Annotated in this window: 284 protein-coding genes and 4 pseudogenes; 187 read left to right on the forward strand and 101 right to left on the reverse strand. The window is 46.7% G+C overall.

Going from position 1 to position 368175, the window contains the following annotated elements; translation table 11 throughout:
- The 4 genes and pseudogenes from BIT28_RS29665 to BIT28_RS29670 form a co-directional block, all read left to right on the forward strand.
- A pseudogene (locus BIT28_RS29665) lies at positions 1-597 on the forward strand (hypothetical protein); the annotation flags it as partial.
- A gap of 594 nt (positions 598-1191) precedes the next feature.
- The gene (locus BIT28_RS20205) at positions 1192-3012 is read left to right on the forward strand and encodes an FG-GAP repeat protein (protein WP_083651991.1); all 1821 of its coding nucleotides are present in this window, start codon (positions 1192-1194) and stop codon (positions 3010-3012) included.
- Positions 3013-4000: 988 nt separating this feature from the next.
- Positions 4001-4693, forward strand: coding sequence for a 4'-phosphopantetheinyl transferase family protein (locus tag BIT28_RS20210; protein ID WP_075766753.1), 693 nt, complete (start codon positions 4001-4003; stop codon positions 4691-4693).
- A gap of 75 nt (positions 4694-4768) precedes the next feature.
- Positions 4769-5008 carry a hypothetical protein gene (locus BIT28_RS29670; RefSeq protein ID WP_175577573.1) on the forward strand — a complete coding sequence of 80 codons (240 nt, stop codon included), beginning with the start codon at positions 4769-4771 and terminating at the stop codon, positions 5006-5008.
- Positions 5009-5198: 190 nt separating this feature from the next.
- Here BIT28_RS29670 and BIT28_RS20220 read toward each other — a convergent pair whose 3' ends face one another.
- Positions 5199-6386: an MFS transporter gene (locus BIT28_RS20220; protein WP_075766754.1), complete on the reverse strand. Its 1188-nt coding sequence runs from the start codon at positions 6384-6386 to the stop codon at positions 5199-5201.
- Between the two features lie 82 nt (positions 6387-6468).
- Here BIT28_RS20220 and BIT28_RS20225 point away from each other — a divergent pair, with 82 nt between their 5' ends.
- Positions 6469-7281 carry an AraC family transcriptional regulator gene (locus BIT28_RS20225; protein WP_075767005.1) on the forward strand — a complete coding sequence of 271 codons (813 nt, stop codon included), beginning with the start codon at positions 6469-6471 and terminating at the stop codon, positions 7279-7281.
- Positions 7282-7301: 20 nt separating this feature from the next.
- Here the strand turns inward: BIT28_RS20225 and BIT28_RS20230 are convergent, their stop codons facing one another.
- The 3 genes from BIT28_RS20230 to BIT28_RS20240 form a co-directional block, all read right to left on the reverse strand.
- Complete coding sequence (locus BIT28_RS20230) at positions 7302-7820, reverse strand: DUF2059 domain-containing protein (protein ID WP_075766755.1); 519 nt, start codon at positions 7818-7820, stop codon at positions 7302-7304.
- Positions 7821-8084: 264 nt separating this feature from the next.
- Entirely contained in the window at positions 8085-8588 is a 504-nt protein-coding gene (locus tag BIT28_RS20235) for an asparaginase domain-containing protein (protein ID WP_075766756.1), read from the reverse strand.
- Between the two features lie 33 nt (positions 8589-8621).
- The gene (locus tag BIT28_RS20240) at positions 8622-10028 is read right to left on the reverse strand and encodes a Na+/H+ antiporter NhaC family protein (protein WP_075766757.1); all 1407 of its coding nucleotides are present in this window, start codon (positions 10026-10028) and stop codon (positions 8622-8624) included.
- A 222-nt stretch (positions 10029-10250) separates the two neighbouring features.
- On the opposite strand from BIT28_RS20240, the gene BIT28_RS20245 reads away from it, so the two are divergent.
- From BIT28_RS20245 to BIT28_RS20265, 5 genes are all read left to right on the forward strand, one after another.
- The gene (locus BIT28_RS20245; RefSeq protein ID WP_075766758.1) at positions 10251-11012 is read left to right on the forward strand and encodes a helix-turn-helix domain-containing protein; all 762 of its coding nucleotides are present in this window, start codon (positions 10251-10253) and stop codon (positions 11010-11012) included.
- A 123-nt stretch (positions 11013-11135) separates the two neighbouring features.
- Positions 11136-11834, forward strand: a complete 699-nt coding sequence (locus BIT28_RS20250) for a glutathione S-transferase family protein (protein ID WP_075766759.1) — start codon at positions 11136-11138, stop codon at positions 11832-11834.
- A gap of 96 nt (positions 11835-11930) precedes the next feature.
- Positions 11931-12473, forward strand: coding sequence for an RNA polymerase sigma factor SigZ (sigZ, locus tag BIT28_RS20255; RefSeq protein WP_075766760.1), 543 nt, complete (start codon positions 11931-11933; stop codon positions 12471-12473).
- 326 nt (positions 12474-12799) lie between these two features.
- On the forward strand, positions 12800-13030 hold the full coding sequence (locus BIT28_RS20260) for a hypothetical protein (RefSeq protein WP_139310499.1): 231 nt from the start codon (positions 12800-12802) through the stop codon (positions 13028-13030).
- A 12-nt stretch (positions 13031-13042) separates the two neighbouring features.
- Complete coding sequence (locus BIT28_RS20265) at positions 13043-14284, forward strand: hypothetical protein (RefSeq protein ID WP_075766762.1); 1242 nt, start codon at positions 13043-13045, stop codon at positions 14282-14284.
- A 291-nt stretch (positions 14285-14575) separates the two neighbouring features.
- Here the strand turns inward: BIT28_RS20265 and BIT28_RS20270 are convergent, their stop codons facing one another.
- The gene (locus BIT28_RS20270; protein ID WP_245823801.1) at positions 14576-15253 is read right to left on the reverse strand and encodes a response regulator transcription factor; all 678 of its coding nucleotides are present in this window, start codon (positions 15251-15253) and stop codon (positions 14576-14578) included.
- Between the two features lie 446 nt (positions 15254-15699).
- Here BIT28_RS20270 and BIT28_RS20275 point away from each other — a divergent pair, with 446 nt between their 5' ends.
- On the forward strand, positions 15700-17841 hold the full coding sequence (locus BIT28_RS20275) for a methyl-accepting chemotaxis protein (RefSeq protein ID WP_075766764.1): 2142 nt from the start codon (positions 15700-15702) through the stop codon (positions 17839-17841).
- Here BIT28_RS20275 and BIT28_RS20280 read toward each other — a convergent pair.
- Entirely contained in the window at positions 17826-19601 is a 1776-nt protein-coding gene (locus BIT28_RS20280) for a SagB/ThcOx family dehydrogenase (RefSeq protein ID WP_083651997.1), read from the reverse strand. The genes BIT28_RS20275 and BIT28_RS20280 overlap by 16 nt on opposite strands.
- 295 nt (positions 19602-19896) lie before the next feature.
- Here BIT28_RS20280 and BIT28_RS20285 point away from each other — a divergent pair, with 295 nt between their 5' ends.
- The 4 genes from BIT28_RS20285 (at position 19897) to BIT28_RS20300 (ending at position 25691) form a co-directional block, all read left to right on the forward strand.
- Positions 19897-22074 carry a bifunctional diguanylate cyclase/phosphodiesterase gene (locus BIT28_RS20285; protein WP_245823803.1) on the forward strand — a complete coding sequence of 726 codons (2178 nt, stop codon included), beginning with the start codon at positions 19897-19899 and terminating at the stop codon, positions 22072-22074.
- 111 nt (positions 22075-22185) lie between these two features.
- Positions 22186-22500 (forward strand): DUF6506 family protein, encoded by a 315-nt coding sequence (locus BIT28_RS20290; protein ID WP_075766765.1) that lies wholly within the window; start codon positions 22186-22188, stop codon positions 22498-22500.
- A 52-nt stretch (positions 22501-22552) separates the two neighbouring features.
- Positions 22553-23359 (forward strand): helix-turn-helix domain-containing protein, encoded by an 807-nt coding sequence (locus BIT28_RS20295; protein WP_075766766.1) that lies wholly within the window; start codon positions 22553-22555, stop codon positions 23357-23359.
- 151 nt (positions 23360-23510) lie between these two features.
- The gene (locus tag BIT28_RS20300) at positions 23511-25691 is read left to right on the forward strand and encodes a DUF6351 family protein (protein ID WP_075766767.1); all 2181 of its coding nucleotides are present in this window, start codon (positions 23511-23513) and stop codon (positions 25689-25691) included.
- On the opposite strand, the gene BIT28_RS20305 is transcribed toward BIT28_RS20300, so the two are convergent.
- Positions 25688-26350 (reverse strand): NAD(P)-dependent oxidoreductase, encoded by a 663-nt coding sequence (locus tag BIT28_RS20305; RefSeq protein WP_075766768.1) that lies wholly within the window; start codon positions 26348-26350, stop codon positions 25688-25690. The genes BIT28_RS20300 and BIT28_RS20305 overlap by 4 nt on opposite strands.
- A gap of 70 nt (positions 26351-26420) precedes the next feature.
- On the opposite strand from BIT28_RS20305, the gene BIT28_RS20310 reads away from it, so the two are divergent.
- Positions 26421-27374 carry a LysR family transcriptional regulator gene (locus BIT28_RS20310; RefSeq protein ID WP_075766769.1) on the forward strand — a complete coding sequence of 318 codons (954 nt, stop codon included), beginning with the start codon at positions 26421-26423 and terminating at the stop codon, positions 27372-27374.
- A gap of 197 nt (positions 27375-27571) precedes the next feature.
- On the opposite strand, the gene BIT28_RS20315 is transcribed toward BIT28_RS20310, so the two are convergent.
- Positions 27572-28372, reverse strand: a complete 801-nt coding sequence (locus BIT28_RS20315) for an acyl-CoA thioesterase (RefSeq protein WP_075766770.1) — start codon at positions 28370-28372, stop codon at positions 27572-27574.
- 264 nt (positions 28373-28636) lie between these two features.
- Between BIT28_RS20315 and BIT28_RS20320 the strand changes: the two genes are divergently transcribed.
- The 7 genes from BIT28_RS20320 (at position 28637) to BIT28_RS20350 (ending at position 38130) form a co-directional block, all read left to right on the forward strand.
- Positions 28637-29407: a GntR family transcriptional regulator gene (locus BIT28_RS20320; protein WP_075766771.1), complete on the forward strand. Its 771-nt coding sequence runs from the start codon at positions 28637-28639 to the stop codon at positions 29405-29407.
- The gene (gene prpB, locus BIT28_RS20325; RefSeq protein ID WP_075766772.1) at positions 29404-30273 is read left to right on the forward strand and encodes a methylisocitrate lyase; all 870 of its coding nucleotides are present in this window, start codon (positions 29404-29406) and stop codon (positions 30271-30273) included. The genes BIT28_RS20320 and prpB overlap by 4 nt, the downstream gene beginning before the upstream one ends.
- A 316-nt stretch (positions 30274-30589) precedes the next feature.
- Positions 30590-31765 (forward strand): bifunctional 2-methylcitrate synthase/citrate synthase, encoded by a 1176-nt coding sequence (gene prpC, locus BIT28_RS20330; protein ID WP_075766773.1) that lies wholly within the window; start codon positions 30590-30592, stop codon positions 31763-31765.
- 117 nt (positions 31766-31882) lie between these two features.
- On the forward strand, positions 31883-34468 hold the full coding sequence (acnD, locus tag BIT28_RS20335) for a Fe/S-dependent 2-methylisocitrate dehydratase AcnD (RefSeq protein ID WP_075766774.1): 2586 nt from the start codon (positions 31883-31885) through the stop codon (positions 34466-34468).
- Positions 34469-34480: 12 nt separating this feature from the next.
- Positions 34481-35671: a 2-methylaconitate cis-trans isomerase PrpF gene (gene prpF / locus BIT28_RS20340; RefSeq protein ID WP_175577574.1), complete on the forward strand. Its 1191-nt coding sequence runs from the start codon at positions 34481-34483 to the stop codon at positions 35669-35671.
- Between the two features lie 84 nt (positions 35672-35755).
- Positions 35756-37630 carry a propionyl-CoA synthetase gene (locus BIT28_RS20345; protein ID WP_075766776.1) on the forward strand — a complete coding sequence of 625 codons (1875 nt, stop codon included), beginning with the start codon at positions 35756-35758 and terminating at the stop codon, positions 37628-37630.
- A gap of 293 nt (positions 37631-37923) precedes the next feature.
- The gene (locus BIT28_RS20350) at positions 37924-38130 is read left to right on the forward strand and encodes a hypothetical protein (protein ID WP_075766777.1); all 207 of its coding nucleotides are present in this window, start codon (positions 37924-37926) and stop codon (positions 38128-38130) included.
- A gap of 435 nt (positions 38131-38565) precedes the next feature.
- Here the strand turns inward: BIT28_RS20350 and BIT28_RS20355 are convergent, their stop codons facing one another.
- Entirely contained in the window at positions 38566-39372 is an 807-nt protein-coding gene (locus tag BIT28_RS20355) for a bestrophin-like domain (protein WP_075766778.1), read from the reverse strand.
- 246 nt (positions 39373-39618) lie between these two features.
- Here BIT28_RS20355 and BIT28_RS20360 point away from each other — a divergent pair, with 246 nt between their 5' ends.
- On the forward strand, positions 39619-40047 hold the full coding sequence (locus BIT28_RS20360) for a universal stress protein (RefSeq protein ID WP_075766779.1): 429 nt from the start codon (positions 39619-39621) through the stop codon (positions 40045-40047).
- A 53-nt stretch (positions 40048-40100) separates the two neighbouring features.
- On the opposite strand, the gene BIT28_RS20365 is transcribed toward BIT28_RS20360, so the two are convergent.
- Positions 40101-40637, reverse strand: a complete 537-nt coding sequence (locus BIT28_RS20365) for a GNAT family N-acetyltransferase (RefSeq protein WP_075766780.1) — start codon at positions 40635-40637, stop codon at positions 40101-40103.
- Between the two features lie 97 nt (positions 40638-40734).
- Here BIT28_RS20365 and BIT28_RS20370 point away from each other — a divergent pair, with 97 nt between their 5' ends.
- Entirely contained in the window at positions 40735-41631 is an 897-nt protein-coding gene (locus BIT28_RS20370; RefSeq protein WP_075766781.1) for a LysR family transcriptional regulator, read from the forward strand.
- A gap of 60 nt (positions 41632-41691) precedes the next feature.
- On the opposite strand, the gene BIT28_RS20375 is transcribed toward BIT28_RS20370, so the two are convergent.
- A complete protein-coding gene (locus BIT28_RS20375) occupies positions 41692-43368 on the reverse strand; it encodes an amidohydrolase (RefSeq protein WP_075766782.1) in 1677 nt (558 codons plus the stop codon).
- Between the two features lie 352 nt (positions 43369-43720).
- On the opposite strand from BIT28_RS20375, the gene BIT28_RS20385 reads away from it, so the two are divergent.
- On the forward strand, positions 43721-44080 hold the full coding sequence (locus BIT28_RS20385; RefSeq protein WP_075766784.1) for a diacylglycerol kinase: 360 nt from the start codon (positions 43721-43723) through the stop codon (positions 44078-44080).
- Between the two features lie 818 nt (positions 44081-44898).
- Positions 44899-46935 carry a methyl-accepting chemotaxis protein gene (locus BIT28_RS20390; RefSeq protein WP_075766785.1) on the forward strand — a complete coding sequence of 679 codons (2037 nt, stop codon included), beginning with the start codon at positions 44899-44901 and terminating at the stop codon, positions 46933-46935.
- Positions 46936-47055: 120 nt separating this feature from the next.
- Here BIT28_RS20390 and BIT28_RS20395 read toward each other — a convergent pair whose 3' ends face one another.
- Positions 47056-49899, reverse strand: a complete 2844-nt coding sequence (locus tag BIT28_RS20395; protein WP_075766786.1) for an AMP-binding protein — start codon at positions 49897-49899, stop codon at positions 47056-47058.
- Positions 49900-50175: 276 nt separating this feature from the next.
- On the reverse strand, positions 50176-50784 hold the full coding sequence (locus BIT28_RS20400) for a hypothetical protein (protein WP_075766787.1): 609 nt from the start codon (positions 50782-50784) through the stop codon (positions 50176-50178).
- Between the two features lie 239 nt (positions 50785-51023).
- On the opposite strand from BIT28_RS20400, the gene BIT28_RS20405 reads away from it, so the two are divergent.
- From BIT28_RS20405 to BIT28_RS20425, 5 genes are all read left to right on the forward strand, one after another.
- Positions 51024-51479 carry a very short patch repair endonuclease gene (locus BIT28_RS20405; RefSeq protein WP_075766788.1) on the forward strand — a complete coding sequence of 152 codons (456 nt, stop codon included), beginning with the start codon at positions 51024-51026 and terminating at the stop codon, positions 51477-51479.
- Between the two features lie 355 nt (positions 51480-51834).
- Positions 51835-53244 (forward strand): ATP-binding protein, encoded by a 1410-nt coding sequence (locus tag BIT28_RS20410; protein ID WP_217696648.1) that lies wholly within the window; start codon positions 51835-51837, stop codon positions 53242-53244.
- Positions 53244-55946 (forward strand): Z1 domain-containing protein, encoded by a 2703-nt coding sequence (locus BIT28_RS20415; RefSeq protein WP_075766790.1) that lies wholly within the window; start codon positions 53244-53246, stop codon positions 55944-55946. Before BIT28_RS20410 ends, BIT28_RS20415 begins: the two co-directional genes overlap by 1 nt.
- Complete coding sequence (locus BIT28_RS20420) at positions 55943-56908, forward strand: PD-(D/E)XK motif protein (RefSeq protein WP_075766791.1); 966 nt, start codon at positions 55943-55945, stop codon at positions 56906-56908. The genes BIT28_RS20415 and BIT28_RS20420 overlap by 4 nt, the downstream gene beginning before the upstream one ends.
- Position 56909: 1 nt before the next feature.
- The gene (locus BIT28_RS20425; RefSeq protein WP_075766792.1) at positions 56910-58940 is read left to right on the forward strand and encodes an AIPR family protein; all 2031 of its coding nucleotides are present in this window, start codon (positions 56910-56912) and stop codon (positions 58938-58940) included.
- 164 nt (positions 58941-59104) lie between these two features.
- Here BIT28_RS20425 and BIT28_RS20430 read toward each other — a convergent pair whose 3' ends face one another.
- From BIT28_RS20430 to BIT28_RS20440, 3 genes are all read right to left on the reverse strand, one after another.
- Positions 59105-60643: a DNA cytosine methyltransferase gene (locus BIT28_RS20430; protein WP_075766793.1), complete on the reverse strand. Its 1539-nt coding sequence runs from the start codon at positions 60641-60643 to the stop codon at positions 59105-59107.
- A gap of 168 nt (positions 60644-60811) precedes the next feature.
- Entirely contained in the window at positions 60812-61588 is a 777-nt protein-coding gene (locus tag BIT28_RS20435) for a glutathione S-transferase N-terminal domain-containing protein (RefSeq protein ID WP_083652000.1), read from the reverse strand.
- Positions 61589-61737: 149 nt separating this feature from the next.
- Complete coding sequence (locus tag BIT28_RS20440; protein WP_075766794.1) at positions 61738-62670, reverse strand: LysR family transcriptional regulator; 933 nt, start codon at positions 62668-62670, stop codon at positions 61738-61740.
- Positions 62671-62842: 172 nt separating this feature from the next.
- Between BIT28_RS20440 and BIT28_RS20445 the strand changes: the two genes are divergently transcribed.
- The 6 genes from BIT28_RS20445 to BIT28_RS20470 all read left to right on the forward strand — a co-directional run bounded on the left by BIT28_RS20445 (position 62843) and on the right by BIT28_RS20470 (position 73838).
- The gene (locus BIT28_RS20445; RefSeq protein ID WP_083652002.1) at positions 62843-64315 is read left to right on the forward strand and encodes an aspartate ammonia-lyase; all 1473 of its coding nucleotides are present in this window, start codon (positions 62843-62845) and stop codon (positions 64313-64315) included.
- Entirely contained in the window at positions 64312-65691 is a 1380-nt protein-coding gene (locus tag BIT28_RS20450; protein ID WP_075766796.1) for an MmgE/PrpD family protein, read from the forward strand. Before BIT28_RS20445 ends, BIT28_RS20450 begins: the two co-directional genes overlap by 4 nt.
- A gap of 39 nt (positions 65692-65730) precedes the next feature.
- On the forward strand, positions 65731-67035 hold the full coding sequence (locus tag BIT28_RS20455) for an anaerobic C4-dicarboxylate transporter (protein ID WP_075766797.1): 1305 nt from the start codon (positions 65731-65733) through the stop codon (positions 67033-67035).
- 1303 nt (positions 67036-68338) lie between these two features.
- Positions 68339-70816, forward strand: coding sequence for a cytochrome-c peroxidase (locus tag BIT28_RS20460; RefSeq protein ID WP_217696649.1), 2478 nt, complete (start codon positions 68339-68341; stop codon positions 70814-70816).
- Positions 70817-71064: 248 nt separating this feature from the next.
- Positions 71065-72525, forward strand: a complete 1461-nt coding sequence (locus tag BIT28_RS20465) for a pyridoxal phosphate-dependent decarboxylase family protein (RefSeq protein ID WP_075766799.1) — start codon at positions 71065-71067, stop codon at positions 72523-72525.
- A 38-nt stretch (positions 72526-72563) separates the two neighbouring features.
- Positions 72564-73838 carry a metal-dependent hydrolase family protein gene (locus BIT28_RS20470; protein WP_075766800.1) on the forward strand — a complete coding sequence of 425 codons (1275 nt, stop codon included), beginning with the start codon at positions 72564-72566 and terminating at the stop codon, positions 73836-73838.
- 97 nt (positions 73839-73935) lie between these two features.
- Here the strand turns inward: BIT28_RS20470 and BIT28_RS20475 are convergent, their stop codons facing one another.
- Together BIT28_RS20475 and BIT28_RS20480 are read right to left on the reverse strand one after the other, a co-directional pair.
- On the reverse strand, positions 73936-74970 hold the full coding sequence (locus BIT28_RS20475) for a helix-turn-helix domain-containing protein (RefSeq protein WP_075766801.1): 1035 nt from the start codon (positions 74968-74970) through the stop codon (positions 73936-73938).
- 97 nt (positions 74971-75067) lie between these two features.
- On the reverse strand, positions 75068-75349 hold the full coding sequence (locus BIT28_RS20480; protein WP_075766802.1) for a hypothetical protein: 282 nt from the start codon (positions 75347-75349) through the stop codon (positions 75068-75070).
- 204 nt (positions 75350-75553) lie between these two features.
- On the opposite strand from BIT28_RS20480, the gene BIT28_RS20485 reads away from it, so the two are divergent.
- From BIT28_RS20485 to BIT28_RS20500, 4 genes are all read left to right on the forward strand, one after another.
- Positions 75554-76705 carry an HlyD family secretion protein gene (locus tag BIT28_RS20485; protein ID WP_075767009.1) on the forward strand — a complete coding sequence of 384 codons (1152 nt, stop codon included), beginning with the start codon at positions 75554-75556 and terminating at the stop codon, positions 76703-76705.
- Positions 76695-77726, forward strand: a complete 1032-nt coding sequence (locus BIT28_RS20490) for a DUF2955 domain-containing protein (protein WP_075766803.1) — start codon at positions 76695-76697, stop codon at positions 77724-77726. Before BIT28_RS20485 ends, BIT28_RS20490 begins: the two co-directional genes overlap by 11 nt.
- Positions 77727-77910: 184 nt before the next feature.
- On the forward strand, positions 77911-79347 hold the full coding sequence (locus tag BIT28_RS20495; RefSeq protein ID WP_083652004.1) for a Mur ligase family protein: 1437 nt from the start codon (positions 77911-77913) through the stop codon (positions 79345-79347).
- A gap of 9 nt (positions 79348-79356) precedes the next feature.
- The gene (locus BIT28_RS20500; protein ID WP_245823807.1) at positions 79357-80565 is read left to right on the forward strand and encodes an MFS transporter; all 1209 of its coding nucleotides are present in this window, start codon (positions 79357-79359) and stop codon (positions 80563-80565) included.
- A 521-nt stretch (positions 80566-81086) separates the two neighbouring features.
- Here the strand turns inward: BIT28_RS20500 and exaC are convergent.
- Complete coding sequence (gene exaC, locus BIT28_RS20505; protein ID WP_075766805.1) at positions 81087-82607, reverse strand: acetaldehyde dehydrogenase ExaC; 1521 nt, start codon at positions 82605-82607, stop codon at positions 81087-81089.
- A 296-nt stretch (positions 82608-82903) separates the two neighbouring features.
- Between exaC and BIT28_RS20510 the strand changes: the two genes are divergently transcribed.
- Entirely contained in the window at positions 82904-84700 is a 1797-nt protein-coding gene (locus tag BIT28_RS20510; protein WP_075766806.1) for a sigma-54-dependent Fis family transcriptional regulator, read from the forward strand.
- Between the two features lie 4 nt (positions 84701-84704).
- Here the strand turns inward: BIT28_RS20510 and BIT28_RS20515 are convergent.
- From BIT28_RS20515 to BIT28_RS20525, 3 genes and pseudogenes are all read right to left on the reverse strand, one after another.
- Positions 84705-84920 (reverse strand): annotated as a pseudogene (locus BIT28_RS20515) (LysR family transcriptional regulator); the annotation flags it as partial.
- Positions 84921-84998: 78 nt separating this feature from the next.
- Entirely contained in the window at positions 84999-86681 is a 1683-nt protein-coding gene (locus tag BIT28_RS20520; protein ID WP_245823809.1) for a methyl-accepting chemotaxis protein, read from the reverse strand.
- 744 nt (positions 86682-87425) lie between these two features.
- Positions 87426-87626, reverse strand: coding sequence for a cold shock domain-containing protein (locus BIT28_RS20525; protein WP_075766809.1), 201 nt, complete (start codon positions 87624-87626; stop codon positions 87426-87428).
- Between the two features lie 706 nt (positions 87627-88332).
- On the opposite strand from BIT28_RS20525, the gene BIT28_RS20530 reads away from it, so the two are divergent.
- The 5 genes from BIT28_RS20530 to murQ all read left to right on the forward strand — a co-directional run bounded on the left by BIT28_RS20530 (position 88333) and on the right by murQ (position 93699).
- Entirely contained in the window at positions 88333-88656 is a 324-nt protein-coding gene (locus tag BIT28_RS20530) for a hypothetical protein (protein WP_075767011.1), read from the forward strand.
- Positions 88657-89031: 375 nt separating this feature from the next.
- A complete protein-coding gene (locus BIT28_RS20535; RefSeq protein WP_075766810.1) occupies positions 89032-90432 on the forward strand; it encodes a tryptophanase in 1401 nt (466 codons plus the stop codon).
- Positions 90433-90755: 323 nt separating this feature from the next.
- Positions 90756-91964: an ammonium transporter gene (locus tag BIT28_RS20540; RefSeq protein WP_075767012.1), complete on the forward strand. Its 1209-nt coding sequence runs from the start codon at positions 90756-90758 to the stop codon at positions 91962-91964.
- A gap of 185 nt (positions 91965-92149) precedes the next feature.
- Positions 92150-92365, forward strand: coding sequence for a hypothetical protein (locus BIT28_RS20545; RefSeq protein WP_075766811.1), 216 nt, complete (start codon positions 92150-92152; stop codon positions 92363-92365).
- Between the two features lie 434 nt (positions 92366-92799).
- Positions 92800-93699: an N-acetylmuramic acid 6-phosphate etherase gene (murQ, locus tag BIT28_RS20550; RefSeq protein WP_075766812.1), complete on the forward strand. Its 900-nt coding sequence runs from the start codon at positions 92800-92802 to the stop codon at positions 93697-93699.
- A gap of 61 nt (positions 93700-93760) precedes the next feature.
- Here murQ and BIT28_RS20555 read toward each other — a convergent pair whose 3' ends face one another.
- From BIT28_RS20555 to BIT28_RS20585, 7 genes are all read right to left on the reverse strand, one after another.
- Complete coding sequence (locus BIT28_RS20555; RefSeq protein ID WP_425439645.1) at positions 93761-95632, reverse strand: MOSC N-terminal beta barrel domain-containing protein; 1872 nt, start codon at positions 95630-95632, stop codon at positions 93761-93763.
- Positions 95633-95777: 145 nt separating this feature from the next.
- Positions 95778-96833 (reverse strand): ferric ABC transporter ATP-binding protein, encoded by a 1056-nt coding sequence (gene fbpC, locus BIT28_RS20560; RefSeq protein ID WP_075766813.1) that lies wholly within the window; start codon positions 96831-96833, stop codon positions 95778-95780.
- 18 nt (positions 96834-96851) lie between these two features.
- Positions 96852-98948 carry an ABC transporter permease gene (locus BIT28_RS20565; protein WP_075766814.1) on the reverse strand — a complete coding sequence of 699 codons (2097 nt, stop codon included), beginning with the start codon at positions 98946-98948 and terminating at the stop codon, positions 96852-96854.
- A gap of 209 nt (positions 98949-99157) precedes the next feature.
- A complete protein-coding gene (locus BIT28_RS20570; protein WP_075766815.1) occupies positions 99158-100192 on the reverse strand; it encodes an ABC transporter substrate-binding protein in 1035 nt (344 codons plus the stop codon).
- 166 nt (positions 100193-100358) lie between these two features.
- Complete coding sequence (gene uhpC / locus BIT28_RS20575; protein ID WP_075766816.1) at positions 100359-101687, reverse strand: MFS transporter family glucose-6-phosphate receptor UhpC; 1329 nt, start codon at positions 101685-101687, stop codon at positions 100359-100361.
- A gap of 90 nt (positions 101688-101777) precedes the next feature.
- On the reverse strand, positions 101778-103355 hold the full coding sequence (gene uhpB / locus BIT28_RS20580; RefSeq protein ID WP_075766817.1) for a signal transduction histidine-protein kinase/phosphatase UhpB: 1578 nt from the start codon (positions 103353-103355) through the stop codon (positions 101778-101780).
- Positions 103355-103981, reverse strand: coding sequence for a response regulator (locus BIT28_RS20585; protein WP_075766818.1), 627 nt, complete (start codon positions 103979-103981; stop codon positions 103355-103357). The genes uhpB and BIT28_RS20585 overlap by 1 nt, the downstream gene beginning before the upstream one ends.
- Positions 103982-104465: 484 nt before the next feature.
- Between BIT28_RS20585 and BIT28_RS20590 the strand changes: the two genes are divergently transcribed.
- The 6 genes from BIT28_RS20590 to napC are packed head-to-tail and all read left to right on the forward strand — an operon-like array spanning position 104466 to position 109891.
- Positions 104466-104741, forward strand: a complete 276-nt coding sequence (locus BIT28_RS20590) for a chaperone NapD (protein ID WP_075766819.1) — start codon at positions 104466-104468, stop codon at positions 104739-104741.
- Positions 104728-107214, forward strand: a complete 2487-nt coding sequence (gene napA, locus BIT28_RS20595; protein ID WP_075766820.1) for a nitrate reductase catalytic subunit NapA — start codon at positions 104728-104730, stop codon at positions 107212-107214. Before BIT28_RS20590 ends, napA begins: the two co-directional genes overlap by 14 nt.
- Positions 107215-107231: 17 nt before the next feature.
- On the forward strand, positions 107232-107996 hold the full coding sequence (gene napG, locus BIT28_RS20600; protein ID WP_075766821.1) for a ferredoxin-type protein NapG: 765 nt from the start codon (positions 107232-107234) through the stop codon (positions 107994-107996).
- A complete protein-coding gene (napH, locus tag BIT28_RS20605; RefSeq protein WP_075766822.1) occupies positions 107996-108862 on the forward strand; it encodes a quinol dehydrogenase ferredoxin subunit NapH in 867 nt (288 codons plus the stop codon). The genes napG and napH overlap by 1 nt, the downstream gene beginning before the upstream one ends.
- On the forward strand, positions 108852-109286 hold the full coding sequence (locus tag BIT28_RS20610; protein WP_075766823.1) for a nitrate reductase cytochrome c-type subunit: 435 nt from the start codon (positions 108852-108854) through the stop codon (positions 109284-109286). Before napH ends, BIT28_RS20610 begins: the two co-directional genes overlap by 11 nt.
- A 14-nt stretch (positions 109287-109300) precedes the next feature.
- Positions 109301-109891 carry a cytochrome c-type protein NapC gene (napC, locus tag BIT28_RS20615; RefSeq protein ID WP_083652045.1) on the forward strand — a complete coding sequence of 197 codons (591 nt, stop codon included), beginning with the start codon at positions 109301-109303 and terminating at the stop codon, positions 109889-109891.
- 191 nt (positions 109892-110082) lie between these two features.
- Here napC and BIT28_RS20620 read toward each other — a convergent pair whose 3' ends face one another.
- The 5 genes from BIT28_RS20620 to BIT28_RS20640 form a co-directional block, all read right to left on the reverse strand.
- Positions 110083-111420: a transglycosylase SLT domain-containing protein gene (locus tag BIT28_RS20620; protein ID WP_075766825.1), complete on the reverse strand. Its 1338-nt coding sequence runs from the start codon at positions 111418-111420 to the stop codon at positions 110083-110085.
- A gap of 233 nt (positions 111421-111653) precedes the next feature.
- Positions 111654-112250, reverse strand: a complete 597-nt coding sequence (locus BIT28_RS20625) for an LPP20 family lipoprotein (protein ID WP_075766826.1) — start codon at positions 112248-112250, stop codon at positions 111654-111656.
- Between the two features lie 15 nt (positions 112251-112265).
- Complete coding sequence (locus tag BIT28_RS20630) at positions 112266-113294, reverse strand: hypothetical protein (protein ID WP_075766827.1); 1029 nt, start codon at positions 113292-113294, stop codon at positions 112266-112268.
- Positions 113295-113322: 28 nt separating this feature from the next.
- Entirely contained in the window at positions 113323-114303 is a 981-nt protein-coding gene (locus BIT28_RS20635; RefSeq protein WP_075766828.1) for an LPP20 family lipoprotein, read from the reverse strand.
- 4 nt (positions 114304-114307) lie between these two features.
- Positions 114308-115084, reverse strand: a complete 777-nt coding sequence (locus BIT28_RS20640) for an ETEC_3214 domain-containing protein (protein ID WP_075766829.1) — start codon at positions 115082-115084, stop codon at positions 114308-114310.
- 229 nt (positions 115085-115313) lie between these two features.
- Here BIT28_RS20640 and BIT28_RS20645 point away from each other — a divergent pair, with 229 nt between their 5' ends.
- On the forward strand, positions 115314-115643 hold the full coding sequence (locus tag BIT28_RS20645) for a NapC/NirT family cytochrome c (RefSeq protein WP_425439646.1): 330 nt from the start codon (positions 115314-115316) through the stop codon (positions 115641-115643).
- Positions 115644-115719: 76 nt separating this feature from the next.
- Here the strand turns inward: BIT28_RS20645 and BIT28_RS20650 are convergent.
- A pseudogene (locus BIT28_RS20650) lies at positions 115720-115902 on the reverse strand (hypothetical protein); the annotation flags it as partial.
- Between the two features lie 382 nt (positions 115903-116284).
- On the opposite strand from BIT28_RS20650, the gene BIT28_RS20655 reads away from it, so the two are divergent.
- Positions 116285-117556 (forward strand): sensor domain-containing diguanylate cyclase, encoded by a 1272-nt coding sequence (locus tag BIT28_RS20655; protein WP_075766831.1) that lies wholly within the window; start codon positions 116285-116287, stop codon positions 117554-117556.
- A gap of 45 nt (positions 117557-117601) precedes the next feature.
- On the opposite strand, the gene BIT28_RS20660 is transcribed toward BIT28_RS20655, so the two are convergent.
- Positions 117602-118147: a sugar O-acetyltransferase gene (locus tag BIT28_RS20660; protein WP_075766832.1), complete on the reverse strand. Its 546-nt coding sequence runs from the start codon at positions 118145-118147 to the stop codon at positions 117602-117604.
- A gap of 156 nt (positions 118148-118303) precedes the next feature.
- Positions 118304-120379, reverse strand: coding sequence for a methyl-accepting chemotaxis protein (locus tag BIT28_RS20665; RefSeq protein ID WP_075766833.1), 2076 nt, complete (start codon positions 120377-120379; stop codon positions 118304-118306).
- A 439-nt stretch (positions 120380-120818) separates the two neighbouring features.
- On the opposite strand from BIT28_RS20665, the gene BIT28_RS30220 reads away from it, so the two are divergent.
- Positions 120819-121931, forward strand: a complete 1113-nt coding sequence (locus BIT28_RS30220) for a methyl-accepting chemotaxis protein (RefSeq protein ID WP_075766834.1) — start codon at positions 120819-120821, stop codon at positions 121929-121931.
- An 84-nt stretch (positions 121932-122015) separates the two neighbouring features.
- Here the strand turns inward: BIT28_RS30220 and BIT28_RS20675 are convergent, their stop codons facing one another.
- On the reverse strand, positions 122016-122627 hold the full coding sequence (locus tag BIT28_RS20675) for a LysE family translocator (protein ID WP_075766835.1): 612 nt from the start codon (positions 122625-122627) through the stop codon (positions 122016-122018).
- Positions 122628-122758: 131 nt separating this feature from the next.
- Here BIT28_RS20675 and BIT28_RS20680 point away from each other — a divergent pair, with 131 nt between their 5' ends.
- Both BIT28_RS20680 and BIT28_RS20685 read left to right on the forward strand, forming a co-directional pair.
- A complete protein-coding gene (locus BIT28_RS20680; RefSeq protein WP_075766836.1) occupies positions 122759-123784 on the forward strand; it encodes a GlxA family transcriptional regulator in 1026 nt (341 codons plus the stop codon).
- A gap of 215 nt (positions 123785-123999) precedes the next feature.
- Complete coding sequence (locus tag BIT28_RS20685; RefSeq protein ID WP_217696654.1) at positions 124000-124872, forward strand: DMT family transporter; 873 nt, start codon at positions 124000-124002, stop codon at positions 124870-124872.
- Positions 124873-124912: 40 nt separating this feature from the next.
- On the opposite strand, the gene BIT28_RS20690 is transcribed toward BIT28_RS20685, so the two are convergent.
- From BIT28_RS20690 to BIT28_RS20700, 4 genes are all read right to left on the reverse strand, one after another.
- Positions 124913-125458: a sugar O-acetyltransferase gene (locus BIT28_RS20690; protein WP_075766837.1), complete on the reverse strand. Its 546-nt coding sequence runs from the start codon at positions 125456-125458 to the stop codon at positions 124913-124915.
- Between the two features lie 190 nt (positions 125459-125648).
- Entirely contained in the window at positions 125649-127232 is a 1584-nt protein-coding gene (locus BIT28_RS20695; RefSeq protein ID WP_083652011.1) for an ATP-binding protein, read from the reverse strand.
- A 210-nt stretch (positions 127233-127442) separates the two neighbouring features.
- Positions 127443-128081 carry a hypothetical protein gene (locus tag BIT28_RS29060; RefSeq protein ID WP_083652013.1) on the reverse strand — a complete coding sequence of 213 codons (639 nt, stop codon included), beginning with the start codon at positions 128079-128081 and terminating at the stop codon, positions 127443-127445.
- 172 nt (positions 128082-128253) lie between these two features.
- Positions 128254-129477, reverse strand: coding sequence for a bifunctional alpha/beta hydrolase/OsmC family protein (locus BIT28_RS20700; RefSeq protein WP_075766838.1), 1224 nt, complete (start codon positions 129475-129477; stop codon positions 128254-128256).
- Between the two features lie 405 nt (positions 129478-129882).
- On the opposite strand from BIT28_RS20700, the gene BIT28_RS20705 reads away from it, so the two are divergent.
- Positions 129883-130443, forward strand: a complete 561-nt coding sequence (locus BIT28_RS20705; RefSeq protein WP_075766839.1) for a sugar O-acetyltransferase — start codon at positions 129883-129885, stop codon at positions 130441-130443.
- A gap of 38 nt (positions 130444-130481) precedes the next feature.
- On the opposite strand, the gene BIT28_RS20710 is transcribed toward BIT28_RS20705, so the two are convergent.
- From BIT28_RS20710 to BIT28_RS20720, 3 genes are all read right to left on the reverse strand, one after another.
- Complete coding sequence (locus BIT28_RS20710) at positions 130482-131102, reverse strand: nitroreductase family protein (RefSeq protein ID WP_075766840.1); 621 nt, start codon at positions 131100-131102, stop codon at positions 130482-130484.
- An 18-nt stretch (positions 131103-131120) separates the two neighbouring features.
- A complete protein-coding gene (locus BIT28_RS20715) occupies positions 131121-132008 on the reverse strand; it encodes an EamA family transporter (RefSeq protein ID WP_075766841.1) in 888 nt (295 codons plus the stop codon).
- A 170-nt stretch (positions 132009-132178) separates the two neighbouring features.
- Positions 132179-133033, reverse strand: coding sequence for a LysR family transcriptional regulator (locus tag BIT28_RS20720; RefSeq protein WP_075766842.1), 855 nt, complete (start codon positions 133031-133033; stop codon positions 132179-132181).
- A 524-nt stretch (positions 133034-133557) separates the two neighbouring features.
- Here BIT28_RS20720 and BIT28_RS20725 point away from each other — a divergent pair.
- The gene (locus tag BIT28_RS20725) at positions 133558-134745 is read left to right on the forward strand and encodes a dicarboxylate/amino acid:cation symporter (RefSeq protein WP_075766843.1); all 1188 of its coding nucleotides are present in this window, start codon (positions 133558-133560) and stop codon (positions 134743-134745) included.
- Between the two features lie 90 nt (positions 134746-134835).
- Here BIT28_RS20725 and BIT28_RS20730 read toward each other — a convergent pair whose 3' ends face one another.
- Positions 134836-135774 (reverse strand): DUF3179 domain-containing protein, encoded by a 939-nt coding sequence (locus BIT28_RS20730; RefSeq protein ID WP_075766844.1) that lies wholly within the window; start codon positions 135772-135774, stop codon positions 134836-134838.
- A gap of 82 nt (positions 135775-135856) precedes the next feature.
- Complete coding sequence (locus tag BIT28_RS20735) at positions 135857-136648, reverse strand: AraC family transcriptional regulator (protein ID WP_075766845.1); 792 nt, start codon at positions 136646-136648, stop codon at positions 135857-135859.
- Between the two features lie 149 nt (positions 136649-136797).
- Here BIT28_RS20735 and BIT28_RS20740 point away from each other — a divergent pair, with 149 nt between their 5' ends.
- Positions 136798-137184: a VanZ family protein gene (locus BIT28_RS20740; RefSeq protein WP_075766846.1), complete on the forward strand. Its 387-nt coding sequence runs from the start codon at positions 136798-136800 to the stop codon at positions 137182-137184.
- A 97-nt stretch (positions 137185-137281) separates the two neighbouring features.
- Here BIT28_RS20740 and BIT28_RS30410 read toward each other — a convergent pair.
- The 5 genes and pseudogenes from BIT28_RS30410 to BIT28_RS20760 form a co-directional block, all read right to left on the reverse strand.
- Positions 137282-137418: pseudogene (locus BIT28_RS30410) on the reverse strand (ABC transporter ATP-binding protein); the annotation flags it as partial.
- A gap of 79 nt (positions 137419-137497) precedes the next feature.
- Entirely contained in the window at positions 137498-138163 is a 666-nt protein-coding gene (locus BIT28_RS20745) for a YopT-type cysteine protease domain-containing protein (protein ID WP_075766847.1), read from the reverse strand.
- 97 nt (positions 138164-138260) lie between these two features.
- On the reverse strand, positions 138261-138557 hold the full coding sequence (locus BIT28_RS20750; RefSeq protein WP_075766848.1) for a PAAR domain-containing protein: 297 nt from the start codon (positions 138555-138557) through the stop codon (positions 138261-138263).
- 2 nt (positions 138558-138559) lie between these two features.
- Positions 138560-139129 (reverse strand): DUF6931 family protein, encoded by a 570-nt coding sequence (locus BIT28_RS20755; RefSeq protein ID WP_075766849.1) that lies wholly within the window; start codon positions 139127-139129, stop codon positions 138560-138562.
- Positions 139129-141135 (reverse strand): type VI secretion system Vgr family protein, encoded by a 2007-nt coding sequence (locus tag BIT28_RS20760; protein WP_075766850.1) that lies wholly within the window; start codon positions 141133-141135, stop codon positions 139129-139131. Before BIT28_RS20760 ends, BIT28_RS20755 begins: the two co-directional genes overlap by 1 nt.
- An 804-nt stretch (positions 141136-141939) precedes the next feature.
- Between BIT28_RS20760 and BIT28_RS20765 the strand changes: the two genes are divergently transcribed.
- The 22 genes from BIT28_RS20765 to BIT28_RS20870 all read left to right on the forward strand — a co-directional run bounded on the left by BIT28_RS20765 (position 141940) and on the right by BIT28_RS20870 (position 169383).
- Positions 141940-143265 (forward strand): type VI secretion system protein TssA, encoded by a 1326-nt coding sequence (locus BIT28_RS20765; protein WP_245823823.1) that lies wholly within the window; start codon positions 141940-141942, stop codon positions 143263-143265.
- 44 nt (positions 143266-143309) lie between these two features.
- Entirely contained in the window at positions 143310-143828 is a 519-nt protein-coding gene (locus BIT28_RS20770) for an Hcp family type VI secretion system effector (protein WP_075766852.1), read from the forward strand.
- A gap of 81 nt (positions 143829-143909) precedes the next feature.
- Positions 143910-144419: a type VI secretion system contractile sheath small subunit gene (tssB, locus tag BIT28_RS20775; RefSeq protein WP_075766853.1), complete on the forward strand. Its 510-nt coding sequence runs from the start codon at positions 143910-143912 to the stop codon at positions 144417-144419.
- Entirely contained in the window at positions 144419-145900 is a 1482-nt protein-coding gene (gene tssC, locus BIT28_RS20780) for a type VI secretion system contractile sheath large subunit (protein ID WP_075766854.1), read from the forward strand. Before tssB ends, tssC begins: the two co-directional genes overlap by 1 nt.
- Before the next feature lie 40 nt (positions 145901-145940).
- Positions 145941-147314 (forward strand): type VI secretion system contractile sheath domain-containing protein, encoded by a 1374-nt coding sequence (locus BIT28_RS20785; RefSeq protein ID WP_075766855.1) that lies wholly within the window; start codon positions 145941-145943, stop codon positions 147312-147314.
- Positions 147311-147733 (forward strand): type VI secretion system baseplate subunit TssE, encoded by a 423-nt coding sequence (gene tssE / locus BIT28_RS20790; RefSeq protein WP_075766856.1) that lies wholly within the window; start codon positions 147311-147313, stop codon positions 147731-147733. Before BIT28_RS20785 ends, tssE begins: the two co-directional genes overlap by 4 nt.
- Positions 147726-149510 (forward strand): type VI secretion system baseplate subunit TssF, encoded by a 1785-nt coding sequence (gene tssF, locus BIT28_RS20795; protein WP_075766857.1) that lies wholly within the window; start codon positions 147726-147728, stop codon positions 149508-149510. The genes tssE and tssF overlap by 8 nt, the downstream gene beginning before the upstream one ends.
- Positions 149492-150469 (forward strand): type VI secretion system baseplate subunit TssG, encoded by a 978-nt coding sequence (locus BIT28_RS20800; protein ID WP_075766858.1) that lies wholly within the window; start codon positions 149492-149494, stop codon positions 150467-150469. The genes tssF and BIT28_RS20800 overlap by 19 nt, the downstream gene beginning before the upstream one ends.
- 16 nt (positions 150470-150485) lie before the next feature.
- A complete protein-coding gene (gene tssH / locus BIT28_RS20805) occupies positions 150486-153101 on the forward strand; it encodes a type VI secretion system ATPase TssH (protein WP_075766859.1) in 2616 nt (871 codons plus the stop codon).
- 63 nt (positions 153102-153164) lie between these two features.
- Positions 153165-154325 carry a hypothetical protein gene (locus BIT28_RS20810; protein ID WP_075766860.1) on the forward strand — a complete coding sequence of 387 codons (1161 nt, stop codon included), beginning with the start codon at positions 153165-153167 and terminating at the stop codon, positions 154323-154325.
- Positions 154326-154508: 183 nt separating this feature from the next.
- Complete coding sequence (locus BIT28_RS20815) at positions 154509-155663, forward strand: D-alanine--D-alanine ligase family protein (protein ID WP_075766861.1); 1155 nt, start codon at positions 154509-154511, stop codon at positions 155661-155663.
- 12 nt (positions 155664-155675) lie between these two features.
- Positions 155676-157889: an MFS transporter gene (locus tag BIT28_RS20820; protein ID WP_245823812.1), complete on the forward strand. Its 2214-nt coding sequence runs from the start codon at positions 155676-155678 to the stop codon at positions 157887-157889.
- Positions 157886-159043 (forward strand): ABC transporter substrate-binding protein, encoded by a 1158-nt coding sequence (locus tag BIT28_RS20825; protein WP_075766863.1) that lies wholly within the window; start codon positions 157886-157888, stop codon positions 159041-159043. The genes BIT28_RS20820 and BIT28_RS20825 overlap by 4 nt, the downstream gene beginning before the upstream one ends.
- Positions 159040-159771 carry a transporter substrate-binding domain-containing protein gene (locus tag BIT28_RS20830; RefSeq protein ID WP_083652015.1) on the forward strand — a complete coding sequence of 244 codons (732 nt, stop codon included), beginning with the start codon at positions 159040-159042 and terminating at the stop codon, positions 159769-159771. Before BIT28_RS20825 ends, BIT28_RS20830 begins: the two co-directional genes overlap by 4 nt.
- Position 159772: 1 nt before the next feature.
- Entirely contained in the window at positions 159773-160795 is a 1023-nt protein-coding gene (locus tag BIT28_RS20835) for a type VI secretion system-associated FHA domain protein (protein ID WP_075766864.1), read from the forward strand.
- A gap of 1 nt (position 160796) precedes the next feature.
- On the forward strand, positions 160797-161270 hold the full coding sequence (gene tssJ, locus BIT28_RS20840) for a type VI secretion system lipoprotein TssJ (protein WP_075766865.1): 474 nt from the start codon (positions 160797-160799) through the stop codon (positions 161268-161270).
- A gap of 6 nt (positions 161271-161276) precedes the next feature.
- Positions 161277-162599, forward strand: coding sequence for a type VI secretion system baseplate subunit TssK (gene tssK, locus BIT28_RS20845; protein WP_075766866.1), 1323 nt, complete (start codon positions 161277-161279; stop codon positions 162597-162599).
- Between the two features lie 11 nt (positions 162600-162610).
- Positions 162611-163756: a type IVB secretion system protein IcmH/DotU gene (icmH, locus tag BIT28_RS20850; protein ID WP_075766867.1), complete on the forward strand. Its 1146-nt coding sequence runs from the start codon at positions 162611-162613 to the stop codon at positions 163754-163756.
- Positions 163757-163761: 5 nt separating this feature from the next.
- Complete coding sequence (tssM, locus tag BIT28_RS20855; protein WP_075767016.1) at positions 163762-167217, forward strand: type VI secretion system membrane subunit TssM; 3456 nt, start codon at positions 163762-163764, stop codon at positions 167215-167217.
- Between the two features lie 82 nt (positions 167218-167299).
- Positions 167300-167707 carry a hypothetical protein gene (locus BIT28_RS20860; protein WP_075766868.1) on the forward strand — a complete coding sequence of 136 codons (408 nt, stop codon included), beginning with the start codon at positions 167300-167302 and terminating at the stop codon, positions 167705-167707.
- A gap of 26 nt (positions 167708-167733) precedes the next feature.
- Positions 167734-168609 carry a hypothetical protein gene (locus tag BIT28_RS20865; RefSeq protein ID WP_075766869.1) on the forward strand — a complete coding sequence of 292 codons (876 nt, stop codon included), beginning with the start codon at positions 167734-167736 and terminating at the stop codon, positions 168607-168609.
- Positions 168610-168729: 120 nt separating this feature from the next.
- Positions 168730-169383 (forward strand): protein kinase domain-containing protein, encoded by a 654-nt coding sequence (locus tag BIT28_RS20870; RefSeq protein ID WP_083652016.1) that lies wholly within the window; start codon positions 168730-168732, stop codon positions 169381-169383.
- An 85-nt stretch (positions 169384-169468) separates the two neighbouring features.
- Here BIT28_RS20870 and BIT28_RS20875 read toward each other — a convergent pair whose 3' ends face one another.
- Positions 169469-171322: an ABC transporter ATP-binding protein gene (locus tag BIT28_RS20875; protein ID WP_075766871.1), complete on the reverse strand. Its 1854-nt coding sequence runs from the start codon at positions 171320-171322 to the stop codon at positions 169469-169471.
- 324 nt (positions 171323-171646) lie between these two features.
- Between BIT28_RS20875 and BIT28_RS20880 the strand changes: the two genes are divergently transcribed.
- From BIT28_RS20880 to BIT28_RS20890, 3 genes are all read left to right on the forward strand, one after another.
- Positions 171647-172108, forward strand: a complete 462-nt coding sequence (locus tag BIT28_RS20880; protein ID WP_075766872.1) for a GNAT family N-acetyltransferase — start codon at positions 171647-171649, stop codon at positions 172106-172108.
- A 79-nt stretch (positions 172109-172187) separates the two neighbouring features.
- Complete coding sequence (locus BIT28_RS20885; RefSeq protein ID WP_075766873.1) at positions 172188-173051, forward strand: SMP-30/gluconolactonase/LRE family protein; 864 nt, start codon at positions 172188-172190, stop codon at positions 173049-173051.
- 53 nt (positions 173052-173104) lie between these two features.
- Positions 173105-173734 carry a LysE family translocator gene (locus BIT28_RS20890; protein WP_075766874.1) on the forward strand — a complete coding sequence of 210 codons (630 nt, stop codon included), beginning with the start codon at positions 173105-173107 and terminating at the stop codon, positions 173732-173734.
- A 106-nt stretch (positions 173735-173840) separates the two neighbouring features.
- On the opposite strand, the gene BIT28_RS20895 is transcribed toward BIT28_RS20890, so the two are convergent.
- Both BIT28_RS20895 and BIT28_RS20900 read right to left on the reverse strand, forming a co-directional pair.
- Positions 173841-175526 (reverse strand): NAD-dependent malic enzyme, encoded by a 1686-nt coding sequence (locus BIT28_RS20895; RefSeq protein ID WP_075766875.1) that lies wholly within the window; start codon positions 175524-175526, stop codon positions 173841-173843.
- A 78-nt stretch (positions 175527-175604) separates the two neighbouring features.
- Positions 175605-176792: a dicarboxylate/amino acid:cation symporter gene (locus BIT28_RS20900; RefSeq protein ID WP_075766876.1), complete on the reverse strand. Its 1188-nt coding sequence runs from the start codon at positions 176790-176792 to the stop codon at positions 175605-175607.
- Positions 176793-177178: 386 nt separating this feature from the next.
- Here BIT28_RS20900 and BIT28_RS20905 point away from each other — a divergent pair, with 386 nt between their 5' ends.
- A complete protein-coding gene (locus BIT28_RS20905) occupies positions 177179-178078 on the forward strand; it encodes a LysR substrate-binding domain-containing protein (RefSeq protein ID WP_075766877.1) in 900 nt (299 codons plus the stop codon).
- A 60-nt stretch (positions 178079-178138) separates the two neighbouring features.
- Here BIT28_RS20905 and aspA read toward each other — a convergent pair whose 3' ends face one another.
- A complete protein-coding gene (gene aspA / locus BIT28_RS20910; protein ID WP_075766878.1) occupies positions 178139-179569 on the reverse strand; it encodes an aspartate ammonia-lyase in 1431 nt (476 codons plus the stop codon).
- 898 nt (positions 179570-180467) lie between these two features.
- Here aspA and BIT28_RS20915 point away from each other — a divergent pair.
- Complete coding sequence (locus BIT28_RS20915; protein ID WP_075766879.1) at positions 180468-181772, forward strand: anaerobic C4-dicarboxylate transporter; 1305 nt, start codon at positions 180468-180470, stop codon at positions 181770-181772.
- An 84-nt stretch (positions 181773-181856) separates the two neighbouring features.
- Here the strand turns inward: BIT28_RS20915 and BIT28_RS20920 are convergent, their stop codons facing one another.
- The 4 genes from BIT28_RS20920 to BIT28_RS20935 all read right to left on the reverse strand — a co-directional run bounded on the left by BIT28_RS20920 (position 181857) and on the right by BIT28_RS20935 (position 188017).
- Complete coding sequence (locus tag BIT28_RS20920; RefSeq protein WP_075766880.1) at positions 181857-183146, reverse strand: dicarboxylate/amino acid:cation symporter; 1290 nt, start codon at positions 183144-183146, stop codon at positions 181857-181859.
- A 408-nt stretch (positions 183147-183554) separates the two neighbouring features.
- The gene (locus tag BIT28_RS20925; RefSeq protein WP_075766881.1) at positions 183555-184967 is read right to left on the reverse strand and encodes a sigma-54-dependent transcriptional regulator; all 1413 of its coding nucleotides are present in this window, start codon (positions 184965-184967) and stop codon (positions 183555-183557) included.
- Positions 184964-186676 carry a transporter substrate-binding domain-containing protein gene (locus tag BIT28_RS20930; protein WP_083652018.1) on the reverse strand — a complete coding sequence of 571 codons (1713 nt, stop codon included), beginning with the start codon at positions 186674-186676 and terminating at the stop codon, positions 184964-184966. Before BIT28_RS20930 ends, BIT28_RS20925 begins: the two co-directional genes overlap by 4 nt.
- A gap of 222 nt (positions 186677-186898) precedes the next feature.
- On the reverse strand, positions 186899-188017 hold the full coding sequence (locus BIT28_RS20935) for a M20 family metallopeptidase (RefSeq protein ID WP_075766882.1): 1119 nt from the start codon (positions 188015-188017) through the stop codon (positions 186899-186901).
- A 176-nt stretch (positions 188018-188193) separates the two neighbouring features.
- Here BIT28_RS20935 and BIT28_RS20940 point away from each other — a divergent pair, with 176 nt between their 5' ends.
- The 6 genes from BIT28_RS20940 (at position 188194) to BIT28_RS20965 (ending at position 197455) form a co-directional block, all read left to right on the forward strand.
- Positions 188194-189207 carry an ATP-grasp domain-containing protein gene (locus BIT28_RS20940; RefSeq protein ID WP_075766883.1) on the forward strand — a complete coding sequence of 338 codons (1014 nt, stop codon included), beginning with the start codon at positions 188194-188196 and terminating at the stop codon, positions 189205-189207.
- Entirely contained in the window at positions 189204-190694 is a 1491-nt protein-coding gene (locus tag BIT28_RS20945; protein WP_075766884.1) for an ATP-grasp domain-containing protein, read from the forward strand. Before BIT28_RS20940 ends, BIT28_RS20945 begins: the two co-directional genes overlap by 4 nt.
- 9 nt (positions 190695-190703) lie before the next feature.
- Entirely contained in the window at positions 190704-193361 is a 2658-nt protein-coding gene (locus tag BIT28_RS20950) for a M14 family zinc carboxypeptidase (protein ID WP_075766885.1), read from the forward strand.
- Between the two features lie 592 nt (positions 193362-193953).
- The gene (locus BIT28_RS20955) at positions 193954-195834 is read left to right on the forward strand and encodes a methyl-accepting chemotaxis protein (RefSeq protein ID WP_175577575.1); all 1881 of its coding nucleotides are present in this window, start codon (positions 193954-193956) and stop codon (positions 195832-195834) included.
- A 216-nt stretch (positions 195835-196050) separates the two neighbouring features.
- Positions 196051-196692 (forward strand): ABC transporter ATP-binding protein, encoded by a 642-nt coding sequence (locus tag BIT28_RS20960; RefSeq protein WP_075766887.1) that lies wholly within the window; start codon positions 196051-196053, stop codon positions 196690-196692.
- Complete coding sequence (locus BIT28_RS20965) at positions 196685-197455, forward strand: ABC transporter permease (RefSeq protein WP_075766888.1); 771 nt, start codon at positions 196685-196687, stop codon at positions 197453-197455. The genes BIT28_RS20960 and BIT28_RS20965 overlap by 8 nt, the downstream gene beginning before the upstream one ends.
- Positions 197456-197802: 347 nt before the next feature.
- Here BIT28_RS20965 and BIT28_RS20970 read toward each other — a convergent pair whose 3' ends face one another.
- Complete coding sequence (locus tag BIT28_RS20970) at positions 197803-198258, reverse strand: tetratricopeptide repeat protein (RefSeq protein WP_075766889.1); 456 nt, start codon at positions 198256-198258, stop codon at positions 197803-197805.
- A gap of 285 nt (positions 198259-198543) precedes the next feature.
- Here BIT28_RS20970 and BIT28_RS20975 point away from each other — a divergent pair, with 285 nt between their 5' ends.
- The 4 genes from BIT28_RS20975 to BIT28_RS20985 all read left to right on the forward strand — a co-directional run bounded on the left by BIT28_RS20975 (position 198544) and on the right by BIT28_RS20985 (position 203145).
- A complete protein-coding gene (locus BIT28_RS20975) occupies positions 198544-199551 on the forward strand; it encodes a phosphotransferase (protein ID WP_075767018.1) in 1008 nt (335 codons plus the stop codon).
- On the forward strand, positions 199535-200482 hold the full coding sequence (locus tag BIT28_RS20980; protein WP_245823814.1) for a 3'(2'),5'-bisphosphate nucleotidase CysQ family protein: 948 nt from the start codon (positions 199535-199537) through the stop codon (positions 200480-200482). Before BIT28_RS20975 ends, BIT28_RS20980 begins: the two co-directional genes overlap by 17 nt.
- On the forward strand, positions 200454-200615 hold the full coding sequence (locus tag BIT28_RS29675) for a hypothetical protein (RefSeq protein ID WP_175577576.1): 162 nt from the start codon (positions 200454-200456) through the stop codon (positions 200613-200615). Before BIT28_RS20980 ends, BIT28_RS29675 begins: the two co-directional genes overlap by 29 nt.
- Before the next feature lie 229 nt (positions 200616-200844).
- Positions 200845-203145: a DUF5011 domain-containing protein gene (locus BIT28_RS20985; RefSeq protein ID WP_075766891.1), complete on the forward strand. Its 2301-nt coding sequence runs from the start codon at positions 200845-200847 to the stop codon at positions 203143-203145.
- A gap of 44 nt (positions 203146-203189) precedes the next feature.
- Here BIT28_RS20985 and BIT28_RS20990 read toward each other — a convergent pair whose 3' ends face one another.
- Positions 203190-203594 (reverse strand): cupin domain-containing protein, encoded by a 405-nt coding sequence (locus BIT28_RS20990; protein ID WP_075766892.1) that lies wholly within the window; start codon positions 203592-203594, stop codon positions 203190-203192.
- A gap of 104 nt (positions 203595-203698) precedes the next feature.
- Positions 203699-204613: a LysR substrate-binding domain-containing protein gene (locus BIT28_RS20995; protein WP_075766893.1), complete on the reverse strand. Its 915-nt coding sequence runs from the start codon at positions 204611-204613 to the stop codon at positions 203699-203701.
- 125 nt (positions 204614-204738) lie between these two features.
- Here BIT28_RS20995 and BIT28_RS21000 point away from each other — a divergent pair, with 125 nt between their 5' ends.
- Positions 204739-205995 carry a D-amino acid dehydrogenase gene (locus tag BIT28_RS21000; protein ID WP_075766894.1) on the forward strand — a complete coding sequence of 419 codons (1257 nt, stop codon included), beginning with the start codon at positions 204739-204741 and terminating at the stop codon, positions 205993-205995.
- A 27-nt stretch (positions 205996-206022) separates the two neighbouring features.
- Here the strand turns inward: BIT28_RS21000 and BIT28_RS21005 are convergent, their stop codons facing one another.
- Positions 206023-206211 (reverse strand): hypothetical protein, encoded by a 189-nt coding sequence (locus BIT28_RS21005; RefSeq protein WP_075766895.1) that lies wholly within the window; start codon positions 206209-206211, stop codon positions 206023-206025.
- 223 nt (positions 206212-206434) lie between these two features.
- Between BIT28_RS21005 and BIT28_RS21010 the strand changes: the two genes are divergently transcribed.
- Positions 206435-206992, forward strand: coding sequence for an NAD/FAD-utilizing enzyme (locus tag BIT28_RS21010; protein ID WP_075766896.1), 558 nt, complete (start codon positions 206435-206437; stop codon positions 206990-206992).
- A 74-nt stretch (positions 206993-207066) separates the two neighbouring features.
- On the opposite strand, the gene BIT28_RS21015 is transcribed toward BIT28_RS21010, so the two are convergent.
- Genes BIT28_RS21015 through BIT28_RS21035 form a run of 5 tightly spaced genes read right to left on the reverse strand, consistent with a single transcriptional unit; the run spans position 207067 to position 211701 of the window.
- Positions 207067-207402 carry a cytochrome C oxidase subunit IV family protein gene (locus tag BIT28_RS21015; RefSeq protein WP_075766897.1) on the reverse strand — a complete coding sequence of 112 codons (336 nt, stop codon included), beginning with the start codon at positions 207400-207402 and terminating at the stop codon, positions 207067-207069.
- A 12-nt stretch (positions 207403-207414) separates the two neighbouring features.
- A complete protein-coding gene (locus BIT28_RS21020; protein ID WP_075766898.1) occupies positions 207415-208086 on the reverse strand; it encodes a heme-copper oxidase subunit III family protein in 672 nt (223 codons plus the stop codon).
- Positions 208087-208099: 13 nt separating this feature from the next.
- Positions 208100-208762 (reverse strand): cytochrome c oxidase subunit 3, encoded by a 663-nt coding sequence (locus BIT28_RS21025; protein ID WP_083652022.1) that lies wholly within the window; start codon positions 208760-208762, stop codon positions 208100-208102.
- On the reverse strand, positions 208752-210554 hold the full coding sequence (gene ctaD, locus BIT28_RS21030; RefSeq protein WP_075766899.1) for a cytochrome c oxidase subunit I: 1803 nt from the start codon (positions 210552-210554) through the stop codon (positions 208752-208754). Before ctaD ends, BIT28_RS21025 begins: the two co-directional genes overlap by 11 nt.
- A gap of 31 nt (positions 210555-210585) precedes the next feature.
- Positions 210586-211701 (reverse strand): cytochrome c oxidase subunit II, encoded by a 1116-nt coding sequence (locus tag BIT28_RS21035; RefSeq protein WP_075766900.1) that lies wholly within the window; start codon positions 211699-211701, stop codon positions 210586-210588.
- A gap of 549 nt (positions 211702-212250) precedes the next feature.
- Between BIT28_RS21035 and BIT28_RS21040 the strand changes: the two genes are divergently transcribed.
- The 4 genes from BIT28_RS21040 to BIT28_RS21055 all read left to right on the forward strand — a co-directional run bounded on the left by BIT28_RS21040 (position 212251) and on the right by BIT28_RS21055 (position 216748).
- Entirely contained in the window at positions 212251-213738 is a 1488-nt protein-coding gene (locus BIT28_RS21040) for a serine hydrolase domain-containing protein (protein ID WP_075766901.1), read from the forward strand.
- Positions 213739-213887: 149 nt separating this feature from the next.
- Positions 213888-214805 carry a DUF808 domain-containing protein gene (locus tag BIT28_RS21045; protein WP_075766902.1) on the forward strand — a complete coding sequence of 306 codons (918 nt, stop codon included), beginning with the start codon at positions 213888-213890 and terminating at the stop codon, positions 214803-214805.
- Between the two features lie 68 nt (positions 214806-214873).
- Complete coding sequence (locus BIT28_RS21050) at positions 214874-215461, forward strand: hypothetical protein (protein ID WP_075766903.1); 588 nt, start codon at positions 214874-214876, stop codon at positions 215459-215461.
- 183 nt (positions 215462-215644) lie between these two features.
- Entirely contained in the window at positions 215645-216748 is a 1104-nt protein-coding gene (locus tag BIT28_RS21055) for a heparin lyase I family protein (RefSeq protein ID WP_175577577.1), read from the forward strand.
- Between the two features lie 78 nt (positions 216749-216826).
- Here the strand turns inward: BIT28_RS21055 and BIT28_RS21060 are convergent, their stop codons facing one another.
- Entirely contained in the window at positions 216827-218296 is a 1470-nt protein-coding gene (locus BIT28_RS21060; protein ID WP_075766905.1) for a polysaccharide lyase 6 family protein, read from the reverse strand.
- A gap of 314 nt (positions 218297-218610) precedes the next feature.
- Positions 218611-220080, reverse strand: coding sequence for a polysaccharide lyase 6 family protein (locus tag BIT28_RS21065; RefSeq protein ID WP_075766906.1), 1470 nt, complete (start codon positions 220078-220080; stop codon positions 218611-218613).
- Between the two features lie 319 nt (positions 220081-220399).
- Between BIT28_RS21065 and BIT28_RS21070 the strand changes: the two genes are divergently transcribed.
- Positions 220400-221098, forward strand: coding sequence for a GDSL-type esterase/lipase family protein (locus tag BIT28_RS21070; protein WP_075766907.1), 699 nt, complete (start codon positions 220400-220402; stop codon positions 221096-221098).
- Positions 221099-221334: 236 nt separating this feature from the next.
- Here the strand turns inward: BIT28_RS21070 and BIT28_RS21075 are convergent, their stop codons facing one another.
- From BIT28_RS21075 to BIT28_RS21085, 3 genes are all read right to left on the reverse strand, one after another.
- Positions 221335-222867, reverse strand: coding sequence for a sulfatase family protein (locus tag BIT28_RS21075; RefSeq protein WP_083652029.1), 1533 nt, complete (start codon positions 222865-222867; stop codon positions 221335-221337).
- A 33-nt stretch (positions 222868-222900) separates the two neighbouring features.
- Complete coding sequence (locus BIT28_RS21080; RefSeq protein ID WP_075766908.1) at positions 222901-223623, reverse strand: DUF6250 domain-containing protein; 723 nt, start codon at positions 223621-223623, stop codon at positions 222901-222903.
- A 408-nt stretch (positions 223624-224031) separates the two neighbouring features.
- The gene (locus BIT28_RS21085; RefSeq protein ID WP_075766909.1) at positions 224032-225528 is read right to left on the reverse strand and encodes an OprD family porin; all 1497 of its coding nucleotides are present in this window, start codon (positions 225526-225528) and stop codon (positions 224032-224034) included.
- A gap of 295 nt (positions 225529-225823) precedes the next feature.
- On the opposite strand from BIT28_RS21085, the gene BIT28_RS21090 reads away from it, so the two are divergent.
- From BIT28_RS21090 to BIT28_RS21110, 5 genes are all read left to right on the forward strand, one after another.
- A complete protein-coding gene (locus BIT28_RS21090; RefSeq protein WP_083652031.1) occupies positions 225824-227095 on the forward strand; it encodes an autotransporter outer membrane beta-barrel domain-containing protein in 1272 nt (423 codons plus the stop codon).
- A gap of 28 nt (positions 227096-227123) precedes the next feature.
- A complete protein-coding gene (locus BIT28_RS21095) occupies positions 227124-230249 on the forward strand; it encodes a chondroitinase family polysaccharide lyase (RefSeq protein WP_175577578.1) in 3126 nt (1041 codons plus the stop codon).
- 65 nt (positions 230250-230314) lie between these two features.
- The gene (locus BIT28_RS21100) at positions 230315-233335 is read left to right on the forward strand and encodes a chondroitinase family polysaccharide lyase (protein ID WP_075766912.1); all 3021 of its coding nucleotides are present in this window, start codon (positions 230315-230317) and stop codon (positions 233333-233335) included.
- A 285-nt stretch (positions 233336-233620) separates the two neighbouring features.
- A complete protein-coding gene (locus BIT28_RS21105) occupies positions 233621-235759 on the forward strand; it encodes a hypothetical protein (protein ID WP_075766913.1) in 2139 nt (712 codons plus the stop codon).
- A 731-nt stretch (positions 235760-236490) separates the two neighbouring features.
- Positions 236491-237534 (forward strand): porin, encoded by a 1044-nt coding sequence (locus BIT28_RS21110; RefSeq protein WP_075766914.1) that lies wholly within the window; start codon positions 236491-236493, stop codon positions 237532-237534.
- Positions 237535-237680: 146 nt separating this feature from the next.
- On the opposite strand, the gene BIT28_RS21115 is transcribed toward BIT28_RS21110, so the two are convergent.
- On the reverse strand, positions 237681-238085 hold the full coding sequence (locus BIT28_RS21115; RefSeq protein ID WP_075766915.1) for a hypothetical protein: 405 nt from the start codon (positions 238083-238085) through the stop codon (positions 237681-237683).
- 610 nt (positions 238086-238695) lie between these two features.
- On the opposite strand from BIT28_RS21115, the gene BIT28_RS21120 reads away from it, so the two are divergent.
- Complete coding sequence (locus BIT28_RS21120; protein ID WP_075766916.1) at positions 238696-238998, forward strand: hypothetical protein; 303 nt, start codon at positions 238696-238698, stop codon at positions 238996-238998.
- Positions 238999-239334: 336 nt separating this feature from the next.
- Here the strand turns inward: BIT28_RS21120 and BIT28_RS21125 are convergent, their stop codons facing one another.
- The 3 genes from BIT28_RS21125 to BIT28_RS21135 form a co-directional block, all read right to left on the reverse strand.
- Positions 239335-239883: a TMEM175 family protein gene (locus BIT28_RS21125; RefSeq protein ID WP_083652033.1), complete on the reverse strand. Its 549-nt coding sequence runs from the start codon at positions 239881-239883 to the stop codon at positions 239335-239337.
- A 1231-nt stretch (positions 239884-241114) separates the two neighbouring features.
- Positions 241115-241348: a transposase gene (locus BIT28_RS21130; RefSeq protein ID WP_075766917.1), complete on the reverse strand. Its 234-nt coding sequence runs from the start codon at positions 241346-241348 to the stop codon at positions 241115-241117.
- Between the two features lie 687 nt (positions 241349-242035).
- Positions 242036-243583, reverse strand: coding sequence for a sulfatase-like hydrolase/transferase (locus BIT28_RS21135; RefSeq protein WP_075766918.1), 1548 nt, complete (start codon positions 243581-243583; stop codon positions 242036-242038).
- 481 nt (positions 243584-244064) lie between these two features.
- Here BIT28_RS21135 and agaR point away from each other — a divergent pair, with 481 nt between their 5' ends.
- From agaR to BIT28_RS21200, 13 genes are all read left to right on the forward strand, one after another.
- A complete protein-coding gene (gene agaR / locus BIT28_RS21140) occupies positions 244065-244841 on the forward strand; it encodes a transcriptional repressor AgaR (RefSeq protein ID WP_075766919.1) in 777 nt (258 codons plus the stop codon).
- Positions 244842-244900: 59 nt separating this feature from the next.
- Positions 244901-246184: a tagatose-bisphosphate aldolase subunit KbaZ gene (kbaZ, locus tag BIT28_RS21145; protein ID WP_075766920.1), complete on the forward strand. Its 1284-nt coding sequence runs from the start codon at positions 244901-244903 to the stop codon at positions 246182-246184.
- A gap of 14 nt (positions 246185-246198) precedes the next feature.
- On the forward strand, positions 246199-247362 hold the full coding sequence (locus BIT28_RS21150; protein WP_075766921.1) for an SIS domain-containing protein: 1164 nt from the start codon (positions 246199-246201) through the stop codon (positions 247360-247362).
- Between the two features lie 15 nt (positions 247363-247377).
- On the forward strand, positions 247378-247875 hold the full coding sequence (agaV, locus tag BIT28_RS21155; RefSeq protein ID WP_075766922.1) for a PTS N-acetylgalactosamine transporter subunit IIB: 498 nt from the start codon (positions 247378-247380) through the stop codon (positions 247873-247875).
- Between the two features lie 47 nt (positions 247876-247922).
- The gene (gene agaW / locus BIT28_RS21160) at positions 247923-248690 is read left to right on the forward strand and encodes a PTS N-acetylgalactosamine transporter subunit IIC (protein WP_075766923.1); all 768 of its coding nucleotides are present in this window, start codon (positions 247923-247925) and stop codon (positions 248688-248690) included.
- Entirely contained in the window at positions 248680-249573 is an 894-nt protein-coding gene (locus BIT28_RS21165; protein ID WP_075766924.1) for a PTS system mannose/fructose/sorbose family transporter subunit IID, read from the forward strand. Before agaW ends, BIT28_RS21165 begins: the two co-directional genes overlap by 11 nt.
- A 54-nt stretch (positions 249574-249627) precedes the next feature.
- Positions 249628-250068, forward strand: coding sequence for a PTS galactosamine/N-acetylgalactosamine transporter subunit IIA (gene agaF / locus BIT28_RS21170; RefSeq protein ID WP_075766925.1), 441 nt, complete (start codon positions 249628-249630; stop codon positions 250066-250068).
- A gap of 2 nt (positions 250069-250070) precedes the next feature.
- On the forward strand, positions 250071-251228 hold the full coding sequence (gene nagA, locus BIT28_RS21175) for an N-acetylglucosamine-6-phosphate deacetylase (RefSeq protein ID WP_075766926.1): 1158 nt from the start codon (positions 250071-250073) through the stop codon (positions 251226-251228).
- A 41-nt stretch (positions 251229-251269) separates the two neighbouring features.
- On the forward strand, positions 251270-252100 hold the full coding sequence (kduI, locus tag BIT28_RS21180) for a 5-dehydro-4-deoxy-D-glucuronate isomerase (protein ID WP_075766927.1): 831 nt from the start codon (positions 251270-251272) through the stop codon (positions 252098-252100).
- An 80-nt stretch (positions 252101-252180) separates the two neighbouring features.
- Positions 252181-252945: a 2-dehydro-3-deoxy-D-gluconate 5-dehydrogenase KduD gene (kduD, locus tag BIT28_RS21185; protein ID WP_075766928.1), complete on the forward strand. Its 765-nt coding sequence runs from the start codon at positions 252181-252183 to the stop codon at positions 252943-252945.
- Positions 252946-252956: 11 nt separating this feature from the next.
- Positions 252957-254036, forward strand: coding sequence for a glycoside hydrolase family 88/105 protein (locus tag BIT28_RS21190; RefSeq protein WP_075766929.1), 1080 nt, complete (start codon positions 252957-252959; stop codon positions 254034-254036).
- Positions 254037-254127: 91 nt separating this feature from the next.
- Complete coding sequence (locus BIT28_RS21195; RefSeq protein ID WP_075766930.1) at positions 254128-254853, forward strand: CBM9 family sugar-binding protein; 726 nt, start codon at positions 254128-254130, stop codon at positions 254851-254853.
- A gap of 103 nt (positions 254854-254956) precedes the next feature.
- The gene (locus BIT28_RS21200) at positions 254957-255493 is read left to right on the forward strand and encodes a YgjV family protein (RefSeq protein ID WP_175577579.1); all 537 of its coding nucleotides are present in this window, start codon (positions 254957-254959) and stop codon (positions 255491-255493) included.
- A gap of 122 nt (positions 255494-255615) precedes the next feature.
- Here the strand turns inward: BIT28_RS21200 and BIT28_RS21205 are convergent, their stop codons facing one another.
- Positions 255616-258627, reverse strand: coding sequence for a chondroitinase family polysaccharide lyase (locus tag BIT28_RS21205; RefSeq protein ID WP_075766932.1), 3012 nt, complete (start codon positions 258625-258627; stop codon positions 255616-255618).
- Positions 258628-259461: 834 nt separating this feature from the next.
- Here BIT28_RS21205 and BIT28_RS21210 point away from each other — a divergent pair.
- A complete protein-coding gene (locus tag BIT28_RS21210; protein WP_075766933.1) occupies positions 259462-261264 on the forward strand; it encodes a methyl-accepting chemotaxis protein in 1803 nt (600 codons plus the stop codon).
- A 235-nt stretch (positions 261265-261499) separates the two neighbouring features.
- On the forward strand, positions 261500-261910 hold the full coding sequence (locus BIT28_RS21215) for a DUF2799 domain-containing protein (protein WP_075766934.1): 411 nt from the start codon (positions 261500-261502) through the stop codon (positions 261908-261910).
- Between the two features lie 102 nt (positions 261911-262012).
- Here the strand turns inward: BIT28_RS21215 and BIT28_RS21220 are convergent, their stop codons facing one another.
- Both BIT28_RS21220 and BIT28_RS21225 read right to left on the reverse strand, forming a co-directional pair.
- Complete coding sequence (locus BIT28_RS21220) at positions 262013-265051, reverse strand: efflux RND transporter permease subunit (RefSeq protein WP_075766935.1); 3039 nt, start codon at positions 265049-265051, stop codon at positions 262013-262015.
- Positions 265048-265818 carry an efflux RND transporter periplasmic adaptor subunit gene (locus BIT28_RS21225; RefSeq protein WP_245823816.1) on the reverse strand — a complete coding sequence of 257 codons (771 nt, stop codon included), beginning with the start codon at positions 265816-265818 and terminating at the stop codon, positions 265048-265050. The genes BIT28_RS21220 and BIT28_RS21225 overlap by 4 nt, the downstream gene beginning before the upstream one ends.
- Before the next feature lie 452 nt (positions 265819-266270).
- Here BIT28_RS21225 and BIT28_RS21230 point away from each other — a divergent pair, with 452 nt between their 5' ends.
- From BIT28_RS21230 to BIT28_RS21260, 7 genes are all read left to right on the forward strand, one after another.
- Positions 266271-267518, forward strand: coding sequence for an anaerobic sulfatase maturase (locus BIT28_RS21230; RefSeq protein WP_075766936.1), 1248 nt, complete (start codon positions 266271-266273; stop codon positions 267516-267518).
- 34 nt (positions 267519-267552) lie between these two features.
- The gene (locus tag BIT28_RS21235; protein WP_075766937.1) at positions 267553-269160 is read left to right on the forward strand and encodes a sulfatase family protein; all 1608 of its coding nucleotides are present in this window, start codon (positions 267553-267555) and stop codon (positions 269158-269160) included.
- A 295-nt stretch (positions 269161-269455) separates the two neighbouring features.
- Positions 269456-270310 (forward strand): tagatose bisphosphate family class II aldolase, encoded by an 855-nt coding sequence (locus tag BIT28_RS21240; RefSeq protein WP_075766938.1) that lies wholly within the window; start codon positions 269456-269458, stop codon positions 270308-270310.
- A 134-nt stretch (positions 270311-270444) separates the two neighbouring features.
- Complete coding sequence (locus BIT28_RS21245; protein WP_075767022.1) at positions 270445-271410, forward strand: sugar kinase; 966 nt, start codon at positions 270445-270447, stop codon at positions 271408-271410.
- 1 nt (position 271411) lies between these two features.
- Positions 271412-272044, forward strand: a complete 633-nt coding sequence (locus BIT28_RS21250; protein ID WP_075766939.1) for a bifunctional 4-hydroxy-2-oxoglutarate aldolase/2-dehydro-3-deoxy-phosphogluconate aldolase — start codon at positions 271412-271414, stop codon at positions 272042-272044.
- Positions 272045-272054: 10 nt separating this feature from the next.
- Positions 272055-272630: a DJ-1/PfpI family protein gene (locus BIT28_RS21255; RefSeq protein WP_075766940.1), complete on the forward strand. Its 576-nt coding sequence runs from the start codon at positions 272055-272057 to the stop codon at positions 272628-272630.
- Positions 272631-272908: 278 nt separating this feature from the next.
- Positions 272909-273613, forward strand: coding sequence for a DUF4336 domain-containing protein (locus tag BIT28_RS21260; protein WP_075766941.1), 705 nt, complete (start codon positions 272909-272911; stop codon positions 273611-273613).
- Between the two features lie 42 nt (positions 273614-273655).
- On the opposite strand, the gene BIT28_RS21265 is transcribed toward BIT28_RS21260, so the two are convergent.
- Positions 273656-276703: an EAL domain-containing protein gene (locus tag BIT28_RS21265; protein WP_075766942.1), complete on the reverse strand. Its 3048-nt coding sequence runs from the start codon at positions 276701-276703 to the stop codon at positions 273656-273658.
- A 220-nt stretch (positions 276704-276923) separates the two neighbouring features.
- Here BIT28_RS21265 and BIT28_RS21270 point away from each other — a divergent pair, with 220 nt between their 5' ends.
- Positions 276924-277850: an aminoimidazole riboside kinase gene (locus BIT28_RS21270; protein ID WP_075766943.1), complete on the forward strand. Its 927-nt coding sequence runs from the start codon at positions 276924-276926 to the stop codon at positions 277848-277850.
- A gap of 134 nt (positions 277851-277984) precedes the next feature.
- Here the strand turns inward: BIT28_RS21270 and ptsG are convergent, their stop codons facing one another.
- From ptsG to BIT28_RS21285, 3 genes are all read right to left on the reverse strand, one after another.
- Positions 277985-279373 carry a PTS glucose transporter subunit IIBC gene (gene ptsG, locus BIT28_RS21275; protein ID WP_075766944.1) on the reverse strand — a complete coding sequence of 463 codons (1389 nt, stop codon included), beginning with the start codon at positions 279371-279373 and terminating at the stop codon, positions 277985-277987.
- Between the two features lie 878 nt (positions 279374-280251).
- Positions 280252-281901 (reverse strand): glycoside hydrolase family 32 protein, encoded by a 1650-nt coding sequence (locus tag BIT28_RS21280; RefSeq protein WP_075766945.1) that lies wholly within the window; start codon positions 281899-281901, stop codon positions 280252-280254.
- A gap of 207 nt (positions 281902-282108) precedes the next feature.
- Positions 282109-283098, reverse strand: a complete 990-nt coding sequence (locus BIT28_RS21285; RefSeq protein ID WP_075766946.1) for a LacI family DNA-binding transcriptional regulator — start codon at positions 283096-283098, stop codon at positions 282109-282111.
- A gap of 345 nt (positions 283099-283443) precedes the next feature.
- Here BIT28_RS21285 and BIT28_RS21290 point away from each other — a divergent pair, with 345 nt between their 5' ends.
- Complete coding sequence (locus BIT28_RS21290) at positions 283444-284880, forward strand: sucrose-specific PTS transporter subunit IIBC (RefSeq protein WP_075766947.1); 1437 nt, start codon at positions 283444-283446, stop codon at positions 284878-284880.
- Positions 284881-284957: 77 nt separating this feature from the next.
- On the opposite strand, the gene BIT28_RS21295 is transcribed toward BIT28_RS21290, so the two are convergent.
- Positions 284958-285365 carry a DNA-binding protein gene (locus tag BIT28_RS21295; RefSeq protein ID WP_075766948.1) on the reverse strand — a complete coding sequence of 136 codons (408 nt, stop codon included), beginning with the start codon at positions 285363-285365 and terminating at the stop codon, positions 284958-284960.
- A 113-nt stretch (positions 285366-285478) separates the two neighbouring features.
- On the opposite strand from BIT28_RS21295, the gene BIT28_RS21300 reads away from it, so the two are divergent.
- Positions 285479-286387 (forward strand): aldo/keto reductase, encoded by a 909-nt coding sequence (locus BIT28_RS21300; RefSeq protein WP_075766949.1) that lies wholly within the window; start codon positions 285479-285481, stop codon positions 286385-286387.
- A 107-nt stretch (positions 286388-286494) separates the two neighbouring features.
- Here the strand turns inward: BIT28_RS21300 and BIT28_RS21305 are convergent, their stop codons facing one another.
- Positions 286495-287436: a universal stress protein gene (locus BIT28_RS21305; RefSeq protein WP_075766950.1), complete on the reverse strand. Its 942-nt coding sequence runs from the start codon at positions 287434-287436 to the stop codon at positions 286495-286497.
- 191 nt (positions 287437-287627) lie between these two features.
- Positions 287628-290597 (reverse strand): TIM-barrel domain-containing protein, encoded by a 2970-nt coding sequence (locus BIT28_RS21310; protein WP_075766951.1) that lies wholly within the window; start codon positions 290595-290597, stop codon positions 287628-287630.
- Positions 290598-291054: 457 nt separating this feature from the next.
- On the opposite strand from BIT28_RS21310, the gene BIT28_RS21315 reads away from it, so the two are divergent.
- From BIT28_RS21315 to BIT28_RS21340, 6 genes are all read left to right on the forward strand, one after another.
- Positions 291055-292527: a multiheme c-type cytochrome gene (locus tag BIT28_RS21315; RefSeq protein ID WP_075766952.1), complete on the forward strand. Its 1473-nt coding sequence runs from the start codon at positions 291055-291057 to the stop codon at positions 292525-292527.
- Between the two features lie 48 nt (positions 292528-292575).
- The gene (locus tag BIT28_RS21320; RefSeq protein WP_075766953.1) at positions 292576-293136 is read left to right on the forward strand and encodes a NapC/NirT family cytochrome c; all 561 of its coding nucleotides are present in this window, start codon (positions 292576-292578) and stop codon (positions 293134-293136) included.
- Between the two features lie 163 nt (positions 293137-293299).
- On the forward strand, positions 293300-294043 hold the full coding sequence (pnuC, locus tag BIT28_RS21325; protein ID WP_075766954.1) for a nicotinamide riboside transporter PnuC: 744 nt from the start codon (positions 293300-293302) through the stop codon (positions 294041-294043).
- Positions 294040-294771, forward strand: a complete 732-nt coding sequence (locus BIT28_RS21330) for a nucleoside phosphorylase (RefSeq protein ID WP_075766955.1) — start codon at positions 294040-294042, stop codon at positions 294769-294771. Before pnuC ends, BIT28_RS21330 begins: the two co-directional genes overlap by 4 nt.
- A 141-nt stretch (positions 294772-294912) precedes the next feature.
- Positions 294913-295593 (forward strand): Crp/Fnr family transcriptional regulator, encoded by a 681-nt coding sequence (locus tag BIT28_RS21335; RefSeq protein ID WP_075766956.1) that lies wholly within the window; start codon positions 294913-294915, stop codon positions 295591-295593.
- A gap of 359 nt (positions 295594-295952) precedes the next feature.
- Complete coding sequence (locus tag BIT28_RS21340) at positions 295953-297146, forward strand: NupC/NupG family nucleoside CNT transporter (protein ID WP_075766957.1); 1194 nt, start codon at positions 295953-295955, stop codon at positions 297144-297146.
- Between the two features lie 97 nt (positions 297147-297243).
- Here BIT28_RS21340 and BIT28_RS21345 read toward each other — a convergent pair whose 3' ends face one another.
- Entirely contained in the window at positions 297244-298506 is a 1263-nt protein-coding gene (locus tag BIT28_RS21345; RefSeq protein ID WP_075766958.1) for a DEAD/DEAH box helicase, read from the reverse strand.
- A gap of 207 nt (positions 298507-298713) precedes the next feature.
- The gene (locus BIT28_RS21350; RefSeq protein ID WP_075766959.1) at positions 298714-301635 is read right to left on the reverse strand and encodes an ATP-binding response regulator; all 2922 of its coding nucleotides are present in this window, start codon (positions 301633-301635) and stop codon (positions 298714-298716) included.
- A 324-nt stretch (positions 301636-301959) separates the two neighbouring features.
- Between BIT28_RS21350 and BIT28_RS21355 the strand changes: the two genes are divergently transcribed.
- Positions 301960-302556, forward strand: coding sequence for an acyl-homoserine-lactone synthase (locus BIT28_RS21355; protein WP_075766960.1), 597 nt, complete (start codon positions 301960-301962; stop codon positions 302554-302556).
- Between the two features lie 63 nt (positions 302557-302619).
- Here BIT28_RS21355 and BIT28_RS21360 read toward each other — a convergent pair whose 3' ends face one another.
- Positions 302620-303213 (reverse strand): helix-turn-helix transcriptional regulator, encoded by a 594-nt coding sequence (locus BIT28_RS21360; protein WP_075766961.1) that lies wholly within the window; start codon positions 303211-303213, stop codon positions 302620-302622.
- Between the two features lie 464 nt (positions 303214-303677).
- Here BIT28_RS21360 and BIT28_RS21365 point away from each other — a divergent pair, with 464 nt between their 5' ends.
- The 12 genes from BIT28_RS21365 to BIT28_RS21420 all read left to right on the forward strand — a co-directional run bounded on the left by BIT28_RS21365 (position 303678) and on the right by BIT28_RS21420 (position 320934).
- Positions 303678-304940, forward strand: a complete 1263-nt coding sequence (locus tag BIT28_RS21365) for a sarcosine oxidase subunit beta family protein (RefSeq protein ID WP_075766962.1) — start codon at positions 303678-303680, stop codon at positions 304938-304940.
- A 42-nt stretch (positions 304941-304982) separates the two neighbouring features.
- Positions 304983-305279: a sarcosine oxidase subunit delta gene (locus BIT28_RS21370; RefSeq protein WP_075766963.1), complete on the forward strand. Its 297-nt coding sequence runs from the start codon at positions 304983-304985 to the stop codon at positions 305277-305279.
- Positions 305276-308983: a sarcosine oxidase subunit alpha family protein gene (locus BIT28_RS21375; RefSeq protein ID WP_075766964.1), complete on the forward strand. Its 3708-nt coding sequence runs from the start codon at positions 305276-305278 to the stop codon at positions 308981-308983. The genes BIT28_RS21370 and BIT28_RS21375 overlap by 4 nt, the downstream gene beginning before the upstream one ends.
- A gap of 122 nt (positions 308984-309105) precedes the next feature.
- Positions 309106-310443 carry a glycine cleavage T C-terminal barrel domain-containing protein gene (locus tag BIT28_RS21380; protein ID WP_075766965.1) on the forward strand — a complete coding sequence of 446 codons (1338 nt, stop codon included), beginning with the start codon at positions 309106-309108 and terminating at the stop codon, positions 310441-310443.
- 31 nt (positions 310444-310474) lie between these two features.
- Entirely contained in the window at positions 310475-311374 is a 900-nt protein-coding gene (locus BIT28_RS21385) for a methylenetetrahydrofolate reductase (RefSeq protein ID WP_217696652.1), read from the forward strand.
- 2 nt (positions 311375-311376) lie between these two features.
- Positions 311377-313113, forward strand: a complete 1737-nt coding sequence (locus BIT28_RS21390) for a formate--tetrahydrofolate ligase (protein WP_075766966.1) — start codon at positions 311377-311379, stop codon at positions 313111-313113.
- Between the two features lie 113 nt (positions 313114-313226).
- Positions 313227-314207, forward strand: a complete 981-nt coding sequence (locus BIT28_RS21395) for a dipeptidase (protein WP_075766967.1) — start codon at positions 313227-313229, stop codon at positions 314205-314207.
- Entirely contained in the window at positions 314208-314762 is a 555-nt protein-coding gene (locus BIT28_RS21400; protein ID WP_075766968.1) for a 4-vinyl reductase, read from the forward strand. It begins immediately after the preceding gene.
- Between the two features lie 12 nt (positions 314763-314774).
- Complete coding sequence (locus BIT28_RS21405; RefSeq protein ID WP_075766969.1) at positions 314775-316844, forward strand: NADH:flavin oxidoreductase; 2070 nt, start codon at positions 314775-314777, stop codon at positions 316842-316844.
- A 103-nt stretch (positions 316845-316947) separates the two neighbouring features.
- On the forward strand, positions 316948-318879 hold the full coding sequence (locus tag BIT28_RS21410) for a (Fe-S)-binding protein (RefSeq protein ID WP_075766970.1): 1932 nt from the start codon (positions 316948-316950) through the stop codon (positions 318877-318879).
- Positions 318876-320126, forward strand: a complete 1251-nt coding sequence (locus BIT28_RS21415; protein ID WP_075766971.1) for an electron transfer flavoprotein subunit alpha/FixB family protein — start codon at positions 318876-318878, stop codon at positions 320124-320126. The genes BIT28_RS21410 and BIT28_RS21415 overlap by 4 nt, the downstream gene beginning before the upstream one ends.
- The gene (locus BIT28_RS21420; RefSeq protein ID WP_245823817.1) at positions 320113-320934 is read left to right on the forward strand and encodes an electron transfer flavoprotein subunit beta; all 822 of its coding nucleotides are present in this window, start codon (positions 320113-320115) and stop codon (positions 320932-320934) included. Before BIT28_RS21415 ends, BIT28_RS21420 begins: the two co-directional genes overlap by 14 nt.
- A gap of 39 nt (positions 320935-320973) precedes the next feature.
- On the opposite strand, the gene gbdR is transcribed toward BIT28_RS21420, so the two are convergent.
- Positions 320974-322197, reverse strand: coding sequence for a choline metabolism transcriptional regulator GbdR (gene gbdR, locus BIT28_RS21425; RefSeq protein ID WP_083652035.1), 1224 nt, complete (start codon positions 322195-322197; stop codon positions 320974-320976).
- A 571-nt stretch (positions 322198-322768) separates the two neighbouring features.
- On the opposite strand from gbdR, the gene betI reads away from it, so the two are divergent.
- The 6 genes from betI to choV all read left to right on the forward strand — a co-directional run bounded on the left by betI (position 322769) and on the right by choV (position 329932).
- Positions 322769-323362 (forward strand): transcriptional regulator BetI, encoded by a 594-nt coding sequence (gene betI, locus BIT28_RS21430; RefSeq protein WP_075766972.1) that lies wholly within the window; start codon positions 322769-322771, stop codon positions 323360-323362.
- A 35-nt stretch (positions 323363-323397) separates the two neighbouring features.
- Positions 323398-324858 carry a betaine-aldehyde dehydrogenase gene (betB, locus tag BIT28_RS21435; protein WP_075766973.1) on the forward strand — a complete coding sequence of 487 codons (1461 nt, stop codon included), beginning with the start codon at positions 323398-323400 and terminating at the stop codon, positions 324856-324858.
- 77 nt (positions 324859-324935) lie between these two features.
- Positions 324936-326651, forward strand: coding sequence for a choline dehydrogenase (betA, locus tag BIT28_RS21440; protein ID WP_075766974.1), 1716 nt, complete (start codon positions 324936-324938; stop codon positions 326649-326651).
- 191 nt (positions 326652-326842) lie between these two features.
- The gene (locus BIT28_RS21445; RefSeq protein WP_425439647.1) at positions 326843-327760 is read left to right on the forward strand and encodes a choline ABC transporter substrate-binding protein; all 918 of its coding nucleotides are present in this window, start codon (positions 326843-326845) and stop codon (positions 327758-327760) included.
- 127 nt (positions 327761-327887) lie between these two features.
- Positions 327888-328736, forward strand: coding sequence for a choline ABC transporter permease subunit (gene choW, locus BIT28_RS21450; RefSeq protein ID WP_075766976.1), 849 nt, complete (start codon positions 327888-327890; stop codon positions 328734-328736).
- A 2-nt stretch (positions 328737-328738) separates the two neighbouring features.
- On the forward strand, positions 328739-329932 hold the full coding sequence (gene choV / locus BIT28_RS21455) for a choline ABC transporter ATP-binding protein (RefSeq protein ID WP_075766977.1): 1194 nt from the start codon (positions 328739-328741) through the stop codon (positions 329930-329932).
- A 76-nt stretch (positions 329933-330008) separates the two neighbouring features.
- On the opposite strand, the gene katG is transcribed toward choV, so the two are convergent.
- The 3 genes from katG to BIT28_RS21470 form a co-directional block, all read right to left on the reverse strand.
- The gene (gene katG, locus BIT28_RS21460) at positions 330009-332174 is read right to left on the reverse strand and encodes a catalase/peroxidase HPI (RefSeq protein WP_425439648.1); all 2166 of its coding nucleotides are present in this window, start codon (positions 332172-332174) and stop codon (positions 330009-330011) included.
- Positions 332175-332436: 262 nt separating this feature from the next.
- On the reverse strand, positions 332437-333411 hold the full coding sequence (locus BIT28_RS21465; RefSeq protein WP_075766979.1) for a nucleoside hydrolase: 975 nt from the start codon (positions 333409-333411) through the stop codon (positions 332437-332439).
- Between the two features lie 425 nt (positions 333412-333836).
- Positions 333837-334490 (reverse strand): DUF502 domain-containing protein, encoded by a 654-nt coding sequence (locus BIT28_RS21470; RefSeq protein WP_075766980.1) that lies wholly within the window; start codon positions 334488-334490, stop codon positions 333837-333839.
- A 159-nt stretch (positions 334491-334649) separates the two neighbouring features.
- Here BIT28_RS21470 and BIT28_RS21475 point away from each other — a divergent pair, with 159 nt between their 5' ends.
- On the forward strand, positions 334650-334841 hold the full coding sequence (locus BIT28_RS21475) for a hypothetical protein (RefSeq protein WP_075766981.1): 192 nt from the start codon (positions 334650-334652) through the stop codon (positions 334839-334841).
- A 68-nt stretch (positions 334842-334909) separates the two neighbouring features.
- Here the strand turns inward: BIT28_RS21475 and BIT28_RS21480 are convergent, their stop codons facing one another.
- A complete protein-coding gene (locus BIT28_RS21480; protein ID WP_075766982.1) occupies positions 334910-335674 on the reverse strand; it encodes a siderophore-interacting protein in 765 nt (254 codons plus the stop codon).
- Positions 335675-335805: 131 nt separating this feature from the next.
- Here BIT28_RS21480 and BIT28_RS21485 point away from each other — a divergent pair, with 131 nt between their 5' ends.
- The gene (locus tag BIT28_RS21485) at positions 335806-336240 is read left to right on the forward strand and encodes a MarR family winged helix-turn-helix transcriptional regulator (protein ID WP_245823819.1); all 435 of its coding nucleotides are present in this window, start codon (positions 335806-335808) and stop codon (positions 336238-336240) included.
- A 129-nt stretch (positions 336241-336369) separates the two neighbouring features.
- Here the strand turns inward: BIT28_RS21485 and BIT28_RS21490 are convergent, their stop codons facing one another.
- The 3 genes from BIT28_RS21490 to BIT28_RS21500 form a co-directional block, all read right to left on the reverse strand.
- Positions 336370-337788: a PepSY-associated TM helix domain-containing protein gene (locus BIT28_RS21490; protein ID WP_425439649.1), complete on the reverse strand. Its 1419-nt coding sequence runs from the start codon at positions 337786-337788 to the stop codon at positions 336370-336372.
- A 118-nt stretch (positions 337789-337906) separates the two neighbouring features.
- Positions 337907-338260 carry a hypothetical protein gene (locus BIT28_RS21495; protein ID WP_075766984.1) on the reverse strand — a complete coding sequence of 118 codons (354 nt, stop codon included), beginning with the start codon at positions 338258-338260 and terminating at the stop codon, positions 337907-337909.
- A 231-nt stretch (positions 338261-338491) separates the two neighbouring features.
- Positions 338492-340531, reverse strand: a complete 2040-nt coding sequence (locus BIT28_RS21500) for a hypothetical protein (RefSeq protein WP_075766985.1) — start codon at positions 340529-340531, stop codon at positions 338492-338494.
- 204 nt (positions 340532-340735) lie between these two features.
- On the opposite strand from BIT28_RS21500, the gene BIT28_RS21505 reads away from it, so the two are divergent.
- The 18 genes from BIT28_RS21505 to dsbD all read left to right on the forward strand — a co-directional run bounded on the left by BIT28_RS21505 (position 340736) and on the right by dsbD (position 358870).
- Complete coding sequence (locus BIT28_RS21505) at positions 340736-343393, forward strand: phage tail protein (protein ID WP_075766986.1); 2658 nt, start codon at positions 340736-340738, stop codon at positions 343391-343393.
- A gap of 63 nt (positions 343394-343456) precedes the next feature.
- Positions 343457-343642, forward strand: a complete 186-nt coding sequence (locus BIT28_RS21510; protein ID WP_175577581.1) for a Flp family type IVb pilin — start codon at positions 343457-343459, stop codon at positions 343640-343642.
- A 47-nt stretch (positions 343643-343689) separates the two neighbouring features.
- Positions 343690-344559 (forward strand): Flp pilus assembly protein CpaB, encoded by an 870-nt coding sequence (gene cpaB / locus BIT28_RS21515; RefSeq protein ID WP_075766987.1) that lies wholly within the window; start codon positions 343690-343692, stop codon positions 344557-344559.
- Positions 344552-345967: a type II and III secretion system protein family protein gene (locus BIT28_RS21520; RefSeq protein ID WP_075766988.1), complete on the forward strand. Its 1416-nt coding sequence runs from the start codon at positions 344552-344554 to the stop codon at positions 345965-345967. The genes cpaB and BIT28_RS21520 overlap by 8 nt, the downstream gene beginning before the upstream one ends.
- Positions 345968-345975: 8 nt before the next feature.
- On the forward strand, positions 345976-346599 hold the full coding sequence (locus BIT28_RS21525) for a CpaD family pilus assembly lipoprotein (protein WP_075766989.1): 624 nt from the start codon (positions 345976-345978) through the stop codon (positions 346597-346599).
- Positions 346600-346601: 2 nt separating this feature from the next.
- Positions 346602-347429, forward strand: a complete 828-nt coding sequence (locus tag BIT28_RS21530; protein ID WP_217696653.1) for a CpaE/TadZ family protein — start codon at positions 346602-346604, stop codon at positions 347427-347429.
- Positions 347429-348787 (forward strand): TadA family conjugal transfer-associated ATPase, encoded by a 1359-nt coding sequence (locus BIT28_RS21535; protein WP_083652037.1) that lies wholly within the window; start codon positions 347429-347431, stop codon positions 348785-348787. The genes BIT28_RS21530 and BIT28_RS21535 overlap by 1 nt, the downstream gene beginning before the upstream one ends.
- Positions 348787-349716, forward strand: coding sequence for a type II secretion system F family protein (locus BIT28_RS21540; RefSeq protein WP_075766990.1), 930 nt, complete (start codon positions 348787-348789; stop codon positions 349714-349716). Before BIT28_RS21535 ends, BIT28_RS21540 begins: the two co-directional genes overlap by 1 nt.
- Entirely contained in the window at positions 349716-350582 is an 867-nt protein-coding gene (locus BIT28_RS21545; protein WP_075766991.1) for a type II secretion system F family protein, read from the forward strand. Before BIT28_RS21540 ends, BIT28_RS21545 begins: the two co-directional genes overlap by 1 nt.
- Positions 350579-351364: a tetratricopeptide repeat protein gene (locus BIT28_RS21550; protein WP_083652039.1), complete on the forward strand. Its 786-nt coding sequence runs from the start codon at positions 350579-350581 to the stop codon at positions 351362-351364. The genes BIT28_RS21545 and BIT28_RS21550 overlap by 4 nt, the downstream gene beginning before the upstream one ends.
- The gene (locus BIT28_RS21555; protein ID WP_075766992.1) at positions 351364-351801 is read left to right on the forward strand and encodes a TadE/TadG family type IV pilus assembly protein; all 438 of its coding nucleotides are present in this window, start codon (positions 351364-351366) and stop codon (positions 351799-351801) included. The genes BIT28_RS21550 and BIT28_RS21555 overlap by 1 nt, the downstream gene beginning before the upstream one ends.
- Complete coding sequence (gene tadF / locus BIT28_RS21560; protein ID WP_083652040.1) at positions 351788-352399, forward strand: tight adherence pilus pseudopilin TadF; 612 nt, start codon at positions 351788-351790, stop codon at positions 352397-352399. The genes BIT28_RS21555 and tadF overlap by 14 nt, the downstream gene beginning before the upstream one ends.
- Positions 352392-353642, forward strand: a complete 1251-nt coding sequence (locus BIT28_RS21565) for a TadE/TadG family type IV pilus assembly protein (RefSeq protein ID WP_075766993.1) — start codon at positions 352392-352394, stop codon at positions 353640-353642. Before tadF ends, BIT28_RS21565 begins: the two co-directional genes overlap by 8 nt.
- A 54-nt stretch (positions 353643-353696) precedes the next feature.
- Positions 353697-354161, forward strand: coding sequence for a TlpA family protein disulfide reductase (locus tag BIT28_RS21570; RefSeq protein WP_075766994.1), 465 nt, complete (start codon positions 353697-353699; stop codon positions 354159-354161).
- A gap of 395 nt (positions 354162-354556) precedes the next feature.
- Positions 354557-354919, forward strand: coding sequence for a DUF4266 domain-containing protein (locus tag BIT28_RS30415; RefSeq protein ID WP_083652050.1), 363 nt, complete (start codon positions 354557-354559; stop codon positions 354917-354919).
- An 18-nt stretch (positions 354920-354937) separates the two neighbouring features.
- Positions 354938-356164 carry a DUF3570 domain-containing protein gene (locus BIT28_RS21580; RefSeq protein ID WP_075766995.1) on the forward strand — a complete coding sequence of 409 codons (1227 nt, stop codon included), beginning with the start codon at positions 354938-354940 and terminating at the stop codon, positions 356162-356164.
- Complete coding sequence (locus BIT28_RS21585; protein WP_075766996.1) at positions 356154-357035, forward strand: FAD:protein FMN transferase; 882 nt, start codon at positions 356154-356156, stop codon at positions 357033-357035. Before BIT28_RS21580 ends, BIT28_RS21585 begins: the two co-directional genes overlap by 11 nt.
- Complete coding sequence (dsbD, locus tag BIT28_RS21590) at positions 357032-358870, forward strand: protein-disulfide reductase DsbD (RefSeq protein ID WP_083652042.1); 1839 nt, start codon at positions 357032-357034, stop codon at positions 358868-358870. The genes BIT28_RS21585 and dsbD overlap by 4 nt, the downstream gene beginning before the upstream one ends.
- Positions 358871-358972: 102 nt before the next feature.
- Here the strand turns inward: dsbD and BIT28_RS21595 are convergent, their stop codons facing one another.
- Positions 358973-360343, reverse strand: coding sequence for an alanine/glycine:cation symporter family protein (locus tag BIT28_RS21595; protein WP_075766998.1), 1371 nt, complete (start codon positions 360341-360343; stop codon positions 358973-358975).
- Positions 360344-360705: 362 nt separating this feature from the next.
- Between BIT28_RS21595 and BIT28_RS29680 the strand changes: the two genes are divergently transcribed.
- The 5 genes from BIT28_RS29680 (at position 360706) to cas6f (ending at position 367262) form a co-directional block, all read left to right on the forward strand.
- Positions 360706-360843 (forward strand): hypothetical protein, encoded by a 138-nt coding sequence (locus tag BIT28_RS29680; protein ID WP_175577582.1) that lies wholly within the window; start codon positions 360706-360708, stop codon positions 360841-360843.
- Positions 360844-362510: 1667 nt separating this feature from the next.
- On the forward strand, positions 362511-363692 hold the full coding sequence (locus tag BIT28_RS21605) for a TniQ family protein (RefSeq protein ID WP_075767000.1): 1182 nt from the start codon (positions 362511-362513) through the stop codon (positions 363690-363692).
- Between the two features lie 21 nt (positions 363693-363713).
- Positions 363714-365600, forward strand: coding sequence for a type I-F CRISPR-associated protein Csy2 (locus BIT28_RS21610; protein ID WP_139310503.1), 1887 nt, complete (start codon positions 363714-363716; stop codon positions 365598-365600).
- Between the two features lie 4 nt (positions 365601-365604).
- On the forward strand, positions 365605-366666 hold the full coding sequence (csy3, locus tag BIT28_RS21615) for a type I-F CRISPR-associated protein Csy3 (RefSeq protein WP_075767002.1): 1062 nt from the start codon (positions 365605-365607) through the stop codon (positions 366664-366666).
- Positions 366666-367262, forward strand: coding sequence for a type I-F CRISPR-associated endoribonuclease Cas6/Csy4 (cas6f, locus tag BIT28_RS21620; protein WP_075767003.1), 597 nt, complete (start codon positions 366666-366668; stop codon positions 367260-367262). The genes csy3 and cas6f overlap by 1 nt, the downstream gene beginning before the upstream one ends.
- A 439-nt stretch (positions 367263-367701) precedes the next feature.
- On the opposite strand, the gene BIT28_RS21625 is transcribed toward cas6f, so the two are convergent.
- The gene (locus BIT28_RS21625; RefSeq protein ID WP_075767004.1) at positions 367702-367908 is read right to left on the reverse strand and encodes a helix-turn-helix domain-containing protein; all 207 of its coding nucleotides are present in this window, start codon (positions 367906-367908) and stop codon (positions 367702-367704) included.
- Positions 367909-368175 lie beyond the last annotated feature (267 nt).

A 368175-nucleotide genomic window follows, 5' to 3' on the forward strand; every position in this document is an offset into this window, starting at 1 on the left:
AATAAGGGTAGAGAAAAAGAGGGTAAAAAGGTGATCGAAAAAAAACGGAATCCTAGATCACAATCGCCGGAATACGCACATCGAGCGGAAATGAATCGAGAAGCCAGTCTGCCCAAATCTGAACGCAGTTATAACCACCACAGCCATCAATTGCAGCATATTCAAGACAAAATAGCGCTGACAGAGAAAAGGCACGCTCGCTTGTTGAAGGAGCAAGAAAAAGTTGAACTACATCTGACTAAAACCATTGATGATGCCGCGCAGGCGCAGGCACGTCTGAGCCAATTAGAGGTAGAGCGAGACACTATGAAAATCGAGGTGTCAGACCTCAAAGTAGAAACGAGTCGACTTGCAACACTCACGCAGGAGTTAACACAAGCTCTTGTGCCTAAGTTAGTCGATATCTTTAAAAAAGTGCTTCTTGCTATCAATGCTAAAGACAAAAATATGGCAAAAAAACAATCTGAGTACCTTGAGTCGGCGTTTAATACAGCACTTGAGCTCCCTCCTTCTGTAGCAAAAGGGATTTCTAGAGAGTTAGCGACTGTTAAGAAGGCTGCTACCCCTACTGAAGCCGAGCTTTCAGTGGATAAGTAAGTTAGTCCTCGTAGTTAACTTACTGGACTAAATAATAAACCTAAAGTAGTGAATTAATGGCTTATGAATAACATTATCGTAAGCAAGCGAATGTTGGAACTATGGATGGAGTCTGTACTGCTCACAGAGCTCTTAGCGGAAAGAGGTTTGACATTCATTCCGTTAAGAAAAGTCGTACACACCCATATCAATGATGGTTTTGATTTCCTTTAGTTAGCCCACTCTGGAGAGCTTGAGTAAACAACAGTCAATAAAAATCGCCCTAAAACCCCTTGCAAAGCATCACTGGTGCGAAATATTAGCGGCCTTTATATAGAAGACAGAGCCTGTATTTTACAGTGGTGGCGTCTCATTCACCAACGCTCAATAAGCCCCCCCCCATAAGATACATTGCCCCCAAGCTTTGTACCGACACACAATCACCAAAATAACGTCAAAACTTATAAGTGCCGCTATTTGTATGGATATGGTTTTATTAATCAAAAGGTTAGGTGTTTACGTTTTTTACACGCAACTGGGTGTAGTGTTCGCGGTTTTACATATTTGCAACGTTGTTGGCATAGCAATGGTCTGCTTTATACATTAAGGCTTTTAATGAAAAAAACTAGTTATGCGCTTACTGTCTTAAGTGCAATATTGGCAGGTTGTAGTGAAAACCCAAGCACCACATCCATAAACGAAACAGAAACCGCTCTTGCACCATCCTCTTTTAGCTTGCTTGATATCGAAAAAACTCAGGGAAGTGATTTAGCGATCACATTCACTTGGCAAAGTGCAGATGAGGCGCAGTCTTATCAATTGTGTCGAGTGAACAGTGATTATGATAATGGCTGTGAGCCGATTGGTGATATGACCACCAATACGTCCTTGTCTAGTGTTCAATCTCCTCTATCGATACTCGACGGAGAGTACTTTGTTCTGGCCACCAATGATAATGGCAGTACTAAGTCTAATGAAGTCGCAGCAACGTCATTATTGATCAGCCAACTTATCACCTATGTGAAAGCGACGAATACTGATTCTAGTGATAACTTTGGTCATAACGTCGCGCTTTCTGGTGATGGTTTGACGCTTGCAGTGAGTGCAGTTGTTGAATCCTCAAATGCTGTGGGCGTGAATGGGAATGGCGCAGACAATAGTGCACCTTATTCAGGTGCAGTTTACGTCTATGGGTTCGATGGAGAGCGATGGGAGCAACAGGCTTACATTAAAGCCTCTAATAGCGACAGCTTTGCATCGTTTGGTCAAAGTATTGATTTGTCCGATGATGGCCGTACCTTGGCAGTATCGGCTAACAATGAAGATTCAAGCGCTACAGGTATTGATGGTGATCAGTCAGATAACAGTGCTCTGCATTCTGGTGCTGTTTACCTCTATCGTTTCGATGGACGTGATTGGGGGCAGGAAGCGTATATTAAGGCGACAAACACTGACTCGAATGATGATTTTGGAGTTGCGGTATCATTATCAGGCAATGGCAATGTATTAGCTGTTGGAGCAACCCATGAGGAATCTCAAGCATCGGGTGTTAATGGAAATCAAACTGATAATACTCTTCGCGGGGCGGGAGCAGTATACCTGTATCGTTTTAATGGCCAAAATTGGCTATCCGATGCTTATATTAAAGCGTCAAACACGGGGCAAGATGATGCGTTTGGAAGCGCTTTATCGTTGTCAAACGACGGGAGCCGACTAGCTGTGTCTGCTACAGGCGAATCTTCTGACGCAACAGGAGTTAATGGTGATGAAACGAATGATTCAGCTAGTGATTCTGGCGCTGTGTATGTGTACGACTATGATGGGCAAGCTTGGTCACAACAGACTTATATAAAAGCCTCGAATACGGACACGGACGATTATTTTGGTATCAGTATTTCTCTCTCTGGTGATGGTGAAACGCTGGCTGTAGGTTCACCTGGTGAAGACTCACGCAGTACCTCGATTAATGGTGATGAGCTCGATAATACCGCAGCAGATGCAGGAGCAGTGTACCTCTATCGTTTTAGTGGCCAATCTTGGGGGCAAGAGGCGTATATCAAAGCATCGAATACGGACGCGGGTGATTATTTTGGCTTCGACGTCTCCTTGTCTGAAAATGGGGATTGGCTTGCTGTCGGTGCAATTCAAGAAAGTTCAATGGAGACAGGAATTACCTTGTCCTCATCAGATAACAGCGCTGGCGCTTCTGGGGCTGCGTATCTCTATCATTATGACGGCAATTCATGGATGGAATCTTCATACTACAAATCTTCAAATAGTGAAAGTGCAGATGTATTTGGTTACAGCGTATCAATATCATCCAGTGGTCATGCTCTAGCGGTCAGCGCTTATCTTGAAGACTCGGAAAGCACGGATGTGAATGGCAATCAGCAAGATAATAATGCATTAGACTCAGGAGCCGTTTATATATTTTGATATACCGTGACGTTTCTATTGCATTTGGAGTTATCTTGATGCTCGATTTAAGGTGATTATCTTTAACGATTATGGAAAAACCTTGAACTGGTGGCAGCCTATTATGAGCTGCCACTAATACCCCCCGTGATGACAGGTGCTAGGGATAAACGTCACCGTTAACTGGGTCTAGATATACAAGGCCTCAGCCTTTACTCATTCGAAACTGAAACTTTGCTCTCTTTTAGGCAGCTTGGGCTCGGGCAAATCTAACTGTCGTCGGTTGGGCGACCACTTTTAATTGACGCCGCTTTGCGAAATACGATGATAGTGAGTTCGTATGTATTGCGCACCCATATAACAGTTCTGAGTGCTTGGCCCGACGATTAGCACGGATACTGCGAGCATTCCTGCATGTGCTTCTGTGTCCTTGTCTTATTTATTGACCATTCCGACAACTTGTCTGCCCTATGGGACTTTCGTTGGGTAACCACCTGATAAATTTTATTTATATAGAGGGTGCGTTGAGTTATTACCGATTTATCCCCCTATTTTCTGTAGAACGATTAGGAGGTAGTCATCGATTTGAAACTCTATACGCCTATATCGTAAATATGACTAGCGAGCCTGATTATCTAAAATGGTTTGATGAGCGGTGAAGATGGTATCGTTGTGGTTGAACCCAGATAGAAAAGAGTGTAATGTCAACTGACTAAAAGAATTGACAATTAATACTTTACATTCTTCATATATATTGCTGATATATAACGGTTAATTTTTGTTTTTTGCGGTAGGTATAGCTTTCAAATCCCTATCTCTCCGCCACATTTAGAAAAGCCAGCTTAATTGCTGGCTTTTTTGCATCAGCTGCTTGGCAAAGAAAAGATAGGGTGAAATTAATTCAAAGCGCTGCCTCGCATTTAAAGTCCAGCGTCAATTCAACACTATAGCGGTTGATACAATCCCCTTGCTATGATGTCTGCTTCTAAGTCATGGAAGCACTTTTATTATGCTAACTCCTTATATTTCCCATATCTCGCCTATCGTCACTCCCGATTTTGTCGGTGTTGGTTATCAGTGTCGTTTTGATCCTGAGTTGTTTACAGCACAATCGGCGCAACAACTGGGCGTTGAATTTCCGGAGAGTTTGCATAGAGCGGTGACGAAGCGTCAGGCCGAATTTATAGCTGGACGATATTTGGCAAAGCGTTGTTTGGCTGCCTTAGGGGGACGGGAGACTCAGGTCGGTATTGGCCAACATCGGGCTCCGTTATGGCCGGAGGGAACGACGGGATCGATCAGCCATAGCAACAATCGTGCGGTTTGTATTGTTCAACCGCTTGAGATAGCAGAGCAAGGTATCGGTATTGATATTGAGCAGTGTATGTCAGACAGTACGGCTAACTCTGTCAAGAGTACGATTATTAATGATGCCGAATATAATCTCATCATGAACCATTATGTGAGTTTCGCGGAAGGGTTAACCGCTGTATTCTCGGCAAAAGAGAGCTTGTTTAAGGCTTTGTACCCGCAGGTAAAGGCCTATTTTGATTTCCTGGATGCCGAAGTTGTTGCGATGGGGCGGGAAAACCTGACGCTAGTGCTAAGAAAACGCTTAACGGCAAATTTATCGGCTGGCAGTGCCTTTACGGTGCACCTGCGGCAAGAAGAAGAGATGGTACAAGCGTTCACTCAAAGTTGATAATGATTCCTATTCATTGTTTTGAGGTGTAGGAGTCGTTACAATCGCGCTAATTATTAATTAGAACGTGATATTATGGACGATAATCGAACAACTCAATCACGTGTATTACGCTTAGCTCTGCTTATTAACATGTTGTCAATCGGCACTCTTATGATGGTGATGCCATTGGGGGCAGACTTTGTTAAATACCTTAATATGAAGCCCGAACATATTGGTTATATTGCGGGTAGAGCAACCTTTGCCTCGGCATTAATCGGTTTTTTCCTTGCCCCTTATTTAGATAGGTTCGATATCTCTCTTTGGGTAGATTGATGGAATCAATACCAAATCTTTTAAAAAACAAATGAGTAGTAAAAGTGTGAGGCGGGGGTTAGCACCACCTTAACCGGGTTAAGGCGGCGTATAATCTCAGAGAGTCTTTAGTGACTTGTTAAAAGGTGCTAAGGACGTTGCGGGTGATCGGACTGAAGTCAGGCCTCAGACTATGACGTTAGGTGTAAACTTAAGCCCATCTCAATTTTATCACCTCATTGCCTTGCTCCGGCTGAGACGGAATGTTGAATGCCAGTATCAGCGACAGGCCTGCCATCAAGGCACCGGCAATAAAGACGCTAGCCGGCGAGACTAACCACAGCAAACCAAACCCTACCGGTATGACAACAGCTGCAATGTGGTTGATAGTAAAGGCGACGCCAGCGGTTGAGGCAATATCAGCCGGATCGGCAATTTTCTGGAAATAAGTCTTGATAGCGAGCGCCAGTGCAAAGAACAGGTGGTCGATGACATACAGCCCTGCAGCCCATTGGGCGGACTCGACAAAGGCATAGCTGACAAAGACCAGTATCAGGCCGATGTATTCGAATATCAGCGCTTTTCTTTCGCCAACTTTACCTATTAGTTGACCGATTTTTTTAGCAAACAACCAATTGAATAAGTGATTAATCAAAAACAGCAGTGCGATGTCGGCGGCAGAGTAGCCGAATTTCTCGACCATTAGGAAGCCGGCGAAAACGGTAAAAATCTGCCTTCTGGCACCGCTCATAAAGGTGAGGGCGTAATAGAGCCAGTATCGTTTACGCAAGATGAGTTTCTTATGCTGAGCGGTTTTGGCCTCAAAGGTGGGGAATCCTAACCAGATAAAGATGACTAGGCTAAGGGATACGGCACCGGCAATGAGGTATACCCATTTAAAGTCCAGGGCCAGTTGTTCAAGCAACACCCACAGGCAGGCATAGGTGATCAGCGATGCCAGCGCACCAATCGAGATGAGCTTACCCAGCACCTCGGGTGCCTGATCTTTGGACAACCACTGCAGGGACAGCGACTGTTTCAGGGTTTCAAAATAGTGAAAGCCGACGGACATTAGCAAGGTTGTACACAGTAGCCCGGCAAAGGATGGAAAGAACCCGGTAATGGCGACACCCGTGGCTAGCATGGCCAAAGAGAGAACGATGAACTTTTGTTCTTTGATAAACAGCAGCATAAAGACGGCGGTAAAGGCCAGAAAGCCCGGGATTTCGCGTACGCTTTGCAATATACCGATGTCAGCACCGGTAAAAGCGGCTTTCTCAATAACAAAGTTGTTGAGCAGCGCCTGCCAGCTGGCAAAGGCGATAGGCACAATGATAGAGATGAGAATTAAAAAGGTTTGTGGCGTCTGCCATGGTTTTTTGTGCGATGTGGTTTTCATTGGCGGTCCTGATCGCATGGGATTTGATGCTGAATAGGTTATCAAGTATGTTGGTGGCTGACTTTCGACGATGGGTCAACTTATGTCGCTAAACGGACAAAATGGAGAAAAAATCGGGCTGTCTTTCCGAGGCTCCAACGAGCAAATCGCTGAGGCCGGTGATAAACGGGTGCTTGCGCGGCAAGTCGATATGCCTTTGGGACACCAAGGATCCTTTCATAGCCATACCTGGTATCAGCTGATGTATGCCTCTGAAGGGGTGCTAAATGTTGATGTGAGCGACCAGGCGATGGTGGTGCCACCGCAACGGGCGGTTTGGCTTCCGCCCGGTTGTGTGCATCGGACGTTTGCACCAAGCGGCGCTAAGTTTCGAAGCCTTTACTTTCGCCCGGATCAAGTCGAAGGTGTTGGACATGTGTGCAAGGTCGTTAATATCACCAACCTGATCCGAGAGCTGATATTGGCCATTGTTGCCCGCTGTGACGTTGACTCTGAGTGGCAACAGCCTGACTACAACTTATTGACGGTGCTGCTGGAGCAACTGAGTGCCCAGCCCCAGACTGCATTATCGCTATTGATGCCGAAAGATGCCCGTCTAGGGGAAATGGTTGAAACGCTGCAACTCAGTCCGGACAACGATCTGAGCATGCAGCAATGGGCCAACAGGCTGGGTATGTCGAGCCGGACTCTGACCCGGATTTTTCTATCAGAAACCGGGCTAGGGTTTAGAGAATGGCGACAGAGGCTAAGGTTGTTGTATTCGCTGACCTTGCTTGAACAAGGTAGGCCCGTGACTCAGGTTGCTTTGGATGTCGGCTATAGCTCGCCGTCGGCTTTTGCTCATGCCTTCCAACAGTATTTCGCCTGCTCGCCACGGGAGTATTTTATGAAATGAAACTGAGAGTATTTATTTTATCAGTTAATATTAATATTTTGAAAATTAGTATTTTTAACTTGTTCCAATTTCTCATCAAGTTCTTTTCGTAGCTTTAGTAATCGTTCTGTTACTTTCATTTCGACACTTACTTCTTCTGCGACTTTGGCAAAAATCTGTTGCATCTCCAAGTTACTTTTTAAGAATTTTAATCCTGTTGGAGAAGTATAAAAGTCGAGAATGGTTTTAATTTCCTTTTCTGTGAATAATTTCATGTAGGAATCCATGTAGGCGTCATGAAATTTAACTGATCTTAATACTTCCATCTGTACGGATACTTGTTTATTCATATACTCCTGCATTATCACTTTAGCTTCAGTAGGCGCATTATATTCGGCTAACTGCCGGGAAGATATATTTCTCATGTTTTGTTCTGAAAGATTAATCGATGCCTCAACATTCATTGCTTTATAAAGTTCTTCAGCCAATTGTCTATGGCTGTTGGTATCAGCCAACACACTGCCAGAGATGAAAATAAGGAAATATATAAAGTGTCGCATGTTTTACTTCGTTTATTATTAGTAGGTACATTTTATAAATATGTACCTGCATTTTTGAGGAGTTACTTTATAGATATATGCGTATGTATTTCAGTGAGAAATGTCTCAATAATTGGATGGATATATTTCACATCTGAAAAATAGGGTTGTATAACTTTTTCTTCCTTGATAAAAAGCGCCAAGGCTAAGCTGCAACACTGATATAGATAGGAATAGAGCCCATTGCGATGCCGCCAATGGGCTTTGATATATGCGGAGGAGAACTTAGTGCAGGCCTTCCTGGTCCGTTGGCAGGTATAGTTTGCCGTTAAAGGCGATATAGATCCCCGGTGCTGCCAAGCGAGCAGCAACAAAGGCCGAGCCTAGGTTAAATCCTGCATCGTTGGGGGAGAAGCCGACCAAAGGCCACATAGCACCTGTGAAAACGATAGTTTGTCCATGTTCTTCCGGCAGCATTGCCATGAGTTTTCGAGCGCTGTCGAACAGCGTAAAGGTGCCATGGGTGACAATATGGCGAGAACAGTTGCTATTAATAATGGCATTACTTACGGCTTGTATGTCTTCGTCGGTGATCTCCCGGCTATCTTTCATGCAAGCGCTGAACAATTCGCACTCTTGCTCGGTAATCCCTGCAAACTTAGCCAGGAAGTCAGGAATGGCCGTTTCATCATGGCATACCGTGGTGCATTTGTCGGTATCGTAAAATGAATCAATCGTGCCTCCGGTAACGACAAGCTGTATCTTGTGCTCACTATTAAGGTTGCTCATGTGTTTCTCCAAGGATAGAAGGTGCTAATAAGGTCAAACTGCTTCATTCACTTTTAGTTCAGGGGCTTCAAGTTCGCCACGCCCCCAGCCAGTGAAAATAGCGAAAATCATGGTAGCTAGCATAAACCAGGCATATAAAACCATAGGGGTCAGCTCTAGAGGTGACAGGGCAGGAACACCTGCGAAGCTCTCGCTTGCTTGTTGCGATAAGCTTGCCGCAAGCAGCAGTGCCGCGGACCATGGCAGTGAGTAGACCAGGGTGCAGGCAAGGTTACCGATCACATTGGCCCGGCGGTAAGGAGAGACGCCAAACTTTTCTCCCATCGGCTTGGCAAATGACAGCCCGACAGCCAGGATTGCAGGAGCGTTGATACTCATCAGCGAAGACATTACCAATGCCAGAAAGCCCGAGATGATCTCATAGGCGCGCGCATTTTTGACATTACCAAATGCCTCAAGCAGGCGTTGGCTTCCGCCACCGTCTAGCATCATCTGGATACCGGCAGACAGTAGGATAACCAGGATACACAGGTCAGCCATCCAGCCAGAGACCCCGCGTAGCAGTAAGCCGCCGTCGACCGCAATAATATTGCCAAGGGTGTTGAGGCCGGTAAGGATTGAAACGACTGAGCCGAGTAAAATGCCTATGATAGTGGCAAAAACAATGTCACCCTTCTTAATTGCGGTATAAATGGTTGCGGCAGCAGGTAGTAGCATCCATAAACCTCTTGGATCCATCACATCCTGGATCTTCTCGAGGGGAACGGCGCCTGCAGATGTCGACTGGAATGCGCTCAATGCAACCATAGTAATAATCGTCATTGCTGCTGCAGGGATGACATAGCGAATACGGTGTTTTACCACGCCGCCTATATCGGTATTTTGTGAAGTGGCAGCAGAGATTGTCGTGTCGGAGATCGGCGCTAGGTTGTCACCAAAGGCACCGCCGCCAATAATGGCTCCGGCCAATATTGCCGGGTCGGCACCTAGCAGTACGCCCGCCGGATAGAGCATCCCCATACCGGCGGTGATGGTGCCAAATCCGGTACCGGCGGCAGTGGCAAAAAGGGCACTGGCAAAAAAGGTAATAACAATAAACATCGTGCCACTGGTGCCAGTATGGTAGGCCGCCCATAAAATACCGTTTACCAGGCCGGAATCACGTAACACGGTTGCAAAAATACCGGCAAATATCCAGCAGGCAACGGGTGCGATTGCCGTTTCAGATCCCATACCTTTTAACACAGTTTTGCCAAAAATGGCTTTATCTTTTGCGAGCAGGAAAGAAACAAGCAAACCAATAATGGCACCGACCCACATGCCTTGAATGGAACCGCCTGCAACTGTGGTTGCTACGTAAATAGCAATAACAACAAAGATGAGTATCGGGGTAAAAGAAACCCACGGCCCACCATAAAAACGTAATTGCTGATCTTTCATAATTTTTCCCTCAGTGATATATATTTGCTTCCGCTTAATAATTTGAAAGTCCGGTTTTACTGGGTGTTGAGTTACTGCGGGAATGATTACAACAATAAAAATGAATCAAGATAATTCCGTAATGTTGACTTAACTGACGTATAGTGACGTTAGGTATGCTTCACTTTACGAATGTCAGTTTTTAAGTGGTTGATTAATAGCTAAAAAAACAAGGTTTTTAAAATGAGCCTACATCACAATTTGAAATATCTCTGTAGTTTCTACCCGTCTATCGCTGAAATATGTCGCGGGATCGGCATTAACCGGCAGCAATTTAACCGATATTTAAATGGCGACAATTGTCCTCGAAGTTACAATATGCGCCAGATTTGTGATTATTTTGGCTTGAGCAAAGCTGAATTATCATTACCTCATGATCAATTTGTTTCATTGGTAAATAGTCGGGCGGACGGGAATACCCAAGCACTGCATCACCCTTTCTCATCGCATATTAGTCAGTTGAGTGAACAAAATATCGAAATGTTCGAACCCTATCTGGGGTATTACTATGAGTATTATTATTCGATGTCCTCACCGGGCAACATTCTCAAAGGTTTGGTTTGTATTGAGCGCAAGCAAGGTGGGATCTACCATCAACGTACAGAGCGACTCACGGCTGAGGGCGAATTTGGTCAAACCAGTTATTGTAAGTACCAGGGCATGTCTTTTTTCCTCAATGACAGGATTTTCCTGGTTGATTATGAGTCATTAACCCAGAACGAAATTGTGGAAACGATCCTCTTCCCTAGCTTTCAGCACCGGGTCTCTCTTCTGGAAGGAATGAAAATTGGTGTGGCTGCATCGGGAGCGAGAACGCCGATGTCGACCAAGGTTGTCTTCGAGTATTTGGGAAAGAATATTGATGTGCTCAAAGCGCTGAAGAAATGCAGTCTTTACGCCAGTGATTCAGAGAGTATCAGTGCCAATATCAGAAGCAAGCTCTAGCCGCTTTTACGGTATGGCCGCGACTAATGAATTCTGGCAGGAAAAAATTTCACTTTTTTTCGTCTTTTTTGTCGGCTGCTCGTCTTATAGGTACTTAGCACAAGATGAGAGTTAGAGTTCAAGATGATCAAAGTAATTAGTTTTAAAATCTGCCCGTTTGTACAGCGTGTTACTGCAGCATTGGAAGCCAAGCAAATTCCATACGAAATTGAATACATTAGCCTGAAAGACAAGCCTCAGTGGTTTCTTGATTTGGCACCGAACGGCCAGGTTCCAGTGTTGGTGACTGAGTCTGGAACGGCGCTATTTGAATCAGATGCCATCATCGAGTATATCGAAGACGAGTTCGGTCCTATCGAAGATGGTGTGACCAATGAGCTGCGTGCGCTTGATCGTGCCTGGAGCTACCTGGGTTCGAAAAACTACCTGGTTCAGTGCAGTACAATGGGCAGCAAAGAAAAGGCGACATTCGAAGAGCGCGTCGAGAGGTTCACCAAGGTGTTTGCCAAAGTTGAAGCACACCTGTCAGGGGAGACGAAGTTCTTCAAATCAGATGCGCTTAGCAATGTTGACCTGGCCTGGCTGCCATTGTTGCACCGTGCGGCTATTATTAAGAAGCATACTGACTTTGATTTCCTGTGTGGGTTGCCAAAAACTCAGGCTTGGCAATCGGCCCTACTGAAAACAGGCCTTGCGGACAAAACGGTATCGGCAGATTTTGAAGAACTATTTACTGATTTCTACCTGTCCAATACTTACCTGGGGACCGGTAACGATGTTCAGCAAAGCAGCGCTTGCGCTTCAAGCAGCTGCTGCGGGTAATAGGCTGCTATCATAACGTCTGTACATAGACTGATAATAACAAACTAGGTTATGAGCCTTTGGGCTCATAACCTTTTCGTGTTTAAGAGAGAAAAAATGAACCTGGATGCGATTTGGAACGAGTATCGAGCGAGCTTGAAGGCATTTTTGCACTCCAATGTTTCCAACCCAGATGATGTCGATGACCTTCTTCAGGAAATCCTGATCAAGACCTATCACAACCTTAGTGACGTGAAAGAGACCAAGAAGGTTAAGTCCTGGCTTTTTCAGGTAGCCAATAACTCGATAATCGATTTTTATCGTAAAAGGGCGAAGGGGAAAGCGCTTACTCAGGATGAACTGTGGTATACCGAAGGAGATGTGACGGTTCATCAACAATTGTCGAAGTGTGTACTGCCATTTATCCAGGCTTTGCCGGAAGATGAGGCAGAAATGCTGACAGCCATTGATATTCATGGCCAGTCGCAGAAAGAGTATGCCGAGAAAAACGGCATAAAGTACACGACTCTCAAGTCGCGGGTACAAAAAAGCCGCGACAAGATGAACATGCTGTTTAGAGAATGCTGTGAGCTTTCGATTGATAAGCACGGCAATATTATGGATTTTCAGGCAAAAGGCAATCAATGCAAAAAGTGCTAGTTATTCAGGTTTGGGGCAAATGGTTTCTAACTTATCTTTATTAATCTAATCGACTGTTCTATAGGCATCAATTTAAACTTAGCACTGCTGATTAACGGACTCTTGTAGTAGGTCGTGATTTCAATATTAATAACAGCCCTAATAGTTTGAAGAGCGAACATAATCCGTCAGGCCTTCTGAAACCATTGTTAGCCTTATTGTAATTCTTTGTAAGCATTTCTGCTGTCCTCTTTGGTTGTTGAGTAGAATATCCACCTTAAAGTGGTATGAATAAAATACAATTTACAGCCACTTTTAATCCAATAATGTCAAAGATAGGTAACCTAATGAAAAAGTGGCTGATTCTTACTCTAACAATACTGCTTTCCGCTTGCGATAGTGGATCTGGTGATAGCGGCTCAGATGGTGGGAGTGCTGTGTCGTCTAGTCAAACTTTTGAATTGATGGCGCGAAGTGATTTGAAACTGTCCGAGGCACAAGTTGCTAGTCTTGGTAGTGTGGCCTTCACTGCGAGTGGCAGCCTGACTGGTTTTGCTGCCCCAGATAGTTTTAACTAGAGGAAGATGATAATGTATAAAAATATTCCATTGTTAACTCTGCTAATTGCGACTTCGGCACAGGCGTATGAGTTACAAAACCTGCAGGGTTACTATAAATCCAAATCATCTATCGCCTATATTACCAATAAAATAAATCAGAATAAGGTAGAGTTTCTTAACCTTGACCATGCCATAAAGAATCTGTCGGTAAGCAACTCCCCTCAACAATTAAGTGATATTACATCATTGGCAGCGGCTAGCAGCATATCACCACTCCTGTTAACTAATTTTGATTATGAGGGTATGGTGTGTGTTATCGAAAAAGATGGCGCTAAGGTGGCGTTTGAGATTGAATCTTCGGGTACAGGGTGTAGTTTCAGTATCGACAATATTCATAAAGTGATGGCAAAAAAAACTGACGGCAGTCTGGTTTTCTTTAAGCGTTACGGCAGCGGGGATAAGAGCCAATATTATATCGAAGAGATTGATGCCAGTGGCAACACCATGCAGAGCCGCTATCTGTTCCGGTTTAACGGTAAACTGATTGGGGATTGGGCTATCATCAAACGTTCCGCGGGTGTTTATAATATCGAACACTATAGTGATTATGGTGATGCTGATACATCACTGAATAAAGTCGGACATAAAGAGTATCAGTGGTCAGAAGGTTTTACTTTTAATGGTGCTATAGAAGTTAACGCTTTTTCCTATACCTTTGGCCCTACAGCCACAGTGGCTAACGTCAATAAGCCTTACTATTGGGCTATTAAAGACAAGGTACAGGTTCTAGATGACACGCCAATCGTTGAGTTGGTCAGCCGTTATCAGAAATCGACTGATAACTTGAATAAGGTAAAAGACACATATTCTACTTCTAGTCTGGATGATTTGCTTAGCTATAATTTTAATAACGCCAATAGACTGGTTGGACTTAGCCCTGATGCGTGTATGATTAGTCAGATTAAAGATGGAAAAAGTCAGATCGAACGTTTTCAAGGCTATGTGATGGGGGCTGATTGCACAAATCCGCCAAGTGATTTATCCACTTACCCTAAGAAAGTCTATGGCGAATTAGAAAATGATGGCGGTAAAAAAATAAAGCCGAGTGAACTTAAGGCTAGTGCAATTGCTGTTAGTACTGCAGTGGCTAAACTGTCAAATAACTCTGTTGCCGATTTGAGTGAAGCAGACTTTAGCGCTATGAAGAAGCGGTATGATGATGCGGTGGCAAAATACCAAAGTAAGCTAGTTTCGTTGGAGTTCTGGAAATAGTGCTATTTAGATGCTCCTGTTAATGGGCTTGTGGGGTAGAGTATATCTACCCTGCAATATTTAACCATTATTACCTTGAGGGGATAATTGCGCTAGGCTAGTGATCTTATTTTCTCATCTTAAGAGCTTGGCAGCATTAGCTATTATATTTAATTTTAATAACAATGGATTGGGAATGAAGCTGTGCAGCTTCGGTGCTGGCATAGAAGAGCTGGCTCTTGAGTATAATAATTATTGCTTTGGTTAGTATAAGGCTTATGGACATATAGATTGAATACTGAACTATAGTGTTTAAGTATCGATAAGCACATATCCTTTGTTTCTAATAGTCTTGATAACTATATCTTTTATGTCGTGTTGTTGCAGGTTTTTACGTAGGCAGGATATCCGCATATCTACTGTGCGGTCACGCCTGTCGTACTCAATGCCTCTGACAGCCTTACAGCATTCCTCACGTGAGACTATATGGCCAAAATTGGCATATAGTATAGAAAATACTTCGAACTCTGAAGTAGTAAGTTTAACCTCCCGGTTGTTATAGAGTAGCCGCCTAGAGGTATTGTTTAACTGTAGCTTGTGCTTGGAGGCATGGTTAGTTTCTTTTGCTGGCATCCGCCTAAGTCGTGCTTCTAACCTGGCCAGAAGGATATTGGCTTTTATTGGTTTGGTGATATAGTCGTCAGCACCATATTTCAAAAGATTGATCTCACTGAATTCGTCAATCGAGGCGGTAATAACGATTATCAGGCCATCGAAGAAAGTGCGGGCGCGGCGGCAGATCTCTGCCCCACTGAGTCCAGGCAACATAAGATCTAGTAATAAAATATCTGGTTGAAAGGACTGTATTGCTTCTAGCGCCTGCGTACCATTGTAAACAACTTGTATATGATAGCCTTTTCTGGACAGATGTAACTGCAGCATATGGGCGCTAAGCTGATCATCCTCAACGATTAGTACCTTATGTCCCACGGGTAACCTCACTTGCCTCAATTGGGGGTTTGGCTGTATATAGCAATTAGTCAATCAACATACGGTGATTTTGCAATTAGTACCCTATGTCTTAGATTAAATTAACAAGCCATACTTTACTAAATTATTATTTACGTGGTTGCATATTATTATATGTGACCACATATAATAACACTTCTATTACCTCGTGTTAATGAATAATTGTTACTTATTGGTAATAGTCTTTTTCCATCTCACACGTTGTTAGTATTTTGGATACATGTAGAATCCGAATATAAAAACTCTTATTTTATGGGTTGTATTTAATAAATAAGCAATTTTAATATTGACCTATAATTAGCAACGAATAATTCTAAATGTTGGATTTATATTATGAAGCATTCGTTGATGAAATTTATTAATTGGCAAGATAATTATAATACGATATTTAAGAATAGGTTCAATAAATGAAAAACTTATCTGTTAGATGGAAATTCACTTTACTCGCAGGTTTTTGTCTTTTTATTGCGTTTTCTGGGCTTGTGAGCTTTTCTGTATATCAGTCAAAGCAAACTCAATCTTTAGTGCGTGAACAAACATCGGTTAATCAGAAGAAAACAGCAAAGGAATATGTTGCTACTTTGGCTTCAGAGCAAGCGATGAAGGTAAAGGCTGTTTTAGACAAGAATTACAATCGCGTAGATATGCTAGCTCAAAGTGTTTTGTTTATGCTTAATCAAGTTAAGGACAGTGAAGCCTCAAGTAAAGAATTTCGGTTGTCTTTTAACCACTATATCAAGCGGCTAGTAGAACAGCAGACAGATATACTTGGCATGTTTATCGTATTAGAACCTAATGTATTGAGTGATGATAACCTTTATGTTGATAATGTCGAACTTGCTTCTAATAATGTGGGCCGTTTTTCTCCTTACTGGGTTCGAACTGAAAATGGCAATATTGAGCTAGGTGATTTGGAGGAAGAATATATTACTGATACTACTCCTGGATCGTTTGGGCGCGCCAAGAATGAATGGTATGCCTGCTCAGTTAGAACGCGTCAGCCTTGTATTCTTAATCCTTTTCTAGATAGGGCTGGTTCGGAGGAGGTATTGATGACAGCTGTGACTTTTCCTTTACTCGAGAATGGTGAATTACTCGGTACTGTGGGGATTGATCTTTCTTTGCAATCGTTACAAGTTTTGATCGATGCCGTTGATAGTAGTTTTTATAATGGACAAGGTCATGCAGTGCTATTTGGCCAAGACGGGGTGATAGCTGCTTATGACCAAGACAAATCTCAACTTGGGAAGTTGGTACAAGAACTACCATTTGGTCAACAGGTTAGTATAAAAAGTTGGTTGCAACAGAAACAAACTCGAATTAGCTGGAATGAAAATAACAAAACTCTTCAGGCTATTGTCCCTGTAACTCTTAGCGGTAATGCATCTCCTTGGGGGGTGGGGTTCAGTGTTCCGCTGAAAAATGTAATGTCTAGGGCTATAGATTTAGACAATAAAGTAGCGCAATACAATGTTGAAGCAGCACAATTGCAGCTAATAGGTGCTGTAGTAATAGCATTAATAACATTATTACTAATTTGGATAGCATCCTATTATTTGGTAAAACCTATCAATCAACTTGCACATCATATACAAGGTATTGCTTCAGGTGAATGGGACCTAACTCAGCGCCTAAAAGCCGATGGTGAAGATGAAATCGGTTTATTAGTATCTTGGTTTAATCAGTTTATCGAGAAATTACAGCTTACGGTGCAACATATCGGAAAGTCAGTGGATAGTATTCAGATAACCTCTGAGCGTACATCAGATATCGCTGGACGTACGAGTGATAATAGCCAGCAGCAATTTTTAGCTGTAGAGCAAGTTGCGATAGCTCTTGAGCAGATGACAGCAACAGCTAATTTAGTTGCCGAAAATGCTGGACAAGGTGCTATATCAGCAAAAGAAGCGCAACAAGCTGCAATAAATGGGCAACATGTTGCTGGGTCTACCACACAAGCAGTAGAGAGCTTAGTTTATGATGTATCAGCAGCAATGCCGTTAATAGACCGACTAGTTGTTGATAGTGAGAATATCGAGTCCATTCTGACAGTGATCCAAGGAATTGCTGAGCAAACTAATTTGTTGGCACTTAATGCTGCAATTGAAGCAGCTCGAGCTGGAGAGCAGGGGCGTGGGTTTGCTGTGGTGGCTAGTGAAGTAAGAAGTCTTGCTGAACGAACGCAAGACTCAATTGGTGAGATCAGAGGGGTTGTTGAACAGATTCAGTCAGGTACCCGTGAGGTAGTCGATGCTATTAGTAGTGGTAATGACAAAGCAAGTAAGGCTGTTGAACAAGTTAATGAGATGACCCTGGCTTTATCTGATATAGCAAAGCATATTCAGCGTATCACTGAAATGGGTAGTGAAAATGCTAAGGCGGCCTCTGAACAGTGTACTGTCTCAAATGAAATCAACCTTAATGTGGCTAGTATCAGAAAAGCGAGCCATGTTATTCGTCAAGAGGCGGAGTCATCAGCCTTATTAAGTACTGAACTTCAGCAGCTTTCTGTGGATCAGGAGCAGATAGTGAATCAGTTCAAGGTATGATTGTCTTTCCCCGCCATGAAGTGATAGGCGGGCAGCGTTTCCAAGCGTGTGTCTTCAACCGGTCCGCCCATCGTAAAGTGATAGAGGCTCTGATAGCTCCGATCTTTTAACCCGAAGACCTCATGGACGGGATCATCGAAATAACAGCCGATGCCAGTGGCGCGAATGCCTTTGGCCTCGGCTTCCAGATACAGCATCTGGCCAATGATTCCAGTTTCCCAATACAACCTTCTATACCACCATGTCCCGAGCTGCCTCAGAGGTTGTTCAAATTCTGCCAGCATGGCGCAACTGAACACGCCGCCACTGGCAATCTCCTGGTGACAACTTAAGAGCTTGGCAGCTTCTTGTGCATCGGCTGGTAACAGGCAGTAAAGCGATAAACTTTCAGGGCAGTCTGGTGGCCTTTGCCAGATGAAGGTTTCGCTCATCAGTGCTCTTAACTGTTCGGTTTTAGCCGGGTCTCTGAGCAGCAGATACAAGCCGGGTTGTAGTCCGTCGATACGGTGAACAAACAGGCCGAGATGAACCCAGGTTGTTGCCGAAAATAGCCTGGTGTTTTGCCCGGGTAAGGTACGGTCTAGGATTTGGTAGAATATTGCTTTTTCAATACGGGTTTTGCCATCCATATCCAGTGCGCTGCGACGCTGCCGGATGATTGAACCGGTACGGCGTGTTATGCTTGAACCTGAGTACGATAAAGGTGACTCGGAGTCGCTGGTGGTCTCTATTTTTCTTGGGTTGAAAGATTGCAAGTGCTCACTTATGTGACTCTCCGTTGTCGGTTTTTCGCAGGCTGCGGTCGCTTTATCTATCCACGGCCAAAGTTTGTGACTGCTACTAAGCAGGTTGGCCTTGCCTAGCCATTTTCTTGCCGTCAACGCATTGAGGGTTTCAGGGGGTGGTCGCCAGTCGAGGTTAATGGATGTTCCGGCGGGTGAGACAACAGCAAGCAGATCGGGAGCTTCACGTTCTTGCTGGTTGGGATAGTCGTCGTCACGATCAACGCCGAGCACGTGAACGAGTTCGGCATCCGAAATTCCTTCAATAAGCGTGAGCTGCCAGCCCATTAAACCCGCGGCAATGGTCGTTGCGGCCAATGCATGGCCGCAATCGTGCTGGCAGTAGCGAAAGGCACGTTCGCCGTATTTCCATGACTCCCGCCAGTGAATGGAGCACAGGGCAATGAGAAAACTGCCTTCCGGCAAGGCTTCGGTAGTATACGAGCCGTTAGTTAAGCCATTTGTGAGCTGTTTCCAGTCTGATTCTTGAAGCTCTAGTCGGCACTCCAGTTGGTGGCGCAGAGGATAGTAATGGTAGACCCCGGGGAGTGGAGAAATCTCTGGGACGGTATCGGTGAGCAGATAGCATTCTGTCGGGTGTAAGTTACCGCTCGATGGGTTGACCCTAAGTGACCAGCGGTTGCCGAAGCAGCTTTTCCAGGCTGAAAGCGCCAGCGAATAATAGAAAAATTGGGACAGGCTTTGGAGGCTGAGCGGCTGGCTCTTAACGCTTTGTCCGTTGAAGAAGGCGTCGTAGTCAGGAGTTGTATCGCTGTCGGGCAACAGGAGTTGTGTTTCAGGCGCACCCAGGAAACGCCGGAAGGGATGGGGCTGGCTGGCCCAGTCCAGACCATCAGGTCCTTCGGCGAAACGGTGAAAATGATGTTTGGTGCGCTCGTGGTACGCAAATACTGTGTCGAGTGGATCTGCTTTATCCGGTTCTGGAATATTAGATAAGTTGACGCTAGAGACTTTCATTCTTCAGCTGTCGTTCTGTGAAAAGTTCAACTTAGATAACAGTATAGAATATTGATAACACTTATCATTTGCGAAAGGTATGTTTATGTATATTATCAATAATTCTGCATATCACTGTCTGAGTTAGGTTACATTGAAGTTTTCGTTTGTTCATAAATCATCTGTTTATATTTGGATGATTGGTATTGTTGCCGCGTTTGTTAGTTCTCTCACAGTTGAATTCTACGAGTCGAGAAGATTACACCATCAGGTTGAAATTCAATTTCATACCAAAGTTAAATCACTTGAACAGTCGATGCGTTCCCTGTCTGAGCTGCTTTACTCGACCCATCATTTTTTGCAAAACGGCAATAATCCGACTCAGGATCAGTTTCAACATTTTTTAGGTAATCGTACCGGGATAGGTTCAGGCATTAACTCGGTGTTTTGGGTTCCGCTTCTAGACCTTGCCGACGTTGAACTGTTTGAACGAAAGGCCAGAGCAACAGGTTTATTGGGTTACCAACTTGTACCCAGTCAATCTGTCTCGATGCCTTGTGCTGCCTGGCTCGGGCAAGCGACGCTACCAGTCTTTTACGTTTCACCCCAGTTTGAAGCCAGCGATTATTTAGGACATCGTTTGGATACAAACTGCAATGACGCCACTGCGATGAAGCTGGCTGTTGAGCAACAGCAGATAACGACCAGTCATTTTAACGAGAATGGCAATGATGGTGTGAAACTATTTCTCCCGGTAATGTCTGAGGAAGGGAAGCTGCAAGGTTTTGTCGTTGCCACTGTGGTCTTTCATGAGTTTTTGAGTGTGACTTGGCATGATGAAGTTAATGCCGATAATCGTAATATTGCAGTGACCAACTTGGATGACAAGGCTTACTTGCCTATCTTTGAATCGCACAAAAACATTACGTTGGACAAGCGCTCGAGTTTTGATAGGGAAGTGTCTTATACCAAAACAATTGCCGTTCCAATGATTGAGCAGAACTGGCTGATATCGATTTCTGTATTGGAAGATCAGCAAACTATGTGGATTTATGCCTCGGCGTCTGTTGTGCTGATCTTGTTGCTGACGGTCTCTGTTTCTTGTGGGGTCGGCTTTTATGCCAACCGGTTAAAAATATCGGATCAGCTCGTTAAGGAAAAAACTCGCAGCCTTGAGTTTCAGGCTTCTCGAGATGAGCTGACCGGGCTGTTTAACAGGCCTGCACTCAATGAAGAGATAGAGCGTCAGCTAGCAAAGATCAAGGGGCGCAACAGTGATGGCTTTTCGATATTATTTATCGATTTAGACAGGTTCAAAGTTGTCAATGACTCGATGGGTCACTTGATTGGGGATCAGGTGCTGCAGCAGGTGGCCTGCCGCCTCAAGACCAGCGTTCGTAAAGGCGATGTTTGTTTCCGCTTCGGCGGTGACGAGTTTGTGGTGTGTCTGTCTAATCTTGTCGATAAATCAGCGCTTCAGGAGATAGGCGATCACTTCTCTCTGGTACTTTCAAAACCTTATTATTTCAACCGTCAAGCCTGTCATCTCGGGGCAAGTATTGGTGTGTCTGTTGTGACATCGCATGTGCGTTCAGTGACGAATATTCTTCGTGAAGCGGATACGGCGATGTATAAAGCCAAGAACTCCGGGCTCGAGAAAGTCGTGTTTTTCGATGAGGATATGTTTACCCAGGCAAAGCAGCGTTTTGTGTTGGAGCAGGAACTGACGAAAGCCGTAAAACAGCAGCAGCTCTCATTGGTCTTTCAACCAATCTACTGCCTGAAAACCGAACAGGTCTCGGGGTTTGAAGCCCTACTGCGCTGGAATCACCCTGAGCATGGGCCGATTTCACCAGGGGATTTCATCCCGATCGCAGAAGAAACCGGGCTAATATTGAGTCTGGGCGACTGGGTGGTGAGTCAAGCCTGTCAGATATTGGAAAGGCTATGGAAGAGCCAGACCCTGGTTGAAATGCCTCGGATCAATATCAATGTATCAGCGAAGCAGTTTGAGTCGAATCATATCATCAATACCTTGCGGGAGACGCTGAGCCAATGCCATTTCCCTGCTCATTTGCTAGGTGTCGAGATCACCGAATCGATGCTGCTTAGTGACTCCTCATGTACTTTGAATGCCCTTGAGGAGATAAAAGCACTGGGGGCGATTATCTACCTTGATGATTTTGGTACGGGTTATTCTTCTTTGTCGATGCTAAGCGAATATCCGGTTGATATCGTAAAAATGGATCATAGTTTCATTCGAAATATCGATCAGCAGGGGCATAAGTCAGCTCAGCTGTGCCGGGCAATCATCCATATGTCCCATGCCATCTCATTGAATGTTGTTGCCGAAGGTGTCGAGACACAAAGCCAGTTGGAGGTACTGGATAATTACGGTTGCAACTATATTCAGGGCTTTTTGAAAGCAAAGCCTGTGAGTAGGGAGGAAATGACGCACTACCTTCGTTATAAGTGTGAATTAACGAGCGAGTAGCATTAGTGATAATGAAGAGGATGTGTAAGTACCTGTTGGCGTATTTCTACAATACCCGGCTGTTGACTGCCTATAGGATGGCTGCCATCAACAACTATAGGAAGCTAAAATATGTCAAATGTATTCAAAGCCGCGTTCATTTTTGTCGCACCAGAAGCAAACCCGTCAGTCGACTATTCGTGGGTTCGTACCAAGGAAGTACATGTAAAGAATATTGCAGTATCCGGTTATAAAGAAGCTTGTGAGCTGATTGATTCTTTGGTTGAAGAAGGGATTAAGGCTGTAGAGCTCTGTGGTGGGTTTGGCCATCAGGGTGTCGCTGAAGTCGTGAAGACTGCCGGTGCTCGCTTGCACGTTGGTGTTGTTCGTTTTGATAAACATCCTTGCCTGGATTTTGTCAGCGGTGATGAGTTGTTTTCATCTTGATTGCTAATAACCGCTTCTATTAGCACTAGGAGCGGTGTGTTAAAGTCTTTCTATGCAAACACAACTAATTAGACCAAGCTCACCGCTTGCCGGATATATAACGCAGTATTGGATGTGGGAGCAAAACACTCCCTTGATGATACCAGATGTACTGCCGGGAACTGGGGTTGAGATAATGCTTAATCTTGGTTCGCCACTGGTAATTGATTCTCCGAAACCAGCTCAGCTTAAATTTGGAGACGGGCTAGTGATGTGTCCGCGTAAGTCTGCTTACAAGATGAAGACGATGGGGGCGACCAAACTGTTGTCTATTCGTTTTCGGTCTGCAGCTTTCTTTCAGTTGTTTGGTATCCCTTTGACCACTATTTCTGATCAAGTTGTAGAGGCCAGCCAACTAATGCCAAAGGGATTATTGCTGAGGGTCATCGAGTCAGAATCGACTCTTGGGGCGATAGCGTTATTGGAAAGTTGGTTAATGCAGCATGTAAGGCCTGAATGTGCCAGCACATCTGAATTAGGGTGGGCAATAGATAAAGTCTATTACCAAAACAGCCCTGATGTTATTTCTGATATAAAGCGAAGCTTGAATATCAGCGAGCGAACATTCCAGCGTAAATTTAAGGCTTATACCGGGGTCGATGCCAAATACTTTGAAAGAACATCACGTTTTCAATCAACCCTAAGGACGTTGTTAAGCGGATATCATCAGCAGTACACAGCTGTTGTTTTAGACCATGGCTATTACGACCAGCCTCACTTTATTAAGGACTGTAAGTACTTTACTGGCCTAACCCCTAAGCAATTCCTTACAGAAAGTAACTTTGTGCTTAACCATTATAACAACGATATCTATGCCTAATTATTCCGAAGATTGCAAATAGCGCGGTCGAAATAAGAGTAAGCAGTACACCCTTCAGAGCTGATGGTATGCCCTTCATTTGTCGACGAGTCAACAGAAAGATGTGGTGCAGCTAAACTCGTAGATAGGATACAGAGAATGAATCGCTGTTATGACAAAGAAACTGTTTGGGTTGGTTGGCGTCTTACTTATCTTGATTATCATTGATTACCTGGCGAGTAAGGACAGTGTGTCTGTCAGACAAGTCAAGGCGATCGCTATTCCCGAAGCGAACTACCTTCTCCAGGTTGAGCAGCACATACGTGATACCCAGCGACCAGAAGAGATTTTTCCTTTTCCCATTAAAGTCGGCGGCGTTGGCCCCGTTCAGTCCCTGTATTCCGGTCCCAATCAATATCCTTTTTTTTGCATGACAGTCGATTCTGGCTTGGAGCAGCCCCTGATTGATAATCAAATTGGGCTTGGTGTTCCCGTTTACGATCAAGAAAACGTCTCAGAGATTATTGGCTACTCTAAAGATTGCGCGATAAAAACCCGGCTTTCATATGTCCTTGTCACTAACGAAGTTGACAACGAGAATGCGTTTCACAGCAAAACGGTACTTGAGATAGAGCAGTCGCCACCTGATGACAATGAGCTTCTCATTCGGGTAGAGCAGGGCACGATCAACCGTTATATCTACACTATCCTGATGCCTATTGATGTTGACGAAATCGGCAGCCAAACCAGTGCCAATGCCTGGAATCAAAAGTTGATTTATCGTTTTGATGGCGGCTCTGGCATCGGCTTCCGCCAAGGCCGGGTAAAGGTGTCTAAGTTACTTGATAAACATCTCTCCCAACTAGAAAAAGGCTATGCAGTCATCGCTTCTAGCGGCAATAAAACCAGTTATGGCTACAACATGTTGTTGGCGGAAGATACCGCAAGAAGGGTGAAGAGGCAGTTCGTCAGCTTGTTTGGTGATCCCTTGTATACCGTTGGTATCGGGGGCTCTGGTGGCGGCCTGGCACAGTACCTGATCGGTCAAAATAGCCAAGGTATACTCGATGGTTTACTGCCTTTGTACTCGTACCCGGATATGGTGAGCGTCGCCACTTACGCCTTGGATTGCGATCTGCTTAATAACTATTTCAGTTTTCATGCCAGCGATAGAGAAAAATGGGAAGACTGGCAAAAAAGGCAATATGTGGAAGGGCTGCGTGCCATCAATGGCGCCAAACAAAAGGCTGCCTGGCTGCAGCCGTTAAATCAGTTGTTGCGCTGGCAAAAGCCAGAATTTCCGCAGGGAAATAGTGAGTGCATCAATGGGTATTTCGGACTGAGCAGTTATCTTAACAATCCGAAGCAAGGCTTTATCAAACCCTATTTCCATGAGTCGGTTGCTGAGCAGGTGAACTGGAGCTACTGGCAGGATATGGTGCATATCTATGGTCATGATGAACATGGTTTCGGTTTGTCTACTTGGGATAATGTCGGGGTCCAATATGGCTTGCAGGCGTTGCGGAATGGGCAGATCACTTTTGATGAGTTTATTGATTTGAACCGCAAGGTGGGTTCATGGAAGCCTTTTCATGAAATGAAGGCAGAACGTATCATGGGGGCCAGCGGAATACTGCCTGCTGTTTGGCTATCGTTATGGGGCGAGCATAATATTACTAATGCCGACATGAGGCCGGCGAAACGCCATTCGGCCTCGGTAACTGCCATCAACAAGGCCTATGAATACGGTCAGGTTTTTATTGGCCGTATTGATTTACCCATAATTGATAGTCGTCATTACCTTGAAGACGATCTGAATATGCACCATACCTCGGCATCGTTTGTCAGTCGCTTGCGGATCCTCAGTGCCAATAAACAGACGCATAACCATGTGATATGGATTTCTGATAAGGAGCACAATCCCGTAGAACAGGCCTACGAGGTGATGGATAAATGGCTGATGGCCTTAAAACAATTGCCTGATCAATTTACCTACCAGCAACGAGTACGAATGGCCAAGCCTGCCTTGGCTCAGGACACTTGTTTTGCCGAAGACGGCAGTGTCATTGCTTCAGGCAAGGGGGTCTTTAACGGAAACTGGAACCATTACCCTGACGGGGCCTGTACCAAGCTTATGCCCATCTATACCAATAGCCGTATACAAGCAGGCGCACCCTGGCAGGGGAGTATTTTTAAATGTCATACCATTTCTGTTGAAGCTGCCATCAAGAAGGGTATGTATGGCGATTTAGATTTGTCGGCAAAGGTCGACGAGCTAAAACAAACCTTCCCGGGTGGGGTTTGTGATTACTCGCTTGGTGATATGGGCAGGCCTGAGTACTTAAAGCACTAAATGTTGCCTATCATCTCTGTCGGGTGAGTAAAGCGTTCTGGTCGTGTCACCGCATCGACTATCCAAAGGGCAACAGACGCTCTGGAAATTGTCGTAGACATATCAAGTTTGTCGACAATGCCGATTGATGGTAGTTGCTCGGCGTCAGTCAGAGCAACCGGACGGACAACAAGCGTATCAAGTGTGCTGGCACGCATGGCTTGTTCCATCTTGTCTAGATCGGCGAACGATAGCTTAACGTTGCTAAGCTGAACCAGGCTATTCATCGCGAAGCTCATAGCTTTTTGGCTATCTCCTACCCCTGCAGAGCTGACCGCAATAAAGCGTGTGATCTGATACTTTTCCATGAGCTTTAATACGTTCCGGGTAACCTGCTCGGTAAAATTTCTGGGAGAAACAAGTGATGACCACGGATTCTTGCCATTCTTACGTTTGATACCCAGGCAGGAAATAACCGCGTCCTGTCCCGGTATCACCTGTGCCAATACCCCGTAGTCCGACACATCACCTTCTATGACTTTGACTGACTCGTGAGGCTCAACATTGTTCTTGTTGCGGACCACCAAGGTTACCTGATGACCACGCTGAACTGCATATTCAGTAACTTTACGTCCGATAGCACCGGAGCCACCCAGAATGAGTAAGTTGCGATTTTTCATTTGTTCACCTTGCATGTGTGTTTCATTGATTGATATCCCTAGATTAATGGTTGCCAAAATGGGATTCTAGATGGCAAATTTTCAACTCAGGGTTGTCAAATTGGAAACCAGCGTCAATCTACGAGACTTACGCGCTTTTTGCGCCGTTGTCGAACAGGGATCAATTACCGCGGCTGCGACGGCCCTGGCCGAGACCAAAGGGGCTGTCAGCCGGCGCATCTCGCGCTTGGAAGAAAAGCTGGGTACACCGCTTATCCAGCGAGGGTCTGGTCGTGCACTGCCGACTCCTGAAGGCCTGGTTTATCGCCAGCGTGCAATTGAGGCGCTGGAGATCCTGGATACTGCCCAAGGTGAATTGATGGACCAGCAAGTGACACCGCAGGGGCACTTGCGTATTACGGTTTTGCAGGGGTTTGCCAATACGCTAAATCTCGGTGACTGTCTGGGACGTTTTGCTCAGGCTTATCCGCAAGTCAGCGTTGATGTAATAATGACAACGGATATCTTGTCGCTGCAGGAAGATCAGATCGATTTTGCTTTTCGCCTCGTGCCCGGTGCTTTACCCGATTCTAACAACCGTGCGTTGCTCCTCGCCAGAGTCGGACTGGGCTTTGCGGCAAGTCCTGAATACCTAAAAGTGAACGGTGTCCCGAAGCATCCTAATGAGCTTCAGCGTCATCGCTTGCTCCTGCCACGAACATTTGGTTCCGGTATCAGCATTAGCATGCAGCCTGCTCAACAGCCTGAGATGACTGAAACGTTTTATTTTGAAGGTCATATCACCTGCCCAGACATGCTTTTTTTGGCCGATACGGCATTGGCTGGAGGGGGGATTGCCTTGATGCCTCCCTCGGTACAAAAAGCCTATGTCGATAACGGCCAGCTTGTTCCGGTTCTGGGCAACTGGGAGTCCAGTCAGGCAGGGAATCTCTACTTGGTTTACTCCGGCGGCCCTTTGTCACCCAAAGCCAAAGCGTTTAAGGATTTTATCAAGGAAGCATTTCGTCATACGCCGTGGGTTTAGGGGAATGTCCACTTTATAGATGAGCTGTAAAACTGGCGAGTAGGGTCTGCTTAGCTCTTTATTTAGAAAAACAATGTAATGCAGGTAAACGCGACAAAGGCGATAAGCGTTTATTGACTCTGGGCTTTGTTTTGTTTTTGAAGTCAAAGCTCCAGCCAAGCTCTTAACTTAGCCGAAGCCTCTGGAGTATCTGATTGTTAGCAAAATACCGCGACGCTCTGTCTGCTGATCGCGATTAACTCACCGGCACTGTCCCAGATGTTTGCTTCAAGGTGGGCATAGCCACCGGCAGCTTGTCGGGTATGGGCTTTGTAAGCAAACCATTCGTCGGGCTTAACTGGCTGATGAGGGTGAATAAATTCCAGATTCCACATCATGGTACTGGCAGGTGCCAGTTGTTTCATCATTTGAAGCACTGCTGGTGGCCAGGCGTCAATCAGGCTGATGAGGTGGGCATCCGTTATCTGCTCCGGGGCCTGTTTAAAGCGCATCCAGCCATTGAGAGAAGATAACGGCGAGCCGCTAAAGGGCATTGCACCTTCTGATATAGCCAGATCAAGATGCTGGATGAAGTTGGGGGTCTGGCCAGGGATCATCGGGATGCGTGGCAGGTTGTGCGGCTCAGTTAACTGGTGTGTTTCTGAACTGCTGACCTCGATATCAGAAAAGCGGTCAGTGCCAAAACATGCCTGCTGGATCACCGCAATCTGGTCATCCTGGATAATCCTCGCTGTCAGTTGAGAGGCGTTTTTCCCTTCACGCAACACTTCGACCTCGAATGAAAATGGGGTATCGGCAAATAAAGGACCAACGAAGTTGGTTGTTAATGAACGTAGTGGCCGGTCGTCGGCAACTTTTTCCTTCATGACTGTGTAGAGAAGTGCTGCGGAAATTCCCCCAAAAGCGGTTCTGCCCTGAGCCCAGTCTTCCGGGAGCGTCATCGTTGCCTGACTGTCTGTCAGCGCTTTGGCCGTCTGAAGCAGGGTATCAATATGCATAACTTGTCCTTGTTAACATGCTGTTAATTTACTCTATCTGGTCGGATCTCGCTGGTCAATATTTGAACGGTATCTGATCTCCGTTCTGCGAGCCGCGTAGCTAGTTGAAAAACAGGTTCGTCTTTGGCCTGTAATTGACTTGTAACTGGCATGACTGTCAACAATCTAGACTAAGGTCTAATACATATTGTTAACAATTAGCTTGATCGAAGCGGTTTTTAGGGCTAAATTTGTTCGTAAGTTAACCAATTGTTGACAATAATGATGACCAAACAAGAAGTAGCATTTGAAACTGTCGACAATCCTGATGAGAACGGGATTGAAAATAATCCAGTTAGTAAGGATTCTTCCCATAAGGGAGCTGACGTAAAAGAGCTGACCAAATCAGAGAACTTGACCGAACAGCTGATTGACTTAATTGTGAATGGTGACTATCCGGCTGGCAGCAAGATTTCTGAGCCTGAATTAGCCCGCCGCTTTGGCGTAAGCCGAGGCCCGCTGCGCGAAGCTATGATGCGCGTTGAGTCTTTGGGCCTGGTAGAGCGTGTTCCCCATGTCGGGGCGCGAGTGGTCGCCTTGACGCAAGAGAAACTGATTGAGATTTACTCGGTACGAGAAGCCTTGGAAGGGATGGCCGCCCGTCTGGCATGTATTCATATTACCGACATAGAAATCAATGCCCTACAGCAGTTGCTGGAAACCCATCAGCAGCATATCGAACAAGTTGATGGCGCCTCCTATTTCCATCAGCAGGGTGATTTCGACTTTCATTACCGAATTATCAAGGCCAGTCGAAATAGCAAATTAATCAGCTTGTTGTGTGATGAGCTCTATCACTTGCTCCGGATGTACCGCTATCAGTCTCAGCGCTCGCATTCGCGCCCACAACAGGCTTTGAGAGAACACTTCCATTTGCTTGCCGCGTTGCGGGAAAGAGATGGAGAGCTGGCGGAAATGTTGATGCGACGCCATATCATGCGCAGCCGCCTGCTGATTGAACAACAACTGAAAGATGACAAGGAGATAGCCTCATGAGTCCAGGGAAAAGCTTCCGGCATGCTGTTGCTGCCAACCATCCGCTGCAGATTGTCGGCACCGTTAACCCTTACTGCGCCATGATGGCAGAGCAGGTAGGACATCAGGCCATATATCTGTCAGGTGGCGGAATTGCCAATGCCTCGTACGGTCTGCCGGATCTGGGGATCACAACCTTAAACGATGTGCTGGAAGATGTACGCCGTATTACTGCCGCGACAACGCTTCCGTTGTTGGTCGATATCGATACCGGTTTTGGTGGCGCATTTAATATAGCCCGTACGATTAAGGAGATGGAGCGAGCCGGTGCGGCAGCAGTACACATGGAAGATCAGGTCGCACAGAAGCGCTGTGGTCACCGTCCGAACAAGGCCATTGTGAGCCAGGAGGAAATGGTCGACAGAATCAAGGCGGCGGTTGATGCCCGTGTGGATGAAGACTTTGTCATCATGGCACGTACCGATGCACTGGCGGTGGAAGGGATGGATGCGGCAATAGAGCGGGCGATAGCTTGTGTTGAGGCCGGCGCAGACATGATTTTCCCTGAGGCGATCAATACCCTTGAGCAGTATCAGCAGTTTTCGGATGCCGTGAAGGTGCCGATTCTGGCTAACATTACCGAGTTCGGCCAAACGCCGTTGTTCAGTGGTGAAGAACTGGCAGAGTGCGGTGTCGACATGGTGCTTTATCCGCTGTCAGCATTCAGAGCAATGAACCAGGCGGCGCTGAATGTCTATCAGCATATTAGAAAAGACGGCCATCAGCGAAATGTGGTGGATCAAATGCAAACCCGTGAACAGCTTTACCATTATCTGGGTTACCACGACTATGAGCAGAAGCTCGATAAACTGTTCAAAGAAAAGTAAGCCCAATTAAATTGCTGAATGTAAAGCAAGTGTGTAGTAGATGTCGCTTTATTTTAATAATAAATACATAAGCAACAAGAAAATCCTAAATAATAAAAACCATAGATAACAATATTAATAATAAGAATTAGGCAAGGAAGCCAGAACGCTAATAAGCGGGAAACCCAAGAAAATTAATATTTTTTAATATTACCAATAATTAACTATTTATTTAGTACTGATTCAGTCGCTGCCATTTTGATGGGCACAAGGTGTTTTATCACCTGTATTTCATCAAATGGCAATGGATTAACGTGAAGCAAATAAGGAGTCTGCTATGACTGCGATAGCCGTAGCTGATACGAATAAGGACAACAAGAGCGAAGACAAAAAAGCATTGGGTGGTGCGGGCCTGCGAGGTCAGAGTGCCGGAACAACATCACTATGTACCGTCGGTAAAACCGGTACCGGGTTGACCTACCGAGGCTATGACATTACGGATCTGGCTAACTATGCTGAGTTTGAGGAAGTCGCTTATTTACTGCTTAAGGGTAAGTTACCGACTCAGGCAGAACTGGACAGTTACAAGCAGGTATTGAAGAAAGCTCGTGGTTTGCCAACGGCATTGTGTCAGGTGCTGGAAGCGATCCCTGCTGATGCCCACCCGATGGATGTGATGCGCACCGGTTGTTCGATGCTGGGGAACCTCGATCAGGAGCTCGATTTTGCCGAGCAGGACGAGAAAACCGACACCTTGCTTGCCATGCTACCGGCGATTATTTGTTACTGGTATCGCTACAGTCATGACGGTGTTCGTATCGATACGGCCAATAGCAGTGAGGACAGCATTGGTGGTTATTTCCTTGAGATGCTGACAGGCAAAGCGCCGTCAGATCTTCATAAGCAGGTGATGCATTGCTCGTTGGTGTTGTACGCCGAGCACGAGTTTAATGCCTCAACCTTCACAGCCCGTGTCTGTGCCTCGACCTTATCTGATCTTCACTCTTGTATCACGGCAGCTATCGGTAGCTTGCGTGGTCCGTTACATGGCGGTGCCAACGAGGCGGCGATGGCGATGATTGAGCAGTGGCAGACGGCTGATGAAGCTGAAGCTGGCATTATGCAGATGCTGGCCAACAAAGACAAAATAATGGGCTTTGGCCATGCAATTTACCGTGAATCCGACCCCCGAAATGCTTTAATTAAAGCATGGTCGGAAAAACTGTCTGCCGATGTTGGCGATACCCATTTGTATGCGGTTTCAGAGCGTGTCGAGCAGGTGATGAAGCGGGAGAAAGGGCTATTCTGTAATGCTGACTTTTTCCATGCCTCGGCCTATCACTTCATGGGGATACCGACCAAACTGTTCACCCCCATCTTCGTAATGAGCCGAGTCACTGGCTGGGCTGCCCACGTGTATGAGCAGCGTGCCAATAACCGGATTATCCGTCCGAGTGCTGACTACGAAGGACCGGAGCATCAGGATTGGCTGCCGATTGAAGAGCGCAGCTAACACTTGAATACACACTTTGAGTGAAGGCGTATCCCTGCTGATTCTCTCCCCCCTGCAAACTGGGGGAGGGGTCATCGCCAGATAGGTCTGCGAGCAGTAAATTCACGGATGTAAGCTATGAATATTAATACAAAATACCGTAAGCCCCTTGCAGGCAGCGGACTGGATTTCTTTGATACCCGAGAAGCCGTCAACGAGATATCCCCCGGCGCATACGAGACGCTTCCCTACACCTCTCGCGTGTTGGCCGAACAGTTAGTCAGACGCTGTGATCCCGACTCATTGACAGACAGCCTGAAGCAGATCATCGAGCGCAAGCGCGATCTTGATTTCCCATGGTATCCGGCACGTGTGGTTTGTCACGATATCCTGGGACAAACAGCCCTGGTTGATTTGGCAGGTTTGCGTGATGCTATCGCCGAGCAAGGGGGCGATCCGGCGAAAGTTAATCCGGTGGTCGAAACCCAGCTAATTGTCGACCATTCACTGGCGGTTGAGCATGCCGGCTTTGATCCTGAGGCATTTGATAAAAACCGTGCCATTGAAGAGCGTCGCAACGAAGACCGCTTCCACTTTATCGAGTGGTGTAAAACCGCATTTGAAAATGTCAGCGTGATCCCGGCGGGTAACGGCATCATGCACCAGATCAATCTGGAGAAGATGTCGCCTGTGGTTCAGGCCAAGAACGGTATTGCCTATCCGGATACCTGTGTTGGTACCGACAGCCATACCCCGCACGTTGATGCACTGGGTGTGATTGCCATTGGTGTCGGCGGGCTTGAAGCGGAGACCGTTATGCTGGGCCGTCCTTCAATGATGCGCCTGCCGGATATTGTTGGCGTCAACCTGACAGGTAAACGTCAGCCGGGTATTACGGCTACCGATATTGTTCTTGCTATCACCGAGTTCCTTCGCAACGAGCGTGTGGTGTCATCCTATCTGGAATTCTTTGGCGAAGGAGCGAAAGATCTTACCATCGGTGACCGTGCCACCATCTCCAATATGACACCGGAATATGGTGCCACGGCAGGTATGTTCTATATCGATGAGCAGACCATTAATTATCTCAAGCTTACAGGTCGTGACGATCAGCAAGTTGAGCTGGTGGAACAATATGCCAAGCAAACCGGGCTGTGGGCTGACGATTTGGAGAGTGCCAAATACGAACGCGTGCTGGAATTCGATTTGTCGACAGTGTCTCGCAATATGGCGGGACCATCGAACCCTCACCGTCGTCTGCCGACTTCAGAGCTTGCTTCCCGCGGGATTTCCGGTGAGTGGGAAGAGAAAGAGGGCGAATTGCCTGATGGCGCGGTAATTATCGCGGCTATTACGTCTTGTACCAATACCAGTAATCCGCGCAACGTAGTCGCAGCCGGTCTGTTGGCCAAGAAAGCCAATGAGTTAGGCCTGGTGCGTAAGCCTTGGGTGAAATCCTCGTTTGCGCCGGGCTCGAAAGTGGCCAAGTTGTATCTGGAAGAAGCCGGATTGTTGCCGGAGATGGAAAAGCTTGGCTTCGGCATTGTGGCCTACGCCTGTACCACCTGTAACGGCATGAGCGGTGCGCTGGATCCGAAAATCCAGCAGGAAATTATCGACTGTGATCTGTATGCAACAGCGGTACTGTCCGGTAACCGTAACTTTGACGGTCGTATTCACCCTTATGCCAAGCAGGCGTTTTTGGCTTCACCGCCTCTGGTGGTTGCCTATGCGCTGGCGGGTTCCATTCGTTTTGATATCGAGCGTGATGCCCTTGGCACCGATAATCAGGGTAATCCTATTTACCTCAATGACTTGTGGCCTACTGATGAAGAGATAGATGCAGTCGTCGGCAAGTACGTTAAGCCGGAGCAGTTCAATCAGGTATACATCCAGATGTTCAAGCTTGATGACGATGTGCGTAACAGCAATCCGCTTTACGACTGGCGTCCGATGAGTACTTATATTCGTCGTCCGCCTTATTGGGAAGGCGCATTGGCCGGTGAGCGATCGCTGTCGGGCATGCGGCCGCTGGCAGTGCTGGGCGATAACATCACGACTGACCATTTGTCGCCGTCCAATGCGATTATGGCCTCCAGTGCCGCAGGGGAATATCTGGCCAAGATGGGCGTGCCGGAAGAGGACTTTAACTCCTACGCGACCCACCGCGGTGATCACCTGACGGCGCAGCGAGCTACATTCGCGAATCCGAAGTTGTTCAACGAAATGGTCAAAGAGAATGACGAGGTTGTGCAGGGCTCCTTGGCGCGTATTGAACCGGAAGGCAATGTGACTCGCATGTGGGAAGCAATTGAAACCTACATGAACCGCAAGCAGCCGCTGATTGTGGTGGCCGGTGCGGATTACGGTCAGGGCTCATCCCGTGACTGGGCGGCAAAAGGAGTTCGCCTGGCAGGTGTAGAAGCCATCGTTGCCGAAGGGTTCGAGCGTATTCACCGTACGAACCTGGTGGGGATGGGGGTATTGCCGTTGCAGTTTAAACAGGGTGTCAATCGCAATACTCTGAAGCTGGACGGTACCGAGCTATATGACGTTGTCGGTGTGATTCAGCCCGGGGCAGATTTGGCCTTGGTGATCACTCGCGCTAATGGTGAAAAAGTGGATGTGCCGGTCACCTGTCGCCTGGATACCGCAGATGAAGTGGCCGTCTATGAGGCCGGCGGTGTACTTCAGCGCTTTGCCCAAGACTTCTTGGCTCAATAGGGGGAGATGATAATGAGTAGTTCAGCTTCCCAGTCGCAAATGAAAGTGCCCGCCACTTATATGCGGGGTGGTACCAGCAAAGGTGTGTTTTTCAACCTAGACGATTTGCCGCCTGCCGCCCAGGTGGCAGGCGAAGCCCGAGATAAGCTTCTGTTGCGGGTGATTGGCAGCCCGGATCCCTATGCCAAGCAAATCGATGGCATGGGCGGGGCGACATCGAGTACCAGCAAAACTGTAATTGTTTCCAAGAGTAGTAAGCCCGATCACGATGTTGATTACCTGTTTGGTCAGGTATCCATTGATAAACCTTTTGTCGACTGGAGCGGTAATTGCGGGAATCTGTCTGCGGCGGTAGGACCCTTTGCGATTCATGCTGGTTTGATTCCCAAAGAGCGTATTCCCTCTAACGGTATCGTCACGGTTCGTGTCTGGCAGGTCAATATCGAGAAAACCATCGTGATCCATGTGCCTGTCGTTAACGGATTTGTCCAGGAAACCGGTGAGTTTGAGCTTGACGGCGTGACCTTCCCGGCGGCTGAAATTCAGGTGGACTTTATGGATCCGGCAGATAGCGACGGTTCGATGTTTCCGACCGGCAATCTGGTTGATGATCTGGAAGTGCCAGATGTCGGCACCTTCAATGCCACCCTGATCAATGCGGGTATCCCGACCATTTTTGTTGATGCCGAGGCGATTGGCTATACCGGTACCGAGCTGCAGGATGACATCAACAATGATGAAAAGGCGCTGGCGATGTTCGAACGTATTCGGGCTTACGGCGCATTAAAAATGGGGCTAATCAGCCGCCTGGAAGAAGCCGAGACACGGCAGCATACGCCGAAAGTCGCCTTTGTCTCCAAGCCGAAAACCTATCAGTCTTCAAGTGGCAAAGCTGTTACAGATAGTGAGGTCGACGTTCTGGTCCGGGCCTTGTCGATGGGCAAGTTGCATCACGCCATGATGGGTACCGCGGCCGTTGCGATTGCCTCTGCTGCCTGTGTACCGGGAACGCTGGTTAATCTGGCGGCCGGTGGCGGTGAAAAAGAATCGGTGACGTTCGGGCATCCGTCCGGGACGTTAAAAGTGGGCGCCAAGGCAAAGCAGGCTGAACAGGGCTGGGTAGTCGAGAAAGCCATTATGAGCCGCAGTGCGCGCATTTTGATGGAAGGTTTTGTCCGTGTTCCATCCACTGTTTTCGATTAACAGTCTTTGAGTAATAGTCTGTGCGTAAAGATTATCGCAAGTGTCTTTGAATAAGCAATGTCAGGACATACTGGAGGAAGCAATATGTCTGCATATCAGAAAGAATACCAGTTGGCACAAACCGCGCCGGAAGAGTTTTGGAAACAGCAAGCCAACAAAATTGCCTGGTTCAAGTTTCCTCAAACCATTCTCAGCCAGGATGAACAGGGCATCGACCGCTGGTTTGCCGACGGTGAACTCAACACAGCCTATCTGGCACTGGATCATCATGTCGAGCAGGGAAGGGGCGATCAAACTGCACTGATCTATGATTCGCCCGTAACTGGCCAGAAAGCCCGTTATACCTACCGCGTACTGCGTGATCAGGTCGCCAAGACCGCCGGTATGCTGGCTAGTCTGGGCGTAAGCAAAGGGGATCGGGTGGTGATTTATATGCCGATGATCCCGGAAGCGGCGATGGCGATGCTGGCCTGTGCCCGCCTAGGTGCCATTCATTCGGTGGTGTTCGGCGGCTTTGCCCCGAACGAGCTGGCAGTAAGGATTGAAGATGCCGAACCCAAGGTGATCATGACAGCCAGCTGCGGAGTTGAAATCAACAAGGTGCTTCCCTACAAGCCGTTGGTTGATAAGGCTATTATGGATAGCCGCTGGAAGCCCGATCATGTGGTAGTGCACCAGCGTAAGCAATGTCTGGCCGATCTGAATCAGGAGCGAGACAAAGACTGGTCAGCATTGTTACGTACGGCCACACCTCACGATTGTGTCCCTGTGTTGGCAACCGACCCGCTCTATATTCTTTATACCTCCGGTACTACAGGTAAGCCCAAGGGTGTGGTGCGTGATAACGGTGGTCATGCCGTTGCGATGAATTACAGCATGAGCACCATCTATGATGTTGAACCTGGTGATGTGTACTGGGCGGCATCGGATGTCGGTTGGGTAGTTGGTCACTCCTACATTGTCTATGCGCCGTTAATTTATGGCTGTACCACCATCATGTACGAAGGTAAGCCAGTTCGTACTCCTGATCCGGGTGCTTTCTGGCGGGTTTGTCAGGAATATGGGGTTAAGGCGCTGTTCTCCGCACCGACTGCCTTCCGGGCAATTAAGAAAGAAGACCCTGAAGGTGAGCACCTTAAGCAATACCCGATGCCATCTTTGAAAACGATCTTTATGGCTGGTGAGCGTTTAGATCCGCCGACACTGGAATGGGTGCAGAGTAAAACAGGCCGTCCGGTAGTCGATCACTGGTGGCAGACTGAAACCGGCTGGGCCATTGCCGGTAATCCGATTGGCCTGGAAAACTTTGCCATCAAGCCGGGCTCGGCAACCAAGCCTATTCCCGGCTATCTGGTCGAGGTGCTTAACGAGGTCGGTGAGCCGCAGAAAGCCAGCGAGCAAGGCTATATCGCTATCAAGCGTCCGCTGCCACCGGGTTGCCTGCCAACTGTTTGGCGTAACCATGATCGCTTTGAATCAGGCTATCTCAGTCAGTTCCCGGGCTACTACGTTTCCGGTGATGGTGGCTATATCGATGAAGACGGTTATCTGTTTGTCATGGGACGTATTGATGATGTGATTAACGTTGCCGGACATCGCTTATCGACCGGTGAAATGGAAGAGGTTGTTGGTGGTCACGAAGCTGTTGCCGAATGTGCGGTGATCGGTATTCACGATGATCTCAAGGGCCAGCTGCCACTGGGGCTGGTGGTACTCAAAGACGGCTATGTCTCGGAAGACGGGGTGATAGAAAATGAACTGCTGCAAAAGGTGCGGCAGGAAATCGGCGCCGTTGCCTGCTTCAAGCGAGCATTAATTGTTGATCGTCTGCCTAAAACACGATCCGGTAAGATCTTACGCCGGGTGATCCGCCAGATTGCCGATGGTGAGCAATACGTCGTGCCGTCTACCATTGATGATCCATCTAGCCTGCAAGAGATTGAGCGGGTGCTGGAATAAGTACTTCTTTAGTTAAACGACTCCCTGTGTAAACAGCTTTTGCATCGCAAGATGCAACGGCTGTTTTTTTTATGGGGTAAGCAAAGCTTCAAACTCGCTCATGTTTTAGTGTTAACGATAGTACATCTATCCATCATCAGCTCAGCTCTGGAGCGGCTTGGCGTAAGCTGGGTGTCATTACTTCCCTCGTAAATCAGAGCCTTCTGAGTGAGCTGGCTCTAAAATTGCTTAAATCTGAGATAAATATGCAGAGTTGTTTGGATTTAGGATGCAAGGACGAGAGGAGACATCGGATGTCGATTAACGTAACAGTATTGTGCCTGGCACTGGCGGCGATTGCCTTTGATTATATTGCCAACCGGGATGGCCTGAATAGCGAGCCGCAGCTGCAATATGTCAATGATACGGGTTCATCTGAATTGAATGTCGATCAAGAGCCATTCAAGATTGATTTGCCGCCTCGCGGTGTCGTTTTGGGTGCTGTGTATGTGGGCCAGTGATGGCTTTGAATTATATGGTTTAAAGAAAAATCCCCGCGAACCGTTCGCGGGGACTTGTGTTGATGCAGATAGGATTTAACTGTCTTGACCGTATCGCTTTAAAAATGCATTCCTTGTTTTTCTTAGGGCAGATTGGGACTGTTGTTTTAATTTTCGCCTAGCCTGCGTTGTGTCTTTAGCCATAGTTGCTACTCAATACTCTCCTTGTATGCCCATGTAACTCTGTTGACTATTAATAGCAGTATTAAAGGGGTATTACATGCAAATTTTGACTGCTAAGAGTGATGTTTATTCCAGAATTTGAGGTGCCGAAAGGCGGTGTTTGATAAGTAATTGATATGGATCTGGTTAGAATTATTACTCGATAATTGTGGATTAATTTGCAGTGCTATCATTATTCTGGAAGACGAGTTAGGGGGGCGGAACACTCATTTTCTACAGAGAGGTATTATTGGTTTGCGATTGGTTGTTCAGGCTGTCTCGCAGATCAATCAACGGTTGCTGGCTGACTTCAATAATGCTACGCGCAGGCCTGTCGAGTTCGATGATCAGAGTGAGCACCAGTGAGAAGGACATAGCGAAGGGAAGCGCGGCAACCAACAGTCGATTCTCTCCTTGTGCTCCTACCTGAACGCCGTTGAGTGCAATTGTCAGAAAGGTCAGAAGGGTAAGTGTAATCCATATACTGACTGGGATCCTTCCTCTGAGGCTGTAATTAACTCGCTCGCTGTGAATGTCGAAGACCGTATTAAGTGAGTCGATATAGAGCTGACTTTGAAGCGGTGATAAGTGATGGTGGCTGTTGACGGCGATTTTCCATAGCTCTTGCTGAATTTGTTCGCTCTCGCGAATAACCTGGTTAACGACAAGTTTGCGCTGGCTTTGTTTTTCGACTACCCGAATATCGACATATTTGCTCAGCAGTTCATAACTCTGGCTCCGATAAGGCTCATCCAGCAACTCGGTTCGGAGCATAGCCGTTCCTACCGCGTTGGCTTCTTTTAATACGAGTTGTTTTCTAATGTCGTTTTTTGAAGCTGCCATGCTAAATGATATGGCGAGAATAAAGGCAAGCAGGCTGGCAAGGCCGGTAGCCATCGGGCTAATAGCCTTGCTGATCCGGCTAGAGGCAAAACGACGGGTGAGGCGAAAACCAAATTCGAACATCAAGCAAATTGAACAAAAAACCAAAGCAAGAATAAGGAAGATCGACAACGAATCAATGTAGGTTTCTTGATACATAGATAGCCTTGAACCTTTGTTTTTATTGGTAGCGATTAAACGCTTTTGGTTAGTCAAAAGTATAGCGGTAAACACCGAGGCAGGTGATTAACACTGTCCCAATCTAGAGCTTCTATTGCTTAAAGTGACCTTCGGGCCTATTTCATTTGGGTATTCTCTTCTATGGTTTGTGTAGTGTCGTAAATTGATTGATAACACGGTATTTGAGTGGATTAACGGGTTCAGGAAAATTCGGAGGAGAAAACCATGGGGTATAAGCATGTGTTGTTGGCACTTAACCTGGATGAAAATGCCGAATACTTAGTGAGCAAGGCGGCGGAGATTGCCCGCGTTCACCATGCCCTGTTCAGCGTTATCCATATCGACCCTGATCTTGGCCATCTTGAGCAAGGGGTCAGGGAGTTTGATGCGGTGAATATTGATGAAAGTAGTCATTATGAATCGGTTTCAGCGATGAAGCGGCTGCTGAAAGGAACCAACTACCCGCTATATAAGCATCTGTTTTACACCGGCTACATTGAAGACCAGATGGCCAACGCCGTAAAACAGTATGATGTCGATTTGCTAATCCTGGGTCATCACCAGTCCAATATTTTTCGCCAGTTGATGCTCTCGCTCAGTGAGCCGCTGGTTCGGCAAATGCCCTGTGATCTTCAGTTGCTGAAACTGGAATAATGTTGGACAGGCTATAATGGCTAAGTGACGCTGTCGAACAGGGCTGCTGGTGGTTAGTACTCACTTTTGGTGGTAAGCGCCGATATGGATTGCCAGCGATACACAAACTCGTCAACCATACTGCCATCCGGTGCTTGCCATTGCTGTGCTCTGGCATTAAATGCGCCGAGTTTTTGGTAAAAGGTCTGGGCGGCCTGATTGCCAGCCAATACTTCAAGATACATGCCTTTATCTGGCTTCTGCTCAAGAGAGAGTTTGGCTGCTGCTTGCAAAAGTTGTTTGCCAAGACCAATCCCCTGATAGTCGGGATCGATGTGCAGGTTTTCTACCAACATGCCCCATTCGTGATGATTATCCAGATAGACACATATAAACCCGCAGAGCCTGCTGCCTTCCCGAGCGACTAAAATCCTCTGGTGAGGCTTTGGGGAAGCAAAGCGCTGCTGCCAGAGATTTTGTCGATCCTGGAAGATATCGTGGCTAAGATAGTTATTCGATAGCAGCCCACGATAAATCGTCTGCCAACTGGTGGCATGTAATGCGGCAATGGGATCCATATCGTCTGGGGTTGCGGTCTTTAGTTTAACCATGGTTTCCTTCCCAATTGTTACCTTCCAATTCCTTTTCCCTTGGTATAGTGCGCATTAAGAAGTATAAGCGAAACCGCAAGTTAGATAGGAATTGTTAATGAATGTTCAGTACCTGAAAGCATTTGTACTGGCTGCGCAACTAGGGTCGATTTCCGCCGCTGCCCGTGAGATGGGGAAGCGGCAGTCACAGGTTAGCCAGTGGATAGCCGACCTGGAAATCGATTTTGGTGTTGAGCTGTTTGTCCGTACCGGTAACAGTAGTCGTCTTAGCGAGGCCGGTGAAATCTTGCTGCCCCGTGTAATCCACACCGTTAGTCAGGCAGAGAAGCTGGCCGTTTGTGCGTCGGCATTGGCAAGGGACGAGCCGATGATCCTGCGTCTGGGGGTCGATAACTATATTCCCCAGTCATGTTTGAATAGGGCTCTTTCGGAGGTTTTGCAGCAGGAGACACTCAATCTTGAGCTTTACTCCGATGACAGGGAAGTGCTGCTTGAGCAGCTTACCAATGATGAGCTTGATGTTGCCTTGCTCTCGGAATCTTCCGTGTTGCACTACAGCGACTTTCAGTATTGTCGCCTGGGAAGCTATTGTGATGTTTTGGTTGTCGGCAGTGCCCACCCGCTGGTGGCTGAAACGACGGCGACTAAAACGACCATATCGGCAGATCAACTTGCTCAGTACCGTGAGCTGATCTGGACCAGAGAAAGCCTCTCTGCTGAGACTGAAGCTGGCTATAGCCCAAGCTATGCCACTTTCTCGGAAATAGGTACCGTGGTGAACCTGCTAACAAACGCGGTGGGATTTGCGTTCCTGCCAATCGATATGATTAGCACTGAGCTTGAGAGCGGGAAACTGAAGCGGCTGCAACCCGACTTTGAACAGGCTGAAATGATACGCCGGGTCGAGCTGGTTTGGCGGCAAGGGTTGGAACTGACAGAACAGGGAAAGCGCCTAATCGACAGCATAAAGGCCAGTCACACCTTTACCCGCTAATACTTAGCCCCTCGTGGCATTGGTATGAACGCGAGGGGCTAGATTGATAATAATGGCTGATTAGTCCTGACTGTCGTAGACGGTTTTGCCCTGAAGTACTGTCATGAGGATAACCGTGTCAACAATGCTCTCCGGGCTAATGTTGGTGATATCGCGATCCAGAACCACCAGATCTGCAGATTTGCCTACCTCAATGGAGCCGGTGATGTCATCAAGACCCAAGCTGACAGCGGCATTGATAGTGTAGGCATCAATGGCGGCATCAATGTTCGGCATGCCGGTCTTACCCATCTGTAAGCTATTTGCGATGCCGACCAGCGGGTTGATGTCATGAACATTCCAGTCGCTACTCAGGCTGACATTGGCCCCGGCATCATACAGACGACGAACCTGCATCAATGAGCGGATACGTTTTGCCCCTAGGAACGCTTCGGCCCAGCGATGATCATGTTCGGCAATATAATCCGACCCGACCTGAAAATCAGCGCTGACCTTCAATGGCTTAAAGCGATTGATGTCCTTGCTATTGACCATCTCGACATGAGTCAGGGTGTAGTTCCTGTCGGAACCTTGGGTTCGAGCATGCTCGATGGCGTTTAGTGATTCCCGAATCGCACCGTCTCCGATAGCATGGATATGGGCACCGAACCCGATTTTATCCAGTGCGGTTAGCCAGTTTTTCATTTTCGATGGCGGAATATAGTTAATGCCGTAAGGCTCGTCCTCAATGTAGGTAAACAAATAGGGAGCGAGTGTTTTGGCGGTCCCGTTGATAAGGATACCGTCACTGTACATTTTCACCTGGTCGATAATCAGCAAAGACTCAGGATCGCGGCTTTGAATGCGCTTCAGGAAGCTAAGCTGGGATGGCTGATCGTCTTGAGGATAAATCCATGGGCGGAGTGAGACCCGGGCAGTTAGCTCACCGTTGGCCTGTGCTTCTTTCCATACCTCATACCACCCCCGTTTCCAGTAAAGTCGGCCGTCACCTATGGTCGTGAGCCCGTGAGCGGCGGCTTCTTCGAGTCCGTTCATCAAACCGGTGTAACTTTGGTTAAACGGATCGCTCATGCTGTTCCATGCCAGTTCCATCACAATGTCACCGGCGTTATCGAGCAAAATCCCGTTCAGCTCGCCGGTATCAGGATCTTTAAGGATTTTCCCGCCCTGTGGCTCCGGTGAAGTCTTGCTAATATTAGCCAGCTTCAGCGCCTGTGAGTTGACCCACATGGAGTGCGAGGTCTGCTCCATAATGACAACGGGCTGGTCCGGGAAGATGCGGTCCATTACAGCCAGTGGCGTCTCTGCATTGTCTTCATTGAGGATAAGGCCTAGCGTGAAGCCATAACCCATCAGCCATTCGCCTTTTTTGGCATTTTTTCGGCACTGCTTGAGGTAGGGAATTTGCTCGCTTAGGGTAGCGTCGGTATTCAGCTCGCAGTTTCCGCCTGCTTCTGAAGCTGCCTCGAAGACATGGTTATGGTTATCGACAAAGCCCGGTAGCAACATGGCACCTTCTAAATCGATGACTTCGGTATCTGGCTGGCGAAAATGCTCTGCCATCTGGTTGCTGCCGACATAGAGGATTTTCCCGTCAGCAATTGCGACTGCCTCGGCAGGTTTGTCGGCATACACTTTGGCATTCTTGAAGATGGTGTCGGCCATTTCAGCAGCGGCTGTGTGGGGTATAGACATCAGTGCTACGCCCAGCAATGCAGCCTGTTGGACTTTTTTCATTATAGTGATCCTAATATGTTCTTGTTTGCAAGCTGAAGAGCTGTAACCTAATCGGTTGTATCCGTCTTCCCTGACATTACAGCATGTACTGCGACGAGAGAAAGAATAGCGGATGGTTATTGCTCATGTCACCGGGGAATAGAGTAAGGAAAAATACCTGATAATGGAAAATGCTCAGCATCATTGCTTTGTGATAGTGAAGCACTGAAATGATAGCTTCGTATATTGCTTGCAAAGGAGTAAGGCGGTAAGTTTTGCCAAATAACTCCAATGCAATCATTAAAATAGGCACACTTGTTTATGAACATGTCATAATATGAATATAGGGAGTTGAAAGAGAGCGAGTAAAGGAATGAAACCAGGAGAGACAGGTTTAAAGCGGGTTTTTGATGCCACTATCTATTCGATCCAGGGGCTCAAGGCTGCCTGGAAATACGAAGAGGCATTTCGAATGGAGATCGTATTGCTGGCGTTGCTGACCACTCTTACCTTCTTCTTGCCTGTGACCAAGTTTGAGCAGTTGGCCATGATTGCAAGCCTGTTTATGGTGGTAATTGTTGAGTTGCTCAATTCTGCCGTTGAAGCGGTGGTTGACCGAATTGGTTCGGATTATCATGAGCTGTCGGGCAGGGCGAAAGATATTGGGTCCGCAGCTGTTTTTGTCTCAATGATATTTGTCGGGATCACATGGTTTGTGGTTTTATTTGTATGAGTATATAGGCTCGACAGAATATTATCTTTGTGTCGAGCACTATAATAATCCTTAATAAAACTAGGCATGCAATTATAATAAAGGAAAGTCGTTTTTCTTTATTACAATAAAATTATCTGGTTGTGTGGATGTAAGGTGGCTATGAGCGAGAAATAGTCCAAACTTCTGCGCAGTCATTACATTCTATTTCTGCATCGGTAATACTTTTGGATTTAATGTGAGTATTGGACGAATCACATTTCGGGCAGTGTGTCCGGTTTGGAGGACAGTTAATGTCGACGCAGTGATTATGTTTATCCGTTGATTTAATCATTGGCTGTTTGCAGTCTGGACATAACATTTAATAACACTCCTTTTATTAAATTTTAGACATTTCTTTTCATAATGCTGATATTTAATATCATTGCAATTGATAAAAGGCTATAGCAGTTGAATGCTCATTATATATTCATTGATCACCATCATGATTTATCCTTTTAGATAAAATTCTGTAATTCTGCGTTTGTTATTGATATCTAATAAGTAATCACTAATCACACGTTATTTTTCATCGTAAATGAGTTTTATTAGGTTTTTTGTTTTATCAAGTACGTATTATATGTGCTGATGTGAATATATCGCTAACCTGAGTAATGAGTAACAACTTATATGCAATTTTGCTTATAGTGATTGGGTGCTTACCCTGTTTAATATAGATCAATAAAAGCTTTATTTGTTAACAACTTTTCATAATTAGTGGTTTACATATACCTTTTGCAAATACAGTATGCTCTTTTTGTACAAAAAGGGCAGAGGGTGAGCATCCTCATTGCTGGACTATGTGGAAGATAATTAATAATAAGAGTATAGGGTTTCAACTGAAGCTGGTGATCAGTGTATTGATTATCACCGCCTTTAGTTCGGTAGCTACAATTGTGTACCGTAATTCTTCAGAAATATTGCTGGAACAGACACTGGAAGAGCAGCAGTCAAAACTGGATGCGGTGGCTGCCACTATTTCAAGTCAGTTTGATATTTATCTTGAGACTGCTCGTGAATTAGAAAGCACTTTTCGCCTAGGGTATCTGCACGGCTTGTCTTTCGAAGATGCGATGATTAGCTTTGCTGGCCAGCAGGTGAAAGATGTTACGCTAAATAATCACTCATTGATTAACAACACGGATATTGTTGACCGATTTAGCCGTGATACAGGGGCAATTGCAACTTTGTTTGTTGCCTCGGGCAATGATTATTTGCGGGTTGCTACCTCTTTGAAAAATGACAGTGGCAAACGGGCGCTTGGTACTAAATTAGGGCATGGGCACCCTGGTTTTAGCAAACTAAGCAGTGGTCAGCCATATTATGCCAAGGTTGTATTATTTGGTAATACTTACCTGACTTATTACGCACCGATCAAAGATGATAATGGCCAGGTGGTGGCTATTTCATTTATCGGTATCCCGATCGATGAAGCGACAAAATCGGTATTTGCGAGTTTGGCAAATATACGTTGGGGCGATACGGGTTATACCATCGTAATTGATAACGATAAGGACAACTTGGGAAAATATCTCTATCATCCCGTTATTAAGGACGAAGGCGTTTCAATCATCAATGTTGCTGATTATGACGGCAATAAGCCATTTGGTCAGTTGTTTGAGTCTGCCAGTGGCCTGATGACCTACCCGTATGAATATAACGGTTTTGTGGGAGAGAAATACCTCGTTTATACCGAAGTGCCGGGTTGGAACTGGAAGTTGCTGGGCGGTACCTTCATTAAAGAAGTAACCAAGGGCAGCCAGCAGTTGTTGACCGTGATTGTCATTGTTGCCGCGCTTGCCTGTTTGGCCACTTTCGTCATTCTTAGTTTATACCTGAGCAAGCTGATCAGGCCGCTGACAACCCTTACCGGCTATATGGAACGGCTGGGCAAAGGGGAAGTTACCTTGGTGATGGAGCAAGGCAATGGTCAGTCAGGTAATGAGATTGAGCGCCTGACCTATGGGGTTGCTTCGATGGCAAACAAGCTGAACAGCCTGGTGGGCGAAATCCGGACAAGCAGTGAATCGGTACAGACCCAGGCAAACAGTTTGTCGAGCGATGCGCACCAAAGCCTGAGTCAGTCTGATGTTCAGCAGGAGCAGGTTGAGCAGGTGGTGACTGCCATCGAGGAAATGGCGTCGTCGGCGAAGTCGGTGGCAGAACAGGTAGAAACGATAGCCGAAAGCGTTCGTTCAGCCAATGACGATAGTGTGTCGGGAGCTGAATTGGTCTCGCAGGTAAGCATTGAAATTGCAGGTTTGAATGACCAGTTGAAGCAATCGGCAGAAGCGATCAACATGGTGAGCCGTGAAAGCGACAACATCCAGTCTGTGACGAGGATGATCGACGAGATTGCTGAGCAGACGAACTTGCTGGCGCTGAATGCGGCTATCGAAGCTGCCCGTGCCGGAGAACAGGGACGCGGGTTTGCCGTAGTGGCTGATGAAGTGAGAACACTGGCTCACCGAACCCAGGAGTCGGTTAAGGAAGTGGTTAGCATTATTGAGCAGCTGCGCGGCTGTACCAGCAGTGCAGTCTCTATGATGTCCGAGAGCCAGAAGAAAGGAAAGCTGGTCACCGAGCAGGCCACACAGGCTGGTTTGGCACTTGAGGGGATCACGACGCAAGTTACTGCGATTGCTGCTCAGTCTGAGACCATCGCAGCGACCTCGGAAGAGCAGGCGCAGGTCACTCAAGAGATTGCTACAAATGCGACTGAAATCAGCAACCTGAACCGTCAGGGCCGCGATATTGCCGCTCAGACATCGAAGCGAGCGGATGATTTACAGGGGCTGTCAGCTGAGCTTAAACAACAGGTGGATTACTTCCATTAAGTTTTAGGCCAGCAATCACCGACTGAACACCAAAACAGGAAGAGAGCAGTGCCTCTTCCTGTTTTTTATTACAGGTAATAAAATGACTCGGTTACCCTGTAACTTTGTGTGTGGTCAGTTTTATCGGTTGTTCTTACTGTGGGCTAAATCTGGTTCTCCGCAATGGTGTAAGATTTCCGACCTTGCCTGATCCCTTAGCTTCAGGGCTGCATTCCAGTCATTGCCTTGCGGGTAAATGAGGGTGCTAATGGTGACACTGATATCGCCTCGTCTCGGGAACAGGGAACGATCTCTTAGTTTGGAGCGGGTACCGCAGAGTGTAACGGGAAGGATCGGGAGTCCTGCGTCTGCGGCAGCAATAAATGCCCCCATGTGAAATTCGTGCAAACCGGCCATTCGGTAGAGTGTGCCTTCGGGAAAGAAGAACAGAGGTTGGCTGCTATGGGCGCTGTCGGCAATGCGCTTGGCATCCAAAATCCCTTTCTCGGCATCAAAGCGTTCGACAAACTCAGTATTTAGCTTTGACAGGAAGGTGCGGGCAAAAAAGTTTTTCTTCAGCTCAGATTTGGCGACAAAGCGGCATTTAAGCTGGGTGGCGGCAACCATAACAAGGCCGTCAAGATAGCTGGCATGGTTGGCGACTAAGATGCATGGCGTATCGGGATCGGGTTGGTTTTCTGTGCCTGTTATTGTCAGCTTGGTCCCTGTGAGTTTGATGAGAGCCCGGGCACCGGTGCGAGTGACCTTCCAGCACCAGTCACGATTGGGTACAGTCGCAACAAAACTCCAGACAATAGAGGCCAGTATGGCCATCATCAGCCACATGTAGACGGCATAGCCTACATCTAGCCCCGTTCGCCAGTAACGCCTGAGTTGCGGTGTGATACCTGCCGTCATGAGACGTAGTGTTTGCCACCAGACAGCACGCTGGCGGACATCAAGGCTGTCCTGCTCGTAAAGTTCCTTGCATGCAGCCCGCCGTATTTTACCGCTCGATGTCTTGGGAACCGTATGCGGTGGCCCGATAACCACATCATCGGGCGGGCTGCCCAGTAAATCCAGTGCCAGATTGTTGATCTGGTGTTTTAGATCCTGATGTTTGGCGGTGTCTGTTTCCCGGCTTTCGGCCAGTACAATAAGACGCTCGGTACCGGTTCGGTTGTCATGGCTGGCAAAGGCCGCGACACAGCCCTTGCGGATCCCGGGTACATTGCTGACGGCTTCTTCCAGTTCATGGGGGTATATATTGCGCCCAGCTCGAATAATAATGTCCTTGGTGCGCCCGGTGAGAAAAAGCTCGCCGCCGATGGTAAAGGCCCGATCGCCGGTATTGAGCCAGTCGCCGTGATAGAGGGCTTTGGTCTTATCCGGATCGCGGTAATAGCCGGCGGTGGCCGAAGCCCCCTTAAATTCCAGCTCGCCTTCTTCCCGTTCCGGCAGTTCGCGGCCAAGATCGTCCATGATCCGGATCTGGTGTCCGGGTAATGGCAGGCCGAGCCCGATAACCTGCATCGCATCGGGATCGTCGGGGCTGGCAGCTTCGGCTCGGCCAAAGCGTGTCATTGGTTCGCGTTTGATCCGCTCTATCCGCGGGGGCCTTATTACGGTTGGGAACGTCAGCCCTACCGTTGATTCGGCAAGGCCATATACTGGTGACATGGTTTCGGGACGGAAACCGTATTTGGCGAAACGCTCGGTAAAGCGCGCTATCGTACCGGGGCTGACAGGTTCGGCACCATTCCACGCCAGTCGCCAACTGCTGAGATCCAGACCTTCAAGCTCGCTCTCGTCAATTTTATTAATACAGAGCTCATAGGCAAAGTTGGGCGCGGGAGATACCGTGCCCCGATGACGGTGAATTGCCCATAGCCAGCGTTGGGGTTTTGACAGAAATAGTAAGGGCGACATGATCACCAGCGGGCTGGCATAGTATAGGCTGCCAAACCAGGTGCCGATCAGCCCCATATCGTGATAGACCGGCAGCCAGCTAATAAACACATCACTCGAACTGGCTTTGACCACCTTGCCCATCGCCCGGATATTGGTCAGCAGATTGGCATGGGTTAGCGCCACACCCTTGGGGATACCGGTGCTGCCTGATGTGTATTGCAAAAAAGCGATATCAGAGGCATGGGCATCGCCGACATCAGGTGGGGCAGTCGATCCCATGATCTCTGACACGGTGACAACCGACTTGATCGAGGAAACCTGCATTCGCAGCAGTTGAGATAAGGGCTTGGCTTCGGGGACGGTAATAAGCAGCCGGGCCTCGGCATTTTGCAAGATATTGGCATGGCGCTTGAGGTGATCTTCTATCTGCGAGGGGCGCGCCGGAGGGTAAATCGGTACTGGGATTGCGCGGGCATATAATATGCCAAAGAAGCTATAGAAGTAGTCGTTGCAGGTTGGCAGCATAATAGCGACACACTCTCCCGGTGCGATTTCCTGCTCGATAAGCCCGTTGGCAATCTGCCGCGCTTTTTCCTGAATCATCCGGTAGCTGATTTCGGTGATCTGATCGGCACTCTGATAGACATACAGATGCGGTCTGTCCGGATGGGTATCGACATGCCAGTCAAGCACCTGCTGCAGAGTATGGACATGCGCCGGCGCAGATTCGACAACATCAAGCTGGATTTGCTCGATAACCTGCTCGGAAACAGAGATGTCGCCGATACGGCTAGCCTGTAGCAGTTCCCGGACTAAATCACGAGGGGTTTCGATACTTGCCAGCGTTTGATCGGGTAGCGAGACATTGAATTGCTTTTCGGTGCGTTGAATGAGCTCTGCCCGTGCCAGGCTGTCGAAGCCGAGATCCTGATCAAACTGGCAATCAAGCTGTAGTGGCGTATCCGGTTTCTGCCCCTGTCGCAGTTCGTCTACAAGGTCTCTGACCAGCTGCAAGACCAATTCAGCAGTTTGCTCTGGACTCTCTTCGAATTGGCGCTGCGTATTTCCCTGCATAGTAAAGATCCTGCGACGAAGCACTGTTCCTGTCGCATTCATGGCGATTGAAGATGACGGGAAAATGCCAAATTATTCGGTAGGGTATGGTTGAAGTGTAGCTAACTTCTGCAATATCAAAGGAAATTGCTGTTTAAATTTGAGAACAAGAGGCTTCGAAGCCTTTTGGTTCAAAGGGGGGGGACGAGCATTCACGGCCCATGTTATTCATGCGGTACATTCAGGGTGTGCTGTTTTTGTTCCCTCCCCTTTTCAATGAGAGGGTTAGGGTGGGGTTTATACAACTTTCAGCTTTCGCAGATACACACCCCATAACGGCGCATAGAAGCGATAAATCCTGACGAGCAAATACAGTGTCGTCACAACAGTCGAACAAATTGCAGCGGTTTTCATTCCGAGCCCGACAACAATACCGACGGCCATTACGGCAAAGGAAATCAGTGTGACCCGCCAAATAGTTTCTATGTCATAGGACACCCAATAGGCAAAGTTTGAGCTGCCAAAGCGGTAGCGAAGCAGGAGCAGGCAAGCCAGATAAACCACAGGGAATAAGCTCATTAGCGGAATCGGCCAACCATGATACAGGGTGGAACCAACGAGAAGCTTTCCGGATACGGTGTAAGAGAGTGCCAGCGATTCAGTAAAGTCGATAGGAACCGCGAAGGATAGCAGGTATAGGCATAGGCCGACGAAATAGCTGATCGAGCCTGCAAAAATAACGAAGAACAGGGGCATGCCGATGAAGAGATGAGCGATAGGCGCCAGGGTAAGAAAATGCATTATCAGCCTAAAAACCTTAGGACGATTATCCCTAGTGTTCTCAGCCTCAGCCTTGGCCGCATCGTTATCAGGCATCTTGTTATTGGGTGTCTTATCGTGAGACATGGTGCCCTCCTTGAACGCTGAAGATAAGCGTCTCATTAACGTCCATTGTCCTGTTTCAGCAAGAAAAGTGCGATTGGAATGCCCTTTCTCTTTGATTTTCATCATAGATTGGTTTCGTCTAACCGGATGAGGGTTTATGCATGTTTGTGAGTAACGTCCATCTGATAACGAGGGAAATCAGCTTGCTTTATTTATACTTGTTAGAGGCTGGATCTGATGACGACTAACGGACAATCCTGATGCCGGACATGAGGCTGTTTCACTCTAAGAATACCAAGCTGGAGGTTGATTTAAGAAAGTATCTCTTTGCCAGAGGCTTTCGCTATCGACTTCATGACAAAAGGCTGAAGGGCACTCCCGATTTGGTATTTCCAAAATACAAAGCCGTGATTTTTGTACACGGATGTTTTTGGCATGCCCATGAAAACTGCTCCCATGCATCTATACCTAAAACCAATACAGAATTCTGGCTTACAAAGTTCGCAAAGAATAAAGAAAGAGATGAGCTAGCCTTAAACTGGCTTGAGTCACACGGTTGGCGTGTACTCACACTCTGGGAGTGTGCAATTCGAAGACCGGAACAGTTTTGCTTTGATGAACTGTTGGATTTTGTAGAGTGCTGGCTGGTGGGAGAGGCTAGATCTTGTGAGGTTTCGGGAGAGAACAAGCTACCAATGCTTATATTGGTGGGTTAGGCTCAAAAGAATCTCTTACATAAAGTAATCCTTTATGATCCCAAATTTACCTCAATTATAAATTGGGCAATTGCAATTAACTCCTTATTAATGTTGTTGAAAATTTATTCTAAATAATAAGATAGAAGATATGTGACTAGTATGATAGAAACATAATTAACTTATTGATATCTTTGAGTTACATTCGTCTGAGAGCTTACTGTTGCAAGTATGTGATATGTCAGTTGAACTTCTTGCTCAGAATTGTTTCTTTGAACTGTCAAAAATATCGGAATCGTTGATAACTATGGAGAGATTACCTCTGCCCCCAATGGCTGGACCATTTGTTCAAAGCCTCCGATGTATCGGATATTCGATGGAATCGGCAGTTGCTGACATCATAGATAATTCGATATCTGCTAGTGCTAGTACAGTGGACATTTTTACCGAGTGGCGAAATAGTGATCCTGTACTGGCTATTATTGATAATGGTTATGGTATGAAGCCAAGTGGAGTTAAGAAAGCGATGCAGCTTGGCGCTATAGGTCCTGCTAGTGAGCGATCTATTGATGACCTTGGTCGATTTGGTATGGGACTCAAAACGGCATCTTTTTCTCAATGCAAGAAACTTACGGTTATCAGTAGAGCTGACAGTTGTGATGATTGGTATGGGATCCGATGGGACCTTGATTTGGTGGAGAGAGAAAATCAGTGGACAGCACAGATTATTGAGCCTGCTGACTGTGAGTCGTACCTATGTGATATTGGATTTGAGCATTCAAGAGGTACTGCTGTTATATGGAATACCTTTGATAGAGCTTTAGACTTGACAGCAGCCAGTGCTGAGCGAGCCTATGATCGGCGCGTTAGCGCTCTAATTGATCATCTTGCACTTACTTTTCATCGATTTATTAGTGGTGAGAAGGGGACAAAGAAACTTACTCTTCGCCTTAATAAACGGCTTATTAAGGGGATGGATCCGTTCGCAACTCGTCCAGAAACTGGCAGGCAAGCATCGACTTTATTGTCAGACGAGACTTTGAGGTTAGGGCATTGCTCAATTAAGATAAAAGCCTATCTATTACCACACCCATCTAGCATGACTCATACATTTGCTCAAAGAGTATCTCTCAACGGTGAACATCATGCTGGACAAGGTTTATATATTTATCGTGCGGGAAGATTAATTTCTTCTGGGAGCTGGTATCGACTTGCTAAAGTATCTGAAGCTAACAAATTAGCTCGGGTTCAAGTGGATTTTGATAACAATGCTGATCATTTGTGGCGTATTGATGTACGAAAGTCTCGAATAGATTTACCTGCTTCACTTCGTGAGCAGCTTAGAAGAGTCATAATTCAGTGTTCAAAGAAATCATCAACGACGTTCACCCGCCGGGCAAGGATGCCATCATTAGATTTAGAGCCAGTTTGGCAGCGAGTTTACGATAGAGATAGAGAACGAGTTTATTACGTCCTTAACCGCAGTCATTCTGCGCTTTCTGAAATGCTACGGTCAATTACATGCGATCAAACTAGGTCTGCTTTGATAAGCATTATCGAGACTGCGTTGCCTTTAGCACTGATAAAAAATGATTTATCCGCGTCAAATATAAAACTAGATCAAGACTCAGAAGGTTTGTTTAGTCAAAGTCAGATTTTGGCTGAAAATCTATTCAAAGCTGGAATAGATCTTGAAAATATTTTCAATGCGTTAGTGAACGACAGCAATATTGGCCTTACAAGAGAGCAAGCCAAGAAAATTATAAGTAAGATAGAGGCTAGGTAATGTTATCTAAAGATACAATAGTTGAGATGGTTGTGAATCAGATGGAAAAGGATGCACACCGTTATGATCGAGAAATTACAAAAAAATGGATTGATGAGCAGCTAGATAGTTATCGCACCAAACTAAATCTTGATATGACTGATATTGAGATTATTGAAACACTTTTTCGAGGAAAAGTTGCTGTTACTGTTGGTGAGGCGGCTGTATTAATCAGTGATGAGCCACGCAAGGAGTGGTTAACAGACGATAAGAAGTTATTGATTAACTGGTACTATTGGCAACGTTTCAAGGATCATTTTAAGACTAAAGATATACCGGAAAGTGTATTAAAAAGGACTGATACCGATACAGACCGAATTCTTTCTCTTATCGGAGATCCTGAGTCTGAATCTGGATTTTCGTGTCGAGGAATGGTGATCGGAGATGTTCAGGCCGGTAAAACCAACAACTACTCAGCTTTAATTAATAAGGCAGCCGATGCAGGCTATAAATTGATTATTGTTCTGACAGGTACCGTAGAAGATCTTAGACAACAAACCCAGGAAAGACTCGACAAGGACTTCGTTGGTAGCGTTTCAATTGCTGGGAAGTCCAATAAGGACAGGGAAACTAAAATAATAGGGGTTGGTCGTTCAAATGACTCTAGACTTCCATTTTGCTTGACAGATAGAGATGATGATATTAAGAAAGACCCTCGATATAGAATTTCTACTATAAGTGAGCCAATTCTTGTCGTAACTAAAAAGAATAAACATCCACTGCAGCGACTTGTTACTTGGCTAACCTCTGAAGTAAATATTAAAAATGGTGGTGTGGAACAGCCTGTATTAATAATTGATGATGAGGCGGATAACGCTTCAGTTAATACCGGTAACGATGATGAAGATCCAAAAACCATCAATCGATTGATACGCGAAGTACTTCATGCATGTAGAAGATCGAGCTACGTAGCTTATACGGCTACTCCTTTTGCCAATATATTTATTCACCCTGAATCTGAAGGCGATAGGGCTGATACTGACGATTTGTTCCCTAAGGACTTTATTGTGGCACTGGAGCCGCCAAATAATTATTGTGGTGCACGTTATTTCTTTAGAAATGACGAAGTGACAGATCAAACTTGTACTGAGATTGAAGATGCAGGAGAACACTTACCGATAACTCATAAGCCGGGTACTGCTGTTACATCTATACCCGAGTCATTGAAAGAAGCTATTGGAACCTTTCTTATTGCTTGTGCAATTAAAGATATTCGGCGTAGAAAATTATTGATAAAGCATGTTCATGACTCAATGCTTATCAATATGTCTAGGTTAACGAATGTTCAGTCTGACATAACTCCTTTAGTAGATATTTGCCTAGATGAGTATTGGAGTGCGATAACCGTATATGCGCATAAACGCGAAGCTGAAACTTGCTCTGAGGGTATGAAGATACTTTACTCTCTCTGGAGTAAACACTATGAAAGTTGCACCAATGAGTCATGGGAAGATGTGCGTAATTCTCTGGCTGATATGGAGAAACCAAAAACTGTTACAGTTCACAGCAAATCTGGTGATTCGTTGTCATATGAAAAAGATGGACCTAAAAAACAGATTGCGATAGGTGGCCTTAAACTCAGCCGTGGCCTTACGCTTGAAGGGTTGGTGGTAAGTTACTTTTATCGACGTTCTGTAATGTATGACAGCCTCATGCAAATGGGGCGTTGGTATGGTTACAGAGATGGATATAAAGATTTGTTACGCCTTTGGATTACCTCTGAGTCTTTGGATTGGTACGCTCATATATCGAAAGCTTCCGATGATTTACGTGAACAAGTGGCTGAAATGCAGCGTAGAGAGATGACTCCTCGTGAATTTGGTCTTCGAGTTCAGGCATCTCCTGATTCACTTATGGTTACTGCTGCTAATAAAATGAGGACGGCAAGAACGATCATGAGTCGACTTCGTTTTGATAACAGGTTGTTGGAAACAGACTGCGTTGACTCAAGGTTAAATGTTGTTGAAAGCAACTTTAATGAATTTACTCGTTTGCTTGAGCGAATAGGTGATAAGTACTATAGCGGGCCAGATATTCCTAAAGATCATCAACAGCACCTTTATTTTAGAGATGTAGAGGCAAGAGATGTCATAGAATCATTAAAAAAACTAAATAACCACCCAAGTTGTGGTTTTTGGGCGGAAAGTAACTTGTTTATTCCATTCTTAGAAGAACGTTCTGTTGATGACTTTGCATTGTGGGATGTATTTGTTTATCAGACAAAAACCCAGAAAGAAGGTGTTTGGATTGATAAGAATGGTAAAGAGTTTTCCCGTATTAGAAGGGGAATAGTGACAGACCCCAAAAACCCAAACAATGCACATGAGCTGCGGTTAAGTCGAAAGCAGTCAATTAAAGACCCTAGTGGTGTTGAACATCTTGGCCTAACACAGGTGGATATTGATGCTGTAAAGCAAGGGGCTTCTCGCGTGGCGGATAAAAAATACCGTGCAGCTAGAACTAAACCTACTTTAATTTTTCACATCATTAAAGCCTGTAAATATGGTCTTAATGAGAAAGATGTTGTATCAGAGCGTGATGTGCTTGGATGGGTTATATCTATTCCTGAATCGAAAGTGCCTCAACCAGATATATTGTGGAATGTTACGCTTGATTGGTTTGAAAAATTCGGCGTTGAGTTAACAGATGAGTTCGAGTCATGAGTAGTATTGAAACCCCATGGACAAAGATGGCCTTACCTAAAACTGGTGTTTTAACTACCCTTCGGTTAGGGCTGGAATCAACGAATGCATGGTATTGGATACGATGCAAAGATGGCCAATTTGGTGTTGCTATACAGCTTCCAGCTGGTGATGCTGACTCAACTGAGTCTATACGAGGAACGTCAAAATTAAATATTGTCCGCGTAAATGATTCAAATGGGGAACATTATCTAGGAGTAGTAATTGGTTCTTCTGAGCTTGCTACAGTTTTTTATCGCTTGTGTCTTGATCTTGTGTCTGCATGTCAATGTTCAACATCTTCAAATCAGATAGTGGCGATTTTAAAGCGCAGAGTTATTGCTTGGCAGAGGCTATTTGAAAAGGGGAGGCAAAAGCTTACGCCAGAGGAGTGTTTAGGTCTTATCTCTGAACTTAAGTTTCTTCGTGAATATTGGGTTCCCAAAGTATCTACAAATGGTGTGTTAGGATGGCAGGGGCCTATGGGGGCTCCACAGGATTTCTGCGATGAATCAATTGATTTGTCTGTGGAAATTAAATCTTATGCTTTTGATTCCAGTATCGTCAAAATTTCATCTCCTGAGCAGCTCTGCGCGAAAGGACGTTTATTTCTTACCGTATATCCAGGAGCGATATCTTCTTATGGTAATGGGGTTACACTTAACGAATTTGTGGAAGAAACGAGAAATATGATATCACTGAGTCAATATGCAATATTTGATGAATTATTGCTCAGTGCTCGATATATCAAGGATGATTGTTACGATGAGTTGTACTTCGAGCTAGGTGATCCTAGAGTGTATCGAATCGAAGGTGACTTTCCTCGATTGACGGGAGATAACTTACCCTCTGCTATTAATAGGGTCAGATATGATATTGATTTATCCCTTGTTGCCGATTGGGAATGTTCGATTAGTGAGTTTAGTGAGAGAGTGGTAGGTTGATATGAATGAAGTGTTAGAATATTACACCTCGCTTATCGAACATGTAAAGGCTTCATCTGATGTTGAAGGACGCTTAATAGAGTTCGAATTTCTTAACTACATTCTAGATCTTTTATCTGATGCGGGTGAATTTGATGACTATGAGATTGTAGAAGATGGAAGAGATGGTGCGGGAAGATGGCTGATTGATGGTTACTCTTTTGATACAAATAATTATTCTTTGTCATTGTTTGTAACTCTAATTTCTTCATCAGAAGAACCGTCAACACTAACGAAGCGTGAAATTGAATCTGCAATAAAGAAACTATCTAAGTTTGTAACAAAAGCTCTTACAGAGCACTTGCCATCAATATTTGAGCCGTCTAGTAATTGTTATCAAGCTGCTCGGCTAGTTTTGGATAATTGGAGTGATGTATCTCGTATCAGGTTCATCGTTGTATCAAACCGGCCTGCTTCAGAAAGAATGCGCGCTCTTACAATTGATGATATCGAAGGTCGCCCTTGTACTGTCCATTTATGGGATCTTAGGCGTATATTTAAACTCGAATCCTCTCGAAATGAGCGAGAGGAGATGATTATCGACTTTCGTGATAACCCTCTTCCATGTTTGGTAGCTCATGATGATGCTGAAGGGGAACAGTCCATACTCACTGTGATGCCAGGAACTAGACTAGTTTCACTTTATGGGCAGTGGGGGGCTCGATTACTTGAGCAGAATGTTAGAAGCTTCCTTCAACATAGAGGGAAAGTAAATAAAGGGATAAGGGCAACTATCCTTAGTGATCCAGCGCATTTTTTTGCATACAACAATGGATTAACAACTACAGCTCAAGGGATAGTCATTGAGCAAACCAACAATGGTCCAATGATAGTTGAACTAAGAAATCTTCAAATTGTTAATGGCGGTCAAACAACAGCCTCTATTTACAGTGCATACGTCAAAGATAAGGCTGACTTATCAAGAATATCTCTGCAAATGAAGCTTACAGTTCTTTCTGATGAGGCCTCTACCGAGCTTGTTCCTAAAATTTCTAGATATGCAAATTCACAGAATAAAGTATCTGATGCTGACCTATTCTCTAACCATCCATTCCATGTTCGCCTAGAAGAGTTTTCAAGGAGAATTTGGGTTCCTGTGCGCGCTGGACAGAATGCTCAGACGCATTGGTTTTATGAAAGGGCTAGAGGGCAGTATCTAGATGCACAAGCATATCTAACACCATCAAAGAAAAAGCAGTTTCAGCAACTTCACCCACGTTCTCAGTTAATAACAAAGACTGATGTAGCGAAGGTTATGAACTCTTGGGATTGTTTGCCACATGAGGTTAGTAAAGGTGCGCAGAAGAACTTTGCGAAATTTGCAGAGGTAATCGATACGCAGTGGGAAAAAGATAATTTAGTCTTCAATGAGTCGTATTTTCGTAAGTTGATCTGTAGAGCTAGTATTTTCAGAGCACTTGAAAAAGCGATAATGAAAGAAGACTGGTATGCTGGTTATCGAGCCAACATCGTTACTTATGCTATTGCACGGTTATCTCTTGAAATTAGCAATCAATCTTTAGATTGGAATATGGATGTATTGTGGAGAGCACCGGTTATACCGAACCCAATTATGATGATTCTTCGTCAATTATCTCATGCGATTAATGAGTTATTGCTTTCAGATAGTCGTCCGGTTGGAAATCCTAGTGAATACGCTAAGCGACAAATGTTCTGGGACACTGTAAAAAAAATAGACTGTGATATTGTTAAAATTAGTAATTTTTTGATAAGCAAAGTTGAAGCTGCAGAGCAAGCTGTAACTTCTAAGCTGGTCCAAAAGATTGATAATGGCATTCACGCACAGGAAACAATACTGAAAACACCTAAAAAAACATGGGAAAAAGTAGAGCAGTATTTACTTGATGAAGATGCAGCAACGCCAACCTTGATGCAGATTTTGCAGGTAGCAAAGAATCCAAAGAAGCTACCATCAGAAAAGCAATCTATCGTATTAGCTAAACTGTTGACTCGTTATTCTGGTAGGTTTTAATTAGAATATATAGATTAATTAACTGCTCAATTTCAAACCTTTCAAATGTTTTTTTAGTTATCAATTGAAAGGTTTGACTATAATATTTAGGTCAGTTTTAATTCCGATTGTTTTCATTGAGAATAAATCAAAATTAATTATGTTTTACATTTGTTTTTTCGTTTTTAATAATTACCCAGCAATTTCATTACAACTTTTCCTATTTGCTGTGCCAAAAATGGAGGCACAGCATTACCTACTTGAACATATTGCTGTGTTCTGGTTCCTTCAAAGAAATAATTGTCAGGGAAAGTCTGTAACCTAGCTGCTTCACGTACTGTTAGGCTTCGACATTGTCTTGGGTCGTAATGGATAAAATAATGGCCATCTTTAGATATATGGCTGGTTACAGTTGTTGCTTCCTTATTCGCTGATTGAACTCGGAAGCGATCAGCATGTGTCCCTGAATCCCAGTTTGCGTGCTTTGGTGCTAGTTGGTTAGGAAAATCTCGTGATTTAGGAGAAGTTCCGTTGTTTAGGAGCGCGTAAGCTGCACAAAATGCATAGCGGAGTAAGTCATCAGCCATGTGCCCACGAGTTTCATGATTAAGCACATAGTTCAGATCTTTATCAAGCAACCAATCTTTAAGTGGGGTGGGAATAGTTGCGGATTGAAAGTTACTATGAAGTGTAGCTTTACGGTTTAAGCTAGATAAAGGTGCAAGGTTTAATTTTTCAACAAGTTCTTGATCATTGCTAATCCTTAAGATTCTATTTAAGCGTATAGCATTTTCTGAAATAGTACTTTCCCAATCTTTAACATCATCTTTCTTTTTAGAAAAACCACTTCGTAGTGCAGGTAAATCTCCAATAGCACTCTCAACTGATATTGGGTATTGGTCAGATTTATTTAATGTGGTTGGAATAGCATCGATGTCATCTCTAACACCAAGCAAGATAACTCTATGCCTTGCTTGAGGCACTCCATAAAACTCAGAACGAATAAGAAAGTCAGATGGATTTATATATTGAGGATCTTTAGGATCATCTGCATCAACAACTAAGGAATATATTTTATACCCTAACACATCATCTGTTTCTGTGACTAGACCAGGGTTTCTTAAGTCTTTAAGAATTTGAGGAAACATTACTTCTCCGTCAACCTTAGCAGACAATATTCCTCTAACATTCTCCATTACAAATACTTCGGGTTGAGCAATAGAGATTACTTGCAAGTATTCTTTATATAAGAAATGTCGATGATCTTCTTCAGCTTTATAATTTTTAATACCGGCATTACGAGAACGTCCAGCTAATGAGTATGCTTGGCATGGAGGTCCTCCAATTACGATTCTTGGGCCACGGTGGCCTTTTACAAGATCATGAATACGCTTATGAATAAGTTCATTATCTTTACCAAGAGCCCTTGGTTCATGTAACGTTTCAGCTAATGCTGATTGTGCTTCCTCTTGGTGCAACAAGAAAAGTTCATCACGAGTGATGCTACCGCGAACATATTTATAGTAATCTTTTCTTGCTTTCTCACTATCTTTGATCTTTCTGAAAAAAGCTCTAGTTGTAAGAGTTTTGTGCGCACTTGACTCTCTTTCTACAGATACACCGATTTTGAATGGCTTATTACCACTTTCATCGGTACATGAGGAGATGCCTTCACCTAACCCGCCGGGACCTGCAAACAAATCAATAACTAGAACGTCTTTCATCTTGGCATTACTATTAATCAAAATTCCAGGCAATCATACCAGGCTAAATTTTTCGAGCAATATGATACTTATCTTATTGATCATATTTATTTGAAAGATGTACGGATTGTCTAAAATCCAAGCAAAAGAAGCTACTAACCTGAATTTTTTATTCTAGGCTTAACCGCCTCACCCATACGCCTCCTCCAGATACCGCAAGATATCCTTTGATTCAAACATGTCGACACCGGTGTTGGGATCCATCAGATAGGGGACCTGGACATTGCCGTGCTGTTTGAAAAACTCGTCCCGTTTGGTGTTCGGTAATGGTTTGTAGGGTTTCAGGCTCCAGTGGAACTGGGCCGGGCCCATGTCGGAGAATTGTTGCTTGCCAAGATTGATCAGGATGTAAGTCAGCTCAAGCTCGCACAGCTTCTCGCGGACCGGGCGGGAGAACGGGCTGGATTCGAAGCTGTATAGGATCAGCGGTAGATCAGGCTGTTGTGATGGCGGAGTTGCCTGTTTGCGTGAATGACGAGCCTTGATGCCAGCGCCTAGCCTGACTCCAGATGCCAATTTGGATGTTAGGGTACTTCTGAGTTGTCCGAGGCATGCTTTAGGAGGCTTGGTCCCTCTGTATTGCTGGAAAAGGTGATGGATGATGCCTTCAGCCCCTTGGACAATGTTTGGGTGGTTGGAATCGACCAGAACGGGTGGGGTGGCACCGTTGAACGCTGATTTCAGCTTGGCTAGATTTTCTCCGCCTTCGGGGCAAGGAGCGATAATCACATTCAAGTCGAACTCGGTGAGTACTTCACGAACGAGACGGCACTTCGAGTCACCTTCCTGATCAAACAGAATGAGCGTTTCTTCCGGTTGCTCGGTGTGTTTGCTGGCAACGGTTCCGCGCCAGAAACGGTAAGTGGAAGCCAGTGAAGATGTCGTGATGTTCAGCAAATGGTTCATGTACTCACCTGTGATCCGCTTTAGTCCGTTAAGAGGGATGGAGTTATGTATAGAACAAATAAAGCTGTTGCACTGAGTATTTAATCTAAAAAAGCAACGATTGGCTACTTTTTATTCGTTCATGCTCATATTGAACAGTGGCAAAAGGGTTATTCTCCAATCCACGGCCAGCGTTTTTGTACTTCATGCACTTTCTTGCCAAGAATAATCTCTCTGATATCAGCAACAAATTCTTCGATCATGTTGCCAAATTCGCCCTTTCTGCAGATAACCGCCAGTTGTCGTGTAATGCCGGGGGCGGGCAAGGGCTGGCATTCAAGCTTGTCGAGCAGCTCCAGTTGGCGGGCCAGAAAGGTGGGGGTGGTTAGCGACCAGCCTAAGCCTTCGGCCACCATTCCCAGAACGTTATCAGCCCTGTCGAGGGAGAACTGGCTTTGCGGTTTGTAGTTTCGCCAGCGCAGCCAGTTGTTGGTCTGGGTGCCTGTCGGTGTCCAGTTCTCATAGGCGATATAGGACTGGTGCTTGGCCAGCCACTGAATCTCTTTCGGCTCCCAACTTGAGGGAGTGACAACCACATATTGTTCACTGAGCAGCGGGAACATGGCGAGCTCCTGAGGGATATCCTGATTGGTCATCGAGATGATGATATCCACCTTGCCCGATTGCAGCGAGGCCAGTAGTTCAGGGGCCGTGCCGGTCATCTGGTTGATATGGGCCACTTTGGGCTGGAGATATTTGAGCAACTCTATTCCGGCAACCTGGGTGACCGAATCGACCATACCGATCCGCAACCGCGGTAGCTTGCCTTTTTCGATGGAATGCATCCAGTCTTGCAGCTTACGCGATTCAGCCAGTAGTTTGCCGCCTTGCTCGTACAACTCCCTGCCTGACAGGGTGAGCTTGATCGGGCGCTTGCTCCTGTCCAGCAGTTTGCAGTCAAGCACATGTTCAAGGCTCTGGACCAGTTGAGAAACCGCTGACTGGGTTTGGTTTAGGTGCTGGGCCGCTTTGCTGAACGAGCCGGTTTCGACCACAGTGATAAAAGTTCTGAGTTGGCGAAGATCAAATGCAATGGAGTCCATATCAGGCCATACTATAAGTCTAACTAATACTCAGCATTATATTCCCCACTGGTATCCAAGTACGGAGCTAGTTCAAATAATCCGCATCAGCCTTGCCATAGAATCTACTCAACAGAGCTAATCAACAAAGCTATTCAACAAAGAACATGGCAGAAAACCGCAGGATTGAATCATGAGAAAAGAATCTGATGTATTAGGTGAAATGATGTTACCGGACGAGGCGTATTACGGTATTCAGACCGTACGTGCCCGGGATAACTTTGCGGTTTCCGGCCGTACGGCGGTGGATGTTCCGCATTACCTATGGTCGGTTGCTGCTATCAAACAGGCGGCAGCTAAGGCGAACTGCAAGATTGGTGCGCTGGATGAAAAGCTGGCAGATGCCATTGTGCAGGCTTCGCAAGAGGTGATGGATCATCGTTTTGACGACCAGTTCCCTATCGATATTTTTCAGGGCGGCGGTGGTACGTCAACCAATATGAATGCCAATGAGGTGATTGCCAATCGTGCCAATGAAATGATCACCGGCCAGAAGGGTTATGACCAGGTGCATCCCAATACGCATGTCAACATGGGGCAGTCAACCAATGACGTGATCCCGGCGGCAATGAAGATGACCTGTCGCCTGAACCTGCATCAGTTGATCAAGGAAGTGGCCGCACTGGAAGCCATGCTGGAAGAGAAGACTCAGGCTTTTGAGCATGTCGTTAAGCTGGCTAGAACCTGTCTGCAGGATGCGGTGCCTATTACCCTCGGCCAGCAGTTTAGTGGTTATCTGCATCAGGTAAGACGCCTGCACCTGGCGTTGAAAACGGCCAGCGAGCAGACGTTGGACTTGCCGCTTGGTGCCACTGCAGTAGGTACCGGGCTTTCAACCCATGAAGGATACCTAGAGCAGGTTTATACCGAGCTTCGTGAGATCACTGGCGAGCAGTTTATTGCCGAGGACAACTTCTTCGATGGTCTGCAAAACGGTGATGCCTACCTTGAGGTTGCCGCCCAGATCAAAAAGCTGGCGACCTTCCTGTCAAAAATGGCAACGGATTTTCGCATTCAGGGCAGTGGCCCGCGTGCTGGGTTCAATGAATTGTTTATACCTGCCGTGCAGCCGGGTTCATCTATTATGCCGGGCAAGATCAATCCGGTTATGCCGGAGCTGATCAACCAGATTGCCTATCAGGTGATTGGTAATGATGTGTCGATCACCATGGCGGTCGAGGGCGGTGAGCTGGATTTGAATGTCTGGGAGCCGGTGATCATCAAGGCGCTGTTTGAGTCTTGCACCCTGCTGACCAATGCGATTCCGCTGTTTGTCGACAAGTGCCTGAAGGATCTCCAGCCTAATGAAGCGGTATGCCGTGAATATGCCGAAAAGAGTACCGCACTGGCTACCGTGATTGCGACTCTGTTTGGCTATAAGGTGGGAAGCCGTATTGCAACCACAGCCTTTGAGCAGAACCTCAGCGTCCGTGAAGTGGTGTTGGCCGAGCAGCTGTTAACGCCAGCGCAGGCTGATTATTTGCTCGACCCTATGGTGATGACTGATCCCAAGGCCAGTGCAGCAGCCGTGAAGCGTTACCAGCAGGAGGTGGCTGACTCAGCATCTGCAAGTGGGCTGCAAAAAACGATTGAGGAAACAGCATGAAACCCGATCCTTTACTAAGGCAGATCGCACGCTGGTGCGTGAGCCTGCGGCTGGATGAGGTGCCCGATGAGGTGGTGCGGGTAGCCAAGATAGCCCTGACCGATTACGTCGCCGTCACCATCGCCGGTAGCGAAATGCCTGTTGCGACAAAGCTTCAGCAGTTTGCGATGCAGCGAGCACCGCAGGGCAATTGCAGTGTGTTGGGCACCGAGCAGAAAACCAGTATGGCCTACGCCTGCTATGCCAATGGTGCCGCCTCCCATGCACTGGATTTTGACGATGTCAGCTGGGCGACAATTGGCCACCCGACTGTGACCGTCGCGCCTGTAGCCTTTGCCGCTGCCGAGGAGAAACAACTCGGTGGCGACGGTATCTTGCTGGCGTATATCGCGGGCGTTGAAGCCCAGCATCAAATTGCGAAGTGGGTGATGCCGAAATTGTCCGAGCAGGGCTGGCATACCACACCTGTTATTGGCGTGTTCGGGGCAACAGTAGCGGCCGGCGTTCTGCTTGACCTTGATGAAACCACTTTGACCAATGCATTGGCTATTGCGGCATCGTCGGCATCTGGCGTGCGGGGCAACTTTGGGAGCCAGACCAAGGCAATGCACGCCGGGCTTGCAGCATTTAACGGGGTCAATGCGGTTGAGCTGGCAATGCTGGGGGTCACCGGTCAGCCTGATGTTATCGAGGCCGCTGATGGCTTTGCCCAGTGCTTTACCGGGATCACTTCGCTTGATGACGCTGAAATAACATTGGGTCAGCGGTGGGACTTGCTGGAAAACGGTTTGGTATTCAAGCAGTACCCCTGTTGCAGCGGCAGCCATCCTGCCATTGACTGCTGGGATGCCTTGCTTATTGAACGAGAGCGTGGCGGCATACCTCTGAAGACTGAAGAGATCGAATACATCCAGGTTGGTGCCAGCCTGCTTGGGCCGCGTGAGCTGGTCTGTAATCATCCGCACAATGCTATTGAGGCGAAGTTCTCGATGCAATATGCCCTGGCTTCCCGGTTGATCCATGGTGCTGTCGGGCTTACGGAGTTTACCGGCGAGGCGGTGAACGATCCCCAAGTACAGGCTCTGATACCCAAGATACGGATGCGGGTTGATCCCGAGCTCGAAAAGCTGGGCTTTGTCGGTACCGCGCCGGTGAAGATCCGGGTGTATCTGGCTAACGGTGAAACCTTGAGTATCGAGAACGATCTCGCCAGGGGAAATCCTGAAAAACCGCTGTCTCAGGCGGAAATCGAGAACAAATTTAATGCTTGCGTCTTGCCAAGGGTGGGCGAGCACAAGTGCCAAGAGTGGCTGGGGGCGCTGACTCACTTTGAGACAGTGATCTTTGCCGAGCTCAAGCACCTGCTGAATTCATAACAGTAACTCCCGAATCAATAACGGGAGAGGAGGTTTCCAATGATTTTTATCCAAACGTGTCTGTTGTTAGGGGCCATTATACTGGCCGCCCGTCTTGGCGGGATCGGTGTCGGTCTGGCTGGTGGTCTGGGGATGGCTATCGCCGTCTTTGGCCTTGGCCTGCCGCCGGGCAGTATTCCGGTGTCGGTTATTTTGATCATTATGTCGGTGATCCTGGCATTGTCAGTGATGCAGCAGGCTGGTGGTATGAGCTACATGGTCAACTGTGCCGAGAAAATGCTGCGTAATCATCCCAAATACATCAACATCCTGGCACCGGCCACGACCTTTGTGCTGACAACGCTGGCCGGTACGGGCTATACCGCGATGTCTGTACTGAATGTTATCCAGCAAGTGGCCAAGGAAAACGGCGTGCGTCCGAGCCAGCCACTGAGCTCGGCCGTTGTGGCCTCGCAGATCGCCATCACGGCATCACCAATCTCGGCAGCGACTGCGGCAATGTATGTGGTGGTCGAGCAAATGGGGGTGAGTTTTGGTACCGCGCTGAGCGTGATTATGCCGTCGGCCCTGTTCGGTGTGGTTGTGGCGTCGTTTATCGCCAGCCGTCAGGGTTGCGAGTTGAAAGATGACCCGATTTTCAAGGAACGTGTTGCCAAAGGACTGGTAAATTTCACACCTGAAGAGCAGAAGCAGATTGAACCCAGCATTGAAGCCAAGCGTTCGGTATGGCTGTTCCTCGGTGGTGTGATGTTCATTGTTGCCTTGCTGCTGTTCAAGCCGCTGCTTGGTCATGATTTGGGATCGCGCGATATCATTGTTATCGTGATGCTGCTGACCAGTTTTATCATGGCGATGGTGTGCAAGGTTCAGCTGACTTCCATCAAGAAAGCACCGATCTTTGCAGATGGGGCGGAAAGCCTGATTGTGATCCTCGGTATCGTCTGGTTGAGCTCGACCATTATTGGGGTGCATATTCCTGAGATCAAAGCTATCGCTGGCGATGTATTGAGTGAGTATCCTGCGTTGCTGGCCGTGGTGTTCTTCGGTACGTCGGCACTGCTGTTCAGCCAGGGAGCAACCAGTGCCCTGCTGGTACCGATTGCAGCGTCGCTGAACGTCGATCCCGGAACGATTCTGGCAAGCTTTGTGGCGGTAAGTGCCCTGTATATGACCAACATCTACCCGACGACAGCCTTCGCGATTGCCACCGATGACACCGGCTCTTTCCTTAGCAGTAAGTGGAACGGTTCTTACATCGTCAACCACCCGTTCTTCCTGCCGGGTATGCTGGGAATTGTGGCTGCGGTACCGTTCGGGTTTGTGCTGGCCAATATCTTTGTCTAGCAGGCACAATAACTCCAAGATAATTCAAGCCCTCTTCATTGAGGGTTTTGTTTTGTTCGTTTCCTATTATGTCTAGGCTTGCAGCCTTCCTCGGTTTCATTTTTCTTCGCCCTAGATCATTATCTTTACCTATTAACAATATAGAGGGAAATAAATCATGGAATAAACCCAAAATGGTAAGGGATATGTGATGGGTGAGTTTCTTGCAAATAAACCTTTCTTTTAGTGTTGTTACTATCGCGTGATATTTTTGTGATTAATGTAAGAGGGTGAAACTTATCTATGCGCAGGTTTTATGTTCATTTCTGATTGATTATATAAATCCAAGATTGAAAGCTGTTCTATTGTACCGATTATACTACTAAAGTATTGCTTTTCAGTTTCTCTTGTAGAATTGTTTATGGTTAGAAGTGATTGTTATATCAACAATATTAATCTAGCTTTATTCATGTGGATATTAATTGCAACATCGATGGTAAGTTTTTATTGCATTAATATGGTAAGTATTTTACTAACTTAAAGATTACAACTATCACTTTTTTTGTAGATGGTTGGATGATTTTCGTGAGAAGTAGGAATTCTCAAGAAGCTAACTTAACCATAAGGCCTTTACAGAACTAAATGACTAATTTTTCGGTCTTAAAGTGGATGTTGTCATGCATTATGGTTTTAATTCTTAGATTATTAATGCAGATATAGTCATTTCTTATAACTGAGAGGTATAGACGTTTAAGTAGAATACATCATATCACTGACAATTATGACTCTATTGTAAAACTAAATTACTAGAGAGTAATGAAATTATTATATTGCAAAAGTTTTGATTGTGGTTTGCAAAATAGAATGACATTTAGAGTGGTAGGAAATTTTGTCGGTTTTTTAAGACTTGTTTTATGAGTATTGTATGGTTCTATTTTATTTGTTTTTTCTATTTGTTTCAAAAAATGTCATTTCTGTTTGATTAGCCTGTTTATATAATGATTGTTCATTCGGGATGGGTAATATATTTTTATTAGATGTTTTTAACCTAAATTACCATTCATTTTCTCATTTCTAAGAATTCGAAAAAGTGACGTGTTGTAGCTAGATTGTTGGATAAAGGAACTGTCATCTTTTATTTTCAGGATGACCTCCGAAATAAATAATTATTATCCCTTTATCTTTTGTGGTCGATTGTTGACTGAATTACAGGAGTTGAGTTATGCGGGCTAAAACGAAGCGCTATCAAAAGTTAGCTGCTTTGCCTTTTATAGTTGCCTTTTCATTAGCCAGTTCTGTGGCTAGCGCAAATATTGAAGCAGAAATGCAACTAGCATTGGAAGAGCAAGGTTTAGATTATCAATCATTATTGGCTCATCACCAGACTGAGCAAGAAGCTATCCGACAGGCACTAATAGAGGCCAAGCGTGAAAGGCCTCTTAACCGAGAGTTAGTATCTAGTTTACAGAAACAAAAAAGTGAACTTCGTAAAAGCCATAGAACGGAAGTCAAACTATTGAAGCGCCTTCAACAGCGAGATCTTTCTGAGATCCGTATGGCTATTCAACGTTCGGGTGGTACCGGGGAAGAACCAGAGCCTGATCATGAGTTCAATACATTGCTTGAACTCGTTAGCGGTGTAGAGCTTACCGATGAAAATGGTATACCTGTGGGGGGGGAGGCGGGAATCGCTGTCTTTGGAGATAAGATGGATGTTGAAGTTGCCCTTGGAGGACTCTCTTCTGCAAGGGATGTTTCATCTATCGAACTGACCCATTGTTCTACTGGAGAAGTGTACTTATCACTTCCGCCACGTGAATTGCTTGGTGAAGTGGTGATTGGTCCTGAGATCCCACCACAAATTCCGGATGTTAATGTCGGGCCACTAGAGCCTACCCCCATGTATAGTTTGGTAAAACTCAATCAGCCAATTACTAATGCCATGTTGTTGGCACTTGAAAGTGGCGATATGTGCGCCCCGGTAGTGATGGCGTCTCATGAAGAGTCTCACCCAGAAGGGGCTTTAACCGGTAGTTTCATTGATCACCTTCGTTTTGAAGCACTTGAATACCTATTGGACCCGTCGCTGCTGCCCGAGCCTCGTATTGTTGACAGACAGTTCAACACATTAGGTACGATTAGTGATTTGGTTGTTAAAGATCAGCATGCACTTGAAAAGCTGGGTAAGGCCTTTTTCTGGGATACCCAGGTCGGCTCCGATAATAAAGTGGCCTGTGCCACATGCCACAATTTAGCTGGGGTTGATTGGCGGACCAAAAATCAGTTTGCCAGCGGGCCCGGTAATCAGGAAGTGTCATTAGAAGATTTTCCTGTTGACAGGGTGTTAGGGTCACAAGGCGTGTTAAAAGCTGAATTTGTAGATATAGACCCTAATCAGCCTGGCTCGGATGTATGTAATGATCTGGACGGTGACTTTAGGCAGGTGTCTAGTCGTAATGCCCCGACAGTTGTTGATGCTGCTTTTAGTACCTTTCAATTTTGGGATGGCCGAGCACACCGTTTCTTCAACGGTGAGAACCCGTTGGGTCCTGTTGATATTAATGCCGGGGTCTACAAGGTCAACGGTTCCGGCTATGTTGAAAAAGATACCAATTTCTTGGTTGATTTCGCGTCACTGGCATCTCAGGCCGTCGGTCCGGCTGAAAGTCATGTTGAAATGGCCTGTGGCCCTGAAAATCGTAGCCGTTACTTCCCTCAGTTGGCAACTAAGTTACTAGACAGCAGGGTTAAACCTCTTGGGTTGCAGAAAGTTCATTCTGATGACAGCTTGTTGGGGGGGCTGGCAAATGGTACTGCCGGACTCAATACCAGTTATGAGTCAATGATTAAAAATGCGTTTAGAGATGAATACTGGGACAGCGCTGCGCCTATATCTCTCCAACACCCGGTAACTAATGAGTGGGAAGATTACAGCATGATGGAGGCAAACTTTGCCTTTATATTCGGTATGGCCGTCCAGGCCTACGAGCGTACTCTGCTTTCGGGAGAGAGTAAGTTCGATAAGTTTGCCCGTGGAGAGGTGGAGCTAACTGAAGATGAAGAAGAAGGTTTCAATCGTTTTCTGAGCGGCGGTACTCGCTGTAATGAGTGTCATGACGGACCTTTGTTTACGACGGCAACTTTAGAGTTTCAGCTTGTTGAGCCCATCGAAGCCATGCGAATGGTAAACAGTGTTGATAATGGCCTATATGATTCTGGTTTCTATAATGTAGGGATTCGTCCTGCCGAGGAAGATTTGGGTCGAGGACGTCAAGATTTACCTGGACCAATTGCCTTGTCGAGTCAGTCTAATGCAGGTAATGATATGCTATGGCCGAACTTGCCTCTTGTCTCTGCTGATGAAGGTAAGGCTAGTGTGAAAGGGCACATGAAAACCCCGACATTGCGTAACATCGAACTCACTGCCCCTTATTTCCACAACGGTAAATACCTGACCTTGGAAGATGTAGTGGCCTTCTACGCTCGTGGTAGTGATTTTCCAAATAGCGAAGATCTTGACCCGGGTGTTCGCGTTATCGGGCAGTTGATCGGTAAACCTGAACGCCAGGCCAAGATTGCAGCCTGGATGCGTACCCTGACAGACGAGCGGATACGTTATCGTTCTGCGCCATTCGATCATCCTGAATTACCGATTCCTAACGGTCATAAAATGGAAAATGGACAAATTATCGATGATATTGTGACGTTGGAAGCGACAGGTAAAGATGGTACAACCGATATATTTGCTACCTTCTTCGAGCGTGTAGGCGGCACAATCCCTGAAATTTCTGAAGATGATTAATTAATATAATAATTTGTTATCTCTACATATGGAATGACGTTAAAGGCTTGGTTCATGATGAACTAAGCCTTTTTTTAAATTAAAGAAGTTGAGACCTTTATAAGGGTTAAAGATAGCGAATTGTGACAATTGTTCATGGTTCTCCCTTTAGTCTGTTTTGTCTCCACGTGGCGCAAAATGATAAATATAGAACGGCGAAATCTTTAACTTATGACTCAAGACACAGTCATTAACCAAAGAGGTACGCCATGTCTCATCAGTTTAACCAGTACAGCAAGTTGCTGAATCGCTCACTTTCTCATGCTGTTGATTACCTTGAGGCTTTGCCGGAAAGACCGATTGATAGCCAGATCAGTTCACAGTCGTTGCGGAGCCAGATCGGCGGCAGTCTACCGCTACAGCCAAGCAATCCGGAGCAGGTGCTGGATGAGCTGGTGGCCAATGTTGAAAACGGCCTGATTGGTTCGGGCGGTCCGCGCTACTTTGGTTATGCCATTGGCGGCTCCTTCCCGGTTGCTCTGGCAGCTGATTGGCTAGTCAGTGCCTGGGACCAGAACGTGCCATATTATGTTTCCAGTCCTGGCACCTCAGTTGTCGAGGAAACGGCTGCCGAATGGATGCTGGAACTGCTCGGTCTTCCAGATACCGCCGGCGTAGGTTTTACCTCCGGTGCCCAGGAAGCGATTTATACCGCATTGATTACGGCCCGTAACAGTTTGCTACAAAAAGCAGGCTGGGATGTGGCGACTCAGGGGCTATATAACGCCCCGCGTATTCATGTCGTAGTGAGTGATCAGATCCACTCAACCATCAAGCGTGCGCTCTCGATGATTGGCATCGGCGTGAGCGATATTAAGACGATTCCAACGGATAACAATCTGAGAATACTTCCTGAATACTTGCCGGAGATCTTAGAGCAGTGTGATGGCCCGACATTGGTTTGTGCCCAGGCTGGCTGTATTGATTCCGGGGCATTCGATCCGTTCGAGGAGATAGCCGAACACGTTAAGGCTCATCCCAATGCCTGGCTGCATGTCGATGGCGCGATTGGGCTGTGGTCCGCAGTCAGTGACAAGCAAAAGCACCTGCTGAAAGGGATTGAAAAAGCCGACTCTTGGGATACCGACGGTCACAAGTGGTTCAATATGCCCTACGACAGCGGGATGGTCATTGTCCGTGACGCTTCCTTGTTGGCAACGGCAATGGGAGGCAACAGTATGGGCGATTACCTGACCGACGCCATTGCCAAGCCGGACCGTAACGCTATCAACTTCGGAATATCGGCATCGCGCCGGGCCCGCGGGGTGCCTGTCTATGCCGCTATCAAGGCGCTGGGCAAGGAAGGGATCCAGGCTCACCTCGACAATTGTTGCATGCTGGCACAGAGAATGGCTGACAGACTGCGCAATGTCGACGGGATCACCATTCTCAATGATGTCGTGTCCAACCGTTTTTCGGCCCAGTTCGGTATCGGTGATGATACGTTCCGAAACCACCTGACCGAGCGAGTTGTTCACCAGTTGCAGCAAGATGGTTTCTGCTACCCGTCAACGTCTGGTTATAAGGGGCTCAAGACCATGCTCTTCTCTGTGCTGAACTGTCACACCACGATAGAGGATATTGATGCAACGGCAGAGAAAATCATCGAAATCTACCATATCGAGCTGGAAACATGCCAGCTGGGCGAAGCGGCTGAGCTGTGTGACTAACCCGCAGATTGTCTGAATAACAATAGAGGAAATAGAGTATGAAAGTGCTAGTAAAGAATGCTTCATTGTTCGACGGCGTTAATGAGACGGTCAAGCCGGGATGCTTTATTAGTGTCGAAGATGGGGTGATCACCGAGATAGCCAATCAGGAAAATACCAATGCAAGTTATGGCCGGGTAATTGACGCGGCTGGCTATACGGTGGTTCCGGGACTGATAGATGCCCACACCCATATTTCGTTTTCGGATACGTTTCAGGCCATGGATAGTATGACCGCAGAAGAAGTGGCGGTGCGCTCGACGGTGATTGCCCGCCAAATGCTGGAGCGGGGTTTTACTACGGTCCGGGATGTCGGCAGCAACTGCTATGGCCTGAAGCAAAGTATCGACAACAACTTTGTGCCGGGGCCGAGGATTTACCCGAGCTATGGGGCAATTTCGCAAACCTGTGGTCATGCTGACTATCGGCAGAACAGAACCCAGCGTTCTAACTTCAGTCAGAACCTGGAGGATTCGAGCTTTATGCGTCAGGGTCACCTGGTGCTGGCTGACGGCGTGCCGGAGTGTCTGAAGCGAACCCGCGATCAAATATTTAAGGGGGCATCCCAGATTAAAATATTTGGCGGTGGCGGGGCATCATCACTGTTTGATCCACTCGATACGATTCAGTACACCCGTGAAGAGCTAAGGGCAATTGTAGAAACCGTGACCAATTACGGCTCGTATGTCTGCAGTCATATTCATGCCGGTCCCGCGATGAAGATTGCGGTGGAGGAAGGGGTGAAGTCCTTAGAGCATGCAACTTTTATGGATGATGATATTGCACGGTTGTGCCTGGATAAGGAAGTCTGGATTGTTCCGCAGTATGCGACTGCCGAGCTAATCGCCAACCGGATGATCCCGCTTGATAGCGAAATTCTCTATCAGAAGACCGAGCGGGTTGGCAAAGGCTTGCTCAAACAGGCTGAACTGGTCGAGAAATACAACCTCAAATGTGCCTTCGGCACAGACTTGGTCGGAATGCCGGAAGTACATGCCAAACAGAATGCCGAGTTTTCGGCGCGGAAGAAATACTTCGGCTCGTTCCGCGGCATTAAGCAGGCGACCTCGGATGCCGGCGAGTTGCTGAAACTATCAGGATTATTGGATCCGTATCCGGAGGGTGATATCGGGGTCATCCGAGAAGGAGCGTTTGCCGATATGCTTCTTGTCAGCGGTAACCCGGTTGAGGATTTGGATATTCTTGCTAATCCGGACAATATCAAGGTAGTGATTAAAGACGGGGATATTTTCAAAGATACCCGTACCTTGTAAACCAATATCTGGCCATATTTGAAACCGTCTCCTGTGAGGCGGTTTTTTGTTGCCTGCTCCCGAAGAGGTTTGGCCGGGGGCGGGTCAGCTTGCTGGGCTATTCGCGGGAACTGTTTGCTAGCGGCTGCTCTTTGGATCTGAAGCGCTTGCGGTAGTCCTTGGGCGGAAAGCCGGTCAGCTTTTTGAATGCCCGTGAGAAGTGGGCAATGTCGGCATAGCCCAGTTCGGAGGCGATATCGGTCAGCGAGTATTGCCGGTTCTCCATCAGCTGGCAGGCGGTTGCCAGCATGATGTTTTCCCGAATGCTTTTGTAACTGGTGTTCTCCCCTGACAGACGGCGCTGCAGGGTACGGGGGCTGGTATTCATCAAAACGGCGGCTTGCTGAATCGACAGGGCTTGTCGGGACAGGTAAGGGGCCAGAGCCAGATACACGGTTTCGACATAGCTCAGAGGTTTCGGGTCATTGGCTTGTTTGTCGACTGGTGTGAAACGGACCGGCAGGTTGAAGGGCATTGCCAACAAGTCATTGGATAGTTCGATAGCTGCCAGGCTGCGGTTGCTATAGAGAACGGTGTCGGGACTGTTCAGAATCTCTGCCAACTTGTCGGCATTGGGTGATTGCACGGCAATACAGCCCGGTTGCCATTGGGTTTTGCTGGCAAAGCGGATAAATTCGATTAGGAACAAAATGGCAAAAATCTCTGCCCACAGAAAGCCTTCCGACACCTCTTTTGGCTTGTGGCGACAGAACCAGGGGGTGTCGTTGAAGTATTCGAGGCTGACTTTGGCGGAGGGGGAGTCATGTTGCACCGCTGTTTGCATCTGCTCGATGGCTTCACCTATCGATTTCGGATTGTGTAAGTGCCTGAGCATTTTCGGAATGAAGTATTCCCGGATAGCGGTTCGGAGCAAATTGCCATAATGATCGGGATCGGCCCTTTCGGCCATCATGGCCAGCAGGTGTTTGATTGGGGATTCGGGAACAAACTCATGGTGTGTCTGGAGGATGTCTTCGGGGAGTCCTGCTGTCTTGAGGAGCGGGTAGATATCAGCCTCGAAATGCTTGAGCATTTCAATCAGGGTCGCAGCATGGACGGTCTTGATCAGCGGGACCAGTTGGCCTTGGTTCATTCCTTTTACTCCGCGAGTGTACTCATCAACAGAGAGTATACTTGTCGGACTGCATCCTTGCAGCCCTAGAGAAGAGAGAGATTTATTGAGCTTGGAATCAAGCTTGAGTGATCTGCGGCTTTGGTGAAGTGCGGAAGATACTGATAACAGCTTCGACAGTATAGTAGCCGCAGATGGCGGTAAAGCTCAGTACGCTGACGCTCTCACCCATAGAGACCGAGGCACCGATCATTTCAAATAGCTCACCGCCAAACTTTCTGACATAGTCCAGCGCCCATTTGTACACCAAATAGAGCTTGGTAAGGGTAATAAACACCAGGTACGCCTTGCCGTAGGGAGTAAGCAGGAACTGTTTGATTTTGGCCCAGATGTTTTTCATCTTCATTTCTCGCTGTGATGTGGTTTGTCGAACGAGATGAAGTATAAAAAATGAACATTTTAATGCTTATCATTTTACGCCAAGGCTGGGCTTTAGTTTCTTTTTCCTGATGGCGTCAAATGATAAAAATAAATGTCAGGTCTAGATAGTATTGCGACACACATTTTATTGCTTGCAATGAGCAGTGAATCTGACGAGGTCGGAATGAGCCCAAAAGAACCGGAACTACAGCAATCGACATCTTCTACTGTTGCCGAAGAGACAAGCCACAACCATCAGGAGCCCGCAGCAGGGAGAAGCTTTTCTCCCCGCTTTGTTACCTTGATAGTGCTGTTGGTTTGTATCGGATTATTTGTCTTCTACCTGGTTGCAGACAGGATTATTCCCAGCACAGACATGGCACGCGTACAAGGTAACGTGATTCCGCTGGCTCCAATGGTTTCGGGTGAGGTGATCAAGGTGAACGTGGCACCCAACGATTTGGTACAGGCCGGTGAACCCTTGATAAAAATTGACTCGACCGATTATCTGATAGCTGTTAGGAAAGCAAAGCAGGGACTGGAGGAAGCCGGCAAGCAAATTGGCGTACAGACTGCGTCAGTGGAAGCAGCACAGGCCAAACTAGCTGATGCTCTGGTCAATCAGGATAATATCCGGCGGCAGGCAGGGCGTGTTCTGGCAATGGCTGATAAAGGTATAGTGACTCAGGCGGATGCTGATAAAACCCGTGCTGCAGTGGCGCATGCCAGGACGCAGGTGAAAACGGCCCGAGCAGAGCTGGTACAGGCTCAACAGAAACTGGGTAAGGCCGGCGACGAAAATACTGAGATGCAGATGGCTTTGCTGGCTCTGCAGAAAGCCCAGTTGGATTTGGAGCGAACGGTGATTCGGGCTCCGGCCATGGGCGGGGTGTCTAATTTTCGACTTGATGAAGGGACATACGCGAACAAAGGCCTGCCGTTAATGACTTTCGTCTCAGGTGAAGATAGCTGGATAGAGGCCTATTACCGTGAGAATAGCCTAGGCAATATCCGTAGCGGTGATTTGGTCGAAATCGCCTTGGATAATGCCCCTGGTAAAATCTTCCGGGGAAGGGTAGCCAGTATTGAATATGGTATTCACTGGGGCCAGCCTCAGGCTTCCGGTCAGTTGGCAACGGTTGCCAACCAGTCGGGATGGTTGCGACAGAGTCAGCGTTTTCCTGTGGTGATCCGTTTTGAAGATGATCGGCCAAGCGGTTTGCTGCGGGTCGGCGGCCAGGCTGATGTCATGGTATATACCGAGGGGGATTCCGTGTTGAATATATTCGGCAGGCTGTGGATCCGTTTTATTAGCTGGATGTCCTATGTCCGTTAATCGAACGGCAGTCGCAGAGGAATCTTACGGTTTACTTCGCCGTCGGATTTTCAGGTATACATTCGGCGTTATGCTGGCGACGGTACTGGCATACAGTATTAACTGGACGCTTGCCTATATCATGCCGGTGTTTGTAGCAAAGTTTTTTGTCGACAGACCGGTACCGACCCGGGAAACGTTTGATGAACTTTTTCTGGCGATGGTGGTGACAGTGCTCATTGCGCTGGGGGTCAGTAACGGGGTGACACAGTATCCGCTTATCCTGCTGTTGTTGATCGGGCTGCTGATGTTCTGGGCTTATTACCTGTTTCAGGATCCGCGATGGAACTTTTTTGCCATGATCCTGATGATTGCCGTGTTACTGGTGCCCTATATGGGGATCATTCATCCGGCTGCAGCGTTGCTGCTCGGCAAGGGATTGATGGTTTCCGGTATCGGGGCGGTGGTAATTTTCTGGCTGATGCACCAGATCCTGCCTGAACCGGTTTCCGTATCGGAGCTGCCCTCGGGGCAAAGCCGGAATGCAGAACAGTCAGAGGCCTTGCGTGTTGGTTATGCGTTGAAGGCGCTGGCAATTAGTTTCCCGGTCATTGTGTACTTCTACTATTTCCAGATTAGCGGTGCTCTGTTGACATTGGCATTTATCGGCATCCTGTCACTGCAGCTTACCCGGTCTGGCAGTATTAAGTTGAGCGCTTTCCTCCTAATGACCAATGTTGCAGGAGGGGGATTGGCAATTGTTGCCTATGAGCTATTAGTTATCACTCCCTGGTTCCCGTTTCTGTTGGCCATGATGACACTGTTTACTTTGCTGTTTGCACAAAAGCTGTACGAGGAGCCGCATAAGGCACCTGTGTATGCCGGTATCTTCTCTGCGATGCTAGTGGTATTTGGTTCAGTGATTTCTGCTAGTGGCAAAGAGATAGATGTCAGTTTCTATACGCGCATCGGCCAGATTCTGATGGCAAGTACATATCTGGTATTGGTGGCTTGGTTGGTTGACAGGCACGCTAGCGAGTAGAGTGATTTACCTGCTCTGTTACTTCTCTCCTATTGATGCCGCTCATAACGTTAATCAAGATGTTCGATTACATTGATGGGCAATGAACCCATACAATAACCTCATCGTTGCAAGAAGCGACGAGACGACAAATCGAATGCATACAAGGCCGCTGATTGCCTTAGCCTGAGCGACAGATATAACAATGAATAAATGCCACACAATGAACCTAAATGAACTGCGTCAGCTGGGTGCTGTCCGGTTTCAGAGCAATAGTCAGAAAATTCTTCCCGGCGATGTATTTGTCTGTCGTCAGGGCCCGAACTGGGACAGTCACCAGTCTGTCGATGAGGCGATCGGTAAAGGCGCTGTTGGCGTGATTGCCAACAAACCGTTAGAGCTTGATATTCCCTGCCTGCTGACACCCAGTTTTAGCAATAGTGTCAGTTTGATTAATCAGTATTACCAGTATCCGCAGGATAAGCTGATGCAAATTGGTGTGACGGGGACCAACGGCAAGACCACCGTCGCCTATTGCCTGAATGCTTTGCTGAACCGCCGGTTCAAGTCTGCCTACACCGGTACATTGGGCTGCCAGTACAGTGATGAACAGGTTGAGCTGGACAATACCACGCCTGATGCCATCAGTTTGCTCAATCTGTTTCATGCCATGGAGCAATCGGGGGTGACCCACAATGTGATGGAAGTGAGTAGTCACGCTCTGTCTCAGGATCGGGTCAGTATCGTCGACTTCGACGTAGTTGTCATTACCAATATCGGCAGTGATCACCTTGATTACCACCGAAGCAGAGATGATTACATTCAGGCCAAACTTCGCCTGATCGATCGCCTGAAGCCTGGCGGTGTGGCGATCATCAACCTTGATGATGAGCTGGCATTGGCGATGATCGAGCGCTGTCGCAGCAAGGCGCGGGTGGTGACCTTTAGTATGCAGGACCCGAGTGCGGATATGTTTGCCTCTGATATTGCCTCGTCGTGTCATGGCGGGCAGTTCAGACTGGATTATGAAGGGCAGCGGTATGCGGTAAGTACCTCCCTGCCGTTTAACTTCAATATTGAAAACTCCCTTGCGGTATTGGCCATGCTGACGGCTATGGATATTGAGATTTCAACAGCTGTTGAGATGCTGGCCACCATGGATCATGCCCCCGGTCGAAGCGAAGTCTACCCGTTGCAAAATGGTGCCACGGCGATTATCGATTATGCTCATAATTACGATAGCCTCCGTAACCTGCTGGATAATGTGAGGTGTCATAGCCAAGGCCGGGTATATACCGTGATTGGGGTTACGGGTGACCGGTTGGCCGATGCGGCTGCTATCGGTGAGTTGTGTAGCACGCATTCGGATCATGCGTTTTTTACCACCGACAACCCGTTGGGAGTGTGTCAGGAGGCTTTGTTTGCTGCAATGGGTAGCAAGGCGGTGAGTGGTAACAGCAGTACTCATCCGGACCGCGAGCGGGTGATCGAGCATGCTGTTTCGTGTCTGATGCCAGATGACGTGCTGTTGCTGTGTGGCAAAGGTCCGGAGAAATATCAATATATCAGCAGCAATAAAAACGCCCCTCAGCCCTATATCGGCGATTTTGAGGCGTTGATGCAGGCTGCTGGTCACAGGTAGGCAAACAACATGGCAGCTGAATCGATAAGTACGCCGCTTCCTATGCGGAAAAACACTACCTATCTGAAATTGCTCAGTGCCCAGGTTATTTCACTGATTGGTACCGGGATCAGCTCATTGACGCTGGCGCTGCTGGCCTGGGAGCTTGAGGCAGAAAATGCCAGTGTGGTGTTGGGAACGGCGTTTGCACTTAAGATGATCGCCTACGTTGGCCTGGCACCTGTTTTCGGTGCCATAGCCCATAAGTTGCCGAGAAAGCTGTTCATGTTTGCGCTGGATATCATCCGGGCAGGGCTGATCCTCTGTCTGCCGTTTGTTACCCAGAGCTGGCAGATTTATGTCCTGGTCTTTGTGATCAATGCCTGCTCGGCGGGCTTTACCCCGTTGTTTCAGTCTACGCTGCCGCAAATTCTGCCGGATAGAGATCAGTACGTCCGGGCGCTATCCTACAGTCGAATGGCGTATGATCTGGAACAGATCATCAGCCCCTTGTTGACGGCGATGCTGTTGCTGCTGATAGGTTTTCGCGATCTGTTCATTCTGGATGCATGTACTTTTGTTTTGTCGGGAGTGCTGATCATTAGCTGTACCCTGCCAGCGGTGCTGGCTGTTGATCACGGCAAGGGGGTTTGGAATAACCTTAAGTTCGGTATTCAGTCTTACTTGGCAACACCGCGACTTCGGGCTTTGTGGATTGCCTATTTGGCTGCCGCCGGAGCCAGTGCCATGGTGATTGTAAATACTGTTGTCTATGTCAATCAGATATTGCAAGGTGGAGACAGAGAAACGGCGCTGGCAATGGCCGTAGTCGGTTTTGGTTCTATGCTAATTGCACTCAAGCTGCCCGTCTGGCTGGAAAAACGTACTATCAGGCCGTTTATGCTTATCGGTGGTGTGAGTATTTCGCTGGCGCTGTTGCTGGGTATGCTGACACCGTCATGGCCAGGGTTTGTGGCTGTGTGTTTGTTATTGGGTATTGGTATGTCATGCATCCAGACTCCTGCTGGTGTATTGGTGACCCGTTCATGCAAAGAGGCAGATGCTCCGGCGTTTTTTGCTGCCCACTTTTCTCTGACGCACCTATGGTGGTTACTCACTTACCTACTGGCAGGATGGAGCAGTGCTGCGATGGGATTGTCGCTGTCGTATTTATTAATGGGGGCGTTATGCACAGTAAGCCTAGTTATGGTTAGTACACTATTCCCCCGGGAAGATTAGCTGCTAATGTAAGATTGACGAGGGTGAGGCAAAGTCGTTCGATAAAGAAAAAGCCACATTATGTGGCTTTTTCTTTGTGTGCTTGCTTCTTGTGGACTTTTATAGCCAATGACGATGTCGACATGCACCGTTCTATTTTTAGTTATTTTGCTCTGGCAGAGCCATGCTTATAGCTTAAATACTCGTCCGCACTGTGTGCAGCGGTGGATGGACTTATAAACCATACGTTGCCAGAAATTCCGCTTTACACGGACGATTTGGGTGCATTGGCATTCCATACGTGATACCCCTTCAACAAAACAATATTCGCGTAGTTTCTCAACCACTAGCTTTATACGCGCTGAATATTACATGCGTCTGGCACGTAAAGCTGTCGTTATTTACATTTTGTTACCGATCTTCAAAGGGACAAGGTAGCAGTGATGAGATATAGCGAAGATATGAGTAATTTATGACTCAACAATTAGCAGGCCTGTGGGGAGTAGGCCTGCTGGGACGATGGTTAGAAGTTAGTCAATGGGTTAAAAGAAGCCCAATGGGTTGACGTCATAGCTAACCAGAAGGTTCTTGGTGTTCTGGTAGTGGTCAAGCATCATCTTGTGGGTTTCCCTGCCGATGCCGGATTTCTTGTAACCGCCGAAAGCAGCATGTGCCGGGTAGGCGTGATAGCAGTTGATCCAGATCCGACCGGCTTCGATCTGACGGCCCATGCGGTAGGCAAGATTGGTATCCCGAGTCCATACTCCTGCACCAAGGCCGTACTCGGTATCGTTGGCAATCTCCAGTGCCTCGGCTTCATCTTTGAAGGTTGTGATTGCAATGACCGGGCCGAAAATTTCTTCCTGGAACACCCGCATTTTGTTGTTGCCTTTTAGCATGGTCGGCGCGATGTAGTAGCCTTGCTCCAAACCGCCACTCTGTTCGACGGCCTTGCCGCCCACCAGTACTTCAGCGCCTTCGTTGCGGCCGATTTCCAGGTAGCTCAGGATCTTGTCGAACTGTTCCTTTGATGCCTGGGCACCAACCTGGGTGTCTGTGTCGAGCGGGTTACCCTGCTTGATGCGCTGTGCGCGTTCGACAACTTTGGCGATGAATTCATCGTAAATAGACTCGTGGATCAAGACTCGAGAAGGACAGGTACATACTTCGCCCTGGTTAAAGAAGGCCAGCAGCATTCCCTCGATACACTTGTCGAGATAGGCATCTTCGTGATTGAAGATATCGGCAAAGTAGATGTTCGGTGACTTGCCACCAAGCTCGACGGTGGATGGGATCAGACTGTCAGCAGCACATTTTAGAATGTGGTTACCGACTTCGGTCGAGCCGGTAAAGGCCAGCTTGGCGATGCGGTTACTGGTGGCCAGTGCCTGTCCGGCTTCATGGCCGTAGCCGTTGACGACATTGACAACGCCGGCCGGGATCAGATCGCCGATGGTTTCCATCAATACCAGTATCGAAGTCGGTGTTTGCTCGGCTGGTTTAAGGACCACACAACAGCCAGCTGCCATCGCAGGTGCCAGTTTCCATGCTGCCATCAGCATTGGGAAGTTCCACGGAATGATTTGGCCGACGACACCAATAGGCTCCGGGAAGTGGTAGCTTGCCGTGTTGGCGTCGAGCTCGGCAGCTGAGCCTTCCTGTGCCCTGATACAACCGGCAAAGTAGCGGAAGTGATCAACGACCAGTGGTAGGTCGGCTGCAAGGGTTTCTCTTACTGGCTTGCCGTTTTCCCAGGTTTCGGCAACGGCCAGCATCTCGATGTTCTGCTCGATACGATCGGCGATTTTTAGCAAGATATTGGCGCGTTCGGTAACGCTGGTAGCAGCCCAACTGGCGCGTACATTGTGGGCGGCATCCAGTGCAAGATTAATGTCGGCTTCGCCTGACTTGGCAACCTGACAATAGGCTTCGCCGTTTACTGGCGAGACATTATCGAAATACTCTTCGTTGACAGGCTTAATCCATTCTCCGCCGATATAGTTGTCGTAATGAGGCTTGAATGTAATAACAGCATTGTCGGTTCCTGGTTGCGCGTAGATCATAGGTCGTTCCTTCTTTGCTTCTGTTCACGAAATAGTGGCTGTATTGATACAGCTGATTGTTTTTAAGCATGTTTTGTTGTGTTGCTCTTGTTTCCTACTAACGCAAACAGCAGGCCAAAATGGCAGACTTGTTGTTAATAAAATGTAACGCTATGATTAATAAAATGTAACGCTATGATTAATAAAATTTTATGAGATAACCTCTGCATTCACAGGTGAGAACGCCAGGCTGTTGAAATTGTTCAACTGTTACAAAATGGCACACTTGCTCTGTGACAACATGGAACAGTTAATTTATGCACTCATTCGTTGACTCTCCCCAGCATGACTGGCTGGAACAATCCTGGCGTCGTAGCCAGCAGGCTGGGCTTGACGAGCAGCACGTCCCAGAACACGTCCGGCTCGAGCAAGACCAGCTTGTTCTGCGGCAGTATCAAGCGAAGCATCTGACGGCGGCGGTTGAACAACTGGCCGTCCCCCTGTTCAACCAGATGTTTGCCGGTACCAACAGCCGCCTGATTTTGACTGACGGGGAGGGCGTGATTATCGGTGCATGGGGGCAGTCCCGATTTGAACAGCGCCTGACCAGTATTGCCCTTGAGTCGGGCGTTTGCTGGCAGGAGAGCCTGAAGGGAACCAATGCTATCGGAACGGCACTGGCCGACCAACGCTTTGTGATGGTGGTGGGGGATCAGCACTTTATTCGCAAGCACCGGTTTATCAGCTGTTCGGCCGGACCGGTGTTCAGCCCTTCCGGTGAGTTGCTGGGGGTGCTTGATATCACCAGCGAACAGAAAGTGCATTCGGAACAGACCCGGATGCTAATTCAGAATATGGTGCAGCTAATCGAGAACTGTCTATTGTGCCAGGTACCCAATGGCAAAATCAGGGTCGATGTGGCATTTGACAAGCAACTGTTAAACAGTGGTTGGCAGGGCATTGTTATTGCCGACGAAGCAGGCCATGTAGTCGCCCATAATGCCGTCGCGGCTCGTTTACTGGATCACCGGCGGATGCTGGGGTGTCATATCGACGCTTTGATGGACAACTCGTTGAAAACCGTCAGTCGTTCACTGGTTCCTTCTGGTGAGCTGGTATTTAATTGCCAGCCGATCCAAAAAGCGGAGACAGTACCCCGATCTTCTCCGGTGTATTCACCTTCCTGCCCGCTTCATTTTGGTGACAGCCGCATGGAGCAGGCGTGGCAGCAGGCCTGTAAATTGATTAACAAAGATGTCAGCTTGCTGATTTTAGGCGAGACGGGGGTCGGCAAGGGAGAGTTTGTCAAACAGCTGCACAGCCAGAGCCAGCGTCATACCGGCCCGCTGGTAGCGGTTAACTGTGGTGCGCTGCCGCAGGATCTGATTGAGTCGGAACTCTTCGGTTATGCGCCGGGGGCGTTTACCGGTGCCAGCAAGCAAGGCTATCAGGGCAAGGTACGCCAGGCCGATAAGGGGATTCTGTTCCTCGATGAAATTGCCGATATGCCGCTGGCAGCCCAATGCCGGTTATTACATGTGCTACAGGAAAAGGAAGTCGTGCCTATAGGCTGTAACCAGCCGAGCAAGGTGGATATCCAAATCGTCGCGGCGACCCATAAAAATCTTGATGAGCTGGTGGCACAAGGCCTGTTCCGCCAAGACCTCTATTACCGTTTGAATGGGTTGATCCTGACGCTACCCGCTTTGCGCGAGCGTCAGGATTGCGAGGCGTTGATCGCTGCTATTCACCGTAAACATCAAACGGCAGAACAGCATATCTGTGAACACCTGATGACGCTGCTGACGGCCTATCACTGGCCAGGCAATATTCGCGAGCTGGATAATGTATTGCGGGTGGCATCATTGCTGTCGGACGAGGCCGAGTTGCTTATGTTGAGCCACCTGCCGCAGCATATCGCTGAGCCTTTGTTGAAACAAGAAGCTGGTGGAAGGGCGGAAACGGCCACTGGCAAAGATCTGCGAACGACCATTTCCGATACGCTGCTGGAGACCTACCGAGCCAATAAGGGCAATATCAGCAAAACCGCGCGGATGCTGGGTGTCAGTCGTAATACGCTGTATCGCAAGCTCAGGAAGCTGGGGATTAGCTGACCGCAAGCGAGTTAAGCTGCTCATCAAGGTAATCAACCAGCATCCGGCCGACATCAGTGACTGATACTTTTCGGTTCATGCGGTAAAACAGCTTGGCTGCCAGCCTTGCTTCTAATGCGTTAATTTGGCGGCTGACCTGAGTCGTTGATATGCCGAGTCGTTTTGCTGCTGCGGTAAAGCTTTCCGCTTCGGCCACAGCAACAAACTCACTCCTTCCCAGTCAAATATTATTATACATACGTAAAGATAAAGACATCTTGAGGCTAATTACCTGCTAACAAAGAAATAATAGCGAGCCTTAGTTGAGCTTGAATTTACCCACAATGGCAGCGAGTTGAGCATTTACTGCAGCGATATTCGCTGTTTCTTCAGCGGTGTGCGTGCCGCCGCTATCAAGGCGGGTAACAATTTCGCTGATGGCTGCCATGTTCCGGCTTACTTCCTGTGTAACACTGCTTTGCTCTTCTGCCGCCGTCGCAATTTGTGCACTCAGATCGTTAATCTCAGACACATAATTGTTCATCGTTTCCAGGCTGGCAGCGACATCGGTGGCGCCGTTGGCTGTTTCCTGACAGCGGGCCTTGGTGTTATTCATTGCCTCAACCATCGATTGGTTGCCCTGCAGCAGTCGCTCCAGCGCTTCTTCGATTTCAGTGGTACTCGCCTTGGTTCGGCTGGCCAGGTTGCGAACCTCATCGGCAACAACGGCAAAGCCCCGGCCTTGATCGCCAGCACGAGCTGCCTCGATGGCCGCATTCAGCGCGAGCAGGTTAGTCTGCTCAGCTATCTCACCGATAACAGTCAAGATGGCATTGATGCTTTGCGTTTCATCACTCATTTTCTGGACATTGCTGGCTGCCGAATCAACGTCGTTGATTAGCGCCGAAACGGTTACCTGAGCCTGGTTGACGATACCTTTTGATTGCTCGCTGGTCAGATTTGCCTCTTGGGTGAATTGAGCGGCCTCTGCTGCATTGGCAGCGACCGACTCGGCTGTAGAATTCATTTCTTCTACGGCAGTGACAACTTGCTCGGTTTCAGTAACATGGTTTTGCAATATTTTTGTGTTGTCGTCAGTCTGGGCCTGAAGGGCGGCTACATTTGTATGCAGGTGGTGAGAGGCATCCTTAATTTCCAGCATCATTCTTTGCAGGCTTTCAATGAACAAGTTTATTCCATGTGCAATCTGGCCCAAGTCATCATCGGTTTTTACATCCAGGCGCTGGGTTAAATCCCCGTTACCTTGAGAAAGGCCGACGATAGTGTCTTTTAGTTGCAGAATAGGTGTATAGAGCCACCTTAGAAGCATCACTACCAGAATAATGCCGAATACAACAAAACCAATTGTCGTAAAGATTGCATCTTCACGGGCTGAGTCGAGAGAAGCGTAGGTGATCGATTTATCCAGCCCGATCATCAGGTACCACTTTTTATTACCAATGTTTATTTCGTGAGTAAACATCGTTTTATCTAACCCGGCGGAATTTATATAATCCCGAACTAATTGCTCACTCGAAACGGTTGAAAGTGCGATATCTTTTAGGTGTGAATAATTGGTGAGTTTTTTTCCATTTTCAACTGTGCCAGTCGATGTGGCGAGTATTGTTGTGTCACTATCAATAATCATTGAAACAGAACCTGGAATATCGATAGATTTGACGACATCATTTAATAAATCTAGTTCGATATCGCCTAATAATATTCCGTCATTTACTGTTTCACCAAAGCTGATCATTAACTTTTTGGTTGAGCTGTCGGCGTAGACATCAGTAAACATAACTCCAGAGCCATTGCTGACCTGTGCCCACCAAGGGCGTTTTCTTGGGTCGTAGGTGCTTGGGTTGGTATAGTTTACCCATTTTGGATCCGACGTGGACTTATAAGCAACGCCATCGTTAAAGCCAATCATTAAGTTACTGATATTAGCAATTGCAGCACCGTCAATCATGCGCTGGATATGTCCGTCGGTATAATTATTCACTTTATATTTCGACGCGAGATTATGTAAGCCTTGAGATTTCTGGTGGATGAATTCTTCAATGGATGAGCTTTGATCTCTGACAAACGTAACGGTTGAGCGTGTAACCTCGTTAATTAAACCGTCTCTTTGATTTAAGTAAGAAATATAGTTAGCCGCTCCAATTGACAAAACTGTCCATAATGCAATTGAAACGATCAATGAATGTTTAAATCCTAAACCCTTCATACAGCCTCATTTTGATTTTAATTTTATGATGCCCTTCTTCACTTGATTAATTAACAAATCTGTCAGTAAAGCAAATGAGAGAGAATATTTTATATCTATATATTTTGGGGTGGGCATAATACATAAAAATAGTTGTGAGTGAAATATACTCACAGAGAATGGTTTTATTATTTTCAAATTGGAACTTTATTTTCCATTAATGCTTATGATTTTCCATAATTATCTATAGGGTTTTATATTAATTTTTTGGTGCTTTTACTCTAATCGATAGAGCAATGTATTGGGTTGAGTTGAATTGTAGTTCTAACTACTGATATGGCTGGATACTACTAACGCGACGTCAAAATAATGACGATATGGGGAGTTTATTGCTTGTTATTTAGAATTTTATTTGTCTTTGGAAGAAAATCACAGAATTACTCATGATAATACAAAACAAAGCACTTATTTTTAATGTGAATAATTCTGACGCTGTGGCGACAGACCGTGCCACAGCGTAGGAAATACAGTTTTCTTCGCTTAGATAAAGCGGATATTGACTGCCTGTAGTTTGTTAGACGAGTCATCCATGATGAACTCGACCAAGCTGCCGGAAACAGGTTGGCAAGCACTGTTGATATTTACAGCATCAAAACGGATATCGCCGCCAAGATCGCAAGTAATTAGGCCAGTTTTGTCTTTGGTGTTGAAGCTACGGATAATACCGGTTTGTGAAATCATAATTTTTCCTTTTTGCCCAAACAATGCTTTAAGAGCGTTATGCTTGTGGCTATCAAATTGAGTAGATAAGTTAGTCCCGCAGCCTTCGGCTAGCGGTTGTTATCGTTTTAACTCATTGACCTTTATCTATTTACCGCTATGAGCTCACCCTACTCAAAAGCGCTTCACTGCATGGTCGATAGCAACGATACCAAACGAAGTCATTGTCTGAACCAATCAGAGTTGTTCAGTTTGTTTGGCATACACGACGGCAGTGGAAATAAATCATCGATATGATCTTTAGGAGGTTCTTCTTTACAGCAGGCTTTGGCGAGAAGCTAGGAGTGTGAAGTGTTCTTCGAAAATCATTTTCAGGTCTGAGTCGCAGACCACAAAACACTAACTATAAATTTGTATCCTGTAAACATTTTTCTTGCATAAAAATGTGACGTAAGTTTATGTGTAATGTTGTAATGTCTTCAAGGTTTTGATTTTTATGGCATTTGTCACATGTCGGCCGAAGGTGAGGATTACTTGGCTTCGCGTGAAACTATTAGTCTAACTCCCTCTCAGACCGGATATCATTCAAAATTCTTGCTCAAATTTTTCGAACAACACCTCTCAAAATACGTTATGGAGTGTGAGGTTCGTCACGCCTATGATGATTATCAACACGCAGACAGACTGCGTAACACCACACAGACAACAGCTCGAAAGTGAGGACGTTATGAAAAAATCAATTGCCGCTCTTATCCTAACCACAGCCACTTTTTCTGGTGCAGCTTTGGCCGATTTCCAACATGAACTGACATTGGATGTCTCACCACAAAAAGGCGGTGCCTGGGTCGTCGTTGAAAAAGCAGGTCAGCCACAAGCCGGTGCAACTGTAACCATCCTGGGTGATACGACCCAGTCTTATGTAACAACTGACAACGGACGTATTTTTGTTCACAGCAACGTGGAATCAGCGCGCTCTTTGACGTTTAAAGCCACTGATGATGATGGTAATAGTGTATCAGCGCAGCGCTTGATTCCGTCAAACCGTTCATGACCAAAACTGAATCTGGAACACGTTTTATTGGAAAAAGGTTTAATGGATAGACACGATCATTAGGCAGTCGCAATAAAGGGATTTTATTGCGGCTGTTTCGTTTATCGCCGACCTCTAACTATACTCAACGCAGGTTTCTGTTCGATATTAGCTCGTTAGCAGCTTGCTAACAGCCATACGTTATGGAAGGTGGAGATGATGAGCCAGACCTACTTGCATTCGCCAGACAGTACACTTGAGTTTCCGTCCTGGTATAACCAAGATTTTCGCCTGTCCCACGATTTTCCTTCCGCCTCAGCGTTATAACTCCATCATTTCCTGCATTTTTGTGCTCGTTCGTCAGCAGTTCGTAACGTTATCTATGAGGCAACGACAATGAAACGTATTCCAGAACCTTTTCGCATCAAAATGGTTGAGCCGATCCGTATGACCGATGAAAATGATCGTCGCGAGGCGCTAATCGAGGCTGGTTACAATCCGTTTATGCTAAAAAGCGAAGATGTCTATATCGATCTGCTGACCGACTCCGGCACAGGGGCGATGAGTGATACACAGTGGGCAGGCCTGATGATGGGAGATGAGTCCTATGCTGGTAGCCGTAACTATTTTCATTTGTGCGAGGCGGTAGAACACTTCTTCGGGTACAAGCTGACAGTTCCTGCTCACCAGGGGCGGGGAGCAGAACAGATCCTGTTTCCGTGTTTGATAGAACGAATGAAAACCGTCCGTGGTGGTGATAAGCCGGTGTTTATTTCAAATTATCATTTCGACACCACGGCAGGGCATGTTGAGCTCAACGGCGGCAAGGCGATCAATGTATTGACTGAGAAAGCTTTTGATACCGATACCTATGAAGACTGGAAGGGGAATTTTGACCTCGGCAAGCTCAAAGCGACGATTGAACATTACGGCTCGAAGAATATTGCCGCCATTATTACCACTGTCACCTGCAATAGCTCGGGAGGTCAGCCCGTATCGATGGCCAACATGCGGGCGGTGTATGAGATTGCGAAAAGCAATGATATTCCGGTGGTCATTGATTCTGCCCGCTACTGTGAGAATGCTTATTTTATCAAGCAGCGAGAACCGGGTTACGAGAACCGCTCTATCCTCGAGATCATCCGTGAAATGTATCAGTACGGCGATATGCTAACGATGTCGGCCAAAAAAGATCCTATGGTCAATATCGGCGGTCTCTGCTGTATCCGTGATCATGAGGAGCTATTTCAGGCCGTCCGTACCCGTTGCGTGCCGATGGAAGGCTTTGTTACTTATGGTGGTATGGCCGGGCGCGATATGGAGGCGCTGGCGCGGGGCTTGTATGAAGGGGCCGATGAGGACTTCCTGCACTATAGGATCAGCCAGGTTGAGTACCTTGGCGAACGACTTCGTCAAGGTGGGGTTCCAATCCAGTACCCGACAGGAGGCCATGCCGTATTTGTCGATGCCAAGAAAATCCTGCCGCACATTCCACCAGAGCAGTTTCCGGCCCACGCCCTGTGTAACGAGCTCTATCTTGAAGCCGGTGTCCGCGCGGTCGAGATTGGCTCTCTGCTGCTGGGACGCGACCCGGAAACGGGCAGGCAGAAGGAGACGCCGCTTGAGCTGATGCGGCTGACCATTCCGCGCCGGGTCTATACCAATGATCACATGGACTATATTGCTGATGCGTTGATCGCGGTCTGCAAACGGGCCAGTGACATTAAAGGATTGAGGTTTGAGTATGAACCACCGGTGTTGCGACACTTTACAGCCAGGCTCAAGCCGGTTGAGTAGTTGAGTAAATGACGAGCTGAATATTTATGGTGCAACTCATAATCGAAGCACTACAAAGGTGCACTTCCTGTTGGTTTGCACCAATTAAGAGCGCAAGCTTAAGTCACATTCAGGGCATCAAATGCAACTTTACGACTATCACTGATGTGTAATGCACAAATCACGTGCATCTTATTTTCCTGCTTATTTATTGTAAAACAATAGCTTAGATACATTCTGTGTTGGATAGTCCAAACTGGAACCCTAAAATGGGTCAATACGGCACAAAATCTGCAATATCCACAACGCAAACAAGATTAATCAACAAGGATGTGGAGACGTTTGTGGAAAACCTCAACAGTGCTGTAGAAATATTGATCCAAAGCTCGAACACGTTATTTATATTGTTAGGGGCAATCATGGTCCTTGCCATGCATGCCGGTTTTGCCTTTTTAGAAGTAGGAACAGTCAGACAAAAAAACCAAGTTAATGCGCTCGTAAAAATCATCGCCGATTTCGGCTTTTCTGCGATTGCTTATTTCTTTATTGGCTACTGGGTTGCTTATGATATTACCTTTTTGTCCAGCGCCGAGCAGTTAAGTGCCAACAGTGGCTATGAGTTGGTGAAGTTCTTCTTCTTGATGACGTTTGCTGCAGCGATCCCCGCGATAATATCGGGCGGTATTGCAGAACGTGCTCGTTTCTATCCTATGTTGGTCGGGTCGTTTTTCACGGTAGGGTTGGTCTATCCGTTTTTCGAAGGGGTGATCTGGAACGGCAATTATGGTTTTCAGGATTGGTTGACCGAGACATTTGGCGCAGCATTCCATGACTTTGCCGGTTCGGTGGTTGTTCACGGCGTCGGTGGCTGGATCGCCCTGGTGGTGGTAGCCATGCTGGGGATCCGAAATGGCCGTTATCGTGGTGGTCGCCTGGTAGCCTTTGCGCCTTCTAACATTCCGCTATTGGCTTTGGGAGCCTGGGTTCTGACCGTTGGCTGGTTTGGCTTTAATGTGATGTCGGCACAGACCATGGATGGCATCAGCGGATTGGTAGCCGTGAACAGTTTGATGGCGATGGTCGGCGGGATCATTACCTCTCTATTTGTTGGTAAAAACGACCCCGGCTTTATTCACAATGGTCCGTTAGCCGGTTTGGTTGCCGTCTGTGCTGGATCTGATCTGATGCATCCCGTTGGTGCTCTGGTTACCGGTGCGGTGGCGGGTGCCTTGTTTGTCTGGTTATTTACCTACATCCAGAACAAGCTCATGCTTGATGATGTTTTGGGTGTATGGCCGCTGCACGGTGTATGTGGTGCATGGGGCGGTATCGCAGCTGGTATTTTCGGTAGCGAGGCGTTTGGCGGGCTAGGCGGGGTTAGCTTAGCAAGCCAGTTCGTTGGTACTTTAGCTGGTATCATCGTTGCCGTTGTCGGTGCCGCTATTGTCTACGGGATTATTAAGAAGACGGTTGGTCTGCGCCTGACAGATGAAGAAGAGTACAACGGTGCTGATCTGTCTATCCACAAAATTGGGGCAATCAACTTAGACTAACTGCGATAACCTGATGTTTCTTATTAATGCCTGACCACATGTCAGGCATTTTTTTGCCTTCTGAGCACACAAATGAACAAAATGGATTAGACTTAAGTGACAATTTTGTCACCTAACCAGCAGTATTCAGCGTCTAAGAATATGCATGATGTTTTAATCTCTTCCTGTAGATGAGGCAGTAGAACATGTTTAAGTTGTATGCAAGCTTTTCTGTTAAACATCCGGTCATTCATGCAGTTAACTTATTAATTGTTAATGTTTTCTTCTTATTTTGCTGTTACCAACTCATTGAAAACGAAAAGATAGAATATGCACCAGGGTTATTAGTTGTGATGGTGTTTATTGTTATTTTCGCCAAAGCGGCAGACTACAGAACTAAGTATTTAACCTTTGATAAGTAATAGTTAATTCTTAATATAATCTCATTAGATTGGTACTTATTTATTATGCAAGTTAGCCCTACTAACTAGGCATATTCTAGATGTAGCTATGTTGCCCCTGCCGTTTATCTCGTAGAATTACAGACAATATACCCAAACTACCTCAATATGCAGGATTCAGAGTGAGACCAGCGAGCTCAGTTCAAGGAAAATGACGGTAGGAATGGCTTTCCCTTTCAACGTTATTTGACACAGAAATGGGGTCGCTGGCTCACTCCCAAAGGGCGAGTTCCAGTTCTATTAAATAGATAGGGGCTTCTATGCGTTGTTACCGATTATTAATTTAGAGCCACTAGATTTTCTAATCTGTGCCTAGCCTACAAGCCAAGTAATTCTCGCTGAAACGAGCATTTTGAGGTAGCTTGGGTATAGTGATTGTGACTGTAGAGTTCCCGATGAAGATTGACCTATCCAAAATGGTGACGGAAAGCCGTAACACCGCCAGCCAGCACATTGATACCTTGTCGACGATCGACATGTTGAAAGTGATTAATGACGAAGATAAAAAGGTAGCTTTGGCGGTCGAACAGGCGTTGCCGGACATTGCCCAGGCTGTGGATGTGATTGCTGCAGCTTTTCAAAAAGGCGGACGACTGATTTACTCAGGTGCTGGCACTTCCGGCCGGCTGGGTATTCTGGATGCCAGTGAGTGCCCGCCAACTTATGGCACCAAGCCTGAACAAGTGATAGGTCTGATTGCCGGTGGACATCAGGCTATCTTCAAAGCGGTCGAAAATGCCGAAGATAACCGCGAACTCGGCGCAGGCGATCTTAAGGCGCTCAATTTCAATCAGCACGACGTGTTGGTTGGGATTGCAGCCAGCGGGCGGACTCCGTATGTGCTGGGAGCGATGAGCTATGCCAAGTCTGTGGGTGCCACCGCTGCCTGTATCAGCTGTAACCCTCAAAGCGCGATGACGGAGCTGGCAGATATCAGTATTACGCCGATAGTCGGTCCTGAAGTGGTAACAGGATCATCCCGGATGAAAGCGGGCACGGCGCAGAAGCTGGTACTCAATATGCTGACCACCGGGGCAATGATCCGAATTGGTAAAGTGTATGGCAACCTGATGGTTGATGTTGAAGCTACCAATGCCAAACTTGTCGAGCGACAAAAGAAGATTGTAATGGAAGCCACTGAGTGTAACCGTGAAGAAGCAGAAACCGCGCTGGAGGCTTGTAACGGTCATTGTAAGACCGCCATTGTGATGATCTTGGCTCAGCTGTCTGCTGAAGAAGCTAAATCACTGCTGGTCAACAATAACGGCTTTATCCGTAAGGCGATTGAACGCTGATATTCGGCATTTTGCTCCTCTTCATTGCTATTGAAGAGGAGCTTCATAATTCGCTTGGAACCTAGGACCTAACCTCCACGTCTGTCTTAGGAATACAGCAGCACGCAAGTACCTTGCCGTCCTCCTTTTCTCCAGGCAGTAATGCCGGTACGTCCGGTTGTTCGACCTCGCCAGATTCCAGCGTCACTTTGCACGCACCACAGAACCCGGCACGGCAGCTGTTTGATATAGAAAGCCCGGCATTTTCAGCCTGTTCGAGTAAGGTTTGCTGGTTATCTCCTTGAAACAGGTTGCCATTGAGGCTGATCGTGACGGCTTTGTTAGCTTCGACATTGCCTCTGACCGGACCGAAGGCCTCCTGGTGATAGTTTGATTCATCTAATCCGGCTTCGGTAAGCAGGTGTTTGGCATCGGCCATAAAGTTGTCGGGACCGCAGACAAAGACCTGACGTTCTGCCAAAGTCGGAATGTGTTCTAGGTGTGATGCCGAGAGGCGCCCGTTGAGACCAGTCCATGTGTTCTCAGGGCGGCTAAGTGCGATATGTACCCTCAGCTGCGGATATTGCTCGGCCAATGCTTCAAGCTCCGGCTGATAAGGGATGTCTGCCTGGCTTCGGCACTGGTGGTAAAACACGACATCACGGATCTGATCGTGATCGGCAAGATAACGCAACATGGAGAGCATTGGGGTCACCCCGCTGCCAGCCGAGAGCAATAATAGCTTGTCGGTATGCAGGCCAAGGTGGAAAGTACCGTCTGGTTTCTCGGCAACCAATGTGTCGCCGACCATCAAGTGGTCATGAAGCCAGTTTGAGACCCGTCCGTCGTTGATGCGTTTTACCGAAATAGCGTACTTTCCTGGTCGTGAAGGGCTCGAAGAAAGTGTATAGCGACGGGCAATAAACTCACCGTTGATCTCGACCTGAAGTGGCAGGTGTTGGCCGGGCTGGTAGGCCGGTAGTGTTTGCTGTTTGGTTGGTTCGAGCCAGAATGTGCAAAAATCACGGGCAATTTCTTCACGCTCGACGCAGGTTAGCGTCAGGTTCAGATCGCTGTTGTCGGGGTATTCTTCTTTAGGTTTGGATTCAAGTATTTCTACTCTATCACCTGCCTTAATTACGCCTTCATTCAGGGCGATGAGGTTTTGGCCGAAATAGACATCACCCGATGAATCAGAGCGGAATTTGGATAGTGTGGCCAGCGGTTCTTTTTGCTCATTAAAGCGGGCGGTTTTGGGATCGACCGTGGTGAGAATACAACGCGCACAGGGCTTCACCGATTCAAACTCGACTTCGCCAATTCGAATGCGTTTCCAGCTGTCTTCGGCGAAGGCCTCGGTACCGCCAACAACCAGATTGGTACGGAACTGATCCATGGTATGGTGCTGTGAGCTACGTTCATTCAGGGCATCGAGTGAGGCTTCGCTGATCACCAGTAGCGGATAGCCATCAGCGAAACTGACATTTTGCTGGATCTTGGGACGTACTCGATTCGACTGTTCGCCAGTGTAAAGCAAGCGGACGGGTTCGCCAGTAATATGGCTGAACCAGGCATCGGCTTTTGACAGGGTCGTATAGGCACTGAAGGAGTCATTCCAAACCTGTGTATTGGCCTCGTTCATCGTAAAGTCGGCATATTTCAGGACCAATGGTGACATATTCGGAAAGCTCAATGTCAGCCCGTGGGGCTGCAGGGTTGCCGTTACTTTTACCAGCTCCGGATATTTACGGGCAGTGAGCATACTGCCGTCTATTTTGGCTACCATGAAACGCCGATCAAAGCAGAGTCCTTGTTTTTCTACCCATGCCTGAGACTGGCTGAGTCCTCCGATGGATTTAACGGGAAAGACATTGATTTGGGTAAGAACGGGATGTTGAGAATTAGGTGTTTGTTGCGAGTGAACCGGGGACCCGGCAGAGGTTGACTTGCTCACGGCGACTGTCCTTGAATTGTTATTTTTCATATGTTTCGGGTTGTATTCTATCAGAGGCGAAGGGTATAGAGAGCGATCTGGGCAGAAAAAAGCGCCTCGTGGGGTTAGAGGCGCTTGAGGTGGTTATGATTGTTGCTAACGGTATTTAACTATTTTCTGCCAGCAGGAACAGGTTGCTCGGGTTAATCGTCAGGTACGCATGGTCGGACAGATTGGCATCGAACTGCGAGGAGTTGAGTTGTAGCAGCAGCTCCTGATCATGCCAACGTACCGAGACTTCATACATGGAGCCCATGTACACTACGCTTTCAACAATACACTGCTGGCAAGGTTCACCTTCATGAGCCAGTAAAATAGCTTCCGGGCGAACACCAATCTTATAGCTACCCGGTGCCTTGCCGTCGACAACATCTGGATCTGCCGGGACTTTGTAGCCGTTGATATCAATATGCTGGCCGTCATAGCTTCCCGAGAAGATGTTGGCATCACCCATGAAGTTCGCCATAAACATAGAAGCCGGAGACTTGTAAAGCTCGTCAGGCGAGCCCTGCTGCATGATATCGCCGTCTTTCATGACGATAACCGTATCGGAGACCGCAAAAGCCTCGGTTTGGTCGTGGGTAACATAAAGCGAGGTGATGTTGAACCTTTGCTGCAGTTCGCGGATCGTTTCCCGCATGTTACGACGCAGGTTGGCATCGAGGTTACTTAACGGTTCATCAAATAGTAGCACCTTGGGTTTGAGAACAAGGGCACGGGCCAGGGCAACACGTTGTTGCTGGCCGCCGGAGATCTGGTCAACAAAACGATCGCCAAACCCTTCCAGATCGACCAGCTTCAGGGCCTCATCGACTCGCTGCTTGATCTCGGCTGCGGGTAGCTTGAGCATTTTCAGGCCGTAGCCGACATTGTCATGCAGCGACATGTGCGGGAACAGTGCATAGGACTGGAATACCATACAGATATCACGGTGCTGGATTGAGGTGTTGGTGACATCCTCGCCGTCGATATAAATCTGGCCGCTGGTAGGTTTTTCTAAACCGGCCACCAGGCGAAGTACCGTAGTCTTGCCACAACCAGAAGGGCCGAGCAGGGTAACCAGGCTGCCTTTTTTGATTTCAAGATCAAGGTTGCCAATTACCGTGTTGTCGCCAAAGCGCTTGCAGACATTTTTAAGTACTACAAAGTTGTCATTTGCCATGGGAAGTGTCTCCAGTTGTTATTCTTGGTTGTTGGCTCTTGAGCGCGAAACACGGGCTTCGCCGACAAGGAAATCAAAAGTTAGGATGATGCCGAGCATCACGAAAATCAGAATCGAACCATAGGCGATGGCAATACCGTATTCGCCGTCTTCGACTCGGTTAAGGATGTACGAGGTCGCAACGCGGGTTTCCGGTGTGACCAGGAAGATAATCGCACTGACTGTTGTCATGGCTCGGACGAAGCTGTAGATCAGCGTCGACAGGATGGCCGGGCGCAGTAGCGGGATCAGGATATGGGTGATGGTCTTGAACGAGTTGGCACGCAGGCTGAGCGAGGCTTCGTCGAGCGACTTGTCCAGCTGTCCCAACCCGGCAACCCCGGCACGAATACCGACAGGCACGTTACGCATTACCATAGAGATCACCACGATAGCCGCGGTGCCCGTCAGGTAGACCGGTGCATCGTTGAATGCCAGGATGTAGGAGACACCGGCAACGGTACCCGGTACGGCAAAACACAGCATGGTGGCGAATTCGATGACTTTTTTGCCATGGAACTGCTGACGCACAACAATGTAGGCAATAAGTAGTCCGAACAATGCTGTGATAGGCGCTGCAATACCGGCGTAGGTCATGGTTGTGATAAGCGATGGCCATGCACCTTCACCCATGCCCATACCGAACAGGTTGATGTAGTTATCCAGTGTCAGGCTGTAGTCCACACCCCAGTTCACAGTGAAGCTACCGTAAACAATGCTGCCGTACAGCAACACATTGAATGCCATCCAGAAGTACAGGGTACCGGTAACACCGTGTTTCAGTGATGTCGGCAGTGGCTGAACATCACCGCGATAGGATTTACCGGAAATGGTGACGTAGGAGCGCTTGCCGATCCAGACATACTGGATCACGAAGATAGCCAGTGAGAACAATAGCAGTACTGCGCCCAGGGTACTGGCCGAAGCGTAGTCAAGCTGAGCGCCGGCGATGTAGAAGTAGATCTGGGTGGCCAGCACATCAAAGCTGCCACCGAGCACCAGTGGGTTACTGAAATCGGCCAGTGACTGAACGAAGATAATAAGGAAAGAGTTGGCCAGCGCCGGTTTTAGCAGCGGCATGACGATTTTGAAGAAGGTCTGGTAGCGATTGGCGCGCAGGGTATAGGATGCTTCTTCCAGTGAAGGGTGCAGCGATTTCATCGCCCCGTCGAGGATCATAAATGACATCGGTGCGAAAGCCAGCACCTGCGCCATCCAGATCCCGGTAAAACCGTACAGCCAGTTGGTTTGCTGCAGACCAAACCAGTCGACCATCAGCTCGGTGATATAACCCGAGCGGCCCAGCATCAGGGTAACACCCAGGCCGACAACAAACGGCGGGGTAACGATTGGCAGGATAGAGAAAATACGGGCAATGAAAGCTGAACGTTTGGCGATCCGGGTAGTATAAATCGCAAAGATCAGGCCGAAGAAAGTGGCTGTGATCCCGACAGAGGTACCAAGCGTGATTGAGTTGAGGATGATCTGAATGATCTGCGAGCGGGACAGAATGTCGATGAACTGCCACATCACGAAATTGCCCGCGTCATCTTTAAACATAGGAACAAAGATGGCGATGCTCGGATAGATAATAAAGACGGAGATCAACGATACAATGCTGACAAGAGCGCCGATGACGAAGACATCACCGCCCAGGTATTCCAATCGCGCGAGTGCCAGAGTGAGCACGCAGCCAAGTGCAATAAACAGAATAATCGTGGCATAGCCTAGCCCCTGCTCTGTGTACCAGGATGTGATCAGGGTAAACAGCATACAGAAGCTGGTGTAGCCGATGTCGAAGTGATGGCGCTTTTTGGCATATTTGTTCTGCGCCTTGAACGGGCGGAGCAATAGCGCTAACGGCAGGGCGAACCACAGCCATGAAATGTTCATGCTGCTCCAGCCCATAGCATCTTTGAACTCCTGCGAGGTAGATTCAAAAATCCCGTAATCCAGGGCGAAGGATGGCAGTAACACGAAAGCCCCGACTAGCGCGATTATCCAGTAAAAGACCGGATCACGCTGTTCTGAACTTTGGAGCTGTCTTGACGGGATGTCAGCTGCTAAGTCATTCATTGTTCAGTACCAATTTAGTTGTTTGATTTTTGTTGTTGCTGTTTCTGTTGCGGTTTTATCGCATAACAAAGTGGCGGTGCTTGCCGTAATAAAAGTCGTCTTTTGCTGATTTCAGGGTGCACGAAACCCCAAGAGACCATCTTGTTTTTTGCGTGGTTGGAAATGAGCAGCAGGAATTTGCTGCTCATGATTAAGGGGTGGCGGAGTGCTTACTCGCCCATCTTAACGACGTTCACCCATTTGTTGATCAGACGCTTACGCTCATTTGAAGAACCATAGGTTTCCATGTCGTAGTTGATCAGAGAAAGCTTCTTCGGATCCAGTGCGTTTGGCGACTGCTCTGCCTGGGTGTTGGTTAGGATCTGGAATGACTTACCTTTCTGCCATGCCAGTTGCTGGCCTTCTTTAGACAGTACCCAGTCAACGAATAGCTTGGCGTTGTCCATGTTACGTGCACCCTTGATGATGCTGACACCGCCAATTTCGTAGCCTGTACCTTCACATGGCGAGATTAACTCAAGCGGTGCTCCTTTGGATTGCTCCAGTGAGTAATCGTGCAGGAAGCCGATACCAATCGCGATCTCGCCGCGGGCAGAGTTGCGTGATGGTGTTACACCGGATTTAGTGTACTGGGAAATGTTCTTATCAAGCTTCTTGAAGTAGTCGAATGCCTTGTCTTCGTCCCATAGCTGTATGAAGGTCGCCAGTGCGGTGTAGGCGGTGCCCGAGCTTTGCGGATCGGCAATCTGAATTTCTTCTTTGTATTCAGGCTTGGTCAGATCGTTCCAGCAGCGCGGAATGTCCAGGCCTTTCTCGGCAAGACGCTCTGTGTTGACACCGAAACCCAAAATACCCATGTAGACAGCAGAGGAGTAGTTGCCTTTACGCTTGGCAGGATCGCGGAAGTCCGCCATGATGTTTTCTAGCTGAGGCGACTTATAGGCCTGTAGAAGGTCCATTTCACCCGCCTGAGACTGCGGGTCAAGTGTACCGCCGTACCAGACATCGGCACGCGGGTTTTTCTTCTCGGCTTCAATCTTAGCCAGGGTACTGCCCGAGCCGTTACGCACGAATGAAGTTTTTACGTCGTATTTTTCAGAAAAAGCTTTGGTTTCTGCTTCGCACATTGCGTTGGTAGCGCTGCAATAAACAACTAGGCGGCCATCTGCCATGGCTTGGGGAGCTGCCATTGCCGAACCAAGGATGCAGGCAGCAAGCAAGCTGCGTTTAGTATTTGCTTTCATTATTGTTTCCTCTGCTTTTGTTATATCAAGCAGGTTATTTTCTGCTTGTTATGTAGCCTCAATGCACGAGATCGTGGGTAGGATGCATTGAGCTGTTTACCGCAACCCTGCGGTAAATTTGTATTCGTCAGCAGATCTGCAATAACAAAAGGGGAGAGCCCGAATGCTAGGTTGTTGTTGCTGCAGAGCGCTGTTGTGCTTTGACGAAAGGCAAGATCAGCAGGCCGATAGAAGCCGCGGCCAGGGTAATCACGCTGAAGAAGCCTTCCCAGCTAAATTGTTCAATAATCAGTGATACCGGGTAACTGGCCAATGCCGCTCCCAGGTAGCCAAACAGGCCGACAAATCCGGTTGCCGTACCAGCGACGTCTTTGTGCGAGCATTCGGCGGCCGCCATGCCGATCATCATCTGTGGGCCAAAGACAAAAAAGCCGATGGCAAAGAAGCAGCCTGACAGCACGGCAAAACTGTCCATCGGGGTTAGCCACAGTGCGGCGACGGAAATAAAAATCCCCAGTGCAAAAATCAGGTTCATCGGGGCCCGGTTACCGTGGAAAAAACGGTCAGAGCCCCAGCCGCCGAACAGCGAACCCAGAAACCCGCCGACTTCAAACATCGATACCGCGGTATTGGCCGTCAGCAGGTCAAAACCGTGCCGTTCGGTCAGATACAGGTTGCCCCAGTCATTGACGGCTATCCGTACCACATACACCAACAGGTAGGAGCTGCACAGCAACCAGATATACTTGTTGCCAATCACATAGGTGGTCAGGATCTGCCGAAATGACAACCCTTGCCCTTCACGTTCCTGCTGGAGCTCCAGCTCGTCGTTGCGCCATTGTCCGACTGTCGGCAAGCCCATGGTGGTCGGCTTGTCACGCATGTTGAAACACAGCATCAGGCCAACAACGATTCCGATCGTACCGGGAATAATAAAGCCGTAGCGCCAGCCCCAGGCCACGCTGGCAAAGCCGATAAGCAGCGGTACCATCGCGCCACCCAGGTTGTGGCAGGTATTCCAGATTGACCACCAGAAACCACGTTCGGAACGTGAATACCAGGTGGTAAGCAGCTTGGCACATGGCGGCCAGCCCCAGCCCTGAAAGAAGGCATTGCATGTCCACAATACGGCGAACATCATCAGCGACGAGCTCAATCCGAAACAAATATTGATGATGCCTGTTGCTATCAAGCCCAGCCCCATAAAGTAGCTTGGGTTGGACTGATCACTCACCATCCCGGATACAAACTTCGAGATCCCGTAGGTGATATAGAATAGGGTGCCGAGAAAGCCGATATCTGAATGCGTCAGGCCTAAATCTGCCAGCATTGCCGGCATGGCGAAGTTCAGACTTTTTCGGGTGAAATAAAAAACGCCGTAGCCGATATACATCGAAAACATTAAATGTAAGCGCCAGTGTTTGTAGGTGGCGTCAATTTGCTGTTTGTCCGATATGGTCTGCGCTGGCTGTTCTGATGTAAGAAAACCCATCATGGCGGCGCTATCTCCCTATTGCTGAATCGATAGTACGTAAACGATTACTGAAATGGATGAGACAGGTTTTTAAATGCCTAGGAAAATTTCCTAGTTTGTCTCGGTTGTTGGCATTTTTGTGGGCAAGTTAACAATAAATCGCGTGCCGGGACCGGACTGGATGGAAAGGCTTCCACCCAATGCGCTGACCCGTTCCTCGATACCTTTCAGCCCTTGCCCCTTGGTGCGCCAGTTGTCGGGCAGGCCGCAGCCGTTGTCACGCAGCTCCAGACTAAACATGGTCCCCGGCATCAAACTGAGCTGTACCTCGGTGGCTTGTGAGTGCTTGCTTACATTGTTGAGGAGTTCTTGCACAATGCGGTAGAGGGTGACGGCGGTAATATCGTCCAGTTTATGGTTGGCGATACCGATATTGAACTGAAAGTCGATATTGCGCTCGGCAAATTTCATTTCGTGGGCCAGTTGACGCAGGGCGTTTTCCAGCCCGAGCTCATCAAGGATCTGCGGACGCAGTTGGGTTAACAACTGCCGGGTTGAGCCATGGATCCGCATCGACAATGAGTGAATAGCGTCGGCAATGTTCTTGGTGTTTTCTTCCTGGGAGGTCCGGTTGGCAAGCATGGCCTGGATCTGGATGGCCGTGATGTTCTGGCCGATTTCGTCATGGAGCTCTCTGGCAACGGATTTGCGGATATCTTCCTCGACCTGAACCAGCTGCCGGGCAAGGTGTTGTTTGTTATTCAGCTCTCGCGCCAGTTCCTGGTTGACCTGCTGTAGCCGCTGGGACAGCAGGTATTGACGGCTGATGGCTATCCCGAGCCCGAGCCCTACCAGTGCCTGGGTCGTGATAAAGACTTTTAGCTCCTGATCGCTGGAAAAAGAGCCGGAGATCTGCCGCGCCGTGGTTAGCAATATACTGTTCATTACCGAGGCCAGTACCCCGCCCTGCCAGCCGTAGCGGTAGGCCATAAAAATATTGGGCAAGAGCATTACCAGCAGAACCAGCGGCTCCATCTGATCGATGAAGGTGAGCTCGGCGAACAGGCCGATAGAGAAAAACGCGATCGTCCACAACAGGGCGGAAGGCCTGATAGTGATTTCCTGATGGATCAGCGTAGGGCTTAACGGTTCCCAGACTTTGTTGAGATAGTCATAGAGCAGGTAGAAAAACGGGGTCAGCAGGATCCCGCCGGTAATCGCGCTAATGGTGCCGGAAAAAGCGTAACCAGCAGGGAAGGCCAGAGGTTTGCTCAGCAGCAGTATCATCAGGCCGATTGCCAGGCCGTGAACCAGAACCAGTGCAACCAGTGCCAGCAGTCGTTGCCAATAGGTAGTCAGTTCTTGCCAGAATGAAGAAAAGGGGAAGGCGAGGAAATAGCTGACAAAAGGGCTGAGCAGCAAGAGCCAGTCGTGAGGTTCGCTGTGGAGCATCGATAGCAGCCAGCCGCTGATAGCCAGTTCGCTGACGAGATAAAGCGCCCAGAAGCGGCGGGGCGTCAGTACCAGTACTGCCAGCTTGAGCCCGACAGGGAGAAACAGTCCGGCCAGGAAAAGATCGGGCGAAAGATAGCTGCTGATACTCCAGAGGCAGAACCAGCTGATGGTAAAAATCACAAAGCTGAAGGCAAAGGAAAAATATTTGCCCAGGGTCTGGCTTTTTTCTTTCATTACTCATCCAGTAGTTTGTGCTGGAGAGCGAATCGGATCAGGTCAACGTTGTTGGACAAGTTCAGTTTGCTGAGAATGTTGGCCCGGTGGACATGGATTGTTTTATGGCTGATGGAAAGCGCCACTCCGACCTCTTTGACATCCATTCCCTTGATGAGGTGGTTGAATACCTCACGCTCGCGTTTGGTGAGCTCGTCCAGTGCTTTGGGCTCGGCCGGTGCATTGCTGAGGTTGAACAAGGCATCGGCGCACAAGTAGCGATCGCCGCCGGCAACAGTGCGTATGGCGGTAACCAGCTCTCCCGGCCCACAACGTTTAGAGAGGTAGCCGCAGGCTCCGGCTTCTATCGCCTTGCTGACAAATGAGGCCGAATCATAGATGCTGAGAATAATGGCGCGAAAGTCGGGATTGTCTTTTTTTAGCCGCTCTAACAGGCTCAGTCCGCTCTCGTCCGGCATGGAGATATCAATCACCGCGACATCGACTTCAGCTCGTGACAGTGCAGAGAAGGCATCCTTGGCCGAGCTGTATTCTCCCTTAACTTCTATATCAGATTCAACGTTAAGAAGCTGGGCAAAACCGGAACGCACCATGATGTGGTCATCGACCAGGGCGACAGAAATCATTTTCACATCCTTTGTTATTTTGGGAATCCTCGCAAATTGATTTGGTGCATTCAATCCACTCATAACGTGATGTGATGCCAGTCTCGAAATATATTTCAGAATCATGAACATGGTTTTTCGTAAGTGATAAATGTCTCAATTATCACTTTTTATATCTTTGCCTGTTTTACGTTAATCCAAATCATGACTGAGTCATTATCGGGTACTAGGTGACGGGGTCACATTATGAAATCTGTTGTAAATGTGACCCCGGCATTGCTGCTTTTTTGATCTATCTCAAAGAGGTATACCCTTTACCTCCTAAGAGGTATGCCTTGTCGATTTTTTAAGCATAAATTATTAATAGTCCACACAAAAAATGCGTGTTTAAGTGGCAGGGCCAAATCGTAACCTACACCCTACCTGTCATCCGTGTTTTGCCGCTTATACATGCGCTCCTTAGTGGTTTGGAGTGGTGTGATGCCTGCTTGGGAGGGCTCAATTAATGAATGATTACCATGTCTGCAGTTTGGTTGTGTATGTGTCGGCCGAGCATGCCGAATCGGTAAAGAAAACCATAGAGAGCCTGAAAGGGGCCGAAGTACCTGTAAGCAATGAAGTAGGAAAGATGGTTGTGGTGCTTGAGGGAGACAGCAAAGACGGGTTGGTAGAACGCTTCGAGAAAATCAAAACAATGCCCGGCGTAATAACCGTCACTCTGGTGTACCACCAAATGGATGAGCAATCTGAGCTTAAGGAAGCCAACAATGACAGTCAGTAGACGTAGTTTCTTAAAGGCCAACGCAGCGGCAGCCGCCGCGGCAGCAGCGGGTTTGACGATACCTGTTTCTGTTGCCCAAGCTGCTGGTGAAGACAAGAATGTCAAGTGGGACAAGGCACCGTGTCGTTTCTGTGGTACCGGCTGTAGCGTGCTGGTCGGGACGCAAAACGGCCGGGTGGTGGCATCCCAGGGGGATCCGGACGCACCGGTAAATAAGGGGCTGAACTGTATCAAAGGCTATTTCCTGCCTAAGATCATGTACGGGAAAGACCGCCTGACCCAGCCGATGTTGCGTAAAACCGACGGGGTTTACGATAAGGACGGTGAGTTTACGTCGGTAAGCTGGGATGAAGCCTTCGATGTGATGGCGGATAAATTCAAGCAGGCACTGAAGGAAAAAGGGCCAACCTCGGTTGGGATGTTTGGCTCGGGACAGTGGACAGTCTGGGAAGGTTATGCCGCCGCCAAGTTGTACAAGGCCGGTTTCCGCTCGAACAATATCGATCCCAATGCTCGCCACTGCATGGCATCAGCTGTTGTCGGTTTTGCTCGTACCTTTGGTATGGATGAGCCGATGGGGAGTTATGACGATCTTGAGCATGCCGATGCCTTTGTACTTTGGGGCTCGAACATGGCTGAGATGCATCCCATCTTATGGACTCGTTTGACAGACCGCCGACTGTCGTCAGACAAGGTAAAAGTTGCGGTGTTGTCGACCTTTACCCACCGTAGCTATGAACTTGCCGATAACCCAATCATATTCACTCCACAAACCGACTTGGCAATCCTCAATTTCATCGCTCACTACATTATCTCCAATAACAAGGTGAACAAGGAGTTCCTCGACAAGCACGTCAATATTCGCAAGGGTGACACAGATATCGGCTACGGCTTGCGTCCGACCCACCCGCTGGAAAAAGCCGCCAAGAACCCGGGCAGCAAGAAATCGACGCCGATGAGCTTTGATGACTATGCCAAGTTTGTCTCTACTTATACCGCCGAATATACCTCCGAGCTGTCGGGGGTACCGGTTGATCAGCTTATCGAGCTGGCAGAGATGTATGCGGACCCTGACGTTAAGGTCGTGTCTTACTGGACAATGGGCTTTAACCAGCACACCCGCGGCGTTTGGGCCAACAACCTCGTTTATAACATTCACCTGCTGACCGGTAAGATCTCCAAGCCGGGTTGTGGGCCGTTTTCACTGACAGGCCAGCCATCGGCCTGCGGTACTGCACGTGAAGTCGGTACCTTTGCCCATCGCCTACCGGCCGATATGGTGGTGATGAATCCCAAGCACCGTGAGATGTGCGAAACCAAATGGAATATTCCGGCCGGAACGATTCCGCCGAAACCCGGCTATCATGCGGTTCTTCAGGATCGGATGCTCAAAGACCGTAAGCTTAATGCCTACTGGGTGATGTGTAACAACAACATGCAGGCAGGACCGAATATTAACCAGGAGCGTCTGCCAGGCTATCGCGATCCGGCCAACTTTATTGTCACCTCGGATCCCTACCCAACCGTGACAGCGATGGCCTCGGATTTGATTTTGCCAACGGCTATGTGGGTGGAAAAAGAAGGTGCCTACGGTAATGCCGAGCGTCGAACCCAGTTCTGGCGTCAGCAGATTTCGCCACCGGGTGAAGCCAAGTCTGATTTGTGGCAGCTCATGGAGTTCTCCAAGCGCTTTAAGGTCGAGGAAGTGTGGCCTCAGGAACTGATTGCCAAGAAACCTGAGCTCAAAGGCAAGACACTGTTCGAAGTGCTGTTTGAAAACGGCACGGTCAATAAGTTCAGTACTGATGAGCTGGCGGCGGATCAGCTCAATGACGAATCGCGTGACTTTGGCTTCTATGTCCAGAAAGGCCTGTTCGAAGAATATGCCTACTTTGGCCGTGGCCATGCCCACGATTTGGCTCCGTTCGATATGTATCACCAGTCTCGAGGTTTACGCTGGCCTGTAGTCGACGGCAAGGAAACCGTCTGGCGTTATGCCGAAGGCTATGACCCTTATGTCAACAAAGGTGAAGAGTTTGCCTTCTATGGCAAGCCGGATAAAAAAGCTGTGATCTTTGCGTTGCCATATGAGCCGGCAGCGGAATCACCGGATGAGGAATACGATCTTTGGCTCTCTACTGGCCGGGTACTTGAACACTGGCATACCGGCTCGATGACGCGTCGTGTGCCTGAGCTTTACCGTTCGTACCCCGATGCTGTGGTTTATATGCATCCGCTGGATGCCAAGAAGCGCGGTCTGCGCCGTGGCGATGCGATTAAGATTGCCTCTCGTCGCGGGGAAGTACTGTCCCATGTCGAAACACGGGGACGGAACAGGGTACCGCAGGGATTGGTATATATGCCGTTCTTCGATGCCAGCCAGCTGACGAACAAGCTCACGCTGGATGCCACGGATCCACTTTCAAAAGAAACCGACTTCAAGAAATGTGCGGTGAAAGTGGTTAAGGCCTAACAGACAGGAACAGAGCGATGAAGACTTCGCGCTTTAGAACTTCAGACAGCCGCCGGCGTTTCTTGCGAGATGCTGTACGGACAGCCGTTGGCGTCGGTGCCGCGGCTACGGTATTGGGGTTGCAGTCTAGGCAAAGCCAGGCCGATGTCGGTGTGCCAATCCGTCCGCCGGGGGCGCTGGATGAACCTGATTTCCTTCAGGCTTGTCTGCGCTGTGGCTTGTGTGTTCAGGCCTGTCCCTATGACACCTTGAAGCTGGCGACACTCCTCTCACCGGTCGCGACCGGAACGCCGTATTTTACGGCTCGGGATATACCGTGCGAGATGTGTGAAGACATTCCTTGTGTTGTCGACTGTCCGAGTGGGGCCCTTGATCATGCCCTGACGGACATTGATGACGCCAGAATGGGTACGGCAGTGCTGATAGACCATGAAACTTGCCTGAACTGGCTTGGATTGCGGTGTGATGTCTGCCACCGGGTTTGTCCGCTGATCGATGAGGCGATCACCCTGGAGCCGGTACGCAACCAGCGAACGGGTTACCATGCCAAGTTTATTCCTACCGTGCACTCAGATGTCTGTACCGGTTGTGGTAAATGCGAACAGGCCTGTGTGCTGGATGAAGCGGCGATAAAGGTGGTTCCGACGGCGTTGGCGAAAGGACAGATGGGGCAGCATTACCGGTTGGGCTGGGAAGAAAAGGCCCGACAAGGTGAAAGCCTGGTCCCGGAAGATCTGACACTGCCCGTTCGCAAACCTGAAGGCACTGGGGGAGGTCAGTAATGGCTATACGCAATGCGAAAAATCATGCCAAAGATGCCGGCAAGGCGGCAGTGAAAACGCTGGGCTGGTGGAAGGCCCATCGCTTTTTGTTGCTACGCCGAAGCTGTCAGTTGCTGATCATCGGCTTGTTTATGGTTGGTCCGACGCTGGGTGTGCTGCGGGGCAACCTGTCATCAAGCACCCTGTTTGGCACCATTCCGATGACGGATCCGCTGATCTTGCTGCAAACCATTGCCGCCGGGCACTTGCCTGAGCTGACGGCCTTGCTGGGCGCGTTGATCGTGGTGGTGTTTTACGCTGTGATCGGACCGCGGGTATTTTGCGGTTGGGTTTGTCCGTTGAACATGGTGACGGATCTGGCGGCATGGCTGCGGCGCAAACTGGGGCTCAAGGTCAGCTACAACTGGTCGTCTCGTCTGCGTTATTGGCTACTGCCGGTGTTGCTGCTGGGGAGTGCCGTGTCGGGCACTGTGCTGTGGAGCTGGATTGATCCGGTTGCCGCATTGCACCGTGGTTTGATTTTCGGCATGGGGGCGAGCTGGATCCTGATCGTGTTGGTTTTTGCGCTGGATCTGCTGTTAGTCGAACACGGCTGGTGTGGGCATTTGTGTCCGCTGGGCGCGACTTACGGTGTGATAGGCAGCAAGAGCCTGCTCCGGGTAACGGCCACCAATCGCGAGGCATGCAACAAGTGTATGGACTGCTTCAACGTGTGCCCCGAACCCGAAATACTGCGCCAGCCGCTTAAAGAGGGCGATCGTCGGGTGATGAGCCAGGACTGTATCAGCTGCGGGCGATGCATCGATGTCTGTTCCGAAAAGGTATTGGAATTTAAAACAAGAATTGGAGCCAAATATGAAGGGTAAGTTTGTTGTGTCTGCACTGCTTGCAGCATTTGTTAGCTTAGCAGCATTCGCTGAGGTTACCTCGCTACGTGGCGATCAAGGCATTGGCGAGAGCAATGAGGTTGAGGCGATTAAGCAAGTGCCGAAAAAACAGGATCGTCTCGCACTTGATTATGTGAACCAGCCTCCGTTGATCCCGCACTCCACTGATCAGGTACAGCTTAATCCGAGCAATAATGGCTGCCTGGAATGCCACGATGTGGACAAGTACCGTAAATCGGGCGCACCACGTGTCAGCCCGACCCACTATATGGACCGTGACAACAAAATGCTGGGTGATGTGGCACCACGACGTTACTTCTGTCTGCAATGCCATGTTACCCAGGTCGATGCGACACCATTGGTTGAAAATACCTTTCAGCCTGCCGGTAAATTTGGCCAATAGGAGGTTGTATGGGAATTAAGCTACCCGGCTTTATCCAGCGCTTCTGGATATGGTTCAGAAAACCGAGCCATTTCGCGATTGGAAGCATACTGACGGTAGGTATCGTGGTGGGGGTTGTGTTCTGGGGCGGGTTCAATACCGCAATGGAAATGACCAATCAGGAAGACTTTTGTATCAGTTGTCATGAAATGGAGAATAACGTCTATCAGGAATATGTCGGTACCATTCACTACAACAACCGCAGTGGCGTTCGGGCGACGTGCCCTGATTGTCATGTGCCCAAAGAGTGGGTGCCGAAAATGGTACGTAAGATCCAGGCCAGTAAAGAGCTGTACGCCAAGGCGTTTGGTATCGTCGATACGCCCAAGAAGTTTGAGGAGCATCGTTTCGAGATGGCTTCACGCGAGTGGGAGAGGATGAAGGCCAACGATTCGCAAGAATGTCGTAACTGTCATAACTTCGAGTACATGGATCTCACTACCCAGAAGCCCGTCGCCTCCAAGATCCACAACGAGGCAGAAGATGCAGGCAAAACCTGTATAGACTGTCACAAAGGTATCGCTCACCAGCTACCAAAAGGCCATAAGATAGAAAAAGCGATCTAGTCATATAACAAGCAATGAAAATCCCCCAATCGAGCAATCGGTTGGGGATTTTAGTTTTGATTTTTTAGCTATAGGTTAAGATGAAGATTTTAGTCGTATGCTTTATTACAGATTAACTTTAGTCGGCTTGCTGTTTAAATTTAAATAAATAATGAGAGCTCTAGGACATGAGCTCTCATTTTATGTCGAAATTAAATGGCTTTTTCTTTATATAATTCTATTCGAGATGTGACCTTTTTTAGATAATGCTTTGTTTCATCATAAGGTAAGTTTGCTAATAACTTTTGATAAACATCACTTGCTGATAGTTCATTAATTATCTCTGCGGCATTAGTTATATTTCGTGAACCGTTTGGATTAAAAGCTTTTGCTACATTTCCAGCTCCAGTATTATATGCAGCTATGGTGCAATATAAGCGACTTTCTGGGTTGTTAATTCGTTTTAAATACTGGGTGTCTAGGATGTGTAAATAAGCTGCACCAGTTTCAATATTCGTTTCAGGGATATATAGTTCAGAAGATCTCATTGGTTTGTCGATTCTGCGAAATTTTCTATTTACATCGTGTCCGGCAGTTGTTGGGACTATTTGCATTAACCCGTAAGCGGGAACTAGGGATTTCGCCTTAGGATCAAAACTAGACTCTGAGTGCATAATAGCCATAATAAGAGAAGCTGGTACCTTCCATTCTAGGCTTTCTTTTTCTGCCAAGTTGACAAATTTCCCAGCACGCTTACTTAGACTGTTTTTAGGAAGGCTAACGCGATACTCCACTACTTTCTTATCTTTAAGTTCTGAATTGTCTCGCTGACTTCTTTTTTCTTCATACACAGTATTCAAAGCGTTGATACGTTTTTGGGCATTGGCAATCAAGGCCTTTTTCTGTGTATGAGTGGCTTCTTCTATAGCTGCTTCCATTTGAGAATTATCAGCTATAAAACGTTCAGCTTCTTTGTCTAGTTCATTTAATTGAGAGTTTGTTTGAGAAATAATAAGTTGCTGAGCATCTTTTTCATTATCTTTACTATACTCAATTGGTTTTGTAGTAACATTGCCATTTACTAATTCTTCTGGATTTTCAATTCCAGCAGAAATTATTATTGAAGATTTCTTGTCATCTAGAACTTGAGATAGTTTAAGATTAAGTTTCTTCTTAGCCTCTTCTTCAGACAGTGATGCGTCAACAAGTACGGCTACTCGTATCTCATTATTATCATAATCCACTACCGTCTTACTCTGTTTGTTCTGAGAATATTTAACTGTAGTTAAAGATTTCGATATTTCACCAGTACCCCATTCACCAATGATATCTGCTCGGTATTGGTCAAATTCTTCCAGATATGCTGTTCGCCAACTTTGATATTCTAATAGATAAGCTTCCATCCATTGCACAAAATCTTTTTGCTTGTGACCTGGTGATTGGTTTAAGTAAGTGACCTCACGATCAAGCTCTTTATATAAATTAATTTCAGAAAGTGCAGGTGTCGGCATTAATGCCAAAGCGACCATGGAAGAAAGTACTTTTCTCATAAAACGTCCTTTTTACATGTTGACAATAAAGCCTAACAAACCGTTCTTTAATAGGTGTTAGGTGAATTAATATATGGAAATATCAATGAAATAAGAAAAAATACAAGTTATTTCCGTTCCTTTTAGAAGCTAAATGATATTGCTTTGTTTCTTTGTGAAATTACGTTGCATATCTGATGTGCATACTAAGTTGAGCCAAGAAAGGCTGGAGTCCCAGCCTTCTATTGACCAGATTACTGAGTACTTAACGAGCTCAATGCTGCTTTCAACTCTTCAGCTGCTTTCTTATTGTTAAATTTTTGCCACAATTCTGATTCACGATCCCCTGCTGTTGCAGTTATCTTCGATACATTGGCATCATAAGTAGCTTTATCCATCCCTACTAGAGTGTATAAACCACCGGCAGGACTAGTTTGCGTACGCAAAACGCGGCTATTAACTAAGGTACGTGAAGTTACGTTTTTGGAAACTGATTTAAATTGTTCAACCACTTCTTCAACAACAGAATCATTTGTAGATTTAATATTTGACTCAGCGGCCTGCTGAAATAAGTTGTTAACATTGGTTTCAAAGTTCTGTGCTAGACGTTTCCGTGCATCGTTTGTTGCAATGTCACGCATGATACTCATACCTGCGACACTTTTCTTTGCGTAACCAACTCCACCTATTTCAACACCTTGAGGCATAACATCACAAATCCAGTATGGCGCTTCGACTTCAGGAGCATCAGGATAAGTGCAGTTCATTAGTGTTACATCTTCGAGAGTTTGATTACTCTGACAGCCTACTAGTCCAGCAGCTATAGCTAATATTAGCAACGTTTTATTCATCATTATTCCTTATTATTAGAAGATTTTATCTGCCGTTTCGGTTGCTGTATTGCATAAATATTCGGTAAAATCATTACCATCACATATGCCGTTAAAATCTGTCTTAGCGGTATCTCCTTTTTGTACTTGTTTGGCTATTTCTTTATCAATAACAACCCAAGAGTATTTCGCTTTTATTGCATCATTTTTATTATCAACAACATAACCGTCACCGTATTGGCGAGTCTCAATTTCAATATTACCGTCGCCATCATCTACTTTCTCTCTCGAAGTAAGTAAAACAGTTTGTTTTGGTTCAACATTGCGCTTCGAACCGATTGATACTTTAACCATATCAGCAGTATCACAAGAACGCATTTCCATAACTACACCAACTGGCGCTAAAGCATTTTTTATTTTTTGATCTGCACGGGTCAACGCATTTTTAGCTGCTACTGTAAGCATGCTATTGTAATCTTCTTTTGTGTAAGGACAATTTGAATTTCGTGTATCCCGAGATTGACTATCATCTCCATCTAGTTCAATTCTCGCTAATGTTTCCATAGATGGCATCGACACTATCTTGGTAATACCGGTTACTTCTGCAGAGTAGCGACATGATGCTGGAACATAGTGTTTCTTCCCTTCATCATCGACCCAAGTATATGCCTCTTTAAATGAATGATTAAAGTTTGCTCCGTTGACATCTGTGATAATAGCAAAGTCGGCAACAGGAACTTTATGAGAGTTATATTTTCCCGTTGATTCAGCTAAACGGATTTCATCTTTCAACTTTTTAGCTAATGAGCGATCAACCACTTTGGTACCCGTTTTGCTAACTTCATTTTCAATTAGAGAAGTAAGTTTCTTGCTAATTCGGACCGCTGCTTTATCATCAAATTCAACTTCAGCTGGAAGTATGATAGCACTATATTTATCACTACTGTTACCAGGGACCTCACTGACTGGGATGTTGACACGTGTACTGGGGGGGCACACTTCTTTTACAGCACAACCACTTAAAATCGCAGCTGAAAGTACAGCCATAACAAATTGCTTTTTCATTAACCTAAGTCCTCTGAAGATTAGTATTTTAATTAATACCTAGAGCCACCCACACGCCTTGCTCTTCAAGCTGATGTGAGAAATGTCTAGCGGCCCCTTCCTGAGCCATTTTGTAGCTTGATACTGAGTTACCTGTGGCAATAACTTCGTGACTTCCTAATACACTGCTATTCTTGCTTCGAGTGAGTAAATTAGCACTAACTGTTGTGATGTAAGCTTCCATCAAATATTGTTGGCGCCAGTCAGTATCAAAAATTATTTCATGTGAATATTGAGTTGCAGGAGAAGAGGTAGTTGAAATACCTTCCTGGCTTAATTGGTTGGCAAGCATTTTAATCATCCATTTATCTCGCTTACTACCTTTTATATAAATGACTGTAGATGCCTTTACTGCATCTACTTTTCTTTGCAACTCATTAACTACAGGCATCCATGTAAGACTAGGCTGTTCAGAAACTGCAGCTAACATTGTTGATCGAGTTAGTGCATTTGCACGTACTTGATTGACATTTCTATTTCTTAACCACCAAACTAATGGGTCTGTTGAACTTAATGCGTGCAGTTGGCGTTTTGCTTCCGCTTCGATTTCATTTAGTTCACGTTCTAACTGGTAAGCAATGTCCGATTTGGATATTTTTGCTTCTACGTAATACGTATATTCATCAATTTTCTTACTCTTAGTGAAATGTGCACCGCTAAGTATGACTGGGGCCGTTTTAGTCTTTATTTTTAGGTCGTTGAGGCTTTGAAAATTCTCATCACTGTTAGTTTGTCTTAGAATATTACGTGAGTAACTTGATGATTCAACTTGTGTCCATAAACGTTTAGTAATTTGAGATAGGGCATTATTTTGAGCTTGTAAAATATTTCGGCCTTGACCGACAACAAAGTAATGCTCATTAGTCTCAACGTTAGGTTGTGTAACCCATTCGGGAATTGCCGTTGACTGACAACTAGATAAAGTTAAAGCTACTCCAAGAAACAGCGCCTTTTTTAAGTTATACGTCATTATATTAACCCTTTGCAAAATAAGCGTTATATTCAAAGCGTGTTAAATAGCTTTCAGCCATTACTGCTGGAGAAAGCTCGGTAACGGCATATGCATTTGGACGTTGCATACGTACTGCCGATAATTCACTCTCCAAAGATTCTTTCCCTTGGTTTAAGGCATTATTTAGCGATTTAAGGCTACTGATAGTCAATTGTGGGATATCACCGTAATCTACAATACCGATTAATAGTGAATAAAACATGGCATTCCGGCCAAGTTCTTGACTTTCTAAATAATAATCTATATTTCCACTATCAGTGAAGTAAGGCCCTGACTGTTCGAACAATTGAACGAGTGAAAGATCATTTATTTCACCGTTGTGATAAGGAAGTGAAGCCTGAAAGTCTTTTATGAGAGATACAAGTGACAAACCAACAATTCGTTCATTTTTTACAGCCAAAGATAGTAGATATTTATTATCCTTGTAATAACGAAAGGTTACATCTTGATTCAATTTTGATTGTTTTATTGCTTGTGCGACACCAAGTTCAGACTCAGCATATTCGAGAGTATGTCCAATGCTAATTTTGCTCAATCGAGCATACTCTACCTCATTGGTCCAAATGGCTTTAATACCTTCGTAGGAAGTGATTACAACTTCCTTGGTATCATTCCACTGACCAATTGACAGCATAATTGCAACAACGGTAAGAGCTGTACTCTGGACTTTTTGCCAAAAACTGATTTCTTCTCTTATTTCTGCGAGCTCTTCGATATTTGCTTCTTGACTGTTTTCCACGTTGAATTAATAACCCAAAACGAAATATTAAACTACATCTTAGTCTATCGATTCACCTCAAACATTAGCCTTAATTATGAATTGATGTGCATGTCACACTGGTTGATTGTGAATAGTGATGCTGATCACTTGTATTTATATGTTTTGTTTATGTGTCTTTGTGTTTTTGTAGCGTTTTGTTAACGCTATCGATTTTGTTTTTCTTAGAGAATCGTTTAGTAATGACCATTTGGATAAAGAATGGGTGCCGAAAATGGTACGTAAGATCCAGGCCAGTAAAGAGCTGTACGCCAAGGCGTTTGGTATCGTCGATACGCCCAAGAAGTTTGAGGAGCATCGTTTCGAGATGGCTTCACGCGAGTGGGAGAGGATGAAGGCCAACGATTCGCAAGAATGTCGTAACTGTCATAACTTCGAGTACATGGATCTCACTACCCAGAAGCCCGTCGCCTCCAAGATCCACAACGAGGCAGAAGATGCAGGCAAAACCTGTATAGACTGTCACAAAGGTATCGCTCACCAGCTACCAAAAGGCCATAAGATAGAAAAAGCGATCTAGTCATATAACAAGCAATGAAAATCCCCAATCGAGCAATCGGTTGGGGATTTTTTATGTTGTGTCAATAACGTGACTTTTATTCATCAGTCGCATCTTTGGGTTTGTCTTTAAGTGCAAAGTTAATTTTGCTGACTGATATTTCGGTATTGAGAAAGGCGAAGAAGGCAACGACGCCGTTTAGCGGGCCGCTAAAGTTGACTTTATCACTGAACAATATGTTGATCGCTTCCAGCATAATAATTTTCGAGCCAACCAGCACAGCCAGCGTATAGCCTACAAAAAGCCGTTGCGGAGTAGTAATTGGCAAGCAATATTGGATAATACATGCAAACGATTGCTTTTAGGTGGGGCGATAATTGTGACTCCGGTTCCAATTTGTGTGCTTGGGATCAACTTAATAACTTCAACATTAAGGTATTTTGATGGCAGATTGATGCTAATAAGGGATAAGGCAAGAATCCGTTTTATGGAGCGATATTGGATGTTTTGTATCCATTATTCGACGGCAATAATAGAGAATGATATAGCTAGCACGTGAAAGTGTTATTTTTTGTTACTGAGTTAGAGTAAAAAGTCTATTGCCTGTCTTCTTCCCTTAGTTTATTCCTACATTTTTGAACACACTAATAAGCGATGTGCCTGTGAGTCCTAATGCCGCCTTAAACGAACAATTATTCATTGAATCCCACTATGGTGTTGTTATTCACCGGGGTTTTAAGCCGCTTTATGCGGACGATAATTATGCCCGTTATTTTGGCTATGAATGTGGCCAGGATATCCTTGCGTTATCTAGCTTGCTGGATCTTATCGTTCCCCATGAGCAGCATAATGCCATTCTGACCTATGAGGCGACGATGGCCGGAGAGACCAAGCCAGGTGTGCGTACTTATAAGAACATCGATAATGAAGGTAATGAGATCATTGTGTTGACGGTAGATCATGTCATTGAATGGCAAGGGCAACCCGCGATGCAGGTGACCTTGATTGATCTGAGCCCGCAGGTGGAAATTCAGCGTCAGTTACAGGCCAGTGAAGAGCGTTACCGTGCGTTGGTTGATGGCTCAATTCAAGGCATCCTTGTTCATAAGAACTTCAAGCCGTTATTTTGCAATCTGGCCTATGCCAAGATGCTGGGGTTTGATGATGAACAGGCATTAATGGATCAACCGTCGATACTGCCGTTAATTGCTAAGAGCCATCACCTTCAGGCTCATAAAGACAACCACAAGCTGTTGATTGGAGAACAGCAGTCGATTAAAACCGAGGCACAGAGCATTCGTTGTAACGGGTCAACGGTGTGGCTTAGCCTTCTGTCGAGGCCCATTCAGTGGAATGGTGAACAAGTGGTACAGGTAACGGCGATGGATATTACCGAACAACAGCTGCTGCGTGAGCGGCTTGAACATCGGGCCAATTATGATGGGCTGACAAATCTGCTAAACCGCCGTGCCGTTATGGAGCTTCTGGAAAAGCAATTTGCCCATGATCGGATGCTCAATAACCCTTTGTGCTGTGTATTGATTGACTTTGACAACTTCAAGTCGATTAACGATCAATATGGCCACCATGTCGGTGATGAAGTATTGAAGCTATTCGCTGACAGTTGCAAGCAAAGCATCCGAAAAAGTGATTTCATCGGCCGTTGGGGAGGCGAGGAGTTTGTGCTGGTGTTGCCGAGCACCGATATCCAACAGGCTGTCAGAATTGCTGAGCGTATCTGCAATAATGTCTCCAGGTTGCGAGTGAAGGCCGATAATACCTCGGTAGGCTTTTCTGTCAGTATGGGGGTCTCTTATTTGTCCTCCGATATTTCCAGCCTCGAACAACTGCTGACAGCGGCTGATAAAGCGCTATACCATGCCAAAGACCAAGGCAAGAACCGTGTTGTTGTTGCGAGTGAGGATATGCTTTAGGTGGTATTGGGCTTATTGCGGTTTGCTGCCGCAATAAACTCAAATTTAAGTGTGGATGAGAGAGCGGGCGGGGTTACCGGCAACTCGATCATTAGGTGCTACATCTCGGGTTACTACCGCTCCTGCTCCTATGATGGCCTCTTTGCCAATAGTGACTCCGGGTAAGATTATTGCACCTCCGCCAATCCAGACTTTATCCTCAATTTTAACGGGTTTGGCTGTTTCTTCTCCTGCTAAGCGTCTTTCTGCATCAAGTGCGTGGGCTGCGGTATATATTTGGACTCGAGGCCCAATCATTACTCCTGAGCCAATTGTCACCCAACCATTATCTAAGATAATTGCATCGCAATTGATATAGCTATTTTTACCTACTGAAAGGTGACAGCCGTAACTAAGGTTGAAAGGTGGTGAAATATAGCTTCCATCGTCCAAAGATACTCCTATGTTAGTGAGTAACTGCTGTCGTTTAGTTGCATCGATTTCATGATTGAATTTAAAAATGGCAGTGGTGGCTGCGTCTCGAAGGTTTTGTAGTTCACTATCAAGGCAGTTATAAGTATCACCTGCTCTCATTCGAGTAAGTTCTGACATTATTATTGCTATATCGAAAAAATGAAATTTTACTTTTTCTTTGTGACAGGAAGTGAGAGATAGCTCATGGAAACGTCAACTGACATTAGCAATGTAAGTTGACGTGAATAAAAAAGCCCGCCTTATAGCGGGCTGATTTATTTGGCAAAGTGCTGATTATTGCAGCTTGAATTTGCTGACCAGCATACTTAGCTGGGCGTTGGCTGCGGCCAGGTTCTGGGTGCTGTCTACTGTCGCCTGTCCGTTCTGGGTGAGCTCGCTGACCATGCCGCGGATATTGTTCATATTGCGGCTGACTTCTTCGGTGACCGAACTTTGTTCTTCAGATGCGGTGGCAATCTGAGAGCTGAGATCGTTGATGGTGATGATCGAGTTGGTCATTGCATCCAGGCTGTCAGTGACATTGGCCGTATTGGCGGCTGTTCGTTCACAGCTTGCTCGAGTTACCTCCATCGCCGAGACAGCATTGGTGGCATCCTGGCGCAGTTTGGTCAGAATCTCGTTGATCTCTGCGGTGCTGGTTTGGGTCCGTGCTGCAAGCGAACGCACTTCATCGGCAACGACAGCAAAGCCGCGACCCTGTTCACCGGCGCGAGCGGCTTCGATGGCTGCATTCAGTGCAAGAAGGTTCGTCTGTTCTGCAATATCACCAATCACGCCAAGCACGCTAACGATTTGCTGGGTATTTTCGTTCATCGTATTGATGCTTGATGACGCGGCATCCACTTCGTCAACCAGTGCAATGACGCTGTTCGAGGCTTCAAGTACTGTGTCTTTTGATGACATGGCTACATCATGCGCTTTTTGGGTATTGGCCGCAGTTTCTGTCACGCTTTGGGCAACGGTTTCAGCTGTTGAACTCATTTCTGTCACCGCGGTGACGACTTGTTCCGTTTCGGAAGCGTGGCTGATCAAGGCTTGATTATTACGCTCTGATTGGACATTGAGCTGCTCGATACTGTGGGTGATATGGCTTGAGGCTTGCGAAATGTCCAGCAGCATCGATTGTAGGTAGACAATGAAGTTATTAACCGAGTGACTGATGTCGCCAAGCTCGTCTTGAGAAGTGATATCTAGGCGAGATGTCAGATCAGCTTCGCCGGTTGAAAGTGTGTCGATACGCTGTTTGAGTACAATCAGGCCTTTGACAATGGCATTAATCGCCCAGCCGACAGTTAGCAGTGCGATAACCATGAGCACGCCAGCTATTGTAATGCTCATATAGACTTTCTGGTTGAAAATGTCGGCTGTTGCGTTAGTCAGATTTTCCTGAATATTGGTGACATCACTCTCGTAGGTACCAGTGGCAATGGTCCAGCCCCATTCAGGGAAGATCTTCCTGGCATAGACCATTTTGTTTTCGGTCTGTTTTGTTGTTGGGTTCTCATAGGCAATTTTAACAAAAGCTTCTGACTGACCGTTGAGCTGATTAGCAATTTTGCTCGTTGTCGAAGGGATAACAGTTCCGATAATTGATGCTTTCGGATGGGCGAGAATTTTGCCGTTTTTATCCTGTACCCAGAAGTAGCCATTCTGGCCGTATTTGCTTGAGCTGATGGTATCAAGCGCAGCCTGTAATTCATCTTTTCGCAGTGTGCTGATGTACTCACCTGTGGCGATAACCAGGTTTAAAGGCTCGAAGTAAAAAGAGGCTGTCAGCTTTTCTTCGATATTGCCGGTGACAGGGTTGTTAAAGTAATAGCTGGTGAACCCAATTGTATTGTTTTTGGCGACATTTACGATATTTCGGGCGTAATAGGTGCCTTTTTTATCGGTAGAATCATAGGAACTGGTGCCTATAATACTGGTACTAATGCCGTTGGCCTTGTTGATTATTGATGTCGCATCATAGGCCAGCAGGTAGCGGCCATTATTCCAGCGGTATTCGTTAATGAAGGTGTGAATTCGGTCTTCGGCTTCAGATACTGAGTCGCTGTTGTTATATATTGTCTCGAACGTGCTGTGAAATTCAGTGATCTCTGAGGCCAGTATACCTTTAATGTGATCGATTTTGGTATCTTCATAAAAGTCGCTAAGGGCGAGGGTTACAGTATCAACCTGGCCTTTTAAATTGTCGTTTAACAGTTGTGCGACTTTGTTGTTTACGTTTGTCTTTTCTGTTTCGAGAACCGATTCTTTGGTATCAATTAAGCTTGTGATAAAGAAGCCCCCCATAATAAGCAAAGGGAGGCATAATATTGTTGTTAGCTTGGCTCTTATTGTTAATTTCACAATATTAACTCTTGGTAAATAGTTATATCAGTGGGTTTGATTATTGGCGTGAATTATACAGGCTTTATTATAAATGTGAGTCTGCTAATAATGTATTTATCAAATAATTGTAAAAATACATTTTTATTTCCACATATTTTAATGATGATTGTTATTTCAGTGTGATTTGTTTTATATATTCACCGTCATTATAAAGTCATTATTTTTGATTGTAAGTGCCAGGTTATTGACGCGTCTGTTAACCATTATATTAATAATGGTATTTGTCTCTTTTTGTTTTAATTATGTGTCAATATGCGTATTTTCCGGCTTCTAATAAAGGCTTGTAAGATACTGAAATTATACTTTTCCTATCGCAAATTCATTAAGTTGCATGTATTATGCAACTTAAGGTTTGTAACCAGACCAGTAGTTGATATGGGTAATAGGACGCGGTGTAATGGGTGTGATTTCTTTTTTCTCTAATAAATTAACAAAACATAATGCAATTAATCATCAGCAGATGGCTGTTGAAGTTAGCCAGCTAAACGATGAACTCGAACAGCAACGAGAGCTTTCCTTGCATCAACAAAAGGAATTACAGCAAAAGGAACAGGAACTCGAAGTAGCACTTGCAACCCAGCAACATTATGAAGCTGAATTGACCGCGTTATATCAGCGAATGGGAAGAATGCGTAAGTCATTTCAATGGTTGGATGAAAACCTGCTGCAAAGCAGTCAGGCCATTGGTGCAGCTGTATCCGTTTCTCACGAAGCCAAGACACGAATTGAAAAGCTGGCGGGTGAACTCACCGATCTGACTCAGCTGCAGGGACAGCAGATGAGTACGTTCGACGGCTTAAATGCAGAGATCAAGAAAACCACGGCAGTGATCAGTGATATTAGTAAGATTGCCGAGCAGACGAACTTGCTGTCTCTGAATGCGGCGATTGAAGCGGCACGGGCAGGAGAGCATGGCCGAGGATTTGCGATTGTGGCTAATGAAGTACGTGCATTGTCCGGCACAACTGGCGCATCAGCGAAAGATGCAGATGTGTTCTTATCGAGCCTGACTCAGAGCTCCTCTCAGCTTGGTGATTTAAATCAAACCTTGTCTAACCGGATTGACCTGGTGGCAGGTGATACGGCGGTAACCATGGATGATCTTGGGACGCAGCTGGCACGAATTGGGGAGACACAGTCCGATCTGGAAGCCGCCAACTGGCGTTCTAAGCTTGAGCTGGCGATGATAGATGAGACCTTCCTGCGCAGTGATATCATAAAGTTCGTCAACAGCCCGGATCAGCCTGTGCCTCCTTCGGTCATATCCTCCGAAGAATGCGGTATCGGTAAGTGGTATTACTCAGATAATGTCCGTCAGGAGTTCAAAGGAAACCGACTGTTTATGTCGCTTGAAGTACCGCATAAGCGGGTGCATGAACATGCCGAAGCTGCTGTTGAGCAGGCTACCCAAGGCAATGATAAGGCAGCCCGTGAGCAAATAGCACTAATGGAAGAGCAGTACCTTGTTGTTGAACAGGTATTGTTGAAACTTACTGGAGCATTGGGCTAGAGGTAGGGTTGGCTGTGCGGATAAGTGAGGTTCCTATTCCGTAAGTTCCGTATTTCACTTACCCGCACATATTCTTTAATGGGGTTATTGCGCCAGAGGAAGGCTGGCCCCGAGAAAAGCAAAGATCCCGCCACATCCCTGATTAAAACGTTTGCCGCTGCGTTCCAGCCACGGGCGGATCTTGTAGGCGACACGGGCAAGCAGATACTCAACCGTAAATTCAACGACGGCAAACGTTGCTGCCATGATAATGAACTGCGGCAACAGGGCCTGCTCGGGATTAATAAACTGCGGCAGGAAAGCGCCAAAAAATAACAACACCTTCGGGTTTGAAACCGCCGCGAGTCCGCCTTGCCGGAACAGAGCCATATTGCTTTTTATCGCCTTTCCCTCAATGGGATCGAGACGGATCGGCGGTGAGCGCCAGAGCTGTAGCCCGAGCCAGATCAGATACGCCCCGCCTAACCATTTAAATACGGTTAGTACTTCCCCCGATGCTAGCAATACAGCCCCGATACCGAACATAGACAGTGCAATCAGCACAATAAAGCCAAGCACACCGCCACAGATTGTCGCCAGTGTTTTTCGGTGCCCATACATTGCGCCGTGGGTGAGCGCCAACAAACCGTTGGGGCCAGGAGCAAAAGACAATCCGATAACGGCAACCAGATAAATCAGCCAAGTTTCCAAAGTCACAATTGCTCCTTTCTTTCATCGAGTAATCAACAGTGATGCGCCCAGTATAGGGTGGACGGTGCATAATATCTTGGTTCTATTTAGACGTTATAGGGTAATATCAAGACTGTAATGTGACGAATGAACTCCGTATGACTGAATCTGACTTTTTGAAAAGCGAGGCACTACCAACAGGGTCATCACCTGACGTACGCTTTTTGCTCTTGCCATTGCCCGAATTTAATATGCTGCCGTTTGGTGGTTTCCTCGATAAGTTGCGGTTTTCGGCTGATGAAGAAGATCATAGCCGGCAACGTTACTGTTCTTGGGAAATTGTTGGTATCGATAAGGAGCCGGTAATATCGAGTAGCGGTGTACCTGTGGTGGCGCAGAGAGCTGCCGTTGAGATTGCGTTGGAGGCCTACGATTATTTAGTTGTGTTCGGTGGCCGTAGTGCCAGAAGTAGCCAGCAACTTACGGATATCTATGGTGGTATGTTACGCGAAGCTGCTGCCAAAGGGGTTGCGTTGGTAAGCATTGATAATGCGTGCTTTCTGTTTGCGGCTGCCGGGTTGTTAAATGATCATAGCGTGGCGGTTCATTGGCGGCATGTTCAGGAGTTTCGTACTGCTTATCCGAGAATCGCGATCCAGACAGAACAGCTCTATTGTATTGACGGTAAGCGGATCAGTTGTGCCGGCGGTAGTGCCGCGGTAGATTTGGCCGTCGAGCTGGTGGCGCGCCACTGTGGTCGGGCTAAGGCCCTAAAAGGGCTGGCTGATATGCTGGTGGATGAGGCGCGCGGGCAGCTTCATCAGCTAAAGTCTCTGGATGAAGATATACGGGCCAATAATACGGCTGGGCGCCATGTCGGGCGGGCAATTAGCTTAATGCGCCAGTTACTGGCCGAATCCAGGACGGTCGATGAGCTGGCAGATATGCTCGCTATTAGCCGCCGACAACTCGATCGCTTGTTCAAAGAAAATTTGGGGGTGACGGCAAGGGAGTATTGGACTGAGATGCGTCTGAAACATATCCACTGGCGGGTGATTAACTCTGATCATAGCTTGCAGAGCTTAGCTGATGAGATTGGGATTCAGGATGTCAGTTACCTTTGCAAGGTATTTCGAAAGCGTTTTGGTATCAGTCCGAGCAAGTTGAGAAAAATAAGTTGTTAGCTGTGACGCCAGTTAACAATATGATTATCAAAAGCTGGTAATGTTGAACGTTCTTCTTGATGCTAAGTGCCTGTTTTAAAATCCATGTTTCTGCTTTAAAAGCTATGTTCCTGTTATAAAACGCAAGCTCCTGTTGTGTAACATAGGTGTAGTAACATCTTTCCGCGGTTTAAGGCACTGGCTATCCACTTGAGAGCAAGGATACGAGGTTTTTGATGGTTGCTGTGTACTGGATGGTTGGCACATTATTGTCTTTTTCGCTGATGGCGATTGGTGTCAGAGAGCTGGGCGGTAGTATTTCGCCATTTGAAATGCTTTTTTTCCGTAGCCTTATAGGGCTGGCGGTAATCTCGACTATTGTATTTTATCGCCGTCAGCAGAAGTTGCTGAAAACAGAACGTGCAGCTTTGCAAATTGGCCGGAACCTTATGAACTTCCTCGGTCAGTATTGCTGGTTTCTCGGCATTACCTTGCTGCCACTGGCTGAAGTGTTTGCGCTTGAGTTTACGGTGCCGTTGTGGACGCTGATGATTGCCTGTGTATTTCTGGGTGAGAAGCTCACCAAGGTGAAGATTGTCTCTCTTGGTCTGGGACTTTTGGGAGTCATTGCTATTATTCAGCCGACAGCCGCGGTATTCAATCCGGCATCCTTAATTGTATTACTGGCCGCAGTCAGTTTTGCGGCTTCATATGTAGCGACCAAGTCACTTTCTTTGACTGAGTCGCCGTTAACTATCCTGTTTTATATGTCTCTTATCCAGTTACCCATTAGCCTGGTGTTGATGTTGTCTGATTGGCAGACCCCACAAGGGGGCGAGTGGTTGTACTTGCTCATCGTTGGGCTCACCGGTTTATCAGCTCACTACTGTATTGCCAAGGCCATGCAGCACGCTGATGCCAGTGTGGTTGTGACACTCGATTTTCTGCGTCTGCCGCTGATAGCTGTAGTCGGTATGTTGTTCTATGGAGAAGCTGTTGAGCTGGCGGTTATGATGGGTGGCTTGCTGATGGTTGTTGGCAATATTATCAATGTCAGGGCAAGCAATAAGCAAACTTACATAGAGACTAAAGCAATGGCAGAAGGCTAGGCGATCAACTACATCCTTGTAGCTGTTCTTCTATAGGCGGTTAGCTGAGTGGCTTGATGATTCGGGCTGGTGAGCCCCCGACCAGGGTATCAGGCGGAACGTCTTTGGTGACGGTTGAATTAGCTGCGACCACAGAACGGGCACCAATGGTGACACCTTGGCAGATCACCACCTGCCCACCGATCCATACGTCATCTTCAACCACAATAGGCTTGCAGATTGTTTCCCAGCGACGACGTCTCAGGTGATCCAGAGAGTGGGTTGGGGTGTAGAACTGGGTGTTTGGCCCGATGAGCACGTTGTCGCCAATGCGGATTTCGGTGTTATCGAGCATGGTAACCCCCATATTGAGGAAGGTATTGCTGCCGATATGGATAGTTTTACCAAATTCACATAGAAAGGGTGGTGTTACGATACTCCCTTCGCCGAAGGAGCCGAGCAGTTGTTCCATCAAGTCTTGCAGGGTATCGCCTGGGTTATTGTTTATTTGTTGCTTCAGTGCCGCAGCATGGTTTCTGAGTGCGGTGATCTCCGGATCGAGACCGTCAAAGTCTTCGCCGTTTACCATTTTTTCGAATTCGGTCATCGTTTACCTTCGCAGGAATATCAGTATCGCAATAGATAGGGCTAAGTGTAATCGGAAAGATTGATTGGGTATTGATAGCCCTCAAAGGAACGTTAATTCAGTTCTGGAGCATTGTTTACACAGCAACTTTCGAGCAATTGCTAAAGCACCAGGCCAGACAGCCCTCGCCTAGTTTAGTCATTTTTTACCCTTAAGATTCACCTACCAAGCCCAACTGTTTTTCTAGTTTCTCTATGAGAACCTCGCGTTTAAAGGGTTTCGGCAGATAATCATCCATTCCGCAATCGAAGCACTTTTGAATGTCGTCATCGAGGATAGAGGCGGTTAACGCCACAATGTGTGTGCGAGGGTAGCCGTTGTCGTTTTCGAACTGGCGAATGGAGCGCGTGGCGTCGAAACCATTGAGAACAGGCATCATACAGTCCATCAGCACGAGGCCGATAGCTTCATGGTGAAGCTCATAGTATTCGACCGCTTCCTGTCCGTTATTTGCCAGATTGTAATCGAGCCCAATCTTCTTCAAGTTGATACAGGCAACTTGTTGGTTAACTTTGTTGTCTTCGACAATCAGGATTTTCTTTCTTAGCGTTTGCGGGGCCGTTGGGGGGCTCGCAGGTTCTGGTAAGTCATGATTCACGGCTGTCGTCAGTGCTTTTTTGAGTCGGGTACCAAACAACGGGGCTGTAACAAATGCTGTGATGTTATTTGAGCCGTTGATAGTGTCAGTGCTGATAGTTTCCGTATTGCGTCGAATATAAATAATAGGGTATTGAGAGTAGTTACTCTCAACGTCTTGTAACATCTCGAAATTATCAACAAGGATCAAGCCGACTTGCTGTATTGACGCAGGTATGGTCGAGGCGCTTTGAACGATTGTGGCATGATGACCGAATCGCTGAATTTCATCGACCAGCAGTGCATTGGTCGCTTTGGTGAAATAAACAATATCAATTGGCTCATCGGTTGATAGCTGTTGTTCGTCATTATTGAACTTAACGTCGAAATAGAACTGACTTCCCTGACCCTTATTTGAGATAAGCTGGATTTTCCCACCCATGAGCTCGACCATCTTAGCTGAAATGGCCAGGCCAAGGCCTGTTCCGCCATATTGAGCTGACGTGTCTGCATTTTCCTGCTTAAACTCATCGAATATATGTTGCTGTTTATCCTTGTCTATACCAATTCCGGTATCGGCGACAGAAAAGTAGATCGTCGTGGATAGATTCGTCTGCATAACCAGTTTGACCGAGAATGTGATGGAACCCTTTTCGGTGAATTTAATTGCATTTGAAGCAAGGTTCATGATGACCTGGCGGAGCTTTTGTTCGTCGGCTTTGATGTAGTTAGGCAGCGATGGGTCAAGTTCGATATGAATATCGATATTCTTTTGCTGTGCTTTGGGCGCAATCAGGGCTGCAGTATCGAATAGGATCTCTTTAACTGCGCAGGTATGCGGACAGATTTCGAGGTGGCCGGATTCAATCTTGGAGAGGTCCAAAATATCATTGATAAGCATCAGCAGCGTTTGTGAAGAGGCATTGATTGTTGATAGGTAGTCCTTCTGAATGGCCGTGAGACGGGAGTCTGACAAGATTTCGGTCATCCCTAAAATACCATTGAGCGGTGTTCTGATTTCATGTGACATATTGGCCAGGAAGGCACTCTTGGCCTTGTTGGCTTGTTTCTCGTGTTCACGAGCATTGATGAGTTGGTTTTCCAGTTTGCCTGTTTGATGAACCACATAGAGCAGAACGGCAATGATAGACAGGCACAAGACACTACCGGCAAGGAGCTTGATGAGTTCGAAATAGCTTAGCTTTTCGGCAATCTTTTGCGGAATTACAGAAAACAGTGCGTTGAGTTTGTCCTCGAGTATGTGAATGGTATTTCTTAACTCACGATGCCTGCCTTGGTTGTGATCGTAGCCAAATACTTTAAAGGCGCGCTGAAGGGCATAGAAATCAAGATTAAATTGATTAAATGCTTAATTCAGTGAAGTAGAGTTGGGTGTTTGGGCGATTTCACTACGGATTTGAACCAGTGTTGTATCTATTTCTCGAAGTACATCTGCCTCGAAGTCTGAGAAAAACTGATACATCAAATCCTGCGTGGTAAGTGTTAGCTCATCTAACCGGTTATTTCTCGAAGCGTTGACCTCCTTTTCCAGGCTGAGGGTACTGTCTTTGAGCTTGTCGATTAGCCCAGGTTTCTCGTTGGTTCCTCGGATTAGAACAAGCATATCAGCAAGGGTGATGAACGTTTGGTAGTAGGTATTGACTGAGTCCAGGGTAACTTGGGGATCGTAGTCAGTGGCAAGATCGTTGGCCTGAATCGTATTATGGATATCATTGAGGTTGATGACGATATGCTCATAAGCCGCTGTCATTTTTTCCTGGTATTGCGAGTCCACTCTTGCAATAAAATCTTTTTCATGTCGGCGCATCATCAACATGTCATTGGATGCGTTAAGAATTTGAATTTCCAGGGAGATAAGTTGCGCTCGTTTATTATTAAGTGTTTGCTCGGCATAGAAGAAAGTGCCGAGAAACAGCACGATGATGAGAGCACCATAGCTGAGCAGTTGTTTTATCGAGCGGGTTTGATTGTATTGAGGTGTCTGCATCGAAATCCATTTCCTTCCTGAGCCGAGTACGGTAGTTAAGCTACCGTTACAGTCAACGCATTGATTTTTATTGTAGTTCTATCATAGAACGGTCATCGAATGCAGTATGTTAGACTGGTTGCATTGTAAAGAAAATAACCGGGGACGTCGCTGTAGGTAATGATAAGTGCCGTTATTCCTTCAGAATCGTTTTCACTTCTAGTTCACTGTGCAGGGTACGGTGCACCGGGCAACGGTCGGCAATTTCCAGTAATCGCTGCTGTTGCTGCTCGGTGAGCGCCCCTTTGAGTGTGACGTAGCGGGAGAGTACTTCAATTTGGCTGTCTTTAACATCACACTCTTCGCAGTCCTTCGCGTGCTGTCGGCTATGGTTGAGCTCAACGGTGACATCTTCGAGCGGGATTTGTTTTCGGTTGGCGTACATCCGAATGGTCATTGAGGTGCAGGCACCCAATGCGGCTAATAAGTGCTCGTAAGGATCGGGGCCAAGATCGCTGCCGCCGACGGATGTAGGCTCGTCGGCCAGCCATACGTGGCTGTCTGACAAGACTGTTCGGGTAAACTGATGATTCTTTTCTGCAACTAATACATGACCTTTGCTGAGCGGGTTATCTTGTCGGTCGATTGCATCTGCAGCAGTGACATAGCGTGATGACCAGGTAGCAATTGTCGATGCCACATATTCGGCATCGGCCGCGTTGGTAAGCAGGTGATCGGCACCATCGAGGCTAACAAAGCTCTTGGGGTGTTTGGCCGCCTGATAGATTTTTTCCGCTTCTTTGATAGAGACGGTTTGGTCGACTGGCGAGTGAAAGATGAGCAGTGCTTTTCTGAGTTTGGCTATCTTATCAGGCTGGTTATGCTCGGCCAGATCATCCAGAAACTGTTTTTTGATGGTAAAGGGGCGGCCAGCCAGATTGACCTCCGCGACTCCTTGCTTCTCGATGGCATCAAGCTGACAGGCAAACTGCTTGGTGACATGTTGAGGATCGGCGGGAGCGCCAATGGCTACTACGCCGCTGGCCTCGGGAATGGATTCGGCGGCGGCCAGCACGGCTGCTCCTCCCAGGCTGTGGCCTATCAGCAGGGCTGGCGCGCGGTAATGTTCACGCAGGTAGTTTGCTGCATGGATAAGATCGGCGATATTGGACGAGAAGTTGGTATTGGCAAAGTCACCATCACTGCTGCCGAGCCCCGTAAAGTCAAACCGAAAAACGGCAAAGCCATTCGCCGTCAGGGATCGTGCAATACGGGATGCAGATACAACGTCTTTGCCACAGGTGAAACAGTGGGCGAACAGGGCAAAGGTGTGGGGATTGCTGTTTGGCAGCTCCAGTAATCCGGCGATGGATTGACCGTCACTGCCAGTAAACTCCAGTTTGATACGCTTGGGCATAATGCCGACTCATTGATAGTAGATATGAGTCAATCATAGACCACGGATATTCGGATTAACCGTTAGCTGATAGCGATGCTTTTCTGGTGACAGTCGCTGATCCATCTCGGGCCCAAGGTGGAATGGTGGTTGCCAGGACTATCAGGCCAACAAGCTACCAATATCAGAGCAGCAGAAGAACCTGGCTTATACGGCATCTATTCAGGCGGTGCAGGCAACGATCCGTCGCCTTGGTGTATTGAGAACTCATAAGTAGTTTGTTCGATTAACAGCGTGAGATCTGGCGTCGCACGGAATGTGATCCGGTGTATATTTTGGTGTGCTGGTGGTGTTTTTCTCTCACATTACAGAAGCCATGATCTTCATAATAGTGGCAACTTAAGTATTGGATAATGCGGAAATACGATGATTGAAAAAGAAAAAATGCTGTCAGGCTTGATGTACCAGGCCTGGGATGCCGAGTTGCTAGCAGAGCGCCAGAAAGCCAAAGAGTTGTGTCACCAGCTAAATCACCTTAGCCCGAGCCAACCAGAGACCCGACAGGCACTCATTAGCGAATTACTGGGGCAAGAAAGCGATGCGTGCCTTGAATCGCCGTTTAACTGTGATTACGGCTACAACATCAAGGCGGGCAAAGGCTTCTATGCCAATCATGGTTGTACAATTCTTGATTGTGCCCCTATTCATATTGGCGATAACTGCTTGCTGGCACCTGGGGTAGTCATAGCGACTGCCGGGCATCCGCTTGATCCGGTTGAGCGAGCTTCTGGCGAGGAGTTTGCCAAGAGCATTACCATAGGTAACGATGTGTGGTTTGGTGCCAATGTCACTGTGTGTCCGGGCGTGACGATTGGCGATAATGTGGTTGTTGGGGCTGGCAGTGTTGTTAATAAGGATTTGCCTTCCAACACAGTATGTGTCGGGTCGCCTGCCAAGCCAATCAAAGACATTCCACCCAAGCAATAAGTCTTCAGAGCAAAGGTGAGTGAGCAGTATCACTCACCTTAAATTATCTCTAACACTTCCTGTAGCGGTTTGCGCATTTTTTGCGGCCAGTTTCCTTCTGCTGGGTAGCCGACAGTCACTAACATGACCGGAAGGATAGACGATGGCAGATTAAATGCTGATTGAACCGCCTCAGTGTCAAAGCCGCCAACAACGCCGGTGGATAGCCCTTGCTCGTCTGCCGCAAACATCAGGCTCATGGATGCAAGTGAAGCTGAGCGAATGGCCTCGTCTCTTCGAAGCTCTGAATTGTCTTGGTGCGATTCTGTCACCATATCGACCCATGTTGCCTTGATCTCTTCGGTGATGATGCCTTCGCTTACCGATGGTTGAAGCGCGTCTCCTAGTGTCTTGTAGCCTTCCAGATCACCACAGACTATATAGGTCACTGAAGCATCTTTAACTTGTTGTTGCCCATATGCAGCCTGGCATAAGTTGGATTTCTGCTCTTCGGAATGAACAGCAACGAATTTCCAGTTCTGTAGATTAAAAGCTGACGGTGAGTACGTTGCAAGTCTGACCAATTCAGAGATTGTTTCTGCAGTGATTTTTTTAGCCGGATCATATTTTCCGGTTGTTGAACGACTTTCTAAGTAATGTTGTATGCGCGAAGTATCCATTGATAAGTCTCCTTGAGATTAACTGTTATTCGATAAAACGTGTGTTGGCGTTTTCTTGGCCTTATTCGAGTGATTGACGATAAATAAAATTGAAACCAGAACCGTCACCACGCCAGCGATTTGGTTGATACCTAAATCTTCTCCTAAAATTATCCAGCCGAGCGTGAGTGCGGTTATCGGGCTTAGTAAGCCTAATGAGGATACAGAGGTGGATGGCAGGGCTTTAATGCCTCTGAACCATAAGGAATAAGCTAGCAATGCGCCAAATGAGCTTAAATAGAAATAACCAATGAAGTTGTTCAACGTAATGCTTGATGGAAGTGTATCAAAGGCGATGGCAAACGGGACAAGGCATATACCGCCTAGTAATAATTGCCATCCGGTAAATGACATAATATGAAGCTCTGATCCCCAGCGTTTAGATAGAAAAGTGCCTAGTGACATGGAGACAGTACCGGCAAACGCAGCCATCAAGCCGATGTGATCCCAGGATGTACTGTTATTAACGAAGATTGTCGCCATACCGACGATGGCAAAGATACCGCTAGCCAGTACTGTAAACCTGGGTTTGTTTTTATCCAATAACCATATGATTACCATGATGATAATTGGTTGCATGGCACCAACAACAGCCGCAACACCTCCCGGCAGCCGATAGGCGGCAACAAAAAGCAATCCCTGGAAAATACCAATATTCAGAACAGATAAAATGAGCATTTTTAATCCATTCTCTCGTCCTAAACGAGCCGGGAATAACAATAGGAGAATTAATCCAGCAGGAATAGATCGAATAAGCGCAGCAGTAAATGGCTGGTCCTCTGGAAGTAATTCTGTGGTAACGATATAGGTGGACCCCCATATAATAGGTGCAAGAGCTGTTAATAATATATTCTTTAAATATTGCATAGAAGATGCCTGCTCAATGTGACTCAAAGAACTTTGGCATCTATTTATGATTAACTCAATCTTATATCAGAAAAATAAACATCGCTATTTCTTATGATAATTATAGGTTTTCATGATGTATTAATCTGGGTATATGTTCTTAATAGGAAAAATTGCTGTTGATATAGTTATTATTGGAGTAATTCTTTTAGCTCAACGAGTAGTTCAATCTCTTTGTGGCTAGGGTGATAGGTATATTGAAGCAGTACTTCACGTGTCGCGTAACCGTCGAGTTGAACTCTTGCCATTGTCTTGTCATCTATAACGGCTTCTGGAAGCCATGCGAAGCCAACACCCTGACGCACAAGGTTGGCAGAGCTTGAGACATTGCTTGTCGCTATTTTATGTCTACCTGGCAGTAGACCTGTAGACAGGTTTGTTCTCGAGCCGAGATCGGTCAGGATCACCTGACAGTAGTTGGATAAGTCCTGTAGTTCTACATTGTCCATTTGAGCTAATGGGTGTGAATGGGCTGCGACAAGATGTTTACTGATTGTAGCGATTGGAGCCGACGTGTGACTTGCAAGCGCAAGCGATGAAATGATGGCACTTACGCGATTGTCTTCGAGCATTTCTTTGGCAAGAGACAAGGTTGTTTCATAGATCTTAAGGTTTGTGTATGGATGTCGCTGGGTAAATATATCGATTGCTTGCGCCAAACGTTCAGGCGGGTAAAGGGTATCTATAGCCAGCGCAAGTGTTTTGTTGGCTTGCTCGCTCGGTTGACAGGCTGTTTGTTCAAGCAAATTGGCTTCGGCGAGGAAGGTTTTTGCCAACGGCAATAGTTGCAGGGCAAACGGACTGGGGACTGCGCGGCGTCCCTCTAGGGTAAACAGTTTCTTTCCGGTAATACTTTCTAAATTCTTGATTGTCGAACTTAGTGCCGGCTGCGATTTAAAAAGCAGCTTTGAAGCATTGGAGAAACTTCCCGTTTCAATGATTGTTGCAAAGACACGCCACTGATCGATGGTTGTTTTGTTAAGCATGGTTCTATTGTCCTTATTTCACCCAATGAAAGTATTGGGTTTTGGGAAATAAATAGCAATAGAAATGGCTATCATTGATTATTGTGTTTTATACATGCGCGATGGTTTGTTGACCTTCTATTTTGCAAACTTGTTGCAAATCAGTGGTGGTTAGGCATAGCACGGTCAGTTCGTCGGTTAAACTATCGACAACAGTGCTGAATCTGTGTGATCGCTCGATAATTATACTTCCTATGGAAAATATTCAGAATATTGTCTCGATATGAGCTTTTATTAAATATTATTCAGTAACAGCCAGTCACTTTGATGATGCAGGGCTTTTTTATTGCTTTTTTTTGATGAATATCTACTTTGGCACAGCCTCAATAGCCATGGTTGGAGTGAGTATAAATATTGAACAGGAAGAAAATAATAATTCGCTCCATAAACTGGTGTTAATTGATGCGATTGTAACAAGATTGTTTCCAAAAAGCGGGTAGCTAAGCTGTCTGCTTATCTTTTTGTGAAAAAGACAGGTCAATATAATGAAGCTAATTATTAAGCTATTGTGTGGAATAATTGTAGGTATATTATTAGGGATGGTTGCACCCGATCTAATAATAAGAGGGTTGATAACGGCAAAGGTATTTATAAGTCAGTTAATTAAATTTACTATACCTTTACTAATTCTATTTTATGTTACGAGCGGTATTGCAAATTTACCTAGAAACTCAGGAAAGCTGCTGGGAAAAACCGTTGGTCTGGCTTATTTGTCTACCTTAGGGGCCGGTCTTTTTGCCTTCACTGTCGCTGAGAACTTATTTCCGGCTTTGTTAAGCGGCGCTGGTGATATGCCTGAGGTGAAAACCGTTCTGGCACCATTTATTGAACTTAAAATACCACCGTTGATGAATATCATGACGGCATTGACGATTGCCTTTATGTTCGGGCTGGGGATATCGAGCACAGGTGCCGATCAGCTGAAAAGAATGAGTGATCAGGGCCGCGATATCATTGAGCTGTTTCTGAATAAAGTGATCATTCCGGCATTGCCATTTTATATTGCAGGTGTTTTTGCGGATATGACGGTCAAAGGGACGGTATTTGCCACATTGCACACGTTTAGCCTGGTATTGCTGGCTGTTATCGCGATGCACTGGTTCTGGCTAGCTGTTCAGTTTATTACTGCAGGTGCAGTCATGCAGCAATCCCCATTGACGTTGTTGCGTACCATGATGCCTGCCTACCTAACTGCGATTGGTACTATGTCTTCAGCGGCGACCATTCCGGTTACTCTGCAGCAGACCAAGCGAAATGGTGTGTCTAACACTATTGCCAATTTTGTTGTGCCATTGTGTGCCAATATCCACATGTCTGGTTCGGTGATCAGTATCGCTAGCGTTGCAGTGGCGGTCATCATTATGACTGGCGCTGGTGCAGTACCGAGCTTGATTGAAGCTTTGCCATTTATCGCCATGCTGGGCGTTACTATGGTGGCAGCACCTGGCGCGCCGGGTGGTGCAGTCATGGCCTCTGTTGGTTTGTTAGGGTCGATGCTTGGGTTTACCGAAGAGATGATTGCCCTGCAAATTGTACTGCATCTGGCGCAAGACAGCTTTGGTACCGCTTGTAACGTCACCGGCGACGGTGTTATTGCTCTGATGATAGATAAGCTTTCCGATAAGCAGGAAGAAGAGCAGGAAGACTTGGTTCCTGTCGAAGACGCAATCTAAATTATTCAAATGATAAGCTAAATATAGCTGAAGGCAGGGACGCCTTCGATTCCTCCCCTTCGTTTGAGCTCTATTCAAACTCAGTATGGTTTATTGGCTGGCCTTAAAGACTTTCGTATCCGGATAGAAGGCATACCATGCAAACCAGTACAGCATGGTTGAGCTTAGCTGCTGACCGGTTGAGTCGCTGATCCAAGCCGATTGATTTTGGCTATCCCAATGAATCGTTAACAGTTTTCCTTCGAATTGATAATTGAACTTCTCTTGATCATGCTTCCGTAGTTCAGAAAACGGGAAGGCGATATTTTGCTTGTTGCCTTTATATCCCAATACGGTTTCTTTTACCGCATAAGTTGATGGTGCCTGATTGGCGACCGGAAAATACAGGCGCGGTGTGCGGCTATAACCGGCATAGGGATCCTGAGAATAGCTGCGGTAAAAGCCAGTCTTCGTCGAGAGGACTTTGGTGTTGGGATGATCCTCTAACCATTGCTTCCAGCGGGTCAGTTTCAGCGGATATTGTGTCAGGGAGGTGCCGGAGGCACCACCGCTTATCGCCTTGCCATGAATTTGCGACCAGAGCGATTCAGTCTGGTGATCATACATAAGGACATCTGAGTTATAGAGCAGTCCAGAAACACCAAAAGTAAGTGTTTGCTTACCGGGTTTGGCAAGAAAAGCCATCCCCGAGCCACACAGCGGGCAGTAGCTAATAACAAAGTGGCGGCCGTCAATGCTATCGTTGACAACTTCATGCCAGTTAAGAATTTTGATCGGATAGGCTCTGCTTTCGCCGTTCATCGTTAGGCCAAGCACGGTATCGTGCCCTTTGAGGAAATGCGCTTTGCTGGCACTAACAAAGTTCGGCTTGAGAATCGCGGGTATGCCGTCTTTACCCGGTCCGCCAGAAAGGATTTGTTCGACAGGTACCGTAAGGCGATCAAGAGTAAAGCCGTTAAGCGATGCGGCATGCATACTTAACGGCAGAGTGAAGATAAGTCCGTAGAAAAGAGTTAACAACAGCTTCATTATTCCCCCTATTGCGCTTCTTAAATATAGACCGAGGCTCAATAGGGATCTTTCAGTTTACTGTTAGATAATTTCCTGAACATCACTTTGCATTGGAATAAAACCGCTGTCGGTATTGTTCAGGTGTGCATTGTGCGTGTCGCTTAAACAGCGTAATAAACGGGGATGCCTGATGATAGCCCAAGGTGAAAGCTATCTCTTTGACAGAAAGCCCTTTGCGCAATAGATGGAGCGAGTAGATAAACTTCCGGCGCTGGCGCCATTCGGTGAAGCTCATTCCCAATTTGTCTTGGCAATGTCTGGCCAGCGTCCGCTCTGTGGTATGCAATTGAGCTGCCCAGTCTTTGATCGTTTTCGTTGTGGTAGGATCTTCATCAAGTTCCTGCAGGATCGGTTTTAAGAGTTTGTCATCGCTACTGGGCAGGAACTGATCGTGTTCCTTGGCTTTTAAGACCTGATCCAGCAACACTTTCACTAAACGTAAATCTTGTTCTGATTCCGGTACGGTAATACACCGTTGTTTTAAGTCTCCGACAATGGCTTCCATGATCGGACTGACTTCGAGTAGGCAGGCATAGCGGGGAAGTGCATCGGCCAGCGTTGATTCGATATTCATAGAGCAGTAGTTCAAACTACGCCGCATAAAACTTTCGTGCTCAATACCGGCGGGTACCCATACCGCATATTGAGAAGGTGAGAGAAAGCGCTTTTCGTCGGTAGTTAGCTCTAAAATCCCGCCATTAATCAGCTGAAGCTGCCCCCACGGGTGGCTGTGGCGTGGTGTCGTGGTATTGGGAAGAAAGACTTCGTGGCCAAAGAAAATCTCCCCCGGAGGGTTATTGTTATCAAAGAGTGGTTGGTAGATTTTCTTCATTGTAAAGGAATGTCTATCTCTGGAGGTTTCTATATACTGCTCGTTGTTATACCCAAACGATCTTAAGATGCAGGATTCAAAGCGAAACGAGTAACTGAGGTTGCTTGGGTATACGTTAATTATCTACTCAAGGCTTGGCAAGACATAAAATGACATTCATTATTCGCCTGATCCACAAGCATTGGCTCGCGATTACGCTTTTTCTATTAGCCGTTATTACTTATCTTTCCCTTACGCCTTTGGTGAGTTTACCGGGCGTACCGGGCACAGACAAAACCCACCATTTTATTGCCTATGCGGCACTGGTTTTTGCCGTTGCCTTAAGAAAGCCGAAGCGCTGGCCAGTGATTAGTTTGTTTTTGTTTGGCTGGAGCGGTGGGATTGAAATTCTGCAGCCCTATGTCAATCGCTATGGTGAGTGGCTGGATCTGGCCGCTAATGGTGGAGGCTTAATCTGCGGAGTGATCTTGGCAACATTGGTTAGCTGGCTGTTTCCGCAAGCTGTAGATGTAAAATGTCGACCTAAAGTTGGTTAGCTTTTCGAGAGTTGATTAAATGGCGAGGGATGTTGCCATACCATCGCCATCTATTATCAAGTCCGTCTGTTTTTTGATAAAGTATAGGTTCTCATCACTCTGTGGCGGCGATCGTAGACAATCGATGAGCGATGGCGTTCACTGTCTTTTTCTCCATCAACAGATACAGGCTTCCTGAATCGCCGTTTTAACTCCGAAGTTGAGCGTAGATGTAGCTTCATCGAGAATCAGGATCTGGCTTATACTCTACGATTAGTTTGTTGGTAATTGACGGCTGGATGAAATCAGTTTGCAGCATTTACGGAAAGTCCTACTAGATACATTCTATTATGGACATTGCTTTTTTCCCTTTGATGCTTGTAATCGGTATACCTTGTACTTGGCAAGAACTATCTGCGGCCGATTTTAAGTAATTCTGGAATGCCTTTTTAGTGGCGCCATGCATTTCACCAACATTGGGATCATAAAAAATTATGTTATTGGTTCCGAGGTAAATTGCTGCAATGGCATGACTGCCACTCGACATATAATACATCCTACCAGGCTTCATAACTGAACAAGCGTTATTGAACGGGTAGAGGCTTGAATCGTTATTACCACTTGGTGAGCATATGCCATCTAATGCTTTGACTAACGTATTTTGTTGATAATGAGACCTTTCTATATCATCTTTAATCGCTTCTAAGTGCTGGCGTTCTCCTGCTGCCAAGGTAAACACATCAGTACGTGCAGTATCTAGATTTAGTATTAAATCTCGCCCTTGTTTTTGGGCCTTCATCCATTCGATAGCCAGACCGGCACAAAGCCCCTTCCAGAAGTCCGGATCAAAACCATTTGGTCCCATTGCCCCCCAAAGTATAGAGTGTTGAGAAGCGTATCGGACCTTGGCATTACAGCTTTTTGCCGCGTTAGAAAATGCAATTTTATATAAATAAACCGCTTTTTCAATAAGTTGCCGATTTTTTGCTGTGTCTTTCATAATTACTTAATGTCCCTGTCTTGTCTGATGTTTATTATGATGAAGTGTTATTTATTAAATTTGATATCATCGATTTTCTAACTAACGGTATTGAGATTTAGCCACCGATCAACACGGTTGGCATTCCCATTACAATGGTTCCACCATGCGCTGTGGTATCTCCCATACGAGCTGCAGGCTTACTGTTTACCAGTACGGTAGCGCTGCCTTTCACCACACTGTCTGGTGGGCCGACGCAGACACATATCTGCCCCAATGTTGCCGCAGGCATATTTCCGATTAATACTGTTGTTGGCAGTGGGAGAAGTGGCCCACCAACATGCGGGATTGGAACAACGGCCGGGGTTTGCATCGGACAGACATGCATATCGGTAGCCCTTGCTGCTGGTAACATGATTACCCTCCTATTTGACCATTACCGCCTTGCGCGATATGTAAACCGATTTTGAAATACTGTGTATAACGAGATTTAGCAGCAAGGCCATCAGGCAAGACCGCGCATAGATTTACCGCGCCAGCTACTGCGTGGGAGTATAAATATTCCGGTGGCGGTACAACTGGTTCTCCCGCTGCAATCATACTACCGCCACTCCAGAAAGCAGCCTGGGCTACCCAGCCAGCGCCCGTCTGTAACTGAGCCTGCTCTGCCATTTGCTCAGCAAACCGCCGCGATGTTTCATCTGGCGAATGAACCCAGGCTTTTGCTGCCCGGATCGCGTTGGTTTCTTCCGGGCTCCAGTCATTTCGCTGATCGGCACAGCAGCATGCCCACCAGATTGCTTCCCTTACGGGTAGCGCATGGGCGATAAAGATGGCAGTATCGCTAAAAAACTCGGCTTCTATAGCGGCATCAATCAGGGATGCCGGCTCATTATATTGTTCTGCCAGCTCAAGGATCTCGTCGCTTGCTTCGTAGCTGGATAAAATATCCTTGGCTGATAGGTGTGGGATCTTTAAGTAAGTCATCAGTTAACCTTCGCTATTGCACCCTGGATCTGAACCATCGCACCCGCTTTTACTTGTGTCATTGCGCTGCCGTTTACTTCAACCAGCGCTCCCTTGACATCGGTTTTCGCCTGACTCTGGATGGTAACCATGGCGGCTTTTACTTCTGCTTTCGCCTGCCCTTTTATTGAAATCTGCGCACCTGAAATCTTAATTCCGCTTTGGCTAAGTTCAATTGAGGTACTGCCTACGGAGAGTGTGATTTTTGTCTTGCCTTTGAGGGCGATGCTCTGGCCATCAATGAGGACCTTGGATGAGGCGCTTATTTCTGCATTTTTACCGGCTTTGCTACTGATGGTGGCATCAGATTGTAATGATAGGTCTTTTTTAGCGCTGGCCGTGAACTGATCTTCTGTATCAAGGCTCATGGCTTCTTTGCTTTTCCAGCCGACAGTTTTCTCAGCTTCTAGGCTCGCAAGCCCCTTGATAGTATGTTTGAGGTCATTTTTGACATTGATATTGAAATCTTTTTCGGCCTGAAGGAAGATTTCCTCCTTGTCTTTTTTGTCCTCAAACCTGAGTTCATTAGCAGTGTTACTGCTGCCATTGGGCGTGGTTCTTGTTTTGATCCCGCTTTGGGTGGCAGCATTATATGGCGGTTTGTTTTTTCCATTATATATTGACCCGGAGATCACTGGGCGGTCCGGGTCGCCATCAATAAAGCTTACAAGTACTTCGTCACCAATACGAGGAATGAATTGGACGCCAAAGCCATTACTGGCAGTGGGTTGGGCAACAGGGATCCAGCATGAGCTGTTTTCATCTTTTTTGCCGTCTTTGTCCCAATGAAAGTGTACCTTGACCCGTCCGATTTTGTCTTGGTTGACTTCTTCTCCGCTCGGACCGCTCACTTCCCCGCTCTGGATACTATGTATACGCGGTTTATCAATAAGAACTGGTCGCCAAGTTAAGCTTGCCGGAATACATTTGAAGCTATTCTGATACTCGGTATGGGAGCCAGACTCACTGGCCTCAAAGACGTGCTCTGCCTGGGTGATGACATACTCTTGGTTGAATAGGGCCTCGGTATGGTCGGTAAGAGTAAAACGCATACCGGCACCGAGTGACGGGATTGCGGAGGTTGCATACACGGTTACTTTCTGGCAATCGCGGCTCTCCATCTGCCTTTTGGCAGCATCTCGAATGGCACTTTTGGTGGCATTACCCTGACCAAAAAAGTACTCGCTGAGGGCGTTGTTTTTGGCTGGTATAGTGGTGTTTCTCTCTCCACTGATTAAGCATTCTGCCAGCTCTTCACTATGGTCGGCCAAAGATAATTTACCGGTGCCAAGTTGGTTCCGGTAGTGCCAATGGCTGATCGACATTGTTTTCTCATTAGCCTGAATAACAAAAGGAATCTCACTGTTTTCAGCTTTAGTAAAATCTTGGTTATTGTCCGCGATGACCACGGTAGGCTGTCGTCCGCTATGATCGCAATGGTAGTGCCAACCCTCGGAAGCCAACAGACGTTTAATAAAGATCAAATCACTTTCATTGTATTGAATGCAATAGTTATGTTTGACGCCTGCTCCACGAGGTGAGAGTTTGAAGTAGCTTTTCATACCGGAATCGGACAAGACCTTTTCTATGATTTGTTTTGTGGTCATGTCCTGAAAACTACGACTGGTTGTTCGATAGGCAAAGATAGAAAGCGGATCTATCGCTTCGACACGATAAGTATAAAGCTGTTTGTTGAGACTAAATTCAAGGTGTTCTAATGATGAGATAATGGCATAGAAAGCTCGGGCTTTTTTTCTATGTCCTTCGACACCGGGCAAGTATTGAATATCCAGAACTTTACCAAGGGCTTTTTCAGATAATTTTTCTTTTGAAATAATAGTTGCAGTGAAATTTGAACTATCGGAGATCTGTTCTGTTATCGTTAAGTGGGTAACGATGTACGGCCCCTTGCCATCCAACTTTGCAAGAATAGGGCGCTGTTCTTCATTATAATTGGGGGCTGACATGTCGTGACTCTCTTATTGTTCTGCAAAGATTATTAAAGACTCAAAAAGTGAAAGCATGTTGAGTTGAAATCAAGCCAAATGTTATCGCTATGTTAAATTTGGTTCTTTTTTAGCTAGTAATTAGGATGCATTAACAAATTTGGTTTTTATTTATAAATTACTAAAGGTGTTAAGTATAATTATATATTAAATGTACCTTTTAAACAGCTCAGATGAGTTTGTTCAATTAGTCTGAGAAAACTTAATATTATGAGTATAATTTCAATTTACGTATAAAGATGCAAGTATATTGCAACTTTTTGTGTCTAGTTAAGAATACTCACCTTCATCAATTTTATCATTGTAAAAAAATAGCATTTTAAAAACAACCTTAGGTTGAAATCGATTGCATTGGCCATGCAAGCCTTATTGCATACCTCTTTAGTGGTATTCGTGGCTTTATTTTATTGTCACATATCTCGAAATTAAGAAGTTCATTGTTCGTTTTAACTTTGTCTAGCATTCCATACAAAATTCATGTGTGGTCTGATGAGGAAAAAAATATTGTTAAATTACATAATCAGCTGATAGGATTCAAAATCCTATATTAGGTACCATTAATGATTATAAAGAGATGAGCAACATGTCTCATTGCTATGTATGGTTTTTTAAATATAAGTACGTGTGCATGCAACCTGTTTTCTATTAGTCGGCTGTTGTAATGAACATTATTAATAGAGCTTGTTTAGTAATTACTAATAAATATAAGTGACGGACACAATGATATTTACAGAGAGCCAACGCCAGGGCTTATTGTCACCATTGATGGAAGATAGCTTTTGCGGCTTGTATTTAAAATCAGATAGACAAGCATTTCGGCCACTTCGCAATGAGTTCAATTTAGCTCAAACATCATTGAGAAAACTCTCTCAGCATCCCGAGTTGAGTGAGCTAGATTCACTGCTGGAAGAGAACCGTAATAATTGGGATATATTGTCTACTAGCCTCACCAATGTGTTTGCTAATTCATCCCGAGATATTGAATTAGCAGGGTGGATGGTGGCGGCCCAAATCATTATTGACCCTAGCTTATCAGGGGCTAAAGAAGTCGCTGCATGGTTGCATGAATTAGTAGTTAAACATTGGGATTCACTTCAGCCTATTTTACCGAATAACAAAATTAAAGCTGAGGGTGAAGATGAACGATCTCGTGAAATTAATGCGTTTAAGGTGAAGGCATTTGTCCAGCTGGTAGGTGAGAGTGAAAATAGCGGTCTGCTATATTCCCCGTTGCTGATGACGCCATTAATTGGTGACCTAGATTACTCCCATTTCCAGAGTGAAGAGCACAAAGGCAATTTACCTGAGCTTCGTAGCCAATACCATAATCAGGCCCTGAGTCAGCGGACAACGATAGTCGCGCTAATTAATAATCTTGAAGCTATCAAACAGAGCTTTGTTGCGATTGAACAAACAGTGGCTGACACCTGTAAGCAAAATGGTCAGCCAACGGTTGGTTTTAACTTTGTTATTAGCTTAATAAACAAGATGCTGCGTGCGATTGAATTTATCTCTGGATTAACGGTAACTGCAGCCCCGCCAGTGAGCGAAACGCAACCTGTTTCTCCTGTACAAACGGAACAGGCTGTAGAGCAGTCCCAAGGAACCATTTCGGATTACGTTGACATGCAAGGGAGCCCTTCGGCTCCCCAGACTGTTTCAATCGCATCACTGGCCAATCAGCAAGTGGCTAACCGTGATCAGGCATTTCACCAAATACGAGATATTGCTGATTATTTCAGAAAAACTGAACCTCACAGTCCGGTGGCATATTTGCTTGAGAAAGCCATACGCTGGGGGTATATGCCGTTACCTGAACTAATGACTGAGTTGCTATCGAATCAACAAGAAACGATTGATCGGATATTCAATCTGACCGGGTTGGATGAAGATGGGGCGGTAACTTTGCCTGAGGTTAATCACACAGTGACTCCGTCTCCCACTTTGTCTCCGCTGGCGGACAGGCGTGAGCCTGTACCAGCAGGAGAAATGAAGCCTGTTTCCCCTGTTATTGAAACAGAGAAAACACCTAATCAAGAACCACGAAAAACAGAGCAGCAAGCGAAATCTAGCGGTGCATTGCAGTGGTAGATCGTGCTGTTACTGCTTAATCATAAAGAAAGAGGATAGTTATTATGGCGAGCATTTACATGCGTATCGATGGTGTTCAAGTTGATGGCGGTGCAACAATTGAAGGGTTGCCGGGTGAGGGTTGGTTCGCACTAAATTCATACAGCTGGGGTGCAGTCCGATCTGTTGCTATGGATATTGGTAATGGCACGAATGCTGACTCAGGCATGGTTGCTATGAGTGAAGTAAATATCACTAAAGAAGTGGACGGCGCATCTGAAGACCTGCTGTCTTTCCTATTCAGCCCAGGCCCTGAAGGTAAAGATGTTGAGATCGTTTTCACTAAACCTGCGCGTGACGGTTCAGGAGCTGAGATCTACTTCCAAGTGAAGCTGGATAAAGCCCGTCTTGTTTCATACAACGTAAGTGGTTCTGACGGTGCACAGCCATTTGAAAGTATTGCACTTTCTTACATTCAGCTGGATCAGTTGCATTGGCATGAAGACAACGGCGGCAAAATGGAAAAAGGTGGCCTTGTTTCTTACCACGTACCACAAGGCAAGATGCTTTCAGGCTCGAAGTAATCTGCTGTTATGCGCCGTTGGTCTAACGGCGCATAGCGACTGTTTTGTTAGGCTTCATCATTAATCAAAAGGTAGGGAAGCATGGCTCTCAACTCGCAACATAAGCGTGTTAGCAAAAACCGCGTCAGCATCACTTATGACGTAGAAACCAATGGTGCAACTGAAACAAAAGAACTGCCTTTTGTTGTGGGTGTTATTGGTGAGTTTTCTGGTCATAAGCCAGAAAGTGAAAAAGTCGATCTTGAAGAACGTGAATTTACCGGTGTCGATAAAGATAACTTCGATACAGTGATGGAACAGATTAGCCCAAGTCTGTCATACAAAGTTGATAATAAACTGGCCGATGACAATAGCCAGTTTGAGGTGAACCTGAATTTCAAATCCATGAAGGATTTCCACCCTGAGCACCTGGTAGAGAATATCGATCCACTGAAACAGTTGGTTGAGACTCGTAATCAACTGAAAGTGCTATTGAGCAAAGCCGATCGTTCTCGTGATCTTGAGCGATTGCTAAAAGAACTGTTGCAAAGTGCGGATGCAATCCAGCACCTTGCCGGTGAACTGGGTGTCGAAAAAGGGGAGGCTGAATAATGTCAACTGAACAACAAACTGCTGCTCAGCAAACTGAAGCAACTGGCGTAGAAGCCAGCTTTCTGGATCGTGCTATTTCAGCGACAACACAAACACCTGTTGATACTACCAAAGAGCTGCTGTCAGTGCTGACTTCGCAGGCACTCGAAGGCACAGTAACATGGGATAAAAACCTGACGCTGACTATAGAAAAAGCTATTGCAGCGCTGGATGTGAAAATCTCAGAACAGCTTTCGACAGTGATGAAAAATGAAGCTTTCCAGAAACTAGAAGGCACGTGGTTGGGTTTGCAGAAACTGGTTAAAAACAGTGAGCTGGGTCCGGACCTTAAAATCAAGCTTGCTGATTACACCAAGGACGAGCTGCTTGAGCAGTTTGAAGACGCACCTGCTATTGACCGTAGTCGCCTGTTCACCATGATTTACCAAGAAGAATTCGGCACTGCCGGTGGCCAGCCTTATGGTGTTCTGCTTGGGGATTACGAGTTCGGCTACGGCGACGAAGATGTTGCCCTGCTTCGCTATATGGGTGAAGTGGCTGCAGCTTCGCATGCTCCGTTTATAGCCGCAGCCAATGCGACTATGTTTGATTTTGAATCGTTTGAGACCTTTAACGAAGGCAAACCTGTGGCTGCTGGCTTTGACTCGCCAGCCTATGCGAGCTGGAATGCGTTCCGTGAGAGTGATGATTCCCGTTACGTTTCATTGACATTGCCTAAAACTATCGCACGTCTGCCTTATGGGCAGGGTACGGTACCGGTGAGCTCTTTCCAGTATGAAGAGTTTGCTACCGATGCAAATGGCAAGGCGGTACCTCAGTCTCAGGATGACTTTGTCTGGAGCAATGCTGCGTATGAATTCGGTTTGCTGCTGACCCAAGCTTATACCCAGTATGGTTGGTGTACGGCTATCCGTGGTACGGATAACGGCGGTAAGGTCGAGAACTTGCCTAACTTTACGTATTTCTCACCAGCTGGCGACTTGCTCCAGCAATGTCCGTCAGAAGTGAATCTGACAGATGAGCGTGAGAAAGAGTTGAGTGATCTGGGCTTCCTGCCTTTGGTGCATTATAAAAACACCAACTACGCAGTCTTTATGGGGGCGCAAACAGCCCATAAGCCAAAAACGTATGTTGATCCTGATGCAACTGCGAATGCCGCAATTTCTGCGCGCCTGCCGTATACCATGGCCAGCAGTCGTATTGCCCAGTACCTGAAAGTGATGGGACGTGACCGTATTGGCTCAAACATTGATGCGGGTGAGATTGAGAAAGAACTGACCAACTGGATCCAGCAGTACGTTAATCCAAATGCGATTGGTAACGAAGCGAAAGCCAAGTACCCACTTGTTGAAGCTCGAGTTGTCGTTGAGGAACAGGCTGGTCGTCCGGGTAGCTACTCTGCGATTGCCCACCTTCGCCCATGGTTACAAATGGAAGAGCTCACAACCTCGTTACGCATGGTTGCGAACATTCCAGGCTAATCAAAATTCTCGGGAGTTTCGGCTCCCGAGTGGAGTTTCTATGACAGTGATTAATCCGACATCATCCGCCAATGTCCTGCATGACCTAGGGTTGTGGCGAATGTTGTTTGAACATGCCCGTCAACATGATACTAGCCAATTCAAGGCTCTGTTGGGCAGGGTGATCACTTTGCTTGACCACCAGTTAAGCGAGCAGCTTTCTGCTGTTATGCAAGCCGAAGAATTCAAGCGGCTTGAAGCTTCATGGTCAGGGTTGTACAGCTTAGTTCATCTTCCTGTGTCGAGCCGTCGGATCAAGGTGAAGCTGCTGGATTTCAGCTGGAACATGTTATCGACGGACTTGAACCAGTCGTTTGAAATCAGCCGCAGTGCACTGTTCAAGAAAATCTATGCAAAAGAACTAGATACTGCTGGTGGTCAACCCTTTGGCTTGCTAGTGGTCGATCACCATGTTCACTCCGATTTGGACGAGAGCTGTGATTTTGATGACCTGTATACGCTGCAATTGCTGGCAGAGCTCGGTGAGCGCTCGCTATGCCCAGTGGTAGTGGGTGTTGACAACTATTTCTTTGGCGATGACCCCGCCAGATTGACACATGACCACGCCAGAATTAATCGGATTTTGACCAGCCAAGATTTACAGAGCTGGCAGTTGCTACGACAGCACCATTCAAGTCGATTTTTGCATCTGGTTTTGCCTCAGTACCGGATCCGTACCCCTAGGCAACATTACCCAGCAGGTTTTGTGTTTAGTGAAGCCAATACCAACAGCGGTGTGTTGTGGGGCAACTCCGTATACCTGTTGGCAGCGAATGTGATCCGTGAATTTGATCGTATCAGCTGGTTTGGTTTTTTAAGGGCGCATGATGCAACCGGTAATCATGGGGTGTTGATTGATTTAAATGACAGCGCCTGCACGCCATTGAAGGCACGTATTGATATTTACAGCGAGAGTGACGGTTTCTGGGCAGATCAGGGCTTTGTTCCGGTTTCGAGTATTTATCTAAGTGGCCAGCTGGGGTTGTTTAGCAACCAGTCTGTATGGAAGCCGGACAACGAGTCCAGCAAAACCAGCGGGATGCTGCAGACCAATTTGATGGCCTGTCGTTTTGGCCACTATATCAAAGCTCAGATGCGTGATCGCGTCGGTAGCTTTGATAGCGCGGCAACTTGCCAGCGTGACCTGGACAAGTGGTTACAGACTTATATCAGTAATGTGGATTATGGTGATGAGTCGATTATGGCGCGTTACCCCCTCAAACATGCAGAAGTTCGCTTTGTTGCCGATCGCCACGACTCAACCCGCTATCGCTGTGAAATCAAGTTGCAGCCGCAATACCAGTACGAAATGCTCGATACTCATATCACACTGATGACTGATGTCTCGTCTGACAAGCTGGGAGAAATGTCATGAGTTTGATGGCCAAGCTGAAAGGCCAATGGCGTGGGGATGTTGATGATGTTCGCGATGCCATTATTGAAAACCTGTCGGCAGTGCTATCTGCGAGAGCCCCGATGTGGAAGAACACGGAACTGAGCCCGCAGTTGTGTAACTCGATTGCTGCATTCGGCATGGTGAGTTCGCTGCGTAGTCAGGGGAAAAGCAGCAGTGACGTGATCCTTCATGATGTTAAGCAACTGATTATTCAATTTGAGCCGCGGCTGAAAGAGGTTGTTGTCGATCTGGACGAAAATTCAGTGGCAACAAATAAGCTGATGTTCCGGATTGAAGGGTTGATCAGCAGCAAGTTTGGTGAAGAAGTGGTGGTGTTCGACTCCAGCCTTGATTTTACCACCAGTAGTTTAGATGTAAGGAAGACGAACCTTGTCTGAGTCATTACTAAGTTATTTCGAGCAAGAGCTGGCATTTATCCGCCAGGAAGCTGGTGAATTCGCCCGTCGCCACCCGGGATCGGCCAAATCCCTGGGGATCAGTGACGATAGTGTCGATGATCCGCAAATTTCTCGTTTGATTGACAGTGTGGCGTTACTCAATGCTCGTCTGCAGCAGCGCCTGGATGACTCGTTTCCGCAACTGACGGATAGCCTGTTGCGGTTGTTATTTCCGCACTACCTGCGCCCAATCCCGTCGTACAGTATCCTCAAAATGCAGCCTTCTGAAGAGGTGAGTGCCCGGCATTTCATTCCGCAAGGTACTCAATTGGGGGTGTCGGATGCCGATATAGAGTCTACGGTTTTCCGTACCTGTCAGGATGTAACTCTGTTCCCGGTCAAACTTGGTTCGGCTCACGTGGTGATGGCACCGTTTGATGCAGAGAAACCGGCTGGCGCCGAGCATGCCAAAGCCATGTTGGAAATCCAGCTTCAGACCACGGATCCGAGTATTTTGTTTTCTGATCTCGATCTGACTTCGCTGGAGCTATTCCTGCGAGGTGAGACGCAATCGGTATTGAGGCTATATGATCATCTGCTCGCCGGGGTTAAGCAGGTGTGTGTCCAATATGGCGAACAGCGGGTACCACTTGGCCGAGATGCACTGCAACCTGTGGGCTTTGAAAGCCAGCATCAGGTACTGCCTTACAGCTCGCGCAGTTTTGGCGGGTTTAAGCTGCTGACTGAGTTTTTCACCTTTCCTGAACGTTTTCATGTGATTGCGTTGGATCTTGCCCAGTCGTTGCGTTACGCCCATACCAATGAGATCAAGATCCAGCTGTTCCTCGATGATATGGCAATTGACTTGTCGCGTAGCCTTGGTACGGATAACTTCCATCTGTTCTGTACCCCGATAGTGAACTTGCAGTCGTTGACGGCAGAACCGCTCAGTGTCGATTTTGGTCATAGTCAGTATCCAATTGTGCTGGATGCTGGGGGGCAACAGCAGCTTCAGCTGTTCGCGATTGAGCAGGTGCTTGATGTGACTGAGCAACAAAGTTGCGCTGTGCCGCCGTTGTATGGTGAAAAATACACAGGTGCTGAAACCGGCCTAAGGTGGCAGCTGGTTCAGGATTGGCATAGTGAGACTACACTTTACAGTAGCTTGCGGGTGGCAGATCTTGAGCATCTGAGTGCTAACAGTGAATCTCGAACCTGGCTGGTTTCGGCAACGTGCTCTGACGGTGCGGTTGCCGGTCAGTTGTCGATCTCCAGTGAGGTTAGTTGTCGCGACTCCATTTCGTTACCGGCTCGGCTGCAACTCTTACGTCGTCCGACCAAGCAAGTTCGGATCAAAGCCGCGGAGCAAAATGCCTGGCCGTTGCTGGCTCATCTTCATTTCAATTACCACACCTTGTTGGGGGCGGATGATCCCGTTGCTGCACTCAAGGCGATGCTGAATCTGTATAACCATACCGAAAGCTCACAAAATATGGCTTATATCGCGGCAATCCAAGGGATAGAGCAAGAGCAGGTGGTGGCACCGATCCGCATTTCAGGCAAAAGCTGTTTTGCTTACGGTACTCGCATCAGTGTCACCCTCAGCACCAAGGCTCTGGGTGGTGGCGGAGTTGAGTTGCTATCTCAGTTGCTCGACCGCTTTTTTGCCTTTTTTGCAGGCTTTAACAGCTTTACTCAGGTAGTGATTGTGCTCGAAGGCACGGAAGGGGAACACAAGATCTTTCCGAGGAGGTCCGGATGCAAGAACATGCTCTGACTCGGCTCCTTGAGCAGCCTTATACATTCGATCTTCACCGTGCGATGCAGTTGGTCAAGCATGAAGCCGCTGTTTTGGGTACAAGGCCGACAGTGTCATTTTCGGCTAGCCTGCTGCCTGCCTATCAACAGGCAGACATTGTAGAAATCAGTAATCCGGTAGCTGGTCAATGGGCGTTTACCTGTGACTTACCTGCTGTATCGGGTGGCCAGGGTGTCATGCCCCGGCATAGCTACAGCGAATCGCTCAAGGAATTATTCGAGCAGGGTAACGATTCCCTGATTGATTTCCTGAATGGTTTCAATAATCGCTATTACCGTTTGCACTGTCAGGCGGAGATTAAAAATGACTTAGTCGCTCAGGCCGAGGAAGAACATTTTAGCTGGAATCGACACAGTGTTTCGCTGACAACGATGCTGGCTAATCTCAATGGTGATCTCGGCAACAACCGAACGTTGTCTTCGGCTCACCTGATCCAGTACTCGGGGTTGCTTGGTCTGAAACTATCCTGCCCGCATACCTTAAAAGACTTGCTGGCCGACTATTTTGAATACGAATTCGAGGTCGAATACGGTGATATTGATTATGTCCCCCTGTTGCCATGTAGTGTGACTAAGCTGGGAAAGAAAGGACAAAACAATCAATTAGGCTTTGGTGCTCTGGTTGGAAAGAGCGCCGTCACCGCATTTCAGCGTCTGGAAATCATGATAAAACCAAATAATAACCGCCAATTTAATCAAATCCGGAATGACCGCCAACTGGTCAGTGCGATCGAGGCGTTTGTCCGACATTACATGGGGGTCGATCTCAAGCTGAAACTGATGGTTAAAGTTGATGGAAAGTTCCTACCCGGTCTTCGCCTGAGCACAGAAAGCAGCACCGATATCCGTCTGGCGCAGTCGACATGGCTTGCCCCAAAGCAGATAAACCGAGAACACGTGGTAATGCCACTTAAATAACAAGCAAGGACACAGCATGATCAATGTTGAATTACAGAGCCTGGTAAAACGGCTCGCCTTACCATTAAAAAGTGCACTTGAAGCCGCTGCGGGCGATTGCATGGCACGTACTCACTTTAGCATTGAACAAGAGCATTGGTTTAATCAGCTATTGAACGAGCCCAAGAGCGGTTGGGTTGAGATATTGCAGCAAGGCAATATTGGTCGTGACCAGATTGTGGATTTGCTCGCTCGTCATTTAAATGGTTTGTCTCGGGGGAATGATAGTCCACCGGCTCTGTCTCCGGCTTTGGTGGAGCTATTGAAAGACGCCTGGCTGCTGGCATCAGTTAACCATAGCCACGCTGAAGTTAATGGCTACCATATTTTATTGGTCCTGAAGCAGCGGACTGCGCAGGGTGGCTATAACGGTGAACTTAGTCCATGGCTTAATACTCTCTCGGTGGAATCCCTCAAAGTAAATGCTGCCAGGCAATTGCCTACCCAGCGTCCCGAATCCAGTGCCGGTTCGGCCGAAGTACTGGCAGGGGGGGAGGCCAGCACCGTTGCGTTGGACAAGTACACCCACAACCTGACTGCTGCTGCTGCACGAAACGGAGAACTGGATCCTATTTCTGGTAGGAATACCGAGATCCGCAAGTCTATTGATATTCTTTGTCGCCGCCGGCAGAACAGCCCGATCCTGGTCGGTGATCCCGGCGTTGGTAAAACGGCGATTGTTGAAGGTTTGGCCCAGCAGATAGTTGATGGCAATGTACCGCCGTCGCTGGCCAATGTTGAACTGCGAACGTTGGATCTGGCTTTGCTGCAAGCAGGAGCAAGCATTAAAGGTGAGTTTGAAAACCGCCTGAAAGATGTGCTGACTGAAGTTAAGCAATCTCCTCACCCGATCATTGTCTTTATCGATGAAGCGCACACCTTGGTTGGTGCGGGCGGTGCCGCTGGCCAGAATGATGCGGCTAATCTGTTGAAGCCGGCATTAGCTCGTGGGGAGTTTCGTACCATTGCTGCTACGACATGGGCGGAATACAAACAGTATTTTGAAACGGATGCAGCCCTGACCCGTCGTTTCCAGCTGGTTGCGGTCGGTGAGCCTAGTGAAGATGATGCGATCCAGATGCTGCGTGGTGTGACCCGCGGGCTGGAAAAACACCACCGGGTAAAAGTACTAGAAGAAGCAATTGAATCAGCGGTTAAGTTGTCGGTGCGCTTTCTTCCCGAGCGCCAGTTACCGGACAAAGCGATCAGCTTACTTGATACCGCCTGCTCCCGTATTGGGCTCAGCCAAAGTGCGTTGCCGCAGCAGCTTGATGGTCTGGCTGAGCAAATTCGTTATGCTAAGAACGAAATTTCGGCGGTAGAACGCGAACATGCCATGTTGGCCAACGGCGCAGAAAAGATAGCAGAAGTGCAGAAAAAGCTTACTTCACTGGAGGCCGAATATGCACAACTCGCTCAGCGTTGGGAAGCGGAGAAGGCTCTGGTCACTGAGATTACTGAGCTACAGGGCATTATTGATGAGAGATATTTTGCCGGTGATGATGTCAGTGAGAGTGAAGAGCAGCAGCAGCTTTCTGTAAAGCTTGATGCATTGTATGAGTTGCAAGGTGAATCCCCCCTGGTAATGCCGCAGGTGGATACCCAAACTATCGCTCAGGTGATTTCTCTGTGGACCGGGATCCCTGTCGGCAACATGGTCAAGGATGAAGTTGAACGTCTGCTGCAGCTAGAGCAGCGGATCGGAGAACGAGTTATCGGACAGACTGCGCCGATACAAGAGATCTCTCAAGCGATTCGCATGTCTCGTGCCGGTCTGACGGATCCACGCAAGCCGATTGGGGTGTTTCTGATGTGCGGGCCTAGTGGGGTCGGTAAAACCGAAACAGCTCTGGCCCTCACCGATCTTCTTTATGGTGGCGAGAAAAACATTACCACCATTAACATGACGGAGTTCAAAGAAGAGCACAAGATCTCAATGCTGCTGGGATCGCCTGCTGGTTATGTTGGCTATGGTAAAGGTGGGGTATTGACTGAAGCGGTGCGAAAAAATCCGTATTCCGTGCTATTGCTTGATGAAATGGAAAAGGCCCACCCTGGTGTTCATGATCTTTTCTATCAAATATTCGATAAAGGCTCGATTTCTGATAGTGAAGGTCGCGATATCGATTTTAGAAATACCATTATCATTATGACCTCTAACGCGGCTGACAGTGCCGTGGTCGACGCCTGTGCGCAGGAAAGGCCGTGTATTCCGACGTTGACCCAGACGATATTCCCGGCATTGCAGCAGTACTTTAAACCAGCATTTATCGGACGCTCGACGGTAGTGCCTTACTTCCCGCTCAATGATGACGAAATGGCGAAAATTGCCCGCTTGTCGCTTCGTCGTATCGAAAAACGTGTGCGCAGTCATTATAGCGCTAGTTTCTCGTATGGTGAGGAGTTAATCGAGCACTTGATAGCACAGAACCACTCTCCGGAGACCGGAGCGCGTGCTATCGAGCAGATCATTAACCGAACCCTGATGCCAGAATTGGCGACCCAATGCATTGTTCGATTGAGTGCCGGCCAGTCAATCAATGCTGTAAGTATTTCTTGTCATGCCGGTGAAGTTAGCTTTGATATTGAATAATTCAGTACCAGTGATAGGCCGGTTGGAAATTGTGCTCAAGTAAAAATGTAGGGGATTAACGTTATGTTTGGTAGAAAAAAAAGTTACGACTTGGAAAAAGCACGAGACAGAGACAGCATATTGGCTAATGCGGGTATTGCCGGTGTTGGTACTCAAGGAATTTACACACCGAAAGGCAGTGCAAGCGGTGCAAAGTTAAAGCCTCGCCAGAAGAAGCTTCCTAAGCAGGTTGGTTATACGAAACAACAAGCTTTAGACGATGCAAAGTTACTTGGCCAGGTAACGATGGATATGCGTAGCGATATTGCCGGCTATGTCGGAGATGTGGTTGATGCAACCAAGGACCTGAGTAGCTTAGCGTCAGGAAGCGGCGGAATTTATACCGCTGGCGGCGGACTTGAATTTACTAATGGCAATATTATTGGTGCGGTGAAGCTTGGTCATGATGTTATCTGTAATATCGTTGAGTGGGCCGGTAAAAGGAAACCAAAAGAGCTGCCTGCAAATCCGTTACTTACACCGATAGATGCTGCGCTATATGAAAATACTAAAACAGCGGCATATTTTAAGAAAAGAATGGTTAAGAAGATTGCCGGTGATGCGGTTTCTTTTACCGGCGGTGTACTGAGCAGTGCAACTCATGTGAATACCTTGGGAGCTGCCCGTCATGCTCGATCTGATGCCAAAACAATCGCGCACCTAGTTCGGCTCAAAGAGCAACTTAAGCAATATAAAAGCAAAGGGCTGGCGATGGAATATAAGCTCTGCAAGCTAATCATTGACTGTAAGAAGCTTAAAATAGAATCACAGTCGGCGGCACTGGCAGCCGACTGTATTCCGGGAAATGTCATCACCAGTAGTGCAACTGCTGCTGCGGGTTTTATTCACGGGCAAACCTTGGCATACCGCTTGTCGAATATGGAAGCCGATATCGAAAAGGCTGCCAAGATACTGCATTACCGTGCTTTTTACGAGATGGATGATGATTACGGTATTGCTGGTTTATTCGGCGAGCAGGCGACAAATGAATATGCGACTGAAACCCCTGCACTGGATATGGTTCGGGAGCTTTTTGCCCAGATTGCGAAAATCGAAAAAGAAAGAGTTTTAGTTAATGTACAAGGGCATAAATTGAAAGTTGGTGGCGAACATTTCCGTGCAGATAAACTGATGCGTGAACCTGCAGGTTGGTTAGTCATTGTTGATAAGCTAAACCTAATATGATCAATTCGGAGGCTAATAATGATGCATTATTAGTTTCCGTCAGGCTTTTAAAAGCGTTATTAGATAAAAGATGGCTGGTAATACAGCCGTAGTTAAATATTTTGCGGGAAAAGAAATATATTTAATTTCGATATAAAAGCGAATTTAAACAATAAATGTCGAAATAATAGTTAGGGTACGACAGTGAAGATTAGTCCATTTACAAAAGAGCAGCTTCAATGGATACGAAGTTCACTAAAAATTGCGGTTGTGCACGGAGGGGAAAAGGCACTACCGGGTAGTTATATCTATGAGAATTTGAGCCCGCGTTCGACCAAAACATATCAGCCAGTTGCTTGTGATATAGCCGATGCATTGAGGGAGTCTGGTTTCCAGCATGTCGAAGTACTGGCTGAGAATCTCGCATTGCCTCAGGCGTTGAAAACCCTAGGTATAGATCTGGTGATTACCAATAGCGGAGGTCTGCAAGGCTTTGATTCTATGTGTCATCTACCGTCTATGTTGGAAATGCTGGGGGTGCCGTATGTCGGCCACTCACCAATGACGGCAGGGGTCTTGGACAATAAGCATCTGTTTAAACATGAGATCCATGCAGCCGGGATCCCGACGGCTCCGTTCGTAACCATCGGTCATGGCGAAAGCGTTAATGATGACGCCAAAGGCGTCATGCTTGATCTTATCGAGCAGGAATTTGGTGAGGCATTTATCGTCAAACCGGTTTCAGGCCGTGCTTCGATTCACGTTCACCCGGTATTCAAGCGTGGTGAATTGGCCGAGATGGTTGAACTGGTTCAAAAAGCGACCAGTAATACCGTGATGATAGAACCGTTTTTGTCAGGACGTGAATTTGTGGTTGCCGTTGCCGGACCGACTGTTTTCAAGGATGGTGTATTGGTTGAGCGTGATCAGCCGTTCTCATTTTCGATCACTGAGCGGGTGCTAGCGGATGACGAAGCCATCTTCACGTCAATGGATGTTAAACCGATCACCAGCGATCGGTTGTTGAAGGTAGAAGATCCCGAGTTACGTAGTGAGTTGGCTGATATCGGTTCTAGGATATTCAATCAGATGGGCTTGCACACCCTTGTGCGGGTGGACCTGAGAATGGACTCGCGTGGCAAGCTGTTTGTACTTGAGGCGAATCCGAAGCCGGATCTTAAGCGCCCTGAAGGCAGTAAGTTAAGTATCGTTTGTCACGATTTGGCGGGGGAGGGTATGGGCTATCATGATCTGATCCAGTCATTGGTGTTTAACCGCCTGGCTTATCTGCATAAACATCGTTCTACTACACTGGCACATTGCTTTACTGAAGAGTTCTTCAGTTTGGCGCTGGCCTAGCTAGGAGTCGCTGTGAGACCGGTAAAGGATCGAATCAGGCTCATGCTCGGACTGACAGTAGTTGCCTTGTCGCTGCTGTTGGTTTTCGTCGTAGGCTATGGTCAGGCACTGAAAAGCTACCGTCAGTTGACAACCGATACGGTAATGGCGCAGACCGAAGCTGCGCGTCTAGGCGTTGAACAGGTGCTTAACTCTGGGGTGTCGCTGGAAGATATCGCAGGGTTAGGTCAGATCTTGCAGCCGATTGTCGAAGCTGATGTCTCGGTGACTGGCTTGCGTCTGTTATCTGGACAGAAGCAATTATATCTGTATGGCGATGTGCCGGAGATCGGCAACCGGATTTCCATTCCGCTCAGTAACAAGTTTACCCAGGTAGGGACACTCGAAGTTGTTCTGAGCGATCTGATGGTTGAAGCCACGGTGACTGAAAGCTTTCAGCCGTTTATCTGGTTGATTGTGGTGCTCCTGACGGTGTTTATCGGTAGCGTCTTAAATAGCAGCAAACGGGCGGTTTACCTGACCAGTTTTACGATGGTGTTTCTGGCCATGTCTGTCAGTGTCATGATCCTGGTCGGAAGTCTGTATCGTGATGGCTTGCAAAGCAAGGCGGTGTCGCTGGCTGATGTGGTCAGTCAGCGTTTGTCGCCGATTTTGGTTCATGATGTGGATCGTGATCTGGTGACCGGTGTCGAGTTGATGCTTGATAACTTTCGCCAGACTAACCCGGAACTGTCAAAGATCGCGGTGTTTAAAGAAAACCGTCCGGTGGCTGCCAGCTGGCAGGGTGAGGGGATGGCAGAGGTTATCTCCGATACCGGCATGCTCGATTACATTATAGGTACCTCTTCATCAGGGCAAGTCCGCCTGACCTATAAAGCAGAAATTGTTCTTGCCCAGCTGGCCCGGACATTAAAGAATTTTGCGGTGCTTTTCTTTGCATGTGGTCTGGTGTGTTTTGCCTTTATCCGCCTGTTGAGCGGTGAAGCCAACCAAAAGCGCAGCGATGTGATATTAGAGCGGATTAAACCCCTTTTTCTCGGGGCGGTGCTGATGGAAGCGTTGATGGCACCGATTATGCCACAGTACATGGCCTCGGTCGCGGAGTCGGCAGGACTGGGTACCGGTGCATCATCATTGTTTTTTACCCTCTATTTCCTCGGTTTTGCACTGACCCTGCTGCCAGCAGCGAGACTGGTTGAGATGTACGATATCCGGCGTGTGCTGGTGTTCGGAATCTTGCTGTCGAGTCTTGGATGCGGGTTGCTGGCGATGGACATGGGGCTGGAAGCTATCTTGTTGGCTCGTTTGGCTTCTGGGGTGGGGCAGGCGCTGATCTTTATTTCTGTCCAGGGTTATATCCTGCGGTTCAGTAATAAAGACAACAAAACTCAGGCTGCGGGGATCATCGTTTTCTGTTTTAACGCCGGATTTATAGCCGGGGCTGCAATTGGTGCGCTGTTGGCTGATTATCTGGGGGACAAGGGCACCTTTACTCTTGCCGCTAGCATTGGGGTGATTATGAGTCTGTTTAGCCTGATCCTACCGTCGATGCGAGCAAGACAGAAGCGACAAGGCTCGGTTGCCGATATGGTCTCCGCAATGATGGCGGATTCATGGCGCTTAATTAAAATTCCAGCTTTTGTCCGCACAATGCTGCTGGTGGGGATCCCTACCAAAGCGGCGTTAACCGGTATTGTTTCTTTTGCGGTGCCGTTGCTGCTGGCCGAACGGGGTGTTAGCAAAGAAAGTATTGGTCAGGTCTTGATGTCGTATGCCGCCATCGTGCTGCTGGTCAGTCATAAAGTCGGACCTTGGGTTGACCGTCTGGGTAACAGCAAAACGGTATTGAGTCTGGGCAATCTAATTGCCGGACTTGCTTTGGTCTTGTTGGCTATCGGGTTGGCTATGCCACAAAACTGGCAGACCGTTGTGGTGATGACGCTGGCGATGATGACGATGGGGTTCTCTCACGGTCTGATTAATGCGCCAGTGGTTACCCACGTGGTTGTCAGTATGGCTGATAGCCAAGAATCGGACTCAGTTATAGCGGCAACCTACCGTTTTCTTGAGCGGTTTGGCCATGTCTCGGGATCGATTATCGTTGGTCAACTGTTGATCTGGTTTGGTGCGGAGTACGCCATGTTGGCGCTGGCTGGCTTTTTTATTGCGGCTTGCATGCTGTTTACGATTTTCAGCCAAGGTACGGCTAAGGCGGTGTCATCATGATGCGCTTGCTAATGTTGGTTACTTTGATGTGGAGCCCGGTGTTATGGGCAGATACCCAATGGCCAACCTGGCTGGGTGATGAACTGAAACCAGCATCCGGCAGCCACTGGCAGACTAAGAGCAGTCAGGATGGTGTCGAGTTCTTGCCGGTGAAATCCGCGCCAAAAATTATGGTGATAGTGTCGCGTCAGGCTAAATCCTATGATATTGCACTTGAGACCTTGCTTGGTATATATAGCCGTGAACTACCTTTGGCCCGTTTTGTGGTGCGCAGGCTGCCTGTTGCACAAACCGATAACGATGAGCAAGAGTTATTACTTCAAATGCTCAAAAAAGCCGAAAGTAACTCTCACCTGATTTATACCGTTGGATCAAAAGCGACAGTGGCTGTTCGCAAAGTTTACAAAGGCGGCAAGGTTGCTGTTGTTTCTGTTAATGCGAAAGACCCGGTGCTGTTAGGCCTTATCGCTAGTGATCAGGGCTCGGGCGATAACTTTGCATTTACGTCATTGAACCTTCCTGCCGAGGTGACGCTGGCATTTATGGAACGTTTCAACCCGTCGTTAAAGCAAATTGGTGTGTTATACGCGAGTAAGAATAAAAGCGCCTATACGACGCAATATTTGCCGCTGAAGAAACTTGCGGAGAAGAGTGGTGTGAAAATTGTGCCAATCGTGGTCGATGAAGAGCAGCCGTTGCTTGAGCTAGACGCTGCGATGACCAAGGCGATACGCACTATGCGCCTGACTGATCCTTCCTTAGATAGTAGCTTGCTTTGGTTGACTGGCAGTTCAAGTTTACTGTCAAGAATGGCTGAAATTAATCAGTATTCTGGTGATTTGGCTGTCATTTCTGCCGTACCTGATGTGGTGAAAAGTGGCTCGGACAGCGCACTGATGTCGTTTGGTGTGAGTTTTGTCAACAATGCTCATCAGGCTGGTTTATACGGGTTGAAGATTTTGCGTGGAGAAGTAAAACCAGGAGACCTACCTGTGGGGCATATTTCACCGCCGGATATCGCGATTAGTTTTGAACAGGCTCGGCGGATCAAGCAACAAATTCCGTTTGTACTTATGGAAATGGCGAGCGATGTATACGGTATGAATGGCGACGTCATTCGTTCGAAAGGTAAATCGATGCAGGAGCAACAATGAGTTTAGTGATGTTTTTTAAAACTCAACGATTTCCGCTTGTTTTGGCTGTGCTGTGGGCATCTTGCGTCAGCTTCAGTGCCCACAGTGAGGTGCGTCCCGAGCGGTTATTGCTCGTCACCCAGGAGTGGCGTCCTTATCAATATCAGCAGGACGGCGAGATGAAAGGGCCGGGTATTGAAAAGCTCAAGTGCATTATGAAAGTGATGCAGCAACCGTATCAGATCACCATGACCGATTGGGATCGGGCACAAATCCTGGTTGAGGTGGGTGAACATCATGGTTTCTTTCTGGCGTCTCAAAATGCGATTCGCGATAAATATGCCGATTATTCATTGCCGGTGCTCAGTCAGGTATGGAGCTGGTTTAGTTTGTCCGACTCGATTGATACAGAAAGCATGATGTTCAAAGAAGAAGTTGCTGTTACAGCAATTTTTGGTTCGAACAAATGGTTTTGGTTACACAAGTCGGGTTACCGGGTGGAGAAAAAACCACGTCAGCCGACCACGTTGATTGAGCTGTTGCTTGCAGGGGAAGTCGGGGCAGTACTCGCTAATGACTTCGTGATGAAAGACGCGATTGAAAGTATGGGGATTAGTCATCGGGCGATCACACGTAATATCGTCAAGGAAAAGCCTTTAGGGGTCTATTTTTCTAAGAAGTTTACCAAGCAATATCCGTTGTTTGTTGGTGAATTTAACCAAGCAATTGGTCAATGTAAGGAGAGGTAATATGCCGTTGTCATTAAGAATAATAAGCTCTCCTGATGGAGAACCAATTTCTGAATGGAACAAGAACTTCCCGGAAGAGGGTGGCAGTATCGGGCGCTCTTACGGTACTACGATGCAATTGTCTGATGCGTCGCGAGCTATCTCTGGCACCCACGCGATCATCAACCGCGGCAGCCGCGGATATCAGGTAATGGATGTGAGTACCAACGGACTCTTTATCAACGGTAATTCCCAGCCGTTGGGTAAAAATAATAGTTCAAGCCTCAATGATGGCGATGTACTGGATCTCGGCCAGTACCGTTTGATGGTGTCTTGCTTTGTCCCGGAACAGGCTACGGTCAAACCGTCTTTTGCGGCTGAGTCGGTGTCATTGGGTGACTGGGGTGACGATCCCTTTGGCACGGAGCCCCCAGTGCAGGAGTTGCCGGTACAGCCAGATGCGGTGCGCCGGGAGCCAGAGTTGTCATTTACCGCACTCGCTGATTCGGCGTTCTCGGACAATGCGGCAAATGTTGAATTGGATCCTTTTGCCAATATGGATCCTGAAGTACTGCCGACGGTTGAGCACATGCATATTGATCAGCTCAAAGATGACAGTTTTGATGATGATCCTTTTTCCGATGAACAGTCTGAGCTGCTCGCTTCAGTTCCGTTTGTAACGGGTATTCAACCTGCACGAGGCAATTCTCTGACCCAGAGTTCTACAAACCCCGAACCCACAACCCTTCCGCCGGTCGGAATGGATCCTCAGCAACTCCTGATGATGCAGGCGAGACAGCAGGAAATGATGATTCAGGCTGCTGAAATGGCGCTTGGCAGGCTTATGGACGAGATGGCTCCGACCAGTCTTGAAGAGATGTTTAAAGATCTGGTTAGGCCCGGCTTTTTTAGCCCTAAGCCGGATTATTGGGAAATGTATAAGCGGTATTTTCTGCGTCAGCAGGACAACCAAGAGTGGCAATTAAAATTCAAAGCGTATTTCAGCGAGAGCTTACGCATTAAACAATCTCTTGGAGAAAAGTGATATGGCAAAAAAGCTTTTAATACTCCTTAGCGTTTTCTTGATCAGCGGATGTAGCTATCTAACGTTTTGGAAAGATGCGTCACCACTACAGGTAATCGTCAATATTGAGGCTGCCAACAATATTAATCCCAATGTTGATGGCCTGGCCTCCCCGCTGGAAGTTCGTGTTTATCAACTTCAGGACAGCGAAGCTTTTAACCAGGCAAGTTTTATTGATCTCTATAACGATGATCAGGGTGTACTGAAAGCCGGCCTGTTGTCAAAGCGGAACCTTGATAGCGTGTTACCTGGTGAAAAGCGTCAAGTAGCTATCCCGTTGATTGCCGAGACGGAGTACATCGCAGTTGTGGCTGCTTTTGCGGATTTTCGTGAAGCCAAAAACAAAGTGATTCTGCAGATTCAAGCTGGATTACCTGTTGTGGTTGATGTCAAGGTTGATGGCGTCAATGTCAGTATTACCGGTCAAGAGGACTAACCAAAAATGGATAAGAAAAAAGTTGTTTGGTCTGAAGGTATGTTCCTTAGCCCGCAGCATTTCCAGCAGCAGGAGCGTTACCTGGAAGGTTTCGTAAAAAATTATCGTGAGCTGATGATCCCGAACCGTTTTGGTTTGGTGGCATTGGAGCTTGATAGCGCGTTGAACAATATTGGTAAAGTAGGAATAAAGCGGGCGAAAGGACTATTTCCTGATGGAACGCCATTTGATATACAAAACGGTCTGGCTCTGGAAGTGCCTGCTGGTACCAATGACAAATTGGTTTATCTGGCATTGCCTATTTACCGCACGGGCGTGGTTGATATTGGCAGTCCGCAAGATAAACACCGTCGCTATCATCGCCTTGATCACAATGTGTTTGATACCAGCCGGGATCATAGTGAAGCTCTCCAGCTTGAATTGGCTTGCCTGAATATAGAGCTAAAACTGGAAGGGGATGATCTACAGGATTATACCGTGATCCCTATCGCCCATGTGACCGAGCATAAGGCTGACGGTGAGGTAGTACTGAACAAAGCTTTCATTCCTGTGTGTCTGCATTTCACTGTATCTGATTATCTGCAGGATAACGTCAATGATATTTATGCCCAGATGCAATATCGGGCGCGCAGTATTTCTCAGCGCTTGCAGGTTGAGTCCGTCAGTAAAAGCCATCAGGCTCTGATCCGCGATTACTTGTGGCTGCAAGCCTTGGGACGATGGCTGCCAACGATGAAAACCTGGCTCGATACCGGCACGGTTGCCCCGCAGGATATTTACCATGAATGCCTGAAAATTGTTGGTGAAATGCAGGGACTGGAAGGGAAGATGCCGCAGGAGTACGGGTGCTGGGAATATAGCCGCCTTTACTCATTGTTCGCCGGATTATTTTCGGATATCCGGATTTTGCTTCGTGAGGTGCAGCTTGACAGCCTGACCACATTGGTTTGGGATTCAAGCCTATTTGAAAAGCGCCGCCTGTTGCGTACCTTGGTTCAGGATCGCGCTTTGTTTAATGGTGGGCGCTTTGTGTTGGTGGTGTCGTCAGCACTGGGTTCAGTCAAACTTAGTGAACAGTTCCCGTTGGCCAGTAAACTGGCTGGAAACAGTACCATTGCTGATCTTGTCCGTAATGCGCTTTCCGGCGTACCGCTCCGTACTCTTCCGGTTCCGCCTTCTGAGCTAAAGGCACGTAGTGATGCCGCGTATTTTGAAATCGATACCCAGTCAGCGTTGTGGCGTGAGCTGATCCAGAAAGATGAACCTATCGCACTGCATATCGATAGCCGTATCGGTGATATTGATGTTGAATTTTTCGTGATTCGCTAGGAACTTAGTCCATGACTTCATTATTCAATGAACAAGAGACGATCGCGATCCGCCGATCAGAGCCTGTCAGAAATGGCAGGCAGGAAGAGCAAGTTGTAACACTTGACTTAAGTGGTACTGAAAAGCTGATTGAGCAGCTGGCGATCTATGATAATCCGTTACTCAATGCGGGTAGTGGGCTGCTTGCGTTGCTGGTGAGTTTGCCGCGTCAGGCATCACCGCTTGACATCGATGGTTTCCGTCAGCAGTTGTTAGACAGTATCGCCGACTTTAAGCGGCGCGGGCTGTTTTTGGATTACCACCCTAGCGTAATTGAAAAAAGCTGCTTTGTACTATGCGCGGCATTCGATGAAACGATCCTCTACACCAGCTGGGGTGAAAAATCCCGTTGGGAAAACCATTCTTTACTGAGCAAAGTATTTAACCAGCGTGATGGGGGGGAGGTCTTTTTCAGCCTGCTTGATCAGGCCCGTCGTCAACCTGGCAAGCTGGTAGATTTTCTCGAGCTGCAATATGTACTGATTATGCTGGGCTTTCTTGGAAAGTACCGTCACGCTGAGCGCCAGAAAATCAACGAGCTCAAGTCTGAGCTGTATACGATTATCCGCTATTATCGCGAAGAGTCGGCTTTGCAGGTTCCCAAAACACCAGAATTGCCAGAGGTGCAAAAGCCATGGTGCTTCCTCAGCTCGACCAAGTTATTGCTCATCACCCTGTCGGTACTTCTTGGCTCGTACTTTTTCTCTGAGTACTGGTATCAAAATCGCAGTGAAGCGACATTGTTGGCATTCAGTTCGCTTAAGATGGATGGATTTGATCATGCGACCCGAAACCAAGATTTGGTTTATGTCAGCACTGACGAAGATCTGGGGCTGGTCAGTAGCGACAAAGAGCAAGTGCCACAGCCTGATACTGCAGCTGCACCTAAGGTTGGTTGGGAGATCTTACTGGCTGGTTTTGCCGAGCATGCTGATGGTGAGCGGCTTGCAAAAGAACTGAGAGTGGCAGGTTACTCCGTCACGCTTAAAGATGTGGCTGGTGGCACCGAACTTATCGTTCCGAATCAAGCTGATATGAGCAAAGCAAATTTGCTGAAAAATGAGCTAAATATTCGCTTTGGCCTAAATGCATCAGTACGTCGGAATAGACAAGAATAATGAAAATGATGAAATTAAATAAACCATTACTTTTCCTGTCGGTAGGTCTGTTTGCTTGCTTTGGAGCTGCATGGCTGTGGATACCGGTAGATCCTGAGTCAGATTCTCTGCTTAAGCCGATTATTATGGTGGGGGTTTTGATTGCAGCATTACTGGCGTTATTCTTTTGTTATCGCCCGGAACGTTCGAAGGAGAAAGACCAACAGCACGAGCAGTCAATCTTATTTAAGCAGGATGTCAGGACTATCCGTCAGCTATTTAAAGCTGCTGTTAAACAATTGCGTGGCGTTCATGGCAATAAGCTGAAAAGCTTATATGAGCTACCCTGGTATGTGCTCATTGGCGGTGAAAATGATGCCAAGAGCAGCTTGTTGCAGCAAAACAACCTTGAGCCTGTTCTGCACCGTGCCGTTGACGAAAGCGATACTGACCAGTATATCCGGTTTTGGAGTAACGACAATGCTGTTGTCATTGAAGTCGGCCATCGCCTATTCGACAGTGAAGGCATTGATGAAGGCTTGTGGAGAGAGCTGGCCAAGCAACTGCTGAGGTACCGACCGCGCCAGGCAATGAACGGGGTGATTACAGCTATTGGCTGTGATCAATTTTTACAGTGCGATAAAAAAGCACGTCATGTCCTGAGTACTAATCTTCAGGAGGCGATCCTACAACTGGGTGAACAGACAGGGCTGGCATTGCCTGTATATCCGGTCTTTACTAAAGCTGATACGATTTCTGACTTTGTCAATTTCTTTGCCAGTTATTCCGGTTGTGATGTCGAAAACCCGTTTGGTGTGACTTTTGCCATCGATGAGAAACATCACTTTGACCCCCGCACACTTGACCGCTCTTGTCAGGATATCCTGAAGAACCTAGTGCAGCAGCAATTTCAGCTGTTGCGTGAAGCGCGTAGGGATGAAACGGACTCTGTTATTGCGTTGCCGTACCAGTTGTCGGTGTTTTTTGAGCGTGCCAATGAGTTGCTGACTAACCTCGGACGGGAAAACCGGGTACGTCAGGCTGTCTGGGTTCGAGGCATGTATCTGGTTACTACTGGGCAGAAGGGAAGCAGTTATGATCTTCTTACTCAGTTGGTCGCTGAAAAGGCGGCGTTTAACGCGGATATTACCCACTCTCAGCCTCAGGGACGAAAGAACCTGTTTTCAAGCCGGATCTTCAGTCATGTTATTTTGCCAGAAGCCGATATTGTCGGGGTTAACACCCAGCGTCATTATGGCTACCTCGCTGTCCGCAGTGCTTTTGTCTGTGGTTTAGTGGGAGTTATCGCAGCCTTTGGTTTGCAGCTACAGGAAAACTGGAACTATGACGAAGCATTCAGGAGCAAAGCCATTACCGAGCTGAGCTTATATCGCAAGGATGTTAACAGGTTACAGGAAGGGCATTCGGGCCTGGCTGAACTGATCCCGGTCTTGAATGAGCTGCGGGAAGTGGATCAGCAAGGGGCACAACCTTTGCCTTGGTATCAGAAAGTTAGTATTAAGCAAGACGATACTGCCGAGCAGATCCAAAATGTTTACCAGCAGCAATTGCAGTTGTTCCTGTTGCCACAAATCGCCGACCTGCTGAGCAGCGAATTGTATGCCTACGTTAATTTGGGCAACCCGAGTAAGGTTTTTGAGGTCTTGCGCTATTATCAAATGCTGTTTGATGCCAAGCGCTTAGATCAGGATGAGATGGTTGGTTATCTGGTCGATACCCTTAATGATCAGGGTGATATTTCAGTTGATAGTATTAATCAGCTTAGCTTCTTGATGACAGACTTATTCAGTAGCGACTATAGCCGAGCTCTGGATCCTAACGAAGAGCTGATTTCTGTCGCGGTGCAGAATCTGGAGGGATTATCTCCGGAGCGTCTGATTTATGCCCGTGTTAAGTCTTTGCCTGAGTACCGCAATCGAGTGGATGTGCGTCGACAGCTCGGTGATAAGTTCTCTTCGATGTTCCGCTTCAAGTCCGGTTTCCATGGCTACCTGCTTCCTGAACTCTATACCCGTCAGGGGCATGCAAATATTGATTTATCTGTTAAGTCATCTCTTCTGAAAAAACAGCTTGAAGAGTTTAAATCAATCCAGGGAGATATGTCTGGAGCATCAGTTGCAGAGCTCACTAAGCTCAGCAAGAAAGTGCAGCGACTCTACTATTCCGATTATGTCTATCAGTGGAAAGAGCTGATCAAACATATTGAGATAAAAGAGTTCGACAGCATGGCAGATCTGGCTTATGCGGTACAGACTGTTCGGGATCCGGCAAATAGCCCGTTGATTGATGTGCTTGATGCTGTGGTGATTAACACCACATTGGCGACGGAAAATGATGCTGACACTAAAGGCAATACCAAGGCAGCTAGACAGTTGGGTCTGAAGAAAACGGCGAAAATACTTAAAAAGGTCGACAAAGTTAACCGTATTGCAGGTGACAAGCTGGTTCGATTGCAGCCGTCTTATGTGGTCAACGATGCATTTAATAGTTACGCCGCTTTTATGGCGAGCCAAGGCCAGAGTGCACCTGTTGATGAGTTGATAGCAGAGCTTGATAACCTTAACACCTATCTTGATGCCGCTTTGACGAGCAGCGATCCCGGTAAAGCCTTGTATGGTTATGCCAAGGCACATGCCGCAGGCAGCCAGGATCCCTTGGTGACACTACGACGGCAATCTAGCCGTGCTCCTCGCCAGATCGCGTCCTGGGTAACTGAAATAGGTAAACAAACCTGGAAGCGGGTTGTGAATGGTGGCGTAGGTTACCTCAATACCCAGTGGCAGGAGCAGGTTTATGTGTTCTACCGTCAGGCTATTGAAGGCCGCTTTCCTTTTGCTTTACAAGGCCGAGGTGAGGTGGCTATTGATGATTTTGCGACCCTGTTTAAGCCGCAGGGACGGATTGATCAGTTTATCACCACGGAGCTTCAGCCATTTGCTTATTGGGACAATGGTACCCTTAAGCTGGCCGAAGTGGATGGTGAAAAACTACCGCTACACACATTGACCTTAAAGCAAATCAAGCGCGCGAAAGAGATCCGGGAGCTGTTCTTTGGCCCGACCGGACAGGAGTTGGCATTGCAACTGCGTCTGAAAGCCAGCTCGATGAGTACGACGACAACGAAGTTTGACCTTCGCGAAACGGAAAGTGTGTTTTCTTACCGCCATGGCCCAAGACTGTGGCAGGACATCGTGTGGCCTTCTGCCGGGAGAGACGGTTATATTTCGGCAAATTTCTACAAGGGAGAAAATCGTATAGCCAGTCAGTCATACTCCGGGGAGTGGGCATTGTTTAGGATGTTGTTCGATGGCCGTTCCAGTGCAACGGGTGATCGGAGAGTTCGAAACTTGCTCTACAAACTTGGTGATGAAGAAGTCGTCTTGAAGTATTCACTGAAAGACAGCAACTTGCCACTATCCAAGGGACTATTAACCAGCTTTAACCTGCCTTCAGCGCTATAGCGCTGAAGGCCAGACTCTACATTTGGTCTTTTTAGACAGAAATGAATACAGTTCAACATAGTCGATATAAGAGGTAATAATAATGGCTGATGTTTCCGCGAATACGTCATCGGGTAGTGTGACGAATTTTGCCGAGGTCACAACATGTTGGGACCTATCGCAGATGAGCTTGCAGGGCAGGGCACAATATGAGGCCCGAGTTGGGATTATTAATTATTTAGCAACACTGGACTTTAAAAAGACACCCTCGCTGTCGAGTAGTGTTTTGGATAACTTTGTTAATGATTCAACCATTACCAATGACATTGCCGGGCTGGCGAAAAAAGGCTGCACGGCGGTGCTAAAGCAGACTGGTCCTGGTCGGTCTGTATTGGGTGCTGTTGAAACGGCTGGTAAGAAATGGGAACAGGTCAAAAAGAAAATCATCGCCAAACTGGAGTCTTTTTTCAGCCGTCTGATCAATAACCTGAAAAAAAATACGCTGAGGTAACTTGGGTTGTTTCTTATCTGTCTGAGATGGCTGGTTGGCTAGTTGGTACATTGGTACGAGATATTACCCATGCAATCCCGGGCTGGGGGTATGTGCAAGATACTGCCGATTTGTATAAAGGTGTGAAGAAAGCGGTGGTCAATGCTTCTCGCTACTTTGATCTAAAGAGTGCCGGTAAAGGTGTGATGTTGCTTGATGGCCATCCGGATGATATCGCCTACTGGCTAAAGAACCATATTGGTTGTGATGCCATGCTGGGAGTTAAAGACGTATTGGTAACTTCTGGTAAGTTTGCGGTCAAAATGGCCGGTGATGCTGCTGGCGGGTTGGGAACCATTATTGGCCTGTTGGTTGGGGCATTGACCCGTATCGGTACCTTGGTTGACTATATTGTTCAACGGGCAAGTGTTGATAAAGCATTGAAAACGGCACGTAAAGAAAAGGATCGGGTACTAAACAAGAATGGCCTGGTGAATGATTGCGATGCGTTCAATAAATGGTTCAGCCGCACATTAAAAGTGACGCCTATTTTTGCCTCATTGGTACTCCATGCTGGCGTTGCCGCACATCCGTATAACTTCCTGGAGCTAATAAACTTTAGTGGTCATGAAATCTCAGCACAGCGCTATGCTCGAGGTGCTAAATATATCCAGAAGCTAAAAGAGGCTGCCGGACAACATATTAGGGACTATTCTGATGGCTATGGCCTGAGCATTACCAGTTCTTCGGCATGGCAGAATATATTGCTCAAGCAGCAGTTAGCGGGGGGAGCGGTGATTGAATCGGATCTGGTATTGCCAAGTCCTGATCAATGGCGCAGAAATGCGATTCGTCGCAAGGCTACTCCGCCGAGTCGCACCCAGTGGCATCGACAGCCAATTCGCAAGAAAGCAACAGTGTGATTAAGGGCTAACGGCGTGAACTGTGCCTGAACTGATTACCGTGTCGGTCGAGAACCTCGGCTTGCACGGTGAGCCCTGAACCTTTACTTCAGTTCTCCCTTTGAACGTGTGAAAATACAAATGGTCAAGGATCCTGAGTTATCTGTTGGTGACGTTTTGATAGGGCGTTTTACTCTCATTGAGGCACTGAGTTCGTGTGTATTTGTTGCAATCGACGGTTACTCTGGCCGGAGAGTGATTGTTAAACACGCATCAAAAGCACAGGTCGAAAGGGAGTCGCGTTGTATGATCCAGTGCCGCTCATCTTTTATTAATCCCCCCATTGAAACGTTACCTGAATGGTTGGTCTTGCCCTATATTCACGGGACAAGTGTTGTAACTTTTAGCTTTGAGCAGCGTCACTTGTTTATGGACTGCATCCCCTATATTGTTCGTGCAATTGAGCATGTTCATCAGGCTGGCTGGGTTCATGGCGATATCAAACCTTCAAATATCCTCTATCTGCCGAAGTTCGGCTCAATTAGACTGATTGATTTTGGTGCCGCATGGCCTATTGGCACATCATTGAGTCGGCTTAGTGAGTGGCAGCTGACACCGGGCTTTTCCAGGAGCACAAGAGAGAAAGGGATCGGGAGTGTCGAGCCAGCAGATGATTGGTATGCATTGTCAAAGTGGCTGGATCAAATTGATCCCAGTTCGTTATCAGCCAGAAACCAGTATCAACTGGTCAGGTGGCTGGACTGGTTGAGCAAGAGAATAGGTCTGTGCCGGTAATTACAAGATATAACTTGTTCTAAACCGTAAAACAGCGGTGAATGTTGCCATGTCACCGCTGTGTATCTAATTGGCGTTTGTTCAGTTAGGTACCTGTCTTGATCGGCTCTATATCATCGCCAATAAACCCGCCGGTCTGGTGCTCCCAGAGTTGGGCGTAGATACCATCACTCTCGATCAGCTCCTGATGCGTGCCTTGCTCTACTACCTGACCATCATCTAGCACGATCAAACGGTCCATGGCAGCAATCGTAGACAACCGGTGAGCAATTGCGATCACGGTTTTCCCTTCCATCAGCTGATACAGGCTTTCCTGAATGGCTGCCTCAACCTCGGAATCGAGTGCCGATGTGGCCTCGTCGAGGATTAGGATCGGGGCGTCTTTTAGCAGCACACGGGAAATCGCCACGCGCTGGCGCTGACCGCCGGAGAGCTTCACCCCGCGCTCACCCACCTGGGCATCGTAACCTGTGTTACCGTGCGGGTCGGTCAGTGTCGAAATAAACTCATGGGCGTGAGCCTTGCGTGTTGCAGCCAGAAGATCCTCTTCTGTGGCATCCGGATTGCTGTATAGGATATTGTCACGGATCGAGCGGTGTAACAGCGAGGTATCCTGAGTCACCATACCGATTTGTCCGCGCAGCGAGTCCTGGGTGACGTCAGCAATGTTCTGACCGTCGATTCGGATTGCACCGGACTCGACATCATAAAATCGCATCAGCAAGTTCACCATGGTCGACTTACCGGCACCCGAGCGGCCGACCAGCCCGACTTTCTCGCCCGGCTTGATGTTGAGGTTCAGTTTTTCGATAACCCCTTTTTCTTCACCGTAATGGAAGCTGACATGGTCAAACTGGATACCGCCCTGGCTGACGTCCAGTTTAGGTGCGTTGGGTTTATCTTCAATCGCAACTGGCTGGGCCAAGGTTTTCATTCCGTCGACAACAGTACCGATGTTTTCGAACAGGCCGCCGACTTCCCACATGATCCACTTGGACATGCCGTTGATACGCAGTGCCAAACTAACCGCAATGGCGATTGCCCCGATGGTGATAGCAGCATCCATCCATAGCCAAATCGACAGACCGGCAATGGCGAAAACAAGGAGGTAGTTAATGGCCTCGACCGAGATATTGAAGCCTGTCACCAGGCGCATCTGGCGGTAGACCGTATCCATGAATCCGCTCATGCCCTGTTCGGCATACTCGGTTTCACGATTGGTATGGGAGAACAGCTTGACGGTTGAGATGTTGGTATAGCTGTCTACGATACGGCCTGTCATCATCGAGCGCGCATCAGCCTGTTCGGTGGCGACATGCTTTAGCTTCGGCACATAGCGCAATTGAATACCGATATAAGCGGCCAGCCAGAGCAGCATTGGCAACATCAGGCGATAATCTGACTGGCCAATCATTACCACCATTGAGGTGAAGTATACCGAGATGTAGACCAGCACATCTAACAGCTTCATTACCGTTTCACGCACCGAGAGTGCCGTTTGCATGACTTTGGTCGCGATGCGGCCGGCAAATTCATCCTGGTAGAACGAGATACTCTGGCGTAGCAGATAACGGTGCGCCATCCAGCGAATGGACATTGGATAGTTGCCAAGCAAAGTCTGGTGAACGATCAATGAGTGCAGAGTAATGAGCAGGGGAACGACAATCAGGACAAACAGACCTATGCCCATCAGTTTGCCGCCTTCTTCTGCCCAGAATGTATCCGGGTTGTGAGTTGCCAGCCAGTCAACCAGTTGTCCCATAAACCCGAAAAGAGACACTTCGACTATCGCGATAAGGGCACTAAGAATGGACATGGCGATAAGCGGGAGTTCAAACCCACGGGTGTAGTAGCGGCAAAACGCGAATAAACCATTGGGTGGTTGTTCGGGTTCATGTGGTGGAAATGCTGATGACAGCTTTTCAAATCGTTTGTACATAGAATGAAGTTTCCAGTCGAGCTTTATTGTTGAGGCTAAAGCCGGCCAAGCCGGTTGTTGCTGCTAGGGAAGGCGGCGATATGGGTAATCGGCGCTTCAAAGGATCTGGGTGATTAAAGCGATAACAGAGTTATTTTATCAGAACTTGCCGTACAATAAACGCCCAGTAATATACCCAAGCTACCTCTGAAAGCTGCATCTTGAGGTAGCTTGGGTATATAGCCTATTGTACATTTTGATAATGTTGGAATTAAGCCCTGATTCTATTTAATACTTGCCTGATTCTGCTCTATTGAGTCGAAGAAATGTTGGAGATCCCCCGCTGTGAAGATTGAACTTATTACTGCAGAGCAGACATTGCCTGTTCGCCATCGGGTACTTTGGCCGGATAAACCGGTCGATTTCTGCCGGGTACCAGAAGATGACGCAGGGGTGCACTATGGGGCTTTCTTTGACGAAAAGCTGGTATGTGTCGCTTCGGTGTTTATAGACGGCCAGAATGCCAGGCTGAGGAAGTTTGCCACTCTGCATGAGTACCAGGGAAAGGGGGTAGGAACGCTGGTCATTGAGCGAATTTTGTCTGATCTGCAAACCCAAAATATGGCGCGTTTCTGGTGTGATGCACGCGAGTCGGCCCGTGGATTTTATCATCGTTTTGCGATGGAACCGTTTGGCGAACGCTTCTATAAGGGCGATGTGCCTTATTTTAAAATGGCGGTCGATCTGGCATCTGGTGGCATTGTTCCAAAACAGCACCAAGATAAGGAACCAACCGCATATCTTTAGCGTTACACTGCTCCTGTAATGACCGCTTCTTTACGAGTAAGGGGTGTTCATTGAAAACATGGCAGGCAAAGGATTTGACATGAAAGAAGCCCGGCAATTGGCATTGGATTTTGAGCCTCTGGTTGAACACGACTTTACGCTTGCAGAATGTCCCCGGTGGGATTGGCGTCATCAATTCTGGTTCTGGGTTGATATTGCCAATGGGGAGTTGTGGCGTTATCACGATAACCAGCTGGCCGTAAGGCGTTGGGATGAACCACTTGGCTGTGTGGCGATGTGGCAGGAAGAAGGTTACGTGCTTGCAACGAAATCGGGTGTGTATCTATTAACGGACTGGAATGCAGATAGGCAACTGGTAGCCCCACTGGTTAAGACGCATCCCCGTATACGTTTCAATGATGGCAGGGCAGCCCCCGGAGGACATTTTATCGCAGGTACCCGAAACGGGGCAAAGGTTGGCGATAAAGGACAGTTTTACCAGCTGGCTGGTGAAGATCAGTTGGCTGCCATGCCGATGTATGCCTGGACTTGTAACGGTTTGGCTTTTTCTCCTTGTGGCAAGATTCTTTATTGGGCAGATACCGGATCCCGTGTGATCTACCGGGCTGACTATGATCCTGCCACCAGCGCCTATGGTGAGAGTGAGGTATTTGCTGATCTGTCAGCTTTTGAAGGCCGGCCGGATGGTGCCTGTGTTGATAGCCTCGGTGGGTATTGGGTCGCGATGTATGCCGGAAAATCGGTCTTGCGACTCAATGCTGAGGGCGAAGTGACACATGTGATCCCTGTACCGGCCGACAATCCGACCATGGTTGCGCTCGGCGGCGAGCAGGGAAATCAGCTGGTGGTGACCAGTGCTGCCAGCGGCTCTGCTGCCGGTGTGGTGTTGACAGCCAGTGTCGAGTGGCAGGGAATAGAAGAACCGCTGGTGACCGTTATCTAGTTGTTTTTAATGAAAGCATCTATCGATTTTAAGCAAAGAAAGGACTTTTCAGCATGGCGAACTACTTGGACGTTGCAGCGAATATCATTGTGATTTGGGTGCTGGCAGCAATAACTCCTGGTGCCAATGTGTTGCTGACGATGAACACGGCATTGCGATTTCAGCGTCGGTTAGCTATCTGGTCGGCATTTGGCGTGAGTATTGCTGTGATGCTGTGGGCAGCGCTGGGGGCGTCCGGGTTATTAATTGTGCTCAAGACATTTCCCTGGTTGTTTACCGTGATGAAGATAACGGGCGGTATGTATCTGCTCTATCTCGGGGTCACACGAATCATTGCGACCAGAAGACAGAACGGGAAAGGGGGGGAGGTAAGCCAGACACTCACGCCGCTAAAGCCAGTGCAGTTATTTCGGCTATCGTTTGTAACCAGTATGATAAATCCCAAGACCGGGCTGTTCGTGGTCAGTTTGTTCTCTGTGGCAATGCCTGCAACGATGACAACAGAATTGACTCTGATGAGTATGGTGCTAATGGGCGGGATCACGCTTTTCTGGCACCTGTTTCTGGTGACTGTTTTTTCCAGACCGTCTGCCCAGCAGTTCTACCAGCGGGCTTCAAATATGATTGATTACCTGACCGGAGGGCTGTTTACTCTCTTTGGGATAAAAGTGATGGCGAGCTAATGATAACCATCTGAAGAAATACAACAGCCCTCCTCAGTATTGAGGGGGGCTGTTTTAGGTAGGTATTGATTAAGTTGGTACTGTTGGTTTTATATGGATGGTTGCTTTAGAGCGCAGTACGTTTGTACTTCAGATATTCAGGCTCCCAGAAGGTAGTATCAATTTTTTCAAGCAGTTGCTCGTCACTGCGTTTCGGTGCCTTGTTTTGCTCTACGGCCTTTTTGGCGACGGCCAGAGCAATATGACGAGAAACCTGTTGAATCGCTTCCAATGGTGGCAGAAGGGCACCGTGTCCGTTTAGGGCTAACGGCGAGCATTCTGCCAGTGCCCGGCTGCTTTCCATCAGCATTTCGTCCGTTACCCGGCTTGCGCCGCTGGCCAGAACGCCAAGGCCTATGCCCGGGAAAATATAGCTATTGTTGCACTGGGCGATAGGGTAGCTCTTGCCGTCAAAGAGCACCGGGTCGAACGGGCTGCCAGTTGCAATAAGCGCGTCACCTTCTGTCCAGCGGATAATATCAGCCGGTGTGGCTTCAACACGGCTGGTGGGGTTGGAAAGGGGCAGCACAATAGGGCGTTTGCAGTGGGCATGCATCTCGATGATCACTTCCTGGCTGAATAACCCGGGTACGCCTGATACTCCGATCAGTACAGTCGGCTTGGCATTGCTGATCACATCCATCAGCGAAATGCTGTCGGTGTCATTCCACTTATCAACCGTTGCACTTTTCTGCGCCAGCTTTTGCTGGAAACTGAGCAGGTTTTGCATGTTGTCGGTAAGCAGTCCCCAGCGATCTACCATGAAGATCCGTGCACGGGCTTCAAGATCGCTCAGGCCCTCGGAGACCATTTGCGCCACAATGGCCTCGGCAATGCCACATCCGGCAGAACCGGCACCGACAAAGGTCACACGCTGTTCAGATAGCTTGGAATTGGCAGCTTTACAGGCTGCAAGCAGACTACCGACGGTCACAGCGGCCGTTCCCTGAATATCATCGTTAAAACAGCAGACTTTGTCTTTGTAACGGTTAAGCAAAGGCATGGCGTTTTTCTGGGCGAAGTCTTCAAATTGGATCAGGGCATTTGGCCAGCGGCTTCTCACTGCCTGGATCACCTCTTCGACAAAATCATCATATTCCTGTCCGGTGATACGGGGATGCCGCCAGCCCATGTACATAGGATCAGATAGTCGCTGGGTGTTGTTGGTTCCGACATCCAGAACAATCGGTAGTGTATTGGCCGGGTTGATGCCGCCACAGGCGGTATAGAGCGCCAGTTTACCGATTGGAATGCCCATACCGCCGATCCCCTGATCGCCAAGCCCGAGGATCCTCTCGCCGTCGGTGATCACGATAATTTTCACATCCTGGCGTGCGGCATTATTGAGAATATCGACCATGCTGCCACGATCAGGGTAAGCGAGAAACAGCCCACGGCCGCGGCGGTAGATATTCGAGAACTTCTCGCAGGCTGCGCCTACGGTCGGGGTATAGATGATCGGCATCATTTCTTCGATATGGTTGACGATCAAGCGGTAGTAAAGGGTTTCGTTAGTATCCTGGATATTGCGCAGGTAAATGTGCTTATCCAGATCGTTTTTGAACGTCTGGTACTGGCTGTATGCCCGCTCTTCTTGCTCGGTAATGGATTCAATGGTTGCCGGTAGCAGACCGGTCAGGCTGAAATTCTGCCTTTCTTCTGGTGAAAAGGCACTGCCCTTGTTGAGTAGCGCATTTTCAAGCAACGCCGGTCCGGCATAAGGAAGGTATAAGGTTTTGTTGTTTTCGTACATGTGGCGATGAATCCTATTGTTTTAAAGCAAGGGCTGTTTAAACAGCCCTTGCAGTGATAACCAGCAGTGAAGGGGGAATTAGGCTGTTTCTTCGACGGGAATTAACTCCTCTCCAGCCTCCTCCGGTGCGTCAGAGACTTTATCGATTAGCAGGGCGATGACACCGTCGCCAGTAACATTACAGGCGGTGCCGAAGCTGTCTTGCGCCAGGTGGAGAACGATTTGCAGGGCAATCATTTCTTCGGTGAAGCCCAGCATAGAGCCGAGCAGACCAACAGAGGCCATAACGGCACCGCCCGGTGCGCCCGGCGCAGCTACCATAGTGATACCCAGCATGGCAATAAACGGCAGGGCTTCAAGCAGGCTTGGAACCGGGCCTGCGCCGGTCATGATAATGACGGCAACCGCGACGCTGGCGATACTGATCACCGAGCCGGACATGTGGATATTGGCACACAGTGGTACAACGAAGTTGGCAATAGAATTCGAGACGCCATTACGCTTGGTTTGTTGCAAGGTAACCGGCACCGTTGCTGCCGAAGACATTGTGCCGACTGCAGTAAAGTACGCCGGCATCATGGTGCGCAGGATAGTCAGGGGTGATTTTTTCAGAGCTACGCCAGCGGTAACGAACTGGAAGCTCAACCAGAACCAGTGCATGGCGATAACGGCAAGTAGCACCAGGCTGAACGTTTTCAGCGTGGCAAATACCGTGCCCTTGATGGTCATGTCGGCAAAGACACCAGCGATATAAAACGGTAGCGCTGGGATCATGACTTTATTAAGGAACAACTCGATGATATCGCGGCCTTGATCACTGAGCTTTCTCAGTTGCTCGGCACCGGTATTGGAGATCCCGAGGCCAAAAATAAAGGCAATGCTGAGTGCCGTCATAATGTTCATGACCGGCGGGATCTGAAGTGCTAGAAGTGGAGAAAGAACAGTTTCGGCTTCTGGTAGCTCACCGGCACCGCTTAGCAAAGCAGGGAACAGGCTCTTTGCCACCATATACGCAATAATACCGGCACCTAAAGTGGATAAATAAGCCAGACCAACGGTCTTGCCCAGTAATTTACCTGAGTTTTTCGGCAGGCTGGCAATGCCGCTGGTAACATAAAAGAGGATTAATAGCGGAATGGTAAATTTGATTAGCTGACTAACCAAATATTTCACAGTTATCAGTGCTTGAACGATTATTTCCGGGGAAAACATACCCATTAGTATGCCTATTAATATTCCACACAATAACTTAATGATTAAGTTCATATTATTGACCTTTAATTTATTAGGATACGGGTTTCTTATAATAATTTGATGATTTTTTCTTGTTATGTTGAGCGATAAATATACTTGTATTTATCTTGTCATTTATTTTGTTAATACAAAGGGTGAATAATTATTTTTGATGTTGCATCTGGATGGTATGATTATTCATCTAGTATGTGAAATGCTGAAAAAAAAGGCTTGGTTATTAAAATGCATCATGTTAGTTTTACACTTTGTGATCAACTTAATAGACAGATGTTAATTACTGATTGATCCTTACTGCCACCTACGGATGGCCTATAATAAACTATAAGATAGCTGTTTTTTTGTACTAAGTTATTAAGGGATGATAACTGTCGTGGAACCAAGACTACTGAGAATGACGAATGAAAAACATAGAAACAAAATGGCTGCAAGATTTTCTTACCCTTGCTGAATTAAAAAACTTTTCTCATGCAGCTGCTGTTCGTAATGTTACTCAACCGGCATTTAGTCGACGAATAAAGTCGCTTGAAGCAGAGTTAGGTTTGGTATTAATTGACCGTAGCAAATCGCCTATCGAACTGACACTGTGCGGAAAGCAGTTTAAGACGACGGCACAATCCATTTTGCATCAAATAGATGAAGAAGTTAGCCGCCTGGCCGGAAGCTCATTTCACGGTCGTCATACTGTTCGGCTCAGTGCCGCACACTCTATTGCAATCAGCCTGTTACCTAAGTTGCATTCATGTTTGTTTGACCCAAAACTGAACACGAGTCTTTCGGTTGACGCCAATGAAGTAGATGATGCTGTTGAATTATTGATCGACGGAAAATGTGACTTTCTTTTTTCCTTTTATGAAGACAGATTACAAGTTGCACCTTACAGATCAATCTATCTAGGGCGTAGTTATTTATATTGTGTTTCTGCTGTGGATGAAAACGGAGAAGCACTCTTTGATCTTGCAAATAACGAGGATGTCCCTTGCTTGGATTATACCCCAGAGAGTTATATGGGAAGAGCATTACATCGGGCAAATGGAAAGTTAACTCCTAATACCGTTTGTTCATCATCGATGACAGATTTTATTAAAGCGCTGGTATTGCAGGGTAAAGGAATTAGCTGGTTACCGGATTATGCAATTAAAGAAGAGCTTGCGTCAGGGCAATTGGAAATATTAACTGAACGTGAGCCTGTGCCGTTAGATTTGTATGTGTACCGCTATTATTCCAAGTTGCATTCCTCATGTGAAGCGATGTGGAATGAGCTAAGTCGTATTAGCCCGATGAAAGAGCTGAGCGGTTAACATTTATAAAATAAAAGGGCTAGTTACTAGCCCTTTTATTTTTGCTTATAACATTTAATATTAGTTATATAGCTTTGCTTTGTATTCTGGGTGCATCAAGTTCTGTACCGAGAAGATTTCTTCCAGTTGTTCTTCTGCCAGCAGCTTACGTTCAAGTGTTACCTCTTTAACGCTTTTGCCTGTTTCAGCACAGATCTTACCTACAATGTCACCTTCATGGTGGCCAATGAACGGGTTCAGATACGTGACGATACCAATCGAGTTAAACACGAAGTCTTCACAAACATTCTGGTTTACTGTGATGCCACTGATGCACTTATCAGCAAGGTTAACACAGGCATTACCAAGCAATTCAATTGACTCGAAGATTGCCTGACCGATAACTGGCTCCATAACATTAAGCTGAAGCTGGCCAGCTTCTGCTGCAAAAGTGACGGTTGTATCGTTACCGATCACTTTGAAGCAAACCTGGTTGACCACTTCAGGGATCACTGGGTTTACTTTGGCTGGCATGATGGAAGAACCAGCTTGCATTTCAGGCAGGTTCAGTTCGTTAAGGCCTGCGCGTGGGCCAGATGAAAGCAGACGAAGATCGTTACATACTTTTGACAGTTTCACGGCCAGACGTTTCAGTGCTGCGTGAACCGTTACGTAAGCACCACAGTCAGAGGTGGCTTCAATCAGGTCTTCAGACGGTACACAGTCTAAGCCTGTCGCTTCGGCAAGGTATTTGACTGCCAGTTCCTGATAACCTTCTGGTGCGTTAAGGCCTGTGCCAATCGCTGTTGCGCCCAGGTTAACTTCAAGCAGTAGTGAAGCGGCATACTTCAGGTTCTTGATTTCTTCTTTAACCAGAATGCTGAATGCATGGAATTCCTGGCCAACAGTCATAGGAACGGCGTCTTGAAGCTGGGTACGACCCATTTTCAAAACGTCTTGGAACTCATCGCTCTTGGCATCAAAGGCTGCCTGCAGGTGTTCGATTGAGTCAATCATTTTCATGATGCTGTTATAGACAGCAACACGGAAGCCTGTTGGGTATGCACAGTTGGTTGACTGGCTCTTGTTGACATGGTCATTAGGGTTAATGATGTCATATTCGCCTTTTTCGTGCCCTTTTAGTTCAAGGGCGACGTTGGCGATAACCTCGTTGGCATTCATGTTAACAGACGTACCCGCACCACCCTGATAGACATCAGAGATGAACTGATCCATGCATTTACCTGTGGTTAGGATCAGATCACATGCCTCGACGATGTATTTGCCCACATCGCTTGGAATGGTGCCGAGCTCAGTATTCGCTTTAGCTGCTGCTTTTTTGGTAAAAACCATACCGCGAACAAATTCAGGCACATCAGAAATCTTCATCGACGAGATATTGAAGTTCTGGTAGGCGCGTAATGAATGGATCCCGTAATAAGCAGATGCTGGAATTTCAAGCTGACCAAGAAGATCTTCTTCAATACGTACTTTATTAGAATTGTCGAGCATAGCCGTTACCTTTATTGATAGTGAAATGACACGGACACAATGTTCTTTTTATTGAACAAAGTGAAATGCTTAAAAGTAAGCAACAATGCATTTATTGCATAGTGCTAATTATTTAATCAAATAGTGTTTTCTTAGTTTGAAAATAATGAATAACTATGAATTTTAATTCAATTAAAACCGTGATTTTGCTCACTTATTTTATTATGTGATTCAGGTAGGGGTTTTATGTATTACAAATAAATATCTAATACGTATAGTGGAAAAAAAAGCCAGTCTAACCATGTTAATTGTTGTGGTGTATTTTAATCTTCCTGGTTATTTGTGATTGTGGCTTGATTGTGGTGTGTTCTCGGTGGGTTGTATTTGTAATCAGTATGATGCTTATAGGTTGCCTCATATGATTTTGTCGAATATTCAGTGATCTGAGTAGTGTTTCTATGATGCTGATTTCGCATAACAACTTTATTTTCAGCATTTCAATCTCGCCGGAAAGCTAAGTACAGTTTATATAAATCAAGTCTATATAAGGTTGCTGAATGAATTGGGACGTGTAGATAAATAGCTGATAAAACTAATATTAGTCATGATCATTTTTTTGTTCATTTGATTGAATTTGCCTTCAAAGTCACAGCTAGTGTTAGCGAGTGTTATCAGAACGCCGGTATTTTCTCTTAATTACCCTTACTGCCCAGTTCATTGCATTCAAATAAATCTGAACAAATAACAATAATAAATATACTGCGATGAGTCGTTATCAATAATTTTATCTTTATAGGCTTGTTACTCATATCTCTATATGTATCAGCAATTGAAAGCTGACTGGAAGCGTATTGCTTGTTTCTTGATCAGGTTGGTTGAGAAACAAAAATAAATTATAAAACTAGAAAGAGGACTTACTATGCTGTTGTTGGAAATCATTCTCTTATTGGGATGTATTATTCTTGCTGCCCGGCTCGGCGGTATCGGCGTCGGATTGGCCGGTGGTGTCGGAATGGTGATTGCTGTCTATATTATGGGTTTGGCACCAGGCTCTATTCCTGTGTCTGTTATCTTAATCATTATGTCAGTTATTCTGGCCTTGTCTGTGATGCAGCAAGCTGGGGGGATGGGCTATATGGTGAAATGTGCAGAGAAGATGCTGCGCAATAATCCCAAATACATCAATATCCTTGCGCCAGCGACAACTTTTACCCTAACGACTCTTGCTGGAACGGGTTACACGGCAATGTCTGTATTGAACGTTATTCAGCAGGTTGCCAAAGATAATGGAGTGCGCCCAAGTCAGCCTCTGAGCTCGGCGGTTGTTGCCTCGCAAATTGCGATTACCGCTTCACCAATTTCCGGTGCAACAGCAGCTATGTATGTTGTTGTTGAGAAGATGGGTGTTAACTTCTTCGATGCCATTTGTGTGATTCTACCAGCAGCCCTTGTGGGTTCGGCAGTTGCTGCCTTTGTCGCAAGCAAGCAGGGTGTGGAACTGGCCGAGGATCCGATTTATCAGGAGCGCGTCAAGAAAGGCCTGGTCAACTTTAGCTCAGAAGAAGATAAAGATGCTGAGCCAACGCCTGAAGCAAAACGTTCTGTAATGCTATTTTTGGGTGGCGTGATCTTCATTGTTGCTATGCTGATGTTCAAATCGGTTATTGGCCATACACTAGGCTCTAAAGATATTATTGTTATCACCATGCTGTTTATCTCATTCGTGATGGCAATGACCTGTAAGGTACAGCTGACGGATATCAAGCATGCGCCAATTTTCCGAGACGGCGCAGAATCACTGATTGTTATCCTGGGTATTGTATGGCTGAGCTCGACGATCATCGGTGCCCATATCGGTGAAATTAAAGACGTGGCTGGTAGTGTGCTAAACCAGTATCCGGCTCTGTTGTCAGTTGTCTTCTTCGGTACCAGTGCCTTGTTGTTTAGCCAGGGCGCAACCAGTGCGCTGCTAGTACCGATTGCTGCTACGCTAGGTGTCGATGCTGGAACTATCTTGGCGAGCTTTGTTGCCGTCAGTGCGCTGTATATGACTAACATCTACCCGACGACGGCGTTTGCTATCGCAACCGATGATACTGGCTCATTCTTGAGCAGTAAGTGGAACGGCTCACTGATCGTCAACCACCCATTCTTCCTGCCGGGCATGCTTGGCATTATTAGTGCTGTACCTGTTGGCTTCTTCCTGTCAGGGATTTTCATCTAATAATTATCATGGCGGTAAATCGATAGAAAAAGGCCAGGTATTCTTTACCTGGCCTTTGCTTTTGTATCGCTGAGTTAGCGGGATTTACGCTGCCTCTTCGCTAGTGCGGCCATAGACCTCACCTGTGTTGTTATACACTTCGGTGTCCAGCTCGTTTTCGCTACGGCCAACTAAGATAGATACCATCAAGTCGCCGCATACATTCACACTGGTACGTGCCATATCAAGGATACGGTCGATACCGGCAATAATCGCCAGTCCTTCCATTGGCAGGCCAACGGTGGTCAGAACCAGTGACAGCATGATAAGACCCGCACCCGGTACACCAGCCGTACCGATAGACGCTAGCGTAGCAGTCAAAATGATGGTCAGGTAGTCGGCAAACGCAAGATCAATCCCGAATGCCTGCGCAACAAACAGTGCAGCAACACCCTGGTAAAGCGCCGTACCATCCATATTGATGGTTGCACCCAAAGGCAGAACAAAGCTTGAAATCCCTTTTGAGACACCCATTTCTTCACGTGCACACTTGATCGTTGCAGGCAAAGTACCTGAACTGCTCGTGGTGGTGAACGCTACGGCTGCCGGGTTAACAAGCCCCTTGATATAAGGAATTGGATTTAGGCGACCAACGAACTTGATAACACCAGAGTAGAACACCAGTACGTGCAGCAGGCTGCCAATATAGGCAACGGCAATTACTTTAAATAGTGGCAGCAGAATATCCAGACCGTACTTACCGGCAACCCAAGCCATCAGACCGAAGATACCGTAAGGCGCCAGCTTCATAACAAGCTCAGTCAGCTTGTACATTGCTTCGGCAAGGCTGTCGAACACGGCAATAGCAGGCTTGGCCTTTTCGCCACACAGGTTTAAAGCGACACCCAGACCAAGAGCGAAGACAATGATTTGCAGAATGTTACCGGCTGCCAGTGCGCTGATAGGGTTTTTTGGAACCAGATTAAGAATGGTTTGCACTAGCGTCGGAGCTTCCTTGGCTTCTGAGGCCGCAGCGGTTGCAGCCATGTTCAGGCCTTCGCCAGGAGTCAGCAATGTTGCCAGGCCCAGACCGATACTGATAGCTACAGCAGTCGTTCCGAGATAAATGGCGACAGATTTGACGCCGATACGGCCCATTTTACGGGTATCCTGCATTGACGTCACACCGACGACGAGCGAGCAGAAAACCAGAGGGACAATCAGCATTTTGATGGCGTTGATAAACAGAGTACCGATAGGCTTGAGTACTTCTGCATCAGGTCCGAGAATGCTTCCCGCAATGACACCCAGTACCATACCGACCAGAATTTTTTTCCACAGGGCCAGGTTGCCCCAAAAGCCAGCCTGGCTTTTCTTCACTTGTGCTTGTTCCATGTTAGTTCCTTGTCCGTTGCTTATCGACTACCGGTTCTCTGTAGCCAGATAGCCGGTAACACTGAAGTCAGGTAACACCCTGTATCTTCTTGTATGTAATACATTAATAAGCGGCTAAGTGGGCGTTTCCCACTGTACCTGGAGTTATATAAAGCAAGCAGAGTGCCAGTTTTGGATTTATCCACTATCCTTATGTTTTAAAAGAGAAAAGTAGAATATTAAAGGGGTGGGCGCTTGGTGGAAGGGGTATAACCAAAGGAATAAGTTACCGATGTAAAATTGATGTTATTCATTTGTGATCAGTAACTTATCCTATAAGACAGAGGTTATAACTTTTCTTTTGGTTATAGGGGTTTAGAAGCCCCGTTTTTAGTGCTTGGCTCTTGGTTAATGATTCTTGGCTATGGGTTATTGAGACTGGGCCTTCTTTAGTCGTTTGCTCAGGGCAGGTTGTGAGATCCCCAGTAACTTGGAGGCCAGAGACTGATTGCCCTGTGCGCGAAGCATGGCTTCGTTGACGAGGAGATCCCCCACCTCCTGTAGCGTGGGTAGCGGCCGCTCCGGGTTGAAAAGCATATGCTCGGCCAGATCTTCCGGCTCGGGTGCTGTGATCTCTCGGTCCAATACCTGCCGAAAAACGTCCATCGATAGCATGTGCGAGCGATGCTGGCTCATCGCATCATAGGCGAGTGCCCGTAATTCGCGGATATTACCGGGGAAGGCATAGTTGGCCAGCAGAACCGGCAGCTCTTTGGGGATAGTTGGTTTGTTCTTCCCGAGTTCATCCGCAGCCTCCTGGAGAAAGTGCTCCAACAGTAGCGGAATATCCGTGCTGCGCTGGCGTAGCGGCGGGATATCGACGCGGTGAGTTTTTAGACGGTAGAAAAGATCTTTGCGAAAATCGCCTTCTTTTTGTTTCTGTGCCAAATCCTGATGGGTTGCAACAATTACACGTGCCCGAAGCCGTTTCGGTCTGTCGCTGCCCAGCGGATAGTACTCACCTTCCTGTAACAGGCGCAGCAGCTTCACTTGCGATGCCTGGCTTAAATCGCCGATTTCATCCAGAAACAGCGTCCCGCCAGCGGCCTGTTCGATCAGTCCGGCACGCGCCTTGTCCGCACCGGTAAATGCGCCGCGGTGGTGACCAAAAAGGGTATCGGCAAACACGTTGTCATCCAGTCCGGCGACATTGACACTGATCAGTGAGCCGGAGCGATCGCTGAGGGTGTGGATAGCTCTGGCTATCAGCTCTTTGCCGACGCCGCTTTCTCCGCAGATCATGACTGGCTGGCTGCTGGGCGCAACGGATTCAAGATACTGAAATACCGATCGCATGCCTTTGTCTTCGGTGATGATCGACGAAAAGGCCTCTGGCCGCTCCAGGGTGTCGGTAAGGAAGCGACGACGCATCTCCTGATTCTCAAGACGCATTTCCTGCATCAGGATGGCGCGCTTGATCCCCTCGATAAGCCTATCTTCTTCTGTGGTCTTGACGAAGTAGTCGTAGGCACCCAGCCGGATGCAGTTCACCGCAGTTTCCAGTTGATTTAGGCCGCTTATGATAATAACGCCGATTTCCGGATACTCTTCGACAATTTGCTGGAGCAGGACTTCGCCGGAGACATTGGGCATCGTCAGGTCCAGCAGCACTAGGCCGATATTCTCCCGGGCGATGATATCCATGACTTCCCGGCTGTCCTGGCATTGGAAAATGTGGTTGATGCCGCCCCGTCGTTCCAGAACAATGCTGAGACTGCGGAGAAAGGCCGCCTCATCATCAACCAGCAAGACGCCAAAACTAGGGTAGCGATTAATATTCATGAAGATGTTGTTCCTTTAATGGCGGGTAGCGAAAGGGTTACACAGGTTCCCTGAGCGAGTTTGGAATCGTAGGCCAGGGTACCACCATGCTCCTGAACAATACTGAAGGAGACGGAGAGCCCCAGTCCGGTACCGCCCTGTTCCCGTTTGGTGGTAAAGAAAGGATCGCTCAGGTGAGGCAAGTGCTCGGGCGCAATGCCGTGTCCTTGGTCGCATACTTCAAATTTAAGCATATTGTCATGTGCCAGGTAGAAAGTGCGGACAGAAATACCATCGTTCGGGCTTTCCAGTGCCTGACAGGCATTGATGATCAAGTTGATCACGACCTGCTCGATACGCTGGGCATTGCCTTCAAAGCATGGCAGGTTTTCGGTGTACTCAACCTTAAAGTGCCGGGTCGACTTGGAAATAGTATTGTCGACCAGGCGAATGGCTGTGGCGACAACATCATTTAGAACGACAGTTTCACTTAGTTCGGTCGGCTCCTGGCGGGCAAAATCCCGGAGATCATCGACAATCCTGCGGATCCTGTGAGTGCCGGTCAGCATGTCGTCAAGCATTGGCGGGATCTCGTCGCGCATCCGGCTGTATGCCAGGCCACCGATAAGAAAATCACCATGTTCCTGATAATGGGCTTCCAGGATATCTTCGGCATCCTGGTAGACATCTTTGAGGATCGGCAGATTGAGCAACAGCAGGCTGCTGGGGTTGTTGATTTCGTGGGCGACGCCAGAGACCAGTATCCCGAGAGAAGTCATCTTGTCGGCCTGAATTAACTGTTGTTGTTGCAGTTGTTGCTCCTGAGTACGCCTTGCGACTTCCCGGCTCAGGGCCCGGTTCCAGAACATGATAATACTGAGGATCAACAGCAGCAGCGTCGAGACAAAAGCGGCGGCCAAGCCAAGATTTTTCCAGCCCATGCCCTGATCTTCTAACGGCCCCAGCCATTTGTCGTACAGAGCCTGTTGCCGACCGGTATTTTTGAGGATAGCCAGCCCTTCGCTGAACTGGGCAAGCAGATCTTGTTTGCCCTTTAGTACGGAATACCCGTAGAGCTGGGCACCGAAAGGTTTACCTGCCGGGATGATGTTGGAGAGCTCGAGCACCTTGCCGGTGTATAGGCCGGGAAGGTTGGCAACTAGCGCGTAATCATGCTTTCCTGAAGCCAGTAGCCTCAGGGCGTCGGCATGGGTATCAACCAGCACCAATTTGGCCCCGACTTTATTCTGTAACAGGTAATCATGCATGATGCCACCGCTTTGTACGATGACCTCTCTGTCCTTCAGTTCGGTGAGCTCAGAAATTGTCGGCAAGCCTTTACGGGTGAAAACGGACTGGTGGATAACCGCATGCGGCGGCGAGAAGTCATAGCCTTTGGCACGTTCCTTGGAGAACACCATTCCCTGCAAGGCGTCAATTTCACCGGTCTCTAGTTGGTGACGCATTTCGTCCCAGCCGCCGAGTTGGATATCGACGTTGATCCCCATGACCTCGGCAATAGCCAGTGTCAGTTCGGTATTATAGCCGTCCGGCTCGCCTTTCTCGTTGAGAAACTCGTAGGGCGGGTAGTTATGATCGCCACCAACCCGGATTGTCTCGCCATGTCCGGCCGCCTCGGCAGAAAAGGGAAAGATGCCGATCAAAAAAGCAATGCTCGTCAGAAAGATGCCGGTCAGGGGGCTTTTTGCCTTGGGGAAGGTGAAAATCATACTGTTGTCCTTAAGTGCTGAAGGTCTAGTTGCCTGAATGTGCCGTCAGCACCGAGCTAACCCGCTTGTTCCGTGGTGGCTTTGTTATTGATATTTTATATATTTGTAGCGAATAGCCAAGTGATATAACTACAACTAATGATAGCGCCTTCAATGAGGTTGAGGGCGCTATACGAACGAGTCAGTGAGCTCGGGTAGAAATGTCGGGGGAGGAGGCCGTTACTATGAGTTCATAGTGCTTTGTTTGGGGCTATAATGGCGAATTATTGCGGTAACTTCTTCGATACGGCGGCAAAAACTGCGCTTGGAGGCGCGTTCGAACTCTGTATGGTCACCGTCGCCATAAGGACCGAAACCATCGAGTGTCGGTAGTCCGGCTCCGGAAGTGACATTGGCATCACTGACACCACCACGTTGCTCGGTCTTGAGCGGATATCCCAGCAACTGGGAGAGTTTATCAATGAGAGCCTGCTGTTCAGTGGATGGCGTCATGACATCTCGCTGAAGGCCGCCGCTCAAGTTAGCATTTACTCCCTCAATACCGTGCTGGTGGATTAGTGTGGGGATAGCGTCGAGTACACGTCGTTGCTCGTCGGCCTGGGTGAAACGTGCTTCGACCATTAACTGGGCATGTGGCGAGATAGTGTTGGCACTGATCCCGCCTTTGATTTTGCCGACGTTGATAGTGGTTCCTTGCTCGAGGCTGGTCAGCTCCGTCATGGCGATGAGCAGCCTGGCTGCTGCGAGGTTGGCATTTTTGCCCTGGCTGTATTGGTTACCGGCATGAGCGGCAACACCGTTAAGCTCGACGCAATAGGTTGCGACGCCTTTTCGCCCGTTGACGACTTCATGATCCTCGCCTGCGGCTTCAAAGTCCAGGCAGGCATCATACCTGGTGGCAATCTCTCGGGTGATGGCCTTGCTGTCGTCACTGCCGGTCTCCTCGTCACTGACCAGTAGAAAGTCGATGTTGCAAAGCTGGCCGTGTTCGGCAAATACATTGCGCAGTGCAGACAGGGCGACAAAGTTGCCCCCTTTCATATCACAGCTGCCGGGGCCGTAAATCCACTCTTCGTTTTCTCTGAAACCTTCGAAGGAATGTGGCGGGAAAACCGTATCTAAATGTCCTAAGAGAAGCAGCTTTGGCAGCCCGTTTACTTTTGTGCTGCTAAATAGCAAATGGTTACCGATGTTTTCCCGGTAATAGACAGTGGTGGTCATTCCCAGAGCTTCCAGCCAAGCCTGCATCATTCTGCCATTCGCATCGACACCTTGTTTGTTTTGCGTCCATGAGTTCTCTTCTATCAACGCTTTGAGATCAGCGTAATTGATACCTTTCACAACTTGATTCCTTCCTCAGATTTAGCGAACTGCAGAATTCTCGCAGAGAATTTCCACCTGGCTCACTGTTATCAGCAATATGCGACACTATGATATGAAACCATATTACTACCTTGTTGTAATCTTTCTGTGCTCTAGTGGCATATTTTGAGGTTTGAATGATTAAGGAGAAAATCATGGCCCCTCCCCGTGTTGGTTTGTGGATGTATCAGAATTCAGGTGGAACAGACATTGAGCGCAAGATTGTTGCTCAGCTAAATGAAAGGAATATAGAGGCAATTACCGGGCTTGACCTGGGCGAGGCCTCGGCGCACAACGGCAGTATTTTTTGCAATGGTCACATGATGGATGAGCTGGACCTGTTCTTTTCTTATAACGCTGGTCAGCAGACGCCTTATCAGGTGTATTTGTACCAGACCCTGAGCAGCATGGTCCCGACTATCAATAACTATGCAGCGTTTGAACTGACAGAAGATAAGTTCCGAACGGCGCATTTGTTGAAGAAACACGGCATTCCTACCTCAGACTATATTGTCTGTAACAAAAACAATATCGAACAACTCAGGGAGCACCTGCGGTTCTGGCAGGGTAAGGCTATCTGCAAGCCGGTGAACGGCTGGGGGGGGAATGGGATCATTAAGCTCGAGAGCGAACGTGATCTTGACTTGATCCACCCATATATCACCAAGCAAAGCTCGCCGCAGTTCTATATCGAGCGGGTGATTGAAAATGACTTTACTGACTACCGGATAGATATTGTCGATAACAAGTTTGTGGCCTGCTACGGCCGCAAGGCAGCATCGGGAAGCTGGAAAACCAATGTGACCAGCGGTGGCAGTGTGATTTGCCGCGAGCCAACCCCCGAGGTGATAGAACTGGCTTTGAAGGCCGCTAAAGTTACCGGTCTGGAAGTGGCTGGCGTCGACATTATTTATGACATTGAGCATCAGCAGTATGTGGTGCTGGAAGTGAACGGGATCCCGGCCTTCGCTACCCCGGATCAGGAAAAAGCCGGGCTCAATTTTAACGATACCAAGATTGCCTACTTGGTCGATCTTATTGAGCGGACTGTCTGCAAAGAAATGACCAAAAAAGACCAGCTCAGTGAACTGGATTCCGCCGTTGTTGATCTCGCTGCCCTTGATCTTGCCGCAACTTCAAGCCCTCTTGTTAAGGAAGAAATACTATGACCATGCCAGAGCAGTCTTTACCCAGGATTGGTATGCTTTATCTCGATCATGTTTTGCGTTTTTTCGATAAGTCTAACTTCAAGGGTTGGCCGGATAAGATTGAACAGGTGGTCTATCACTGGGGAAATGACAAACAGCGTTTCATCGATGAAGTAAAAAGGAAAAAAATTAATGTTCTGATCGGTAATGTGCCGGCGACTGCCTATGAAACATTCCGTGAGATTGCCCGCGCTTTGCCGGAGGTGAGGTTTATTCCGACGCTGGATAGCCAGTTCTGTAACAAGTCCAAGGAAAACGTCACGCACTTTTGCCACAAATACCAACTGCCGATCCCTAAAACCAAGATTTTTTATCAGGTTGAGGAGGCGCTGGCTTACATCAACGATACCCAGTATCCCAAGATTGTGAAGCGCTCATATGGCCCGTCGAATTACGGCGGTTATTTTGTCCATAAGATCGACAGTGCCGAAGAGGCGGTACGTCTGTTCTCCGAGAAGCGTTATTACCCCGCCTATATCCAGGACTTTGTCCCAATGAAGGCGGATATCCGGGTCATGCTGGTGGGCCATCAGCCAGTTTGTGCATTTTGGCGTCGGCCACCCGAGGGAGAGTGGCTGACCAATACCAGCCAGGGCGGTAGCATGGACTATCAGAATGTTCCCGAGGAAGTGTTGGAGCTCGCTGTTCGGGCATCGAAGGCAGCCAATGCTGAGTACTGGGCCTGCGATATCGCGGTAAGTACCGATGATGAATACACCATTTTGGAGTGTGCGACGGCCTTTGCTGCCTTCCCCTATATTCGTGACTGGATTGGTCAGTACCTGATGTGGCTACTGGCTCCACAGCGCTTCGACAAACCGTATTTTGCCCATAAAAACTGGGAAGAGCTGGGCAAGATTGATTCCTCGTTGCTACGTACGATGCGACATATTAGTTTCGGTCAGGCTAGTCATTCGACAGATACCGGTGAATATGCTCCCGCTGATGAGCAGTACTCTCTGCTAGAAACACGCCATGTTCGAGGCGAAGAGTGGCCGAGTGAGGCATGGAATTTCCAGGATATGCACCGGTTGTCCGGAGTCAACCCATACAACCGTAATGAGCATGGGGCAGTTGGCAACGGACAAACACAAACTCAAATCAATCAGCCAGACAGTTTTCTTGATACCGGCATTGAAGATCATCAAGAAGTTACTGTGGCAGATCATCACTCCTTACCTGGAGCGGTTTCTGAATCAAAGCTTGAAGTTCAGCCCGAGCCTGATGCCGGGCACCTACCTGAGCCTGAACAGCTTGTGGCCTTCTTTCAGAGTGTGAAAGGTATTGGCAACGTGTTGTCGCAGGAAATTGTCGATACGCTCGGTGTGAGCGGTGTGTTATATGCGCTTGAGCATGAACCGCAGCAGTTGACGGCGTTTAGAAACCTCAAGCAGAAGAAACTCGAGGCGATACTTCGGTGCTGGGAAGATCATGAGCTTGTCTGCTAGGGGGCGGCAATGAAAAAACAATACCTGTCTTATCAGGAGACGCTTGACTTCCTGACTCAGGCAATGGAAAGGTACCCCAACCTCATTCGGCTGGAAAGCATTGGGGAGACTCATGAAGGTCGGCCGATAATGATGGTGACGGTATCGCAGGATGTGGCGTACGCCCATCTCAAGCCGGCACTGCTGTATACCGGGACAATTCATGCTCGCGAGTGGATCGGTATCGAGCTGGCGGTGAATTTTGTTCAGTACCTGCTTGATAATTACCCCAGTAATCCGGATGTCGTCGAAGCGCTGACCCGTAACACGTTATACATGGTGCCTTGTCTCAATCCGGATGGTTTCGAGTATTCTCGCAAGCATTTCTCGTTTTGGCGCAAGAACCGGCGAGATAATGGCGATGGAACATTTGGAGTCGATCTGAACCGTAACTTTGGTATTAACTTCCGTCGCTCAAATGATACCCAGTCGAATATCTATGGTGGCCCCGGGCCATTCTCGGAACCTGAAACTCAGGCTATCAAACACTTTGTGGAGGCGCACAGGAACATTCGGATTGCGTTGGATTATCATTCACAGGGGAATGTGTTTTTTCCTGCACACAAGTTTAACCATGAAGCTGAAATTGAAGGGACAGACTTAAACATTCTGTGTGCCAATATGGCTCAGGAAATATATAAGGTCACACAACGTCAGTACGGTATTCATCGCGGCAAGCCACCGGCTAACCTGATCCATGGTAGCGGACGTGAGTATTATTATGATCGCGGGATATTGTCGGCCGTGGTGGAAGTCGGCAGCAGGAATATTCCCGATTATCTGATTAACATGTCGCAGAGTGTGGATGAAAATATCCCGGCTTTATTGTATGCACTGGGTAATGCCATTAATTACTCGGATTTGGCCCCAACTCGACCGGAAAACTTTACGGTCAGGGAGATAACGGCCAATCAGGCGATTCTGTGCTGGGATCATTCATCGGATGATGAAGGTTGCTATTATCAGGTATATCGCAGTGAGTCGCCGAAATATCATTGCACCCGGGAAAACTTAATTGCAATTACCTCGCAGAATGAATATATCGACAAGCAGTTAAAATCAGGCCATCGCTATTATTACAATTTGCGTAAAGTAAACCGGGTGAGCCGGATAAAATCGCCGTTTTCCCCCGAGGTAAAAATAAAGACCTGTTTGGAAAAAGATGAGTTCTCTTTTACGTTATTTCCCAAACCGGAGCAAATTGGTTATGTCGGTGAGCTGACTCAAAGCCATAATGCGGAACATTTTGGTCATAACTCTCTATTTATCGGGGTAAATAAGACCAAGGGAGTGTGCTACGGCGTCATTGCTTTTGATATGGACAGGATCCCGTCTGATGCCATTATCAAGAATGCAGTGTTCTCGCTGTATCCGATGAATCGGGTAGGGGCAAAAATTGAAAATTATGGCGAGTGGTCGGTATCGATTCTTAATCCGGATGACATCAGTGAATTATCTGCCTATGACGATATCCATCATGCGGCACCACTGCAGACGCTGGGTGATGCGATTGACTCTGATCAGCTGACTCAGGGAATTTGGAAAAGCTGGCGTTTTAGTGCTATGGAAAAACAGCTGGTACAGGATCAGCTTGAAAAGGGCCGGTTGCTGCTTCGACTGCAAGGTCCGGACAGTTTGCCGCTCGGCAACGATTCGCAAATGATGCAGTTTGATATTGGCTATGGTCGCTTTGGTGGCGGGATCCATTATCGTCCTTGCCTAGACCTTATTTATACTCGTCGCCCCTACCAGCTGGCGCTTGCGGCATCTGATTGCCATACCATCAGCCAGAATAAGCTACAGCAAGGGGAGTTACAGTGTGGGTTTGATTCTGAGGGTGATACGGTATTTGGTCAGGTGGCATTTTCGCTGTCTTGTATTAGCGATGAATCCGATATCGTGATCACTCAGGCTTATTTTGCCATTGAGAGTGAGTCCTTGAGTGGGGTATCACAGCCGATGCGGTTCACTGCAGAAATTGCCGAGCTGGATGATCTCGATTATTGCAGCGTCAAACATCGGGAAAAAATCGAGTATCTCGGTTACGAAGTTAGCAGCCAGGAGTTGGGGAAAACGCCACGCCAATTATTTATGTTTGATAGCTCAGCCAGACAGCACCTCGAGTCATTCCATCGAGACAAAAAAATGGTCAATCTGATCATTCGTGCCACGTCGGCATCGCGTCAAAAAGATGCGCTGGTTAACTGGCAGACAATCGACAGCGAGCAGCGCCCTCAGCTGGTGATTGAATATATAGAGCGGCGTAAGCAGGCACTTGAGGCGCCACAAGAGCTACAGGCAAGCTTGGAGAACGGATTGGTCAAATTAACATGGACCAATCCTGAACATGCCGATTTTGTCGGTTCGTATGTGGTTCGAAATAGTTTTCATCCACCACGTTCACCGTTTGATGGTGTGAAGCTTTATGCCGGCAAAGACAGTTATACCTTTGACAGGTTTGGTAATGCCAATTTGCCAAAATACTATTCGGTCTTTAGCTACGATAATGTGCCTAACTACTCGGTCCCTGCGTCGTTAAGGTTTAGTGCCGACGAGGTTATGCCTGTTGAGTATGATGAGTTTGAGCCGCAGGACGAGGTAGAAAAGCAGTACCGTGAGGGCGATTAATAGGGGATGTAGGTCGGTTGAAAAAGCCATTTACCAATAAGTGTAAGTGGCTTTTTTATTAAAAATATTGTGAAGGGTTATTATTGATAAAAGGTTGTAATGTGATATCTATATGAATTAAATAATGATCAATATCGATGCGATGTTATTAATTTGTAGTTGCGAGGTGTTGGTTTTATAACAGTGTAATAGTTATCTCTTATGTCATTTTGCTTATTTCTTTTAGATGTTAACTTACATTGTGTTACAGGTGAAATCTCCTGTTAATTTATTTTCACGGCCTATTCTTATTTGGTGTGTTAGGGAGTGTTGTATGTCTAATGAGAATTTCATAGGGCTTGATAGGTATGGGTTAAATTATAAACATGTTTACTAGGATAGATAAAAAATAGCGTCTAATGAAATTTTAAAATACATTGATATACTGTATACTATTCTGCCTTGATAATATGTGATGCATGCGAATAACCAATTCGTGTGCATTTTTTATTGCGCCATTACTTTCACTGCAACAAGGCTATTGATGTTTAATATCCAGAATTTAAAAGTAGGAACCAAGTTATCTTTTGGTTTCGGATTAATATTAATATTGATGTCATTCTTGACCATGAATGCATTTCTTGGTTTTACATCCCTAGAGAAGGATGTCGATACGGCGGATGATGTAAACCGGATGGTTAAATTCATTAAAGAAGCTCGTATTAACGAAAAAAATTATGTTATCAGAGGTACTGATAGTTCTGTTTCAGGGATCAACAAGGTTGTTAACGACCTCATCTCGCTGGCGGAAGAGAAGAAAAATAACGCTGACGAGCAGGATGACAAAGTGAACATGGATCGGATGATAGCAGCAACGAGAGCTTATCACCGTGAGTTCAATAACTACATGGATCTAAAGCTACGAGGACAGCAAGCATCTGAGGTCATGAGAGAGCGTGCCCGAGATGTTGATATGTTGCTAACGAGTGTCCGCCAGGATCATAAAACGGCGTATCAGGCATTGATAGCAGCGCAAGCTGAAGGCGAGCGCATTGCTCTGGAAATTGAAAAGGGTGACGATGCAAATCGCCTTATCAAATGGATGTTGGAGACCCGCCGTGCCGAAAAGAACTTCATGCTAACGTTGGATAATCAATATGCTACTCGGGTCGAGGAACATATTGCGGATATGACTCAGTTGATGAATGAGCTGAAAAATCGCTATCGCACAACAAAGCATAAAGAAATGGCTGATAAAGTACTGGAAAATGTCAGCCAGTATACCGTGTCGTTCAATAATTATGTGAATTACGCATCCAGCATGGAAAAGGCCAATGAAGCTATGCTGATAAATGCCCGTGAGGCCCAGTCGCTGGCTGATGAGATCCGTAAGATCCAGAAGACCCGTCTGGCTGATAATATTTGGACCATTGAAGCTACCAGTATTGTACTTGCCCTGTTCGGTATTATTGCCGGTCTTGTTGTCAGTGTGATTATTACCCGCCAGATAGTTCGTCCGCTGCATGAGGCGGTAGCGATGACCCAGAAGATCGCTGGAGGTGATTTGACTCTTGATATTCAGGCGAACAGAAAAGACGAGATCGGTGATTTATTTGTAGCTATCGGTACGATGAGCTGTCATTTGCAGCAAGTGATGGTTCGCCTCAATGACAGTATCAACCACATTGCGACAGCTTCAGAAGAGCTGTCGGCGGTGACGACGCAAACCAGTGCCGGGGTTAATGCGCAGAAATCGGATATAGAACAAGTTGCGACAGCAATGACCGAGATGAATGCGACTTCGCAAGAAGTTGCCAACCGAGCGAATTCTACCTCTGAAGCGGTCAAGCAGGCTAACCAACAAACACAAAAAGGTAATGAACTTGTGGCCGGTACGGTACAGGGGATGAACCAGTTGGCATCTGATGTGGAGAAATCGGCAGGTGTTATTCAGCAGGTTCGTGATGATAGCGAAAGTATTGCTTCGGTTCTCGATGTCATCAAAGGCATTGCCGATCAAACCAACTTGTTGGCATTGAATGCAGCTATTGAAGCTGCACGCGCAGGGGAGTTTGGCCGAGGCTTTGCTGTTGTCGCAGACGAAGTCCGCGCGCTGGCCCAGAAAACACAAGACTCGACCGTCGAGATTGAATCCATGATCACAACCCTGAAAACGGGGAGTGAATCAGCTGTCACTGAAATGGGCAATAGCCAGCAGCAAGTGCAGCAGATGGTCACAATGGCTGAAGATGTCAACCAGACCCTGGCGGCTATAACCGAAGAAGTGGCAACTATTACGGATATGAACCTGCAGATTGCCAATGCTGCCAAAGAGCAGAGTGATGTGGCAGAAGATGTAAATGTGCGGATCAATGCGATTCAGGATGTGTCTGATCAAACGGCTGCGGCTTCCGAGCAAACTTCTGCATCCAGTCAGGAACTTGCGAAACTGGGTGAAGAACTGCAGGCATTGATCACCCGCTTTAAGTTGTAAGAAATCTATATAAGCTGCGATGAGTTAATTGTTGCAGGTGATGATATATGAAGGCTTTAATGACAGTAATGTTGTTAAAGCCTTTTTTAATGCGGTTCTCTCTGGAGGAACGAAAGCATGAATCAAACTGGTTAGCTAGATGATTTTCATCAATTTGAATCATGGTTATTGAGTCTTTAGACTGCAAGGGTCGGGAGTCGTTTGGATGAAGAGTAGATGAAACAATCAATAAACAATGAATTGGCTATCAGTCATCTTGGCTCCGGTCTGGAAAGCTCCAGACATCATTACTTAACCCGAACACTGCACAAAGGCGATCATTTGGCTATATCTGGCCCGTCTGGCTGCGGGAAAACCAGTTTGTTGCAAGTACTTGCCGGATTGCGGCCTGCTTCTACCGGCAGCTTCAAGTGGCAAGGCAAGTTGGTGGATGCCGAGTCGCTTAGCTGGTGGCGACAGCAGTTTTGTTATCTGCCGCAACAACCTGTAATGGGGGCTGAAACCATTGGGGAAGTACTCCTTCTGCCTTGGTGTCTGAAAGCGATGAAATCACCTCTGCCGGATGAACAGCAATGCCTTGCCGCCCTGACAAAAGTTTCACTATCTCATCCATTAACCAAGATGGCCTCTCAGTTATCTGGTGGCGAGAAACAACGGCTGGCTATTGCCAGGGCACTGTTGATGTCACGTCCGGTATGGTTACTTGATGAACCGACATCAGCTCTCGATCCGGCTACTCGGGATAAGGTGATTGCCGTTCTCTCGGAGCAATCTCTGACGATGGTGTCTGTCTCACATGATCCAGCTTGGCTGCAAGCCTGTCAGTATCAGCATGCAATGGAGGCTAACCATGAATGAAGCATTGAATATAAGCAATCTGGCAATGGGCGGTTTCTATCTGCTGTTGTTGATCCCGTTATTATTGTTTCATCGCTGGCAGCTAGGCTTGGGTAGGGCAGTGGTTGTGGCCGCACTGCGAATGACATTACAGCTAGCCGTGGTTGGCTTGTATCTGCAAGCCTTGTTTGAGTTTCAAAATTTGGGGCTCAATGTGTTATGGCTAACGGTTATGATCGTGGTAGCCGGATACAGCATTTGTCGCCGGGCGGAAGTGAAACTGAAGGCTGTGATGCCGGCTGTGATTGCCGGACAAGTAGTGGCTCTGCTGGTTATACTGCCAGCGCTGCTGGCTGGTGTGATCCAGGCCGATCCCTGGTGGCAGGCGCAGTACATGATCCCGGTTGCCGGTATGTTGCTCGGAAACTGCCTGACGGCTAACGTGCTGGCGATTGAGCGCTGGTACAGTGGTCTAAAGGAAAAGCAAAACGAGTATCAGTTTTATATGGCGATGGGAGCACCAAACCCGGCACAGCCGTTTATTAAAACAGCGATAAAAACGGCCCTGGCACCTCAATTGGCCTCCATGACTACACTGGGTATTGTCAGCCTGCCGGGAATGATGACAGGCCAGATATTAGGCGGGACCGAGCCATTGCTGGCCGTTAAGTATCAGCTTGTGATCATGGTGGCGATCTTTATCTCGGCGACATTGTCTGCTGCAACCTCTCTGGCGGTAGTAAGCCGATATGCCTTTAACCGTTATGGCCAGCTGATTATCTGATCATAACGCTGCCTTTGTTACAGTTTTCGAAATGCTTCACGTAGTGCTGATAGAGAATGTTGGTATGCCTACAAAAAATAAATATTTGATCTATTAAGGTATTTATTGCTCTTTAATGAAGGTGTAAAAAAAGGAAGAGAGAGTGTTATTGGGCGCTGAAATAAAACAGTCAGGAGGTGGTGTTAGTATTGATGAAGTAGCTTGTTGAAATTAATGTAATATTCCCCTTGGGATGCGGGGAATATAATACGGTATTGATATACTTTTGTCGATTTTGAAGATAGCGCAGTGAATGTCTTTTTTTATTATTCCTGTTCTGTTTTTTATTGATTAATAACGAAAAGTGGTTAGATAGCATCGAGTAATAGTTTTGAGTCATCATTACCATTGAGGTAAGACTCATTTAACCAATAGGCGCCTTGTTCAATCTCTTCCTGGCTGTTTGCACTTAATAGCAGGCTGGCACCTAGTTCGTATTGAGCCTCAGAGTCGCCATTTAGCGCTGAACGCTCGAACAAAGCCTGAGCTCGATCCTCGTCTTTATCGCAGTGTTTGCCTTGCTGGTAAAGGGAGGCAAGATAGAGTTGTGCATAGCTATCATTGAACTTGTCACTGAGTTCTAGATAATATATTGCGTTATTATAATCACTTACGTTGAGATAATACTGATATAACAGTTCCGCGATATCAGAATTGTTTGTGGATGAATCTTTTAGCACTGCTAAGAAATCGTCAGAAACAGAAAGACTTGTTAATTTGTCTTCAATTTCATCGATAGTTAAATTAGTGGTATTGTTGGTCATAGCTAGCTCAAATATTAAATTGAGATATAAACGTAACAGATCAAAAAAAGATAATAAAATAATGCTACTTTTTGAAAACTGATATTAAATCAATATGCTAGTTTTTTCATTTTGTAATTTATTTGTGATTTCAGTTGCTTATTAAGTCGGAAAAATGCGGAGAAAATCACGGAAATCTAACTGTTTGCTGGTTTTTTGAACGATTGGGCCATCTTCTACATTGAAAAGGTGTTTTCATGCAGAATTTTGTACACTAGCCTGACAATCACTCTCATTGACGAAAACATGACTATATCTACAGGTATCTTGCACAAGGTTTCCCGGGTGACGGGAGCTAAGAGCATTGCTGACATTCAGCTTATCCAGCCGTTGTGGGGAGGGTACGGGGAGTTGTTTCGCGCGGCATTGAACAATAGTCAATATGAGTCGGTGATTGTTAAACATATCAAGTTGCCACAGCCTAAACACCACCCCAGAGGCTGGAATACCGAACTATCTCATCAACGTAAGTTGACTTCCTATCGGGTTGAGGTGAGCTGGTATCAGGGTTATGCCAATGTTTGTTCTAAGCAGTGCCCGGTACCCAAGAGCCTTTATGTCGAACAGCATGATAATGAAATACTTATCGTGCTTGAGGATCTGAAAACGCTCGGTTTTAGTGACGTTGTCAAAGAGGCGACGCAGGTTCAGGTAGAGGCTTGTCTTCGTTGGCTTGCTTATTTTCATGCCCAACATCTTGCTCAAGAGCCTCGCGGGTTATGGCAAAGCGGTACCTACTGGCATTTGGAGACACGACCTGACGAATTGGCGGCACTGGCTGATTTTCCGCTTAAGCAGGCGGCCGGAATCATCGATCAAGCGCTGAAACAGAGTCGTTATCAAACCTTGGTGCATGGTGATGCCAAACTGGCGAACTTCTGCTTTACACCCGAAGGTGATCGTGCGGCAGCCGTCGACTTTCAATATGTCGGCAAAGGGTGTGGTATGAAGGATGTTATCTTGTTTATAAGCAGCTGTATTCCTTTTGATGAGTGCGAAGATCGTGTTCCAAGCCTGCTTGATTACTATTTTGCTGAACTTCAACACGCTGTTGCCGAGTTGAAACCGAAGCTTGACCCGGCGCAGATTGAGCGGGAGTGGCGACCGTTATATTGTGTGGCCTGGGCGGACTTTCAACGCTTTGTCAAAGGCTGGTGCCCGGATCACTGGAAGATCAACGTCTATACCGAAGGCCTGACGCGGCAAGCCTTGGCGCAATTGGGTTCCAATGAGGTAAATGATGAAACTGTCTAATTCACAGCTAGAAAAACTCTTGGCGTTAGCGACCGAGGCTGCGCTTACCGCCGGGCGATACATAGCCACTTTTGATCGGTCGCAGTTGAAAGTTGATCATAAGGCGGCGGGTAACAGCTTGAGCTCACAGGTTGTCACCCAGGTCGATCTTCATAGCCAGACATTGATTCTTGATGTTCTCCAGCCGAGCATCGAGCAATATGATTTGGCTGTCCTTAGCGAAGAGAATGCCAGCGAGGACAATATTACTGAACATGCTCGGCGCCAAAAACATTATTTCTGGTGTATCGATCCGTTAGACGGCACATTGCCGTTCATTGAGGGCTCGGCGGGTTTTGCAGTATCTATCGCCCTGGTGAGCCAATCGGGTGATCCTGTTATCGGTGTGGTTCATAACCCGGCAACGGGTGATACGTATCAGGCACTGGTCTCTGACGATCATCCCGTTTTGCAGAAAAATGGCTTACCCTGGCATCCTGTGACGAAGCATCGCTGTGTTACTTTGTATATTGATCGTAGCTTTGAAGGTGATCCCCGCTACCAGACTTGCGTTGAACAAGTTGATCGCTTGATAAAGACCAAGGGCTATGATGGGCTGAAGATAGTGAATAGCTGTGGTGCGGTGATGAATGCGATTGGTGTGTTTGAGAATCCTCCCGCGTGTTACCTTAAACTACCTAAGGCTCAGAAAGGCGGGGGAAGCCTTTGGGACTTCAGTGCAACAGCAGCGATAGCTCAGTCTTCGCCAGCATTTTGGGCCAGTGATATAAACGGTCAGGCTCTGGATCTAAATCGTAGCGATTCTAATTTCATGAACCACAAAGGTGTGTTATATCTCCATGGTATCGAATGCGAGCCCTTCGTGTCAGAAGGTAACTTAATGCGATACAGCCCCGATCCCTGTGCACCAGACAATCATAGACAAAGCTGAGCTCGAAGAGCTCAAGACAAAAGCGGCGCTGTTTGATCAGCTAAAAGAAAACCAGCCTCTGGCAATTGCTCGTCAGATAGCAACCAATGCAGGTAATGTGAACAAGGCATCGACCAAAATCAGTATTTGTTAGTTCACTGAATTGCTTTCCTCACTAGATGGCTTACAACTAGTCAGGAGGTGCTTGAATGTAATTGGTTTAGGTTCAAGCACCAGTATTCCCTTCAACGATTCCACTATGTGTGAAATGTGTTTAATATAAGATCGTTTTCACATTACTAGTCTACTATAAACCATTCTAATTGTATGATTTATAAGCCTTCATTATATTCAGCTTAAACTTATCCAAAGAGCGAATAATAGTGAAATATTCAATCATCATCCCGTTAGCTTTGCTTCTTTCTGCTTGCGGTGGCGGCTCTTCATCTGACGCAACAATCAGTCCTCAAGCAAATGAACAAACAGAATCACTTCAACCAGTCGGTAAGGAACAAGATACACAGGCCCCTGTTATTTCGATTAGTGGTAGTCAGAACCTGACGGTTATCTTAGGTGAGAATTATCAGGACGAAGGAGCAACAGCTGTCGATGATGTGGATGGCACAGTTTCAGTGACGAGTGAAGGAAGTGTCAATAGTCAGCAGGTTGGTGTGTACACTATTCGCTATATCGCAGTAGATCAAGCTGGAAACTCATCAACGATTGAGCGGACTGTTCATGTCGTTCCCGTGCAAGATCAGCAAGCACCGCAGTTATCATTAAATGGCGAGAGCAGTGTAAAGCTCGCTTTGGGAGCGAGTTATCAGGAGCTAGGAGCCAACGCCGTTGATAATATCGATGGTGAGGTAACCGTTGTCATTGAAAACGGTGAGGTTGATACGTCGGTAGTGGGTGAAACTGAAGTGGTCTATTCGGCGACTGATGGGCAAGGGAATAAGGCAACGATGTCCCGTATTGTTAAAGTAGCCAAGCCGAAAGTCCTTTCATTAGATAAGCAGAATACGCTTGTTCCTGGCGCGACGGTTACAGCCAGTTCGGTGTGTGAATATTGTGATCCGGCTAAGACACAATATACCTGGACGGTAAAAACAAGTGATAGTGATGTATATCGCCAGTCCGGTAAAGATTTCATGATGATCCCAGTGTATGCGGGACAGCCGGTAACTTTATCGGTAACCGCTTTTTCTGCGCGCGGAAGTGATAGCGATACCCAATATGTCACTTATCAGCCTGTTCACATATCGGAATTGGTACAAAGTACTCATAGTTTTGCTGCCTTGATGACAGACGGTTCGGTATCTACATGGGGTTTTAATTGGCAGAATGACGGAAATTATCAGGATGGAATTAGGGATGATGTCAGACCGCTGCTTTCCGATGTGATTATGCTAACCAGTAGCCCTGGCGTTCGAAATGGAGGTTTTTTTGCAGCACAGCGTAGTAATGGTGTGGTGTTTAGCTGGGGCGACCCGAGAGTGAGAGCCAAGAATGGGGAGCAATTTGGGGCAGAGAAATTGAAATGGCTGAAGAGCAGACAAGATATTATCGCCGGGCTGGAAGAAAGCGGTTTGCTGCATGTTGTATATATTGACTGTAATAATGGTACTGGTGAATGTGAAAGCAAGTACGTAAACGTTGCCGATGTTAAAGAGGTGGTATTTACACATCGTGCCATTGCGGCTCTGACAACTAATCACAGCTTATATACCTATGGAGATAGTGCTATGGGGGGCGACTTGACGCTGGCCCGTCCATATCTCAAAAAAGTTAAGGCTATTTATTCAAATAATAAGTCATTTATTGCTTTGAATACTGATGGGAGTGCAGTTTCATGGGGTGATCCGAACAATGGTGGTGACTCAAGTTCTGTTCAAGAAAAACTCGTAAATATTCGCGAAGTGCAAGCAGCAGAAGGTGGCTATATTGCGTTAACGCAATCCGGGGAAGTGGTTGTATGGGGTGACATTAGTAAGCTTGATGATCGCACGAAACTAACCGAGCCGCTTATAGGAATTGAGTCAGTTGCATTTAACGGTTTTGCTTTTGCCGGGCTCAAAAATGATGGCACCGTGCTGACGTGGGGTTTGCCTGAAAACGCAGGCTTTGGCGCTGATAGCTCGACTGAACAGGTTAATTTAAATAATGTAAATAAAATTATCAGCTTACCGCAGGCGTTTGCTGCTTATCATGATGATGACCAGATTACTTTCTGGGGTAAGGGTACAGATGGGGTCCAACTGTCGGCCAATAACCCTGATGTTTACAAACAGCTTGATGACCCGGCAAGGACATCGCATTGGGCGTTAAAAATTGCTTCGGCTCAGGTATTGAGTTGGAATGACATTTGTGACGTGACTATCGATGAGGAGGCTATGTTATCTGGTATCGATAAGACCGCCTCACAGGGCAATTATAATGTTGCTGTTAAACAAGACGGTTCCGCTTTTGTTTGGGGCTCTATGGTGTTCGATACTTGTTCTGGAGAAGGGCGCTCGACATACACCAATATTGAAGTAACTGAGCCGTATCTGGAAGGCGTATATTTTGTCACCAAAGATAAAGAGCTAATTCATTTTGGTGATTCAACCGTTGAGCGAGAGCGAAGGGTCAGTCAGATAGACCTTACCCCGGTTGATCGTATTATTGATAAATCAGCGTTTTAGTGCGCTAGCTCGACAAAAGCTTTAGAGCAGGCCCATGGTCTGCTTTATTTTTTATCTAGCACGGTGATTTCTGCTCCCTTCTCGGCAAGATAGAATACAATGATTTCTGCAGGTGTCTTGCCTGTATTTTCGCCAAAGTGCGAGGTGTTCATTACCTCGACAATGGTATCACCTTCTTTGAGATCCAGTACCTGATCTGTTGTGGTTACTCTTAGCTCACCACTCAATAGTATGCCGGCATTGATCACCGGGTGCTGGTGCCAAGGCAGCTTTTCACCGGGAGCTACGGTGATCTTCTTGATGGTGACTTCTGGCTGATTCAGCGTGTAGGCCGGAAGTGTTTGCCCATCCCATGAATGCGTTGTCTTGACTAAATCCTCGGATGTTGCTGCCTGGGCTGCGATAGAAAATGCCAATAGCCCGATAGCCAGTCCTTTTTTGTATAACATTGCTGTTCTCCTGTTGTGCTCAAAGCATGAATGGGCCCACTTTCTCCCTGGCCATTTAACTCAGCCTGATGAGGTGACTTGGGGAATCAATTGTTAGCACACACTTATTCATTTGGAAAAAGTATCTGCTCATCGATTTTTAGTACCTGAGTATCGAGCCAGTCGACAAAACAGGCTATTGCCTGATTGTCACGGTGCTGGATCAGATAGTATCCGGCATTGGCCGGTATCGGCTTGAAAGGAGACACCAGTCTGCCGGTTGCAAAATCCTTGTTGATGAGTGCACAGCGGGCCATCGCAACCCCTAATCCGGCTTCAGCAGCAGCCATGGCCATATCGGTGCGGTTAAAGTAGTGCCCATGCTGGCTGTCGGCAGAGATATTCATTGTCTGGAACCAGTAGTGCCACTCAAAGTCCTGACGAGCTTCCCGCCATGGCATCGCATCATGCAGCAATGTTGCAGCTTCCCAACATGCCTTGTTGTTCCAGTCGAATTTGTCTCTGTAGCCGGGACTCATTACCGGTAGCAGGTTCTCGCTGAGCAGCAGGGTCCCGTTTCTCGGCGGCTGGCGGCAATAGTCAATCACCAGATCAAAACTGGTGTCCTGGTGATCGACAAGCGCACCTTCGGCAAACGTCTGGATCTTGATATCGGGATATTGTTGATAGAAATTCTGAAGCCTTGGTACTAGCCATTTAAAGGCAAATGAAGGGGTGAGTTTGAGGCGAATCTCGCCTTCGGCTTCAGGTTGCTGAAGATTTGCCACGGTCTGGTTAATATCATTCAGGCTTTGGCTTACTACTGCGTACAGCTGTTGTCCTTTTTCTGTCAGGCGAATACCTCGTGAGTGTCTGTCAAATAAAGGAAAATTGAGCTGATGCTCCAGCTGGCGGATCTGCTGGCTGACAGCGCCAGTTGTGATGTGCAGGTGTTCGGCAGCCTGGGTGAAGCTGCCGAAGCGGGCCGCAATATCAAAGGTTGCCAGACCGGCCAGGGTACTGCTTTTGATCGGTTGCATGAAAAGCTCTTCCGTCTGCTTTTAGTAAAACTAAACACTGCTGTTAAATATTATCGATTGTTATGTAAATGTAAATAACGCATTCTCCGTTCCATAAAGTCGCCTGCAAACTAGAGAGTCGTGAGATGGAAGTAATTGTATTGGGAAGTGGTGTTATTGGTTTAACGTCGGCGTGGTATCTGGCCGAGGCCGGTCATGATGTGACTGTGGTCGAAAGGCAGCCCAAGAGCGCGGAAGAAACCAGCTTTGCCAATGCCGGACAAATTTCGTACGGCTACTCCTCACCCTGGGCGGCTCCGGGGATCCCGGTAAAAGCCATGAAGTGGTTGTTACAAAAACATGCGCCGCTGAAGATCAAACCGTCGGTATCGCCGGAACTGTATTTATGGGCGACGAAAATGCTGGCTAATTGCAACCAGAAAAAATATCAGATTAACAAGGCCAGGATGCTGCGGGTTGCTAACTACAGCCGTGAGTGTCTGTTGGAACTTCGTCAGCAGGAAGACTTAAGTTATGAGGGCCGACAGCAAGGAACATTGCAGGTGTTTCGCAATGAAGCCCAGATAGAAGCGGTCGCCAAAGATATTCAGGTACTGGCTGATAGCGGCACCCGTTATGAAGAGCTGGATGTGAAGGGCTGTATCGCGGCCGAGCCGGCACTGGCGAAGGTAAAAGACAAGCTGGTAGGCGGGCTGCGCCTGCCGGATGACGAGACTGGTGACTGCTACCTGTTCTGCCAGCAGCTGACAGAGCTTGCCAGACAGGCTGGGGTAAAATTCATGTTTGATACGTCGGTGGAGCGCCTGAACCACAACAACGGCAGTATCTCCTCGGTCACCACCAGTGCCGGAGAACTCAGCGCGGATGCGTATGTGGTGGCAATGGGCAGCTATTCCACATCATTGCTGGGATCACTTGGCATGGAGCTTCCTGTCTATCCGGTTAAAGGATATTCGTTGACCATACCTGTGACAGATTCAACGGCAGCACCGTTATCTACCGTGATGGATGAAACCTATAAGGTAGCCATGACACGGTTTGAGGATCGTATCCGGGTAGCAGGTACCGCCGAGCTGGCAGGGTTTGATTTCAGCCTGACCCAAAAGCGGAAAGAGACAATTTCGATGGTCATTCAGGATCTGTTTCCTGAAGGCGGAGATATCAAGCAAGCGGAGTTCTGGAGTGGTTTGCGACCAATGACGCCGGACGGTACGCCAGTGATCGGCAAGACGCCTTTTGCCAACCTTTTCACCAATACGGGTCACGGTACGCTGGGGTGGACCATGGCATGCGGCTCAGGAAAAATGCTGGCAGATATCGTCAGTGGTCGCAATCCAGATATCGACCCTGACGGACTGGATGTATTTCGCTATCTCCCCTAACACCGGAGTGAATGTTAGGGGACTATATTAGCAGTTGCCTTTTTTGGCCTGTCCCGGCGGACAGAAACTGCCATTTCCATGGTTGCTGCTAGTCTTGCTTTCGTCAGTTGTTGCTCTGATATTTACACCGTCAACTTCGCCCTCTACGTGGGTTAGCTGACAGCCGCCAAGAAACAGGGTAAACAGAATGATGCTAAAAAATGGGTGTTTTTTCATTGCTGCAAAATGGTCAATATTCAATTGTTCACGCGAGTATATGCGGTGTGGGCGCAGCGATTGTTAGGGAAAAGTCAGAGAAATGTCAGCAAGCCAAAATAATAGGCTGAATGTGTATTAAAATTTAACTACGAATAGTTTTTTCTATTGTTGCTAATCACTGACATCGCTCTGAATGAATAAGACATGGGTTCAGTGAGGTATTCAGTGTCGGGAGGCCATAATGAAGCGGGTCTTTTACATTAGCGATGACTTAGACGACCTGGAATTGGTGGAATATGAACTGGAGTTGAGCGGTATCAGCCCGCCGCAAATCCATGTTTTGACCGATAACGATACCGAGGTTGCCAGCCATCACCATCTTCACCCTGTGAAGTCTATTATGCGTAACGATATTATCCACTCGACCGAGATTGGTGCTGTTGTCGGTGTCTGTGCGGCGGCAGCGGTACTGCTCGTTGCTTTTCTGTCCGGTGCGACTGAAACAGTGGGTTGGGTTCCGTTCGTTATGCTGGCCATTGTGATGCTCGGATTTATTACCTGGGAAGGCGGATTGTTCGGGATTCAGGAGCTGCACTACCAGTTTCGCCGTCTCAAGCAGGTGCTGAAATCAGGCAAGCATGTATTAATGGTTGATGTAGAGCCAAACCAGGAGATTACTCTGGCCAATGTGACCTTGGCCCATGACAAGTTAAAGCCCGCCGGAATAGGCAAGGCTCCACCGCACTGGTTGATAGCAACCCAGAATGGCTGGGCGAAAATGAAGAGAACGCTGCCGTAGTAATGTGTCCGAAGCGTTGAAGAAAAGAAGAAAATAAACAGGGAGGCTTGCGAGCCTCCTTGTTATATTACCAACTATTCGTTAAAAAAGACTTCCCGCAGCTGGAATATGTAGTCGGCCTCGCTGGCCATCAGAATCACGAGAACCAAGAGTACCAGTGGGGGTAAGAAAATGGTGTAAACCAAGGCCAGCCGTTCCCACAGCATGTGCATAAATACACTGGCGATAAGGCCGGCCTTCAGCACCATAAACAGCAAGATCAGGCTCCAGCGCAGCAGTCCCTCTAGATGGTAAAAGTCGACCATATAAGACAGGGTACTGAGCACAAATAGCAGCCCCCATATTTTCAGATACAGGCTGATTGGATGTTGCTGCTTATGCTCGGTCGAACTTGAGTGTTCAGTGTCCATGTTCAAATCCTCCTACCACAAGTAGAAAAAGGCGAAGATGAAAACCCAGACCAGATCGACGAAATGCCAGTACAGGCCGGCGATCTCGACGATCTCGTAGTTGCCACTGCGCTCGTAGTTTCCCCGCCATACCTTTGCGGCCACAATAAGCAGATAGAGAACGCCGATACTGACGTGCAAGCCGTGGAAACCTGTGATCATAAAAAAGCTTGCCCCGAACTGGGCTGCCCCTGACTCGTTACCCCATGGGCGAACACCTTCCTCTATCAGCTTGGTCCATTCGAATGCCTGCATGCCGACAAAGCTGAGGCCGAACAGGGCAGTGATCACCATCAAGAGTGCCGTGAGGCGGCGTTTTCGTTGGTACCCTGCATTGACGGCCATCGCCATGGTGCCGCTGCTGGTGATCAGAATGAACGTCATGATTGCAATCAGGATCAGCGGAATCGACTGACCGCCGATGGTCAGGGCAAAGACTTCACTGGGGATCGGCCATGGGGTGGTGGTTGTCATTCTGACCGCCATATAGCCGGTCAGGAAACAGCCGAAGACAAAGATATCGCTTAGCAGGAACAGCCACATCATGGCTTTGTTGGATGATATGCGGAATACGGCTTGGTCCGCAGAGTAGTCCGCAACGATGGATGCCCATTGGCCGGACTGGGTTGACGGGGAATCGGCCATACGTATTTACCTCTTATGTAAATCGCAACAGCCCCAATAAAAACAACCAGACAAAGAGTAAAAAATGCCAATACCGGGTGCAGAGGTTCAGTGACGGGTAAAGGGAGTCACTGCGTCTGCGGACAGCGTGGTAAACCGCTATCGCCAGGGCTACCAGCCCACCCAGCACATGCAGTCCATGCAGGCCAGTTAACAGGTAGAAAAAACTGTTGGCCGGGTTGCCCCCGACACTGTAATTCAATGCAAGCAGGTGTTGCCATGCCCATAGCTGAGTCCCAACAAAGCCCAACGTAAAAAATACCGCGAGGTTCAGCAAGGCGCGGCAGGCATGGACGGAGGGCAGCAGTGCTGCCTTGCGACAACTCAGGTGCATTGCTACACAGCTCATGACAAGCATAGCAGTGCTGATACTGAGCTGCCACGGTTCTCCGATTGGTTGCCAGTCATTGAGAGTCATCCTGATCCGGTAGGCCACCGAGAACAGAAAAAACAGCATAGTGACCACTGCGATCAGGAGCCAGACCCCGGTGGAGGCAGAAGCATTTTCTATGGGTGGAAAGTACTTTCTGTCGGCGTCCGGGCTGAGGGTCACCTTGGCTTGATTTGGCTGGCCATTCTGCTCAAGGTTATTGTGTTCTTGAGCATCGTCTTTGCGGCTATGGTGTTCAGGCTTCATCGCTGTCCCTCTTCAGATCATTTGGCGAGGAAAGATCTTCATCGGCACTGGAGGCGTGCTGGTCTGTTTGCTGCGCGGGCGGAGAGTTCTGCGGAATGTAGTCCTCGTCATGTCCCGGTACGCTAAAGTTATAGGCCCATCGGTAGACAACAGGGAGCGACGGGCCCCAGTTGCCGTGTCGGGGAGGCGTATCGGGTGTTTGCCACTCCAGTGAGGTAGCCTGCCAGGGGTTTCCCGTTGCCTGCTTTCCTTTCTTGTAGCTCCAGAACAGGTTGAAGATGAATATCAGCTGCGCGGCGCCGACAATCAGGGCGGCGATGGTAATGAAGGCATTGAGGCTCTGGGCCGATTCCGGAATAAAGCTGTAGTCATCGTAGGCATAGTATCGGCGCGGCATACCGAGGATCCCAAGATAGTGCATCGGGAAGTATATGGCGTAGGTACCGAGAAAAGTGACCCAGAAGTGCAGGTGGCCGAGGGGCTCATTGAGCATTCGTCCGGTGATCTTGGGATACCAGTGATATATCCCGCCAAAGATGACAAGAATAGGGGAGACGCCCATTACCATATGAAAGTGGGCAATGACGAAGTAGGTATCTGATAAAGGGATGTCGACAATTACGTTGCCGAGGAACAGGCCGGTTAATCCGCCGATAATAAAGCTGCTCATAAATGCCAGGGCAAATAGCATCGGCAGGCTTAGATGGATATCCCCCCGCCAGAGGGTAAACAGCCAGTTGTAGACCTTGATAGCGGTAGGCACAGCAATCACAAGGGTGGTAGTTGCAAAGAAGAAACCAAAATATGGATTCATTCCGCTGACATACATGTGGTGTGCCCAGACAATAAAGCTTAGTGCTGCAATTCCCAGTATGGCCCATACCATCATTTTGTAGCCGAAAATGTTTTTGCGCGCATGGATGCTGATCAAATCGGAAACGATTCCGAAGGCTGGCAAGGCAACAATATAGACCTCGGGGTGGCCAAAGAACCAGAACAGGTGCTGGAACAGAATTGGGCTGCCGCCGCCGTAGTCGGTCTGCTGGCCCATCGAGATAATCGCGGGCATGAAGAAGCTTGATCCGAGCAGCTTATCGAACAGCATCATAATGGCGCTGACCAGCAGGGCAGGGAAGGCAAGCAATGCCATGATCGAAGCGGTAAAAATGCCCCATACCGTTAGCGGCATGCGCAATAGTGTCATCCCTTCGGTACGGGCCTGCAGTACGGTGGTGACATAGTTCAGGCCACCCATTGTTGCCGCGATGATGAAGACCGCCAGTGATACCAGCATCAGCACTATTCCCCAGTCGGTACCGGGAGTACCGGGCATAATGGCCTGGGGCGGGTAGAGCGTCCAGCCAGCACCTGTCGGTCCTCCGGTAACGAAGAAGCTGGCGATAAGGATCAGCGATGCCAACAGGTAAAACCAAAAACTGAGCATATTGAGAAACGGGAATACCATATCACGGGCACCGACCATCAGTGGGATCAGGTAGTTACCGAAGCCGCCAAGAAACAGAGCCGTCAGCAGGTAAACCACCATGATCATGCCATGCAAGGTCATAGACTGGTAGTAAGTATTCACATCAATGAAATCAAACTGACCGGGAAAGCCAAGCTGAAGACGCATCAGCCAGGACAGGACCAGGGCGACCAGACCCATGAAAATCGCGGTGAGCGAATACTGGATAGCGATGACCTTGTGGTCCTGGCTCCAGACATACTTGGTCCAGAATGACTGGGGACGGTCATCCGAATCGCCGGCGTGTGAGGTGTTGTAATTGGACATGGTCCTTTTCCCCTTGTTCTTTAAGCGTTGGCTATGGGCTTGGCGATGGTTCCGATACCGCTTTGATATAGGCGATAATGGCCTCGACTTCCTGATCGTTAAACTGATAGACCGGCATGATGGCCGGATAGCCTTTGACGATTTCGGCTCCGGCATTGAGGATGGCGGTACGCAGGTAGGCATCGTCAACCACTACCTCGGCATCGTCAGACATCAGCTCGGTTTTGCCATACAGGCCGAGCCAGGTGGGGCCGACTCCGGGTTTGCCGTCCAGGCTGTGGCAGGCGATACAGCCGTTGACTTCAGATAAGGTTTTTCCCAGTTCGACCAGATTGGTGGTATCGCTGCTGGCCTGCGGTTGCTGACTGTCGGCAAAGGTCGGTTGGGATGCCAGCCAGACCCCGAAGTTAGCATCATCCTCGACAATTACCCGTCCGCGCATATTGAAATGCCCTGTCCCGCACAGCTCGGCGCAAAGAATATCGAAGGTGCCGCGTTGGGTCGGGGTAAACCAGAAATAGGTCACAGTGCCGGGCACCAGATCCATCTTGGCGCGAAACTGCGGGACGTTGAAATCATGAAGGACGTCTTTCGATCTGAGCAAGACTTTGAACGAGGTAAACAGCGGCAGATGCAGCTCAGGGCCGAGTACAATTCTGTCATCGGCCGATGCCGGATCGTCCGGATCCAGCCCGAGAGGGTTGGTAGGGGAGATAAATTGAATACCAGTCTGCCCCAGTTGATTGTCTTTACCGGGAAAACGAAAGCTCCATTTCCATTGTTCGCCGACTACCTCGAACGTTTGTGCTTCTTCGGGCACAGTGACGAATTTGCCGTAGACCACCAGCCCTGGTGCCAGCAGTGCGACAATCCCGACGGTAGTGAGGCCGATAAGCCATGCCTCGAGCTTTTTGCTTTCCGGTTGATAGGTCGACTTTCGCCCGGGCTTATGGCGGTAACGGATCACTATCCAGGCAATCAGCAGGTTGATAACAATAAAAAAAGCACCGGTAATGATGATGGTCAGTGTGAAGGCATCATCGATCTCGCCCCAGTTCGATGCAGCTGGCGTCAACCACCACGGACTGTAGTAGTGGAATGCAACGGAGGCAATGATAATCAGTATCAAGGCAATGGCAATAGCCATACAGAAAGCACCTTAAATCGTTACTGGTTCTGTCCTTGATAAATACAGCAGAAAATGTTTTCCCGCGAAGGGCGCCCGAAATCAATGGTGTTAGCGTGCTCTGCCGAGCCGAATGAATATGGATATTTTATAGTAAATTAGCTTAGTGGAGGAATGTGGTGTCCGCGAGTTGATAACTGTTTTTCTACTGTGCTGCTACAAAACTGAGAATGGTATACGTGTTGAAGCAAAGAACTGTAGTACTGCTGGATATCTATTAATAGAACACATGCTCTATTAAATCGGAAAAGAAAGTTATGCCTCTAAATTGTGCTGATATGGGCAATAAATTGCTTTTAGCGGGGGGCAATTTCGTGAGCTGACAACAGTTTTTATCGTCGTCTGCTTTGAGGCAAATGACTGACTGTTATAGTCAAGTTTATTACCTATTTTAAATCAATTGGATAGCAGGGTTCTGCCTAGCAAGTAGACAGCAGGATTAAATAGGTAAGCAAGCTAGTAATCTAGTCTGCTACCGCCTTGCTAGCGTAATGTGTACTTAAGGAAGGTATGAAATTGCGTATTAAGCTTTGTGACTGGACGATTGGCTCCCCACCTCAACAGCGCTCGAACTTGATTCGTCAACCTATCTTTTCTCTCTGCTGGGTTCTGTGTTTCCTGTTATTTCCGGCAAAGGCCATAGCAAGTGATGTTGACCCTTATGTCGGGATATATAAGGCGGACATCGGCCTTATCCCCTATACCGTGATTAAAAAGCACGGGCAGCGTTATTTCGCACATGTGTCCCCGAGCTCGGTCGAGCTGGTGATTGATGAAACCGGTAAGTTCAAAGCAAAGAATGCGAATATTGATATCTACGGCCAATTCAAAAAAAAGCAAGGTGGAAGATATCAACTGAAAGCGGTTAGTCTCTATGGGGTACGCCATGTCTACCATAGAGAAGTATTAGACCCGCAGAAATATATTTCAGCCCTATACAGTGACTCGCAAGCCTATAGTGAGTTCAGTCACCCCGTGAGTGAACAGTGTGCTGCCCCCTACCCAGATGCCCTAGTAGCCAGTGAAAGGTGGTTAAAGCGAACACCCAAAATGCAGTCTCTAGTGAGCAAAATAGAAGGCGGCCGTTTGGATTACGGAATGATAAATAGTTTGCTGATCCTCAAAGATGGCGAGCTGGTTTTCGAACGTTACTTCAACGGCTGGCAGGCGAGTGAACCCCATATGATGTTGTCAGTGAGCAAAAGTCTGACATCACTGCTGGTGGGGATGGCCGTTAAACAGGGGGCTATCGAAGATATCAACCAATCCGCAGTGAGTTATTTGCCAGACTATAAAGTGTATTTCCAGGGAGATAGGAAGAGGCTTACTCTCAGGCACCTATTGACGATGTCCCCTAGTCTTTACTGGGACAACTGGTTGAGACATCAAGATAACTCGCCCGATACTTTGGGCACCGAATTCGATAGTGATGACTCTGTTGCCTATGTGTTGTCACAGCCACTAAGTGTGACCAAGGGGAGTATTACCTACAGCGGACGAATGGTGAGTGTGATGGGCGAGATTCTCCGCGTAGCCAGCAAGCAGCCCTCTGTCAGCGAGTACGCCAGAAAAGGCCCTTTGTCGGCCCTGTGCTTTCAGAATGCCTTTTGGGTCAAGCAGGAAGACCAGCGTTCCAATGTGGCCGGCGGTGTCGTATTGCGGCCTCGTGATATGTTGAAGCTGGGTCAACTGGTGCTCAATGAAGGCGAATGGAACGGGAAGCAGTTATTTGATGCCGATTGGATTAACGAGTCGATGAAACCGGCCTCCTCATCTGAGGCCAACGGTAATAAATACAGCTATTTTTGGTGGAATTCGGCCTATTATCATCAAGGTAAGAAGTATCCGGCCATCAAGGCCGTTGGTTATGGCGGGCAGGAGATCGCCATTGTTAAAGATCTTGATTTAGTTGTTGTGAAAACGGCCAATAGTTTTTTTTCGGGGGCGTTAATAGACAAGATTATGACCGACGACGTTTTACCGACATTGGTGAAGTAGGGACTCGTAGTGGTTATAGCTTTGGCAAAGCGAAAAGTGACGGCGGCTGTGAAATCACAGTTAACCAGACACGAACAGTTTGATGCAAGTTAGAACGTTCGCTATGTTTAAAAAATATTCTTGTAAAATCTGACTGTTAGGAGTGCTATGTGGCTGGAGCAAGTTTATTGGCCCTATTAGATGATATCGCGACTGTACTTGATGACGTAGCGGTAATGAGTAAAGTTGCCGCCCGAAAGACGGCTGGCGTGTTAGGTGATGATCTTGCATTGAATGCCCAGCAGGTCTCAGGCGTGAGGGCAGAAAGGGAGATACCGGTTGTCTGGGCTGTAGCCAAAGGATCATTTCGAAACAAGTTAATATTGGTTCCGGCTGCTTTGCTGATCAGCGCTTTTGCCCCGTGGCTGATCACCCCAATGCTGCTTGTTGGCGGCCTGTTTCTTTGCTACGAAGGATTTGAGAAAGTCGTAGAGAAAATGCTTCATTCGCCGCAGCTAAAAGAATCCGAACTGCTAGATGGCTTAGATAAAGCCGACGATGTTGTTGAGTTTGAAAAGCAGAAGATTAAAGGCGCGATACGGACTGACTTTGTCTTGTCGGCCGAGATTATTGTGATTGCGCTGGGCACGGTGCAGGAAGTGCCTATTGTTACCCAGGTACTGGTGATCAGCCTGATTGCCGTATTGATGACGATAGGTGTCTATGGGTTAGTGGCGGGTATCGTCAAACTTGATGATCTGGGATTGTATCTGGTTAGAAACAGTTATGTGGCTTCATATAAACATGCTGTTGGCAATACATTGATCAACGCCGCGCCGTATTTAATGAAATTTCTGGCCGTGATCGGCACCATTGCTATGTTCTTAGTCGGTGGCGGTATCGTTGTCCACAGTATCCCGAATTCTCATGCCTTAGTTCACCACCTTGCTGAAAGGGTGGACATGATCCCCGGCGGCCCACTCATGCTACCGGCACTGGTTAATGCGGTAATAGGGCTATTATCAGGCGCTCTTGTGCTTGCTGGGATATCTTTTTTCGGTCGGATAAAGGTGATAACGAAAGAGTAAATTAGGCCGTTGGATAATTTGGTATTAACATGGCCAGATATGTTTAGCCTGATCTGATTGAGATTAAAATGAAAAACGCCTTACTTGCGATAGCCGTTAGCTCCTTTATGGGGCTATCGAGTTTCGGCGTCTCTGCCGATACTGTTCCCGTTGCCTTCCAAGACATCCCAGAAGTGATGGCCGAGTTTGACTCTGCCAAAGAGTTTCGCAAGAAGGCGCTGACCTATGGCCGCCTGCCTCATCATAGTGAAATTGGCCGGGTATTTCCGACCTATGTCGCCGACGAGGCAGGGAAGCCGGTACTGGAAACTGTGAACGAGCTGTCTGATGCTGTTGTGATTGCCCGTAACCCTGATCCGGTGAGTGGTGCCGTGTTCAACGAGTGGTTGGTCCTTAAGGATAAATGGGAGACAACATACGGCAAGCTGCCTGAATTCACCGAGTTTGAGCCCTTCAAGCGGATCAAGACCATTAAGGCAATTCCTATTACCGATGAAGTCCTCACCTTGCTAGGTAGCGAGAACGGAGATACTGCTGTGATTGCTGTTGAATGGAATAATAAAGGAATGACTGTATATAAAGGTGGCTACCTAGCCGATGGCGGATACGGTATTGCTCCCGAAGAGATGGCCAAGACGTATGAGGAAGTTGAATAGAGCTCATTATGGTGTTCAGTGCTAGGTGAATGAAAGGTTGATTTCGTAAAATACTTTCGGATCATAGTTAGTTCACAACTATTACTCATGCGAATTATGCATTTTTTCTTTTGAATGTACTCTGTTAGTTATAAGTCAAAAAACTAACCAGTCGTTATGTATAAAAGAAGGTTTAACATCATTGTGGTTACGACGGTAGCTTCAATGATTTCCGGTTGTAATCATTTGCTAACTGAATCTGTTCAGAGAAAGAATGTAGCTAGCTTAGAAGAGATAACTAACAGGTTTAATGTTCAAACTGAAGTTGTTCATTCAGAGCAAATCATAGAAGGGAATATGGTGCCTGTTGGTTCGTTAGCTGATGGGTATCATGTTTTTAGAGATAATTACAATACTTATAACGGTCATCCAAGTTATCTTTTTAGAATGAAGGATGATAGGAAAAATCGGATAGAGTTTTCTTCGTTATTTACGACTGATAATGATATTAAGCATCTATCATTGAGTGAGCGGAATAATCATATAAAGGCAAAGTCTCTTTATCATTATGGGAAAGGAAAAGTAAGCAAAAGCAGACAAACTTGGATTTATACATATGGACTGTGGCTACCCTCGTCGCTTAATGAAGAAAGTAAAGGAATCATATCTCAGTGGCATGGCATTCCCGATAGAACAACGATTCGAACGCCAACAGGTAAAATTGTAGAGTACACATTGAATCAGTTTAACTCAGAAGTATTGAGTAAAATGTATTTCAAGTCTGGCGTAGGATATAGCATTGATAAAAAGGATAAAAATGGATTTACTGTTGATCAGGGGGGGTACCCGCCTTTGGCATTAAAAGTCGGGGAAGGCTACTTGTATGTATCGGTAAGATCAGATCATAATCGAGTTACCAATAAGAGAGATCGTGTAAACTTACGTCCCCCCCTGACTGGCCCCAAACTAAGTAAACTTGGAACTAAAACCATATCCAATCCGTATATGAAGCGTTTGTCAGAACTGCCTAGAGAACAATGGATTGATATGCGTTGGGAGATCATTTGGCCGTCAATGATGGAATCTCGGCAAAATGAGGCAATAGTAATGGACAGGACTGCTAACAATGGCTCGGTAAAATTATGGATGAATAACATTAAAGTACTTGATTGGAAAGGGAATCTTGGTAATAACGATAAGTATGGTACATATTTTAAATATGGACTGTATAAACCGGGAGCGTCAGGTATTGAGATAAGGTTAGCCGGTTTTAAGCAACAAAAGAGACTAGATCATAATCAGGAATAACTTAAAGGGAACTCTGCTTAAAGCAGAGTTCCAGTTTCCAGCCTAACTTATTTGGATAAAGATATAGACACTAAAGCCTTACCAAGTTGTGCCAACATCCGTTCTTGTTAGTGGCAGTAGAAGGTTCCCACTTGAGTCAGTAGGGAAATCAAATCCTGGTGTTGAAATGTTTTCCATGCGAGATTTTATTGATTTGTACTCATTCCATGTAGAAGTTAGCGCTTTCATGTCAGAGAAGTGGTTTGATGGTTCCTCATAATCAGTAATAGCACTTGATTTAGGAACTTTAATGCCATTTCTAAGCTTTAACGTCATTGATACATTATCAAAGCCAACGGTGTCGTTATTGTTGGCAATATTGGCTATATAGTTATTCAAAAAGACATGATCTGGATTACTTTGAACTTCGCCTAAAGAGTTATCAGCTTTAAAGATTACGTTGTTCAGGAGGTATAATTTTCCAGGTAGCGTTGTTCTATCTTTAATATCATTAATATCGTACTGGCTTCCAATATAAATAGAACTGTATTTTGACTTAACAATAGTGTTGTTGATTAAAAAAACGTTCTGTGTCTTTGGATAGTGGTAAGGATTTAATCCTAGGGCTTCCCTTGCAGGATCAGGCGTTGTCGTTGAGGCGCCAAAAGAGACAGTACCGTAGTCATTGTCTGCAGCGGTTGGTGTCATATTGAAGAAATAGTTGTTGAAAATAATATGGTCTTCACCTCGTACGAATACGCCAGTTTCTTTTGTTTGCCCGCTACCAATAAAGTAGTTGTCAATAACGACATTACGCTTGCCTTGTCGAAGGCTTAAATGACCCCTTGAATTTAAAAAAGTATTATTTCTGAAGATATTTTCGCTGCTTTTGATAGAAACAATTTCAGATTCACCATCTTCACCTTCAAAAAGGTTATATTCAAAAATTACTCGTGCGTTATAATCGTGCATGCTTCCATGCCCAACGCGAGATGCAGAACCGCCATTACTACCAAGTAAAGGGCGAGTGAAATAGTTATAATCGACCTTGTGATAGGATGGTGTCGTTGCTGCGATATCAATGTTTATATAACTGCCTTCGCTTTGTTTACCAGAAAAGCTATTATGGTCTACACGGTTGTATTTGCCTTGTAGCTTTATCCAAGCGCCTTTCTTATCATCAAAGTCACTAAATTTGTTATTGGTGATTCGGTTTTTCTTTCCTGCTACTGTAATTAGATCACCTTCTACAGACCGACTACCATTTTCAAAGTTTATTCCAGAAAGCTCAAAATATCGGCCGAGAATGTTAATATCCAGATCTCCCGTAAAACTAACGGCACCTGGATTAACCGCAATTACTTTTAAGCCCGTTGTGTCGGTACAACTTTTAGATACAGTAAACTGTACATCACTATAAATCCCATCATTTAAGAAAATATTGTCGCCGCAGGATGAATTACTAAGTGCATTGCTTAAAGTTGAAGTATCGTCTACAAAATAATCGCTACTATAAGCAGTACTGCTCAGCGAAAGAAGTAAGCCTAGAAGTATTGGATTTCTCTTCATAATTATTACCATCTATGTCGTACAGTTAAGCTAATTTGCTCATCTGTGATTAATTTATGCATAAAGTAGCATTGTCTATAGTTAGAAAGCTGTCTATCATGCTTGGTTTTGTTTGTTTTCGCACTGATTAAGATATCATGAATTATAGAGGCTTTGAAAGCTTTCGAAAGCTGGGTGGTAAATTCAGATCACAATTCGAAAGGTTGTTCAAAAGTTATATTCAAAAAGTTGGATATGAATGATGAGAAAGTTTTGGGAAAAGAAAGAGCCTTAAAAGATTTGATATAAGGCTCTTTATGATGGTTTGTAATTTGCTACCAGTTTACGCCAACATCTTCTTTAGTTAGAGGAGGAAGGGGCTTGCCTTGAGCATCTTTAATTTCAGAGAAACCTGCGTTAGTAACATTTTCTAATCTCTGTTTTAGAGGGGAATACTCATTCCAATCGCTTTCAAAAAGTTTCATCTTATTTATATAATCAGTTAAAGGTGTGGACTTAAATGACTCTTTGTTTTCAGGTAATGATAAACGACCCTTCTGAGTAAATATGATGTCTTTTTCTTGCAACCCTTTATAGGATTGTTTAGATTTCATACCAGAAATGTAATTATTGTCTAAAATGTTATTATTATTTTCTTTGATAATATTGATAGCAGATTTGGCATTAGACAAAATGTTATTAATGATATAAATGTTCTCTGGAAGGGTACTTCTATTCTTCTTATCCTTTAGTGAATATTGGCTACCAATGACAATAGAACTGGATTTTGATTGCACAGTAGTATTGTTAACAAGAAAAACATTTTTTGTTTTAGGGAAATGAAACGGATTTAAGCCACGATCGGCTCTTTTTTGATCAAATTTTGAGCTAGAGGCACCAAATGAAATGGTACCAAAATCCTTTTTCTTTTTAGATGGTGCCATATTATAAAAGTAGTTGTTAAAAACTAAGTGATCTTCACCTCTTACAAATAAGCCATTTTCTTTTGCAGCACCACTCCCTAAAAAGTAATTATCAATAACAACATTACGCTTGCCCTGACGTAAACTTAAGTGTCCTTTGGAATTAAGAAATGTATTGTTTCTGAATATGTTTTCACTACTTTTTATGGAAACAACTTCAGACTCACCGTTTTCATTGTCGAATAAATTAAACTCAAAAATATTTCTTGCGTTATAGTCATGCATACTTCCATGACCGACTCGTGATGCTGAGCCACCATTGCCACCAAGTAGTGGACGCGTAAAATAGTTATATGACACCTTATGATAACTTGGTGTCGATGAATCAACATCTATATTAATATAGCTTCCTTTTGTTTTTTTTCCTGAAAAACTATTGTGATCAATTAAGGAGTGTGTACCTTCCAGTTTTATCCAAATGCCTTTACTGTCATCAAAACTATCAAAGTTGTTATTGGAGATTCGATTACCCTTTCCTCTGACTGTAATTAAATCAGAATCATAATCACGATTACCATCAACGAAATTTATACCTGATAAGGTAAAATAATCACCAGTAAGCATAATATTCACATCACCAGTAAATGAAACCTTTCCTGGATTTTTTGATGTTAACGTTAATTGCTTTTTACTGCTGCAAACTTTATTTGCTTTAAATTGAACATCTTTATAAATACCATCATTTATATATATGGTATCACCGCATTTTGCGCGCTTTAAGCTTTTAAATAGGTCTGCTTTATTCGTAGCTTGTAAGTCACTAGCATGTGATAAGCCACTAAAAATAATAAGCATTGATATCGGTAGTAGTTTTATCTTCATTCGTATGCCTTATACAATTACAGTCAATCAATATTCACAATCTTACGTCTTGGTCACTTCGAAATCAAATGAAAGCTCATTGCAAAAAAAGCTTATTTTTGAGTAAGTGATTGATTTTTAGGTGTTTAATGTGTTTTTGTTCATTGTGTTTAATCTTGGATTTGTGATCTTTGTATGTATGAGTGAGTTTTCATTTGATTTCATTTTGTGTTCTGGTATCTTTACAGTTATGCAAGACATATCATTACACAATGATAATTTATTTTTTAATAATTTAAGAACCGTTAGAACTATCTGAATTGTCATGATAAGAGGCTCAATGATGAAAAAAGTAATACTGTTATTACTGGTTTTGTGTTCATTTTTATATGGTGCCGCTACAGTAGAGTACCGCCTATTACCATATGGGATTATTAAAGGCATAGTGAGTAAAAAAGCTGAAATGAATTCAAAAACAATTAAGTATAAATATAAAAAGTCTTTTTTTGAACAAGAATATGTAGATGACTTTGACGTAGTATTCATCGGTGATAGCATTACAGGTTGGGCACATTGGAATGAGCTATTTCCAACATTATTAACTGCAAACAGAGGTATAGGTGGTGATACTACTGATGGGGTTATAGATAGAATTGATAGCATTGTTAATACTAAGGCGAAGAAAGCTTTTATCATGATAGGAATAAATGATATTCTAAATGGAAAAGAAATAAGCTTTATTGTTACGAATTATAAAATAATAATCGAATCTTTATTAGAATCTGGTATGGACGTATATGTTCAATCTACTCTTATTACGCAACGTAGAGATGTTAACCTTAAGGTTAGAGAGCTTAATCTTATATTACGTTCTCTTTCTAAACAGTTAGGTGTGAAGTACTTTGATATAAATTTGGGATTATCTAATGAAGGTGTCTTATCTCCAAAATATACGATTGATGGCATTCATCTAAACGGAGCTGGTTACACTAAGTGGAAAAAAAAGATTGAAAGCTATGTTAACTTTTCTTATAAATGATTGACGGTAGTAAGCGGTTCCAGTTCTGAGAGGGGTAAATGGGAGAGGGGTAAATGGAAGCGGCTTCTTACGTTGAATAGCCTGATCGAACTGCCTGGTATCATAAGTGCCATCACCTGATATCGATATTATCTTACGATAAGTTTGGTTGAGTAATGCTGTCATGATTTTTTGTTTCACTTGTGAGAAGAAAAACCTCATCATTACGATGAGGTTTTTTATTAGAATATTTCTTGTTAAGTATGTGAACCTGCTGCTTTTGCTTCTAGATAAGCGTCAATTGCGCATGCACCTTCATGGTTAGTATAACCCGGTTCATGATCGCGCCATTCTTCGTCCACATATACCGCCAACGCCTTGAATGGATCGACCCATTGCTGAGTGTACGTAGCAAATGCTTTACGGTAATGATCGAGCAATGCTTTTGCTGTCGGATCTGAAGCTAGGTTTCGAGTTTCACCCGGGTCGTTGACTATATCAAATAGCTCCTCACCACCTTCTTGGTACACGGTATATTTGTGCGTTTTGGTTCTATACATCCGTGCTGGTTCAATCGTCATTTCACGGCTGGTATACCACTGGCTGACAACGGCATCACGCCAATCTGCTGGGGTTTCACCTGTGAGTAAAGGCAATACGCTGCGGCCATATAATCCATCTGGAACTTCTATGTTCGCATAATCACATAGTGTTGGCACCAAATCACAAAGAGAAACGAGTTCATCATTTTGTTTGCCTACAGGTATTCCCGGCCCGGCAAGTACAAACGGAACGTTTGTTGTCTCTTCATAGAAATAATTGAATTTCGTCACCAGGCGGTGGCTACCCATACCATCACCGTGATCACTAAAGAAAACGACTAAGGTATTATCAGCGGCATCTGATTGTTGCAGTGCGTTAAGTACTTTACTTATCGAATCATCACCCATTTTGGTGTAATGGTAGTAAGCGGCCAGATATTGGCGGTAGTTAAGTTCATTCCAATGCGCCGCTTGATGCATTCGGTGGTGGGTACAGCACATGTACTGTATAGCCGGTGGACGGTCTGTTATTTCATCTTGGTTTTCGAAATTATCTCGAAGTGGCGGCAATGGGCCGATACCCGGGATATCGTTATGGGGGCCAGCGAAAGCACCTACCCAGCCACATATATTATGTGGGTTGTTGAAATCTACAGCCATAATAAATGGCTTGTCATGCTTTTTAGCCAGGTACTCAACACTTTTTTGTTCAGCATAAACATCTTCGCGCGAGTCGTAATTAACAGGGAAGGCGGCTGGAGCCTCAAGATCGATTTCGACTTGTTCGCTACAGTCAAAGCCTTTAAGAGAGCCGAAATCATGGCGCTTACCAAAGTGTACTGCTTCATAACCAGCTTCACTGAATAGCTCACCAAGAGTGGTCATTGTTTCAGGTATATCCGGACTGTTATTACCATGCACACCATTTTGATGCGGTAAGCGTCCTGTCCAAAATGATGCACGAGAAGGACCACATAACGGGTATGCACAGTAGGCGGAATTGAAACGTGTACCCTTACGGATTAATTGGTCAATGGAGGGTGTCTGTACGTCTTTATTTCCATAACCACCAACAGCATGGCGGGATAGCTGATCTGCAGTAATGATTAGTATATTCTTTGGTTTTTCGTTTGTGCGCTGTTTTGTGTTAGATAGCGAGCTCGAATTGCTTGCAATTGCTGATGCGGCTGTTGTTGTCGCTGCAGCTCCGGCAATACTTTTGATAAAGTTTCGTCTTGATATTGACATGGCTTTTCTTAGCGTCCTTTTATCTGTTGCTGATTAATCAAGGGAGTAGACTTTGAAGTCATCGACGCGAAGGTGGCTTTTCCAGGTTCTGAAGCCAAATTTTCCGGATTTAAACTGACTCTTGTCTTTGATTTCATAAAGCTGCTTATCGTTAGCAAATACTAAAATCTTGTCATCAAGGTTTACGATTTTGATATTTGTGTGTTTGTTAGGTGTATTCATGAACGCTTTTTCGCTGACATCATATTCAGGTAGCAACGGGCGGGTGCCGTCCCCCGGATAGCGGCGGAATCGTGTGGTACTGTTATTGTTGGCCCCATAGCCGATATAGTACAAGCGCATTGGATCATACTTGCGCATATCTCCACCTCGCCAAGCTGACTTTTTAAAGAAGTCGCTGCTACCGGGTTCTTGTGCCATCCAGAAAAAATTGAAGTCAGTTCCACGGTCGTTAGGGCCACCGTTGACTACAACCGCACCGTTGAATTCAATAACTGAAGGGGTTTGAATGTCTTCCTTGAACCAGATGGTGACACCTGCACTATCATCAATATCAAGCTCTTGGTTAATAAGAGAGACTTGAGTCTTATCCGTTTTTTCTATTACCCATTGGTCAAAGTCTTGGCTAAAGTCATCGCTATATAGCAATGTGCCCTTATCATGAATTAACACCTGAGGATCAATGGATGTTTGGGCCTGGGCAATACCTGCACAGGTCATTATAGCTAGAAGTGTTAGTGTTTTTATCGACTTCATCGTTGTCATGCTCTTGATTTATAATGAAAATTAGTCTGTAACAAGAAGGTTGCCTTGACGTTTAAGACTCAGTTTTAGCTGCTAACCATAGTCGAGATATTACCTCTTCTGCTTTTTTCGCTCATGGTTGTATGTCTATTTAACGACAGGATAAGTCTATTTGTATCTGATCATGAGCAGTTAAATCTTGTTATGTCGAAGTTAAACTCAACAACAAGGATAGCTTTCATTGTCTTTCGTATCGTAACTTTACGAAGGTTGTATGGCTAGTGTCTAGATCACAAAAAGTGAATGAAAGTTACGGCTAGCCGTGTGAGTGACGAATGAAAAAAAGGGGGCGGGTTATCTTGAAGATTGTTGATAGTAGGGCAACTGATGGTAATCAATTGCCCCGTATTGCTAATGACTTTAAAGAGTAAAGTTATAACCTACAATTAACTTAATTGTTGTCTTATCTGCTTTGTTTTGAGGGTCATCTTGACTCAGACTAGCAACAGTGGCATCAGGACGATAGAAAACGTGTTTATAGTTGACATACCAGTCTTCAAACATGCCTGATTTAGGTTCATAATTAACTTTGATGACGTGTTCATATTCCTTACCATAGTCTAAGCCACCGGTTAGTTTACTTTTGGCAATAGAATCACTCCAGTTGTAAATATAACGAATATCTAGGCCTGGCATATCAAAGTTTCGAAAATCATATATTGCAGCAACCGACATAGCTTCTTGGCCGTCACGACGGAAACCAGCATAGCCACCGCCAACAGTTGTTTTCATATAGCCTTTAGCATTTCCGAATCCATAACTAAAACTACCTAATTTACTTTCATTCTCAAGTGGGGCGTGGGTTTTCATATAACCATATTGCACTTTCCACGCATCATGTTCGAGTGCTAAGATATAGCCAATATTGGATGCATATTGATCAAAACTAACCATACCGGCTTCGCGGTCAATATCCCATAAGTGACCTGCTGAATGATTATAATAGTATTGGCCAAATGCATAAATATTAGTTTGTGTCCCAACGGGAACTCTTACCCAGGCATTTGTCATATAGCGGCGTAAGTAATCCTTGGCTTCACCATAGGCAATTTGAAATCCTGCGTCATCACCTATTGTTCTTTTTACATCAGCTGTATACAGGTAGTCATAAGTAATACTAGGCTCGATATCATAATAATCGGTTTTTCCTTCTAAATTACCCATGTCGCTTCCATTACCAGCCATAAAGCCAGTTACAAAAGCTCCTCGAATCCGGTAATCTTGATATTTTTGTCTTACCATGAAACCACGGTAGCTTGATAGTAACGCATCATTCTCATCAGCTGTTGAGATTAAGCCAGCAGTATAGAAGCCATCACCAATCCACATCCCCCCTTTTTTCCAGCTAAGTTGAACGTTAGCAACAGGGAGTTTGCCATAATTATTAAATCCCTTACATTTGTATGAACCCGTATTAGGTTCGTTGCCTGACCAACTACAATCAGTGCTCTGTAATATTTTTTCACCACCATACCAGTTATGAGTATCTCCTGGATATGATGTATCAAGTTCAAACACATAATTGTAACCTAGGTTGACTCCAGCCCTAATAGGAGACTTGGCAATCCGGACTTTCCCTGTACTGTAAAATAAGCCTGCAGATTGTGCCCATTCATGTTGCGTGTCAAATCTTTCTATATCTAGGTTTTTATCTCTAAAGTATTTATCAGTCGATTTAAAGTAGTTAACTAATGATATTGAAATCTTACTTTTTGATGTCAGGGCATTATAAGTTTTGCTGAGGGGAGAAGCATGGCCTACAGCAGGTAGTGCTGTAAGGCTAGCTAAAATTGCGCAAAGTAAGACCTTTTTTTTAGTGCTATGACCGCAAGTCATATTGCCAGACAAAGGGAACATTCTCTTCTACTCCATGTTCATAATAAACATCAATCCACACTGACAAGCAATACTGTCAAATGCTGTTCAAACATAATTTCAACTAATATACCACCATCTTTCGTTTTCTTTCGTGCATTGCATCACGAAAACAAAAACAAGATAAAATCAGAAAAACAAAATGAAGATCACTGAAAAAGCAAAACAATACGCATACTATGAAAGTTAACGAAAGCTTCGGCGTCATAGTATGCGATGTGCACTACTTTGATTGAGGCTAAACGTATTGCAATGAAATGTAGAAGAGGAAAAGGCAATGGCAATAACTAAGGTAAGGCAACAAATGAACAGGTCAGTATTAACAGTTGCTATTGCTGCTGTGATTTCATTTGGTGCCGGTGCTGGCAATGCAAGAGCAGCTGAGCTCAATGTAGCAGATCGTGCTGTCGCTGGAGGAGCCGATGCAACTGAATCATATGTCATTCGTAGATTACAAGAGCAAGCAGAGGCTGATAATAACATTGAATTACTGGATCTTTTGGCTTCAGCTTCAACGGATGCAGAAGCGGCACAGTTAGCTGCTGAACTGACACCTGATCGTAGTGGTGCAAATATCTACGGGGTTATTCAGGCGCAAGATTTGTTTACTAATGCCTTGAGCGTTCGAATAACTGATTATTTACTAGGCAACTCGGCTAGGAATTCTGTTTGGGTAAGTTTTTTGTCATCAGACTACAAAGAGCCTATAAATACCCAGGGAACGAATCGTTATGATGGGGTTGACTCAACTGCTAACGGTTTTGCTGTTGGGTATGAAAAAATGTTCTCAGAGGCAACAACGCTTGGTGTTGCTATAAGCCAACAGAAAGTAAAAGCTACTAGCCGATTATATAAAAATGAAACAGATATAGACTCTTACCAGGCCGCTATTTATGGCATGGTTGCGTTATCTGATTTGTATTTCAGTGGGCGAGGTGTCGTGGGTTGGAATGCGAATACAAGTAGCCGAACAATTGGTTCAACGACTGGCTATGATGAGCATACTGATGCCTTCGCTATGTTCAATAGTCAAAATATTGCATTAGAGCTTGATGTTATTTACCCATTATATTGGCAAGATTTTACTTTATTGCCAACTTTATCGACTGACTATACATGGGTGAAAGTAGAAGATTATGCCGAGAATTATGTTCGTACTTTTACTAAAAAAGGTGATGTTGACTTGTCGTCTGGCTCTCCGGCAGCCTTGGCCTATGATACACAGCACTATCAAGAACTTAACCTTGGTATGGGAGTGGAATTAGCCCATAGTTACTCTTTTGATTATGGTGTTATTCAAACTCGTCTTGGTGCAAGTGCCAGTTTTGAAGTGCTAGATGATGAGCTTACGAAAACTGCTCGCCTGGCTAGTGGTGGAGAAAGCTTCACTGTCGGAGTGAAAGAGCGTGAAGATACACGTTATCAGGCTCATGCGACTCTTCTCTGGGAAACGAATGGGAGTGTTGCTTGGAGCCTTAGTGTGGAAAGGGAGTGGGATGCACAAGCTGAAAATATGATGGTATACGGAAGAGCTCTATATGCATTTTAAGTGTGCCAATCGCAAAAGTGGTTATTATATGAATAATAAAAAAATAACGAATTTGGCATTATTAATTGCAACTACAGTGGTTAGTGGTTGTAGCCAAAGTGAAGAAACTCAACCGATTGAAACGCTTGATATGTCTTCGTATCAGCAACCTGGTGGGGTGATGTATTTCTTTGAGAATGGAATGCCCAGCACCGTTTCCGCGTCTTCCGACAGCGCACTATCATTATCAAGCTCTCATTTTAAGGATGGTAAAACAAGCTTAGCGTGGGGATATAAAGCCGGTTCTACTCTGACATTTTCCCAGCCTGTTGGTTACAGGCCCTTTGTTGCCAATGATACCGATCAGTCTCAAAGTACATTCTCTGCCTGGATTTATAACCCGCAAGCTAGGGATGCGCAGCTTACATTTGAGTTTGGAACCGACGGTAAAGCTCAAGTGTCGTTTGATATAAACATGGACTTCAAAGGGTGGCGTCATCTACTCATTCCATTTAAAGACATGGATGGTTATCCAAGCGAAAAAATGGATTATATGCAGCTATCTGCACCGAAAAGTGTCAACTCTGGAAAAATTTTTCTAGATCAGGTGATGCTAAGTATTCCTGCTGATCCTCGTTGGCCAACACGAGATAATATTGTTCCTTATATCAATATCGCTTCAGATACTGCACCAAATCGTCACTGGTTATCACTATATCGTTATCAGACTCTTTTAGATAAGGCTCAGCAGACAGTTAAAGTGCAGTCTGTTGATCATGACTCGATCATTGCCATTAATACGAAGCTTGAAAGTTTTGTATTGCAAGATGATAAAAAAACACCAGATGTTCAAAAACTTTACAAAAAGTATGATTTATACAAGTTAACAGAAAATAGTGGGGTGGTAACAGGTAAACCTCTAAGCAATAAGAACCGGTTGAAAATCTTTCAAAATAAAGGTGTTAATAAGGGGTTACTTAATCAAGAAGGATTTGAAACTGTTTTCAGTGGTACTGAAATTCGTAAATACGGCGAGTATATGCTGGAACTGGCAAAAGCCATTCGCAGCGATGATATCTCAGATCAAGACAAGCAAACGTTATCTGAGATGTATATACAGCTAACTCGCTATGCCTTTGATCAAGGGTATACCGCCGGCAGCGGGCTGGGAACATCACACCATATGGGATATAGCTTTCGTTCATTGTTCCAGGCGCACTTCCTAACCCGGGACTTACTCAAGCGCGAAGAGCTATTGGATGATGTGAGTAATATGATGTCATGGTTTTCTCTTACTGGACGAATCTATCGTCCAGTATCAGAGATGACCAATCTAAATGCTGATATTTTGAATACTCAGCTGCGGGGTATGCTTTACAGTATATTAATGCAGCCGAACGAGAGTATTCAGGCCCAGCACCTACAGCAATTCACCTTCTGGTTATCCCGTTCGATCACTACTTCTCATGGTTTAGGAGGTGGCTTTAAACCTGATGGATCAATTTTCCACCATGCCCAGCATTATCCTGCTTATGGAAAAGGGGCACTCAAAGGGCTGACTCCGGTTGTAAACGCGTTGAGCCGTACCCAGTATGCTGTGTCGCCTGACGCTCACAGTATGCTAAAAAAAGTTGTTGCAATGACAGCTGTCTATAGTAATGACTCATTAACGTTGGCATCAATTAATGGCCGCCATCCTGTTGAGAAGCAAGGTATTGATCTTTTACCATTTATGCATATGGCAATGGCAGGATCTCCTGATGGCAAAGAATTGATTGATGCGGAAATGGCGGGTACGTATTTACGCCTATCGAAGAAAAAAAATATCTTTGTTCGTTACTTGAAGTCGCAAGGCTTTATGGCAACTCCGGCACCGACCGGACATTGGTCTATGAGTTATGCCAATCTGTCAATTCAGCGCCGTGATGGTTGGGTTGCGGCGGTACGTGGATTTAGCCGTTATCTTGTCGGTAATGAGACCTATGCCAATGCAAACCGATATGGTCGCTATATCAACTACGGGCAATTGGAAATCATGGGGCCTGATGGCAAAGAGAGGGCGTTTAGTCATGATGGTTGGAACTGGAACCGCTGGCCAGGCACGACTGCAGTACAACTTCCCTTTGATGAGCTAAAAGGCAAGTTGCGTAATGTGGATGCCTTTAGCGGGCTGGAAGAAATGTTATTCTCGGAGCAAACCTATTCAGGTTCACTAAGTCACCAGAATAACGGTATGTTTGCGATGAAACTTCAAGGGCATCCTAAATATGATGCATCATTTGGAGCCAACAAGTCCGTATTCTTCTTCGACAATCGTATTGTTTCTTTAGGTACCAATATTCATACCCGTGAAGATCGTTTTGCTACGCAGACAACGCTTTTCCAAAGCACTTTACGCGATCCGAATGATGTCGTGATGGTTGGTGAAAAGCCTGTCGCTGTTGCTGATGAGTTGGAAATTGGCAGTAACGAGAAAGCTTCAGTGCTGGTGGACCCACAAAACAATGCCTATTTTGTACCAGCCGGTGAAGCAATTCGCGTCAGTGCCGGTGTGCAGCGTTCTGTGAATCAGAAAAATAGTAAGCCTACCCAGGGGCGTTTTGCCACAGCGGTACTTGATCATGGAAAGGCGCCGACAGATGGTCGTTATGAATATGCCATTCTAGTCGATAGCTCAAAGGATCAGGTTAAACAATTTGCATATGAGATGAATAGTAAGCGTCAGCCATATGTCGTGATGCAGCAAGATAACAGCGGGCATATTGTTTGGGACCGAAAGTCTAATACAACGGCATACGCATTATTTGAACCGTCTTTGGGGATTGATAATGCCCTTATTGAAGCTGTAGATGCACCAGCAATGCTGATGGCAACACCTGATAATAACCGATTAAGCTTATCTGTTGTAAACCCTGACTTGAACCTTTATCAAGGCATAGACTTTAGCCAATATGACGATAAAGGTGTGCAAAAAGAAGTCAGTATTTATTCTCGCAAATGGAAAGATAATCCGTCTAAACCCGTTACGACGAATATTACTTTGAAAGGCAAGTGGAAGGCCTTTAACAGTTTACCTGCAGGTGTCAGCCTTGTAGTTCAAAGTGATGGTAATACCTTACTAACTGTTATTTCAGTAGATGCTCAAGGTGTTGATATTGATCTTCATAGGGCTTAATTATAATCACAAATGAAATTTAAAGGGCAGTCAGCTTTATGCTGACTGCTTAGAAGGACTAGACTATGTTAAATTCTAAATTTCTGGGTAATAAAAGAAAACTTGCTGTTATTATTTCCTTGCTGTTCTGCAGCAATGCTTATTCTGATGATCATGTAAATCCGAAAAAAGACATCAACCAAGCACAGTCAATTGATATGCATAATAACCCAATGCAGTCGCAAATAACTTCTTTTGAAGAAAGTTCATTACCTGAGTTTATCAGTGTATCTGAGAAGTCTGAGTTAGGTGTAACAACAAAACGAGCGGTTAATGGTAATCAATCACTAGTATGGAATTGGAACTCTGGGGATACTTTAAAGATAAATAAGCCATTTAGGTACTATACACCTGATGAGGCTAAAGCAGCTTATGGTCGAAGCGCATCAACTGTTTTTTCGATTTGGATTTATAATGAAAAACCAAGTGATGGTGAATTAAACTTTCAATTTGGTTCAACTGGAAATAGTAACTTCACAATGAAGTTAAACTTTACTGGTTGGCGTTCTGCTGGGTTGGCATTTCATCGTGATATGAAAGGTACACCGGCTTCTGAAATGAAGGGGTTAACCATCACTGCTCCCAATTCGCCGGAAGGTGGAAAGATATATATTGACCGCGTAATGGTGAGTATTGATGACATTCGTTATCAATGGGCTGACTATCAGGTTTCAACACAGCTGGTGGAGCCAGAGATTGACTATGGCTTACCTGGAAGTTTACCTGAGGTGACGCCTGAAGAGTTGAGGGCAATTTCGAGAATTAAATCGAATTTAACAGACTACTACTTAAGCGGAGGTCAGCTTTCGGATAAAAAAATAGCAAAGATACGTAAGCATTTTGAAGATTATAAATTGCGCAAAGAGGACGGTGTTGTTAACGGCCCGCATATTGTTGCCAAAAAACAATTAACACTTTATCAGGCTAAATATTTATCACCGCAAGATAAAAAACTTGTTGATAAATATGTTGATCTTCGTAAGTTTACCGAGTTTATGCAAGATGTAGCTCAGGTTTGGCATAAGACAAATGATCAACAGCTTAAGATGGAAATGGAGGCGATGTACCTCCTGATGTCAGAACACTTGTTGGATCAGGGATACCAGAAAGGCAGTAGTCTAGTGACGACGCATCACTGGGGTTATAGCACGCGTAGCTGGTATGCATCAATGCTTTTAATGGAAGAACCTCTTAGGCAGGCAGGGTTGTTAAAACCTATCCATGATTCTTTATTGTGGTACTCGCGTGAGTTTAAAGAGCGTGGCTTTGACATGAAGGTCGGCCCTAAGAGCTCAGATCTTGATTATTATAATACTTTGTCACTTGCTCACATCATTATGCTGTTATTAGAAGATGATGAGCAAGAACGTGCAGCGTTGATGCATAAATTTGGTAAGTTCATTTCAGGTAACATTGCTCAGACGCCTCCAGGCTATGCTGATGGGTTTCGCCCTGATGGAACAGCATTTCGTCATAAGGGCAACTACCCAGGATACTCTTTTTCTGCATTTCGTTCGGCAGCTTATATAGCTTACCTCCTTAGTGATACTCCATTTGAATTGAGCCTAGAAGCGCGGCAGAATTTGAAAAAAGCTATGTTGTCCGCTCGTATCTACAGTAATCCTAACCCTGGTGTGGGGACTAATGGGCGCCGTCCTTTTTATGGCATATCAATCAATAAGATTGCGAAAGGCTATCGATGGCTTGCGTTGGCGGGAACTGATGATAGTGGTATTGACCAAGAGTTAGCAGCGGCCTATCTACGTGTAGTTAATGGGACTAAAAAAGACGGCGAGGCAGAATTTGGTATGCCGATTGTTCCTGAAAACCACCCTCAAGGTGCGTATAGCTTTAACTATGCGGCAATGGGGGTATATCGTTATCAGGACAAAATGGTAACAATGAAAGGGTGGAATAAATATGTATGGTCATCTGAGATCTACCGGAATGCTAACCGTTATGGTCGATACCAAAGCCATGGTAGTGTTCAGATCCAAAAATGGGGTGATGAAAAACAATGGGGCTATAATCAAAACGGCTGGGACTGGAATCGTATGCCGGGAGCTACTACTATTCATTTACCATGGGAATTGTTAGATGCACCGAATAAACATACAACCATGCTACGTAATAAGATCAAGTATAATGGTGCAACGGATTTGAAAGGTAAATATGGTGCATTTGGTTTTGTTTTGCAAAATCCTAAAAAATGGCCAAATGTGATAGACCCAAGTTTTACTGCTAAAAAATCTGTATTTAGCTTTGATAATCGCCTTATTTTAGTCGGCAGTAATATCAGTAATAGTAAAGATGAGTTTGCCACTGAGACTACCTTGTTCCAGTATGGTCTCACTCAGAACACACAGGAAATGTGGGTGAATGGCGAGAAAATAACATCATTTCCTTACGAACAAAAACTTGAAGTTGGTGACTGGCTGATTGACGGTATGGGTAATGGCTATTATGTGGTTGAAGGTGGTGATGTGAACATTCACCGCAAAACACAACAGTCACGAGATAATCAAGATAAGACACCAACATCTGGCGATTTTGCAACGGCATGGATTGATCATGGTAAGGCACCGGATAATGCTGAGTATGAATATATCGTCATTCTTGATGCAACACCGGAAAAAATGGTTGAACTGAAAGCGAAAATGGCAAACCCTGATATGCGCCCATATAACGTTATACGTAAAGATGATAAGGCTCATGTTGTTGAGGATAAAGAATCTGGTGTAACAGGATATACAGCGTTCGGCTATGCACGAATTTCTGATAAATGGGTTAAATCTATTAGCACATCTTCTATTGTGATGATTAAAGGCTCAGATAAAACGCTCGAAATGAGTGTGGCAAACCCAGATCTGAATATGGACAAAGAAACACTTAGCCAAGTAGTGCCTGTGTCTATAACTTTAAATGGAGCCTGGAGTCTTGCTGAACCAATGGATAATGTGTCCATTAAGCGAAGAGGTTCAAGGACAGTGGTAACGGTAGAATGTAAGGATGGTTTACCTGTCCAGCTTGACTTAAATAAAGTTTAAATTTTACTTAATGCTTATCAAGGCACTTCTTTATGGGGTGCCTTTTTATTATTTTGAGAAAAATGATCGAAATGATAAGTGGTTACTAGATTTGGTAGCCGTAATTCATTGAAAGTGAGCTCTCTATCATTTGTTGTTATTTTAGATCACACATTTCAACATGAAAGCTTTCGAAAGATACCATCTCAAGCTATAGTTTTATCGAAAGCAAATGAAACCACTGCCTCCTAAGCCATGTTGCCTTTAGTTTTGGTTGTATGGTTATGAAAACTTGAAGAGACGCGTATGAATTATAAACATAGTACTTTAGCTTTAGTTATTGTGACGGCTTTAGCTGGTTGTAATGTTGAAGATAATAAGGCATTAGATAGCAAGAATAATAATACCTATGCTCCGGTTGTAAAAGGTGATGTCACAATACCTGCTTTGCATGTAGGTGAAACTGTATTAGGTGTATATCAATATTTTGATCCAAATCCACAACCTCGGCTAGAGGGAGATAGTCAATTTGTTTGGTATGATGCTCAGGGTAATGTTCTTGGTAATAGTCAAGAATTGGAGCTTACTTATGACCATTATGAACAGGATGTTAATTTTTGTGTTACTCCAGTGGCTGCGGAAGGTAGCAATAAAATTGGAGATCAAACATGTAGTGATTCGAGAGTAGTTGCTCAACCTGTGGGTGAGCGACCAGTAGCCGAGAATGTTGTTGTCGATAATACGAGTCCTTCAACAGGTGATACTTTACGAGGCAGCTATGATTACTATCATTCCGAAGTCGGTGAAGGTGACTCTCAATTAATTTGGTATGCGGGTGATAACATTATCGACGGTGAAGAAACGGAAACTTTAATCCTTGCACCAGCTGTTACTGAAGGTAAGCAAATTAAGTTCTGTGTCGTACCTGAAACAGATGCAAACCCAACAGTAAGAGGTGAGGAAACTTGTTCTGAGCCAACGAGTGCGGTTGAAGCCTCTGTTGGTTCTGCTCCAACAGCATCTAATGTGCTGATTGATGGTAATCCTTTTGTCGGAGCAAGATTAACTGGTGATTATACATACACAGATGCTGATAATGACAAAGAAGGTACAAGTACATATCGTTGGCTACGCAATGATAGTGAAATTGCTAATGCAGACGAAACGCTTTATCGTGCAACTCAGGATGATACAGGTGCATTTCTGAAGTTTTGCGTTACGCCTGGGTCGGCAACAGGACTTCCAAATCAAGGAGAGGAAGCCTGCTATGTGATGGAGAGTGCAATTGAGTTAGTCATTGAAACCCCTCCAACAGCCACAAATGTTTCATATACATCAAACACTAACCTGCCTGAAGTTGGCGCTACATTGGTTGGTACCTATGACTATCAACAGGCAGAGGACGCACCTGAAGGTGAAACTGATTCAGTGGCTTTTTGGAAAGTTGATAATGTTAACCAAACTATTTGCTCCGATCCTAAAGCATGTACGTATACTGTAAGTAATGATGATTTGGGCATGATGCTCGAGTTTTGTGTTGAGCCAGCCACTGAATTAGGTACGCCTGCCGGTCAGGAATTTTGCTCGCCACAAATAGAACCGATGGGAATTAAAATTACTGGTGAGCTTGAATATAGCAAGCAGTTAATTGCAACGGTTTATGGTTACACGGACGACCTGAATTCGAATGCTCATTGGAAAGTTGATACCAGTAATCAGGACGGTCCAAGTGGTGATTCTAATCCTGTAAGTCAGGGCAATGGTACGACGTATCAGATTACCGGTAATAATGCTCGTGATTATATCGGTAAATCAGTAACATTCTGTCTTGAGGCGAGTGCCGAGCACGGTGAAAAGTGTGTTAAAGCATCAGATTTTGAGAATGTTACCGGTGGCTTATATTACAATTCCTCTGATTCAAGTCTGAGAGCTATCGAACCGACTCGTGAATTAGTTTTCGGAGTAGCTACATACCACCGTCCACTAACTGAGGCCGAAGCAGCACTGAAATCAGGAGTACCAAGTGCGAATGCGACTGTAGAGATTAATGGTATTGCGTGGGCATTATTCACCCATGATGGAAATTTTGTTTATGACTCTTGCCGTAATTTGAGTGAGGATGGTTCCTGGTATCTTCCTCTGGGTTATATGCAAGATGAAGGCAACTATGAATCAAATGTTTATGCTGATAATACACCTCCAACAGTTGCTACTGATAGCTTAAAGAGTCTGATGAACAGTTTTATTGATGCTCCTGATTTGATGATGAGCCCTGTCAATGGTTGGCCTGTCGGTTCATCTGACTCATCTTTAGGTGCTAAATATACATATGCAACAGCAACAAAAAGAACTGATAAAGATAAGTTTTATGCAGTTAGGTTCTATGGTCCATCTACGGGTACAGCTAACCCTACTGATCACAGTTTTGTTTCTTGCGTAAAATAAATTAACGATCTTTACTTGAACGATAAAGCCGGCCTATGCCGGCTTTTTGTATTCAATTACAGAAAGTATTATCTCGAAAGTTTGTAAGTTGTAGCAACTGCATTTTTGAAATGGGAATATTAAATAAACACTAAGTTAAAGATTTCAGATATAAAAAAGCCGCCCAAAAGGCGGCATAAAATCACAGGCTTAAATATAATGCCTAAATAAGAAAAGTGTCTAGGATTCAGACAAAACAATTATATCAAATGATTCAAACAGATCAAGTGAAAGCTTCATTTTCTTTTGTGGATTTTTATTTTCTTTGTTTATATGTTTTTTTTACATTTTGATACTGGTAATTGAAAGTCAAGATCATCAGGGAAATTTTGTGAATTTTGGTTAAGTCATTTAAATTCAGTGGTTTATGATTAAATTGGTTGTTTGTAACTATCTTGGTTTTCTATCCCATTGCTTCTTTGTTGTTACTCTTTTTTGCGAATTCCTTTCGCTTAGGCCGTAAAGTGTGATCTTTGTAACGCAATTTGCTTTCAGTGCTTTTCTTTTGCTTCCATAGCCTATAACTTAAAAGGGTTCGAAGGTGGTGTTGCGTTATGAGAACTTCCCTTTTCGTTTTGTAAAAAGCACCAGTTATAGAGCAAAATTTCTACAAACTAAATCAACATTAGCTAACTGATTTTGGTTTTCTTTTTGAAACCAACTAATAAAAAATACACAATTGGAGTTTTACTATGAAAAAAAGCATTTTGGCGTTGATGATTGCCACATCTGCTTCATCTGCAAGTGCTGTTGAACTATTCAACGATGATACAACTACTGTAGCTCTTGGTGGATATGTTGGTGTTGTTGCTGAATCTACGAACAGTACAACAGAGCTAAATAATAGCGGCTCACGTGTAAAAATGGTTTTCACTCATGCTCTTGATGGCGGCTGGGATATCGGCGCAAGAACTGAGTGGGCACTGGATGCACTTGCAAATAGCAGCAAGGATCAAATTTTTACTAACCGTTTAGGCTATATCACTGCTGATAATGGAAACGTCGGAAACTTTACCCTAGGTAAAGCTTGGTCTGTCTACTATGATGTAGCTGGCGCAACTGACATGTTCTGGATTTATGGTGGTAATACATCTGGTACTTATGACGGCCTTTCTGGCGATGGTGGTGTACACGGTACTGGTCGTGCTGATGATGTAATTCAGTACCGTAACAATTTCAACGGTCTTCAGGTTGGTCTGCAGTATCAGTTCTCCGATAAGCCTGAAAATAGTTACCAGCGCGACTCTGGCTACCAAGCGATGCTTGGCTATGATTTTGATTTTGGCCTTGGTCTTAGCACCGCGATTGCAGAAACCAAGTTCGATGACCGTGAAGATGCTAAAGTGTCTATTTATGGTGCCAAGTTTGAACAAGATGCATTCTACGCGGCTGTAAACTATAGTATTGCGAATAACCACCAGCTTCGAGACGATTATTTTAAAGATGATGGTGATGTAGTTGTTGATGTTAATGGTGCAATTAAAGACGTTAAATCTATTGAAGTATTTGCTTCTTATACAATTATGGACCAATACCAGCTTCTAGCTGGTTACAACCAGCTATCAGATGACAATTCATCTGCTGAACTTACCAACACGACTTTTGGTGCATCGTATATGACGGGTCCTCTAACTCTGTCTGTTGAGTATGTGATGGACCTAAGCAGTAAGAATGGTAACGGTTCTGATCAGAAACTAGATGATGTACTTGGTCTGCAGGCACGCTACGACTTCTAATGTAGTTGATGCTTGAGCGGTTAAAGCACAATTAGATTGCAACAAAAAAAAGCCAATGTAACTGTTACATTGGCTTTTTATTTTAATTAATAATGTTTTTATTATCGATGGGATTGAAAACGTCGATAATTATTACACTTCACATATTAGGCGTGTAATGAATCTGAATATGCTTTTTTCTTATATTCAGATAATGCAATTTTATCCGATTTTTTTTCTAGTATCATAGTGTTCTGTAGAGATAACCACTCGTGGCCATCAAGCTTTTGTGCTCGAAACACACCTTCCCAATCGTTTACACAGTAGTAGTGTACAAGTTGAAGCTTGTGTCCAGCTTGATAAACTGAACATAAAAACTCATAAGATGTAGGTGATATACCTAGATCATTAATGATGCGTATTAGTGCATCTTCATTTTTTTCATTTGCAATAACATTATAACTAGGAATTGTAATGGGACTTGGTTTTAAACTGTCTTCTACTAAACCTTTTCTCATAAGTAAATTATTATTACTAACAAGCAAAATTGATATGCAATCTGTTGGGTTCATGTGTTGGTCCCTTGTTTGTTATCGTTACTTATGTATCTTTTGATATTTATATCATTACCAAATTAATGTGAAAAACTTGTCAATCACAAGTGCATATCACAGGCTGAATTTACCTTCACTTTCCTTTGCTACATTGCCTTTTTCTTTGCGCTTGCTTTCGGTTTGCCTTTGATTTGTTTTGATGTGTCTTTGCATGATTTTCTTTGTGTTTCGCAGCTTGTTTTTACAAAAAAATTATATGATTAATTTATGATCATGGTCACGAAGTTGTGCAGGTTGTTGAGTATCTCTAGGTCAGTATTTTTGAGAGTATTTGACCTTTATATATTATTTAGTGAACTTGTATTTATACTTTTATCTCTAGATTGATAGTTATATTTTTTTCTCAGTATTTATATAGGTTCTTTGTATGTGTATAAACGTTTAAATGTTATAATATCAACTGTTTATATACTACTATTAGTAATATTTCAGTTGTTCAGTTGTTCAGTTGTTCTTTTCATGAATCCAGTATTGATTGTTCGTTCAAACTACATTCACATTACTATTGTTAATATAAACATGGCTTTAAATGAACCCTACACAGAAATTAAATTATTGGAATTTTAAAATGAAAAAGAAAATTTTAACACTATCTACAGTCCTGGCTGTTTTTTCATCATTTTCTTTTGCAGATATTAGTATTGCGGACTCTAACTCTGGAGCATGGGTAACCGTTTCAGACAGCGGTAAACCATCTGTAAATGCTACTGTTACTGTCGAAAATCAGCCTCAAATAAAGGAAATATTTAAGACAAATGAAAATGGGCGCGTGTTTGTTCCTTTATCTATTAATCACTCAACATCTATTAAATATAAAGCTGTAACAGAAGACGGTAAAACATTTAGTCGTTTTGCATTTCATGGTGAGTAAATACACATATTGTTATAAACCTGAAATAAATATTGACCACCTGTTATAACAGGTGGTTTTCACTTATTAGGAAAGTTATTAATCAATAGCTATTTTAAACTTAATGGTAAATAGTAAGCTATAGAAAACTGTATAGCATAAGTTTATAAAAAGATTTATATAGTAATAATATAAACTTTAGCCCAATAAAATATTTTTGACACTAAAAGATAGTTTATTTCATATCTAATGAATTTGCTTAATTAGTAAGCTTATTATAACGTTTTGGGCTGAACCATATAAAGAGTACAAATGTGTATACAAGACATGAAAGGCATGTATTTATAAATGCTAGACCTAAGGCGACAACGTAGCATAAAATGGATAAAAGCCCTTTTTGAAAACATTGTTAAAAGCAGTTTTGTTTTCTTTATTCTCTTTGTACAATGAATGATGTAAAAATATAAAATATATTGCAGTCACAATCAAAATCAACCCATAAAAAATAACAGGTGTTAGTGATTCATGGCTATCAGCTAACCATGCTGTAGAAACTGGTATTAATGATAACCAGAAAATAACGTTTAAATTCCTCCATATTACAGGTCCGTTTACCTTATTGAAGGCATGAAACAAATGATGATGATGTACCCAATAGCAACCTACATATATAAAGCTTGCACAATAAGTAATGAAGCTTGGTAATACTTGAGTTAATAAAGCAAGAGTATATTCGTCTGGAGCCTTAATATCTAATACCATAATAATAATAGCGATTACACCATCACTGAACGCTTCGAGCCTAGATGCTTTCAAATTTATATTAATAAAATTATTATTGAGAATAATATTTCTATTATCATAAAAAATGTCATCATTATTTGTATTCATGATGATGTTATGCATACGGGTGTACTGGAGGTAAAGACTAGATTTATATCATTGATTTTAAATGTTTCTTAACTTTGAGCTGTGTTTTAGGAGTCTGTCTGTTTAATCGATGAATCATTGTAATGAAGTGTTGTTTGTTTTCTATATTGACAATGGGTCATGTGTTTTCATCAATCAGCAAACATAAATATCATTAAAAGATAAATATCTAAAGAAATGAGTTGATTTGAATTTTTAGACCGTACGTAAAGTGATTTCATTAATGTTGTTTGATAATGGTATTGTTATTTAGTCTATTAAATAGACACATAGCTTCTGTATTGAAATGCCTATAACAAAGCATTATTCTTTGTTTGATGTTGAAAGTTTTTATTTAATTATCAATAACTTAAATGGATGAAGGGTGTAGTAAGTCGTAGTAAGATAAAAAAAGCCCGAATTAACCGGGCATTAAAACTAATAAAATTAAACATTAAGGGTAATGAATTGCAACAATACAAAACCATTATAGCAAGAAAGGATAAGCAAACGCAAGGCGTTTTGGGTGCGTGAAGGGAAGTGAAGCTTTCATTGCTCATCGTTGCAATGGTTTGGTGTCTATTACTTCGTCACATTAGGCAGTTTTGGTCGTATGAAAAGAATGGTGTACATTATAGGTCTAACATTAATGTTGTTTGTTGTCATTTAAGCTCACGTTATAAGCGGATATCTAGTTGAAATAAAATTATCTAAAGTTAAAGTAATTTTATGGTTCTCTATATGGTATTCTGCGAAGTAGTTATTTGGGGTGAAGAACTGATTCTATTCCTTCATGATAAGTAATATTCATGGAACCAGTAAATAGTTTGCATAATTTATATATGTAAAACCTTTCCTTAATATTAAGCTCACCTCTAATCTTCGCTTAAAACTGAGCAAATTTTCAGGGAAGTATGCAGTATCACGATATCCATAGACCATTCGCTTCATTACTTTGATTTTGTTCTTTATCCCTTTTAGCCGACAAGTATGAGGGAGTACGCAGCTGAAGTGGTGATTTTTCCTAGGCATTTTTTGATTTTTTGCAAATGGGGTGAGTGGTTGAACGTTACTCTCCATTACATGTTGCCTCTATATATCCCGCTGCTTTTTGGCATCCTCCTGACTGTGGCAATACCAAGATCTTTAAGTTGCTCTTTCATTAAGTAAACTACCATGTGGTCTTTGTTGACTTTAAGCTACTCTTCCTGGTATCCAGGTATATTGTTCAGGTTGCTTCTATTTTTTTAGTAAAACCCTTTAATCGACGCCGGGTTAGCTTGTCATGCTTAAGTTTGTAGGTAAAGTCTTCTCGAATACGATAAATTACATACTTGGCAACTAAATGAAACAAGTCATAAATAACCATGGCATTGGGACAATGTTCTTGTACTTCCAAGTCAAAAGCCGTATTACTATCCATTGCTACAGCTTCAATCTGCTGGCAATAATCACTTAACATCTCCAAAACGGGTGTATTGATTCTCGGTTTCGTCCTTCATTAATCAACAGTACCTGATAGGTATCCGCGTCTGCTATCATTGTGTCGTACCGGTGTAACTTGAACAAAGCGAACTGATTCATAATTAAGCGTTTAACTTTACTCCAGACAGGCGCTTTAACTTCACTTGCTAAATACCTCTTATCGATGTTCTAACTGGCGTACAATGGAGTTTAACCAGCTCAGAAATGTGCTTTATGGTAAGCTTAGTTAATTTTTTCTACTAATTGGATTAAACGTGTTGTTTGTCTAGTAGTAAGGTTCAAGCCAAATGAGTTATTCAGCGAGATACCCCATAGATGGCAGCATAACCGTCTAACTGCGACCCTTAGAATAACAGCATACTCTATGAGCTTTTTGTCTCAGACGCTTCTTATCGAAATATCATGCACTTTAGCGGAAACTAAACCGCAATGACATATTGGATCACGAATCGGAGATAAATGATTTGTAAGGGAATCTTTATACTGCTCTATCTTAGCAGGTGTAACTCCTTCCTAAAAAGCGAAAGGAGTATGCAGAGTTTAGCATGTGAAACGGTTGGTTGTTAGAGTATTGATTGGCAATTACACAATAACATACCAAACCGTTTTTATATCTTCTTCCTGCTAATCCGAGAAGAACCTGATATTAAGGCAGAACAAAATATTAGGTAAAACCCTTAAGAACACTGGCTGGCACTTCAGCAGGGCGCCAAGGGTCACCAGTGTATTCAAGCCATGGCATGAGCTCATGCTCGATCAGTTTTTCAATAACAGATTCGTTACCGTCTGCTATATTAGCCATTTGGTATGGGTCTTCAATATTATCGTGAAGAGTATAGGAGAGGGGTTTACCGATCCTTCGATCGATAACAAGGGTATAGCGATCGGTACGGACACCTCGACGACCATAAGACTGGGCGCCATATGGAACAAAAGTATAAAGTTGCGATGTCGGGCGCTTATCGCCTGCTTTGCCTTTCACGGTATTGGCGAAGTTAATCCCTTCAACAGTATCTGGAATATACTCTTCCATTCCCATGAGGCCAAAAATTGTTGGGTAAATATCTGGAGCTGAGAAAAGAAGATTATCTTGGTTTGGTTTCAGTGTTCCTGGCCAGCGGAAGATCATAGGTATTCGCATTGCTTCTTCATAATGCGTATTTTTGGTTGGCTTACCGTTAGAACCCATGCAACTTCCATGGTCAGAAAAGAAGACGACAAGGGTTTCTTCTGCTAATTGTAAGCGATCCAGTTCATCAATAATGCGGCCAAACTGCTCATCAACACCATTTACCATTGCCATGTATTCTTTAAAATACTTGGGTCCATAGCCCTCTGGATATTTCTTATCCCATTGAACATTTGGTCGGGTATTTAGGCTTTCAGAGGACTTACCGCTAAATCGATCAAGGTATTTTTGAGGGATCTGATCATAAGGGGAATGCGGCGGGTTCATCGATACAACAAGCGTAAATGGTTTATCGTTGTCTCGATAACTGCCCCCTTCATTTCGCAAGTACTTAATCGCAATGTCAGCCTCATGCTCAGGGCTCCATTGGTTGATTCTTAGCGGTTTATCCCGTGGGGTATCGTTAGTCCAGTACATTGGAGTCAGATGTTTGTCATAGGTACCGTATGAATACCAGAAATCAAAGCCATGACGTTTATCTGGAGCGGTCCAGTCATTCCAATAACGCCCTTCCATAGGATTATTGTAGCTTGGTATATAAGGGGCTTCTGGAGCATCAAGATGCCACTTACCAATATAGCCCATGCTATAGCCATGGCTTTTCATCACATCAGACCAAGTCTGACTTTGTTTCTTTAACTCAATACCAAAGTCTTTACCGCCAAAGTTTCCAGTCATACCTGTATGGCTATTACCCTGTATTCCATTACGATATGGGTATTGGCCAGTCATCAGCATCCCGCGGAAAGGTGTGCAGAGTGGAAAGTTAGAAACAGCTTGAGGTAATACCACTCCTTGTTTAGCAAATTTATTGATATTTGGAGTGAGAGAGGGGTCTTGGTTCATAAAACCAAGTGCCTGAGTACGCATTTCATCAGGAAATATTATCAATAGATTGGGCTTAGCGGCTGTTTTTTTTGGCTTTTTTGTAACCTCTGTTGCCAATGAGGAGCAGCCTGGAGTTGCTGCTACAGCTCCAGTAACCGCAATTCCTTTCAGTAAATCACGACGAGAGAATGACATGAAATGTTTCCTTATAACTATGCTATCATGCACGTTTGAAATATGTGATATGAAAGCATTTACTTATAAAAGTAAACCTTATTGCTTTCATGTTGCTGTATTTTGTTTCTTTTGTTTTTGGTTTGCGTGTTATCGTAAGCTATCAAAAGTGTGTGGGCTATGTTTTAGATCACAAAATTAACCTCAATTTGGCTTGAAGTGCCTTTTTGTTTTCATACTGAAAGTAGAGTCTTTGCGTTGAGATTTGATCTACGCTAAATTCGTTTTTAGAGCTAGTTAAGTAGCTAGCATTAAGTGTTAGGAATAAGCAGATATTGACTTTCAATGCCTTCTCTTTGAAAGATTTCGTAAATTATAGTCAATAAAACGAAAGAATGTGAAAGAGATCGCAAGTTTTTGTTCTTTCTGTTGTACCTTTTAATTTTGGATGTAAGCTTAATTCGAAACCAAATGAAGATTTGAGTTTCAGGAGACGTAAACAATGATTAGTGCTGTCGAAAGACGAATGGAAATCGTTAATGTGGTAAACCGTGATGGTAAAGCCCGTGTCGAAGACCTTGCTTCTAGATTTGGTGTCTCCAGTGTCACCATTCGTAGTGACCTAAGTTTTTTGGAAAAAAATGGTTATGTTGTTCGTTCTCACGGCGCTGCCATACCAAATACTGGGGTCATAGCAGAATTAACTGTTCATGAAAAGCGTCGTCAAAATTCTGGCGTTAAGTCGTTACTTGGACAAGCTGCTGCTGATCTTATTGAAGATGGTGACACAGTCATTCTGGATTCGGGAACTACTACACGTGAAATTGCTTCAAGTCTTTGCAACGTTGAAAATGTAGTAGTTATGACCAATGGTCTGGATGTGGCTATGGAGTTGTCATCATCATCTGGTATTGATGTTTTGATGACTGGTGGTGTACTTAGAAAGAAAGCTTTATCTTTTTCAGGATCACAAGCTGAGAATAGTTTAAAGAACTATCGTTTTGATAAAGTATTCTTAGGTGTTGATGGATTTGATCTTCGAGCAGGAATAACAACACACAATGAACAAGAAGCTAGTTTAAACCGTTTAATGTGTGATATTTCTGAGCAAGTAATAGCGGTAGCTGATTCAAGTAAGTTTGGTAAACGCAGTTGTCATATGATTCGTGAATTTGGTCATATAGATACACTGGTTACAGATTCTGGTATTCCTGATGATTATGTTCAAGGTTTACGAGACATGAAGGTTAACGTTGTTATTGTTGAAAAGATAGATTAACTTTCTTTTATGTACTAACTCCATAGTGACATTGCAGATGTTAGTTTTGGAGTTAGTACATGAACACCCTTCTTGATATCGTAAAGCGCCACAAGTCAGGCGAACAAAATGGAATATATTCTGTTTGTTCTGCTCATCCCTTTGTTATTGAAGCCGCAATTCTACAGGCGTTGCACGATAGTTCCCCTCTGCTGATTGAAGCTACGTCAAACCAAGTTGATCAGTATGGTGGTTATACTGGAATGACGCCGGTAGATTTCAGAAACTTCGTGTTCAATATGGCGGAAGAACTCAATTTTCCCGTTGAAAATCTAATATTAGGTGGCGATCACTTAGGTCCAAACCGTTGGCAAGACCTACCTGCTTCAGAAGCAATGCTAAAAGCTGATGCTCTTATCGCAGCTTATGTGACTGCAGGGTTTAAAAAAATTCATCTCGATTGCAGCATGTCATGTGCCGATGATCCTGTTCCTTTGTCAGATGAAGTGGTTGCTTCACGCGCAGCCCGGCTTGCAAAAGTAGCTGAAAATGCATCATTTGATGCATTTGGCACAAGTGACATTGTATATGTTATCGGTACTGAAGTGCCTGTACCGGGCGGTGCTGCTGAAGAGCTGGAAGGGGTGGAAGTCACTTCGCCTGAAGCCGCTAAAAAGACCATTAAGTGCCATCAGCAAGCATTTGAACAAGAAGGTGTATCTAATTGCTGGTCACGCGTTATTGGTTTGGTTGTTCAGCCTGGTGTTGAGTTCGATCATACTGGTGTGATTGATTACTGCGCTGAAAGCGCACAGGAGCTAAGTAAGGTCGTTGATGATTATGAGAACCTTCTTTTTGAAGCCCACTCAACCGATTATCAACCTGATCAGGCCTATCATGAGTTAGTAAGTGATCATTTTGCTATTCTCAAAGTAGGTCCAGCACTTACTTTTGCTATGCGTGAAGCGCTATATAATTTGTGTGCTATTGAAGAAGAGATTATTCCAAAAGTTTATTCATCTAATTTAAAAGAGCAAATTGAAAATAAAATGTGTAATAGCCCAGAATACTGGCAAAAGTATTATCAGGGTGATGAAAATGCACAGAGATTTGCGAGAAGCTATAGCTTCAGTGACCGAATTCGTTATTACTGGCCTGACGAGAATATTACTTCAGCTCAAGATAAGTTATTTAATAACTTATCTCGTTCAGGGATGCCTTTACCACTCGTTAGTCAGTACCTGCCAGGTCAGTTTAATGCTGTTAGAAATGGTGAAATTAAATCTTCACCTAAAGCATTTGTTATCGACAAAATTCAACAAGTGCTCCGAGTCTATTCTAATGCTTGTAAATTCTCTAAATAATTAAGGAAATAATAATGACACAATATTTAGGCCTAGAAGACGCTGATCTAGAAAGTCTTAAGGCTTTTTGGACTGCAAAAGAAATTGAACAGCAGCCAGATTGTTGGATGAAAACATTTTCAATTGTTAATGAGTGCCGAACGGCGATTAATACCTTTCTTGAGTCGGCTTTTGCGCATCCCGAGTTGAGAATTGTTCTTACTGGTGCAGGTACATCTGCTTTCGCTGGACGTGCTTTAGCCCCTGTGTTATCGAAAGTTGTTAGCGGTCGTGTTGAAGCTATAGCTACGACTGATATTGTTTCAAATCCACACCACTATTTTGCTGAAGATATTCCAACGCTGGTTGTTTCATTTGCTCGTTCTGGCAATAGCCCTGAAAGTGTGGCGGCCGTTGAACTCGCAAATCAAACTCTAAGCCATTGTTATCACTTGGTTTTGACTTGTAATGATCAAGGTGAGTTGTATCAGCGTTGTAGTCATGACGAGCGTTCTTTTGCTCTTTTAATGCCGGAAGAAACGAATGACAAATCTTTTGCCATGACGTCCAGTTTTTCTTCGATGATGCTTGCAGCTTTTTCAATTTTCGCTGGAAAAGATGTCTTTTCGAAAGAAATCGAAAGGCTTTGTAAGTGTTCTGAGGCATTGATCAAAGAAATAAATCTTCCGATCAGTAATATAGCAGGCAGGAATACAGGCAGGGTTATCTATTTGGGTAGCGGATGTTTTCAGGGGTTAGCTCAGGAATCAGCCTTAAAGCTGCTCGAACTAACCGCAGGTAAGGTTGTTGCTTGCTTTGATTCTCCTTTGGGTTTCCGTCACGGACCGAAATCTATTGTCGATAATCAAACCTTAATTGTTGTCTTTATTTCAAATGATCCATATACACGAAAATATGATCTGGATCTATTGAAAGAACTACGGCGAGATAATATTGCAAATTGTGTTGTTGCAATTACCTCAAAATTAGATGAGGTTGTAACTGAGGGTGAATATTTTCATGTTGAAAATATGGATCTGGCATCTGATGTTGAGTTGTTATTTCCTTACATGTTATTTGCACAAATATATGCTTTCCATCGTTCATTAGTATTAGGTAATACACCTGATAACCCTTGTCCTACTGGCGAGGTAAATCGAGTTGTTCAGGGTGTTACTATTCATAAATTTAATAATTAGACAAGGGTTAATATTATGACGTCACCAAATATTGTTTGGACGCGAATTGATGAGCGTCTTTTACACGGCCAAATCCGAATTACTTGGGGTAAACATACTGAAGCAAATTTGATTCTGGTTGCTAATGATGATGCTGCAGAAGGTCCGAATGCTGCATTTATGCAGGCTGGGATGAAAGCATCAGCTGGCGGTGAATATGCCGTTCGATTCTTCTCAATCCAGAAAACGATTGATGTGATTCACAAAGCATCTCCGAAGCAGCGTATTTTTGTTCTGTGTAACACTCCCGAAGACGTAGCTCGCTTGGTTGAGGGCGGGGTGCCTATTACTCATTGTAATGTTGGCAATATGCACTTTCATGAAGGCAAGAAACAAATTGCGAAAACAGTATCTGTAAATAGTGACGATATTAATGCATTTGAACGTCTTGTTAAATGTGGTGTTACTTGTACGGTTCAGAATACCCCTGATCAGAATCCAGAAGATGTGCTTGAGCTTGCTGTTTCAGCTTAGTAACTCTTATCAACAACACGTAAACAACGATTGAAAAGGATTGAGTCATGTTTTTTGAAGCTTCGCTTGTTGCAATATGGGCGTTCTTCTGTGGCATCGACAAGTATGATGTTGCACTGAACATTCATCGGCCATTAATTACAGGGCCTGTCGTTGGTCTTTTAATGGGAGATCTGCAAATTGGTTTAATTGCTGGCGCTACGCTTGAGTTAGCTTGGCTTGGACTTGTACCTAATGCTGGAGCTCAGCCGCCAGATGTAACGATGGGTACGATTGCTGCTGTTGCCTTTGCTGTGATGACTGGACAGTCGGCTGAGGTCGCTATGGGTGTGGGTATGCCTATAGCGGTGTTGATGCAGATGCTTGTTATCGGCTTCTTTGCATTAACGTCTTTCACTATGGGTAAAGCTGATGAGTATGCAGAACGTGGTGACTCTGGAGGAATAGATCGTCTGCTAATAGCAACTATTTCGCTACGATCTTTGTTGTATGCGTTTATTGCTTTTATCACCGTTTATTTTGGTGAGTATGCTGCTACATGGATTGATGAAAATGCGCCTAAAGTTTTATTAGAAGGCTTAGGTATTGGTGCCAAGATGGTTCCTGCTATCGGCTTTGCGATGTTGCTTAAAATCATGTGGTCAAAAGAAGTTGCAGGTGTTTTCTTCATTGGCTTTGTTATGACGACTTACTTGAAGTTACCAATTATGGCCGTTGCTATTATTGGGGCATCTATAGCTGCACTTTACTACTTCTTTAGTGGAACAAATGAAACGTCAACTAATCAAGCAGAGGAATTTGAAGATGGCATCTGATATTACAGCTGGCACTCTAGCTGATAAAAATAGTAAGGTTCAAGAAAGCCTTGTTGATGATATTGATTCATATGAAGACACTACGCCGCGCAAAGTAATTACCAAGAAAGATCTTTGGATCTGTGCAATCCGTGGTCTTTTCATGGAAGGTAACTTTAACTTTGAACGAATGCAAGGCGGTGGTTTTGCTTATTCCATCATTCCTGCCTTGAAAAAAATTCATGGTAATAATAAGCGTGACTTTGCAAAAGCTTTGAAGAATCACCTGCAGTTTTTTAATGCTAGCCCTAAGTTGTTTACTTTCTTGTTGGGTACTTCCATTGCTATGGAAGAAAACAAAGAAAAGCCATCAACTGTGAATGTTATGAAAGTGGCTGGTATGGGGCCTACTGGTGGTATTGGTGATGCCATTGATCATATGACACTGATGCCACTGACTTTGGCTCTTGGGGCTTCGATTGCAATGGAAGGGTCTATTGCTGGCCCGTTTGTTTTCTTCTTCCTATATCAGATTGTTCACTTTGCCGTGTACTTTGGCCTGATGTTTATGGGCTATAAAGCTGGTACTGCCGCCATGGTCAACATGAGTGATGCAACTGAGAAGTTAGCAAAAGCTGCCAATATTATGGGTATCTTTGTTATCGGTGCCTTGTCGGCCACCTTTATCAGGGTACAAACCACGGCGTCGCTTGAGTTGGGCGGCAAAGTGGTTGAACTGCAAAGTGCGCTTTTTGACAAAATAATGCCAAATCTGCTGCCGCTAGCACTGGTGTTCTTTATGTTCAAGATGGTGAAAGGAACAGGTTTCTGGGCTAAGCCTCCGGTCTTGATTTTCTCCACCCTTGCTGCTGGTGTCGTCGGTCATTTCATTGGCATCTTGTAACTAATATTTTCGATCTTTTGGGAGGAGCTTTCCTCCCTTATTAAGGATTTTCTGATGATTGGTATTGTTGTTTCGGGACACATTAATTATGCCTCTGGTATGCAGTCAGCTGTTAAAGCGATTGCCGGAGAGCAAGAACAGATGGTCTTTATTGACTTTGTTGAAACTATGTCGACAGAGCAACTTGAAGAGAGCCTGCGCCAGGCAGCTAAAGACGTTGATTCAAATGACGGCGTTTTATTTCTGACGGACATTCCGGGTGGCTCTCCATGTAATCGTGCCCTGTCTATTATGATGAACACGCCAAATGTTGAAGTGATTGCCGGTGCCAATTTACCGATGATTGCGAATGCTGCTTTTGAACGCGATGGTGCAGAACTTCAAGAGTTGGTTGAAACACTATTAGAAATTGGTACTTCCTGTGTTCAGGATATGCGTAAAGAGCTGGAGTCGGTAATGGAAGTTGAGCCGGCAGAATGTGAAGACGGGCTATAAACATGCGTTACGCTTTATATCCTGATCAAGTCTATACACCTGACGGTATTGTTGAAAATACATTTGTCATTATTCGTGATGGCAAAATTGAAGCCTTGACATCGTCTGAGCCTAAAGATTGCAAAATTGTATGTCTTGAAGGGCAATCTTTGATGCCTGGCTTTATTGATATTCATATTCATGGCCGTCAGGGCTCGGATGTAATGGATGCATCGCAAGATGCCCTACAGATCATTGCAGATGCATTACCTCAAACAGGTGTGGTTGGCTGGGTGGGGACAACGGTGACAGCACCCTGGCAGGACATTCTTAATGCACTGTCTCAAGTACGTGATTTTGTTCAGGGGTCTCAATCTCAAGGTGCTGAGTTGTTAGGTAGCTTTTTGGAAGGTCCATACTTTACTGAGCCTTACCGAGGCTCACATCCTACAGCGTATCTGAAATCACCATCGGTTAGTGAGCTGGAACAGCTAAAGGAAGTTGCTGGCAACTCTTTGATACGAGTTGCTGTTGCTCCTGAGGCTGATGGCGCTATGGATGCGATTAGCTGGTTAACCGCTAACCGGATTAAAACATCCGTAGCCCATACTAGCGCCACTTTTGCCCAGGTAACTGAAGCTTTTGAACGCGGAGCTGACTGTGGCGTACACCTTTTCAATGGTATGCGCGGGCTTCATCACCGTGAGCCTGGTTGCTGCGGAGCTGTGCTTTATCACGACATGCTTGCCGAACTGATTGCAGACGGTATTCATGTTGATCCGGTAATGATGCAACTTGCTTATCGAATGAAAGGTTATCAAGGAATTGCATTAATTACGGATTGTATGCGGGCAGGGGGCCTTGATGATGGTGATTATCAGCTCGGGGCACAAAGCATACGTGTAACCAATGGTGAAGCTCGTACTGCTTGCGGTTCTCTGGCCGGAAGTACCTGCAGTCTGGATCAAGCTTTGCGTAATATGGTTTTTCAAACAAAGGTACCAGTTTGGGATGCCGTGCAAATGGCAACTTCTGTTCCAGCCAAATATCTCGGCTTATCAGATCGCCTAGGCAGTATTGCTGAAGGAATGGAAGCGAGTCTAACAGTTATGAATGAAGAATTAGAAGTGCAAGGCACCTTAGTTAAAGGTGAATGGGCTTATATCGCCAACGCGAAGTAATTGTTGCTTGCCTTGCATAATGAAAGAACAAGAGGGTTTAAATGGAAATTCGTCAACCTATCCATAGTGCACATGCCAAGCAGCTTGATACAGAAGGCTTGCGTGAGCAATTTTTAATTGAAAACATGTTTCAGGCTGGTCAGATCAACCTGACATACAGCCATATTGACCGCATTATTGTTGGTGGGGCAGTGCCAACAACGGAAGCCTTATATCTTGAAGGCGGTAAAGAAATCGGGGTGGATTATTTCCTCGAGCGTCGTGAGATGGGGGCCATCAATATTGGTGAACCTGGTTTGGTGATCGTTGATGGCGAAACGTATGAGATCGGTACCCGTGAGGCGATCTACGTAGGAAAAGGTGCCAAGGACGTTAAGTTTGAAAGTGTTTCTGCAGACAAGCCAGCTCGTTTCTACGTGAATAGTGCGCCAGCTCATATGACTTACCCTACTCGCAAGATCACTCGTGAAGATGCTTCTCCAGAGACACTGGGTAGTCAGGAAAACTGTAATGTACGCACCATCAACAAATACCTGCACCCTGCCGTTTTGCCGACCTGTCAGTTGCTGATGGGGTTGACTGAGCTGGCGCCGGGAAGCTTGTGGAATACCATGCCTTGCCATACTCATGAGCGCCGTATGGAAGTCTATCTGTATTTCGACATGAAGGATGACAACATTGTCTTCCATTATATGGGGGAACCACAGGAAACCCGCCACATTGTTATGCGTAATGAACAGGCAGTGATCAGCCCGAGCTGGTCAATTCATTCTGGAGTAGGTACAGCGGCCTATACCTTCATCTGGAGCATGGTTGGTGAGAATCAGACCTTCCATGATATGGACCACGTTGCGATGAGCGACCTGAAATAATTTCCCCACATCAATTTGCGCATGGCACAGCTCAGTTTTGCTGTTTGCCATGCCGCTGCACTATTAATTAGGAACTCCAAATGAATATTTTTGATCTTTCAGGCAAAGTTGCCATTGTTACCGGTTGCGATACGGGCCTTGGTCAAGGTATGGCGGTTGGTCTGGCGGAGGCTGGTGCTGACATTCTGGGTATTGGTTATGTCCCAGCAGAAGAAACGCGCGAAAAAGTTGAAGCGTTGGGACGTAAGTTCCATTACATTACTGCAAACCTTATCGCTGACTCGAATAAGGAAGCATTAACTGCACTGGTTGATCAGGCAGTAACTGAAATGGGTCGTGTTGATATTTTGGTTAATAATGCCGGTATTATTCGTCGTGAAGACTTGCTCGATTTTTCAGAAGAAAATTGGGACGACGTTATTGCCATTAATCAGAAAGCGGTTGTCTTTTTGTCTCAAGCGGTAGCTAAACATTTCATTGCACAAGGCAACGGCGGCAAGATCATTAACATTGCTTCTATGCTGTCTTTCCAGGGGGGGATCCGTGTTATTTCCTACACAGCTTCCAAGTCTGCTGTTATGGGTATTACCCGTGCACTGGCGACTGAGTTGTCTCCACACAATATTACTGTAAACGCCATTGCACCTGGTTATATGGCAACCAATAACACCCAGGCGTTGCGTGAAGATCAAGAGCGTAATAAAGCGATTTTGGAGCGTATTCCTGCTGGTCGCTGGGGACTTCCGTCTGATATGGCTGGTCCTGTTACCTTCCTGGCCTCTCCGGCTTCAGACTATGTAACGGGGTACACGCTCGCGGTAGATGGCGGTTGGCTTGCTCGCTAATAGGTGATGACATGACTTTGACAAAAGAACATGTATTAAAGCAGTTAAAGCGGGTTTATCGCTATCAAGCGGCGAACCAGACCCGTTCTGTTATTCGACGTAGTGGTGCGACTCGCTTTATCAAGGATACGGACTGGGAACGTGGTGTATTCTGGTCGTGTGTTTCGGCTGCATGGTTGGCAACAGATGATCAGGAATACCTGAACGGTGTTATGAACTACACCTTGCACACAGGATTCCGTACCGGTGCATTTCCGCGTTTTGCTGATGATCATGTTTGTGCCCAGGCTTACCTGGATGTTTACCCGACGATAAACATTGCTGAAGCCCTGGAGCCGACCATTAAGGCATTCGATATTATGCTTGATGACCCGAAACCGGGCCATCGTGACTGGTGGTGGGTGGATTCACTGTTCATGGCACCGCCAGCCTTTGCGGCTTTGTCGAAAGTAACTGGCGAGCGCAAGTATGTCGATTATATGCATACGGCGTTCTGGGATGCTATTGATCACCTTTACGATCCCGATACCGCTCTGTTTTATCGTGACTACCGTTACATGCCTACGGAGATCGGTCAAAACTACCGTAATGAATTTGGTGATGGTGGTGCTGAGCTGCGCGAAGCAAATGGCGAGAAGGTGTTTTGGTCTCGTGGTATCGGCTGGATGCTGGCAGCGTGCCCGCGCATCCTGGATCGTTTGCCAGAAGACTTTGAGCATCGCCAGGCTTATATCGACCTGTTCACTGCACTGGCTGCAGAAGTTATCAAGTATCAGCATGATGACGGCTTCTGGCGTGCCAGTCTGTTAGACCCAGAATCCTTCCCGTCGCCTGAATCGAGCGCAACATCTTTGTTTGTCTTTGGTTTGGCATGGGGACTAAATAATGGCGTATTGGACCGTGACATTTATCGTCCGGTTGTACTTAAAGCATGGGAAGCCCTCGAAACCGCTATCCATGAAAACGGTATGATTGGTTGGGTTCAGTTACCGGCATTTAATCCTCGAGATGTTAAGTTTGAGCACAATATTGATTATGGTGCGGGGGCATTTATGCTGGCGGCAACAGAAATGGCTACCTTAGTAAGTTAGGGTGGCACATTAATAACGTGAAAAGCAAAAGCTGATTTTATCTCGATAAGGTCAGCTTTTTTATTATAAGAAATAGATAAGGAAAGATGTGATGAAAAAGATCTTGGGATTTTCAGCGATGCTGGTGGGAAGCTTGGTGGGTTTTCAGTCTTTAGCCGATGAAGCAGGCTCTCGGTATATGATCCACTTTGCTGACCAGGTACCGGTTATTGATGGAAAAGGGCAGGATTTGGCATGGGATAATGCCCAGCCATTGTCCGAGTTTACTTTCCCCTGGAGCTCGCAGGCAGCTCCGTCGACAGAGTTCAGGGCATTATGGGACCGTGATGCTATTTATTTCCGTTATGTACTGGAAGATGAGCACTTAGCCGTTGGCAAAGACCCTGAACGAGGTGTACTTGATTCTGACAGAGCTGAAATCTTTTTGGCAAAAGATCCTCAGTTATCCAGCTATTACACGCTGGAAATCGACCCCAAAGCTCGTGTATTCAGCGCCGATGCCGCTTATGACCCGGTAAAGACAAAGCGCGTGAAGCTGGATAGCAGCTGGAATTGGCCGGGCCTTGTGACGAAGGCGAGTTCTACCGCGAGTGGTTATATTGTCGAAGCTAAGCTGCCACTGACAACGATCACTGACTTAGGGCTGTGGCAAGATAATGCACAATCTGAGCTTATATGCGCCCTGATGCGTGCCGAGTTTACACCAAAGCCGGACGGTAGCATTGATATGGGCTGGATGACCTGGATTGATCCTAATACGGCCAAACCCAATTTCCATAACCCGGGGACCTTTGGAACCTGTAAGCTAGTGAAATAACCAAGATATTACTATTGGCCTCTTCTTTATTCTGCTTTGTCATGAGTGGAATAGAGAGGGGGCCTTTTTGTTTACTGCATAAATGATAGAGAATACGAGAAGCATGTTTGGTCAAAATACTTATCTGATAGCGCAGGTGTTAGGTTTCTTCAGTTTTACTATTGGTTTGTTTGCTTTTTACCAAAAGCAAGATAACAAACTGAAGTTCTGGATGGCGATACTGTGTTTGATGAATATGTTTCATTTCTTGTTGTTAAATTCGTTTTCTTCTGCTTTTTGTGCCGCTGTTTCGATGATCCGTAACCTCATTACAATTAAAGTTCGTTCTAGGTGGCTGATGGTCATTTTTATGTTGTTCAGCCTCTCTGGCTTTTACTCGATTCAGCGCCCCACTGAGGCTCTTGGGGTAATGGGCATCTGTGTGGGTACCTACTCACTCTTTATGCTCGATGGTATAAGGCTTCGTCAGGGGTTATTGGCAGGATCGTTACTCTGGTTGTGCAATAATATTGCCTTGGGCTCAATAGGAGGCTCAATGCTTGAGTTTTTTAGTGCAACAATGAATGCAGTTACCTTATATCGGCTTTATGGTGACAAAGGTATGGATTTGAACTTAGTGCAGGAGAGCGCTAAAAGGTGATAGTGGTTGACTAAGCTCGACTGACTAGTGCGGTTGGTTAGTTCGGATGAATTGATGACTGTGATTAAAAGCCCTCGAAATTGTATCGCGAGGGCGTAGTTAAGAAGTCAGCTTTGTCTGTATTAGCGTCGTCGTGATAGCAGTCCGACTATGCCTAGCCAAAGAATTGACCACGGGTTAGAACTTCCGCCTGAAGAGCTACCGCTACCACCAAGGCTGTTCCCGCTATTTTCCACTGTGTCTTGATTGCCGCCATCCTGGGTGAGTTTCAGACCTACCGACTGGCCAAATAAACTTTCAACCGTAATAACAGTATTACCGTTCTGGTGTGAATATGCAGCGCCGTCCATATCCCATAAACCCGCTACTTCAACGTTAATTCTTATGGGTGTTGTCGGTTGACCATTATATTGGATGTTGAGTTCCGGTGAGGCAATACTGAGTTCAAGCTCTTTCCTGTCTTGCTTTGCCAGTACAAGTGCAGTGGTGCTGATTGTTCTGATTGGTCCTTGAGAAAAAGAGCCACTAGAAAGGCTGCTATAACCATACAGGTTGTCTTTACTATCATGCAAGAGTTGGCCGTTTTCGCCATTCTCCAACAAGATAAATTGCGGTGTTTCTTTCATCCTGCTGGCAAGGTCCGCCATTTCTTCCGGTGACGTATTCATTACCATGATATAGCTGTACTGCGCATTGTCAGGAGCAAGACCATGGTCGATCCAGGCTGAGGAAAACTGACCTGATGTGGTTATTTGGGTTTTGTTATGACGTGATGTTTGGATGCCGCGATAGACTTTCACATGCGGAGCGTTAATTAGATAGTAGCCAACATCATTGTCATCAATCAGCCAGTCTCCGGAGGTTAGTGTTGTCGAAAAATTGGCTTGACTGTATTGCGCTCCGTTTACCCATATTCCTTGTGATTGAGCACTAATTGCCAGCTGGAACAAGGTTGTTTCGGTACGGTTGCTCCCATCGCTATTGCTGATCCCGTTACCGGTTAGAAATAGCTTATTATCGGCGGCCAATACTTGTTTTTGTACGGTAAAACTTGGCTCAAAATTAGCCAGGTTTTGTGGAGCCTGATGTTTGAAAGTAAACAGGCTATATTTGTTCAGCAAGGATGTTGAGCCACTTATTCCTTCGTCAGACCGAAGCATTAGCGTGGATGATTTGGGGCTTTCGAGTTGGTCATAGTCGAGATGGATCGTTGTCGTACCCGGATTGCGATTCCAATCCCAGCCACTCTGGCGGTAACCAAATTCGGTGGGATCACCATAGGGAATGACGTGAACACTGCCATGGCTTTGATAACGGCCGTAACGGTTATCGCTGCTATAGATTTCTGATGACCAGACATCCTGGTTGTACCCTTTGATTACGGCCATACGATCACCGCTTCTATGGATGGCAAAGGCCCCGCCGTTAAAACTCCAACTTCCCTCCGGCAGGGAGGCTGGGGCTATTTTGCGACCAAATATGGCTTTACTTTGTTGTTCATTACTTTTAGTGACCTGAAGGTAAATCGCAGCCAGTTCTTTGTCGGTCGATGGATAGCTCTTAGCCAGCCATTCCAAGCCGTCACTGTAGCGTTTGACGCTAAGGTCGGTAAAGGGGTGGCGGCCAGACAGTCCTAGCGGAACATAGGGGTTAGTGTAATGCCAGCCGGCGGTCATTACTGATTTGAGTTTATCGAGAGCTGTGTTTTCAAGGGAAAAACGGGTGTTTTTGAGGATGTAGGCAACATGTGCGGCATTTTCAAAGGCCGGGAAGGCATAGCCGGGGTAATGCCCGTTGTGACGCCAGGCGGTACCGTCTTCTCTGAAGCCATCATTTGTTCCCGGCGGTGTTTGGCTGATTGCCCCGGAAAAGAAGTTGGAAAATTTGTAAAGCAGAGCGATGCGCTCGTTGTCGTTGGGATTGAGCAAAAGTAATGCAAGATGCTGGCGTGAGAGTGTGTTGAAGTAATCAAGGTTGGAACTATCACTGTTAAGCATCATATCAAAGCTATCTTTGAACTCACGGGAGAACCAGAGTAGCGCTTCATAGGTAGGTTGGAGTAGTTGGTTACTGGCCAGTTCTTCAGACATCATTAGTGCTGAAATGTACCACCAACGGCTACTATAACCCCAGTGGTGAGTGGTTACTAACGCACTGCCGTCACTAAAGCCCTGATCAAGAAGATGTTCTGTCATTAACATATACATTTCGGCCAGCCGTGCCTTATCAGCACTGAACGCAGGTTGATGATAGGCTTTGCTGATATCAAGCATTAGATTGGCATAGCCCGTCAGCTTGCTTGCCGTACCGCCCCTTTTGTTGTCGCTGTCACCTAAGATAACGTATTGTTCAAAAAGGGCCTGATCTTCTGGCTGAAGGTGGGCTGGTTGGTAGATAACTTGTTGTTTGTCGGTAATAATATGGCGGCCTGAGATTACACCATTGCGATCTTTGCTAATGGCAAATTGGTCAAACCTATCTTCAAGGCTGCTGAGGTTTCCCGGATTGCCCCCGAACTCGGCGATCAGGGTTTGTTTGATTTGTTCAGCATCATCAAGCTCAAATTGGGTAGGGGCAGGGAGCGCATTGGGAAGGTTGAAGTCGACTTCAGGGACAATATGGCGTGTTGTTACTTGGTCATCTGACCATTGATAGCGGCTATCGTCGACAGAAACCATTACTCGATCAATATATAGTGAGCCAGCTGCGATGTTGGCAGACTTAGGCGCGCGTAAGGTGAGTGTTGCTAAGTCATTGGTAACCGCGGTTGGAAAGTCTTGGTTGAGTGATACTCCAATGGCCCGCCAACCAGTAAAATTTAGGTTGATATCTAAATAGCTTGTTTGTTGTTGGCGGCTATCGGCAAGTTCCAACTCAAGTGTGGCATTGACTGCGGTGGGATTATATAGCCAGAATGACAGGACCTGGGTAGCACTGCGCCCATAAGCTGATGTCGCTTGTGAATCAGTTAAGCGGTCAAACTGGTGGTTGAGTGTTAAGCTCTGTCCTTGTTGCCATTGCCATAGTAATGATTGCGTGCCATGTATCGCCCGAGTTGAGCTGACCTGGCTATTGTCAGCAATGATCCAAGCGGGTTGACTGGACTGCTCGAAGCTAAGAATTTGTGATTCCAAGGAAGATGCCTGGATATAGCCAGAAACAGTAAGTGCGATTATTACACTCAGTATTTTTCTGCCATATTTTTTACAACATCTTAGATTTTCAAAATAATTCATTGCAATAGTTCTTCTGATGTAAAGCACCTTGGCTTAGCTAAGATCGGTGCATTGTCGTAATGAGCCCATTTCAAAAACGGAATGGTGATTAAAAGGGCCAAGGTAAATTTATGCAACCTACATGTCGGGGTATTAGTACTATCAACTGACGTGAATAAGAAAGTAATAACTGTAATGTAATGGCTCTTAAACCATCGCTAAAACACCATCTAGTAAGATTTTCATGTCAATTATTGATTTATCCTTGCTTATATTAATCTTCGAATCGAAAGTGTCAAATGCCCTTTTAGAGTGTTTCATAGAGGGCTATATTACGGATTGAACTCTTTGCTATGCTTTTTTTCTTTTTACTCATTGTTTTTAATGTGTTTTTATCTATCACCGAAGTGTTGTTGGGATGGCAGTGTTGCTTCCATTAAACCAATGGTGCCTTTCGATTGTTTTCGTTTGTGTTCGATATTTGATGTTGGTCACAGTAGATGAGGCTAAAAGAACGTATAATTTGTAATTATGATTAAATTTTTAGGGATGAAGTGTAACCATTTATTTACTCTAAGAGTTGGTGGGGCACTGAACTGCTTGTAATATCTGTTGTGTAAATAATGCTGGTTGATAACTCGGCTTTCATTATAGCATTTTTATTCTGAACCCTAGGCGCTATTGATTGAAGAGTACCTCCTGAAACTAAAAAGCAGGTTATAAGAGTATTCGCAATGTTACAGAGGAGAAGTAATGTTCCGGTTAGATCATTTTAGTTTTGGCAAGCGTTTGGGTGCGGGATTTGCCATTATAATTGTATTATTTATAGTTTCTTATGTTGAGAGTGGAAGGGCGAGACAGGTCATTGCTGATGGAATTGAAAGGCTAAATGCTGCAAATGTCGGTGTTAGGGAGACTTTTGGTCTTCAGGTGCTTGAAAATAGTTATATTAATACTCGAGACCCCATTTATGCACAACGTTTCAAAAAATGGCATAAGGTTAATTTGGAGAACTTTCTTGCAGTTAAGCATTTTTTTGACTCTGAGGTAAACCTACCCCTAGTTCGGACTTTTGAAACCTCTAGTATTGTATATGGCAAGGAATTCAATGATTTTTACCAGCAAGTTACGATGATTCAAGATCAGTCTAATGCTATGGCTGAAATAGAAGAACGTTGGTCAGGACAAAATAGCTCAAACGCTGTACAGCTATTGCTTTCTCATATAAAACATTTACGTGTCCAAACCGAACAATCTCTTGATACGAAAGAGCTTAGTAAATGGAATAGTTATATTGTTCAGTTAAAGGACTACTTTAACCCATCGGATATAACTAGTTATCAAGAAAAGTTAGACAATATTGGTAAGCTACTAAAAAACTCCATAGATACACGTGAACGCATTTTTAAGGCTGTGAAAAATGTAAGAAACAGCGCAAAGTCAATTATGCTTAATGTTGAAAAACAAATGGAAGAAGATGAGCAATTGAGCTTTATAATTGGGCTATCGGTAGCCTTGTCAACGCTTCTTGCAAGTGTTTTTATTGGAATTGTCATCACTCGTTCAGTTGTCAATCCGATAAAATCAACGATTACTACTGTCGAGAAGTTGGCTGATGGAGAGCTATATCACCAGCTGTCTACTGAAGCTCGTGATGAGCTTGCAAGCCTGTCGGCTGCGCTAAATAATATGACAAATTCGCTGCGGCATATGGTGGGTGATATCAGTGAGAACCTCAGTTTGTTAAACAATGTAACGGCTGAGATGGGTAAGATATCAGAGGATAATAACGATGGCGCTCAGAAGCAGTTGTCAGAATCCGAGTTAGTTGCCACTGCGATGATACAACTCACAACGACAATGTCTGAGATTAGCAATAGCGTTACGGAAGTGGCTGAAAGTGCTGGTCAGAGCCAGCAACTTATTGACCGTTGTGGCCAGGTGACTCAGGTTGCCATCGATGATATTAAACACCTCGACAATAATATTACTGATGCTGCCGGTGTCGTCTCGCAGCTAGCGAGAGGTACTGAGAATATAAGCTCAGTGCTTGAAGTTATTAGTAGCATTTCTGATCAAACCAATTTGTTGGCACTTAATGCTGCAATTGAGGCTGCCAGGGCGGGTGAGCAAGGCCGGGGATTTGCTGTAGTGGCTGATGAGGTCAGGTTGTTGGCTCAGCGCACTCAAGCATCAACAGAAGAAATTCGTACTATATTAGAATCTCTCCGGCATGATGCCGACCAGGCGGTTACTGTGATGAATGAAAGCCAGAGCTCAGTGGTGTCATCACGTCAACAGGTGAATGATATTGGTGTCCACTTAGAGGATGTCTCAGAGTTTGTTAACAATGTTGCAGAGCAGGCAATCAGCTTATCATCTGCATCGGTAGAGCAAAGTGCTACGGCTGATGCGTTTAATGAAAGTATGCAAGTGATTGTTGGAATTACACGTCAGTCATCTGATACCGCAGAGCAATTAGCTAGAACCGCTCGACAGCTTTCTCAGTGCAAGGACGAAATCAACTTTCACATGTCTAAGTTCAACCTCTCTTAATATCTACGGCCTGTTGAATTGGCTCTACCTTAATCCCCTTCAGCTATGCAGGAGGGGATTATTTATTTCCAAACACTGTTGGTTGCAGCAATACAAGTAACCTGTTCGCTTCCTCCTGCTTTAATGTCCCTGTAAATTTAGAGAATGCATTTCTGAGTAAAGGATTGTAAACCACTCTCTCTGTTATACACATTGATGCATTGTTGGACTATCTTATTAAGTGTTCTTGTTTGTAATGAGCAAAACGCTAAGTGAGGTAATTGTGAAAGCGATTTTTTGTACGCTTATTGGCAGCATCCTGATTGGATGCTCAGGTATTTCAGAGCAGGCACAGTTAGCACAAAAGAATGACTGGCATGAGGTTGGCGTTATTGATGGCGAGCTTGGCCATTACCAGCGATCAATGCCTGAGTTAGAGCAATTAAATTCATTAACGTCTTTAGCTTACGAGGACTACAAGAAGGGGTATATTATTGGCCTTGAGAAATTTTGTAGCCCAGATTATGCCTATGAGCATGGAATAGATGGCGTTGAGTACCAAGGGCAGTGTGAGAATACCGCTAATGAAGAACTTGCCGTTCAACGGTGGTTAGAAGGATACCAGTTGTTTAAGGCGGAAAGAACGATGGCTGCCAAAGGCTATTAACTGGTTGTTAATCATCAAGGTTCATATCTGTTGGTGACATTAACTTTTTTTGATTGATGTGACCCAGTGTTCTGGGTCACATGCATACTTAATAGAGTATTTTTAGCTTACAGCTATACTTTCAGGATTCTTGCTTTCGTACTCTGGCTGAGTCTTTACCTGCTTTATCCAAAGGTATAGTGCAGGAACTACGGTTAAAGTTACGATCATAGAGATCACACATCCCCAGCCAACAACCAGAGCCATTGGTGACATGTAGTTATCGTATCCTCCTAACCCATAGGCTAAGGGAATCAACCCGGCTACAGTCGTGATTGTCGTAAGGGTTATGGGGCGAACCCGGCTCTGAGTGCCTTTAATGACAAATGATAGTAGATCAGATGAGTTACTGTCGTGTGTTGTTTCTTTTAAATGCCAGATAAGCACTAAGCTATTGTTTACCATGATACCAATGAGGGCAATCATTCCTATAATTGAGAAGAAGCTCAATACTTGGTTATGCAAGAATAAAATAAACAGGGCACCACTAATACCGAACGGGATGACCGACAGTACGATCAAAGCTTCAGTAAATTGGTCGAACAATAGAATCAGAAGAATAGCAATACCAATGAATGCTATTGTTACCGCGATTGAAAAGCCTAGCTGGGCTTCTTGGGTCTCAATGATTTGTCCCGTTGCAACGAGGCTCGCCCCTTCGTAATCCTTATCGGAAAATTGAGTTTGTACCTGGCTAAATACTGTGACCGGATCGGTGATGGCTGAATCCACCCCAGAAGATACACGAATAACTCGTTCACCATTAAAGTGGTTAATTTTTGCCTGAGAGTCAGTAAACTTCCAACGTACCAGTTCCTGTAGAGGTACTAAACTATTATCGCTTGCACGAAGCATAATGTTATTAAGTTCAGATAACGACTTATCATCCTCTTCCAAAGCGACACGGAAAAAAACTTCTTCTTCGCCATTAAAGATCCGAGTGACACGCTTACCATCGACGGCATATTTGATTGTATCCCCGACCTGAGTGGCACTAATACCGTAATACTTTAGCCAGCGGTGTTGTAAGTCAGCCTGAATTTGTGGTGATGGGGCATTTAAGTCTCGTCGTACACGTGATGTTCCTTCAATGGTTTTAAGATAGGCCGTTAGTTCATTAGCAAGTTTTTCTCGACCAGAATCAGAGCCACCAACGACACGAAGATCAACAGGTCTACCTACTGGTGGACCACCACCATCAATATCAAATTCAACTTGTGCTAATCCTTTAATCTCCGAGATTTTGTTTTCCCAGTCAGCAACGATTTGCTCCGCACTTCGAGAACGACTATTAGGTGGTGTTAAGGAGATCACCCAAACACTGTTAGGTGAACTGACTTCACCATACCAATAAGCCACCTCTGAAGTATCTTTAAACATGGTTTCTAGTTGCTGTGTTTGCTGCCATATTTCGTCTAATGCAAGTTCTGGGTCGGCTTCCGCGCTGACCTCTATCAGATAAGCACCATCAGTAGGGAAGAACAGGAAACTCAAGTTTTTATATGAAACAAAGGCCAAACCTATAAAGAGAGCGACAGTGCAAGGTAAGACAACTTTACTTTTCTTAATGGCAAAGGCGATTAACTTGTTAATTGCATTGAGGTTAATAAATTTCTTTTTCTGAACCTGATAATTGTTTTTCAAAACGCCTTTGATGTGAGCTGGAATAAAAAACAACGCGTCTACAAAAGAGAAGCAAAGCGCAAGAATAACCGTCAGGGGGATAACATACATTAACTTCCCGCTATTTCCTGGTAAAAATAGTAATGGAATAAAAGCAATCATAGTGGAAAGTATGCTCGCTAATACAGCAGGAAATACGCTTTTTACACCTTTACTAACGGCATGTTCGATGTCATGACCTTCTTCTACAAGGGCTACGATTTTGTCGCTTACGACCACCGCATCATCAACGATAATACCGATGATTAAGATGAGTGCTGACATGGTGAAGACATCTAAGATTTGCCCAAAAGCCGGAAGCAGTGACAAGGTACCAAATATACAAACTGGAATAGATATTGCCACCCAGAAGGCGATGCGTTTATCTAAGAATAGGGCCAAGGTTACCAAGACGAGTGCCAAGCCGACCAATCCGTTGTTTTGAACTATGGTCGATTTTTCTTGAATGTCTTTGGACAGGTCGGAGCCAATACCTAAGCTATACTTTTCGCCTAGGATCCGTTGTTTATTTTCTAGTAGGGTCTTTACTGCCTTTGATGTGCTGATAACGTCAGCACTTTCGTTGGTTCTCAGGTCAAAAAGGATGCTTTTCTTGCCATTAATAGAACCATAAATATCCCCTTTTTCAAAACCGCTTTCGATGCTACCTGTAATGTCTTTGAGCTGTAGGTTTGGGCTGAATGAAATGAACATTTCCCGTATCGCTTCAATACTGTTGAGTTCAGCAGCGGTCATGAGCTCGGGGTTGTTCTTGAGTTGTTCTAAGCGGCCGCCACTGATTAACGCATTTCGCTCAGCAATAATTGAAGATACTTCATCTATGGTCAGTCCATAACGCTTAAGTGAAATAGGTTCAAGTTGAATGATAAATTCCGGCGCACGAAGATCTATAGTATGGACTTCACCAATACCGTCAAGTCGCCTCAGTTCAAGCTCAAGATCTTTGGCTTTATCACGTAACGCTTTATAGTCTACATCACCGGAAATTCCCACGACCATAAAGTCCAGGCTATATGACTTTTTGACAGATAGTGTTGGTGCTTCCGTGACACCTGCGGGTAGATCAGAAACACGTGAAATGGCATCTCTGATATCTTGATATACTGCGTTTGGATCAGAAACATTACTTTCGAGCACTACGCTAATATTGGAAAGCCCGGTTTCTGACTTGGATGTAAACTCTTTAATACCGGATATTGAAAGTAACTCTTTTTCAATTTTACTGGTTACATTACTCTCAACATCTTTGGCCGTTGCACCGGGATATACGGTGATAATATTTCCTTTCCCCAAATCAAACCGTGGCTTTTCAGCCAATGGAAGATTATATGCGGTCAAAACCCCAATGCTAATAATTACAAAGGTAAGAACTTTTGAAGCAAATTTTCTTTGTGACAAAAGGTCTAAAAAATAATTCATTGTACGACCTCTTCATTAAAGTACACATAAGATTCCATGCCTGGCTTTAATTGTTCGTTTAAATTATCTAAAGTAACTTCTACTAAAAAACCAGGTTCGTTTTCATTAAATGCTGGGGATATAAGTGTTACTTTTCCTGTATAATCTTTACCAATAGATGGAATGTTAACCTTTACTTTTTCATTTTTTTCTATTTTGTTGAAATCTATTTCCAATAAATAAAATCGAACTTTCAACTTGCTAATATCAGCTATTGTATAAAGAGGATCACCTACAGATATAAATTGCCCAAGCTCTACAGAGCGGGTTACAATTACACCGCTGAATGGAGCGATAGGAGTCGACTTTTCGAAAGTTCTTTTTGCAATTTCGTACTTTGTGTTAGTGACATTATATTGGGCTCTACCAACATTCGTTATTCGTATTTGATTGTCTAGATCGCTGGTTGAAACACCTTTAACTTTAAAAAGTGATTGATAACGTTGTAGCTGTTTTTCTTGCGCTTCTAATTCACTTTGGCTGACATCGACTTCATATTTTGCTAGTTTAACATTTAACGCATAGTCCTTTTCTGACAATGAAAGTAGCTCTTTATTTAATTTAACATTATCGCCGTTATCGTAATTATAGGAGTTAATAATTCCAGTTACTTCACTGCGTATTACAACATTTTTATCTGGTATAAGTTGACCAACGATATAGTCATTAGCAAAAGTTATTGGTGATATCATTAACAATGTTATTAATGGTGTAATATTCTTCAGCACAAAATATCCCTCAGAGTGAAATACTATTGAATGATTTTTAATTTATAATACTTTTTATCAGTATTTATTTAAAAATGATTACTATTAATCTAATTATCCAGTAAATAAATATATATCAGGTGCTGTGAAAAAAATATGAAACAATGAATTTGTTATGCATTCAGCTTCCTATTGGTGGCGATACTCAGTTCTATCCAGAAGTTATTCTGCCCCATTTGACTATCATCGAAATAACTGGCTGAAACAGATGAGCTGTTGTTATAAGTACTCTCCCTGCTGTACCTAAGATTCGGTGAGATTATGAGCTAAATAGAGCCAATTTCTCTACTTAATCTTTCGTTTTTTAACATTGCTGTCAAATATGTGATCTGAGTCGTTCCGCTTAAGCTGTGATTTTCGTATATTCCTTTCACTTATTTTCGAAATCTTTCGCAGTGTCTTGGGTGATTGTCATGGCCGGATCAAATTTTCAAAAAGCCCGTTTTCATATGATGGCAAAGCCAGCAAGTTATCGTTGTAATCTGAAATGTGATTATTGCTTCTATCTTGAAAAAGAAGAAATGATGCATGGCTCGGCAGCTGAGAAGTCATCATCACCCCAATCTAGTGATCAAATGTCTGACTCGATGCTTAAGCGTTATGTCCGCGACTATATTCGTTCTCAGGACAGTGACGAGATTGACTTTGCTTGGCAAGGAGGGGAGCCAACTCTTGCAGGGCTGGATTTTTTCCGTAATGCCGTGAAGTATCAAAAACAATATGCTGACGGAAAAACGATTACGAACAGTTTTCAGACCAATGCAGTGGCGATAAACCGCCAATGGGCGCAATTTTTTGCCGAGAACAATTTTCTAATTGGTGTTTCTGTCGATGGTTCAGCAGAAGTACATGATAAATATAGAATATCAGTTAATGGCAAACCAACATTTGAACGCGTTAAACATGCTATCTCACTATTGAAAGAGTTTAATGTTCAATTTAATACGCTCACTGTAATTAATGATCAAAACTGGAATAAGGGTAGGGAAACTTACCACGCACTGAAAGCGTTAGGTTCGGTGCATTTTCAATTCATTCCTATTGTCGAAGTAGAGCAACATTGCCAGCAAAGTACCACCGGTCATTATTCCCCGACAGCTGATGCGACATTGACACACTTTTCGGTACCAGCCGATGGGTACGGTCAATTTATGACAGAGGTCTTTGATGAGTGGATCAAAGAGGATGTTGGCCGTATTTTTATCCGTATGTTCGACAGCATGCTGGCAACCTGGATGGGCTATCCCGCGTCGGTTTGCGTCCAGGCAAAGGACTGTGGCCAAGCGATGGTTATCGAGTCCAATGGTGATGTCTACTCCTGTGATCATTATGTTTATCCGGCTAATCGCCTTGGCAATATTACTCAAACAAATATTGGTAAGCTTGCGACAAGCAAGCAACAGCAGCGTTTTGGTTCTGCCAAGTCAACCAAATTAACCAGTCTATGCCAGCAGTGTGAAGTTAACGTACTCTGCCATGGCGGCTGTCCCAAGCATAGGTTGGTTCCCATTTCAGGTGAAAAACATAAACAAAATTACCTGTGTGCTTCCTATAAACGCATATTCACCCATACCGCGCCGGCGATGCACTTGATGGCACAAGAAATCCAGGGTGGGGGAGTTGCCGCCAATGTCATGCCAATGTTGGCCAACATGCGATGAAGCAATCCAAGTTTTATTTATAAAGGAGTGAACAATGAAACTGTCCTCAAACAAGAAGACGGTGTTGGCCGGGCTTGTGGCAGCAGCATGTGCGTTATCGCCAGCAATGTCGGTGGCAGCAGAAAAAACAGAGCAGCCTAACGTTCTGCTTATTGTAATGGACGATTTAGGTACGGCACAGCTGGATTTTGCGCTAGAAGATGTTGATAGCGAGGCGTTGTTAAAACGTCCTGTTCCTGAGCGCTACAAAGGCAGTTATGACAAGTTATATGATGCCGCTAAGCGTTCAATGCCGAACATTACCAAGCTTGCAAATGAAGGCGTTAGAATGACCAATGCTTACGTGGCAACACCAGTTTGCGGGCCGTCACGCGCAGGTATGATGACAGGGCGTTTCCCGCATAGCTTTGGTACGTACAGTAATGATGATGCAAAGCTTGGTATTCCTCTTGATATCAAACTTCTACCATCATTGTTGAGTGAGAATGGCTATTCGACAGCAAGTATTGGTAAGTACCACAATGCTAAAGTTCGCAAACATTTTAAGCCTAAAGATGATCAAAGTCGTGATTACCACGATAATCAGATTTCAACGCCAGCACCTGGCTATCGGCCGGAAGAACGTGGCTTCGATTATTCCTATAGCTATTTTGCGTCAGGTGCGGCTCTGTATAACTCTCCATCCATCTATCGGAACGACGAAAATGTTCCGGCCCCAGGATACCTGACGCATAATTTAACCAAAGAAACGATTAACTTTATTGAGCAATCAAACAGTCAAGATAAACCATTCTTTATTAACTTGGCTTATAGTGTTCCGCATATTCCACTTGAACAACCGGCTCCGGCTAAATACATGGAGCGCTTTAATACCGGTAATGTTGAAGTTGACAAGTATTATGCTCACGTTAATGCATCCGATGAAGGTATCGGCAAAATTATCGATAAGCTAAAAGCGATTGGCGAGTATAATAATACGCTCATCTTCTTCTTATCGGACAACGGTGCTGTGTTTGAGTCTCCGATGCCAATGAACGGTATGGACCGTGCGTTTAAGGGGCAGCGATACCGTGGTGGTGTGCATGTACCTTTCATTGTCCATTGGAAGGGCGCTTTACCTGAAAACCAGGTTAACGACACCATGATTTCAGCGATGGACATTTTGCCGACAGCTCTGGCTGCGGCAGGAATAACAATACCTGGTGAGATGAAAGTCGATGGTAAGAATATTTTGCCAACGCTGAAAGGTGAAAAACAGCAGCCTCATAAATATTTATATTGGGCTGGTCCACGAGCTCTTCATTATGATGCGCAAAATGCTGACTTTTGGAGCAATTACTGGAATTGGATCACTTTTGAAAACAATGAGTTCATCCCGAGCAAGCATATTGAAAAGCTGTCGAAAGGTGAGTGGGCAATCAAGGATCAGAATTGGTCGCTGCACTATTTCGATGATGGGAAGGGAGAGTATGAACTCTATAACTACGCGAAAGACCCGTCACAGTCTGTTAACCTGGCCAATAAATATCCTGATAAGGTGAATGAGCTAAAAGCTGCCTTTTATGATTGGATTAAAACTAAACCAGCCCCGATTGCATGGGGGCAGGACCGTTATGAAATATTAACAGAGTCGGCAAAGTAACAATGAGAAAGGGCCTTTGAGGCCCTTTACTCGTTTAGGGCTTCTTCAATTAACTCCCCCCTCCAGCTACGAGTCGATTGCAGCCAGATATCTTCATATTCTTATACTATTCGTCGTAAATAGATGCTGGTGCTTTCATTTTTAGTCCTTTTCCTCTTACATCACGAAAGATTTTCTTCCCTCCTTCCTTTCGATTGCTTTCGTCTTCTGGTGTTTATGTGATCTAGATCTTTTTATTTGCTTTTGTTTTCAAATATCATTAAATCGAAAGCTAATGAAGGTTTTGAGGTTATATATGTTTCTGGTTTCATCTCGTGAAATGCTCCATAAAGCGCAGCTAGGCGGTTACGCGGTTCCTGCGTTTAATATCCATAACCTGGAAACTGTCCAGGTTGTTGTCGAAACAGCTGCTGAAATGGCATCGCCAGTCATTCTGGCCGGTACACCGGGAACTTTCTCGTATGCTGGTACAGATTACTTGGTCGCGATTTGCCAGGAGGCTGCGAAGCGCTATCAAATGCCAATTGCGTTGCATCTTGACCATCACGAGTCGTTTGGTGACATCCGCAACAAGGTAGAAGCTGGCATTAAGTCTGCCATGATTGATGGTTCTCACCTGTCTTTTGAAAAGAACATTGATTTGGTGAAGAAGGTGGTGGAGTTCTGCCATCGCTGGGACTGCTCTGTGGAAGCTGAGCTGGGGCGTCTTGGTGGCCAGGAAGATGATCTGATTGTTGATGCCAAAGACGCGCTATTTACTGATCCAGAAGCAGCTGTGGAGTTTGTAACCAAAACAGGCATTGATTCTTTGGCGATTGCTATTGGTACTGCTCACGGTATGTATAAAGAAGAGCCTCGACTGGATTTTGACCGCCTGGGTGTTATTCGTGGCAAAACAGATGTGCCACTTGTACTGCACGGCGCTTCCGGTGTGCCTGATGAAGATGTTCGTCGCTGTATCGAGCTTGGTATCACCAAGGTTAACGTTGCAACTGAGCTAAAGATTGCCTTCTCAGATGCTGTTAAGCAGTACTTCATTGAAAACCCGAACGCCAACGATCCTCGCCATTATATTGTTCCTGGCAAAGAAGCCATGAAGAAAGTGGTAATGGAAAAAATTGCGGTCTGTGGTAGCGCCGGCAAGCTGTAATTGTATTTCGGAAAAGAAAAGGCAAGCACGCCCCCTGTGTTATTGCAGGGCTACACCTGAAGTGCTCCCTCAACATCGAAGGTGTAGCCATTTTCTTTTCCTTCCAGAAAACATAAGAAATGGATAGCAAACTGATGGCTTCAACTCTGAGGTTTAAGCAGAAGAAAATTGCCATTATTGGCGAGTGCATGATTGAACTGAGTGGAATGCCTTTTTCCACCCAGGAACAGCGTTTTGGTGGTGACACACTGAATACTGCCGTCTACCTGTCGCGTATGGTCCCCGGGCTTGCGCCTTATTATGTCACTGCACTGGGCGATGATACCTATAGCCGTCAGATGATGTCTGCATGGCAAGGTGAAGGTATTGATACTTCAATGGTACTAAAGGTGGCCGATAAGCTACCGGGCATGTATGCGATTGAGATTGACCCGCAAGGTGAACGGAGCTTCCATTATTGGCGCAATGACTCTGCTGCACGTCAACTGTGCCAGCATGGTGATTTTGCAGGTGTTGTGGAGTCGCTAAAAGATTTTGATCTCGTTTATCTTTCGGGCATTTCTTTGGCCATTCTACCGGATAAGGACAAACATCTGTTGCTACGTTCGCTTGAGCTGTTAAAGCAAAGTGGTGTCCAAATTGCGGTGGATTCTAACTATCGTCCACGGCTGTGGCAGAGTGGTTCCGATGCCTGTGAATGGCTAGGCAAGTTGTATCAGGTTAGTGATATTGCTTTAGTGACTGCCGAAGATGAGGATTTGCTACTGGGGATGACGAACTCTCCGGCTGGCATTATTGCCAAGCGGCTGCACTCCATGGGGGTCAAGCAGGTGGTTGTTAAGCTCGGCAGTGAGGGGGCTATGTGGTCGCAATATAGCCTCAACGGAATGGCTGCTGGTAATAAAGTGGATAACGTTGTCGATACGACGGCAGCCGGGGATTCGTTTAATGCAGGATTTCTCGCTGCCTGGAGTATGGGTATGGAAACCGATGAATGCTGCCACTGGGGCAACAAACTCGCCGCGCAGGTGATCCAGCACAAAGGGGCGATTATTCCGCTGGAGCAAACACGCTATATTACGGAACTAATGAGTATTTGATATGAACAGTAAGTGGATTGAAACATTACGTGCACTACGAGTGATGCCTGTTATTCAGATTGAAGATGCCAAGGATGCAGTAAAACTGGCACAGGTGTTGAGTGAAAATGGATTGCCTGCCGCAGAAATAACATTTCGCAGTAAGGCGGCAGCAGAGTCAATTCGTTTGATCAGACAAGCTTTTCCGGACTTGATCCTATGCGCCGGTACGGTGCTGACTCCCGCTCAGGTGGACTTGGCGGTAGAAGCCGGTGCCGATTTTATTGTAAGCCCGGGCTTTAACCCAACGACGGTTAAATATTGCCAGGAAAAAGGTGTAAAAATCATTCCGGGCGTAAATAGCCCTAGTCAAGTTGAGCAGGCGTTGGAGCTTGGTATCACCGCATTGAAATTTTTCCCGGCTGAAGCGTCGGGTGGTATTAATATGCTGAAGTCACTGACTGGCCCTTACGGCAATATTCAACTGATGCCAACGGGTGGTGTAAAGCCAGCCAATCTGATGGACTATTTGGCAATCCCTCAGGTGATTGCGTGTGGCGGCACCTGGATTGCTCCTACGGCAGCTATTCGTGATAACGATTGGGAAACTATTGCCAACAATGTTCGTGAAACATGTAAGTTAGTTAACGCCTAGGATCGTGAAGATGACAGAAAAACATGTAGCTGTATTGCTGGCTGACGGGTTTGAAGAGGGTGAAGCTGTAGTCTTTATCGATATTATGCGTCGATTGGATATCAGGGTGACAGTATTGTCTTGCATGGAAACTACTGCCCTGAATACGTACTTTGAAACTCGAATTACGGCTGATGATGTCTTGAAGAATTGTCACGACAAGACCTATGACGCCGTTATGATGCCGGGCGGTCCCCAAGGGACCGATAACCTGTCTGCCAATCCGATGGTTGTGGATTTCCTGAAGCGTCATATCAGTGAAGGTAAGTATATATGTGCCTTGTGCTCATCAGGTGCCAAGGTCTTGGCTGCCCATAACCTATTGGAAGGCAGAGCGTACACAACGGGTGATAAGTTGGCAGATAAATTTGCCGATGGTGAGTATCTCGATAAGAAAGTTGTTGTTACGGATAACTTTATTACCGGTAAGGGCCTGGGGGTGAGCTTTGAGTTCTCATTTACGGTGGCCAAGATGCTATTAGCCGACAATCAGGAAAAGGTAGACTGGCAGGCAAGCCATATCTATTTTGACCATTGGCCGTTGTAATCCGACAATAATCGTTTTATTACGTTGAAGCTGCCCGACAAGTGTTTGGCAGCTTTTTTTATCTTAATATTTGTTCTAGCATTTATTTTTTGGCTTATTATCAGTCAACATTATAACTTGCCATTTAGCTGTTTGATTTTATTGATAAATATCTTGAGGCAATAAGTTATGAAAATGCCTTTTAGTATCTTATTTTCCGGTTTTTTATATAACGGCGGAAAAGAACAGCCTTTATCATGGTACTTACTATTGGAGAATCGGCTTAAGTAAGGGACGACATGAAACAGCTGGCCAAAGAACTATGGATTGTTGACGGAGACACGGTCTCTTTTTATTGCTGCCCGTTTACAACCCGGATGACGGTGATCCTGCTGCAAACGGGTGATCTTTGGCTGCACAGTCCTGTTCGTTACTCTCCGGAGCTTGCCGAGCAGTTGGCCGCCTTGGGACGGGTTAAATACCTTATTGCTCCCAATCATCTGCATCATCTGTATTTGGACCAGTGGTTGGAACACTATCCTGACGCGCAGCTTTTTGGCACTGACGAGGTGATTGCCAAGCGTGAAGATCTTGATTTCGATGCATCACTTAATCTGACCGAGCAATTTCATCCCCAGCTTGTCGAAAAGTGGCCCTGGCAAGATGAAATCGATCAGCGGTTGGTGAGTGGCTCACCATTAATGCAGGAGTGCATCTTCTTCCATCATGCAACACGAACAGTGATCTTGACCGATTTGATAGAGAACTTTCCTTCTGGACATTTCAAAGGTTGGCGAAAGCTATTGGCCAAAGGGGCCAGGATCATAGCGCCGAACGGAAAAACGCCACTGGACTGGCGGCTTAGCTTTAAAAAGCCGGTGGTGAGAGTTCATGTTCAGTTGCTTCTCAACTGGCAGCCAGAGCGAATAATCATGGCACATGGAGAAATTGTTGATCATCAGGCTGTGTCGTTTCTGAAGCGTTCCTTCAAGTGGGTGGAATAAACTAACCTCATAAGCAAAAGCTGTTCCGCACCATTGCCTGAGTTATATGGCGACTTCTTCGGTGACTTCTTTTGACGACAGTAACGCGCTGAATTCCTCTTCCGGTAGCGGCATGGAAAAGAGGCTTCCTTGTCCATAGTCACAGCCTGCAGCAGCCAGTAGGGCACGCTGCTCATTGGTTTCAATCCCTTCTGCGACCACTTTCAAACCGAGTTTGTGCGCCATTACAATGATGGCTTCGCAAACAGCGAGGTCTTCAGAGCCAGCCTTGAGGCTGCGAACAAACGACTGGTCGATTTTGATATTGTCGACGTCGAATTTCTTGATGTAGGAGAGCGATGAGTAACCGGTGCCGAAGTCATCGAGAGACACCTCGATACCGGCATCACGAAATTCGAGTAATTTGTCTGTCACTGCCTTGCTGGCATCAAGCAATAGCCCCTCGGTAATTTCAATCGCGATTGCCTGTCCCGGTAGCCCCAGCGCTCGAAGATGATCAATCCAGCGCGATATATCATTGCCTTTGTCACGAAATTGCAGCGGGGATTTGTTGATGCTGATCTGAAACTCTGGGTCATGCAAAGTTCGCCACCGGGCAGCTTGTTGGGCTGCCTGGTGGAAAACCCAGTCACCAAGTCCGATTACGATCCCTGTTTCTTCGGCAACCGGGATGAATTCCGCCGGACTGACCATGCCGAGTGTCGGATGGCACCAGCGGATCAGGGCCTCGGCCTTGGTCATGTTGCCTGTGGTCAGCTCGACAATCGGCTGGTAGTGCAGCTGCAATTGGCTGCTGTTGAGCGCAAGCCGTAACTCATTGGCCAGTTGACGGCGGTACAGCGCCTTTTCTTGCATCGACGATGTGAAGTAGCGGTAGCAGTTGCGCCCCTGCTCTTTGGCGGCATACATTGCCTGATCGGCATTTTTAAGCAGGGTATCGGCGTCAGTTCCGTCTTCCGGGTAGAGGGTGATACCGATACTCGGTGATATATAGATAGTTTCAACACCGATGGAAAACGGCACAGAGAATTGGCTGAGAATGGTTTGCGCCACCTGCTCGGCACCATGGGCATCGTCTTGTTCACTGAGTATGACTGTAAACTCATCACCGCCAAGACGCGATACGGTGTCGGTATCGCGGACACTGCTCTGCAGGCGTTGTGCGACATCAACCAGTAGTTGATCACCAATGTTATGGCCCAGGGTATCGTTGACTTCTTTGAAGTGGTCGAGATCAAGAAAAAGCAGGGCCATGGGACGGTTAGCCCGCTGAGCTTTTTTCTTCTCTTGCTCAAGCTGATTAATAAACATGTGGCGGTTGGGCAGGCCAGTCAAGGCATCGAAATTGGCCTGGGTCCAGATGATCTCGTCAGACTTTTTCTTGTCGGTAATGTCTGAGAACTGGGCAACACGCCGATGGATAGTTCCGTCAGCATTAGTAATGGAGTTAACGGTAAGCCAGGCTGTATATGTCTTCCCGCTCTTGTGGCGCTTTTTAATTTCTCCCTGCCACTGGCCATTGCTGCTCAGTGTATGCAGCATGTCCTGGATGACGTTGCTGTCTTGTTTGCGTGATACCAGCAGCTTGGGGCTTTGGCCCTTGACGTCATCCAGCGAATAACCGGTTATTTCAGTAAAGGCCGGATTGGTAGTAATGATCTCGCCGTCGCTGTCGGTGACAACCATTGCCTCACTGCTGTTTTGGTAAACCATGGATGCCAGCTGCATTGATTCTTCAGCCAGCTTACGCTCGGTAATATCGGTATGGGTGCCACACATCCGCAGTGGTTTGTTGTCAGCACTGAAATTGACGATTTTGGCGCAGTCGAGGATCCACTTGTAGTCCCCTTGCTTGGTTCGCATTCGGTATTCAATTTTATGCTGAGCGCTACGCCCTTCAAGGTGATCAGCCAAAGACTGCTGGGCGGCCTGCCTGTCCTCGGGATGAATTCGATTAAGCCAGAGGGTTGAATCCAGTTTTATCTCCTCGAAGCTGTAGCCTAGCATTTCAGCCCAGCGGGCATTTCGCTGTACTGTGTCGGCCTGAATATTCCAGTCCCAAAAGCCGAGCTCGCTGCCGGCAAGGACAGAGGTTAGCTGCTCTTTTTGGGCAACAAGTTTGGCTTCGGCATGTTTGTTCTCTGAAGTATCCAGCATGCCCGCAATCGCGAACTGTACTTTTCCATCGACCCTGTAGCAGGCAATGGTCATGTGAACATAGACGATACCGCCATCTTTACGGATAAATCGCTTATCAAGTGAATAACCATCTATTTTACCTGCCATCATTTGATCAAACTGGATCAGATCCAGCTGCAGGTCTTCAGGGTAGCTAAGGTCGGCCCAGGTTAAGTGAAGAAGCTCTTCCTCACTGTAACCAAGCATCTTGCATAGTCGGGGGTTAACACGAAGCCAGTTTTTTTTCGGGTGAGTAATAGCTATCCCAATGTTGCCCAAATCAAACTGGGAGCGGAACAGGAATTCACTTTCTCGTAGTGCCTCCGCTGTTTTATCTCGCTGTAGCCGCCGGACAAATAACATTCCCATGGCAGCGGTGATCAGCGGATAAATGAGTAGTACCGGGAAGGTAATATCAGACAGCACTTTAAGTGCGATCGGCAGGGGTAAGGTGAACATTAGCGCAAGCATAATGCCATGGACTAAGATCCCGAATAAGTAGAGCTCGCGAGCGGTTAGTTCTGATAATGGCCGCCGCCGGTAATAGTGCCAGGCGATACCCAGGACGCTGGAAGCGATGATTACCGTCACCCCGGTTATCGCAGCTTCGCCACCTTGGTAAAGCCGCAGGATAGCTGTCATCGCCATCGCGATAACGGTGGGGATTGGGCCGAAGAATAAGCCTGAGATCCCAAGCAAAACCGAGCGGGTATCAAAGATAATCCCGGGAGCGTATTCCCAGGGAGTCAGCATGATGACGGTACCGATAACTCCAAGGGCTAGACCCATGATGAGTTTCCACAGTAAATCAAAAGAGTCATGACTGCGGCGGGTTGCCATGTCGTAGATAAAGATCATGGCCAGTAACAAGGCCGCATTATGGGTTAGCGCGAGAAGACTGGCGTGATTCATGCCAAGGTAAGTCTCTTATCGATTGATAGTGGGAATGTGAATTGTTTGTTGTTCTTTTGTGTCGATACTAACACATTTTTGCGATTGTTGAATATAGCTCCTTTTGGTAGGGACTTCTCTTCGGTTCAGATCACATTTTGTTTGGTAGAAGTATAGTATCAGTTGTTCAGCTAAATCGATTTAGCAATAATGTATGCAATATACATATCGGAGTAGAAAGATGGCTAAAGTATGGGTCACAGGGGATGCAGTGGTCGATTTGATCCCTGAGGGAGAAGGGACTTACCTGAAGTGCCCGGGTGGGGCACCGGCAAATGTTGCGGTGGGGGTCGCCCGTCTCGGTGGCGACAGTGCTTTCTTTGGCCGGGTCGGGCTGGATCCACTTGGTCGTTTTATGAAAGAGGTACTCACCGATGAGGGCGTCGCTACCGAGCAAATGCTTCTTGATGCCGACCAGCGTACCTCAACAGTGATTGTCGATCTGGATGACGATGGTGAACGTAGCTTTACTTTCATGGTGAAACCCAGTGCCGATCAGTTTACGGTGCCGGAAGATGTGCCTGCTTTTCAGCAAGGCGAATGGTTGCACGTCTGCTCGATTGCACTGGCAAATGAGCCTTCTCGCTCGACCACCCTCGGGGCAATGACAGCGATACGTACCGCGGGCGGTTTTGTGTCGTTTGATCCCAATCTACGTGAAGAGGTATGGGCGAATCCGCAGGAATTAATGCCTGTGGTTCTCGAGGCCGTTGCATTGGCTGATGTGGTGAAGTTTTCTGATGATGAGCTGCTATTTATTACCGGAAAAGATGATTTGCAGTCGGCGTTGGCTTGGCTGAACGATAACTTTAATCTACCGCTGGTGATCATTACCCAGGGCAAGAAAGGGGCGCTGGTGGTGCAGGCTGAGCGTCAGCAACTGGTGAAAGGGCGGCCTGTTAGTTCGGTTGATACCACAGGTGCCGGGGATGCTTTTGTTGGCGGCTTGCTGGCAGGTCTGGCGGTAAGTGATGACTGGCAGCAGGCAGATAAGCTGCTCGATATTATCAAGCAGGCCAATGCTTGCGGCGCGCTTGCCACAACGGCGAAAGGCGCAATGACGGCCTTGCCGACTGCCGAACAGTTGGCGGCATACCTTGCTGGCTAGAATGCTTGCCGATATTGAGTAATCAAAAGGGCAGCCTTGTGGCTGCCCTTATTTTTTCCAGTGTTATCCCGATACGCAGGGATAAAAAAACCGGGCCTAAGCCCGGTTTGATGTTTCATTTAAAGTGTTCAGGATTAAGCTAGTGCTTCCATCTGACCTTTGATGATTTCAGAGTGAGTACCGAATACTGCCTGGAAGTTATCACCCTTCTCGAACACACCCGCTGCACCCAGTGCTTTCAGACGTGCTGTGTCAACTTTAGAGCCATCGATTACTGTTACACGTAGACGTGTGATACAAGCTTCAAGGTCTTTGATGTTAGCTTTGCCGCCGAATGCTTCAGTGATTTCTTTAGCAAGGCCGTCAGAAGCTGTGTTGACTTCAACCTTAGACTCTTCTTCGTCTTCACGACCCACTGTTTTCAGGTCAAGCGCTTTGATTAGCGTAACGAATACTAGGAAGTAGATAACTGCGTAGACAACACCGATTACTGGTAGCAACCAACCGTTAGTTGACTGACCGAACAGTAGGGTAAAGTCGAACAGACCGTGGCTGAAAGTAGTACCGTGCTTGATGCCTAGTAGAATCATTACTACGAAAGCAGAACCAGCTAGTAGTGCGTGAGCAACGTACAGGATTGGAGCTACGAACAGGAATGCAAATTCGATTGGTTCAGTAATACCTGTTAGGAACGAAGTCAGTGCAGCAGAACCTAGGATAGAAGCAACTTTTAGTTTGTTCTCAGGCTTAGCTGTTACGTACATTGCAAGACAAGCTGCAGGTAGGCCGAACATCTTGAACATGTAACCACCAGCCAGGTTACCCGCTGTTGCATCACCTGCTAGGTAGCGAGGGATTTCACCGCGAACAACTTCACCAGCAGCTGTAGTGAACTCACCAACTTCGTAGAAGAAAGGTGCGTTCCAGATGTGGTGCAGACCGAATGGGATTAGAGAACGCTCAACGATACCGTAGATACCGAATGCAACTTCTGGAGACTGATAAGCAGCCCACTCAGAGAATGCTGCGATACCGGCACCGATTGGTTGCCAAACGATAGCAAGGATAGCTGCTACCACACACGCAGCCAGAGAGGTTACGATTGGAACGAAGCGTTTACCGCCGAAGAAGCCAAGGTAAGTTGGTAGCTTGATATCATGATATTTGTTGAAAAGTTGTGCGGCTACCAAGCCCATGATGACACCACCGAATACACCGGTATCTGTGCCTTCTGCAACAACACCCAGAACGCGGGTCATTGTTAGGTAACCAAGACCTGCAGCAAGAGCAGCTACACCGTCGTTCTTTGTAAAGCCCAGTGCAACACCGATGGCAAATAGCAATGCCATGTTGGCGAACACACCCAGACCGGCCTCGGTCATTACCTGTGCTACGATTTCAGGTAGGAATTTAGCAACTTCTGAGTTACCACCGATACCTAGAAGGATACCTGCTGCTGGCATACATGCCACCGGCAGCATGAGGCTACGCCCCATTTTTTGCATAGTACTAAAAACGTTCATTTGAACCCCCATTCATTATGAACTTTTAAAACAATATTTTTAGATTAATAAAAATGCTTATATACGCTATTTTAAATATCCAGTGAGTGAGCTGGATAGTTAATAAAGCGGTGTAACAGTTTAGGTGTTAGTTATCTTTAAATAAGATAAAGATACAGACAGCTAATATTCAATAACACGTCGTATAGATAATTTGAGGAACCCTCTTAATCTTACGTTGAGTTAATTTTTATTCATTGAAGTTTTATTGTTTAACTCGCCTCAATTGATGTAGCTAATCATAAGGCAGGTTTTAAAATAATTACGAGTCGTGCGTCACACTGGGTGTAACATAGTGTAATTTATAGTTTCTTTAGGTAACGAAAAAAGCGACTTATGTAAGTTTAACGTTACTTTGATTAAGTTGAGCGCTATAAAATTGACGCTGAATGATGAGAGTTGATTTCGTATATTATTGATAATTAACGGTTTAATTGCGATTTGATTGTGGTTTCGGCCTGTTACATTGGTGTTGGGCCGGAGAGGTAGGCGAAACATTATTCAAATTGTGAGTTTTATAACAGGATACCAATGAAACATTGGGCATATAGATTTTGCTACTTCTTTTTAAATCTGATTTTTTCCATTGTCACAGAGTGGTTTATAGTGAGCCACATAGCTTATGAAATACAAAACCAGGCAGTAATTAACGCACTTAGTAAATATACACTTTTATGCTGTGCTTTAAAATATAAGAGTCTCGATAGTAGCGTTAAGTTATTACTAACCTGTTAGGCAGCTGTATTTATATAGAGTTAAGTGCTGGAAGGTTTCGGTTCGACGATTTCCAGCACGCTTTGATGAGGGTGGTTGCTTTTATTCAAAGCTATTTATTGTGGCTAGCCAAGTGGCCACAATGTCACATCTTGCCATAACTGCGGCCTGTCGGATATTAACTGAAGACATGTTGCATCCTCTGGCGTGAATACTCGGGCCGTCATGGCGTATTCTCCATTATTAATGAATATCTCTAATGATGAGTGATCTGCTAATACCTGAAGTTCAACATCCTCACCTGTGTTCCAGGTGATTTCACGGATCTGTTCGCCATCAGTCGAATGGGTATGGCTGCGATCAAGCAGGATACGTTGACTGTCTGAGTCCAGGATGATGTCACAGTATTGCTCACCATTATCCATCAGGCGTATTGTGTTCTGTCCGGTTTCAGGCCATGTCATAGTGGTTCGTAACTCATAGCTCTTTGTGTCTAGCGGGATGGCTTGGTTAACCGATGCTTCGGTAAAGTTGTACTGCTTCTTTGCCCCACGTAGAGCCTGTAGCTCTCGCGCCGGACGCTGGAACATTTTTCCGTCTTCCCAGCTCAACTCGCGCAGGCAGGTTAGCTGGTGCAGCCAGCCATCTTGGCAGCTTGGCTGATCGGTTTCATCGGGTAATCCCATCCAGCCGATAAGCAAACGGCGCCCGTCTGGTGTTTCGGCTGTTTGAGGGGCATAGAAGTCAAAACCATAATCCAGGGTGGTGAAATCACCAAGGGTTAGGTGGCCGTCCTGATCCAAAGACGCTTTGATATAGCCGTTATGGTGCGGAACTTTGTAGTGCTCGCTGGATGACTTGATTCCCTGAGGGCAGATAATCCCTGCAAGCTGGCCATTCAGCTCAAACAGATCCGGGCATTCCCACATGTAGCCGAACTGTCCTAGCTCATCGCCATACAGGCCTTGATATGACCAGTGATACAGATCATCGGAACGATAGATTGCAAGGCGGCCCTGCAGTTGATGATCAACTGTCTGATGCTGAGCACCGAGCAACATCAGCCAATGGTCACCATGCTGGACGATTTTGGGATCGCGGCAGTGAGGAGTCACAGAGGGCGGCAGGGTATCGACAACCGGCCCGTGCTTGGTGAAATGCAGGCCGTCGTTTGATGTCGCCAGACATTGGGTGGTGATCCTATCGCGCTGCTCACCGATACGGACATTGCCGGTATAGAACAACATCAGCTCGTCGCCGTTACTGACAGCATGGCCGGAAAATACACCATGGCTATCAAACCAGTCTGACGGGCACAGGGCGATGCGCTGCGTTGTCCAGTTAAGCAGATCGGTGCTGGTAACGTGAGCCCAGTATTTATCTTTATGGTCGCAGGCAAACGGGTATAACTGATAGAAAAGGTGATACTCGCCCTGATGGTAGATAAAGCCGTTAGGGTCGTTGAGCAGCCCCTGAGGTGGCGCAATATGCCAGCTCGGGCGGTAGATGGATGTCGTTAGCTCCTGAACGCTAAGTAGCTGCTTACGTTGGTTGGCTTCTATCCATTGACCGAGCTGCTGCCATTCATGCGTATCGAGAGGATGTTCTGGCTGCCAGGAGAGTTGAGATAGCTGTGTATTAAACGGCAGCTCGGCGGCAGCCGAAGAGCGTAGCGCTGGATTAGCAAGCTCAAGGATTACCTGCTCTTCGACACGAAGGGCTCGAAGTAAATTTTCGTTACCACCGCAAGCGATGATCAGTTCAGTCAGTGTCATGGATTATAGCCTTAAATTGTTAGCACGAGGCCGCACTAGCAATATACAGATTTTTCAAAATTTCGGGAACGTTCCAAAAATAGATCAGAATCAACGTTGAGGCAAGTCGTGGCCGCAGGAATTGTAAGGCTCAACGAAAAAGTGTGCGGAGGATCGAGTTAATGTTAGCGAGAAGCGGAGCTGTGCAGGTAGGGGAAACAGAGCTGCTTAGCAGCTCTGACGTGGTATCCAGTCAAAGCCAAGCACCAGTTTGGCGACTTGGCTTCGGCCTTGTTCGATGATTTCCAGCAGCATTTTGGCGGCATTATTGCCAGCGGGTTCAAAGGCATAGGCAAACGTTGACAGGCCCGGGGTCACCACAGAAGCCATTTCGTCATTACCGACACCGACAACCTTGATGTCTTTGCCTGGCTTAAGGCCTGCCGCTGCAATGGCTTGGATCGCACCTATGGCAATTCGGTCCGTGGCGCAGAAAACACCATCTGGTCGCTGGTTTTCTGCCAGTAAGCGGGCCATTTCTTCACGACCGGAATCAATCGAAAATTGCCCCTGGGTATGAAACTGAGGTGGCGTTAAACCTAGATGGTTCAATGCGTTAGAAAATCCATCATAGCGCTGGCGGTCTACGGCAATATCATCGCCCTTGACCCCGAGAAAGCCTACTGAACAACAGCCTGCCTGATGAAGTTGTTCGGCAGCACAATAGCCAACTCGGTAGTCGTCGTGGATCACGCTCGGAATATTAAAACCTGAGCCGTCCTGGCCGATCAGTACCACTGGGGCCTTCGAGCGCTTGATCGCGGTGATCAGCGCATCGTCGATATGGGTGGCGAACATCACTATTCCTTCAACCCGTTTTTGATTGAAGAGTTCGATGTACTGAATTTCTTTGCCTGCCTCCAGGGCACTGTTCGCCAGCAGTACGTGCTTACCTGCCAGTTCGAATGCCTTGCTCAGGCCATCAACACCCTGCGAGACGGCATTGGAGGCCACCCTGGGAACGATAATACCTATCAGATTGGTTTTATTGGATTTTAAATCTTTCGCCACTTGGTTGACGACGTATCCGCATTCTTCGATCGCGCGGCGTACTTTGATTTTGGTCGCTTCTTTTACGCCATATTCGTCATTGATGACTCGGGAAACTGTGGACTTAGAGACCCCGGCTAGACGCGCGACATCGTGTAGGCTCGCCATAAATACTCCTTTGTTTTGGCCATGATCATCCAGGTTCGGGATAGTTTGCAAACAGGATCCGGTTTTAACCCCTAATTGAGTGATTGTGATCACAATATATTGTCCATGTTCGCCTTTTTAGCCGATCATGCTCACACAAGAAAATTAGGGGCTTGACGATATTTGAGTCATCAATAAAACTTAATTTCGGTAACGTTCCCGAAAATCAAAAATACTGCACCACCCCAGCAGTATCGCGATGGAAATGTTGCTGATGCAAACCACATGAGTGCTTGACCTAAGATTAGGGTTAAGATGAATTAAAACGTTCTGAGCGTGAATCCTGTTCGCGACGGAGGTATAGAGATGGACTTTCCTGTCATTGCCCGACAATTAATCGAAAAACTGGGCGGAAAAGAGAATATTGCTGCTGCAGCACACTGCGCAACGCGTCTGCGTTTGGCGCTACATGATGAAAACAAAGCCGATCTCAAGGCCATCGATGATATCGATGGCGTGAAGGGACAGTTCAAGGTGGCGGGGCAAATCCAAATTATCTTTGGTTCTGGCATCGTCAACCAGGTTTATGCGGCAATGACAGAGCAGACCGGCCAGACAGAAATGTCGACCAAGGACGTCGCTTCTGCTGGGGCCGAAAAACAGAATGTCGTGCAGCGTGCTGTGAAAGGGCTGTCTGATATTTTCGTGCCGATCATTCCGGCAATCGTTGCCGGTGGTCTGTTGATGGGTTTGTTCAACGTTCTGACCGCGACAGGCTTGTTTATCGACGGCAAATCATTGATTGATGCCTACCCGGGCATGGCCGATCTGGCCTCGATGATTAATACCTTTGCCAACGCGCCATTTGTTTATCTCCCTGTTCTGTTAGCGTTCTCGGCAAGTAAGAAATTTGGTGGCAACCCGTTCCTCGGCGCCGCACTGGGTATGTTGATGGTACACCCGGATCTACTCAACGGCTGGGGCTTTGGTGGTGCCAGCGTCAGCGGCGATATCCCGGTCTGGAACATCTTCGGTTTTGAAATCCAGAAAGTTGGCTACCAGGGTTCAGTACTGCCGGTACTGGTTTCTGCCTTCATTTTGGCAAAAGTAGAGAATGGTCTGCGTAAGGTGGTTCCATCCGTATTGGATAACCTGCTGACGCCGATGCTGGCAATTTTCATTACTGGTTTCCTGACCTTCACTCTGGTTGGTCCTATTACCCGTGATGCCGGTTTCTTGTTAGGTGACGGCCTGAACTGGTTGTACGAATCGGCTGGTTTTATCGGCGGGGCACTGTTTGGCCTTGTCTACGCACCGTTTGTTATTACAGGCATGCACCACAGCTTCATCGCATTTGAAACCCAGCTGCTGGCTGATATCGCAGTAACTGGCGGTACCTTTATCTTCCCGATTGCTGCAATGTCTAACGTTGCACAGGGCGCGGCATGTCTGGCTTTCGGATTTACGACCAAGGATATTAAAGCGAAGGGGATTGCAATGCCGTCCGGTGTAACTGCGCTGCTAGGTATTACCGAGCCAGCAATGTTTGGTGTAAACCTGAAGTATCGTTATCCGTTCATCGCTGCCGTTATCGGTGCGGCATCGGCAAGTGCGTTCATTACCCTGTTCAAGGTGAAAGCGACAGCACTGGGTGCGGCGGGTCTGCCGGGGATCATCTCTATCAGTCCGGATAGTGTATGGTTCTATGTTGTTGGTATGGCCATTTCGTTTGCCATCGCCTTTAGCCTGACGCTGGTATTGGGTACTCGTGCAAAGTTTAAAGCAGCGGCAGCTGCGGCATAAAAGCCTGAAATATTGATGATATAGACGTAAAGAGCCGGCAGTTTGTCGGCTTTTTCGTTCATATTCGGCTGGCAGCGTTATTTAGGTTCGTCTTGTTTTGCCAGAGCCAGAAAGGCGGCCATCCCACTGATATCAAGGTATCCGTCAGCTTTTTTATGGGTTCTGAGAAACTGATAACCTGATACGGTTTTTAACAAATTCTCGGCCTCGGTAGGGCTAATTTTCTTGTTGTTGATGTGCTCGTAGGCTGCGTAGAGGGCTGGTTTGTCGACCACTTCGGCCTGACGGTATAAATAGCCACAGCCTGTCGCAAGCCACTCCAGCGAACAGTTGGCCTTCATGGCAATCTGATTGGCTTTGGCAAGGCTTGGTTCACTGCCCTTGAGGTACTTCCGAAGCAGTGCTTCGCTGATGTCGACCCGTCGGGCAAAGCCGCTGACACTCTCTTCACCAATTAATGATTTCAGGCGCTGCGCAAAAGACATAGTTCGTACTCCAGTTCGAGGCCCGAAGGTTATAGCATTGCGATACCCCTGAAACAAGCCTAGGATGATTGGTAGTCCAAAATGAAATAAGTGTTAGATGGAGTTTGACCCGTATGGTGGCAAAAGTTGAATTAAGCCCGCAAGGTCCGCAATTTTCCGAATTAGTACAAGGCTATTGGCGTTTGGCGGACTGGCAGATGAGCCCGGCACAGCGACTTGACTTTCTTAAGCAGCATGTCGAGTTGGGAATCACGACGGTCGATCACGCTGATATTTATGGAAATTACAGCTGCGAGACGTTGTTTGGCGAGGCGCTGGCACTGGACCCGAGCATTCGTGACCAGATAGAGATCGTCACCAAGTGTGATATCAAGTTGTGTTCCGATCAGTTTCCTGGCCGAAAAATTAACCATTACGACACCAGCAAGGCACACATTGTTGAGTCGGTAAATAATTCTTTGTCACGGCTACAGGTCGAGAATATTGATGTGTTGCTGATCCATCGCCCTGATGTTCTGATGGATGCCGATGAGGTTGCCGAAGCCTTTGCCGAGCTTAAACAGCAGGGAAAGGTAACTCATTTTGGTGTTTCGAATTTCTCGCCTGCACAATTTGACTTGCTGCAGTCTCGGCTGGATGCTCCGCTGGTGACTAACCAGGTTGAAATTAACCCGTTGAATTTTGAAGTGGCCCACGACGGCACGCTGGATCAACTGCAGTTGAAGCGAACCAAGCCGATGGCGTGGTCATGCCTGGCCGGTGGCGATATCTTTTCGGGCCAGTCAGAGCAGCAGGTACGAGTACGCAATGAGCTCGAAATAATCCGTGACGAGGTTGGGGCAGCCAGTATTGATCAGGTTATTTATGCCTGGGTACGTCGTTTGCCATCCCATCCGTTACCAATTATCGGCTCGGGTAAAATTGAGCGTGTCCAGGCCGCTATCGATGCGCTGAATATTGAGCTAAGCCGTGAGCAGTGGTTCCGTGTCTGGGCGGCATCGAAAGGTCATGGTGTGCCATAAGCCGCTTATTGCTATGGCATAGTGAATTGAGAGGAAGCTTAACTGCCTCAGGCAGTTAAGCTTGCCAAGCGAAAACGAAGGCTAATGAGGCCTTGTTTTTATCCAGCTTATTCCAGCACTGGTGATTTAAACCCTTCAGGTTTGAGCGTGATCACCGAGCATTGGATTTTATCCAGCATATATTCGGCGGTGTTTCCCATGACGAAGCCGGCAATTCCGGTTCTGCACACCGTTCCCATGATCACCAAATCAATATCATGGCTGTTGATATAATCAGGCAAAATTTTCTTCGCATCCCCTTCAAGCATGGTAATTTCAACCGATGTCTTGCTATCGGCATAGGGTTCCATTAAGGCTTCGAGACGTGAAGCCCTGTCTTCGCGTAATTTTTTTGCGATCACGGCGATCTCCAAGTCATCACAACGGTTCCATTCCCGCAAATATCCCTCACTTTCCAGTCGCCAGGCATGACACAGATAGAGAGTGGCCTGGTTCATGTTGGCAAACTTGAAAGCGTGCTGAAGAATTTTCTCATTAAGCTCAGTCAAATCGGTGCCCGTGACATCAATCGCCGCGACCACTTTTTTGATCTGCTGGGATTCGCGTAAAGGGTTGATAGTCCAGAGGGGAATGTTTGATTCACGCATTAAATGGCGGGTTGAGGTACCCCACTGACATGCTGTTTCTTTGTGGTCGCGGTGGGCATCGATAACAATTAAGTCGCTGCCGGTCTTCTCCGCCCCTTTAATGATTTCAATGTAGGGAATGCCGGTTGTAACGACGGCATCAAACTCAATATCCGGATACTCGGGGCTTAATGTCTCGATGTGCTCTTTAAGTTCTCGCTCGCACTGGCTGGTGGCATTATCGAGCAGGTTCAAAGTTGATACCGAGTAGCGACTGAGATCTTGCATCTCTGCCAGCTTTTCAATCACGGCAAAAAGGGTAACACGTGCTTTCTCCTGGTTGGCAAAATGAAGCGCCTGATGGAATCCTGAGCCGAGAGGCTGTTTGGGTGCGAGCGGAATGAGTAGACGTCGGTATGTCATAACGGCCTCCATAAGTGGATGATAAGTAGCTTGGCATTATTAAGTTTTGCTGAATATGGCGGGCTCACCACCGAAAATTGTATCTTTTTCTTAAATGTAGCAGCAGTAAGTTGGTGTGGGGGCGTTTCTCGTTGACGAGATAAGAGAAGAAAAGGCGGCTAGGTGCCGCCTTTTATCGTGGTTAGATAAGATTAGATTTTGGTTACCGAGTAGGTGTTGCTGTTGTCGAACAAGGTAATACGGTAGCGACCTTCTCCCTGGCGAACCGTGATATCGGCACCACCTTGTTCAAGGCTGCCGTCGGCACCGTTGTCACCGAAATTCCGGCTCCAGTCACCAAACACATCGAACTTGAAGCGCTCATCGTTGCTGCTGCCAAATGTAACGTCAGCCTGCCAGGTATTGTCTGCAATCAATGCCATCTCAGTGCTTGTCCAGCCATTGTTGGTGCCCCGGATAGCAAAGCTAGGCTGGTTCGAAGCAAAGCCGCAGTCGTTTTGACAGTTTTCCGCGGTGATGACCACCGTCTTGTTGGTCAGTACGGATTCGGTGCCGGTGCGTACTGAAATCACGCTGCCTTCTTTGATCCAGCCTTTTGCACCGTCTTTCAACAATGCGGCGCGGTTAGCCAATTGTGGCAGTGGCGTACCGTTAAGGGTAACTGTTGCCTTGTCTGTTGCATTGATCAGGTAACGAACCTCGTTATTGCGACTGCTTGATGCGCCGTTAAAGTTGCCACTTGCTGCACCTATGGTGATTTGAACCCCGTTGCTGACTGGTGTCTGGCTGATCAGCGTTTCACGTACCTGGTAGTGCGGCACGCTGCCATCGTCATAGTAGGCAACGGTACTGCCGTCATCCTCATAGAGAGTGAAGCTGCTGGCCTCGCTGGACGGGAAGATTTTGGCAATCAGTTCGTTATGGCCTGATCCGTCTTTGCGGTGGCCGAACACATCCTTCGTCTGCTCATCGACATACATCATAGGAATAATGGCACCGGCACGGGCGTAGGCAGGCACACGGTTACGGTTTTCTGATGCAATCCACTGGTTCACGTTTGACAGGGTAAGTCCGTCGGCACTCTCGTACTTCTCGAACGTGTGGTAGTTGTACCAGGTACCGGCCGGCAGGTAGACGTCACGAGTCTGGGCAAACTGGGTCGTCAGGTTGGCGACCAGTATGTCTTTACCGATCATTTTCTGATCAGCCATGCCAATAAGCTTGGTGTCGTTCTGGTAGTAGAAAGGCATTGGCGCAATAACAGGTTCGCCGTACTGATAGGCGCGATGAGCCAGTGAATAATAGTACGGGATCAACTCGTAACGCTGGCGCAGGTTGCTCAGGTTGCCAGCCGTATTGCCGATCATCGCCGGAGAGGTTTCGGTGATGATGCAGTCGCTGCCTGTTGCACCCGGCATACCGCAGTTATTGCCATGAGGTCGGAGCGGGATATCCAGCCAGGCCGCGTTGGCAAACCACAGGCTGTACATTTCATCTTCGTTGTAGCCGGTACCCGGTGCGATGGCCGTGTCTCGTTTGCCCTTGTCATCGGACTTGCGCCAGAAGCCACCAATATCCGAGCTGTAGTAGTCGATACCGGCAAAAGACATCTGCATTGCCGCGTTATAGTGCATGTTCATGTGATCGAGGCGACCGCCGATATCCCCTGACCATAGTCCAGCTCCGAAGCGCTGTGAGCCCACGGTACCGGCACGTGCAATAGAGTACGGACGTTGCGGGTTCTGGCTGTGGTTACGAACATAGCCGTCGTAGATAGACTTGCTCCACAGCAGGTTGTGAACATTGTTGTAGTTGGCGTGATTACCGATGCTGTAGCAGGCATAGGAGCGGTAGTCCTCCGGTTCACCCAAGTCGGTCCAGTGACCGAGAATACCCAGATCGGTAATGTTTGGCTTACGCACATTGTCATGCCACCAGGCCGCTGCTTTGGTGTTCGACCAGTCGATCATGCCGCTGACACCAAACCAGTTATTAAACTCGGTAATATCGTTGGTACCGCAGTTCTTGGCAAAACCACCTTGTGCCGCCATACCGTTGTAGTTGGTACCGCCGTAGTTGCCCTGCTTGGAGACGTAGGACTCTTCGATGGTGATAAGACCGATACCGTCATTTTTCAAGCTGGCGACCTTGCCGGCCGGGTTAGGGAATGCCTGCTCGTCAAAGCGCAGATCACCCATCGGGTTGGCCGGGCTGTTGTTCTGCCAGGCGTGCTTGAAACCAAACCAGGCTACATCCAGCAGTGCACCGTCGACTGGGAAATTGTTTTGACGCAAGGTGTTGATAGTGTCGTCCAGTTCGGTCCAGTTGTCGTAGGAGAATTCAGATACCCACATACCCAGGGCTTTTTTCGGTGGAACAGGAGGTCGGCCTACCAGCTCCATGAAGTCGCTGCGCAGGTCGGGCAGATCAGCACCGCTCAGATAATAGAGGTTGGTTTCGGCAGCATCCTTGTTGCGGATCTCCCACCATTCCCGTGACAGGTTGAAACTGTTCTTGAATTTGGAATCAAGGAACAAGGCATAGTTGATGTCGTTGCCGACCGCGTAGAGAACGGGGAACTGCAGGCGGGGCGTTGTCGCACCGGCATACGCGCCGTCAGTATAGGTTACGCTACTGAAGGTGTTGCCTCTGTCGTCCGGCGTACCAAAACCGCCGGTCTGCAGCCATTCGCCGTTGATCTGGCCGCCATTGTTCGGATCGATAGGGGCAAAGGTCTGGCCCAGGCCGTACACCGAGTGCATGCCGCGATTTTGAACCGAGGCTCCTTTCCATGTTGCGTCGTAGATTGCCGGACAGACTGTGGCGCTTTGTTTATTACTTTGGTGCAGCTCAACAATGCTGATACAGCCGTTGTCACTGTTAACACTGACACTCAGCTCTTTGGTACTAAAACCGTTTGAACTTGGGGTATACACCTGCGGTCCGTTATAGTCCGTCTTGAAGACCATAGCGGTATTGCCGATTGTCGTTGGACCATTGGTGTTGCTGTGGTGACGGAAGGATATATGGAGCAAGTCATCATCTAATACATTGATGACGGTACTGGCTGAGCCATAGTTGAGTACATAGGCTTCGGGGATTGCGGCGAGGCTGACCCCGGGGGCCAGCAGGCAAGATATCGCCAGGAGTTTTTTCTTCATAGAAAAGTATTCCGTATGGTTAATTGAGATTCATACGTATTCTCTATGCATCTAATCTAATACTCCTCCTCCTTGGTACTCAGCCCCCTGCAACTAATTGCTAAAACTTTGAGCTGTGATGCATTCTGTAGGGGGCTTTTTGCTCTGTCTGTCGCCGATTAGGTCGAATAAGCTTCTGTGAAAGACCGAAATTTTGACGTTAAGTTGACGGCTAACACTACCATTTGTAACTAGCCGTGCAGGTAGTAACTGATCGCAAGTTATCCGGTAGGGGAAAATCAGAAATCGAGTTTGTGGGATGGAATTATTGAGAGAATGCTCAATTTTTTCGCAGCCAACCCCACAAAATAAATGTGGAAATTGAGCTTTCATCTAAGCTTTGAGATGAAAATACTCAGTTGCATGAGCGAGACTTTATGCAACACAACGAGAGCAGTGTAAGCAAATGAGGTTGGCTATGGACAATGAAAAATTGGCTGTACGATACTTGTGCTGGTTCTTTTCGACGATGACGATTGTGGTGTTACTGTCAATGTCGATGACAGCAAATGCTGAACCCAAGGCGTTGATAATGAAGCCTTTTGCTCAGTTAAGCGATCAAAGCAAGGAGTGTGCAGCCTGTCATAAAGATAAAAATCCGTCTATTTACGCCCAGTGGGGCCGTTCAAAACACTATGGTGCCAATGTAGGTTGCTACGAATGTCACCAGGCAGATCCTTCCGATAAAGATGCGATTAAACATGAAGGCTATAGCATTGCCGTCATCGTTTCGCCAAAAGACTGTGGCCAGTGCCATAACCAGGAAGTGGATCAGTTTTCAAAAAGTCACCACGCCAAAGCGGGCCAGATAATCGGTTCGCTCGATAACTTCCTGGCTGAAGTGGTCGAAGGGGCGCTGACCCTGAATGGTCAGTCACCGGCCGCCGTAAACGGTTGTTGGCAGTGCCATGGGGCGGAAGTTAAAGTATTGGAAAATGGCGATTTGGATCCGACAACCTGGCCGAATACCGGGATTGGCCGGATTAACCCCGATGGTTCAATTGGTGCCTGTACAGCCTGTCACCAGCGACATGAGTTCGATATGGTTCAGGCCCGCCGTCCCGAGGCGTGCGGTAAGTGTCACCTCGGTCCCGATCATCCGCAAAAAGAAGTCTATGAAGAATCCAAGCACGGTATTAATTTCTACGCCCATGTTGACCGGATGAATCTCGACTCAGCCAAGTGGATTGTCGGAGAGGATTATGACGCTGCCCCTACCTGTGCGACTTGCCATATGTCTGCCACAAGGGAGCTTCCGGTGACGCATGATGTCGGTGATCGGATTTCCTGGACCCTCCGTCCGGCCATTTCAGAGAAGATTGACGCTAAGGATATTGCGCTGGGTAAAGAAACCAAGAGCTGGCAAGCTCGCCGGGCTGACATGCAAAACGTCTGTCAGGCCTGCCATACCAAGTCGATGATTGACAACTTCTACATCCAGTTCGATTCATTGGTTGAGCTTTACAACGACAAGTTTGCCCGTCCAGGTAAGGCGCTGATGACGACGTTGAGCAAGGAAGGGATGATAACCGATATCGGTTTTGATGAAGAAATTGAGTGGACCTGGTTCTATCTGTGGCACCACGAAGGTCGACGTGCCCGCCATGGTGCAGCAATGCAGGCGCCTGACTATGTTCAGTGGCATGGTATGTACGAAGTGGCAGAGCGTTTCTATATCGAAATGGTTCCGCAATATCTTGAAATTGTTGAGAAAGCCGAGCATGGCGGCAACAAAGAGGGAGCAGAGCGCGCCCGTGCCGTACTCCAGGAAATTCTCGACAGGCCAGAGCATGCCTGGTTTAGCGGTAAAGAGCCGGATTCGGTGAAAGAAGCCCGTAAGAAAGCACAGGCTGAGTTTAAGGCCCGTTATCTGAGCGAAAGCAAGGAATAACCATCCGGGGAGGCCGGTTTATCCGGCCTGACTCCTAAGTGAGGAACGATGGGAGAAGAACTATCTCGGACGCAACGCTTGTGGCGATGGCTGAAAAAACCGCTGTTATGGGGAATACCGATTGGTATTTTCCTGGCTGTCCTGGCTATAGGTGCATTTCAGGGTGTGATGGTTGCGTCCAATCAGAATGCATTCTGTTTTAGCTGCCACCTCAGCATGGATACTATAGTCCAGGAATATAAGGCCTCGTCCCATTATGTCAGTGATGATGAAGTCTTGGCGACATGTGCCGATTGTCATGTACCGCATGGTTTTATCGACAAGATGAAAGTGAAGATCGCCGCCACGGCAGATATTTATCACATGATAAAGGGCACCATAACCAAGGAGAATTTTGAAGAACATAGGCCCAGGTTGGCTAAAATGGTCTGGGACGATATGCTGGCCAATGACTCCGAGGCTTGCCGACATTGTCATGTAGGTGACAACTTCGACTTGAGCAAACAGCCTCAGCGAGCCAGGCTCAATCATGAACTGATGGAGAGCCGGGGGGAAACCTGTATTCATTGCCATACCGGGCTCGCCCATAAACGGATTACTATCGAGTAACGAAGGCTGCGCCATGTGCGCAGCCTTTTTATTTGGGGTAGTCTGAGTAGATTTGTGCCAAATTATGACCCTCGCCAAACTCGAAGGGACAAATGTCCTCATTGCACAGGTGAGGGTTTTCTTACAATATCGCCAAGCAAAAATACTTTAGAAGGATAACAGGATGGACTTTGTAGCTTGGTTCGATATCAATAATACCCTAGTGAACATCCCCATTGGCGGTGGTTACGCGATGTCGTGGATTGAAGCAGTGGGTACGGTATTCGGTTTGCTGTGTATTTGGTACGCCAGTCAGGAAAAAACAATTAACTATGTGTTTGGTCTCATCAACGTTACCTTGTTTGCAATTATTTTTTATCAGATCCAGTTGTACGGGATCCTGCTTCTTCAATTTTTCTTCTTCTGTGCCAACCTGTACGGCTGGTATGCCTGGACAAGGCCAACCTCGGACTCCGGCGATATGCTGGAAGTTCGTTGGCTTAGCAAGCAAAAGCTGGCCGTTACGGCTGCGGTTAGCGTGGTGGCGATTGGTTTGATGACCGTCTACATCGATCCGTTCTTCTTTGCGCTGGCTAACATTACCGTTGATGGTCTGAACCTGTTTGGTGCCGACCTGGCTCGCCCGACACTTGAGCCGGATGCATTCCCGTTCTGGGATGCGACAATGACAGTGTTGTCTATTGTGGCGCAAATTTTGATGACCCGTAAATATGTCGAAAACTGGATGCTGTGGGTAGTGATTAACGTGATCAGTGTCGGTATCTATGCCGCGCAGGGCGTATACGCACTGTCGATTGAGTACGCAATCCTGCTGTTTATTGCCGCCAACGGTACTCGAGCGTGGATGAAAACGGCCAAGCAAAATCAGGCCAAGCAGCTTACCACCGAGAAAGAGGCAGTAGCATGAGTAAACAGCCTCATATCGCAGTCAGTGCCGAACAGGTGTCAGAAAAAGTCATCGTATGTGGCGAGCCGGATCGGGTGAATCGTATTGCAGCCTTGCTTGAACAAGCCGAATTGCTGGCTGATAACCGTGAGTACCGGGTGATGAGCGGGCTCTATCGGGGCCAGAGGATCACAGTGTGCAGTACCGGCATTGGCGCGCCATCAGCCATCATAGCGCTTGAAGAGCTGGCACAATGCGGAGTTAAGTACATGGTTCGGGTTGGCTCGGCCGGTGCCCTGCAGGCTAATATCGGCCTTGGTGAACTGATAGTGGCAGAAGCGGCTGTGCGAGACGAGGGAGGCTCCAAGGCTTATGTGGCCAGCGAGTTCCCGGCGGTTGCCTGTCATCAGCTGGTGGCTGGCATGGATGCTTACCTTAAACAACAGCGATACCCTTCCCATGCTGGTGTCGTCAGATCACACGACAGTTTCTACACTGATGGTGAAGAGGAGCTGTGTCAATACTGGAACAAGCACGGTGTGTTAGGAGCCGATATGGAAACTTCGGCACTGTTTACCGTTGGACGTCTTCGCGGGCTTCAGGTCGCATCGATCCTGAATAATGTCGTTTTGTATCAGCAGGATGTTCAGGATGGTGTAAATCAGTATGTTAGTGCCGATGACATTATGATGGCTGGCGAAAACATGGCGGCCAAAGCGGCTCTCTACGCGCTTACAACCCTGGCCTAGATATAAACTAGCTATTGTAATTTAATGAAACGAAGCCCGGCTGATGCTGGGCTTTATGTGATCTGCGTTGTTATGAGATTCTTGTGCTACATGCAAGCTTTCGCTAGGATTTGATGACTTTCAGGCTGCTGCTATTGTCTTATGCAACTAAAACCTTACCAAACAGGCCGCTTTACCCAACACCTGAATACCTTGTATCAAGAGTTCCGTCAGGCCTTTTACCAGTGTCAGCTCCACAGCAGGTATTATCAGGCTGGTGAGGAGATTTTGCGTCAGGGACAGGTCGTCGACCATTTATACCTGACATCGGTCGGTCGGGTATCGATGAATATCTCCGCCGTAAATGGCCGGCGTTTTCAGCTTGGCGAGGTCGATTGTGATTACCATGTATTTGGTGAAATGGAGCTGTTTACCGACACTTCATGCCAGTGGAGTGTCGTTGCTGAGGAACAGCTTGAAGTCGATGTGATTTGTCTGAAATCGGTGGCCGATTTACTGCTTGAACGTCCGGAGTTTACTTTGTTCTTTGCCAGTGCGCTGGCCAATGATTATCAGGATTCACTGGATATTTACACCTACCGCCTGTTACACCCGATTACCTACAATATTGCTTATGATCTGTGGCATAGGCATCAGGAAAGCGTGATGCTGGGAGCCTTTGACAAGGCAGGCCAGGAAGCCGAGCGGTTCGGGACCTCAAGTAGGGTTTATAGACGTGCCGTGAAGGAGTTGATTGACAAAGGACTGGTAGTAAAAGATGGTGCTGAAATCCAGGTTGTAGATTTAGATGCACTGAAAGCCTTCATCGATCAGTTTGAGTAGCCCATCTCGGACTCAGCCTAAACGACTTTATTAACAGGCGTTGCTCTTGAGCGGCGCCTTTTTCTTTCTTATATATTGATATTTATGAATGTTTGGCTGTATTTTGTACAACGCATTTTATGGTGTTCAGATTTCATAATTGATAATTGCTTTCTCCCAAATAGCCCAAATATCCCTCCGAAGCCCGTATTTCCGATGATTTTATTCCCTGTGAGCCATTTGGATATTCTTTCGCTTTCTATTCATATTGATGAATAAATAGACATAGGTGCAAAATGAGATATCTGTCACTTTATTAGTGCAACAAATAGTGGAGCATTCACGAATTATTTGAAATACATCACCAAAGAGTACGTTTCATGTCTTACTTGCATTTTATTTTGGGCCTCGTTGTTGTGGCCGTATTAGCATGGGTTGTCAGCAAAGACAGAAAGAGCATCAAGGTTCGTTATATTATTCAGTTGCTTGTGATTGAGCTGGGGCTTGCATATTTCCTTCTTGGTTCAACCGCCGGTACCGGTATTGTCACGAAATTTTCTGATGGCTTTAAAAGCCTGATGGCCTTTGCCGCGGAAGGAACTAACTTTGTCTTTAGCGGGCTGGTGAATGTCGGCCAGTTTGACTTCTTTATGCATGTACTCATGCCGATCGTATTCATTTCAGCACTGATCGGTATTCTACAGCACATCAAGGTGCTGCCGGTTGTGATTCAGTTTATCGGTCTGGTGCTTTCTAAAGTAAATGGTATGGGCAAGCTGGAATCATTCAACGCCATTAGCGCCTTGATGGTTGGCCAGTCGGAGAACTTTATTACCTATAAAGATATTCTAAGCAAGATGTCAGAGCGTCGTATGTACACATTGGCAGCAACGGCAATGTCTACCGTGTCGATGTCAATTGTTGGCTCTTACATGCAGTTGATTGAGCCAAAATACGTGGTTGCGGCTCTGATCCTTAATATGTTCAGCACCTTTATTATTCTGTCGATGATTAACCCTTATGATCATCATGCTGAAATGGACTTTGATGAATTGGTTAAAAGCGGCAGTGAAGAGAGACTGACGTTCTTCGAAATGCTGGGTGAATATATCCTGACCGGTTTTAAGGTGGCCGTGATTGTCGCAGCGATGCTGATTGGCTTTATTTCCCTGATTGCCATGGTGAACCAGGCCTTCACCTGGGCATTTGGTATCAGTTTCCAGGATACGATTGGCTACCTGTTCTATCCGGTCGCATGGCTAATGGGCATCCCTGCTGGCGAAGCATTGCAAGCCGGTAGCATTATGGCAACCAAACTGGTTTCTAACGAGTTCGTTGCAATGATGGCACTGCAGGACAAGATGGCGGGTCTGTCGGCTCAAACCGTGGGCACCTTGTCTATCTTCCTGGTTTCTTTTGCCAACTTCAGCTCTATCGGCATCATTGCCGGTGCGGTAAAAGGGGTAAATGAAGAAAAGGGTAACATGGTGGCACGCTTTGGCCTGCGTCTGCTATATGGTTCAACGCTGGTCAGTGTATTGTCGGCAATGATTGCCAATGTGATGATCAGCTAAGAGCTTAATTACTTAATGATCCTACGCTCGCCCATGATGATGCGAGCGTAGGACTCAGGGTTGGCAGCTCTGCCAACTCTCACCAGATACTAGGCAACTAGTTTTTTCTTTCCTGATGACTTTTCTGCTTGGCCCGATCGTTGGCTGGCTTGCTGTTGGAGCTTTGACGTCCTTTGTTCTGCCTGCTTTTGGGCACGTAATTCAGAATCGAGACAGGGACTTCTTTTCTCGGTGCAAAACCCTCAATTTCTTTTCGGGTGATCAGGTGTCCGAGGCGACTTTCGATCATGCATAGATTTTTAAAGTCATCTTTCGAAACAAGCGAGATTGCCTCACCAGACGCTCCGGCTCGGCCGGTACGGCCAATACGGTGGACGTAGTCATCCGCAGGATATGGCAAGTCATAGTTAATAACGCGCTGTAGATTATCGATATCAATACCGCGAGCGGCCACACCTGTTGCCACGAGTAAGTTAAGCTTGCCCGATTTAAAATCAGCCAGAAGTTTTGTACGCACTTCCTGGCTCCGGCCGCTGTGGAACGACTCGGCTTTGATTCCGCGCTTTTCGAGCTGGCTGACCAGCTTTGCGGCACCATGCTTGGTTTCGATAAAGATGAGTGCCTGTTCCCACTGGTTTTCTTTGATCAGATGGCTTAGCAGGGCTGATTTTTTGTCTTTGTCGACCGTGACCAGCCACTGGTCGATTTTTGGCTTGGCCGAGCTATCTGGCGTCACCGAAATCTCGACCGGGTTATTGATGGCCGTTTTGGCCAGGATACGAACCTGCTTGGATAGCGTGGCAGAGAACAACAAGTTTTGGCGCTCCAGCGGCAAGCGCTCAACAATCTTGTTGATATCGTCAATAAAGCCCATGTCGAGCATACGATCGGCTTCATCCAGCACCAGCACGTCGAGCTCATCAAAGTGCACCGCACGCTGGCTGTACATATCCAGTAGCCTGCCCGGCGTTGCAACCAGGATATCGACACCTTCTATCAGCTGTTGTTTCTGCTGCTTTGAATCTACGCCACCGTACATAGCCAGCGAAGAGAGCGAAAGGTGTTTGCTGTACTGGGCAATATTTTCCTCAACCTGCACTGCCAGTTCTCGGGTGGGCACAAGGATCAATGCGCGAATACGCTTGCGACGAACCTGACGCTGCTCTTCACTCAGCATTTGGATGATTGGCAGTACAAAACTAGCGGTTTTGCCTGTACCCGTCTGGGCCGCTGCCAGAAGGTCCTTGCCCGTCATGATGACGGGAATTGCTTTCTCTTGAATAGGCGTAGGTGTCTTGTAGCCGAGTTCGGTTACAGCTTTTACAATCGGATCGCTTAATCCAAGCTTGGAGAATGGCATGTTGAATCTCAGGTAGATGATTAATAAACACTGTTCTCGCGGTAGGCGATGACAGAGAGATAAATGTGCGCATTCTAACACGAAGCAAGGTGTTCAGGGATACTTTGCGGTATGGGTCAGCTTGACAGCTTTGACGGCATTTTAGTGTTGGTTGGGCGGTAGCGTTTAACATCGATAAGGGGGGGCCAATAGCCGTTTTTACAACCACTACATGGCTGAGTAATAAAGGCGTGTATTGCGTAACGAGAGTGGGGTATCTCTGAGGTGCTTGTTGATTTTTTGCAACAGGCGCTTTTTGGTGATCGGCTTGGTTAGGTGATCTTCCATCGTAAGCGTTATGGTTGTAGCCACATCTTCCCCGTACTCGCCGGTAAGCGCGACGATAGGGGTGGAGGGGGAAATCTTGCGGATTTCTTTTGTGGCTTCGAACCCGTCCATAACCGGCATCCGAATATCCATCAGGATGAAGTCAACCTCCTCTGTCATGACTGTCTCGACAGCTTTTTTGCCGTTTTCAGCCTGGAAGCAAATGATGCCTTCACTTTCAAGGTAGCCTTTGATCAACAAACGATTTACCAGCATGTCGTCGACAACTAGCATTTTTTTGCCAATCAGATTGCCTAAGGGTTTGAGCTGGCCGTTCTCAATAATATGCTGAAGGCTGATCAGCAGTTCCTCTTCCCGGCTGTCGATGACGCCTTGAATGAGGTTATCTCCCCCTTCGTAAAGCTGGGCTGTCGAACCATTGTCGGTGCAACTGATAATGGGAGTGATCTGGGCGATGGAGCCGAGTTCTCCGCAGCGGATAGACTTTATCGCATTGGTTGATTGTCGAGTGATATCCTCATCAATAAAGACAAAATCAAAATGCCGAAATGACAATATGTGCATCATTTCTTTTATCGATTCGACTTTGGTGATCTTGATATTCAGCTCGTACAGCAATATCGTTAGTTTTAGGCTTGATGAAAACTCACCGACCAGTAAGCAATATTTTCCCTTTAGTGCCCGTTTGAAGCGTTGAACGGTCTCTCTATCGTAGGCCGAGTTTATGATCGGAAAACTAAGGGTAAACTCGGTAAACTTCCCAGCCTCAGAACGGCATGAGATATTGCCGCCAAACGCTGTCATGACACGCTGGCAGTATGCCAGGCCCAGGCCGTTGCCATTATTCTTACCTGAGGTGTACATTTCATCGAAAATATAGGGAAGCCGGGAGGCATTAATACCCGGGCCGGTATCGGTAAAGATGACTTTATTATGACGGTCACCAGCGCTTAGCCTGATGCTTATCTTCATTTCAGGGTATTCAGATATGTAGTGTAAGCTATTGTTAAGAAGGTTAAAAATAATGAAGCTGTAAAGGGTATCATCGCCTTTGAAAATGAAGTCAGTGTGCGGATCCAGTGAGATAAGACGCTTTGAGCTGGCATGTTCAAAATTGTAGTCATTGAGGGATTGCCTTATCAATTCACGGGCAGAAAAAAGTCGGAATGAATCGGGGCTGATCCTGCCGCCCTGAAGTTCGTTCAGTATGACTTCAATAAACTTAGAGCCAAGCTGAACGGCACTTTTCACCTCACAGATATTTTGGTAAAGGGTCTTCATCTCCGATGATGCATAAGGCACCAGAGATGAGGTGTCAAAATCAAACAGATCGGCATCAATTCGTTCAAAATGGTATTGAATCTTTGATAGTGGGTTCTTCATTTCATGAGCAATAGAACCAGCGAGTAACTGGGACTTACGTATTTCATCCTCGGCATAAATAAACTTGTTTGATTGCTCGAGCACAAGTTGAAGGGCACTAATCTCTTCTTGACTGAAAATACCGCCCTCATTCTTTTTTGAAACCATGAATAAGTGAGTAATGATATTATCGTTAAAAATAGGCAGTACAAGGGCTGAGTCATTCTCAGCCATGCTATTCCTTATTTTGGTTAGCTTTTCTATGTCTGACGAGTGATACTCAATGAAATAGTCGAGCTCATCTTTAAGTATGGCTTCATTATGAGCTTCAAGATAATTAGCCAGTTCAGATTGCGATGAGTTAATACCAACTTTAATTATTTGCCCGGTGTTCGAGTTGAGAATGTCCTTGACTCTATTTAGCGCCATATCACTTGACTGTTTGAAGTCATTTACCAGGCTATGAATATCGTTGACAGTATTGCTTGGTGAGCCATATATAAATCGATTTATATAACGCTGAAAAGCTGCTAAACTGTTTTTCCAGCAAATACCACTTATAATTATCCAACATCCAATCAGGATGAAATGATACTCATTAGGATCTGTGTGCGTAAGCATCACTATTGGTGATAGGTATAGCAAAATATTGAGCAAGTAGCTAATACTTAAATGACTAATATATCTGAGGCTATAAAATCTATCATTAAATATGGCATAACCGACAAGAACTTGTTCGAAAATTGAAAGAGCAGGTGGTATCCAGGTCGCGGAATAGTCGTTTGACACACTTGGTATTATAATGTGGCATATCAATGTGGAAACCATAAAGATAGACATACCAAACATCATATAGTTGCTTTTTGTTTTGTTTATCTTTATCTGGCTTTTTCTATATAGGTAAAAATTCCTGAAAGTTAAAATAAGAAGGATGAAACCAAAAAAAAATAATTCGCTAGATGCCTTTCCTAGAGTTATTGTGAAGTGCCCGGTGGACGTAATAACCACATCGACAATTGTTAACTCTGGATATAAGAACATTATTAACGAAGCAATAATACCAAATATAAAAGTATATGACTGATGTTTTTTTAATGGTTTATTGGCTCTTACTAGCAGGCATGAAAATAGGAAAGTAAAGTTTGCTGATAAAAGTGAAGAAATATTTGCTATCAAACCAACTTCTTTGGCTATTACCGAATCAAAATAAGATAAAAGTTCTGACTGGAAAAAAGCGTTAGATATAACCCAGACATTAATAAATAGCAGATACAAAGAGTAAGTATGAAAAATGGATTTCTTTACTTTTATTTCATTTTTAGATAAGAAAAGAAGATAGTAAGAAAGCCATATTGAAATTAATATAGTCGAAATGATTAAAATGGAAAACTGCAGTCTGGAGAAAGAGGATAAAGTGAGTTTAATAAGTTCATAAGTCATTATTACATTACCATCTAACTAGCAGCCAATGAAATCCATGTCAATATTGCCATTTGCTATATGAATATAATTTTATAGCTTATTGATTTTTTTCGCAATGATGATAGTCACTAAGATGCACTTAGGTGATAAATCCTGCTCGTTGTGCGGGTGGTATCACATTTCTCTGCTGTTGGTTCTATTTCTAGTTTCTCTCGATATTTTGTACAGCAATATGTTTTTGGTTTCATATATGATTCTCTTGCTGCTGTCAACCTGTAATATGTGGCAGGTTTCTATTGAGTAATCCATTGATATCTTATTGGTATTATTGGAGGACAAGAAATGAACTTAACATTCAAGCAGCAATCTTTTGACTCAATATCAAAGCCAGATTATATGAGGCTTTTAGAGTTAAGGTATGATGTCTTTAGAAAAAGGTTAAAATGGGATTTGCCTACTGAAGGTAATTTAGAATCTGACCAATATGACACACCGGATGCTTCTTATGTTTATATCGAAGATGATCTGGGGAATATACTAGGGTGTGGCAGGCTAATACCTACAACGAAAAGCTATATGCTTAAGGAAATATTTCCAGAACTGCTTGGTAACCAGATGGCAGTAGAATCGAGTAATGTGTATGAATTAAGCCGATTTTGTATTAATAAAAATACATCACAAAGTAATTGCACACTGAGTTACTCGACACAGTTTTTGTTCAAGGCGCTATATCTCCATGCTGTAGAGAATGATATATCTGAGTACTTGACAGTCTCAACATTACCGATTGAACGTATGCTAAAAAGAACAGGCATCCCCTTTCAGCGAGCAGGTGATAAGAAAGTTCATAGGCTTGGCGATACAAAATCAGTCACCTTATCGATTAAGATAAATGATGATCTTAGACAGGCAGTCATGAGAGATTACGATTATCACTAGAATAAATCGGTTCAATTTGTTAATAATCAAACCGAAATAAATCATATTAAAGCGCCAACTGTGTTAATAAGGGGTATTGGGAAATATCATCCCTGATAATATCCCTTTTGATATTGCTTGATACTTGTTTGAAGCACCAAGTTTATTACAGGCATTTTGCAAATGAAAAGTGACTGTTCTCTCTGAGCAACTTAATATTCTAGATATTTCCCAGGCACTTTTCCCTTCGGTAGCCCATGTCAATGTTTCGGTTTCTCTTTTAGTTAAATTGCAAGTATCAACTTTGTTAGTAACAGTTGCATCATCGATCTTATCATGAAGGTAGGGGATAACCGTTTGAACTAGGCTAGCAGCGTAGAAAAACAAACTTTGATCATTATTGTTTTTTTCACATAAAGAGAAACTTATTGTCCCTGTCTTTCCTATAGAGCTGTGAATGGGAATGGTGAAGCTGGGGGGCATTGTTCTTAGTTTTCTATCTGAAATATAATTGAAATAATAGTGATTTTGCCTTGGATTATGAACATTTCCCCATAACGCCGGAATACGATTTGATTGACAGTAATTGATGATCAGCTTGTGAATAGCGTTTTCTCGAATTTTCTTTTTGTTCTCTTCACAAAAATTGGTCAATTTTATCTGTTCTATCTTGGTCATTGATATAGGGTTCGAACAGGTAAAAAAAAATAGTCAAAACCAATTAAGCCTGTAATCTCGCTAAGTGTTGCGGTCAAATCTGCATCAGATCTTGCTGTGTTGATACAGCACCTTAAATTTAAAATGTCATACATAATAATTCCTCTTACAACGCGCCTGAGGCGCAAATGATTAACTCAGCATACTCAACTGGTTGCTATTCTTTTCTATGGATAATATTTCTATGAGATGCTTTTATAAACCTGTAACGCGATAAGGGTGATAGGCTTATCAGTGAGATTTTTTGCGCACATTTCTTCCTTATTTTTTGCTCATCATTTGCATCTTTACTCGAGGCTGTCGCAAATCAGCTACTGTTCGCCGCTACCGGGCATTCTTTTCTTGTATTGATCATTAGGCTTCATCAAAAGAGAGCGAGTCTGCGCTCTGGCATCCTTATGTGTTTGTCTGGGAAGGCACAATCAATGAGTGAAAAGAAGAATCATTATTCGGGCTTTGGTCTGTTCAAGCATGCATTGAGTTTTCATGAGCACTGGCAGCGGGTATGGCGCAATCCTCAGCCTAAACCGTTTTATGATGTCGTGATTATCGGTGGTGGCGGGCATGGACTGGCCACGGCGTATTACCTGGCCAAAGTGCACGGCATTACTAATGTGGCGGTTGTGGAAAAGGGATACCTGGGCGGGGGGAATACGGCCCGCAATACCACAATTGTCCGGTCAAACTATCTCTGGGATGAAGCGGCCCATCTGTACGAGCATTCGCTAAAGCTATGGGAGGGACTGTCACAGGATCTCAATTACAATTTGATGTTTAGCCAGCGAGGTGTGTTGAATCTTGGTCATACCTTGCAGGATATGCGGGATATCGAACGTCGGGTTAATGCCAACCGGCTCAATGGTATCGATGGAGAAGTGCTCGATACCGCCGCGGTTCAGTCCTTGGTGCCGTTGCTGGACTGCTCTCCCAATGCCCGTTATCCGGTGCTGGGCGCGAGTTGGCAGCCTCGGGCAGGTACGGCACGGCATGATGCTGTCGCATGGGGTTTTGCACGCGCGGCTGACAAGTTGGGCGTGGATTTGATTCAACAAAGCGAAGTGACAGGGATCCGGGTGAGTAATGGCCGGGTACAGGGAGTCGAGACCAAGAACGGCTTTATTGGTGCTGCCAAGGTAGGGTGTGTAGCCGCGGGTAACTCCGGCGAGATCGCCAAAATGGTCAACATGACCTTGCCTATCGAGTCACACCCGCTGCAGGCCATGGTATCTGAGCCGCTCAAACCTTGTTTGGATACGGTGGTAATGTCCAATCATGTTCACGGTTATATTAGCCAGTCGGATAAAGGCGATATGGTGATTGGAGCCGGTATCGACAGCTATCTGGGCTACGGCCAACGAGGCTCCTTTCCGGTTATCGAGCACACCATTGCCGCCATTATCGAAATGTTCCCCTTCCTCAGCCGGATTCGGCTCAATCGTCACTGGGGCGGTATTGTCGATATTTGTCCGGATGCCTGTCCGATCATCAGCCCGACAGCGATTGACGGGCTGTATTTTAACTGCGGGTGGGGAACGGGGGGCTTTAAGGCAACCCCGGGCTCCGGACATGTCTTTGCTGACACGATTGCCAATGACCGGCCGCATCCGTTGGCACAACCCTTTAGTCTCGACCGTTTTGTTAGCGGTTACCTGATCGATGAACACGGCGCAGCAGGTGTCGCGCATTAAGGTATCTACTTACCTTGAAGTCGCCTGATTGAGGAGAGCCCTATGTTGAATATCTACTGTCCTTACTGCGAAGAGTTCCGTGAGGAAGAAGAGTTTGCCTATGCCGGAGAAGCTCATATTGTGCGCCCGCCGGACCCGGACAGCGTCAGTGACGAAGAGTGGGGGCGATACCTGTTCCATCGAAACAACATCAAGGGAAATCACCGGGAAATGTGGTTCCATGCGACAGGCTGTCGGCAGTTTTTCAATGTGATCCGCAACACGGTGAGCTATGACATTGAGCAGATATACAAACTGACCGGTACGCCACCCGAGATCTGGGAGGATGAGCATAAATGACCCAGCCCAATCGTTTGTCCACCGGAGGGCGGATTGATCGCCGTAAATCGCTGACGTTCACGTTTAATGGTACAACCTACTCGGGTTATCAGGGAGACACCCTGGCCTCAGCGCTGATAGCCAACGGCATTGATGTAATAGGGCGAAGCTATAAGTACAGTCGTCCGCGCGGCATCCTCGGTTCGGGAGCCGAAGAGCCCAATGCTATCCTCCAGGTTGGCAGTACTCCCGCTACCACCATTCCCAATTTGCGCGCGACACAGGTTGAGTTATATGACGGTTTGGTCGCTACCAGTGTCAGTGGCTGGCCGGATGTCGAGCGGGATATGAAATCCGCCCTGGGCAAAGTCGGTAGTGGCTTGATGCCAGTAGGCTTTTATTACAAAACCTTTATGTACCCCGAGTCGATGTGGATGACGTATGAGAAATATATCCGTAAGGCTGCCGGGCTGGGCAAGATTCCGCAGGCGCGAGATCCGGATCGCTACGATAAGATGCACCATCACTGTGACATCATGATCGTCGGTGGCGGCCCTGCTGGTTTGATGGCGGCAAGAAAACTGATCGGCAGCGGGCTCAGGGTGCTGGTGGCCGATGAACAGCAGGAAATGGGCGGGTGTCTGCTTGGTAGCCAGCAAGTTATTGACGGGAAACCCGCCGAAGACTGGTTGTCAGAAACACTTGAACTGCTAGAGCGGGAACAGGGTATAACCCTGTTGCCGCGCAGTACGGTATTTGGCTATTACGACCAGAACTTTCTTGGCATTGTTGAACGCCGAACTGATCATCTTGGCGAGTATCAATCGGGGGCCCGCCAGCGTCTGCACCGGGTACGGGCTCGTGAAGTGCTGTTGGCTACAGGGGCGATTGAACGCCCGCTGGTGTTTGGCAATAACGATGTGCCAGGCTGTATGCTTGCCTCTGCGATATCAACTTATATCAATCGCTATGGAGTGATCCCGGGGCAAAAATTGGTTGTGATGACAGCCAATGACGCTGGCTATCAGGCCGCGCTGGATTGGCATGCCGCCGGTCGTGAGGTGGTTGCGATTGTCGATACGCGCTCAAATAGCTCAGGGAAATACCCTGAACGGGCTAAAGCTGCCAGGATAGAGATATTCCTCGGGTATGCCGTTATTAATGTGCGTGGTCATAAGCGGGTAAGTGCGGTTGAAATTGCAAAGCTTAAACACAATCGCAGCCAGGTTAGTCGAATTGATACTTGTCTGCTGAGCTGCGATACGGTAGCCAGTTCAGGCGGATGGAGCCCGAGTCTGCACCTGTCTTGTCATACTGGCAGCCGCCCGGTGTGGCGAGATGACATTGCTGGTTTTGTGCCAGGCAATCCCGATTTGCTCTATGCTGGCGGGATCCAGGGGCATTATCAGCTATCGGAAGTGCTCGACGATGGCTGCAAAGCAGCGCAGGCCGTCGCCGACCGTCTGCAGGTTTCGCTAATGTCGACGCCAGACCAGCCAGACCAGCCAGAGCTGCCGGAAGTTCCAGACCCCGACGAAACCGCGCCAATGGCTATTTACCATATTCCTCATCACTTCCCGACAAGCCGGGCTCCCAAACAGTTTGTTGATTTTCAAAATGATCTTACCGCTGCTGGTATTGAGTTGGCTGTTCGGGAAGGCTTCGAGTCTATCGAACATGTTAAGCGCTATACCGCATTGGGCTTTGGTACCGATCAGGGTAAAACAGGGAACATCAACGGAATGGCAATTGCCGCCAGGGCTTTGGGCCAGTCGATACCTGAAACCGGCACGACGATATTTCGCCCTATGTATACGCCAGTCACCTTCGGCACACTGGCCGGGCGGGATGCCGGGCACTTGTTCGATCCGGCGCGTTTTACTGCCATGCATCGCTGGCACCTGGAGCATGGTGCCGAGTTTGAGAATGTCGGGCAGTGGAAACGCCCTTGGTTCTACCGTCTTGGTAACGAGACGCAGCAGGAGGCGCTGAACCGAGAGTGTCTGGCGACCCGTAATAGTGTCGGACTCCTTGATGCGTCGACGTTGGGAAAAATTGATATTCAGGGGCCGGATGCGCGCGAGTTTCTCAATCGGATCTATACCAATGGCTGGAGCCAGTTGGCACCGGGTTGCTGCCGCTATGGGGTGATGTGCAAAGAAGACGGGATGATTTTTGATGATGGTGTGACGTCCTGTATCGATGATAACCATTTTCTGATGACCATCACGACAGGCGGGGCTGCGGGTGTATTGCGCTGGCTGGAACTTTGGCACCAGACTGAATGGCCGGAGCTGGACCTGTATATGACCAGCGTGACGGATCACTGGGCCACCATGACGATTGGTGGGCCGAACAGTCGCTCTGTGTTGCAGAAACTGATGCCCGAAGCCGATCTCTCGGATGCCGCTTTCCCTTATATGACTTGGCAGTCGCACTGCATTTCGGGTGTCGATGCGCGTATTTTCCGGATCAGTTTTACCGGTGAGCTATCGTATGAAGTTAATGTAAACGCTAACTTCGGTCTGTACCTGTGGGAACAGATTATGGCGGCGGGGGAAGAATTCGAGATCACCCCGTATGGTACGGAAACCATGCATATTCTCCGGGCAGAAAAAGGCTTCATTATTGCCGGTCAGGATACCGATGGTTCGGTCACGCCGCAGGATATGAACATGGCGTGGATCTGCGGCAAGAAAAAAACGTTCAGTTTTATTGGCCGTCGTTCATGGCAGCGTGAAGATACTCGCCGCTCTGATCGTAAACAGTTGGTCGGCCTTAAATGTACGGAGCCTGATGTGGTGATCCCCGAAGGTGCCCAGGCTGTGAATGATCCCGATGAACCTGTACCGATGACTATGGTTGGTCATGTTAGCTCAAGCTATTACAGCGCGGTGCTGGGGCACTCAATTGCACTTGGCCTGATCAAGGGGGGATTGAGCCGAGTAGGCGAATCGGTATTCTTCCCTCTGGCAGACGGCCGGGTATTGCAAGCTGAAATTACCGATGGGGTGTTTTATGACCCTGACGGTAAGCGTCAGTCGGTGATCTCGGCGCCCGCAACACAGCCATATTATCCGCCCGAAGCGCCTCGCTATGAGTCTGCCTTACATCATACAGAAAGATATCAAGTAGATAGGAACCATACAGAAAGGGACCATGCACAAAGGGAACACAGAGAAACAGCTTCGCAACCAAACGTAGTGCTGCATGAACGAAAAGGTTTGGCGCTGCATATATTGCGTGGGGGAGGAAGCACATCTGAAGATGAGAATGAAGCGTTTTATGACGACGCTGAAACCGTTCTCGGATTGCCTCTGCCACGAAAACCCTGCTCATCGATTGTCGGTGAAAAGATGCAGATCTGGTGGTTATCGCCTAATGAGTGGCTGATTTTGTCATCCGAAGACTTCTCGGTGGAAGCGAGGTTACGCCATCAGTTGTCGGAGCATTTCTCCATTGTCGATGTCAGTGGCGGGCAGTGTGTCATTGAGTTGTCAGGGCTACAGGCACAAGCAGTACTGAGGAAATCCACTTTTTATGATGTCGATACTCGTTCACTGCCCGTTGGTAAATGTGTCGGTACCTTGCTTGCAAAAGCGCAGGTGGTGCTAAGGCGCAGTGGCGAGAGTGAGTTTGAACTTATTGTCCGGCGCAGCTTTGCTGATTACCTCTGGCTGTGGTTGCAGGACGCCAGTGAAGAGTTCGGCCTGACTATCGAGTAGCCTGATTATCGAATCGCCCGCGACGTTTTTGGTTTCATCCATGTCGTAGATTGGAAATTCAAATTTTCAATAACAGTCACATTTAAGGGGTATACCACCGCTAAGGGGACGAGGGCCAAGCCATGACCAAGTATGATAATCGATTACTGCAAGCTCGCGCCGGAGTGGCGCGCCATGAAACCAGTGTTGAACAGTCACATCGTCGCGTGCCGATCAATCTGCGCCAGTCGGGTCCTACACCCGTAGAAATGCTGATATCGACCCGGGTAAGGAAATCACCGTACTGGCATCTTTCGGTAGAAGCCGGGTGCTGGCGGGCAACGGTGTATAACCGTATTTACCATCCTCGTGGTTATGTACGGCCGGAAGACGGCGGTGCGATGGTGGAATACGACTCACTGGTCAACGATGTCACGATGTGGAATGTCGCCGTAGAGCGCCAGATCCAGGTGAAGGGTCCGGATGCCGAAGCCTTTGTTAACTATGTGATCACCCGAGATGCCTCCAAGATCAAGCCAATGCATGGCAAGTACGTGATCCTATGCAATGACGAAGGCGGTATTCTCAATGATCCTGTCTTGCTCCGTCTTGCGGAGGACGAGTTCTGGTTCTCCATCTCTGACAGCGATCTCGAGATGTGGCTGCGGGGGATCAATATCGCTAAGCAATATGATGTCTCCATTGCCGAAATCGACGTGGCGCCGGTTCAGATCCAGGGACCGAAGTCAGAAGCGCTGATGGTGGATTTGTTTGGTGAAGACATCAAAAGTATTCCTTACTACGGCCTGATGGAAGCTGAAATTGCAGGTTGCGATGTGGTCATTTCTCAAACCGGCTTTACCGGCGAGAGGGGGTACGAAATCTACTGTCGCAATGTAACCGAAGACGCCGAGAAGCTGTGGTATGCCGTGTTGGATGCTGGGAAAGCCCATAAACTTCGAGTCATCGCGCCTGCTCACCACCGCCGGATTGCTGCCGGGATCCTCTCCTGGGGGCAGGATATTGATCAGGAAACCCTGCCATTCCAGTGCAACCTGGCCTATCAGGTGCCACGAAACAAAGAGGCTGACTATGTCGGTAAAGCGGCTCTGGAAAAGGCCCGGGAGCAAATCGAAGCCGGGAACCCGCCTTTTGATCTTGTGATGGTCGGTATCGTATTGGGTGGGGAGCCGATTACAGACTATGCCAATGACTTCTGGCTGGTCTATGGGCCGGATGGTGGCGATGCTGTCGGGTATGTCTCTTCCCCTTGGTATTCGCCTGAGCTGCAGACCAATATAGCCTTGGCCCATGTTCCCTGGGCACAGCGGGATATCGGTACCAGGCTGAGTGTCTCGCTTCCGTCCGAATATGGCGGCAATGTGGTTGATGCCGAGGTGGTAGAAGTGCCGTTCCGTCCGTCGGTCAACCCTAACTCGCGCGAAGTGGCCAAATCGCGTGGTAGTGATTTCGTCGACTAACGACCGATAACCGATAATATAGGGGCACGGTATGAAGTGTGACGCCTACAAGAGCCTTGGAGGGGAAGGGTTCCGCGAACCTGATATGGAGTCCGATATTGAACCTCGTTTGTTTCAATTGCTGGCGGAAGCCTCGCTGGAAGCGACGCCCAAACAGGTATTGAAGCTTCATACTGTTCCTGACTGGCTGTCGGCGGGAACCTGGGTATATGTGCCTTTTTTGCCGAAAGGCCGATTTGAGGAGACATTTGAGGCATGTGAGCGCTTGCTGCTATGGGGGATGGTGCCAATACCCCATATACCGGCTCGCGCTGTGCCAAGCGAAGCTTGTTTGCACCGATGGCTTTCCTCTCTGACCCATATCGGTGTCTACAATATTCTGCTGATAGCTGGAGAGAAAAACCCACCTGCGGGACCTTTTGCCAATACGCTTGCACTGCTGGCATCAGGGGCGCTGGCAAAGCACCCATTGCGCGGCATTGGGGTTGCAGGTCACCCTGAGGGCCACCCGCACGCAACAAGTCATGAACTCACCAATGCGCTTTCTTTTAAGCGAGAATATGCTGAAGCCAATCAACTCAATATGTGGGTGGTGACACAGTTTTCGTTTGATGCCGATATCTTTATCCAGTGGCTGGAATGCTATCAGGAGTTGCTGGGTTCTTTGCCGGTGTATCTGGGTATGCCGGGGCCTACTCAGCTTAAGAACTTATTTTTCTATGCCGCGCAATGCGGTGTGGTGGAGTCGGTTGCGGCGTTAAGACGTAACCTGAAAGCTACCCAGTTGCTAAAACCCTGGACACCGGATTTGCTGGTACAGGAAATGGCCCGTTACCAGAGCATCAATCCTGATACGCCTTTCCAAGGCATCCATTTGTATCCGTTTGGCGGATTGAAACAGTCCGCCAGATGGCTGAGGAGGGCTCGTTGACAATGAACAATGAACTTAACGTTGCTCTGGTTCCATCAGAGATTGACCCTCCAGAGAATTTGCCGCCTCCGGGCTCTCCCGATATTGATATAGCCCGGGCGGTGACGCCGAGGCCAGTGATTGAAGTTGCTGCCGAGCGGCTGGGCTTGCTTCCTCATGCCCTGATCCCCTATGGCCACTACAAGGCCAAAATCGACATGGCGCAACTGGATGTCAGTCACCAGCGTGGTCAGTTGGTGCTGGTAACTGCAATGACGCCGACAACGGCCGGAGAAGGCAAAACCACTACCAGTATTGGTCTGTCTGACGGACTTAACGCCCTCGGGGTAAAAAGCACTGTTTGCCTTCGCGAGCCATCGCTGGGACCGTGCTTTGGCATGAAGGGGGGAGCCGCTGGAGGAGGAAGGTCACAGGCGATTCCTATGGAAGATCTCAACCTGCATTTTAACGGGGATTTTCATGCGATCACGGTTGCTCATAATTTGCTTGTCTCTCTGATTGATAACCATATTCACTGGGGCAACGAATTGGGATTGGATCCTCGTCGGATCTGCTGGCGGCGGGTAATGGATCTCAATGAGCGGGCTCTGCGCAATATTGTCTGTGGGCTCGGTGGGACGGCTCATGGTGTCCCGCGTGAGTCGGGATTTGATATCACTGTTGCCTCGGAGATCATGGCGGTGCTGTGTCTGGCCGAAGGACCGAAAGATCTGCAGAACCGCCTTGGCGAGATGATCATAGGTCGGCGTCGTGATGGCAGTGTAGTGACGGTACGCGAATTAGGTGCCGACGGTGCGATGACGGTGCTACTCAAAGAAGCCATGATGCCGAACCTTATCCAGAGCCTTGAGCATAACCCGGTGCTGGTCCATGGCGGCCCCTTCGCTAATATCGCCCATGGTTGTAGCTCCCTGATGGCAACGCGTGCGGCATTGGCTCTTAGCGATGTTGTGGTGACAGAAGCGGGTTTTGGTGCCGATTTGGGGGCCGAGAAGTTTATTAACATAAAATGCCGTCTGGCAGGTTTGTCTCCGGACGCGGTGGTGCTCGTTTGCACCGTAAGGGCATTGAAAATGCAGGGCGGGATTGAAAGGCAGGCTCTGGATCAGCCGAATGTGGCCGCGGTCGAAGCGGGCTTAGCTAATTTGCTGCGACATATCCAGAACATCCAGCAGTTCGGTCTGATCCCGCTGGTGGCAATTAATCGCTTTCCAAGCGATAGCGATGAAGAGCTAGCCGTGATCCAGCAGTGCTGTCTGGCATCGGGAGCCCGGGTCGTGTCTGCCGATCATTGGGCTCGTGGTAGTGAAGGCGCTTTGGATATGGCTGCGGCCGTGCTCGATCTGCTCCAGCAACCGCCACCTAATGTTACACCGCTTTATTCGAATGATATGCCGCTGGACGAAAAAATTCATACTGTGGCAACGCAGATCTACGGTGCCGGCGAAGTTCATTTTTCGGCCTCTGCCTTGTCGCAACTCGATGATATTCATCAGCTTGGCTTTGGTCATTTGCCTGTCTGTATTGCTAAGACACCTTACAGCTTTTCATCGGAGCCCGGAGTTTTGGGCGCGCCGGTTAATCACGCTTTGCCTGTCAGAGAAGTTCGCCTGATGGCCGGTGCGGGGTTTGTCGTTGTGATATGCGGCGACATCATGACTATGCCCGGCTTGCCGCGTCATCCGGCGGCGCTGGATATCAGACTGGATGAGCACGGAGAGATTACCGGGTTGTTTTGACGGAAATACTTCACCGGATGTCGCTATTACACAGCCTGTTAAATGGCAATGGCATATCGTTAGTTTAAGAGACATAAACGATTTGCTGATAGCTGCTTGCAGGAGGGAAGAGTATGTCGGATGCTGCGCAACTGCACCAAGACTCAATCATTATCGACGGTCTGATCATCGCCCGATGGGATCGTGCCCTGTTCGAGGATATGGCAAAAGGAGGGCTAACGACCGCCAACTGCACGGTATCGGTGTGGGAGGGCTTTCAGGCAACCGTTGACAATATTGTCGAGTTTAACGGGTTCTTCCGCGATCATGGCGATCTCATTCGTGCTGTCTGTTGTACCGAAGACATTTATCTTGCCAAGGAAGAGGGCAAAACCGGGATCATACTTGGTTTTCAAAATGTACATGCGTTCGAAGATCAGATTGGTTATGTTGAGATCTTCAAAAAACTCGGGGTCGGGATCGCGCAGATGGCCTATAACACCCAGAACCTGGTGGGGACAGGATGTTATGAACGCGACGGTGGGTTATCCGGTTTTGGCCATGAAGTTGTTGCCGAGATGAACCGGGTCGGCATGATGTGCGATCTTTCCCATGTCGGGGCAACAACTTCTCAGGAGGTGATCCTGGCATCGAAAAAACCAGTCTGTTACTCCCACTGTCTTCCGTTGGGGCTCAAGGAGCATCCCCGCAATAAATCAGACGATGAGCTGAGATTCATCGCCGATCATGGCGGCTTTATCGGGGTTACCATGTTCGCGCCTTTCCTGAAGAACGGTATCAATTCCACCATCGAGGACTATGTCGAAGCGATTGACTATATCGTCAATATTGTGGGTGAAGATTGTGTCGGGATCGGCACCGATTTTACTCAGGGCCATGATCAGGCTTTCTTCGAGTGGCTGACTCATGACAAGGGCTATGCCCGACGGTTAACGCGGTTTGGTGAAATCATCAACCCCAAGGGGATCCGTACCGTCGGCGAGTTTCCTAATTTGACCCAGGCTCTGCTGGATCACGGCTGGCCGGAGAGCAGAGTGAAGAAAATCATGGGAGAGAACTGGGTTAGGACTCTCAAAGCAGTGTGGGACGAATAGATGCCAACATTACCTTACTCGAAAACACATGTCCCGGAAGTGCCTATCGAGGTGGACAGCGAGTCCGGCGTCTGGAGTACCAACGGGCTCCCGATGCTGTATGTCCCTAGGCACTTTTTTATCAATAACCACACCGCAGTGGAAGAGGCTCTCGGGGCCGAGAAGTATGCCGAGATCCTCTATGGCGCTGGCTACCAATCGGCTTATTACTGGTGTGAAAAAGAATCGGAAACCCACGGCCTGCAGGGCGCAGAGGTGTTTGAGCACTATATGAAGCGCCTGTCGCAACGGGGCTGGGGCCAGTTTGTCATTGAGAGCCTGGATGTTTCTGAAGGACGGGCCAAAGTGCGGTTACACCATTCGGCTTTCGTTTATCACTACGGCAAGGCTGATCGCAAAGTGGATTACATGTTCACGGGCTGGTTTGCCGGTGCGATGGATCAGATCACCCGGGGAATAGGCCAGCCGATAGAGACGGTTGCCGTCCAGCAACAGAGCGAGGCGCAGACAGGTTGTGATTACGGCCTGTTTGAAGTGATGCCCAGGGACAATTGATAAGGAGTGGGGATGTCGCAGTTTGATGCTATTTTCCAGCCGCTGGCGATTAATCAGCTGATGATCCGTAACCGGATAGTCAGTACCGCCCATGCCGAAGTCTACGCCACCTTAAATGGGATGCCGACCAAGCGCTATATTCGTTATTACGAGGAAAAAGCCAAAGGCGGGATCGGGTTGTGTATTTGCGGCGGGTCGAGTCCGGTCTCGATAGACAGTCCGCAAGGGTGGTGGAAGTCGGTGAACCTCTGTACCGATGACGTTATTCCTCACCTGCAGCAATTGGCTGAGGCGGTTCACCAGCACGGTGCGCATATCATGATTCAGATCACCCATATGGGACGCCGATCGCGCTGGGACGGTGGGGACTGGCCGCACCTTCTCAGCCCAAGTGGTATTCGTGAACCGGTTCACCGGGCAACCTGCAAAATTATCGAGCCGGAAGAGATTGAGCGGATCATTGATGATTATGCTGCCGCTGCTCAGCGGGTAAAGGCGGGAGGACTGGACGGTGTTGAGCTGTCGGCGGTTCACCAGCATCTGATTGACCAGTTTTGGAGCCCGAGAGTCAACAAGCGGGATGATGAGTGGGGAGGCAGCTTCGAAAACAGGATGCGCTTTGGCCTTAAGGTGCTGGAAGCCGTTCGCCGTGAAGTCGGTCCTGATTTTGCCGTCGGTATGCGCATTTGTGGTGACGAGTTCCACCCTGATGGTTTGACCCATGATGACATGAAGCAGATTGCAGCGTATTACGATGCGACTGGTCTGGTGGACTATTTTGGCGTCGTCGGCTCTGGCTGTGATACCCACAATACCCTTGCCAACGTGATCCCTAACATGAGCTATCCGCCCGAGCCATTTTTGCATCTGGCGGCCGGTATCAAGCAGGTGGTTAGCGTGCCGGTGATCCATGCCCAGAATATAAAGGATCCCACTCAGGCCGAACGTGTGCTGGAAGGCGGCTATGTGGATTTTGTCGGGATGACCCGAGCCCATATTGCCGATCCGCATCTGATTGCCAAGATCAGGTTGGGTCAGGTTGATCAGATCCGCCAGTGCGTCGGTGCCAATTATTGCATTGATCGTCAGTATCAGGGGCTGGATGTACTTTGTCTGCAAAATGCGGCGACTTCGCGTGAAGAGACAATGCCCCATATCATCACGAAAACTGACGGCCCGGTTCGAAAAGTAGTGGTGGTTGGTGGGGGCCCCGCCGGTATGGAGGCGGCACGGGTTTGTGCTGAACGTGGCCATGATGTCACTTTGATTGAGAAATCCTCCCGGCTTGGCGGACAGATCACGCTGGCAGCTAAAGCACCGCAGCGAGAGCAAATCGCAGGGATCACCCGTTGGTTTGAGCTGGAGCTGGCGCGACTGGGGGTCACTCTGGAAATGGACACCGAAGCGGACGCAGAGGGTATTCTGGCGCTGAGTCCTGATGTGGTGATTCTGGCGGTCGGTGGTAAGCCGTTCATTGAGCAGTTTCCGGGCTGGGGAGCGCAGGACGGTTTGGTTGTCAGTAGCTGGGATATTCTGAGTGGCAGGGTAGAGCCGGGCAGCAATGTGCTGGTCTACGACACTATCTGCGAGTTTTCGGGGATGTCGGTTGCCGATTATCTGGCGGCGAAAGGTGCACTGGTTGAATTGGTGACTGATGACTTGAAACCCGGAGTGGCTGTCGGTGGTACCACCTTCCCAACCTATTACCGTAGCCTCTATCAGCGAGAAGTGATCATGACGCCGGACTTTCGTTTGGAACAGGTATACCGGGAAGGCGAGAAAGTCATCGCCGTGCTGGAGAACGAGTATACCCAGCAGCGGGAAGAGCGGGTGGTGGATCAGGTCGTCATAGAAAATGGTATACGGCCTTGTGAAGCCCTGTATTACCAATTGAAGCCGGGCTCGATCAATAAAGGTCAGGTTGATCTGGCTGCATTGTACGCGGCCAAGCCGCAGCCGGAACTTGCTCATCATGCAGGCAATGGTCAGGGCTACCTGTTGTACCGGATCGGTGACTGTGCTTCACAGCGAAATATTCATGCTGCAATCTATGATGCCTTGCGTCTTTGCAAAGACTTTTGAGCGTTGTTTTGTAATGAATAGCTCTGTAGTAAATAGCTCTGTGATGAATAGCTTTTTGACTTAACTCTTATCGCCTCACAACTCGCGCAGAAAGGGGGTAACGATGCTGACACCTTTAGTTTCCGTGCTGTTATTGCTGGGATTGCTAATCACGTTGTTCGGTGCCGTTCGCCGAGTGAGGCTCTGGCGTCAGGGAAAACCTTTTGCGGTTAATGTCTGGGCCGGGTTATCGAACATCCCGAGACGGTATCTGGGTGATCTCCATAATGTTGTTGCTCGTGAAAAAGCGACTGCTCATATGCATGTGGCAACCGCCGGAGGCTTTGTTGCCGCTATGGTGATGCTGAGCATTATTTACCTTCTTGGCATCAACAGCGGGGCAATGTATTTGCTGGCGCTTATTGCCTGTATGGTCATGTTGCTGGGGGCGCAGCTGGTGGCAGGGAGACGTCGTTCGGCGCCAGCGCATTTGTCTACCGGCCCCTGGGTGAGGCTGCCGAAAAGCCTCAAAGTATTTGCAGGAACATTTTTGCTTGTCAGTATTTTTGGCCTGTTGGGGATAGATAACTTGCCGTCAATACTGCTTGTTTTACTGGGAGTTGCAATGATAGCGGGCATGGGCGAGATGCTGCTCGGGATGACCTGGGGCGGTCCGATGAAACATGCTTTTGCTGGCGCACTACATCTGGCTTTCCATCCTCGCCCTGAGCGCTTTGGCGGTGGTCAGTCAACGGGACTCAGGCCGCTTGACTTGACCGAGCCGCATTTGGGGGTAGATAAACCAACTGATTTTCACTGGAACCAGCTGCTGGGCTTTGATGCCTGCGTACAATGTGGCCGCTGTGAGAAGGCGTGCCCGGCCTTTGCAGCCGGCCAGCCGCTGAATCCGAAAAAGCTGATCCAGGATATGGTTGTCGGTATGACTGGCAGCTCGACAGCCAGTTATCATGGCAGCGTTCATCCGGGTCAAGAACCGCAACTTGGAGAGAAAGCCGTTTGCGGCGGGCCTGAGCGGTCTTTGTTTGAGGGCTTACTGGATCCTGATACCGTCTGGTCATGCACCACGTGCAGAGCCTGTGTCGAGGAATGCCCGATGATGATCGAGCATGTGGACGCGATCGTTGATTTGCGTCGTTATCTGACTCTTGAACAAGGCGCGACTCCCGGTAAAGGGCCGGACATGCTTGAAAACCTGATCGCGACCGATAACCCCAACGGTCACCCTCCACAGCAACGCAATAACTGGGCTGTCGATCTGCATATTCCCTTGCTGGCTGATGTGAAGCAGGTCGATGTGCTGCTCTGGGTGGGCGACGGGGCGTTCGACATGCGCAACCAGCGTACACTTCGGGCCCTGGTTACCTTGCTGCAGCGGGCGAAGGTTGATTTTGCTGTGCTGGGCAATGAAGAACTTGATTGCGGTGATTTGGCCCGCCGCCTTGGTGACGAGGCAACCTTTCAGCGCCTTGCAAGAGCCAATATAAACACATTGAGTAAATACAGATTCAAGCGGATTGTGACAGCAGATCCGCATGCGTTTCATCTTCTGAAAAACGAGTATCCGGATTTTACCGGTAACTATAGTGTTTACCACCATACCCAGTTGCTGGCAGAACTGGTCGCTCAAGAGAGCCTGAAGCTGGAGCCTGTTCGGGATCTGTCGGTGACTTATCATGACCCTTGTTATCTGGGGCGCTATAACGGCGGCTATGAACCCCCTAGATCCTTGTTACGGGCTATCGGGATCGAAATTAAAGAAATGGAACGTTCGGGCTATCGCTCTCGTTGTTGTGGTGGCGGAGGCGGTGCGCCTGTCACCGATATTACAGGCAAGCGCCGAATACCGGATATGCGAATGGATGATGTGAGGGAAACAGGAGCTGAGATTGTTGTCGTTGCCTGTCCGCAGTGCAGCCTAATGCTAGAAGGGGTTGTCGAGCCTCGACCCGAGGTTCGGGATATTGCCGAGTTGCTGTTGGAAGCCCTGCCTCAGCAGACTCGGTATCTTCAAGCCGCTGAAGAGGAGGCGTCATGAGTAAAGTATTTCGTCGCGACCCTCGTCAAGAGCGCATCCATCGTAATCGCCTTCATCGTTTGCATCACACCTTTGCGGCTAATCCTGAAACATCTCTTGAAACAAGCTCTGGAGCAATGCCTACAATTGAACCTCAAGGCTGGAACGCTTCCCGGTTGCCCTTGCACCGAGTCGATAACCCTGAGTTTTATATCGCCGTCGTTCCCGAGATGAGTGGAGGCAGGCTAACCAGTGCTGACAGGAACATGCTGGGTCTAGCGCAGCAGTTGGCGAACAGCGGTATTGGGTATGATCAGAGTATAGAAGAACAGGAAAATGTGCGGCAAGGAGCCGTGTTGGCGTTGGTTTTTTTCCCGATCAAAGATGATCGTTTCGCCGATGCAGGGATAGATCGGCTACTGGATCTCTCTGTGTTCGGAGAGGAAGGATACCAACCTGAGTATCAGCTCACTTTGCTGCTACAGGCTGACAAGCAGTTTTCTCCCCGTTATTGGCTGTTTGGTGATCAGACTATGAACAGTGCCGATCTCGGTCGCCGCCTGGCCGCCAGACTGGACGAGCGAGCAGCTACCGGGGTGGTAGAAATTGATGACAACTGGATATGGTGCCGTGCCGGGCAAAGTGCGAAAGAGTATCGCCGCCCACATGAACGTATCTTGCTGGTGACGGAACAGATCGCTGACCCGGTGAGTAACTACCGTTATCAATCAAGCCTGGTTGAGTTAGATCCAATTGCGCCGGAAATGACGCCATCAGTACCGTCAAAAATTGAAGATTTGGGCTTGGTTACCGTAGATCCTAGATCTGTTTCCTTGGTGGAAGCGGAGTTTGTGGTTGCAGGTGGCAATGGCGTAACAGACTGGTCCTTGTTTCATCAGGTGGCAGCGGCATTGGGGGCAACTGAAGGGGCAAGTCGTGTGGCGGTTGATGACGGCAACATGCCACGATCAACCCAGGTTGGCGCATCCGGCACCTTGGTCTCGGCCCGCGTGTATTTGGCGGTGGGGATCTCCGGGGCGATCCAGCATCTGCAGGGAATGACCCATTGCGATACGGTGATCGCCATCAATCTTGATCCGGGGTGCGCTATGGTCAACCGGGCAGATCTTAGCGTGATCGGTGACAGCAGCGAGATCATGCAGGCTCTGGTTGACAGTATTAGCCACAGAGAGAGTGAAAGTCAGGCTGGAGAGTTGACCGGAGCTGATAGCGAACAGGTTAAGGAGAAGTGGGATGATGCTGTGTGAGCCGCTGCAAGTCATGGTGTTGGTATCGACCAGTATGCATTCATTAACTGGGCGCCCATGTCGTGCTTCACTGGATGCACAAGCGATTGAGCTGGCATTGCAACAGCCCGGTGCCGTGATTGAGGTTGTTCATGCTGGCAATGCAGGTGACTCGGAACAGTCGGCATTACGAGATTACCTGGGAATGGGAATCGGGCAGATAAGTGTTCTTAAGTTGCCAGAGCTTTCCGATCCGGTATCGGCACTGGCTCAGTATGTGAATGAAGCGGAGCCCGATTTGGTGCTGTGCGGCGAACAGGCTGAATGGGGGGAAGCGTCAGGCTTGCTACCTTACCTGTTGGCAGATCAGTTAGGTTGGGCGATTGTGCCGCATATCGCTGGTTTGGCAGGTGTTGCAGATAGACATATCGAGCTTTTACAGGCGTTACCACGCGGTCAGCGCCGGAAACTATTGGTCAAGCAACCTGTGGTGGTAACCATTAACAGTGCGGCGCCGCAGGCCAGACAAAGTGCGTTCTTAAAAGCGCGCGATGGCATCATCAATATGCTCGAATCTGAATATGATTCCGAACATGAATTTGGGCTTAAGCTTGCGGCAGATAGGGAACAGTCCCAATGGCAATTACAACCAGCAAAACAGCGCCCCAAGCGGCTGAAGATCATCACGGCGAAAACCGCTGCAGAACGGATGAAAGCTGCAACAATGGTGACGCCGAGCCAGGCGGGCAAGGTATTACAAGACACTTCCCCCCAACAGGCTGCCGAAGCCATTCTCGCCTTGCTGCGAGAAGAAGGGGTTCTCAAGTAATACTTTTTAATCTACTGAACTTTAAAGTTAATTAAGAACCTAGCAAGCCGGGTTGGGAAGTGTAGCCTGATCGTCAAAACCGGTATCGAACAGGTTGTCATCATGCCGTTCACTGAGTTCGGTAAGTGCCGGAAGATTGGTAATTATCGGGAACTCTGTCATATTCGGTTGCACGGTGATTAATGGCTGCTCAGTGGTTATAGATTGCTCTGTGGTAATTGATTGTTCTGCGGTAATAGGCAGCTCTGTGGAAAGAGATTCCTCGCTAATCGCTGGTTGCTCGGTAGCAACTGGCTGTGACGATATCCCTTGTCGCTCATGACGAGGAGGAATACCAAAGCAATCACGGTAACATTTGCTAAAGTGAGGTGTTGAAACAAATCCGCAGGCCACGGATACCTCAATGACCGACAGATTGGTTTGTTTTAGTAACTGTCTGGCCCGGCTAAGCCGGAGCTGAAGGTAATAGCGCGAAGGTGAACATTGTAGATGTTTCTGGAACAGTCTTTCCAGCTGTCGTCGTGACAGATCGACAAACCCTGCCAGTTCATCCATTCCGATGGGTTCTTCCAGGTTGGCTTCCATCAGAGAAACGATTTCAAGCAACTTGGGCTGGGACGCTCCGACCAGGCTACGAAGCGGTACTTTCTGTACATCCTCGCCATTGCGGATCCGCTCGCACATGAACATTTCCGATATCGCCGCACTGAGCCTGTTGCCATGTTGTTTGGCCACTAAAGTGAGCATCATGTCCATTGGCGCAGTCCCGCCTGTGCTGGTCATTCGCCTGTCACTGAGGGTGAATAGCTTATTGGTGATTTTAACCGAGGGGAATAACTCCTGAAGCCCGGCCAGGTGCTCCCAGTGAATGGCGCAGTGCTGGTTTGCCATCACCCCTGCTTTTGCCAGGGCATAGCTGCCGGTGCAGATCCCGCCGAGTATTTTTTGCTGACGATCAAGCTGGCAAAGCCAGCTTGTCAGTTGCGGGGTACAGCTGCGTTCAATCTGAACACCGCCGCAAATAATCAGTGAATCAAGTGGTAGCTGAGACGGAATGCGGTCATCGACCCTTACTTCGAGCGCATCACTGGCGGCAACAGGTTGGCCATCATCACTGAGGGTAAACCATTGGTACAGCTTCTCTCCCGAGAGTTGATTGGCCATGCGCAATACTTCAACGGCCGATGCCATCGCGATCATGGTGAAATTGTGAGTGAGATAAAAACCGATGCGCATAGGCTGTCGTGTTGTTATTGAAGTCATCGCCAGTTCCCCCTAAGTTGCCACGTGATCGTGATGGGTCGAATGGTGTCAATTACCGCGAAATCCTTACAGTACACAGCGTTTTAAATACCAGGAAAAATCACCTTCTCTTTCTGTGTAATTCAGGGTTCATAAAAAGTAAATTTTTTTATCGAGAGTTAGCTCAATAAGGGGAGTTAAAAGGGGAAATTAAAGTGCAAAGTATCAAACGACGGCGAAATATGGTTCGTCGTGTCAGATTGCGATGGTTGTAAAGATTAGAGCACTAAACAAAAAACTGACCACACTTGTTATTTCAGGCTGAGTGTAAGCAATCTCTGCGAGTTACGGCCTAGTCGCTAATAAGATCCTGTCAGTTGATAGAGACTTGTTTTCGACACAAAACATTTAGATCAAGCTGTTTATTTTGGATTTATTTTAATCTGTTTAAAATCAACTGCTTGTGGTTGTTTTGATAAAGGGTTTTTCCTTGTTATTCATTACGGCACGAAACATTTTTTGACTTGCTGTCAATGGTATGTAAAATTATTTTTAATTAAACGTTCAATTAAGAAACATTTGAGTAGCAATTATGCCAAAAGTCGGAATGCCAGAAATTCGCAGACCACAGCTTGTCGAGGCCACAATGGCTGTTATTGATGAAGTTGGGCTTTCGGGTGCGAGTGTGGTTTTGATCAGCCGCAAGGCAGGCGTTTCCCCTGGGATCATTAATCATTATTTTGGTGGTAAACATGGTTTGCTGGAGGAGACGATGCGCTCGGTGCTGCGTCAATTGTCAGCGACCTCCATAGAGCACCTTCGTGCCGCGGACAAAGATGACGTGACCGCCAGGGTCAAGGCGATTGTTGCCGCGAATTTTGATGGTTACCAAGTCGAGAGCAAAGTAGTGAAAACATGGCTGGCCTTCTGGGCGCAGTCTATGCACGATACTACGTTGCATCGGCTACAGCGGGTCAATGAACGCCGTTTGTTATCGCACCTCCGTTTTGAACTCAAGAAAGTTTTACCTTATGAACAAGCCCTTTTTGTCGCACAGGGCGTTGCTGCACTTATTGATGGGATTTGGCTAAGAGGGGCGTTGAACCCTGACGGAATTTGCCCGGACAAAGCCCAGCAGATCATCTCTGATTACCTGCAAAAACAACTCGCCCCGTATTTGAACTGACAAAGTCATAACAACATTAATTACCAAGGCATTTGATGAAAATGAAGTCTCTGTATATCCATGGTCAGGCTACTGAAGCCTCATCTGAAGAAACGTTTGTAACCTGTAACCCGGCAACCGGCGAGGAGCTGGCCGAGATCAGACAGGCCACTGTTCAGGATGTTGACCGTGCAATCGCTTCGGCACAACAAGGTTTCAAAGTGTGGTCAGCGATGAGTGGCATGGAAAGGGGCCGTATCTTGATGCGGGCGGTAGCAATTCTCCGTGAGCGCAATGATGAGCTGGCTGCATTGGAAGTCAAAGATACCGGCAAGCCGATCCAGGAAGCCATCGAGGTCGATATTGCCACTGGTGCGGATGTTATCGAGTACTACGCGGGGCTTGCCTCGGCAATTCAGGGCCAACAACAAGATTTGGGTCACGGTCAGTTTTTCTATACCCGCCGTGAGCCATTGGGTGTTTGTGCCGGAATTGGTGCGTGGAACTATCCAATCCAGATTGCAATGTGGAAATCGGCTCCTGCTTTGGCGGCAGGTAACGCCATGGTATTTAAACCGTCTGAAGAAACGCCACTGTCAGTGCTGAAACTGGCAGAGATCTTCACTGAGGCCGGTGTTCCTGATGGGGTGTTTAACGTGGTTCAGGGTGACTACCGTGTCGGTCAGATGCTTTCTCGCCACCCGGATATTGCCAAAGTTTCTTTTACCGGTGAATCTGGCACTGGCAAGAAGGTTATGGCGGATGCTGCCGGTACGCTTAAGGACATCACGATGGAGCTTGGTGGTAAGTCGCCGCTGATCGTCTTTGAGGATGCCAAGTTAGACAATGCGGTGTCAGCTGCCATGCTGGCCAATTTCTACACCCAGGGCGAAGTCTGTACTAACGGCACCCGGGTTTTTGTTCATGATGCGATTTACGATGAGTTTATCAAGCAGCTTGCCCACCGTACCAACAAACTGGTTGTTGGCGATCCGGCTGATATGTCGACCCAGATCGGCGCGCTGATTTCAGGCGAACATCTCGAAAAAGTACTCGGGTTTATCCAGGCAGGAAAAGAGTCCGGTGCCCGCCTGATCTGCGGTGGCGAGCGTGTAACAGCCAATGGATTCGATAAGGGATTTTTTGTTCAGCCAACTATTTTTGCCGACTGTACTGATGATATGCCTCAGGTTCAGGAAGAGATCTTTGGTCCGGTGATGTCGATCCTGCGCTTCTCTGATGAGGGTGAAGTGATTGAACGGGCGAATGCTACGCAGTACGGGCTTGCTGCCGGTTTGTTTACTCAAAACCTTTCTCGTGCCCACCGGGTGATTGCCCAAATTGAAGCCGGTATTTGCTGGGTGAACACATGGGGTGGCTCACCGGCAGAAATGCCTGTTGGAGGTTACAAGCAGTCTGGCATCGGGCGAGAAAATGGAATTGAAACACTCAATCATTACACCCAGAACAAGAGTGTGATGATTGAGCTTGGTGATCTTGAGTGCCCTTATGATTGAGCCACATATCAACACTAGCGGGAGCTGCTGATAGCGGCTGGCTTTAATCTTCACAACAGAATTGAAAGGGAAATCAAATGAGCAATACCTACGATTACATTATTGTCGGAGCGGGATCAGCCGGTTGTGTATTGGCAGATCGCCTGACCGCATCGGGCGAGTACAGTGTCTTGCTGCTAGAGGCTGGTGGGACTGACAGAAGTATTTTCATCCAAATGCCGACAGCCCTGTCGTACCCAATGAACAGCGATAAGTACGCCTGGCAGTTTGAATCACAGCCTGAGGCCGGTATTGATAACCGCCGCCTGCATTGTCCGCGAGGGCGTGTACTGGGTGGCAGTTCGTCAATCAATGGCATGGTGTATGTGCGAGGTCATGCCTGCGACTTTGACGAGTGGGTTGAGCATGGCGCGGCAGGTTGGAGCTATCAGGAGTGCCTGCCGTATTTCCGCCGTGCCGAATCATGGTTCAGCGGCGAAGATGCCTACCGGGGTGGCGACGGCCCGCTGGCAACCTGTAACGGTAACAATATGACACTGAACCCTCTGTATCAGGCGTTTATCGATGCCGGGCAGCAGGCGGGCTATCCGAAAACCGATGATTACAACGGTTATCAGCAGGAAGGCTTTGGTCCTATGCACATGACGGTGGATAAAGGTGTACGCGCCTCTACCTCAAATGCCTACCTGCACCGAGCCATGAAGCGCAACAACCTGACAGTCAAAACGGGCGTTGTCAGCCGCAAGGTATTGCTTGAAAACAAGCAGGCTGTCGGGGTCGAAATCGAAATTGCCGGCCAGATCGAATCGGTGTTTGCCTGCCGGGAGGTTCTGTTATCGGCAGGCTCTGTCGGCTCACCGCAGCTTCTTCAGCTGTCGGGGGTGGGGCCCAAGGCGGTATTGGAGCAAGCTGGAATTGAGGTAGAGCACGATTTGCCCGGTGTCGGGGAGAATCTGCAGGATCACTTGGAAGTCTATTTTCAATATGAATGCCATCAGCCAATTACCCTGAACAGCAAGTTGGGTCTGATCAGCAAAGGTTTGATCGGGACACGCTGGATATTACGCCAAGATGGCCTCGGGGCTACCAACCACTTTGAGTCGTGCGCTTTCATCCGCTCTCGAGCCGGACTGAAATGGCCCAATATTCAATATCACTTCCTGCCTGCGGCGATGCGTTATGACGGTCAGGCAGCTTTTGACGGCCATGGTTTCCAGGTGCATGTCGGTCCGAACAAACCGCAAAGCCGCGGCCGCATTCGGGTGGAATCTAGCGATCCGCATCAAAAGCCCAACATTGAATTTAACTACATCAGTACAGAACAAGATAGGCAGGATTGGCGTGACTGTATTCGCCTGACCCGTGAAATTCTGGCTCAGCCAGCCATGGATGAGTACCGTGGCAAGGAAATCCAACCAGGAACAGACGTTACCAGTGATGAAGCGATTGATGCCTGGGTGCGCCAAAATGTCGAGAGTGCCTATCATCCGTCCTGCTCATGCAAGATGGGAGCGGATAACGATCCCATGGCCGTGCTGAACGAGAAGTGCCAGGTCAGGGGAATTAACTCTCTGCGAGTGGTTGACTCGTCGGTGTTCCCGACCATTCCAAACGGCAACCTCAATGCGCCGACCATTATGGTGGCGGAGAAAGTTGCTGATGCCATTTTGGGTTGTGCTCCCCTTGCTCCTTCAGATGCCGAGATCTGGATTGCCCCTAACTGGGAAACCGAGCAGCGTGTTGGCCCTGCCCAGCGTCCGGTGAGCGCTGATAACCCTAGAGACTATTACTAATAAATACTGAAACGAAGCGGCTTAATTATTTAAACGAAACAGACGGATTACCAAAACAAGCAAGCTGACTGTTGGGAATACATCAGCCTTCTCGCCAGATACGAGAAGCGTCATTACTTAACAGATTTGGCTTAACAAACATGGATAAAGGAAGAGTCATGAAGACAAAGAAAACGATTAAAAACGCAATTATGGGTAGTTCAGCACTATTACTCAGTCTGTCGGCATCAACGGCATTAGCCGCCCAGTGCGAAACCGTACGTTTCTCTGATGTCGGCTGGACAGACATTACGGCAACAACAGCGATCACGAGCGAAGTGCTCAAAGGATTGGGCTATAAGACCTCAACTCAGTTGCTGTCAGTCCCCGTGACATACTCCTCCATGGCCAATAAGGACATTGATGTGTTTCTGGGTAACTGGATGCCAACGATGGAAGCTGATATTGCCAAATATCACCAGGATGGCTCAGTCGAGACAGTAAGGGCCAACCTGGAAGGGGCTAAATATACCCTTGCAGTCCCAAAATACGTGTATGACGCCGGTGTCCGCAGCTTTGCTGATCTGGCCAAACATAAGGACGAGTTCCGCGGCCGTATCTATGGCATCGAGCCGGGTAACGACGGCAACCGTCTGATCCAGGACATGATTGATAAAAACGCTTTCGACCTTAATGGTTTCCGTCTGGTCGAGTCCAGTGAAGCCGGCATGATGTCGCAGGTTAAACGTGCGGTTAACCGTGAGCAGTGGATCGCTTTCCTTGGCTGGGCGCCGCACCCGATGAACAGCAACTTTGATATGGCCTATCTGGACGGTGGTGATGATTTCTTTGGCCCCAATTATGGCGGTGCAAGTGTTTATACCAATGTTCGCCAGGGTTACCTGAAAACGTGTCCAAATGTCGGTCAGCTACTGCAAAACCTGAGCTTTAGCCTGGAGATGGAAAATCAGCTGATGGGCGAGATCCTGAATAATAACGTCAAGCCAGATGCGGCGGCAAAGGTCTGGCTGAAGGCCAATCCGCAGGTGCTGGAACAGTGGCTTAACAAGGTAACAGCACAAGATGGCAGCAATGCCACTCAGGCTGTGAAGACATACCTGAATATCTAATTGTCTATTGCTTGCCTGTTACAGGCTGACTGTCGATGCTGCCACCGTAACAGGTGGTAGCCGCTCGGCGTGATAGATAAACACGGAACGACCCAATTTAAAAAATATGGACCATTAAGGAGTAACAGTGGACTTTATTACAGATCATAAAATCCCGTTAGGTGATTGGATGGCAACCTTCGTGGATTGGCTTACCTACAATGCCGCAGGATTTTTTGACTCGCTTTCCTATACCCTGGAATCACTGATTATGCTGTTGGTTGATCTGTTTAAGTGGTTTCCGCCAGCGGTGCCGATTTTGATGACAGCCTCGTTGGCCTGGTTTCTTCACCGGAACCTCTCGCTGGTCATTTTTGTGGTCGCGGCACTGCTATTGATCATGAACCTGGGTTACTGGGAAGAAATGCTGGAAACTTTCGTTCTGGTATTAACAGCCACGATGATCTCGGTACTGGTCGGGGTGCCTGTCGGCATTGTTGCGGCGCACAAGCCTTGGCTCTATACCATCATGCGTCCGATCCTTGATTTGATGCAGACCGTACCGACATTTGTCTACCTGATCCCAACCTTGGTGCTGTTCGGCCTGGGGGTAGTGCCCGGTCTTATTTCTACCATTATTTTTGCTATTGCCGCTCCAATCCGCCTGACCTATCTTGGTATTAGCCGAGTCCCAGAAGAGTTGGTCGAGGCGGGTAGAGCCTTCGGGGCCAATCGAATGAAGCTGTTGTTCAAAGTTGAACTTCCGGCGGCAATGCCAAACATTATGGCAGGGATAACACAGTGCATCATGCTGTCACTGTCGATGGTGGTGATTTCCGCACTGGTGGGGGCTGATGGTTTGGGTAAACCGGTGATCCGCGCCCTCAACACGGTCAATATTTCCCAGGGATTTGAAGCAGGTTTGGCCATTGTATTGGTCGCTATTATTCTGGATCGTCTATGTAAGACTCCGGCAAGCCAGAGCAAGGAGGGCTAATCATGAGCGCGATCAGTATTAAAAGTCTGGATGTGATTTTTGGCGAGCAGACAACCCAATCACTGGCATTGCTCGATGAGGGCAAAACCCGACAGGAGATTATTGATGCCACGGGAGACGTGGTCGGCGTTCATGACGTCAGTCTGGATATTGAAGAAGGCGAGATTTGTGTCTTGATGGGGCTGTCCGGCTCCGGCAAGTCGAGTTTGCTACGTGCGATTAATGGCCTGAATACCATTAGCCGCGGCTCGCTTGAGGTACAGGATGGCGAGGAGGCGATTGATCTTGCCAGCTGCGACAAAACCGCCTTGCGCCATTTGCGAACCAATCGTATATCCATGGTGTTCCAGAAGTTTGCTTTGATGCCCTGGCTGACCGTGCTCGATAACGCTGCCTTTGGCCTGGAGATGCAGGGCATCGGCAAGGCAGAGCGCCGCCGTCGTGCAGAAGAAAAGCTCGATATGGTAGGGCTTTCCGAGTGGAAGCACAAATTCCCCCATGAGCTATCGGGTGGTATGCAGCAACGTGTTGGATTGGCACGGGCATTTACGATGGATAGCGATATTTTACTGATGGACGAACCGTTCTCGGCGCTGGACCCGCTCATTCGCAGCCAGTTGCAAGATGAACTGCTGGAGCTTCAGCGCCAGCTGAACAAGACGATTGTGTTTGTCAGTCATGACCTGGATGAAGCGCTCAAGATTGGCAATAACATAGCGATCATGGAATCAGGACGCCTGATCCAGCACGGTAAACCGGAAGAGATCGTGCTCAAACCGAATTCACAATACGTGAAAGACTTTGTCGCCCACACCAATCCGCTGAATGTGCTGCGCGGACGTTCCCTGATGACAGAGACCAGCGAGCTTGAGTCACTAGGAGACATGTTGATACTTAATCAGCACGACAAGACCTGCGTCAGTACCTCTGAGAAAGGGGAAATTATGGCGGTAACCCGGCAGGATGAATCTCTGGCATTGCACCAGTGGCAGGAAGGGGACAGTCTTGAGGCGCTTGAGCGAGACAAGGTAGTGATGACAACGCCTGATATCTCGATGCGCGAAGCTCTGGAAATTCGTTATCGTACCGGCCAGCCAGTGTTGCTGGGAACGGAAAGGCGCCTGGAAGGGGTCTTGTCAGATAATGACTTTTATCATGCCCTGCTCGGCAAGCACTTTTCTGCCAAGGTGGCTTAGGGAGTGCCCTTAACTGTTATACAGAATGAAAATCCGGTACTGCAGAGTACCGGATGTTTTATTGTTGCCAGCGAGATTATTGAATATCGAAACGGTCGAGTTTCATGACTTTCACCCAGGCGACGATAAAGTCATTTACAAATTTCTCTTTGGCATCGTCAGCCGCATACACTTCGGCCACAGCGCGTAATTCTGAGTTCGAGCCGAAAATAAGATCAACCGGTGTTGCTGTCCATTTCGCTTTGCCATTGCTACGGTCAACGCCTTCATAGACGCCATCTTGCGATGATGATTTTTGCCATTTGGTGGACATATCCAGTAGGTTGACGAAGAAATCATTACTTAATGTTCCCGGTTCATCGGTAAATACGCCATGCTGGGACTGCCCGGTATTGGCATTCATGACACGCATGCCTCCGATAAGCACCGTCATTTCAGGTACGGTTAACGTCAGCAGATCGGCTTTATCGACCAGCATTTCGGCAGGAGATCGTTGGTTGTCATTGCCAAAGTAGTTACGGAACCCATCAGCACTTGGTTCCAGTACCGCAAACGAGTTTATATCTGTCTGTGCTTGTTCTGCATCGGTACGTCCGGGGGTGAAGGGGACTTTGACATCATGGCCAGCCTGTTTTGCGGCATCCTCAATCGCAGCGGCGCCACCTAATACAATCAGGTCAGCAAGAGATACTTTCTTGCCGTCAGACTGTTTGCTGTTGAAGTCCTGCTGAATTTTCTCTAGCTGCTGGAGCACCTTCGCCAGTTCTTCGGGATCATTGGCATGCCAGCTTTTCTGGGGCTCAAGTCGAACGCGTGCGCCGTTGGCTCCCCCGCGCATATCCGTACCGCGAAAGCTTGATGCAGAGGCCCAGGCGGTTCTTATTAATGCGGGAACGGCTAGATCCGAGGCAAGAATATCGGCTTTGAGCTTGGTGATGTCCTCATCCGTAATTATGGGGTGAGCGACGGCTGGTACAGGGTCTTGCCATAGCATGGCTTCCTCGGGGACTTGATCGCCGAGATAGCGCGCACGAGGCCCCATATCTCGGTGCGTTAGCTTGAACCATGCCTTGGCAAAGGCTAATTCAAATTCTTTCGGGTTATCAAGAAATCGTTTGGAGATTTTACTGTACTCAGGGTCAAACTTGAGCGAGAGGTCGGTGGTGAGCATGATAGGCGCGTGTTTTTTTGATGCATCATGGGCATCCGGCACCATGTCTTTAGCGCTTTCGTCATCGGGGATCCACTGTATGGCACCTGCCGGGCTTTTGGTCTGTACCCATTCGAAGTTGAACAAGTTTTGAAAGTAGTTGTGGGTCCATTGAGCCGGACTGACTGTCCAGGCACCTTCCAGCCCGCTGGTGATGGTATCGGCACCATGGCCTGAACCGTATTTGTTTTTCCAGCCAAGGCCTTGCTCTTCGGTGCTGGCCGCTTCAGGTTCCGGGCCGACATATTTGGACGGTTTGGCGGCACCATGTGCTTTACCGAAGGTATGGCCGCCGGCGATAAGCGCAACGGTCTCTTCATCGTTCATTGCCATTCGGCCAAATGTTTCGCGGATGTCCTTGGCCGCTGCCAGCGGGTCCGGATTGCCGTTTGGTCCCTCGGGATTAACATAGATCAGCCCCATTTGAACGGCGGCAAGTGGTTGTTCCAATTCTCTGTCGCCGCTATAGCGCTTGTCTGCCAAGAACTCATTTTCAGGTCCCCAGTAGACCATGTCTGGCTCCCAGGCATCTTCACGTCCGCCGGCAAAGCCCAGGGTTTTGAAACCCATCGACTCCATGGCAACAGTACCGGCCAGAACCATCAGGTCGCCCCAGGATATATTGCGACCGTATTTCTGCTTGAGTGGCCAAAGCAGGCGTTGTGCCTTATCCAGGTTGGCATTATCGGGCCAGCTGTTTAAAGGGGCAAAACGTTGCATTCCGCCATAGGCACCGCCGCGCCCATCACTGACGCGATAGGTTCCCGCACTGTGCCATGCCATCCGGATGAATAATGGCCCGTAGTGACCATAGTCAGCAGGCCACCAGTCTTGGGAGGTTTTCATCAGTGTATCCAGATCCTTTTTCACAGCACTCAGGTCAAGACTGTTAAAGGCTTCTGCATAATTGAAGTCTTCACCCATTGGGTTCGACGAGGCAGTATGCTGTCGCAGGGGAGAAAGGTCGAGTTTCTCGGGCCACCAGAACTGATTCGATTTCGGCTCTCCCTGTGCATAGGCAGGGCTGCCCATCAGGAGGGGAGACAGGGCTACCGCTATAGCGGCTAGCAGAGGGATTGTCTGTTTACGCATGGGAGTTACCCCTTATTGGTAGGTACAGGTAAAATATAAGCCTGAATCTTCCGTTTTTGGGGGCAAACGTGATGGAAAATATTGATTGTTGTAATCGGTAAAACCAATCATGCTGGTGGGCAAGTAACCAAGCCAGACACTGCGATAAGTTTTCTGGCCTGGGCAAAATGATGAAATTGTTTAAGCTCTGGGAAGTTGCAGCTTACCCAACCTGCTTGCCATAACTGATAATGCTGTCGCGGTAGAGGGCGAGTAGCTCCTTATCATTAACCGCAACACCGACCTTTTGATCCGGCATTTCTGCCCAGTCATCCATCTGGTGACGGCGACCATCGAACTTTTGCAAGGTCAGTCCTTCGGCTGGGCCGTCAGTAACGACACGAATAGGCCCCTCTCGCAGAGTAAACAATTCTGGTTTGATGACATAGGCAATGGCGGATGGGTCATGGACATGGCAGCCCTCTAGTCCCAGTTTGTTGGCATAGAAACGCAGGTAGTAACGGCTTACGTCCCAGATAAACTCACCAACTTTACCGCCTTCGGCTTTAAGGCCGTCGATGTAATCTGCTGAGAAAAAGCTCTCTTCCGTGACATCCAAACCGACGATGACCACCGGCCAGTCGGCAGTAAACACCTTGTCTGCCGCGTGGGGGTCATCATGGATATTGGCTTCAGCATAAGGAGTTACATTACCACGGTGGCCGTTCATCCCAAAAGCGCCACCCATTACAACGACTTCCTTCACCAGACTTGTGATTTCAGGGGCAGCATCAAGAACCAGGGCGATATTGGTCAGCGGTCCGACAGTCACCAGCGTGATCTCGCCGGGATTGGCTTTGACCGTATCAATAATGTACTGGTAGGCAGGACGAGGGTCGGCACTGGCATGCTCAGGCTCGCTGCTGTGGAGGTCGCCAAATCCTGTCTCGCCGTGTACAACGACAGTGGCACCAACCGGAGGACGCTGGATTGGTTTGTCAGTTCCTTTGGCAACGTCGCAGCTGAAGCTGAATTTCTCTTTTAGGTAGAGTGCGTTACGCGTGCCATTCTCAATAGTGGCATTGCCATACACCGTAGTGATCCCGACAAGGTCGATATCCGGATGGGCCTGTGCAAATAAAATAGCCATTGCATCATCGATACCCGGATCGGTATCAAGAATAATCTTCTTACGCATAGAGAAAGTATCCAACAATTGAGGTTATTTTATATTCAAGCTACCCCAAGATGCAGGATTCAGAGTGAGACCAGCGAGCTCAGTTCAAGGAAAATGACGGTAGGAATGGTATTCCCTTTCAACGTTATTTGACACAGAAATGGGCGTCGGAATACCGAACCAACTGGCTCACTTCCAAAGGGCGAGTTCCAGTTCTTTTAAGTCGATAGGGGCTTCTATGCGTTGTTACCGATTATTAATTTAGAGCCACTAGATTTTCTAATCGGTGCCTAGCCTGCGCGGCCCGGCCACAACCCAAGTAATTTTCGCTGAAACGAGCATCTTGAGGTAATTTGGGTATATTTTAGCGTCAATTAGCACAATAGCCTGTGATTGCCTTCACGGAGATATGAAAGCTCTTATTTGAATAGCTGTGATAGTTTCTGTCAACTGCTCTTATGATCATGAGTCTTTGCAACTGAGCTTGGAGCCGAGCTAGGGCCGTGATCGAAGCCTGAGCCAGTCATTCCGGCAGTCAGCGTAAAGCGCATCGCTTCTTCGATTGTCATATCAAGAGGACGGATTGCACTGCGGGGGATCAGTACGGCATAGCCACCGATCATGTAGCTCAGCGGCAGGTAGACAAGTACACTGTCTTCCTCGCGCAAAGACTCGGGCATTCGTTCAGATAAGGGCTGGGTAACAAAGCCGATCACCTGCATGCCGGTTTCACCCAAGGTGACGGCAACGACCTGTTCGAACTCTTTTCGGGTTGCCGGGGAAAAATAGTCAAAGAAATCTCGAATTGTCGGATAGACGCTGCGAACTAAGGGCATGTGATAGAACACCTGTTCACTTTTGGCAAACAGTCGTTGTACCACATAGGCATTCATCATCAGCCCGGCGATAAAAAAGACTAGCAGTCCGGCTACAAGCCCCATACCGGGCCAGTACCATTCTGTCGGTATAATCGTTTGGATGAGGCTTCCTAGTACTGACTCTATAGAAACAGCAAACCAGTAGAGCAGGTAGAGCGTGAGTACTACAGGCAATATTGTTACCAGTCCGGTAATGATATTTTTGCTGATAAAGCCAAACATGATTATGCTCCCATGCAAGCGTGTAAAGACACCCAAGCTACTATGTCTATATAAATCTACTATGTCTATATAAAGCATAGGCTTCCTTGAAGGAGTATACACAGAGGGACTGTAGTGGGTGTGATTATGCAGGTATAAATATAAGTTGTAGGTAATAACATGAAAGTAATGAAGATTGGTTGGGCTGATGTCTGTGGTTACGGGGACTGGCTGACACCACAGGCCGCGCTCAGATTCGTTCAGGGTGGCTATACGCATGTCGAGTTTCAGGGAGAAACCATACCGAGCGAACTGAGCTATTCTGATGACGGTGAGCCAATGGTTGGGTTAGGCAAACAGGAAGAGATCTAAATCCGCCAGCTCAAATGGGTGCTTTGAGGGGCGGGGATAGGTTTCATGTTTTCTCGCCGCTTGATTTGTTAAAGGGGGCTCGCCTTCTTCTGAGCACCAAACCGGTCGGCATCAACCCCTTTTTTCCAATAACCAGTGACAGTAATATTCTGGCGGTGAATGCCGACTTCTTCCTGTAACAATCCTTTTAGTGTGCGGACATTTCGCGCTTCCAAACCGAGAAAGACTTCAGTGTTCGCTGGTAACTTATCGGCAATTGCCATAATAGCTTCAGACAAGCTGTTTGCTTCATCTTCCTTGTCGATGACCCAGTGTACGGACACATTGGTGCCAACATCGAGAGCAATAATGTCTTCTTTAGTTGGAACAGATATAACGGCCTCGACAGCGGATTGGGAGGAAACTGCCAGTGCATAGCCATTGATGGCGTTCACCGACGTCAGATCACCGACCAAAAGGTAACTCTCAGCATTGAAGTCTGTCAGTTTCATTGGCCCCGGCCCGGCAATGCCCAGATAGTCCCCCTTCTTTGCTTTTGCCGCCCAGTCAGTTGCCGGTCCCTTGTGACGATTGATAACAAAATCCAGTGACAGACGATTAGTCTCTTGGTCGTATTCCCTGATAGTGTAGGATCGCATTACAGGACGATGGCTTCCGCGGATATCCAAGTTTGGTATTTCTTCTCCTTCACTCGGCAGTATCACTTTGACATGTGCCCCTTCTTTGCCGGTTGGAAAGCCTATCAGCCCTTCGCCGGATAAGACAATCCGCTTTAAGTGGGGGCTTAATTCAATGGTGTCAGCGACTTGAGTTAATCGTACTGTTGGTTTCATTCAGTAGCCCTTATTGATGTGGAGTTGGGTGGTGTTTGCATGGTCAATGGTTGCCCATCGACAACTTGGTTGATAAAATCAACTATAATTCATTCGTTGACATTGTCAACTATGTTGTGCGGAAGATGAACATGACGATAAGCAAGAACGTACCTGAAACGATATTTTCGCTGACACGGAGTTATCGTGGAGCAATAAAAAAAGCCATTAACGCTAATGAGTTAGGCTTGAATGGGATGATTGTTCGTTGCCTGCACATCATTCAGGACTCACCGCAATGCACGGCGAACACTATCGTGACCAGGATGGGGCGAGATAAAGCCCAAATTGCCCGGTTGGTGAAAGAGATGATTGCCTCGGGCCTGATCAGCAAGCATCCAAACCCGGAAGATAAGCGTAGCCAGTTACTAGCACTGTCTTTGCAAGGCAAAAGCCTGATGGAACAGATTAAAGTGGCCGAAACGGAGATTGACCTGCAAATGCGAGCGGGCTTGACTGATGAAGAGGTGGAGACTTTTCAGCGTGTTGCTTCGGTGATGGCAAATAACTTAAGAAATACAGATTAGTAGTGACGATACAAGATGTTAGCGGATTTTCGTTAGTTGCATGCTTTGATTTCTTGATGAAACGCGCCCCATCTCAAGAGTGTGGGGCGCAGGTAAAAGCCGACGCCATATCGGAGCTTGGTTGGTTTGTTATTGTAGGGCGAGGCGCAGTTTCTCAACGCGGCTGATCAGCAGCCAGTCGAGGCAGAGTACGGCTGCAATTGTCGCGCCCGCCAATGGAAAGGCGACACCAATCACGGTCAGGGTTAGCAGGCCTGTTTTCCAGACGTGAGTATTTTCAAATTGTGGCGGCACGCCCAGGCGCTTCTGTCCAGATGGACGACGGATCCACCACATCACGACACCAGTGATCGATACCAAAATAAAGGAGAGACAAAACAGTACATTGGCTATTTTGTTGAGGATGCTGATATCGCCTTGGTGAAGGGCAATACCGGCGGCCATCATTTTGGCTACCAGGTTATAATCATTCCAGGTTACATCAGCCAGCAATTGTCCTGAGTACTGATCGAAGTGGCTGGTCCGGTCTTGTGTTGGATCGGTAATATCACCACTCATCGTATTGGCTGACAGGGTAAATACGCCGGTATCAGAGCGTGGAAAGTTGAGTTTGTATTGGCTGAATCCCAGTTGCTTGGCTTTTTCCACCATCTCATCAATCCCAAAGGTAAAGCTTGATGTATGGTTGTGAGCACTTGCTTGCATCTTGCTGTGGTCATGGGATTGAGGAAGCGGTGTTTGTTCCAGGTTCCACGGCAGTTCTTCTTCAGAACCATGGTTGAGACTAGCATGAGTGAGCGTTGACAGCGGTACATCGTCCCACTTTTGGGCTGGAAACGTGCTCCAGGCCTGAACATATTTTCCGCCCCAGATACCCGCCCAGGATAAACCGGAAATAAGGAAAAACAGCAGGACGATCGAAAGTCCTCCGCCGATGTTGGCGTGAAGATCGCGAAGCAATACGCGTGTCCCGCTGGTGAAACGTACCCTTAAAAAACCGGTTCTACTGGCATTGTCCCGGGGTAACCACAAGTATATCCCGCTCACTAGCAGCAAAATCCCGAGGCTGGCTGAAATCTCGATCAGGTAGTCTCCCCAGTCGCCTATCAGCAAGGTGCCATGAATATCATTGGCCAGTTGGTACCAGCTGTCGCTTCGATCTATGGTTCCCAGAATTGATGAGCTATAAGGGTCGACAGTTACAAATATCGATATGCCTTCTTCAGAGCGAATAGAGAACCGATTCGCTAGGGTCAGCGCTTTGGCCGGAATAAATTGGGTCACAGTATGCGACGGATAAGCCTGTTGGACGGCCAGCAACTGCTGAGAAACCGGGACCGTTTCAGGTTGAGGCTGCACTTGCAAAATGGATTGGTAGCGAGCCATTTCTATCTCGTCATCGAACAGCATAACCAGACCGGTAATGCTGAGCATAATCATGAAGGGCACGACGAACAGCCCGGCGTAGAAATGCCAGCGCCAAGTGAGGAAGTAGAGGGATCTGGCGCGTGTTGCTTCCTTTGGTTGAGGTACTGAAGCTTTTCTCAACATTATTATTTCCTTTTCAAACACGCAAAATATCACCGCCCTAGAGTATTAAAGGGAGTGAAATTGAGCGTTAGACTTTACGTATTAGATTGAGGTTTGTATTTATTGTTTTGAGGTATCAGGAATAACGTCGAGAAGGTGGGGCGCGTGGAACTTGTCTTTCAAATCGGACACTTAGAGCCAAATAAGTGTAGCTGTCTGAAATAACATAGCTCAATACTTCAAAGAGAGGTGCAGTTGGAAGTCGGTCATAATGGAAGGTAGAAAAGTGACTGAACGGACAGGGCTTTCCTGCATGTGTGTCCGGTTTGCCTTCCTCGATAAGAATGCGTTCAAAGCCGTTGACGGTACATAGTGTTGCCCATACGCCTGCATTTGCCCCATGCGCATTGATGACAGGCATCATAGTTACCAGCACCCAGCTCAGGGCACTGACAAGCAGCATGGTTTTATTGAAGTCAGAGAAGCGCATTATTGGCAAGTTTAATATAATTTACATCGGACTATAGCTGCTGTAATTAATCATGTCAGTGAGTTAGCTCTGGTTTTTATCTGTCTGGTAACTATTTTTTAACCGAGTGTTTGCGATTAAGTTGCAATTTACGGTGTGTGCTCAGGCTGGTTCAAAAAGAAATAACGCCCAGTATACGTGATGGGAGGTAGCGTATGCTGGGCGTCAGGTTTGTGTTATTTGGCTACCAGATTACAGGCTTTTGTATAAACTTACCCGCTCATTTCGGTAATAACCTGAAATCATCACAGCTTTAACACCATTGGCAGTTGTAGCATCGGCTGGTAACCATTCCAGGTCGATGTTGTTAAATTCCTGGCTGATATCAGCGCTTTCGCCCACGGACTGTAGCACGTAGCTAAGTGTCGTTGAGCTGAATGAGTTATTGGAGGCCGACGCCCACTTATTGACCAGCTCTCTGTTGACCAATTGGTAGCCAACTTTTATTGGCGAGCCGATCAGATTACCAAACTGCATGTAATCAATAGATTTAGAGCGCGAGATGATAATCTTGTCGCTTAGCATATTTATGCCATAGACCATACTTTTCTCATAAGGCTCTGACTTAATAATACTTCTTGTCTGGTTATTGATGAGATGTATGTGATTGCTGGTCTGTACAGCACTAAAGAGGCCGCTAGGATCCGATACCAGCCTAATAATATTATCGTCCAATACCAGTGTTGCAGGTGGGTTGCCAGGGTTGGCAACATTGAACCAGCTTAGTGTTTTGCCACCGTCACTGACGACTAATTCACTGTCGTTATTGGCAAATACTGCAGACTGAATATTGCTCTTATTGATGTTGGCTTTTGGGGAGAGTGTGCTGCTATCAAGGATCACTGCCTGAGAGCTGTTTGTTTCTACAACTACTAACTGTGACTGGCTTTTATTGGCAATAACCAATGGTTTAGTTGATGAGAGCGGATAACGCTTTCCGAGTTGTTTGAGTTCCGTGCTCGATAGTAGCTGAAGTTCAGAGTTATAGCTGGAACCATTGGTAAACACCGCAGCGATCAGGCTTTTTTTATAAAGTGGTGTTAATCCGTTGATATGGTTGTTTAGACATTCTACCTCCGCAACTGGCGAGGTAGCTGGACCAGAAACGGGTGGCGTTATTGGGGGGATAGTCGTGCCGCCTGAAGCGCCGCCGTATGCGTCAATTTTCGTTGATGCCGTCAGCTTGGTAGTTTGGTTGTTTTTGCCGATTTCAGATAGGAAAATGCCATTGGTGCTTGTGGCATTACAGGTGTTACTGATCGAACTATCACCGACAATGCTTGGTTGATAGAGCAGGTACGCCTCGCGGTCATCCTTGCCCTGAGTGGCATGGGTGAGGATAGAAGGGTTTTGAGGCGGAAGAACGATACCACCACCGCCGTGATGGTCATCATCATCATCGTCATCATCATCGTGATGGCTGTCGTAACTAGCGAGTTTGGCCGTTTTTTGACCTGGTTCCGTTGTGACTGTAGGTGAGAATGAAGAATATGATCCTGAAGCTGAATTTACTTGTAATAACTTCTTATCACTAAGCAATGCCAGAAGCATACCTGTGCCTTCATTCATTGTTATTGAATCGGGCAAAAACAACGAGTTAACTGGGTAAGAGCCTGAAAGAAGGTAACGGTTGTTTAGGTTGACATAGCTGGTGTCTAAATCAGACTGTGTCAGTGATTGAGTGATATCAAAGCTCTTTTCACTGATCATCTTATCGACAGCAGCTGAAATCTTGAGATAACTCGAGCCTCCCTGAAGCGATAGGGCATGTCTGAAGGAGGCAAGCAGCATTTCTGTTTCAGCTTTTGGACCATGCATAGAAGCCAGCTGATTGAAGTCAATACCGTACTTTTCGCCGAAGATAGCCTGTAATTGTTGCTGAGCAAGCTTAGTATCACCGGCAACGAGCGGATTATACAGCACTTCATTTTGAATAAGGGTGGTAAACGGGGTAACTACCGTCGCAGATGCCGGGGCCGTCAGAAAATAACCTGCCTCATTAATCAGGTACGGTGCCTGATTGGTATCAGATGTTCTGCTTACTTTTCTAACTTTTTGTTCGAGTTCGCCACAGAAACCGTCAAGGTCGGCATCAATGCAAACGGAAAGTTTGCTATAGGCGTAAGATTCCACGTTAGGTGTGCTTGATGCATCGTCACTGCCGCAACCGACAAGAAAGCTGCAACCAGCTAAAAATGTCGCAATTCTTGATAGCTTAAAATTTCCATTCATAAAAATAATACTTAACCGATAGAAATGTCATGTGCCAAAACTGACCGATTTGTCAGCCTTTTTGAGTGATTTGTAGATCTTTTTTAGAGTAAAGGCTCAAATATAATTGATAATCAGTATCATTTCCATTAGCATGCGTCAAAAAATTGCTTCTATCAATTTCACATATGAATGGTTTTAAACGGTTTTAGGAAGGTTAGTGGTATGGTGCTAGAAGGGAAAAAAACATCGTTTGCGCTCACAGTGATTGCAAGCTCATTATTGATTGGTTGTAACGGCTCAGGTTCGGATTCTAAGCTTGATTCTAAGCCGGGCAATTCAGCGGCGGCATCTGCGATCTCGGGGGTGGCGCTGGATGGCTATCTGAAAAATGCCAAAGTGTGTTTGGATCTAAACCATAACTTGACGTGTGATGAGAGTGACGGTGACGCGGTATGGACTGATAGCCAGGGTGCCTATTCCCTTGCTCGAACTGACGCTGATTTGTCCCAGTACAATGTATTGGTCGAAGCCATTGCCAATAAAACTGTCGACATGGATTTTCCGCAATCAGCTCTCCAGGAAGGTTTTTCGCTGAGTGCCCCAGCTACTTTGCCAGCTGTTGTAAGCCCGCTAACTACCTTAACCTCGGTGGTCGCAACCCAGCAAGATGTTGATTTCAAAGCAGCAAGAGACATGCTGGCAACTAGCCTCGGTATCGACAGCCAGCGATTGACTTCAGATTTCCTGGCAGGTGCACATGAACAGGACAAACAGCTTCATGCTTTGGCTCAGGGACTGACTTCTTTGATGCAGGAAGCGGAGAAGGCGGCGGCTTCTGACGGTGTGACTCAAAGTGATGCGCGTTCTGGTTCTCGCATTAAGTTGGCTTTGATTGATTTACCTGCGCTGAAAACAGAAACCGACAAACTGGTGGGTACAGTAAACAATACGCCGGTACATGTTCAGGAAACGATAAAAGACTTCATTTCCGATATGACAGTGTCACGTGATGATGTGGTTGGTAATACTGTTCAGGTACAGCCACAGGCACCTAAACAAGGCCAGCTAAACGTAGCTGCGCGTACCTTCGATTGGAATTGGGTAGGTATGCTGACTTCTGCTGCGCAGTATGAATACTCAACCGATGCCGGACAAACCTGGCAGCCAGTAACGGCCAAGCCGATTCATCTTGGGCTAAATGCCTATGCGGCGGGTGATATTCAGGTTCGTGTCACTGCTAATCTGGCCAAGAACATGAAAGCGGGCAAGGTGGTTAAAAATACCCAGCCGTTGACTGAATCACAAACCCCTGCAGCTCCAGCTTCTATCTCAGTAAATGATGCAACTAACCAGTTTGACTGGGATCTGGTAGCAGGTTACAACGATGCTAACAACTACGAATATTCTGTCGATGGCGGAAAAACCTGGCAGACAGCGACACACAAGCCAATCATTGTTGGTGATGTTGCGATTGCCGCCGGCGATCTGAAAGTCCGTGTCGCTGCTGATGATTCAGGCGCAGAGTCAAAACCTGCTGGCCGTGAAGTAGCATCGACAAAAGCATTTACCACCACGCCAGCACAGCCGGTAAAACCAACCATTACATCGGTGAGTGACGAAACAGACTCTGTCGATTGGGACTATGTCGCGGGCTTCACTCAGCACGGTTTGTATGAAGCAAGCCTGGATAATGGCAAAACGTGGAACGCAGTAACGGCAAAACCGCTTTCGGTGGGTAACGTCGACATTGATGCTGGTTGGGTGCAGCTACGTGTTGCGGCAAACTCGACCAACGGCATGCCTGCAGGCGAAGCTGCTCAGGTAACACAGGCGTTCACTGCACAAACAGGCAAGCCTGCAGCGCCGACTAATCTGCTTATTGATGATACCGCCAATACCATTGACTGGGATTTTGTTACTGGCTATGCAGATACTTCTTCCTATGAAATCTCACTGAAAGGAAACAGTGCCAACGCAGGTGACTGGACCCCGGCAGGTAACAAGCCTGCATCGGTTGGCGATCTGAACATTGCCAAAGGTGATGTTTGTCTGCGTGTTAAAGCCAATGTGAAAGATAGTAATGTTGCCGGTATCGCAGCTTGTTCGGATGCGTACTTTACCTCCAAGCCAGAAGCACCGACGGCGCCGGTTATCGATGATACCAACAACACATTTGGCTGGACGCTGGTGGCTGGATACCCTCAGTTAACAAGTTATGAAATCAAGGTTGAAACGGCTGACTGGAAAGCTGTTGGTCTAAATAACAACCCTTATCAGCTAGCTGATAAAGCGTATGAAGTCGGCAGTATTCAGGTTCGTGTTGGTGCGGATGCAGTAACAGGTCGCGTTGCCGGTGATGTTCTTGTCAATGATCAGGCGTACACTCAAAGTGCACCAGCTTCAGATTATACGCTGCTAACCGCTGCGGGTGTTGTAACCCAAAACCGTGCCGAAGCGGCTTGTGCAAGAGCAAAAGACGGTAAGGTGTGGCAGTTGTTTAATACTGCAGATGCTGGACAGCGCTTTAAAATCGGAAAGGACATTTATGCTGAACTTGATTCATTCTCTGTTTGTGGATTAACCACATGGAGGATGCCGACAACAGCTGAGCTGCAAGGTTTGTTCTCTGAAAACCCAGAACAACCTGAAGAAAAAATCTTTGATGCAAACATTTTTTCGCATATGGATGTTTCAGGAAGCAGTCTGAATAATGATAAGAGCTGTTACTTATCTTCCAATGACAGTACTGCAACTACTGGAAATAAGGACTGCCTAGATATATCTAATATTAAGAAGCCTAGAGTGACAGACGTTAAGGATCTTTGCACAATGTTCTGCTTTAGCGAGCCGAAGCCATTGTATCGATTCATCGCTCAATAATAGTTAAACCCAATGCAGCCAGCCTTGGGGCTGGCTGCTTTTTGCGTAAAAATGGAAATTAAAATGAAAATTAGAAATAACAAGAATAAACAGCGTGGTGCTGCTGCGATTGAATACGCTATTTTGGCTGCTGCAATGTCATTAATTATGCTGAACTTTTTAGGTGATGACGGTGATCTGACAAAGGCCATTAACGAAACCTACGAGGAAGTGATTAACAGACTCGAGAGCGTTCAGAATAAAGGTTAATTTTCCTTGGTATGGAAATAGTATTTCCAAAATAAATAGAATTAATAATGAAAGCAAAACGTTTAGTTTACTTATCTGTATTTATTTCGCTGGCCGGACTGGTTTGGTTATATCTTAACTTATCTCAGCCAAAAGCTGTGATTGCGGAACCACAAGCCGAGATCAAAACACTTGAGGTACTGGTGACCTCGGTACCGGTAAAAGCCGGTCGCCACTATAGCGCTTCATTGTTTGAATGGAAAACGGTCAATGAAAGCGAGGTAAGCCATCGTCTCGACTATATCGACAAGGCAATTTTCGATACAGCAAGGCTGACCGAAACGGTCGTGGCGGGTGATTATCCGGCAGGGCAGATCTTGAGTGTGTCCGACTTTTTGAACCCGGAATCGGGTGGTGTGCTGTCAGTCATGCTGCGCCCTGGCTATCGCGCTGTATCGGTGCCGGTTGATCAGGTCACGGCTAATTCAGGCCTTGTTGGGCCGGGTGACTATGTCGATGTCTTGTTGTTGGCCTCGAAAGAGCAGGAACTGCGTACTCGCGGCAATGAAACCCAAAGCCTGTATGTAAAAACCATTGCCCAGAATGTCAGGATATTAGCGTTTAATGACGCGGTTCAGGCCGACCGCTATATCGAAGCGCAGAAAAAATACAAAGGCTTTATTCCGGACAACAGTGCAGTGACGCTGGAAGTTTCACCAGTACAAGCGAATAAAGTCATTTTGGCGAACCAGTTAGGCACATTGTCAATGGTGCTGCGTAGCCAAAATAACTCGGAAACAGATATTGCCGATATTAAGCAAATTAATATTGATGATATTTTTCCTGACATCAAACAGGTTCAACCAGATATTGGGCTGGTGGAGTTTCGTGCCAAAGAAAAGCGCGTCATGAACAATGCAGGAACACAAGATGATTAATAAAATAATCGGCGGATTTATTCTGCTGTGCATGAGTTTTACCCTGCAGGCAAAAGTACTAAATGTGGTATTGGATAAAGCCAAACTGGTTAACTTGCCACATAATGCGAAATCAATCTTTATTTCCAGCAACGAAGTGGCTGACTACCAGGCATTAACCAATACCAAGATAATGGTATTTGGTAAAAAGGCCGGAGCGACATCGTTATATGTACTCGATGCCAACGAAAAGGTTATTTATTCGGCCACTGTGAAAGTTAGCCATAATGTGGTGGAACTAAATGAACTTGTTGCCAAAGAGTTTCCTGATGCACTAGTGAACGCCGAATCTACAGCTGGAAAGCTATTCCTGAAAGGTCAGGTACCGACGCCGACAATGGCTGAAAAGATTGTTCGTCTTGCAGAAGGCTATGTATCGCCTCAGCAAATGACAGTTACTCCGGCAGAAAGTGGGAAAAATCAGCAAAATAGCACTGAAAATTCTGCATCTGCCGAGCAGCCTGTCGCTCAGGAAAAAGACGAGCTAATCAACCAGCTTGTCGTGACAATGCCGACGCAGGTTAACCTGCGCATTCGCATTGCCGAGGTATCCCGTAAGGTTTCCAACAAGCTGGGAATCAAGTGGGGATCGCAAGGCACTGGGCTGGGAGCGGGTACCTTCGCCTTCCTGGATAACTATGGCGGGGTTCCGGGGGGCACAAACCCGGCATCATGGGCGGATCTGTCTGTTATCGTGGATGCATTGGCGACCAACGGCATGATGTCGGTACTGGCCGAGCCGAACCTGACTGCACTTAGCGGTGAGAGAGCGTCATTCCTCGTGGGTGGTGAAGTGCCTCTGCCTTTGGTGTATTCCGATAACGCCACGGTGGAATACAAGCCGTTTGGGGTTCGACTGGATTTCAAACCGACGGTATTGAGTGCGAATCGAATCAGCCTCCAGGTTGAGCCTGAAGTGAGCACGGTATCTACCGAAACCAATGTCCAAATTGGCGGCCCTCAGGGTAGCTCGTCTTTCCCGACATTTGTGACACGCAGAGCATCAACAACCATTGAACTGGCTAGCGGGCAAAGTTTTGCATTGGGTGGCCTTCTGCAGTCAAAAGAGATCGAACAGCTGCAAAAAACGCCTTTCATTGGTGATATTCCAATCCTTGGCAGCCTGTTCCGTTCCAATGAGTTCCAGCGTGAAGAAACCGAGCTGATCATCATCGCCACGGCCTATCTGGTACAGCCAACTCGTGCCGATACCTTACCGTTACCGACAGATGGCTTGATCCCATTGAGTGATGTCGAGCGTCTGCTGGGGGCGAAAAAACCAAAAACTCATTCAGAAACCGATAATGAAACTATTCGCTCTGATAACCGCCAGCCGCGTCTGCTGGGTGATAACGGATTCTATTACTGAGGTAATTTATGCGCATATTTTTGATGCTTTTTATCAGCGTACTGATAAGTGCGTGTGCCGGTGATCCAATCCAGCGCCAGCCAGAAATACAAGTCGAAGTAGTGACTCACAAGATGTCGGTTCAACTGCAAGGCAAAACCCTTAGCAGCAAGGATAAAGCAGCGGTGACTGACTTTATCTATCGACTGGGTAACCCATCGGCAATGCGGGTTCGTATTGATACCCACACCCGCCGAGGTGCCAAGGTTGTGCCGGATTTGAAGGTTCAACTGAAACAACAGGCTGTATATCCGTCTCAGGTCAATGCGCAATATGCGGCGTTGCCTGCATCGAAAGCGGACTTGACTTTAATTGTCGAGACTTACCGCAGTGTGGCTCAGCGTTGTCAGGCAGGAAAAGCGCCAACTACCATTGGCAATAGCTTCAAAAACTCCCCGAATTTTGGCTGTGCCAACGCCAATGCATTGGCGCAAATGGTAGCGAACCCACGTGACCTGATTGTCGGTGAATCCCTGGGGGCGACAGAAGGACGTAAAGCGGTATCGACGCTTGATAGCTACTACAACTCCGGCACGTACAAAACAAGTCCGACATCTCCGAAAGATGGCGTGATGGCAGGGCAGGGTAAGTAATCATGGACATGCAAAATACAACACATACTGGATCAGCTTTTCATCAACAGCAGCGTGGTAAGCGAATAGCGGTTGCCAGCGCGAAAGGCGGTGCAGGTACGACATCTTTGGTTGCCAATATTGCATGGGGCCTGGCAAAGCGTCCGGATGCGAATGTAGCCTGCGCCGATCTTGATTTCATTACCGGTGATCTGGACCTTCAGCTGTCCTTCAAATCCAACAATGCCCTGCTGGAAATGCTGCAATACCCTGAGCGTCTTGAGCCAGTGGTGTATGAACGTAGCGGCGTGAAGGTTACCGGAAACCTGTCCGCATTTACCGGTTATCAGGCCAAACTGGAGCAGGCATTTTGGCCTGAGCTGAATGAGTTTGAACACTTCTCTGCATTTTGTCAGCAGCAGGCTGCGTATTTGGTGTGGGATATTCCTGCATTTTGCTTAAGGGATCAGGTCGGCTTTGGTGCCCTGCGTTCCAGTGATATTCGAGTTGTCATTGTCGAACCGACACTGGCTTCGATTCGTCGTACCAACCTATTGTTGGCCGAGCTGGACAATACGGCCGGGCAACAAACGTTGCTTGTTCTGAACCATACCAAGCCTGAATCAGCATCTTTGATCACTGTAGAAGATGTGGCAAAAGCCGTCGGCAGAAAACCTGATGTTGAAATCCCTTACACGCCGGATCATATGGTTGCCAGTACAACGCTGGGTCAGTTGGCGATTGCACAGAAAAGCCGTGCGGCGAAGGCTTTGAATCAGCTTGTTGGCCTGATCCAGGGTGAGCAGGCAGGCAAGCGCTCCGGGTTGTTCGGTTGGCTTAAGGGGGCATAATGTTCGGACGCAAGACGAAGCCCCTTCATCGGGCGCAGCCGGATGACATGAGCGGTGTGGCGCAGCAATCGGCTGGAAGCAAGCACCAAAGCTACGACCATAACCATGATCGATTTACTGCGATCCACCAGGAAGTAATGGCGGCTATCGAGCCTGCCGTTGTGGTTCAGTTATCGCGAGAGGAGCTGGAAGCCCGTACGTTTGAAGCGGTTGGCGAAATTGTAAAGCGCCTGCAGTTTCCGATTGGTGACAACGAGCAGCAGCAAATCACACAGCGTCTGGTCGATGAACTGTTGGGGCTGGGGCCTATTCAGTGTCTGATGGATGATCCTGATGTCACCGATATTATGGTGAACGGTCATGATGAAGTCTTCATCGAGACACAGGGCAAAGTGAAGCGGGCCAATGTCTCCTTCCGTGACGAGGAGCATGTGCTGAATCTGGCTCGACGTATCGTGAGCCGGGTTGGCCGCCGTGTGGATGAAACCAATCCGATGGTGGATGCTCGCCTGCCTGACGGTAGCCGTGTGAATGTGTTGATCCCACCCTTGGCGCTTGATGGCACCTGCATTTCTATCCGTAAGTTCAGTGATCAGAAGCGTAGTCTGCATCAGCTTACCGAGATGGGGGCGATGTCGTCGGAGATGGCAACCTTGCTCGACATCATTGCCCGTACCCGGGTCAATGTGCTGATTTCAGGAGGAACCGGTGCAGGTAAAACAACCTTGCTCAATGCGATGTCGTTTGGCATTTCGCCGGAAGAGCGAATTATTACGATTGAAGATGCCGCCGAACTGAAACTGCAACAGCCGCACGTGGTGAGAGTAGAAACTCGCCCGGCGAATGCAGAAGGTACAGCTGCGATCGATCAGCGTAGTTTGCTGCGAAATGCCCTGCGTATGAGACCAGATCGTATCATTTTGGGTGAGGTGCGTGGTGCCGAGGCGTTTGACATGATGCAGGCGATGAACACCGGCCATGAAGGCTCCATGTGTACCTTGCACGCCAATTCGCCGACAGATGCGCTGATCCGTCTCGAAAATATGTTGTTGATGGCAGAAGCGCGTTTGCCGTTGTCGGCCATTCGCCGTCAGGTTGCCAGCACGCTGGATGTAGTCATTCAGATCGAGCGAATGCGTGATGGTCGTCGTCGCGTGGTCAATATTGCTGAAATCGTTGGTCTTGAAGGCGAGCAATACCTTACTCATGACTTGTTCCGCTTCAATTATGAAGATCAGGATGCTCAGGGGAATCTGCTTGGCCAGTTTGTGTCGGCGAAAACCTTGCCGAGATTTGGCCATAAAGCGCGTTATTACCAGCTTGAAACCCAGCTCAAGCGTGTGATGGGAGTGCAGTAATGCAGAGCCTGATCCTGATGCTGATTCTTGCTGCTGTTTTTTCGCTAAGTAGCTTAAAGGCACTGCAATTGCTGCGTAGCCGCCGACAGGTTAAGCGCCGTCTTGAATTGGTGACGGTCAATGCAGCACAGAGCCGTGAAAAGAAGGCGCTGTTTGATTGGGAGCAAGGTACTGGCCCGCTTCTGACTCGCTGGTATCGCGTACAGTCCCGAATCGATGCCTTGTTTGGTCGCAAGGGCAAACTATGGTTGTTGCTCGGCCTGGTTACTCTTGCTCTGGCGGTATGGTTTGCCGGTACTTTTTTACCCTTGGTTGTTCGTGCAGTAAGTACCGCTGGGGCTGTCGTAGTTGCGGCCTTGGCATCGTACTGGGTGATGCGGATCCGTCAGCGGAAAGAGTTCGAAGAAGCCTTTCCACAGGTACTGGGACAAATTTCCCGCGCCGTCGCTGCCGGTATTTCGGTGCCCCAGGCTATTGCTCAGGTTGCTGATTATCAGAAGGGAATGTTGGGCCATGAATTTGTGTTGATTCGCGATCAGCTGGAAATTGGTATCAGCCTGAAACAGGCACTTCGGGAAGCCAGCTACCGCCTGCCGTACTCTGGTTTTCACTTTTTCGTGGTGGCTTTGGTGCTCAACGAAGAAAACGGTGGCCAGCTACGTGAGGTGCTTCATGGCCTTAGTCGTACCTTGCACGACAACGTTGCCATCAAGATGAAAATCAAGAGCCTGACGGCAGAGCCAAGAATGACTGCGATGATTTTGGCTTCTCTGCCGGTATTGCTGATCAGCATTATGTTTTTCAAAAATCCAACCGCTTTTCTTAACCTGACTAATACCGATACCGGGCAGTTCGTGCTGGCCTATGTGGTCGGCAGCATGGCGTTGGGGCTGGGAATTATTCATATGCTAACCAAGGTGAGGTCCTGATGTCTGTCTCTCTATGGATAGCTGTGGCCTTGTTGGTCACAGGTGGTTGCATGGCTTTGTTGTTCAATGCCAGAGCTCAGCGTCGTGATCGCGTGGTTGAGCGACTGGGGTTGGTTTCTCATCATTTCCGTCTGGCCCGGCACCATTCATTACCCGGTTTGCCAACGTTTTCGGTGAGCCGTGATGTAAAGGTACTCCTTGGTAAAGCGGGTTTTCATTCGCCGCAGGCTGCCAGTTGGTTCGTTGTTGTCAAGCTGTTTGTCATGGCGTCGAGCATGATGGTCTGGTTGGCCTATATCGACTTTGAGCTAGGCAGTATCCAACTGGCTAAAGGCCTTGTGTTTGCAATTGCCAGCGGTCTGTTGGTTGAGCAGTGGTTGAAGTGGCGGGCTCATGAAGTGAGTCAGCGGATCGCCCATGCTGTGCCTGATGCGCTTGATCTGATGGTGGTCTGTGTTGAGTCAGGGCTGACGCTGGAAGCGATCTTCGGCCGGGTTGGCAAGGGAATGGCGCAGGTGGCACCTGAGCTATCACGTGAATGGCTGATCACCGAGGCTGAACTGCGGGTACTGGACTCGCGTCTGGAGGCACTTGAAAACTTAACCAAAAGAACCGGCATTGTCGAAATTGAAAATATTGTGATTGCCCTGTCACAGGCAGAAAAGTACGGCAGCCCGATTGCATCGACCATGCGCCTGATTGCCGCTGACAGCCGTCAGTATCAATATCTGAAGCTTGAAGAACGTGTCGGAAAAATCCCGGCCAAAATGTCGATGCCGGTTGTGGTGCTGATCATGCTGCCGGTTGTGGTGCTGATTGTTGCGCCGACTATTATTGCGCTACTTGAGAGTCTGGGGACACTATGACGCAACAACTAACACGCTTGAGCCTGTTCATTGTCGCAATGTTGGTACTCACTGGCGCTCTGACAGGATGCGCCAGCCAATCTTCTGCGCAATCTGAAGAACAAGCAGCCCGATTGAAAAGTGATCGCGAACTGGCAGAAGTGGCTTTGGTCGGCGGTCGTCCCGATAGTGCTATTGAGATTTACCGCCAGCAACTGGAAAACCGACCTGATGATGTTGAATTGCTCTATTTGCTTGGAGTGGCTTACAACCAGACCGGTGAGTTTGAACTGGCGCTGCACTTTCTGAATAAGGCGAAAGTGCAAGATCAAGCGGCAGAGCAGCAGGTTCGTGGTGATATCTTGCGTGAACTGGGCCGGGCGAAACTGGCTATGGGCGATATCCGTCAGGCGCAGCTTGATTTGGAGTCAGCCGCGAAGCAGCTTCCACAAAGTGCCGAAACCATGAACAGTCTCGGGGTGAGTTATGCCCTGCAGCAAGAGTACAGTATGGCCCGCGAGGCATTCATCGCTGCCTTGGCGGTAGAGCCGGGAAGCCTTGAGTATCGCAACAACCTTGCGCTGGGGTGGATCCTGGCCGATCACCCGCAAAAAGGGATCGATATTCTGTATCCGAGCTACCTTCGTGGCAACAGTACCACCAAGACGCGTCAGAATCTTGCGCTGGCTTTCGCGATGAAAGGGGATATCGAGGCGGCGAAGACCATTGCCAAGCAGGACTTGACTCATGCTGAGCTTGAGAAAAACCTCGCTTATTACCAGCAGTGGGAGCAGACGTTGTGATGGCTCGTCAGCAGGGAAATATAACTATAGAGTTTGCTGTTACCTTCCTGCCTTTTTTCGTCATGGTGCTGGTGGTGATTGAAACTTGCCGTTTCATGATGACCGGCAACATGCTGGATGTCGCCCTTGCGACAGCAACTCGCAAGACTGTTCACGTTAACGATCATGAGAATGTTGTCAGGTCGATGGAGGCCGTTCTGGCTAAACAAGATTTTCCGATGGCAGATGGCAGCCGTCTCCAGATTGAAGCGACGTATTACGATTCGCTGGAGGCGCTGAAAAATAATGTGGGCTCATCGACCTATACTCGACAGCCATTTGCCGAGTACAGGGTGAGCTATCCCTATCAGGTGTTGTTTATCGACGGTTGGGCTGAAGGCTTTGATCGTTTGACGACGTTTGAGCGAAAGATCTTGGTGGCTCATGAAAGAAGTTAAAACCATGCCCACTCGTTCAACGGCTTCCTTGGGTAAACAGCGTGGCAGCAGTGTGATTGAGTTGCCTGTGATTGCACTCATTTTGATGGCACTGGTTGTGTTTGCGGTAAAAATCGGCCACGGTTTGAGCCTGAAAACCAAGCTGGATCAGCTTGCCTACTCACTGACATCTGTTGTGGCCAGTGAACGTCTAGAGTTCGACCTGTCCGGCTCTGCTGGCATCATCACGCCTCAGATTGCTGATGCTTTGCGTGTTGTTGCCGAACGACACTTTCACTCTGGTGCGAATTCGTCCTCAGTAGAAGTCGGTATTCAGTTGGAGCAGTTAAAACAGGGCAGTGCCGGTGCTTTGTATTTTTCAGAAAGAGCCGGTGCATCTTGTCAGGCTCAACAGAAGCTAACTCAATTAGCCTCATTGGCACCGGTTGGCACGGTTTCGGGTTTGAACAATGGCCTCCGTCCGGATTTGTTTCAGGTGTCAGTATGCCTGACATCGCTGCCGTCGCTGACGGGAAGTGTTTATCCGGTTTTCGTTCGAGACTTTGCCGAACGCTATTACAACAGTTCGGCAGTATTGATCGGGAGGCAGTATGACTAGTCGCCTTGGTAGACGCGCGGAATTTTTTGTGCTTTCGAAGCAGCGTGGTGCCATCTCGTTGACGTTTGTGATGTTGTTGCCCGTTATGTTGATAATGCTTGCAGCAATGACAGCATTTTCAATGTATGTGCAGTCGGCACTTCGTGTGAGTCAGGCTTCTGATGCGGCCTCGCTGGCTTGTGCATACAGCCAGCGGGCGGATCAGACAGTAATTCAGGGTTTGCTTGATTACTATCGCCCGAACTTTGTACCAACAGCGCTGCACCGCAAGAGCCAGTTAACAATAGATAAACGTTGTAATGTGGCGGCAGGTTATGCCTTTAAACCGGTTTTGGCTCCTTTAATGTCTGCCGAGAATAACCATGAATTAAGCTCAAATAGTACGGCGAAAGCTAGGTTGATAACGGGTACAAGTATTAATCCTATTGATTTTGCTCTATCGCTAGATATTTCCGATTCAATGACAACTCAGATTAAGCTCCCTCGATTAAAAGAAATTATTAAGATGGCAATAGAGGAGGTATCTTACGCGGCTTCAATAGGTACTGTTCGATTTTCGATGGTAACTTTCCAAAAACAGGTGGGCTTTAAAGATGCACCTTGGTTGCCTGAATCCAAGGGTAAAGTCGTTTGTGTCGATGGTCTGCCATATTTTCGACCAGGTTATCCGGGATACGGTTTTGATGTTGACAAAACCATTGCTGAGTTAGGCATGCCAGCGTCAAGTGTGACAAAAAGACTTTCGCCGCCAACCGAAATTGCTTGGCGTCCCACGTGCTCTTCTAGCGAGCCTATGCTTCCTTTGACCTCTGATCTTAATCTTATTAAGGATAGAGTCGATAACTTTGTTGCAACAGGTCGTTCAAATGTGTTTCAAGGCTTATATTGGGGCGGGCGCTCTTTGATCCCGCAATGGCAACGTGATTGGCATATTGAACCTGTAACCGCTCCCGGTCTAATGCAGCGTTTAGTTGTGTTCACCGATGGTGGTATAGAACATAGTCACGATCAGATGATTGCTGATTATCATGTTCCAATATGTCAGGCGTTCGAGGATAAGTTTGATATAGAAATTGTATTTGTTGGATTCCAAATACCCGATGGAAATATTGAACAAATAAAAAGGTGTGCGGGCAGTGAAGACGCAGTTTATAACGCACAAGATGAAGCTCAGCTAGAAGCTTATTTTAGACAAGCTTTAAAAGTAGAAAGCAAAGGAATGAAGCTGATACTTGAAAATTAATTTGAATTTAAATGTAAAGCAAAACTATTCCTATTTTTAAAATCAGAGGTGTTTATGTTTAAAAAATGGTTGGTTGCTTTGGCAATCTTGCTTTCGGCAAATGCTCAGGCCTACCAGCAAGGCGATTCGTTGTCGCCATTTGCTCAACAACAATTAGGGCTAAACCCGGAAGCCGTGACGATTATCGATTTCTTTGCCGAGTGGTGTGTGTCATGCCGTGAAGAGCTTCCTGAAGTTAACCAGCTAGCTCAGCAGCTTGATGCCAGCCAGGTGACGGTATTGGGCGTCGATGTCGATGAAGACGTCGAAGTGGCCAAGGCTTTTCAGCAGGAGCTAGGGCTGACATTTCCTGTTGTTAACGATCCTGAGCAAACTCTGGTGGAAGATTTCCAGCCGATCGGCATGCCTGCACTTTACTACGTGTATCAAGGCAAGGTGTTGAAGGTTCGATACGGCGCCATCAACCATATCGGCCAGGTCATCATGGATGATCTTAAGGAACTAGGACTGGCGCTATGATCAAGCAATCCTGTTACGTATTGGCGATAGGAACCGCGGCAATGGCCTGCATGAATATCCATGCGGCTGATGCTGAATCTTCTTTGTATCAACAGTCTGAGTCGGTGTCATCGACGGTATATAGCAGCCAGGAATATGGCGTCGGACTGCGCCGGAATATTGAGCTGGTGAAACCATCAGCGGATACGTTGACGTTAGAACCTGTGACCAAGCCTGTAGTAGCGGCTGCTACGCCGAAATCTATACCAAAGTCTACATCGAAGCTTACACCGAAACCTCTACCAAAAACGACACCGAGTTCACCGGTAGCTAAACTCAAGCCGCCTGTTGAACAAGTTGTGGTTGCGAGCAAACCTAAGCCTAAAACAGCGTTGCCGGTTGTTAAAGCCGAGCCAATGTTTGCCCCGGCTGCTGCGGCAAGCACTCCAATAGTGGCATTGCCTGCCGCCAAGTCAAAGGTGCCTGTTGAGCCAGTGATTGCGGCAACTAAACCGCAACCCAAGAAAATTGCGCCGATCGTCAAGGCATCAGCTAAATCCAAGGCGAAAGAAGAGGATGAGTCGCTGCTGTCATTCATAGATGACTGGCTGGGCATTAAGCCGGTTAAGCCATGGCAAAAAGGCACACTGGCGAAAAAAGAAATGAAACCCGGTGGTGTGGTGCCTGAGTTTGATGTGTTTTCAGAAAAAGTATTTTCATACAAGCAGGGATCTGTCGGCGGCAATGGTGTCGGCGGCGGTGGTTGTGGCTGTAACTAATAATAAGCAAGAAAAATAATGAAGAAAAAATTACCTTTGACGCTGCTTGGGACTGTTGCGATGGCAGGCTCGGCAGCGGCTGCTGACCATATTTCGGTCCATCACATGAACTTCGAAGAGTATGGCGATAAAGTCAAGGCTGCCGATAACATAGTCTCTTTTGAGAAGAATTTCGGGCTGGACTGGACTCTGAATGGCGAAGTTGGTTATGACTCAGTTTCCGGCGCTTCTCCGGCCTGGGGACCGACTACACCGAGTGCCGGGAACGAGGACTTGATCGAGCGTAATCGCCGGACGGAAGCGGCGCAGGCAGCAACAACCGAAGTCATTAGGGCTGGTTATGATCCTTATCGGGATGCCTATGCAATTCAGCCTTTTGAGCTTGAAGATAAGCGTAAATCCGCAGCAGCAAGCCTGACCTACCGAGACAGCAAGCGTAACGAGTGGACATTCGGTGCCAACTTCTCAACGGAAGAAGACTATGAAAGCGTCGGTACTAATGCCCAGGTGCTTTTCTATGCCGATAGCCGGAAAAACCGTTCCTATACATTAGGCGGCTCTGTACTGTTTGATAAAACGCTGGCCTTTCAGGAATACAGCAATTTTCGCAATACACAGGAATGGGAAGATATCTTTACCGGTAGCTTTGAAGCGGGATTATCTCAGGTCTTTACGCCGAACTTTTACACCACCTTTACCCTGTATTCAGGCTATCGAAGCGGTTATCTGAGCAATCATTACCTGACGGTTTTGCGAGAGGTCGATATTAACGGTGACGGTCAAATCGGTGATGATGAAGTCTTCCTTGGTCAGGATTCCCGCCCGGATACCCGGCTTTCCGGCGGGTTAAACGTGCAGGCATTTTATAATGTCAATTCGCGCATTGTTGTGCGCCCGCGTTATAAGTTTTTCGTTGATGACTGGGGAGTCAGCTCCCATCAGATCGGCGGCAAGATGAACATCAAGATCACTGAGTGGCTGACCTTGGCACCGGGATACTTTTGGTATAACCAGCAAGGATCCGACTTCTACCGCGATCCGTCCGAGAAGGATCCGACATTTGCCGCTTCGGGCTATGCGACCTCGGATCTTCGCTTGGGTGATTTTACTGCCAATGCCTATGAGCTTGGCCTAAGCCTCAAAGTCTCTTCGCAGTGGCGCCTAAATGCACTTGCCGCCTATTACGAGCAGAGTAATGGCTATGAGAGCCGCTGGTGGGTACTGGGTGCAACCTATGAGTACTAACCAGCCTTTTAGTCACCGTTTTATGGCGATGACAGTACCCTGTGAAGTGATGATTTTTGCGCCGGAACCGGCGCAAATCGCGCAGGTCATTGAAGTCAATACCCGCCGTTTGGAAAGTAAGTTCAACTTCTACGATTCTGATTCAGTGCTGTCTGTCCAGATCAATCAACGCAAGGCTGATAGCGTTGAAATTGATGACGAGATGTTGAAGGTGCTCACTAAGGTTCGTGAACACAGCATCGCGACCAATGGCATCTTTGATATCACGATCGGAACCGTGAAGGCTTTTCAGCAGCCAGGCGGTTCAGTAAGCCGGGAAAAGGCCTACCAATTTGCCCAACCTTATATGGGACTATCATCCTGGAGCCTGGAAGAGAGCAAGCTTAACTTTGCCTGTTCACAAACCCGTATCGACTTGGGTGGGGTGATAAAGGAAGTGGCTGTTGATCAGGCTATCGACATTGCGACTAAGCATAATGCGAGCGGTGTACTGATCAACTTTGGTGGTGATATTCGCGTATCAGGCGTAAAGCCTGATGGCAGTGACTTTGTTGTGGCCGTGCTCAATCCCAAAGACCCGTCACGGCCAATTTTCGCCCTACCGTTGCGGGATCAGGCCCTGACGACCTCGGCGCACTATGCCCGACGCTATCAGTTCAGTGATCAGGAAACATCACATATTCTTTCTGAGCAAGGAACACACCGTCGCATTCTGTCGTCGACAGTGGTGGCTGAAACCGCCCTTCAGGCCGGTATTTTCAGTACTTCGCTGACGATTGATCCAAGAATATCAGCGCCAGAATCAGTGGGTTTCGCATTGGTCGATGACCAGCTTACCGTTCACCAAGACATAGAATTTCTAAATCAATGAAGCATATTTCCCAATTGATCCCGCGAGCTTTTCGGTTGTTTGCGGGAATAGTATTTGCCTTGTGCATGAGCTTCGCCGTGCAGGCTGGCGAAGAGAAATCCTTCCTGCCCGTTGAACAGGCTTTTCCCTTTTCATATCAGCTTGTCTCTGGTGCTGACACTGGTGCTGATGCTAGTGTAGATGGAACGGCACTGAAAGTAACCTTCGATACAGAAGAGGGCTACTATCTTTATCACAAACGCTTTTCGTTTAAGACCAATAGCGATTCGCTGGTAATGGGGGAGCCTCGCTACTCAATTGCCGCCGAGCAAAAACAGGATCCCAATTTTGGCGATGTAAAAGTGTATCATCGCCCGCTGACCATTACCGTGCCATATACGGGGCAGGGGGAAGCCAAAATCAGGTTTCAGGGCTGTGCTGATGACGGCTTGTGTTACCTGCCTCAGACTAAGAAGCTTGATTTGGCAGCGGCTCAATCTGTTGAGCCGTCAAAACCTGCTTTAGTATCACTGAATTCCTCATTGGCAAGCGATACACAGGGGCTTTCTGAGCTATTGAAAAATGCCAGCCTGCTACAGGCGCTGGGTCTGTTTTTCCTTCTGGGGCTGGGTCTGTCACTAACGCCTTGTGTACTGCCAATGATCCCGATCCTGTCCAGTATTATTGGTGGTCAGGGTGAAGGCATGACAGGCTGGAAAGGCTTTCGTATTTCGCTGGCCTATGTCTTGGGGATGGCGACCAGTTATGCCTTGGCGGGTGTTTTGACTGCCTCGTTGGGGCAGGGGCTTAACCTGCAGGTCGCGATGCAGCAGACCTGGGTACTGACCTTGTTTGCAGCCTTGTTCGTGTTGCTCGCCCTGTCGATGTTCGGTTTTTACGAGCTGCAGCTGCCTTCGCGTATTCAGGTTGCGCTTAACAGTCAGTCTCAGCGATTGACTGGCGGCAAGGTGATCACCGTATTTGTTATGGGGGCCGTGTCTGCACTGGTGGTATCGCCGTGTATTTCGGCACCGCTGGCAGGCGCACTCCTGTATGTATCTACGACGCAGGACTGGGTCCTCGGAGGAGCGACACTCTTTACGCTTGCGCTTGGGATGGGCGTGCCTTTGGTGGTAATTGGTACCTCGGGCGGTAAGTTCCTGCCAAGAAGCGGGCCATGGATGATCAAGGTGAAGCAGTGCTTCGGTGTGATGCTGCTGGCGGTTGCCATTTTGCTGGTGAGTCGCTTTGCAGCTCCTTGGGCAACGCTTGGACTTTGGGCATTGCTTCTGATTGGTAGCGCGATTCACTTTGGGGCGCTGGAAGCGGCGCAAAGTGGCTTCCAGCGAACCACCAAGTCTCTGTCCTTTATCTCGTTGGTATATGGCGTGATCCTGCTGGTGGGTATGCTGACCGGAGCGGATGATCCACTTGATCCGCTAGGCCCATTAAGTCGGGGTGTTCCGGCACCTCAAGCGGCTCCTGCAAGCCTGTTCGCCAAAGTCACTGCTGTCGCAGAGCTGGAACGCGGCATAGAGAACTTGGATCGTCGACAATCGGTCACCATGGTCGATCTTTATGCTGACTGGTGCGCGTCATGTAAAGTCATGGACAAGAACGTCTTTCAAGACAGTGAAGTGATGGCGAAGATGGCGAACTTTAATAGCCTGAAGTTTGATGTGACAGCCAATACCGACGAGCAGGCTGCATGGTTATCTGCCAGAGACTTATTCGGCCCTCCGGGAATCCTGTTCTTCGATAGCCAAGGTAACGAGATTAAAACACTCAGAGTGATTGGCGAGCTTGATAAACAGCAGTTCCTGGCTCACATCGCTAAAATCCGTCAACAGGGTTAAATGCAATAAGTCATTTATATAAGTGCTAAAAATGATACAAGCCTAGTCACATTGCATTGTGGCTAGGCTTGTTTGTTTTTGCTTTTTATTTTGTTGATTCGATCAGTTCTGCTTGGCTCTGGCTTTCTCCCGAGCGAAATACTCCTTGGTCAGCTTAAACACGACAGGGCTAAGCAGCAGCAGTGCGATCAAGTTAGGGATTGCCATCATGGCATTCAATGTATCGGCCAGTAGCCAGATAAATTCGAGTGAGCTGGTTGCACCGATAGGCACCGCGATGATCCACAGTACACGGAAAGGAATAATCGCCTTCACGCCAAACAGGTACTGGATACATTTTTCGCTGTAGAAACTCCAGCCAAGAATCGTGGTAAAGGCGAAGATTGAGAGCGCTATAGCGACGATATAATTGCCAAGCCCCGGTAGTGAGGATGCAAATGCTGCCGAGGTCAGTGCTGCGCCCGTTTCACCGGTAAGCCAGGCACCCGAGACTACAATCGAGAGGCCTGTGATACTACATACCACAATGGTATCGATAAATGTCCCAAGCATTGCTACGAGCCCCTGTGCGACAGGATTCTTTGTTTGCGCTGCTGCGTGGGCAATCGGAGCACTCCCCAGACCGGCTTCATTGGAAAAGATCCCCCGGGCCACACCAAATCGGATGGCGGCCCAGACAGCAGCTCCGGCAAACCCGCCTTGGGCGGCAACCGGTGTAAATGCGCTGCTGACGATTAAGCTAAAAGCGGCTGGGATTTCAGAGGCGTTCATGCCCAGTATTAGCAGTCCTGAAGCAATATAGAAGGCGGCCATTAGCGGAACCAGCTTACCGGCGACATCCGCAATACGCTTGATGCCCCCCATGAGTACAAGCCCTACCAGTATCATCATGACCAGGCCTGACACCATTGGAGGGATACCAAAGTTCGCATCGACTGCTGCAGCGACGGAATTTGACTGGACGGTATTACCGATACCAAAGCCGGCAATAGAACCAAAAATGGCAAAGGCCGTACCCAGCCATGCCCATTTGCTGCTCAGTCCGTTTTTGATGTAGTACATCGGGCCGCCGACATGGTTGCCGTCCTCATCGGTTTCGCGATACTGAACAGCACATACGGCTTCTGCAAACTTTGTTGCCATACCGACAAGAGCTGTACACCACATCCAGAACAGTGCGCCCGGACCACCGAGGAAAATTGCTGTTGCCACACCGGCTATGTTACCTGTACCTATAGTTGCAGAAAGAGAAGTCATTAGCGCATTAAACGGGCTGATTTCACCCTTGCTATCGTCATCTTTCTCAGGGATACGGCCTGACCAAAGCAGTTTAAAGCCGGAACCCAGTTTGACAATCGGCATAAATTTCAGGCCGACAGTCAGGAAAATGCCGACACCGAGGATCATCACCAGCATGGGGACACCCCATACCAGGCTGTTTATTGCAGAGATAAGGCTGGCTAAAGACTCCATAGGGTATGCCCTTCAAGTTTTTATAATATATGCAAAAACATAGGTGCTGTTTGTAATAAATACAAACATCATTAACGTGAAATGAGGGGCTGTTGCTATCTCAAGTGTTTGGTTGAAGCGCGTTATAAAACGGTAGTGAGGTGGCTTGGTCCGGTTATAAGCTCTGTTACTGGCATGAAACTAAAGTGAAACGGAAAAATCATGATAGCAAACTAGGGAGTGAGTACACTTAATAGTGGCGTCCAGCACTTTTCCCTTGCGAGCTTCCATATCGGGCATAGGTACGTAATAGTGAGAGGAATGCGGGTGGACGTAACCCTATAGTGAAGATTTTGAAGCAAACGGAGAGTAAGGAATGGGTTATGCGTCATTGGAGCAGGAAGAACAAGCAGCGACTGACCAGACAGTATAAAGTGGAGCATATGGCCGCTAAGCTGATCAATGAAATGTTGGCTAAAAAAGTCACTGCAAGGTCAATTTCCACGACTGAACGGCTGTGACTTACAATCGAGAGCACTTTTTATATTTTTGGGCCGTGTATCACGGTCTTTTTACTGAACTGACTTTTTCAATGTATATCATTGAAGAAAATGGTTCAGGGGTTTTATATAGCTCTAATTTTTGTCTATTGGGATTTGATCGGTCCTGATTAGTTTGTTAATACTAAATCCAGATTTTAATTAAGATTTAAATAATTAATTGTATTAGCAGTTTCTCGATTAGATAAGAGGTGTTGATGATTAGGCAGTATGCGGTATTTTCGAATGCGTACCCAAGAGTTCATTGGTTTTTTGTTGCAATGTTGGTTCTTGTTCATGTCATAAGCAGTTATTTTATACTTGAAAGCAATGAGCTGATATTTGCCTGGGGCGTGTGCTTGCCCGCTCTACCAATCATTTTCTTTGCCACAGTTTCTAGCTACAAGAAAAAGTACCTACACAGGTAGTATGATAGATACTCAACATAACAAGGAGTTGAGTATTGTACCTAAGGGATATTTAATAAGAATTATTACCATTACGTAAGTTACTGTTATTAGCGGTATGGCACACTCGCAGACTGCTATCCCTAATAGCATAAGCCTAAAGATACGGATGTCGACCAGTGTATTTGTAAAATAGCTATGTGATACATTGCATGTTGTTATGCTGATCGTCCAATCCTTGTCCATTAAGGATTTAAGTATCTTATTTCTGTTATTTTGCTCGCATTTTTAAATAAACATGAACGTAAATCTTATTAACCAATAATGATTTCTTCTTGATGGTTTATTTAAAGAGTCATTGCAATAATGCAGACGGCGGTTATTTATATATTTATTTTGGCCATTTATTTGACTGTTAGCGTCAAATAATCATCTGCCTTACATTATTTGTTATCGATATTTGAATAATCAGCCTGTACATTAATTGATGCCGGTTCCAAATTTATATTGATTTAATTATTAACTATTCTTTCGAAGAATATGCGCATATATGAGTAGGTGTATCTAGCGTTATGCCGTACCTCTCTTTTTGCTTGTTATTACAATCTACCTCTTTATAGGTGGCTATTTCGTTGCGTGCCTATCCCGAGCACTAAAAATAAAAAATGGTGATAACGAAGCCTAGAGGAACTTTCGTTATCACCAAAATAGGCACAAGTGCCTTGAAAGAGAGGTGGTGTTCAATGTTCATTAGTGAGTATAGGCGCTCTTTGAGAAACTAGGACTTTTTTGTTGTACATTTTTTCTGTGCAATTTGTCATGGCTCGATAGTCTCGCTCAATTCAAGCTCTTAGCCTGCTATAAGCAGGCACAAAAAAGGCCACTAGAAAGTGGCCTCTAGGTATTGTTGAAACAACCATAAAGTGATATTCAATTTTTCATGATTTTTAGATAGTTACCAAAAAACAACCATAAGTTGATATTAGATAAAACAACCATATGTTGATATTTTTGTGAGACGTACCATGAGTACTGCTCGTGGGTGTAAGAAAATTTCTTGCAGCCTTTAGGGCTATTTGGAGATGAGCGTAGGTATCATTTCTCATCGCTAGAGCATAGGCAATCACTAGTTCTGCTTTGAACATGCATGTTAAACACCAACACACATCACAATTCTTAAAGAACAAAATCTATGGGCTTGTTGAAAGCACTTAAACCGCCTAGTTTTTATCGGAGGTGCCAATGTTTCTTCAGCGACCCACACCACATGCCGATGAGTCTCTAGAGAGCTTTCTTATTCGTGTTGCTAATGCGAATGGGTACAGTGATGTGTACCGTTTTTTGGTGGCTACCAAGAGGTACCTTGAAGATATCGACAGCTCGAAGTATCAGACATTTCCTACTGACATTCGTCGTATTAACCCTTGCTCATCTAAGGTCAATTCAGGTCCTCGTTCAGAAGCCTTGCTCAAGATAAGCCAAATGACCTTTAATGAGACAGGCTTGCTGCTTGGCTTAGCGATTAATCGAACCTCAATGAAGTTCTCACCTTCAACGAGTGGATTAGTCCGTGGTGCAGAGGTTATGCCACGCTCACTTCTGCGTAGCGAAGTTGTACCAAGTTGCCCACTATGCCTAGCCGAAGATGGCTATGCATCATATCGATGGCATTTTGAAGGCTATGACTATTGCCACAAGCATAAGCAAAAGCTGATTGATAAGTGCTGCTGTGGGGCTATCTATGACTACCGTGAGTCAGGTGTCAATGGCCTATGTAGCGAATGTGGTAATGCGATAGAACATGATGCATTAGGGTACGATACTGAAGGCGTTAAGGTTGCATATTGGCTCGCAGGGGAAGTTTTAGAGCCATTACCAGACTTACCGCAGAGCTATCGTTGGGGATTGGTACATTGGTGGGTACAGATCTCGTCGGTTTCATTTGACGCAATTAGTTTTATTCAGTTTTGGCGAGAGTGGCCTAGCTCGTTTCATTCAATGATCGATAAAACTATTGATTTTAAAATTGCGTATGCAGTTGTTGCCACAGAAGAGTTAAGATTAAAGGATGTGCTTGATGAGATCCTCTTCAAGGCTATTCGACTGCCTGAGCGAAACCTTAGATATAACTTTATTTTGCGAGAAATCTTTCGGTATCTTGAAGATAACTTATGGCTGAATGGAGGGAGGCTGGCAAATCTCAGGATGAATGCCCTCGAAGTGGCTTTGCTGCTGAATTGTTCCCTTGATCAAGTAGCTTCAGTGGTTGAGCAGCGTATGCTTAAAACCAATCGACGTTTGAAGCTAGACAGACCTTTCGATAATACAGATTACTTGTTTTATCTGGGAGATGTATATTGCCTATGGCTTGCTGAATTTCAAACAGATGACTTCAATCGCTCGTTTTATACATCGAGGTGGTAAGTGGTCACGTTGAGGGAGGTATTGAAATCTGAAACTGACGATTTAAATGCGAATTTACGTCGTGTATTCCGTCCACTGAGCCCGCCAATAGACATATCTGAATCAATATTAGATGCAATCACTATTCTTGTTAACCTAACAGAGCCTGTGGCGGATCAACGAGATCTGCTTGACAGAAAAAAATGCAAGGAAAAGCTTCGTGATGACAAGTGGTGGGCAGCCTGCACAAGGACAGTCAGCTATAGGCATAGTCATAACGTTAAGTTCCCTGATGTTCGTGCTGCTGGAACGATCCGAGCTCAACCTTTAGGGCAATTGCCAGACTATCTGTTTTCATCATCAATAGTTTCTGCTGATGATTGGAGTTACTCTCGAGATTCAAAGGGGGTTAATAAGGCTTCATTTCTTACTAGTGAGTTTATCTGGCAAGGAGAACGGTCATGCTTGGGGATATTACTTGCTGACACTGAGCATCCGTTATGGGACCAGTTGAAAGTGCTAGGCTGTTACCAGAAGACGTGCAAGGCTGTTTCAAAGCAGTTAGCTCAGATACCAGAGCATATCATCGATGTTAAGCTTGCCCCCAATTACTTGCCGCAAATCTCGCTACCAGATGGTAGAGGCTCATACATATCACTTTCACCAGTCGCCTCCCAGTCTATTCAAAGTCATTGTTATCAGGCTTTAGAAGAGCATTATCGTTGGACTGCACTAACTCGATATAGCCGAGCAACTAATATGGGGGTGTTGGCAATGAGTTGTGGTGGAGCTTTTAGAATGTTGCGCTCTCTTCCTCAGTTTCACCGCTTTAAGCATCAACTACTTGATACAAGAACTCAGTGGTTAACGAAAGCATCAGTAAAAGCCATGCGGCAGTATTTATCATCAGAAAAATGGTTGTTGCCAGCTAATCAACTGAGCTTTAAGCGCCAAATGCTTCGCAAACAGATCACAAAGATGATTATTGCTTGGTTAGATAATCAGGATGCTCAGTATTCAGCGCAGCAACTGACAGAACAGTTTAATGATGAGTTGTCACGAACTCGTTCAGCCAGTCGATTTGCATATGATGTCAAGCTAACAAAACTGATTTATCAAATCATTTGGAAGTGTAAAGAAAATAATGAATTACAACTTGATGATACTGGTATAGCCCACAGTGAAGATACAACATACCTGCTTGTGCCAAATCTTAAAGTTGCTGGTGCATCAGCTATGCATACTCATTTCAGTATTGGTTTGCCCTCAATGATGGCAGTTTATGGCTTTGTACATGCCCTCGAGCGGAATATACAAAATTATGAACCAAAATTTAGAATGGATAGCTTTGCCGTATGCATTCACTCTGTTCACTTGGAAATGCGAGGATTGACGAGGGAGGTGGTAGAAAAAACAGATGGCTCATTGTCTCCACCGGCAGTAAGAGATGATTGGCACTGTGACCTGCATTTAAGTCTTGTGCTGAGGTATGGCAGTGCGTCGAGATTAGCTCTTGAGAGCATTGTTCGTCATCTCCCTAAGCGATTTGCAAGAGGTATCTGTCTTATATCGATTTCTGATATCAATCGAATTCAGACATATACAAAACTTAAAGATGCAATATTAGCCATCCCAGAGTCTTCAGGGCAGTGGCTAACCCTCAATAATGAAGAATGCATTCATAGTATTAAGGATGTCATATCTGCACTGGATAACAGAATGTTGACCCCTTGTTGTATTGGTTATCACTTTTTAGAGAAACTTAGCGAAAAGCGATACTCATTAAGAGGATATCCTCATGCATTTTGTGAAAGCATTATGGGGTTACTTGAACTTGTAACGATCCAGGTTGAGGCAGATTTCGACAAGGTTTTTTGGCGATATGAGATAACTAGTTCATATCTGTGTATAAAGCCAAAGAAGGAGTGAAATAGTGGAACTACCTGTACAGTTAGCTTATGAAGGTTCAATCACGCCAGGGGATGTTTGTTTTTTTGCCGTTTGGCCAGATCAAAGTAAGAGTCCGCTAAGGTATAACTCACGTATTGCGCTAGGTTTAAAAGAGGGGGCTGCAGCTGTATATACGGCTGAAGGTGAAATAGTAAAAAAGGCTACGCCAGATGCACTTGCTCAAGGAAATCCACATCAAGTTGATTATTGCCATGTGCCATATGGCGCTAATGGAGTACAGTGCGAAACTTCTATTACATTTACCTCTGACTTACGGAAACCTTTAAAATGTTGCGATCCCGGTGTTAAGAGAACTTTAAAAAAGCTCGTTGAGCTTTATGAATCAAAGATAACCTGGAATGAGCTTGCGACGCGTTATTTGCTTAATATCTGTAATGGGCAGTGGCTTTGGCATAACACAAAAAAAGCTTATTGGGTAAATGTTGAGATCACGCCGTGGCCTTGGGAAGGTGGCGCTGTATCATTTGAAAATGTTGTACGGGGTTATTCTGGTAGAGCAAGCTTTCAACAACATAAGTCATGGGTACCATTGCTGCAGTTAATTTGTGACGCATTTTCTCAGCCTCAGGGTTTAGCTATTTTTGAGTTAAAGGTATCAATAAAGCTGCCAACCAATGCTCCAATTAGGCCAAGCCAAGAATTTACCGAGAAGCCGAAAAATTCAAACAAATCGGATCGTCGAGATAATAGCCGTGTTTATCAACATACTCTAATTGATGGAGATAAGTCCCCCATCATAGGGTGTTATAAGGTAGGGGCTGCGATTGCAATGATCGATGATTGGTATCCTGGTGCTGAAGAAGCTGTTCGTGTGGGGCACTATGGGGTGCATAAGGAGGATGTGACCAGTTATCGTCATCCTTCTACAGGTAAAGATTTCTTCAGTCTTTTGAAAAGAGCTGATGAATTTGTTGAGTTGTTAGAGAATGAGGTGAAGCTATCAGAAGAGACGGTTAATGATCTGCACTATTTGATCGCTAACTTAATCAAAGGTGGTATGTTCCAGCGAACAGGAAGTAACTGATGGCATGGTTCTATAAAACGATAAGATTTCTTCCTGAAAGGCGGAACAATGAAGCACTCGTTAGTAAATGCCTGCGGGTGTTACATAGCTTTAACTATGAATATGAGACAAGAAATATTGGTGTGTCCTTTCCTATGTGGTGTGAGCAGACTATCGGTAATCAGTTGACTTTCGTTAGTATGGATAGAATGCAATTAGATTATCTGTTGCGGTGGCACAGCTACTTTGATGAAATGGTTCGACTCGGATATTTTGCAGTATCAAATACGCAGGAAGTGCCTGAAAGTATTAACTATGTTGCTTTTGAAAGAAATTGTAGCATAGATAGGTTAACTCCAGTTGGGCATGCGAAAAAGCTCAAACGTTTGAAGGAGAGGGCCGAGGCTCGAGGTGAAGTGTTTGAGCCGAAGAAGTACTATTCTAGAACCTCTATCAGTGTTGATGGGCATTATCATTCGATTGAGAATGTGAGCAATAAGAAGTTTCGATTAAATATTGTTCGAGTAGAAACACCTGAGCGAGCAACAACTGGTTACTTTAGCAGCTATGGATTAGCAAATTCAGAAAATAATTATCAAACAGTTCCCGAGATATAACCTAAATTTGAATGCTTGCTGTAACAGCTTGATTTTTAATTATTTAAAATATTGGTTTTGAAAAGGGTAAAACTCAATGTTTTATTCTAATTTATTGTATTTCATAAACTATACTGAGTGTTAGCACAGCGTACGGTCGCACAGACCGCTGATAATTTAGCAAGAACAATTCAAGCACTCATGCTTCCGCGTACGGTCGCACAGACCGCTGATAATTGAATGCTCACCAAGACCATGTATAAAAACATGCGTACGGTCGCATAGGCCGAATAGAGTAAACGAACATCATTTTACTGTAGTTTTACAAACAGCTATTTGGCTGTTTGTTTTGAGCTGTGATGAGGACTATAATCCTTATTACTACTGCGAAGTAGTTGATAAAAAACGAACCACATTTATTCGAATTCAAGAACACTCTACTGTTGAGCAAGCAGATTTTTTAGGGAAGTAATTCTCTGACATCACACTCAAGCACCTCAGCCAACTGGTAGGCTTTTTCGAGTGTGATGTTCACTTCTCCGCGCTCAATGCGACCTACGTAACTTCTATCGATATCAGCAAGCAGCGCTAATTTGTCTTGAGAAATCCCTTTATCACGTCGAGTACCGCGTAAATTATGACCGAACTTTTTTGCTAAGTCTTTCATTCGTTAAAGCTCGTTAAATGAAAGACTATCTACACTTGATGCAAATAATGCCACGGATTATAATCCTCATAAATTTCAAATATTAGAGCATCATGACGTTTAAACATTGAATCAACAGTGATATTTACCACATCCTTTACAGCCTGAGTTAAAAGAGTTTGGGGTTATAGACATCAGGAATCGACCTCCCCCTGTGTCAGGATAGTTGTCGCCTAATCTAAATCCGTAAATTAGACAGGGGGTGGTGAGCAGAAAATATGTCCCGCT

Origin of the sequence: Photobacterium proteolyticum, from assembly GCF_001939735.1 — a bacterium.
Taxonomy (GTDB): Bacteria; Pseudomonadota; Gammaproteobacteria; order Enterobacterales; family Vibrionaceae; genus Photobacterium; species Photobacterium proteolyticum.

Coding starts and splice junctions, on each gene's coding strand:
- BIT28_RS21125 (WP_083652033.1), bottom strand. CDS start 239,883: ATGCATAACATCATCATGAATACAAATAATGATGACATTTTTTATGAT.
- betA (WP_075766974.1), top strand. CDS start 324,936: ATGAGCAATACCTACGATTACATTATTGTCGGAGCGGGATCAGCCGGT.
- BIT28_RS21530 (WP_217696653.1), top strand. CDS start 346,602: ATGGACATGCAAAATACAACACATACTGGATCAGCTTTTCATCAACAG.
- tssM (WP_075767016.1), top strand. CDS start 163,762: ATGATGAAATTAAATAAACCATTACTTTTCCTGTCGGTAGGTCTGTTT.
- BIT28_RS20885 (WP_075766873.1), top strand. CDS start 172,188: ATGAAAGAAGCCCGGCAATTGGCATTGGATTTTGAGCCTCTGGTTGAA.
- BIT28_RS20860 (WP_075766868.1), top strand. CDS start 167,300: ATGGCTGATGTTTCCGCGAATACGTCATCGGGTAGTGTGACGAATTTT.
- BIT28_RS20345 (WP_075766776.1), top strand. CDS start 35,756: ATGTCTGCATATCAGAAAGAATACCAGTTGGCACAAACCGCGCCGGAA.
- BIT28_RS21220 (WP_075766935.1), bottom strand. CDS start 265,051: ATGAATTATTTTTTAGACCTTTTGTCACAAAGAAAATTTGCTTCAAAA.
- BIT28_RS21265 (WP_075766942.1), bottom strand. CDS start 276,703: ATGAATCACGCCAGTCTTCTCGCGCTAACCCATAATGCGGCCTTGTTA.
- BIT28_RS21380 (WP_075766965.1), top strand. CDS start 309,106: ATGACCAAGTATGATAATCGATTACTGCAAGCTCGCGCCGGAGTGGCG.
- BIT28_RS20565 (WP_075766814.1), bottom strand. CDS start 98,948: ATGAATGACTTAGCAGCTGACATCCCGTCAAGACAGCTCCAAAGTTCA.
- BIT28_RS21065 (WP_075766906.1), bottom strand. CDS start 220,080: ATGAAGATAAAACTACTACCGATATCAATGCTTATTATTTTTAGTGGC.
- BIT28_RS21340 (WP_075766957.1), top strand. CDS start 295,953: ATGTCTTACTTGCATTTTATTTTGGGCCTCGTTGTTGTGGCCGTATTA.
- BIT28_RS21535 (WP_083652037.1), top strand. CDS start 347,429: ATGTTCGGACGCAAGACGAAGCCCCTTCATCGGGCGCAGCCGGATGAC.
- BIT28_RS20750 (WP_075766848.1), bottom strand. CDS start 138,557: ATGTTACCAGCAGCAAGGGCTACCGATATGCATGTCTGTCCGATGCAA.
- BIT28_RS20635 (WP_075766828.1), bottom strand. CDS start 114,303: ATGACGTATAACTTAAAAAAGGCGCTGTTTCTTGGAGTAGCTTTAACT.
- BIT28_RS21075 (WP_083652029.1), bottom strand. CDS start 222,867: ATGTCAATATCAAGACGAAACTTTATCAAAAGTATTGCCGGAGCTGCA.
- BIT28_RS20510 (WP_075766806.1), top strand. CDS start 82,904: ATGCACTCATTCGTTGACTCTCCCCAGCATGACTGGCTGGAACAATCC.
- BIT28_RS20865 (WP_075766869.1), top strand. CDS start 167,734: ATGGCTGGTTGGCTAGTTGGTACATTGGTACGAGATATTACCCATGCA.
- BIT28_RS21585 (WP_075766996.1), top strand. CDS start 356,154: ATGAGTACTAACCAGCCTTTTAGTCACCGTTTTATGGCGATGACAGTA.
- BIT28_RS21485 (WP_245823819.1), top strand. CDS start 335,806: ATGACGATAAGCAAGAACGTACCTGAAACGATATTTTCGCTGACACGG.
- BIT28_RS21210 (WP_075766933.1), top strand. CDS start 259,462: ATGTTCCGGTTAGATCATTTTAGTTTTGGCAAGCGTTTGGGTGCGGGA.
- BIT28_RS21230 (WP_075766936.1), top strand. CDS start 266,271: ATGGCCGGATCAAATTTTCAAAAAGCCCGTTTTCATATGATGGCAAAG.
- BIT28_RS20490 (WP_075766803.1), top strand. CDS start 76,695: ATGTCCGTTAATCGAACGGCAGTCGCAGAGGAATCTTACGGTTTACTT.
- BIT28_RS21545 (WP_075766991.1), top strand. CDS start 349,716: ATGTCTGTCTCTCTATGGATAGCTGTGGCCTTGTTGGTCACAGGTGGT.
- BIT28_RS21365 (WP_075766962.1), top strand. CDS start 303,678: ATGAGTGAAAAGAAGAATCATTATTCGGGCTTTGGTCTGTTCAAGCAT.
- ctaD (WP_075766899.1), bottom strand. CDS start 210,554: ATGTCCAATTACAACACCTCACACGCCGGCGATTCGGATGACCGTCCC.
- BIT28_RS21010 (WP_075766896.1), top strand. CDS start 206,435: ATGAAGCGGGTCTTTTACATTAGCGATGACTTAGACGACCTGGAATTG.
- tssH (WP_075766859.1), top strand. CDS start 150,486: ATGATCAATGTTGAATTACAGAGCCTGGTAAAACGGCTCGCCTTACCA.
- BIT28_RS20450 (WP_075766796.1), top strand. CDS start 64,312: ATGAAACCCGATCCTTTACTAAGGCAGATCGCACGCTGGTGCGTGAGC.
- BIT28_RS21525 (WP_075766989.1), top strand. CDS start 345,976: ATGCGCATATTTTTGATGCTTTTTATCAGCGTACTGATAAGTGCGTGT.
- BIT28_RS20370 (WP_075766781.1), top strand. CDS start 40,735: ATGAATGTTCAGTACCTGAAAGCATTTGTACTGGCTGCGCAACTAGGG.
- BIT28_RS21190 (WP_075766929.1), top strand. CDS start 252,957: ATGACTTTGACAAAAGAACATGTATTAAAGCAGTTAAAGCGGGTTTAT.
- BIT28_RS20235 (WP_075766756.1), bottom strand. CDS start 8,588: ATGAGCAACCTTAATAGTGAGCACAAGATACAGCTTGTCGTTACCGGA.
- BIT28_RS21020 (WP_075766898.1), bottom strand. CDS start 208,086: ATGGCCGATTCCCCGTCAACCCAGTCCGGCCAATGGGCATCCATCGTT.
- BIT28_RS20890 (WP_075766874.1), top strand. CDS start 173,105: ATGGCGAACTACTTGGACGTTGCAGCGAATATCATTGTGATTTGGGTG.
- BIT28_RS21495 (WP_075766984.1), bottom strand. CDS start 338,260: ATGCGCTTCTCTGACTTCAATAAAACCATGCTGCTTGTCAGTGCCCTG.
- BIT28_RS21315 (WP_075766952.1), top strand. CDS start 291,055: ATGGACAATGAAAAATTGGCTGTACGATACTTGTGCTGGTTCTTTTCG.
- BIT28_RS21405 (WP_075766969.1), top strand. CDS start 314,775: ATGTCGCAGTTTGATGCTATTTTCCAGCCGCTGGCGATTAATCAGCTG.
- BIT28_RS20690 (WP_075766837.1), bottom strand. CDS start 125,458: ATGACCGAATTCGAAAAAATGGTAAACGGCGAAGACTTTGACGGTCTC.
- betI (WP_075766972.1), top strand. CDS start 322,769: ATGCCAAAAGTCGGAATGCCAGAAATTCGCAGACCACAGCTTGTCGAG.
- prpC (WP_075766773.1), top strand. CDS start 30,590: ATGACTGCGATAGCCGTAGCTGATACGAATAAGGACAACAAGAGCGAA.
- BIT28_RS21375 (WP_075766964.1), top strand. CDS start 305,276: ATGACCCAGCCCAATCGTTTGTCCACCGGAGGGCGGATTGATCGCCGT.
- BIT28_RS20525 (WP_075766809.1), bottom strand. CDS start 87,626: ATGATTTCACAAACCGGTATTATCCGTAGCTTCAACACCAAAGACAAA.
- acnD (WP_075766774.1), top strand. CDS start 31,883: ATGAATATTAATACAAAATACCGTAAGCCCCTTGCAGGCAGCGGACTG.
- BIT28_RS21025 (WP_083652022.1), bottom strand. CDS start 208,762: ATGAAGCCTGAACACCATAGCCGCAAAGACGATGCTCAAGAACACAAT.
- BIT28_RS21350 (WP_075766959.1), bottom strand. CDS start 301,635: ATGACTTATGAACTTATTAAACTCACTTTATCCTCTTTCTCCAGACTG.
- BIT28_RS21280 (WP_075766945.1), bottom strand. CDS start 281,901: ATGACACTGACTGAACTGATCATCGCTTGCGGTGGTAACGAAAATTTA.
- choV (WP_075766977.1), top strand. CDS start 328,739: ATGAGCGCGATCAGTATTAAAAGTCTGGATGTGATTTTTGGCGAGCAG.
- BIT28_RS21285 (WP_075766946.1), bottom strand. CDS start 283,098: ATGGCGAGCCTACACGATGTCGCGCGTCTAGCCGGGGTCTCTAAGTCC.
- BIT28_RS20385 (WP_075766784.1), top strand. CDS start 43,721: ATGAAACCAGGAGAGACAGGTTTAAAGCGGGTTTTTGATGCCACTATC.
- BIT28_RS20945 (WP_075766884.1), top strand. CDS start 189,204: ATGACCATGCCAGAGCAGTCTTTACCCAGGATTGGTATGCTTTATCTC.
- BIT28_RS20475 (WP_075766801.1), bottom strand. CDS start 74,970: ATGAACCAAGGCCAACTGGTCCCGCTGATCAAGACCGTCCATGCTGCG.
- BIT28_RS20700 (WP_075766838.1), bottom strand. CDS start 129,477: ATGCCCAAGCGTATCAAACTGGAGTTTACTGGCAGTGACGGTCAATCC.
- BIT28_RS21345 (WP_075766958.1), bottom strand. CDS start 298,506: ATGCCATTCTCCAAGCTTGGATTAAGCGATCCGATTGTAAAAGCTGTA.
- dsbD (WP_083652042.1), top strand. CDS start 357,032: ATGAAGCATATTTCCCAATTGATCCCGCGAGCTTTTCGGTTGTTTGCG.
- BIT28_RS21235 (WP_075766937.1), top strand. CDS start 267,553: ATGAAACTGTCCTCAAACAAGAAGACGGTGTTGGCCGGGCTTGTGGCA.
- BIT28_RS20455 (WP_075766797.1), top strand. CDS start 65,731: ATGATTTTTATCCAAACGTGTCTGTTGTTAGGGGCCATTATACTGGCC.
- agaR (WP_075766919.1), top strand. CDS start 244,065: ATGATTAGTGCTGTCGAAAGACGAATGGAAATCGTTAATGTGGTAAAC.
- BIT28_RS20425 (WP_075766792.1), top strand. CDS start 56,910: ATGAATGAAGTGTTAGAATATTACACCTCGCTTATCGAACATGTAAAG.
- BIT28_RS21310 (WP_075766951.1), bottom strand. CDS start 290,597: ATGAAGAAAAAACTCCTGGCGATATCTTGCCTGCTGGCCCCCGGGGTC.
- BIT28_RS20480 (WP_075766802.1), bottom strand. CDS start 75,349: ATGAAAAACATCTGGGCCAAAATCAAACAGTTCCTGCTTACTCCCTAC.
- BIT28_RS21595 (WP_075766998.1), bottom strand. CDS start 360,343: ATGGAGTCTTTAGCCAGCCTTATCTCTGCAATAAACAGCCTGGTATGG.
- BIT28_RS20970 (WP_075766889.1), bottom strand. CDS start 198,258: ATGACCAACAATACCACTAATTTAACTATCGATGAAATTGAAGACAAA.
- BIT28_RS20620 (WP_075766825.1), bottom strand. CDS start 111,420: ATGAGAAAAGTACTTTCTTCCATGGTCGCTTTGGCATTAATGCCGACA.
- tssC (WP_075766854.1), top strand. CDS start 144,419: ATGTCAACTGAACAACAAACTGCTGCTCAGCAAACTGAAGCAACTGGC.
- BIT28_RS21120 (WP_075766916.1), top strand. CDS start 238,696: ATGAAAAAGAAAATTTTAACACTATCTACAGTCCTGGCTGTTTTTTCA.
- BIT28_RS30415 (WP_083652050.1), top strand. CDS start 354,557: ATGTTTGCCCCGGCTGCTGCGGCAAGCACTCCAATAGTGGCATTGCCT.
- BIT28_RS20925 (WP_075766881.1), bottom strand. CDS start 184,967: ATGAATATTAATCGCTACCCTAGTTTTGGCGTCTTGCTGGTTGATGAT.
- BIT28_RS21520 (WP_075766988.1), top strand. CDS start 344,552: ATGATTAATAAAATAATCGGCGGATTTATTCTGCTGTGCATGAGTTTT.
- BIT28_RS20570 (WP_075766815.1), bottom strand. CDS start 100,192: ATGAAAGCAAATACTAAACGCAGCTTGCTTGCTGCCTGCATCCTTGGT.
- BIT28_RS21625 (WP_075767004.1), bottom strand. CDS start 367,908: ATGAAAGACTTAGCAAAAAAGTTCGGTCATAATTTACGCGGTACTCGA.
- BIT28_RS21300 (WP_075766949.1), top strand. CDS start 285,479: ATGGTGGCAAAAGTTGAATTAAGCCCGCAAGGTCCGCAATTTTCCGAA.
- BIT28_RS20495 (WP_083652004.1), top strand. CDS start 77,911: ATGAATAAATGCCACACAATGAACCTAAATGAACTGCGTCAGCTGGGT.
- BIT28_RS20260 (WP_139310499.1), top strand. CDS start 12,800: ATGAAAAAGTGGCTGATTCTTACTCTAACAATACTGCTTTCCGCTTGC.
- kduI (WP_075766927.1), top strand. CDS start 251,270: ATGGAAATTCGTCAACCTATCCATAGTGCACATGCCAAGCAGCTTGAT.
- BIT28_RS21115 (WP_075766915.1), bottom strand. CDS start 238,085: ATGAACCCAACAGATTGCATATCAATTTTGCTTGTTAGTAATAATAAT.
- BIT28_RS20955 (WP_175577575.1), top strand. CDS start 193,954: ATGTCATTCTTGACCATGAATGCATTTCTTGGTTTTACATCCCTAGAG.
- BIT28_RS21040 (WP_075766901.1), top strand. CDS start 212,251: ATGAAATTGCGTATTAAGCTTTGTGACTGGACGATTGGCTCCCCACCT.
- BIT28_RS21295 (WP_075766948.1), bottom strand. CDS start 285,365: ATGTCTTTTGCGCAGCGCCTGAAATCATTAATTGGTGAAGAGAGTGTC.
- BIT28_RS20375 (WP_075766782.1), bottom strand. CDS start 43,368: ATGAAAAAAGTCCAACAGGCTGCATTGCTGGGCGTAGCACTGATGTCT.
- BIT28_RS20835 (WP_075766864.1), top strand. CDS start 159,773: ATGCCGTTGTCATTAAGAATAATAAGCTCTCCTGATGGAGAACCAATT.
- BIT28_RS21420 (WP_245823817.1), top strand. CDS start 320,113: ATGATGCTGTGTGAGCCGCTGCAAGTCATGGTGTTGGTATCGACCAGT.
- BIT28_RS20250 (WP_075766759.1), top strand. CDS start 11,136: ATGATCAAAGTAATTAGTTTTAAAATCTGCCCGTTTGTACAGCGTGTT.
- cpaB (WP_075766987.1), top strand. CDS start 343,690: ATGAAAGCAAAACGTTTAGTTTACTTATCTGTATTTATTTCGCTGGCC.
- BIT28_RS21240 (WP_075766938.1), top strand. CDS start 269,456: ATGTTTCTGGTTTCATCTCGTGAAATGCTCCATAAAGCGCAGCTAGGC.
- BIT28_RS21250 (WP_075766939.1), top strand. CDS start 271,412: ATGAACAGTAAGTGGATTGAAACATTACGTGCACTACGAGTGATGCCT.
- BIT28_RS20725 (WP_075766843.1), top strand. CDS start 133,558: ATGAAGCTAATTATTAAGCTATTGTGTGGAATAATTGTAGGTATATTA.
- BIT28_RS21465 (WP_075766979.1), bottom strand. CDS start 333,411: ATGCGTAAGAAGATTATTCTTGATACCGATCCGGGTATCGATGATGCA.
- BIT28_RS21260 (WP_075766941.1), top strand. CDS start 272,909: ATGAAACAGCTGGCCAAAGAACTATGGATTGTTGACGGAGACACGGTC.
- BIT28_RS20710 (WP_075766840.1), bottom strand. CDS start 131,102: ATGGATACTTCGCGCATACAACATTACTTAGAAAGTCGTTCAACAACC.
- gbdR (WP_083652035.1), bottom strand. CDS start 322,197: ATGACTTCAATAACAACACGACAGCCTATGCGCATCGGTTTTTATCTC.
- uhpB (WP_075766817.1), bottom strand. CDS start 103,355: ATGAAAGAAAAAAGCCAGACCCTGGGCAAATATTTTTCCTTTGCCTTC.
- BIT28_RS21150 (WP_075766921.1), top strand. CDS start 246,199: ATGACACAATATTTAGGCCTAGAAGACGCTGATCTAGAAAGTCTTAAG.
- BIT28_RS29680 (WP_175577582.1), top strand. CDS start 360,706: ATGCGTCATTGGAGCAGGAAGAACAAGCAGCGACTGACCAGACAGTAT.
- fbpC (WP_075766813.1), bottom strand. CDS start 96,833: ATGGCAAATGACAACTTTGTAGTACTTAAAAATGTCTGCAAGCGCTTT.
- BIT28_RS20770 (WP_075766852.1), top strand. CDS start 143,310: ATGGCGAGCATTTACATGCGTATCGATGGTGTTCAAGTTGATGGCGGT.
- prpB (WP_075766772.1), top strand. CDS start 29,404: ATGAGTCCAGGGAAAAGCTTCCGGCATGCTGTTGCTGCCAACCATCCG.
- exaC (WP_075766805.1), bottom strand. CDS start 82,607: ATGATCTACGCGCAACCAGGAACCGACAATGCTGTTATTACATTCAAG.
- BIT28_RS20825 (WP_075766863.1), top strand. CDS start 157,886: ATGATGCGCTTGCTAATGTTGGTTACTTTGATGTGGAGCCCGGTGTTA.
- BIT28_RS21505 (WP_075766986.1), top strand. CDS start 340,736: ATGGTGCTAGAAGGGAAAAAAACATCGTTTGCGCTCACAGTGATTGCA.
- agaF (WP_075766925.1), top strand. CDS start 249,628: ATGATTGGTATTGTTGTTTCGGGACACATTAATTATGCCTCTGGTATG.
- BIT28_RS20320 (WP_075766771.1), top strand. CDS start 28,637: ATGACCAAACAAGAAGTAGCATTTGAAACTGTCGACAATCCTGATGAG.
- BIT28_RS21510 (WP_175577581.1), top strand. CDS start 343,457: ATGAAAATTAGAAATAACAAGAATAAACAGCGTGGTGCTGCTGCGATT.
- BIT28_RS21245 (WP_075767022.1), top strand. CDS start 270,445: ATGGCTTCAACTCTGAGGTTTAAGCAGAAGAAAATTGCCATTATTGGC.
- BIT28_RS21330 (WP_075766955.1), top strand. CDS start 294,040: ATGAGTAAACAGCCTCATATCGCAGTCAGTGCCGAACAGGTGTCAGAA.
- BIT28_RS20355 (WP_075766778.1), bottom strand. CDS start 39,372: ATGTATCAAGAAACCTACATTGATTCGTTGTCGATCTTCCTTATTCTT.
- BIT28_RS20915 (WP_075766879.1), top strand. CDS start 180,468: ATGCTGTTGTTGGAAATCATTCTCTTATTGGGATGTATTATTCTTGCT.
- BIT28_RS20590 (WP_075766819.1), top strand. CDS start 104,466: ATGAATGATTACCATGTCTGCAGTTTGGTTGTGTATGTGTCGGCCGAG.
- cas6f (WP_075767003.1), top strand. CDS start 366,666: ATGGCATGGTTCTATAAAACGATAAGATTTCTTCCTGAAAGGCGGAAC.
- BIT28_RS21070 (WP_075766907.1), top strand. CDS start 220,400: ATGATGAAAAAAGTAATACTGTTATTACTGGTTTTGTGTTCATTTTTA.
- BIT28_RS21060 (WP_075766905.1), bottom strand. CDS start 218,296: ATGAAGAGAAATCCAATACTTCTAGGCTTACTTCTTTCGCTGAGCAGT.
- BIT28_RS20630 (WP_075766827.1), bottom strand. CDS start 113,294: ATGAAAAAGCAATTTGTTATGGCTGTACTTTCAGCTGCGATTTTAAGT.
- BIT28_RS21195 (WP_075766930.1), top strand. CDS start 254,128: ATGAAAAAGATCTTGGGATTTTCAGCGATGCTGGTGGGAAGCTTGGTG.
- BIT28_RS20275 (WP_075766764.1), top strand. CDS start 15,700: ATGAAAAACTTATCTGTTAGATGGAAATTCACTTTACTCGCAGGTTTT.
- BIT28_RS20545 (WP_075766811.1), top strand. CDS start 92,150: ATGTTTAAGTTGTATGCAAGCTTTTCTGTTAAACATCCGGTCATTCAT.
- BIT28_RS20755 (WP_075766849.1), bottom strand. CDS start 139,129: ATGACTTACTTAAAGATCCCACACCTATCAGCCAAGGATATTTTATCC.
- BIT28_RS20470 (WP_075766800.1), top strand. CDS start 72,564: ATGAAAGTGCTAGTAAAGAATGCTTCATTGTTCGACGGCGTTAATGAG.
- BIT28_RS21085 (WP_075766909.1), bottom strand. CDS start 225,528: ATGTTCCCTTTGTCTGGCAATATGACTTGCGGTCATAGCACTAAAAAA.
- BIT28_RS20410 (WP_217696648.1), top strand. CDS start 51,835: ATGGAATCGGCAGTTGCTGACATCATAGATAATTCGATATCTGCTAGT.
- BIT28_RS21200 (WP_175577579.1), top strand. CDS start 254,957: ATGTTTGGTCAAAATACTTATCTGATAGCGCAGGTGTTAGGTTTCTTC.
- BIT28_RS21415 (WP_075766971.1), top strand. CDS start 318,876: ATGAGTAAAGTATTTCGTCGCGACCCTCGTCAAGAGCGCATCCATCGT.
- tssB (WP_075766853.1), top strand. CDS start 143,910: ATGGCTCTCAACTCGCAACATAAGCGTGTTAGCAAAAACCGCGTCAGC.
- BIT28_RS20360 (WP_075766779.1), top strand. CDS start 39,619: ATGGGGTATAAGCATGTGTTGTTGGCACTTAACCTGGATGAAAATGCC.
- BIT28_RS20435 (WP_083652000.1), bottom strand. CDS start 61,588: ATGAACCATTTGCTGAACATCACGACATCTTCACTGGCTTCCACTTAC.
- BIT28_RS20290 (WP_075766765.1), top strand. CDS start 22,186: ATGTCAAATGTATTCAAAGCCGCGTTCATTTTTGTCGCACCAGAAGCA.
- BIT28_RS20810 (WP_075766860.1), top strand. CDS start 153,165: ATGTTTGGTAGAAAAAAAAGTTACGACTTGGAAAAAGCACGAGACAGA.
- BIT28_RS20315 (WP_075766770.1), bottom strand. CDS start 28,372: ATGCATATTGATACCCTGCTTCAGACGGCCAAAGCGCTGACAGACAGT.
- BIT28_RS20990 (WP_075766892.1), bottom strand. CDS start 203,594: ATGTTATACAAAAAAGGACTGGCTATCGGGCTATTGGCATTTTCTATC.
- tssK (WP_075766866.1), top strand. CDS start 161,277: ATGGATAAGAAAAAAGTTGTTTGGTCTGAAGGTATGTTCCTTAGCCCG.
- BIT28_RS20350 (WP_075766777.1), top strand. CDS start 37,924: ATGTCGATTAACGTAACAGTATTGTGCCTGGCACTGGCGGCGATTGCC.
- BIT28_RS21370 (WP_075766963.1), top strand. CDS start 304,983: ATGTTGAATATCTACTGTCCTTACTGCGAAGAGTTCCGTGAGGAAGAA.
- BIT28_RS21015 (WP_075766897.1), bottom strand. CDS start 207,402: ATGGACACTGAACACTCAAGTTCGACCGAGCATAAGCAGCAACATCCA.
- BIT28_RS20205 (WP_083651991.1), top strand. CDS start 1,192: ATGAAAAAAACTAGTTATGCGCTTACTGTCTTAAGTGCAATATTGGCA.
- BIT28_RS20905 (WP_075766877.1), top strand. CDS start 177,179: ATGAAAAACATAGAAACAAAATGGCTGCAAGATTTTCTTACCCTTGCT.
- tadF (WP_083652040.1), top strand. CDS start 351,788: ATGAAAGAAGTTAAAACCATGCCCACTCGTTCAACGGCTTCCTTGGGT.
- BIT28_RS30220 (WP_075766834.1), top strand. CDS start 120,819: ATGGGTGTGATTTCTTTTTTCTCTAATAAATTAACAAAACATAATGCA.
- BIT28_RS20995 (WP_075766893.1), bottom strand. CDS start 204,613: ATGCAACCGATCAAAAGCAGTACCCTGGCCGGTCTGGCAACCTTTGAT.
- BIT28_RS20870 (WP_083652016.1), top strand. CDS start 168,730: ATGGTCAAGGATCCTGAGTTATCTGTTGGTGACGTTTTGATAGGGCGT.
- nagA (WP_075766926.1), top strand. CDS start 250,071: ATGCGTTACGCTTTATATCCTGATCAAGTCTATACACCTGACGGTATT.
- BIT28_RS20230 (WP_075766755.1), bottom strand. CDS start 7,820: ATGCGACACTTTATATATTTCCTTATTTTCATCTCTGGCAGTGTGTTG.
- BIT28_RS21550 (WP_083652039.1), top strand. CDS start 350,579: ATGACGCAACAACTAACACGCTTGAGCCTGTTCATTGTCGCAATGTTG.
- BIT28_RS21095 (WP_175577578.1), top strand. CDS start 227,124: ATGAATAATAAAAAAATAACGAATTTGGCATTATTAATTGCAACTACA.
- BIT28_RS20715 (WP_075766841.1), bottom strand. CDS start 132,008: ATGCAATATTTAAAGAATATATTATTAACAGCTCTTGCACCTATTATA.
- BIT28_RS21500 (WP_075766985.1), bottom strand. CDS start 340,531: ATGAATGGAAATTTTAAGCTATCAAGAATTGCGACATTTTTAGCTGGT.
- BIT28_RS21135 (WP_075766918.1), bottom strand. CDS start 243,583: ATGTCATTCTCTCGTCGTGATTTACTGAAAGGAATTGCGGTTACTGGA.
- BIT28_RS20610 (WP_075766823.1), top strand. CDS start 108,852: ATGAAGGGTAAGTTTGTTGTGTCTGCACTGCTTGCAGCATTTGTTAGC.
- BIT28_RS21335 (WP_075766956.1), top strand. CDS start 294,913: ATGCAACTAAAACCTTACCAAACAGGCCGCTTTACCCAACACCTGAAT.
- BIT28_RS21395 (WP_075766967.1), top strand. CDS start 313,227: ATGTCGGATGCTGCGCAACTGCACCAAGACTCAATCATTATCGACGGT.
- BIT28_RS20280 (WP_083651997.1), bottom strand. CDS start 19,601: ATGAAAGTCTCTAGCGTCAACTTATCTAATATTCCAGAACCGGATAAA.
- agaW (WP_075766923.1), top strand. CDS start 247,923: ATGTTTTTTGAAGCTTCGCTTGTTGCAATATGGGCGTTCTTCTGTGGC.
- BIT28_RS21080 (WP_075766908.1), bottom strand. CDS start 223,623: ATGAAGTCGATAAAAACACTAACACTTCTAGCTATAATGACCTGTGCA.
- BIT28_RS20300 (WP_075766767.1), top strand. CDS start 23,511: ATGACAAAGAAACTGTTTGGGTTGGTTGGCGTCTTACTTATCTTGATT.
- BIT28_RS20415 (WP_075766790.1), top strand. CDS start 53,244: ATGTTATCTAAAGATACAATAGTTGAGATGGTTGTGAATCAGATGGAA.
- BIT28_RS20950 (WP_075766885.1), top strand. CDS start 190,704: ATGAAAAAACAATACCTGTCTTATCAGGAGACGCTTGACTTCCTGACT.
- BIT28_RS20430 (WP_075766793.1), bottom strand. CDS start 60,643: ATGAAAGACGTTCTAGTTATTGATTTGTTTGCAGGTCCCGGCGGGTTA.
- BIT28_RS20965 (WP_075766888.1), top strand. CDS start 196,685: ATGAATGAAGCATTGAATATAAGCAATCTGGCAATGGGCGGTTTCTAT.
- prpF (WP_175577574.1), top strand. CDS start 34,481: ATGAGTAGTTCAGCTTCCCAGTCGCAAATGAAAGTGCCCGCCACTTAT.
- BIT28_RS20745 (WP_075766847.1), bottom strand. CDS start 138,163: ATGAAAGACACAGCAAAAAATCGGCAACTTATTGAAAAAGCGGTTTAT.
- BIT28_RS21565 (WP_075766993.1), top strand. CDS start 352,392: ATGACTAGTCGCCTTGGTAGACGCGCGGAATTTTTTGTGCTTTCGAAG.
- BIT28_RS20400 (WP_075766787.1), bottom strand. CDS start 50,784: ATGTCTCACGATAAGACACCCAATAACAAGATGCCTGATAACGATGCG.
- BIT28_RS20940 (WP_075766883.1), top strand. CDS start 188,194: ATGGCCCCTCCCCGTGTTGGTTTGTGGATGTATCAGAATTCAGGTGGA.
- BIT28_RS20220 (WP_075766754.1), bottom strand. CDS start 6,386: ATGAAAACCACATCGCACAAAAAACCATGGCAGACGCCACAAACCTTT.
- BIT28_RS21165 (WP_075766924.1), top strand. CDS start 248,680: ATGGCATCTGATATTACAGCTGGCACTCTAGCTGATAAAAATAGTAAG.
- BIT28_RS21540 (WP_075766990.1), top strand. CDS start 348,787: ATGCAGAGCCTGATCCTGATGCTGATTCTTGCTGCTGTTTTTTCGCTA.
- BIT28_RS20680 (WP_075766836.1), top strand. CDS start 122,759: ATGACTGAATCTGACTTTTTGAAAAGCGAGGCACTACCAACAGGGTCA.
- BIT28_RS21360 (WP_075766961.1), bottom strand. CDS start 303,213: ATGACCAAGATAGAACAGATAAAATTGACCAATTTTTGTGAAGAGAAC.
- BIT28_RS20305 (WP_075766768.1), bottom strand. CDS start 26,350: ATGAAAAATCGCAACTTACTCATTCTGGGTGGCTCCGGTGCTATCGGA.
- BIT28_RS20210 (WP_075766753.1), top strand. CDS start 4,001: ATGCTAACTCCTTATATTTCCCATATCTCGCCTATCGTCACTCCCGAT.
- BIT28_RS21410 (WP_075766970.1), top strand. CDS start 316,948: ATGCTGACACCTTTAGTTTCCGTGCTGTTATTGCTGGGATTGCTAATC.
- BIT28_RS21270 (WP_075766943.1), top strand. CDS start 276,924: ATGGCTAAAGTATGGGTCACAGGGGATGCAGTGGTCGATTTGATCCCT.
- BIT28_RS20900 (WP_075766876.1), bottom strand. CDS start 176,792: ATGAACTTAATCATTAAGTTATTGTGTGGAATATTAATAGGCATACTA.
- BIT28_RS20465 (WP_075766799.1), top strand. CDS start 71,065: ATGTCTCATCAGTTTAACCAGTACAGCAAGTTGCTGAATCGCTCACTT.
- BIT28_RS20530 (WP_075767011.1), top strand. CDS start 88,333: ATGAAAAAATCAATTGCCGCTCTTATCCTAACCACAGCCACTTTTTCT.
- BIT28_RS21580 (WP_075766995.1), top strand. CDS start 354,938: ATGAAGAAAAAATTACCTTTGACGCTGCTTGGGACTGTTGCGATGGCA.
- BIT28_RS20405 (WP_075766788.1), top strand. CDS start 51,024: ATGCCGGACATGAGGCTGTTTCACTCTAAGAATACCAAGCTGGAGGTT.
- BIT28_RS21605 (WP_075767000.1), top strand. CDS start 362,511: ATGTTTCTTCAGCGACCCACACCACATGCCGATGAGTCTCTAGAGAGC.
- BIT28_RS20930 (WP_083652018.1), bottom strand. CDS start 186,676: ATGATTTTCACCTTCCCCAAGGCAAAAAGCCCCCTGACCGGCATCTTT.
- BIT28_RS21320 (WP_075766953.1), top strand. CDS start 292,576: ATGGGAGAAGAACTATCTCGGACGCAACGCTTGTGGCGATGGCTGAAA.
- kbaZ (WP_075766920.1), top strand. CDS start 244,901: ATGAACACCCTTCTTGATATCGTAAAGCGCCACAAGTCAGGCGAACAA.
- BIT28_RS21130 (WP_075766917.1), bottom strand. CDS start 241,348: ATGTTAAGTGATTATTGCCAGCAGATTGAAGCTGTAGCAATGGATAGT.
- napG (WP_075766821.1), top strand. CDS start 107,232: ATGAAGACTTCGCGCTTTAGAACTTCAGACAGCCGCCGGCGTTTCTTG.
- BIT28_RS20245 (WP_075766758.1), top strand. CDS start 10,251: ATGAGCCTACATCACAATTTGAAATATCTCTGTAGTTTCTACCCGTCT.
- BIT28_RS21100 (WP_075766912.1), top strand. CDS start 230,315: ATGTTAAATTCTAAATTTCTGGGTAATAAAAGAAAACTTGCTGTTATT.
- BIT28_RS21475 (WP_075766981.1), top strand. CDS start 334,650: ATGAAAGTAATGAAGATTGGTTGGGCTGATGTCTGTGGTTACGGGGAC.
- napA (WP_075766820.1), top strand. CDS start 104,728: ATGACAGTCAGTAGACGTAGTTTCTTAAAGGCCAACGCAGCGGCAGCC.
- BIT28_RS20535 (WP_075766810.1), top strand. CDS start 89,032: ATGAAACGTATTCCAGAACCTTTTCGCATCAAAATGGTTGAGCCGATC.
- BIT28_RS29060 (WP_083652013.1), bottom strand. CDS start 128,081: ATGCAGACACCTCAATACAATCAAACCCGCTCGATAAAACAACTGCTC.
- BIT28_RS20225 (WP_075767005.1), top strand. CDS start 6,469: ATGTCGCTAAACGGACAAAATGGAGAAAAAATCGGGCTGTCTTTCCGA.
- BIT28_RS21470 (WP_075766980.1), bottom strand. CDS start 334,490: ATGTTTGGCTTTATCAGCAAAAATATCATTACCGGACTGGTAACAATA.
- BIT28_RS21105 (WP_075766913.1), top strand. CDS start 233,621: ATGAATTATAAACATAGTACTTTAGCTTTAGTTATTGTGACGGCTTTA.
- BIT28_RS21480 (WP_075766982.1), bottom strand. CDS start 335,674: ATGAAACCAACAGTACGATTAACTCAAGTCGCTGACACCATTGAATTA.
- ptsG (WP_075766944.1), bottom strand. CDS start 279,373: ATGAACGTTTTTAGTACTATGCAAAAAATGGGGCGTAGCCTCATGCTG.
- BIT28_RS20460 (WP_217696649.1), top strand. CDS start 68,339: ATGCAACTAGCATTGGAAGAGCAAGGTTTAGATTATCAATCATTATTG.
- BIT28_RS21035 (WP_075766900.1), bottom strand. CDS start 211,701: ATGGCTATTGCCATTGCCTTGATACTGATTATCATTGCCTCCGTTGCA.
- BIT28_RS21110 (WP_075766914.1), top strand. CDS start 236,491: ATGAAAAAAAGCATTTTGGCGTTGATGATTGCCACATCTGCTTCATCT.
- BIT28_RS20585 (WP_075766818.1), bottom strand. CDS start 103,981: ATGATTTCTGTCGCCCTGGTCGATGACCACATCATGGTGCGTTCCGGT.
- BIT28_RS20980 (WP_245823814.1), top strand. CDS start 199,535: ATGATGAAACTGTCTAATTCACAGCTAGAAAAACTCTTGGCGTTAGCG.
- BIT28_RS21090 (WP_083652031.1), top strand. CDS start 225,824: ATGGCAATAACTAAGGTAAGGCAACAAATGAACAGGTCAGTATTAACA.
- BIT28_RS20440 (WP_075766794.1), bottom strand. CDS start 62,670: ATGGACTCCATTGCATTTGATCTTCGCCAACTCAGAACTTTTATCACT.
- BIT28_RS20765 (WP_245823823.1), top strand. CDS start 141,940: ATGGAAGATAGCTTTTGCGGCTTGTATTTAAAATCAGATAGACAAGCA.
- uhpC (WP_075766816.1), bottom strand. CDS start 101,687: ATGATGGGTTTTCTTACATCAGAACAGCCAGCGCAGACCATATCGGAC.
- BIT28_RS20920 (WP_075766880.1), bottom strand. CDS start 183,146: ATGGAACAAGCACAAGTGAAGAAAAGCCAGGCTGGCTTTTGGGGCAAC.
- BIT28_RS21305 (WP_075766950.1), bottom strand. CDS start 287,436: ATGACATACCGACGTCTACTCATTCCGCTCGCACCCAAACAGCCTCTC.
- BIT28_RS20895 (WP_075766875.1), bottom strand. CDS start 175,526: ATGTACGAAAACAACAAAACCTTATACCTTCCTTATGCCGGACCGGCG.
- BIT28_RS29670 (WP_175577573.1), top strand. CDS start 4,769: ATGGACGATAATCGAACAACTCAATCACGTGTATTACGCTTAGCTCTG.
- BIT28_RS21445 (WP_425439647.1), top strand. CDS start 326,843: ATGGGTAGTTCAGCACTATTACTCAGTCTGTCGGCATCAACGGCATTA.
- BIT28_RS20365 (WP_075766780.1), bottom strand. CDS start 40,637: ATGGTTAAACTAAAGACCGCAACCCCAGACGATATGGATCCCATTGCC.
- BIT28_RS20500 (WP_245823807.1), top strand. CDS start 79,357: ATGGCAGCTGAATCGATAAGTACGCCGCTTCCTATGCGGAAAAACACT.
- murQ (WP_075766812.1), top strand. CDS start 92,800: ATGAAGATTGACCTATCCAAAATGGTGACGGAAAGCCGTAACACCGCC.
- napH (WP_075766822.1), top strand. CDS start 107,996: ATGGCTATACGCAATGCGAAAAATCATGCCAAAGATGCCGGCAAGGCG.
- BIT28_RS20785 (WP_075766855.1), top strand. CDS start 145,941: ATGACAGTGATTAATCCGACATCATCCGCCAATGTCCTGCATGACCTA.
- BIT28_RS21255 (WP_075766940.1), top strand. CDS start 272,055: ATGACAGAAAAACATGTAGCTGTATTGCTGGCTGACGGGTTTGAAGAG.
- BIT28_RS20485 (WP_075767009.1), top strand. CDS start 75,554: ATGAGCCCAAAAGAACCGGAACTACAGCAATCGACATCTTCTACTGTT.
- BIT28_RS20420 (WP_075766791.1), top strand. CDS start 55,943: ATGAGTAGTATTGAAACCCCATGGACAAAGATGGCCTTACCTAAAACT.
- tssJ (WP_075766865.1), top strand. CDS start 160,797: ATGGCAAAAAAGCTTTTAATACTCCTTAGCGTTTTCTTGATCAGCGGA.
- BIT28_RS21555 (WP_075766992.1), top strand. CDS start 351,364: ATGGCTCGTCAGCAGGGAAATATAACTATAGAGTTTGCTGTTACCTTC.
- pnuC (WP_075766954.1), top strand. CDS start 293,300: ATGGACTTTGTAGCTTGGTTCGATATCAATAATACCCTAGTGAACATC.
- agaV (WP_075766922.1), top strand. CDS start 247,378: ATGACGTCACCAAATATTGTTTGGACGCGAATTGATGAGCGTCTTTTA.
- BIT28_RS20445 (WP_083652002.1), top strand. CDS start 62,843: ATGAGAAAAGAATCTGATGTATTAGGTGAAATGATGTTACCGGACGAG.
- BIT28_RS21005 (WP_075766895.1), bottom strand. CDS start 206,211: ATGAAAAAACACCCATTTTTTAGCATCATTCTGTTTACCCTGTTTCTT.
- betB (WP_075766973.1), top strand. CDS start 323,398: ATGAAAATGAAGTCTCTGTATATCCATGGTCAGGCTACTGAAGCCTCA.
- BIT28_RS20830 (WP_083652015.1), top strand. CDS start 159,040: ATGAGTTTAGTGATGTTTTTTAAAACTCAACGATTTCCGCTTGTTTTG.
- BIT28_RS20730 (WP_075766844.1), bottom strand. CDS start 135,774: ATGAAGCTGTTGTTAACTCTTTTCTACGGACTTATCTTCACTCTGCCG.
- BIT28_RS20720 (WP_075766842.1), bottom strand. CDS start 133,033: ATGCTTAACAAAACAACCATCGATCAGTGGCGTGTCTTTGCAACAATC.
- BIT28_RS21355 (WP_075766960.1), top strand. CDS start 301,960: ATGAACTTAACATTCAAGCAGCAATCTTTTGACTCAATATCAAAGCCA.
- katG (WP_425439648.1), bottom strand. CDS start 332,174: ATGGGCAGCCCTGCCTATGCACAGGGAGAGCCGAAATCGAATCAGTTC.
- BIT28_RS21215 (WP_075766934.1), top strand. CDS start 261,500: ATGAGCAAAACGCTAAGTGAGGTAATTGTGAAAGCGATTTTTTGTACG.
- BIT28_RS21050 (WP_075766903.1), top strand. CDS start 214,874: ATGAAAAACGCCTTACTTGCGATAGCCGTTAGCTCCTTTATGGGGCTA.
- BIT28_RS21385 (WP_217696652.1), top strand. CDS start 310,475: ATGAAGTGTGACGCCTACAAGAGCCTTGGAGGGGAAGGGTTCCGCGAA.
- icmH (WP_075766867.1), top strand. CDS start 162,611: ATGACTTCATTATTCAATGAACAAGAGACGATCGCGATCCGCCGATCA.
- BIT28_RS20975 (WP_075767018.1), top strand. CDS start 198,544: ATGACTATATCTACAGGTATCTTGCACAAGGTTTCCCGGGTGACGGGA.
- BIT28_RS21290 (WP_075766947.1), top strand. CDS start 283,444: ATGGACTTTCCTGTCATTGCCCGACAATTAATCGAAAAACTGGGCGGA.
- BIT28_RS20240 (WP_075766757.1), bottom strand. CDS start 10,028: ATGAAAGATCAGCAATTACGTTTTTATGGTGGGCCGTGGGTTTCTTTT.
- BIT28_RS21000 (WP_075766894.1), top strand. CDS start 204,739: ATGGAAGTAATTGTATTGGGAAGTGGTGTTATTGGTTTAACGTCGGCG.
- kduD (WP_075766928.1), top strand. CDS start 252,181: ATGAATATTTTTGATCTTTCAGGCAAAGTTGCCATTGTTACCGGTTGC.
- BIT28_RS20285 (WP_245823803.1), top strand. CDS start 19,897: ATGCGTTCCCTGTCTGAGCTGCTTTACTCGACCCATCATTTTTTGCAA.
- BIT28_RS20705 (WP_075766839.1), top strand. CDS start 129,883: ATGATTGAAAAAGAAAAAATGCTGTCAGGCTTGATGTACCAGGCCTGG.
- BIT28_RS20875 (WP_075766871.1), bottom strand. CDS start 171,322: ATGTACAAACGATTTGAAAAGCTGTCATCAGCATTTCCACCACATGAA.
- BIT28_RS20740 (WP_075766846.1), top strand. CDS start 136,798: ATGACATTCATTATTCGCCTGATCCACAAGCATTGGCTCGCGATTACG.
- BIT28_RS20395 (WP_075766786.1), bottom strand. CDS start 49,899: ATGCAGGGAAATACGCAGCGCCAATTCGAAGAGAGTCCAGAGCAAACT.
- BIT28_RS20660 (WP_075766832.1), bottom strand. CDS start 118,147: ATGTCAGAACTTACTCGAATGAGAGCAGGTGATACTTATAACTGCCTT.
- BIT28_RS20685 (WP_217696654.1), top strand. CDS start 124,000: ATGGTTGCTGTGTACTGGATGGTTGGCACATTATTGTCTTTTTCGCTG.
- BIT28_RS20735 (WP_075766845.1), bottom strand. CDS start 136,648: ATGAAGAAAATCTACCAACCACTCTTTGATAACAATAACCCTCCGGGG.
- aspA (WP_075766878.1), bottom strand. CDS start 179,569: ATGCTCGACAATTCTAATAAAGTACGTATTGAAGAAGATCTTCTTGGT.
- BIT28_RS21570 (WP_075766994.1), top strand. CDS start 353,697: ATGTTTAAAAAATGGTTGGTTGCTTTGGCAATCTTGCTTTCGGCAAAT.
- BIT28_RS20800 (WP_075766858.1), top strand. CDS start 149,492: ATGCAAGAACATGCTCTGACTCGGCTCCTTGAGCAGCCTTATACATTC.
- BIT28_RS20390 (WP_075766785.1), top strand. CDS start 44,899: ATGTGGAAGATAATTAATAATAAGAGTATAGGGTTTCAACTGAAGCTG.
- BIT28_RS20960 (WP_075766887.1), top strand. CDS start 196,051: ATGAAACAATCAATAAACAATGAATTGGCTATCAGTCATCTTGGCTCC.
- sigZ (WP_075766760.1), top strand. CDS start 11,931: ATGAACCTGGATGCGATTTGGAACGAGTATCGAGCGAGCTTGAAGGCA.
- BIT28_RS21390 (WP_075766966.1), top strand. CDS start 311,377: ATGAACAATGAACTTAACGTTGCTCTGGTTCCATCAGAGATTGACCCT.
- BIT28_RS20295 (WP_075766766.1), top strand. CDS start 22,553: ATGCAAACACAACTAATTAGACCAAGCTCACCGCTTGCCGGATATATA.
- BIT28_RS20265 (WP_075766762.1), top strand. CDS start 13,043: ATGTATAAAAATATTCCATTGTTAACTCTGCTAATTGCGACTTCGGCA.
- tssE (WP_075766856.1), top strand. CDS start 147,311: ATGAGTTTGATGGCCAAGCTGAAAGGCCAATGGCGTGGGGATGTTGAT.
- BIT28_RS21400 (WP_075766968.1), top strand. CDS start 314,208: ATGCCAACATTACCTTACTCGAAAACACATGTCCCGGAAGTGCCTATC.
- BIT28_RS20760 (WP_075766850.1), bottom strand. CDS start 141,135: ATGTCAGCCCCCAATTATAATGAAGAACAGCGCCCTATTCTTGCAAAG.
- BIT28_RS20310 (WP_075766769.1), top strand. CDS start 26,421: ATGGCAAATTTTCAACTCAGGGTTGTCAAATTGGAAACCAGCGTCAAT.
- BIT28_RS20625 (WP_075766826.1), bottom strand. CDS start 112,250: ATGAATAAAACGTTGCTAATATTAGCTATAGCTGCTGGACTAGTAGGC.